We start from the raw sequence: 347415 nt of genomic DNA on the forward strand, positions 1-347415 counted from the left end.
ACGTGCGAGTTCCTGGTGGGCCAGGACGGCACGATCTCCTTCCTGGAGGTCAACACCCGCCTGCAGGTCGAACACCCGGTCACCGAAGAGGTCACCGGCATCGACCTGGTGCGGGAGATGTTCCGCATCGCCGACGGCGAGGCACTGGGTTACGACGACCCGCCGCTGCGCGGTCACTCGTTCGAGTTCCGTATCAATGGTGAGGACCCGGGCCGTAACTTCCTGCCGGCGCCGGGGACGGTGACGCGTTTCGACGCGCCGTCGGGTCCGGGTGTGCGGCTGGACGCGGGTGTGGAGTCCGGGTCGGTCATCGGTCCGGCGTGGGACTCGCTGCTGGCCAAGCTGATCGTCACGGGTGCCACGCGTGAGCAGGCGTTGCAGCGTGCGGCGCGGGCGCTGGGCGAGTTCACCGTCGAGGGCATGGCCACCGCGATCCCCTTCCACCGGGCCGTGGTGGTCGATCCGGCGTTCACCTCGGATCCGTTCGCGGTGCACACGCGGTGGATCGAGACGGAGTTCGTCAACACCATTGCCGCGTTCACCGGGCCTGCGGTGGCTGAGGACGAGGGTGAGCCCGAGGGCCGCGAGACCGTGGTGGTCGAGGTCGGGGGCAAGCGCCTGGAGGTCTCGCTGCCGTCCTCGCTGGGGATGACGATCGCGCGAACGGCGGCGGCGGGGGGTGCGAAGCCCAAGCGGCGGGCGGCGAAGAAGGCCGGTTCGGCGGCTTCGGGGGACGCGCTGACGTCGCCGATGCAGGGCACGATCGTGAAGGTCGCGGTCGAGGAGGGCCAGGAGGTCGCCGTGGGCGACCTGATCGTGGTCCTGGAAGCGATGAAGATGGAACAGCCCCTCAACGCGCACCGCGCGGGCACCGTCAAGGGCATCACCGCCGAGATCGGCGGCTCCGTCTCCTCCGGCGCCGTCATCTGCGAAATCAAGGACTGACACTCCGCACAGCACCTCCCGTGAGCCCCGGCCGGACGATCTCCGGCCGGGGCTCACGGCATCCGCGCCCGGGACCGGGGAGATCCGGCCGTCCTCCCACCCGGCCGCCACTCCGGGCCCGCCCCGCCTGGCATCCTTGAGGCGCGGGACACAGGCCGCCGCTGGCGGCCACTGAGCGGGAGGACGGACGGAATGGCGACCGACACGGCGCAGACGTCACCACGACCCATGCGCGCGGACGCACGGCGCAACTACGAGCGGCTGCTCACCGAGGCTCGTACCGCCTTCACCGCACACGGCACGGACGCCTCCCTCGAAGACATCGCCCGTCGCGCGGGCGTCGGCATCGGGACGCTCTACCGCCATTTCCCCAATCGCACGGCGCTGATGAGCGCCGTCTTCCAGGGCGAGCTCGACGGGCTGATCACTCGTTCGCGTGAGCTGCTGGCGTCGCCCGAGCCCTGCCGGGCCCTGGTGGACTGGCTGCGGGCCATCGTGGCGCACGCCAGCACCTACCGGGGGCTGTCACGGGCCCTGATGGCCGCGCAGACCGACGAGGCGTCGGCCATGTCGCGGTGCAGCCTGCCGTTGCGGGACGCGGGCAGCAGGCTGCTCGCCCGCGCTCAGCAGGTCGGGGCGGTCCGGGCGGATGTCGACATCGTGGATCTGATGCAGCTGACCAATGCCATCTCGCTGGCGGTCGAGCAGTCGCCGGACGACCCCGGGCTCGCGGACCGGCTGCTCCTGCTGACCCTGACCGGCCTGAAGGCGGTGTCCTCAAACCCCGAAGGCGTCTGAGGACACCCGCGTCACCGCCGCCGGGGTGCCAGGTCCGCCACCCTCGCCGTCGAACCGTCGCCCAGGGACACCGCGCTGCGGAGCTGGGGCCCCTGCTGACCTCCCTGGCCGGGGCCGGGCGGCTGGCCCGGCCCCATGGGGTGCGTACGGCGCTGGCCGGGCAGCGGCGGAACGTCCCGCCGCCGGGAGGGCGGCCCGGTCTCGCCGCCCGAGACGCCCGTCGGCCCCGAGCCCGACCCCGCGCCGGGCCCGGCGACCGAGATGTGGACGCCCTGGTCGGCGAGGGCCTGGAGCTCCGTGGCGGCACGGTCGTCGTGCGCGGGGGGCTCGTCCGTCACCAGGCGGGTGATCACGTCGGTCGGCACCGTCTGGAACATGGTGTCGGTGCCCAGCTTCGTGTGGTCGGCCAGCACCACCACCTCGGCGGCCGCCTGCACCAGCGCCCGGTCCACGCTCGCGGAGAGCATGTTGGAGGTGGACAGACCGCGCTCGGCGGTCAGCCCGCTCCCGGACAGGAACGCTCTCGTCACCCGCAGGCCCTGCAGGGACTGCTCGGCCCCGCTGCCCACCAGGGCGTAGTTGGAACCGCGCAGGGTGCCACCGGTCATGACGACCTCGACGCGGTTGGCGTGTGCCAGGGCCTGCGCGACGAGCAGGGAGTTGGTGACCACGGTCAGCCCCGGTACGCGCGCGAGCCGGCGGGCCAGCTCCTGCGTGGTCGTACCGGCGCCGACGACGACGGCCTCGCCCTCTTCGACGAAGCTCGCCGCGAGATCGGCGATGGCCGTCTTCTCGGCGGTCGCTAGATGGGATTTCTGCGGGAAGCCGGACTCCCTGGTGAAACCGCCCGGCAGCACCGCACCGCCGTGCCGGCGGTCGAGCAGTCCTTCGGCCTCCAGTGCCCGCACGTCACGCCGTACGGTCACTTCTGAGGTCTGGACGACGCGGGCGAGCTCACGGAGCGAAACCGCTCCGTTGGCCCGCACCATTTCGAGGATCAATTGGCGACGTTCTGCAGCGAACACGAAACCGACAGTAACGCCAACGACCATCCGTTTTCAGCAGCTTGCAGCAATTAACGGAAGTTGTCCGCTACTGAACGCAAGAAGTGGTATAGCGACACCCTCGGTGACTATGCCTCGCGCTGTCCCTGCTGTGTCTTCCTGGTGTGCAACTGGCGCGCCACCTCGGCCAGCGAGCCGGACAGCGAGGGGTAGACGGTGAACGCGTTGGCGATCTGCTCCACGGTCAGGTTGTTGTCGACCGCGATCGAGATCGGGTGAATCAGCTCGCTGGCCCGCGGCGCCACCACGACACCGCCGACCACGATGCCCGTGCCGGGGCGGCAGAACATCTTGACGAAGCCGTCCCGGATCCCCTGCATCTTCGCGCGCGGATTGCGCAGCAACGGCAGCTTCACCATGCGGGCGTCTATCTTGCCGCTGTCGACATCGGCCTGGGTGTACCCGACTGTCGCAATCTCCGGATCCGTAAATACGTTCGCGGATACAGCCTTGAGATTCAGCGGGGCCACCGCGTCACCCAGGAAGTGGTACATCGCGATCCGGCCCTGCATCGCCGCGACGGAGGCCAGCGCCAGAACACCCGTGCAGTCACCGGCGGCATAGACGCCCGGCGCGCTGGTCCGCGAGACCCGGTCGGTCCAGACGTGCCCGGAGTCCTTCATCCGGACGCCGGACTCCTCCAGCCCGATCCCCGCCGTGTTGGGGATGGAGCCGACGGCCATCAGGCAGTGCGTACCCGTGATCACGCGGCCGTCGGCCAGCGTCACCTCGACCCGGTCGCCCACGCGCTTGGCGGACTGCGCCCGCGAGCGCGACATGACGTTCATGCCGCGGCGCCGGAAGACGTCCTCCAGGACGGCCGCGGCGTCGGGGTCCTCACCCGGCAGCACCCGGTCCCGCGAGGAGACCAGGGTCACCTTGGAACCCAGCGCCTGGTACGCGCCGGCGAACTCGGCGCCCGTCACACCGGAGCCGACCACGATGAGCTCCTCGGGGAGCTCGTCGAGGTCATAGACCTGCGTCCAGTTGAGGATCCGCTCGCCGTCCGGCAGGGCGTCCGGGATCTCCCGGGGGTGCGCGCCGGTGGCGATCAGCACCGCGTCGGCGACGAGCGTCTCCTCGGTGCCGTCGACGGCCCGCACCACGACCTTGCGCGAGCCGTCCGGGGCCTGGTGCGGCTCCAGCCGTCCCCGGCCCCGCAGCACGCGACCGCCCGCGCGGGTGACCGACGCCGTGATGTCGTGCGACTGGGCCAGCGCGAGGCGCTTCACCCGTCGGTTGACCTTGCCCAGGTCCACCCCCACGACGCGGGCGGCCTGCTCCAGATGCGGCGTGTCGTCGGCGACGATGATCCCGAGCTCCTCGTACGAGGAGTCGAAGGTCGTCATCACCTCGGCCGTCGCAATGAGCGTCTTAGAGGGCACGCAGTCGGTGAGCACCGACGCCCCGCCCAGACCGTCGCAGTCGACGACGGTCACCTCCGCGCCGAGCTGTGCGGCGACGAGCGCCGCCTCATAGCCGCCGGGTCCGCCACCGATGATCACGATCCGAGTCACGTACTCCATTGTCCCGCACCCATCAAAGCGACTTCTCCCGGGGCCTCCCTCGCGAAATACGTACCTGAATGCGTACGTCCATCCGTGCGAGGACCGGCAGGAGGTTCCGGACGAACCTCCCTTCGAGCCTGCCATCCCAAATGCCGTTCCGCCTCACTCCCGTACCCTCGGAGCCATGTCGCTCTACGCCGCGTACGCCGGCAACCTCGACGCGCGGCTGATGTCCCGCCGCGCACCGCACTCGCCCCTGCGCGGCACGGGCTGGCTCGCCGACTGGCGACTGACCTTCGGCGGCGAGCAGCTGGGCTGGGAGGGTGCGCTGGCCACGGTCGTCGAGGCGCCGCGCTCCCAGGTCTTCGTCGCGCTCTACGACATCGCTCCGATGGACGAGGACTCGATGGACCGTTGGGAGGGTGTCGGCCTCGACATCTACCGCCGGATGAGAGTGCGCGTGCACACCCTCGACGGCGAGGAGGCCGCCTGGGTCTACGTCCTCAACGGCTACGAGGGCGGCCTGCCCTCCGCCCGCTACCTGGGCGAGATCGCCGACGCGGCCGAATCGGCGGGCGCCCCGCACGACTACGTCATGGAGCTCCGCAAGCGCCCGTGCTGACGGCGCGGCGCGCCGGGTGACGAATCGGTCTCGTCGCATGCCACAAAGCAACAATCGGAACACCGTGACCAGCGACATCTACGCGCGTAGGCGAAGAGCGGCTACCCTCGTCCGCGTGAACGCATCAGTTACTCCGGACATCCAGGCCGACCCGTACGCCGCGGCCGACACCGCCGCCGCCCGTCTGCGTGAGCTCACCGGTGCGGAGACCCACGACGTCGCCCTGGTCATGGGCTCCGGCTGGGTACCCGCCACCGAAGCTCTCGGCACCCCCGAGATCGAGTTCCCGGTCACCGAGCTCCCCGGCTTCCCGCCGCCGGCCGTCGCGGGCCACGCGGGCACCATCCGCTCGTACAAGGTCAACGACAAGCGCGTGCTCGTCTTCCTCGGCCGCACCCACTTCTACGAGGGCCGCGGCGTCGCCGCCGTCGCCCACGGCGTCCGCACGGCAGTGGCCGCGGGCGTCAAGACCGTCGTCCTGACCAACGGCTGCGGCGGCCTCCGCGAGGGCATGCGCCCCGGTCAGCCGGTGCTGATCAGCGACCACATCAACCTCACGGCGACCTCGCCGATCGTCGGCGCGAACTTCGTCGACCTCACCGACCTGTACTCCCCCCGCCTGCGCGCCCTCTGCCAGGAGGTGGACCCGACCCTCGAAGAGGGCGTCTACGTCCAGTTCCCCGGCCCGCACTACGAGACGCCGGCGGAGATCAAGATGATCCGCACGCTCGGCGCGGACCTGGTCGGCATGTCGACCACCCTCGAGGCGATCGCCGCCCGCGAGGCCGGCGCCGAGGTCCTGGGCATCTCCCTGGTCACGAACCTGGCCGCGGGCATGACGGGCGAGCCCCTCAACCACGAAGAGGTCCTCCAGGCGGGCCGCGACTCGGCCACGCAGATGGGCGCACTGCTGGCATCGGTCCTCGACCGCCTCTGATCATTCCCGCCCCGGCGGAACAAGGGTGTTTGCAGGGCTGCTGAGCTTCCCGCCCTGCAAACACCCTTACGCGTACCCGGCCCGCAGACATAGGACCGGCGGGAGGGGGCGGGCGGGTGGGGCCCGGCAAGGGGCGTAAAGCGTGATTTGCGGGCGAGGTTCAGGGCAACGAATGAGGCATTGAGCAGCGCCCGTAAATCATGCAGCCCCGTAGGGCCCCACCCGCCCGCCCCCGACCCACGACGCACCCGCACCCCGAAGCGCACCCGCACCACCCCGAACCACAGCACCCGGCACATTTTTCTGACCCCTCCGGAGGAGAACCCGTGGAGCGAGACCTCATCGCGCAAGCCAAGACGTGGCTCGCCGAGGACCCCGATCCCGACACCCGCGAAGAGCTCGCCGCGCTCATCGACGCCGGGAACACCGCCGAGCTGAGCGCCCGCTTCGGCGGCACCCTCCAGTTCGGCACCGCCGGCCTCCGCGGCGAGCTCGGCGCCGGCCCGCTGCGCATGAACCGCGCCGTCGTCATCCGCGCGGCCGCCGGTCTCGCCGCGTACCTGAAGAAGCAGGGCCACACCGGCGGCACGGTCGTCATCGGCTACGACGCCCGCCACAAGAGCGCGGACTTCGCGATCGACACCGCGGCCGTCATGGTCGGCGCGGGCCTGAAGGCCGCGCTGCTGCCGAGGCCGCTGCCCACCCCGGTGCTCGCCTTCGCGATCCGCCACCTCGGCGCGGTCGCGGGCGTCGAGGTGACCGCGAGCCACAACCCGCCGCGGGACAACGGCTACAAGGTCTACCTGGGCGACGGCTCCCAGATCGTGCCGCCGGCCGACGCGGAGATCGCCGCCGAGATCGCCGCGATCGAGGGCCTGGACGAGGTGCCCCGTCCGTCGGCCGGCTGGGAGACGCTCCGCGAGACGATCGTGGAGGCGTACCTGGAGCGTACGGACGCGGTCCTGACCAGCGGCTCCCCCCGGGACGTCCGCGTCGTCTACACACCCCTGCACGGCGTCGGCCGCACCGTCCTGACGGCCGCCTTCGAGCGGGCCGGCTTCCCGGCGCCGACGGTGGTCGCCGAGCAGGCCGAGCCGGACCCGAACTTCCCGACGGTCGCCTTCCCGAACCCGGAGGAGCCGGGCGCGATGGACCTGGCGTTCGCCACGGCCCGCGAGGCCGCGCCGGACATCATCATCGCCAACGACCCGGACGCGGACCGCTGCGCCGTCGCGGTGCCGGACGAGGACTCCGTCGAGGGCTGGCGCATGCTGCGCGGCGACGAGGTGGGCGCGCTGCTGGCGACGCACCTGGTCCACAAGAAGGCGCAGGGCACGTTCACGACGACGATCGTGTCGTCGTCGCTGCTGTCCCGCATCGCGGCGGCCGCGCCGGGTGCCGGGTACGAGGAGACGCTGACGGGCTTCAAGTGGCTCGCCCGCGTGGACGGCCTGCGGTACGCGTACGAGGAGGCGCTGGGCTACTGCGTCGACCCGGCGGGCGTGCGCGACAAGGACGGCATCACGGCGGCGCTGCTGGTGGCCGAGCTGGCGGCGGAGCTCAAGGAGTCCGGCCGTACGCTGACGGACCTGCTGGACGACCTGGCCGTCGAGCACGGTCTGCACGCCACGGACCAGCTGTCGGTGCGGGTCGAGGACCTGTCGCTGATCTCGGACGCGATGCGGCGCCTGCGCGAGCAGCCGCCGACGGTGCTGGCCGGGCTCCAGGTGACGTCGGCCGAGGACCTGTCGAAGGGCTCGGCGGCGCTGCCGCCGACCGACGGCCTGCGGTACCACCTGGCGGGTGACACGGCCGGGGAGGTCTCCGGCGCGCGCGTCATCGTCCGCCCGAGCGGCACCGAGCCGAAGATCAAGTGCTACCTGGAGGTCGTGGTGCCGGTGGCGTCCGCGATCGCCCTGGCGGACGCGCGGGCCCGCGCGACGGAGGTCCTGGCGTCGATCAAAACGGACCTGTCGAGGGCGGCGGGCATCTGACGACACCGAACACGGCGTGAGGGGCCGGGACGCGAAGGGATGGTCACAGGGCGAGAAGAAAAAGCCCAGGACCACCCCGGAGCGCCCCGGCCCTCACACGTACGGGCGGGGCGCGCCCGCGTCCCAACGGCAGGGCGCGGCACGCACCACGCGTCCACGTACCGACAGCCGAGCCCACCCACCGCCGGGCGCCCCCGAACCGTCACCCCACGGCGAACAGCACCACCAGCAGCACCAGCCCCACCAGGGACGGCACGATCAGCTCGTAGGCCCACCGCACCACGACCGGGCCCTGTGCCCCCTCGCGGGACGCCCCCCGCTCGGCGAGCTCGCGGAGGTCCTCGATCGCCTGGTCCGAGGGCGCCCGCAGCGACCGCTCGGCGCCGAGCGCGGCGGAGGCCGCGCCGGGCAGCCCCTCGGCCACCGCCTGGTTCTGGCGCCGCGCGGCGGTCTTGCGCTGGCGGAGCGAGACGGGGATCGACCACAGCTGGTACTTCGCGCCGTCGGCGAACACCTCACTGGAGTAGCCGGCGCGGACGCCGTCCACGCGGGCCCACGGCAGCGTGATCGTACGGAACGGGTTCCGCACCAGCAGCCGGTCCGGCCCGGCCCACACGGCCGGCCGCAGCGTGAAGGCGATCACGAGCGGGACCACGCACAGCAGACCGGCCAGGGCCAGCCACGGCGTCTGCCCCGCGCCCCGCGCCACGGCGTCGCCGCCGAGCCAGCCGACGAGGCCCAGCAGGAGGATGCCGCTCGCGATGCCGGCGGCCGAGCGGTAACACCGCTCGGCGAAGCCGTCCGGTGCCTGCGGGGGCGAAGTGGCGGAGGAGTCGTCCGGGCTCGTCATGCGCCGATTGTGCCTCAGCCCTCGCGGAGGGGACCGCCCCCAAGTCGTTACGCAAAGCCGAGGAGCCGGGGGGTGACACGCGCTACGCGCGTAGATATGCTCATCTGGTGACCATGCCCACCACAGTTCCCGCACACGGCAATGACGCCGCGGGGCGGCTGACGGAGCTGGCGGACGTGACCGCCTCCGACAGCGCGCTGCGCCGCTTCCTGCACGGCCTCCCGGGCGTCGACGCGGTCGGGCTGGAGGCCCGCGCCGCCTCGCTCGGCACCCGCTCGATCAAGACCTCGGCGAAGGCCTACGCCATCGACCTGGCGATCTCGATGATCGACCTGACCACGCTGGAAGGCGCGGACACCCCGGGCAAGGTCCGGGCGCTGGCCGCGAAGGCCGTCCACCCCGACCCGACCGACCGCACGACGCCCACGACCGCCGCGGTCTGCGTCTACCCCGACATGGTGGCCGCCGCCAAGGCCGCCCTGCACGGCTCGGACGTGAAGGTCGCGTCCGTCGCCACCGCGTTCCCCGCCGGCCGCGCCGCGCTGCCGGTGAAGCTCGCGGACACCCGGGACGCCATCGCCGCCGGCGCCGACGAGATCGACATGGTCATCGACCGTGGCGCTTTCCTGTCCGGCCGGTACATGGACGTCTTCGAGGAGATCCGGGCCGTCAAGGCCGAGTGCGCCGACAAGGCCCGGCTGAAGGTGATCTTCGAGACCGGCGAGCTGTCGACGTACGACAACATCCGCCGCGCCTCCTGGATCGGGATGCTCGCGGGCGCCGACTTCATCAAGACCTCGACCGGCAAGGTCGCGGTCAACGCCACCCCGGCGAACACCCTGCTGATGCTGGAGGCCGTGCGCGACTTCCGCGCGCAGACCGGCGTCCAGGTCGGCGTGAAGCCGGCCGGCGGCATCCGCACGACCAAGGACGCCATCAAGTTCCTGGTCCTGGTCAATGAGACCGTGGGCGAGGACTGGCTGGACAACACCTGGTTCCGCTTCGGTGCCTCCAGCCTCCTGAACGACCTGCTGATGCAGCGGCAGAAGCTGAGCACCGGCCGCTACTCCGGTCCCGACTACGTGACGGTGGACTGACCGACATGGCATTTGAATACGCACCCGCACCCGAGTCGCGCGCGGTCGTCGACATCGCCCCGTCGTACGGCCTGTTCATCGACGGCGAGTTCACCGACGCCACCGGCGGCAAGGTCTTCAAGACGATCAGCCCCTCCTCCGAGGAGGTGCTCTCCGAGGTCGCGCACGGCTCCGCCGAGGACGTCGACCGCGCGGTGAAGGCCGCCCGCAAGGCGTTCGAGAAGTGGTCGGCGCTGCCGGGCGCCGAGCGCGCCAAGTACCTGTTCCGCATCGCGCGGATCATCCAGGAGCGCTCGCGCGAGCTGGCCGTCCTGGAGACCCTGGACAACGGCAAGCCGATCAAGGAGACCCGCGACGCGGACCTCCCCCTGGTCGCCGCGCACTTCTTCTACTACGCGGGCTGGGCCGACAAGCTCGACCACGCGGGCTACGGCGCCAACCCCCGGCCGCTGGGCGTGGCGGGCCAGGTCATCCCCTGGAACTTCCCGCTGCTGATGCTGGCCTGGAAGATCGCCCCGGCGCTGGCCACCGGCAACACCGTCGTCCTCAAGCCGGCCGAGACCACTCCCCTGTCGGCGCTGTTCTTCGCGGACATCTGCCGCCAGGCCGGCCTGCCCAAGGGCGTCGTCAACATCGTCACCGGTGACGGCACCACGGGCGCCGCGCTCGTCGGTCACGAGGGCGTGAACAAGGTCGCGTTCACCGGCTCCACGGCGGTCGGCAAGGCCATCGCCCGTACGGTCGCCGGCTCGGACAAGAAGCTCACCCTGGAGCTGGGCGGCAAGGGCGCCAACATCGTCTTCGACGACGCCCCCATCGACCAGGCCGTCGAGGGCATCGTCCAGGGCATCTTCTTCAACCAGGGCCAGGTCTGCTGCGCGGGCTCGCGCCTGCTGGTGCAGGAGTCGATCCAGGACGAGCTGCTGGACTCCCTCAAGCGCCGCCTGTCGACGCTGCGCCTGGGCGACCCGCTGGACAAGAACACCGACATCGGCGCGATCAACTCCGCCGAGCAGCTGGCCCGGATCACCGAGCTGGCCGACAGCGGGGTGGCGGAGGGCGCCGAGCGCTGGGCGCCGGCCTGCGACCTGCCGGAGAACGGCTTCTGGTTCGCGCCGACGCTGTTCACGAACGTCACCCAGGCCCACCGGATCGCCCGCGAGGAGATCTTCGGCCCGGTGCTGTCGGTGCTGTCGTTCCGCACCCCGGCCGAGGCGGTCGCGAAGGCGAACAACTCGCAGTACGGCCTCTCCGCCGGCATCTGGACGGAGAAGGGCTCGCGCATGCTGGCCGTCGCGAGCAAGCTGCGCGCGGGCGTCATCTGGGCCAACACGTTCAACAAGTTCGACCCGACCTCGCCGTTCGGCGGCTTCAAGGAGTCGGGATTCGGCCGCGAGGGCGGCCGCCACGGTCTGGAGGCGTACCTCGATGTCTGAGCGCTTGACTGTCTTCAAGACCTACAAGCTGTTCGTCGGGGGCAAGTTCCCCCGGTCCGAGAGCGGGCGGGTGTACGAGGTGACCGACTCCAAGGGCAATTGGCTGGCCAACGCCCCGCTGTCCTCCCGCAAGGACGCCCGTGACGCGGTCGTCGCGGCCCGCAAGGCCGTCGGCGGCTGGTCCGGCGCCACCGCGTACAACCGCGGCCAGGTCCTCTACCGCGTCGCCGAGATGCTGGAGGGGCGCCGCGACCAGTTCGTCGCGGAGGTCGCCGAGGCGGAGGGCCTGTCGAAGGCGAAGGCCGCCGTGCAGGTGGACGCCGCCATCGACCGCTGGGTCTGGTACGCGGGCTGGACCGACAAGATCGGCCAGATCACCGGCTCGGTCAACCCGGTCGCGGGCCCGTTCTTCAACGTCTCCGCCACCGAGCCGACCGGCGTCGTCGCCGTGCTCGCGCCGCAGGAGTCGTCGTTCCTCGGCCTGGTCTCGGTGATCGCCCCGGCGATCGCCACCGGCAACACCGTGGTCGTGGTGGCCTCCGAGAAGGCCCCGCTGCCGGCTCTGTCGCTGGGCGAGGTGCTGGCCACCTCCGACGTCCCCGGCGGCGTCGTCAACATCCTGTCGGGCCGTGCGGGCGAGATCGCCCCGTCGCTGGCCGCGCACCAGGACGTCAACGCGATCGACCTCGCGGGCGCCGACGCCGAGCTGGCGAAGGAGCTGGAGATCGCCGCGGCGGACAACCTCAAGCGCGTCCTGCGTCCACAGCCTGTGGACTGGGCCGCGGCCCCCGGCACGGAGCGGATGACGGCCTTCCTGGAGACCCGGACGGTCTGGCACCCCACCGGCTCCCTCGGCGCCGGCGGCTCGTCCTACTGAGCCCTTGAGCGTACGACGGCGGCGGCTCCCCTCGGATCGAGGGGAGCCGCCGCCGTCGTACGCGCGCTAGCGGGCCTTGGGCGGCGTCGGGGCCGTCAGCGTCGAGAGCGTGTGCGGCACCGACAGATCGCGCAGGGTGCCGCTCTCCTGGGCCGGGTGCCGGGCGGGGCGGGACGGCGTCTCGGCCGTCAGCGTCGAGAGGGTGTGCGGCACCGACAGGTCCCGCAGGGTGCCGCTCTCCTCGGCCGGGAGCCGGGCGGGCGGCGGCGGTGTCTTGGACGCCATGGTCGAGACGGTGTCCCGCACCGACAGGTCCCGCAGCGTCCCGCTGCTTCCGGCGGGGCGTGCGGCCGGGGCCTTCCGCTTGGCGTGCGCCCTGACCGGTTCGCGCGGGCCCGTCAGCGCGTGCACCCGGTCCGTCAAGGAGAAGTCGTCCAGTGCCGCGCCCTTGGCGAGCGGTTCCGTCACCACGGCGGTGCTCACCGGCTTGAAGTCGGAGACCTGCGTGCCGACCGCGTTGTTGAACGGGTCACTGCCCGTCCCGGCCAGCGGGTTGAACTTCAGCTGCCGCAGCGTGCTGAACGTGGCCTCCGACGACACGCCCAGCGCGGTGTCGACGCCTTCCGCGGCCGACCGCACGGACGTCACGCCCATCGTCGCCTTGGGGGCCTCGAACGCGTTCGCGGCCCCGGCGCCTCCCGCGACGACGGCCGCTCCGGCCGACACGGTCAGCCCGAGGCGCATCAGGCCGCGCCGGCCGGCGGCCGAGGAGGGAGCGGGACGTGCGTGTCGTGCGTGCGAGGCCATGGCCACCTGCCGGGTCGAGAGTTGCCGGAACGAACGACAACGCACCGTAGTGGAATGGTGACTGTGCGCGCATCCTCCGACCCGGGGGGATCCCCCATGCGGCCCAATGCCTCACACTGGTGTCCCGTGACTCCCCACTTGACCCCCGCGCGCGTCATCCTGCTCACCGGTCCGTCCGGTTCGGGAAAGTCGTCCCTCGCGGCCCGCACCGGGCTGCCGGTCCTCAATCTCGACGACTTCTACAAGGAGGGGACCGACCCGACGCTGCCGGTCCTCACGGACGGCTCGGGCACCGACTGGGACTCACCGCTGTCGTGGGACGCCGACGCGGCCGTGCGCGCCATCGACGACCTGTGCCGTACGTCCCGCACGAACGTGCCGGTCTACGACATCGCCTCCAGCTCGCGGACCGGTGAGAGCGCCCTGGACATCGGCCGCACCCCGCTGTTCATAGCCGAGGGCATCTTCGCCGCCGACATCATCGACCGCTGCCGCGACCTGGGCGTCCTCGCCGACGCCCTGTGCCTGCGCGGCCGGCCGGCCACCACCTTCCGCCGCCGGCTGCTGCGCGACCTGCGCGAGGCCCGTAAGCCGGTGCTCTACCTCGTGCGCCGCGGGCTGCGGCTGATGCGCTCCGAGCGCGGCATCGTGGCCCGCCAGGCGGCGCTCGGCGCCTACGCCTGCGGCAAGGACACCGCCATGGGCCGGATCGCCGCGGCGGCCGCCGGGCGGCGGGAGGGCGTGCACGTCTGACCGACGCGTGCGCATGACCGGCAGGAGGGCGGGCTTCCCCCGTCCGGCACGAGCCGGCCGTCACCGTACGCGCGACTCAGCACCCCAAGGCGCAGGACCGCAAGGCACAGGATCCCAAGGCACAGGACCGCAAGGCGTAGGACCCCAAGGCGCAGGACCCCGGGGCCCGTACACGCCGGAGCGGGCCGGTACAGGCCCCCCGCCTGTCCCGACCCGCTCCGCCCCCCGTAGGTCCCCCCGCGCTCCCCCGAGCGCCCCTCCGGTGTCTTCAGGCCACCAGCTCGCCGAAGGACTCGCGTACGCCCCGGTCGGATCCGATGACCTCGTCGTCGCGCAGCCGGCGCAGCGAGCGCCAGATGCTGCTCTTGACCGTGCCGACGCTGATGTCCAGGATCTCGGCGATCTCCGGGTCCGTGCGGCCCTCGTAGTAGCGCAGGACGAGCATCGTGCGCTGGAGTTCGGGCAGTCGGGCGAGCGCCTGCCACAGCACGGCGCGCAGCTCGGTGCCGCGCATCGCGTCCGTCTCGCCCACCGTCTCCGGCAGTTCCTCGGTCGGGTACTCGTTCAGCTTGCGGCGGCGCCAGGCGCTGATGTGCAGATTGGTCATCGTGCGGCGCAGGTAACCGCCGACCGCGGCCTTGTCGGTGATCCGGTCCCAGGCGCGGTAGGTGGAGAACAGCGCGCTCTGCAACAGGTCCTCGGCCTCGTGCCGGTCGCCCGTCAGGTGGTACGCGGTCGCGTACAGGGAGGCCCGGCGCTCCTGGACGTATGCGGTGAACGCCGCTTCGGCGTCCGCCTTCTCCGCCCCCTTCGTCCCGGAAGCGCCCTTGCTCTCCCCCGAGGCCCCCGTGGCCTCCCCGTACGCGATCGCGTCGATCGCCACCATGTATGGCGGCCGTACACGTCCGGTGCCGCGGGCGCACCCCCGCCCGCCCACGGCACCGGACTTCTCCGGGCCCCGTCCGGCGTCATGAAGGCGCGTGCGAATGACTGCGCTGGTCATGGTGCTGTGCAGTGTGTTCATCTCGCGCCCCCCGTCGGTGGAGCCAGCTCGGTCCGTTGATGTTCCGGGCCGTTCGCTGCCCGATGACCCAAAGCCTGCCGGGCCAGTTTCATCGCGTTGTCCGCCGACTGTCACAGCCCTGCAACAGGCCGGGGTGCCGGGCGGCGGATGCCTTCGGTCGAACCACCGGCCCGGCGTAGGCCAGAATGACCACTGTGCCTTTCCTGTTGCTGATCGAGGACGACGACGCCATCCGCACGGCTCTGGAGTTCTCCCTGTCCCGCCAGGGTCACCGTGTGGTGACCGCGGCGACGGGTGAGGACGGTCTGAAACTGCTGCGCGAGCAGCGGCCCGACCTGATCGTGCTGGATGTGATGCTGCCCGGTATCGATGGTTTCGAGGTGTGCCGGCGCATCCGCCGCACCGACCAGCTGCCGATCATCCTGCTCACCGCGCGCAATGACGACATCGACGTCGTCGTGGGCCTGGAGTCCGGCGCGGACGACTATGTGGTCAAGCCCGTCCAGGGCCGGGTGCTGGACGCCCGGATCCGGGCGGTGCTGCGCCGCGGCGAACGGGAGTCCAGCGACTCGGCGTCGTTCGGCTCGCTGGTCATCGACCGGTCCGCGATGACGGTCACCAAGAACGGCGAGGACCTCCAGCTGACCCCGACCGAGCTGCGGCTGCTGCTGGAGCTCAGCAGGCGGCCGGGACAGGCGCTGTCCCGGCAGCAGTTGCTGCGGCTGGTGTGGGAGCACGACTATCTGGGCGACTCGCGGCTGGTGGACGCCTGTGTGCAGCGGCTGCGCGCCAAGGTCGAGGACGTGCCGTCGTCACCGACCCTGATCCGCACCGTCCGAGGGGTCGGCTACCGCCTGGACGCCCCGCAGTGACCGCACCCGCCCGCCCCCACGGCACAGAGAGCGCCCAGTGACACAAGAGCCCGGTCGAGTACGGGGCTGGGCGGCGCCCCGGAGCGTCATGAAGCCCAGCATGCGGTGGATCAGCCTGCGGCTGCGCCTGATGCTGGTCTTCGCGCTGGTGGCCCTGGCGGCCGCGGTCTCCGCCTCCGCCATCGCGTACTGGCTCAACCGCGACGCGGTCCTCACCCGCACCCAGGACGCCGCGCTCGACGATTTCCGCAAGTCGTTGCAGGACAACACCGGTTCGCTGCCGCTGAACCCGACCTGCCAGGAGCTCCAGTCGGCCGCGGACCGGATGGCGGCGACCTCGCAGAAGTACGAGGTGCTGCTGATCGGCACGGCCAGTGGCGGCGGCACCTGCGCGGCCCCCTCCAACCCTGATCTGTTCACGCTCAAGGTCGTGCCCGCCTCGCTCCGCTCGGCCGTCGACCGCGAGCGCCGGGTCGACGACTCCAACCGCTATGCCTACCACCTGTACTGGCAGCGGATCACCCTCGGCGGCAAGCCCTACCTGGTCGGTGGCGCGAAGGTGATCGGCGGCGGCCCCACCGGCTATCTGCTGAAGTCCCTGGAGAACGAGCGGGAGGACCTCAACTCCCTGGCCTGGTCCCTCGGCATCGCCACCGCCCTGGCCCTCGTCGGCTCGGCGCTGCTCGCCCAGGCGGCCGCGTCCACGGTGCTGCGGCCCGTACAGCGGCTCGGTGACGCGGCGCGGCGGCTCGGCGAGGGGAAGCTGGACACCCGCCTCCAGGTGTCGGGCACCGACGAGCTGGCGGACCTGTCGCGGACGTTCAACAAGACGGCGGAGTCGCTGGAGCAGCGGGTCGACGAGCTGAGCGCCCGCGAGGCGGCGAGCCGCCGCTTCGTCGCCGACATGTCGCACGAGCTGCGCACCCCGCTCACGGCGATCACGGCGGTGACCGAGGTGCTGGAGGACGAGGCCGACAACCTCGACCCGATGATCGCGCCCGCCGTGCAGCTGGTGGTCAGCGAGACCCGCCGGCTCAACGACCTGGTGGAGAACCTCATGGAGGTCACCCGCTTCGACGCGGGCACGGCCCGGCTGGTCCTGGACGACGTGGACGTCGCCGACCAGGTCACCGCCTGTATCGACGCCCGCGCCTGGCTGGACGCCGTGGAGCTGGACGCCGAGCGCGGCATCGTGGCCCTGCTCGACCCGCGCCGCCTCGACGTCATCCTCGCCAACCTCATCGGTAACGCCCTCAAGCACGGCGGGTCCCCCGTACGGGTCTCCGTGCGGGCGGACGACGACTCGCTGCGGATCGACGTGCGCGACCACGGCCCCGGCATCCCCGAGGACGTCCTGCCGCACGTCTTCGACCGCTTCTACAAGGCGAGCGCCTCCCGGCCGCGCTCCGAGGGCAGCGGCCTGGGCCTGTCGATCGCCCTGGAGAACGCCCATATCCACGGCGGCGAGATCACGGCCGCCAACTCCCCCGACGGCGGTGCGGTCTTCACCTTCACGCTTCCGCGCGACGCCTCGCGGCCGGCCGACGAGGACACGGCCGACGGCGCGTCGGGCGACGGGGCGGAGGGGAACGGAAAGTGAACCCCAGGATGCTCACCAAGGCCGCCGCCGCGGCGCTGGCCCTGCTCGGCGCGGTACCCGCGCTCACCGGCTGCGGGATCCGCGGCACCGCCGTGCCCGTGGACGCCGGCGGCGCGCCCTCGCGGGCGTCGTGCGTCGTACGGGCCGACCGGAGCGCGCCCGCGGGCCAGGCCCCCGTGACCGTACAGCTGACGTGCACCTCCCAGCTGGTGCCCGTGACACGGCAGGTGTCGCTGCCGGACAAGCCGGGCGACACCGTGGTCGTGGCCCGCGTCCTCCTCGACGAGCTGCGCAGGTCGCCGTCGAACGAGGAGGCCGGGGCCGGGCTCACATCCGCCGTGCCACAGCGCCTGGGCGTGGCCGGCCCGCGGCCGGGCGATCCGTCCGGGACGCTGCGCCTGGACCGGGAGCCCGAAGAGCTGCCGCAGGTGGCGCTGGCCCAGCTCGTGTGCACGTACGCCGGTACGGCCGCGGCCGACGGCAAGGACACGGTGGTCCTGGGCGGCCCGGGCGAGGAACGGCCCCGGAGCTACGGGTGCACCGACGCCATGCGCGGCCAGCCCGACACCGCCGAGATCAAGGGCACCCCGGTGCACTGAGGCCGTCACGCGCTGTCACCGCGCGCCGTCGCGACTCTCCGTCGCCGCCGGCGGAACCGCGCGACCGGCGCACGGCGTCCTGTGGGGCGTGCAGGGTCATGGTTACGGCGGTACGCCCGCCCTCCGATACCGCTACCGCGTCGCGGGGTGTGTGCTGCTGGTCGCCCATCTCCTGGCCGTCGGCTGGCTGGCCCTGCGCCCGCTGACGGCGCCCTGGGTGACGGCCTCGCACCTGGAACCGCTCGCCACCATCCGCGCCGATCTGGCGCTCGGCCCCTGGGCGGCGGCCCGCGCGATCGCCGCGGGCGTGCTGCCGCTGGCTCCCCTGGGGGTGTTGCTGCCCTGGGCGAGAGGCCGGGTCCGCGCCTCCTCGCTGGGCTCGCTCATCCGCACCGTCTTCACCGCCGCGATGGTCTCGCTGGGTCTCCAGGTCGTCCAGAGCGGTGTCATGGGCCAGGTGCTGAACCTGGACGCGCTGCTGCTCAATGTCACGGGTGTGGCGCTCGCGCACCTCGCGGTGGTGCCGGCCGTACGGGCCCGGCTCCGCCGAGGCGGTGACGGAACGCGACCGGCGGCCGGAAAGCGGCCCGAGCCCCTACGCCGCGAGGAGGAGATTCAGGGGATGACCCCGACGATCCCCAGGGTTCGGATCGCCCCCTAGAGCGACGTCCCGGCGGGGCCCTCGACCGTAGCGTGGAGTCATCGGGAAACGTTCCCGCCCGGCACCGTCGATGGCACCGGGCCCACGACGAGGAGTCGCCGTCATGTCCGCTCCGCTGGTCCGGCCGCGCAACCACAGGATGATCGCCGGAGTCTGCGCGGGCCTCGCCCAGCGCTATGGGACCTCGCGCACCACGATGCGCGTGATCTTCCTGGTCTCCTGCCTGCTGCCCGGCCCCCAGTTCGTGCTCTACCTCGCGCTGTGGCTGCTGCTGCCGAACGAGAAGAGCGGCACTGAGACCTCCTGGTGAACGCACGCGGCGGGCCGCGCGCCCCGGTGTCCGGGATGCGCGGCCCGCCGTCGTCGCGTCACGGGGCCGGCGCGCGGCCGCCGCGTGACGAGGCCGGGGCGAAGGTCAGCTGCCGCCGGCGAGGTTGTCCAGGGAGAAGCCGTTGGTGGCCAGCGGCAGGCCGCCGAGCAGACCGCCGTTGCCCTTGGTGTCGGCCGGCGCCGCCTTCGGCAGGGACGGTGTCATGGGGAGGTTCGGGGCCAGGGCCTTGTCCACGGCCTGCGACGGGGACTCCAGAATGCCGGCCTGGACCGCCCGGTCCGCGGCCGAGATGACGGGCCCGCCCGCGGGGGCGAACTTGGCGGCCTTCTGGATGGGCAGCTGGCCCATCGCGCTCGCGGCGGTGCCGGTGACCGACTCGACGGCGCCCGCGGTGCCCGCCGCCGACGCGCTGCCCGCCGCTGTGGCGGCGAAGGCGATACCGAGCGCGGCAACACCGAGGGTCTTGATGGTTCCCTGCTTCATCTGAATTCTGTCCTCGCGACGGAGATTTTGAGCGGGCACTGCAACCTAGTCGCGAGTTCCGGGCGTCCGCAATCATTGACACGGCCGGGACAGTAACTGTCCCGGCCGTGGTCACGGTATTCCCCGTGGAATCACCGTCCGTTGCGACGGTAAAGAATTTTGCAGGTCAGGCGGTTTCCGTCACCGTCTGGCGGAACAGCCACTCCGACTTCAGCTCCGCGTAACCCGGCTTGATGACGTCATTGATCATCGCCAGACGTTCGTCGAATGGGATGAACGCGGACTTCATCGCGTTGACGGTGAACCACTGCATGTCGTCGAGGCTGTAGCCGAACGCCTTCACCAGGTGCTCGAATTCCAGGCTCATGCTGGTGCCGCTCATCAGACGATTATCAGTATTCACGGTCGCCCGGAAATGCAGCTTGCGCAGCAGCTTGATCGGGTGTTCCTCGTAGGAGGCGGCGGCACCGGTCTGCAGGTTCGAGGTCGGGCACATCTCCAGCGGAATGCGCTTGTCCCGTACGTACGACGCCAGCCGGCCGAGCTTGACCGTGCCGTCCTCGGCGACCTCGATGTCGTCGACGATGCGCACACCGTGGCCGAGGCGGTCCGCGCCGCACCACTGGAGGGCCTGCCAGATGGACGGCAGGCCGAAGGCCTCACCCGCGTGGATGGTGAAGTGGTTGTTCTCGCGCTTGAGGTACTCGAAGGCGTCGAGGTGACGGGTGGGGGGGAAGCCCGCCTCCGCGCCCGCGATGTCGAAGCCGGCCACGCCCGAGTCGCGGTAGCGGTTGGCGAGTTCCGCGATCTCCAGCGCGCGGGCGGCGTGCCGCATCGCGGTCAGCAGGGCGCCGACGCGGATGCGGTGGCCGTTGGCCTTCGCCCGGCGCTCGCCCTCGCGGAAGCCGGCGTTCACGGCCTCGACGACCTCTTCGAGGGAGAGCCCGCCCTCCAGGTGCTGCTCGGGGGCGTAGCGCACCTCGGCGTAGACGACACCGTCCTCCGCCAGGTCCTCCGCGCACTCGGCGGCCACGCGGAAGAGGGCGTCGCGGGTCTGCATCACGGCGCAGGTGTGCGCGAAGGTCTCCAGGTAGCGCTCCAGCGAGCCGGAGTCCGCGGCCTCGCGGAACCAGACGCCCAGCTTGTCCGGGTCGGTCTCGGGCAGACCGTCGTAGCCCGTCTCACGGGCCAGGTCGACGACGGTGCCGGGGCGCAGGCCGCCGTCGAGGTGGTCGTGCAGCAGCACCTTGGGCGCACGACGGATCTGCTCGGGAGTGGGTGTGGAGGAGGTCTCGGTCGTCATCTCGGCACTCTAACGCCTACGCGCGTAGACGGCTGCGAACGATACGGAAAGGTGACCCATCGGCGGGGTGGACACCACGCGGCCTTCTGCCATCGTTTCTGCCATGTCTCAGCAAGCGATGCCGCAGCGGGACCCCGGAACGCCGGGAAGCGGGGCCGTCGGCCTCGGAAAGCCGCTGGGGGCCGGGCGTTCGGTACATGGCGTGGCGCTGTTGCTGCCGGGCGGCCGCGCCGCCGGGGCCCGCCGCCCCTCGCTCCTGGCCCTCGCCGCGCAACGGCCGCTGGCCCGCCGGCTGGCCCGCGCGGGGAGCCCGGAGGGGCTGGTCACCCACGTCGTCCGCTACCGCCGCCGCGGCTGGAACGGTACGGCCGCCGACCCGGTGCGGGACGCGGAGTGGGCCGCGGACGAGGTCGTACGGCGCTACGGCGACGTGCCGGTCTGCCTGGTCGGCACGGGCATGGGCGCCCGCGCCGCCCTGCACGCCGCCGGCCACCCGGCCGTCACCTCCGTACTGGCCCTCTCCCCCTGGCTGCCCGAACCGGAGGCGCTGCTCGCCCCCGACCCGGTGCGCCAGCTCGCGGGCCGCCGGGTGCTGCTCGTCCACGGCACCAACGACGAACGCACCGACCCGGACCTCTCCTTCCGCCTCGCCGAACGGGCGAAGAAGATCAACCGCGACGTCTGCCGCTTCGAGGTCCACTCCGACGGCCACGCCCTCCACCAACACCGCTCCGAAGTCCAGGCCCTGACGGTGGACTTCGTACGCGGCTCCCTCTTCGGCCACCCGTACACCCGCCCGGTCACGGACGCCCTGGCGGCACCGCCGCCACTGGGGTTGCGGATGCCGCTGGCCTCCGGCTTCGGGGCGTCGCTGGGGTTCTGAACGTTCGCTCCGGGGTCCGAGTGATTGCCCTCGGTCACCCGCACGCTCCGCTGGCTCGTGCAGGCGATGATGCTCGCCGCCGGGCGGCTCGGCGTCCGGCGAGCGGAGTACGGCCCGCCCCGGACGTGACCGCAGGCGCCCACCTACCGCGGCAGCAACTGCCCCCGGCGCGACAGCAGGAACCGCTTGAAGGCCGCCACCGGTGGCGTATCCGGGTGACCGTCCAGCCAGGCCACCCCGATCTCGCGGAAAGCGCGCGGCGCGGTGACCGTCAGCTCCACCACCCCCGGCCGCGCGACAGCCGGCGGCGGCAGCAGCCCGACGCCGAGCCCCGCCGCCACCAACCCCCGCAGCGTCTCCGGGTCCTCGCCCTCGAAGGCCACCTTCGGGGTGAAGCCCGCCTCCGCGCAGAGCGCGTCGGTGATGCGGCGCAGGCCGTAGCCGGGTTCGAGGGTCACGAAGAGCTCGGCGGAAGCCTCCGCGAGGCGGACGCGCTTGCGGGTCGCGAGCGGGTGGTCGTCGGGGACGACCAGGCGGAGCTTCTGTTCGTCCAGCCGCCGGGCCGCGAGGTCCGGCGCGTCCGGCAGCGGCGAGGTCAGGCACAGGTCCAGGTCGCCGTACCGCAGCCGTTCCAGCATGGCCTCCCCGTAACCCTGCACCAGCTGGAACCGCACGCGCGGATGATCGGCGCGGAAGGCGCGGATCAGCTCCGGCACGGTCTCCGAGCCCAGGGTGTGCAGGAAGCCGAAGGCGACCTTGCCGCTGGTGGGGTCCGCGTCGGCCTGTACGGACTCGGCGGCGCGCTCGACGTCCGACAGCGCCCGCTCGACCGAGGCGAGGAACGCCCGGCCGGCCGCGGTGAGCGAGACCGTGCGGCCGTGCCGGGCGAACAGCGCGACGCCCAGGTCGTTTTCGATCCGCACCATCGACCGGCTGAGCGTCGACTGCGGCATCTGCAACTGCTGAGCGGCCCGCGTGACGTGCTCGTGCCGGGCCACGGCGACGAACTGCGCGAGGCGCGGGGTGAGGGTCGCCGCCCACGAATCCGCCTTGATGTCGGGTCCGTCAGGGGTTACCGAGTTGTCAAAATTCCGAGTCACGCTTTCGTTGCCAGTTGGTGACAGAGAGGGCCCTGGCCTGCGCTCATGCTGCATGGGATCGATTATCGCGTTTTTGTGCATTGGACGCATGAGCGGAGCGTGCATACGGTCGGTACATGCCTCCTGCCGATACCGGGGCATCCGTCGTCATCATGCGATCGGGTGCCGCCGCACTGTCGTCCCTCTCCACCTCCACAGACTCCGCCGCCCCCGCTGTCTCCACCGATGACAGCAAGCTCGTGCCCGGCGGTCCCGGCTACCGCCGCACGAGCCTCGCGCTCTTCGCGGCGGGTGTCGCCACCTTCGCCCTGCTCTACTCCACGCAGGCCCTCCTCCCCGCGATCTCCGACGACCTCGGAGTGACGCCGGATCAGGCGAGTTGGACCGTCTCCGCCGCGACCGGCGGCCTCGCGCTCGCCGTCGTCCCGCTCAGCGCCCTCTCCGAGCGCTTCGGCCGGCGGACGATGATGACCGCCTCCCTGTGCGTCGCCGCGTTCGTCGCGCTGCTCGTACCGTTCGCCCCCGACCTGGGCTGGCTGGTCGCGCTGCGCGCCGTCCAGGGCGCGGCGCTCGCGGGGCTCCCGGCGTCGGCGATGGCCTATCTCGCCGAGGAGGTCCGCGCGAAGGCGCTGGTCGGCGCGATCGGCCTGTTCGTCGCGGGCAACAGCCTCGGCGGCATGTCCGGGCGCATCGTCGCCGGCTGGGGAGCACAGGCATGGGGCTGGCGGGCGGGGCTCGCCGCGGTCGGGGTACTGGCCGTGATCTGCGCGGTCGCCTTCCGGGTACTGATCCCCAAGGCCCGGCACTTCACCCCCACGGCCGTCTCGCCGCGCGACCTGGCCCGTACGGTCCGCGGCCACCTCTCCGACCCGCTGCTGCGCCGGCTGTACGCGATCGGCGCGCTCTTCATGACCGTCTTCGGCGCGGTCTACACGGTCATCGGCTACCGCCTGGCCGAGGCGCCGTTCTCCCTCCCCCAGGGCGTCGTCGGCTCGATCTTCCTGATCTACCTCGTCGGTACGGCCTCCTCCGCCGCGGCCGGAAGGCTCGTCGGCCGCATGGGCCGGCGCGGCGCGCTGTACCTCGCGGTGAGCACCACCACGGCGGGCCTGCTGCTGACCCTGACGGCCTCGCTGATCGCGGTCCTGCTGGGCCTCGTCCTGATCACGGCCGGCTTCTTCGCGGGCCACGCGGTGGCCTCGTCCTCCGTCAGCCGCGCCGCGAAGACGGGCCGCGCCCAGGCGTCGGCCCTCTACCAGACGGCGTACTACCTGGGCAGCTCGGTCGGCGGGACGGTGGGCGCGCTCGCCTTCCACTTCGCCGGCTGGGACGGCACGGTGGTGCTGGGCCTGGTGGCGATGGTCGGCGCGGCGTCGATCACGCTGTACGCGACGCGGCGGGCGCTCCTGGAGCGCCGCCGCATGACGGTACGGGCCTAGCCCGCGCCTCTGCTCGAACGGCCCGCCCCGTCACCTGTCCTGGTGGGGTGGGCCGTTTCGCTGTTCAGCCTAGGAAGATGCTGGTGTCGACCGTGAGATCGAACGGTGTGGGGAGACGGACCGGGTTGCCGAACTTCCCCGCCCGCAGTACCCGGTACAGGCCGCCCTTGGGTTCGCCGTAGAGGGTGAAAGTGGGGCCTCCGGGTGCCCACCTGTCGACAAGGAGGCAGAGCGGCACCCCTGCATGCGCGTAACCGGCGGGCTTGCTGACCCGAGCAGCGCGAACGCTCGCCTTCGAGGTGATCTCCACGACGAGCTCGACCACCGACGCCTGGATGAAATTCTCGGACTCGCCCGCCGACTCGGAAGCGTCATCCACCACCGCCTCGGGCGCGACAACGAGGTCTGGGATGTAGAGGCCACTACGAGACGGGACAGCGACAGCCAAGGACCGGTGGACGCCCCAGCCCTCGGGGACGGCCTCGATCAGCCGACACCGCAAATTCCGGGCGATGCGGCTGCGGTCGTTGCGGGCATCCGCCGGTAACACGGTGATGACCCCGTCGACGATCTCCACTCCGCAACCCTCGGGGACGGTTGTGCCCTGCCGGATACGGAGCAGCTCGTCCCACTCGCCATCCGGCGAACAGTCGGTGCCGGCTGTGCTCATCGCGCCCCCCTCTGTCGGTACTCACCGATCCCAGCAGGCCGCACGGGGGCGGCAGAGGTTCCCTGGCCCCTTCACCCGTACGAGTAAGGTGGCGCCCCGCGCCCCAGGCCGCCGGGCCTGTCCGAAAGCTGACGGTCCCTCATAGCAGCTTCCGCGGCCGCCGTTCGGCGTTCACCGACGGTGACTCTCTTCTCACACCGCGGTCCGGTGGGGTGACTTTCGCTCCCCCGTCCGATGTCCTTGCCCATCGACAAGCATGAAGTGCACATGTCGATGAGGACTGGTGTGAAGTGGACAGACAACTCCGCCGCCTGTGGAGCAGTACGGCCATGGCGGTCGCGCGAAGCAGGATCGCCGCGCTCGTCGGAGCGGTCGCGCTGATCGCGGCCGTACTCACCGGCGCCGCCACGGGCACGGCCAGTGCCGCGGCCGACAGCGGTTCGAAGGTCGCCGCCGGCGGCTGGTCCTGCTCCGGAGCGCCCGTTCCGGACGGCTACGTGATCACCATGTACGACCGCAACGGTTGCCGGGGCGCGGGCGCCTGGTTCCAGGCGCCCGTGCGTGACGGGATCTGGACCTGCTCGGGCTCCCCGATCGTGCCCGGCTACGTCATCAGCAACTACCTCCCCACCGGGTGCAGCGGCATCGGGGCCTGGTACCACCAGCTCGCCCGCAATGGGCTCTGGACCTGCGCCGGCTCGCCGATCGTGCCCGGCTACGTCACCACGAATTACATGCGCGCCGGATGCAACGGCATCGGCGCCTGGTACCACCAGCTCGTCCGCAACGGCATCTGGACCTGCCCCGGCTCGCCCATCCCGGCGGGCTACCGCAGCACGACGTACTCCGCGAGCGGGTGCGGCGGCCTGGGCGCGTGGTACACGGTGCGCGCCTGATCCTGTACCTGCACTACGAAGGCACCGCGTGTTTACGCGGTGCCTTCGCTTGTCAGCCCCACGGGACCAACCGTCCGGTTCTGACGACTCCGAGGAGGGCGGCCAGGGCGGTGGGGGTCGTGGTGATGACGTCGGTGGGGTGATCGCTTTCGCGAAGGCGTATGAGGCCGCCGGGGGTGAGGGCGACTTCGACGCAGGAGCCGTCCTGGCCGACACTGTATGAGGACTTAAGCCAAGCACTCTGAGACATATTGCCACCTATCGCAGTTCATACAGGACGTGTTGGAGCAAACTCAGCGAGTCCTGTGCCCCCGCCTTCTCAGGTGCTGCCTCTGGATCGATGGGGGCAAGAGACAACGAGGCGAGTCGCTCAAACATTCTGGCGTACTCGGAGATGCTGTCTGAATCCCCGATGAAGTCCGCGCTGGTCGGGTGCTCTCGGTACAAGGTGTCCAACTCCGGAGGTCCGCCGCCCATAAGGATGAAGGATCGGACGAAGGTGGAATACGGCCCCATCTCGAACGGGAAAATCTGCACCGTCACATGAGGAAGACGAGCGACCTCGATGAGCTTCAAGAGCTGCTTACGCATGACCTTCGCGTCGCCGACACGCATCCGGATACCTGACTCGGGGATGATGGCGTGGTAGCTCTGCAGCCCACCCAGGATGCGCTGACGCTCAAGCCTGAACCTCACCCAACGATCGAGTTGTTCGTGATCGCCCTCAAGGTGTGAGATCACAGCGCGTGCGTAGTCCTCCGTTTGGAACATGCCCGGGATGACGGACGACTCGTGGGCACGAATAGTGGTGACCCGCGCTTCCAGTTCCGCCAAGTCGAGAGCCCTACGAGCCAGCACATCGGCGTACTCGTCCCACCAGCCCTTACCTGACTCCTGCGCCATCGCCATGAGCCCGTCGAAGTACGCTCCGGGCGGGCATCCGTACTCGCGTAGCAACATGTACAAGCGGTTTCGCGTGACATCGAGACGACCGGTTTCGATGTTGCTGATGCGGGCGCGGTCAGCGTCCAGCAAGGCCGCGGCCTGGTCGCCGGAAATACCGGCGCCCTCCCGCAGCTTGCGCAGCTCCGCCCCGAGTCGACGCTGTCGCTCGCTCGGCTGTTTCCTGGGTGCCATCCCTGCCCTGTCCTCCTCCTCGACTGGCGGCAGTCTGCCCATACCGGGCCAGGCGGGTCCATTCATCGAGCCCGCTGTCACCCACACGTGGCAACAATCGGGTGATTCGTTGCGGCCCAGTAAATGTATTTACTACGGTCGAGTCGACCCACCAATCTCGCGATACAGCGGAAGTGCACCTGCCTCAACGTGAGTTGGCGTGGGCAAAGCCACCGCGTTCACCCGCCCACCCCACGCACCCCGGCACCCCCTGGAGACGTCATGGAACCCCTCCCCGCCGCGAACTGCTCCCTCGCCTTCCCGCCGCATCCCGCCTGGGTGCGGACCGCACGCGAAGCGGTCCGCACCCTGCTCCTCTCCTCCTACCGGACCGAGCTGACCGATACCGCCGTGGCACTCACCTCGGAGGCCGTCACGAACGCGGTCAACGCCTGCCGGGTGAGAGGTTGCACCACCCCGGTGACCCTCTACGTGGAGTGGACGAAGGCCGGGCATCTGCGGGTGTTCGTGCACGACGGCGCGGCGGGGCTGCCCGTACGCCGTGCCGACGCGGCGTCCGACGACGAGTCCGGCCGTGGCCTGGCGCTGATCGAACACGGCGCGGACGCGTGGGGCGTCTGCGCGCACGGCCCGGGGCCGGGGAAAGCGATGTGGTTCGTGGTGGGCGAAGCCGCCGGCAACGGTGGGCCGCGGCGGTCGCCGGTGGGGTGCGCGGAGTGCGCCGGGCTCACGGCCGCCCGCCGCGCGGCGGTGGCGGACGGCGATCACGAGAGGGTCGTGGACGCGACCGTAGCCGTGCGCAGCCACTTCCGTGGGGCGCACATCCTGCCGGGGAGGCCGTGGTGATCCGTAGCAACTGTGCGCATCGGTCGGGCTGGACCCACGCACGAGGGGAGTCCCGCTGCGACGGTTGCGGGGTACGGCGGTTCACGGCGTACGGGGCGGTGCGGCCGTCGGACATGCCGTACGTGATCACCCCGCGCGCCCGGGACCGGCGCGCGGCGGACCGGGCGGCCGCCCTGAACGTGGCGTGGAACCGGGCGCGTTCGGTGGCCGGGGACCGGCGGTCCGGACCACCGCCACGCGGACGGTGGTGGCCTCAGAAGATCGTGAGACCGGTGACGCCTGTCGCCTCCGTCACGCCGGTGGTGAGGCATTGCAGTGCGTCCGGCTGAGGGAGCGTGACGATCTGTACCGCGTTCCGGCCCTGGTAGCGGCCTTGCACGACAGTGCCGGTGAGGGTGGTGATGACCTGGCCGGCCACGGCGGTGCTGCTGCCGGTGGCCTGGATGACGCTGGTGTCGCCGGTGCTCCACTTGATGGTCCGCCGGTCCTCGAATCCGTCGAGGAGGTCGTTGCAGCCGGCGGAGATCGTGAACCGCTCCCCGTACGAGGCGCTCACCACCTTGTCCGCGCTGTCGAGGCAGGAGCTGAACCGCCCCTTGGTCGTGATCTCGATGTTCCGCGCCGCGAAGGTGACTCCGGGGCGGTAGGCGACGGACTCGGTTCCCTGGCACTGCACGTGCACGTACTCGGGTGCGTGCGCGTGGGCGGGAAGCGCGGTGGGCACGGCCGTACCGAGCGCGGTGACGGCCGCCAGGGCCAGGGAACGCGTCCACGATCTGCTGACGGACATGATGGATCTCCTTCGTGGCGAGTCGCGTGAGGTGTGGGATGCCCCGCCGGCCCACCTGTGAGACCGGCTCGCGGCAGCGACAGGAAGGCATGTGAGGTCGCGGCGAGGCGCGCGTGGGCGGGGGCGCGCCCTGCGGCTTCGGAGAACCGCCCACGTGCGGTTCTCCGGGAACATCGCCGTAAGTAGTGTGGTCGTGACCCTCGGACGTCGCTCGGCTTCCGGCCCTGGAGTGTGATGGACGCACTGGAGATCGGCACTCTGGCGGTACCGGGTGCGAGGCTCTACTTCGAAGTACGCGGCTCCGGGCCGCTGTTGTTGCTCATTCCCGGCGGCAATTCCGACGCGGCGGTGTTCGAGCGGTCGGCGGCCGCGCTCGCCGCGGACCATCGCGTCGTCTCCTACGATCCGCGAGGTTGTTCACGCAGTCCGCTCGACGGACCGCCGACGGATCAACGGATCGAGGTGCACGCCGACGACGCGTACCGCCTGCTGGACCACCTGGCCGTCGGAGGCGAGTCGGCGCAGGTGTTCGGCAGTTGCTCGGGCGGGCTCGTCGCGCTCGAACTCCTGGTGCGGCGTCCGGGCAGGGTGCGGTCGGTGGTCGCGCACGAGCCGCCCGCGATGGCACTGCTTCCGGACGCCGCGCGTTACCGGGCATTCTTCGACGAGGTCCACGAGGTGTTCCGCCGTGAGGGCGTCGGGGCGGCTTTGGAACGGCTCCAACCGCTGTTCGGCGGCCGGCCCGCGCCGGAGCTGCCGGAGGCGCACGACAACAGCGCGTTCTTCCTGGCCCATGTGGTCCGGCCGTCCACGCGCTACATTCCCGACCTCGCCGCGCTCGCGGCCATGGCGGACCGAGTGGTCATAGCCGGTGGCCGCGACTCGCGCACGCAGGTCATCCACCGGCCGGCGGTCATTCTCGCGGAACGGCTCGGTCGGGAACTGGCCGAGTTCCCCGGCGGTCATGTCGGCTACGCGGGGCACCCGGCGGAATTCGCGGAGCGGCTCGTCGGGAGACTGGCCGCCATGCGGGGGTGGACTCCATGCGAATCGTGATGGGGGCCCAGAATTGCGGCTTCGGTCCGGCGGCCGAACTCGTCGCCGTATCCAGGCTGCTCTCCGGCCATGAGCGGATATTCGTGGGCGACGGCGTGGCGGCGGCGTTCGCCCGCCGCAACGCGGACGCCTTCGACGACCTCCGCGAGACCGCCGGGACCGGGCCCGCCGCGATCGACGACCTGCTGAAGTCGAGCGACCAGGTCCTCTCGGTCATGGACGCCGATCTGGTCGTGCGGGCCGTCGTGGCGGGGCGGCCGGTGGTCATGGTGGACAGTCTGCTGAGCTTCTGGCAGCTCGGACGCCCGCTCGCCCGGATCCACGACCTGTGCGCGAGCATGCCGCGCTCCTCCTTCTCGGCCGCGGACCGGCACCTGCGCCCGCTCTCACCGCACGAACGCGTCGTCGCGGCCCATCTGCTCGCCACCCAGAGCGTGGTGCAGAACTTTCCGGGTGTCGCGCGACGTACGGCCGAGCTCGTCGCTGTCGGTGGGGGCACCGGCCCCGTGATCCACGTGACGGGCTCGATCATCGACGTGGAAGGGTTACGGGACCTGCCGCGCGAAGCGGACCCGGAATACGACTTGTTGGTCAATGTCGGCGGATTCAAGAACTTCCTCCTGGACTTCGACGTCAACAACGCGTATCTGCGCCTGCTCGACCGGTGGGTGGCCGACCTGCTGCGCGATTGGCGCCGCTTCCCGCGCGTTCTGATCTGCGGCGGCCCCTTCGGGGAACACCGGAGGCGAAATGTCGTGGTCGCCGATGGACGGGCCGATTGCCGCTTCCTGGCGCAACGCGAACTGCTGCGGCAGGTGGCGAGCACCCCTCATTACCTGCTCGCCCCCGGCCTCACGGCCCTCCACGAGGCTCTGGCCCTCGGACAGCTGCCACTGGCGATCCACGAGCAGCACTACGCCCACGTCTTCACGGTGCGGCAGCTCGACGACACGCTCTTCGGCCGAATGGCCGCTCGTTTCGCGGATGTCCTGCCGCACCACCCCGTACCCGAGGACGACTTCGCCGGGACGGCGGAGCTCGTCCGGATCGCCGACCGCATCCGGGAGGACGACGCGCTCTACGCCGAATTCCGCCGAACGCTCAACGAACGGATCGAGCGCTATGTCTCCCTCACCGACGCACAGCGGCAACAGGGCGTCCAGGAACTACGGGCCACACTCGACGGAGAACCCATCGCCTCAGCAATGGCGAGGGCCGTCCCGCTCCCGGCCCCCGCACCAGCCACGCCCTCTTGACGACGGCGCCGTCAGGAAACAAGGGTCGTGCGACCGACCACAACCGGCCCAACCACGGCAGTCGTTATGGCACTACGGTTCGTCGGGAAAGATCCGGAGTCAGGAGATCACGGCTCCCCCGCCGTATGGATCGACGAGCGCACGAGAGATCTCCTTCTCCAGGGCTGGAAGGCAGACGATCAAGCGGTGAGCGCCTCGGGTGCCCGGGCCTGTGCCAGTGCCCGGTTGACCCTGCGTTGGGTCGGGGACAGTTCCCCGCCGGGCGGGCGTTTGTGTCCGGTGGTCACCCAAGAGCCGGCGCCCTGGTAAGCGCGGTCGGCCAGCACGGGAACGCCCTGTCGTTCGCAGATCCGGATGATCAGGCGGCCTTCGCCTGTGGCGACCCATTCCGTGACACCGGCGGTGCTGGTCCGTTCCTGGAGGCGCGTCGAGCGGATCGTCAGCGACACGAGATCGCTCGGGCGCAAGACCGAATACCGCTCCGTGGCAGCCATGTCAACGCTCCTAGCTATTCCGGGGCGGCGGTGGCGTAGGAGCTCGCGGGCTCCGGGACTTGCGAGCGATGCAGCACGCCGAGCTGCGCCAAGCGCCAGACTGGCTCCGGCGGCGAGCCGTCCTGCCAGAACTGGACCGGGACGACCGTCTCCGGGTCCGAGGCCTCCAGGGCCAGGAAGAACTGATAGAGGTCGACCCCCTGGTACTGCCCACTGGGCGCCCCGCCGATGATCTCGACCAGGGCCATGTGCAGGTGGGGGGGCACCCCGGTGCGCTGGTGCACGGTACCCAGGAAGTCGCCGCGCGAGACCCGTGCCCCGACGAAGACCGAGCCTGGCACGTCGGTCAGGTGGGTGTAGAAGGCGCCCATCATGTCGTTCCCGGAACGCATGAAGATCTCGGCTCCGTACACCTTCTGCGTGTCCTGCGCCGGATCGTGCGGCTTGAATTTGGTGACGTGTCCGTCGAACGAGGCGTACACCGGCGTGCCCTGGGTGCCGCCGATGTCCATCCCATAGCGGATGTACCAGTTCGAGCCGACATGGCCGCCCTGGCCGGGGCCGCCGTGGCCCTGGGTGAATCCCGAGGGGTCGACCGGGGCCGAGACATCGATCGTGAAGGCGCTGCCAGCCCGCACGAGGGCGCGGGGGCGACCGACGTTCCACCCGCCTCCCGGTAGCAGGTCCGAGATCTCGACAGGGATCTCGTCGGAGTTCCACGTCAGGCTCGCGCCGGGGATGGCGCCCTCGACCTCCTGGATCTTGTTCTGCATGACGGCCATCTGGGAGTCGTCGAGGTCGCCGACCGTGGTCGAAACCGAGATACCCAGGGCTGCCGCCACGGAGTTCGCATAGGCGACCGGATTGTTTCCGTCGGACTCGGGCGCGTACTTCTTGAACGCCTCGAGAATAGACAGGTCCTTGTAGAGGTTGCTCCGCAGGAGCTTGGCAATCGCGTACCAGCCGTCGGCCCAGGTCGGGAAGATCAGGAAGTTGTGCCAGTTGAACTTGCCTGGATACTGTCCGAAATCGGGGCCGCCGGGTCGCCCGGTGATGTTACCGGGATTGTTGTTCAGCCAGGCGAAGCTGCCCTCGTAGTTACGCATGTGCGGTCGTCCGCGGGCGATCTCATCCGCATGGACGACGAAGTTGTAGATCTCCTTGCCGTGCCCTTGGTAGTCGTTCGGGTCACTCGGATTCGAGCCTGGGAACCAATCCGCTCGCGGGATGTTCAGGTCGAAGGAGATCTTGTGGTTCCAGTACCACACGTGGTCGCCGAGCTCGAGTGCCATTCCTGCCTCCAGTGCGAGATGCAAATTTTTTGTTGAGTTGCGAAGAGAGAACAAAATTCGCGGACAGGAAGAAACGTCCTGCCGCCTCGGGCGAGTTGAACTCCACCAGCTGCTCCGACGCTCCGGGTCCGAGCAGAGCCGCTGCCGTCAGCGGCCTGCCGTTGGCCTGGAGGTCCTCGTCGAAGTGGTAGCGGTAACTCTTCAAAAGCTCCTGGTCGGGCGCCTTCCGTGGCGATCGTCCCTTTTGTGCAGGTGGCGGTCGCGAGTCGCCGGGATCCGCCGCCCTGCCGAGCCGGTCGATGACGAGGGCGCCTCCCCGAGTGAAGCGGCCGAGGAGGCGCCGTGTCCGACGGGTCAGCCTTCGGGCTGGAGGGAGGGCTGCCGATCGCGCCACCAGCCCCAGACGGTGATGCGGTTGAGTCCCCGCTTGCGCCGGCGGCAGCTCCCGCATTCGTGCATGCGGACCCGGCGTGTCAGTGCGGAAATTACGTCACCGAGACCGACGGCTTTCTTCCCGCCGTGAATCGTGCCGAGAGAGGGGATCTGGGCCTCGAGGCTTTCCCACGTGACCGGCACACCCGGAACGGGCTCGATGCGGCTCCGCTCCGCCTTGCCCAGGGTAGTGACGTCGGGGTGGGAGAGGAGCCTTTCAGCGGCTTCCTCGTCGGCGATTCCGACATAGGCGGTGCCGTCGACGGGAAGAACAAGGGCGTTTGGCGCATCGTATTTCAGCACCGGCTGCCCACCGTTTTCCGTACGCTCCGCGAGCGGAACGTTCAGCCAGTAAATGGCGGATTTCACGTCGGTTACCCCCCGTCTCACTGGTCGCAGCAACCGACGGCCCACCGGCAGAAGAAGCTGCAGTCGCACGCCACACAGGCCGCGCAACGCAGGGCGCAGCCGCCGCAGCTGATCGCGACACAGGCCGCGACGGCGGGCAGTGCGCCCGCCGCCAGACAGGCGGTAAGGGCGGCCAGACACGTGCCGCCGCAGCCGCCGAGGCAGCCCCGGAACGCGTCCCAGATGCCGTCCGCTTCGATGAGGCCGCGGCCCGGTTCCAAGGCGTACTCCGTGGCGTGAGCCCAGCTGCCCGGCTGCCCCTGCTGCCCCTGCTGAATGGCCCTCACCACCGGGTTGTTCAAGGGGACCGTGTCGCCGCCCGGTGTCAGGGCGGACATGGTGGTGGCCATGATGCCAACCTGCTGTCCCTCCTCACCTCCGAATGCGGGTGCACCGAACAACAGCTGCGCTCTGAACTCCGACACGGTGTCGCCCGTGCCGGGGTGCTTCACCGGGCGAGCGAACTTCATGCTGTAGTCGACGCCGCTGGCATTGCTGATGTCTGCCTGCGACGGCGACAGCTCCGCCACGCCCGCGGCGGAGGACGCGCGGAAGCGGTGCACCTCTTCTATCAGCTGGTCCACATGCAGGTCCGGGTCGGCGCGAAGTGTGTCCCACGCCCGGATCGCCAGATCGTTGCTCCGCAGCGTCAACGTCTCCGTCTCGAGCGTCGCTTGTTGCTTAAAGCTCATTTCCTTTCCCTTTCTCTCGTCGGCCGACCGGTATTCCGAAAGCCGGCAGCCATGTCCATCGTGCGCACAGAACGCGAACGGCCGCCTGCTGAAAGGATTTTGCCGATCCGGTGGACGTCACTGACTTGTAACTTGCAAATAAACAACGTAATGATCAGAGCATGCATGCGAGAGGTACTGTGCCTGTCACGGTGTGCTTGCCGTACGGCACCCGGGTGAAAGTGCAGCGGCTGCTGTCACAGGAAAAGCGCCTGCGCACGGAACGTGTGCGGAGTGAGTGCTGGAATGTCTCCGGACTCGGCCGACGGGAGGCCCTGGCCGTGCGCGCCCTGCGGCGCCTGGATGTGGCCATGGCCCGCGACCGGGAGGAGCTAGTCGACTCGCTGGACCGGCTGGCGGCTCTCGGCGTGCGACGCGAGTTGCAAGCACAGGGCTGGGACCGCCCCTGGCCGGGCTGCCCCGAGGAGGCCCGCGGTCCCGGCAGATGGCCGGGGTCGCGGGACGGGGGCTTCCCCGAGAGGCTGTCGCTGCGGCTCCCGGTGGATCTGGCGAGTAAGGTGCGGGACGCGTGCTGGTACACCTCCGCCGAGGCGATCGCCGCCCTTCTTGACTGGCGTGACCGGTACCCGCGGGTCAGGCCCCGCCGCCACTGGGCGCCCCCCGGGCAGGAGGAGGCGTTGGAGATCTACCGGCGGCTCGCCGCCCGGGTCACCACGCCGGGCGAGGTCTGGCGGGCGGGCATCCAGCGCGGGATAGACCTCTGCGGATCCCCGGACGACGTCCGCCCGCCCTACCTGGGGGCGGGCGGTTGAGGGGAGACGCACAGGGCAGCCCATGGAAGATTGCGCCTGGACCCGACGCCAAGCGTGCTGCCAGGACTGAAGTTGAGCCTTCAGGCGTACGAGTAGAACCCCCGACCCGGTCTTGCGTCCCAGCCGCCCCGCGTCCACCATCCGCTGCAGCAGCGGCGGGCGGTGTACAGCGGCTCCTTGTACTCCTCGTACACGCTGGCGCATGGTTGTCGTGTACCGAGCTCCGCTACCCTCGGGGTTGCCCCAACGGAGGTTGGCGCAACTGGTGCGCAAAACGCTGAGCGGTCCCCGCCCTCGGGATTCAACGGTCTCTCAGGCCGACCCACTTGCCTCTCTCCTGCACCGAAGATGGCATTGCTTGATCGGGGGACGAGACCCAACGCCCCGGACCGGCCGACCGTGGAATCCGCGAACTCGTGGCCTCGGCGCCAGCGTCCGGCGTCAGCGGCGGCTACGCGCCGCGTTGCAGGGTGACCTCGCCCGCGCTGTACGAGTGGATGGGGCTGGTGGGGCTGCCGAGTTGCGTAGGCCTGTCGCAAGAGCACGCTGGAGTGAGGGGGCGCCGTACCGCAGACAGATATCCGGTGTGGCGGCCCGCGCGTACGTCCGTCGGCCTCGGCGCGCACGCCCCGGAGCGGTGCCGGGCCGAGTCATCGGCCCGGCGCTCGGTCGGGACCGACCGCCTTCGATCGGCGGGTGGTTGCCCGACGGACGCCGGAGCGCTGCGGGAGCGCCGGCCGTTCCGTGCGGGCCCCGGCCCCGGCCCCCGGCCCTGGACGACGGCCCTAGACGACGGCCAGCGAGTATCTCGCGCCGGCTCCGGGGCGGTAGCCGGTGTCGACGGGCTTCGACTGGCCGTCGCAGGCCGTCCAACTGCCGCTGTACAGGCCGATACGGATCGTGAGGCGCGCGCACTTGCCGTCCGTGGTGAGCTTCTGGAGTCGGCCGGTGACGCGGGTCCGGCCGTCGGCGGTGCAGTTCTTGAGGGTGGCCCGCGCCCCCGAGCCATTGAGGATCTGTGTGCGGCATTCGGCCACCGTGTCCGTGGACGTGGTGGCGTGGGCCGGTGCGGCCAGGCCACCGAGGGTGATGCCCGCGGCCAACGCGATGCCCGCGTTTCTCATCATGTTGCGCATGGTCACTTCGCTTTCCGTGCGATGGCGGTTGTCCGGAATCCGGAATCCGGATCGGAGTGACGAAGGGGCGGGCCCCGCCGCTGCAGTCGGCCGGGCCCGCCCTTCATTGATCGTTCGCGGGAGGGATCACCCGCTCGTCGTCGACGTGACGGTCAGCGGCGTGAACACCACCAGCATCAGCAGTTCCAGCAGCAGCCCCAGGCCGACCAGCCAGAACCCCGCCCGCGTCCAGCGGGTGAGGGGGTGGTGCCACAGGCCCACCGTGATGCCGAGGACGATCCCGGCCGCGATGGTGAAGACCGCCGCGACGTACCAGGCGAACGGGGCGGTGCCGAGTCCGGCCACCGCCAGTACGACGGCCGTGACATCGCTCCGGCTCGCTTGCCGGCCACCGGTTCGTGTCATGGTCATCGCTGTCCCTCTCGTCTCACGCCCACGGGCTCAGAGCCCGCGGATCAGTTGGTGTTGCAGGACCGCTTGTACGAGTAGAGGCCCTTGCCGCCGCGTATCTGCACGCACGGCGTCTGGGTGGAGCTGATCGGGCCGGCGCCGTATCTGAACTTCTCCTGGGTCCAGGACCGGATCTCCCAACCGACGTTGCGGGAACCCTTCCCGGCGTGGCCCTCGTAGTCCCACAGCGGGGTCGAGGTCTCGCCGCCCCGCTCGGCCACCTTCCAGCTGGTGACCTTGGTGCCGTTGTGGCACCAGTTCAGGCGCTGCCAGTGGGTGTAGATGGTGTTGCCGGCCGCGGCCTTGGCGTTGTACTGGACGCGTGCGGTGTAACACCGCGCGGCGGCCGCCGACAGCGCCTCGTCCGCGGGGATTTCCTTGATCGCGGTGGTCTCGACGGACTCGGAGACCGGGATGTTCACCTTCTTCACCGCGTCCTGCTCGGCGACGGTCAGGGCCGCGTAGGCCTTCGCCCGGTCGGCCGAGGCGGCCACCTTCTTGCTGATGGCCATCCCGTCCAGCGCCGGCGCCGCCTGCGCGGTGGTCGTGAGCGTGGCCATCACCCCCGCGGCACCCAGAACGGCCGCGGCCAGAGTCGTGCTTTTCCTGTGCATGAGCATCCTCCTGCTCGAGAAAAGGCAGGGAGGCATACGGGAACATCCGTTCCCACCCCCGTGGTTGGGGACGACCTTTCCATGATTGACGGATGCTCATCAAGGTCATTTCTGGGGCTGCTGATTTCCGATCTTGAAATGGCCGGAACGTTATCGCTAACGGATTTTCGGCGTCCGGACCAGTCCAATCGTGTCGCCCGACGCGTCAACTGCGGTAACGGTCACGGGGTCCGCGGCGGAAGGCCACCAGGCGAAGAAATGGCCGTTCTTGACGGTGGCCGTAACACGCCGTTGGTCGAAAGTCTCGACGGTCACAGCAGTCACCATGGAATCCACTCGTCCATATACGTACCGCGCCGCGTCACCTTCCGTGACACTGCCGCCGTTCTCCTGGACGGCCAGCACCTGCCCGTCCTTCAGCGGGGGCGCGTCGGTGCGGCCCGCCGCCCAGAAGTTCCTGCCCTGGAGGCAGACACCCGCGTTGTCGGCGCCCCCCATGAGGACCGCCGTGGACGTGCCGCGACGTTCGGCCAGCACCGGGGCCACCGGCTTGCTCGTGCCCCCCGGCGTGGTGCCGGCCGGAAGGCGCTCGGCGCAGGTCCGCGCCAACTCGGCGGCGTCCGGAGCGGTCAGGGGGGCGGGGACCGCGGACCAGGCAGCACTGGCCGGCCCGGCGCCCGACAGCAGGTTCACCGCTTGCCAGCCGCCGACGGCGGCGGCGAGCGCGGCCGTCGCCAGCACCGCCCGGGTCCGCCGGGAGACGGGCCGGGCCGGCTTCGGCCGGTTCTCCGCCTCCCGCACCACGAACGCCTTGAGCTGTTCGAGCCGCATCGGCGAGAGCCGTACGCGCGGAGGGTCGGGAAGAGGAATACCGGGAAGCGGAGCTTCGGGAAGGTTCATCGGGAGACTCCTGCGGAATGGTCCAGGGCCGGGTGCGGAGGGAGTTGATCCGTGAGGGTGAGCCGGCGCAGCCTGCTCCGGGCCCGCGACATCCGGGAGCGCACCGTTCCCAGCGGGATACCGAGCGCCCGCGCGGCCGCCGCGTACTCCAGTTCGCCGAAGACACACAGCTCCACCACCTCGCGCTCACGCCGCGGCAGCGCCAGCAGCGCCTCGCGGATCCGCCGCATGCGCCGCTCGGCGTCGAGCCGCGCGGCGACCCGGTCGGCGGGGTCCGGCTCCTCGGCCTCCGGCGGCAGGCGGCGCAGCGCGGCCCGGTGCCTGGACAGTGAGCGGTGGTGCTTCTGGGTCACTCGGTGGGCGATGCCGAGCAGGAGCGGTACGGCCGTGTCCTCCACGGTGAACCGGTTCCGCAGGCGCCAGGTCTCCAGGAAGACCGTCGAGACGAGGTCCTCGGCCGTGGCCCACGACGCGGTCCGGTGGAAGCAGTACGAGAAGACGGCGGGGCCGTGCCGGGTGAACAGCAGGCCGAACGCCTCGCTGTCCCCTGACCGGACCCGGCCCCACAGCTCCTGGTCCCCGGCTCGCGTATCGGGCGCCCCCGAAGTGTCCACGTCCCTCTATACCCGCGGCGGTACGCCGAGTTCCCGCACCGGGCCGTGAAAAACGAAGGCCCTGGAAGACGAAGGCCGTGAAAAACGAAGAGGGCCCCCGCCGCGGCGGGGGCCCTCTTCCACACCTGCTTACGCGATGCGGTCCAGCACGATCGGGTTCGCCGTGAACTCCGTGCCCTCGGCGGCGATGTCCACGCTGCCCTCCAGGGCCGACAGCGCGTAGTCGAACTTCTCCGGGGTGTCCGTGTGGAGCGTCATCAGCGGCTGGCCCGCGACGACCTTGTCGCCCGGCTTGGCGTGCATCTCGATGCCCGCGCCGGCCTGCACCGGGTCCTCCTTGCGCGCGCGGCCGGCGCCCAGGCGCCAGGCGGAGACGCCGACGGCGTACGCGTCGAGCTTGGTGAGGACACCAGAGGCGGAAGCCGTCACCACGTGCTGCTCACGGGCCACCGGAAGCGTCGCGTCCGGGTCGCCGCCCTGCGCGATGATCATGCGGCGCCAGTGGTCCATGGCGGAGCCGTCCTTGAGCGCCTTGGCCGGGTCGGCGTCGGGCAGGCCCGCCGCCGTCAGCATCTCGCGCGCCAGGGCGAGCGTCAGCTCGACGACGTCGGCCGGGCCGCCGCCCGCGAGGACCTCGACGGACTCGCGGACCTCCAGGGCGTTGCCCGCGGTCAGGCCGAGCGGGGTGGACATGTCGGTGAGCAGGGCGACGGTCTTGACGCCGTGGTCCGTGCCGAGGCCGACCATCGTGGAGGCCAGCTCGCGGGCGTCCTCGATGTTCTTCATGAAGGCGCCGGAGCCGACCTTCACGTCCAGGACGAGCGAGCCCGTACCCTCGGCGATCTTCTTCGACATGATCGAGCTGGCGATCAGCGGGATCGCCTCGACCGTGCCGGTGACGTCGCGGAGCGCGTACAGCTTCTTGTCCGCCGGGGCGAGCCCGTCACCCGCCGCGCAGATGACGGAGCCGACGTTGCGCAGGACGTCCATCATCTCGTCGTTCGACAGCAGGGCGCGCCAGCCGGGGATCGACTCCAGCTTGTCGAGCGTGCCACCGGTGTGGCCGAGGCCCCGGCCGGAGAGCTGCGGCACGGCCGCGCCGCACGCGGCGACGAGCGGGGCCAGCGGCAGGGTGATCTTGTCGCCGACTCCGCCGGTGGAGTGCTTGTCCGAGGTCGGCATCGGCAGGGACGAGAAGTCCATGCGCTCGCCGGACTTGATCATCGCGGCGGTCCAGCGGGCGATCTCCGCGCGGTCCATGCCGTTGAGCAGGATCGCCATCGCGAGCGAGGACATCTGCTCGTCGGCGACCTCGCCGCGCGTGTACGCGTCGATGACCCAGTCGATCTGCTCGTCGGTCAGCCGACCGCGGTCGCGCTTCGCGCGGATTACGGAAATGGCGTCCATCAGCACATTTTCCTTAAGTTCGTGCGTCCTCAGTCTTCCCGGGGCCGGAAAGTGACCCGGAGGGGTTGTTTCCACAACCCCTCCGGCGCTTGAGGACATCTTCAACGATTCAGGTCAGCAGGCCCAAACGCATCGGGCAGCAACTCCGACAGCGGGCGCACGCCCGTCGTCGTGTCCACCGCGAGCTCCGGCCCGCCGTGCTCCCACAGGAGCTGGCGGCAGCGGCCGCACGGCATCAGGACGTTGCCGTTGCGGTCGCAGCAGGTGAAGGCGGTCAGACGGCCTCCACCGGAGGAGAAGAGGGCCGAGATCAGACCGCATTCCGCGCACAGGGCGACCCCGTAGGCGGCGTTCTCCACATTGCAGCCGGTCACGGTGCGGCCGTCGTCCACGAGGGCGGCCGCACCGACGGGGAAGTCGGAGTACGGGGCGTAGGCCCGGGACATCGCGTCCCGGGCCTGCCCACGCAGTTCCTCCCAATCGGGGGAAGGCGTCACTTTCCTTGGCCCTTCCGGTAGGGCTTGCCGTTCGCCTTGGGCATCCTCAGCCGCTGCGCGGAGAAGGAGAGGACCAGCAGCGTCACGACGTACGGGGTGGCGTTGACGAGCTCCAGCGGCACGGTCTTGGTCATGACGTACCAGAGGACCAGCGCGGCGCCGAAGGCGATGGCGACGATCGCCGAGCGCGGCTTGCCCGCCTTCAGCTTCCAGACGGCGAAGCCGACCAGCAGCACGGCGAGGAGCAGCAGCAGGGCGTGCACGACCGGGCCGCCGGCGCGCAGCTGGAGGCTGTCCATGAAGCCGAACAGGCCCGCGCTCATCGCGACGCCGCCCGGCCGCCAGTTGCCGGAGATCATCGTGGCGAGACCGATGTAGCCACGGCCGCCGGTCTGCCCGTCGGAGTACATGTGGGTGCCGATGGCGAGGAACGCGCCACCGAGGCCCGCCATGGCGCCGGAGACGACCACGGCCGCGTACTTGTAGGTGTAGACGTTGACGCCGAGGGACTCGGCGGCCACCGGGCTCTCACCGCAGGAGCGCAGGCGCAGACCGAACGAGGAGCGCCAGAGCACGAAGAACGTGCCGACGAACAGCAGGCCCGCGACGATCGTCAGCCAGGACACGTCGGTGACCAGGCCGCCGACGATGCCGGCCAGGTCGGAGACGAAGAACCAGTGGTGCTTCTCGATGTCGTTCAGCCAGTCGGACAGGCCGGGGATCGAGAAGTTCGGCATGTCCGACATGACGGGCGACTGCTTGTCGTTGCCGCCCGCCTGCTGGGCCGCGCTGCCCTCCGCGCCGAACCACAGCTTGGCGAGGTACTGCGTCATGCCGAGGGCCAGGATGTTGATGGCCACACCGGAGATGATGTGGTCGACACCGAAGGTGACGGTGGCGAAGGCGTGCACCAGGCCGCCGATCGCGCCGCCGATGACACCGGCGAGCGCCGCGGCCCAGGGGCCGTGCTGCCAGCCGATCCAGCCGGCACAGAAGGTGCCGAGCATCATCATGCCTTCGAGGCCGATGTTGACGACGCCCGCGCGCTCGGCCCACAGTCCGCCGAGGCCGGCGAGGCCGATCGGCACGGCGGCGGCGAGGGCGCCGCTGAACTGGCCGGAGGAGGTCAGGTCACCGGTGTCGGTGATCGTGCGCAGGGCGGCGAGCAGCAGCAGCGCAGCCGCGATGATCAACAGGACCACGGGGTAGGTCAGCTTGCGCCGGCCGGGCTTGTTCTTGCCGCTGAGCGCTCCGGAGACCGCGGCGGTGAAGGTCGTACTCACGCGGATACCTCCGCCTTGTCACTCTTACGGGCCTGGGCGGCGAGCTCCTCGCCGACCTTCCGCTGCTGGGCCTTGAGGCCGTACCGGCGGACGATCTCGTAGGCGATGACGACGCACAGGACGATGACGCCCTGGATCACGCCGACCATCTCCTGGGCGTAGCCCTCGAACTCCAGCTGGGTGCCGGTGCGCTCCAGGAAGCTCCAGAACACGGCGCCGAGCGCCATGCCGATGGGGTGGTTGCGGCCCAGCAGCGCGATGGCGATGCCGGTGAAGCCGATGCCGGTGGGGAAGTCGGTGCCGTAGTTGTACGAGACGCCGAGCAGGGTCGGCATGCCGACGAGGCCCGCCATGGCGCCGGAGAGCACCATCGAGGTGACCACCATGCGCTTGACGTTCACGCCGCTGGCCTGGGCCGCCGACTCCGACTGACCGACGGTGCGCAGGTCGAAGCCGAAGCGGGAGCGGTTCAGGACGAACCAGTAGACGAGCCCGGCGAGGGCCGCGATCACGACGAAGCCGTAGATCGGCTTGGGCGTGGTCGGGATCTCGAAGAAGTGCGACGAGTCGGGCAGGTAGGGCGTGTGGATCAGGTTGCCCTCCTTCTCCGCGAGCCGGCCGTCCTGGAGGAAGTAGGCGATCACCGCGGCGCCGATGGCGTTCAGCATGATGGTGCTGATCACCTCGCTGACGCCACGGGTGGTCTTCAGCAGACCGGCGATGCCGGCCCAGATGGCGCCCACGATCATCGCGACGATGATGACGACCGGGATCTGGATGATGCCCGGCAGGGTCAGCGCGCCACCGACGACGGCGGCGAAGAAGGCCGCGATGCGGTACTGGCCGTCGACGCCGATGTTGAAGAGGTTCATCCGGAAGCCGATGGCGACGGCCAGCGCGGACAGGTAGTACGGGGTCGCCTTGTTGACGATCCAGACCTGGGAGTCGGCCTTCGAGCCGAAGTCGATCATCACCTCGTAGGCGTGGAACGGGTCCTTGCCGGTGGCGGCGATGATGATCGAGGTGATCGCGATGGCGGCCACGATCGCCAGGAGCGGCGCGGCGATGCCCAGGATCAGCTTGTTCTTGTCCAGCTTCTTCACTCGGAGTCGCCCCCTTCCCGCTCCTCGTCGCCCTCGACGTGCTCAAGGTGGCCGGTAGCGGCGCCGGTCATGGCCGAGCCCAACTCCTCGGGGGTGATGGTGGCGGGGTCGGCGTCGGCGACCAGGCGGCCGCGGAACATCACCCGCAGGGTGTCGGAGAGCCCGATCAGCTCGTCCAGGTCGGCGGAGATCAGCAGCACCGCCAGGCCCTCCCGGCGCGCCTCGCGGATCTGTTCCCAGATCTGCGCCTGCGCGCCGACGTCCACGCCCCGGGTGGGGTGCGCGGCGATGAGCAGCTTGGGCAGGTGGCTCATCTCGCGGCCGACGATCAGCTTCTGCTGGTTGCCGCCGGACAGGGAGGCCGCGGTGACCTCGATGCCGGGCGTGCGGACGTCGTACTCCCGCACGATGCGCTCGGTGTCGGCGCGCGCGGCCTTGGGGTCGAGGAAGCCCTTCTTGCTGTTGGGCTTCTCCGTGACGTGGCCGAGGATGCGGTTCTCCCACAGCGGCGCCTCCAGGAGGAGGCCGTGGCGGTGGCGGTCCTCGGGGATGTAACCGATGCCGTCCTCACGCCGCTTGCGGGTCGGCGCGTGGCTGATGTCGGTGCCGTCCAGGGTGACGGTGCCACCGTCGGGGTCCCGCATGCCCATGATGGCCTCGACGAGCTCGGCCTGGCCGTTGCCCTCCACGCCGGCGATGCCGAGGACCTCGCCCTTGCGGATGGTCAGCGTGATGCCGTCGAGCACCGCGCGGACGACGCCGTCCGGGTCGGTGGCGGAGAGGTGGAGGTCCTGGACCGTGAGCATCGGCGTGTCGGTGACCGTCGACTCACGGGTCTCGGGCGAGGGCAGCTCGCTGCCGACCATCAGCTCGGCGAGCTGCTTGGGGGTGGTCTCGCTGGGCACCGCGGTGCCGACGGTGGTGCCGCGCCGGATGACGGTGATGTCGTCGGCGACGGAGAGCACCTCGCCGAGCTTGTGCGAGATGAAGATGACCGTCAGGCCCTCGGCCTTGAGCTCGCGGAGGTTGTCGAAGAGCGCGTCGACCTCCTGCGGGACCAGGACGGCGGTGGGCTCGTCGAGGATCAGGGTGCGGGCGCCGCGGTAGAGGACCTTGAGGATCTCCACGCGCTGGCGGTCGGCGACACCGAGGTCCTCGACCATGGCGTCGGGGCGGACCCCGAGGCCGTAGGCGTCGGAGATCTCCTTGATCTTCGTACGGGCCTTGTTGCCGATGCCGTGGAGCTTCTCGGCGCCGAGGACGACGTTCTCCAGGACGGTGAGGTTGTCGGCGAGCATGAAGTGCTGGTGCACCATGCCGATGCCGCGCGCGATGGCATCGCCGGGGGTGTGCAGGGTGACCTGCTCACCGTCGAGCGTGATGGTGCCCTCGTCCGGCTTCTGCATGCCGTAGAGGATCTTCATCAGGGTCGACTTGCCGGCGCCGTTCTCACCGCAGAGGGCGTGGACGGTGCCGCGGTGGACGGTCAGGTGGATGTCGTGGTTGGCCACGACGCCCGGGAACCGCTTGGTGATGCCCGCGAGCTCTACTGCGGGGGCGGTACTGCTGGACGCTTTGATGGCGCACTCTCCTCGGGGAAGGGAGCGGGAGGAAGACCGGGAGAGCCGGGCGGGGACCGGCCGGGCCCGGATCGGGCGGGGGCGACGCTACACGCGTCAACGCCGTGCTACGCGCGTAGCGTTGACTCGCAGTTACGGGCCCGGCGTCGGGGGGAGCTCCCCCGGAACCGGGCCCGTGGTCGTGCGAGGCCGGTCAGTGACCGGCCGGTGCCGGCCGGAGCCGGCCCGGGATCACGGGGCGGTCTTGACCTTGACCTGACCGTCCACGATCTTCTTCTTGGCTTCCTCGATCTTGGCCTTGATGTCGTCGATCTGACCGCCCGAGGTGGCCAGCGAGACGCCGCCGTCCTTGAGCAGGTACTGACGCTCACCGGTGAGCGGCTTGCCGTCCTTGACGCTCTTGATGAGGTCGAAGACCGCGACGTCCACGTTCTTCACGACCGAGGTGAGGATGGCGTCCTTGTACTTCGCCAGACCCGGCTGCTGGTACTGGTCGGAGTCGACGCCGATCGCCCAGGCGCCCTTCTTGCTCGCGACGGCCTCGATCGAACCGTTGCCGGAGAGGCCGGCGGCGGTGTAGATCACGTCGAAGTCGGCGTCGAGCATGCCCTTGGCCTTCTCCTTGGCGGCCGCCGGGTCGTTGAAGCCCTTGTCGCTGTTCGAGAGGTACTCCGAGCGGATCTCCGCCTTCGGGTCGGTGTCCTTGACACCCTGCTCGAAGCCCGCCTGGAACTTCTGGATCAGGGCGTTGTTGACACCACCGATGAAGGCGACCTTGTGGGTCTTGGACTTCAGCGCGGCGGCGACACCGGCGAGGTACGAACCCTCGTGCTCACCGAAGGTCATGCTCAGGATGTTCTTGCCCGGGGCAACGGAGTCGACGACGCCGAAGGTGACCTTCGGGTACTCCTTGGCGACCTTCTCGATCGACTTCGAGTAGTTGAAGCCGACGCCGATGACGGGGTTGTGGCCCGCGTCGGCGAGGGAGCTCAGGCGCTGCTCGCGCTCGGCCTCGGTCTCACCGTTCTTGGCGGTGAGCAGCTTGGCCTCGACGCCGAGCTCGGCCTTGGCCTTGTCGACGCCGCGCGCGGCGGACTCGTTGAAGGAGTGGTCGTCACGGCCGCCGACGTCGAACGCCAGACCGACGCCCTTGTCACCGCCCGACTCGGTCGAGGACTCACCACAGGCGGTGAGAGTGAATGCGAGAGCTGCTGCGGTGAGTCCCGCGGCAGTGATTGTGGATACCCGGCGCACGAAGGGGCCCCTTCACTCGAAGCGCCTCCGTCGGCGCTGGTTCGCGGGCATCGTAACGCGCGTAGATGGAGATAAAAGGGGTGCTTCGAAGCCGTTATCGGATCGTCGTTTACCGGGCTTGACCCGAATGCCGACAGATTGCCTACGGCAACCGGCCGTCCAGCAGAGCCGCCGCCGTGAACAGCTCGACCCCGGCCTTGATCGCCCCCTCGTCCACGTCGAAATCACCGCAATGCAGGTCACGACGGGTGTTGTCGCCCACCGGGCGGACCCCCAGCCGGGCCATCGCGCCCGGCACGTGTTCCAGGTACCAGGAGAAGTCCTCGCCGCCCAGGCTCTGCTCGGTGTCCTCGACGGAATACGCACCGCGGCGCGCCGTCATGGCGCGCCGCAGCAGTTCGGTGACCTCCGGATCATTGACGACCGGCGGCACCCCCCGCAGGTAGTTGATCTCCGACTTGGCTCTGTGCAGCGTGGCGACCTCGTCGATCGCGGCGTGCACCAGGTCCGGGGCGTCCCGCCAGGCGTGCAGGTCCAGGCAGCGGACCGTGCCGGACAGCTCGGCGTGCTGCGGGATGACGTTGCAAGCGTGGCCGGCCTCCAGCCGTCCCCAGGTCAGCGACAGGCCGGAGCGGGCGTCGACGCGGCGGGCCAGCACCGCCGGCACGTCCGTGGCCACCCGGGCCACGGCGGTCACCAGGTCGGTGGTGAAGTGCGGGCGCGCGGTGTGGCCGCCGGGGCCGTCCAGCGAGACCTCCAGCCGGTCGCAGGCGGAGGTGATCGGGCCGTGCTTCAGACCGATCCGCCCGACCTCGACCTTGGGGTCGCAGTGCACGGCGATGATCCGGCCCACCCCGTCGAGCGCGCCGCACTCGATGGCGTCCAGCGCGCCGCCGGGCAGCACCTCCTCGGCGGGCTGGAAGATCAGCCGGACCGGGCGGGGCAGCAGGCCCTGTTCGGCCAGCCGGGCGAGGACCAGCCCGGTACCGAGGACGACGGTGGTGTGCACGTCGTGGCCGCAGGCGTGCGCCATTCTGGGGACCGTCGAGCGGTACGGGACCGACTTGGTGTCCGGAATGGGGAGGGCGTCGAGGTCCGCGCGGAGGGCCAGGATGCCCCGGGCGGCCGTGCCGTGCTGCCCGGCGACCCGCCCGGCCGTCTCTCTCGCGGTGTCCCGGCCGATGTCACAGAACAGACCGGTGCCGGTGGAGAGGGTGCGGGGGATGAGCCCCGCCTTCTCCAGCCTCTCTTTGACCGCCGCGGTGGTGCGGAACTCGCGATTCCCCAGCTCGGGGTGCATGTGCAAGTCCCTGCGGAACGCGATGAGTTCGGCGTTCAGACCGGAGGGAAGTACTCCGGGAAGCTCGCCGTCGACGGTTTCGGGTTCGGCGTCCAAAGGCGTCAGATGGTTCACATAGTGAAGGGTAGAGCCCTCAACCCCGCAACTGCCCCCCGATCTAGAAAAGTTCAGCCGCATGGATGGGTCACCCATGGGGTATGACCAGTATTTACGGCTCAGGGAGCCGTCAACGGGCTGGCCGGAAGTCGCCGTACGCCCGGCGCGCTGTCCGTCACCTCGGACAGAAAGCCCTCGGCCCGCGGCGAGGCACGCTCGGTGAGCCACACCGGATCGATGTCGCAGACGGCGACCGTCACCCCGGTGCCGGCGAGGGCGAGCGGCAGCGTGTGCACCACGGTCGAGGGAAAGCTCAGGACCGTACGGCCGATCGGGCCGCGGCGCGCGATCAGCTCCAGCGGCAGCTCCGGACGTACGACCTCCAGGCCGAGCCGGGCCCCGATGCGGTGCAGCTTCTCGGTGCTCTCCCGCCGGTGCGCGAAGTAGCGGGTGGCGCCGTGGGCGCGGGCGAGGGCCGCGACGGCCTCCAGATAGCGCTCCGGGTCCACCACCCCGGTCTCCACGAGCGAGGTGCCGACGAGGTCGGTGCCACGGGTGAGCCGGGGCGGCCCGAAGGCGGAGCGGGTCCAGGCGAAGTCGTTGGGGGTGACGGTCACGCCGGGCGGGGCCTCGACGGGCATCGAGGTGAACACCTCCACGCTCCGGCGGTTGTTCGGCGCGAGACGACGGCGCGCTGAAGCGGACACCGGCGCGAAGGCGATGTCGCGCGCCCCTCGGCTGCCGCGCCGGTGCCACCGTACGAGGCGTTCGCCACGGGCGAGTTGGGCGACGAACTCCATGGTGGCGGTGCCGTCGTCCACGACCACCAGCTCCCGGGCGCGGGTGATGGTCAGCAACAGCTGCACATAGCGCGAGAACGGGTCGCCGATGACGATACGCCGCGCACGGTACAGCGCCCCGGCCAGCCCGCCAATGGTGCGCGCCGGTGCGCCCGGCCCGCCGCGGGCCTCCTCCCAGCGCACCTCGTGGCCCCCCTCGCGGGCCAGCTCGGCCATCCGGCGCAGCTGACCCCGCGTCATGGGGTCGTGCGGGGCGAGCACGACGACCACGAGGGACGGCCGGGCGGCCCGGGACCGGTCGTGGCCGTCGCGGCGCTGGCGCGGCACGCCGTCGCGCAGCCGCTCCGCCGGGCGGCCGGCGGACGGTCCGGCACCCGAACGGCCGGTGGCATACGCCCATTCGAGGACGTTCAGGAGCTGCACCGGGCTCTCGACGAACGCCAGGGTGGAGGGGTCGGGCGCCCCTTCGGGGTCGGGCGCCCCTTCGGGCGGTGTCACCGAGGTGCCCGTCAGACCGTGGCGGGTTGGCGGTCGCCGCCCTGGGCGACGACGCCCGCGACGCGGCGCAGCTTCTTCATCGGGCCGAGCTCGCTCTCGTAGACCCGCTTCACGCCGTCGCCGAGCGACTCCTCGACGACCCGGATGTCGCGGACGAGCCGCTGGAGCCCGCCGGGCTCGACGGAGGCGGCCTGGTCGGAGCCCCACATCGCCCGGTCGAGGGTGATGTGCCGCTCGACGAAGGTGGCGCCGAGGGCGACGGCGGCGAGGGTGGTCTGGAGGCCGGTCTCATGACCGGAGTAGCCGATGGGCACGTTGGGGTACTCCGCCTGGAGCGTGTGGATCACCCTGAGGTTGAGCTCGGCGGCCTTGGCGGGGTAGGTGGAGGTGGCGTGGCAGAGCAGGATGTTCTCGCTGCCCAGCACCTCGACGGCGTGCCGGATCTGCTGGGGCGTCGACATGCCGGTGGAGAGGATGACGGTGCGGCCGGTGGCGCGCAGGGCGCGCAGCAGCTCGTCGTCGGTGAGGGAGGCGGAGGCGACCTTGTGCGCCGGGAGGTCGAACTTCTCCAGGAAGGCGACGGCCTCGGTGTCCCAGGGCGACGCGAACCACGCGATGCCGCGCTCCCGGCAGTGCTCGTCGATACGGCGGTATTCGGCCTCCCCGAATTCCACCCGGTGGCGGTAGTCGATGTACGTCATTCGGCCCCATGGTGTGTCGCGCTCGATGCCCCACTGGTCGCGCGGGGTGCAGATCTCGGGGGTGCGCTTCTGGAACTTCACGGCGTCGCAGCCGGCGTCGGCGGCGGCGTCGATGAGGGCGAAGGCGTTGTCGAGGTCGCCGTTGTGGTTGATGCCGATCTCACCGGTGATGTAGACGGGGTGGCCGGGGCCGGCCGTCTTGTGACCGAGGGGACGGGTGCGCAGAGCGGGGCTCATGTAGGGCGGTTCCTTTGGGGTGAGGGATCGGGTTCAGGGGGCTCAGAGGGTTCGGAGGGCTCAGAGGGAGGGGCCGAGGAGCCAGGTGGCGATCTCGCGGAGGGCGCCGCTGCCCCCGGGCGCGGAGGTCACGGCGCGCGCCGCGCCGCGTACGGCGTCGTGGGCGCTCGCGACGGCGACGGGCCAGCCGACGAGGCCGAAGCAGGGCAGGTCGTTGACGTCGTTGCCGACGTAGAGCACCCGGTCGGGCGCGATGCCCTGCTCGTCGCACCACTGCTTGAGCGCCAGGTCCTTGCGGTCGACGCCGTGCAGCACGGGCACCCCGAGCTTGCGGCCGCGCGCGGCGACGACGGCGTCGGTCTCGGTGGACAGGATCAGCAGCGCGAGCCCGGCCCGGCGCAGGGCGGCGACGCCGAGCCCGTCGCCGCGGTGCACGGCGACGGTCTCGCGGCCGTCGGCGTCGATGAGGACGCGGTCGTCGGTCTGGGTGCCGTCGAAGTCCATGACGACGGCGTCGACGTCCTCGCGGGTCGGCAGGGCGCCGGCCGCCCCGTCGAACAGCGGCGCGAGCGCGCGGGCCCGCGCGAGGTCGTGCGGGTCGTCGATCTCCAGCACGCGGGCGGCGTCGGTCCGTACGAGCTCCGTCCGGCCGAAGAACCGGTGCCGGGCGGTCCGGAAGCCGTCGGCCCGCATGGCGTAGGCGGCGCCGGTCTCCAGGAGGTCCTGCGGCCGGTCCTGGCGGCGGGGGCGGTGCGCCTTGTCGTGGTTGACGCCATGGCCGCCGGAGGTGCGGGACGGACCTTGCGCGGGGACGGTGCCCACCCGCGCCTCCTCCTCCCGCCAGACGAAGCCGTGGAAGGGTGCCACCGTCAGGGCGGTGTCGGCGCCGCCCTCGACGACCGCGGCGGCGACGCCGTCGATGTCCTCGCTGGTGAGGAAGGGGCTGGTGCACTGCACGAGGAGGACGGTGCCGACGCGGGTGCCGAGCGTCGCCTCGTACGCGTCCAGCGCGTGCAGCACCGCCGCCTCGCTCGTCGCGGTGTCGCCCGCGATCGCGCCCGGGCGCTGGACGACGACCGCGCCCGCGCCGCGGGCGGTGGCCGCGATGCCGGGGTCGTCGGTGGAGACGACGACGTCGCTGACCAGGCGCGCCGCGCGGCACTCGCGGATCGCGCGGGCGATCAGGGGGACGCCGGCGACGGCGGCGAGGTTCTTGGCGGGGACGCCCTTGGACCCGCCGCGGGCGGGGATGACGGCCAGGACGGCCGCCGGGCTGCCGATGCCTGCCATGGTGGCTCCTTCGGTTGTGGCGCTCACAGCTCTCCCAGGCGGCGGATGACGGGGGCTACGCGCTGGACGCCGTGGCGGTACGCGCCGCGCGCGGCCTCGCGCACCGCGCGGCGCAGGGCGCCCGGCTCGGCCGCCTCGTGGGCGCGGCCGGGGAGCGGGCGGCCCTCGGGGTCGAGGCCGTGGCGGGCCAGGACGGCGGGGAGGTAGCCGGGCGCGGTGCGGGCGGTGTAGTAGGGGGCGAGGGGCGGAAGGGCGGGCCGGGCGGCGAGTTCGGCGACGCGGTCGCGGGCGGCGGCGAAGGCGGTGCCGTGCGCGTACGGGCCGTCGGAGGCGACCCCCTGGCGCGCGGTCCACCCGGCGTCCGGCGTCGGGAGGTGTCCGGCGTCGAGCTGGTCCCAGGAGGCGAGGCAGCCGGATCCGAGGAAGTGGTGGTTGCCGAGGGCCTCGCGGATGCCGAGGTCGGTGAGGACGACGGTGGCGACGCCCCGGTGGAGCGACTCCAGGGCGGCGGTGGAGCTGACGGTCACCAGGAGGTCCGTGCGGTCCAGGAGCTCGCCCATGTTGCCGTAGGCGAGGCGGCAGTTGGGCGGCAGTCCGCCGGACAGCCGCGCGGCGAGCTTCTGGTACGGGAGTTCCTCGATGTGCGTGGTGTGCTCGCCGGGCTTGCTGCGGAGCTTGATGAGGACGTCGCGCATGGGGTGCAGCCGGGCGTGCTGGGCGGCCCGGCGCAGCAGGTAGGCGCGGTCCTCGCGGCGTTCCGGCACGGAGGGCTGGGCGGCGAACACCACGGTGTACGGGCGGAATTGGGCGTCACCACCCTCTTCCCTCCGCTCCCCCAGGAACGGCAGCGCCCATTCCGTCACGCTGTCCACAGAGGCTCCTGCGCCCGCGTACACGGCGCGGAACCGCTCGGCGTCGTCAGGGGAGTTGGCGAGGACGACGTCGGCGCCGTGGCGCAGGAGGAGCCCGTCGGCGAGCTTCTCGTAGACGACGCCGACGTATCCGGTGACGACGACCGGGCGGGCGGGCGCGTCCCGCCACGCGTGGGCCAGGCCGTGCAGCATCGCCTGGACGGCGCCGCCGACGCAGGCCAGGACGACGATGTCGTACCGCGTCCGGTCGGCCGTGCGCAGGAACTCCGCCGCCGTGACCTCCCGCAGCGTCTCCGCCCGCACGCCGACCTCGGCCAGCTGGCGGACCGTGGGTGTGGCGCGCCCCCTCAGCAGGCAGCCGTCGAGCCGCGCCTCCGGGGCGAGGCGGCGCGCGGTGAGCGCGCCCCACTTCCACCGGGTGTCGGAATCGGCGAGTACGGTGACTCGCGGCGGTGATGCGGTACGTGAGGGCACGTCGCCGACGATAGGAATCCATTCCGTTTCGTTGCCCAACGCGGGTGCAACAACCGGTAAACAGCAAACCGACGATCGGCGAATCGGCCCGGCGGCAGGGCGGGTTCATCGTTCCGCCGCCCTTCGTTCACCTTCGCGCCCGCCGTAGGTCAAGACGAATGCCGAGGGGCCGCCTAATGTCGCCCGGGTGGTCAAGCTCTCCGTCATCGTGCCGTTCTTCAACGTGCAGACCTTCGCGCCCGACACTCTGAGAAGTCTGCGTGCGAACAGCCGCGAGGATTTCGAATTCATTCTCGTGGACGATTGTTCGAGCGACGGCACGCCGGACATCCTGGAGCGCGCCGCCCGCGAGCTGCCGGGCGCCGCGCTCGTCCGCCACACGGTGAACGAGGGTCTCGCCACCGCCCGCAACACCGGGCTGGAGGTGGCACGCGGTGAGTACGTCACCTTCCTCGACGGCGACGACTGGCTCGCCCCCGGCCACTACGAGCGCCTGCTCGCGGTGGCCGAGGACCTGGCGGTCGACTTCGTGCGCACCGACCACGTCCAGTGCACCGGCCGCACCCGGACCGTCCACCGGGTGCCGGACGGCCGGCGCGGAGTGGTGCTCGACCCGCGCGCCGCGATCCTGCCCGTGGAGCGCTCGACCTCCGTCGACTACCCCTACGCCTGGGCCGGCGTCTACCACCGGCGGCTGCTCGACGAGGGGCTGCTGCACTTCCCGCACGGCCTGCGGACCGCCGAGGACCGGCCGTGGATCTGGCGGCTGCACCGCGAGGCGCGGACGTTCGCGGTGGCCGGGCTGCTCGGTGTCTTCTACCGGCGGGGGGTTTCGACCTCGCTCACCCAGATCGGCGATGTACGGCAATTGGATTTCCTTCGCGCGTTCGATCAGGTAATCGAAGAGACATCGCGCGACGCGGACGCGGAAAAACTTCTGCCGAAGGCCGTCCGTACGTATTGCGCGATCATTTCCCACCATCTCGGCAATATCGAACGCTTCGAACCCGCCGTGGCGCGAACATTGCGTTCGATGAGTGCGTCCGCGCTCCGGCGGATGCCTTCCGATCTGCTCAAGGACGCACTGGATTCCATGGATTACGCCCGCGCCGCCCGGCTGCGCCGACTCCGCCGCCGGCCGGTGGCGCCGGGGCAGCCGACCCTGAAGAGCGGAGCCGTCCGATGACCGGCGGCCCGCGCGTGCAGATCTTCCTCGCGTCGACGCTGTACGGGGCGGCGACGCTCGCCGCCGCCCTGGACGCCGGCCTCTTCTCCCCCGCCGACCGCCGCCTGCTGCTCGTCGCCAACACCGCCGCCGTCCCGGAGACCACCCCGGCCCTCGACGAGGCGCCCGGCTTCGAGCGGCTGCGCGCCCGCTTCGACGGTGTGCTGTCCTGGAACGCGACGATCAGCCCCTTCCACCCCAGCGGCTGGTCACCGCGCCCGGACGACGCGCCGCTGTGGGAGCGGCACTTGAGGCTGCTGTGGGATCTGGGGACCGGTGAGATCGAGCTCGTCGTGGAGTCCCTCCAGGTCAGCCCGGCGCACGCGCTCGCGCTGTGCTTTCCCGACGCGCCGCTGGAGGTCTACGCCGACGGGCTGATGAGCTACGGTCCCACGCGCAACAAGCTCGACCCGCTCGTCGGCACCCGCGTGCGGCGCCTGCTCCACCCGGACCTGATCCCGGGCCTGCGGCCGCTGCTGCTCACGGAGTTCGGGGTCGGGGCGCGGACCGTGCCGGCCGAGGCGTTCACCAAGGTGCTGGCCGAGCTCTCCGACGCCACCGGCCCGGTCGACGCACCCGAGGGCGCCGCGCTGCTCCTCGGGCAGTACCTCTCCGCCCTCGACATCCTCACGCCCGAGGAGGAGGAGCGGCTGCACGTGCGGATGCTGCGCGGCGCCGTCGCGCGCGGCCACCGCGAGCTGGTGTTCAAGCCGCACCCCGCCGCTCCGGCCCGCTGGTCGCGGATGCTGGAGGAGGAGGCCGGGCGGCTCGGCGTGGAGCTGACCGTCCTGGACACGCCCCTCCTCGCCGAGGTGGTCTACCAGCGCGTCCGGCCCGCGCTGGTGGCCGGCTGCTTCTCGACCGCGCTGCTCACGGCCCGCGCCTTCTACGGACTGCCGGTCGCCCGCACCGGCACCGACCTGCTGCTGGACCGGCTCACCCCGTACCAGAACAGCAACCGCGTCCCGGTCACGCTGGTCGACGCGCTGCTGCCCGATCTGGAGGGCGACGCGGCCCTCGCGCCACCGGAGGGCGAGGAGCTGTCCGGGCTGCTGGCCGCCGTCGGCTTCGCGATGCAGCCGCGGATCCTACCCGCCCTGCGCCCGGCCGCCGAGCGCTATCTCGCGGCCCACCTCGACGCCCGCACCCGCCGCTACTTCAAGCGCCGCCGCCTCACCGCGCTGGCGCTCCCGGGGGCGGTCCCCTCCCAGCTCTCCTTTCTGCCGCGCAGTCCGACCGTACGGAAGGTGGCCCGCCGCGCGCGGGCGGTACGGCGGCGGCTGGGCGGCAAGCCGACGAAGCCCGCGAAACCGACGAAGACCACGGTGACCGTATGACCGCGCCGACGCTGCCCGAGCCCCGCACCGCGGAACCGTCCGCGGTTCCTCAGGGTCCTTCGCAGAAGGGTGCCGGGCGACTGCGGGCGCTGGACGGGCTGCGGCTCGTCGCGGCGCTGATGGTGGCGCTCTACCACTACGGCGGGCGGGACGGCGACATCAGCCGGGCGTGGGGGGCCTCGCCGCGGCACGAATTCCCCACACTGTCGGGGGCGTTCGCCTACGGCTGCCTGGGTGTGGAGATCTTCTTCGTCATCAGCGGCTTCGTGATCTGCATGAGCGGCTGGGGCCGCCCGCTGCGCTCCTTCTTCGCCTCCCGCGTCGCCCGCCTCTATCCCGCCTACTGGGCGGCGATCCTCCTCGTCACGGTGGCCTTCGCGCTGCCGTGGGTGGCGTACCGGACGGTCTCGTTCAGCGACACGCTGGTGAACCTGACCATGCTCCAACAGCCCGTCGGCGCCCGGCGGGTGCTGGGGGTGTGCTGGACGCTCTGGGCGGAGCTGCGCTTCTACGCGCTCTTCGCGCTGTTCGTGGTGCTGCCGGGCGCGACGCGCCACCGGGTGGTGCTCTTCTGCGCGGTGTGGACGCTGGCGACGGTGGTGACGACCGCGTCGCACGTGGAGGTGTTGCGCGTCGTGGTGATGCCGGAGTACTCCTCGTACTTCATCGGCGGCATCGGCCTCCACCTGATCCACCGCTTCGGCCACGACGCCCTGGCCTGGGGCATCGTGGGGGTGAGCTTCCTGGTGGGCCAGCACTACGCGGTGGCGGGGCTGTGGCACCCGCCGAACGCGCAGTACTTCTCCTACCGCTCCCCCTATGTCATCGTCGCCGTCCTCGCCCTGGGGTACGCGGCCGTGGCGGCGATCGCGCTGGGCAGGGTCCGCTGGGCGGACTGGCGCTGGCTGACGGTCGCGGGCGCGCTGACGTACCCCTTCTACCTGGTGCACGAACACCTGGGGTGGGTGGTGATCGGCGGGCTGCACCGGGGGCTGGGCATTCCGGCGTACGCCACCTTCCCGCTGACCGTCGCGCTGATGCTGGGCCTGGCGTGGCTGCTGCACCGGTATGTGGAGCGGCGGCTCACGCCTGTGCTGCGGCGGTCGCTGACGGCGGTGCGGGGGCGCTAGCCGGGGCTCACGGCCCGCGGAGGCCGGGTCACGTGCGGCGTTCGGGTTACGTGCGGTGTTCGGGTCCTGTCAGCAGCGTCGCCTCGATGCCGGCGATGACGGCGCGCAGGCCGGCCTCGTAGCCGGCGTCGAGGTCGCCGAAGAACTCGTTGCCGGCCTCTATGGCGAGCGGGGAGTCGCCGAGTCGTTCCTCCCGCGTGCCCTGGTCGTAGGCGGGGTCGCGCTCGCCCGGCACGGGCTGGACGGACTGCTCCTCGATCACGTAGCCCATCGTGTAGGTGTTCACCGTGAACCAGGCGCGGGCGGCGCCGCGCGGGCTGAAGCCCGATTCCACGCTGATGCGCAGGAATTCCTCCAGGGGTGTGGCGTAGGAGGCGTCGGTGAAGCGTGTGCCGCTGAAGACCTTCGCGCCGTCGCGGTAACCGAGCAGCGCGCGGCGCACCACGCGGGTGGCGTGCGCCATGGCCTCCTGCCAGCCCGCCCCCTCGGCGGGCATCAGGTCCGGCGTCATGCGCCGGAACATCTCCGTCGCCATCTCGTCGAGCAGTTCCTGCTTGTTCTTGAAGTGCCAGTAGAGCGCCGGGGCCTGGACGTCCAGCTCCTTGGCGATCCGGCGCAGGGTGAGCCCTTCGAGGCCCACTTCGTTCAGCAGGCGCAGAGCGGTGTCCGCGACGAGGGCGCGGTCGATTCGAGTTGCCACCTTGACAGCTTAACGCTGTTCAGTTCACCCTGGAGGCGGAGCAACTTAACAACGTTAAGGGGGGTTCCCTCATGGACACCGAAGTACTGATCGCGGGCGCCGGGCCGACCGGCCTCGTCCTGGCCATCGACCTCGCCCGGCGCGGCGTCCGTCACCGCCTCGTCGAGCGTTCCGAGCGCGGCTTCCCGGGTTCGCGCGGTACGGCACTCCAGCCGCGCACCCTGGAGGTCATGGACGACCTGGGCGCGCTCGCGGCGCTCATGGAGGCGGGCGGGCCCGTGCCCCTCGTGCAGAACTGGGAGGGGTCGCGGCGCGTCCGCGAGTGGGACCTGGTCCCGCGGGCCGAGGCCACGCCCGACGTGCCGTATCCCGAGGTGCTGATGCTTCCGCAGTGGCGCACGGTCGAGCTGCTGTACGCGCGCCTCGAAGAGCTGGGCGGAAGGGTCGACTTCAGCACCGAGCTGACCGGCTTCACCCAGGACGCGGACGGCGTCACGGCCACGCTGCGGCGCGCCGACGGCACGGCCGAGACCATGCGGGCCGCCTACCTTGTCGGGTCGGACGGGGGCCGCAGCGCGGTGCGCAGGGCCCTCGGCGTGCCGTTCTCGGGCGAGGCCGTGGATCCGCGCCCGGTGCTGATCGCGGACGTGCTGCTGGAGGGGATCGACCGGGGGCACTGGCACATGTGGCCCAAGGCCGAGGGCGGGCTCCTCGCACTGCGGCCCCTGGAGGGTGCGGCGGAGTTCCAGCTCATCGCCGGTTTCAACGACACCGCGTACCAGCCGGATCCGGCGCGCGACGCCGCCCCGGAGGCGCTGGCCGAGCTGCTGGCCCGGCGCACCGGGCTGACGGATCTGCGGGTGGGCGAGGTGCGGTGGTCCTCGGTCTACCGCGCGCGGGCGGCGATGGCGGAGCGGTTCCGCGACGGCCGGGTGCTGCTCGCGGGGGACGCGGCACACGTCCACTCCCCGGCGGGCGGCCAGGGTCTGAACACCAGCGTCCAGGACGCCTACAACCTCGGCTGGAAGCTGGGCGCGGTGCTGCGGCACGGCGCGCCGGACGCCCTGCTCGACTCGTACGACACGGAGCGGCTGAAGGTGGCCGCCGATGTGCTGGGCCTGAGCACGCGGGTCCACGCGGAGGACCGGGCCAGCAGCTCCCAGGGGCTCTCCAGCCGCGGCAAGGAGACCCTTCAGCTGGGTCTGGGCTATCGCGAGAGCCCGCTCGCCCGCGAGCTGCGCGGCGACCTTCCCGAGGGAGCCCTGCGGGCGGGCGACCGGGCGCCGGACGCACCCTGCGCCGATGCCTCGGGCGCCCCCTTCCGGCTCTTCGACGCCTTCCGTGGGCCGCACTTCACGCTGCTGGTCCTGGCCGACGCGGCCGTCACCGCGCCGGACGCCGAGTGGGTTCGTACGCACCGCGTCGGCGGCCCGGACCCGGACCTGGTAGACGTGGACGGCCATGTGAAGGCCGCCTACGGCTCGGGGCTGTTCCTGGTCCGGCCGGACGGCTATGTCGGACTGGCGACGGACGACCCGGCCGACATAGCCGCCTATCTGGAAGCCGTGTCGGGCTGAGCCGCCCACCCGCTCGCGGGCGTCACAGCACCAGTGACAGCAGCAGCACGAAGAGGAGGGAGACCACGGAGATCACCGTCTCCATCAGCGACCACGTCTTGACCGTCTGACCGACGCTCATGCCGAAGTACTCCTTGACCAGCCAGAATCCGGCGTCGTTGACGTGGCTGAAGAACAGCGAGCCCGCGCCGACGGCCAGGACGAGGAGAGCGGCGTGCGTGGTGCTCATGTCGGCGGCGAGCGGGGCGACCAGCCCGGCGGCGGAGATCGTGGCGACCGTCGCCGAGCCGGTCGCGAGGCGGATGCCCACGGCGATCAGCCAGGCGAGGAGGAGGGGGGAGACCGGCCAGCCTTCGGAGATGTCCAGGATCATCCGGCCGACGCCGACGTCGATGAGGGTCTGCTTGAAGCCGCCGCCCGCGCCGACGATGAGCAGGATGCCGGCGATCGGGATCAGGGACTTCTCGACGGTCGTGGCGAGCCGGTCGCGGCCGAAGCCGGCGGCGCGGCCGAGGGTGAACAGCCCCACGAGGACGGCGGCCAGCAGCGCGATCAGCGGGGAGCCGATCACGTCGGTGACGCGCTGGAGGTGGTTCGCGGGGTCGTCGACGACGACGTCGACGAGCGCCTTGGCGAGCATCAGCACGACGGGCAGCAGCACGGTGCCCACGGTGGCGGCGAAGCTCGGGCGCCGTTCGAGGTCTTCGGAGGGGCGCTGCGGTATCAGCCTCTCGGGCGGGGTGATGTCGACCCAGCGGGCGGCGAGGCGGGAGAAGAGGGGGCCGGCGATGACGGCGGTGGGCACGGCGACGAGCACGCCGAGCGCCAGGGTGACCCCGAGGTCGGCGCCGATGGCGTCGATGGCGGCGAGGGGACCGGGGTGCGGCGGCACCAGGCCGTGCATCACGGACAGCCCGGCCAGGGCGGGGATGCCGATGCGCATCAGGGAGAAGTCGCCGCGCTTGGCGACCAGCAGCACCACCGGGATCAGCAGCACGATCCCGACCTCGAAGAACAGCGGAAGCCCGATGACGCCCGCGATCAGCACCATCGCCCAGGGCATGGAGCGGGTGCCAGCCCTGGCGAGGATCGTGTCCACGATCTGGTCGGCGCCGCCGGAGTCGGCGAGCAGCTTGCCCAGGATCGCGCCGAGCGCGATGAGGACGCCGACGCCCGCGACCGTGGCGCCGAGCCCGGTGGTGAAGGAGGCTATGACCTTGTCGACGGGCGCGCCCGCGACGGCCCCGAGCACCAGGGAGCCGATGGTCAGGGAGAGAAAGGCGTGCAGCTTGAACCGGGTGATGAGGAGAACGATGACGGCGATGCCGACGAGGACGGCGATGCCCAGCTGTGCGTGACCCGCCGACGTGATCGGTTCGGCGGGGGCCGCGGCCAGCATCTCGACGCTGAGAGTGCTCACGGGGCTTCCTAAGGAAGGGAGGGGAGGAGGGGTGGGTGGGGCTAGAGCGCCCGCAGGGCGGCGGTGGCCCGCCGGGCGATGACGTCCGGGCCGGGCGCGACGTCCACGGCGACGCCGGCCTCGTCCGCTTCGAGCGGTTCCAGGGTCGCGAACTGCGAGTCCAGGAGCCTGGAGGTCATGAAGTGGCCCTTGCGGGCGGCCATCCGTTCGGCGATCAGTTCGCGGTCGCCGGTGAGGTGGAGGAAGACGATGCCGGGCGCGGCGGCCCGTAGCCGGTCGCGGTAGGCGCGCTTGAGGGCGGAGCAGCTGACCACGCCGCCGAGCCCGGCGCGGCCGCGGGCCCAGGCGCCGATGGCGTCGAGCCAGGGGGCGCGGTCGGCGTCGTCGAGCGGGGTGCCGGCTGACATCTTGGCGATGTTGGCGGGCGGGTGGAAGTCGTCGCCCTCGGCGTAGGGGACGCCGAGAGCCTCCGCGACCAGCGGGCCGATGGTGGTCTTGCCCGTGCCGGACACTCCCATGACGGCCACGACCTGGGGGGCGTGGGGGGCCTGCATCGCTACCTCACTGTCCTCGTCGACGTCCTTGTCGAGCCCCGTGGGCGACCTCGGGAGGCACCGCCCCGGGCGATGGAGTCACTCAAGCTCATTCGTACGACGTATTCAAGACCCGTGACTTAAAAGTCATACTTAATTGCCCGGGGCGGAAACCGTAGGCTGAGCCCATGGAGAACCAGGGGCAGGGGCTGCACGCGCGCGTGCTGGAGTCCCTCGGGCCCGCGATCACGGCAGGCGAGTACGCACCGGGCACGATCCTGCGCACCGACGAGCTGGAGGAGCGCTTCGACGTCTCGCGCACGGTCATCCGCGAGGCGATCCGCGTGCTGGAGTCGATGCATCTGGTCACCTCCCGGCGCCGGGTCGGGGTGACCGTACTCCCCACCGAGGAGTGGAACGTCTACGACCCGCAGGTCATCCGCTGGCGGCTGGCCGGCGCCGACCGGCCGCGCCAGCTGCGTTCCCTGACCGTGCTGCGCTCGGCCGTGGAGCCCGTCGCGGCGGGCCTCGCGGCCCGCCTGGCCACCCCCGAGCAGTGCGCCGAGCTCACCGAGCACGCCCTGGGCATGGTCGCCACCTCGCGCGGCCAGCAGCTGGCCGGTTATCTGGTGCACGACGTCGCCTTCCACCGCGTGATCCTGCGCGCCTCGGGCAATGAGATGTTCGCCCGGCTCGGCGACGTGGTCGCCGAGGTCCTCACCGGCCGCACCGAGCACCAGGTGATGTTCACCGACCCCGACCCGGCCGCCGTCACCCTGCACGTGCGCGTCGCCGAGGCCGTACGGGAGCGCGACGCGGCCCGCGCCGAGGCGCTGACCAGGGAGATCACGGAGGGCGCCATGGCGGAACTGGACATTCTGGCGCCGTAGCCGGCCGGCGGTCCGGCCGGGCGTCCGAGCCGGCGGAATGACCGTGGAGTCAGCGGACGGTACCGGCTGTGCCACAAGACGCCGATGTGGCCACAAATCCGTCGCCACCTCGAACGCGCGTCCGTAGCCTGGTCCCATGCGCCCCGATGATGATCAGCAGCCTCTCTTCATCCGCCGCCGGTACGGCAGCCGCTGGGTCTACAACCACCGCAACCCGGCCGGCCTCGCGCTCATCGTGCTCACCCCGATCGTCGCCGTCGCCGCCCTCCTGCTCCTCTCGTACACCGCGCCCCACTGATACCTCCCGCGTCACGCCGCCGCCCGCGCGACCGCCGGCCAGTGCTCGAACCACCGCTGATCGGCCTCCAATTGGGCCGCAAGCGAGATCAACAGCGGTTCGCTGTCCGCCGGGCCGAGCAGCTGGGCCCCCAGCGGAAGCCCGCCGTCCGTGAAGCCCGCGGGCACGCTCACCCCCGGCCAGCCCAGGACGTTCCACGGCCAGGAGTACGGGCACGCCGCGATCATCGCCGCATCCGTGTGCCGGCTGGAGAGGTGCGCCAGTTCGCCCGTACGCAGCGGCGGCACCGCCGTGCTGGGCGTGAGGACCACGTCGAAGCGGTCGAAGATCTCCCCCACCCGGCGCCGCAGCGGCTCCTCCGCCGCCCGCGCCACCCGCAGCACTCCCCCGCCCAGCAGCAGCCCGCCGCGCGCGTTCACCCTCGTCCGCGCGTCCAGCAGCGCCCGGTCGGGCACCCGCCCCACCCAGTCCCGGATCCCGGCCATCGAGCGCGGCACGAAGGTCAGCCCGATCAGCCCGTAGCGCGGCTCCTCGGCGACCACCTCGTGCCCCAGCGCCGCCAGCCGCTCCGCGGTCCGTACGGTCGCGTCGCGCGCCGCCGGGTCCAGCCAGTGGCGCGCCGCGGCGAACGCCGGTCGCAGCGAGAGCGCGATCCGCAGCCGCCGCGGCTCCCGGCCGGCCGCCGCCAGCAGGTCGACGGGCGGCGGCCGGTGCAGGTCACCGGCGTGCGACCCGCTCGCCACCTGCAACAGCAGCGCGGCGTCGGCGACCGTACGGGCCAGCGGGCCATGGCAGGTGATGCCCCGGAACGACTCCGGCTCCGGCCACGTCGAGACGCGCCCGCGCTGCGGCTTGACGCCCACCAGATGCGTCCACGCCGCCGGGATCCGGATCGACCCGGCGCCGTCCGAGCCCAGCGCGGCCGGGACGAGCCCGGCGGCGACCGCCGCCGCCGCGCCGCCCGAGGACCCGCCGGGCGTGTGCCGCGGGCTCCACGGATTGCGCGTCACCCCGAACGCCGGCCCCTCGGTGAAGGGGAACTGTCCGAGCTCCGGGGTGTTCGTCTTGCCGACGATCACCGCGCCGGCGGCCCGCAGCCTGCGGACGGCCTCGCTGTCCGCCGTCTTCGGCGGGAAGTCGCCGGCGCACCCGAACGCGGTCGGCTCACCCGCCACGTCGATGTCGTCCTTCACCGCCACCGGCACGCCCAGCAGCGGCAGCCGCTCCCCCGCCGCCAGCCGCCGGTCCGCGGCCTCGGCCTCCGCCGGCGCCGCCTCGGTCCGCACCCGGCGGAAGGCGTTGAGCAGCGGCTGTGTCGCCTCGATCCGCCTGAGCGCGCGCTCCACCAGCGCCCGCGAGGACACCTCTCCCGCGGCCAGCGCCCGGACCTGATCAACGAGCCCGTCCGCCTCGTGGACCTCCGCCGGATCCGTTATGAACCCCGTCACCTGATCCCCCTCCCCCGTTCCCAACCCACGGTAGGTGAGGGGAAGTTGTCCGCACAGACTCGCGGGTACGGGCGTGACGCGGACCACTCCCCCTTTACCGGGCGGGGTGGCACACGCAAGGTGGAAGGTCCGGGTCCGGAACGGCTCCGGAACGAGCACGCCACCTGATCACCTTGATCACTGGACCACTGGGACACGCACCATGACCGACACCACGGCCGTCGTCCGGGCCCGTACGGGCGGCCCCTCCGACCCCTCCGACAAGGACCGGCTCGTCGAGCACGTCGCCGGCTGGACCCTTGTCGTCGTCATCGCGATGCTGATCACGCAGCTCGGCCTGATCTGAGGGCCCGCGGCGGGCTCTCACGCCCGCCGCACGGAGAGCGCCCGGTAGGCCCGCGCGACCTGCATCAGATAGGCGGTCTCGGCGGCGATGTCCTCGCCGCCCGCTTCCGCGACGTTCACGGCGGGCGTCCGGGGGCTCGCCCCGGCGAGCTTGTTCCGGCGCGCCTCCCGCAGCAGGCGGGCCAGCGCGGCGGGATCGGTGACCGGCCGCTCGGGCCGTACGTAGTCCCGCAGGACGAGGATCGCGTCCCGGATCTCGACGATCGTGCGGTAGACCACGAAATGCCATGGACCGCGCGGCCGCAGCAGCTCCAGCAGCCGGGGACGGCGCTCGCCCAGCGCCACGGCCGGCACCGCCTCGACGAGGTCCCGCCACAGGGGCCACAGCCGGTGGAAGATCCACAGCTGTCTCGCCGCGCCGCGCAGCAGGACCGCGCCCGGTACCGCCAGGGCGGCGGCCCGCAGCAGACCGTGCAGCCCCATCACGTAGGACAGGAGCGGGGGGATCCACGCCGGGCGCAGCAGCAGTTCGGCGAGGTAGGCGCACCAGAAGAGCCCCGCGCAGGCCGTGCCCAGGCCGAAGAGCCGCAGGCTGAGGCGCAGCGCGCGGTTGGAGCCGCGACGGCTGTAGCGCAGGCACACCCAGGCGCAGGCGACGTTCGCGGTGAGGTGCGTACCGGTGACGACGAGCCAGTAGGCGGTGGACGGCGAGGGCGGTCCGGGGCCCACCGAGGTGTGCCACGCGTGGTGGGGCGCGACCGCGTCCAGCACGACCAGCGAGATCAGCACCGCGCCCATGGCGGCGTGCAGCCGGCATCTGAGGTTCGGGCGGTCGGTGGCCGCGACGGTGAAGTCGAGGACGGCGGCCGCGGAGAGGACTCCGCAGAGGTTCATGGCGAGCGCGGTGAGGTGGGTGGGGCCGATGAGGCGCGCCAGCAGATGGGCGACCGGTGGCAGGTTCAGCGTGCCGGCGATCGCCGCCGTGGCGACCGCCAGCCATATCCCGCGCTGACGCGAACAGCGGACGGCGGAGGGGGCGCGCAGCAGCACGATGGGCCACATGCAGGCCACGCTGACCGCCTCGACCATCCTGCCGAGCTCCGTCACCTCACTGCGCATGCGGCTCGCCGACCCCCAGTCCGGCCTGCAGCGCGCCGAGGACCCCGCCCGGCCGCCGGCCGGCACCGCGTGCGGCACCGGCCTTGATCAGGCTCGCCAGCATCTCGGCTTCCTGCTCCTGCTCGGTGGTGTAGCTGGTGCGGGCGAACAGCCGGCGGATCATGCGCGGGTCGAGGTCGGGCAGCAGCCCGGCGGCGGCCGCGCCGTCCGCGGCGCCGACGGCGTGGTGATTGAACATCAGGTGCGCGAGCTCATGCAGGATGATGTGCTCCTGATGCGGCTTGGTGGTCCCCGGCTCGAAGAAGATGTGGTCGTCCGTGTCGGTGCCCAGCCATAAACCGCACGCCCCCGCCGTGCCGGCCCGGGCGGGCAGCGGGTGCAGCCGCAGGGGCCGCCCCCGCGACTCCGACAGATTCCGGCAGAACGCCTCCAGGGTGAACGGCCGGGGCAGCGTGAGCCCGTCGAGCATTCCCTGGCAGCGGCGGCTCAGCGCCTTGTACCCGTCCTGCATTCCCTGTCCCCCCTCAGAGCTCAGCGGTCGGCGCCGCCTGGCGCCTTCGGTTGTTCCTCGTCGTCGGCGACCGGTGCGAGCTGCTGCAGCTTGCGTGCCTCGCCGACCATCGTGAGCAGTGCGTCGAGGGTCTCGGTGGAGAGCCCGTCGGCCCGTAGCGCCAGATTGCGCACGCGGGCGTCGCGGAGCGCGGAGGCCAGCTTGAGCTGGGCGTTGACGCGCTCGGCCACGTCCTCGTTGAGGAAGTACTCCGGTGGTACGCCGAAGAACTCGGCGAGCACGTCGAGTTGCTCCAGGGTGACGTTGCGCTTCTTGCCGGTGGCCAGCTCCCACAGATACGTGCCGGAGATGGCGCCGCCGGTGGTCTCTCTGATCTCGGCGGCCAGCCTGGCGTAGCCCGGGCGCTTGCGCTCGTCGGGGTAGAGGGCCGCGATCAGTTCGTTGATCCGCTGGTCGAGCCTGCGCAGCAGGGGACGGCCGGCCGGCGCGGGGCCGCTTTCGCCATTGGTCATGAGCCGTCCTTCGCCCGGAGGGCACGACCGGCCCTCTTGTCCGCTGTTGTGGATCGATCATACCGACCCGACTCTTCGGCCATCAGCCAGCATTGACAAGCCAGACCAAGATCAGCGTATGCTCGCCAGGCCGGTCATCCGCTATAGCGTATGACCGGCGCCTGTCCGTCTTTTCGCAGGTGTTTTCGCAGGTTCGGAACGAGCTGGGAGTCAGCAATGGACCGGGTACTGGAAACGAACAGGAGCGAGCTGTCCCACGAGGACGTGCTCTCGCTCGTCAAGAAAGAAGTCCTGGCGATCCACCTCAAGGGGTTCTGCCGGGACGAGGCACTGGCGGCCGCCCAACGGGAGCTGCTCGACCACGACGACCGCGGCGAGCTGAGCCAGGCCCATGAATTCGGCCGCATCGGCTTCGCCTATTCCGAGATCACCGACGACGAGAGCCGCCGGGCCTATCACGAGCGGGCCCTGCCGAACATCGCCAAGCTCCGCGGCGTCTTCGCGCCCTACGCGTCGCCCACCGACGAACTGCGCGTGCTGCTCGACGAGATATGGCCCGCGGGCGCCCACCTCATGGAGGTGGACGGCCAGAAGTGCTTCATCGGCATCTGCCGCTATCAGGACCGCAATGTGGACCTCAATCCGCACACCGACGCGCTGGAGCGCAATCTGCCCGCCCATTACCAGGGGCATCTCCAGGCACAGCTCTCCGCCAACATCTACGTCAACATCCCCGAGCAGGGCGGCGAGTTGGAGCTGTGGGACATCGAGCCCACCGAGGGTGACTACGAGGGCCTGATGGGCGACCGCACCTACGGCATCGACCGGGACAAGCTCCCCGAGCCCACGGCCGTGGTCAAGCCGGCCGCCGGCGACCTCATGCTGCTCAACCCGCGCGTGATCCACGCCGTACGGCCGTCGCAGGACAGTTCCCGGGTCACCCTCGGCCACTTCCTGGGCTTCATGGGCACCGACCGCCCCCTCGTCTTCTGGAGCTGAGCACCACCATGGACAACCGCACCAAGGCATCGTTCGGGCAGCAGGCCGACGGTCTCACCCTGGACGGCGCCCGCACCATCCTGCTCGTCAGTGTCGGCCAGCGCTACCACGAGGCCGACAAGCTCCAGGCCACCGTCGACCTCATCAACCGGTCCGGTTTCGGCCTGTGCACCATAGCCGTGGCGGACACCCTGCAACGGAACAACTACCTCGACATGTCCGAGGACGAGGCGTACGAGCACTCCCTTCGCGCGGGGGATGAATGGCTGGCTCGTAACGCCGAAATCCTTGGCCGTCTCGAAGTCGAACACGAAGTCCTGCGCTGGGACGACGCACTCGCCCACGAGGACTACGCCGGGCTCAAGAAGCTCGTCGAGGACGAATACCACACCAACCCGGTCTACCGGGACGCGGTGAACGCGACCATCCAGAAATTCATGGACCGGCTCGCCAAGCGCGACGACGGCGCCGACATGGAAAAGGCGTTCAACGGCTGCCTGACCTATCTGATCGAGGAATGCCCGATCATCATGCCGCTGTGGGCGGCCCAGGGCTATGACACGGTCATCTATCCCCAGCCCATGACGTCGGCCATGGCCATGACGTACGAAATCTTCGTCAAGCCGTTCCATCCCGGCAAGGGGAATTGGCTTTCCCTCAAGTTCAAGAAGCGCGCGCTGCCCGTCGCGGCCCCGGCGTAGCACCCGCCGCGGACCCGGTACCGGCGTCGAGAGATGAGTATCAGTGATCACTGAAGCGAACAGAAAATGGTGGGCGTTCACCGGGGTCAGCATCATCAGCTTCCTCGGCTGTATCGACCTCACCATCGTCAACACAGCAGCACCGGATATCCAGAGCGATCTCCACGCGACGGTCACCGACCTTCAGCTGATCGTCAACATCTTCATCGTCGCCCTCTCCATGTTCATGGTGACGATGGGACGGCTGGCCGACACCCACGGCCGTCGTCTCGTCCTCTACACCGGTACCGCGGTCTTCGGCCTGGCGTCCCTGGCGGCGGGTTTCACCACCGACGTCCGCTGGCTGATCGCCTGCCGATTCGTCCAGGGCGCCGCCTGCGCCGTCCTCTACACCAGCACCAGCGCGATCGTCTCCAACGCCTTCCCCGAGGAGCAGCGCGGCAAGGCCATCGGCGCCCTCTACGGCGTCAACGGCATCGGCCTGGCCATCGGCCCCATGCTGGGCGGCGTCATCGTCAGCTGGCTGAACTGGCACTGGGTGTTCTGGCTGAACGTCCCGCTGGTGGTCGTGGCCCTGCTGATCTGCTCGGTCAGCGTCACCGAGTCCCGCAGCGACGACCTGGGCGCCCGCGTCGACTGGCTGGGCCTGGTGCTCATCACGATCGGCCTGCCGGCCCTCGTCCTCGGCTTCACCCTCGGTGACACCTGGGGCTGGTCGTCCGGGCGTATCCTCGGCGCCTTCGCCGTCGGCGCCGTGGCCCTCGTCTCCTTCTACTTCGTGGAACGGAAGGTCGCCTCGCCGATCATCCAGTTCCACCTCTTCGCCAACAGGACGTTCATCAGCGCGATCACCGCCGACTTCGCGCTCGCGTTCTTCTACTGCCTGGCGTTCTTCCTCATGCCGCTCTACCTGCACTCGGTGCTGGACTACGAGGGCTACAAGACCGGCCTGATGCTGCTGCCGTGCACCGCCGTGGTGGCCGTCCTGTCCCCCGTCGTCGGCCGGCTCGTCGACAAGGTCGGGCCCCGCAAGCTGCTGTGCGTCGGCTTCACCGCGTTCGCGCTGTCGGCGCTGCTCCAGACCCGGTTCACCGAGGACACCGGCATCGCCTACATCGCCTTCTCGTTCGTCCTCATGGGCGTCGGCTGGGCCTTCGTGCTCGGCCCGGCCACGGTCGCCGCGCTGTCGTCCGTACCCGAGCGGCTGGCGGGCACGGCCGTGGGCTCCTCCTGGACCTTCCACAACCTGGGCGGCGCCATCGGGCTCGCCGCCGGCATGGCGGTCTACCGCTGGTCGGCGGAGGACTCGCTCACCAGCAGCCTCGCCGAGCACGACATCCCCGTCGGCGACTGGACCCGCGAGGTCATCAGGAACCCGGAGGACGGCACCAAGCTCCTCCACGAGCACACCGACCTCGGCGCACAGCAGATCTCCCAGGTCTACGAATCGCTCTTCACCCGCGGCAACCAGGCCGCCATGTGGCTGCTGTTCGCCTCCTCCGCCGTCGCTCTCTGCCTGATCGCCGCACTCGGACTGCGGCGTACGAAGGCCCCGGTGCCCGCACCCGCGACCGCCGCCGCCCCCGAGCCCTGCCCGTCCGTCAGCGGCGAGCAGCGGTAACCGACCCATGAGCGACCACGCGGTCACCACCGAACGGAGGTCCGACCAGCCGCCGACGCCCCCGCACCCCCGGGCGTTCGCGCCCCTCACCCTGACCGTCACCCTCCTGCTGTCGCTGCTCGGCGCGGTGATCGGCCTGGTGCTGATCACCTCGCTGGGCATCGCCCCCAACACCGCCGTCATCGGCGCCCTGCTGGCGATGGCGATCGGCCGGGCAGGCCTGCCGGCCCTGTCCCCGCTCCGCTCGCCGCACCGGCAGAACCTCGTGCAGTCGGCGGTCTCCGGTGCGACCTTCGCCGCCGCCAACTCCCTCATCACCCCCATCGCCATTCCCTACGCCCTCGGCCGCCCCGACCTGGTGTGGCCGCTGCTCGGCGGCGCGGTCATCGGCCTGGCGGTGGACAGCTGGGTCCTCTACCGGGTCTTCGACTCGCGGCTGCTCCCGGCCTCCGCCGCCTGGCCCGCCGGAGTGGCCGCCGCGGAGACCATCAAGGCCGGCGACGAGGGCGGCCGCAAGGCCGCGGTCCTCGGCGCCGGCGCGCTCCTCGGGCTGGTCGGCTCCGCCTGCCACCTGCCCATGAGCACGGCCGGAGTCGCCCTGCTGGGCAACGGCTGGGCACTCCTGATGTTCGGCGTGGGCCTGCTCGTCGCCCAGTACGGACCGGGAGTGCTGCACACCGACTTGCTCGGCCACTACGTCCCCCAAGGCGTACTGGCCGGAGCGGGCGTCGTCGCCCTCGCACAGGCCGTGGCCCTGATGCGGGAGCGCGGCGAAAAGGCGGCGGCACCCCCGACCGCCGCCTCCCCCACCGGCCCCGCGACGGAAGCCTTCGACGCCGCGCCGCGCACCGTCACCCCCGGACGGATGCGCCGCGGCCTCCTCGAAGGGCTCGCTCTCTTCCTCTGCGGGGCCGGCCTGGTCGCGGCGGCAGGCGGTGTCATGAGCCACATGACATCCGCCGCCGTCGTCGGCTGGGTCCTGCTCGCCGGCGTCGCGGCGCTGGTCCACCAGATCATCGTGGGCCTCGCCGCGATGCACTCCGGCTGGTTCCCGGCGTTCGCCGTGACCCTCGTCTTCCTCGTCCTCGGGCTGCTCCTGCACATCCCGCCCGTACCGCTGACCCTCCTCGTCGGCTACACGGCCGCCACCGGCCCGGCCTTCGCCGACCTCGGCTTCGACTTCAAGGCGGGCTGGCTGCTGCGCGCGGACGCCACGCCCTGGGGCCCGTACGAAAGGGCCGGGCGCCGACAGCAGTACCGCGCCCAGCTCGTGGGCTTCGCCGTCGCCATCGCCGTCGTCGCCATCTGCTGGCAGCCCCTCTTCGCCGACCGGCGGCTGCCACCGGTGGCCCACGTCTACGCCGACCTGATCACGGCCGGCATCGCCGACCCGCACGCGCTCGTGGCCCTGCTGACGTGGGCCGTCCCCGGCGCCCTGATCCAGCTCGCCGGCGGACCCTCCCGCCAGATGGGCATCCTGCTGGCCACCGGCCTGCTGGTCGCCATCCCGTGGGGATGCTGGCTCGTGGGCGCGGCACTGGCCCTGCGCGCGGGCCACGCGATGTGGCGGCGGACGCGGCGGGCGGGCGGCACGGACGGCATGGACGGCATGGACGGCACGATGACACTGATCGGCGCGGGTCTGATCGCGGGCAGCTCGGTGGCGGACACGGGGTCGATCCTCAAGACCCTGTGAGGACCCTGAGGGGGCTACCCCCACCCTTAGGGGAACGGCTGCCCGGATGGGCAGCGGGCGTCACGTCAACCACCCTTGCCCCATGCGAACTTCAACCCGCAAGGCCCTCCTGCTCACCCTCTCCGCGGCGGCGTGCGCGGCCGCCCTGACCGCCCCTTCGGCACAGGCGGCCCCCACGAGCCCCACGCCCACCGGCAGCCTCGCCTGGAAGCCCTGCGCCAAAGACCCCAAGGACACCGGCCCCGACCGCGAGTGCGCCACCCTGTCCGTACCGCTGGACTACCGCGAACCCGACGGCCGCCGGCTCGACATCGCCGTCGCCCGGCTGCGCAGCGACCACCCGGAGGCCCGGCGCGGCACCCTGCTGCTGATACCCGGCGGACCGGGCGGCTCGGGCCTCGAATCCCTGGCCCGCAAGGGCGAGAAGGTCCGGGCCGCGACCAAGGGCGCGTACGACATCGTCAGCCTCGACCCCCGGGGCGTCGGCGCCAGCACGCCCGCCGGATGCGGGATCTCCGCCGACGACCGCGAGCTCGTCAACCTCCGCCCGTGGCCCGGCCCGGACGGCGACATCTCCGCAAACGTCGCCCGTGCCCGCCGCATCGCCGACGCCTGCGCCCGCAACGGCGGTCCCGTCGTCCGCAGCCTCTCCACCGTCAACGAGGCCCGCGACATCGACCGCTTCCGCCAGGCGCTCGGCGAGCGCAAGCTCTCGGCCTGGGGGACGTCCTACGGTACGTACGTGGGCGCCGTCTACGCGCAGAAGTTCCCCGAGCGGACCGACCGCTGGGTCCTCGACAGCAGCGGCGACCCGGATCCGTCACGGGTCGGGCGCGGCTGGCTGGCCAACATGGCGGTCGGCGCGGAGGACCGCTTCCCCGACTTCGCCAAGTGGGCCACCGACCCGGCCCGCGGCACCGACCGCCTGGCCGACAAGCCGGAGGACGTACGCCCCCTCTTCCTCGCCCTCGCCGCCGAACTCGACCGCACACCCCGCACCTTCGCGGACACCGGCCGCCCCCTGACCGGCAACGTGTTGCGCCAGACCCTCCAGAACGACCTGTACTCGGACAGCGAGTTCGGCCGGCTCAACGCCCTGATCCGCGCGGCCCGCACCGGCGCGGGCGACCTGACGGTGCCCGACCCCCTGCCCGAGCCCGTGTCCGACCGCGACGCCACCACCTCCATGGCCCCGCTCTGCAACGACGTGAACTGGCCGACGTCGATCCCCGACTACGCCCGCGAGGTCGCCGCCGACCGCGCCCGTCACCCGCTGACGGCCGGGATGCCGGCGGGCATCACGGCGTGCGCGTTCTGGAAGGGCGGCGCCGCCGAGAAGCCCACCCGCATCACCCCGCAGGGCCCCTCCAACGTCCTGATGATCCAAAACCTCCGCGACCCGGCCACGCCGTACCACGGCGCCCTGAAGATGCGCGCGGCCCTGGGCGACCGCGCCCGCCTGGTCACGGTCGACGCGGGCGGCCACGGCGCCTACCTGACCGGCAACACCTGCGGCGACCAGGCGGTCACCACGTACCTCACCACGGGCCACCGCCCGGCCCACGACCTCACGTGCGCGGCGGAGCCCCGCTGACCCGGTCGGGGTCGACGGAGCGTCAGTTCTATACGCTTCCCCGAAAGGGGAGGGGCAGTTGCGGTGTCGTTGACGGATGAGGTGGCCGCGATCCACGCGCGGCGGGGTCGCCCCGCCGCGCTGATCGGAGCGGCGGCCCGCCGCGGGTGACCTGCATAGAATGCGGAACCAGCTTCAGGGTGGTGACCGCCGCGCCGGAGATTCCACTGTTCACGCTTGAGGAGATGAAATTGAAGTCTCCTCATTACCGGACTCAGTGCCCGACTTGCGGGAAGAATTGGACAGCACGGGTGCTTGAGTTCATTACACCAAACCGGGACTGAGCCGGGGCTGGCCCGTATCTCGCTTCAACAGTCGCTTGTTGCGTACGCCCTCGCTCCCACTTCCGGGAGGTTCGCCCAGACCTTCGTGCCCTCCGTGGTCGGGGTCGGTTCTGCGATGCCCCAGGTGCCGCCGCATTCGCGGACCACCGTGGCGAGGAACAGCAGTGTGCGCTTTCTGCTCGCCGTGCACGTGGCCGACTGGATGGGGTCCGCGTGACTGCCGTGCGGGTCCCAGTTCACCAGGCGGAGGATGCCTTCGCGCCAGCGGATGGAGTAGTAGAGGTCCTGTCCAGGCGCGAACCGGCTCCCGCACGTGACCAGTTCGGTGATGACCTGTAGAGCCGGCTGCACGACATCACCCATGCCGTGGGCGTGGAGAGTCGCGCGGATCGTGTTCCGGGCGACGGCCGACGAGCGCGGCTCCCCCGGCACGGTGAAGCTGTAGGCCAGGCCGGACGGGGTCGCCGAGGTGGTCTGGTCCCGTTCCCGGTGGTGGGTGACGGCCTGGGTGATCAGCGGGCAGAGGCTGACGGGCATGGGGGTGGACATGGGCATGGGCATGCGACAGCTCCCGAGAGTGGGGGGATGGATGACGCGTAGCGATGCGGCACAGCCGGTGGCTCGGCCCCTTGGCCATGGGGTGCACTTCCGACTGCATGCGGGCGCACAGGAGTTGAGGCGGCCGGAGACCGCCGCTCCCTGTGAGAGTCACATCACAGAACGTAGAGGACAAGCGTGATACGTCGCAACCGTGTCCGCCAACTTGCTCACCGCGCCCAGGAACATGGGAGGGTAAGGGCGACACACTCGGCAGGCGGACAAGGGAGGGGCGTTCATGCCGCCCAGAACCAACCCCACTGCACGTCAGGAGCGGTTGGGTACGGAGCTGCGCAAGCTTCGCGAGGCCGCCGGCATCACTGCCCGCGCGGCCGCCGCCCTGCTGGGCGCCGGACAGACCCAGGTCAGCCATATCGAGGCCGGGCGGTTCGGGGTGAGCGAGGAGCGCATTCGTCGTCTGGCCACCTTCTACGGCAACGCCGACCCCCAACTCGTCGACGCGCTCGTGGCGATGGCGGCGGAGCGGGGCAGAGGGTGGTGGGAGGAGTACCGGGATGTTCTCCCGCTCAGATCCCTGGACCTGGCCGAACTGGAGTTCCGGGCGACCCACCTGCGTCAGGTCGAGATCATTCACATCCCCGGCCTCTTCCAGACCGAGGATTACGCGCGCGCGATCTTCGCCTACGCCGTTCCCGACTTGCCTGCGGCCGAGCTCGACACGCGAATCGCGTACCGCATGCAACGTCAGTCGGTGATCGAGCGGGAGCCCGAACTTCCCTACGAGGTGGTCGTCCACGAGGCCGCGCTACGCACCAAGGTGGGCAGCACGAAGACCGCCCAGTCACAGCTCCATCGGATTCTCGAAGTCTCCGAGCGGGAAAATGTGACTGTACGAGCCATCCCGCTCGCGCTCGAAGGCTTCGCGGGATCCGGCTACTCCATGCTCCTCGCCGCCGGGTCTGTGGCACAGCTGGACACCGTGCAGATGGACGCTGCTCACGACAGCGTCTTCCTGGATGCGGAACCGAAGCTGAGGAAGTACCGATCCCTCTTCAAGAAGATCGAGGCAGCGTCACTCCCGGAGGCGGAGACACGGGAGTTCATCCACCGCGTGGCGCGAGACCTCTGAAAGGTCCGACAGTGCTGACACCGAATGACTGGCAGAAGTCCTCGTTCTCAGGTACCGGAGACAACAACAACTGCGTGGAAGTCGGACAGGCCCTCGCAGCCCTCCACCTCCGAGAGAGCGAAGCCCCTCACACCACCCTCACCCTCACCCCCCACCGCCTCGCCGGCCTCATACGTAGAGTCAAAGCAGGCACTCTCGACCGTCGCTGAAAGCAGTCGCCAATGCCGCGAACCTCGCCCGCACCCATCGCTTGGCAAAAGTCCTCGTACTCCGGTAGTGGCGAGGACAGCAACTGCGTAGAACTCCGCCGCTGCCCCTCCGGAAGAGCTCACCTCCGCGAAAGCGAAACCCCCCACACCATCCTCACCCCCACCCCCCACCGCCTCGCCGGCCTCATACGTACCGTCAAAGCAGGCGCCCTCGACCGCCACGCGGCGGATGTCGGTCGGCGTCCATGACAAGGTGGCGGCATGTCGAACAGCCCCGCGCCCTGGCCGGACGCCGCCGCCCTCCCCGATGACCTGATCGCGGCGAAGGCGCTGGTCTACGACCCCTGTGGGTTCGTTGTCCCGCGCCCCGCGCCGGAGGCGGAGAGTGCCGAGTACGCGGCTCACGAGTTCATCCTGGACGGGCTTTCCGTGCGGTTCCGCGTGGCCCGTACGACGCCGACGAAGGTCGGTCAGTTCGTCACTGTTTGGAAGCGGTCGCGGAAGGGCGGCCCGATTCAGCCCTTCGATGTCTCGGACGGCGTCGATCTGTTCGTCATCAGCACGCGCGACGCCCACCACTTCGGGCAGTTCGTCTTCCCACGGGACGTGCTCCGTGAACGCGGCGTCCTGTCGGCCGACGGCGTCGGCGGGAAGCGGGCTTTCCGTGTCTATCCGCCGTGGGTCACCACCACCAACCGGCAGGCCCACAGCACCCAGGCATGGCAGCTCGACCACTTCCTGCCGCTTCCCGCGGACGAGCGTGGCGCGCCCGTCGACCTCACTCTCGCCCGAACCCGCTACGGCTACCGCTAGCGCTCCAAATACGCCAGCACCGCCAGCACCCGTCGGTTGTCCGTGTCCGACGGCTGCAGGCCCAGCTTCGGGAAGATGTTGCCGATGTGCTTGGCGACCGCCTTCTCCGTGATGACCAGCGCCTCCGCTATGCCCGCGTTCGAGCGGCCCTGGGCCAGGCATTCCAGGACCTCCCGCTCGCGCGGGGTCAGGCTGCCGACGCCCTCGTCGCGGTCCTTGCGGTGCAGGAGCTTGGTGACGACCTCCGGGTCCATCACCGTGCCGCCGTCCGCCACGCAGCGCAGCGTGCTCATGAACTCGGCGCCGTTGGAGACGCGGTCCTTCAGGACGTAGCCGACCGCGCCCGCCCCGTCGGCCAGCAACTCGTGCGCGTAGAGCGGCTCCACGTACTGCGAGAGGAGCAGCACCGGCAGGGCCGGAACCTCGCGGCGGGCCGCCAGAGCCGCCCGCAGGCCGTCGTCGGCGAAGTCCGGCGGCAGGCGGACGTCGACGATCGCCAGGTCCGGGCGGGTGGCGGTAAGGGCGGCGAGGAGGTCCGGGCCGTTGTCCACGGCGGCGAGAACCTCGTGGCCGAACGCCTCCAGCAGGCGTATCAGGCCGTCCCTCAGCAGGAAGTGGTCTTCGGCGAGGACAACACGCACGGCAGCTCCATCATCACCATGGTCGGACCGTTGAGGGGGCTGTTCACGGCCAGGACCCCGTCGAAGGTGGCGAGCCGGCGTTCGATGCCGCGCAAACCCGTGCCGCGAGTGATGTCCGCGCCGCCGCGGCCGTCGTCCGTGACGGTGACGCGCAGCATTCCGTGATCGTAACGGACGTCCAGCCAGGCCCGGTCCGCCCCGGAGTGCTTGGCGGCGTTGGTCAGGACCTCGGACACCGCGAAGTACAGCGCCGACTCCACCGGCGGCTCCGCGCGGCCCGGCAGGTCGACCTCGACCTCGGTCGTCAGGGGGCTGACCAGGGCGAGCGCGCGGATCGCGTCGGCGAGGCCGCGGTCGGCCAGGACGGGCGGGTGGATGCCGCGGACCAGGTCGCGGAGTTCCTCCAACGCCTTGGACGAGGACGCTCGGGCCTCCACCAACAGCGCTCGTGCCGCCTCGGGGTTGGACCCCAGGAGGTGTTCCGCCGCGTCCAGCGTCATGCCCATCGCCACCAGCCGGGCCTGCGCGCCGTCATGGAGGTCGCGTTCGATGCGGCGGATCTCCGCCATCTGCGTGTCGACCGCGTCCGAGCGCGTGGCCGACAGGTACTCGATGCGCTCCGCCATCCGCGCCGCCTCGCTCGGGGCCAGCAGCCGGCGGGTGAACGCGCCGTGCGCGCGGACCATGCGTGGCGCCACCCACAGGGCCAGCGGCAGGTGGAGCAGGCCGACGCAGCCCGCCAGCACGGCGGTCGTCGGACCGTCGATGGGGATGAATTCGAACCAGACGCCGTTCCCCACCACCGCCACGTCCACGCCCTGGACGCCGAGGACGCCGAGGCCCGTCCCCCACGCTCCGGCCAGCATCAGGCCGAGCGGTACGAACGCCAGCGTTCCGCCCACGATCGGTTCGATCGTCACCCACAGCCAGTCCCGCCAGGTCTGGCCGTCGCGCACGATCCACTGGCAGCGGGCCGTGAACCCGGGGGCGGTCGGCGGCGGCTCGTACGGAACGGCGATGGGCTCGCCCGTCCAGTCGCCCACCAGTTCCCGCTGCCGGTTCGCCAGCCGTCGTACGCCCGCGACGGTGTACGGCAGCATCAGCAGCCCCAGCCCCGAACCGAGCAGCAGAACCGTCAGGGACACCAGCAGGGACAGGGCCGTCGCCACGTGCGACAGCCACCACAGCGTCAGTGACCGCCGGAGGCCGCGAAGGCCCTCCCCGAACGCGACCGATATGCCCGCCATCCCGCGCCTTCCCCCACCCACGTGAGGCCGATTCACCGGCCCGTCCCCGTCATTATCCGGTGGCCCGAGCCCCGGAGTCGGTGGGAGAAACTCCCCTCTTCACCGATCGAAACCGCTCAAAACCACATCGGAACCACATACGAACCGCATCAGAACAGCTGCTGCTGGCCCTCCATCGGCGGCTCCTCCGGGTCGAAGAGCCTCGGCTCCGTCGACAGCAGCGGCGCCGAGCGGCGCGAGCCGGGGCAGGAGATGAGTTCGAACGCCACGCGGCGGCCCGGTGGGTCGTGGCGGGCGTAGCGGCCGCCGACGACGGCGATCTCGCGGGAGCAGACGGGGCACGTGCGGCGGGGGGACGACATCACACCAGTGTCGCTCACCTCCGGTGGGCGGGTGGCTCAGAAGACGTTCGCCGGGACGTACGTGCCCCACACCTCCCGCAACGCGTCGCACACCTCGCCGACCGTCGCCCGCGCGCGCAGCGCGTCCTTCATCGGATACAGGACGTTGTCCGTGCCGGTGGCCGCCTTCCGCAGTTCCGTCAGGGACGCCTCCACGGCCCGCCGGTCGCGTTCGGCGCGCAGCCGCTCCAGGCGGGCCACCTGCTGGGCCTCGATCGCCGGGTCGACGCGCAGCGGCTCGTACGGCTCCTCCTCGTCCAGCCGGAAGCGGTTGACGCCGACGACGACCCGCTCGCCGCTGTCGGTCTCCTGGGCGATGCGGTACGCGTTGCTTTCGATCTCGGCCTTCTGGAAGCCGTCCTCGATGGCGGCCACGGCCCCGCCCCGGTCCTCGACCCTCGCCATGAGGTCCAGGGCGGCCTCCTCGACCGCGTCGGTCAGCGACTCGACGGCGTACGAGCCGGCGAACGGGTCGACCGTCGCCGTCACATCCGTCTCGTACGCCAGCACCTGCTGCGTCCGCAGGGCCAGCCGCGCCGCCTTGTCGGTGGGCAGGGCGATGGCCTCGTCGAAGGAGTTGGTGTGCAGGGACTGGGTGCCGCCGAGGACGGCGGCCAGGCCCTGGACGGCCACCCGTACCAGGTTGATCTCGGGCTGCTGCGCGGTGAGCTGGACCCCTGCCGTCTGGGTGTGGAAGCGCAGCGTCAGCGACTTGGGGTTCCGCGCGCCGAACTCCTCGCGCATCACCCGCGCCCAGATCCGCCGCGCCGCGCGGAACTTCGCGACCTCCTCCAGGATCGTCGTGCGCGAGACGAAGAAGAAGGACAGGCGCGGGGCGAAGTCGTCGACGTCCATGCCGGCGGCGACGGCGGTACGGACGTACTCGATGCCGTTGGCGAGGGTGAAGGCGATCTCCTGCGCGGGCGAGGCGCCGGCCTCGGCCATGTGATAGCCGGAGATCGAGATCGTGTTCCACTTCGGGATCTGCGCGCCGCAGTACCGGAAGATGTCCGCGGTCAGGCGCAGCGACGGCTTGGGCGGGAAGATGTACGTGCCGCGGGCGATGTACTCCTTGAGCACGTCGTTCTGCACGGTGCCGGTCAGGCGGCCGGCGGCCACGCCCTGTTCCTCGCCGACGAGCTCGTACATCAGCAGCAGGAGCGCGGCGGGGGCGTTGATGGTCATCGACGTGGAGACCTGGTCGAGGGGGATGCCGCCGAACAGCACGCGCATGTCGTCGACCGAGTCGACGGCGACGCCGACCTTGCCGACCTCGCCGCTCGCGAGCGCGGTGTCCGAGTCGTGGCCCATCTGCGTCGGCAGGTCGAAGGCGACGGACAGGCCGTGCGTGCCGTGGGCGATGAGCTGCCGGTAACGGGCGTTGGACTCGGCGGCCGTGCCGAAACCGGCGTACTGGCGCATGGTCCACGGGCGGCCGGTGTACATCGTCGGGTGGACACCGCGGGTGAAGGGGTACGAACCGGGGTCGCCCAGCCGTTCGGCGGGGTCCCAGCCGGCGAGGGCGTCGGGGCCGTAGACCGGCTCGATGGGCGTTCCGGACTCGGAGGTCCGTGTGCGATCCGACTCGTGCGCCATGGGTTGCCGCCTCCCGCTGCTGCGCTCCGCCACTGGGGTCCGCTGGAGCCCTGCTGACAGGATGCGCCGCCGGGCGGCCGCTCGGCAGCCCCGACACGGGGCGGAGGGAGGGGGGCGCGGGCAGAGCCGGGGGAAGAGCTCCGCCCGCGCCGATGCGCAGAGCCGACGGTATGGGGGGAACTCCGGCTCGTGCGCGGCCGATGACCAGTCGGCTCACTTCTTACAGCGTCAGCGGCACGGAAAGTGTCACACCAGGCAGCAGGGGTGAGGTCGGCTCCGTGCCGCCGCCGGTGGCCGGGGCGAGGAGGGAGCGGCTTTTGGTGGGGTCGGTGCGGGGGACGGTGCCGTCGTCGTCACTGTCGCCGGGCTTCGTCAGGCCGCCGGTTCCGGAGTCCTTCAGCAGCCGCTCGCAGTACGAGCGGACGGCGGACGCGCCGATGCCGGCGCTGCGCTCCAGGAGGCGTACGTCGTTCTCGTCGGCGCCCTTGCCGCGGCGCTGCTGGGCGGCCAATATGTCGCGGCACACGCGCACGGCCCAGGCGCCGGTCGCCTTGCCGGGGTCCTGGCCTGCTCGGTCGTTGTCCTTGGGGGCGTCGCCGTCCGTGTTCCCGCGCGGGTCCGCGGAGGTGCCGTCGCCGGGTCTGTCGCGCTTGTCACCATCCGGGCCCGTGGTGGCGCCGCCGGGTGCGGTGGAGCCGGGCGCGGTCGGGCGGCCGCTCGCGCGCGGGCCGCCGTCCTTGCCCCGCGACGGGGTGTGCCTCGGGTCACCGGTGGCGGGGGACGTGGTCCCCGGGCCGCCGTTCTCCAGCGCGGACACGCTCGCGGCGCTCTCGGGCTCACCACTCGCCCGCCCGAACGGCCCCGACAGCACGCCGGTCCCGGCGGCCACGGCGACGCCGCCCAGGGCGCAACCGGCGATGCCCATCGCGACGGCGACCTTGACGGGGCGCCAGCGCGCTTGCCCTTGCCGGGCTTTGGAACCGGTGCGTACGGCGGGTCGCGGCGCGTCATCAACGCGCGTAGGCCGCGTACGCGACGTGGCATCGCCGCCGTGCGCTCCGCGGGCTCGCCCGCCCGCGACGAGGCGGGGGCCGGGTGTCCGCGCGTCGCCGAGCCCGGCGGACGCGGCCGCGGCGGCGGGGTCCTGCGCCGACGTCGAAGCGGACGCGCTCGCGTCAGCGGTCCCTGCGGGGCCGTGGGCAGCCGCCGGCTCCGACGCGGTGGCGGTCGCGGACGCCGCCGTGACGGCGGGGCTCCGCGCGATGGTCGGCGCCGACCCGGGCTCCGGGCCGGCCGCGCCGGCCGACCGCGTCACGTCGTCCGTCGCACCCGACTCGGCGTTCAGCGCGAAGGCCCCGGCGGACGCCGCCATGCCTTCCGCGACCACCGGACGCCGGACGCCCTCGCCCGCGGCCGTCGTCCCGGCGGCGTCCACGCGCGCCGCATGCACCGCCCGGAATGCCGCCAACGCCGCTTCCTCGCCCGCCAGCGGCTCGTCCGCCGGTGCGGGCCGCGGGGTCAGGGAGCGCAGGGCCCGCACCAGCCGCTCCGCCTCCGGCGGCACCGGGCGCACCGACGAGGTCCCCGCGGCCGGAGCCGCGCCGGAAGCCGACGAACCCACCGGAGGAACCGAAACCGCACCCGGAGCCGAGGAACCCACCGGAGAATCCGGAACCGCCTCCGAAGCCGACGAACCCGCCGACGGAGCCGGCTCGTCCGCCGGGTCGTCGGCGATGGCCGGTCCGCTCAGCAGCCGCTCCACGGCGTCGTCGTCCAGCCAGTCTTCCAACCAGTCGTACTGGTGGTCGTCCGCCATCACATGTCCTTCTGCGTCCGCGCACGCAATTGCGTCACACCCGCAGAAGCATTTGCTCCGCTGCGCGACGCCGGTGGCTTTGGTGATGTGGGTGGCGTAGGGGACGTCTGTGACGTCCGTGAAGCGCTCGGCCGGCGCTGCGCCGGGACGGCCTCGGGTGCCGTCACCAGTTCGGCCAGCCGCCGCAGGCCGCGGTGGGCGGCGGTACGGACCGCGCCCGGCCGCTTGCCCAGGACGCCCGCCGCGCTCTTCGCGTCCAGGCCCACGACCACGCGCAGGACGACGGCCTCGGCCTGGTCCTGGGGAAGCTGGGCTATGAGCGCGAGCGTGCGGTCGGTGCCGAGGGACTCCAGGGCCTCGCCGGCGGTGTCCGCGTCGGCGGGCCGGCCCGCGAGTTCGCTCTCGTCGCCGCCGACGGCCGGGCGCCGGCCGCGCATCCGTATGTGGTCGAGCGCGCGATTGCGGGCGATCCGCGCCGCCCAGCCGCGGAAACGGTCCGCGTCACCGGCGAACCGCTCCAGATCGCGGGCGATCTGGAGCCACGCCTCGGACGCCACATCCTCCGCGTCCGCTTCACCGACGAGCGTGCGGACGTAACCGAGCAGGCGGGGGTGCACAGCGCGGTAGACGGTACGGAATGCCGTCTCGTCCCCGCTCTGCGCCGCGCACACCGCGGCCGTCAGCTCAGTGTCGTCCCCCTGCACGCCCTCATCCTGCCCCACTCCGAGAACCCGCGACTCAGTAGCCCGCCGGGCCGCTGCCGTAAGGATTCTGCGCCGGGCCGTTCCAGCCCGCTCCCGGAGCGGGTTGTACGGGCGGATACCCGGTCGCGCCGTACGGCACACCGCCCGTGGGCGCGGACTGCGGGCCCGCGAGGGCGCGCTGCTCCTGGAGGCGGGCGAGCTGGCGGACGACGAGGACGGCGAGGACACCGGCGACGGCGGTGAGCAGCGTGGCGAGACCCGTGACGCTCGCGGCCGTCTTGAGAGCGCCGACATCCTCACGCCAGCTGCTCCCGTCGTATCCCCGCGCCTGGATCTTGGCCGTGGCACCCGTGGCCATGATGCTGCCCACGGTGTTGAGCACGCCGGCCGTGACCCACAGGGCCCACCAGCTGTTGAGCAGGCCCTTGGGCGCGGACTGGGGTCCCGCCGGGGCGCTGGCCCGGTAGATGTCGTTGACGATCTGCTTGGGGAACCAGAAGTTGACGACCGGCGTGAACCACGCGCCGGCGGCCCAGCCGGTGCCGAAGCGGTGCGTGCCGGGCGCGAAGTACTCCGCGTTCAGCCGCGCGCGGCGCATCCAGACGGCCCAGAGGGTCGCGCTCGCGGCCAGCGTCAGGAGGTAGAGCACCGTCGAGATCACGACGAGGCCGTCCGCCGCCTCGGCGTCGTCCTGCGTGGTGGCGGTGACCCCGTCGTCCAGGAGCGCCTCCAGCGCCAGGCGCTGCTGGGTGCGTGCCCAGAAGAGGAACAGCAGCGCCACGGCGCTGACCGACAGCATCGCCATCAGCGCGATCCGCAGACCGCGGCGCAGGTCGACGCCGCCCACGGGCACGGCGGCGTACGGAGGCACAGCGGCGGGCTGCTGGTGCAGCTGCTGCTGGTACGTGCCGCACGCGCCGCAGCGGCCGTCCGGGCCCACCGCGGCAGCGCGGCACCGACCGCACGGATACATCTTCGAGACCCCCTGGGGATGTGGTCGAATTCTCCGGAATTCCCCGGTTCCCCGGCCACTGGGACACAACACGACAGACGCGCCTCGGGGCGCGGAACCGCGTACGTTACGGGCAGGAGCCCGGCTCCGTCCAGAAAGGGTCCGTGCCACGGCGGTATGACAGTGTGACGGATTCGCGGCTCGTGGCGCTGTACAAGATGCGGGCCCCACCAGGGTTCGCACCGGACGGCGGCCGGAGCCTCTCCTGTGGGGGGTGGCGGCTCCGGCCGTCCTCCGTCCGTGGCACATGTGACCGGCACGTCCGGCGGTCACATGCGGCGCGTCCGGTGGCTCACGCGCCGTCCTCGGCGGCGCTGTCCTTGACCGTGATCGTCAGGTCGTTGGTCACCGTGAAGTACGGGCGCAGCCGCACGTCCCCGCGCGTCGCCGCCGGGAAGGTGTCGATTCCCTTGCGGTCGGCGAAGTCGCCCGCGATCCGGCCGACGCGCACCAGCCCCGCCCCGGCCTTGGGCCGCACCCACAGATCCCACAGGTCCTGCTCCTCCGCCGGCTTCTGCCGCCGCGCCATCGGCTCGTACGGCAGGTGGCCGGTGCCGTTCTCCACGGCCACCCGGACATCTCCGGCGGACCCGTCGCCGTGGCGCAGCCGCGCGATCAGCTCGGCGCCCTCGCCGAGGACCGCGCCGTGGAGGACGAGCGTGACGGTGACGCCGTCGTCGCCGACCCGCACCTCGACGGCCTCGGCGTGCTCGGGGCGCAGCCAGGTGCGTACGGCCAGGAAGCCGTCGCTCGTCGCGTACGGGACCCAGGCGGCGACCCCGGCCGCGCTCGCCGCCAGGTCCAGGCCGAGCAGGGCCTTCTGCTCGACGAGGGCGGCGGCCAGGCGGCGCCGGGACTTGTCCCCGGAGCGCTCGGTGTAGCTGTCCCAGCGGCCTTCGGCCATGGTGTGCGCGGCGCGCTCGATCCGGACCTCGACCGGCCGGCCCGGCTCGCGGTGGCCCGGCAGCGCCACGCGCACGGTCTCCTTGCCCTTGGTGCCGCGGTGGCGCAGCAGGAGGTGGGTGTCGGCGGCGGTGAGCTCCTCGGAGCGCAGCCGTACGGTCAGGGAGCCGTCGGTGTCGACGGCGCAGCGCGCCTCGGGGTGGGCGATGGCCTCGGCGGCGGGGGCGGGCGCGGCCGGGGACTTGGCGCGGCCGCCGCCGAAGAGGCCGCGCAACAGGCCGCCCTTGGCCTTCTTCGCCGGCGCGGCCGCGGTGGAGCCGGGCCGCAGTTCCTCGAAGAGGTGCTCGTAGCGCTGGGCGATCCGGGCGGGTTCGTAGCGGTGCGCGGTCTCCCGGGCGGCCGCGCCCAGGGTGCGGCGCAGGGCGGCGTCGCCGGTGAGCCGGAGCAGGGCGTCGGCGTAGGCGTCGACGGCGTCGGAGTCGTCGAGGGGGACGAGCAGGCCGTCGGTGCCGTCGGTGAGGATCTCGCGCGGGCCGTAGGGGCAGTCGGTGGCGATGACCGGCAGGCCGGCGTGCATGGCCTCGACGATGGTCATGCCGAAGGACTCGGCGTCGGAGGCGACGGCGGCGACGGCGCCCTTGGACCACTCGGTCTCGATGGGCGAGCGGGCGCCCATGAGGGTGATCCGCTCGTACAGCCCGAGCTCCTCGATCTGCTTGCGGAGCTTGTTCTTGGCGGGGCCTCGGCCGTAGATCCGCAGGTTCCAGTCGGGGCGCTCGGCGGCGACCTTGGCGAAGGCGGCGATGAGGCGGTCGTAGCGCTTGACGGCGACGAGGCGACCGGCGGAGACGATGGTCCTGGACGTGCCGTCGGACGGCTCGGCGAGCGGCGCCGGGACGGCGTTGGGGATGGAGAGGATGCGGGCGTGGGCGTCGGGGAGGGCCTCCCGATAGTGCCCGGCGTCGGCCTCGGAGACGGTGGCGAAGGCGTCGAGCGCGGCGATCGCGGGGTCCATCACGGCGTGCAGCTCGGGGACGTGCGCCTCGTGGGTGAGGTGCTCCTGGCCCAGGCGCAGGTAGCGGTCGCTGCCGTACTTCGCGAGGTAGCCGATGAGCTTGGGGCGGGTGGCGATGACGACGTCGGCGTCGGTGGCGGCGAGGTGGGCGGCCACGCGCTCGTCGGTGAGGGCCGTGGCGGCCATGCGACCGTTGTCGATGCGCTCGTCCCGGAAGATCTCGCTCGGCTGCTGGTTGAGCGGGGCCGCGTACTCGTCGCCCTCGGTGTCCTCGCGGAGGTCGACCAGGGGCGTCAGGCGCACGCGGGGGTCGATGGTGAGCTCGGGTTCGTCCACGGGGCGGTTGACGCTGATGATCCGCACCTCGTGCCGGTCCGCGAGGGCGGCGGCGAGGTTGACGGTCGAGCGGATCGTGCCGCCGATGCCGTACGCGTTGTGAAGCAGGAATTCGATCTTCATCGGGCCCTCGTTACAGATGCGCGGGGTGCGCCTGCGCACTCCGCCGTGGAGAGATGCGCGAGCTTCCCCGAGGTTTTCCTTCACATCTCCGACGACGGGGCGCTCCGCATGGTTCAACCCCGAACGCTAAGCCCCTCAGACCCCCACGCGTCCCGCGAGGGCCGAGAAATCCCGCCACGGCAGGGTCGGCGGGCGGGGATCCCACAGCCGCTGGGCCACCGCGGCCAGCGGCAACCGGATGCCGTCGGCGATCTGCTGGGGGGTCTGCGCGTCGGGGTGGTCGCACCAGACGGCGAGGCGGCCGCCGGTGATCCGATCCGGTCCGGAGAGGTGGCGGGGGGCGGCCGTGGTGCCGCGCAGGACGGCCGGTGACCACTCCTGGTAGATGCGCTCACCGGTGGGGTAGCGGAACTGGTTGGGCTCGCCGAGGACGTAATAGAGGTATTCGTCGTTGAGGTTGACGAGGGTGCGTCCCTCGTTCAGGTATTCCTGCGGATCGCGGGCGCCGACCTCCTTGCCGGTCCAGTACTCGACCTCGATGCCCTTGTCGGCGGTGACGACGCCACCGGCGAAGAAGCCGTCGTTCCACGCCTTGGGCGTCCGGTGGAGGCCGCGCACGACCGCGGCGCGGTCGTTGAGCCAGCCGGTGGCCAGGTCCGCCACGCGGCCCTGGGGCCCGTAGCGCTCGCGGGCCAGGGCGGCCAGGCGCGGGTAGGCGGTCTGCGGGTCCTTCGCCATCAGGGCGCGGTACTCGTCCGCGCCGAGGTGGAAGTACGCGCCGGGGAAGAGCGGCGCGTATTCGCGCAGCAGGTCGTCGACGATCCGGGCGGCCTCGGGGTCGGCGATGTCGACGGCGCCGCGGGCGGGGGTGCCGGCCGCGTCGCGCAGCTGGAGCGTGGGGTGGGCCTTGATGACCGCGCCGAGGTGCCCGGGAGAGTCGATCTCGGGTACGACCGTGATGTGCAGGGAGGCGGCGAGGGCGACGATGCGGCGGACCTCGGCCTTGGTGAGGTGGTCGGGGGAGACGATCTCGGGGTGGGACTGGCTCTCGATGCGGAAGCCCTGGTCGTCGGAGAAGTGCAGGCCGAGCTGGTTGAGCTTGAGCGCGGCCATCTCGCGCAGCCGGCCCTCGATCCAGTCGGCGGTGAAGTGCTTGCGGGCGATGTCGAGGTTGAGGCCGCGCTGCTTGCGGTCGGGCGTGTCGCGCACGACGCCTTCGGGGAGCCCGCCACCGGAGCGCACGGCCTGCGCGAGGGTGCGCGTGCCGTAGAACACGCCGGCCTCGCCGGCCGAGGTGACCTGGACCTTGCCGCCGCTGACGGTCAGCTCGTAGGCCTCGTCGCCGCCCTGCGTGCCGGGGCGCAGCGCCAGTTCGACGTCGCCGGGGCGCGCGGGGCCGGCGGCGGCGCCGAGCCGGAGCTCGCCGGCCAGCCTGCGGGCCTCGTCGGCGAGGGGGCCGGCGGGGTCGGTGACGACGCGGGCGCCGGGGGCGGGCCGCCAGCCGGCGCCGGTCCCGGCGGTGGTGGCGCGCAGCGAGGGGATGGTGCGCGGGACGCCGGCGGGGACGGGGGCGCGGGTGGTGGTGACGGGGGCCGCGCTGGAGCCGGTGGTGGGGGCCTGCGGGGAACGGGAGTCGTCCGGTGGGGCGGGCGCGTGGTCGCGCGGGCAGCCCATCAGGGTCATGGTGGCGAGGAGCACGAGACCCGCGACGGATCCCCTGAGGGCCCCGGCCCGGGTGATGCTGACAGGCAGTCCCATGGAGCAGAACCTCCCATATAGGGCATATATGGGCTCAAGGTATTGCCCCCTCGCCCGCCGAGGTGTCCACCACGCGCCGGAAACCGGCCCCGTCCGAAGGAAATTCGCGCATCCGTCGGACAGTGGCCGAGAAGCGTCGTTACCGTAACGGCTCAGTTCGTCCGCTGGAAGTACCAATTCCGCATCGTTTCCGCGCCCCCTGCACGCTCTCCGAGGAGATCCCGCTGCACGGCACCGACCGCCACGGCCTCGACCGGCTCAACTCCGCGCTGCCGGGCGCCGCCGAGGCCGCCCTCCTCGCCTGTTGCGGCAGCCGCCAGTGGGCCCGTCGGCTCGCCGACCACCGGCCCTACCCCGACCTGCGCACCCTGCTGACCACCGCGCGGCGGGCCTCCCGGGCCATGTCCTCCGCCGATCTCGCCGAGGCGCTCGCCGACGAGACCGGCCCCCGGCGGCTGCTCACCGCGCACCCGGCTCTACGCCGGGCCCAGGCCGTGTACGAGAACAGATTCGGCCACGTTTTCGTGGCCTGCCTGGACGACTGCCGCCCCGGGGAGGCCCACGCCCGACTGCTCGCCGCGTTCCGCGTCCGCCTCGGCCACTCGCCACGCGAGGAGACGGATGTCACCGCGGCCGAACTCACCCGACTGGCCCTGGGCCGGCTCGCCCGGCTGGCACCCGACATCCCCTGCCCAAGGCGCCCCGACCTCCGGCAGCCGCGCGGGACATAACGCCCGTACTGCCGGAAGGCGCAGGACACAACGGACGCATCGGACAGCCCCAGTGGCCGGGGAGACCCGCCCACTGGGCCGTACGTGCCTGTTTGATCACACCTGACGACCCCGCGATACCGAACCGACAAGGCGTCGCTACGATGGCCAGGGCCGGTGGACCGTACCCGGCCGGGCCCGCTGACAGTGAAGCCGGCAGGCTCTGATCCCCGCTCCCGGAGGGTTTTCCGTGCCGGCTGGAACGCTGTACCGCGGCCGGGAAGGCATGTGGTCCTGGGTGGCTCATCGAGTCACCGGCGTCCTCATTTTCTTCTTCCTGTTCGTGCACGTCCTCGACACCGCCCTCGTCCGCGTCTCCCCCGAGGCGTACGACGAGGTCGTCGCGACGTACAAGACGCCCCTCGTCAACGTGATGGAGTACGGCCTCGTCGCCGCCATCCTCTTCCACGCACTCAATGGTCTGCGCGTCATCGCGGTGGACTTCTGGTCCAAGGGTGCCCGCTACCAGAAGCAGATGCTGTGGACCGTTGTCGCCATCTGGGTCGTGCTGATGGCCGGCGCCTTCTACCCCGTGCTCCAGCACACGCTGCGCACGCTGTTCGGGAGCTGACGCGAGATGTCCGCTGAGACCACCACCCCCGCCGTGAACGACACGGTGTCGCTCTACGACGTGGACCACCCGGCTCCGGTCATCGAGCCGCCCCGCAAGCGCACCAAGAAGACGCCCAAGTCGACCCGCACCAACTTCGAGCTGTACGGCTGGCTCTTCATGCGGCTGTCCGGCGTCGTCCTGGTCGTCCTGGTCCTGGGTCACCTGCTGATCCAGCTGGTCCTCGACGGCGGCGTCAGCAAGATCGGCTTCGCCTTCGTGGCGGGCCGCTGGGCCTCGCCGTTCTGGCAGGCCTGGGACCTGGTCATGCTGTGGCTGGCGATGCTGCACGGCGCCAACGGCCTGCGCACGGTCATCAACGACTACGCGGAGCGGCCCACCACCCGCTTCTGGCTGAAGAACCTGCTGTACGTGGCCACGGTCTTCACCGTCCTGCTGGGCACGCTGGTGATCTTCACCTTCGACCCGAACATCCGCTAGAGCCCGGGGCTGACGAGACCATGCAGATCCACAAGTACGACACCGTCATCGTCGGCGCCGGTGGCGCCGGCATGCGCGCGGCCATCGAGTCGACCAAGCGCAGCCGCACCGCGGTGCTGACCAAGCTGTACCCCACCCGCTCCCACACCGGCGCCGCCCAGGGCGGCATGGCCGCCGCCCTCGCGAACGTCGAGGAGGACAACTGGGAGTGGCACACCTTCGACACGATCAAGGGTGGCGACTACCTGGTCGACCAGGACGCCGCCGAGATCCTGGCGAAGGAGGCCATCGACGCGGTCCTCGACCTGGAGAAGATGGGCCTGCCGTTCAACCGCACGCCGGGCGGCACCATCGACCAGCGCCGCTTCGGCGGCCACAGCCGTAACCACGGCGAGGCCCCGGTCCGCCGGTCCTGCTACGCCGCGGACCGCACCGGCCACATGATCCTCCAGACGCTGTACCAGAACTGCGTCAAGGAGGGCGTGGAGTTCTTCAACGAGTTCTACGTCCTCGACCAGCTGATCACCGAGGTCGACGGCGTCAAGAAGTCGGCCGGTGTGGTCGCCTACGAGCTGGCCACCGGCGAGATCCACGTCTTCCAGGCGAAGGCCGTCATCTACGCCTCCGGCGGCACCGGCAAGTTCTTCAAGGTGACCTCCAACGCGCACACCCTCACGGGTGACGGCCAGGCGGCCTGCTACCGCCGCGGCCTGCCGCTGGAGGACATGGAGTTCTTCCAGTTCCACCCGACCGGCATCTGGCGCATGGGCATCCTGCTGACGGAGGGCGCCCGCGGTGAGGGCGGCATCCTCCGCAACAAGGACGGCGAGCGCTTCATGGAGAAGTACGCGCCGGTCATGAAGGACCTCGCGTCCCGTGACGTCGTCTCGCGCTCCATCTACACCGAGATCCGCGAAGGCCGTGGCTGCGGTCCCGAGGGCGACCACGTCTACCTCGACCTCACCCACCTGCCGCCGGAGCAGCTCGACGCCAAGCTGCCCGACATCACCGAGTTCGCGCGTACGTACCTCGGCATCGAGCCCTACACGGACCCGATCCCGATCCAGCCCACCGCGCACTACGCCATGGGCGGCATCCCGACCAACGTCATGGGTGAGGTGCTGGCCGACAACGACACCGTCGTCCCCGGCCTGTACGCCGCCGGCGAGGTCGCCTGTGTCTCCGTGCACGGCGCCAACCGCCTGGGCACCAACTCGCTGCTCGACATCAACGTCTTCGGCAAGCGGGCCGGCATCGCCGCCGCCGAGTACTCCGTGAAGGCCGACTACGTCGAGCTGCCGGAGAACCCGGCGCAGCTCGTCGCCGACCAGGTCGAGCGGCTGCGGAACTCCACCGGCAGCGAGCGGGTCGCCGAGCTCCGCAAGGAGCTGCAGGAGACCATGGACGCCAACGTGATGGTGTTCCGCACCGAGCAGACGATCAAGACGGCCGTCGAGAAGATCGCCGAACTGCGCGAGCGCTACCAGAACGTCTCCGTCCAGGACAAGGGCAAGCGGTTCAACACCGACCTGCTGGAGGCCATCGAGCTGGGCAACCTGCTCGACCTGGCCGAGGTCATGGCCGTGTCCGCGCTGGCGCGCAAGGAGTCCCGCGGCGGTCACTACCGCGAGGACTTCCCCAACCGCGACGACGTCAACTTCATGCGGCACACCATGGCGTACCGCGAGGTCGACGCGGACGGCAAGGACTCGATCCGCCTCGACTACAAGCCGGTCGTCCAGACCCGCTACCAGCCGATGGAGCGTAAGTACTGATGAGCACCCCGACGCTCGAGAAGAGCGCGGCCTCGGCCGAGTCCGAGGCCCCCGCGCACCTGATCACGGTCACCTTCCGGATCCGCCGGTTCAACCCGGAGATCTCGGACGAGGCGACCTGGCAGGACTTCCAGCTGGAGATCGACCCCAAGGAGCGGGTCCTCGACGGCCTCCACAAGATCAAGTGGGACCACGACGGGACCCTGACCTTCCGCCGCTCCTGCGCGCACGGCATCTGTGGCTCCGACGCGATGCGCATCAACGGCAAGAACCGCCTGGCGTGCAAGACGCTCATCAAGGACGTCAACCCCGCCAAGCCGATCACGGTCGAGCCCATAAAGGGCCTCACGGTCCTGAAGGACCTCGTGGTCGACATGGAGCCGTTCTTCCAGGCGTACCGCGACGTCATGCCGTTCCTCATCACCAAGGGGAACGAGCCGACGCGTGAGCGCCTGCAGTCGGCGGAGGACCGCGAGCGGTTCGACGACACCACCAAGTGCATCCTGTGCGCCGCGTGCACGTCGTCCTGCCCGGTGTTCTGGAACGACGGCCAGTACTTCGGCCCGGCGGCCATCGTCAACGCCCACCGCTTCATCTTCGACTCGCGCGACGAGGCCGGCGAGCAGCGGCTGGAGATCCTGAACGACAAGGACGGCGTCTGGCGCTGCCGCACGACGTTCAACTGCACGGACGCCTGCCCGCGTGGCATCGAGGTCACGAAGGCGATCCAGGAGGTCAAGCGCGCGCTGATCACGCGTCGCTTCTGACCTGCGGTCCGCTGTTGTACGACGAGGGCCCCGCTTCTGTCACATTGACGGAAGCGGGGCCCTTGCCATGTGCGCCGGGGGCTCGTGGGCCCGCGTACCCGGCAACCGAGGGGACCGCGGGAGGCCGACCCTCAGGAAGTCAGACGGGCACGGACGAAGCGGGTGGTATCACTGTCCTCCCCGGTGACCGCGGCCGCCATCGCCGCGAGATCCCGCCCCAGGCCGGTCCGCTCCTGAGGGTCGGTGACCCGGGACCAGATGTGTACGGCCCGTCGGACGGATTCCTGGGTGAGGGGGTGACTGGGGCCGTGCAGGGCGATTTGGAGGCCGGTGGTGTGCAGGTACCAGCGGACCGCTACGCCGAACTGCCCCATCAAAAAGCTCAACCACCCCCGTATCTCGCGAATGTTGACGGTATGGGAGTGATCCTGACCGTACTCGGCGGTGATCTCCCGGTCGAGCTCCTCCGCCTCGATCGCCGCAGCGGCCAATCCGTCACGGTCCTCGGGGTGATTGAAGGCGGAGGTGACCGCGGTGATTCGATCACGGTGGGCCGTGGGTGGTTCCAGGTCGGTGGTGGCCGACTCGTCCGCAGAGCCGCCGGTACCGTGCGTCGCCGCCTGGCGCCGCTCCGGTATCGGCAGCTCACTCTTCGCCTTTCCACCGCCGATCCGGTCCTCGGTGGTTCGGGCTGCCGTGAGTTCCTCGGCGGCCAACGTCGCCTGCGGGTGCGGCATCGCGGGGGCGGATGCATCCGGCAGAGCCACGGCCTGGGCGGTGCTGGACGACTCACGGACCCAGTAGTCAGGGGTTACGGTGCCCCACGGCGGGAACTGCTGCTGTTCGTCGTGCACGGCTTCCTCGTGTGGTGTTGGTACTGCTCTGCTGCTACCGGCCCACCGGCCGGAAAAAGGGGGGTTGCTCACATGCCGATGCCCTTCTTCCGCAGGTAGGACACCGGGTCGACATCACTCCCGTACGCGGGCCCGGTGCGGACCTCCATGTGAAGGTGAGGACCGAAGGCGTTGCCGGTGGCGCCTGACAGACCGACGGTCTGGCCGCCCTGGACCGTCTGGCCGGCGGAGACCTTCAGCTCGGTCATGTGGGCGTATTGGCTGTACATACCGTCGGCGTGCTGAATGACAACCTGACTTCCGTACGCACCGCCGTCACCGGCCGCGACGACTTTGCCGGGCCCGATGGCGCGCACGGGTGTTCCCTGGCCTACCGCGAAGTCGATACCGGTGTGATAGCCGCTGGACCACATACCACCCGCTTGGTGATAGGGGGTGCCGATCGACGCCTTCACTGGGAGGCCCCATCCGCCCGAGCCCTCCGACTGGCCAGAGGTGTCGGGAGCGGTCAACAGCGATACGTCGGCCATGATGGCCTTGACGTAGTCGTAGGTCTGCCCGGCCGCGAAGGAGCGGGGCGGGACACCCCTGAACCGCTCCACGGCGCCCCAGCCCGCGTTGTAACCGGCCAATGCCTTCTCGATCGGCGACCCGCTGTACTCCGGATGCTTCTTGGCGGTCTTCAACAGGTCGCACATCATTTTCCCCTGCGAAGGGATGGCGTCCTCAGGGTCCCAGACATCGCGCTTTCCATCATGGTTCGCGTCGATGCCCTCGGATTCCCACGTGGAGGGAATGAACTGGGCGATTCCGCTGGCGATCGGCGCGCCTGTAACAGGGTCCTTCGACTGAGCTTTGGGGTCGAACTCCGACTCCGCCTTGAGCTGGGCGGCCAGGACCCCGGCATGAAGGCCCTGGTCGCAGTCGGCAGCCGCTTTCTCGATGAGCGGCGCGTATCGGGCGGGAACGAATCCTTTCCCTACCCGTAGCGAGCCGAAGCTGGTCAGCCCGACATCACCGTCCCCACCACTGTCGCCATCGGACGCTGTGATCAGCACCACAATGCCCAGCCCCAACGCGAGCGGGCTCGCCACGAAGGCAGTCGCCAGGAGCGCGATCCACCTCTTGCCACCCAACCGGTCCCCCTCGCACTGCGTGCTCTTTCATCGCTCGCCACCACGCCACAAACCGGCGTGCAGGTCAGGCAGCGTCATGACCTGGATCGCCCCCCGGCGATACCGACGCCACATTGCCACACCCCTTTTCCGACCGCGCGGGGAGAGCCAAGTGCTGGAGAACGCCAGACCCCGCAGGGCTCCCCAGATGTGACCAAATACCCCTCAAAGCCAAGAGTTTCGGACCGCGCTGCCTGATCCGCCATCACATGGTTTGGGACGGTGCGGAGCTGACGTCCACTTTGACGCACTCACTGCAAAGAGTGCATGCACACGACATTAGACTGTCTGCTACACACGCGGACCGGGGGGTCACGGGGGGTTAGGTGCGGCGCATGAGAGTGGTACTCGGGGGATGCTTTGGCTAGAAAAGAGGACCCTCCCGTGGGACTGCCGGGTGGTGCACGCATCGTCGTGCCGGTGATGGGTGCCACGGGCGGCAGCGGGCGGTCTGTGACCGCTGGACTACTCGCCTGCGCTTTGGCTCCGATGGCATTCACCGCCATTCTGGACACCGCGCCACGACTTTCCTCACCGTGGCCGGCTTGGGTCGCGCACCCCGGTTCCGGTCTGGCGTCAGTGCCGCCCGACCGACCCCTCACCCGTCAACAGCTCCAAGCGGCCGTCTCTCGTTCGTCCGCGTTCCGCGAAAATGTCTGGCAGGTGCTGACGGACCACCAAGAGTGGAGTGCAGCGCCGCTCGCTCTACCCCAAGATCCGGCTGCCTGGTACCAACTGGCTTCCATCGGGGGCTGGCAGGCCGTCGTGATCGACACCGTGCATCCCGTGGCTCACGACCTCATTGCCGCTCGTTGCGCGGGCCGCGCCGGACTGACCGCGCAGTGGTGCGCGCTCCCGTTCTCCGTGCCAGTCCTGTGTGCGGTGGCGACGGCTGCCGGCGTCCAGGGGCTCCAGGCTTCGCTCAGGGCGGCGGAGGCTGAAGGTCTGCCGCTGCACCGCATGGTCGTGGCCCTTGTGGTGGTCGGTGAAGGCCGTCTGCCGGCGGCGGTGAAAGCCGCCGTGACCATGCTGGAGCCGCGAGTCTCCGCTGTTGTCACCTTGCCCTATGACCCCCACATCCGCACCTACGGCGTGAGCGATGTCGCCCGTCTGAAGAACGCCCCGGAGGCCGGTACCCGGCTCGCGCGCGCGGTCCTCACGTCGGCCTGCACGGCTTGGGGCGAGCCGTTGCCTCCGGCGGCGGTCCCCGCCGGTCTTCCTGTCCAATCAGCTGTCGAAAAGGCACCCCTATGAGTCAGATGCTCCAGGCCCTCACCACTCTTGCCGCCGGCCCGGTTCCGGAATACAAACCCGAGGTCCCGGGGGTGTTGCAGAAGCCGACCGGGCAGATCCTTGCCTGGACCGCTGGTATCGGGCTCTCGCTCGCGGTCCTCGGCGGCCTCGCCGGCTGGGCGCTTGTGGCCATCGGTCACCACAGCGAGCGCGCGGGCCTGGCAGCCCGCGGCAAGTCCGGCATCGTATGGTCATTGATTTCCGGCATGGGCATCGGCGTCACCTCCGGCCTGATCCTCGGCTTCTACGGCATGACCCAGGGCGGCTGAGGCCGCAGATGAGCTACCAGAGCAAGGCCGCCCGCAAGGCGAGGCTGCGGCTGGCTGCCCTCGGCGTCGTCGTGGTGGCGGCTGTCGGTGGGGGTGGGTTCCTCGTGGTCACCGGCCTGGGCGACGACAGCTCGAAGGCCGCGTCAGACCCTGCCGCCCAGAAGCCGACAGCCTCCGCCAAACCGTCGAAGCCGGCGGCGAAGCGATACACGCCCCAGACCTTCCAGCACACGCGGATACTGAAGCCGCGAACCGTTAAGGACGGCATCGGCGTCGGCTTCGAGAACGGCGCCTTGGGGGGACTGTCCGCGGCCATCTCCTACTGGCAGGACGCGGAGTTCCTCGATGACGTCACCGCTCGAAAGCAGTGGTCTGTCATCGCTTCACCCGACTCTCCGCAGACCGTCGACAAGCGGGTCTCCGAGATTCGCAAGCTGCGCGAGGCGTTGGGGCTGCCGCCCTCGGGCGGGACTCCCAACGGGATGTCGTTCAGCACCGTGGTCAAGGGCGTCCGCGGCCTGTCTCTCGACTCCAGCCGGGAGGTCATCGAGGTCTGGCTGTCCTATGACCGCTACGCAACGATGACCGGCAAGAGGGCAGACAACGAGCCGCTGCGGAACCAGCTGACTTCGCTGATCCTCAAGTGGCAGGACGGCGATTGGCGGGTCACTGACGAGGAGAAGTACGCAAAGCTGTCCGACCGCCCCGTCCCCTTTGATCCGGAGATCACCGCCTCGTGGGAAGACGGCTGGAGAGTGGTCGACCAATGAGTAAGGCGATGGCTCGTCTGGGGTCCTTGCTGGCGGCACTGTTGTTCCTGCTGTCGCTCAGCGCGCCGATGGCGCATGCCGACAAGGTCGACCGAGGCCCGATCCCCAAGGAGTACGAGGGATTCGAGGTCGGGGTCAGTAAAACCACCGGCAAATGGTGTCGGCTGGACGACCCGGACATGAAGAAGCGCGTCGACTGCGGCCTGCCTGGCGAGGGTGAGTTGCCTGGCTCTGTTGAGGCAGGTGCTGACGCCACCCCAGAGCACAATCGGGCCATCCAGCAAAAGAAGCTGAAGGAATGGCAGGAAGAGCAGTCCAAGAAGAAGGGAGACAAGCCCAAGAACTGGGACGAGATCAACAAATCCGTCACCAAGTGTGTTGAGGGCGGCAAGAACTTCGCCACGTGCTTGGAGAAGTCTCCGCCTCCTGCCATCGAAGGACCGGTCGACTGGGCCCTGGGGAAGATCTCCAAAATGGCGGCCGATGCCATGCGGGAGGTCGCCGGCGCGATCGGCGAGGGCGTGGTGTGGCTGCTGAAACAGTTCGCGGACGCCTTCAACGACTTCTCGAAGATCAACCTTGCTCAGACCGGCATCAGCAAGGTAATGGGGATCACCACGGGTCTGTCCGCAGTGGTGGCAACGTTCCTGTTGCTGCTCCAATTCGGCAAGCTAAGCATCAGCCAAGACGCCCGCCCGCTGGTCACGGCGATCACAGGTCTGGCCAAGTGGGCGGTGATCCTCGCCTTCTACACGACGGCCACGCAGGTCGCGCTGGAGTGGTCCGACGCGCTCAGCACCGGGCTGATCGACTACACGATGGGTGGAAACGGCTCCGGCGATGACAGGATGAAGGCGCGCCTGGGCGAGATGTTCGCCGGGCTGCTCGCGGGTGGTGGCGCCACGACAGCCGGTACGGCCGTGGTCACCGGCAGCGGTGTGGTGCCCGCCGCGGTCGGCGTTATCATCGTGCTTGGGATCCTGTGCATCCTCGCCGTGGGCGCCCTGTGGGTGGAGATGCTCATCAGGCAGGCCGGCATCATGATCCTCATCGCCGCGATGCCCCTGGTCCTCGCGGGTCAGATGGCTGACGCGACCCGGGAGTGGTGGCCCAAGGCCCGTAACGCGCTGATCTCGCTGATCCTGATGAAGCCCGTGATCGTGCTCTGTTTCTCGATCGGGTTCAGCGCCATGACCGACGCTCAGGGCATCCGCAACGTGCTGGTCGGGTTGATCATCTTCATCATGTCCTGTTTCGCGTGGCCGGTCATCGCCAAGTTCCTCACCTTCACGAGCAACGGCGCGGGCAACTCGGCGGCGTCAGGGGCGATGAGCTCTCTCGGGTCGAGCGTCTCCAGCATGTTCGGCGGCCAACAGCCCGCTCTCAGTGGCGCGGGCACCGTCGGGGGCGGCAGCAGCTACACCAGGGCCCTGGAAGCCGACAACGCGTCGACGGCCGGCAGCGGCGGATCCGGTGGTTTCTGGAGTGACGACTCCCTCAAGGCCAGGCTGAAGGGCGGTTCCGGCACCTTCGGCTCGAAGGTCGCCGGCCCGGTCGGCCTCGGTCTCCAGGTGGCTGCTCTGGGCAAGGACACGCTGGAGAGCGCGGGAGCGAACACCGCGGCCCACGCCGGGCTCGACCACGGTGCCCAGGGCGGCCGGCACGCGCTGATGCCGCCGCGTATGGGTGTGGACATGGCCTCCCAGGGCGAGCAGGGGCCAACGCCCGCCCGGTCTCCGAGCCCCGAGGCGGAACCGCCTGCCGCGCCGCCGGCCTCCGCCCCGGAGACGGCGTCCTCGCCCGCCCCCACCGACGGAGGGAGCTGACCGTGTCCACTCCAGAGCCCGTCACGTATGGCGGGTGGCAGTCCGAACGCTCAGGGTTCATGGGAAACCTCAGCGGACCGGGCTTCGTCCTGGTGGCGTTCGCCTGCGTCATCGCCCTCGTCCCGATCTATCAGCGCAGCTGGACATCGGCCCTCCTCGCGGTGCCGCTGGCGCTGCTCCTTCTCCTTCTGGCCTTCGGCCGCGTACTCGGTCTCACCGCCGACGAATGGATCGTCCTCGCAGTAAGGCACCAGATCTCTGTGGCAACCAGCAAGAACCTGTTCTTCTCCGGCGTCTTCGCCCCCCGCACCAAGAGCGGCGACCAACCGATGGACCTGCCCGGGGTGCTGGCCCGACTGCGCATCCTGGAAGCCCCCGACGGTCTGGGCGGCCGGCTGGGGATCACCCACAACCCCGTGGACGGCACCTACACCGCGATCTGTCGCGTCACCTTCCCGGGCCTGGCCTTGGTGGACACCGACAAGCAGAACGCGCGGGTCAAAGCGTGGGCGGCGTTCCTGCGGGCGCAGTGCAAGGAGGACTCCGCGATCACCCGCATCGCGGTGCACCAGCGCAGCCTCCCCGATGACGGGGCCGCGCTGCGGTCCTGGACGGAGCGGCACACCAGCCCCGACGCACCGGCAGCCGCCGTGCAGGCACTGGGCGAGCTGATGCAGGGAGCGGGCCCGGTGGCCACGCTGCGCGAGACCTACCTGGCCATCACGCTCTCTTCGTCCCGCGCCCGCCTCGCCGTCAAGGGTGCAGGCGGCGGACAGGTCGGTGCGGCCGCCGTGCTGGTGCGCGAGATCAACGCCATGCACTCCTCACTGAGCAGCGCCGGCCTGACGGTACTGGAGTGGCTGCCGCCGCGGGGGGTCACCCAGGCGATCCGCACCGCGTACGACCCCGACGCGCAGCTGGCGCTGGCCGCCCGCAGCAGCTCGGCCGAGGATCCGCAGTGGCAGGGCCTTCCTCGCGGCGTGGACCCGGACCTGGCCGGTCCGTCAGCGGCCGAAACGGGCTGGGGGGTGTACCGGCACGACGGCGCGTGGACGGTCAGCTACCAGGTGCGCGGGTGGCCACAGTCCGAGGTCTACGCCACCTTCCTCCAGCCGCTGCTGCGGCCGCGGCAGAACGCCCGGCGCTCCCTGTCCCTGGTGTACGAGCCGATCGGTCCGGCCAAGGCCCGTCAGGAGCTGGCCCGGGAGAAGACCAAGCGCCAGGCGGCCCGTCAGCTTCGGGCCAAGACCGGTAAGGCGGAGTCGGAGGACGAGCGCCGCGAGGCGATGACCGCACGGGCCCAGGACGTGGCCCGCGCCTCGGGCCACGGCGTGGTGCGGCTGACCGGCCTGCTGGCGGTGACGGTGACCGACTACGGGCAGTTGGAGACAGCATGTGCCGAGCTCCAGGCGGACGCCTCCTCCGCCGGCCTGGAGCTGCGCCGGATCTGGGGGGCGCAGGACTCCGCGTTCGCAGCCGCCGCTCTGCCGCTGGGGCAGGGGCTGCCCGACCGGAGAGTGGGCATCTGATGGCTCCCCTTTTCGGACGACGTCCCGCCGACGACAGCTCGCTCAAGGCGACATCACTGTCGGAGCTGCTCGACTCCCCCAACGGCGGTACAGTCCCGCCCACCCGCCGGCCCAGCGCCCGTGAACTGCGCCGGTCCCGGCTGCTGGAGGACCCGGAGCTGGCCATGCGGGTCGCTCCTCGCAGGGGGTGGAACCTGCCCTTCGCCGGTCGGGCGGCCTCCGTGGCCAAGGCGGAGGTCTTCCGGGCGGACACCCAGCGGGCCTCGGGCATCTACCCATTCCTCCATGCCGGCTCGCTGCCCCCCATCGGCGTGTACATGGGCTGGAACACCCTGACGATGCAGGCGTTCTCGGCGCACCCGGCGGCCTGGGTCCGCGAGGGGCTGTGCACGAACCCCAACGTGATGATCACGGGTATTCCCGGCAGCGGAAAGAGCGCCCACATCAAGGCGCTGTGTTTCCGGCTGATGACCCTGGGCCAGCGCACCCTGATCGCCGGCGACGTCAAGGGCGAGTACCAGGAGCTGTGCCGGCACCTGGGCGTCGAACCCGTCCGGCTCGGACCCGGCCTGCCGGGGCGGCTGAACCCCCTGGATGCCGGCCCGCTGGGGCAGGACCTCGACAAGATCACAGATGCCGAGGAGCTCAAGGCCCGGCTCAAGGAGGTCCACCGCAGACGGTTGACGTTGCTCAAGGCCCTCCTGGAACTCCAGCTCAAGCGGTTCCTGCTGCCGCAGGAGGAAGAATGCCTGGACATCGCCGTGCGCGAGGTGACCGGTGAACTGTACGGACAGACCCGGCTGAGCGTGCCCACGCTGCCCGCGGTCTACGGCAAGCTCAAGGACCCCACCCCGGAGATGGCCCGCGAACTGCGGGTGCGCGGGGATGACGTTCAGTCCGCGCGCGAGCAGATGGCCTCGCTGCGGTCCGCCCTCGGCGGCATGATCCACGGCCACCTGGGCGGGCTCTTCGACGAGCAGACCAGTATCGGGCTGGACTGGGACGCAGCCATCCAGTCCGTGGACATCTCCGCACTCCAGCACTACGGCGACGAGACCGTCGCCATGGTGCTGACCTGCGTAAGCAGCTGGGCCCAGTCAGCCATCGACCAGCCCGGTCGGCCGTGGATCGTCGTCCGCGACGAGCTGTGGCGCCAAATGCGATCCGGCGGCGCGGCCATGGTCCGCAAGATCGACGCCGACCTCCGCCTGTCCCGGGCGACCGGCACCATCCAACTCCTGGCCACCCACCGCCTCAGCGACTTCGAAGCCGTCGGCGCGGCCGGCTCGGAGGCGGTCGCCATCGCCAAGGACCTGATCGCTTCCTGCGAGACCCGTATCCAGCTGGCCCAGGACACCAAGCCGCTCCAGATCACGCGGGAGGCCATCGGGTTGACCGACGCCGAGTGCGACCTGATCGGCTCCTGGGGTGCGGGCCAGCGCGGCCGCGCGCTGTGGAAGGTGGGGCGCGGCGGCGGATCGCACGCGGTCCAGCTGATGCTGAGCCACACCGAGAAGGCCCTGTTCGAGACGGACGAGCGGATGGTGGTGTGACCGTGAATTCCGGCGGCAAGCCAGCGTCCTCTCGTACGGGTGACGACTCCCTACTGGTGCCGGCCTCGTTGCTCACCGGCGCCGCGGCACTGGCGTGCACTTTGCTGACGGCTCCGCTCGCGGCGTTCCTCGCGGGACGGGGCTGGCCCGAGCGGGTGCATGGCGATTTGGCCACCACCGCTGTCATGGCCATAGTCCGCGGCCCGGGATCCGCCTATGCGCCGGCCCCGCCGGCCTGGCTCTTCTGGGCTTTGACGGTGCTGTTGTTCGCGGCGATCGGCGCTGCCACGCTGCGTGTGCTGCGCCGCCGCGGCAAGAAGCCCACCGGATTGGCCGACCGAGGGGAACTGGCCGGCATGCTGCCCAAGGGAGCCGCGGAGCGCGCCCGCCAGCTACGGCCGGCGCTGTCCAAGTTGAAGCGCCTGGAGCCTGACGACACCGGCAATCTCCTGGGGAACCTGGAGCCGAACGGACCTGAGCTGCGTTCCTCCTTCGAGGACGTGGAGCTCGACCTGATGGCACCGCGAGCCGGTAAATCCACCGGCATCGCCGTACCGCGTGTGCTGCGCGCCCGTGGGGCCGTACTCCTCACGTCGAACAAGGCCGATGTCTACAGCGTCACCAAGGCCGAGAGGGCTGGAGTCGGCACGGTGTGGACGTTCGACCCGCAGGGCATCGCGCACACCCGGCGCGAGATGTGGTGGGACATGCTCGCCGACGCCTCCACCATCGAGGGCGCACGGCGCCTGGCCGGGCACTTCGTGGGGGCCGTCAACGACGACGCCTCCAAGCGCGACTTCTGGATCTCGGCGGCGCAGAACACGCTCACCGCGCTCTTCCACGCGGCGAACCAGGGGCAGCGGCCGGTCACGGACGTGCTGTCCTGGCTGGCCGATCCCGCAGACCGGACACCCGTGGATCTTCTGCGCGACGCCGGAATGGACGCCCTCGCCGAACAGCTCCAGGGCACCATCAGGGGTGCGGTCGAGACCCGCGACGGCATCTACGAGACCGCTCGCCAGTGCGTGGCATGCCTCCTCGATCCGAAGATCGCCGCTTGGGTGACCCCCGACCCGCGCGTCGCGCAGTTCCGGCCCGAGGTTCACGCGTTGAGCCGAGACACGCTCTATCTGCTGTCGAAGGACGGCGGCGGTTCGGCCGCGGGCGTGATCGCCGCCGCGGCCGACTCCGTATTGCGCGCCGGAGCCACGGCCGCAGAGCGCATGGGAGGACGTCTCGATCCGCCCATGACGGCCGTACTCGACGAGGCCGCGAACGTCTGCCGGATCTCCGATCTACCCGACCTCTACTCCCACTTCGGCTCGCGCGGCATCAACGTCGTGACGCTGCTGCAAAGTTACCGGCAGGGGAGCCGGGTATGGGGCGAGGCGGGGATGGACGCCCTCTGGGGCGCCGCCACCATCAAGCTCCTCGGCGCGGGGCTCGACGACGCCGACTTCATCGAGAAGATCTCCCGGCTCGTCGGCGAGCACGACGTCAGCACGGTGAGCTACTCGAAGACCGGTGACACGCGTTCCCGTTCCACCTCGTACCGACTCGAGCGCGTCATGCCAGCGGACCGAATTCGCGCTCTGCCCAAGGGAACGGCTCTTCTCCTCGCCACGGGCGTGAAGCCGGCCCTCATCCGGCTGCGCCCCTGGTACAAGGAGCCGGGAGCCGACCGTATTCAGGCGGCCGCCCAGGCCGAAGTCAAGGCGATCACCGTACGTGCCACAGAGGGGATCTCCCGCATATGAGCGACTTCGGCGCGGAGGCGGAGCAGGCGCGCTCGCCCTTCATTCTCTATTTGGAGGGTGAAGAACAGCAGGCTGCGATGGAGGGCCTGTCCTACTGGGTGAGCGGGCTGCTGCTCCCGGTCTACGGCAGGGAGGTCACTTCTCGTGCGCCCTGGTGTTCACAGTGGTGGGAGCACCTGGAAGCCGTCGCCCAATTGCATGCGTTGTGGCTTGCCTGGCAGGAGCTCACAGGCCCCAACGGGGGCCTGACCGGACCGGCGATGTGGCACCGCGACTATCTGGGACCGATGATGCAGGCCCTGCGCGATCCCGACGGACCGTTCTCGGGATGCCGGACCGGCGGGCACCGGGCGAAGGAAGCGCCCACGGTCGAGGCGTACCCGGCGTGACGAGACCCGGTCGACCCGGCGTAATAGCCTGACGACCGATCAATTTCTGATCATTTTGGAGAAGAACGCGTGAGTGAACAGACGGCTTTGGCGGATGCGTACGAGCGGCTCTACTCGGTCTCGGCTCGGATGCTCTGGGCGCAGGAGTATCCGGCTTGGCTCTCGGAAGACTCCGGATGGCCCGCGGAGCGGCGCGCTGCATGGCAGGCCTTGGAGCAGGTGCTGCTCAATGCGGAAGCCGCCCTGGGCACGCCCCAGCCGGGCGAGGCTTCCGATCCTGCGCGGCATCTGGTCTCGCGCCGCGCCCCGGGCCCCGTGGACCGACCCCTGAACTTCGACGAGGCCGTACAGGACTGGAAGCAGCGGCTCGCTGCCGATCCCGGTTTCCTCGTGGAACGCCGCGAGCCCGTGGCCGACTATTACATGGAGCCGGGCTCGTGCGTCGTGGTGGCCCCCGCCCGCCACCTTGTCATGACCACTATTTTCCATGAGTTCTTCTACCGGGTGGCACCCGGACGGCCGGGGATCGCCCTCAGCGCGGATGCCGCGGACCTGAGCGCAGTGATCCACGAGGCCGCAGACGCCCTGAGAGCACCGCTGGGTCGGGCGGTCCCCACGCCGCATCCCGGCTCCGCCCCGTGGATCTCCCCTGTGTCCCGCAGCGTCGCCGACCTGCCCGACCTCCCCGCACGGTTCGAGGCGCTGCGCCGCGCGGCGTGGCTCGCGGCCGAGTCGGTGCCGTCCTTCGAGGAGCTGAAGGCAGCGATGGACCTCTCGGTGACCGTCGCCGCCAGCAAGGCGGCAGGCGATCTCCTGCAGCTGCTGTCCGGCCGTGCGGTGCCGATGTGGCGGGAGGAATACGAGGACATCGACCCGGCCCGTCACGGCGTCGTGGGACTCGACTCCGACGATTCGGGCCCGCACCCCGTCGCCTTCCCTGAGGAAGCCGCCCGTTGGCGTAACGCGTTCGCCAAGGGATCCGCTCCGTGGACACCCGAGGAGTACCAGCGGCAGTTCTACCCGGACCGCGGCGAAAACGACGTGGTGTTGTCCGCGACGCGGGCTCTCGTCTTCGCCGAGCTGCTGGACGAGTTCGCGGCCCGGATCTGTCCGGGGCGGCGGACGGGCCTCATTCACTACAGCGCATACGCGTTCGACCAGTTCATCCTCGGTGACATCGGCCGCGAGCTGCGCGAGCACGTGGGATTCTGACGGGAAGGCAGTCCGTGGCAAACAACCGATACCGCATCCTCGTCGTATCCAATCTCAGCGGCATGGGAGAGGGCGGCATCCCCGTCTTCAACCAGCACCTCACCGAGGCGCTCGCCAAACAGCACGACGTGACCCTGTTCACCGCGAAGCCGGACACCATCCCGCACCAAGGCGCACGGATGGTCTCCACGCCCGACCGGCCCAGCACCGACGTCGAATGGCATGACTGGCTCAAGCAAAACGTCTCCCAGGATCCTCGCGATCATGGTCTTCCCGACCCACAGGAGCGTCCTTTCGACCTGATCATCGGCCACTCCCGCTTCTCCGGCCCGGCCGCGACCGAGCTACGGGACCGTTGGTATCCGGACGCTCGGGTCGCGCACTTCCTGCACACCAGCCCCGAGCGGCTCCCATGGGTCAAATATCCGGACGATCCGGAGAAGGCCCAGTCCAAGGCTGTGCGGGACGCCGGGATCGAACGCGACATGATGGAGCGGTCCGACGTGGTCGTCGGTGTCGGACCCCTGCTCACCAGGGAGGCCGAGCGGCTCGCTTCGTCCGGACAGCATGTTCCGGCTTCGCACCAGCTCATACCAGGTGTGAAGATCGAGGAGCTCGTCCAGCGCGCACCGCACGAAGGCAGGCTCAACCTCCTCGTCATGGGGCGGACGGACGACCTGTTGAAGGGCGTCAATGACGCGCTCCGCGCTGTGAAGCACCTGAACCAGCTGGGGGTTGACGTACACCTCACCATCCGCGGCGCCAAACCCGAAACGTTCGACGAAGCGGTGCGCGAGGCCAAAAGGCTGGGAGGTGCGCAGAACGTCACCGTCAAACCCTTCAGCGACCAGCCCGAGGATCTGAAGAAGGACATCATTGCCGCCGATGCCGTAATCATGCCGTCCAAGCACGAGGGGTTCGGCCTCGTGGCCACCGAGGCGGCGGGACACGGCGTGCCCATTCTCGTCAACCAGGAGAGCGGGGCGGCGGAATTCCTAGGGGACACGGCACGCATCGACCCCGAGATCGGCCAGCCGTGCATCATCGCCGAGCCCGCTGATCCGAATCAACGCCCTGCCGTATGGGCCAAGGCATTTCAGGACCTCAGGACCGACCTCCCCCAGCGCCGCGAGAATGCCAAGGAGCTCCGCGAGGCGCTCAAGGCCTACTCCTGGGACAACGCCGGCCAGTGCCTGGTCGAGGCCGCCATGAAGACGACACCGAAAACCCGGCAGGGCCAGGACGGCCCCGCATCGCAGCAGAGGCTCGCCACCGTACAGGGCCCGAATGGAACGCTGCTCTCCAGCAGTGAGAAGAAACCGCAGACGGCGTCCACGCCCCCTGGTCCGCAGAGCGTCCTGGCCAGAGCGGCCAATATGAGGTCTCCTGGACTCCGTCCTACCCCCGTCCAAGCGAACGCACCGGGTCCCGCCCAGCAAGGCCCGACCCCCGCACCCCGTCAGTTCCACCTGCCGCAAGGCCCCCCCGGCCAAGGCAGAAGTTCCAGCCGGTAGCTCGGATCCGGTGCCGCTCGGCACCGGCCACCGAAGCACGATCTCGGCTGTCGGGTCCCGCCCATAGCGTCAACCCAGCCGGCCGGCATTGAGGTGGAGCAACGACCATGCCCACTCTCCTTCGAATACAGCCAGTCATGCACAGAGCAGGGACGGTAACTGATGAGCAAGGCTGGACGCGCCCGGGTGTTTCAGGCGATCGGGGCGGACGATCCCTCCACTGCGGGGGGATACAGGCTGGCGGCACGGCTCGGAACCGGGGGAATGGGCAAGGTATATCTCTCGTACACACCAGGTGGCCGCCCTGTCGCGATCAAAGTGATCCGGCCGGAGTTCGCTGAGAACCCTGAGTTCCGGCGGCGGTTCCGGCAGGAGGTGCAGGCCGCACAGCGTGTCCAAGGGCTCTTCACCGCTCCGGTCATCGACAGCGACACCGAAAGCCCACAACCCTGGCTGGCCACGGCATACATACCCGGACCCACATTGGCCACAGCGGTCACCGAGCACGGACCACTTCCTGTGCGGGCCGTGCTACTGCTCGTCGCAGGCATCGCGGAAGCGTTGCAGGCCATCCACGGCGCCGGGATCGTGCACCGCGACCTGAAGCCGTCCAATGTCCTGCTCGCCTCTGACGGCCCTCGCGTCATCGACTTCGGGATCGCCCGGGCGGCGGACGCCACTGCGCTCACCGTCAGCGGCGCCACTGTCGGAACTCCCGCCTTCATGGCGCCTGAGCAGGCGGCCGGTGCCGGGGTCACCACCGCGGCGGACGTCTTCGCGCTCGGACAGGTAGCCGTCTTCGCCGCGATGGGCAGATCCGCCTACGGTGACGGGCCCTCGCATGCCGTGCTCTACCGCATCGTTCATGAGGATCCGGACCTGACCGCGCTGCCGACCGAGCTGCGGCCCATTGTCGCCCGCTGTCTTGTCAAGGATCCCGCGAAGCGCGCGCCCTTGTCGGAGATCCTCGGCATGTGCCAGGCCGCAGCAGGGATGACGCAACTGCGCCGACCTGAAAGCTGGCTGCCGGCGGCGCTCGCCTCTTCCATTGCCGAACGCCACGCGGCACCCTCACCCGCCCCGACCGCTCCACTCACCCGACCGGACCTGCGCCCCGCACCGCAGGGCCCACCGCTACTCCCTCCCGGAATCCGCTACCCGCCGGCGCCGTCTGCCCCACACGACTTCCCTCCGGGTATCCACGGCGTGCCGCCGATGGCCTGGCGCGGGCATCCGCTACCCCCACAGCGGAAGAAGAACACGGGCCTCATCATCCTGGCTTCCGTACTCGGCGCACTCATTCTGCCCGTCGGCGGTTGTGCCGTACTGATGAACACCTACCTCAGTGATGCGCGCAAGGCGAGCAATGGTTCCCAGCGGAACGCCGACAGTACGCGGGAGAGCCCCGGGGCAAAGCGCAGCTCCGAGCCCAAGCCGACTTCTCACCCCGACATTCAGCTGCCTGACGGTTACTACCTCAGATTTGATGACGATCCGCTTCGACCACGGCCTTCGAACTTTGACGATCTCTACTATTCGTGCGGCGGCTCTGCAGACTGCCAATTCGGCTCGTACAACAGCGACCTGGTATTGCTGGACAAGTCTCAGGAGGGCTCGCTAAAAGCCTGCAAGCAGAACACCCGCTTCACTCACCAAATCGCCCTCAAACAGGTCTCCAGAGGCTCTCAGATCTGTGTGACCAAGTCGAACGACATCACTTTGGTCACGATCAAGGAGATCTCGGCGGAGTCCGAGTCCAGTCGATATGTGAATCTCGATGTGACCACCTGGCGTAACGCACTGGACAGCAACTGACCCGAGGCCTTCAACGGCATCGCTCACGACTGCAGCGCGCTCGGCGCCAGGGCCGCGTCCTGGGTGCGGCGGACCGCCATGGCGGTCCGGTAGTCGAGGAGGGCCGCGCGGCGGTTGCGCAGGGCCTCGATCTCCTCGTCGACGCGGGCGAGCTGGGCGTCGAGGGTGCTCTCAGAATGGGAGCAGGAGAGCAGCGCAGGGCCGCCCTGGGCGCAAGGCAGCAATGCGCGAATGGTCTCCGTGCTGAGGCCGATGGCCAGGAGCTCGCGGACGCGCGTCACGCGTTCGACCGCGTCGGCCCCGTACCGGCGGTAGTCGTTCGCGTCCCGCTCGGAGCGGAGGAGGCCCTGCTGCTCGTAATAGCGCAGCAGCCTCGGGCTCACCCCGGTCCGCCGTGACAGTTCACCGATCCGCATCGCGCGACTTCCCCCACCCGGCTTGACCTTGACACTGATGTCATACGGCAACCTCCTGCCCATGACACAGATTCCCGCGTCCCTCGCCACCACCGTCCACGGATCCGGCCCCGGCGTCCTGCTCGCGCACGGCGCGGGCGGCAGCATCGAGGGCAACTACCTGCCGATCATCCCGGCCCTCGCCGAGGGGCACACCGTCGTCGCCCCCGACTACCCCGGCTCCGGTGCCACGCCCCGGGCGACCGAGCCGCTGACCCTCGACGGGCTCGCCGACGCGGTGGTCGCCTCCGCGACCGGGGCGGGCCTGGAGACTTTCACCCTTGTGGGCTACTCGCTGGGCACGCTCGTGTCCGTACGCGCCGCCGCCCGCCACCCCGAGCGGGTGCGCGGCCTGGTGCTGACGGCCGGTCTGGCCAAGGCCGACAACCGGCTGCTCGCCTCCCTGGACATCTGGCGGAAGCTGCTGGCCGACGGGGACCGGGAGACGTTCGCCCGCTTCGTCGCCCTGAGCGGCTTCGGTGCGCCGTTCTTCAACGCCGTGCCCACCGGGCAGCTCGACGCCTTCTACGAGGTGCTGGCCGCCGGTATCCCGGACGGCGCCGCCGACCAGGCGGCCGTCGTCCAGGCCGCGGACACCACGGGCGACCTCGCCGGGATCTCCGTACCCACCCTGGTCATCGCCACCGCCCTGGACACCCTGGCCTCACCCGCCGGTTCACGCTTCCTCGCGGATCACATACCCGGTGCCGAGTACGCGGAGATCGAGACGGGTCACATCCCGATGGCCGAGAGCCCCGAGGAGTGGCAGAAGCTGATCACGGGTTTCCTGGCCAGGCACGGCCTCTGATCTGCCGTCAGATGCGGCCGAGCTGCCACAGCCGCCAGATCCCCGTGCCGTCCGTCAGATACTGCGTGCCGGAGATCTGGGAGCCGCTGAGGGTGTACTCCTTCCGCTGCCACAGCGGCACCAGCGGGACGTCCTCGGCGACGATCCGCTGGATGGCCCGGAAGTCACCGGCGACGCGGTTGCGTTCGTAGCTCTTCTGGGTGGCGCGGATGCGGTCCTCCACGCGGGTGCTGTAGTAGCCCGAGTGGAGGGAGGAGCCCTTGCCGACGAGGGGCGTGGTGAAGGTGTCCGGGTCGGGGAAGTCCGCGACCCAGGTGACGCAGTAGGCGTCGTAGGCGCCGCGGGCGTAACCCTCCTGGAACTCCTTCCACTCCACGTGCCGCGTGGTCACCTCGAACAGCCCGGTGGCCTCCAGCTGCCGCTTCAGCAGGGCCGCCTCGTCGTCGGTGGCGGCGCCCTGCGAGTAGGCCAGGCGGAAGGCGACCGGCCGGGTGATGCCGGCCTGCCGCAGCAGGGCGCGGGCGCGGTCCGGGTCCGGCTCGGGGTAGGCGTCGAAGAAGGACGTGGTGTGGCCGGTGAGGCCCTGCGGGATGAGGGAGTACAGCGGCTCGACCGTCCGCAGGTGGATGTCGCGCGCGAGGGCGACCCGGTCGATGACGGCGGCGACGGCCCGGCGCACCGCGACGTCCTTCACCGGTGACCCGTCCCGCAGGTTGAAGATCAGTGAGCGGGTGGTGGCGCCCGCGCTCTCCATCAGCTTCACGGCCGAGTCCGACGGCGACTGCTGGGCGATGACGGCCGGCGGCAGCTGGCGCCCGGCGACGTCGATGCTCCGCCGCTTCCACGCCTGGGCCATCGCCGCCGGGTCACGGAAATAGCGGACGGTCACGGCCTCGCCCTTGCGCTTGACGCCGCCCAGATAGCTCTTGTTGGGCTTCAGCTCGGCGCGGGTGCCGGCCTGGTAGCTCTTGAGGACGTACGGGCCGGAGCCGTCCACGGCGTCGCCCGGGCGTAACCGGTCGGCGGGGTAGCGCGTGGAGTCCACGATGGCCCCGGCGCCGGTGGCGATCTTGAACGGGAAGGTGGCGTCCGGCACCCGCAGCCGGAAGGTCACCGTCCGGCCGGCCGCCTCCACCGAGCGGAGGGTCTCCAGCAGCTGCCCCGGCCCCTGGGGCGAGTTGATGCGGGAGATCCGGTCGAAGGAGAACTTCACGTCCCCCGCCGTCATCTCCCGGCCGTTGCTGAACTTCAGGCCCTCGCGCAGCTCGCACACGTACGTGCGTAAGTCGCCGCCCTTGAAGTCGCAGCGGCTCGCGGCGTCAGCGACCGGGGCGCTGGAGCCGGGCGTGAAGGTCAGCAGCGACTGGTAGACGTTGCTGAACAGCGCCCAGGAGCCCGCGTCGTAGGCGCCCGCCGGATCGAGCGCCGTGACCGTGTCGATGGTGCCGACCGTGATCGGCCCCTCGTCCCGCTCCCCCGTGGACACCATCCCGCAGCCGGCGGACCCCGCCAGCAGTCCCGCGCACATCGCAGCCGCCCGAACCCGGACCCAACGCATCCCCGCGCCCCCTCCGCCCAGTGATGCGCATCACTCAAACATACGAACGCGCATACGTCCGGGGAATAGGCCAAGTGATCGTCAGCAGGGGCCGGAGCGCCGGGAATCGTCCCGCTATGCCTGCCGTCCTCCGGCATGTGCCGCAGGACCCGCGCCCGGAACCGCTACACCCCCAGCAACTCCGCCGCCATCTCCGCCACACCCGCCATAGCCCGCCTGTGCAGCCCGCCCCCGAAGGTCACCCGGGCGGCGCCGAGCGCGCCCAGCTCCTGGGGTGACGGCCCACCCGCGCGGGCGAAGGCGTTCACCGGCAGGCCCGTCCCCTCCGCGAGCGGCGCCAGCAGCTCCGGCGGGGCCAGGATCGGGTAGAGGCAGTCCGCGCCCGCCTCCGCGTAGAGGCGGCCGCGTACCAGCGCGGCGTCCAGGTCCGGCTCGCCCCTGAGGAACGTGTCGATGCGGGCGTTGACGACGAGCGCGTCGCCCGCCTCCGCCCGCACCTCGGCCAGCCAGTCCGCCTGCCGGCGCGGGTCCTTCAGGGCCTGTGAGGCGCGTTCGCTGTCCTCCAGGTTGCAGCCGACCGCGCCCGTCTCCAGCAGCCGCTCGACGAGCTCGCGGGGCGCCAGGCCGTAGCCGTCCTCGATGTCCGCCGATACGGGCACGTCCACGGCGCGGGCGATCCGGGCGACCGCCGCGAACATCTCCGCCGGCGGTGTGGCACCGTCCTCGTACCCCAGCGACGCCGAGACCCCCGCGCTCGGCGTGGCCAGCGCCGGGAAACCGGCGTCCGCGAAGGCGCGGGCGCTGGCGGCGTCCCAGGGGCCGGGCAGTACGAGGGGGCCGGCGGAGCCCCGGGGGTGGTGCAGGGCGCGGAAGGCGGTGGCGGTCACGCCGACGCCTGGTAGGCGCCGGGGTACAGGCGGGTGGTCACGCCGATCCGGTTCCAGGCGTTGATCGTGACGATCATGGAGATCAGCTGGGCCAGCTCCTGCTCGCCGAAGCTGCGGGCGGCGCGCTCGTACACCGCGTCGGGCACGAAGCCGTCGGTGAGGACGGTCATCGCCTCGGTGAGGGCGAGCGCCGCCTGCTCCTTCTCGGTGTAGTAGCCGATGGCCTCCTCCCACGCGTTGAGGAGGAAGAGGCGCTCCTCGCTCTCACCCATGCGGCGGGCGTCCTTGGTGTGCATGTCGAGGCAGAAGGCGCAGCGGTTGATCTGCGAGGCGCGGATCTTGACCAGCTCGATCAGACCCGGTTCGAGGCCCTTGCGGGCGGCCCGCTCCAGGCCGATCATCGCCTTCTGCACCTCGGGGGCGATCTCGTGGAGCAGCATCCGCGGGGCGTGGTGGTGGGTGGTGTGGGTGGTGTCCGTCGTCGTCATGGGCACGAGCCTAGGGCAGGGGTAGCCCACCGGTATGGTCCACTCCCATGGAGAAAACGTGGGCCACTTCGGATGGCGGCACCGGGGCCGGCAGCGGCGCCGACCTGCATCTGGACCTGGACCTGAGCGGTCCGGGCGGCGTACGGGCCTCCTTGATCCGCGCCCTGCGCGACGCCGTCCGTACGGGCCGTCTGGCGCCCGGTACCCGGCTGCCCTCCTCCCGTTCCCTGGCCGCCGACCTGTGCCTGGCCCGCAACACCGTCGCCGACGCGTACGGCGAGCTGGTCGCCGAGGGCTGGCTCACCGCGCGCCAGGGCTCGGGCACCCGGGTGGCCCGGCGGGCCGCTCCCCGCGCGCCCGAGCGCGGCTCCACCCCGCCCCGCACGGCCCGGCGGCCCGCCTACGACCTGCGGCCCGGCAGCGCCGACGTCTCCGCCTTCCCGCGCGCCGCCTGGCTCTCCGCCGCCCGGCGGGCCCTGACGGCCGCCCCGCACGAGGCGTTCGGCCACGTCGACCAGCGCGGCCGCGTCGAGCTGCGGAGCGCCCTCGCGGACTATCTGGCGCGGGCCCGGGGCGTGCGCGCGGACGCCGGGCGGATCGTGGTGTGCGCGGGCTCCACCCAGGGGCTGGCCCTGCTGAGCCGGGTGCTGCGACGGCGCGGGACGCGCGAGATGGGCGTCGAGGAGTACGGGCTGTGGTTCCACCACGAGGCCCTGGAACGGACCGGGGTGCGCTGCTCGGAGCTGAAGGTCGATCGGTTCGGCGCGGCGATCGAGCAGTTGGAGGAGCGCAAGGCCGTACGGGCGGCGCTGCTCACGCCCGCCCACCAGTTCCCCACGGGTGTGCCGCTGCACCCCGACCGGCGTGCCGCCGTCGTCGACTGGGCGGTGCGCACCGGCGGGCTGATCCTGGAGGACGACTACGACGGCGAGTTCCGCTACGACCGCCAGCCCGTCGGCTGTCTCCAGGGGCTCAACCCCGAGCGCGTCGTCTACTTCGGCACGGCCAGCAAGTCGCTGGCGCCCGGGCTGCGGCTCTCCTGGATGGTGCTTCCGGAGCACCTGGTGGGCGATGTGCTGAAGGTGAAGCAGGCCGGGGAGTGGAACTCGGGCACCCTCGATCAGCTGACCCTCGCGGAGTTGATCACGAGCGGCGCGTACGACCGTCACGTCCGCGCGATGCGGCTGCGCTACCGGCGCCGCCGCGACCAGCTCGTGACCGCCCTCGCCGAGCACGCCCCGCACATCCGCGTCACCGGCATCGCCGCCGGTCTGCACGCCGTCCTCGAACTCCCGCCCGGCACCGAGCGGGCCACCGTGCAGGCCGCGGCCTGGCAGGGGCTGGCGCTGGAGGGCCTCTCCCGCTTCCGCTACGGCGGCGGGGCCGACCGGGACGTCGAGGGCCCGGACGGCCTGATCGTCGCCTATGGCACACCGCCCGACCACGCCTTCGCGGGCGCCCTGGACGCGCTGCTGCGCGCGCTGCCCCCGGCCGACTGAACCCCGCCCGGCCGGGCCCCCGGCTACCCCGCGTAACCTGCCCGCGTTCGCCCCTTAGGGTGAACGCGCTGGAGAAACGTGAACTGACGGGGGTCGGACACATGGCGGAGAAGACACGTAGGCGACTGCGGTCGTCGACGGTGATACTCGGCGGGATGGGCGCGCTCGCGGCCGCGCTGACATCCTGCGGCTCGGAACCGGACAAGCGCTGCGTCGACCCGAACAGCTACGACTCCGTACGCGGCTACCGCGTCGTCGACTCCAAGGCGTGCAAGGGCGGCAGCGGCAGCAGCAGCAGTGGTTCGAGCGGCTCCGGCCGCTGGTACTACGGCTCCGGCAAGTCCGGCGGCTACGCCGAGAACGGCACCTTCAGCAAGAGCCAGGCCGTCGACCGCGGCGGCTTCGGCTGCTCCGGCTCCGGCTCGGGCGGGGGCTGAGCGGCGTGCGACGGCACCGGATCACCCCGCGCCCGGCCTGGCAGTCCACGGTCGAGGAACAGGGCCTCATCTACCCCCTCACCCGCCACCCGGACGGCTCGCTGCGCCCGTACTGGGACGAGAGCGCGTACTACTCCTTCACCATCGCCGAGATAGAGGCGCTGGAGGAGACCGTGGCCGAGCTGCACGAGATGTGCCTGACCGCCGCCGCGCACATCGTGACCCGCGACCGCTTCGCCGACCTCGGCATCACCGACCCGGGGCTGGCCGCGCTGATCACCGAGTCCTGGCGCCGGCGCGCCGAACTCCCCTCCGTCTACGGCCGCTTCGACCTGCGCTACGACGGCGAGGGCCCGGCCAAGATGCTGGAGTACAACGCCGACACGCCCACCTCGCTGGTGGAGGCCGCGAGCGCCCAGTGGTTCTGGATGGAGGATCGTTTCCCCGACTGCGACCAGTGGAACTCCCTGCACGAACGGCTCGTCGACGCCTGGAAGCGCCAGGCGCCCCTGCTGCCGCCCGGCGCGCCCCTGCACTTCGCGCACTCGGCCGACGACGAGCTCGGCGAGGACCTGATGACGGTCGCCTATCTGCGCGAGACCGCCGAGCAGGCGGGGCTCGCCACCCGGGCCATCTCGATGGAGGACATCGGCTGGGACCACGTCTCCGGCCGCTTCGTCGACGAGCGCTACGCCTTCATCCGCGCCTGCTTCAAGCTCTACCCCTGGGAGTGGCTGGCGACCGACCGCTTCGGCCCGCACGCCCTGGACACCCTCGACAACGGCGGCGGTACGGGCTCCACGCTGTGGATCGAGCCGGCCTGGAAGATGCTCCTGTCCAACAAGGCCCTGCTGGCCGTCCTGTGGGAGCTCTTCCCCGGCCACCCGAACCTCCTGCCCGCCTATCTGGACGGCCCCCGCGAGCTGGCCGGCACCGACGGCTGGGTCGCCAAGCCGCTGCTCGGCCGCGAGGGCGACGGAGTGACCGTGCACCCCGCGGGCAGCGACCCCGCCCCGCGCGACGAGCCGTGCTGCTACCAGCGGCTCGCGCCGCTCCCGGACGTCGACGGCAACCGCGTGGTGCTGGGCGCGTGGGTCGTCGAGGGCGAGCCGGCGGGCCTGGGCATCCGCGAGTCGGAGGGGCTCGTCACGGACGGCTACGCCCGCTTCCTGCCGCACGTCATCCGCTGATCCCCCGGGCGCTCCGCATGCGCGGCGTGTCGGCTCGTGTCAGCCTGGCGGCGAGGGCAATCCCCGTCATCCCCCGGGAGTGAACAGCGATGGCCAAGCATCAGCACCGGCACAAGGCGGAACGGGCGTCGGACAAGGCGAAGGCCAAGGCGTCGGACGCCAAGCAGACGGTCGAGGGACGCGCCCGCCAGGCCAAGGAGAAGGTCCAGGAGAAGACCCGGCAGCCGTCCCAGCAGGAGCACTGGCAGCGGGACCGCGACACCTTCGACGAGAACTTCGACGTATGAGGGCAGGTGAGGGCCCGGTGGCCACCGGGTGATCGCGGGTGCCTCCCCGCCGGCCGGCCGGCGGGGAGGCACCCGGTCCGCGCTCAGCCCTCCAGGACGGCCCGCAGCTGCTCCAGGCCCCAGTCCAGGTCCTCCTTGCTGATCACCAGCGGCGGGGCGATGCGGATCGTGGAACCGTGGGTGTCCTTCACCAGGACGCGGCGGTCCATCAGCCGCTCGGAGATCTGCCGCCCGGTGCCCTTCGCGGGCGTGATGTCGACGCCCGCCCACAGGCCGCGCCCGCGCACCGCCTCCACCGCGCCGCCGCCGACCAGCAGGCCCAGCTCGTGGTGGAGGTGCTCGCCGAGCTCGGTGGCCCGCTGCTGGAACTCGCCGGACTTCAGCATCGCCACGACCTCCAGCGCCACCGCGCACGCCAGCGGATTCCCGCCGAAGGTCGAGCCGTGCTCGCCGGGCCGGTACACGCCGAGGATCTCGCGGGAGGCCACCACCGCCGACACCGGCACCACGCCGCCGCCGAGCGCCTTGCCCAGCACGTACATGTCGGGGACGACGTCCTCGTGATCACAGGCGAAGGTTCTGCCCGTGCGGCCCAGCCCGGACTGGATCTCGTCCGCGATGAACAGCACGTTCCGCTCCGCGGTCAGCCGCCGCACGCCCTGGAGGTAGCCCGCCGGCGGTACGAGGACGCCGGCCTCGCCCTGGATGGGCTCCAGCAGCACGGCGACGGTGTTGTCGTCGACGGCCGCCTCCAGCGCCGCGAGGTCGCCGTAGGGAACGATCTCGAAGCCCGGGGTGTACGGGCCGTAGTCGGCGCGGGCCTCCTCGTCCGTGGAGAAGCTGATGATCGTGGTGGTGCGGCCGTGGAAGTTGTTGTCGGCCACGATGATCTTCGCCTGGCCTGCGGGCACGCCCTTGACGCGGTAGCCCCACTTGCGGGCGGTCTTCACGGCCGTCTCGACCGCCTCCGCACCGGTGTTCATCGGCAGCACCATCTCCTTGCCGCACAGGGCGGCGAGCTCGGCGCAGAACTCCGCGAACCGGTCGTGGTGGAACGCGCGCGAGGTGAGCGTCACCCGATCGAGCTGTGCTTTCGCGGCGTTGATCAGACGGCGGTTGCCATGGCCGAAGTTGAGCGCGGAGTACCCGGCCAGCATGTCGAGATAGCGCCGCCCCTCGACATCCGTCATCCACGCCCCCTCCGCATACGCGACGACGACCGGCAACGGATGGTAGTTGTGCGCGCTGTGGGCCTCGGCGGCGGCGATGCTGCGATCCGTGGATGTCACCGTGTGCTCCGTTCGGTATGCGGGCATGCTGTTCCTACTTTCTACTACCAGCACCCCACCGCCGGGACGGGTCCGCTTCCACACCTGAGAGAATGTGCGCATGGCCCTTGATCGTCCGCGCGCTCTCTCCGGTATCCAGCCCACCGCAGGCTCGTTCCACCTCGGGAACTACCTCGGTGCCGTCCGGCAGTACGTGGCGCTGCAAGAGACCCACGACGCCTTCTACATGGTGGTCGACCTGCACGCGATCACCGTTCCGCAGGACCCGAAGGAGCTGCGCGCCAACACCCGGATCGCCGCCGCCCAGCTGCTGGCCGCGGGCCTGGACCCGGAGCGCTGCACCCTCTTCGTGCAGAGCCACGTGCCCGAGCACGCCCAGCTCGCCTGGGTGATGAACTGCCTCACCGGCTTCGGCGAGGCGTCGCGCATGACGCAGTTCAAGGACAAGTCGGCGAAGCAGGGCGCCGGTCAGACCACGGTGGGCCTGTTCACGTACCCCGTCCTCCAGGTCGCCGACATCCTGCTCTACCAGGCGGACGCCGTGCCGGTGGGCGAGGACCAGCGTCAGCACATCGAGCTCACCCGCGATCTCGCCGAGCGCTTCAACACCCGGTTCGGCGACACCTTCACCATGCCCGCGCCGCACATCGTGCGCGAGACGGCGAAGATCTACGACCTGCAGGACCCGACGGCGAAGATGAGCAAGTCGGCGGCCAACCCGAAGGGCCTGATCAACCTCCTCGACGAGCCCAAGGTCTCCGCGAAGAAGATCAAGAGCGCGGTCACCGACACCGACACGGTGATCCGCTTCGACGCCGAGAAGAAGCCCGGTGTCAGTAACCTGCTGACCATCTACGCCACGCTCACCGGCGCGGGAATCGCCGAACTGGAGCAGAAGTACGAGGGCAAGGGCTACGGTGCGCTCAAGACCGACCTCGCCGAGGTGATGGTGGAGTGGGTGACCCCCTTCCGGGCCCGTACGCAGGAATACCTGGACGACCCGGAGACGCTGGACGCCGTCCTGGCGAAGGGCGCCGAGAAGGCCCGCGCGGTCGCCGGCGAGACCCTCGCACGGGCGTACGACAAGGTGGGCTTCCTGCCCGCGAAGCACTGATCGATCGGCACTGACACATAGCACCGCCGGGCCCCGGGCAAGAGCATTGACGGGCCCGGTCGGGCGCACGCACGTGGCCATGGTCCCGTGCGCGCGGGACCAGCGGACCTGGCACCAGGTGCGGCTCAGCCGTCACACTGGCCACGGGGACGTACAGGCGCACAGGAGGGAGAACGCAATGGGGACCGTAACGCTCGGCGTTTCGATCGCGGTCCCGGAGCCGTACGGCAGCTTCCTCCAGAAGCGCCGCGAGGGCTTCGGGGACCCGCACGCGCACGGCATCCCCACCCACGTCACCCTGCTGCCGCCCACCGAGGTCGACGGCTCCTCCCTGCCCGCGATCGAGCGCCACCTCGCCGACGTGGCGGCCCTCGGCCGCCCGTTCCGGATGCGCCTGTCCGGCACCGGCACCTTCCGCCCCCTGTCGCCGGTCGTCTACGTCAATGTGGTCGAGGGCGCCTCCTCCTGCGCCTGGCTCCAGAAGCGCGTCCGGGACGCCTCCGGGCCGGTCGCCCGCGAGCTCCAGTTCCCGTACCACCCGCACGTCACCATCGCCCACGGCATCGCCGAGGAGGCCATGGACCGGGCCTATGAGGAGCTGGCGGACTTCGAGGCCGCCTGGACGATCACCGGCTTCGCCCTGTACGAACAGGGCGGGGACGGCGTCTGGCGGCTGGAGCGCGAGTACCCCTTCGAGGAGAGCGCGGAATCCGCCATGCCGCGCCAGACGGACATCGCACGCCCCCCGGCGGCCTCCCGTTAGAGCGGTCACCGCGCGCTTTCCGGGGTACGCGTACAGCCATCGTGGAGATGGTAGGTGTGGACCATGGACTGGCTGACCCGGCTGCCGGTGATCGGACCCCTGATCGCCCGGCTGATGCGCACCCACGCGTGGCGCTCGTACGAGACGCTGGACCGGGCGAAGTGGGCCCGGCTCGCGGCGGCGATCACCTTCACCAGCTTTCTCTCGCTCTTTCCGCTGGTCACCGTGGGCGCGGCGATCGGCGCGGCGTTGCTCACCGACCAGCAGATGCGGGATCTGGAGCACAAGCTCGCCGAGCAGGTGCCCGGCATCTCCGGCCAGCTCGACCTCAGCACCCTGGTCGACAACGCCGGCACGGTCGGCGTCGTCGCCGGTGCCCTGTTGCTCTTCACGGGAATGGGCTGGGTCGGCTCCCTGCGCGAATGCCTGCGGGCGGTGTGGCAGAAGGAGGAGGACCCCGGCAACCCCGTCCTGCTCAAGCTCAAGGACGGGTTGCTGCTGCTGGGCCTGGGCGGGGTCGCCCTGGTGTCCTTCGCCTGCTCGGCGTTCGCCACCTCGGCCGTGGGCTGGGTGGTCGACAAGGCGGGCCTGGACGGCGTCGGCGGGCTGCTGACCGCGCTGGGCTTCTGCATCGCCGTGCTCGCCGACTTCCTGATGATGCTCTACGTGCTCTCCCGGCTGCCCGGCGTGCACCCCGAGCCGCGCCGCCTGGTGGTGGGCGCGCTGATCGGCGCGGTCGGCTTCGAGCTGCTGAAGCTGCTGATCAGCGGCTATCTGCAGCAGGTGGCGGCCAAGAGCATGTACGGGGCGTTCGGCACCCCGGTCGCCCTGCTGCTGTGGATCAACTTCACGGCGAAGCTCACCCTCTTCTGCGCCGCGTGGACGGCCACCCCGTCACAGGGCGCCGGGGACGCCGCCTCCGGGCCCGGCGAGGAGGCCGGGTCCGGAGGCGGCACGGTCACTGCCGCGGGCGACGGCGCACCAGCTCCGGCAGCGGATGGCGGCGGTGCACCACGAACCCCGCCACGGCCAGCACCACCAGCGCGCCGGCCGTGATCCCGACGGCCGTCCACATCCCGCCCGTGCCCCCGGCGACCGACGCCTGGGCGTGCTCGGAGGCCTGGACGCCGTCCTTGCCGCCGGGCTTGTCCGCCATGCCCTTGGGCGCCACGAGCACGCCGACGGGCTGGACGTGGCCGGCCGCCTCGAAGCCCCAGTCCAGCAGCGCCCGGGTCTCCTTGTAGACCTGGTACTGCTCGGTCTTCTCCGGGTTCATGACGGTGACCAGCAGCTTGCGGCCGTCGTGCTGGGCGACGCCGGTGAAGGTGTTCCCGGCGTTGGTCGTGGAGCCGTTCTTCACCCCCGCCATGCCCTTGTAGGGCTGGTTGTCGGGCATGCCCTCGCCGGTGAGCAGCCGGTTGGTGTTGACGATGGAGAAGCTCTCGCGCTTCTTGCCCGGCTTCTCCTCGCCCGGGAACTTCGCCGTCACCGTCGCGCAGTACTCCCGGAAGTCCGCCTTCTGCAGGCCCGAGCGGGCGAACAGCGTCAGGTCGTACGCGCTGGAGACCTGCCCGTCCGCGTCGTAGCCGTCGGGACTGATGACGTGTGTGTCCCGCGCCCGCAGGTCGTCCGCGTGGGCCTGCATGTCCCTGACGGTCCGCTCGACGCCGCCGTTCATGGCGGAGAGCACCCGCACCGCGTCGTTGCCCGAGCGCAGGAAGACGCCCAGCCACAGGTCGTGGACGGTGTAGGACGAGCCCTCCTTGACCCCGACCGCGCTGCTGCCCGCGCCCATGCCCTCCAGGTCGGAGGGCAGCACCTTGTGGGTGGCGTTGCGGGGCAGCTTGGGCAGCACCGTGTCGGCGAAGAGCATCTTCAGGGTGGACGCCGGGGGCAGCTCCCAGTGGGCGTTGTTCGCGGCGAGGATCTCCCCGGACTCGGCGTCGGCCACCAGCCACGACCGGCCGGAGAGGTCCTGGGGCAGTTCGGGGGCGCCCGGGCCGCGCTTCACCTGAGGGCCGGGTTTGCCCAGCAGCTCGCCCCCCAGCGTCGACATCCGCGCGGGTGGGGTCTTCGGGGCGCCCTTGCCGTCGGCCGGATTGTCGGCGTGGGCGGGAGCGGCGGTCATCAGCGGGAGGAGCAGCGAGGCGGTGACCGCGAGCGCGGCCCCGTAGCGTCGCGTCGCGGCGTACCGCGGGGTGTGTGATGTCGTCGTCGGCACGTTCGTGAACGTACCCCGCTGTGTGGCGCTTGTAGTCGCTGCCTCACCGGGACGGACCCCTGGCGAGGACCCGATAGGACCAGTGTGCGGAGCCGAACGCATACTGAAACCCATGCTGAGTTCTTCCGGGGACGCCTCACCGACCCCACGCGCCGCCGCCACCCTCTCCCGCCCCGTGGCCTGGTTCCTGCTCGCCTTCGGGGTGTGGAGCTGGTTCATCTGGATCACCTTCGCGAAGAATTTGTGGAAGGACGGCAGCGGGCTCGCCTTTGACGACGCGGGCGATCCGACGGCGTACTTCTGGGTCCATCTCGCGCTCGCGATCACCTCGTTTCTTCTGGGGACGGCTGTCGGGATCATCGGGTTGCGTGGCGTGAGGGCGTTGCGGCGCACGTCATAAGGGGCCGGTACGGCGAGGTCGTCCCGACCCCGCCGCCGACCCGAACCAGGCAGCACTCGAACGTTTGCTCAGTACGGCGGAGACCCCGACGAGTACGCATGACCACGACCGGAGTGGACCATGCGCCTGGGTCACAACCGCTTGTTCATTCGAGGGACCGTGATCCTCAGAAGCACCGATCGCCGGACCGGCCCGCTTCGGGCCGTCCGGCGATCGAGGACACATCCGTCGTGCTCGTGAAGGCTACGGAAGCCACGCCTTCCACACGTCCGGGTGCCGCTGCACCCACCGCTTCGCCGCCTCGTCGGCGGAGAGCTTGTCCTCGGCGATCATCTGCGCCACTTCGTTCTGGTCCGCCTTCGACCACTTGAAGTTCTTCAGGAAGCGCGCGGCCTTGCCGCCCTTGTGCGTGAACTCCGCGTTGAGGAACTTCTTCAGCGACTGCGTGGGATACGCGCAGTCGACCGTCGACGGGTCCTCGGCGCCCTTCTCGGCGCAGGCGTCGGTGTACTCCGGCAGCTTCACCTCCACCATCGGCACCTCGTTGAAGAGCCACTGCGGCTCGTACCAATAGGTGAGGAAGGGCTGCTTCTTCTTCGCGAACTGCTGGATCTGGGTGATCTGCGCCGCCTCGGAGCCCGCGAAGACGACCTGGTAGTCCAGGCCGAGGTTCTTCACGAGCGCCTTGTCGTTGGTGACGTAGGACGGCGAGCCGTCGAGCACCTGGCCCTTGCCGCCGCTCTCGGCGGTGCGCAGCTGCGAGGCGTACTTGTTGAGGTTCTTCCAGTCGAGGACGTCCGGGTGGGCGTCGGCGAAGTACTTCGGTACGTACCAGCCGATGTGGCCGGTGACGCCGAGGTCGCCGCCCGGGACGATCGTCTTCTTGTCCTGGACGTACCGCTTCTCCTGGTCCGGGTGGCTCCAGTCCTCCAGGATCGCGTCGACGCGGCCCTGGCTGAGGGCGTCCCACGCCGGCACCTCGTCCACCTGCACGGTGTCGACGCGGTAGCCGAGCTCGTGCTGCAGGAGGTACTGGGCGACGGCGGCGTTGGCGCGGGCGCCCACCCACGACTGCACGGACAGGGTGACGGTCTTGGTGCCCTGCGCGTCGGCGTAGGGCGAGGACTGCTTGGTCATGTCGGCCGCGCCGCAGCCGGTGGCGGCGAGCAGACACAGGGCACCGGCGGCGCCGGCGATCAGCTTACGAGCCATCACGGGCCTCCTTGTTCGACTTCGTCGGCTGGGTGACCCGGTCGAGCATCAGTCCCAGGCAGACGATCGCGGCGCCCGCGACGAGCCCGGTGGCCAGGTCGCCCTGGGCGAGGCCGAAGACCACCTCGTAGCCGAGCGCGCCACCGCCGACGAGGCCGCCGATGATGACGACGGACAGGACGAGCACCACGGCCTGGTTGACCGCGAGCAGCAGCTCCGGGCGGGCCAGCGGGAACTGCACCTGGCGCAGCTGCTGGCCGCTGGTCGCGCCCATCGAGCGGGCGGACTCCAGCGCGCCGGGGTCGACCTGGCGCAGGCCCTGGCCGGCGATGCGGACGACGGCGGGCAGCGCGTAGACGATCGCGGCCGCGGCGGCCGGGGCCCGGCCGATGCCGAAGAGGGCGACGACGGGGATCAGGTACACGAACTGCGGCATCGTCTGGAAGACGTCCAGGACCGGGCGCAGCACCCGCTCCACGCGCGTGGAGCGCGCGACGGGCACGGCGATGGCGAAGCCGAGGACGAGCGTGACGGCGACGGCCGCGATCACCTGGGAGAGGGTGTCCATGGAGACCTCCCAGCGGTCGAGCACGCCGATCGCGGCCAGGGAGAGGACGGCGGTCAGCGCGGTGCGCCAGGTGCCGATCAGCCAGGCGAGGCCGGCGACCAGCAGCAGGGCGCCCCACCAGGGCAGGCCCTGGAGGCCGTCGCGCAGCGGGTCGAGGATCCAGCCGGTGTAGCGGGCGGCCCAGTCGGCGGTGCCGCCGATGCCGGGGACGCCGGAGTAGAGGTGGTCGACCATCCAGTCCTTGGCGTCGTTGACCGGCGCGGCGATGGCCACGGTCCAGTGGTCGGGCCAGACCTTGGAGTCCAGGAGGCGGGCCGCGACGGCGGCGGCCGCGGTGACGGCGGCGACGAGCGCCCAGCGCGCCCAGGGCCGGCCGGCGGCCTGGGTGCCCGTGCGCTCGCCCGCGGCGGCGGTCGTGCGGTCCAGGACGATCGCCAGCAGCACGATGGGGATGCCCGCGGCCAGGGCGCTGCCGACGTCGACTGTCGACAGGGCCTGGTAGACGCGGTCACCGAGGCCGTCGGCGCCGATGACGGACGCGATGACGGCCATGGACAGGGCCATCATGATGGTCTGGTTGACGCCGAGGAGCAGCTCGCGGCGGGCGAGCGGCAGCCGTACGGTCAGCAGCCGCTGGCGGCCGGTCGCACCGAGCGAGGCCGCGGCCTCCAGCACGCCCTTGTCGGTGGCGCGCAGGCCCAGCGCGGTCAGCCGCGCCATGGGCGGGGCCGCGTAGACGACGGTGGCCAGGACGGCGGGGGCGACGCCGATGCCGAAGATCAGCACGACGGGCAGCAGGTAGGCGAAGGCGGGCAGCGCCTGCATGGTGTCCAGGACGGGGCGCATGGCGCGGAACATCCGGTCCGACAGCCCGCCCGCGAGACCCAGCAGCACCCCGACGACGACGGACGCGGCGACGGCGACGACCATCAGCGCGAGCGTGCGCATCGTCGGCACCCACATGCCGAGCAGCCCGCACACGGCGAACGACACGAGCGTGGTGGCGGCGACCTTGACGCCGGCCACCCGCCAGGCGAGCAGCGCCGCGCCGGCCGTCACGCCCGCCCAGCCGAGGGCGATCAGGACGGTGTAGACGGCGTGGACGGCGGCGATGATGGCGCCGCTGATGTGGCCGAAGAAGTAGAGGAACAGCCAGTGGCCGTCGCGGTTGTCGATGATCCAGTCGTTGGCCCGGCCGAGCGACCCGCTCAGGTCGACGGTCAGGGCGTGCGGCCAGGTGCCGTTGCCCCAGGTGGTGGCGGCGAGCGGGGCCAGGACGGCCGCGGCGACGGCGAGCACGAGGAGCTTGCGGGCGGCAGGTCTGGCGGCGAGGGCTCGTAGCATCCCGAGGCCCTTCCGGCGCACGGCGTCGGTCGCCTCGGCGCCGGTGGCGCCGCGGGCGGTGGAGGTGGCGGTGCTCATGCGCGCCACCCCCTGGTGTGAGGGAGGGTTACGTTCACGCCGCCTCCTTCTTCCCGCGGTCCAGGCCCGCCACGATGCCCAGGAGGCCCTGGCTGTCGACGACGCCGAGGCAGCGGCCGCCCTCGACGACGCGCGCCGGGGCGCCCGTACGGGCCACGGCCTCGATCGCGTCGGCGACGGTCGTGGTGGGGGCGATGGCCGCGCCCGAGTCGGCCTCGCCCGCCTCGGCGGGGCGCATGGCGCGGCGGACGGTGAGGACCTGCTCGCGGGGGACGTCCCGGACGAAGTCACGGACGTAGTCGTCGGCCGGGGAGCCGACGATCTCCTCGGGGGTGCCGCACTGCACGACGCGGCCGCCGCGCATCAGCGCGATCCGGTCGCCGACGCGCAGCGCCTCGGACAGGTCGTGGGTGATGAAGACCATCGTGCGGCCCTCGTCGTGGTGCAGGCGGACGACCTCGTCCTGCATCTCGCGGCGGATCAGTGGGTCGAGGGCGCTGAACGGCTCGTCGAAGAGGAGGACCTCGGGGTCGGCGGCGAGCGCTCGGGCGAGGCCGACGCGCTGCTGCTGACCGCCGGAGAGCTGCCCGGGGCGGCGCTCCTCCATGCCGGCGAGGCCGACCTTGTCCACCATCTCGGCGGCCTTGGTGCGCCGTTCGGCCTTGCCGACGCCCTGGATCTCCAGGCCGTACGCGACGTTGTCGAGGACGGAGCGGTGCGGGAGCAGTCCGAAGTGCTGGAAGACCATGGCGGCGCGGTGCCGGCGCAGGTCGCGCAGGGCGCCCTTGTCCATGCCGCAGACGTCCTCGCCGTCGATGGCGATGGTGCCGGAGGTCGGCTCGATGAGCCGGGTCAGACAGCGCACGAGCGTGGACTTGCCGGAGCCGGAAAGGCCCATGACGACGAAGACCTCGCCCTGGCGGACGTCGAAGGAGACGTCACGGACGGCGACGGTGCAGCCCGACTCCTCGCGCAGCTCCTCGGGGGAGAGCTCGGCGAGCGGGCTGTCCGGCACGCGGTCGGCCTTCGGACCGAAGACCTTCCACAGATTGCGGACGGAGAAGACAGGGGCCATGGGGGCAGTGGTGGCGCTCACTTGGTATCACCGCCCAGGGCCGTGGCCGCGCCGAGCAGTTCGGCGCACTTCTCCCCCACCATCAGCACGCCGATCATCGGGTTGACCGCCGGCATCGTCGGGAAGACGGAGGCGTCGGCGATGCGTACGCCCTCCAGACCGCGGACCCGCAGCTGCGGGTCGACGACGGCCTGCTCGTCGTCGGCCGCGCCCATCTTGCAGGTGCCGGCCGGGTGGTAGACGGTGTGGGCGACCTGTCGCGCGTACGCGCTGATCTCCTCGTCCGAGGTGACGTCCGGGCCCGGGCACACCTCGCGCTTGAGCCAGCCGGCCAGCGGCTCGGACTTGGCGATCTCGCGGGCGATCTTGATGCCGTCGACGAGGGTGCGGCCGTCGTAGTCGTCCTCGTCCGTGAAGTAGCGGAAGTCGAGGGCGGGCTTGACGGCCGGGTCGGCGCTGGTGAGGTAGAGCCGGCCGCGGCTGCGCGGCTTGGGGATGTTGGGGGTCATCGACACGCCGTGCGCGGGCTTCTCGTAGCCGATGCGCTCGGGGTTGTCGGTGAAGGGGATCTGGTAGAAGTGGAACATCAGATCCGGCCCGTCGGACTCGGGGTCGCGGCGGACGAACAGGCCCGCGTCGGAGTCCATCGCGGAGTTCTCGGGGATCGGCCCGTTCGTCTCCCAGACGATGACCGACTCGGGGTGGTCGAGGAGGTTCTCGCCGACACCCGGCAGGTCGTGGACGACGGGGATGCCCAGCGCGTCCAGGTCGGCCTTGGGGCCGATGCCGGAGTGCATCAGCAGCCGGGGGGTGTCGACGGCGCCGGCGCACAGCAGGACCTCGCGGCCCGCCTCGACGAGGATGTCCTCGCCGTCCTTGGTGCGCACCCGCACACCCGTGGCGCGGCTGCCGTCCAGCTCCAGCTTGTACGCCCAGGTCTCCAGCAGGATGCGGAGGTTGGGGCGGTCACCGGCCTCGATGTGGGGGTGGAGGTAGGCGACGGAGGCGGAGGAGCGCTTGTTGTCCTCCGGGTGGTAGGCGAGGTCGAAGAAGCCGACGCCCTCGTGGAAGGGCTGCTTGTTGAAGCCCTCGACGCGCGGCACGTCGATGGCCTTCTGGGCGGCCTCGACGAAGTCGCGGGCGATGGCGTTGCGGTCCTTCTCGTCCACGGCGACGATGTTGTTCCGCAGCCGGGAGAAGTACGGGTCCATGGACCGCGCGTCCCAGCCCTCGGCGCCCGCGGCCGCCCACTCGTCCCAGTCGCCGGGCAGCGGCTTGAAGGAGATCAGGGTGTTGTGCGAGGAGCACCCGCCGAGCACGCGCGCCCGGCTGTGCCGGATGTGGGAGTTGCCGCGCGGCTGCTCGGTCGTGGGGTAGTCGTAGTCGAGCTCGCCGCCGAGCAGCCCGAGCCAGCGGCGCAGGGTGAGGACCTCGGGGCGGTCGATGTCGGACGGGCCGCCTTCGATGACGACGACGGACGTGCCGGGGTCCTCGGCGAGCCGGGAGGCGATCACCGAGCCGGCGGTGCCGCCGCCGACGACGACGTAGTCGGCGGTGATCTTCGCGGGGGACTCTTCACGAACGGGGGGCATGGGGGTACTCCTCGGAGGGCAGGGAAAGTTCTTCGCGTGTCGGTTCGCCACAGAAGTGGGTACGGGCTCGCTACGAGACTGGCTCAGCCCGCGAACCAACGCACCGGCTTGGGCGCGAGGTTCTGGTAGATGTGCTTGGCCTCGCGGTATTCGGCCAGGCCCGCCGGGCCCAGCTCGCGGCCGGTTCCGGACTTGCCGAAGCCGCCCCACTCCGCCTGCGGGAGGTAGGGGTGGTAGTCGTTGATCCACACGGTGCCGTGCCGCAGCCGGCCCGCGACGCGGCGGGCGCGGCCGGCGTCCTTGGTCCAGACGGCGCCGGCGAGCCCGTACTCGGTGTCGTTGGCGAGCGCGACGGCCTCGTCCTCGGTACGGAAGGTCTCGACGGTGAGGATCGGCCCGAAGGTCTCCTCCCGGACGACGCGCATGGTGCGGTCGCAGCGGTCGAGGACGGTCGGCGCGTAGAAGTAACCGCCCTCGGGGCGGACCGCGTTGGGCTCCGGCTGCTTGCCGCCGCAGCGCAGCACGGCGCCCTCGGCGAGCGCGGAGTCGACGTAGTACTCGGTCTTGTCGAGCTGCTGGGCGGAGACGAGCGGGCCGCACTCGACGCCGTCCTCGGTGCCCCGGCCGAGCTTGATCTTCTCGGCGCGGCGGGCGAGTTCGGCGACGAAGCGCTCGCGCACGGACTCCTCGACGATCAGGCGGGCGCCGGCCGAGCAGACCTGGCCGCTGTGGATGAACGCCGCGTTGAGCGCCTGGTCGACAGCGGTGTCGAAGTCCTCCTCGGTCGCGCAGGCGTCGGCGAAGACGACGTTGGGGTTCTTGCCGCCGAGCTCCAGGGCGACCTTCTTCACGGTGGGCGCCGCGGCCTGCATGACCTTGGTGCCGCTGGCGAGACCGCCGGTGAAGGAGACGAGGTCGACGTCCGGGTGCTCGGCCATCCGCGCGCCCACCGGGTCGCCGGCGCCGGTGACGAGGTTGGCCACCCCTGCCGGGAGCCCCGCCTCGACCAGCAGCCGGATCAGGTGCACGGTGGACAGCGGGGTGACCTCGCTGGGCTTGATGACGAAGGTGTTGCCCGCGGCCAGCGCCGGGGCGATCTTCCAGCTGGCCTGGAGGAGGGGGTAGTTCCAGGGGGTGATCAGCGCGCAGACGCCGACCGGCTCGTGCACGACGACGCTGTGGATGTCGGTGGAGCCGGCGTCCACGACGCGGCCGGCACCCTCGCCGATCACCAGGTCGGCGAAGTAGCGGAAGGCGTCGCTCACGCAGTCGACGTCGATCCGGCCCTCTTCGAGGGTCTTGCCGGTGTCGCGGCTCTCGGTCAGCGCGATCGCCTCGCGGTCGCGCTGGAGCAGGTCGGCCACCCGCCGGAGCAGGGCGGCCCGCTCGGCGACGGGCGTGTGCGGCCAGGTGCCGGTGTCGAAGGCCCGGCGGGCGGCGGCCACGGCGGCGTCGGTGTCGTCGGCTCCGCCCTCGGACACGACCGCGAGGGTCTTGGCGTCCGCGGGGTCGAGGACCTCGCGCTGCGCGCCGGCCGCGGCGGCCCGCCACACCCCGTCCACGTGGATGGTCTCGACTGACGACATGTCTCTTCTGCCTTCCGATATCCGAAACGTCCCGCCACCGGCCGAGCAGCGCTCAGCCGGCAACGGGGCCCGCCTAACCAGAAGGCCGAAACATATGCCTCTTTCTTCACGAAGAGTGACGCGAGTCACTCTCAGTCAATGCCGCCACCCCCTCACGCGCAGGAGGCCGCGGTGCAGAAAGAGGACAGCAGCGTCCGGTAGATCCGCAGGTGAGCGGGCCATTCGGAGGACGGCCCGGCGACCAGCAGGGCGTACTGCCGGGCGTCGCTCGCGGTGTACGCCCGCACGACGATGCGCCGGGTGCTGCCGTCGTCGCGCTCGTAGGTGTACTCCAGCTCCGCCGAGCCACCGCTGAGCTGCGCCAGGCCCAGCTTGCGATAGCCCTTGTTCTTGGAGACCGCCTTCTCGGTGGCCGCCAGCGACTCGTACGGCGTCGTCTCCGGGCCCTTCAGTGTGAACACCTGGACCAGGCTCTTGTCGTCCGACCGCTTGTAGAAGACGCTGGCGCCCTCCGTGCTGCGCTGCCACCCCTGCGGGACGTCCAGCGTGAACCCGGCGGGGTCGCGCGTGCGGACGAAACCGGCCGGGGCGCCGCCGCCCGACAGGGAGCTGGGGACGGGGGCCGGGGTGTAGGTGGACGTGCCGTACGAGGGATAGCCGTACGTCGGATACGTCGGGTATGTCGGATACGAGGGGTACGACGGGTAGCTGTACGTCGGCCCGCCGTAGGTGTAGCCCGGCGTCGGCCCGGAGGTGGCGGTGGGCAGACCGCCGCCGGCGGGGACGGTCGTCCCGTCGTCGTCGTCGCGCAGCAGCGACCAGGCGCCGATGCCGATGCCGCCCGCGAGCACCACGCCGGCCAGCACGCCGGCCAGGATCGCCGCGTGCGACGGTCCCGTCGGCAGGTCGTCGTCAGGCGCCGGCGGGCCGAGCAGGTACTCCGGCTCGTCCGGGTCGTGCGGGGCGTGCGGGACGTTCGGGTCGTGCCGTGGTCTTCTGGGCGGCGGGTCGTCGTCCACCCACTGCTGGAGGTCTGCGTCCCAGCGGCTCATGTGCCCAGCCCCCTCACGCCAGCAGCTGACTGATCGCCTGCACGACGGCGAGCGCCGAGGCCAGCCCGCCGGCCGCCGTGGCGCCGCCGGTGAGCAGCGCCTTCAGCCGCTCCAGTCGGCCGCGCCGGACCCGACCGGTGGGCCGGGCCTCCTCCTCCAGCTCCGCCAGCTGCCCCTCGACCTCGTCGAGGCCGTCGCCGTCGGCCCGGGTGAGCAGCGGCAGCTGCCCGCGCAGCACGCGCACGGCCGACAGCAGCTCGGGCGGTACCGCCAGCAGCTCCCGGGAGGAGTCCACCGCCTCGGCCTCCGGCCCCGCGGCGAGCGCGCCGCCCAGGACCTCACCGGCGGCGATGGCGCCCTCGCCGGGCGCCCGCGACGGAACGGGCACTAATCCCGCGTCGCGCTCGACGGGCCGGGCGACGCGCTCGGCCCGGTCCTCCGCCCGGGCCTTCCGGCCGCTGGCGACCGCGCCTCCGGTCATCCGCCCGATGACGATCCCGCCGCCCGTCCGGCCGTTGCCGTTGTCCTGTGGGTGATTGTCGTTGTCCGTCATGATCCCCCGCTTTTCGTCATGTTCTTGGCCTGGGCGCCGCTGCCGGCGGCCACCGCGCCGCCGCTCATCGCGCCGATGTAGACGCCGCCCTCGCTGATCTGCACGATCTGCTGCTCGAACTGGTCCGTCTCATAGCCCTGCGAGCGCAGCGCGTCCCGTACGCCGCTGGCGATCCGGTCCTGGACCGTCTTCACATAGCGGCTGATGTCCATCTCCTGGAACAGCGAGACCGTCCGGGTGCCGGCCATCTCCCGCACCGACCCGGCCGGGCCGTCCGGCGCCGCGCGCCGGGGGTCGGCGAGCCAGGTGCGGAAGCCGGAGACGCCCGAGCGGATCGTGGAGACGGCCGCCGCGAAGCCCGCGGCGGGGCCGGTCAGGAACGCCCGCAGGCCGTCGCGCAGGATGTCGTCCTCGCCGCGCGAGGCGATGACGTCGACCGCCCGGAACTCCGGCTTGATGGGCGTCAGGATGTGCGGCACGACCTCCAGGACCAGCATGCCGCCCTGGGTGTGCACCCTGACCAGCACGGACACCACGACCTGCTCGTCCCAGGCGCCGATGCGCACCCGCAGGAAATACCGGCGTGCCTCGCCGCCCTCGTCGACGGACTCCTGGACGTGCTTGCGGACCGTCGCCTCCGCGTAGTCCAGCCGCGGTCGCGGCGGGCCGACCGGCAGATAGACGAACTCCTCGATCTCCAGATCCTTCAGCCGGTCCCGGCTGGTCGCGGCGGCCGCCTCGCGCAGCGCCTCCAGCCTCGGCCGCACCAACTCCACGACGGTGCGGCCGGTGAAGGGCGCGGTGCCGTTCGCGCTCTCGTCGCGCTTCTTGAGCTCCAGGGCGAACGACCAGGGCTCGTACGGACTTCCCATGCCGATGAAGGGCCGGAAGGGGTCGTAGATCGTCAGCCCCGCGTACTGCTCGCGGTCGATGGCCCGGGCGATCCTCAGGTGATACCGGCCGGCCGGGAACGCCCGGGGCTGCTGGGCGAAGGCCTTCTTGCCGAGTTCGGCGCGCATCACGGCGGCCACCCGCGAGCGGTGCATCCACACCGGGAGCATCAGCAGGAGCGGGAAGAGGAGGGCCAGCCAGTTGTCGGCGCCCTCGAAGAGCGCGTAGAACGCGAAGCCCCAGTACCCGAGCGCGACCACCGGAGGGATCACGGGGACCAGGGCCCGAAGGGGCGCGCGGTGGCCCTTCATGGCTTCGCGCAGGGTGCGTCTGTCGACGACGTAGGCGGCGGAGCCGCGTCCGGCGGCGGCGTGCGCGGACCACTGCACGAAGCACACCACGGCGTACAGCCCCGACCAGATCGGCGGTAGACCTTCCGGGGCCGTACCGATGTCGACCCCGATGAAGGCCCCCCAGAGGGCCAGGAGCAACAGCGCCGTCAGCGCGTCCTGCGTACGGGCGCGCAGCGCGTGCGCGAGCACCGGCACGACGTCGACGCCGAGCGAGGGCGCGATGGGTCTTTCCTCGTGCTCCACCAGCTCTTCGATGACCCGGCGGCGGAAGTCGATGTCGAGATAGGTCCCCGCGCACAGCAGCCGGGTGGCTTCGGTACGGGAGTCCCGTGGAGCGGGTGGTGTCATGCGTCCCCCGATCGTCGAACTCACCTGCGAATGCGCGGGAGTTGACAGATTTTCAGAGAACTCACAATAAGCCAGAAGTCCCACCACGGACCCCCGCCCGAGGCAAATGACGGGCCGAAACTCACCCCGTTCGGGTGGACAGGGGAACACCTGACCAGTCCGATGGGGCCTCTGGGGCTGAAGTTCCGACACCATGAGCACGAACGGCGCCCGGACCACACAACCCCCTGAGGCAACACCGCGAGAGATCGAGCGTCGGGCCCGTCGGCCTCACCCCGCGCGGCACGAACGGGAAGCGCCCCCGGCAGCCGCTGGCTGCCGGGGGCGCTTCCCTGTGCCGAAAGGGTCAGATCAGGCCCAGACCGCGAACCGCGTCGCGCTCCTCGACGAGCTCCTGGACGGAGGCGTCGATGCGGGCGCGGGAGAAGTCGTTGATGTCCAGGCCCTGGACGATCTCGTACTTGCCGTCCTTGCAGGTGACCGGGAAGGAGGAGATGATCCCCTCGGCCACGCCGTAGGAGCCGTCCGACGGGATGCCCATCGAGGTCCAGTCGCCGGCGGCGGTGCCGTTGACCCAGGTGTGGACGTGGTCGATGGCGGCGTTGGCGGCCGAGGCGGCCGAGGACGCGCCGCGGGCCTCGATGATCGCGGCGCCGCGCTTGGCGACGGTCGGGATGAAGTCGTCGGCCAGCCACTGCTCGTCGTTCACGACCTCGGCGGCGTTCTTGCCGGCGACCTCGGCGTGGAAGATGTCGGGGTACTGCGTGGCGGAGTGGTTGCCCCAGATCGTGAGCTTCTTGATCTCGGAGACCGGGACGCCGGTCTTCTTCGAGAGCTGCGAGAGCGCGCGGTTGTGGTCCAGGCGGGTCATCGCGGTGAAGCGCTCGGCCGGTACGTCCGGGGCGGCGGCCTGCGCGATGAGCGCGTTGGTGTTGGCCGGGTTGCCGACGACGAGGACCTTGATGTCGTCCGCGGCGTGGTCGTTGATGGCCTTGCCCTGGGGCTTGAAGATGCCGCCGTTGGCCTCCAGGAGGTCACCGCGCTCCATGCCCTTGGTGCGGGGGCGGGCGCCGACGAGCAGCGCGACGTTGGCACCGTCGAAGCCGACGTTCGGGTCGTCGGTGATCTCGATGCCGCGCAGCAGCGGGAACGCGCAGTCGTCGAGCTCCATGGCGGTGCCCTCGGCGGCCTTCAGGCCCTGCGGGATCTCCAGCAGCCGCAGCTTGACCGGCACGTCGGCGCCGAGGAGGTGACCGGAGGCGATGCGGAAGAGCAGCGCGTAGCCGATCTGACCGGCCGCGCCGGTAACGGTGACATTGACGGGAGTGCGGGTCATGGCGATCTCCTGCTGCGAACTGGGGTTGGGTGTCCCTGCCCATTTGTGGGGATCTCTCTCGGTGTCAAGAGATCCGGCGTCAGGCTATCCGACCGCGCACCCCATCAACCGCCGCCCCCGTGTGGGACGCCTCACCGTGCCGCCGCCGGACGGGCCGGGCCCCGCACGCCCGTCCGGCGGTCGAGGGCGTCGGCGTGCCCGGTCCGCGGCCCCTCAGGCCGCGGGCGTGGCCGACGGCCGCGGCACCGTGCACCCCTGCTGTCCCGCCGCGAGCGTCGCGCACGCCGTCGCCCCGCCGGGCGCGGCCACCGCCACCATGGGGGTGTAGCCGTCGGCGTCCGGTCCGACACGGCCGGATTCCGTACGGGCGGGCCGCGAGCCCTCGGCGCGTGCGCTTATGCGCACGGCGTCCCCGGCCGCGGCCCGGGTGATACGGCCCCACGCCGCCCCGCAGACGGCGCTGTAGCGCACCTCGACGTAGGACGCGCCCACCGTCGCCGAACCGGCCGTGGTGGCCCGCGCCCCGCCGCAGCCCATGGCCTCCGGATCCTTGCCGGCGCAGTCGGCGCCCGCGCACTTCACGCCGGCGGGCAGGTCACGGGCGCTCGTGCTCGGCGCGGCGGCCGCCTCGCCGCCCTTGCCCGTGTCGCCGCCGCCCGTGCCCAGCAGCAGGAGCGCGGCCACGACGACGAGCAGCGCGCCGAGGAGCCCGGTGACGAACAGGGTGGTCCGGCGGCGCGGCGTGCCCGTGCCCGGCCCGGGGTCCGGGATGGCCTTCGCGCGGTAGTCGGGCGGCTGCGGCGAGCGCGGGACCGGGGGCTTGCGGGGCGCCGGCCCCGGTTCGGCCAGGGCGGTCCGTACGGGCTCGGGCCGGTCCGGGCCGCGCGGAGGCTGCCGCGGCGACTCGCGGCACAGCAGCTCGGACACCGGTCCGCCGGACTCCCGGGAGGAGCCCGCGGCCCGCGCCGGCGGCGGGCCGAACTCCCCGAGCGCGGCCCGCGCCTGGGCGACCCTGATCGCCTCCATCGTCACGTCGTGCCGCAGCTCCGAGCGGCTCCAGGCGCGCTCGGCCAGCTCCCACATGGTGCTCAGGTGTCCGACGTCCGTGCCCGTCGCCTCGGCCAGGGCCTCCGCGGCCCCGCGCGGCGACAGCAGCCGGCCGTTCAGATACCGCTCCCACGACGTCTTGCTGTATCCGGTGCGATCCGCGACGGCACCGATGCTCAGACCGCTGCGCTCGACGAGTCTGCGCAGCTGTTCGGTGAACTCGCGGACCTGTGGATCGAGTTCCTCCGGTAGCGCCCTCCAGCGAGGCATTGCCCTCCCCTGTCCCCCCGATACGTACGCCGATGCGTGCCGTGTCGCCGCGACGCCCCTCCGGGCCTTCCGTGGTGGCTACCCACGGGGATGCCGTACATCGGCCCGACAGTTCCCGAATGGCGGGCGCAGGGTGGCATTCGGAGCAAACAGCGGCCCCGGCATGCGCTCTTGTCCCGCCCGCCGCACTACTGGTACAGGACGGAGACCTCGTACCGGAACCGTCACCCCCGGGCCACAGGAAAGCCGCTGATCTTGATTCGGATTGTCGCGGTCATGATCCTCGATGACGGACGGCGGCTCGTCCTCCCACGGGGGTGGTGGACGGGCCGCCCCGGCCGCTCACCGAAAGAGGAAGGGGGCCGCGCCCGGCGGCGCGGCCCCCTTCGGGACACCCGGATTCACACCGCGGTCATCTTCTTCTTGAGCCTGTCGTCCAGCGCGTCCAGGAACTGCTCCGTCGTCAGCCACGGCGCGTCCTTGGAGATCAGCATCGCCAGGTCCTTGGTCATCCGGCCGCCCTCGACGGTCTCCACGCAGACGCGCTCCAGCGTCTCCGCGAACGCGGTCACCTCGGGGGTGCCGTCGAGCCTGCCGCGGTGGGCCAGCCCGCGCGTCCAGGCGAAGATCGAGGCGATGGGGTTGGTCGAGGTCGCCTTGCCCTGCTGGTGCCGGCGGTAGTGGCGGGTGACCGTGCCGTGCGCGGCCTCGGCCTCGATGGTCCTGCCGTCGGGGGACATCAGGACGGAGGTCATCAGGCCGAGCGAGCCGAAGCCCTGCGCGACGATGTCGGACTGGACGTCGCCGTCGTAGTTCTTGCAGGCCCAGACGTAGCCGCCCTCCCACTTGAGCGCGGCGGCGACCATGTCGTCGATCAGACGGTGCTCGTAGGTCAGGCCCTTGGCCTCGAACTCGGCCCTGAACTCGGCGTCGAAGACCTCCTGGAAGATGTCCTTGAACCGGCCGTCGTACTTCTTGAGGATCGTGTTCTTGGTGGACAGGTACACCGGGTACGCGCGGTCCAGGCCGTAGCGGAACGAGGCCCGCGCGAAGTCGCGGATCGAGTCGTCGTGGTTGTACATGGCCAGCGCGACACCGGGGCCCGGGAACTCGTGGACCTCCAGCTCGATCGGCTCGGAGCCGTCCTTCGGGGTGAAGGTCATGGTGAGGGTGCCCGCGCCGGGGACCTTCAGGTCGGTGGCGCGGTACTGGTCGCCGAAGGCGTGACGGCCGACGACGATGGGCTTGGTCCAGCCGGGGACCAGCCGTGGCACGTTCGCCATGATGATCGGCTCGCGGAAGATCACCCCGCCGAGGACGTTGCGGATGGTGCCGTTGGGCGAGCGGTACATCGCCCTGAGGTTGAACTCCTCGACCCGCGCCTCGTCCGGCGTGATCGTCGCGCACTTCACGCCGACGCCGTGCTCCTTGATGGCGTTGGCGGCGTCGAGCGTCACCTGGTCGCTGGTCGCGTCGCGGTGCTCGATCCCCAGGTCGAAGTACTTCAGCTCGACGTCGAGGTACGGAAGGATCAGCTTGTCCTTGATGGAGGACCAGATGATGCGGGTCATCTCGTCGCCGTCGAGCTCGACGACGGGGTTGGCTACCTTGATCTTGGCCATGAGGTGGAACGTCCCTCTCGCGCGGCAGCGGGGTCGGCGATGTCGGTCACCGTGGGGTCCCTTCCCGCCCAGTGCAACGGGAGGGGAACGAGAAGGGAATACCTCGCCATCAAGATACGCGCGGGCCGCGCGCCCGGCCGGTCACGCCGTACGCGCTGCGCGGCGTGCCGACCTCGGCTCGGCCGGGGCGGCGTGGCCCGATCGCAGCCCGGCCGCGGCGGCGTGGCCCGATCGTGGCACCGATCGCGGCGGCGTGGCCCGGGGCCGGGCCGCGCGCCCGGTCCCTAGACCGTGAAGTGCAGCACGTCCTCCAGGAACGGGATCTTCAGCCAGGGGTGCGGCTGGGCCATCAGGGACAGCAGCAGGATCGCCAGCCCCAGCCCGCCGTACGTGATCATGTCGGTGAACCGGGACCGTACGGCCAGCATGCCCACGGACGGCAGCGCCCAGCGCAGCACCGCGCCCCCGATCATCGCCAGCCCGATCAGCAGCGTCCCGACGCGGAACGCGTCGAAGGCGACGACCAGCAGCCCGGCGCCCGTCACCCCGAGCACGGCCAGCAGCGGCCACTGCCGGGCGGGGGCCGGCGCGTCGCCGGGCGCGGCACGCCCGCCCCCCTCGGGGCGGGCGGTGTCGCGGGTGAGCTGGAAGCGGCGCGGCCTCCCGGAGCCGGGCGTCACGTCAGCCCGCATTGCCGATTCCGGCGGCACGCTCGGCGGCCTCCACGACATTGACGAGCAGCAGGGCGCGCGTCATCGGCCCGACACCGCCCGGGTTGGGCGCGACCCAGCCGGCGACCTCGGCGGCGCCCGGGTGGACATCGCCGACGATCTTGCCGTTCTCGTCGCGGCTGACGCCGACGTCGAGCACGGCCACGCCCGGCTTGAGGTCCTCGGGCTTGATCAGGTGCGGCACACCGGCCGCGGCGACGACGATGTCCGCCTGGCGCAGCTGGGCGGAGAGGTCACGGGTGCCGGTGTGGCAGAGGGTGACCGTGGCGTTCTCGGACTTGCGGGTCAGCAGCAGGCCGATCGAGCGGCCGACGGTGATGCCGCGGCCGACGACCACGACATGCGCGCCGTTGATCTCCACGTCGTGGCGGCGCAGCAGCTCGACGATGCCGTGCGGGGTGCAGGGCAGCGGTCCGGTCTCGTTCAGCACGAGCCGGCCGAGGTTCGTCGGGTGCAGGCCGTCCGCGTCCTTGGCCGGGTCCATCAGCTCCAGGACGCGGTTGGTGTCGATGCCCTTGGGGAGCGGGAGTTGGACGATGTAACCAGTGCAGTCGGGGTTGTCGTTCAGCTCGCGGACGACCGCCTCGATCTCCTCCTGGGTGGCGGTGGCGGGCAGTTCGCGCTGGATCGACGCGATGCCGACCTGGGCGCAGTCACGGTGCTTTCCGGCCACGTACCACTTGCTGCCGGGGTCGTCGCCGACGAGGAGGGTACCCAGGCCGGGTGTGACGCCCCGGGCCTTCAGCGCCTCCACGCGGGTGGTGAGTTCGGACTTGATCGCGGCTGCGGTGGCCTTGCCATCGAGAATCTGGGCGGTCATGCCCCCCATCCTCGCGGATGGGGTGGCACTCATTCCAGTCAGGTCACAGGCACCCACGGCCGTACGGGCCTGTCGGTGCCGTATGTCACGATGATCGGCGTTGCCGCGACTGTCGGGGGCCGGGCGGCTGCCGTCCCCGCATGCGTCCTTCCCCCCGTCCTCCGTACGGTCCCGGCTGTCCCCACCCGCGCACACCGCTCGAAGGATCACCAGGTGACCTACCCGCCCCAGCAGCCTCCCCAGTACCAGCAGTACCCCCAGCAGCCGCCGGCCCAGCCGTACGGTCAGCCGTACGGCCAGGTCCCCCAGCAGCCGGGTTACGGCTACCCGCAGGGCGCGCCGCAGGGGTACGCCATGCAGCCGCCGCCGCTGGCGGGCTGGTGGTCCCGGGTGGCCGCGTCGCTGCTGGACGGTCTCATCGTGGGCCTGGTCCCGATCGCCTGCACGGTCGCGGGCATCGGCATGGTGGTCATGTCGTTCCTCGACTGCGCGGACGACACGTCCTACGACAGCACCTACGGCACCACCACGTACGACACCACCTGCGAGCCCTCCACCGGCGCGATCGGTGGCGGCATGGCGCTGATCGTCATCGGCTCCATCCTGGGCTTCGTGCTCGGCCTGTGGATGCTGCACCGCCAGGGCAAGACCGGTCAGACGCCCGGCAAGAAGATCATGAACATCAGCGTGCTGCGCGAGCGCGACGGTCAGCCGACCGGCTTCGGCATGGCCTTCGTCCGCAACCTCGCCCACTTCGTCGACGGCATCCTCTGCCTCGGCTACCTGTGGCCGCTGTGGGACGAGAAGAAGCAGACGTTCGCCGACAAGATGATCGGCACGGTCGTCGTCCGCACGCGCTGACGACCCCCAGGTACGACGAGAGGCCGCGCCCCGATCCCGGGGCGCGGCTTTCGTCGTTCGGCGGCCGCGTGTCGTGTCGTCCGGCGGCCGCGGCTCAGTGGAAGAAGTGCCGCGTCCCCGTGAAGTACATGGTCACGCCCGCCGCCTTCGCGGCCTCCACGACCTGCTCGTCACGGACCGAACCACCCGGCTGCGCCACGGCCTTGATGCCGGCGGCGGTCAGCACCTCCAGCCCGTCCGGGAAGGGGAAGAAGGCGTCCGAGGCGGCGTACGAGCCCTGGGCCCGCTCCTCGCCGGCGCGCTGGACGGCCAGCTTCGCGGAGTCGACGCGGTTGACCTGACCCATGCCGACGCCGACGGTCGCGCCGCCCTTGGCCAGCAGGATCGCGTTGGACTTCACCGCGCGGCAGGCGCGCCACGCGAAGGCCAGCTCGGCCAGCTCGTCGGCGGACAGCGCCTCGCCGGTGGCGAGCGTCCAGTTGGCCGGGTCGTCGCCCTCCGCCTGGAGGACGTCCTTGACCTGCGCCAGGCCACCGCCGTCGATCGGCCGGAACTCGGCCGGCGGCTGCGGGGCCTCGGGGCAGCGCAGCACGCGGATGTTCTTCTTGCGGGCCAGGATCTCGACCGCGCCGTCCTCGTAGTCCGGGGCGATGATGACCTCGGTGAAGATCTCCGCGACCTGCTCGGCCAGCGCGGCGGACACCGGCCGGTTGACGGCGATGACGCCGCCGAAGGCCGACAGCGGGTCGCAGGCGTGGGCCTTGCGGTGCGCCTCGGCGACGTCCGCGCCGACCGCGATGCCGCACGGGTTGGCGTGCTTGATGATCGCGACGCACGGCTCGGCGTGGTCGTAGGCGGCCCGGCGCGCGGCCTCGGTGTCCGTGTAGTTGTTGTAGGACATCTCCTTGCCGTGCAGCTGCTCGGCCTCGGCGAGGCCGCCGCAGCCGCCGGTGTAGAGGGCGGCACCCTGGTGCGGGTTCTCGCCGTAGCGCAGCACGTTCTTGCGCTCGTACGTGACGCCCATGAAGTCGGGGAAGTCGGCGCCGTCGCCCGCGTAGTCACCGGCGAACCAGTTGGCCACCGCCACGTCGTACGCGGCCGTGTGCCGGAACGCCTCGGCGGCCAGCCGCTTGCGGGCGGCGAGGTCGAAACCGCCGTCGGCGACGGCCTTCAGCACGTCGTCGTAGCGGCCGGGGTTGACGATCACGGCGACCGACGGGTGGTTCTTGGCGGCGGCGCGGACCATCGACGGGCCGCCGATGTCGATCTGCTCGACGCACTCGTCGGGCGAGGCGCCGGAGGCGACGGTCTCACCGAACGGGTAGAGGTTCACGATCACCAGGTCGAACGGCTCCACGCCGAGCTCGGCGAGCTGCTCGCGGTGGGAGTCCAGGCGCAGGTCGGCGAGGATGCCGGCGTGCACGCGCGGGTGCAGCGTCTTCACCCGCCCGTCCAGGCACTCGGGGAAGCCCGTCAGCTCCTCGACCTTGGTGACCGGGACGCCGGCGGCGGCGATCCGGCCGGCCGTCGAGCCGGTCGAGACGAGCTGGACGCCCGCCGCGTGCAGACCGCGGGCCAGCTCCTCCAGCCCCGTCTTGTCGTAGACGCTGACCAGCGCGCGCCGGATGGGCCGCTTCACCCCTTCGGCGGTCATACCTTCGGCGGTCGTAGCTTCGACGCTCACGGGATTCTTACCTTTCGTCCCTCTATGCGGTAGCCGTTACGGGCCAGACGCCCCACGACATCGACGAGCAGCTCTCGCTCGACTTCCTTGATCCGCTCATGCAGCGCGGATTCGTCGTCCTCGTCCCGGACCTCGACCACGCCCTGCGCGATGATCGGCCCGGTGTCGACGCCGTCGTCGACGAAGTGGACGGTGCACCCGGTCACCTTCGCGCCGTACGCGAGCGCGTCGCGGACACCGTGGGCGCCGGGAAAACTGGGCAGCAGGGCGGGGTGCGTATTGACCACCCGCCCGCCGAAGCGGGCCAGGAACGCCTTGCCGAGGATCTTCATGAAGCCGGCGGAGACGACGAGGTCGGGCTCGTACGCGGCCGTCGCCTCGGTCAGCGCCGCGTCCCAGGCGTCCCGGCCGTCGAAGTCCTTCACCCGGCGGACGAACGTGGGCAGCCCGGCGCGCTCGGCGCGCTCCAGCCCGGCGATGCCGTCCCGGTCGGCGCCCACGGCCACGATCTCGGCGCCGTAGCCGGCCGGGTCGGCGGCGATCGCGTCGAGCAGGGCCTGGAGGTTGGTGCCCGAGCCGGAGACCAGCACGACGAGGCGGGCGGGGGGCGGGGAGGCCACGATGGGGCCCTTTCTCGCGGGTGATGCGGTTTGTATGGTCGTACGAGACGGAGGGCTCCCCGGATACGGGGGACTCTACGAAGCCGCCGACCGGCAGCAACGATACCGGCACACCGAACGGCCCCCACGGGACGGGGGCGGCCGCGGAAGGTAGCGTCTTGAAGCAGCGCACGGAAAGCGCGGGCCGAGCGCATGGAATCCGAGCGCGACGCCATACGTTCGGTGTGCAGTACGTCATGGCGCGCACGCCGCGTGGGTGACGTGCAGGACGACGACACAAGGGGAAGACACACTCCACATGCCGGACCGACGCCGCCACGCGGCTCATCGCCTCCCGTTGCCCGCCGAGTCCACCGGAGGGCAGTGATGGGGATCGCCCGCATGTCGCACGAGCGCCCGTCCCCGCCGTCCCCGGACGAGCAGCGGGACAACCCCTTCGCCCCACCGCCGGAGGGCCGCCCCGACCAGCCCTGGCAGCCGCGCGAGCGGCCCGGGAGCCGGGAGGCGCACGGGAACCCCGGCGGGGACGACACGGAAGGCGACGGCTCCGGGGACGGCGCCGGGGACGGCGAGCGGCCCCCCGCCTGGGGCAGCCAGTGGAGCAGCCGGCAGCCCGGCCGGCACGACGGCGACTTCGGCGGCGGCCCCGGCGGCCCCCGGCAGCCCGCGGGCGGCCAGGGCGGCGGCGGGCTGCGCTGGGACCCCACGGACCCCGCGCAGCGCCGCGCCCGCTACGCCCTGCTCGCGGGCATGTGGGGCTTCTTCTTCGCCATCTTCAGCATTCCGCAGATCGCCCTGCTGCTCGGCGCCCTGTCCCTCTATTGGGGCATCAGCTCCCTGCGCGCCAAGACCCAGCCGCCACGCCAGGACCCGGACGTCCCGGCCCCACCGGCCCCCGCCCCGGGTGCGGTCCGGCCGCAGACGACGGCGGCGGTCAGCGGCCTGGTCACGGGCGGCCTGGCACTGGCCATCGTCGCGGCGACGTTCGTCTTCCAGATCGTCTACCGCGACTACTACACCTGCGTCGACGACGCCCTCACCCAGACCTCGCAGCAGGCATGCGAGAAGCACCTCCCGAAGCAGCTCCGACCGCTGCTGGGGACGCGGGACTGAGGTCTTCCGGGGGCGGCGGCTGCGCGGCTGACGGGCAGCGGGGCCCTCGGACGGTCCGCCGGGGTCAGTTTTCCCTGGGGCCCATCAGGTCGCTCGGCTCGAAGTCCGGTACGAGCCCGCCGCCGGAGTCCTTCAGGGCGGCCCAGCGCACCTGGCGGGCGCGGGTGTCGTGCCAGGCCGCGCCGTCGAAGGGGGCGGGGTCGAGGCCGACGACGGTGCCCTCGACGGGGGCGGTGCCCCGGCCTCGTACGGAAGCGGAGCCCATTCGCGCCGTCGCCGCGTGCCGTCCCTTCGGGGCGCCGCCCCGCCACCACGACCGGCCGCGCGGCCGCTTGGCGGCCTGCGGGCTCGCGGCGGGCGCGGGATCGCAGGTCCGGTCCCGCCACCACGCGCGCGCCCGGCGCCCCCGGGACTGACCGGGTTCCGGCAAGGGGGCGTCGCCCGCCGAGGGCGCGGGGTCGAAGACCGCGGGCCGGTACCGGGGGGCCGTCTCGGGCGAGGGCCGGACGGGCAGCTCCTCCACCGATGGGGAATCGCCGGCGACGGCGGATTCCTCGTCCTCCGTACGGGCGGCCACGGGCTCGCCGCGTACGTCCTCCACCGGCTCACCGCGTACGTCCTCCACCCGCCCTTCGGCCTCCGCGTCCTTCGGCGCCGGCCGCCCGGCCGAAGCGACCCGCGCCTCGGCCGTGTCGGCGACGGCGGGGCGGACCGCGAGCTCGGTGGACGCGGGCGGCTCGGCGGCGGTGGCCGCGGGGGGCGGGTCCTCGGCCGTGTCCGCGCCGGTGCCCGTACTCACACTGGCGTCCGGGTCGGTGTCTGTGTACGCGTCCGCGTCTTCGCTTACGTCCGGAACCGCGCTCGCGGCTGTGCCCGTGTCCATCTCCGCGTCCGCGTCAGTGGTCCCGTCCGTGGTCCCGACCGTGTCCGAGCCCGTGCTCACGTCCGTACCCGCCGCGAAGCCCAGCCAGACCGCGAGGGCGCGCAGGGCCGGGCCGCCGGTCCACCACCGGGCGCGCTTCTTGGCGGCGGGGGCGGCGGCCTCCGGCTGCCCTTCGGTGAACGGCAGGGGGGCGAGGCCCAGGACCGCCACCGGCCCCCGGCACCAGGCCGGTACCGCGTCGCCGTCGGGCGCCGGTGCCGACACCGGCGTCGGCGCCGCCTCGGCGACCGGCTCGTTCCGCGCAGCCCTCCGCGCAGCCTTCAGGGCTGCGCGGGCGGCTCGCGTACGGAGTCGGCGCAGCGCGAGCGCGCCGGGCACGCCGATGGCCGTCGTCCAGGCGAGGGCGGCCACCCCCACGTACCGCCCGGAGGGGCCGAACGCGGCGAGCGTCGCGCTGCCGACGGCGCCGGAGGCCACGTACGCCAGGAACGTGATCGCCCCGGCGCAGAAGACGGAGCCGAGGAGCGCGTTCCGGACGATTCCGGTGACCGAGGCGCCGCCCGCCGCCTCCGGGCCGCTCGGCACGGCGGCGTAGGCGACCGCGACCCCGGCCGCGACCGGCACCGCACCCGCCGCCACCCACATCAGCGGGCCCGGCTCGCCCGCCACGGGCACCACGTCGAGCAGCGGGAAGCGCGGCAGCTCCGGGTAGCCGGACGCGCCCAAAGGGGCGACGACGCTGCCCGCGCCGACCGCGAAGCCGGGCCCGAGCCCGTACGCCGCCGCCCACACGATCGCGTTCGGCAGCAGCGCCACGCACAGCAGGACCACCGCGAGCCGGCCCGACCAGGCCAGCGTCATCTGGCGCAGGGACTCGTCCGCCGCGCCGGCGTGCATGGCCAGCGAGACGCCGAGCAGCACCGCGCCGGCGGCGAGCAGGGCGCCGGTGCCCGCGAGGCCGACGCGCGTCGCGGCCAGCAGCCGGGGGCGCGTGAACCAGGACCGTACGACGGCGGGAACCCGCTCCAGCGCCCGCCGGGCGAACTCGGGCGTCGGCAGGCTGGGCCGGCCCGCCGCCGTCCACACCCCGAGGGCGACGGACGCGCCGGCGACCAGCGGCACGTGCAGCAGGGCGCTCAGGGGTGAGACGCGCACGGGGCCGGAGGAGGCGTAGAGCACGGCGCCCGTGGCGACGAGCAGATAGCCGCCGAGGAGGGCGAGGGCCGCGGTGCGCGGCGGCAGGGCGGGGGCGTCGGGCTCCGGTGGATCGGTCTCCGCCCCCGGGTCGTCCGGCTCCGCGTCCGCCGCGGCCTCCGCGTCCTGGGGGCGCTCGAAGTACTCCTCCAGCAGGTCGACCGTCGGCGTCTCATCGGCCGGAAGCTCTTCCACCCGCTCCAGCGCGTGCCGTGCGGCGCGGTAGAGCAGCCAGCAGGGCAGGACGCTGATCAGCAGCGGGGTGAGGCCGACCGGCGCGGGCGTGCCGGAGAGGGTCTCGGTCCGTACGAGCTCGGCGCCCTGCGCGAGGAGCCACAGATCGGCGGCGATGCGCAGGGCTCCGGTGGGTCCGCCGTCGGGGTAGGGCGAGGTGATCCACAACAGCAGTACGCCGACGGCGAGCGCGCCGAGACCGAGGCCCGCGGCGAGCATCCCGCCGAAGAACACCGTGCCCGCCATGGGCGGCCCGCTCACGGCGGGCCGGCCGTGCGCGGACGACGGCAGGCTGTGCTCGGCATCCAGGGTCACGGGGCCATGCTGCCAACAACAGGGCTTTCGTACGGGTAACGAGCAAATGGCCGTCGTGTCGCCTCAGAGGCGGTTATGACCCTTTTGAGTGAAGGTGCATGACGGGCTCGAGCGGACCTTCCGGGCGGAAAAACGAGCGTGGGCCCGCACCCCTCGCAAGGGGTGCGGGCCCACGTCCGCACGACCGTACGGCGGATCGGGCCGCGGTCGGGCGGTTGCTCAGGCGGCGACTCAGGCGCTGAGCGCGGCGCGCGCGAGGCGGGCCGTCTCGGACGGCGTCTTGCCGACCTTCACACCGGCGGCCTCGAGGGCCTCCTTCTTCGCCTGCGCGGTGCCGGACGAACCGGACACGATCGCGCCGGCGTGGCCCATCGTCTTGCCCTCGGGCGCGGTGAAACCGGCCACGTAGCCGACGACCGGCTTGGTGACGTTGGCCTTGATGTAGTCCGCGGCACGCTCCTCGGCGTCGCCACCGATCTCGCCGATCATGACGATCAGGTCGGTGTCGGGGTCGGCCTCGAACGCGGCGAGCGCGTCGATGTGCGTGGTGCCGATGACCGGGTCGCCACCGATGCCCACGGCCGAGGAGAAGCCGATGTCACGGAGCTCGTACATCATCTGGTAGGTCAGCGTGCCGGACTTGGACACGAGACCGATGCGGCCGGGCTTGGTGATGTCGCCCGGGATGATGCCGGCGTTGGACTGGCCCGGGGTGATGAGACCGGGGCAGTTCGGGCCGATGATCCGGGTCTTGTTGCCCTTCGAGCCCGCGTACGCCCAGAAGGCGGCGGAGTCGTGGACGGCGATGCCCTCGGTGATCACGACGGCCAGCGGGATCTCGGCGTCGATCGCCTCGACGACGGCGGCCTTGGCGAACGCCGGCGGCACGAAGAGCACGGACACGTCGGCGCCCGTCTTCTCCATCGCTTCCTTGACGGAGCCGAAGACCGGGACCTGGGTGCCGTCGAAGTCGACGGACGTACCGGCCTTGCGGGGGTTCACGCCACCGACGATGTTGGTGCCGTCGGCCAGCATGAGCTTGGTGTGCTTCATGCCCGTGGCGCCGGTCATCCCCTGGACGATGACCTTGCTGTCCTTGGTGAGGAAGATAGCCATGGTTGTGGAGTCCTCGTCCTTTACTTAGCCGCAGCCAGCTCGGCGGCCTTGTCGGCCGCGCCGTCCATGGTGTCCACGCGCTGCACGAGCGGGTGGTTGGCGTCGGACAGGATCTTGCGACCCAGCTCCGCGTTGTTGCCGTCGAGGCGCACGACCAGCGGCTTGGTGACGGCCTCGCCCTTGGTCTTCAGCAGCTCCAGGGCCTGGACGATGCCGTTGGCGACCTCGTCGCACGCGGTGATGCCACCGAAGACGTTGACGAAGACGGACTTGACGTCCGGGTCGCCGAGGATGATCTCAAGACCGTTGGCCATGACCTCGGCGGAAGCGCCGCCGCCGATGTCGAGGAAGTTGGCCGGCTTGACGTTGCCGTGCTGCTCACCGGCGTACGCGACGACGTCCAGGGTGCTCATGACGAGACCCGCGCCGTTGCCGATGATGCCGACCTCGCCGTCGAGCTTGACGTAGTTGAGGCCCTTGGCCTTGGCGGCGGCCTCCAGCGGGTTGGCCGCGGCCTTGTCCTCGAGCGCCTCGTGCTCCGGCTGGCGGAAGTCGGCGTTCTCGTCGAGGGAGACCTTGCCGTCGAGGGCCAGGATGTCGCCGCCGGCGACCTTGGCGAGCGGGTTGACCTCGACGAGGAGCGCGTCCTCGGCGACGAAGGTCTTCCACAGGGTCACCATGACCTCGGCGACCTTCTCGGCGACCTCGGCCGGGAACTTCGCCTGGGCGACGATCTCGCGGGCCTTCTCGATGGTCACGCCGGTGTTGGAGTCGACCGGGACCTTCGCGAGGGCCTCGGGGGTCTTCTCCGCGACCTCCTCGATGTCCATGCCGCCCTGCACCGAGGCCATGGCCAGGAAGGTGCGGTTGGTGCGGTCGAGGAGGTACGAGACGTAGTACTCCTCGAGGATCTCGGGAGCGGTCTCGGCGATCATCACCTTGTGGACCGTGTGGCCCTTGATGTCCATGCCGAGGATGTCCGTCGCGCGGGCGACGGCCTCGTCCGGGGTGGCGGCCAGCTTCACGCCGCCGGCCTTGCCGCGGCCGCCGACCTTCACCTGCGCCTTGACGACCGACTTGCCGCCCAGCCGCTCAGTGGCCTTGCGCGCCGCCTCAGGCGTGTCAATGACTTCACCGGCCAGCACCGGTACACCGTGCTTGGCGAAGAGGTCCCTCGCCTGGTACTCGAACAGGTCCACGCGCGTCCGTCCCTTTTCCATGGATATCGCGGTTCAGTGTCTGCGCGGGCGTGCCGCAGGCCAGCGTGACGACGCGATCTTTTACGAGGGCGGCACACGTTCACCGTTGACGCGGCATGTCCGTCTCGCAGGTTATCCCCGTGGGCCGGAGGTCCCTAAATCGCAGGTCACACTCTGGCCGTGATTACGCTCACAGATCGGGCGGTGACCGGCAACCGGCGGCGACCGCCGGCGACCGTCCCGGCGCCTTCCGCCTACGGCTCAGGGCTCGGGTATGGGCAGCGGCCGCTTCTCCAGGGCGGCGGCCATCACGTCCGGGAAAAGGTCGGGCGTGCAGGCGAACGCGGGCGCGCCGAGGGCGGCCAGCGCGGCCGCGTGATCGCGGTCGTAGGCGGGGGCCCCCTCGTCGGAGAGTGCGAGAAGCGTCACGAACTGAACCCCTGACGCCTTCATCGCCGCCACCCGTCTGAGCATTTCCTGGCGGATACCGCCCTCGTAAAGATCACTGATGAGGACTACGACGGTTTCCGTCGGCCGGGTGATCCGGGACTGGCAGTGGGCGAGCGCGCGGTTGATGTCCGTACCGCCGCCGAGCTGGGTGCCGAACAGCACGTCGGCCGGGTCGGCCAGCTGGTCGGTGAGGTCCACGACGGCGGTGTCGAAGACGACGAGCCGGGTGTCGAGCGAGCGCATCGAGGCGAGCACCGCGCCGAAGACCGAGGCGTAGACGACGGAGGCCGCCATGGAACCGGACTGGTCGATGCAGAGGATCACCTCCTTCCTCACGGACCGCGCCGCGCGGCCGTGGCCGACGAGGCGCTCGGGCACGACCGTGCGGTGCTCCGGCAGGTAGTTCTTGAGGTTCGCCCGGATGGTGCGGTCCCAGTCGATGTCGCGGTGGCGGGGCCGGCTGACGCGGGCGGAGCGGTCCAGGGCGCCGTTGAGGGTGGCGCGGGTGCGGTGGGTCAGGCGGGCCTCCAGGTCCCGCACGACCTTGCGGACGACGGCCCGGGCGGTCTCCTTGGTGGTCTCGGGCATCGCCTTGTTGAGCGAGAGGAGGGTGCCGACGAGGTGGACGTCCGCCTCGACGGCTTCGAGCATCTCCGGCTCCAGCAGCAGCGCGGAGAGGCCGAGCCGGTCGATCGCGTCGCGCTGCATCACCTGCACGACGGACGTGGGGAAGTACGTACGGATGTCGCCCAGCCAGCGGGCGACGCGCGGCGCGGACTGCCCGAGACCGGCTTCCCGCCGCGCTGTGGCGGCGCCGCTTCCGGAGCCGTAGAGCGCCTCCAGGGTCCGGTCCATGGCGGCGTCGGCCCCACCGAGCCCGCACGCGGTCCCGTCGGCGCCGCCGTCGGCACCGAGCACGAGCCGCCAGCGCCGGAGGCGCTCCTCCGGGGCCGATCGGGTGACCGGTGCGCCGGTCGGGGTGGGCGTACCGCTCACCGTGGGGGTACTGGTCGTGGTCATCTCTCCGCCTTCCCCGTCGCCATCGTGCCGACCATCGCGGTGGGCCGGCCCTCCCTTGATCCCGTCGGCCGGGCTTCGAGCTCCGTCTCCGCTTCCGCCTCCGTCGCCATGCCCAGCAGCATCCGCATCGTGGGGAGTGCGGCGTCCGCTCGCGCGGCATCGAGCCCCGGGCCGAACCCGTGCGAGCGGTGCCCGGCGGGGGCCGGTGCCGCGCCCGGACCGCCTCTGCGGACGAGCTCGCCCAGCGTGCGGCGCACGCTCGCCTCGTAGGCGGAGAAGGTGCGGCGCAGGAGGGGCAGTACGGCCGTGAAGGCGTCGGGCGGTACGCCGGTGAGCCAGGTGTCGACGAGGGCGAGCAGGCGTTCGTCGTGGACGAGCAGCATGCCGCCGGCGCCACCGCTGCCGAGGAACCCCTCGATCCAGGCGGCCGCCTCGGCCGGCTCCGTACCGGAGGAGAGGGCGAGCCCCATGAGCCGGGCGGCCTCTTCCTCGGACAGCCGCCCGTCGTCGAGCAGCAGCCGCGCGGCTCTGCCGCGTATCCCGCCGGGGAGACCGTCCCGCGCGGCGAGGACCCGCAGGACCCCGGCCCAGCGGTCGCGGATCCCGGGGCCGGCCTCCCGGGCCGATGCGCCGCCCTCCGTTGGGCCGCTCTCCGGGCGTGCCGTCTCCGCCAGCAGGCTCACGGCGTGGTGCACCGCGTCGATGTGGCCGCGCATGTCCGCCGCCGCGTCCGTGTCGAGGCCCGCGCAGGCGGCGGGGAGGCCGACGAAGACGCGTTCGGCGAGGCCCGCGGCCACCCCTCCGAGCGCGGTGGCGTCCGTGCGGCGCACGTCTCCGTACCGGACCGAGCGGACCAGGGCGGGCAGGGCCTTGGCGAGGTGGGCGACGTCCGTGTCGAGCGCGGCGCGGTCGGCCAGGACGCGCATCACGGTGGGGAGGGCGCCGGCCAGCCCGGCGAGCAGGCACCGTTCGGCGAGCGCCGTGACATCGGCGAGCGCCGTCGAGCCGACGGCCTCGGACTCGGCCTTGGCGGTCGCCGCGCCTTCCACGGTCGTGCCCCACACGCCCGCCTCGGCGACCCGCACGGACAGCTCGGGCTCCCAGCGCAGCCGCCAGGTCTCGCGGAAGGTGCCCAGCCCGCCGCGGGAGCGGGCCGGCTCGCCCCAGCCGATGTCGAGGAGCCGCAGCCGGTGCAGCAGCAGGCTGCGGGCGGCGTCGGTGTCCTTGCGGAGGTCGAGTTCGACGTCGCGGTCCAGCGCCTCGGGCTTGAGTCGCAGCGAACGCTGGAGGCGGGCGAGATCGCGCTGCAGGGGCGTGGCCGGGGCCGAGTCGGGTACTTCGCCCAGGACCTCGCCGATGACCAGCCGCTCCTGGACGAGGGCGAGCGGCACGTCGGAACCGTCGCACATCACCGCCCGTACCGCGTCGGTGGTCTCGGTGAGCCCGGCGAGCGGGCGGCCGCGCATGGCGGCGAGGGTGTCGGCGAGCCGTACGGCCTCGATGACGTGGGCGGAGGAGACGGGGAAGTCCTCCTCGCGCAGCAGCCGCGCGACCTTGGTCATCCAGCGTGCGACGGGGCGGTCGGGGGCCTGGAAGAGGTGGCCGTACCAACCGGGTGAGGCGATGCCGGCGCCGTAACCGCTGTGGCGTGCGAGGCGCCGGTGGGTCCAGGGCACCCAGCTGATCTCGGTCTTGACCTTGGGCAGTCCCTTGAGGGCCTGCCGGTCGGAGGCGACGGTCCGCTTCTCGGCGAGGGCCGGCACGTGCCAGGCGCCGCAGACGACGGCGATCGAGTCGCCGAACTCGCGCCGGGCCTCGCGCAGTTTGAGCCGCATGTGCGCCTCCCGCACGGCGTCGCGGGCGCCGTGGGCGCCGTCGCCGTGACGCGACCGCAGCTCCCCCATGGCCTCGGCGAGGGCCTGGAAGGGCGCGAGCGCGTCCGCCGCGGCGGGACCGCCGCCCCGGCGGTGCTCGACGGCGTCCTCCCACCACAGCTCGGGGTCGTCATACCCCGCGGCTTCGGCGAGCGCGGCCAGCGGATCGGCGCTCGGCGCCGGGCGGGCGCCGGCCTCGTCGCGCTCGTCGACTTCCGGGCCCTTCTCGCCCTCGGGGCCGGGGAGTTGGTCCTCGCCCCGCAGCGCGAGCGTGTGCGCGGCGGGCAGGTCGATGAAGCGCGTCGGCACGCCGTGGGCCAGCGCCCACCGCATGGCCGCCCACTCCGGGGAGAACTCGGCGAACGGCCAGAACGCGGCGCGCCCCGGATCGTCCGTCACATGGGCGAGCAGGGCCACGGGCGGGCGCATGCCCTCCTCGGCGGCGAGGTGGACGAGGGCGTCGGCCTCGGGCGGGCCCTCGATCAGCACGGCGCCGGGCCGGCACTGGTCGAGCGCCGCCCGCACGGCCCGCGCGGAGCCGGGGCCGTGGTGGCGGACCCCCAGCAGCGCCGGGGCGGCGGGCCCGCTCATGCGGAGACCTCTCGGCACGCGCGGTAGAAGTCCTTCCAGCCGTCGCGCTCGCGGACGACCGCTTCCAGATACTCCTGCCAGACGAGGCGGTCCGCGGCCGGGTCGCGGACGACGGCGCCCAGGATCCCGGCGGCCACGTCCCCGGCGCGCAGCACGCCGTCGCCGAAGTGCGCGGCGAGCGCCAGGCCGCCCGTGACGACGGAGATCGCCTCGGCCGTGGAGAGCGTGCCCGAGGGGGACTTGAGCTTCGTACGGCCGTCGGTGGTGACACCGTCGCGCAGCTCGCGGAAGACGGTGACGACGCGCCGGATCTCGTCGATGCCGTCGGGCGTGGCGGGCAGGTCGAGCGAGCGGCCGAGCTGGTCGACGCGGCGGGAGACGATGTCGACCTCGGCCTCGGCCGTGGCGGGCAGGGGCAGCACGACGGTGTTGAAGCGTCGGCGCAGGGCGCTGGAGAGCTCGTTGACCCCGCGGTCCCGGTCGTTGGCCGTGGCGATCAGGTTGAAGCCGCGCACGGCCTGCACCTCCTCCCCCAGCTCGGGGATGGGCAGGGTCTTCTCGGACAGCACGGTGATCAGCGTGTCCTGCACATCGGCGGGGATGCGGGTCAGCTCCTCGACCCGGGCGGTCATGCCCTCGGCCATGGCCCGCATGACGGGGCTGGGCACGAGCGCCTCGCGGCTGGGGCCGTGGGCGAGGAGGCGGGCGTAGTTCCAGCCGTAGCGGATGGCCTCCTCCGGCGTGCCGGCGGTGCCCTGGACGAGCAGGGTCGAGTCGCCGCTGACGGCGGCCGCCAGGTGCTCGGACACCCAGGTCTTGGCGGTGCCGGGCACGCCGAGCAGCAGCAGCGCCCGGTCGGTGGCGAGCGTGGTGACGGCCACCTCGACCGTGCGGCGCGGGCCCACGTACTTGGGCGTGATCACGGTGCCGTCGGGCAGCGTGCCGCCGAGCAGATACGTGGCGACGGCCCACGGCGACAGCCGCCAACGCTCGGGCCGGGGCCGGTCGTCGGCCGCCGCGAGGGCCTTCAGCTCCTCGGCGAAGGCGTCCTCCGCATGCGGTCGCAGGGCTTCGGTCTCAATTCCGGGCACGGTCACAAGTCCCCCTCGTCGTGCGGTTCCGGGATACGTGAACCACCCTGCACCACACCACTGACAATCGACCCTCGGCGTAGGAAAGCCGCAGGTCAGGGCGATTGTCAGTGGGTGGCTCTAGCGTTTCGTGACATGAATCAGCAGGGGGAACGCCGGACGGCGGAACAGGTGCTGGCACTGGCGCCTGACGTCTCGTCACGCAAGGCGGGCGCCAAGCTCGCGGGGCCTGGGCCGTGGTCGGGCGCGGGCGCGTCCGCGGACGGGGGCGCGGGCGCGGTATGGGGGGAATGCGCGGGCAGCGGCAGCAGGCCGTACCGCACGGTCGTCGACCTGTCGGGGGGTGAGGGGCCGGGATTCCACTGCTCCTGCCCGAGCCGGAAGTTCCCGTGCAAGCACGCACTGGGGCTGTTGCTGCTGTGGTCGGCGGGCGAGGAGGCCGTGCCGCTCTCGGACGCCCCACCGCCCGACTGGGCCCGGGAGTGGCTGGACCGGCGGCGGCAGCGCGCCGAGCGGACCGCGTCCGGGCCGGCCACGGGCGACGCCCCGGCACCGGTGGACACGGATGCCGCGCGCCGCCGCGCGGAGCGCCGTGCCGGGCGGATGGCCTCCGGCGCCTCGGAGTTGGAGCGGCGGCTGGCGGATCTGCTGCGCGGCGGCCTCGCCTCGGCGGAGGCGTCCGCGTACGGGCAGTGGGAGGAGACGGCGGCCCGCATGGTCGACGCCCAGGCCCCCGGCTTGGCCTCGCGTGTACGGGAGTTGGGGTCCGTGGCCGGATCCGGGGCGGACTGGGCGTCGCGACTGCTGGAGGAGTGCGCCCTGCTGCACACCCTCAATCAGGGGTTTCTGCGCCTGGACGGCCTGCCGGAGCCGCTGGCCGCGACGGTGCGGTCGCGGGTCGGCGTCACCGCCGACGCGGCGAGCCTGCTGGCGTCCGTGCCGCCGGTCCGTGACCACTGGCTGGTCCTGGCCCAGCGGGACAGCGACGACGGCCGTTTGACGACCCGCCGGATCTGGCTCCACGGCCGGGACACGGGCCGCATGGCGCTGCTTCTGTCGTACGGGGCGGCGGGGCGGGCGCCGGAGTTGTCGTTGCCGGTGGGGCTCGCCCTGGACGCCGACCTGGCGTATCACCCCTCGGCTCGGCCGCTGCGCGCCGTCCTGGGCTCCCGCCATGCGGCGCCTTCCCTCGCTTCCGGGCCTCCGCAGGGCGTGGGTGTCGAGGCGGCCCTGGGGGCGTACGGCGAGGCCCTGCGCGACGACCCCTGGTTGGAGGCGTGGCCGGTGGTCCTCGGCCCGGTCGTCCCGGTCCCGGACCCGGACAGCGGGCACGGCTGGCAACTGGCCGACGGAGAGGGCGCAGCGGCGCTCCCCGTCGATCCGCGGTACCGCGACCGTACGGGCCTGTGGCAACTCGCGGCGATATCCGGCGGCGCACCGGTCACGGTCTTCGGCGAGTGCGGCCATCGCGGCTTCGCCCCTCTGGCCACCTGGGCCCCGGAGCCGGTGGCCCTGTGAGCGGGCTCGCGTTCCGGGCCGCCGCCCCTCGTTCGGTCACTCCACAGGAAAGGGCACAGCGCATGAACAGCACGTGGGACGACCTGGTTTCCACCGCCCTGCTCGGTACGGACCGGCGCACGCCGCCCGTCCGGCCGGGACCGGGGCAGGACACCGCCACGGCGTTGCTGGACGCCGCCGCGCTGCACACCGTGCGGCGGCGCGCGGGGCTGCTGCCGGCCACGGCCCGGGAGCGGCCCGAGGCCGCTCCCGAGGACCCGCGGCCGCCACTGCCACCGGCCGCGCGGCGCCGTCTGGCCCTGCTGCTCGCCGACCGGTCCGAGCCGGGCGCGGGCGGCGGCCGGCGGGGCTCCGCCCCCGACCTCACGGAACTGCTGCCCCAGTGGCTGACCGCCGCCAACCAGCACGGCTACCACGCTCCCGCCGCGCTGCTGCCCGCCCTGCTGGACGCCGCCCGGGCCCGTACGGATCTACGGGCCGAGGCCCTCACCCTCGGCGGGCCCCGGGCCCGGTGGCTGGCGCGGCTGAACCCTCAGTGGAAATGCGCCCTGCGCACCGGCCGGGCCGGCGGAGCGGCGCACGCCCACGCCTCGGATCCGGCGGACGCGATGGCGGCGCGGGCGGTGTGGGAGGAGGGGCTGTTCGCCGAGCGGGTCGCCGTCCTGGCCGCCCTGCGACACCGGGATCCGGCGGACGGCCGGGAGCTGCTCGCCGCCACGTGGGACACGGAGCGGGCCGAGGACCGCCTGCTGTTCCTCGACGCGCTGCGGGAGGAACTCTCCCCGGACGACGAGACGTTCCTGGAACGGGCCCTGTCCGACCGCAGCCGCAATGTCCGCGCCACCGCCGCCGAGCTGCTGTCCGCCCTGCCGGGCTCGGCGCTCGCCGCGCGGATGGCCGAGCGGGCGCGCACGTGTGTCGCCCTGGACCGGGCGGGTGGCGACACGCCCCGGATCGTCGTCGAGGCGCCGCACGAATGCGACAAGGGGATGCAGCGCGACGGCATCGTCGCCAAGCCGCCGTCCGGGCGCGGCGAGCGGTCGTGGTGGCTGAGCCAGGTGGTCGAGGCGACACCGCCGGCTGTGTGGAGCGAGCGGTTCGGGGGCCGGAGCGCGGCCGAGATCGTGGCCCTGCCGGTCGCCGACGGCTGGCAGCCGGACCTGCACGCGGCCTGGTGCCGGGCCGCCGTCCGGCAGCGGGACGCGGAGTGGTCACGGGCGCTGCTCGGCCCGGCGACGGAACCGCCGACCGCGCAAGGCTCCTCGTGGCGCGACCCGGCGAAACTGCTGTCCGCGCTGCCCGCAGGGGAACGGGCGGAGTGGGTGGCGCGGTTCATCTCCTCGCACGGCCTGTCGGAGGCGTTCCAGCTGCTCGGCGTGTGCGAGGTCCCGTGGGCGGAACCCCTGGGAACGGCCATCGTGGACGCCCTCGACATCGCCCGCGACGCCGGCAGCTACCCCTGGAGCTTCAGCGGCATCATGGGCCTGGCCGAACGCTGCCTGGACCCGACCCAGGCCGACCGCCTGGAAATCCTCACCGCGATACCGACCGACCCCCAGGACGGCTCGACGTCCCCGGGCGCGACCGCGTACTGGTCGGAGGCGTTCCAACGCCTGGTCAGCACGCTTCGGCTGCGCGCCACGATGCGAGCGGAGCTCGGAGGTTGAGGGATTCGGGCTGGGGCCGGGGCGGGTCCGGCTGGCGCCGGGCAGCGTGGCTTTGCCGCAGGACGGGTCCGGCTCACGCCGAGGCGGTTCCGGCTCACGCTGGGCAGCGTGCCTTTGTCACAGGACGGGTCCGGCTGGCGCCGGGGCGGTCCGGCTCGCGCCGGGGAGGGGTGCGTTGCCACAGGACGGGTCCCGCCGACACCGGGGCGGTTCCGGCTGACACCGGGGCGGTTCCGGCTCACGCCAGGGGAAGGCCCTCCCGGCGGGGCGGTTCCGGCTGACACCGGGGCGGTTCCGGCTCACGCCAGGGGAAGGCCCTCCCGGCGGGGCTTCCACCCGGCGCCGAGGAGCCGACGCCACGCCGTGCGCGGTGACGGCATCACGCCGTATGCGATGTCGGCTCCACGCCGTGCGCGCAGTGCCGGCTCCACGCCGGAGCGCTCCCGGCCGCCACCTGCTGAGGTGCTGAGCCGTCACCGGCCGAAGTGCCGTGCCGCCACCGAAAGGCGACCGCGGGTCGCGACCAACGCCGCACCCTCACTACCCGTGCGGGCGGCACGCCCATCCGCGGCACGCCCACCCGCGGCCGAGCCGAACCCGTACAGCGGGCCCCGACGAGGGCGTTCCTCACGCCCCCGTCGGCTGGCGGACGTTCGTGTTGACCCAGTCCACGATGGACGTCGTCGTCGCACCCGGCGTGAAGATCTCCGCCACGCCCAGTTCCTTGAGCGGAGCGATGTCCGCCTCGGGGATGATGCCGCCGCCGAAGACCTTGATGTCCTCCGCGTCGCGCTCCCGCAGGAGTTCGATCACCTTGGCGAAGAGGGTGTTGTGCGCGCCGGAGAGGATGGACAGGCCGATCGCGTCGGCGTCCTCCTGGATCGCGGTGTCCACGATCTGCTCCGGGGTCTGGTGGAGGCCGGTGTAGATGACCTCCATGCCGGCGTCGCGCAGCGCACGTGCGATGACCTTGGCCCCGCGGTCATGGCCGTCGAGACCCGGCTTGGCCACCACCACGCGGATCGGACCGGTCACTCCCATCACTGCCTCCATGTACGACTGCCGGCTACCGGCCGCGAGGTTCCCCGCGCCCGAGGACCAGGGACGTGAACGAACGTTATCTCCAGCATCCCGCAACCGGCCGTTTCGCGGTGGAGAGCGAGGGGGAAATCACACGTGGGACAACACGTTCGCTACGCACCGCCTCGCACTGCCGTGTCTCACGGGCCGCCCGGCCCCTCACGCACCGGCACGGCGGGCAGGCGGGCGACGCGAGGGGAGCCGCGGCGCGGGCGCACCGCGCACAGCTGCCCCGCCACCGCGCACGGGGGACAGAGCCGCCTTCTGTGTGCCGTTCGGGAGGTCGGCCATGGTGGCCATGCGACTGCTCACGATCCTCTCCGCCCTGCTGCGCCCCTCGGCCGCGCTCGCGCGGTCCACGGTGCTGGAGCTGGCGATCCTCACCGGCCATGTGCTGCTCTACCCGACCGGTCTGGCCCAGGAGCGCCGCCCTCCGCCGCCGCCCACACCCCCATCCGGCCCAACCGACACGCCCGAGCTCACAAATAACGCAACAAAAGTGGGCGAACACCCGCCCGTTCTCCTCCTCCACGGCTTCATCGACAACCGCTCCGTCTTCGTCCTGCTGCGCCGCTCACTGCGCCGGAACGGCTGGCGGCAGGTCGAATCCCTCAATTACTCCCCCCTGACCTGCGACGTCCGTACGGCCGCCGAGCTGCTCGGCCGGCATGTGGAGGAGATCCGCGAGCGCACGGGCAGTTCGCACGTCGACGTGGTGGGACACAGCCTCGGCGGACTGATCGCCCGCTACTACATCCAGCGCCTCGGCGGCGACGCCCATGTACGCATCCTGGTCACCCTCGGCACGCCCCACGGCGGCACCCGGGTCGCGCCCCTGATGTCCGCACATCCGCTGGTACGGCAGATGCGGCCGGGTTCGGATGTCATCAAGGAACTGTCCGAGCCGGCCCCGAATTGCGGGACGCGTTTCATCGGCTTCTGGAGCGATTTGGACCAGTTGATGGTGCCGGTGGAGACCGCACGCATCGACCATCCGGATCTCATCGCGCGCAATGTGCGGGTGACGGGCGTGGGCCACCTCGCACTGCCCGTCCACGGGGTGGTGGCGACGGGCATCCGACAGGCCCTGACCTCGGAGGAACCGGCGGCCGACGCCTCGGGGGCGGCCTCCGTAGCCTGACCGTTTCTTCCCAACGGCCGCACCGGCGACCGCCCCGCCGCACGCCGCCGCGGTCGAATCACCGCCGACAAAAACCGAACAAACATCGAACGTCAAATCGGTTTCCGGGGGTTCAGTCCACCGAAAGGCGGCTAAATGCCCGTGCCGCGCCCGCCTGAAACGTGACGAAGATTGTCGCCATCCCGAACCGCCGGGTACAGTCGCCGCTAATTCTCCTGCTCCCGAGGCGAAAGAGAAGTGGTGGTGAACGACCGTCACCCGTCGGCGGGCTCCAGCCCGTCCGGTCCCGCTCAGGATGTCTCCTACGGGCACTACACGTCGTACGAGCAGCAAAACGCCCAGTACGGCTACACCGGGCACGACGGTTATGAGACCGGCCAGTGGGCCGACACCACGACCGGCCAGTGGGACACCACCTCCGGTCAGTGGGACACCACCGGGCAATGGGACACCAGTGGCCAGTGGGACACCACCGGCCACTGGGACACGACCGGCCAGACACAGACCTGGGACACCAGCGCCTACGACACCGGTCAGCACGCCGACCTCAACACCGGTCAGCACACCGGCCAGTGGGACACCTCCGCCGCGTCCGTCCCGTCCACCGCGTCCGACACCTCGGGCCAATGGGACACCGGCGCCTGGGACACCTCCGGTGCGACCGGTTCGTACGACACCTCAGGCCACACCGGTCACTCGGGCCAGTGGGACACCGGCGCTCACGCCCAGAGCTGGGACACCAGCGGTGGCCAGTACCAGGCCGCCTGGGACACCTCCGGGCAGTGGGACGTCAGCAGCCAGCAGACGCAGACCTGGGACACCAGCGCGTACGCGGCCATGGACGAGCCCCGGGCCGAGGCGCCGCACACCCCCACCCTCATGGTCGACCTCTCCGGCGTCGACCTGGACGCCCCCGCCGATCCCCCCGCCTCACCCACCGTGCCCGCCGCCCGGTCCGTCGCCGACGCCGAGACCCGGACCATGTCCGTGGTCGAGGCGCCCGAGCCGGTCGCTCCGGAGGAAGTGCCGCTCACGCCCGCCGGGCGCGACATCCCGGGCCCGGCCCGCAGCCGCCGCAAGGCCGCCCCCGCCCGCACCGGTTACCGCCCCCGCCGCAAGGCGCTGCTGACCGTCGCCGTCCCCTCGGTCGCCGTCATGGGTGTCGCCGGGATCGCCGCCGCGTCGGTCTCCGCCGGTGGCGACAGCGACGCCAAGAAGCCGCAGGCCGCCGCCGCGCCGGACACCTCGGCCGTGCCGGCGCAGGCCAACAGCAAGCTGGACACCCAGCTCGCGAGCCTCAGCCATGGCGCCGACGACTTCGCCAGCCGCGCCAACCGCACCCAGGAGCGCATCGACCTCAAGGCGCGGCAGGAGGAGGAGAAGAAACGAAAGGCGGAGGAGGCGGCCCGCAAGGAGGCCGAGCGCCCGAAGTTCTCCCTCCCCGTCAACCAGCACGGGCTCAGCGCGTACTACGGCCAGGCGGGCGTCAACTGGATGTCGGTGCACACCGGCATCGACTTCCCCGTGCAGTACGGCACCCCGGTCATGGCCGCGACCGACGGCACGGTCCGCACGCAGTACAACGTCGCCTACGGCAACATGGCCATAGTGACGTCGCCCGACGGCACGGAGACCTGGTACTGCCACCTCAGCAGCACCAAGCTGCGCTCCGGGCAGGTCAAGGCCGGTGACGTCATCGCCTACTCCGGGAACTCCGGCAACTCCACCGGACCGCACCTGCACTTCGAGGTGAGGCCCGGCGGCTCGGCCGTCGACCCGCTGCCATGGCTGCGCAGCCACGACCTCGACCCGACCTGAGCGGTCCCCGCCGCCGAACGACGGGGACCTGCCGACCGCTTAGAGCTTCTCCACCGGCGCGTACCGCAGGAGCAGTCGTTTCGGCTTCTCCTCGCCGAAGTCGACCGTCGCCTCGGCGTTGTCACCGCTGCCCTTGACACCGACGACGGTGCCGAGCCCGAACGAGTCGTGCGTGACCCGGTCGCCGATGGTGAGGGCCACCACGGGCCGATCCTTGACGCGCCGCGTCGCGAAGCCTCCCCCAGGCCCCGCCTTGCTCCCGCCGGCACCGCCCGAGCGGGAGGACGGGAACGAGGAGACCGCGCCCATGGACGCCGACGGCGTCGACGGGCCGGTGCGGCGCCACTGCACGTACTTCTCGGGGATCTCCTCCAGGAAGCGCGACGGAGGGTTGTACGCGGGCTGGCCCCAGGCGCTGCGCATGCTCGCCCGGGTCAGATACAGCCGCTCGCGGGCGCGGGTGATGCCCACATAGGCGAGCCGCCGCTCCTCCTCCAGCTCCTTGGTCTGGCCGAGGGCGCGCATGTGCGGGAAGACGCCGTCCTCCATGCCGCTGAGGAAGACGACGGGGAACTCCAGGCCCTTCGCGGTGTGCAGGGTCATCAGCGTGATGACGCCGCTGCCCTCGGTGTCCTCGTCCGGGATCTGGTCGGAGTCGGCGACCAGCGCGACCTTCTCCAGGAACTCCGCCAGGGTGCCCTGGTCCTCGCCCTCCCGCTCCTGCTCGAACTCCAGGGCCACGGCGGCCAGCTCCTGGAGGTTCTCGACGCGGGTCTCGTCCTGCGGGTCGGTGGACGCCTGGAGCTCGGCGAGATAGCCCGTACGCTCCAGGACCGCCTCCAGGACCGTCGCGGGCCCGGCGCCGGACTCGACGATGGTGCGCAGCTCCTCCAGCAGGACGTTGAAGCGCTTGACGGCGTTGGCCGAGCGGGCCGCCATGCCGTACGCCTCGTCCACGCGCCGCAGGGCCTGCGCGAAGCTGACCTTCTCGCGCAGCGACAGCGCGTCGATCATGGCCTCGGCGCGCTCGCCGATGCCGCGCTTGGGGACGTTGAGGATGCGCCGCAGCGGCACGGTGTCCTCGGGGTTGGCGAGAACGCGCAGGTAGGCCAGCACATCGCGGACCTCCTTGCGCTCGTAGAAGCGCACTCCGCCGACGACCTTGTAGGGCAGGCCGACGCGGATGAAGATCTCTTCGAAGACACGCGACTGGGCGTTGGTGCGGTAGAAGACGGCGACGTCGCCGGCCTTGGCGTCGCCCGCGTCGGTGAGCCGGTCGATCTCGTCGGCGACGAACTGCGCCTCGTCGTGCTCGGTGTCGGCGACATAGCCGGTGATGGCCGCGCCTTCGCCGGCCTGGGTCCACAGGTTCTTCGGGCGGCGGTTCTGATTGCGCTCGATGACGGCGTTGGCGGCGGAGAGGATCGTCTGCGTGGAGCGGTAGTTCTGCTCCAGCAGGATCGTCGTGGCCTGCGGATAGTCCTCCTCGAACTGGAGGATGTTGCGGATCGTCGCGCCGCGGAAGGCGTAGATCGACTGGTCGGCGTCACCGACGACGCACAGCTCGGCGGGGCCGAGGTCCGGGGTGTTCTCCGCGGTGCCGACGAGCTCGCGCACCAGGGTGTACTGCGCGTGGTTGGTGTCCTGGTACTCGTCGACCAGCACATGCCGGAAGCGCCTGCGGTAGTGCTCGGCGACGTCCGGGAACGCCTGGAGCAGGTGGACCGTGGTCATGATGATGTCGTCGAAGTCGAGGGCGTTGGCCTCGCGCAGCCGCGACTGGTACATCGCGTACGCCTGGGCGAGGGTCTTCTCGAAGCCGTCGGCCGCCTGCCCCGCGAAGTCCTCCTCGTCGATCAGCTCGTTCTTGAGGTTGGAGATCTTCGCGCTGAACGACTTCGGCGGGAACTTCTTGGGGTCGAGATCCAGGTCCCGGCAGACGAGCGCCATGAGCCGCTTGGAGTCGGCGGCGTCGTAGATCGAGAAGGAGGAGGTGAAGCCCAGCTTCTTGCTCTCGCGGCGCAGGATCCGCACGCACGCGCTGTGGAAGGTCATCACCCACATGGCGTTGGCGCGCGGGCCGACGAGCTCCTCGACGCGCTCCTTCATCTCGCCCGCGGCCTTGTTCGTGAACGTGATCGCGAGGATCTGGCCCGGGTGGACGTGGCGCGCGCCCAGCAGGTGGGCGATGCGGTGGGTGAGCACGCGCGTCTTGCCGGAGCCGGCGCCCGCGACGATCAGCAGCGGCGAGCCGGTGTGCACCACGGCGGCGCGCTGCTGGTCGTTCATCCCCTCCAGCAGGGCGGCGGGGTCGATGGCAGGCCGGGCCGCCCCGTCGCGGTAATACGCCTCGCGGGGCACCGGCGCGTCGAAGGCGCCCCCGAAGAGGTCGTCCGGGACCGGCTCCGGGGCCGTGTGCTCCGGGGGCGGCGGGTGCTCCTCGTCCGCAGGGCCGAGATCCGCCAGGAAGCTGTCGTCAAAGAGGCTGCTCATCGCCTCCCGAGTCTAGGCCGCCGCACTGACAGCCGGTCCCGCTTCCCCGAACACCCTTCGAATGAGGCTCACGTCACGCGCGCCGGGCAACGCCGACTCCTTGTGCCCGGAGCGGCCGACGCCTCACGTCCAGAGCACGGCGACGAAGACGTTCGCCGCGGTCAGTGCGCCCACCGTGCCGAAGGCGGCCGCCTCGACCTTCTCGTCGTCCCGCTTCACATAGACGAGCCCGAGGATGACGATCAGGAGCGCCAGCTTCACGCCGATCTTGAACGTGTTGACGGAGTTGCCGTCGGCCTGGTTGAGGCCGACCAGCGCGACACCGGTGACCAGCATGGTCAGCGCGCCGTGCAGCATCGCCGGGACCATGCGCGCCTCGCCCTTGCCCATGGCCTTCATCTGGGTCATGAAGCCGCCGAGGAGGGCGGCGATGCCGATGATGTGGAGGCCGACGACGGCGTGAATCAGTACGTCCATGAGGCCCGACCCTAGCCGGGGCCATAGCAGCTGCCCGCGGCGAGGTGGGGCTCAATCGGCACATCGGTCAGGCAGCGGGTTTATGAATCCATCCGTATCCGGGCCGCCCTGTCACTCTCTGTCGCGGTACAGCCGATTCCGGGCATTACCGGTCATGTGCGTTCTCGGGCGTGACCGGCCGGTTTAGCGTCCCTCTCCAGACGGCGGTCCGCGCTCTCCCCCTCGTCAGCGGGCCGCCGCCACCAACCCCCGCCCACGGGCCAGAGTGACCCTGCGTGCTCAGTACGACAGCAGGTGTGGAAGGAAGGAACGGCCGACGTGGCATCGCACCGAAAGCCCAAGCAGCACCCGCTCGCCGGCACCACCGCGCGGGCCGCGGCCGCGCTCGCCCTGGCGGGCGCGGCCGGCACCACCGCTCTGGAGGGTGTCGGCCACGCCGCGCCCCTGCCGGAGCCGGCCCAGCTGCGGGCGCGCGTCGACCGGTACTACCAGGAGGCCGAAGTGGCCACGGAGCGTTACAACGGTGCCAAGGAGAAGGCCGACCGCGCCGAGTCCGAGCTCGACGGCCTCCAGGACGAGGCGGCCCGCCGCACCGAGCGCCTCAACACCGCCCGCAACGCCCTCGGCTCCCTGGCCACCGCGCAGTACCGCACCGGCGGCGTCCCCGAGAGCGTACGGCTGCTGCTGTCCTCCTCCCCCGATCAGTATCTGGAGCGGGCCACGCTGACCGACCACGCGGGGAACCGTAAGGCCGTCGCCATCGCGCGGTACCAGCGGGAGCTGCGGGACGTGCGTCAGGTGCGCACGTCCGCCGCCGGCCGGCTCGCCGAGATCGAGCGCGAGCGGGACACGCTCGCCCGGCACAAGCGCGCCGCCGAGACGAAGCTGGCCGACGCGAAGGCGCTCCTGGAGCGGCTGCCTTCCCAGGACCGCGCGGCCGTCGAGCGCGGGGAGGCCGCGGACCCGGCGACGGGCGGCGGTCCGGCCGCCGCCCCCCGGGCCGACCGCTCCGCGCCGCGCGCGGACCTCCAGGCCGCCCAGCCCGCCACCGGAAGGGCCGCGCAGGCGGTGGCCTTCGCCTACTCCGCGCTCGGCAAGCCGTACGTCTGGGGTGCGACCGGGCCGTCCGGGTTCGACTGCTCGGGGCTGACCCAGGCGGCCTGGCGCGCGGCGGGCGTCTCGCTGCCCCGTACGACGTACACCCAGATCAACGCCGGACGGCGGATCTCCAGGGGGCAGCTGGCCCCGGGCGACCTGGTGTTCTTCTACTCCGGCATCAGCCATGTCGGCCTCTATGTCGGCGGCGGGCAGATGATCCACGCCCCGCATCCGGGAGCGCCGGTGCGGCTGGCGCCGATCGACGAGATGCCGTTCGCGGGCGCGGCCAGGCCGGCTTGACCCGAGGCTACGGTCCCCTCCGCGCTCAGGAACCGCCTAGTGCTTGACCTGCTTCGTCAGCCAGCGGAAGACGTCCGGCACCTGGCGCTTCCACACCGCCGTGCCGTGGCCGCCCGCACCCGCCGGGATCATGCTCACCTGGACGGTCGTCGGCGCCTTCGCCGACTGCTTGATCGCCAGACCTCCCTGGTAGCCGTCGCCCTCCGCCCCCGAGATGAACAGCGCCACACGCGGCGGCGTCTTCGCGCGCTGGAGCATCTTCCAGGGGTTGTGCTCCTCGCGCAGCGCGGGGGTCTTGGCCGTCAGGGAGGCGGGCTCGCCGGAGGGGTCGTTGTAACCGGAGAGGCTGACGCCGGCGCGGTAGCGGTCGGGGTGGGCGATGGCGAGCTTGGTGGCGCAGTGCGCGCCCGCCGAGTAGCCGGCGACGGCCCAGCCGTCGGCGCCGGTCTCGGCCCGGAAGTTGTCGACGACCATCTTGCGGACGTCGACGCTCAGCCAGGTGTCGGCGTTGGCCTTGCCGGGGATGTTGGCGCAGCCGGTGTCGACGTCGCCCAGGAGCGTGGTGCGGGGCGCCACGACGATGAAGGGCGCGACCTCGCCCTTCGCCATCAGCGGCTTGAGCTGGGTGTTGACCTCCAGCGAGCCGAACCACGCCTTCGCCGAGCCGGGGAAGCCGGGCAGGACCTCCACCACCGGGAACTTCTTGTCCTTGTACGCCGGGTCGTCGTACTGCGGCGGCAGCCAGACGTAGACCTCACCGTCGACACCCGATATGCGGCCCTTGAGCTGGGTCTCCTGGACGCCGGGGCCCATACGCCTGTCGGACGCCGGCTTGAACTTCTGGAGGACCTTCGGCTCCTCGTCGGCGTTCTTGCCGCCGGTGCCGTCCGGCCCGAGGTCGGCGGCCGTCTTGACGTGGTCGCCGGTGCCGAGCAGGTCGTCCCAGTTGTCGAAGAGCCCGTTGGAGTTGTTGACGATCACGAAGACCATCGTTATGGCGGTGGCCTGCGCGAAGAGCAGCATGAGCAGCCGGGCCGTGTGGCGTACGAGCCCGGGGCCGCCGATCCTGCCCCACAGCGCCAGCGGCAGCACGAGGGCCACCACGACCAGCGCGATCGTGGTGAGGAAGAAGGGCGTCCCCGTCAGGCTCATCGTGCTCTCGTTTCGGGTCTCTGCCCGGGCGCGGGCGTGGGCCCTGCGCGGAGTGAGAGCCTCTCGTCCGTTTAGATGGGCTGAGGGCCGCCTCGGTTCCAGCCGGTCGTCAGACCAGCCGTCGGGCCGTCGCCCAGCGGGTCAGCTCGTGGCGGTTGGAGAGCTGGAGCTTGCGCAGGACCGCCGACACATGGGACTCCACGGTCTTCACCGAGATGAACAGCTGCTTGGCGATCTCCTTGTAGGCGTAGCCGCGGGCGATCAGGCGCAGCACCTCGCGCTCGCGCTGGGTGAGGCGGTCGAGGTCCTCGTCGATGGGCGGGGCGTCGGTGGAGGCGAAGGCGTCGAGGACGAAGCCCGCCAGCCGCGGGGAGAAGACGGCGTCGCCGTCCTTGACCCGGAAGACGGCGTCGACCAGGTCCGTGCCCGTGATGGTCTTGGTGACATAGCCGCGGGCGCCGCCGCGGATGACACCGATGACGTCCTCGGCGGCGTCGGAGACCGACAGGGCCAGGAAGCGCACCGGGCGCTCCGGGGCGGCCATCAGCGGGGCGCAGCGACGCAGCACCTCCACCCCGCCGCCGCCGGGCAGGTGGACGTCCAGCAGGACGACCTCGGGGCGGGTGGCCGTGATGACGGTGACCGCCTGGTCCACGTCGGCGGCCTCGCCGACGACCTCGACGCCCGTGCGGTGGGTGGCTCCGATCTCCGCCTGCACACCGGTCCGGAACATCCGGTGGTCGTCCACCAGCACGACCCGTGCGTGCCGCTCCGTCGTCTCTTCGGTCGTCATGACGCCCTCTCCGCCCTCTCCATTTCCAGCTCCACTTCGGTTCCCCCACCGGGCACGGAGCGCAGTCTCGCCGTGCCGCCGTTGCGCTGCATCCTGCCGATGATGGATTCGCGGACGCCCATGCGGTCGTCCGGCACCGCGTCCAGGTCGAAGCCCGGGCCCCGGTCGCGTACGGAGAGAAAGACCGTGCGCCCCTCGACCTCGGCGAAGACCTGGACGGCGCCGCCCTCGCCACCGTACTTGGCGGCGTTGACCATGGCTTCACGCGCGGCCTGCATCTGTGCGGTCAGCTTCTCGTCCAGGGGACAGTCGCCGACGACCACCACCTCGATGGGCACGCCGTGGTGGTCCTCGACCTCGGCGGCGGTGGCCTTGACGGACTCGGCGAGGGTGGCGGGCTCCTCCGCCTCGTCCTTGCCGCGCCCCTCGGGGCGGTAGAGCCAGGCGCGCAGCTCGCGCTCCTGGGCGCGGGCGAGCCGGGCGACCTCGCGGGGGTCCTCGGCGCTGCGCTGGATCAGGGTGAGGGTGTGCAGCACGGAGTCGTGGACGTGGGCGGCGACCTCGGCCCGCTCCTGGGCGCGGATGCGCATGGTGCGCTCGGCGGAGAGGTCCTGGGCCATCCGTACGAGAGAGGGACCGGCCAGCAGGGCTATGCCGACGAGGACGGCCAACGACGCCTGGAGGACCGTGCCGAGGTGCTCCGCCGAACCCTGGAGGACGACGATGCCGGTCACCCCGACGCCGGCCAGGGCGACGCCCGCCGCGCCGCGCGCCAGGGGCAGGACGCGCTTGCGGCGGCTGACCTCCATCCAGTGGGCACGGCGGGCGTTGTCGGCCTGGCGCCAGACGAGGGCGACTCCGGCGCCGATGAGCACCAGCGGCCAGATGTAGGCGTTGGCGCGGCCGAGGTGGAGGTTGTCGACGAAGATGGCGGCGCCGACGACGAGCGCGACGAGCGCGAAGACCTGTCCCCGGTCGGGCTTGCGAGGGAAGGGGCGCCGCCGCCCGTCGGGATGCGTCTCCATGGGCGCGGGCCGTGGCGCGTCGACCCCGCCGACGCCGAGCGGCACCACGAACCAGAACACCGCGTAGAGCACCGCGCCCATGCCCTGGGCCAGCAGCAGCGCCAGGAAGACGATGCGGACCCAGGAGACCGGCACGCCCAGGTGCCCGGCGAGCCCGCGCGCCACGCCGCCCAGCATCCGGCCCTCGGCGCTGCGGTAGAGCTTGCGCAGAGGGGCGCTGTCGGGGGAGGGCGCGTAGGCGCCTTTGGGGCGGGGCTGCGTCGGCGGAGCGGCGGTCATGCTCAGATCGTCACACGCCGCTACCGGTCGAAGCATCAGGGTCGACCCTGACGGGACCCGGGGAAAGCTGCCTACTTCTCGATCCGGAACCCCTCGCTCACGGTGTCGAAGACGCGCCGGTGGCGGTCCCAGTCGGCCGCGGGGCCGGAGACGTAGATGGCGTACTCCTTGCCGCCCTCGCGTCCGAAGCCGAGGTCGAGAGCCCGGAACTCGCGGGCCCGGCCACGGAACGTGAACTCCCAGACCGCCGCGGGCTCCCCGCGGAAGCGGGTCTCCTGCAGGCGGCCCCTGTGGTAGTCGTCGACCTGGGTCCTCGTCTGGGCCTCGACGTCCTTGAAGTGCTGGACGGGGTCGGAGCTCGCGAAGTCGAGGGCGTTGATCTGGAGCTTCACCAGTCCGGTGCGGTCGATGTAGTCGACCTCCACGGCCGACTTCTCGATGCGGTTCCAGCCGTCCGGCACGGGGAGGGAGACGCCGAGCTTCTTCTCCTTCGCCAGGTGGTAGCCCTTGGGCACGGGCGGGGGCTTGAACGCGGACGGCGACGCGCTGGGGGCGGGCGGCCGAGCCGGGGTCTCCTTGGTGTCGTTCGAGGGTGCGGCGCTGGTCGCCTCCTCGGTGGAGCCGCCGTCCCCCCACAGGAAGTAGGCGCCGCCCGCGAGCCCGGCGAGAGCGACGGTGGCCACCGCGATCCACAGCGGTGCGCGGCTCCCGCGCCCGCTGCCGCCCTCGGCGGCCCCGGCGGACGCCTCGGGCCCGGTCCCGGCTTCTGTCCTGGCTTCTGTCCGGGCCTCTGCTCCGGCCTCTGTTCGCGCCTCTGTCCTCGGCGCGGTTGCCGTCCCTCGTGCCGTCTCGGGTATCGGCTCGGCCGCCGTCGGGCCGGGTATCGGCTCCGTGCCGGCCGTCGGCGCGGCCGTGCGGGCGGCTCCGGGGCGCGGCTCCGGCACGCTCATGTACGCCGTCTCCGCCTCCGCCGCCGGCTCGCGCAGGATCTGCTCGGTCAGGTCGGCCGGGGGCCGTACGGCCGGGTCCTTCGCGAGCAGGGTCTCGATGAGCCGGGTGAGCTCGCCCGCCCGGCGCGGGGGCTCCAGCGGGTCCATGGCGATCGCGTAGGCCGTCTCGACCGCGGTGTCCTTGCGGAACGGCGGCCGGCCCTCCAGGGCCTGGTAGAGCGTGGCGCCGAGGGCCCACAGGTCGGAGGCGGGGCCCGGCTTGCCGCCCTTGACCCGCTCGGGCGCGATGTAGTCGATCGAACCGACCATCTCGCCGGTCTTGGTCAGGGTGGAGGTGCCGGTGGACTGGGCGATGCCGAAGTCGGTGAGGACGACCCGCCCGTCGTGGCCCAGCAGCACGTTGCCGGGCTTGACGTCGCGGTGCAGCACCCCGGCGGCGTGGGCCGCCCGCAGCGCGGCGATCATGCCGCGCCCGATCCGGGCGGCCTCCTCGGGCGTGACGGGACCGTCCTTGATGACGTCGCCGAGCGTGATGGAGGGCACGTACTCCATCACGATGCAGGGCAGGCCGCGGTCGTCGACGACGTCGTGGACCACGACGACGTTCGGGTGGTTGATGCGGGCGGCGCTCCGCGCCTCCCGGCGGGTGCGCTCGTAGAGGGTGGCGAGCTCGTCGTCCTCCAGATAGGGCGAGACGTGCAACTGCTTGAGGGCGACCTGACGGCCGAGCAGCTCGTCCTCGGCGCGCCAGACCGTACCCATGCCGCCGCGGCCGATCCGGTCGAGGAGCCGGTAGCGCCCGGCGACCAGTCGGCCGTGGTCCGGCCCCGGCCCCGCCGCCGCGGGCCCGGACACTGACTCAGACACCTGTACCCCTCCGGTTCCCCCGTACGTGATCGATGCGCCACGATATCCGGCACCGTCTAGGGGGCGATCTCAGGGAACGGCCAGGGTTGTCAGGTGTGCCGTAAGCGCGTTCCGGTTGACACCATGTCCTGTATGACCGACACACCCACCAGCCAGGACGCGCAACCGGCGGGCGCGGTTCACGGCACTTCGCAGGATGCCCGACCGCCCCTGCGGCGCAGCCGTGAGCACAAGGTGGTCGCCGGGCTGTGCGGCGGCCTCGGCCGCTGCTTCGATCTCGACCCCGTCATCTTCCGTGTCGTCCTCGGGGTGCTCGCGGTCACCGGCGGCCTGGGGCTGATCGTCTACGGCTTCGCGTGGCTGCTCATCCCCCTGGAGGGCGAGGAGGAGAACGAGGGCCGCAGGCTGCTGTCGGGCCGGGTCGAGGGCCCGGCGCTGACGGCGGTGCTGTGCGCGCTGGTGGGCTGCGGGTTGTTCCTGTCGATGCTCAACAACAGCGCGGTGATGTCCTTCGGCCTGATGCTGACGCTGGCCGTGGTGGGCGCGACCTACTGGTCGGGTCACCGCCGCCGGGCGGAGGGCGAGGAGACCGCCCCCACCACGCAGAAGTCGGCCCCCGCGCCGCCGGAGACCAAGGCGCCGCCCGTGCCGGTCACGCCGTCCTGGTGGCGCGACCCGATCGTCAAGGACGGCACGACGGGCCCGATGGGTGTGGAGACCGGCTATCTGTGGGGCCCGGACGACGGCCCCCAGGACCGTCGTCCGACGGCCGCCCGCACCCCCGCCCGCCCGGTCAGGACCGGTCGGCGGCTCGGCGGCTGGACGTTCCTGACGGCCGTCGTCGCCTTCTCGCTCGGCACCGGCCTGGCCTGGCACCACCAGCCGCTTGGCACCTGCCTGGAGATCGGCCTGGCGCTCGCGCTGGGCGTCCTCGGGCTCGGCATCGCGGTCAGCTCCCTCTACGGGCGTACGGGCGGCGGCACGGCCATCGCGGCCGTGCTGACGGCGGCGCTGCTCACCGGCGCGGCCGCGCTGCCGAAGTCGGTGACCACCGACTGGTCGCGCTCCACGTGGCACCCGGCGAGCGCGGCCGAGGTGCGGAGCGACTACCGCGTGGGCAGTGGCGTGGGCGTGCTCGACCTGACCGGCCTGCCCTGGCCCAAGGGCATCCCCGTCCGTACGCACGCCGAGGTCGGCGCCGGTCAGCTCAGGGTCGTCATCCCCGAGGACATCAGGGCCGAGCTGACCATCGACGTCGGCGTCGGCGACATCCAACTGCCCGGTGAGGCGCGCGACAACGTCGACGTCAGGCCCGGGCAGAAGAAGCACACGACTCTGGAGCCGCGTTCCGGGAAGCCCTCCCGGGGCACGCTCCGGCTCCAGCTCAAGGTCGGCGTCGGTCAAGTGGAGGTGGAACGTGCGGCGGCATGACTTCGAACCGGGCAAGCTCGTGGTCGGGCTGGTGCTGCTGGGCGGCTGCGCCGCGTATCTCGCCGCCGCGCACGGCTCCTGGCACTTCCCCTCCTATGCGCTGCTGCCCGTGCTGGCGGCCGGCTTCTGCCTGGCCGGGCTGGTCTCCTTCCTCGCGTTCGTGGTGCGCCGCCACCGGCCGCGAGGCGGCGCCCCCACGGCCGCCCCCACCGGCACACCGGCCGACCCGGGCAGGCGCGACGGGGCGGAGTGATGGGATGAGGTGACGGGGTGGGGGGACAGGGCCGGGGGACCGGCGGTCGAGGCGTCCCCGATGGACGGCCCGTCAGGCAGGCAGCCTCATATGGACAACCTCCCGTGCCTGCGGCCGCGCCCCCGCCCCCGCCTGCGGGCCGCCCACGCCGCGTCCACCGAGAACACGGGCGCGCCGGCGATGACCAGCGGCAGCCAGGCCATCAGATAGGCCAGGTCGTTGCCGTAGTAGTAGGGCGTGGACGCCCAGCTGACCGTCATCCACAGGCTGAGCGAGATGAGCGCGCCACCGGCCGCCGCCACCCGGGCGAACAGGCCCAGCAGCGTGCCGATGCCGACGGCCACCTCGCCGATGCCTATCGCGTAGCCGAAGCCGACCGGGCTCTTCAGGGCCAGGTCGACCAGCGCCGGGACGGCGGAGGCGTCCCGCACCGAGTGCAGCAGATCGCCGAGGGAGCCCGGCCCGCCGCTCGCCAGGAACGCGGAGTCGGTGAGCTTGTCGAGGCCCGCGTAGACGAAGGTGACGCCGAGGAAGACGCGCAGCGGAAGCAGTGCGTACCGGGAAAGAGCGGACCGGCGGTCCGTGCCGCCGCCCACCCCGTCCCCGCGCCCCAGGAATGCCATGCCGACCGCCGCCTCTCCGTCTTTGCCGTCACCCGACCATACGTAGGGGAAGCCATGCGCGCTCAGCCTGTGGACAACCACGGCCGGACACCGGCTCGCCGGTCACACCGCGTACGGCGGCCTGTGGACGACGCAGCCGAGGGGCCCGCGTCCGCCCTCAGGTCAGCAGCTCCGGCTCGCTGCGCGATATCTGCTGGTAGAGCGGCTGGTAGTTGATCCACGCGACCAGGTCGCCGCCCAGTTGCTCCCGGGTGTGCTCGGCGTGCGCGGCGTCGATCAGCACGGTTTTCCCGGCGGCCTTCGCCACGAGCTGCACCTGGCACGAGCGCTCCATCGTGATGAACCACCACGCCGCCGCGTCCACGGAGTCCCCGACCGTGAGCAGGCCGTGGTTGCGCAGGATCACGGCCTTGTGCGGCCCGAGGGCGGTCGCGATGCGCCGCCCCTCCTCCTCGTCCACGACGACGCCCGTGTAGTCGTCGAACAGCGCGTGGTCCTGGTAGAAGGCGCAGACGTCCTGCGTGATGGGCTCCAGCAGCTCCCCCAGCGCGGACAGCGCCCTGCCGTACGTGGAGTGGCTGTGCGCGGCGGCCACGACGTCGGGCCGGGCCCGGTGGACCTGCGAATGGATCGCGAACGCCGCCTGGTTGACGTGGTACCGGCCCTCGACGACCTGCCCCTGGTGATTGACGAGGATCAGGTCGGAGACGGTGATGTGCTTGAAGGACATCCCGAAGGGGTTGACCCAGAAGTGGTCGGTGAACTCCGGGTCCCGCGCGGTGATGTGCCCCGCGACGCCCTCCTCGAACCCGAACCGCCCGAAGAGGCGGAGTGCGGCGGCCAGGCGCTCCTTGCGGTGGCGCCGCTCGTCCTCGACGGAGTCGTGCTTGGGCGGCATGGCGAAGTGGAGCTGGTCGGTGGGTATGGGCTCGGGGGCGGTGGCCTGTGACCCGGGCTGCGACATGGCGGGGCTCCTCCGGCTGCGGCGATCCGTGGCTACGACACGGAAGCTACCGTCGGGTACCGGAGGAGACCAGGCCATGTCCGTTCCGAAAGCTACATCCGATCGATCTCCGTGAGATCGATGTCGATGTCGAACGGCACGGCGAGCTTGAGCGCACCCTGGTACGTCCCTGTCGGAGCGTACTGACGCGTTTCCTTGTCCAGCTCGAAGACCTGGACAACCGGCCGGTCGTCCACCCCCGCCATCTCCACCCGCCAGAAGTACGGGATGCCCGCGGTGGCGTACTTGTGCGGCTTGGTGTCGTAGTCCCGGGACTCGGAGTCCGGAGAGACCACCTCGACCGCGAGCAGCACATCCCTGACCTGGAAGCTCGTCTGACCTCGGCTCCGTACCGACGCGGCGCGTACGACCAGGACGTCCGGCTCCGGGCCGTTGCGCTTGTCGATCACCACAGTCATTTCCCGGGCGACCCTGAGCTCGGGCGGCGCGCTGCGCCGCAAGCCGTTCACCAGAAGATCGATCACAACGCTGTGGAAATACCGTTGTGGACTCACGAAAACCAGGCTCGCGTCGATCAGCTCCGTGTGCGGCGGGAGGTCGGGCAGCGTCAGCAGGTCGTCCACGGTGTAACCGTCCTGCGGCGGCACCGGCCAGTGGTGCGCGATCTCAGCGGTCATAAGTCCTCCCATGGACGGGATCCTGGGCCGTACGGCCAGCGTACCCACCACGAACGCCGATGCCGCCACCCAAACGAATGAGCGACGGCATCGGCGTTGACCGTACAAAAGGCCTATCGGAAGGCCAGTGGGATTACTCCCACTCGATCGTCCCCGGCGGCTTGCTGGTCACGTCCAGCACCACGCGGTTCACATCGGCGACCTCGTTCGTGATGCGGGTCGAGATCTTGGCCAGCACCTCGTACGGCATCCGCGTCCAGTCCGCCGTCATGGCGTCCTCGGACGAGACCGGGCGCAGCACGATCGGGTGGCCGTACGTGCGGCCGTCGCCCTGGACGCCGACGCTGCGGACGTCCGCCAGCAGGACGACCGGGCACTGCCAGATCTCCTTGTCCAGGCCGGCCGCCGTCAGCTCCTCGCGGGCGATGGCGTCGGCCTCGCGCAGCAGGTCGAGGCGCTCCTTGGTGACCTCGCCGACGATGCGGATGCCCAGGCCCGGACCCGGGAAGGGCTGGCGCTGGACGATCTCGTCGGGCAGGCCCAGCTCGGAGCCGACCATGCGAACCTCGTCCTTGAACAGCTGGCGCAGCGGCTCGACGAGCTCGAACTCCAGGTCCTCGGGGAGGCCGCCCACGTTGTGGTGGGACTTGATGTTGGCGGTGCCGGTGCCGCCACCGGACTCGACCACGTCGGGGTAGAGCGTGCCCTGGACGAGGAACGCGACGTCCTCGCCCTCGGCGCCGGCCTCGGCCACGATCTCGGCCTGGGCCTGCTCGAAGACGCGGATGAACTCACGGCCGATGATCTTGCGCTTGGTCTCCGGGTCGGAGACGCCGGCGAGGGCGTCCAGGAAGCGCTCCTGGGCGTCGACGACCTTCAGCTGCACACCGGTCGCGGCGACGAAGTCCTTCTCGACCTGCTCGGTCTCGCCCTTGCGCATCAGGCCGTGGTCGACGTAGACGCAGGTGAGCTGGTCGCCGATGGCCTTCTGTACGAGGGCCGCGGCCACGGCGGAGTCGACGCCGCCGGACAGGCCGCAGATGGCGCGCTTGGTGCCGACCTGCGCGCGGATCGCGGCGACCTGCTCCTCGATGACGTTGCCGGTGGTCCACGTGGGCTCTATGCCGGCGCCGCGGTAGAGGAAGTGCTCCAGGACCTGCTGGCCGTGCGTGGAGTGCAGCACCTCGGGGTGGTACTGGACGCCGTAGAGCTTCTTCTCGTCGTTCTCGAAGGCGGCGACGGGCACGACGTCCGTGGACGCGGTGACCGTGAAGCCCTCCGGGGCGGCGGAGCAGGCGTCACCGTGCGACATCCACACCGACTGCTCGGCCGGAGTGCCCTCGAAGAGGGTGGAGGAGGCCTTGGAGACGGTCAGCGGCGTGCGGCCGTACTCGCGCGCGCCGTTGTCGTCGACGGTGCCGCCCAGGCTGGTGGCCATCAGCTGGAAGCCGTAGCACATGCCGAAGACGGGGACGCCGGCCTCGAAGAGCGAGCGGTCGATGCTCGGGGCACCCTCTTCGTAGACCGACGAGGGACCGCCGGAGAGGATGATCGCCTTGGGGTTCTTCCCGAGCATCTCGGCGACGGGCATCGTGCTGGGCACGACCTCGCTGTAGACCCGGGCCTCGCGGACGCGGCGGGCGATGAGCTGGGCGTACTGCGCACCGAAGTCGACAACGAGCACCGGGTCCGCGGTGTTGTCGTGGGCGGCGGCGGGGGGGGCTGCTGACACGGGCGCGGCCTTCCGGCGGTGGTGGAGAGGGGTCTGTATTTGTCGATTCTACCGGGGCGCGCGTGCTTCCTTTTGTCTCACCATCCGAATCGGCGTTGGCCATGGCCCCTTCCCCGGGTCATACTGTGCGCCATGCGCAAGCACCTGACCTACGTCTTTACCTATGGCACCGGGCCCGTCCGGCTGCCATGGTCGTGCTGCTTGAGCAACTGACAAGCGACTTCCCCAGGCGCCCCGGGCCGACAAGGCCCGGGGCGCCTGTCGTTTTCCCGGGCTTCGCCGCTCCAGGGGCCGCACCCCCTTTTGGAGAAACACACATGAGCACCACGACCCTCACCGACACCGGCGCCCGTACCGACGAGGCCGCCGGCGTGATCACCGACGCCCGTGACCGGATCGACGATCTCGACGGCCGGATCATCGGGCTGGTGCAGGAGCGGATGGCCGTCTCGGCGGTGATCCAGCGCGAGCGCATCGCCTCCGGCGGCCGCCGGGTGAACCTCTCCCGCGAGATGGAGATCCTCTCCCACTACAGCGACCAGCTGGGCAAGCCCGGCACCGCGCTCGCCATGACGCTGCTGGAGCTGTGCCGCGGCCGGATCTGAGTTCGTCGCCGCGAAGTCCGGCGCGTCACCCGTACGGAGCGTGACCGCCTCGTGACCGTCTTCGTTGGACCCGGTGTCCGCGCCAGCCAGGAGCGGCCCACCGAGATCCACGCGTGGCTTCCGTCCCTGTTCACCTGGGCGCCCGGCAATGACAGGGCGGATCCACCGGAGTGTGAGACGTACGCATACGTATGTCGTGGGACCTCACTCCGGTGGCACGGCGACCGGTCAGCAGGGGACAGCAGCCCGGCCGCCACCCAAGGGACGGTCGGTTCCGGGGACGCCTGGAACCGACCGTATCCGGTCGAAACGGTTGCGCCGAGCGCGGCGCATCCCGCACGATGCAAAGGGGCATCGATCCCCTTATCCCGCACCACCATTGGTCCGACCACTGGGCCACCTCCCGACCCGCGGCGCTCCCCCCGGCGCCGCTTCGCGGCACCGACCCCGCCCTGACCTCGGTGCCGGCAGTCAAGGGCCCCGTGGCCGCCCGCACGCCCCCGCGGAGGCGGCCCGGGGCCCTTCGCCGTGTCCGGCGGTGACGCTCACGTAAGCCTCACGCTCCAGGAGCGCGGGACTTACCCCTGCTCCTCTGTGAGACCCGCGGAACGCCTCGGCACCGGCGGCACCGCCAGGAACGGCAGCCGCAGGGCCGCGAACGCCTCCTTGGGTACCGCCGGGTACCGCGGCACGACCGTGGCCACCCGCTCGTACGCGCTCCCCTGCGCCGGACGGGGATCGGCCTCGCCCTTGTTGGGCCAGAACGACATCGCCCGCTCCGCCTGCGCCGTGATGGTCAGGGACGGATTGACGCCGAGGTTCGCCGAGACGGCGGCGCCGTCGACGACCGAGATCCCCGGGTGCCCGTACAGCCGGTGGTAGGGGTCGATGACGCCCTGGGACGGGTCGGCGCCGATCGGGCAGCCGCCGAGGAAGTGGGCGGTGAGCGGGGTGCCCATCAGCTCGCCGACGTTGCTGCCCGCGAAGCCGTTGATCTCCCGCGCGATGAGCGTGGCGGCCTCGGTCGCCTCCGGGATCTGCTTCGGGTTCGGCGCCCCGTGCCCCTGCCGGGCGGTGAGCAGCCCCTTCCCGAGTCCCTTCGTCTTCCGGTACGTCGTCAGGGAGTTGTCCAGCGACTGCATGACCAGGCCGATGATGGTCCGCTCCGACCAGCGCCGGTTGGACAGCGAGCGCGCCAACCGCGCCGGGTGGCGTGCGCAGCGCGCCGCGAAGGCGAGCACCCGTGGCGCGCGCGTGCCCACCGGCACCTGGAGGATGGACAGCAGTCCCATCGCGTTGGAGCCCTTGCCGTAACGCACGGGCTCGATATGCGTGTTGGCGTTCGGGTGGACGGAGGAGGTGATCGCGACGCCTCGCGTGAAGTCGACCCGGGGCGCGCCGTGGGCCTTGCGGTAGCGGCGGTCGTCGGTCTGGGCGCCGACCAGCGCCTCGGAGTTCGTCCGGGTGAGGTGCCCGAGCCGGTCGGGGATGCGGGGCAGCAGCCCCTTGTCCTTCATGGTGTGCAGCAGCGTCTGGGTGCCGTACGTGCCCGCGGCGATGATCACGTGCTCCGCGCGCAGCACCTTGGGCGCCGCCTTGTGCCGCTTGTCGGTGGGCAGGGTGACGACGCGGTGGCCGCCGTCGCGGTGCTCGGTGACGGCGACGACCGTGGTCATCGGGTGGATGACGGCCCCGGCCTGCTCGGCGAGGTGCAGGTAGTTCTCGTTGAGGGTGTTCTTCGCGCCGTGGCGGCAGCCGGTCATGCACTCGCCGCACTCCGTGCACGCCGTGCGGACCGGCCCCGCGCCCCCGAAGTAGGGATCGCCGGCCTCCGCGCCCGGGTCCGTGCGTTCCGTGCCGTCGCCGTCGCGTCCGTCCCCGAAGAAGACGCCCACGGGCGCCATGCGGAAGGTGTCCCCCACGCCCATCTTCTCGGCCGCCGCCTTCAGGTGGACGTCCGAGGGCGTCATGGTCGGGTTGAGCCGCGCGCCCAGCATGCGCCGCGCCTGGTCGTAGTAGGGCCGCAGCTCCTCCTGCCAGTCGGTGATGCGGGCCCACTGCGGGTCGTCGAAGAAGGGCTTCGGCGGTACGTACAGCGTGTTGGCGTAGTTGAGCGAGCCGCCGCCGACACCGGCGCCCGCGAGGACCATCACATGGCCGAGCAGGTGGATGCGCTGGATGCCGTAGAGGCCGAGGGCGGGCGCCCACAGGTAGTTGCGCAGGTCCCAGGAGTTCCTGGGCAGGGTCTCGCGGGTGAAGCGCCGGCCGGCCTCCAGCACGCCGACGCGGTACCCCTTCTCGGTCAGGCGCAGGGCGGACACCGCGCCGCCGAAGCCCGAGCCGACGACGATGACGTCATAGTCGAACGCTGACACGCTCACCTCCGTATGAACGGCTCCGTCCGGACGCGCGTCCGGTCAGCGCAGGCGCAGGGCCTTCATCGCCCGCAGGCCGCGGGTCATGATTTCGGCGTACTTCTCGTCCGTCAGCCCGAACGACGGCCCCATCGGCATCAGTCGCTGCTGGGCGACGGTCTGGGCCTCGGTGTATTTCAGGATGCCCTCGGAGCCGTGGCGCCGGCCGAGGCCCGAGTCGCCCATGCCGCCCATGGGTGACTGGGCGCTGCCGTACGCGGCCGCGTACGCCTCGTTGACGTTGACGGTCCCGGCGCGCAGCCTGGCCGCTATCTCGTGGCCCCGGCGGCCGTCGGTGGTCCAGACGCTGGCGTTGAGGCCGTACGGGGTGGCGTTGGCGAGGCCGACGGCCTCGTCCTCGTCGCGGAAGCGGTAGACCGAGACGACCGGCCCGAAGGTCTCCTCCGCGCACAGCGCCATGGGCGGTTCGACGCCGTCGAGGATCGTCGGCTCGTAGAACAGCGGCCCGACGTCGGGGCGCGGCCGGCCGCCCGCGAGGACGGTGGCGCCCTTGGCGACGGCCTCCTCGACGTGCCGGGTCACGGTCTCCAGCTGCCGGTGGGAGACGAGCGATCCCATGTCGGCGCCGTAGGCCAGGCCGGTGCCGAGTCGGAGCGCCTTCGTACGGGCGGTGAAGCGCTCGACGAACGCGTCGGCGACCGACTCGTGCACGTACAGCCGCTCGATGGAGACGCACAGCTGGCCGGCGGAGGAGAAGGCGCCGCGGACCGCGCCGGCGGCGGCCTTCTCGACGTCGGCGTCGCGCAGGACCAGCATCGCGTTCTTGCCGCCGAGTTCGAGCGAGCAGCCGACGAGGCGGGCGGCGGCGCCCTGGGCGACCTCTCGGCCGGTGCGGGTGGAGCCGGTGAAGGAGACGTAGTCGGCGTGGGCGACGACGGCGGGGCCGACGACCGGGCCCTCGCCGAGCACCACCTGCCAGACCTCCTCCGGCAGACCCGCCTCGATCAGCAGCTCCCGCGCCCACAGGGCGGTCAGCGCGGTCTGGGTGTCGGGCTTCATCACGACGGCGTTGCCCGCGACGAAGGCGGGCAGGGCGTCACCGACGGACAGCTCGAAGGGGTAGTTCCAGGGCGCGATCTGGCCGACGACGCCGCGCGGTTGGCGCAGCTCGGTGACCTTCGTCAGGGTGGGGACGACGCCGGTGTGCCGCCTGGGCCGCAGGTACGCCGGTGCCTTGCGCCCGTAATGGCGTGCGGACACGGCGACGGCCTGCACCTCCTCGTGCGCGTGGAGGCGTGCCTTGCCGGTCTCGACCTGGATCAGATCCAGCACCTCGGACTGGCGGGCGAGTACGAGGTCGTGGAAGCGCAGCAGGACGGCGGCGCGCTCCCGTACGGGCACGCGGGCCCACTGGCGCTGTGCCTCGCGGGCGCGTACGAAGGCGGTGGCGACGTCCTCGGGCGTGGACTCCGGCAGGTCCGCGAGCTTTTGCCCGGTGAAGGGCGCGTGACCGGCGGTGGCCCCGGATCCGATGACGTCCCGGGTGAGGCGGCCGACGAGAGCCGGGGTGACGACGTCGGCGGCGGTGCGGGTGCCCGCCGGGGTGACGGGATTGCCGTCGGTCACGTCCGTTGCCACTGCTGCGCTGTGCCGCGAGTCGGTCATGCGGCGAGCGTATGACGGGTCGGACGCTTTGGGTACCCGGCAGTAACTACTTTTCGCCGGGCACCCACGCGCCTCACTGGTTCTGGATTTTGAGGTACTTGAGGACGTTCTCGAAGAGCTTGTCGCCGTTCTTGCGGCCCTCGCCCTTGGCGGGCATGGTCACCTGGAGCGTCCAGGAGGCGGTCTTCGCGTCGTTGACGATGACCTGGGTGCGCAGGGCGCTCCTGGGGGCGTCCTCGCTGTCCCCGGACTCCCGGTAGACGGTGACGACCTCCGCCGCGTCCATGCCCTGGTGGGGAGCGGCCTTGGCCGTGGTCGACTTGGCGTCGTTGACCGAGAGCGCCCTGCCGCTCTTGAGGTGATCGGCGATCCTCTGGGCCTCGACGTCGGCCGAGCCGATGTCCTTCGGCTCCTTGTCCACCACCGACTTGCGGCGCTGCTCCAGGGTGTCCCGGTCCAGGCTGATGTGGAAGACACCGCTGGGGTCGTCGAACTCGACCAGTCCGTCTTCGGCCTTGAGCTTCTTCGGGTAGTCCTGGGGGACCGTGACAGAGGCCTTGGCAATCTCGGGCTCGTTCACAACCTTCCAGTTCAGCGGGACGGCCGGCCCGACGGCGAAGGGGTTGATGACCAGCAGCACCACGGCGGCGGCCACGACCACCGCTCCGCCGCCGAGTCCCCACTGGAGCTTGCGGTTGCCCTGGAGGACCGGCGGCACCCACTTGCTGCCGGTGGCCTGCGCGCGCGGCGCGGTGTACGCCGACGGCCGCGGGGCCACCGGCCGGGCCACGGCGTCCAGCACCTGCCGGACCTGGGCCCCCGTCGGGCGGGAGGCGGGGTCCTTGCGGAGCAGCCCCATGACGATCGTGCTCAGCTCGCCCGAGCCACGGGCCGGCATCTGGGGCTCGGTGGACAGGATGGACTGGAGCGTGGCGGGGGTGTTGGAGCGGCGGAAGGGGGAGACGCCCTCCACGGCCGCGTAGAGCACGACGCCGAGCGACCACAGGTCCGACTCCGGGCCGGGCCGCTGGCCCAGGACCCGCTCCGGAGCCACGTATTCCGGTGAGCCGACGAAGGCGCCCGTCTCCGTCAGGCCCTGCTCGCCCTCGATCTGGGCTATGCCGAAGTCGGTGAGCACGACGCGCTCGTTGGGTCCGAGCAGGACGTTGTCCGGCTTCACGTCGCGGTGCAGGACGCCCGCCTCGTGCGCGGCGGACAGCGCGCCCAGGACGGCGAGGCCGATCCGGGCGGCCTCGCGCGGGTCGAGGGTGCCCTCTGCGAGCAGGTCGCCGAGCGAGCGCCCGCGCACCAGCTCCATGACGATCCACGGGCGGCCCTCCTCGACCACCACATCGTGGACGGTCACGACCGAGGGGTGGTCGATGCGGGCGGCGGCGCGCGCCTCGCGCTGCATGCGCTGGTAGACGTTCTGCCGCTGGTACTCCGGCAGGTGGTCGGGGACGCGGGGTTCCTTCACGGCCACATCGCGGTCGACGACCTCGTCGCGCGCCTTCCAGACGGTGCCCATGCCGCCGTGGCCCAGGCGCGACACGAGGCGGTATCGGCCGCCCACCAGTCGGCCGACGCCGGGGTCGGCGGCCGGGGTCGGGGTGGGCGGGGCGTAGACGGTGGCCTGTGGTGCGGCTGGGCTGTGCGGTGCGGCCGGCCCCTGAGGCGCGGCTGCGCTCTGCGGGTGTGCCGGGGCTTGGGTGTACGCCGGCGGTTGATGAGGCCCGGCGGGGCTCTGCGGCGCGGCCGAGCCGTACGGTGCGGCTGAGCCGTGCGATGCCGCCGAGCCCTGTGGGGCCACCGCGCCCTGGGGCGGCGCCGCGGGCACGGCGCTCCGGGCGGGTACAGGCGCCGGCGGCTGGAGATCGTAGCTGGTGGGCTCGTTCGCCCATCCCCCGTCGTTCGTCATGACCCCATCATTACTGATGGCGGCGCCCGGCCCGCACGCTGATACGAGGCGGTGCGCGGCCGGCTCAGGGACTGGAAACGGGCCTGACACGGACGAATGTGTCGAGCGCGACGTCCGCGTACCGCCGCGCCTCGGCGGCCCGCGCGGACGGGCCGGACACCCACAGGTCATACATCTTGCCTCCTTCGTCCCAGCAGATGTCATACGTGCGGACGGGTCCGATGGCGGGATCGTCCCAGGTGAACTCCCAGGTGGCGGCGCGGTGTCCGCGCTGGGTGGTCTGTCCGAGACCGGCCGAGCGGTAGCCCGGATAGCGCTCCGGCGCCTGCGCGGTGGCGGCGCGCAGCGTGCCCATGGGCCCCTCCTCCTGCGGATCCTGGATGAGGACGCCGAGGCGGAACTCCTTGTCGGGTGAGTAGTAGTAGACGCGCGGCGGTTCGAGGGAGCGGGTGAAGCCGTCGGGGACGGCGAGGGCGAATCCGGCGGGGTCGCGCACCGCCTGATAGCCGGGCGGCGCCTTGACGCTCGCGGTGGCGGGCGGCTCAGGGACGGACGGGGACCAGACCACGGGCCCGCTGGCCGCCCGCGTCGGCACGCCACCCGCCCCGGCGCTGTCCCGGCCGGCCAGCAGTGCGGCGACGCCGGCGCCCATGCCGGCCAGGGTCACCACCGCGACGGCCGCCATGAGGGCGGTACGGGCGCGTCCCGGGTGATGACCGTGCTGCCCGTACGCGGGCGGTGAGGCGCGCTGCGTGGTCTCGCCCGCCGAGCCACCCGGCGCGGCGCCGCCCCCGTCGACGTACGGGCTCAGGAGCCGTTCCGCCTCCGTCGCGCTCATCCTGAGCCTGGGGTTGCGTTCGAGCAGGCCCTGGACGACCGGCAGCAGCGGCCCCGCGTCCGCCGGTGGCCGGATCTCGTCGTGCACGACGGCCTGGAGGACTCCGCCGAGGGAGTCACGGCGAAAGGGCGACTCGCCGCTGAGCGCCACACACAACAGCACCCCCACGGACCACAGATCGGAGGCCGGGCCCGTCTCCATGCCGGAGATCCGCTCGGGCGCGGTGTACTCGGGCGAGCCGACGAAGGCGCCCGCCTCGGTGATGGTCGTGGTCCCCGACACCTGGGCGATCCCGAAGTCCGTCAGCACGACGCGCCCGGTGCCGGCCTCCAGCAGGACGTTGGCGGGCTTGATGTCCCGGTGCAGGACGCCGCGCGCGTGCGCGGCGCGTACCGCGCCGAGCAGCGCCACGCCGATGCGGGCCGCCTCCCGGACGCCGACCGGCCCTTCCGCCACCAGCACGTCGGACAGGGCGCGGCCCTCGACGAGCTCCATGACGATCCAAGGCCGTCCGTCCTGTACCACTATGTCGTGCAGGACGACCACGTTCGGGTGGCTGATCAGCGCCGCCGCGCGGGCCTCGCGCAGCGTGCGGTCGATCTGCGCGTGCGCGGCGGGCCCGGCGAGGGCGCCCCCGTCCAGGTGCAGCTCCTTGACCGCGACCTCTCTGGCCAGCAACTCATCCGTGGCACGCCATACGGTGCCCATACCGCCGCGAGCGATCCTCGCGCTGAGGCGGTAGCGTCCGGCGATCAGACCATCGTGCGCAGCGAAGGTCCCCATACGCCCATCTTTCCCCACCTCCCCCCGCCCCACCGCGCCCGTACCGGACGCTTCGCCGAACTACCGCTCGACGATGAGCAGCACGCCGTGGCTGCCGGGCCGCACGGCGTGCGGCGTGTGCGGTGGTACGAGGCACAACTCGCCCGCTCCTAGGGCTATATGGGCGCCGACCAGGTCGAGTTCGAGCCGTCCCTCGATGACGAACAGCGCCTCGGCATCCTCATGAACCTCTTCCTCCAATCCCGTTCCACCCATCCACAGCACCTTCACCCGAGCCCCACCGGCCTCACCCAGCACGCGGGAGGTCCATGCCTGGGGGATGTCTCGCGCCAGGTGCGCGACGTTGATCGTTTCCATGCGTCGAGACGGTAGTGGGGTGAGGTGCGGAGGTGGCTGACCGTTGGGCAAAGGTTCGTCGTGACTGCCCCGGCACCCACGTGGATGCCGGGACGGTCACGACGGGAAGGACGGTCAGGCGCCCCGCACCGGACCGCCGGAGTCGGCTCCGGCACCGGATCCGGCCAGCTTCGCCGCGTGCGTGAGGAGTTCCTCGTAGACCTGCGGCCGGTCCTCGTCGATGCACGGGTACCCGACGCCGAAGTCACCGCCGATCCAGTGCGCCCCGATCCCGGGATTGGCGCTGTCGGTGCCGTCCCGCAGGAAGAGGTGCGGGCTGCAGGTGACCCGGCCGTCGCGCGCCGCCTCGTACTGGGCCATGACGGCCGCGCGGGCGGAGCCGGTGTCGAGGGCCGTGGCCAGCCGGTCCACGTCGACCACGCCGGTGCGCCGCGCCACGTCGAGGATGACGTGGCGCAGCGAGATGCACCGGCCCTCGGCCCAGAAGGCGCGGCGCAGGGCCCGGTCGAGCTGTTCACTGGCGTGCCAGCCCTGCGCCTTGGCCGCGTGCACGGCCTCCAGCGCGGGGAGCGTGGTGACGGGGTACGTCCAGTCCGGGCCCTGCCACATGCGCCAGCCGGCGTCGGGCTCGACGGCGCCCAGCACGGCTGTCTCGGAGTCGACGCCGGGCCGGGCGTTGACCTCGCGGTTGAACAACTCCAGCGGGAAGGCCCGGAAGTCGAACCACACCCGGCCCTCCAGGCCGAGGCGGCGCCGGGTCTCGTGCAGGCGGTGGACCGCGACGTGCGCGAAGGAGCAGTTCAGGTCGGTGAAGACGACGATCGTGTCGTCACTGTCCGGGAGGCGCGGATCGTCCGTGCCCCCGTCGTGCCGGTCGTTCCGTGCGGCGCTCATGGTGTCTCCGATACGCGGATCAGACCCCACCAGCCCTCACTGACCCCCCAGTGGAGGTTGCCGGTGCGGTAGGCGTAGTCGCCGGGGTACTGGGCCCGGAAACGGATGGTGCGCGTGCTGCCCGTGGCGAGGGCGCCGATGGTCGATACGTACGTCCCCCGACCGGTCTCGGAAGCGTCCCACACCTGCCCGTGCACCGTGAAGCACTGGTTGCGCATGCGTGACGCGCCGACCGCCAGGTGGATGGCCACCCGGTCGCCGGGCCGGCACCGCAGCAGCGGGGTGGGCGGCTCGGGGTCGTCGAGGCCGGGGGCGAGGGGGTGCAGGGCGGCGGTGCGGTAGTTGTAGGCCTTCTGGCCGGCGTCGTCGGGGCTGTCGGAGAACAGGTCGGTGACCGGCTGGGTGAGGTCGCCGTCGTGGTAGAGCCGCAGCCCGTCCTGGGTGACGAGGACGAGTTCCCGGACCGGTTCGGCGTGGGGCCGGCGCACCACCGCCTGCTCGCCGGACCAGCGTTCGCGTCCGGTGGCCGGGTCGTAGGGGGTGGCGTCGGCCTCCTCGACGACCAGGGCGCCGACCAGGCCGCGCCGCATGTGGCTGATGACGTCCGCCTGGTCGCGCAGCAGGACGACGCCGGGCTCGTCGGCGTACCAGCGGTAGGTACGGGCTCCGCCGGGCTTTACGGTGCCGTCCTCGTTGCGGCCGACGTGGGCGCCGTCGTGGTGGCGGACGTCGTAGCGCAGCAGGGTGGGGTGGAGGGAGACCCGGCCGGAGACGGTGCGGGCGCCCGGATCCTCCTCGTTCATCAGGGCGGGGTCGAGCGGGCTGGCCGGCGGCGGGCCGTCCAGCTCGTTGACGAGCGTGACCTCGACCCACTCCCCCGCGCGGCAGCGCAGCACGAGAGGGCCGCCGTCGTCGGGGGCACCGTCGACGGTGTAGACCAGCCCGTAGGGGTCGGTGCGCCGGTCGCTGTAGGCGATGACGCGGGAGCGTGCCCGCACGGTGTAGCGGCGCGGGGCGCGCCGGGGCGGCAGCGGGTCACGGCCGGGGGCGGCGCCGGGCAGGGCGGGCAGGTCGTGCTGCGGGCGGTCGTGCAGGCGCAGCAGTCCCCAGCAGCCCAGCCACAGGTCGTTGCTCGCGCCGAAGGCCCACAGGTGGTCGCCGGGGCCGGCCGTGGGGTCGAGCCGCAGCTCGGCGACGTTGGAGATGCCGAAGGTGTGCTGGTCGCGCCAGGCGGTGTCGGTGCGGCCGGGCCACTCGCGCCAGCGGCCGCCGCTGACCGTGAAGCTGTGCTGGAGGTCGTGCGAGCCCTGGAGGACGTGCAGGCGTACGTCCTCGCCCGGGTAGGCGCGCACCAGTGGGGTGCCGGGGTCGCCGTGCACGTCGCTGGCGAACCAGTCGGCGGGGTCGCCGCCGCGTTCCGACACCGGCTCGCTGCGGTAGTTGACGCCCATGACGCCCTGGTCGTCGGGGGCTCCCGGACTGGGCGGCGGGTTGATGGGCCCGCCCTGGTGCCCGCCGTCGTGGCCGCCGGCCGTCGCGCCCGCGGAGGTGGCGTGCCGGACCATCGGGACGAAGTCGCCGATGGCGAGCACGGCCTCGCGGTGGGTGCTGCCGTCGGCGCGTTCGATCACGGCCTGCGTGCCGCGGCGCAGCGGGACGCTCCGGTCGTGGGGCGAGAACCAGGTCGCGTCCTCGGGCTCGGCGATGAGCGCGCCGAAGAGGCCGTGGCGCTGCCGGTAGTTGGCGAGCAGGTGGTCGTGGAAGAGGACGGTGCCGAAGTCCTCGTCGAGGTACCAGCGATACGTCCAGGAGTTGTACTGGCCGAACGCCTCCTCTCCGTGGTCGGCCGTGGTGGTGGCGGAGATGTAGTTCCAGCCGATGGCCGAGCCGTCGGCGACGAGCGGGTCGTACTTCACGAGGTGGGTGTGCAGGCCGCATTCGGGCTGGAACGGCAGTTCGTAGTCGAAGGCGGACGCCTCCTGCTTGCCGGCCGGGAGGGCGTTGGTGAGCGTCATCTCCAGCACTTCGCCCTTGCGGGCGCGGATGACGAGCGGTTCCAGCGTGCGCTCGCCCCGGGCGAGCTGCCGCTGGAAGGCCTCGAGCCCGCCGGCTTCCTCCAGTTCCTCGGCGAGGACGTAGAACATGCCGCGGTGGTCGTGCCAGGTGGTGTTGTGCGGTTTCTTGGGGTCGCCGTGGTAGTAGAGCGTGCCGGTGGCGGCCACGAGGTGGTAGCGGCGCACCGGCGCGCCGGGCGGCCCGACCTTGGTGAACGCCTCGCCGGGCTGCGGGTCCTCGCAGAAGGCGTTGGCCTCCAGCGCGGTGGGTTCGCGGCCCATGCCGGCGGGCTGGCCGGGTGTACGGGGCGGGCGCGGGTTCTTCTGCGGGTACGTGGCGGTGTCCGCCAGGAACGCGGGGAAGCCCGGCCGTTCGGGCGTGGGCACCGGGGGTGCCGCGCGGTGCGGGAGGGGGAGCAGGGCGGTGACGGGCTTGCCGTCGGGATAGCTTCCCGAGCCGTCCTGGAGGGTGTCGAAGATGCGGAACATGCCCCACATGCCCATGTGGAAGTGCACGTACATGTGGCAGTGCCAGATCGAGTCGCCCACCGCCCCCTGCGTGGAGCCGAGCCCGCCGACGAGCTCCAGCGTCATGCCCTCCTGGGGGCTGATGCTGACGGAGTCCACGATCGGGGACTTCTCGTCCTTCGGGTCGAGCCGCCATTGGTGGAGGTGGGTGTGGAAGACGTGGGTGTCCCGCATGCCGCCGTGGACCAGGCGGATGACGGCCGGGTCGCCGGAGTAGCCGCGGAAGACCGGCGTGGTCGGGTCGCCGAAGAGCCAGGAGCTGTGGTGCATCTCCTCGCCGGTCTGTGCGTCGCGCACCGGGTCGAGGACCCCGTCCGCGAGCATCTTGTGGTACTGGTACATCCGCCATTCCATCGGCTCGATGCGCAGGTTGACCGGCAGCATGGCGTTGTTGGGCGGCGTCAGGTCGTCGAGGGTGTCGGAATCGTCGCTTCCGTAGCCGGCGGCCGCGCCGGCCGCGCTCCCGTGCGCGTTGTGCCCGTCGTGGCCGTGGTCGCCGCCGTGCGAGCCGTGGGCCGGGGGCGCGACGGGGTTGTCGTTGCTCGGGTACTCCATCATGACGACGACGTATTCGCGGAAGCTGCGGTCCGGCAGGTGGATGTCGGCCTCCAGCCCCGTCGCGAGGGGGGCGCCGGTGACCGGGTCGGTCCAGGTGGCCTCCGGCGCCTCGACCACGACGGCCCCGACGAGGCCGTGGCTCTGCGCGCCCTCGCCGCGCGGGTCCGCCATGTCGCCGAAGTGGAAGACGCCCTCGTGTTCGCACAGCCACTCGTACGCGCGGGTCCCCCCGGGCGGCACGCTGCTGTCCGGGTTGGCGCCGACGGCCGCGCCGTCCGTCGTACGGGCGTCGTAGCGCACGCCCTGGAGCGTGATGCCGACGGGCCGCGGCAGTTCGTTGCTGAGCCGGACCCGCAGCCGCTCGCCGCGGCGCACGCGCAGGACGAGGGGCCGGGCCTTGGGGTGCGGGGCCGGCACGCGCTCGGGTTCGCGCGTGTAGTCCGGGAACGGCTCGGGCCACGTCGCGGCGACCGCGCGCAGCTCCTCGGCGTCACGGGCCAGGACGTACAGGGCGCCGTTGCGGTCGTGGTCGCCGAAGGCGTTGTAGGCGATGGGCACGTTGAGGGCGACCACGTCGTACGTACGGGTGCGGGACGCACCCGTGGTGGATCCGGCCTCGGCCGGGGCCGAGGCGTTGCTGTCGGTTTCCATTTCTTTCCCCCGATGAATGAATCTGCGCTGTTCTGTTCTGTACGGATCGGTGAGAGGGCTTACGGGAGGGCGGAGGTGTGGCGGTCCGTGCCGTGCGCGAAGCGCGCCACCGTCGTGCCCGCCGAGACGACGGCGCCCTCCCAGCGGTAGACCTGGCCGAAGGCGTGGCCGGGCCCGGTGGCGGCGGCGGGCCGCGACCGGCTGAACGCCACGGCGACCCGGTCGCCGCGGCGCAGCGGCACGGGCTCGGCGATCGGCAGGTAGCAGTGCTTCCAGCTGTCGGACGTGGTGCGGGCACCGATGTCGTCGCCGGAGATGTCGAGGGCGACGGTGTCCGAGAGGGTGGCGACGAAGTAGCCCTTGAACCCGGTGAGGACGCCGTCCCGCCGCGCGGTGTAGACGAGCGGCACCCGGTAGTCGGGCCGTCCCGCCCCGCCGGGCGTGGTGAGGTCGTAGGTCCGTACGACCCGCGGCGCGGCCAGGTGGCGGCGGCGCGGGACGATCACGTCGTAGTAGAGGTCGAAGGGGCCGCGGGCGCCCCGTCGGCGCAGCAGGCCGGCGAAGGCCGCCGGCCCGCCCGCGTCCCGCGGCCCGTCGCCGGTGAGCTGGGCGTGGGCCTCTTCGGCGGCGACGGGGACGAGGTAGCTCTCGACGTGGCGGGGCAGCATGGTGCCGCCGGGCCGCAGGAAGCGCCGCCGGGCGTCGTCGAGGATCACGGCGAAGTTCTCGTTGTCGGCGAGGTTCCCCATGATCTCCGAGACGACGACGTCCACCCGCTCGGGCAGGTCGAGGTCGAAGGAGAGGCCGCACAGCGGGTGGAAGCGGTCGCCGTGGCCGGCGGCCTTCAGCTGGTCGACGGCGTCCGCGAGCACGCCCTCGTTGAGGTCGATGCCGTAGACCCGCGCGGCGCCGGCCTCCAGGGCCCAGCGGGCGAGGATGCCGGTGCCGGTGCCCAGGTCCAGCACGGTCGCACCGGGTCGCACCGCCTCGGTGACCGCCGCGCGGTAGGCGTTCATGCGCAGGTCGTCGCCGAGCATCAGGGAGTGGAAGTCGTCGTCCCACTCCAGGAGTTGTTCGGAGGCCGGGAGCCAGACCTGTTCGGGCCCGTAGTCCGGTGCGCCGGTGGCGGCGGTGGTCGTCATCCTTGCTCCTCCCGCCGTTCGGTCCCGTCCCCGCCCGGCCCGGCTTCGTACACCCTCAGCGCCTCGGTGGCCGGTCCCGCGACGGGGCATCCGGTGGCGAGGTCGAAGGAGGAGCGGTGCAGAGGGCAGACGATGCGCAGGGTGCGGGGGTTGACGTGGCCGTGGACGAGCCGGCCCAGCCGGTGCGGGCAGGCCGCGTCGATCACGAACTCCCGCCCGGCGACGCGGACGCGCACCCGCGCCCCGTCGGCGAGCTCCTCCAGCACCGCGTCCTCGCGCGTGCTCACGCCGCCTCCCGGACCCGCTCGACGGCCGCGTCGAAGGCCGTGCCGATCAGGTCCGACAGCAGCAGGGCGCCGACCCACAGCCGGGTGGCGTCCACGCCGCGCTCCGTCTCGTACTCGCGTATCGCGATCTGCATCTCCCGCATGTGGAAGGTGTCGATGTGCAGGTGCTCGGTGTAGTAGCGGCCGTGCTCGATGCCCAGCCGCTCGCAGGCCCGCGCCTGGGTGCGGAAGGCGTGCGGGATGCTCGCCTCCAGGTAGGCCAGGGCGCCGAGGAAGTACTCCACGTGCGGGGCGCGCTGGGTGAGCCAGTAGAAGACGTTGAGGAAGGCGTAGGTCTCGTCGGATGTGGTGTCGAGGAAGCTCTCCAGGTCCTGGGGCAGGCCGAGTTCGGTCAGCAGGTCGAGGTAGAGCCGGGAGTGGGCCTGCCGCAGGTTGCCGCAGCCGAACTCGTCGATGAGGACGCGCATGACCGCCATCTGCGCCTTGAGCGGCAGGCGCGGGATGGCGGGGAAGAAGTTCTGCGCCTCGGTCAGGCCGTCCAGCGCGAACTCGCGGACGACCCCGCGGAACTGCTCACGCGTCGCCTCCTCCGCCAGGTAGCGGGCGGTCTCCGAGCCCTCGCGCTCCTTCGCGAGCAGGCCGTCGAGCTCCTCGACCCACCGCGTGCGCGAGGTGAGAGCGGGGGTACGTGCGGTCAGCTCCGCGACGCGGGCGACGATCCAGTCCCTTTCGAGCTCCTCGACGGCGGCCACGACCCGGGCGTCCTGCACCGACCGGTTGAGGACGAACAGCCGCTTCTGGGCGCTGCCTGTCGGAGTGGGCGTGGTCACGGGGCTCCTCCCGTCCCGATGGTCCGATCGGTGGTCAGCACGCCGCGGCGGTGCAGCTCGCCCTTGAGCGCGCGGTACCAGTCGGGGCGGTCCAGGCCGTGCCGCAGGCAGGCGGCGGCGAGTTCGGCGGCGTGCTCGGAGACGGGCCCGGTGAACAGGGCCGCGCACAGTTCCGGCTCGACGTTGGCCAGCGCCGCGACGTGGCCGGCGACCTCGCCGGTCTCCGGCACCAGGTGCTCCAGCCCCTGGAGCACGGGCACGCCGGGGCGGGCCGCGAGGAGCTCGCGGGTGGCCCGTGGGTCGCCCGCGGAGTCCTTGACGGCGACGACGGCGGGCAGGGCGCAGATCCGCAGCAGGGTGTCGTGGCGCAGGTCGTTCCCCGAGATCTCGCGCTCGTGGTAGACGACGACGGGCAGCCCGCCCTCCGCGCCGAGCGTCTCGAAGTGCCGGTGCATCTCCTCCTGGGTGACGTCCGGGCCGTACGGGGTGGGAGCGACGACGGCCGAGGCCCCCAGGGCGGCGGCCGTACGGGCCCGGGCCACGGTCTCCCCGGTCGTCGGCCGCTGGATACCGGCCAGCACCGGCAGGCCGTCGGCACTTCGGACGGTGGCGGCGACCACGGCCCGCCACTGCCGGTCGGTCAGGGCCCAGCCCTCACCGGTGCTGAGGGCGGGCAGGAGGGCGTCCACGTGCGGCCGCACGCTCGCGACCAGCCGGGCGACGTCGTCCTCGGCGACCTCGCCGGCCTCGGTCAGCGGTGTCACCAGCGCCACGGTGACGCCCGTGTACGGTTCCCCGCGCTCCGTACGTCCTTCCGTACGCTCGTCCGTCCGGCCGCAGCCGCTCACAGTGCCTCCGTGGGCAGTCGCAGGGCCAGGGAGGCGCGGTAGAGCCGTTCGAGCGGCTCGGGGAACAGCGGCTCGGTGCCGGGCGGTTCGGGTGTCCGTACGGGCACGTCGTCCCGGCCGCTCAGGCGGGGGCTGGCCGAGTACAGGACGCCGCCGCGGTCGCGCACCATGCCCAGCAGCAGCCGTTCGTGCGTGGGCAGGCCGGCCCAGGCGGGCGCGTCGAGGCCCGCGCGCAGGTCGGCGGGCTCGTAGGCCAGGCGCTCGATCCGCATGTCGGTGTGCAGGTTGTCCATGAAGGGGTAGTAGGCGTCCTGCAGCTCCCGGGGGAAGTGCCAGACCAGGTCGTCGCAGCGGCCGACCTGTTCCCAGCTCATCCGCACCCGGCTGCCCAGCCGTTCGGTGAAGAACGCCTTGCAGGCGATGCGCACCCGGTCGTCCGCGCTGTTCATGCCCATGAACAGCGCGGCGTCGGCGTAGGCGTCGCCGGGTGCGGGGTGCGGGTCGTGGGGCGCGGCCTGTGCCCGGTCGGCCGCGGCGCGGGTCTCACCGGACATGGCGGTCGAGGACCTCCCGCGTGCGGGCCATGGCCTCGGTGAACATCTTCGGCTCGCGGGCGAGGGCCAGGCGCACGTACGACTCGCCCTTGCCGGGCTGGCTCCAGAAGAAGTACCGGCCGGGCAACACGTACACGTCCTCGGCCGAGAGCAGCCGCTGGAGCTCGGTGGCCGTCAGCTCGGGGTGATCGATCCGGAACCAGGCCACGCTGACCTTCACGATCGGTTCCTCGTACCGCAGAATCGATCCGGCCAGCGCCTTGCGCGCCGTGTCGCGGTTTTCGTCCAGCACCTCGCGCACGGAGGAGAGTTCGTCGCGCGTGGAGTCCTCGATGTACTGGGTGAGCATGTGCAGTACGAACGGCGAGACGTTGAGCAGCACGCTGGTGTGGAGGTTGTAGACCTCCTCGCGGATGTCGTCGCTCGCGGTGATCAAGGCGCACTTGGCGTCCTGCACGGGCCACGTCTTGCCGGTGTCCTCGATCGCGAGGTACCGCACCCCGGAGCTCTCCAGGAGCTCGTACATGTCGAAGCGGGCGACTTCCGGATCGAAGAGCGTGAAGGCGGCGAAACAGAAGTCGATGAGCAGCAGCTTGTCGTGGTCCTTGCAGAAACGGACGACCTCCTCGAATCCCCTGCGGCCGTGTTTCAGCAGGCTGAACCCGGTGGGGTTGTTCGGGTCGACGAGGAAAAGCGCGTCGGTGCGCACCTGGCGCCTGAGCTGCTCGTACAGGGAATCCGGATCGTGCAGTACCGACTCGTCGATCGGATAGAGCGGGACGTCCATATTCCGCAGCACGTCATAAAGATTGTCGAAGCACGGCTCGATGAGGGTGACGTCCATGCGCTGCTTTTTCAGGTACATACCGGCGACCATCGTCGATATCGACGCGGCGTAGGAGAGCATGGTCTTGTTCTTGGCGAGCGCCGTGTGCTGTCCGTGGAGGCGGAAGAACGCCTCGGTGAAGCGCTGTTCGTAGGTGGCCTGGAGACCGTTCTCCGCTTCGTACCACAGCTCGGGCAGACGAGCGACGATTCCGCGCTGGGCGACGGACTGCCGCTGGTGGGTATGGGCGTCGGCGAGGTTGAAGGTCGTGCGCAGGGCCTGTATCTCGTGCTGCGTAAGGTCCGGGAGCAGGCCGGAGCCGTGGACGCTGCCGGGGCTGACCATGGTGCCGTGCGGTTTCATGCTTCCTCCGGTCACACACGTCGATGTGGTGGGTCTGTGTGGCGGTTCTGCGTGGTGGGTCCGCCTGGTGTGTCTGCCTGGTGTGTCTGCCTGGTGTGTCTGCCTGGGAACCCGCCGGCGCGGGGCGGCCGTGGAGACGGCCGGGCGGCCGCGGCTACCGGCGGGAGTGGGTCGTGCGGGATGTGCTCGCGGCAGCCCGGAGCGCGCGCCGACGCGCGGCTGCGGCCGCACGGGCGCGGCTGTGGGCGCCGCGGGGGCCGCCGGGGTCCACGCGGGGTGGACGGGCGGCGGTGCGCGGCGTCATCTGCGGATGGTGGGGTGCCGCGTCATGAGCCGGCGGCTACGCGGCCGGTGAATACCGTGACGGCATTCACCACCGGGCGGGGCGCCCCGAGCGGATGAAGTTGCGGCGGCAAATTCCTGCATATGCCGGTGGCGGTAATTCGGCGGCATACCGGCGACAGTGATTCCCCCTGTGTCGCCCGCAGCCTTGTTGTGCACACGAAAGGGCCGTGCGGACAAGGTGCTTCCTCCCCCGTAACCCGGACCGAGGTCCGTTGACGGGACTATGGCACACCCGTCTGTGCGAAACAAGGCCGAAATATCGGCCCGCATTTCCTTGGAAGGGCGGGGAGTTGAAGGACCTTGGAAAGCGGAATGGGGCGGCCGGCGCGGCGGACTCGGCCGGACTTGCGCCGACCGTATGGCGGGGGCACGCATGAGGAAGACCACCGGGCACGGGAGGGGTCCGCCGGAGGCGAGCCGGTCGGCCGGCCGGTGGGTGGCGCGGTCGGTCGGTGGGTGGCGGTCGGCGGCGGGAACGCACGGAAGGTGTGCACGGCGCGTGGCCACGCCGTGCACACCGCGAACCGTCCGCAGGGGACGGCGACGGCCCGTACGGGACGGCGCTCCCCCCCAGGGTGCTGCGCCGTCCGTACGGGCCAGGTCCGACCCCGCCCTCAGGCCTGCCTGATGGTTTCGAGCTCCAGGCTCAGCTCGATCTCCTTGGAGACCAGGATGCCGCCGGCCTCCAGGGCCATGTTCCAGGTCAGGCCCCAGTCCTCGCGGTTGACCTTGCCGCGGGCGGAGAACACCGCGCGGTCGTTGTCCCAGGGATCGCGGGCGTAGCCGAGGTAGTCGACGGTCAGGGTGACCGGACGCGTCACGTCCTTGATGGTCAGGTCGCCCGTCATCGTCCCCGTGGTGCCCTGCCACGTCACCGCGGTGGACGTGAAGGTGGCCTTCGGGAACTGGGCGACGTCGAAGAAGTCGCCCGACCGCAGGTGGTCGTCGCGCGTCTTGTCGCCGCTGTCGACGCTGGACATGTCGATCACGGCGGTGACGCGGCTGTCCTCGGGCCGCTCCCCCACCTCGACCGTCGCGTCCACGGACGTGAACCGCCCGCGGACCTTGGTGAGCATGAAGTGCCGTCCCATGAAGCCCACTTCGGTGTGCCCCGGGTCGACCTTCCAGACGCCGGTGGACGGCAGTTGGACGCCGTTCACCTCACGCGTGGGCGCTGCTTCCTTGTTCATGGTTCGCTGTCCCCCCCCTCGATGGGTGCCGTGGGCCGTGCTCAGGCGCCGGACTCGGTCGGCAGACCGGCGGCGATCCAGTCCTGCTTGCCCGCGGCGTACTTGTAGACGTTCGCGTAGCCCAGCTCGGTGAGCCGGTCGGCGGCGATGCCCGAGTTCGGGCAGTCGTCGTTGGAGCAGTAGACGATGATCTCGGCCTGCTTGTCGGGCAGCAGGCCGGGCGCGAGCTTGTCCACCGCGTCGTGCGGCAGGTTCTTGGCGCCGGGCAGGTGCGCCTCCTCGTAGTACGAGGCGGGCAGCGCCTCGACGACGAACACCGAGCCGCCCTTGATCTTCTGCTCGACCTCGTCACGCGTGATGTTGCGGGCCATGCCGGACTCCTCACGATTCACGATTCGCGGTGCAGCGCTTGATTGCGTGCGTAAGCACATTAACAGGTGCGTGCGCGCGCACACAAGCGCGATTACACTTGCCCCGTGAACGACAGGGGAAGCGGACTCAGGGCATGGCGGGCGCTGCTGCTCGCCCACAGCGCCGCCGTGCGCGCCATCGAAAGCGACGTGCAGCGGGACGCCACGATTCCCCTGACGTGGTACGACGTACTGCTGGAGCTGAAGGGCTCGGGCGCGGACGGCCTCCGGATGAACGAGCTCGCCGAGCGCGTCGTCCTCAGCCGTACGCGCGTCAGCCGCCTGGTCGACGAGATGGCCCGCTCGGGCCTGGTCCGCAAGGAGCAGGACACGGCGGACAAGCGCGTGGTGTGGGCCCTCATCACCGACGACGGCCGCACGGCGCTGCGCGAGACCGCCCCCATCTACCTACGGGGCATCGAACGGCATTTCTCCACGCACCTGACGGACGACGAGGCGGAGGTCATCGCCTCGGCCCTGATGAAGGTGTCGCGGGGCGGCCGCGACGAGGTCGGCTTCGGCTGAGGGTGGCGCGTGCGACGCGCTGGTCGAATCACCGCCCCACCGGCCACAGCCGCGCGACCCGCCACGCGGCTCGCGCCACGCGTTGGGCTGCCGCGCGGTCCGCGCTCGGGGCGCGCTCTTTCGGGGTGATCACCTGCGGCAGTTCCAGGGGTCGCACCGCCCCGTAGTCCGTGAACCGTTCGACCCCGCACCCGCCGCACCGGGCCGCCCCACGGGTGTGGGTCCACTCCCCCCGGTGCCGGCACTCCCCCACGAGACCCCTCATCGGCCCCGCCCCCGAACCGGCGTGTGCGCCGACCGCCAGTGCCGCCGCTGCGCGACGAGGGCGTTTCCCGCCTTGACCTCGTCGTCGCCCTTCGCGGCGGCTCGCAACGCGGCCTCCAGCTCCAGGCATTCGGCGCAGCCGTAGAGCGGCTTGGCACCCGCCGGCCAGAGACCGGCCGCGGCCCGCTCTTCGCGACCGGCCAACCGCAGGGCGGAAGCGGGCGCTTCCCACTCGGCACTCCCGCCGGGGTCACGCAGGCGTACGCACGCGCCTGCGCTTCCGATCACTTGCGCGATCCGTCCCTCGCGCGTGTCGACTACGAACGCGCCGTTTCTGTAGGTCATCACTTCGCGCCTCCCGAGTGTCCTGGTAGCAGCCACATCCTCCCGTTCGGCGTGAGGGGCGCTGAAACTTTCGCCTGTAGTTGGCTCGAATGAGTGAACGCTCGCACAAGTCAGTGCAGTTGATGTCGCTAGAGTCGAGCCGCAAGGAGGTGATCGCTTGTCCGACATCACGCCCACCCTGTTACGCCGAAGGCTCGGCGCGGCGCTGAAGACACTGAGGGTGAGAGCCGGCCTCAACCTCGCCGGGGGCGCGAAGCTGCTGGGCGTATCCAGCCCGACCTTGAGCAAGGTCGAGAACGGCAGACAGCGCACCGATCCTGAAAGGTTTATCACCGCCTACGGGGTCGCAGACGCGGCACGCATCGCAGAGATCAGGGAGCTCGCGAGGTTGGCCGACAGCAGCCGCCACCAGCGCCTCTACGTGCAGTACAAGGACGTCATCCCCGAGCGCTTGGCCGACTTTCTGGAAATGGAGCAGATCGCCACCCGCATCGACCTCTACGCAGCACTTGTCGTGCCAGGGGTGCTACAGACCGCTGACTACGCCCATGCGGTCATCGGAGGCGGCAGCGTATGGAAGACAGCGCGCGAGGCACGAGCGTTCACCGAGCTACGTATGAAACGCCAGGAGATCCTGACCTCCTCCCCACTGGCGTTGCGATGCGTGCTGGACGAAGCGTGCCTCAGACGAGAGCTGGGAGGATCTTCCGTTCTCCAAGGGCAACTTGAACATCTACTCGCCGTCTCCCGGCAGCCGAACATTGAACTGCAGGTCATCCCGTTCAAGGCGGGTACGCACACGGGACTGGACGGCGCCTATACCGTCTTCCACTTCGAGGTCGGCTCTCCCGCCGTAGCCGTGGAGCCGCTCACGACGTCCCACTACCTTGAAGAGGACGACCAGGTCGCGCGCTACGACGTCGCGTTCGATCGCCTGCGCACCCAAGCACTGGCTCCCGACGCGTCCCGCGACTTCATCGCAAGGATCGCCAAGGAGACACAGTGAGGTTCAAGAAGAGCAGCTACAGCTCTGGTTCCGCCGAAACCTGCGTGGAGATCGCCCTCCCGGAAGGCATACCCGGCCCCAGCCCCGTACTCATACGCGACTCCAAACGCCCCACCGGCCCGGTACTGTGCTTCGGCCCCGCCGAGTACGCCGCCTTCACGGCGGCGCTCAGACGCGGCAACCTGGACCCTAAGTAAGGGGAAAACCATCGTGCCCGATCAGACCTGGGAGAGCGACTCCGCGCGATACCTCGTCCCGCGCGCGCCCGGCGCGTCCGACGCGTGGGCCGAGGAAGCCGCCGAGGGCAAGCGGCGCGGCGGGCAGCGGTTGCTCGGGGCCGGTGGCGTGATGCCGCCCGAGGACGTGGCGACGGCCCTCGGGCTCGCGCCCGGTGAGGAAGCCGTCGTGCGGCGGCGGCTGATCCTGCTCGACGGGCGACCCGTCGAGCTCGCGGACTCCTACTACCCCCCGCGCATCGCCGCCGGCACCGCGCTCGCCGAGCCGAGGAAGGTGCCCGGTGGGGCGGTCACCCTCCTCGCCGAGCTCGGCCATGTCGCCACCCGTGTCGAGGAGTCCGTCTCCGCGCGCCTGCCCACCGAGGGCGAGCGTGAGGCGTTGGGGCTCGGTGAGTACGATCCCGTGCTCGTGCTGTCCAGGGTGGTCTTCGACGGGGGCGATCAGCCCATGGAGGCGTGCGTGATGACCATGACCGCCAAGGAACGGACCCTCCGCTACCGCATGCGGCTGGGCTGACCTTCGGCTCCGCGTACGCCCGTGGCGCCTAGCGGTAGAAGGTCCGGCCACCCGCGCCGGACGAGACCGACCAGACCTCGGCGATCGCGCCGCCGGTGATCCGGAGGGTGTCCGTCCCGCTCCTGGCGACGGTCCGGCCGTCCTCCGCCGTGAAGCTCGCGACGTAGGGCCGCGCGACTAGCCCGGTCGGCGCTCCGTCGACCAGAGTCAGGTCCACGACCGCCGGTCCCTCGGCCGCGAAGCGGAGCCCCGGGCGGCCGCGGTGCCAGGCCGCGATGATGTCGGCGAGCTGCCGCGGGGTGCGGGCGTCGTCGAAGGCTTCGGTGCCCGCCTGGGCGTAGCGGAGGGTGAACTCCGGAGCCATGATCTCCTCGGCGAGACCGACGTCGCCGTTCCACATGGCCGTCCACTGGTCGTAGGCCCGGACACCGAGCCGCCGTATGTCGTCGTCGCTCATCAAGCCGCCTTTGTCGCCTGCCGGTTCACGAAGCTCCCCGGAGCTCCCGGGTTCGCGACAGTAACAAGGGGGTCTGACAGTGGCCCCCGAGGACGCCCCCGGACCGCAGTCGTGGTTGAGACGGCCTGCCCACCCGATGCGTCGCCGGCATCGGCGTACAGATCATCAGCGCCGCCGCCCGCGCCCGGCTCCCGGTTCGCGAACGCTTTTGCGGGGCGGACACAAGAAGAGGAAGGGGGCCGCGAAAGGCGTGGCCCGGGGAAGGGGAGGTCCGTGGCAACGGACGAGGAACTGCTGGCGCGCTCGGGAACCGACGCGTCGGCCTTCGAGCCGCTCGTGGAGCGCCATTCGAGGGCGTTGCACGGCTACTTCGCGCGCCGGGCGCCCGGCGCGGCGGACGATCTGCTGGCCGAGGCGTGGCTGCGGGCCTACGCGGGGCGCGGCACCTACGACGCGGCCCGCGGGCCGGTCCGGGCGTGGCTCTTCGGCGTGGCCCGCAATGTGCTGGCCGCGCACTGGCGCGGGCAGGAACGGCCCTCGGCCGCCGCGCTCGCCGGCGAGGCGAGCAGCGACCCGTGGCACGCCGTCGACCGGAGGCTGGACGCGGCGGCGGTCGCGCCGCTGATGCGCCGGACCTTGGCCGAACTGCCGGCCGTGGAGCGGGAGCTGCTGCTCCTGATCGCGTGGGAGCAGCTCAGCCCCACCGAGGCCGCGGCCGTCGTCGGCGTTCCCTCGGGCACGGCCAGGTCCCGACTGCACCGGGCACGCACCCGGCTGCGCGCGGCGCTCGGCCCCTCCACCCCGCTTTCCCTGACAGGAGACCTCGCATGACCGGGCAGCAGGACATGAACGACGGGGACCTCCTCGACTTCCCCGGGGCCCGGCGGTTGAGGGCCGCGGGCAAGGTCGCGCCGCCCTCGGCGGACGCCGTCGCCGCGGCGCTGGCCGCGGTGCGGTCGGCGGCCGGTCAGGCGGATGCGGAGGCGGAGGCGGAGGGGCCGGTGGCCGAGCTCGAATGGGAGCCGGCGGCCGCGGTCGTCCCGGTGCGGACGTGGCGGCGGCGCCTTCCCGTGCTCGTCTCGGCGGCGGCGGTCGTGGCGATCGCGCTGGGGGTCGCGTTCCAGCCCTGGTCGGACTCCGGGGACGCACAGAGCTCTCCGGCGGCGGAGCGGACGGAAACGGCACCGTACTGGAAGGTGCGGACTCTTGAGTGGATGCGGAGCAGCGACAAGCCCCAGCCGGACGGAGCGTACAAGACCGTCTGGCTGAGCCGGAGCGGCTCGCGCGAGCAGCCCGCCAACGGTCTGGTCCAGGACTACTCCCAAGAGGACACGGGAGGGATGGCCTACGTGATCTGCGGCAAACCGGTCTTGTGGGACGACCTCAAGAAGCTGCCCACCGACCCGGCGGCACTGCGGGCACGGCTCGTCGGAAAGGCCACCGGGGAAGGGGTCGCGGAGGGTCTCTACAACGGCATGGAGGATCTGCTCGCCCAGTCACCCGCCGAACCACGGCTGCGGGCCGCGCTGTTCCAGGTCCTCACCGGGATTCCCGGGGCGCGGGTGACGGAGCGGGTCAAGGACAGCACCGGGCGCTCCGGCACGGCCGTCGACCTGGACGCCGATACCTGGCGTCGGCGACTGATCATCGACACCGGGACGTTCCATGTACTGGAGGCCGTGGACACGGCGCGGAACGACGGCCTGTCCTGGGGAGCGCAGAAGCTCCGGGCCGGGGACCTCATCCAGCGCACCACCTACCTCTCCGTCGGGCCCGCCTGGGAGGCACCGAAGCCGTCCAAGCGGACCTAGCACCGACCCCGGCCACCTGTGGATCCGACCCGGCCGCCCCGCCACGGCGCCCCTGCGGTCAGAACCCCGGTGACGGGGGTGGGACCGGCTTGGTGAGGGGCCGTACGTTGTATCGACATGAGACCCCGTATCGCAGTGATCGGCAGCGGCCCCGCCGGCCTCACCTTCGCCCGCGTCCTGCACCGTCATGGCCACCCTGTCACCGTCCTCGAACGCGATCCCGCCTGGGACGCCCGCCCCCCGGGCGGCATCCTGGACCTGCACGAAGGGCTGGGCCAGCTCGCGCTGGACAAGGCGGGGCTGCTGGCGGAGTTCCAGGCGCTGTCCCGTCCCGAGGGGCAGGCCATGCGCATCCTGGACACGGACGGAACCGTCCTGCGCGACTGGCGACCCCGTCCAGATGACCGGGCCAATCCCGAGATCGACCGCGGGCAACTCCGTGACCTGCTGCTCGGCCCTCTCGACGTCCAGTGGGGTCGGGGCGTGACGCAGGTGGTGCCGGGGACCCGGGATGGCGTACTGGTCCACTTCGCGGACGGGCGGCAGGAGACGTTCGACCTCGTGGTCGGCGCGGACGGCGCCTGGTCCCGAATCCGCCCGGCGGTCTCGTCGGCGACACCGCACTACACCGGCGTCACCTACGTCGAGACCTCCCTGGACGACATCGACACCCGCCACCCCGACCTCGCCCGGCTGATCGGCGACGGTTCCGTGGCTGTGTACGGCGTGAACCGCGCGCTCGTCGCCCAGCGCAACAGTGGCGGCCACGTCAAGGTGTACGCCCAGTTCCGCGCGCCGCTGGACTGGCACACGAACCTGGACCTGGCCGACGTCGAGGCCGTGCGATCGAGCCTGCTGGCTCTGTTCGACGGCTGGGCCGCTCCCGTCCTCGACCTCCTCCGCCACGGCACGGCTTTCGTCCACCGCCCCCTCTACGTCCTGCCCGTGTCCCACACCTGGACCCACGTCCCCGGGGTGACGCTACTGGGCGACGCCGCCCACCTGATGCCCCCATTGGGGGCGGGCGCGAACCTCGCGATGCTGGAAGGCGCCGAACTCGCCGAGTCCATCGCCACCGGCCCTGAAGATCTGGACGAGGCCGTCCGCGCCTTCGAGGAACAGATGTGGGCGCGGGCCGGCAGGTGGGCGAACATCACGATGGCCGGTCTGGAACGCCTGGTGAGCCTGGACCCCTCCGAAGCCGTCGCCCTCTTCGACGAGGTCCAGCCTTCCTGACCGCCAAGCGCGAGAGCATGGCTCTGTCCGCCGGTTCCTCGCGCCCGGACTGCCGTGTGCCGGGGGGACCGCCCCCCCGACCGCCCCCCGCGAGCGCACCCGTGCGATTACCCCCCAAAAATTCCTGTAAGGTTGTCCCCGCAACACCGCGTGACACCCCGCACTCGTAGCTCAACGGATAGAGCACTTGACTACGGATCAAGAGGTTGCAGGTTCGAATCCTGCCGAGTGCACAGCAGACCAGAGGCCCTGTGGAGCGATCCACAGGGCCTCTGGCTTTGTAGCGGCGGATCAGGCCAGGTGTCGGAGCTTGTCGGGGTTGCGGATGACCCGGATCTCGGTGATCAGGCCGTTCTCGACCTCTGCGCAGGCGACGGTGTCCGGCCGTCCGGCCGTGGTGCGCAGCAGGCCCGGCCGGCCATTGACGTCGACGGCCACGACGCGCGGGTCCTCCATCGGCTGGGCGGCCACGGCCGCGAGGAAGCGGGCCACGTTCTGGGCGCCGTGCAGCGGGCGCAAGGCTGCCTTGACCTTTCCGCCGCCGTCGTTCCATGCGGTGACGTCGGGGGCGAGCAGTTCCAGCATGCGGTTCAGGTCGCCCCCGAGGCACGCGGCGAGAAACTCGTCGGTGACCTGGCGCCTCACCTCGGCCGGGGTCGCGTAGCGCGGCCGACGTGCCTGGACATGCGACTTGGCCCGGGAGCCGACCTGGCGTACCGAGGGCTCGGTGCGGCCGAGCGTCTCGGCGATCTCCCGGTACGAGAAGCCGAAGACCTCCTTGAGCACGAAGACCGCCCGCTCCAGCGGTGAGAGGCTCTCCAGAACCACCAGCATGGCGAGCGAGACCGACTCGGCCAGCTCCACGTCCCCGGTGGCGTCCGGCACGGTGACCAGCGGCTCGGGCAGCCAGGGGCCGACGTACCGCTCGCGCTTGACGGCGGCCGAACTCAACCGGTTGAGCGCGAGGTTGGTGATCGTACGGGCCAGGTAGCCGCGCGGGTTGTCGATCGGGCCGGACACCTGGCTGCAGCGGAGCCAGGTGTCCTGGACCAGGTCCTCGGCGTCCGTGACGCTGCCGAGCATCTGGTAGGCGATGCCGAAGAGCATCGGTCGGTGCTGTTCGAAGACGGCGATCTCGATCACGTACGCGACGGTACCGCGCATGCCTCGGAAAAGCCCTGGCTGGTCAGGCCAAAGGCGCTGTTCATCCGGGAGCGCCAGTTCTCCAGGGCGACCATGGCGGTGAGTTCCACGAAGGCGGCCTCGCCCAGCCGCTGGAGCAGCGCTTCAGCGAGTCCGTCGGTGACGCGGGGCTCGGTGTCGGTCATGGCCTCGGCGTACTCCATGACCTGGAGTTCCAGCTCGGTGAAGGCCTCACGGTGGTCCCGCCACTGCGGTACCTGGGAGACCTTGTCGAGCGGCAGGCCGAGTTCGCCGCCTTCCCAGTGGCCGAAGTCCAGACACCAGGAGCAGTTGATCCGGGCCGCACTGGCCATCACGGCGAGGTGCTTCAGGGCCGGGTCGAGCGCGTTCCACTTGGCGACGGAGCGCTCCAGCTTGGCGTAGGTGAGCAGGACCTTCCGGTTGTGGCCGACCGCGAGCCCGGGGTCGAGCACCTTGCCGTACATCCGCCGGGAGTACCAAGCCCCCAGGCGGTTCAGCAGGGTGCGGGGCGGGGTGAGCGAGATGCGGGCGGTCATTTCGGGCCTCCAGGCTTCCGGATGGATGTTTCTGGAGGTAGGACAGGACAGCTGCCGAGAATGTGACATCCGTGTGGGCGCGGCGTGCAGGACCGCCTCCGTCCTACATCCCTTCTAACCTCACCCCATGAGCAGCCTCCTCCCCCGCATCACCGACGAGCAGCGCCGCGCCCGCCTCGGCCGCCGGCATCTGCTGGCGCCCGCCCACCGCGTCCGGACCGTGGAGGAGGTCGCCGACGCCCTCGTCGCGCTGCACGCCACCGACGCGGCGACCGTGTATCTGTCGGCGTGCGCGCGGCTCGCCGAGCCCTCGGCGGCGGAGGTCGAGCGCGGGCTGTACGACGACGTGACGCTGGTGAAGCTGCTGTCCATGCGGCGCACCCTGTTCGCCGTGACGTCCGGGCTCGCCCCGTACGTCAACGCCTCCACGGCCCGTACGATCGCGGCCCGCGAGCGGGCGGGGTTCGTGAAGTTCCTGCGGGACGGGACCGACGGCGGCTGGGACGAGCAGCGGCTCGCGCGGACGGAGAAGGAGGTGCTGGCCGCGCTCGCCGCGCGCGGCGAGGCGACGACGGCCGAGCTCGCCAAGGACGTGCCCGCGCTGCGGGAGACGATCGTGGTGTCGGCGGGCAAGCCGTACGAGGGACGGCAGAGTGTCGGCAGCCGGCTGCTGCGGCTGCTGGCGTCCGACGGGCACGTACGCCGCAGCCGCCCGCGCGGCTCGTGGACCAGCAGCCTCTATCCGTGGGCGCCCGTGCCGCAGATCCCGGACGTCGACGTCCGGGAGGCGAAGGCGGAGGTCGCCCGGCGCTGGCTGGCCTCGTTCGGGCCGGCGACGGAGGGGGACCTGAAGTGGTGGACGGGCTGGACGCTCGGTGACACGCGCAGGGCGCTGGCCGACGTGGGGGCGCGGGACGTGGAGTTGTCGGAGGGCGTCGGCCACGTCCTGCCCGATGACGCGGACGATGTCGAGCCCGCCGCGCCCTGGGCCGCGCTCCTCCCCGGTCTCGACCCCACCGCCATGGGCTGGCGCGGCCGCGACTGGTACCTCTCCCCCGACCATGTGCCGGCCCTCTTCGACCGCGCCGGCAACATCGGCCCCACGGTCTGGTGGAACGGCCGCGTCGTGGGCGGCTGGGCCCAGCGCGCGAACGGCACGATCGTCTGGCGGCCGCTGGAGGAACTCGGCCGCGAGGCGGCCTCCGCGATCGCCGCGGAGATCGCCCGGCTGTCCGGCTGGCTGGGCGACGTACGGGTCACGCCCCGGTTCCGTACGCCGCTGGAGCGGGAGTTGACGAGGTGACCGAGGGTGAGTCGCCTCAGTCCTTGCGCGCCCTGCCCGGCACCGCCGCCCTCGCCCGCTCCTGCGACCGGCTCGCCCGCGCGTACGCCGGGTCCGCGTCCTGGACGCGGACCCGTCCGCGAGCGACGCGGGCTAGCCGGCGACCTGCCAGCTCAGCGAGCCGGTCAGGCGCTCGCGCAGGGCCGGGTCGAGGACCGCGTCCGTGCGGTCGGCGGCCTTGACCGACAGCGTGTGCGGGCGGTGGTCCGCCGGTACGCCGAGGGAGCGCGGGGTGATCGTCGTGCGCCCCCGGCCGGCGACGGCCTCGCGGCCGTCCACGTACCAGCGCACGGACGTGGTGGCGGCGGACAGCCGGACCGTGACCCGCTCACCGCGGCCGACCGTGCCGTACGCGCCCGAGGTGCTGGTCAGCGGCTTGGCGTGGCGGTAGAAGCCCGCGATCATCGCCTCGCGGCCGGGGAGGTTGAACTCCCGGCCGAGCGTGCGCATGATCGAGTTGTCGGTGGGGCGGTAGAGACCCTTGGGGTAGTAGCCGCCGCCCTCGAACGCGCCGACCGTGCCGCCGTCCGGCGAGGTCCGGCCGATCCAGCGGTACCACTTCTTCCGCTGCGCCGCCTGCTGCTCGGCGGTCAGCGCGCTGATGTTGCTCTCCCACGGCTCGGCGCCCGTGTACGTGCCGTACTCCTCGTACTGGTACTCGTCGGCGAGCTTGCCCAGCGAGTGACCGGTCTCGTGGACGGCGACCTGGTCGGACTTGGGGTGGTCGGAGGAGGCGGTGGCGATGCCGTCGTAACCGACCTGCGAGACGATGTCGTTGTAGCCCGCGCCGCCGTACTTGGTGGAGTTGGACAGCACGACCACGAGGTCGGCGGCGGGGGCCCGCCGCGCGTACGACTCGACCTTGCCGGTGTCCACGCACAGCAGCCGCTCGATGCCGTCGCAGAAGAAGGCGGAGCGCAGGGCGGTGTCCTTCACGTCGCTCTGGGCGGGGTCGCCGGAGACGCCGGAGTCGCGGGAGACGGCGTCGACGGCCCAGACGTTGAACAGCCCCTTGTACGAGGCGTAGGGCTCGACGGCCGACATCTTCGCCCACTTGGCGCGGACGTCGGCGTGGAAGTCGCCCTGCTGGTCACCGGTGTAGCCGTCACCGATGAAGACGACGTCCAGCTTGGCGCCGACGGGGCCGTTCCGCACGATCGTCGACACATCGCCGTCACCGGCGACCGAGGGGCGCAGGGAGCGGGGCGGGGCGGGGGACGCGGGGACGGTGGTGTGGCGGGGGTGGCCGTCGGGTCCGGTGAAGTACTCGACGTGCTGGGTGCGTTCGGGCCGGGGTGGCGCGCCGTGGGCGGTGCCGGTGAGGGTCGCGGCCAGGGTCGCCGTGAGGGCGAGGCCGGCCGCGAGGGATATTCGTCTGCGCATGGGGGGTTCCTCCCGAGACCCACCACTGGTTAAGTGGCGGATCAAGTCGCGTTAAGGCGCCGCTTAACGTAGGGGCTCGGGAGGCCCTGGGCAATGGTTATGACTCAAGGAAACTGAAGAGTACTCAGGTGACAGCAGCGCGCAATGCCCTCACCGACGCCTCACAGCTCGTCGCGCACGAGCCCCAGCAGCCGGTCCAGCACCGCCCGGCCCGAGGCCCGGACGCCGTCGTGCTCGTACTCGTCCGTCACCCAGGTGCGCAGGCCCCGGATGGCGCGGGCGGTGCGCAGGGAGTGCTCGGTGTCGACGAAGAGGTCGTCGTGGTAGATCGCGGCGGCGACGGGGACGGTGTTACGGGCGAGGCGGTCGGGGTCGTAGAGGGGCGTCCAGCCCTTGCGCTCGGCGAGGAGTTCGGCGGTGTGCCGCAGGGGGCGCAGGGCCGGGTGGGTGCGCAGCATCCAGGGGTGTACGGTCTCGCCGGTGAACAGGAAGCGGGCGCCGGGCCCGAAGGGGCGGTCGAACTGCGGGAATTCGGCCCTGACCCGGTCCGCGGACCAGTGCGTCGCCCCTCCGTCCTGGGCATAGATGGCCTCATGGAGGATCGCGTAGAGCGGGCAGTGGGCGCGGGAGAGGACGGCCGCGACCTGCTCGGCGAACGCGTCGGACAGGCGCGGCCCGTCGACCGTGTCGACGAACGCGTCCTCCAGCAGATAGTGCAGCCGGTGCGAGCCCTCGCCGACGCCGAGGAGGATGCCGAGCTGCTGGAACGCCTCGACGGTCAGGAGCGTGCCGTCGGGCAGCGTTACCTCGTGGTCGGCGAGGTGGGCGGCGATGCGCCGGGCGGCGGCCTCGTCGGCGGGGTAACGCTCGTAGTGCGCGAGGGACTTGCGCTCCATGCGCGGGTAGGCGGCGCGGTAGACGGCGTCCGCGTCGGCGTCCAGGGACGGCAGGCCGCCGGTGATCAGCACCTCGGCCAGGCCCTCGGGCGCGTGGGAGAGATAGGTGACGGCGCAGAAGCCGCCGAAGCTCTGCCCGAGCACGGTCCACGGACGGCCGCCGGTCAGGCGGGCGCGGATGACCTCGCAGTCGCGGACGATGGAGTCGGCCCGGAAGTGCGCCAGGTAGTCCGCCTGTTCGGCGGGGGTGCCGCGCAGCGGCAGGGTCTGGCGGGTCGCGGGGGTGGAGCGGCCGGTGCCGCGCTGGTCGAGGAGGAGGACGCGGTAGTCCTCCAGGGCGCGGTCGAGCCAGTTCTCGCGGCCGACGGGACGGCCGGCGGCGAAGCCGGGACCGCCCTGCAGATAGACGAGCCAGGGCAGGTCGTCCCGGGCGCGGCGGGTGGCGACGACCTCGCGGGCGTAGAGGCGGATGCGCTCGCCGCCGGGGTCGTCGTGGTCGAGGGGCACGTCGAAGTGGTGATCGGTGAGCACGAGGCCCGGCTGCCGGAGGACGGCCGCGCCCTCGGCGGACCCCACTATGACCTCGGACATGGCCTCTCCTTCGAACACTGCACGTAGCGCACACAGACGGCGGACAGAATCGACTCACGGTGCCGGCACCCGGCGGAACGCGCCCGGCGCGGCACCCGGCACAACCTATCGAGGGGCAGCAGTGACGGAGAACGGCACCCACGGCGTACGGGCGGCGGACGGGCCCGCGGACATCGGCCGGCGTGTGCTGCGGCTGCGTACGGAGCGGGGGCTCACCCAGCGGCAGCTGGCCGAGCCCGCGTACACCGCCGCGTACGTCTCCACGCTGGAGGCGGGGAAGGTGCGGCCCTCCGAGACGGCGCTGCGCCATCTCGCCGAGCGGCTGGGCACCACGGTGGAGGAGCTCGCCACGGGCCGGCCGCCGGGGGTGGCGACGGAGGTGCGGCTGCGGCTGACCGACGCGCGGCGCACGCTGGCGACGGGCGCGGCCCAGGACGCGGCCGCGCTGTTCCGGTCCCTGCGCGAGGAGGCGGCGGACCTGGCGCTCGTACCGGAGGAGGCGAGCGCGCTGCTGGGGCTCGGGGACTGCGCGCTGGAGACCGGCGATCTCACCGAGGCGCGCGACCACTTCGCCGCGGCGGAACAGCTGCTCGCCGACGAGCCGCTGCCGCGCCGCGTCCCCGCGCTGCGCGGGCGCGCCACCGCCCATCTGCTGGCGGGGGAGCTGCGCTACGCCTGCTATCTGCTGGAGACCGCCGTCGACGAGCTGAACGCCTCCGGGATGCACGACCCCGACGCCCTGCTGCTCCTCTACACGGCGTCCATCGCGCCGTATATGGACATGGGGGCGCACGCACGGGCCGCGCACGCCGCTGAGCTCGCGCTGACGCTCGCACCGCAGGTCGACAACCCGGCGCTCGTGGCGGGCATGCACCGCGGGGTCGCGCGCACCCTGATCGCCGAAGGGCGCATCGCCGAGGCGGACGCCTCGCTCGCCAAGGCGCAGGAGCTCTATCGCCACCTGCACATCCGCACGGAGCTGGCCCACTGCCACTGGATGCGCGGATATGTACGCGCCCAGAACGGCGACCTGGAGGGCGCCGAGAGCGAGCTGCGCACGGCGCGCGACATGCTGGCGTCCAAGCGGGCCACGCTGTTCACCGTGCAGGTGGAGGTGGAGCTCGCGGACGTCCTGCGGCGGCGCGGCAAGGCGGCCGAGGCGGAGGCGCTGCTGAGCCCGCTCCTCTCCCCCTCGGCGCTGGGCGCCGAGCGCGGCGCCGTCCACGCGGGCGGCGCGCACCGCCTGCTGGGCCTCATCGCCGAGGAACGCGGCGACACGGAGTCGGCCGAGGAACACTACTGCGCGGCCCTGTCCCTCCTGGAACGCACGGGTGCCGCCGGCGATCTGGCCGACCTCTGCCGCCTGCTGGGCGACCTCCTGCGCCGCACGGGCCGCACCGAAGCGGCCCTGGACGCCTATCGCACAGGCCTGGGCCACCGGGCCGCCCCGGGGACGACGACGCTGGGGCCGGCGCCGACATCGCCGCCGCTCTAGCCGGCCGCTTGCCCGGATCGCTTGGATCACGGTCACAGGCCGCCGCTTGTGGGGGACGCGGCGGCCTGTGGCCGCGAGCTGCTGCCGCATGCCGTCGCCAGGGCGACGCGGGCTCCCGCCGCCGGGGCGGCGCGGGCGCGCCGTCCGGGGCCGGGCATGCGGGGGTGTGCCCCGGCATGATGCAGCATGGACAGCACTCTGCCGGTCGGTGCGCCCGGGTGGAATCCGTCGCGGGTCCAGGATCACCCCCGCCGATCGGCGGGGGTGCGGCGGCCGCCGACGTGGCCGGCCGGAAGGTTGTCAGGGCACCGAGGCACGGCCCCGGCGGTAGAGAAAGAGGGAGCGGTCGGTGATCCGTGTTGCGGTGGTGGACGACGAGCAGCTCGTCCGGTCCGGGCTGCGGATGATCCTGGGCACGGCCCCGGACATCGAGGTGGTCGCCGACTGCGGCGGGGGCGAGGCCGTGGACACCGTGCGCCGCACCGGCCCGGACGTCGTCCTGCTCGACATCCGCATGCCGGACGTCGACGGCCTGACCGTGCTGCGGGCGCTGCGCGAACTGCCGCAGCCGCCCGCCGTGGCCATGCTCACGACCTTCGACGCCAATGAGTACCTCGCGGCGGCGCTGCGCTCCGGCGCCACCGGTTTCCTGCTGAAGGACACCGACCCGGAGCAGCTCGTCCAGGCCGTACGGACCCTCGCCGTGGGCGGCAGCGTCCTGGACCCGGGGGTGACGCGCGCCGTCATCGGCGGCTACCTCGCCGCCGAGGCCGAGTCGACGGCGGCGCGGGCGGTCGCCGGGCTGACCCCGCGCGAGCGCGAGGTCCTCACCCACCTCGGCGCGGGGCTGGCCAACCCGCAGATCGCCGAGCGCATGGGGCTGGCGCCCAGCACCGTCAAGGACCACGTCCGCGCGGTCCTGGGCAAGCTGGGCGGCCTCAACCGGGTCCAGGCCGCGATCATCGCCGACCGCGCCGGGCTGGTCACCGCGCCGAGAGGCGGCACCCGGTGAGCAGGGTGGCGGCCGCGGTCCGGCCCGCCGTGCCGCTGGTGGTGCCGATACTGCTCGCGGTGATGGACGCGCTGCTGGTCAACGGGGCCGGGCTCCGCCTGGACCTGGGCGTGTCGCTGTTCGCCGCCGTCGCGCTGCTGTGGCGGCGGCGGTTCCCCGTCACGGTGTTCGTGGCGACGCTGGCCGGCATCTACATCGGCTACATCTGGTTCGCGCCGATGATCGCGCTCTACACCGTGGCCACCCGGCGCACCGACCGACGGCTGCTGGTCGGCGCGGCCCTGCTGCTGGTGGTCGCGCACTTCGTGCCGTACCCGCCGTCCGAGCTGTCCCTGGCGGACCGCCGGGAGACCGCCCTCCAGCTCGTCGACGCCTTCGTCACCGCCGCCACCCCCCTGGCCCTCGGCCTGCTCACCCGCACCCGCCGGGAGCTCGCCGCCCGCCTCGACGAGCTGACCCGCAGCCGCGCCCGCGAGGACGGGCTGCTGGCCGAGCGGGTGGTGGCCACCGAGCGCGCCCGGCTCGCCCGCGAGATGCACGACGTCGTCGCCCACCAGGTCAGCCTCATCAGCCTGCAGGCGGGCGCGGTGCAGATCAGCACGGAGGACGAGCGGGCCCGCGACGGCGCCAGGAGGATCCGGGAGCTGTCGGTGCGCACCCTGGAGGAGCTGCGCCACATGGTCGGCATCCTGCGCGCGGCCGGGGCGGACACCGAGGAGCTGACGCCGCAGCCGCGCCTGGCGGACCTGCCGCGGCTGATCGAGCTGAGCACCATGGACGTGGTGTACGAGAGCGCGTGCGACCCGGCGGCGGAGCGCTCCGAGGCCGTGGAGCGCGCGGCGTTCCGCACGGTGCAGGAGGCGCTGACCAACGCGCGCAAGCACGCTCCGGGCGCCCGGGTGCGCGTACGCGTCAGCGAGGACGAGGCGGACACCCTGTGGGTGGAGGTCCGCAACGGGCCGGCGGACGCGGCCGTACCGGCGCCGGAACTGCCGGGCGGTGGCCACGGCCTGGTGGGGTTGCGCGAGCGGGCGCAGAGCCTGGGCGGGACGCTGGAGGCGCACGCCACGGAGGACGGCGGCTTCGTCGTACGGGCGGGGTTGCCGCGCGAGGGGTAGGGAAGGGCGAGAAAGGGAGGGCTCAGGCCGAGAGCGGCTTGGTGCTGTCGTGCGGCTCGATCGTCGCCGCCGTCAGGTCGGGGTAGATCTCGAAGAGGCGGCGCACCCCGAGCGCGCCGAGCACCCTGTTGACGTGCGAGCCGTCCACCGCGCCCTGTGCGGGCAGGATGAGCCTCAGCCGGCCCTGACAGGAACGCATCAGACGGCGGGCGGCGATGAGCACGCCGACGCCGCTGGAGTCGCAGAAGCGCACCTCGGCGAGGTCGAGCACCAGACTGCGCCGTCCGTCGGCGACCGCGTCGTGCACGCGTTGCCGCACGACCGGCGACGTCACCAGGTCCATCTCGCCGGAGACCTGGAGGACCGCCCAGTCCCCGTGCTCGGCGTTCTTCACCTTCAACGTCACGTGCCCGAAGCCCCTTCGCTCGGTGTCTCGTTCCCCGGAACGGACCCTTCCTCGGGTGCGGCTGCCCGGCCACCCCTCCGCGAAACGCCGCGGCGACGCCGGGGTTCCGGCCGGCCCCCAACGACCCTATGCCCAGCTGCAACCTCGAATTCTCCTGGATCCGGTCACGCACGCATAACACATCGGCACATTCGGGCACGTACGATCTATAACGATCGCTGAAGCGTGCGGTAAGTGACGGTGGCACTACCATCCGCGGACGATCAGGGGGTTGGCTTTGCGATAAAGATGTCTGCGCTGTCAGACCCTGCGGCTACATTCGAGGAGTATGTGACGCTGGGCACAAGCGCACGAGCCTCTCCTGCGAACGATTCGCGGAAGACCGCGGACGGACGGCATGAACAGGGCCCGGGCGGGCACGGCATGGGGGCACGCGGAGATCGTGTGCCCGTACGGAGGGGGCTCCATGGCGACCGACGCACCACCCCGGTGGGACCGCAAGATGCAGCAGCGGCTCACCCACGGCGAGGCGGCGGCGCTCGGCGAGCTCTACGACCGCTTCGCCTCCCTCGTCCACACTCTGGCCCACCGCGTCCTCGACGACGAGACGGGCGCCGACCGCGTCACCCGTGACGTGTTCGGCTACGTCTGGGAGAACCCCGGCGACTACGACCCCCGGCAGGGCTCCCTGCGCTCCTGGATCGCCACGCTCACCCACCGTCAGGCGGTCGAGCGGCTACGACAGTCGCAGAGCGAGGGCCACAGCACGCCCTCGGAGATCGAGGAGAAGGTCCGCGAGGCCTCCGCCGCCGCCCGCGCCGACTACATCGTCACGTCCATGCCGGCCCCACTGCGCGCCGCCCTCGACCTCGCCTATTTACGCCGCCTCGACTACCGCCAGGCCGCCGCCGACCTCGGCGTCACCGAGGACGAGGCGCGCCGCCGCCTGCGCCTCGGACTGCAATTGCTGTCCACCGCGCACCACGCGCCCCGTGTGGCCTCGCCACCGGCACAGGGAGGCGCGCGATGAGCGGCCCGCCCGTTCCCGAAGCGGCCTCGGGGCCCGCGCACCACAAGGTGCTCAGGTCCCTGCTCGGCGCCTGGGCGCTGGCCGCCTGCTCCCCCGAGGAGACGGCCGCCGTCGAACAGCACCTCACCGACTGCGCCACGTGCGCCGACGAGGCCGTCCGGCTGCGCGACGCGGTCGCCCTGCTGCACCCCGAGGACAATCTCGACCTCGACCCCAGGCTGCGCTCCCGGGTCCTGGCCTCCTGCCTGGGCCGCCGGCCCGCCCGGATCCCGGTGCCCGGCTGGGCCGCGCCCTATGACGCGGAGACCGCCCGGCTCGACGCCCTGCTGCACGACATCGGCGAGGCGGAGTGGCGGGCGCCGGTGCGGCTGAGGTGGTTCGATGGCGAGCGGGCCGTGGCCCGGGACACCACCGCCGCCGCGGTGATCAGCCATCTCACGGCGGTGGACGGCCTCGTCGCCACCGCCCTCGGCCTGCCCGACCCGCTCGGCCCGCTCGCCGGTGGGGCCACCGCCTCACCCACCGAGCGCACCGAGGCGTTCTGGTCGGCCCATCCGGACGACGACGCGGGCCGGTCGCCCGCGGCGGTCCGGGCGGCCTGGCGCGAGCAGGGCCACGCGGTGATACGCGGCGCGTCGTTCGCCGACAGCGGCGTGGCCGACCAGGCGGTGTCCTACGGCCCGTTCAGCCTGCCGCTGCGCGACGCCTTCGTGGACCGCGCCTTCGAGTGCTGGGTGCACGCCACGGACATCGCCGACGCCATCGACTATCCGTACGCACCCCCGTCCGCCGGCCACCTCCAGCACATGGTCGCGCTGGCGGCGAGGATGCTGCCGAAGGCGATCGCGGCCCGCCGCCGGGCCGGGCTGGCCCCGCCGCCGCGCACCCTGGTCGCGGCGGGCAGCCCGGGCCGCGCGCTCCATCTGGAGGTCGAAGGCAGCGGCGGCGGCCATTGGTACATCCCGCTGGACTCCCCCGCGGCCACCGCCGCGCCGGACGACGCGGTCGCCCATGTCGCCCTCGACGGCATGGAGTTCTGCCGCCTGGCGGCGGGCCACGTCCCGCCGGAGGAGGCGGCCGCGGGCCGGACCGGCGACCAGGAGGCGATCAGGGACGTCCTCTTCGCGACGGCGTCCCTGTCCCGGCTGTGAGGCGCCAGGCGAAGCTAGGCGAAGACGACCGTCCGGCGCCCGTTGAGGAGCACCCGGTGCTCGCTGTGCCACTTCACGGCACGGGCGAGCGCCTGGCACTCCACGTCCCGGCCGACGGCCACCAGCTGGTCCGGCGTGACCTGATGGCCGACGCGCTCGACCTCCTGCTCGATGATCGGGCCCTCGTCCAGGTCGGCCGTCACATAGTGCGCGGTGGCACCGATCAGCTTCACACCGCGCGCGTGCGCCTGGTGGTAGGGCTTCGCGCCCTTGAAGCTCGGCAGGAAGGAGTGGTGGATGTTGATGATCCGCCCGGAGAGCACCTTGCACAGGTCGTCGGAGAGCACCTGCATATAGCGGGCGAGCACGACCAGCTCGACGCTCTCGGCCTGGACGAGCTCCAGGAGCTTCGCCTCCGCCTCCGCCTTGGTGTCCTTCGTCACCGGGATGTGGTGGAAGGGGATGCCGTACGAGCCGACGAGCTCGGCGAAGTCGGTGTGGTTGGAGACGACCGCCGCGATCTCGACCGGCAGGGCGCCGATCCGCGAGCGGAAGAGCAGGTCATTGAGGCAGTGCCCGAACTTGGACACCATCAGCACGATGCGCATCTTCTCGTCGGCGCGGTGGATCTGCCAGTCCATGTGGAAGGAGTCACCGATCGCCGCGAAGCTGGCCCGCAGCTTCTCCAGCGTCACCGGCGCCTCCGCGCCGAAGTGCACGCGCATGAAGAAGAGCCCGGTGTCGTGGTCGCCGAACTGCTGGCTGTCCTCGATGTTGCACCCGGTCATGAAGAGGTAGCTGGACACCGCGTGCACGATGCCCTGCTTGTCCGGGCAGGAGAGGGTGAGGACGTACTGTTCGGGGGCCCCTTCGGTGACAGGGGACTGCGAGGCGTTCATAGCCCAATAGCGTCGCACACCCGCCGGGCACCTCGGGACCGCCGGCCTCCCGGCCCCCTCAGCGCACGCCCGTGAGCCGGGCCAGCACGTCCAGCGAGCGCGGTGGGGCGTCCGGGTCGTCGCCGTCGCTCACCGCCAGCCGTACGTGCGCCTCGCGGGCGGCCCGTACGGCCTCCGGCCAGGCGTGGTGCTCCAGATACGCCGAGACCGGGGCGTCGGCCCCGACCTGGTGCATGATCCGCAGCACCCGCAGCACGGCGACATCGACCAGCGCCGCCTCGCCGGAGTCCCTGAGGACCGTGCCGACGTATTTCTCGGCCGACCAGTTGTCCAGCCAGGTGTCCTCCACCAGCCGATAAACGGCGTCGGTCACATCCCCGAAGCCCTCACGGCCGGTGAGCCAGCACTCCTGCTGGAAGACCGGGTCCGAGAGCATGTGCAGCGCGGAGCGCACGTTCGCGCGCCAGCGCCACCACGGCATGTCATTGAGCGGCATACCGCCCATGGTGGTCGAGCGGCGGCCGCGACGGGAAGACTTCTCCGAACCTTGCACAGCAATCGATCGTACGTTCCCGCTCGCCGGGCGTCGCCGGGCCCCCGCGATTCGTCCAGGAGCCGCGCGAACCGGCCCCTACAGCTGGGTCCACTTGTGCTGCGAGAGCCCGTACTTCTTGGCGATCGGGTTCCACAGGTCGGCGGCCTTCTTCTTGGCGGCGGTGGCGTCACCGCTGGCCTTGTCGCCGGCGGCGCTCTCACCGCTGGGCCGGGCGTGGCCCTTCACACAGCCGTTCTTGCCGCCCACCTGGTCGGCCCACTTGGCGTAGTGGCTGTCGGCCGAGGACGACGACTGCCATGCCTTGGTCAGCTCCGCCGACAGCGCGGCGCTGTTGGGCAGCTTGTCGATGGTGGTCTGCTGAAGCCGCGTGACGAGCCCGTCGCGCTGCTTGGCGGCGTCCCGCAGGTCGGAGGCGGACCTGCCGAGGTCCTTGCAGCTCTTGGTGGAGTCGACGGCCTTGATCACCGCGTCCCGGCTGTTGTTGCTGTCCTTCAGCAGCGCGTTCAGCGCCTTGGCCTGGGCGGCGGCGGGATCGGCGGGCGTCGGCGTCGGCGACTTCTTCGGCTCGTCGCCCTTGTCCTCACCGTTCGCCGAGGCGGCGGGGTCGGCGGAGCTCACGGCGGCGTTCTGCGGATCGGGCTTGTCGTCACCCCCACCGCTGAGCAACGCCCCGGCGGCGAGCCCGGCGACGGCACAGCCGGCGACGACGATGCCGACGATCGCGGCGGTGGGCAGCTTGCGCCGCCCCCCTGCCGGGGGCGGCGAGGAAGGCCCGGGGTAGGGCTCACGGGGCGGCGGCGGTACGGGTCCCCTGGCGGGGGGCGCCTGACGCGGGGGCTGGGCGAGGGAGCCCCCACTGGTCCGGAACAGCTCGTCGAACTCGGCGGGCGGAGGCCGCTCCCCCGGCGATTGCCCCTGCGGGGGCTGAGGCGCATGCGGCCCGGCGGCGGGCGCGCCGCCGACCGGCGGCAGGTAAGCGGTGGCTTCGGCGGAGGAGCCACCGACGGACGGCAGGTAGGCGGTGGCCTCACCGGCACCCCCCGGCGCGCCGGAACCGGACCTCACCGGCGGCAGATACTGCGTAGCCGAACCGTTGCCGGCGGGGACGGGCCCGTCGCCCACCGGCGGAAGGTACTGGGTGGCCGCACCGTTGTCGGCGGCGGCCAGATACTGCGGCCCTTCGGAATCCCCGCCCGAAGCGGACGAACCGGAACCGCCGGGCACCGGCGGCAAGTACTGAGTGGCCCCACCGGCGGAGCCCGGCGCCGGAGAGTCGGTCCGTACCGGCGGCATGTACTGCGTGGCGGCACCGGCGGCGTCCGAAGCAGCGGAACCGGACCCGACGGGCGGAAGGTACTGCGTGGCCTCGCCGGCACCCCCCGGCGCGCCGGAACCGGAACCGACGGGCGGCAGATACTGCGTGGCGGCACCGGCCGTATCGGACGCCGCCGCGCCGCGCGCGTAGGGGGCGGGCGGCTGAGGGGCGCCGGGAACCGGCCCGGAGCCGACCGGCGGCATGTACTGGGTCGCTTCCGAGGCGAGGTCCTGGGGAGCGGCCGGCGAAGGACCGGTGGAGCCCAGGACCGGGGCTATGTACTGCGTGGCCTCGGAGTCGCCCGGGCGCGGGGACGGCGCCTCCGGCGGGAGGGGCGCACGGTGCGTGCCGGGGCCCCAGGACCCACCCCAGGACTGACCGGGGGCGGGCGGCGCCGCGCCCTCGCGCGGAGGCTGCGCGGGCGGCTGCGGCACGTTGCCCTGTCCGCTCTGCGTCACCGGGGACTCCTCAAGCTGTAACGGGACTTATGGGAAGCGTCGACTCACGCTACCGGGTCACCAAGACCCCCGGCCACGTACTCCTGTACCAGTCCCGTACCAGTGTCCCCGAGCGCGTGACGACGGCGCCGGGCCCGAAGTGCCCGCCGAGACGGGAGGGCGGCGGGGGCGCAGGTGCGTTCCGGAATGCTGCCGGATATTTGCGGGCGGCGGTTCCGGACCACCCGGGAAACACGGGTTCCCCGCCCGTGAATATCCGATTCCGGAACGCACCGGAGCCCCCGACGCCCGCACGCGGACACCCCGGAGCACCCGCACCCGCACGCGGGCACCCAGAGCAACCAACAACGCCTCCGCCCCAAAACGCTAAGCCGCCTGCACCTCCAACCGAGCCCCGAACTCCCGAACCACCGGCTCCTCCCGATACGGCGCCAGCCGCTGCTGGAAGTCGTCCAGATACTCCGCCCCCCGATTGGACCGCAGCGTCCCCAGCAGCTCCAGCGCCCGCGTCCCCGTGGCGCACGCCTCGTCCACGTCGCGCTGCTGCACCTGGGCCGTGGCCAGCAGCAGCATCCCGATCGCCCGCCGCCGCACCCGCCCCTCCGGATGCCCGGCGATCGCGTCCTCCGCCTGCCGCCGCGCCTGCTCCGCCTGGCCGAGGTCACGGTGGCAGTGGGCGAGCTCATCGGCCAGATAGGCGTGGTCGAAGTGCCGGATCCAGGTGGGATCGTCGCCCGACTCCTTGTGACCGTCCGCCTCTTCGAGCTTGGTCAGGGCTCGCCCGGCCACCGCCTGGAACGCCCGTGCGTCGCCCAACAGCGCGTGTCCCCGCGCCTCGGCGGCGCAGAACATCGCCTCGGCCCGGGGTGTCACCTGCCCCCGCGCCCCCTCCTGCGCCGCCTTCGCGAGCTGCGCGATCTCCCGCGGGTTTCCCAGCGAAGCGGCCAGGTGGCTCATGCTCGCGGCGAGCACGTACCCCCCGTACGCCCGGTCGTCGGCGGCCTGGGCCAGCCGCAGGGCCTGGATGTAATAGCGCTGGGCCAGCCCCGGCTGCCCCGTGTCGACCGCCATGTACCCCGCGAGCTCCGTCAACCGGGCGACGGCGGCGAAGAGTTCCCGCCCGACGGATTCCCGGTAGGAGCCGGCGAGCAGCCCGGAGACGACGCTGTTGAGGTAGTGGACGACGACGGGCCGCACATGCCCGCTGCCGTAACGGTGGTCCAGCTCGACGAGGGCGTCGGTCGTGGCCCGGACGGCGTCGACGTCGGACGAGCCGACCCGCGCCCCCGCGTTCCGCGCGACCTGCGGATCCGCGCCGGTGATCAGCCAGTCGCGGCTGGGCTCGACGAGCGCGGAGGACGCCACCGACGTCCCGCTGAGGAAGTCGCGGCGGCCGACGTCGCTGCGCCACAGCTCGCAGACCTGCTCGATCGCGCCGAGCACGGTCGGGGAGAACTGGAGTCCGACGCCGGAGGCGAGGTTCTTGCCGTTGGCCATGCCGATCTCGTCGATGGTGACCGTACGGCCCAGCTTGCGCCCGAGCGCCTCGGCGATGATCGCCGGGGCGCGCCCGCGCGGCTGCTGGCCGCGCAGCCAGCGGGCTACGGATGTTTTGTCATACCGCAGGTCGAGACCGTGCTCGGCACCGCACATATTGACCCGGCGCGCCAGACCGGCGTTGGAACAGGCGGCTTCCTGAATGAGCGCCTGCAGCCGTTCGTTCGGCTGCCGGGCGACGAGTGGCCGTGCGGCCATGCTGTACCCCCTGGGACTGCTAAGCGTTCGCGGCCCGCGCCGCGAGATGTGGAGAAGCTGAGACAGCTGCTGAGAGCGCCTTCCCCTGTGATCTTTGCCCCCTGAATGTCCGGAGAATGCGGACTTAACGGTAATGACAGCAAAGGCGGCAAAGGCCAGGTGGCCCGACGCCTCGCAGGTGGCTACCCAGCCTCGGCGGGGAACCCGCGTCTGCGCCCCCGCACATGCATCCGTGCGCCCCATGTGCATATCCGACCGCCGCCGACAAGCGTGAGCCTGAGCCGTAACCCCTGGTGACCAGGGGAGTTGTGATGGACGTGGAAGAGACCATCGGAGTAGTAGGAGCCCCGCACATCCCCCAACAACGCGGCGAGCAGCTGCTCGACGCCGCTGTTCGGTATGCGGAGGAGCGGCACTGGGACGTTTTCGCCGGCACCTGGCTGGTGGCGGAGGAGGGCCGGGAACGCTGCTCGTGCGGCGAGCTCGACTGCCCCGCGCCGGGGGCGCATCCGTCCCGGCCCGACTGGGCCACCCAGGCCACCGGCAGCGCCGTGGCCGCGCGCCGCATGTGGGCGAAGGAGCCCGGCGCCTCGGTCCTGCTGCCGACGGGCCGCACGTTCGACGCGCTGGACGTGCCGGAGACCGCCGGCTGCCTGGCGCTCGCCCGCATGGAGCGCATGGAGATCCAGCTCGGCCCGGTCACCTGCACCCCGTTCCGCCGGATGCAGTTCTTCGTGCTGCCCGGTGGCGCGTTGAAGGTCGGTGACCTCGCACGGAAGCTGGGCTGGCACCCCTCCTCGCTCGACCTGATCGCGCGCGGCGAGGGCGACCACGTGGTCGCGCCGCCGACCCGGATGGGCTCGCGCGGCTCCGTGCAGTGGGCGCGCCAGCCCACCGCCGCCAACCGCTGGCTGCCGGACGCGGAGGAGCTGGTCAGCGCCCTGGCGTACGCCTGCGGCCGCGACGCGGCGGACGCCCGCCGCAGATAACTTCCAGCTCAGGCGGGCCGAGCGCTCCCGGACCGGCCCCCCGTCACCCCCCGCTTAGGGTGGTTTCGGGGGGCCGGTTCCGTCTCCCCGCACGACCATGGGGAGCGAGGAAGCCGCAGTGGAGCAGTTGGGGCAGGACGGTACGGGGGGCGCGCGTGCCGCCGTACGCATCGAGGGGCTGTGGAAGCGGTTCGGCGAGCAGGTGGCGGTCGCCGGGATCGATCTCGAACTCCCCGCGGGCCAGTTCATCGGCCTGGTCGGGCCGAACGGCGCGGGCAAGACCACGACGCTCTCCATGATCACGGGCCTGCTGCGCCCCGACATGGGCCGGGTCGAGATCGGCGGCCACGACGTGTGGCAGGACCCGGTGGCGGTCAAGTCCCGGATCGGGGTGCTCCCCGAAGGGCTGCGGATGTTCGAGCGGCTGTCGGGGCGGGAGCTCCTCGCGTACACCGGCCGACTGCGCGGCCTGCCCGGCGCCGAGGTCGACAAGCGGGCCACCCAGCTCCTGGACGTCCTGGACCTGGCGGGCGCGCAGCACAAGCTGGTGATCGACTACTCCACCGGCATGCGGAAGAAGATCGGCCTGGCCTCCGCCCTGCTGCACAATCCGGAAGTCCTCTTCCTGGACGAGCCGTTCGAGGGCGTCGACCCGGTCTCGGCACAGACGATCCGCGGCGTGCTGGAGCGCTACACCGCCTCCGGCGCGACGGTCGTCTTCTCCAGCCACGTCATGGAGCTGGTGGAGTCGCTGTGCTCGTGGGTCGCGGTGATGGCCGCGGGCCGGATACGGGCGCAGGGGCCGCTCGCGGACGTACGCGGTGAGGCACCCACGCTCCAGGACGCGTTCCTGGGGCTGGTCGGGATGCGGGACCGGGCGACCGGCGAGGACCTCGACTGGCTGGGCGGCGGCGCCCGATGACCACGCCCACCGCACCGGCCCCGGCCGGTATCCCCGCCCTCACCTCGGTCTTCGTCCGGCTGAAGGTGTCGTTGCTGCGCAACGGCCTGCGGCAGTCCTCCGGGCGCAAGGCCGTCCACATCGTCTCGATCGTCCTCGTGGCCCTCTTCGGCGCGCTGCAGTTGCTCGGGCTGGTCGCGCTGCGCGGCCACGCCCATGCCGCCGCCCTGACCGTCCCGCTGGTGGCGGTGCTCGCCCTGGGCTGGGCGGTGATGCCGCTGTTCTTCTCCAGCGGCGACGAGACCCTGGACCCCAGCCGCCTGGTGATGCTGCCGCTGCGGCCCGGCCCGCTCGTCGTGGCGCTGCTGGTCGCGTCGCTGGTCGGCATAGGCCCCGCCTTCACGCTCGTGATCATCGTCGGCTCGGTGCTGGCGACGGCGCACGGGGTCGCGGCCGCCGTCGCGGGCGCACTGGGCACGCTCCTGGCGCTGTTGGTGTGCCTGGCGCTGGCGCGCGCGGTCGCCACCGCGAACGTCCGGTTGCTGACCAGCCGCAAGGGCCGCGATCTGGCGGTGCTGAGCGGCCTGCTGATCGCCGTGGGCGCGCAGTTCGTCAACCTGGGCGTGCAGAAGCTCAGCGGCGAGGGCGGCCTGGCCCGGTTGGAGCCGGTGGCGGACGTGCTGCGCTGGGTGCCGCCGGGCTCGGCGATGGACGCGGTACGGGCCGCCGGCGAGGGCTCGTACGGAACGGCCGCGGGCGAACTGGCCCTGACCGCGGCCCTGCTGGGCGTCCTGCTGTGGTGGTGGCAGCACAGCCTGACGAAGGTGATGACCGCGCCGGACGCCTCCACCGTCGGCGCGGCGGCACCGGACAAGGCGCGCCGCGAGGGCGCGGGTCTGGCGCGGCTGCTGCCCGCGGGGCGCACGGGCGCGGTGATGCTGCGCACGCTGCGCTACGTCTGGCGCGACCCGAAGACGAAGGCGGCGTGGGTGTCGTCGCTGGGCGTCGGCGTGCTGGTGCCCGGCATCAACGCGGCGCAGGGCCACGGCAGCGTCTACCTCTCGGTCTTCGCGGCCGCCATGCTCGGCATGCAGATGTACAACCAGTTCGGGCAGGACACCTCCGCCTTCTGGATGGTCCTGCAGACGATCGCCTCGCCGCGCGACGCGTACGAGGAACTGCGCGCCCGCTCCCTGGCGTTGGCGCTGATCGCCGTGCCGTACATGGTGCTGGTCGTCGTCGGCTCGGCCGCGTTCACGGGGAACTGGCAGGGGCTGCCGGTGGCGCTGGGGCTGTCGCTGACACTGTCGGGCGCGCTGTTCGCGGTGGGCGCCTGCGCGTCGGTGTACTTCCCGTACTCGATCCCGCAGGACAGCGGCTTCAAGAACGTGGCGCCGGGCCAGGCGGGCATCGCCTGGCTCAGCATCCTCGGCGGGATGATCGCGGGCCTGGTGCTGTGCGCGCCGGTGGCCGGCCTCATGGTCTGGCTGCACGTCGCGGACGCCACCGGCCTGCTGTGGGTGCTGCTGCCGGTGGGCGCCGCCTATGGCGTGGGCATCGCGTACGCGGGCCTGCGGCTGGCGGCGCCGGTGGCGGCGCGGCGGCTGCCGGAGATCCTCGCGGCGGTGAGCAAGGGCTGAGCGGGGCCGAGGTCAGCCGGCCGCCTCCGCCACATACCCGTCCGGCCGTACGAGCAGGGTGGTGGGCCGGGCGTCGGCGCGGGTGACGGTGGCGACGCCCGCCTCGGGCGGCGCGCTCGCGCCGCGCGGCAGGACGCGTACGAACGTGCCGCCGCGCAGCGCCTCGTACAGCCGCGAGGGCCCGTCCGGCGTCTCCACCAGCGGCAGGTCGGGGGCGCGCCGGCCGGTCAGGGGGTGGGCGCCGGGCGGTGCGGGGTAGTCGATGCCGATGCCGGAGACCAGGAGCGCACCCTTGCGGGTGGCGAAGGGCACGCCGCGCAGGGCGACGGCGGCGGCGTCCCGCAGGCCGCGCGCGGCCGGCGAGCCGAGCAGGGCGGCGCGCACGATGGCGCCGCTGAGGCGCAGGACGAGCTTGCCGACGGGGTGGCGTTCGTCGTGGTAGCTGTCCAGGAGGGCGTCGCCGGCCCGGCCCTGGAGGACGGCGGCGAGCTTCCAGCCGAGGTTGGCGGCGTCCTGGAGGCCGGCGTTCATGCCCATGCCGCCGGCGGGCGAGTGGACGTGCGCGGCGTCGCCCGCGAGGAACACCCGGCGGTCGCGGTAGCGGGGCACCTGACGCTCGTCGCTGTGGAAGCGGGAGGTCCAGCGGGGGTCGCGCATCCCGAAGTCGGTGCCGAAGAGGGCGCGGATGACGGACCGCAGACCGTCCATGTCGACGGGGGCGTCGGAGGGCAGTCGGCTGCCCCGCTCCCAGGCGATGACGCGGTACCAGCCGTCGCCGAAGGGCACGAGGAACGCGAAGCCGGCGGTCCCGGCCTCGAAGGCGGGCAGGCCCGCGGGCTCGGTGTCCAGGCGGACGTCGGCGAGCATCACGGAGCGCAGCACGCCCTTGCCCGGGAAGGGCATCCCCAGCGCCTCGCGGACGGCGCTGCGCACACCGTCCGCCCCGACCGCGTACGCGGCGCGCAGCCGTCCTTCGCCGCCGCCGGTGCGGACGTCCACCTCGACGCCGTCCGCGTCCTGCCGCAGCCCGAGGACCTCGGTGCCGCGCCGGATGTCGACGCCGAGCTTGACGGCGCGTTCTTCCAGCACCCGCTCGGTCTCGTACTGCGGGGTCAGCAGGACGCCGGGGAAGCGGCTGGGCAGCCGCGACAGGTCGACCCGGGCCCGGCCGAAGAAGCGCAGGGTGTCCTGGAAGGGGCCGGTGGCGAGGAGCTCCTCGGCCAGGCCCCGGGCGTCGAGGACCTCCAGCGTGCGGGCGTGCACGGCGAAGGCCCGGGTGAGGTTGGACTCCTCGGTCCGCCGCTCCAGCAGGGCGACCCGGACACCGGCGGCGGCGAGATCACCGGCCAGCAGCAGGCCGGTGGGGCCGGCGCCGACGACAAGGACATCGGCGGACGGGGCAGCGGTGACGGAAGACATGACATCTCCTCGGTGAGGGCAGTGCCGTATGTGCCGTACTGCCAGTGCACACCCGGGGACGGATTATGTCAACGCTTGTTGAATTAGCGTGCGGAGCCGCGCGACGCTAGGCCGGCAGCGCCGTCTCCAGGAAGGGCTCGACCACGCGGCGCCAGCCCTCGGGCTGGTCGTAGTGGACGAGATGGCCCGCGTCGGGAACCTCGGCGTAGGTGCCGCGCGGCAGCACCCGGACCATCTCCTGCGCCTCCGCGCGGCCCAGCTCGCCGTCGAGGCCGCGGACGACGAGGGTGGGGCACTGGACCAGGGCGAGGTCCTCCCAATGGGCGTCGTGGACATAGGTCTCGCGGGTGTGGAGCATCTGGCGGCGGGAGAAGACCGGGCGCCAGCCGTCGGCGCGCTCGGCCATCACCTCGGCGTAGAAGTCGCCGCGGGCGGGCCGGGGGCGCTCCAGGGACGGGTCGCCCTCGCCGAACCAGCGGCGGACGTCGGCGAGGGTGGCGAACGGCACCGGCCAGGACCCGAACCACTCGCCCCACTCCCGCTGACTGGCCGCGCCCAGCGCGGAGGCCCGCATCTCGCAGACGACCAGGGCCCGGACGAGGTCCGGACGGCGCGCGGCCAGCTGCCAGGCGGTGAGCGCGCCCATGGCGTGGCCGATGAGGGTGACGGGCGCGAGACCGAGGCGCTCGACGGCGGCCTGGGCGTCGGCGACATACGCCCCGCGGGTGTACGGACCGTCGGCGGGCCGTGCGCTGCGGCCGTGGCCGCGCTGGTCGAGGGCGACCGCGCGGTGGCGCGTGGAGAGCCAGCGGGCGGTGTCCGCCCAGTGCGCGGCGCGGCCCATCAGGCCGTGCAGCAGCAGCACCGAGCCGCGGCCGCTCTCGCCGTCCCGGCCGTCGGCCTTCGGTGGATCGGCGAACTCCCAGGCCGCGAGCCGCACCCCACCGCTCCCGCTCACGTCGATACGCCGCACCATCGGTCCTGGCACCCCCACTTCTCCCCCGAGCAGCAGCTCCACCATATAGAACATATATTCGAATGCACGGTTGTCGGGCGCAACACCCCTCGTTCGAGTGACCATGCTGAAGGGTTGACCGGCGGCACCCCGGGGAGTATCGACCTGGGGGCGGACCGCTCGGGGAAGAAAGGTCCGCGCGGCAGACCCTGGGAGCTCGGGGCTCCGGGTCGCCACGGGGGTATATGGGGAGGCAGGGTCCCGGCAGCTCGAAAGGGCGCCGGGGCCCTCGCCATGTCCACCCACCGGACCGGCCACACCGAGCCCCCTCCCAAGACGGTGGCGCGCCGCGCACAGGCGTCACGCCAGCGTGGCACGGCCCGGGCCGCTCCGCGCCCATTACGCCGACTCCTCCCGCATTCAAGGGAGTTGACGCGTCATCAGGCATGGCGCGGGGGCTGCGGGAAACGCGAAGGGGGTCGCCGTCCGGCGACCCCCGTGCGAAGCTCTCGCGAGCGCCCGCCTCAGCGCTTGGCGACGAAGACGTGCATGGCGATGTCCGCCTCCAGCTCGGCGGCCTCACCGCTGCTGCCCACCAGCACACCGCCGGCCGACTCGGTCACACTGACCACCGCGCCCGGCTGCACTCCGGCCCGGCGCAGGGTGTACATCAGCTGCGGGTCGGTCTGGATGGGCTCGCCGATCCGCCGTACGACCACGGTCTTGCCGTCGGTGCCCGGCTCCAGGTCCATCAGGCTGACCATGCCGTCGTTGAGGAACGGGTCCGGCTCGGCCTTCTCGCCCAGCTCCTCCAGGCCCGGGATGGGGTTGCCGTAGGGCGACTCGGTGGGGTGGCGCAGCAGCTCCAGCACGCGGCGCTCCACGGCCTCGCTCATCACGTGCTCCCAGCGGCAGGCCTCGGCGTGCACCTGCTCCCACTCCAGGCCGATCACGTCGACCAGCAGGCACTCCGCGAGCCGGTGCTTGCGCATCACGCGCGTCGCCAGCCGGCGGCCCTCCTCGGTCAGCTCCAGGTGCCGGTCGCCGGCGACCGAGACCAGGCCGTCGCGCTCCATGCGGGCCACCGTCTGGCTCACCGTCGGGCCGCTCTGGTCGAGCCGCTCGGCGATGCGGGCACGCATGGGAACCACACCCTCCTCCTCCAGCTCGAGAATGGTGCGGAGATACATCTCCGTGGTGTCGATCAGTCCGGACATGCGTGCCCCTTGATATGTCGTGCGCTGGCCCCTGGACTCAATTCTGACGCATATCACTGACAACAGTGCCGCGTACGGGTTTGCCCGCAGCCGCCGTATTGACAGGGCGATGGTCCAGACCGCAACGTGATCCGCGCCACGAGCGTACGCCAGAACGTACGCGTCACCGGATCTTGAGGTAAGGAGCCCCGCAGCGATGAGCGAGAACAAGCTGGCCGGGCAGTTCTTCGACGCCGCGATCGGGCTGCTCCAGCGGGTGCGCGACGAGGAGGCCGGGAACGTCACCGCCGCCGGGTCCCTGATCGCCGACACGGTGGCCGACGGCGGCCGGCTCTTCGTCTTCGGCGCCGGGCACTCCTCGCTCCCCGCCCAGGACATCGTGTACCGGGCGGGCGGTCTGGCCCTGGTCAACCTGCTCGCCGTCCCCGGCGTCGTCGGCCTCGACGTGATGCCGGCGACGCTCGGCAGCGCCCTGGAGCGGGTGAACGGGCTCGCCGGCGCGGTCCTGGACACCAGTCCGGCGCAACCGGGCGACCTGCTGATCATCATCTCGCTCTCCGGTCGCAATTCGCTGCCCGTGGAGATGGCGATGAACGCCCGCGCGCTGGGCCTGAAGGTCATCGGCGTCACCTCGCTGGCCTACGCCGAGCGCACGAAGTCCCGGCATCCATCGGGCACCTTCCTCAAGGACCACTGCGACCTCGTCATCGACAGCAAGATCGACATCGGCGACGCGGAGCTCTCCGCCGAGGGCATCGCGGCGCCCTTCGGCCCGGCCTCCACGGTGGTCACCAGCGCGCTGATGCAGGCCGTGGTCGCCGCGGCGGCGGGTGAGCTCTCCGCTCGGGGGATCGATCCGCCGATGCTCCGGTCGGGGAACGTCGACGGCGGACACGAGTGGAACGGGCGCGTGATGGACGAGTACGGGGACCGGATCTTCTTCCGGCACTAGGTGAGTGGGTGGGGCGGCGCCCCGCCCCGGACGGGCTAGACGGGCGGGCTCGTCAGGGCCAGGTCCACCGCCGCCGCCACCCGGGTCGCCACGTCCTCCGCATAGGTCGCGTCGCCCCGGTCGAACGGCCTGCGGGAGGCGCCCCGCAGGAAGGTCACGGCGCCGATCGTCCGGCCGCGGCTGCGCAGCGCGGTGGAGAGGGCGTGGACGGTGCCCTCCGGCCACTTGCGGGCCGCGGCCCAGGACTCGGTGCAGTCCGAGGCCGCCCGCACCGACCCGCAGCGCTCGACCGCCTGGACCGCCGGGTGGGCGTCCGGATACGGGACCGGCACCCCGCCGCGGCCCATCGTCGGTGACGGGCCCGGCGTGCCCGCGGGCGTCGCGACGGCCCGTACGAGCCGGATCGGTGCCTCCGGGGCGGCCTCCGGCTCCGGCAGCAGATCGATCAGCGCGTGGTCCGCGAAGCCGGCCAGCGCGAAGTCCAGATACAGCGACGCGGCCTCCATGGGGTCCTCGCACTCGGCGACGGCCCGGCCCGCCCGGTGCAGCTGACTGCCCCGGAAGCGCAGCCGCGCGCTCTCCTGCTCCGCCAGCCGCGACGCCGTCACGTCCAGGAACAGCCACGCCACGCCCAGCGGCACCGGCTCCTCCGCGAGCGGCGACGCCAGCCGCAGGAAGCCGCTGCGCCAGCAGCGCCGCTCCGGGGGCGCCCCGCCCTGGTCGCGCAGCGTCACCCACAGGTCGGTGGGCGCGGGCGGCGCGCCGGCCGCCAGGACGTGCTGGAGCGCGCCCTCGACCTCCTCCACGCCCTGGTCCAGGAGCTCGCCCAGCGGGCGGCCCAGCAGCGCCGTGCGTCCCGTGCGCAGCGCCCGCGCCGCGTGCGCGTTGGCCAGCGCCGGGCGCAGGTCGGCGTCGACCAGGACCACGCCCCACGAGGCGTCACCGAACAGCGCCTCGCTCAGCGCGATCGACCGCTCCAGGTCGATCTGCGTGTGCACCTCGCTGAACGCGCAGTACGCGCCGGCCGCCCGCCCGTCCGCGCCGGGCACGGCGGACAGCTGCGTACGGACCAGGACCCGTCCGCCGTCCTTGGTGAGCAGCGCGAACTCGTGCACCTGCCGGCCGGGCGCCTTCATCGCGCCGAACAGCCGGGCGGTGACCTCCTCGGCGTCCGCGGCCCGCACGGCCCAGCCGGCCAGGCCGTGCCGTCCGACGGCCTCCTCGGCGCTCCAGCCCAGTATCCGCTGGGCCTCGCGGTTCCAGTGGGTGACCGTGCCGTCGGCGTCGAAGGCGCACAGGGCGGCGTCCATGCCGTCGAGGAGCGCCGCGAGAAGATCCGAGTCGTCGCTGTCGACAGCTGCCTCCGCTCCGGACCCTCGCCCGGGAAGCGCTTCCGGGTGTGGTGCGGTCACGAGATACCCCCTGCCGGCCACGTCTGCATGTCCTGCACGACCGCATTCAACTCGACCGTGATGGGCACCACACCGTCTTCGCGGAAATCGATGCCACAGGAAATTCGGTTGTCGGCCCCCGGGCCGGTGCCTACGGTGTTGTCCACACGAGAAGGGAGGTGGTTCGGAACATGATTTCTCTCCGGACGCGTGAGGTGACTGCGGGCTAGCGCCCGTCGTCGCGCCAAGCGCAACGCCGGCTGTGCCGGCCAATCCTGAGCAGTCACCCGATCCGTGGGCCGCCGAGTCGTCCGCTCGGCACCGCCGCGCCGCAGGGCGCGGCGGTAGCGGGCCCACGGATCGTCTGCGTTCGCGGGCGGGCCCGCCGGGCCTACGGGCAGAGCCGCTCGACGCGCCAGCCGGACCCGGTCCGTACGTACCGCAGCCGGTCGTGCAGCCGGTTCTCCCGCCCCTGCCAGAACTCCACCGCCTCCGCCGCCACCCGGAAGCCGCCCCACCCCTCGGGCACCGGCACCGGCTCCCCCTCCGGGAAGCGGGCCGCGATCCGCTCGTACGCCGCGTCGATCCCGGCGCGCGAGGAGACCACCGTCGACTGGGCGCTCGCCCACGCCCCGAGCTGCGAGCCGCGCGGCCGCGACCGGAAGTAGGCGGCCGTCTCCTCCGCCGCCACCCGTTCCGCGGTGCCGGTGACGATGACCTGACGGGTGATGGGGTACCACGGGAAGAGCAGCGAGACCTGGGGGTTCCGCGCGAGTTCGGTGGCCTTGCGGGAGCCGTAGTTGGTGTAGAAGACGAAGCCGCGCGCGTCGTAGCCCTTGAGCAGCACGGTCCGGGAGCTGGGCCGGCCGGCGGGGTCGGCGGTCGAGACGACCATGGCGTTGGGCTCGTGGAGTCCGCTCGCGACGGCCTGCGTGAACCAGATGGCGAACTGCCCGTACGGATCGGCGGCCAGCTCCTCCTCCAGGAGGGTCCCGGAGCGGTACTGCTCCCGCATGGCGGCCGGGTCGAGCGGGTCGTCACCGGGGAACTCGGCGGCCGGGGAATCGTCGAACGCGTCGGCGTGGGTCACGCGCACATCTTGGCAGGACGGATACCGCCGACGCAGCTCCGTCGCACGAAAACCGGGCCGATCATCATGCCCGGTACGGAACGCCCGTAACCCTCCCTTCGGGGAAACACACGGTGTGCCGGACATCACCCTTCCCCGCATGTGGCGGACCCTCCAAAATCGCAGAGCGGGAAGCTGTGGGACCCGCACATCACCAGCTATCGTGTCCGGCCGGAATCCGAATGCGCGCCGCCCGACGGGATCGGGCGCGGGTAGCGGGTGAAAGACAGCCGCACGGGGCATTACGGGTTGACCGGAAACGGACCGCGAGCCGCGCCACGCCGCCGCGTAACCGGCTCGGCGCCCGCCTGTCGCACACTTCACGAGGAGCCGCCTGATGTCCGACTTCGTACCCGGACTCGAAGGAGTCGTCGCGTTCGAGACGGAGATCGCAGAACCCGACAAGGAAGGCGGCTCTCTCCGCTACCGAGGCGTGGACATCGAGGACCTCGTGGGTCAGGTGTCCTTCGGAAATGTCTGGGGTCTGCTGGTCGACGGATCGTTCAATCCCGGGCTGCCGCCCGCCGAGCCGTTCCCCATTCCGGTGCATTCGGGCGATATCCGGGTCGACGTCCAATCGGCTCTCGCGATGCTCGCGCCCGTATGGGGTCTGAAGCCGCTCCTGGACATCGACGAGGCCACCGCCCGCGACAACCTCGCCCGCGCCGCCGTCATGGCGCTGTCCTACGTGGCCCAGTCGGCGCGCGGCCAGGGCCTGCCGATGGTGCCGCAGCGGGAGATCGACAAGGCCGGCACGGTCGTCGAGCGCTTCATGAAGCGCTGGCGCGGCGAGCCCGACCCCAAGCACGTCAAGGCCGTCGACGCCTATTGGACGTCGGCCGCCGAGCACGGCATGAACGCCTCCACGTTCACCGCCCGCGTCATCGCCTCCACGGGCGCCGACGTGGCCGCGGCGCTCTCCGGCGCGGTCGGAGCCATGTCCGGCCCGCTGCACGGCGGTGCGCCCTCCCGCGTCCTCGGCATGATCGAGGAGATCGAGCGCACGGGCGACGCCACGTCCTACGTCAAGCAGGCCCTGGACCGCGGCGAGCGCCTCATGGGCTTCGGCCACCGCGTCTACCGCGCCGAGGACCCCCGCGCCCGCGTCCTGCGCCGCACGGCCCGCGAGCTGGCCGCGCCGCGCTACGAGGTCGCCGAGGCCCTGGAGAAGGCGGCCCTGGAGGAGCTCCACAACCGCCGCCCCGACCGGGTCCTCGCCACGAACGTCGAGTTCTGGGCGGCGATCGTCCTGGACTTCGCGGAGGTCCCGGCGCACATGTTCACCTCGATGTTCACCTGCGCCCGCACGGCGGGCTGGAGCGCGCACATCCTGGAGCAGAAGCGCACGGGCCGCCTCGTGCGGCCCTCGGCCCGCTATGTGGGCCCGGGCCCGCGCGACCCGCGCGAGGTCACGGGCCACGCGGACATCGCCGGCAGCTGAGCGGGACGCCCGGCGCTCCACCGCGGTGGAGCGCCGGGCGGAACGGCTAGTACCAGGTCCCGGCGACCCGCCGCAGATAGCCTTCGGCCCCGGTCACCGTCGCGTCGTACCGCCCCGAGGACACGCCCGCGAGCTGCCGGGCGCTCTTCTCCGCCACCACGGCCCCGGTGGTGCTCCCCTTGAAGCGGCGCAGGAACCCGTCGGCGCCGTACACCGTGAAGTCGTACGAGCCGCCCGTCGCGGCCGTGTCCCACACGTACTCCGCACGGGCCCCGGGCGCGACCGTGAACGGCGTGCCGGCGAACGGCAGATGGGCGTTCGGGAACACGGTGAAGTGGAAACCCACCGTCCCCGCGTTGACCATCGTGCACACGACTCTGCCGCGCTCCACCTCGACCGTGGCATCGGGGGCGTAGGGCAGCGGACGGTACGGGCGGGTGCCCGGCTCCTGCACCGGAATGGTCTGCCGGCCCTGGGCGGGCAGCTTGACGGGCGGCAGCCGGCGCCCGGCGTCGGCCTTGCGCACGAGCTCCTTGGTGTCGGGCAGGGACGGCACGGAGTAGTCGGGCCGCGCGAAGTCGAAGCAGCTGGTCAGATCCCCGCACACGGCCCGCCGCCAGGCGCTGATGTTCGGCTCGCGCACACCGGTGACGACCTCCAGGAACCGCAGCACCGAGGTGTGGTCGAAGACCTGGGAATTCACCCATCCGCCGCGCGACCAGGGCGAGACGACCCACAGCGGCACCCGGTTGCCGAGCCCGATCGGCTGACCGCCCACGAATTCGCCGGGGGTGCCGGCGGGCGGGAAGGGCGGGACGACGTGGTCGAAGTAGCCGTCGTTCTCGTCGTACATCACCAGGAAGACGGTGTGCTTCCACACCTCGGGGTTGGAGAACAGCGACTGCAGGGCGGAGTTGACGTAATCGGCGCCGTAGTCCGGACTGGCGGCCGGGTGCTCGCTGAACAGATAGGGCGCCACCAGCCACGACACCGTGGGCAGCGTCCCGTCCTTGCAATGCCGGTCGAACGCCCCGAGGTCGAACTTCGTCATGGCATTGACGTAACGCGGGTCATCATGCGGAAACGCATGGAACTGCCGGAAATACGACAGCCCATTGTCGTCGTAGTCGCCGTACCGCTCGTCCTTGCTGGGGTTGTGATAGACCCGCCAGCTCACACCCGCCGACTCCAGCCGCTCCGCGTACGTCGTCCAGTCGGCGACGGGATTGTCGGTCACCACGGTGTTGTCGGTGAACGGCCCGGTCGTCCCGTCGGTGCCGGGGCCGGCGGTGCCGGACCACAGATAGAGCCGGTTGGGGTCCGTGGGCCCGGCCATGGAACAGAAGTAGTGGTCCGCGACGGTGAACGCGTCGGCGAGGGCGTACTGATAGGGGATGTCCTCGCGGGTGAAGTAGCCCATGGACCGCTCGCCCTTGGCGGATATCCAGCGGTTCATGGCGCCGTGGTTGATGGCGTCGTGCCCGGTCTTCCAGTCATGGGGCAGGCCGTCGGCGTTCTGGGCGTTGTACCGCGTGGTGTCCATCCGGTAGGGCAGCAGATAGCCGCCGTCCTTCCGCGCCGGGTCGGGCTGGCGCAGCACCCCGCTGCCGTCGGGAAAGACGAGCCCCTGGCGGTCGTCGAAGCCGCGGACGCCCCGCAGCGCCCCGAAATAGTGGTCGAAGCTGCGGTTCTCCTGCATCAGGACGACGACGTGCCGGACGTCCGCCGGCCCGTCGCCCGGGGCGGCGGAGGCGCGGCCGGCGGCGGTACCGACCGTCATGGCGGCAGCGGCGGCGGCCGACGTACCGACGAAAGCGCGGCGCGTGAGTGGGGACACGGGGTCAACTCCTCGGCTCGGGGTGCCCGCACGCTAGCCCCGCCGACCGGACAACGGAATGGACAGGAGGTGTCCTTGAGGCGAAAGGTCTCAGCGGGCCAGTACCTCCCCCAACACCCCCGCCCAGTGCTCGACGACCCGCTCCCGCCGGGCGCGGTCGTCCGTGAGCAGATTGGCGAGCCCGAGCCCGCGCGCCATGTCGAGCAGCCCCTGCACGGTCTCGCGCACACCGTCCCGCCGCTCGTCCGCCCCCAGGAGCTCGACGGCCATCCGGTGCACCTCCCGCCCCACCCGTGCCTCCAGCTCGGTCACCCGGGCCCGCAGCGGCTCCTCGTTCGCGGCGGCGACCCACAGCTGGAGGGCGGCCCGGAAGAGCGGTCCGGTGTAGAGCCCGACCAATTCCCGGACCACCAGGTACGTACGGGCGGGCCCCGACATCAGCCGCGCGGGGTCCAGCGCTTCCCGCAGGGCGACGGACCGCTGCTCGGCGACGTACTCGACGGCCGCCGTGAACAGGTCCTCCCGCGTCGGGAAGTGGTGCTGGGCGGCTCCCCGGGACACTCCGGCCCGCTCGGCGACGGCGGACACGGTGGATCCGGCCCACCCGTGCTCGGCCAGACAGGCGATGGCCGCCTCCAGCAGGCGCAGTCGCGTGGCGCGGCTGCGGTCCTGCTGGGGACCCTTGGTCAGCGTGCCCATACGGGCTCCCGCCGCTCCAGGAAGGCGGTCATGCCCTCGCGCGCCTCCTCGGAGGCGAACAGCCAGGCCGACCGCTCGGCCAGGGCGTCCGTGTCCCGGTCGAAGGCCCGCAGCACCTCGGCGGTCACCAGCCGCTTGGACTCGGCGAGCCCCTGCGGGGAGCCCCGGCGCAGCCCGTCCAGCACGGGCGGCAGCACCTCGTCGGGCTCACCGGCGACGGTGATCAGCCCGATCCGCGCGGCCTCCACGGCATCGAACCGCTCACCGGTCAGGAAATACCGAGCGGCGGCACGGGCGTCCAGCCGGGCCAGCAGCGGCATGGAGATCACGGCGGGAGCGAGCCCCAACCGCACCTCGGTGAAGGCGAAGGACGCGCCGGCCCCGGCGACGGCGATGTCGCAGGAGCCCAGCAGCCCCATCCCACCGGCCCGGACATGACCGGTGACCACGGCGACCACGGGCTTGGGCAGCTCGACGACGGCACGCATCAACCCCACGAACCCCGCCGGCGAACCCCCCTCGCTCAGATCGGCCCCGGCACAGAAGGTGTTCCCGGTGTGCTCCAGCAGTACGGCCCGGGTGTCCGGATCACCGGCGGCGTGTTCGAGCCCCTCCCGCAGCTCACCGATGAGCCGGGCGGACAGGGCGTTGCGATTGTGCGGGGAATCGAGCGTCAGCCGGGTGACGCCCTCCTCGTGCGCACGACGGACCAGCATCGGGAAACAACCTCCACTCAATAGGACTTGGGAAGTCCGAGCGTCTGATGGGAGACGTAGTTGAGGATCATCTCCCGGCTGACGGGAGCGATCCTGGCCACCCGCGAGGCGGTCAGGAGCGGCGCGAGCCCGTACTCACTGGCGAGACCGTTGCCGCCGAGGGTGTGCACGGCCTGGTCGACGGCGTGCACGGCGGCCTCGGCGGCCGCGTACTTGGCCATGTTCGCGGCCTCACCGGCCCCCACGTCATCGCCCGAGTCGTAGAGAAGCGCGGCCTTCCGCATCATCAACCCGGCGAGCTCGACCTCGATATGACACTGGGCGAGCGGATGGGCGATGGCTTGGTGGGCCCCGATGGGGTCCTTCCACACCTGTCGCGTACGGGCGTAGTCGACGGCCCTGGCCAGGGCGTACCGCCCCATGCCGATGGAGAAGGCGGCGGTCATGATGCGCTCGGGGTTGAGCCCGGCGAAGAGCTGGAGCAGCCCGGCGTCGAGGTCGCCGACAAGGGCGTCACCGGGAAGCCGCACCTCGTCCAGCACGAGCTCGAACTGCTTCTCGGGCGAAGCGAGCTCCATGGGAATCCGCCGACGGGAAAAGCCAGGAGCATCCCGAGGCACCACGAACAAGCAGGGCTTGAGCTTGCCGGTCCGGGAATCGGCGGTCCGTCCCACCACCAGAGTGGCGTCGGCGAAGTCGACACCGGAGATGAAGACCTTCCGCCCGCTCAGCACCCACCCGTCACCCTCCCGCCGGGCGGTGGTGGTGATGCGATGGGAGTTGGACCCGGCCTCGGGCTCGGTGATCCCGAAAGCCATCTTGAGCGTCCCGGCGGCAAGCCCGGGAAGCCACCGCCGCTTCTGCTCCTCCGTACCGAACCGGGCGATCACCGTGCCGCAAATAGCAGGCGAAACGACCAACATGAGCAGCGGACACCCGGCGGCCCCCAATTCCTCCAAAACAACAGCGAGTTCGGCGATACCACCCCCACCACCACCGTACTGAACCGGCAGATTGACTCCCAGATACCCAAGCCTCCCGGCATCAGCCCACAGCTCATCGGCATGCTTCCCGTCCCGGACCACACCGGCGAAGTACTCCTGCCCGTAGCGCTTGCCCAAAGCGGCGACGGCGGCCCGCAGGTCGAGCTGCTCCTGCGTCTCGAAGAGGACAGAATTCACGACACACGCTCCTCGGTCTCGGTGACAACGGCGAGCAGAGCTCCGACCTCGACCTGAAGGCCGGGGGCGGCGTGCAGGGCGGTGAGGGTGCCGGTGGCGGGCGAGACGACGCGGTGCTCCATCTTCATCGCCTCAAGCCACAACAACGACTGGCCGGCCTGTACGGACGAGCCGACGCCGACACCATCGGCGACGCGGACGACGGTCCCGGGCATGGGGGCGAGCAGCGACCCGGCAGCGGCACGACGTTCCGGCTCGGGAAACCGCGAAAGGGCGACCAGCGAATGACCCCCGACGTACACACGATCGCCATGAAAAGCGACATCGAAGCACCGCCGAACCCCGTCGACCTCCAACACCACGAAATCAGGGGCAGCACCCAACAGCAGCACCCCGGGAAAACCCTCGGCGACGAGCCCACCCCGCCCGACCCGATACCGAACCTCGAAGACGTCACCACCCTCGACCCGATACCGCTTCACCTGATCCTGGGAGGGAACATTCCGCCACCCACCGACCCCATGGGACCCAATCCGCCCAGCGGCATCAGCAAGAGCAGCAACCAAGGCGGAGAGCCGAATATCATCACCGCCTCCCGCAACAAGCCCACCCAGATGCCGATCGAAGAACCCGGTATCCACCCGCCCGGCGACAAACTCAGGATGGAGAAGCGACCGCACGAGCAGATCCCGATTGGTGACGGGCAGCCCATGGATGACGGCCCGCTCCAACTCGTAGGCGAGCAGCCGAATCGCTTCCTCACGCGAAGGCGCCCAAGCGATCACCTTGGCGAGCAGAGGGTCGTAGTGGACCCCGACGGCATCGCCGCCCTCCACCCCGGAGTCGACGCGGAGGAAGGGACGGCCGGCAGCCGGGGAACGACGGGAGGTGACGGGGCCGCAGGGGTAGGGGTCCGGGGCGCTGACGTGTATTTGCGGGCCCCATGTGGGGGCACGGTCGGGATCGAGGGCACCGGGCCCGTAAATATACGGCCCCGGACCCCTGCCCCGGAGGTCCCGGCGCCGCGCCCCGGACGCCCCGGCCCCCACCGACAGGCGCCGCACGACCCCCGTCCGCGGCTGCCACCCCCGCGCCGGGTCCTCCGCGTACAGCCGGGCCTCCACCGCATGCCCCGAAGGCGGCGGCGGCTCCCCCAGCGCCCCGCCCTCCGCGATCCGCACCTGAAGGGCGACCAGGTCGACCCCGTACACGCACTCCGTCACCGGATGCTCCACCTGCAGCCGGGTGTTCATCTCCAGGAAGTACGCCCGCCCGTCGCCCCCCACCAGGAACTCGACGGTCCCGGCCCCTACGTACCCCACGGCCCGAGCCGCGGACACGGCCCACCCGTGGAGCGCGTCGAGCACCGCCGGGGGAAGCCCCGGCGCCGGCGCCTCCTCGATCACCTTCTGGTGCCGCCGCTGCAACGAGCAGTCCCGCGTACCGAGCGCCCACACCGCACCCCGCCCGTCCGCGAGGATCTGCACCTCGACGTGGCGCCCACCCAGGACGTACGGCTCGACGAAGACCTCACCGTCACCGAACGCGGCAGCGGCCTCGGAAGAAGCGGCGGCCAACTCGGCGTCCAGCGAACCGAGCTCGCGCACCACCCGCATCCCCCGCCCGCCCCCACCCGCCGCGGCCTTGACGAGCACGGGCAGATCGGAAGGGCGAACGGCAGCCGGCTCCAGCGCCTCCAGGACCGGCACCCCGGCCCCCCGCATGAGCGACTTGGCCCGCACCTTCGACGCCATGGAGGAGATGACCGGGGCCGGCGGCCCGACCCACACCAGCCCGGCATCGACCACGGCCCGGGCGAACTCCGCGTTCTCGGAGAGGAACCCGTACCCGGGATGGACGGCGTCCGCCCCGGCCGCCAGCGCGGCCGCCACCACCAGGTCACCCCGCAGATACGTATCGCCAGGGGCGGACCCCGGCAACCGTACGGCGGCATCGGCGTCCCGCACATGCAGCGCGTCGGCATCGGCGTCCGAATACACGGCGACGGTGGCGATCCCGAGCTCGCGGCACGTACGAAAGACACGGCAGGCGATCTCGCCACGATTGGCGACGAGCAAAGAACGAATCACTCACAGACCCCCTCGAACCCCGAACCCCAAACCCCAAACCCCGAACCTTCGAACCCCCAAATCCCCGACCCCTCACATCCGAATCACATCCGAAAGACCCCGAACCCACCCCGCGCCCCCTCGACAGCCGCCGAGTGGACAGCGGAAAGACAGAGCCCGAGCACGGTCCGCGTGTCGCGCGGGTCGATGACACCGTCGTCGTAGAGCCGCCCGGACAGGAACATCGGCAGCGACTCCGACTCGATCTGCCGTTCCACCATCGCGCGCAGCCCGGCGTCGGCCTCCTCGTCATAGGGCATTCCCTTCGCCTCGGCGGAGGCGCGGGCGACGATCGACAGGACGCCGGCGAGCTGCTGCGGGCCCATGACGGCGGACTTCGCGCTGGGCCAGGCGAACAGGAACCGGGGATCGAAGGCCCGCCCGCACATCCCGTAGTGCCCGGCCCCGTACGAGGCCCCCATCAGCACCGACAGGTGCGGCACCCGCGAATTGGAGACGGCGTTGATCATCATCGAGCCGTGCTTGATGATGCCGCCCTGCTCGTACTCCCGACCGACCATGTATCCCGTCGTGTTGTGCAGGAAGACCAGCGGAATGTGCCGCTGATTGGCCAGCTGGATGAACTGCGCGGCCTTCTGGGACTCGGCGCTGAAAAGGACGCCCTGGGCGTTGGCGAGGACACCCACCGGATATCCGTGCAGCCGGGCCCATCCCGTCACCAGGCTGGCCCCGTACAGGGGCTTGAACTCGTCGAAGTCGGACCCGTCGACGACCCGGGCGATGACTTCACGAGGATCGAAGGGAACCTTGAGATCCCCGGAAACGATCCCGAGAAGCTCATCCTCTCCGTACACCGGCGGCTCGAAAGAGGCGGCGCTCCCACCCGCCTTCCGCCAGTTCAGCCGAGCGACGACCCGCCGGGCCTGGCGAATCGCGTCCATCTCGTCGATGGCGAAGTGATCGGCCAGCCCGGAGACCCGGGCGTGCATCTCGGCGCCGCCGAGCGACTCGTCGTCGGACTCCTCCCCCGTGGCCATGCGCACCAGCGGCGGGCCGCCGAGGAAGACCTTGGCGCGGGCCTTCACCATGATGACGTGGTCGGACATGCCGGGCACATAAGCACCACCGGCGGTGGAATTGCCGAAGACGACGGCGACCGTGGGAATGCCGGCGGCGGAAAGCCTGGTGATGTCCCTGAACAGCGCACCGCCCGGAATGAAGATCTCCTTCTGACTGGGCAGATCGGCCCCGCCGGACTCGACGAGCGCCACACAGGGCAGCCGATTGGCGAAGGCGATCTCGTTGGCGCGCAACGCCTTCTTCAGCGTCCAGGGGTTGCTGGCGCCACCCCGCACCGTGGGGTCGTTCGCGGTGATCAGGCACTCCACGCCCTCGATCACCCCCACGCCGGTGACGATCGAGGCACCGACGGCGTAGTCGCTGCCCCATCCGGCGAGCGGTGAGAGTTCCAGGAAGGGCGTGTCGGGGTCGACGAGCAGCTCGACGCGCTCGCGGGCGAGCAGCTTGCCTCGGCCGCGGTGCCGGGCGACGTACTTCTCCCCGCCCCCGGCGACCGCCTTGGCGTGCTCGGCCTCGACCTCGGCGAGCTTGGCGAGCATCGCCGAGCGGGCGGCCGCGTACTCGGGGCCCGACGCGTCGAGCCCGGACGCCAGCACCGTCACAGCAGCACCTCCGGTATCTCCATGTGCCGCGAGCGCAGCCACTCGCCCAGAGCCTTGGCCTGCGGGTCGAACCGGGCCTGGGAGGCGGCGCCTTCACCGAGCAGCCCGTCCACCGTGAAATTGAGCGCCGACAGATTGGGCAACACGTGCCGCTCGACAGCGAACGGAGCGACTTCCGGCAGCAGTTCACCGAACCGCTCAACGGTCAGCTCATGAGCGAGCCACCGCCAAGCCTCCTCCGTACGCACCCACACCCCCACATTCGCGGACCCACCCTTGTCCCCGCTGCGCGCGCCCACCACGGCTCCCAGCGGCGCCCACCGCGTGGGCGAGGCCGGAAGCGGCGCGGGCAACGCCGCTTCCACCACAGCCGGCCCGGCACCGGCACCGTCCCCGCCGACCGCCGGAGGCACCCGCACCCGCGTCCCGTCCGGCAGCACCGCCACATGCCGCACGCGGCACGCGTCGACGTAGGCGGCCTCGAAGACGCCGTACGGTGTGCCCTTGCCCGGTGGGGCGGTGAGGTGGAAGCCGGGGTAGCTCGCCAGGGCGAGTTCGACGGCGGCGCCGCTCACCGCGCGCCCGACCGCCTCCGGTTCGGGGTCGCGGACCACGAGCCGGAGCAGCGCGCTCGCCTCCTCCTGTACGGGCGCGTCGGCCCGGTCCGTACGGGCGAGGGTCCACCGGACGTCGGCGGGGCGGCGGCCGGCGAGGGCCGCGTCGAGCTGTGCGCGCACCAGGCGGGCCTTGGCGTCGATGTCGAGGCCGGTGAGGACGAAGGAGACCTCGTTGCGCCAGCCGCCGATGCGGGCCAGGCCGGCCTTGAGCGTGGGCGGCGGCGCCTCGCCGCGCGCCCCGCTGACGCGCACCCGGTCCGGGCCGTCGTCGTCGAGTCGTACGGTGTCGAGCCGGGCGGTGACGTCGGGGCCGAGGTAACGGGGGCCGGCGGTCTCGTACAGCAGCTGGGCGGTGACGGTGCCGACGGTGACGGCGCCGCCGGTGCCGGGGTGCTTGGTGATGACGGCGGAACCGTCGGCGTGGATCTCGGCGAGGGGGAATCCGGGCCGGCGCGAGGCGCCGCCTGCGCTGAACACCTCCTGGAAGAAGGGGTAATTGCCCCCCGTGGCCTGCGTCCCGCACTCCAGGATGTGCCCGGCGACGACGGCCCCCGCGAGCGGGTCCAGGTCCTCGGCGGTCCAGCCGAAGTGCGCGGCGGCGGGGCCGGTGACGAGCGCGGCGTCGGTGACGCGGCCGGTGACGACGACGTCGGCGCCCGCGCGCAGGCAGGCGGCGATGCCGGCGCCGCCCAGATAGGCGTTGGCGGTGAGCACGCCCGTACCCCAGTCGCGGGTGCCCAGCAGGTCGTCACCCTCGACGTGGGCGACGGCCACGGGGACGCCGAGGCGGTCGGCCAGGGCCCGGATGGCGCGGGCGAGCCCGGCGGGGTTCAGCCCGCCGGCGTTGGTGACGAGCTTGACGCCCCGCTCGGCGGCGATGCCGAGCCCTTCCTCCAGCTGGGCGAGGTAGGTCCTGGCGTAGCCGCGCTCGGGGTCGGACAGGCGGTCGCGGCCGAGGATGAGCATGGTCAGCTCGGCCAGGTAGTCGCCGGTGAGGACGTCGAGGGGGCCGTCGGTCAGCATCTCGCGCAGGGCGTCGAAGCGGTCACCGTAGAAGCCGGAGGCGTTGCCGACGCGCAGGGGCGGCGGCGATATCGGCGAAGGCGACGGCATCACACGCCGCCCCGAGGTGCCCGTCCCTCACCGGGCGGCCCGGCGAACGCCTGGACGATGTCCAGCCAGCGGTCCGCGTCGGGGCCCTGGGCGCGCAGGGCGAGGTCGGAGCGGTGCGCCCGCCGGACGGCGAGCAGGCAGAAGTCGAGCGCCGGGCCGGTGACGCGCTGGGCGGCGCCCTCGGGGCCGTACGTCCACAGGGTCCGCCCGTCGGGGGCGAGGAGCTCCACGCGGAACTCCTCGGCCGGCGGGGTGAGCCCGCGCAGCGCGTAGGCGTGGTCGCGGGCCCGGACCCCGATCCGCGCGACGTGCCGCAGCCGGGCCGTCGGCAGGCGGCGTACGCCCAGGGTGTCGGCCACGTCCTGGCCGTGGGCCCAGGTCTCCATCAGCCGGCCGGTGGCCATCGAGGCGGCGCTCATCGATGTCGCGAACCAGGGCAGCCGCCCGCCCGGCGGTACGGCCGCCAGCGCGCGCTGGACGCGGGCGCGGCTCTCCCGCCAGCGGTCGAGCAGGGTGGCGGGCGGTAGCTGGGCGAGGGGTTCGGCGCCCTCGGTGACGAAGGTGGTGGGCGAGGCGAGGGCCTTGCGGGCCTCGGCCGCGAAGCCCTCGGGGTCGGTGGCGGACTGGGCGGCCCGGTCCTCGGTCCAGGTCAGGTGGGCGATCTGGTGGGCGACGGTCCACCCGGCGGCGGGTGTGGGGTCGGCCCAGCGTGCGGGCGGCAGGCCCGCCACGAGGTGGTCCAGGTCGTCGCACTCCGCTCGCAGGTCGGCGAGCAACTCCGCGAGCATCTCCGCCGGGTCGGACACACCGAGCTCCCCTCAGGCACAAGCGAGTTGACGGAACGTCACCTATGGACGCCCGCTCGGGGAGAGCGTGGCAGCGGAAGGAGAAACAATCAAGCGTGCTTGCCTTTGTTTTCGGCCGTATCGGCCTCCGCGCCCGCGCCCGGTTCGCCGAGAGCCTCCGCGAGGACCTCGGCCAGGTGCCGCCCGCCCCTCCCCGCCAGCTGATCGAGCTGCGTACGGCAGGAGAACCCGTCGGCCAGCACTTCCGCGCCCTCCGGCGCCTGCCGTACGGACGGCAGCAGCTGTTCCTCGGCGCACGCGACGGAGATGTCGTAGTGCCCGCGCTCGAACCCGAAGTTCCCGGCCAGCCCGCAGCACCCGCCGCTCAACTCCCCGCTCAGTCCGGCCCGCTCGCGGAGGCGCCGCTCGGCCGCGTCGCCGAGCACCGCGTGCTGGTGGCAGTGGGTCTGCCCGACGACCGGACGGCCGATGCGCGGGGGCTCCCAGTGCGGGGCGCACTCCTCGATGGCCTGGGCGAAAGTCCGGACGGAGTCGGCGAGTTCACGGGCGCGCGGGTCGTCGGGGAGCAGCTCGGGCAGGTCGACGCGGAGGGCGGCGGCGCAGCTGGGCTCCAGCACGACGACGGGCAGCCGGGCGGCGAGGGCGGGCGCCATGACGTCGAGGGCGCGGCGCATGACCTTCCGCGCCCGGTCCAGCTGTCCCGTGGACACCCAGGTCAGCCCGCAGCACGGCCGCCCCGGCGGCACGAGGACCCGTAGCCCGGCGTTCTCCAGGACGGTCACGGCGGCGCGGCCGACGGAGGGGGAGAGGTGCTCGGTGAAGGTGTCGGGCCACAGGACGACGGTGCGGCCGGCCGCCGCCGGACCGGGGCCGGTCCCTCCGCGCGTCCCCCACCACCGCGTGAACGTCTCCCGCGCCACCGCCGGCACCGCCCGCTCGTCCGCGATCCCGCCCACCCTCTTCGCGAGGCGCGCCACCGGTGTGCGCGCCACCGCGTCGACCGCTCGCGCGGCCCGCAGCCGGTCCACCGCGCGGAGCCACACCGGCAGCCACCCCATCGTGTAGTGCGCGGCGGGCCGCACCCGTCCCGCGTAGTGGTGGTGGAGGAATTCCGCCTTGTACGTGGCCATGTCGACGCCCACCGGGCAGTCGCTGCGGCACCCCTTGCAGGACAGGCACAGGTCCAGCGCCTCCCGCACCTCCTCCGAGCGCCACCCGTCGGTCACCACGCCGCCCCGTTCGCCCGCCAGCATCTCGTGCAGCAGCCGGGCGCGGCCCCGCGTGGAGTGCCGCTCCTCGCCCGTCACCCGGTACGAGGGGCACATCACGCCCGTACCGACCGTCGTCTCACGGCACTTGGCGACGCCCACGCAGCGGCGGACCGCGCCCGCGAAGTCCCCGCCGTCACCCTGATAGCCGAACGCGACGGGGACCGGCCGCTTCGGCAGGACCGCGAAGCGCAGGTTCTCGTCGAGCCGGTGGGGACGGACGAGCATCCCCGGGTTGAGGCCGTCGGCCGGGTCCCACAGGCCCTTGAAGCGTTCGAAGAGCCGTACGACGTCGGGTCCGTACATCTTCGGCAGCAGTTCGGCGCGCGCCTGGCCGTCGCCGTGCTCACCGGACAGCGATCCGCCGTGCGAGACGACCAGCTCGGCCATGTCGCCGGAGAACTCCCGGAAGCGCCGCACGCCGTCGGCGCTCACCAGGTCGAAGTCGATCCGCGCGTGGACGCAGCCCTCGCCGTAGTGCCCGTAGGGCGTGCCGCGCAGCCCGTACCGGTCCAGCAGCCGCCTGAATTCCCTCAAATAGGCGCCCAGCCGCTCGGGTGGTACCGCGCAGTCCTCCCAGCCGGGCCATGCCTCGGTGCCGTCGGGCATCCTCGTCGCGGTGCCGGCGGCGTCGTCCCGTATGCGCCACAGGGCGCGCTGTCCGGCCGGGTCGGTGACGACCGTGCGGCCCGTCGTCCCGGGGGTCGCGGCCCGTACGATCCCCGCCGCCCGGGCGGCCGCCTCGGCCGCCGACGAGCCACCGACCTCCACGAACAGCCAGGCCGCGCCCTTGGGCAGCCCGGACCCGCCGCGCACCAGGTCGGCGGCCATGCCCTCGGCGGTCAACGGCTCGTGGGGCAGCAGGAGATGGGCCGCGTCCGCCGCCGCGCTCTCGTCCGCGTACCCCAGCACGGCCAGCGCGCGGGCGCGCGGCGCCTCCACCAGCCGGACCGTCGCCTCCGTGATCACCCCGAGCGTGCCTTCGCCGCCGGTGAAGGCGCGCGCCACGTCGACGCCCCGCTCGGGCAGCAGCGCGTCCAGCGCGTACCCGGAGATCCGTCGCGGCATCTGCGGGAACCCCGTGCGCAACAGCGCCAACTCCCCGCCCGCCAGCGCCCGTAGCCCGTCGGCCAGCCGCGCCGGGAGGCCGTCGAGGCCCCGGCCGAGCCGGGCGCGCTCCCCGCCGTAGGTCAGCACGTCCAGCTCATGGACGTTGTCGGCGGTCGTCCCCCAGGCCACGGAGTGCGCGCCGCAGGCGTTGTTGCCGATCATCCCGCCGAGCGTGCACCGCCCGTGCGTCGAGGGATCCGGCCCGAACGTCAGCCCGTGCGCGGCCGCCGCCGCCCGCAGCGCGTCGAGGACGAGCCCCGGCTGCACGACGGCGGTGCGGGCCTCGGGGTCCACCCGCAGGATCGTGTTCATGTGCCGGGTGAAGTCCAGGACGACGCCCACCCCCGTGGCCTGCCCGGCGATCGACGTCCCGCCGCCCCGGGCCACCACCGGCACCCCGCGCTCCCGGCAGACGGCGAGCACCGCCTCGACGTCGTCGGCGTCGCGGGGTGCGACGACGCCCAGCGGTACGCGGCGGTAGTTCGAGGCGTCCATGGTCACCAGCGCCCGCGCGGCGGCCCCGAAGTCGACATCACCGCGCACGGCGGTCCGCAGGGCCCTGAGCAGATCCTCGCGATCGGTCATGGGTCCCAGCGTGCCCGAACTCACGTCTCATCCGGTGGACGTCCGGCCGCGCCCGTACGACCTGCGGTTAGGCTGCACCCGTGGCTGATATCCAGATCCCCGCTGACATCAAGCCCGCCGATGGTCGCTTCGGCGCGGGCCCGTCCAAGGTGCGTACGGAGGCGCTCGGCGCCCTGGCTGCCACCGGAACCTCTCTCCTGGGCACGTCGCACCGGCAGGCCCCGGTCAAGAACCTCGTCGGCAAGGTCCGCGACGGCGTGCGCGAGCTGTTCTCGCTCCCCGAGGGCTATGAGGTGATCCTCGGCAACGGCGGCTCCACCGCGTTCTGGGACATCGCGACGCACGGGCTCATCGAGTCCAAGTCGCAGCACCTGTCCTTCGGCGAGTTCTCCTCCAAGTTCGCCAAGGCCGCGAAGCTGGCACCGTGGCTGGCCGACCCGTCGGTGATCTCCTCCGAGCCGGGCACGCACCCGGAGCCGGTGGCCGAGGCGGGTGTGGACGTCTACGCCCTCACCCACAACGAGACGTCCACCGGTGTCGCCGCGCCCGTCAAGCGCGTCGAGGGCGCCGACGCCGGTTCCCTCGTCCTGGTCGACGCCACCTCCGGCGCGGGCGGCCTGCCCGTGGACATCACCGAGAGCGACGTCTACTACTTCGCCCCGCAGAAGTCCTTCGCCGCCGACGGCGGCCTGTGGCTGGCGGCGTTCTCCCCGGCGGCCCTGGAGCGGGCGGCCCGCGTCCACGCGTCGGGGCGGCACGTCCCGGAGTTCTTCTCGCTGCCGACCGCGATCGACAACTCCCTGAAGAACCAGACGTACAACACCCCGGCCCTGTCCACCCTCTTCCTGCTCAACGAGCAGCTGGAGTGGCTCAACGGCCAGGGCGGCCTGGACTGGGCGGTGCGCCGCACGGCGACGTCGGCGCGGGCGCTGTACGGCTGGGCCGAGGCGTCGAAGTACGCGAGCCCGTTCGTCGTCGACCCGGCGAAGCGGTCGGCGGTCATCGGCACCATCGACTTCTCCGACGACGTCGACGCGGCGGCGGTGGCCAAGGCGCTGCGCGCCAACGGCATCGTCGACACCGAGCCGTACCGCAAGCTGGGCCGCAACCAGCTGCGGGTGGCGATGTTCCCGGCGATCGACCCGGCGGACGTCGAGGCGCTGACGGCGTGCGTCGACTATGTGATCGAGAAGCTGTAGCCGGCGGGCACGCGCCCGTGAGGGCCGGTACGGCCATCCGCCGTGCCGGTCGTCACCGCCCGGACCGCCTGCGGATCACCCCGCGCAGGCCGAGGATCAGCGCCACCGCGATGGCCACGGCCCCGGCGCCCACGGCGAGCTTGTGCCGGTCGTCCCCGCCCGCCGCACCGCTCTTGGCCGGTGACGCCGCACCACCGTCGCGGGCGTCGTCCGGCGCCTTGGCGGCGTGGTCGGGCAGCAGCTCGCCGTCCAGCGCGACGGGCTGTACGGAGCTGCGCCTGCCCTCGGTCCCGTACATCAGCGTCCGGCCGCCCGGGGCGAAGGTGACGGACTCCCCCTGGCGCTGGAGCGGCACGCCGGGCCGGCCGATCTCCTTGGGGCGGCCGTCCTGCCAGCGGTACGCGCGCGCGTCGAAGTAACCCCGGACGACGAGCCGGGTGCCGTCCGGGGAGAACGCCCCGTCCGTGGCCCAGACGTCGATGTCCGCGACGCGCCGGAAGGTGTTCACGCCGGACGCGGACAGCTTCTCCGGCGCGGCGTAGAGGGCGCTCTTGCCCGACCGCTTCTTGCTGACGATGTAGACCCGCCCGGTGACGGGGTGCACCATCAGCGACTCGGCGTCGCGCGGGCCGTCCTCGTAGCGGACGGTGTGGCGGACGGGGGTGACGGTGGTGTCCTTGAGCGTCTTCGGCTCGGGGAAACGGTAGATCCACACCTGCGGCCAGGTGCCGCCGAGGTTGTCGCCGATGTCGCCGACGTAGACGTCGCCGTCCGGGCCGATCGAGATGGCCTCGACGTCGCGGGGTTCGATGCCCGCGAGGGTGACGGTCGCGACCGTACGGCCGGTGCGGCTGTCGACGGCGTAGACGTACGGGCCGTCGTCGCTGTCGTTGTGCGTCCAGTAGACGCCCGGGTGCGCCCGGCTGGCGGCGAGACCGCTGGACTCCTTGATCCGGGGGTCCTCGATGGTGAAGGCCGAGGGCGCGCCGGAGTCGGCGCCGCCGTCGGCCACGGCGGGGGCGGCGACGGGCAGCGCGGCCAGGGCGCTCAGGGCGGCGATTCCGAGGGCGGAGCGGAGCGGGCGCATGGCCCCAAGCCTGCCATTACGCGCGGCGGGCCTGCCACGACGCGCGGCGGGGCGCCGGGAGTGGGGCGACGCCGGGCCGTGCCGGGGGCCGGGCCACGGGCTCACGGCGCGGCGCGGTGCGCGGCGAAGCCCGCCAGCAGTGCCTCGACCGCGAAGTGGAACCGCCGCTCGTCGTCCGTCCCGGCGCCGTTCCGCGCGGCCGTCACGATCAGGGGGTACCGCTCGGCGTCGGCCTCCTCGCCGAGCCAGGCCGTCGATCCCGGCCGCGCCCCGGCGGGGCCGCCGGTCGGGGTGCCGGTCTCGGCGGCGGTGTGCCCGATGACGAAGACGGACAGGGAGTTGAGGGCGTCGACCGCGACGCCGAGCGGGAATCCGGCGGCGGTCAGCGCGCCGAGCCCGCGCTCCACGGCGTCGAGGGTCCCCGGGGTGACGGCGGGGCGGGCGACCACGAGCGGCAGGACGCCGGGGTGGCGCAGCAGCGTGCGGCGCAGTGCGTCGGCGTAACCGCCGAGCAGAGCACGCCAGTTGTCGCCGGGGGCGGCGTCGAGCGGGAGCGCCTCGGCGAAGACCCGTTCCACCAGGCCGTCCAGCAGGGCGTCCTTGTTGGGGACGTAGTGGTAGAGCGTCATCGCCTCCACGCCCAGGGCGGCGCCGAGCCGGCGCATCGTCAGGGCTCGGCCGCCCTCCGCGTCGATCAGGGCGAGCGCGGCGTCCAGGACGCGCTCCCTGGTGAGCCCCGCGCGTTCCCCTCGCGGTCGCTTGCGTGCCGCCTCGCTCATCGCCGCCCTCACCTCATTGACTTTCTTACAAAGTAAGTCCAGTCTAGCGGCCAGCGGAAACTTACGACGTAAGAATGGAGCGGCAGGAATGGAGCGCCGGCACATGGACACCGAACGAGTGGTCACGGACTTCCTGGACGCCGTCAACGAGCGGCGCACGGCCGACTTCCCCCGGTACATGGCACGGGACGTCATCGACCACAACAAGATCATCTTCGGTGAGCCGGACGAGCCCGGAGCCGCCTTCGGCGGCTTCCGGCAGCAGCTCGACGCGTTCGGCGGGGCGCGCATGGACGCCCAGGAGTTCATCGTCGAAGGCGACAAAGTGGTGGCCCGCCTCCTCGTCAGCGGCACCCACACCGGGTCGCACCCGCGCATGCCGGAGCCGACGCACCGCCGCTTCGAGGTCGAGCAGATCTGGATCTTCACCGTGCGGGCCGGGAAGATCTCCGAGATCCGCGCCGTCAGCGACCGCCTGGGGATGTTCCTCCAGCTGGACTGGCCCTGGCCGACGGCCGCCTGACGCCTGCTGTCCGACTCCTCGAAAACCATTCGAACCAGCAGGTCAGGGCACGTATCGTGGCCGCGCCAACGGCTGGTGGGGGGCGGCGCGCCCCGAGGTGAGGAAGCGGGGATCCAGTGGAGCACAGCGGGTGGGCCGACGAGGGGTTCGGAGCCGTCGCGGACGAGTTCTCCCGGAACTTCACCGAGCGGGGCGAACTCGGCGGGGCCGTCAGCGTCTTCGTGGCGGGCCGCAAGGTCGTGGATCTGTGGGGCGGCATCGCCGACGAGCGGACCGGCCGGCCCTGGGAGGCGGAAACCGCCGTTCCGGTCCTGTCCTGCTCCAAGGGCGTCCTGGCCGTCTGCGCCCACCTCCTCGCCCAGGAGGGCCGCCTGGACCTGGACGCCCCCATGGCCCGCTACTGGCCGGAGTTCGCGCGGCACGGCAAGGAGGGGATCACGACGCGCATGGTGCTCGCGCACCGCGCCGGGCTCCCCGTCACCGACCGCACGCCCGGCTTCGAGGAGATCCTCGCCTGGGAGCCGGTGATCCGCGCCCTGGAGGAGCAGGAGCCGCTCTGGGAGCCCGGCACCGCCCACGAGTACCACGGACACACCTACGGCTGGCTCGTCGGCGAGGTGATCCGGCGGATCACCGGGCTCACCCCCGGCGCCTACTTCCGCGAGGCCATCGGCGACCGACTCGGCCTGAGCACCTGGATCGGCGCGCCCGAAGAGGAACTCCCGCATCTGGCCCGGCTGGCCGAGGGCGAGGGCCGGCCTCAGCTGCCGGGGCCGGACACGCTCTACGGGCGGATCCTGACCATGAACGGCGTCCTCGTCTTCCCCGGCGTCGACGACCCGCACGGCTGGAACTCCCCCGCCCTGCTGGCCGGCGAGGTCCCCGCGACCGGCGGCGTCTCGTCCGCGCGCGGCCTGGCCACGCTCTACGCGGCGGCCGTGACCGGCGTCGACGGGGCGCCGCGACTGCTCTCCGAGGAGACCGTCGAGGACGCGGTGACGGAGCTGTCGGCCGGTACGACCTGGTCGGGCGTCCCGGGCTTCGGCACGCGCTGGGGCTCCGGCTTCAAGCTCGGCTCGGCCGGCGACGAGTCCATGCTCGGCCCGCGCAGCTTCGGCCACGACGGGGCGGGCGGCTGCCAGCTGGGCTTCGGTGACGAGGAGTTCGGGGTCGGCTTCGGCTATGCCGCCAACCGGATGATGAGCCACGGCGACGGGCGGGCGCGACAGCTCGTCGCGGCGGTACGGGAATGCGTCGCCGGGCGCTGACCTGCCAAAAGTCCGCCACTCTTTCGGGTGAGGGAGCCACCCGTCAGGCCTAACGCGTCCGGGGCGGGACAGCCTCGGATCGCCGTGCGGGTTCCCGCGCGGCGAGAAGGCGTCGCGCAGGGGGATCGGTCATGGAACAGCAGGAGATCTATGAGCCGCCCGAGGTGGTCGAGGTCGGCGGCTTCGCCGACCTGACCCGGGGCTTTCCGCCGGGCGAGGTGTTCGACCGGCCGCCCCAGCCCTTCGAGTTCCACAGCCCCGAGAGCTGAGGCCGGCCGGTCCGTGACGGGTGAGGTGTGGTTCGCGGTCCTTCCGGACGGTGACGCGGGCCTCGCCGCCGCGCGGCTGCTGCGTCCCTGGGCGACCGAGTCCGTCGCTCACCACTCCGGCCGGCCGTGGCTGCTGGGCAGTTGGCCGGCCGGGCACGTGACCGTGGCCGAGGCGGGGACGGCGCGGCTGGCGGTGCTCGGCCGCTGCCCGGTCACCGCCGAGGCGCTGTCGTCGTGGCTGGGCGAGGTGCGCGGCATCGCGGAGACGGAGCGGGTGGTCAAGGGGCTGACGGGCAGCTTCCATGTGGCCGCCTCGATCGGTGGCCGGGTCCGGGTGCGGGGCAGCGCCTCGGCGGTGCGGCGCGTCTTCCACGCGTGGGTGCGCGGGGTCGTCGTGGCGTCCAGTCGCGCGGACCGGCTCGCCTCGGCGCTCCGCGCGGAGGTCGACGAAGGGCTGCTGGCGCTGCACCTGCTGTCCACTCCCCCGCCGTATCCCCTCGGCGACCACTGCCTGTGGCAGGGCGTCCAGGCGCTGCGGCCCGAGGACTGCCTGCTGATCGAGGCGGACGGCCGGGCCCGTACGCAGCGCTGGTGGCATCCTCCGGAGCCGTCCCTCTCGGTGGCCGAGGGGGCGCCCGAGGTGCGCCGGGCCCTGACAGCCGCGGTGAGCACCTGCATGGCCGGCGGCGGCACGGTGAGCTCCGACCTGTCCGGAGGGATGGATTCCACCAGCCTGTGCTTCCTGGCGGCCGCCCGGGGCGGGGCCCGGCTGGTCACGCTGTGCTGGGAGGGCCTCGACCCGGCGAACGACGACACCGCCTGGGCCGCGCGGGCCGCCGCCGAACTCCCCGACAGCGTCGAGCACGTGCGGCCGGACCGCTCCTCCACCCCCCTCTGGTACAGCGGCCTGAAGGGGACGGCCGCCCGGACCGACGAACCGGGCGCCTGGGTGCGGGACACCGCCAGGTTCACCGCGCTCGCCGAGCTGATGACCGGCCGGGGATCCCGGCTGCACCTGTTCGGCCGCGGCGGGGACGAGCTGTTCACCGCCCACACCCCCTATCTCCACGACCAGTTCCGCACCGACCCGCTGGCGGCTCTCGCGAGCGTCCGCGCGATGCGGTCCGCACGACGTCGGCCCCTGTGGCCGATGCTGCGCGGGCTGGCTGACCGCGGCACCTACAGCCAGTGGCTGACGACCTGGGCCGACGGCCTCACCGCCGCGCCCGCCTCACCGCACACCACCTCCGCCCCCTCCGTCGCCTGGGGCACGGAGGCGCACCTGCCGCCGTGGGCGACACCGGACGCGGTCCACGCCGTCCGGAGCGCCCTGCGCGAGGCGGCCGCCGGGCGGACCGAGCCGCTCGCCCCGCAGCGGGGCCGGCACGCGGCGCTCTCGTACGCCCAGGCGGCCGGCCGGGGGGTGCGCCAACTGGACCAGGTGACCTCCTCCATGGGCCTGGAGTACGCCGCGCCCTACCTCGACGACGGCGTGATCGAGGCCGCGCTGTCCGTCCGGCTGCCCGACCGCCGCGCCCCCGGCCGGTACAAACCGGTGCTCGCCACGGCGATGCGCGGGATCGTCCCCGACACCGTCCTGGGCCGCTGCACCAAGGGCGACTTCACCTCCGACTTCTACACCGCGCTGCGCCGCCACCGGGCCGCGCTCCTGGAGCTGTTCGACGACTCCCGGCTCGCCGCGGCCGGGCTGGTGGACGTCGCCGCGTTCCGTACGAGCCTGCTCGGCCTGCACCCGACGCCGGAGGCCCTGCGCGGGCTCGACCCGACCCTGGGCTGCGAGCTGTGGCTGCGGTCCCGCGCCGAGCAGCCCCTGACCCCCACGACCTCCGGAGGAACCGCGTGACCCTCGCCCTGTGCCCCGACGTGTCCGCCACGGACACCGAGGACGGAATGGTGCTGCTCGACGAGGCCACCGGCCGCTACTGGCAGCTCAACGGCACGGCCGCGCTCATCCTGCGCGCCCTCCTCGACGGTGCTTCGCCGCGACAGACCGCGCACGGCCTCAAGGAGCGCTATCCGGGCCTCACCACCGAACGGACGACGACCGACGTGGCCTCCCTCATCCACTCCCTCTGCACGGCGCGCCTGGTGATGCCCACATGAGCCAGTCGATGGTCCCGGCCGCCCGCGACGACGTCCCCCCGCTGCGCCGCCCGCCGGCCCTCCTGGCCACCGCCACGGCCCGGCTGCTCGTCCTGCTGCCGCCGCGGCGCATCCGCCGGGTGCTGTCCCTGCTGCGGCGCGGCGCCTCCCCCGCCACCGAGGAGCAGGCCCTCGCCGCCCGCCGCCAGGTCGTGTCGATCAGCGCCCGCTGCGCCGGGGAGGGCTGTCTGCAACGCTCGATCGCCACCGCGCTGTTGTGCCGGATGCGCGGCGTCTGGCCGGACTGGTGCACCGGCGTGCGTACGGGACCGTTCCGCGCGCACGCCTGGGTGGAGGTCGACGGCCGCCCGGTCGGCGAGCCGCACCCGGCCGGTTACTACCACCGGCTCATGGTCGTCCCGAGCCGCCCGCGCGACTGAGGGGACAGGGACAGGGCGGCGGCGTTACGGTCGCACCATGCAGCTGGCACCCGCGGAAGCCCGGGCGCGCTTCGAGGCATCACCGGTCGCCCGCCTGGCCACGGCCGCCCCGGACGGCACACCGCACCTGGTGCCCATCGTCTTCGCCCTGGGCCACGACCTCCTCTACTTCGCGATCGACCACAAGCCCAAGAGCACCTCACGCCTGCGCCGCCTGACCGACATCCGGCAGAACCCCCGGGTCGCCCTCCTCGTCGACCACTACGCCGACGACTGGACCGCCCTGTGGTGGTCGCGCGCCGACGGCCACGCCGAGATCTGGACGGACCTCGGCCGGCGCAGCACCCCCGTCCGGCTGCTCCAGGAGAAATACCCCCAGTACGCGGACCGCCCGCCCGAGGGCCCGGTCGTCGCGGTCGAGGTCACGCACTGGAGCGGCTGGGCCTTCGCGGGCTGACTCCCGCGGGTCCCAGCGGCGCCCCCGGCTCCCGCCGCGTACGCCCCGAGCAGCCGAACGCGGCCCGCCCCACCCACTCGGGGTCGGACGAGCTGCCCTCCGGCCCCGCGTGGGCCAAGCTCGTACCAGCGGTCACTCGACGCGCAGGTGGAAGGAGCCAGGGAGCACATGTTCACCCACACCAAGGCATTCAGCGGCTTCGCCGTGGACGACATCCAGCGGGCCAAGGACTTCTACCACCAGACCCTCGGCCTCCGGGTGACCGAGGAACACGGGCTCCTCACCCTGCACATCACCGGCGGCACCGAGATCCTCGTCTACCCCAAGTCGGACCACACCCCGGCGACGTTCACGGTCCTCAATTTCCCCGTCGACGACATCGACCAGGCCGTCGACGAGCTGTCCCGGCGCGGCGTCACCTTCGAGCGGTACGACGGGTTCGAACAGGACGAGAAGGGCGTCTTCCGGCAGGCCGGGCCGGCCATCGCCTGGTTCACGGACCCGGCCGGCAATGTGATGTCCGTACTCCAGGAGAGGTGGAAGGGGCTGGAGGGATAATCTGAGCGCCATGCGGATCCTGTTCGTCGGCGACTCGATGACCATCGGTAGCGCCGGTGACTACACATGGCGCTACCGCATGTGGCAGCACCTCAATGCCTCCTACGGCGGCCCGTACAAGATCGTCGGGCCGCGCCGGGAGCTGTACGACCCGTCGAGCGACAGCCCCGCCTCCCTCGACTACGGCGACCCCGCCTTCCCCGAGCGCGCCCGCGCGCACCTCGCGGGCTGGGGCGAGGGCTGGCTGCACATGGCGCCGCTCGTCGGGGACGCCGTGCGGGCCGGCAAGGCCGACACCCTGCTGGTCTCCCTCGGCCTCATCGACCTCGGTTTCTACACCGACGCCGAGCAGACCGCCGGCAACGTCCGCCGCTTCCTCGCCGGGGCCCGCGAGGCCAATCCGCGCGTACGGGTCGTCCTGATGCCGGTCATCCCGAACATCAAGGCCCTCAACGACCCCGCCTTCGCCGCCGAGTGCGAGCGCTTCAACGACCTGCTGGCCAAGACCGTCGCCGACCTCGACCTCCCCGGCTCGCCGCTGCTGCTGGCCTCCCCGCCCGAGCTCTGGGACATCGACAGCCACACCTACGACGGCACGCACCCCAACGCGGGCGGCGAGCACCTCATCGCCGCGGCCTTCGCCGACGCGATGCACCAGGCGTGGGACGTCGCGGATCCGTACGAGCCCGCCTCCCCCTGACCCGGCCGGCCTTCCCCCGACCCGGCCCGGATCCGCCTGACACGCCGGTCGGACGGGCCAACCCTTGATTCGAGCGCACTCCAAGGAGTTGGCTGGGCGGCTATGGAGTACACGCAGCTCGGACGCACGGGACTCAAGGTCAGCCGGATCGTACTGGGAACGATGAACTTCGGGCCGCAGACCGACGAGGACGACAGTCACACCATCATGGACGCCGCCCTCGACGCGGGCGTCAACTTCTTCGACACCGCGAACGTCTACGGCTGGGGCGAGAACAAGGGCCGCACCGAATCGATCATCGGCAGCTGGCTCGCGCGCGGCGGCGGCCGGCGCGAGAAGGTCGTCCTCGCCACCAAGGTCTTCGGCGGGATGAACCCCGACGGCGAGCCCTGGCCCAACCACGACCGCCTGTCCGCCGCCAACATCCGCCGCGCCGTCGACGCCAGCCTCCAGCGGCTGCGCACGGACCACATCGACCTCTACCAGTTCCACCACGTCGACCGCTCGACGCCGTGGGACGAGATCTGGCAGGCCATCGACGTCCTCGTCCAGCAGGGCAAGATCCTCTACGCCGGCTCCTCCAACCACGCCGGCTGGCACATCGCCCAGGCCAACGAGGCCGCGCGCCGCCGCGGCTCGCTGGGGCTGGTCAGCGAGCAGTGCCTGTACAACCTCGCCGAGCGGCGCGCCGAGATGGAGGTCGTCCCGGCCGCCGAGGCGTACGGACTCGGGGTCATCCCCTGGTCGCCGCTGCACGGCGGGCTGCTCGGCGGCGTCATCCGCAAGGAGCGCGAGGGCGGCGGCTCCCGCGCCACGTCCGGGCGGTCGGCGGAGGCGCTGGCCAACTCCAAGGTCCGCGAGCAGGTCCAGGCGTACGAGGACCTGCTGGAGAAGCACGGTCTGGAGCCCGGCGAGGTCGCCCTGGCCTGGCTGCTCACCCGGCCCGGCGTGACCGGCCCGATCGTCGGCCCGCGCACCACCGACCAGCTCGCCTCCGCGCTGCGGGCGGTGGAGCTGAAGCTTTCGGAAGAGCTGCTCGGGGAACTCGACGCGATCTTCCCCGGCCCGGGCCCCTCGCCGGAGGCGTTCGCCTGGTAGCCCCGGCCGTCCCGTAGCCGCCCCTGAGGGCCCTCTTCCGCGAGGAGGGGGCCCTCAGCCATCAGCAGCCGGCGCGTCGGTATCGGCCGCGTCGTCGAGGGCCGCGCATCGAGGACACCTGGACGCCGCTCGCCCGGCCGGTGCGGTCAGGGAAGGGCCGGGCGGCCCGCGTCACTTCACCGCCGACACCACGGCGACGACGACGAGCATCACGGCGAGCACACCGGTCATGATCCGGTTCCTGGTCTTGGGGTCCACCCCTTGAGCGTAACCGCCGGGCCGGCGCGCTCAGTGTCCGAGGCCCCGCCCGAGCTCCCAGGAGGCCACCGTCTCGTAGCGGGGCCGCTCGCCCGGCACACCGGAGGCCGGCAGCCTGCTGTGGACGAGCGCGAGCCGGTCCACGGTCCAGGGCAGGCCCGAGAAGTCCGCGAGGCGCTCCTCGTACGGGCGCAGGTGCACCGGGCCGGCGGCGCGGGCGAGCGTGAGGTGGGCGCGGAAGGGGTGCTTGCCGTCGACCTCCACGCCGGCCCGGCGCGCCCCGGCCGTGGTGGAGCGGGCGAGGTCGCGCAGGGTCGTCAGATCGCCCTCGGCGCCGACCCACAGGATCCGGTCGTCGAACCGGCCGACACCGGCGAACCGCAGCTCGTGCGGCGGGTGCCGGTGCGCGGCGCGGGCCAGGCGCTCGCCGAGCGCGGGCACGAGCGCCTCGTCGACCTCGCCGAGGAAGGCGAGCGTGAAGTGCCAGCTCGCGGGCTCGGTCCAGCGCAGGCGCTCGGCGCCGGGAAGGGAGCGCGCGGGGGCGACGGCCGAGGCCAGTTCGGTGACGGCCGGTTCGGGCGGGAGCACGGCGGCGAACAGTCGCATGCGCTCAGTGTCGCGCAACCGGCTCCGCCCCGGCCCCTGGGCGCCGGAAGCCGTCCGGACGGACTGGAATCCAGCCCGTCCGGCCACCGAGAACAACCGCCCTACGCCGCCACCGACACCTCGGCCTCCGGCCGGACCCGCGGTACGAACGCCACGTGCGGGTGTCCGCGCCGCAGGTCGATCTTCAGCCGCAGGCCGCCCACGCGCGCCAGGACCAGGCCGACCCCGAGCGCCGCCAGCATGGAGACGACGCCGCCCGCGAGGAAGCCGATCCGGGCGCCGTAGACGTCGGTGATGTAGCCGACGAGGGGCGCGCCGAGCGGGGTGCCGCCCATGAAGACCATCATGAACAGGCTCATCACCCGGCCGCGCATCGCGGGATCCGTGGCGAGCTGGAGGCCGGAGTTGGCGGTGACGTTGATCGTCAGGCCGAACATCCCGATCGGCACCAGCAGCACCGCGAAGACCCAGAACGTGGGCGACAGCGCGGCGGTGATCTCCAGGACGCCGAAGAGCGCGGCGGCGCCGACCAGCAACCGCATCCGGGAGGTGCCGCGCCGGGCGGCGAGCAGGGCGCCCACCAGGGAACCGGCCGCCATCAGGGTGTTGAGCAGGCCGTACGTACCGGCGCCGGCGTGGAAGACGTCGTTGACGAAGGCCGTCAGCCAGATCGGGAAGTTGAACCCGAAGGTACCGATGAATCCGACGAGGACGATGGGCCAGATCAGGTCGGGGCGCCCGGCGACGTAGCGCAGGCCCTCGCGCAGCTGGCCCTTGCCGCGCGGGGCGCGCTCGGACTTGTGGAGCTCGCTCGTCCGCATCAGCAGCAGCGCGCCCAGGGGCGCGAGGAAGGACAGGCCGTTGAGCAGGAAGGCCCAGCCGCTGCCGACTGCGGTGATCAGGACACCGGCGACGGCGGGGCCGACGAGGCGGGCGGACTGGAAGTTGGCGGAGTTCAGGCTGACGGCGTTGCGCAGGTCCTGCGGGCCGACCATCTCCACGACGAACGCCTGACGGACGGGGTTGTCGACGACCGTGACCAGCCCGAGCGCGAGCGCGGTGAGGTAGACGTGCCAGACCGCGACATGTCCGGACAGGGTGAGCACCGCCAGGGCGAGGCCGGTGAGGCCCATCGCCGCCTGGGTGATGACCAGCAGCAGCCGCTTGGGGTAGCGGTCGGCGATGACGCCGCCGTAGAGCCCGAGGAGCAGCATGGGCAGGAACTGCAGGGCCGTGGTGATACCGACGGCCGCGGAGGAGCCGGTGAGGCCGAGGACCAGCCAGTCCTGGGCGATCCGCTGCATCCAGGTGCCGGTGTTCGACACCACCTGGCCGATGGCGAAGAGCCGGTAGTTACGAACCCTGAGTGAGCTGAACGTGCCGCCCTTGGGTGTGGTGAGGACGGTGGAGCGGGTGTCGTCGTGGGTGTTCGGTGCGGGTGCGGAGTCTGCTCCGGGTCCCGTACTCAAAGTGGGTTCGCCTCCTCCTTGTGTGGGTGTTACAGGTGCGCGAGCTTCTCCAGCACGGGTGCGGCGGCGCGCAGCGTCGCCCACTCGTCCTCGTCGAGCCGGCCGACCAGTTCGGTGAGCCAGACATTGCGCTTGCGCCGGCTCTCCTCGAGCATGGCCTCGGCCCGCTCGGTCTGGGTGACCACCTTCTGGCGGCGGTCCTCCGGGTGCGGCTCCAGCCGGACCAGGCCCTTGGCTTCGAGCAGGGCGACGATGCGGGTCATCGAGGGGGGCTGCACGTGCTCCTTGCGGGCGAGCTCGCCGGGGGTGGCGGAGCCGCATCCGGCCAGGGTGCCCAGCACCGACATCTCGGTGGGGCTGAGCGACTCGTCGACACGCTGGTGCTTGAGCCGCCGCGACAGACGCATGACACCGGACCGCAGGGAGTTCACTGCGGCGGTGTTGTCTTGAAGGTCCGGGTCCGACATGTTCTTTAGGTTAACTCATTACCCGCGCTAAATAAAGCGGGGTACGGAAGCGCCGGAAGAGGGCACGGAGGCACCGCCGGCGCACGTACGGGCGGCCGGGTGCATTCCGCACCCGGCCGCCCGTACGAGCTTGTGAAGGGTCCCGCCCCTGGGCCCCGAAGGGCCCCGCCCCTCCCCCGTTACTTCACTCCGAGCACCTGCTCGATCGGGTCGAGGAGGAAGTAGACCAGGAAGCACAGCCCGACCACGTTCAGCAGCCAGGGGATCTCCCGCGTCCGCTTGTCCGCGATCCGCAGCAGGATGAAGGCGAGGACGCCGATGCCGATGCCGTTGGTGATGGAGTACGTGAACGGCATGGAGATGATCGTCAGGAACGCGGGGATCGCGATCGTGAAGTCGCTCCAGTCGATCTCCTTGACGTTGGCCGCCATGATCAGGAAGCCGACGACGAGCAGCGCGGGCGTGGCCGCCTGCGAGGGGACGACGGTGGCCAGCGGGGTGAAGACCAGGGCCAGCAGGAAGAGGCCGCCGGTCATCAGGTTCGCCAGGCCCGTGCGGGCGCCCTCGCCGACGCCGGCGGTGGACTCCACGAAGCAGGTGTTGGCGGAGGCCGAGCCGAGGCCGCCCGCCGCGACGGCGACACCGTCGACCATCAGGATCTTGCCCATGTTGGGCAGCTGGCCGTTCTCGTCCGTCAGCCCGGCCTCCTCGCCGACGCCGATGATCGTGCCCATGGCGTCGAAGAAGCCGGACAGCAGCACGGTGAAGACGAACAGGCAGCCGGTCAGCAGGCCGACCTCGTGGAAGCCGCCGAAGAGGCTGATGTCGCCGACGAGACCGAAGTCGGGCGTGCCGACGACGCTGTCCGGCACCTTCGGGACGCTCAGGCCCCAGCTCAGGTCCGGAATGTGGGCGAGCGAGTTGATGGCGATCGCGACGAGCGTCATCACGACGATGCCGATGAGGATGGCGCCGCGGGTCTTGCGCACGACGAGGATGAACGTCAGCGCGAGCCCGACCACGAAGATCAGCACCGGCCAGCCGTGCAGCTGTCCGCCCTGGCCGAGGCCGAGCGGCACGGTGGTGTGCGCGGCGTCGGGGTTGCGGGTGACGAAGCCGGAGTCCACCAGGCCGATCAGCGAGATGAACAGGCCGATGCCGATGGCGATCGCGCGCCGCAGGCCGCCGGGGATGGCGTCCATCACGCGCTGCCGCAGACCGGAGGCGACCAGCAGCATCAGCACCAGGCCGGCCAGGACGACCATGCCCATCGCGTCCGGCCAGCTCATCTTGGGCGCGAGCTGGAGCGAGACGACGGCGTTGATGCCGAGGCCGGCGGCGCAGGCGATCGGCACATTGCCGATGACGCCCATGAGGACGGTGCTGAGTCCGGCCATCAGGGCGGTGGCCGTGACCAGCTGGGCGTTGTCGAGCTGGTGGCCGAACTTGTCCTGGCCGGCCCCGAGGATGATCGGGTTCAGCACGACGATGTACGCCATCGCGAAGAAGGTGGCCAGTCCACCGCGCAGCTCATTGGAGATCGACGAGCCCCGCTCGGATATCCGGAAGTACCGGTCGAGGGGGTTGCCGGGCGGCAGTGTGGGGGACGGCGGCTGGGTGTCGACCGGTGAGGTGGCCGAGGAGGGCATACGTGTCCTCAGTCGTGCGGGCCCACGGGAGGTGCGGGCGACGGCAGGGCGGGGGCGAACGGGGCGGAGCAGGGGCGGAACGGGGGCGGAACGGGGACGAGCCTGAGCGGATCGATCAGAAAAGATCAAGAACTGTATGATCAAACAAAACAATCCAGTCAGATCCAGCTCGATTCAGTATGAATAAACAAGCCCCGGATTGCTATCTCCGCGCGTAGACCCTTATGGGCCAAGGGCTTCCGCCAGGGCCCGAGCGGTAGTCTTGCCCGCATGACGAAGTGGACACCCAGGCACGAGGCGCCGGAGCCCCTGGAGGGCAATGTCGTCGCCACCATCACCGGCGGCACCGTCATCTGGTTCGTCCTCTTCCTGGCCCAGCTGCCGTTCTACGGCTGGTTCGACGACCACGGCCACCTGTGGTGGCTCTGGACGTGCCTGGCCGGCGGCGGCCTCGGGCTGATCGGCGTCTGGTACGTCCGGGGGCGCGACGCCGCCATCCGCCGCCACACGGCCGAGCTCGAGGCGGCCGCGGCCGGCAGCGCAGCTTCGTCTGGTTCGTCCGGTTCCGCCGGGTCCGCCGGTTCGGCCGGTTCGGAAGGTGAACCGGGCTGACCGCCCGTACCGTCGGACTCATGAGCGATCCGGCGCAGACCGCGACAGCGGAATCCGTCCCGCCGGGCCCGCACACCGGCCTGACCGGGTCCCAGGTCGCCGAGCGGGTGGCGAGGGGCGAGGTCAACGACGTACCCGTACGCTCCTCGCGCTCGACCGCGGAGATCGTCAGGGCCAACGTCCTCACCCGCTTCAACGCCATCATCGGCGTCCTCTTCCTGATCATCCTGGTCGTCGGCCCGATCCAGGACGGCCTGTTCGGCTTTGTGATCGTCGCCAACACCGCGATCGGCATCGTCCAGGAACTGCGCGCGAAGAAGACCCTCGACTCCCTCGCCGTCATCGGCGAGGCCCGGCCCACCGTCCGCCGCGACGGCGCCCCCGCCACGATCCCCACCGGCGAGATCGTCCTCGGTGACCTCATCGAGCTGGGGCCCGGCGACAAGTGCGTCGTCGACGGCGAGGTCCTGGAGGCCGACGGCCTGGAGATCGACGAGTCGCTGCTCACCGGCGAGGCCGACCCCGTGCTGAAGAGGCCCGGCGACAAGGTCATGTCCGGCTCCTTCGTCGTCGCCGGCGGCGGCGCCTTCACCGCCACCAAGGTCGGCCGCGCCGCCTACGCCGCCCAGCTCGCCGAGGAGGCGTCCCGCTTCACGCTCGTCCACTCCGAGCTGCGCACCGGCATCAGCCGGATCCTCAAGTACGTGACGTGGATGATGTTCCCGACCGCCGCCGGCCTCGTCATCAGCCAGCTCGTCGTCCAGGAGCACGACTGGCGGGAAGCGGTCCGGCGCATGGTCGCCGGCATCGTCCCGATGGTCCCCGAGGGCTTGGTGCTGCTGACCTCGGTGGCCTTCGCCATCGGCGTCATCCGCCTGGGCCGCAAGCAGTGCCTGGTGCAGGAGCTGCCCGCGATCGAGGGCCTCGCCCGCGTCGACACCGTCTGCCTCGACAAGACCGGCACCCTCACCGAGGGCGGCATGGACGTCACCGAGCTGCGGGTGCTGCCCGACGCCGCGGCCGACGAGGGGTACGTACGCCAGGTGCTCGGCGCCCTCGGCGAGTCCGACCCCCGCCCCAACGCCAGCCTCCAGGCCATCATCGACGCCTACCCCGACGGCTCCGGCTGGCGGTGCACGGAGTCGCTGCCCTTCTCCTCCGCCCGCAAGTACAGCGGCGCCGCCCTCAACAGCCCCGACGCCGAGTCCGGCAACTGGCTGCTCGGCGCCCCGGACGTGCTGCTGCCCACCGGCGACCCGGCGCTGGCCGCCGTCGAGGGCCTCAACGCCCAGGGGCTGCGGGTGCTGCTCCTCGCCCGCGCCGAGCACGACCTCGACGACCCGCGCCTCACCGAGGACCTGCGCCCCACGGCGCTGGTGGTCCTGGAGCAGCGGCTGCGCTCCGACGCGGCGGACACCCTGCGCTACTTCGCGGAGCAGAACGTCTCCGCCAAGGTGATCTCCGGTGACAACGCCGTCTCCGTCGGCGCCGTCGCCGCCAAGCTCGGCCTGCCGGGCGCGGACGCCCCCGTCGACGCCCGCGAGCTGCCGGCGGGGCGGGAGGAGATGGCCGGCGTCCTGGACGAGGGCGCGGTCTTCGGACGCGTCACCCCGCAGCAGAAGCGCGACATGGTCGCGGCGCTCCAGGGGCGCGGCCGCACCGTCGCCATGACCGGCGACGGCGTCAACGACGTCCTCGCCCTCAAGGACGCCGACATCGGCGTCTCCATGGGCTCGGGCTCCGAGGCGACCCGGGCCGTCGCCCAGATCGTGCTGCTGAACAACAGCTTCGCCACCCTGCCGTCGGTGGTCGCCGAGGGCCGCCGCGTCATCGGCAACATCACGCGCGTCGCGACGCTGTTCCTGACCAAGACCGTCTACTCCGTGCTGCTGGCGATCCTCGTCGTCTGCACGCGCGTGCCGTACCCCTTCCTGCCGCGCCACCTGACCCTGCTGTCGACGCTCACCATCGGCGTACCGGCGTTCTTCCTGGCCCTGGCCCCGAACAAGGAGCGCGCCAAGCCGCGCTTCGTACGGCGGGTGATGCGCTACTCCGTCCCGGCCGGGCTGATCGCCGGGGCGGCCACCTTCGCGGCGTACCTGCTGGCCCGTCTCCACTACTCCGGGCCCGGCGCCCTGGACGCCGAGACCAGCGCGGCGACGCTGACCCTGTTCCTGATCTCGCTGTGGGTCCTCGCGATCATCGCCCGTCCCTACACGTGGTGGCGCGTCGCGCTGGTCCTCGCGATGGGCGCGGGCTTCCTGATCGTCCTCATCACGCCCGCGCTCCAGCACTTCTTCGCGCTGAAGCTGGTCGGTACGACCATGCCCTGGGCCGCCGTGGCGATCGCCGCGGCGGCCGCGCTGGTCCTGGAACTGGCGTGGCGCCTGATCTCCCGCCGCTTCCCGGCCTGAGGCCCGGCCTCAGGCCTTCGCCTTCTCGTCCTCCAGGAACTCCCGGATCTGCTCCCGGAGCTCGGGGCTGTCCGCGTGCCGGTGCACGGAGATCGCGTGCTCGGTGGCGGCCTGGACGACTTCGTCCTCCTCACCGGTGATGGTGAGGGTGCAGTTGGTTTCGCTGGGGAACCTGCGGCAGTCGGCGACTTTCCTGGTCATGGCGGCCTCCTGGAAGGGGGTTCCCTTCCAGGGTAGGCCGGGGACAGGCACGGCGGACGACCGAGTATCAGGGCCAGGTGCGATCGATACGGTCCGCCCGTACGGCGTAGGCGGCGGGGCCGCCCCTGGTGATCGCCTGATGAATCGCTTCCCGGCGGGCGTGGAGACGCTCGACCATGTCGAGGCTGCGCAACTGCTGATTGTCGAGGTAGAAGAGCACCGCCGCGTAATCCCGCACGGGCTGGATCTCCTGATCCCTCGTCTTGATACGGCCGTCCTTGGACAAGGGGGTCCACCCCTTGCCGAGGCCGTGCAGGATCCAGTCCTCGTCAGGCACATCCTGTGCGTCTCCTCGGAAAACCTCACCGATCCGGTGGATCCGCCAGCCACGCGCCCGCAGTTCCTCGGCGACACGGCGACCGAGGTTCCGGTCGAGGAAGAATTCAGGCGGCAAGGCGCACCACGGCCCGGCACAGCGCGTCCACCTGCTCCGGCTCCATCTCGTACTCGTACGCGATGTCCTCGACGGTCTCCCCGGCCTCCCATAGGTCCGTCAGCGCCTTTACCGGCACCCGGTTGGCCTCGATGACGGGCAGACCATGCCCGAATCTCGGGTCGATGACGACAGGGACCGCATCCGGGTACTGCCTCAGCTGGAGACTGGACGGGAAGTCGTCGCCCGCCTCCCACGAGAGGTAGCGCAGATACTCCGCGACGACCTCCTGGATGGGAGCCTGCCCGTCCCGTGCCCGCCGCAGATCACCGAGGCCGTGCTCGACGAAGATGTCCACCCCGTCGGTGGCGATCCGCTTCGAGACCAGGCCGTACGGGGTGTCGAACGCGTCCCTCACCGCTCCGGCCGCTTCACGGATCTCGCTCATCCGCAATCCGAGCTCCCGCAGTGACCGGAGCACATACGCCTCGGCCACGGCGATGAACGGCACAGAAGGCTGGTGCGAACGCACCGGCTCGACCCGGTGCACCAGCGGTGCGCCCGCCGCCTTCCCTTTCAACCAGCTCTGCAGCGTGGACTGCGGGATCTGCAGAACCGAGGAGGTCTCCGAGGTCGTGAGAAGCCCATCCGTGAACCTGTCGATCACGCCCGTCTCCTCCCTGACGACCCCGGGGGCCGAATCCTTCCACACCAGGCTGCCACCTATGGCCTGGCCGCACACGCGTTCCGGGCCGGGGCCACCCCCGAAGGCGCCTTCTCCCAAGGCTCAGTCGAACCAGCGGGAGCGGGCCAGTTCCTCCGTGCGGGACGGGTCCTCCAGGAGGGCCGCCGCCTCGAAGCGGCGCGACCACGCGCCGGCCGCCCAGGCCAGGCCCGCCGCCACGCCCTCCAGGGTCGCCGCGTGCAGGACGCCGTCCGGGCCGAGGCGCCAGTCGAGCTCGACGCCGTCGACGACCAGCTCCTCGTGCTCGACGTACGAGGCCGGCGCGCCCGGCAGCAGTACCCGGACGCCCTCCGGGACCTGCCGGAGCTCGCCCTCGTCTGCGGGGACGGTGGCCGGGACGGCCTCGCTCAGGCGGCGTACCTGGAGCAGCTCGGCCAGCTCCGCCGCCCGCGCGGGCGCCACCGGCAGCAGCGCCAGCCCGTCCGAGAGCGGCAGCAGGTCCGGCGCGTCCGCGACCAGCGCCTCGCCCGCGTCCACGACGCGCACCTCGCCGTCGACGACGGCCCGCAGGTCGTCCGGCAGGGTGACCTGCTCGGGGTCCAGGTCGGCGAGGGCGCCGTACAGGGCGTGCAGCTGGGCCGCGCCCACCGGGCGGTCCGGGTCTGCCAGCCGGGAGAGCAGCTCGGCGGCGCCGCCCGGCTCGTCCAGCAGGGCGGCCACGGAGGTGCGTACACCCAGCGCCCGCAGGACCTGGTCGTCCGCGAGGCCGGCCGCGTCCGCCGCCTCGTACAGGCCGGCCAGCAGCCGATCGCCGCCCGCGACCCGCAGGCCGGCCGGGCGGCGGCCGTCGAGCACGGGGTGACCGCGCAGCCACCAGGCGGTGTACGGGCGTACGGACTCGGTCGTGCCGTCCGGGAGGAGGACGCGCACGGGCGCGGTCAGCGCGTCGCGCAGCGGCGGCCGGGCCAGCATGGCGAGGGCCCGCGGCCAGGCGTCGTCGTCGACCAGGTCGAGGTCGCGCACGGCCACGATCTCGGTGGCGACCGGCGGCACCGGCGTGTCGGGCAGCCGGTCGAGGACGTCCTCGCACCAGACGTCGACGGCGTCGAGCAGGCCGGCGTCGTCGGGCTCGGCGAAGTCGGTGTCGCGCGGCTCCAGCTCGTCGGGGTCCAGCACGACGTCGGTGGCGCGGACGAGCGCGAACGTCGCCAGCACGCCCACGGCGGTCAGCGGCTGCTCGCCCCAGCGCTCGGCGAGCTCGGCGTCGCACGCGGCGAGCTCGCCGGGCCGGATGACGCTCTCGAAGGGGCTGCCGGGCAGCACCAGTTCGCCGGCCGGCGCGAGCTCGCCGTCCTCGTCGGGGAGGGCGAGCGCGGCCAGCCAGGGCTCGTCACCCGGGGCGAGGTTGGCGTCGCGTACGAGCGAGAGGACGGTCTCGACCAGGGCGTCGTGGCCGAGCGCGTCCTCGTCCCAGATCTCGTCGCCGTCCAGGGAGTCCGCGACGGCGGCCCGCACCTGAGGGGTCGTCAGGATGGCGCGCGGGGACGCCGGGGTCGCGCCGAGCTTCTCCAGCAGCGGGTGGGCGGCGTCCGGGTGGGCGACCTTGAGCCCGAGGCGGGAGAGCCGCTCGGAGCCGGTGGCGTCGGCGGGCGGCAGCAGGACCTGCCGGGGGCCGATGGCGGTACGGCCGCCCCCGGCGAGCGGCACGGGCAGGCCGGTCAGCCGGTCGGGGTCGATGCCGGCGAGGCTGTCGTAGAGCCGCCACCACCAGGACGGGTCGCGCTCGACACCGGCGAGCCGGTCGACGACCTCACCGAGCGGTACGCGCGCCACGCCGAGGGCCCGCAGCTCGGGGCGGCGTTCCAGACCGGCGGGCAGCAGGCTCGGGAACAGTTCACCCAGGACGGTGACGGTCTCCGCGCCGGCGCCCTCGACGACCTCGGCCTCCCGGGGCCGCAGCGCGTACGGCTCGCCGCCGGGGCCGCTCCGCGCGAAGGGATCGTCCCAGGTGTCGGTGCGCTCCTCCCGCACCGCGGCCGGCTCGTGCCGCTGCGTGGAGGCGTCGGGCCCCTCGGTCCAGGGGATGCCCTCCACACCGCCGCCGGGGGCGGGCTCCCGCCCACCGGCCGCCGAGGCCGCACTCGGCAGGAACGGCACGCGGGGCAGCAGCTCCAGCACCTGCCGGCGCAGCTCCGCGTCCAGCGGGCTGCGCGCGAGCGGGGACGGGACCAGGTCGAGGGTGCCGGTGGAGACCGGGTGCCAGTCGCGGAGCAGGTCCGCGTACGCCTCGGCGGCACGCCCGGTGAGGAAGTCCGTGAGCGGGCCGGGGGCGGTGTGACGGCGCGTCGGCTCCAGCGGGAACGTGGCGATGAGGAGCGCCGGGAGCCCCAGCGGCTCGTCCGTCGGCGTCGGCGCGTGCAGCACGGACGCGGTACGCGGCCGTACGGGCGCCCCGTCCTCGCCCACCGGGACCGCCCAGGTCAGCGACCACGCCGGGCGCAGCCGCTCCTCGACCGGCCGGTCGGCGAGCAGGGCCGCGTCCAGCGGTCCGCCGGCGCGCTCGACGCGCCAGCGGGTGGTGCCGCGCTCGGAGTCCTCGACGAGGGTGTACGGGCCGTCCTGGCGCCGCGTCAGCGTCCGTACGGCGCCGTCCGCGCCCTCGACGACGACCTCTTCCAGCCCCGGCAGGGCCAGCAGCAGCGCGTCGTCGACCCCGGCCAGCAGACGGGCGGTCAGGTCCTCGGCGGCGCCGTCCCGCAGCGGCAGGACGACGACGGTGTCGTAACCCTCCGGCGCGGTGCCCTCGGCGGGCAGCGGCAGGCGCAGCAGCGGCACATGGCCGTTGCGGCGGCGGATCTCCCCGCCCAGGCCGGGGGCGTCGGCCGCGGCGGCCACCGCGAGGTCCCGCGCCTCGGCCAGCGACCAGCGGACTCCGCCGGTGCGGCCGACGACGGCGGGCTCGTCACTGACGGCCAGCACGGCGGAGAAGCCGACGCCGAACCGGCCGACGGCCTCGCCGCTCTCCCGCTTCGCGGAGGCGCGCAGGGTGGCGAGGGACTCGACGCCCGCGGCGTCGAGGGGGGCACCGGTGTTGGCGGCGGCCAGCACGGCGGGCTCGCCGTCGCGCGCCGGGCGCAGCGTCAGCCGGAGCCGTCCGGGCTGCCCTGCGCGGGCGGCGGCGTCGGCGGCGTTCTGGGCGAGCTCGACGACGAGGCGGTCGCGGTATCCGCCGAGTGCGAGGTCTTCTTCGGCGTTGGCGTCCTCCCGGAAGCGGGCCGGGCTCGCCGCCCAGGCTTGCAGGACGCGGTGCCGCAGTCGCTCTGTCGCGAACGGGTCAGCGGCCATGGTGTTCGTCTCCCTCGGTTGCCTCCGGCGAAACGTACCGTGTCCTGGCGGGGGCCCCGGTCACGGGGTTGCGGGTCCGCTCGCCGTTTCCGGGCGCGGCCCGGTGGCACGACCGCCGCTACCGCGGCGCGTTCACACCCGCCCGGCCCGGGCACCCCGGAACGTCCGCCGGGCCCACCTGTGGGGGCTCCTCACCATCGGCGGCTCCCCCAGTCTTTTCCCCTCCCTCAAGGAGCGGAGGCCCGCACCCGGGAATCGCGGGGGGGGGGAGGCGCTGGGGTGGTTTTGGGGGCGTAAAGCGAAGCAGCCCCGAACACCACCCCGGAGCGGCCCGACACCGGCCCCAGCCCCCACCAGCGGACCGACGGTCCGACCAACCCATCCCGCCGAAGGCGAAACGGCAGGTCAGGAGTGACCAAGATCCTCGTCGGAGACATCCGACTCCGCAGAGCCCAACGCAAACGGATCCACCAACGTCTCATCAATAACCGGCGACGGCGCCCGAGGCGGTTTCGGCATGACCGCCGCCTCCGAGTGCCCCCCGCACCCGTACGCCAGCGACACCACATGCCCGTCCGCCGGCCCGAACTCGTTCGCGCAGATGCCGAACGCCTGGCCCAGGGAGCCGCCGATGCGGACGAGGAAGCCGCAGCTGACGCAGGACGCGGGGGCGGCCTGGGCCATCGGGGTCTTGCCGCCGTGGGATTCGTCCCAGCGGTCGGCCGCGGAGTGGAGGCCGTAGCGGGAGAGCACCCGTGCCCGGCGCATGCCGAGCTCCTCCGCGACGGCCGCGATCGAGCCGCGGGCGGGCGGCGCGGCCTGGACGGCGGGCGAGCCGACGGTGACGTCGGCGTCCTCGGCCTCGGCCAGCCGGTCCATCTCCTCGGCGAGGGCCGAGTTCGGCGGCGGGGCGTCCTCGCCCGTCCAGCCGGGCTCCAGGCGCAGGTCGTCGGCCTCGGTGGGCAGCAGGTCGCCGGGGCCCATGTCGCCGGGGCGCAGCCGCTCGCTCCAGGGCACCCACTCGGGTGCCAGCAGGGCGTCGGTGCCGGGCAGCAGGACCGTCTCGTCGAGCGTGACGTTCTTGGCGCGGGAGGCGCGGGCGACGGTGACGGCCCAGCGCCAGCCGCGGTAGCCGGGGTCGAGGCAGGCGAAGTAGTGGGTGACGACGCGGTCCCCGTCGGCGGTGACCTCGACGTGGTCGCCGACCATGCCCGGCAGTGCGGCCTCCTCGGCCGCCGCACGGGCGAGTTCGACCGCCTCGGCGCACAGGCGGTCCGGGGTACGGCTTCGCATCGCAGCACTCACAAGAATCGATTCTCTCTTCCACGCCGTCTCACGAGTGCGCCAGCCGAACGGCCGGGTCGGCGGACGGAGCGGACCGGAGGACCGCGTCGACGTCCGCGCCCGAACGGCCTCGGGCGCACCTAGTCACTCCCTATTCTGCGGGATCGAGACTCGGAGCGCGGCCAAGAACGACCGCCGGTGGCGCGCTACGCACGCTACCCCGCGAGGACACCCCGGGGATACCCGGGCTTCGGCGAGCCCTCCCCCGGGCCACGCCGAACCGTTCCGCCACCTGGCCGCCGCGTCCCACGGATGGAGGGAAAGTGCCATGCGCCGTGCCAGTTGGGGCAGTATGGCGTGGTGGGAGCCATCCGGTCAGCCGAAGGCGGCCCGCTCCGCCGTTCGGCCCGGGGCGTGGGCCGGGTCCTGCGCGCTCCCGTCCGCTGGGCGGGGCGTGGCGTCCGCAAGGCCACGCACGCGCACGGCGCGGGCGAGTCCGGGCTGGGCAAGCTCATCGAGCTGCACGCGGTGAATTCCGCCGGCGACATGATGATCACCGTCGCACTGGCGTCCACCGTGTTCTTCTCCGTACCCACCGATCAGGCGCGCGGCCGGGTGGCGCTCTACCTGGCGGTCACGATGGCGCCCTTCGCGCTGCTGGCGCCGGTGATCGGCCCGCTGCTGGACCGCATCCCGCACGGCCGGCGCGCGGCGATGGCGGGCTCGATGCTGACGCGGGCGCTGCTGGCGCTGACGATGTCGGGCGCGGTGGCGAGCGGCGGCCTGGAGCTGTATCCGGCGGCGCTGGGCGTGCTGGTGGCGTCGAAGGCGTACGGCGTGGTGCGCTCGGCCGTGGTGCCGCGGCTGCTGCCACCGCGCATCTCCCTGGTGAAGGCGAACAGCCGGGTGACGCTCGGCGGACTGATGGCCACGGGCGTGGCGGCCCCGCTGGGCGCGGGGCTGCACCAGTTCGGGCCGGAATATCCACTGTACGGGGCATTCGTCGTGTTCGTTCTCGGCACGATCCTCTCCTTCTCGTTGCCCCACAAGGTGGACTCCGCGAAGGGCGAGGCACGGGCCCGCCTCGTCTCGGGCGAGCACCGGTCCCACCTCCGCGAGAACCTGCGCGAGAAGCGGGAGCTGCGGGAGCGCCGCCGGGAAGGCCGAAAGAAGCGGAAGCCGAAGGCGGCCAAGCAGCCCAAGCCGGGCCTGCGCACCGTCGGCAGCTCGGTGCTGCACGCCCTCCAGGCGAACAGCGCGATCCGCATGCTGTCGGGCTTCCTCACCTTCTTCCTGGCGTTCATGCTGCGCGTCCACCCCCTCGGACACCTCAGCCCGGCCTTCTCGCTGGGCGTCGTCGCGGTCGCGGCGGGCGCCGGGAACGCCCTGGGCACGGCCATCGGCGCACTGCTGCGCTCGCGCGGGCCGGAGAAGATGATCGCGCTGGTGCTGACCGTGACACTGGGGGTCGCGATCGTCACCGCCGTCCTCTACGGCGCGTTCTTCGTGGTCGTGATCGCGGCCGTCGCCGGCATCTCGCAGGCGCTGGCCAAGCAGTCGCTGGACTCACTGATCCAGCGGGACGTACCGGAGGAGGTACGGACCTCCGCGTTCGCCCGCTCCGAGACGCTGCTCCAGATGTCCTGGGTGGTCGGCGGGGCGATCGGCATCCTGCTGCCGCTCAACGGCACGCTCGGCATGGGGGTCGCCGCCGGGGTCCTCGCACTGGGCGCGGCCACTGCCGTACGGGGCCTGCTGACGGCGGCCCGGCGTGGCTCGGCGCACCCGCGCGTGGCCTGAGCGGACGGGCCCGATAGCCTGCCCGCATGACCGCTGCGTTTTTCCGGGGCAAGCGCCGCCGTGCCGCTGCCGCCGCCGGGGCCGTGACCTTTGGGCTCCTGGCCCTTTCCGCCTGCGACAAGCCGACGCCGCTGGCGACGGTGACCGTCGGTTCGACCACGGTGACGACCGAGGCCGCCTGTTACGAGAAGGGCGAGGACCTCGGCGAGAAGGCGCTCAATGAGTGCGTCAAGGAGAAGTCGCCGAAGACCATCAAGGTCAAGCCCGGCGACAAGATCCGCGTGGGCGTCGAGCCCGACATCGCCGACAAGGGCTGGGTCGTGCTGACCAGTGGCCCGGTCCAGCGCAGCAACCAGCTGAAGCAGACCTACACGTCCCTCGACGGTGAGCAGCTCTTCGTGAACCGCGAGCAGCAGCGCATCGAGGACTCCACCATCCTCACCGTCCTCACCAAGGACGGCGTGTGGAACGTCAAGCTCGAACTGGACAAGGGCTGACCCGTCAGGACACCCCGCTGATGCGCGTACTGGTCGTCACCGCCGTAGCCGCCGAGCGCGACGCGGTCGTCCGCGGCGCGGCGGAGCCGGCAGCGGCGGATCCCCTGGAGATCGCGCTGCCGGGCTTCACGCTGCTCCGGCCCGCCCCCGCCGCACCCGGCTCGTTCCCGCTGGTCGTGGACGTACTGGCGGCCGGTGTCGGACCCGCCGCGGCCGCCGCGGGCGCGGCGACGGCGCTGGCGGCCGCCGCGCTGGCCGGGAGCCCGTACGACCTGGTGGTCTCGGCGGGCATCGGCGGTGGCTTCGTGGGCGCCGTCCGGGGCGCGCCGGTGGGTTCCCTCGTCGTGTCCGACACGACCGTGGCGGCGGACCTGGGCGCGGAGACGCCCGAGGGCTTCGTGCCGGTCACCGACCTGGGCTTCGGCACCGTCACGCACACCCCGCCGCCGGCGCTCGTACGAGCCGTCGCCGAGGCGACCGGCGCGCACCGCGGTGACGTGCTGACCGTGTCGACCGTGACCGGTTCCGCCGAGCGCGCGGCGGACCTCGCGGCCCGGTACCCGCGGGCATTGGCCGAGGCCATGGAGGGCTTCGGCGTGGCCGAGGCCGCCGCGGCGCACGGCGTGCCCGCCCTGGAACTGCGGGCGGTCTCCAACCCCGTCGGCCCGCGCGACCGCGCCGCCTGGCGGATCGGCGACGCGCTCGCCGCCCTCGCGGACGCCTTCCGGCGGATCTCCCCCGCACTCGCCGCGCACCACGCGGAGAAAGCCGAGGTCACCTCATGAGCGAGCCGCTGCGGATCGCCTATTCGCCGTGCCCGAACGACACCTTCGTCTTCGACGCGTGGACGCACGGCCGCGTCCCCGGCGCGCCCGCTCTCGACGTGACCTTCGCGGACATCGACATCACCAACGGCATGGCCGAGCGCGGCGAGTTCGACGTCCTGAAGGTCTCCTACGCGGTCCTGCCGTGGGTGTTGGAGGAGTACGCGCTGCTGCCGTGCGGCGGCGCGCTGGGGCGGGGCTGCGGCCCGCTGGTGCTGACCCGTGAGCCGGGCGAGGCCGCCGGGCTGGCGGGGAAGACGGTCGCCGTGCCGAGCGAGCGCTCGACGGCGTACCTGCTGTTCCGGCTGTGGGCGGCGGCCGAGGTGCCGGGCGGCGTCGGCGAGGTCGTCGTGCTGCCGTTCCACGAGATCATGCCGGCCGTCCGCGACGGCAAGGTGGACGCCGGGCTCGTGATCCACGAGGCCCGCTTCACCTATCAGAACTACGGGCTGCACTGCCTGGCCGACATGGGCAAGCACTGGGAGTCCACGACGGGCCTGCCGATCCCGCTCGGCGCGATCATCGCCAAGCGCTCGCTGGGCGCGGAGCGGCTGCGGGAGCTGGCGGAGGCGGCGCGGACGTCCGTACGGATGGCGTGGGACGACCCGGAGGCGTCCCGGCCGTATGTGCTGGAGCACGCGCAGGAGATGGACCCGGCGGTCGCCGAGCAGCACATCGGGCTGTACGTCAACGAATTCACGGCCGGTCTGGGGGAGGACGGCTACGCGGCGGTGCGGGGGCTGCTCACCCGGGCCGCGGCCGAGGGGCTCGTACCGCCCCTCGGCCCGGACGCGCTGGCATTTCCCTGACCACCGCCGACCGGACCACTGCCGAATCGCATGGCGGTCGAATGCGGATATCGGTCGATTGCCGGTCGACGCGGAATCGGTCGGATGCCGAATCGATCGGCTCGCGGAATCGGTCGGACGCCGGGGAGGACCCGGCGGCCCGGTCAGACGTCGAGCTGGTCGGCCACCGCGCGGAGCATTCCCGCGATCTTCGAGCCGTGGGCCTTGTCGGGGTAACGGCCGCGTTCGAGCTGCTGAGTGACGTTCTCCAGAAGCGTGGTGAGGTCCTGGACGATCGACGCCAGCTCATCGGGCTTGCGGCGCTGGGCGGCCGCGACCGACGGGGCGGGGTCGAGCAGCGTCACCGTCAGCGCCTGGTCGCCGCGCTGTCCGGCCACGACGCCGAACTCCACGCGCTGGCCGGGCTTGAGGGCCTCGACCCCGTCCGGGAGCACCGAGGAGTGCACGAAGACGTCTCCGCCGTCGTCGCGGGAGAGGAAGCCGAAGCCCTTCTCACTGTTGAACCACTTGACCTTGCCGGTAGGCACGTCTGTCCTCGTCCTCGTGTCTCGTCGGAATTGCGGAAAACGTCTGCTCATCAACGGAAAAACAGCTCTTGATAGCACTACAGCGGGTCGCAAGACCCGCTACCCCCAAGGCTAATGGTCCCGGGCCCGCTGACAAGACGTCCTCGACCGTGCGGCGATGGGGCGTTCACGCCGACGGCTAGGGATCTACCCTGGTCAGGTGAGTAACGAAACTCCCCGGGACGGGGATCTGCTGGTACGCATCGGCGCCATCGTCTTCCTCGTGGGCGCGGTGGCCACGATGGCGACCGTCGCCCCGCTGTTTTTGGGCGCCGATCCGCTGCCCCCGGCAGCGTACTTCGTCTGCATGCTGATGGGGGCGGGATTCCTCATCGCGGCCGCCGGGGTGCTGCGTTCGGTCGCCGCGCAGCGCCGTCAGGCGCGCGCCGGGGCGGCCTCTCCCCTGTAGGCGCGCAGCCAGCCGGGGAAGGCCGTGAGGTCGCCGAGGAGCACGTCGGCCCCGGCCGCGCGCAGTTCCTCCGCGTCGCACGGCCCGGTCGCGACCGCTACGGACAGCGCACCGGCCGTACGCGCGCCGAGCACGTCCCCGGTGTGGTCGCCGACGTAGACGCTCGCCCCGTGCGCGCGCAGCGCCGTCGCCTTGTCCTCCGCCCAGAGGTCGCCGACGAGGGCGTCGGCGTCCAGTTCGAGATGGTCCAGGTGCAGCCGCGCGTTGCGCTCGAACTTCGCGGTGACGACGACGGACCGGCCGCCCAGCTCCCGTACCGCCGCGAGGGCCTCCCGGGCGCCAGGCATGGCGGGCGAGGAGTGGACGGCGAGCGACGGATAGACCGCCCGGTAGCTGGCGGCGGCCGCGGCGACCTCGTCCTCGGCGAACCAGTTGGCCAGCTCCCGCTCCAGCGGCGGACCCAGCCGGCTGCACACCAGGTCGATGTCGATGTACCTGCCCGTCCGGGCGACCAGCGATTCGTAGGCGGCCCGGATGCCGGGCACGGAGTCGATCAGGGTCAGGTCCAGATCGAAGCCGACAGTGAACCGGTGCTCGAGCGGGTGTGAGGTCATACCGCCCATTCTGCCGTGCTGCCCCATCCGTACACTTAGCGTTGCCTAACCAGGCCCCGTACGCCCCTGAAGTGGAATCGATGTCAGCCGCCGTCCCGATCAGCACCGCCGGATCGTCCCCGGTGCGGCGCCGCATCGGCTGGACGGCGGCCGCGGTCGTCGCCCTGCTGGTCGCGGTGGCCCTCAGTCTCGCCATCGGGGCCCGCCCCACGGCACCGTCCCAGGTCCTCGACGCCCTCCTCCACGACGGCCAGGGCAAGGACGCCGCCGTCGTACGGGACATGCGGGTGCCGCGCACCCTCATCGGCCTGCTGGTGGGCGCCGCCCTGGCCATGGCCGGCACCGTCCTGCAGGGCCTCACCCGCAACCCCATCGCCGACCCCGGCATCCTCGGCATCAGCCAGGGCGCCTCCCTCGGCGTCGTCGCGGCGATCACCCTCGCCGGGGTGCAGACGCTGTCGGGCTTCGTCTGGTGGGGGTTCGCGGGCGCGGCCGTGGCGTCGGTCGCCGTCTACGCCATCGCCTCGCGCGGGCGCGGCGGCGCCTCCCCGGTGAAGCTGGCGCTGGCCGGCGCCGCGATCAACGCGCTGCTCGTCTCCGTCATCCACGCCGTCCTCACCACCCACGCCGCGGTGATGGACCGGTTCCGTTTCTGGCAGGTGGGCTCGCTCGCCGGGGGCGAGCACGTCGTCGCCGGGCAGATCTGGCCGTTCGTCCTGGTGGGCACGGTCATGGTGTTCTCCGTGGCGCGCGGCCTGAACGCGCTGGCGCTCGGCGAGGACGTCGCCAAGGGACTGGGGCAGAACATCGCGGCCGTACGGATCGTCGGCGGCCTCGGTGCCACGGTCCTCACCGGCGTCGGCGTCGCCGCGGCCGGCCCGATCGCCTTCGTGGGTCTCGCGGTGCCGCACATCGCCCGCGCGCTCGTCGGCACCGACCACCGCCGGCTGCTGCCGATGGCGGCCGTCCTCGGCCCGGTGGTCCTGCTGGCCGCCGACACCGTGGGACGTGTCCTCTTCCCGCCGAGCGAGGTCCCCTCGGGCGTGATGACGGCCCTGATCGGCGTGCCCTTCCTCGTCGCCCTGGTCCGCCGCCGCAAGGCGGTGGCCGCGTGACCACGGCGACCGCACCGCGGATCCGGCCCGCGGGCCACACGCTCGTACGGGCCGGCCGCGCCTCCTTCCTCGTCCACCGGCGGGCCGCCGCCGTGGCGCTCATCCTCGCGGCCCTGCTGGCGGCGGCCTGCCTGGCCTACCTCTGCGCGGCCGGCACCTCGTTCGTGACCCCGGGCGAGGCGCTGAAGGTCGTCCTGGGGCAGCCGTCCTCCGAAGAGCTGGTCGTGGGGACCTTCCGGCTGCCCCGTATGACCGTGGGCCTGCTGACCGGCGCGGCCTTCGGCGTCGCCGGCGCGCTGATCCAGACCGTCGCCCGCAACCCCCTCGCCAGCCCCGACATCATCGGCGTGAGCCAGGGCGCGAGCGCCCTGACGGTCGGCGCGATGACGTTCGGCCTCACCTCGTACGCCGTCCTGCCCTACATCTCGGTCCTCGGCGGCCTCCTCGCCGCCGGCCTCGTCTACGCCTTCGCGTGGCGCGGCGGCCTGCACGCCACCCGCTTCGTCCTCATCGGCATCGGCTTCGCCGTCGCGCTGCGCTCCATCGGCCACCTGTTCATGACCAAGGGCGACTACCTGGTCGCCCAGCAGGCGCAGGTGTGGATGACCGGTTCGCTCAACGGCCGGGGCTGGGCCGAGGCGACCCCCCTGGCCTGGGCGCTGCTCGCGCTCGCGCCGTTCGTGTGCTGGGCCGCGCGGGCGCAGCGCACCGTGTCGATGGACGACGCCACGGCGACCGCGCTGGGCGTCCGGCTGGGCCGCACCCGTCTCGGCCTCGCGGTCCTCGGCGTGCTGCTCGCCTCCCTCGCCACGGGCGCGGCGGGCCCCGTGGACTTCGTGGCGCTGCTCGCCCCGCAGCTGGCCCGCCGCACGACGCGCACCGCGCAGATCCCGCTGCTGTGCTCGGCGCTGGCGGGGGCGTTCATCGTGGTCGTGGCGGACCTGCTGGCCCGCAAGCTGTTCGAGCCGACCGAACTGCCCGTCGGCGTGCTGACCGCCGCCGTCGGCGCCCCGTATCTCATCCGGCTCATCGTCAAGGGCCGCACCGGAGGAAGAGCATGACCGCCCGGCTCACCGCCCGCGACCTGACCCTCGCCTACGAGGACCGTACGGTCGTGGACGGCCTCGACGTCGACATCCCCGACGGCCGGGTCACCGTCGTCGTCGGCCCCAACGCGTGCGGCAAGTCGACGCTGCTGCGCGCCCTGGGCCGGCTGCTGAAGCCCCGCGGCGGCTCCGTGCTCCTCGACGGCACCGAGCTGGCCCGCATCCCCACCCGCACCATCGCCCGGTCCCTCGGCCTGCTGCCGCAGACGCCCGTGGCGCCCGAGGCCATCACGGTCGCCGACCTGGTCGCGCGCGGCCGCCAGCCGCACCAGCGGTGGTGGCAGCAGTGGTCGGACGAGGACGAGCGCGCCGTCACGGACGCGATGGCCCGTACGGACACCACCGCCCTCGCCGACCGCCCGGTGGACGAACTCTCCGGAGGTCAGCGGCAGCGCGTGTGGATCGCCATGGCCCTGGCCCAGGAGACGGACCTGCTGCTGCTGGACGAGCCGACGACCTACCTCGACATCGCCCACCAGGTGGAGGTGCTGGACCTGTGCCGCCGGCTCAACCACGAGCGCGGCCGTACGGTCGTGGCGGTGCTGCACGACCTCAACCAGGCGGCCCGCTACGCCGACCACCTGGTGGCGATGAAGGCGGGCCGCATCGTGGCGCAGGGCCGGCCGTCGGAGGTGGTGACGGCGGAGCTGGTGCGCGAGGTCTTCGGCCTGGAGTCCGTCATCGTCCCGGACCCGGTGACGGGCAGCCCGCTGGTCGTACCGGGCCTGCCGTGGGTCAGCCCGGTCGGCGCGCCCGCCACATGACGAACGCCGCCGACGCCACGGCGGCGACCCGGATGACCCACGGCCAGGTGTCGGCCAAGGCCCCGCCCAGCCCGCCCGCCGGCACGGGGTCGCCCCACCGCCCGTCCGTACGGCCCCACAGCCAGACGAGGCCGCCGGCCACGACGGCGCCGGGCAGGCCCAGGACCGCCCACTTCGACTCGGTGTGGGAGAGCTTGCGGGTGAAGTAGGCGGTGGCCCAGCCGGCGGCGAGCACGATCCAGTTGCCGAGCACGGCGCCGACGAGCAGCACCAGGGCGACGATCAGCAGCAGCACCGGCACGGGGGCCCCGTCGGCCCGCCGCAGCAGGCTGGGCCGGCCCGGTGCTTCCTCGGCCTGCTCGTCCACGGCTTCCGCCCTCACGGTCTCGTCCGCCGGCGGCGGAGGAGGTTTCAGTATGTCGGGGATCTCGATGCCGCCGGTGAAGCCGTGCACGGCCTCACCGCGCGAAACCGGCTCCACGCGCCACCAGTCCGGCACGTCCCCGGCGGTCCCCGGACGGTCGTCCACCGTGAGGTAGACCGGCTCGGACACCGCCCGGGCAGGCTCGTCCTCGCGCCGGGGCACCGGCACCCGCCCGGCGCCGTCCCCGATCCGGGCGCCCGCGACGGCCTCGTCCGGACTGCCCAGATCCGCCAGGATGCGCTGCACCGCGTTCGGCGTGTCGGCGCCCTCGGAGGAGCGGCGCCGCTCGATCTCCGTCCGCAACCGCGAGACGAGCCGCATCCGGTCACCGGAATCGAGCGCCCGCCGCTGGGCGAGGTCGCCGACCCGGCTCAAATAGTCATAAACAAGCTGATCGCTCTCGATCCCCACCGAAACCCCTAAGACCACCAGCCGTCTCCTGACCCGAAGGTACCGGTTCCGGGCAGCCCATAGGCGGGAACGAACGAGCACGACCCCCCAAGCACCAGCCCCACGACCTCTCCTCTCCCACCGGCAGGAGGGGTCGGGCCGGAGGAGGTGGTGTGCGGGGCGTAAAGCGAAGCAGCCCCGCACACCACCCCCGGAGGCCCGACCCCGACCAGCCACAAGCCCCGCGCAGCGGACACCGCCCCGCGCAGCGGGAAACGCGCCCGCACCCGGGCAACGAAGACAAGCGCAAGACACAGCCCAAGGCCAGGGCCCCACCGACCCGGTACCGTAAACAGAATGACCACCTCGCGACGGGAGACCGAAAAGGCGTCCGGAGTCCCGCGAACATCCGGGTCCGGAGCCCCGCGGGCATCCGCGTCCGGAGCCCCGCGGACCCTCGCGGAATCGCTCCGCAACCGCTCCGACGACGCCCTCGCCACCCTCCTGCGCGCCCGCCCGGACCTGCTGAACCCCGTGCCCGGCGACCTCACCCAGCTCGCGACGCGGGCCGGTACGCGCGCGTCCGTGGTGCGGGCGCTGGAGCGCCTGGACCGGTTCGCGCTCCAGGTGGCGGAGGCGCTGGCCGTGGCGCCGGACCCGTGCCCGTACGCGACGCTGGACGCCCTGATGTGCGGCGACGAGCCCGCCGACCCCCGGGTGCGGCAGGAGCTGCCGCGCGCGGTCGGCACCCTGCGCGACCAGGCCCTGATCTGGGGCGGGGAGGACCAGTCGCGCCTGGTGCGCACGGTCCGTGAGCTGCTGGCGCCGACCCCCGCGCACCCCTCGCCGACGGGCCTGGGCCCGTCCGTCGCGGAGGCGACGGCGGGCATGTCGCCGGGCCGCTTGCAGCAGATCATCGCGGCGGCCGGGCTGCCGGCGACGCACGACCCGGTGACGGCGGTGGGCGCGCTGACGGAGCTGTTCGCGGACCGTACGCGCATGGCGGCGCTGCTGGAGACGGCCCCCGCCGAGGCGACGGCGGTCCTCGGCAAACTGCTGTGGGGCCCGCCGTACGGCACGGTGACCGCCGACCCGGCCCGGCATCTGCGCTGGCTGCTGGACCGCGGCTTGCTGCTGCCGACCGGACCGGGCGGTGTGGTGCTGCCGCGCGAGGTGGCGCTGCACCTGCGCGCCGGGCGCGCGCACCGCGTGCCGGAGCCGGTGGCACCGGAGCTCGCGCCGGTCACCGGGCACGAGCGGCGGGTGGTGGACGCGACGGCGGCCGGTCAGGCGTTCACGGCGCTGACGATCGTCGAGGACCTGCTCAAGGAGTGGGAGACGGGCGGCCCGCTGGTGCTGCGCGCCGGCGGCTTGAGCGTGCGCGACCTCAAGCGCGTGGCGGTCGTCCTGGACGCGACGGAGGCCGCGGCCGCGTTCTGGATCGAGCTGGCCTACGCGGCCGGGCTGCTGGCCTCGGACGGCGAGGTCGACGAGCGGTACGCCCCGACGCCCGCCTACGACGACTGGCTCCAGTTGCCGACCGAGCAGCGCTGGGCACGGCTGGCGACGGCCTGGCTCACGGCGACCCGTACGCCCGGTCTGGTCGGCGGGCGCGACGCCAAGTCCCGGGCGCTGGCCGCGCTGGGTCCGGACCTGGACCGGGCTCCGGCGCCCGAGGTGCGCCACCGGGTCCTCGCGCTCCTCGCGACGCTGCCGGCGGGCTCGTCGGTCGCGCCGGACACGATCCTGGACCGCCTGCACTGGGAGCGTCCGCCGCGTGCCACGGCCGAGCCCGGCACGGAGGACCTGCGGTCCCGGCTGGCCCGCTGGGCGCTCACCGAGGCCGAACAGCTCGGCGTCACCAACCGCGGCGCCCTCTCCGACCACGGCCGCGCCCTCCTCGGCGAGGACGCGGCGGCCGGGGAACCGGGCGCCTGGCGGCCGCCGGGCGAGGCGGAGCTGGGGACCGCGGCCGCCAGGGCCGCCGCGCGCCTGGCACCGCTGTTGCCGGAGCCGCTCGACCACATCCTGCTCCAGGCCGACCTGACCGCCGTGGCCCCCGGGCCCCTGCGGCGGCCGCTCGCGCAGATGCTGGGGGTGCTCGCGGACATCGAGTCCAAGGGCGGCGCCACGGTCTACCGCTTCACGCCCGGCTCGGTGCGGCGCGCGCTGGACGCGGGTCGGACGGCGACGGACCTGAAGGCGTTCCTCACCGAGCACTCGCGCACGCCCGTGCCGCAGCCGCTCACGTACCTCATCGACGACGTGGCCCGCCGCCACGGCCACCTGCGGGTCGGCGCGGCCTCCTCCTACCTGCGCACCGACGACGAGGCACAGCTCGGGGAGATCCTCGCCGACCGCCGCTCCGCGCCGCTGCGGCTGCGCCGCATCGCGCCGACGGTGCTGGCGGCGCAGGCGGCGCCGGACGCGCTCCTGGAGGGGCTGCGCGCCATGGGCTACGCGCCGGCGGCGGAGTCGGCCGAGGGCGACGTCGTCGTCACCCGCGCCGACGCGCACCGCACCCCGCCGCGCACCCCACCGGCTCCCGTGCCGGAGGGCCCGCCGGTGCCGGACGCGACGCTGCTGGGCGCGGCGGTACGGGCCGTCCGCGCGGGCGACATGGCCTCGACGGCGGAACGCAAGCCGGTCGCCGCTCCCGCGGAGGGCGGCCGGCTGCCCCGTACGACGTCGGCGGACACCCTCGCGACCGTCCAGGCGGCGGTGCTGACCGGTGCCGCCGTCTGGATCGGCTACGTCAACGCGGACGGGGCGGCGAGCCAGCGGGTGATCGCCCCGGTGCGGGTGGAGGGCGGCTTCGTCACGGCCTACGACCACACGGCGGACGAGGTCCGCACGTTCCCCTTGCACCGGATCACTGGCGTGGCCGAGCTGGCGGACGACCACGCGTGACGCGTCCGGGCAGGTCCCCCTGGGGTGTGTCCTCAATCGCCGGACGGGCTTGATTTCCGGCACCCGGCCCGTTGGGCTGAGGTGTCCTCAATCGCCGGACGGGCTGACTTTGGCCGCCCGGGCCGGTTGCCAAGCCCGCCCGGCGCTTGAGGACACCCCACCCACCGGCGCACCCGACCCAGCCGTCCGGCGCTTGAGGACACCCCCAGCCGGGGCCGGCACCGAATCCAGCCCGTCCGGCGCTTGAGGACACCCCACCCACCGGCGCACCCGACCCAGCCGTCCGGCGCCTGAGGACACCCCCAACCGGGGACAGCACCGCATCCAAGCCCGTCCGGCGCATGAGGACACCCCGAGCCGGGGCCGGCACCGAATCCAGCCCGTCCGGCGCTTGAGGACAAAGCCCCCGGGGGCACCCCGAAACCCGTACTCACCCGGCCAGCGCCAGCGATACGGCACACTAGAAGTTTGGCCGGAAGAAATGGGTGAGGCGTGAACGGACCCCTGATCGTCCAGAGCGACAAGACGTTGCTGCTGGAGGTGGACCACGAGCAGGCCGACGCCTGCCGTCGTGCGATCGCCCCGTTCGCGGAGCTGGAGCGCGCGCCGGAGCACATCCACACCTACCGCCTCACCCCGCTGGGCCTGTGGAACGCCCGCGCGGCCGGGCACGACGCCGAGCAGGTCGTCGACGCGCTCGTCACCCACTCCCGCTACCCCGTGCCGCACGCCCTGCTCGTCGACATCGCCGAGACGATGGACCGCTACGGCCGGCTGCGGCTGCTCAAGCACCCCACGCACGGGCTGGTCCTGGAGAGCACGGACCGGCCGGTGCTGGAGGAGATCCTCCGCTCGAAGAAGGTCCAGCCGCTGGTCGGCGCCCGGATCGACCCGGACACGGTCGCGGTGCACCCCTCCGAGCGCGGTCAGATCAAGCAGACGCTGCTCAAGCTCGGCTGGCCCGCCGAGGACCTCGCGGGCTATGTCGACGGCGAGGCGCACGCCATCGAGCTGGACGAGAGCGGCTGGGCGCTGCGCCCGTACCAGAAGCAGGCCGTGGAGGGTTTCTGGCACGGCGGCTCGGGCGTGGTCGTGCTGCCGTGTGGCGCGGGCAAGACGCTCGTCGGCGCGGGCGCGATGGCGCAGGCCAAGGCGACGACGCTGATCCTGGTCACGAACACCGTCTCGGCCCGCCAGTGGAAGCACGAGCTGGTGAAGCGGACGTCGCTGACGGAGGAGGAGATCGGCGAGTACTCCGGCACCCGCAAGGAGATCCGCCCGGTCACCATCGCCACGTACCAGGTGCTGACGACGAAGCGGAAGGGCATCTACCCGCACCTGGAGCTGTTCGACTCCCGGGACTGGGGCCTGGTCGTCTACGACGAGGTGCACCTGCTGCCGGCGCCGGTCTTCAAGTTCACCGCCGACCTCCAGGCGCGCCGCCGCCTGGGCCTGACGGCCACGCTCGTGCGCGAGGACGGCCGCGAGTCGGACGTCTTCTCCCTCATCGGCCCGAAGCGCTTCGACGCGCCGTGGAAGGAGATCGAGGCGCAGGGCTACATCGCCCCGGCCGACTGCGTCGAGGTCCGCGTCAATCTCACGGACAGCGAGCGGCTGGCGTACGCGACGGCCGAGACGGAGGAGAAGTACCGCTACTGCGCGACGACCGCGACCAAGCGGAAGGTCACGGAGGCGCTGGTCGCCAAGCACCGGGGTGAGCAGACGCTGGTGATCGGCCAGTACATCGACCAGCTGGACGAGCTGGGCGAGCACCTGAACGCACCGGTCATCAAGGGCGAGACGTCGAACGCGCAGCGGGAGAAGCTCTTCGAGGCGTTCCGCCAGGGCGAGCTGTCGGTGCTGGTGGTCTCGAAGGTCGCGAACTTCTCGATCGACCTGCCCGAGGCGACGGTCGCGATCCAGGTGTCCGGCACGTTCGGCTCCCGCCAGGAGGAGGCCCAGCGCCTGGGCCGCGTCCTCCGCCCGAAGGCGGACGGCCACGAGGCCCGCTTCTACTCCGTCGTGGCCCGCGACACCGTCGACCAGGACTTCGCGGCCCACCGCCAGCGCTTCCTGGCCGAGCAGGGCTACGCGTACCGCATCATCGACGCGGACTCGCTCCTGGCGGACGAGGAGGCGTAGCGCCGGGGCTCATATGGCCCGTACGGCGCGCTTGTCGGCGGCCTCGCCCATCAGGACGACGCTGACGGCCGCGCCCGCGAAGACCTTGATCGCGCGGAGGGCGCTGCCCAGGGCGGGGCGGGCGTGGGCGGCGGGCGCGTGGGCGCCCTGGGCGGCGGTGGTGAAGGACGCGTTGGTCATGTACTCCATGGTGGTTTCCGCGCCGCCGCCGCACATCGGCCTGCCGGTGTAAAAGGTCGTACGGATCCGTACGACCACAGGCTCATGCCGTCCCCTACGGGAGGTGGACGGCAACCCCGAGACGCCACCAGGGGTGCCCGAAATTCGTTCGCGCGCCCGATCCCCGCTGACTACACTCGCCCGTTCTGCCGCCTCCCGCCCTGCCGGGAGCGCCCCCGACCGGACGGAAACCGGCGGGCCCGTCGCCACCCCCGCATCCGCCACCCGCCCCGGAGGCCCCGCCGTGCCCGCGCAGCAAGACCCGCACGACCCCCTCGCCCGAGAGCGCGCCCACCTCTCCTCCTCCCGCGCCGCGCTGCGTGCCATGCGCGCCGACGTCGAGGCCCTCGACATCAAGGACGTCACCGCGAACTGGGTCAACGCGGCCATCCTTGAACGCCAGATCGAGGAACGCATCACCGCCCTCGCCGACCTCGCGCACACCCCGCTCTTCTTCGGCCGCCTGGACTACCTGCACGCCCCCGGCGCGGACCAGGCGGAGGGCGCCGGCGGCGAGCGCTTCTACATCGGCCGCCGGCACGTCCATGACGCGGACGGCGACCCCATGGTCATCGACTGGCGCGCGCCCGTCTCCCAGCCGTTCTACCGGGCCTCCAAGAAGGAGCCCATGGACGTACGGACCCGCCGCCGCTTCGGCTACACCGGCGGCGAGTTGACGGCCTATGAGGACGAGGACCTCACGGACACCGCCTCCGGCGACCAGGCCAGCCAGCTCCTCCAGACCGAGATCGAGCGCCCCCGCGTCGGCCCGATGCGCGACATCGTCGCGACGATCCAGCCCGAGCAGGACGAGATCGTCCGCGCCGGCATCGGCGGCACGGTCTGCGTCCAGGGCGCCCCGGGCACCGGCAAGACCGCCGTCGGCCTGCACCGCGTCGCCTACCTCCTCTACGCCCACCGCGAGCGGCTCGCCCGCACCGGCACGCTCGTCATCGGCCCCAACCGCTCATTCCTCCACTACATCGAACAAGTGCTCCCCGCCCTCGGCGAGTTGAACGTCGCCCAGGCCACGGTCGACGACCTCGTCGCCCACGTCGAGGTCCGCGGCGAGGACGGCCCCGCGGCCGCCTGCGTCAAGGGTGACGCCCGCATGGCCGAGGTCCTCCGGCGCGCGGTCCGCTCCGGCGTGACCATGCCGGTCGAACCGGTGGTCGTCGTGCGCGGCTCACGCCGCTGGCGCGTCCCCGCCCACGAGATCGAGGAGATGGTCCGCGAACTCCTGGCCCGCGACATCCGCTACGGCGCGGCCCGCGACGCCCTCCCCCAACGCATCGCGCACGCCGTGCTCGTACGGATGGAAGAGGCGGGCGAGGCCCCCGACGACCGCGTCCAGGACGCGGTGGCCCGCAACTCCGCCGTGAAGGCCGCGGTCAAGGCGGTCTGGCCCCCGGTCGACCCGGCGAAGCTGGTGCTCCGCCTCCTCTCCGACGCGGAGTTCCTCGCGGAACAGGCGGACGGCATCCTCACCCCCGCCGAACAGGCCGAGATCCTCTGGGCGAAGCCGGCCCGCAGCGTGAAGTCCGCGAAGTGGTCGGCGGCGGACGCGGTCCTCATCGACGAGGCCGCGGACCTCGTCGCCCGCACGCCCTCACTCGGCCACGTCGTCCTCGACGAGGCCCAGGACCTCTCCCCCATGCAGTACCGCGCGGTCGGCCGCCGCTGCACGACCGGCTCGGCGACGATCCTCGGCGACATCGCCCAGGGCACGACGCCCTGGGCCACACCCGACTGGGCCTCGGCCCTGACCCACCTCGGCAAGCCCGACGCCGCCGTCGAGGAACTCACCCAGGGATTCCGCGTGCCGCGCGAGGTCATCGCCTACGCGAGCCGACTGCTCCCGGCGATCGCGCCGGACCTGACGGAGGCGACGTCCATGCGGTCCGCCGCCGGCGAGTTCTCGATCCGGTCCGTGGACCCTTCCGCACTCGACGAGGCGGTCCTCACGGCGTGTCGCGAAGCCCTGTCCCGCGAGGGCTCCGTCGGCCTCATCGCGGCCGACGCGCGCATCCCCGCCCTGGGCTCCGCCCTGACGGCGGCCGGCCTGCCGTTCCTCGCCCCCGGCGAGGAAACGACGGCGGAGTCCCGCCTGACCCTGGTCCCGGCAACACTGGCCAAGGGCCTCGAATACGACTACGTGGTACTGGACGAGCCGGCTTCGGTGGTGGCCGGGGAACCGGATTCCCGGACGGGGTTGCGGCGGTTGTATGTGTCTTTGACACGTGCGGTTTCGGGGTTGACGGTGCTTCATTCTTCGCCCTTGCCGTTGCCGCTGCGCTGAGCTGTTCGGATTCGGGGTTCGCGCCTTTGCCGGGTGCGGCACCGTTTCCCGCTTGCGCGGGGCGGTGTCCGCTGCGCGGGCTGTGTCCGCTGCGCGGGGCGGTGTCCGCTGCGCGGGGCGGTGTCCGCTGCGCGGGGCGGTGTCCGCTGCGCGGGGCGGTCAATGGTGCGGGGTCGGGCCTCCGCGGGTGCTTGTCAGGGCTGCTTCGCTTTACGCCCTGACAAGCACCCGCTCCGACCCGACCCCTCCCGTGGGTGGGGGGGAGGAAAACCAGTTGGTGGTTTCGGTTCGCTGTCGCGTTGCCGGTCACTACCGGTCTTTTCCTTCCCCCCACCGGCAGGAGGGGGCGGGCCGGAGGGGGTGGTGTGTCGGGCGTAAAGCGAAGCAGCCCGACACACCACCCCCGCAGGCCCGACCCCGACCAGCCACAAGCCCCGCGCAGCGGACACCGCCCCGCGCAGCGGGAAACGCGCCCGCATGAGGGCAACCGTGCGCACCCAGAATCCCGACCCGCCCCGCGCAGCGGACACCGCAGCGGACACGGCCCGTCCGGCGATTGAGGACACCCCCCCCCGGGGGAACCCCGGACTTAAGACAGGGCCCCCCGCCAAACCGAGACCGCAGACGCGGAAACTCCGGAAGCCCAGCCCGCAGGGCGCACCGCCCCACCCACGTGGAACGCGGAAATCCCCGCCTCCCGCAACACGGGCAAGTGCTTCAGCTGCAAGCCGCCGCCGACCAGGATCCGCGGCTCGTACCCCGGTTCGTTCCCCCGGCGCGCCTCCGCGAGCAGCGTCGCGAGGCCGTCGTCGACGCCCGATGGCGAGCCCGCCGTCAGATACGTGTCCAGGCCCGGAAGGTCGGCCAGCTGCTTCCGCAGCGCGTCGCGGTCCGCCGCGCGGTCGATCGCGCGGTGGAACGTCCACCGGGCCCGCGGCCCGATCGCGTCGGCGAGCGCGGCGACAGCCGTGACGTCGGCGCGCCCGTCGTCCGTGAGGAAGCCGAGGACGAACTCGTCGGCGCCCTCCGAGGCCAGCGCCCGAGCGGAAGCACACAGCGCGTCGAGGTCGGCCGCGCTGCCTGCCGAGAAACCGTCGGTCGCGCGCAGCATGACCCGCACCGGGATGTCGACGGCGGCGCGGACCGCGGCGTAGGTCGACAGGGAAGGCGTCAGGCCGTCGGCCGCCATGTCCGTGACCAGTTCGAGGCGGTCCGCCCCTCCGGCCTGGGCCGCCCTCGCGTCCTCGGGATCGAGCGCGATCACCTCAAGAATTGGTCTAGACATGTAGGACAGCCTGCCATACGCCCCGTCCGCGTCGAAAGCCGTGCCCCACAATTGGCCTATGGCAGTCACGTCCGAGCACCCGTCCGGCCCCGCCCTGCGCGCCCGCTGGCGGGAGACCGTCGCACGAGCCCGTACGGAGGGCCCCGGGAGGAGCCCGGACCCCGCTACGTACGCCGAGGATCTGCTGCGCCGTTGGGCGGAGCCGCAGCGGCGCTATCACACGGTCGATCACCTCGTCGCGGTCCTGGACCGCGTCGACGAGCTGGCCGAGCACGCCGAGGACGCGGACGCCGTCCGCTTCGCGGCCTGGTTCCACGACGCGGTCTACCGCCCGGACCGTTCGGAGAACGAGGAGCGCAGCGCTCGCCTCGCCGAGCTGGCCCTGCCCGAGCTGGGCGTGGACGAGGCGCGTACGGCCGAGGTCGCCCGGCTCGTGCGGCTGACCGTCAGCCACGACCCGGCGCCCGGCGACCGCGACGGCGAGGTGCTGTGCGACGCGGACCTGGCGGTGCTGGCGGGTGCGCCGCAGGACTACGCGGCGTACGCGGCGGCCGTCCGCGAGGAGTACGGGTTCGTGCCGGACGCGGCGTTCCGGGAGGGGCGGGCGGGGGTGCTGCGGCAGCTTCTGGGGCTGCCGAGGCTGTTCCGTACGCCGCAGGGGTACGACCGGTGGGAGGCCCTCGCACGCCACAACCTCACCACCGAGCTTGGGCTGCTCACCGGCCGGTAGCCCGACAGAGGCGGGCAAGGCGGCGCCGACCGAAACGCCGACCCCCACCGAAACAGCGGCGGGCCCCAGCCAAACCGCGCCACCACCCGGCCGATCGCGCCCCTAGCCGATCGGCCGCTCGTGCTTGGGGCGCCGTAGGCCCGCCGTCACCAGCAGCCGTACCAGCTCCTTGCTGCCGACCTCGCGCGCGCCCAGCCGCACGGCCTCGCCGTAGGACGTCGACGGCACGTCGTAGTGGTCGCGGTCGAAGGCGCGCGGCGGCGCGCCCAGGCGGGCCGCGAAGGCGTGCAGTTCGGCGTAGGAGACGTCGCTGATCAGGTGTGACCACATGCGGCCATGGCCCGGCCAGGTGGGCGGGTCGATGTACAGCGTCATCGGCGCCTCACCGCAGTGCCGTCCCCAGCGACCCCACCGGCGCCACCAGCACCGCCTGTTTGGCGCAGGCCCAGTGCGGGTCGGTGCCCAGCTCGGGCTCGACCTCCAGGGCGTGCGGGTCGCCGGAGTCCGTGCAGACGGGGCACAGCGGCCAGCGGCCGTGCCGCTCCAGCAGCGCGTCCTGTACGTCCTGCGCTATCAGCCCCACGACGTACGCGGCGCCTTCCGGCCACTGTTCGACCCACCACCGGCGGTGGACGACGGCGTCCTCGACGAGGGAGACCACATCGGCCTCGGCCACGTCCCCGGCGACGAGGTCGGCGAGAACGAGTGCGCGGGCCGCGTGCAGTGACTGTTCGAGCTCCATACGGTCCATTGTCCGGGACCCCGGCGGTTGACGGCTCACCGAGCTGAAAATACCTTTCAAAGGGTGAGCAGCAAAGTGAAAGAAACTTTCGTCACCCCCTCCCCCGGCGCCCTCGCCGCCAAGGTCCGCACGCTCGCGCCCACCATGACGCGCTCCATGCAGCGCGTCGCCGAGACGGTCGCCGGCGACCCGGCCGGCTCCGCCAAGCTCACCGTCACGGGCCTCGCCGAGCGCACGGGCACCAGCGAGGCCACCGTCGTCCGCACGGCCCGCATCCTGGGCTATCCCGGCTACCGCGATCTGCGGCTCGCGCTGGCGGCGCTGGCCGCCGAGCAGGCGGCGGGCCGGGCCCCCGCCGTCACCGCCGACATCGCCCTCGACGACCCGCTGGCCGGCGTCGTCGCCAAGCTCGCCCAGGACGAGGCCCAGTGCCTGGCCGACACGGCGGCCGGGCTGGACACCGTGCAGCTGGAGGCCGCGGTCGCCGCGCTCTCCACCGCCCACCGCGTCGACGTCTACGGCATCGGCGCGTCCAACCTCGTCGGCCAGGACCTCGTACAGAAGCTGCTGCGCATCGGCCTGATCGCGCACGCGCCCGCCGACCCCCATCTGGCCGTCACCAACGCCGTTCAGCTGCGCGCCGGTGACGTGGCGATCGCCATCACCCACTCGGGCCGCACCACCGACGTCATCGAGCCGCTGCGGGTCGCCTTCGAGCACGGCGCGACGACCGTCGCGATCACCGGCCGGCCCGGCGGCGAGATCGCCCAGTACGCCGACCACGTCCTCACCACGTCCTCCGCACGGGAGAGCGAACTGCGCCCGGCGGCCATGTCGAGCCGCACCAGCCAGCTCCTCGTGGTGGACTGCCTGTTCATCGGGGTCGCCCAGCGGACGTACGTCACCGCGGCGCCCGCCTTGTCCGCCTCCTACGAAGCGCTCGCCCACCGCCACGCCCCGCGCCGCTGACCGGAGCGGCTCCCCGCAGGAAAGGCGCCGTCATGACCTCGTCCGCCGCCCACGCCGCGCTCCGCGCCGAGCTCGCCACGCTCACCACCGAGGCGTTCCGGCCCGAGCTCGCGGACATCGACCGGCTGCCGACCGTGGACATCGCGAAGATCATGAACGGTGAGGACGCCGGCGTCGCCGCCGCCGTCGCCACCCGGATCCCCGAGATAGCCGCCGCCATCGACGCGATCGCCACCCGGATGGCGCGCGGCGGGCGGCTGGTCTACGCCGGCGCGGGCACCGCGGGACGGCTCGGGGTGCTGGACGCCAGCGAGTGCCCCCCGACGTTCAACACCGACCCGGCGCAGGTCGTCGGGCTGGTCGCGGGCGGCGCGCGGGCGCTCGTCACGGCCGTGGAGGGCGCCGAGGACAGCGGCGAGCTGGCCGCGGGCGACCTGACGGCGCTGGGAATCGGGGCGGCCGACACCGTCGTCGGCGTCTCCGCCTCGGGCCGCACGCCGTACGCCGTCGGGGCGGTCGCGTACGCGCGGGGGGCCGGCGCGCTGACGGTCGGGGTGTCCTGCAACACCGGTTCCGCCCTCGGCGCGGCCGCCGAGCACGCCATCGAGGTCGTCGTGGGCCCCGAGCTGCTCACCGGCTCCACCCGGCTGAAGGCGGGCACCGCACAGAAGCTCGTCCTCAACATGCTCTCGACCATCACGATGATCCGGCTCGGCAAGACGTACGGGAATCTGATGGTCGACGTCCGCGCCTCCAACGAGAAGCTGCGCGCCCGCTCCCGGCGCATCGTCGCGCTCGCCACGGGGGCCTCGGACGCGGAGACGGAGGCCGCGCTGGAGGCGACGGGCGGGGAAGTGAAGAACGCCATTCTCGTCGTCCTCGCCGAGGTCGACGGCCCCACCGCGGCGCGGCTCCTGGCCGAGTCGGACGGTCATCTGCGCGCGGCGCTCCACATGGCGCGGGGCTGACGCCCGGCGCCCCACAGCAGGCAAGGCACGCACCACATGGCACCAGACGAGCCCACCGGCGGGGATTCCCGCGAGAAGCACAGCGCCACCGCCGCCGCCCTCCTGCCCCTCGTCGGCGGCGCCGCGAACGTCCTCTCCGTCACCCACTGCATGACCCGCCTGCGCCTGGAGCTGCGGGACCGCGCCCTGGTCCGGGACGCCGAACTCCGGGCGCTGCCCGGCGTGCTGGGCGTCGTCGAGGACGGCGAGTCGTACCAGATCGTCCTCGGGCCCGGCACGGTCGCGCGCGTCGCGCCCGAGTTCGCCCGCCTGGCGGAGGCGGCGCCGGTCACCGCCGAGGAGCTCGCCGTGCGGGGTGCGGCGCTGCGTGCCGAGCGGAAGGCCCGTAACGCCACGCCCGGCAAGGTGCTGCTGCGCCGGATCGCCGCCGTGTTCGTCCCCCTGATCCCGGCCCTGATCGGCTGCGGCATCGTCGCGGGCATCGGCGGCCTGCTGGCCAATCTGCACTGGCTGCCGGCGCTCGCTCCCTCGCTGACCGCCGTCGCGTCCGGCTTCATGTCCCTGATCGCGGTGTTCGTCGGCTACAACACGGCCAAGGAGTTCGGCGGCACCCCCGTCATCGGCGGCGCGGTCGCGGCGATCATCGTCTTCCCGGGCGTCGCCCAGGTGAGCGCCTTCGGCGAGAGGCTCGCGCCCGGCCAGGGCGGGGTGCTGGGCGCGCTGGGCGCGGCGCTGCTGGCGGCGGGGATCGAGAAGTGGTGCCGGCGCCGGGTGCCCGAGGCCCTGGACGTGCTGGTCACCCCGACGCTCACGGTCCTGGTCGCGGGCCTGGCCACGCTGTACGGGCTGATGTTCGTCGCCGGTGAGGTCTCCGGCGCCATCGGGCGGTTCGCCGACTGGCTGCTGGCCAACGGCGGCGCGGGCGCGGGCTTCGTGCTGGGCGGGCTGTTCCTGCCGCTGGTGATGCTGGGCCTGCACCAGGCCCTGATCCCGATCCACACGACGCTGATCCAGCAGCAGGGCTATACGGTCCTGCTGCCGATCCTGGCGATGGCGGGCGCGGGCCAGGTGGGCGCGGCGCTCGCGGTGTACCTGCGGCTGACGCGCAACGGCTCGGTCCGCCGGACCATCCGCTCCGCGCTCCCGGCGGGCCTCCTGGGCATCGGCGAGCCGCTGATCTACGGCGTCTCGCTGCCCCTGGGCCGCCCCTTCGCCACCGCCTGCGTCGGCGGCGCGTTCGGCGGCGGTTTCGTGGGGCTGCTCAACCAGCTGGGCGAGAAGGTCGGCTCCACCGCGATCGGCCCCTCGGGCTGGGCCCTCTTCCCGCTCCTGAAGGGCAACCACGGCCTGGCCGAGGCGGTGACGGTCTACGCGGCGGGGCTGCTGGTGGGGTACGTGGCGGGCTTCGCGGCGACGTACTTCTTCGGCTTCGGGCGGGACGCGCTCGCGGAGCTGAACGCCCCGAGGGCGGCACCCCCTTCGCAGGGAGTGCCGCCCTCGGCGTACAGCGTTCAGGACAAGTGATCCGGTGCGGATCAGAAGTCCATGTCACCGCCCGGCATGCCGCCCGGAGCGGCCGCGGAGGCCTTCTCCGGCTTGTCGGCGATGACGGCCTCGGTGGTGAGGAACAGCGCGGCGATGGAGGCGGCGTTCTGCAGGGCGGAACGCGTGACCTTCGCCGGGTCGATGATGCCCTCGGCGATCATGTCCACGTACTCACCGGTCGCGGCGTTGAGGCCGTGACCGACGGTGAGGTTGCGGACCTTCTCCACGACGACGCCACCCTCGAGACCACCGTTGACGGCGATCTGCTTGAGCGGGGCCTCCAGGGCCAGGCGCACGGCGTTGGCGCCGGTGGCCTCGTCGCCCTCGAGTTCCAGCTTCTCGAAGACCGCGGAGGCCTGGAGCAGGGCCACGCCACCACCGGCGACGATGCCCTCCTCGACGGCCGCCTTCGCGTTGCGAACGGCGTCCTCGATGCGGTGCTTGCGCTCCTTGAGCTCGACCTCGGTCGCGGCACCGGCCTTGATGACGGCCACGCCGCCGGCCAGCTTCGCGAGGCGCTCCTGGAGCTTCTCGCGGTCGTAGTCCGAGTCGCTGTTCTCGATCTCGGCGCGGATCTGGTTGACGCGGCCCTGAACCTGCTCGCTGTCACCGGCACCGTCGACGATGGTCGTCTCGTCCTTGGTGATGACGACCTTGCGGGCGCGGCCGAGCAGGTCGAGACCGGCGTTCTCCAGCTTGAGGCCGACCTCCTCGGAGATGACCGTGCCACCGGTGAGGATGGCGATGTCGCCGAGCATGGCCTTGCGGCGGTCGCCGAAGCCCGGGGCCTTGACGGCGACGGACTTGAAGGTGCCGCGGATCTTGTTGACGACCAGGGTCGACAGGGCCTCGCCCTCGACGTCCTCGGCGATGATCAGCAGCGGCTTGCCGGACTGCATGACCTTCTCCAGGAGCGGCAGCAGGTCCTTGACCGCGCCGACCTTGGAGTTGACGATCAGGATGTACGGGTCGTCGAGCGACGCCTCCATACGCTCCATGTCGGTGGCGAAGTACGCCGAGATGTAGCCCTTGTCGAAGCGCATACCCTCGGTGAGCTCCAGCTCCAGACCGAAGGTCTGGGACTCCTCGACGGTGATGACGCCTTCCTTGCCGACCTTGTCCATCGCCTCGGCGATGAGCTCGCCGATCTGGGTGTCGGCGGCGGAGATGGAGGCGGTGGAGGCGATCTGCTCCTTGGTCTCCACGTCCTTGGCCTGCTCCAGCAGGGCGGCGGAGACGGCCTCGACGGCCTTCTCGATACCGCGCTTGAGCGCCATCGGGTTGGCACCGGCGGCCACGTTGCGCAGGCCCTCGCGGACCAGGGCCTGGGCCAGGACGGTCGCGGTCGTCGTGCCGTCACCGGCGACGTCGTCCGTCTTCTTCGCGACCTCCTTGACCAGCTCGGCGCCGATCTTCTCGTACGGGTCCTCGAGCTCGATCTCCTTGGCGATGGAAACACCATCGTTGGTGATCGTGGGGGCGCCCCACTTCTTCTCGAGGACGACGTTGCGGCCCTTGGGGCCGAGGGTGACCTTGACGGCGTCGGCGAGCTGGTTCATCCCGCGCTCGAGACCGCGCCGTGCCTCCTCGTCGAACGCGATGATCTTGGCCATGTGAAGTGGTCCTCCCAGGACGGGGTGGATTGCTCCGGACCGCGCTGGCGCCCGCGACGGACGGCCGCCGAGCCGGACGGTTCCTTCCCGCCCTGCCCATCGACCTCACCGACGGTCCAAATCTGTCACTCTCACTCGGAGAGTGCTAACGCCAATGATTAGCACTCGACCCCACCGAGTGCAAGCGGTCCGAGTGGGATCCACTCGCTCCAGTGGCGCGCCGTCCACACCCGGGGGCTCCCCTCCCCACGTCGACCGGGGGCGCAAACACCTCTTGCGTGCGGACACACGTCGGGCCCGTACCCCTGTGTCGTGGGGTACGGGCCCGACCTGCGAGCTTCGTGAGCCGGTGTGGTCGATGCGCCGAGATCAGCCGACGGCGAGCTTGACCATGTCCGCCTGCGGCCCCTTCTGGCCCTGCGAGATCTCGAACTCGACTCGCTGACCCTCCTCGAGGGTGCGGTAACCGTCCATCTGGATCGCGCTGTAGTGGACGAAAACATCCGCACCACCGTCGACCGCGATGAAGCCGTACCCCTTCTCCGCGTTGAACCACTTGACGGTGCCCTGAGCCATGCCTAACTCCCCTATTACTGGCCCTTGCGCAGGACCGCACTTCGCGGACCCGGGTCAGACCTCACCCACGGATCGGAACCCTGCCGGGCGGCAGGGAAAACCCAGTTGGTGTGCGCCGGAACGCGTCGACCGCGGCCGAATGTATCCGCACGGATGCCCTCTGCAACAGGTCACTTGGACGAGAATTCTGGGCGCGGCCGAGAGTTGAAATGCGGCGAACTGGGCGTAACCCAGGGCAAGTCGGGCCGGGCATAACGCAAACAACCCGGCATTTCGTGCGCACACTTCGCGCACAACTTGACGGGTTCTCATATGCGTTCGGCACTGACGCCGGAGGGGGATCGTCACAACTGTATCGCGCTCAACAGACGGAATCGCCCCGTCCGCTTCACGGACGGGGCGATTCGGGGAGCGATTCCGCAGGAAGCCTTCGAAAAGGTCCGGCGGGGTCAGCCGCCGGCGACGGCGGGGATGATCGACACGCCCGCGCCGTCCGGCGTCGCCGTGCCGAGCCCCTGTTCGAAGCGCACGTCGTCGTCGTTGACGTAGACGTTCACGAAGCGGCGCAGCTTGCCGCTGTCGTCCAGCACGCGGGCCGCGATGCCGGTGTGGTTCTTCTCCAGATCGGCGATCACCTCACCGAGGGTCGCCCCTTCGGCGACGACCTCGGCCTTGCCGCCGGTGTAGGTGCGAAGGATGGTGGGGATGCGGACGCTGACGCTCATGGGGGTCATCACCTTTGCGTGAGGCCGGACGAAATCAGCCCGTCCGGCGTTTGAGGACCGGGGGCCCGGGGGCGGAGCCCCCGGTTTCGGGAAGGGGCGGGACTGGGGAAGAACCCCCTACAGCCCCGAGGACCGAAACGCCTCCAGCGACGGCCGGATCGTCACCGTGGGCTCAGCCGCCACAGCGTCAAGCGTCTTGAGCCCGTCCCCCGTGTTCAAGACCACCGTGGTCAGCGACGGATCCAGCACACCCGCTTCGAGAAGCTTCCGCGTCACCCCCACCGTCACCCCGCCCGCCGTCTCCGCGAAGATCCCCTCGGTGCGGGCGAGCAGCCGGATCGCGTCGACGATCTCCTCGTCCGTGACGTCCTCCACCGCCCCGCCGGTCCGCCGCGCGATGTCGAGCACGTACGGCCCGTCCGCGGGGTTGCCGATCGCGAGGGACTTCGCGATCGTGTCCGGCTTCACCGGCCGTACGACCTCGTGACCGTCCTTGAAGGCGCGGGAGACCGGCGAGCAGCCCGCCGCCTGGGCGCCGAAGATCTTGTACGGGCGGTCCTCTACCAGTCCGAGGGCGATCAGCTCCTTCAGCCCCTTGTCGATCTTCGTGAGCTGGGAGCCCGACGCGATGGGGATGACGATCTGGTCCGGCAGCCGCCACCCGAGCTGCTCGCAGATCTCGTACGCGAGGGTCTTCGAGCCCTCGCCGTAGTACGGGCGGAGGTTGACGTTGACGAAGCCCCAGCCCTCCCCCAGCGGGTCGCCGATCAGCTCGGAGCAGAAGCGGTTCACGTCGTCGTAGGTGCCCTCGATGCCGACGAGGTCGCCGCCGTAGACCGCGGCCATGACGACCTTGCCGGCCTCCAGGTCGTGCGGGATGAAGACGCAGGACTTGAACCCGGCGCGGGCGGCCGCGGCGCCGACCGCACCGGCCAGGTTCCCCGTCGAGGAGCACGACAGCGTCGTGAAACCGAAGGCACGGGCGGCCTCGACGGCGATGGCGACGACGCGGTCCTTGAAGGAGTGCGTGGGGTTGCCGGAGTCGTCCTTGACGTACAGGCCGCCGGTGACACCGAGCTCGCGGGCGAGGTTGTCGGCCTTGACGAGCTTGGTGAAGCCGGGGTTCAGGCCGGGCTTGTCCGCGACGTCGGCGGGGACGGGCAGCAGCGGGGCGTAGCGCCAGATGTTGTCCGGGCCGGCCTCGATGCGGCGGCGCAGCGCTTCCGGGTCGCCGGCGGGCAGTTCGTAGGCGACTTCGAGCGGGCCGAAGCAGGCGGCACAGGCGAAAATGGGACCGAGGTCGAACCGCTCTCCGCACTCCCGGCACGAGAGGGCGACGGCGGGACCGAGAGAGACCGAAGTCTTTGAGCTTTCAACGGCTTGCACAGCCATGGAGGCGAGGCCCTTTCTCCTCATCTTCCTCGCGGCGAACCTCGCCACGAGACGGAATTGGCACCTTCCCCACCGGGAGCCTCGCCTGAAAATCCGCGCCCGGAGGGCACCACTTGGGGTGGTGGTCGGGTGACGGGTGGGCAAGACCGGCGGGAGGGTTGCCGGGGCTTCAACGGGCCGTGTCCCTCTGCCCCTCTGGATGAGCGGTATGGCACTGGGCGTGACCCAGGCGTTTGTGCACGCGGTGACCCCGACATACGACGGCGTTCCGCGTTGTTCAGACTGTAACGGAAGGCATGGGCGGGCGAGACAGTCGTCCGTACCGCGAGATGCGTCACAGGACGCGCGTCGAACAAGCAGGCAGACGCGTCGGACAAGCAGGCAGACAAGGAGTCGTTCACGTGCTGGAAGAGGTGGAGCGCTGGCTGGCCCGGCGGTCCTGGTCCGCCGCAGACCGTCCGCTCGACCAGCTGCTCGCCGCCAAACGCGGCGCCGGGACCACGGTGAGCGTGGTGCTGCCGGCGCTGAACGAGGAGGCGACGGTGGGCGCCATCGTGGCCACGATCCGCCGCGAGCTGATGACCGAGGCCGCGCCGCTGGTGGACGAGCTGGTGGTGCTGGACTCCGGCTCCACCGACCGCACCGCCGAGGTCGCGGCCGCCGCCGGGGCGCGGGTCGTGCACCGCGACGAGGTCCTGCCGAGGCTGCCCGCGCTGCCCGGCAAGGGCGAGGTGCTGTGGCGGTCGCTGCTGGCGACGACCGGCGACATCGTCTGCTTCATCGACGCGGACCTGAGGGACTTCTCCGCCGGCTTCGTCTCCGGCATCGTCGGCCCGCTGCTGACCGACCCGGACGTCCACTTCGTCAAGGGGATGTACGACCGCCCGCTGGGCGAGGTGTCCGGCCAGGGCGGCCGGGTCACCGAGCTGGTGGCCCGCCCGCTGCTGAATCTGCACTGGCCGCAGCTGGCCGGTTTCGTACAGCCGCTGGGCGGCGAGTACGCGGCCCGCCGCTCGCTGCTGGAGCGGCTGCCGTTCCCCGTGGGCTACGGCGTGGAGCTGGGCCTGCTCGTCGACGCGCTGCACACGGTGGGCCTGGACGCGCTGGCCCAGGTCGACGTGGGCGTACGCGTCCACCGCCATCAGGACGGGCGGGCGCTGGGCCGGATGGCGGCCGCGATCTACCGCACGGCGCAGCTGCGGCTGGCGCGCGGCCACCTGGTGCGGCCGGCCCTGACCCAGTTCGAGCGCACGGCGGACGGATTCGTTCCGCGGACGTACGCCGTGGACACCGAGGAACGGCCGCCGATGACGGAGATACCGGAGTACGCGCGGCGCCGCGCGGCGTAAGCGTACGTTTGAGCGGTTCATCCGCTGGCAAGGCTGGCGTCATGGTCGCTGAGCACATGCACGCCGCCGAGATCCTCGTCGCGTCCAACCGCGGACCCGTGTCGTACAAGCGGGCGGAGGACGGTTCCCTGGTGGCCGGGCGGGGTGGTGGCGGGCTGGTGTCGGGCCTGAGCGCCATCGGGTCCGACGCGAAGGCGCTGTGGGTGTGCGCCGCCCTCGGCGAGGGCGACCGCGAGGCCGCGCGGCGCGCGGGCGGCCGTCTGGACGCCGGGGAGACGGGCGGACAGGCGGTCCGGATGCTGGACATCCCGGCCGAGACGTTCGCCGCCGCGTACAACGGCGTCGCCAATTCGGTGCTGTGGTTCCTGCACCACCTGCTCTACCAGACGCCCCTGGAGCCCGTGTTCGACGCGGAGTTCCGGCGCCAGTGGGCCGCCTACGAGGCGTACAACACCGCCTTCGCGGACGCGCTCGCCGAGGAGGCCGCGCCGGGCGCCGCCGTGCTCGTACAGGACTATCACCTGACCCTGGTGCCCGGCCTGCTCCGCGAGCGCCGCCCCGACCTGCGCATCGGCCACTTCTCGCACACCCCGTGGGCGCCCCCGGACTACTACCGGCTGCTGCCGGACGACATCGCCGCGCAGGTATTGCGCGGCGTCCTCGGCGGCGACCGCGCCGCCTTCCTCACGCACCGCTGGGCCGAGGCGTTCGCCGCCTGCTGCGAGAGCGTGCTGGGCGCCGAGCTGATCCGCGACGGCCTGACGACCGCCGTGCGCTTCGAGGGGCGGACGACGCGGCTGGGCGTGCACGGCCTGGGCGCCGACGCCGACTTCCTGCGGCGCCGCGCCCACCAGGGCGACGTCGAGGAGCGGATGGCGGCGCTGCGCGCGCAGATCGGGCCGGACCGCAAGGCGATCGTCCGCGTCGACCGCACCGAGCTGTCCAAGAACATCGTGCGCGGCCTGCTCGCGTACCGCCGTCTGCTGGAGGACCGCCCGCAGTGGCGCGGCAAGGTCGTGCACATCGCCTTCGCCTACCCCTCGCGGCAGGACCTGGCGGTCTACCGCGACTACACGGCCGAGGTCGACCGGGTGGCCCAGGAGATCAACTCCGCCTTCGGCACGGCGGACTGGCAGCCGGTCGTCCTGCACGTCAAGGACGACTTCGCACGCTCCCTGGCCGCGTATCGTCTCGCCGACGTCGCCCTGGTCAACCCCATCCGCGACGGCATGAACCTCGTCGCCAAGGAGGTCCCGGTCGTCTCCGACCTGGGCTGCGCGCTGGTCCTCTCCCGCGAGGCCGGCGCGGCGGCGGAGCTGGGCGACGAGGCGATCGTCATCAATCCGTACGACGTGGAGGCCACGGCCGGCGCGCTGCACGAGGCCCTGCTGATGGACCCCGGTGAGCGCGCGGAGCGCACGAAACGGCTGGCCGCGGCGGCGACGGCGCTGCCGCCCGCGCGCTGGTTCGTGGATCAGCTGACCGCCCTCGGCGACGGGCCGTCGGGGCTAGGCTGATCGCGTGCACCCCAAGGATCCTCCCGGTCCCGAGCCCACGGACGAGTTGTGCATGACGTGCCAGTGGTGCACGGGCTCCGGCTTCGTGCAGCGCTCACTGGCCCATGTCCCCGGCCCCGACCCCTTCGGCGGCGCCGGGGAAACGGCGATGCGGGCGGGCCAGTGCAAACACTGCCGGGGCAGCGGGGTGTACGACTCCGCGCTGGACCCGACGCTGGAGCACTGGCGGTGCGAGCCGCGGGACGCGCCCTGAGGCGACCCGCGCCGAGGCGATCCGGTCCGCGGCCCGCCGGGCGACATCGGACGGCGTGACGACGTACGGCGATCCGGGCGGCCGGAGCGCACCGTAGTCCGCGAACCGCCGTACCCCACAGGCGTCGCAGCGATGCGCGTCCCCCTCCCGGGTCCACCCCGCCCCATGGAGGCAGTGCCGGACACGGCCTTGAGTCACCATGCTTTCGCCTCCGGCAGCAGGTGCGCGGACCGGAAGTGCCGCCGCACGGCGATACCGGCGTCCGCGACCGCCACGGCGTCCCCCTCGTCCAAGGTCCGCCCGTACGCCGCCCGCAGCTCGGCACACCGCGCACAGTCGAGCGGCGAGGCCGCCCCCCGGATCCCGGCGGCGGCCCGCTCCTCCCGACTCGCCAGCCGCAACGCCTCCGGCGGCACCTCCCACTCCCGCCCACCCAGCGGCCGCCTGACCTGCACACGCGGCCCGAGACTGCCCATGACTTGGGCGAGCGTGCCGGTACGGGTGTCCACGACGTAGGCACCGGGGCGGTAGGTCATCACTTCCCGGGGTTCGCGTGGAGGGGATTCGGCGTCCGGATCGGGATGAGGCATGGCGGGGTCGCGCACGGTGTTCCCTTCGGGTGCTTTCGACACAAGAGTGCGCTCACAGCATTGCGAGCCGGCGCTACGCTCAACAGGGAGTGGCTGTTGTCCAGCGACCGGACAACACAGGGGAGTTGAGATGGCGAAACACTCATTCGATGGGGACAACTCTGCTCGGTGGGTGCTCGCGTTCGAGATCCGCCGCCTCCGCGAAGAGTCCGGCAAATCGCTGGCCCAGCTGTCGGAGGACACCTCCTACGACCGGACCTACCTGCACCGCCTGGAGACCGGTGAGCGCCTCTCCCAACTTCCCGTGATGGAGGCTCTGGATGGCGTCTACAAGACCGGCGGGCTGCTGACCCGTCTGTGGAGACTGGCTCGACAGGAAGTCTTCAAGGACCGGTACAAGCTGTTCATGCAGTGCGAGGCGAACGCCACCATCATGCACAAGTACATGGTGGCCGTTCCCAGGCTGCTCCAGACGGAGGACTACGCCAGGCTGGTGCTGTCCTGCGGGCCGTTGCCCAGCGCCAGTGACGAGCTCGAAGAACAGGTCGCCGCCCGAATCGGCAGACAAGAACTGCTGCGCCGAGATCCGCCGCCGAGCATCCGGGTCATTCTCGACGAAGCCGCGCTACGGCGACCGGCCACGGATCCGCGCGTGTGGCGGGATCAGCTCGCCCACATCGTGCGGTCGGCCGAATCTCCGTACATGACGATCCAGGTCCTGCCCTTCGACGCCGGGGTGCACGACCTCATGGGTGGTTCGCTGTCCCTGCTGTGGCTGCCGGACGGCCGCTCACTCGCTTACGTGGAAGGCAGCAAATCCGGCGAACTGATCGAAGATTCGGGAGAAGTCGCCCAACACCGTCTGTCCTACGATCACGTGCGGGACCTGGCGCTCTCCCCACCGGCATCGGTGACATTCATCCAGCACGTCATGGAGGACAGCACGTCATGAGAACGGCCCTCGATCTGACCACGGCCGAATGGGGCAAGAGCAGTTACAGCAACGGGGGCGACGCGAACTGTGTCGAAGTCGCGGACAACATACCCGGCGTGGTCCCGGTCAGGGACAGCAAGAACCCCCAAGGCCCCACACTCGTGTTCTCGGCCCAGGCATGGGCGGCATTCATAGCGACTGCCAAAACGGGGTACTGCCACTAAGTGCGACCGGCGACCTCGGGAGGCAGGACATGGACCCGTCCCGCCGCAGCGTCATCGGCGCGGCGCTCTTCTCCGTGGCGCTCACCGTGCCCGACTGGCCCGACGTCGTCGGCCGCATGGAGGCCGTGCGGACCGGCCGCACCCAGCGCATAGGGATGGCCGAGGTCGACATGGTCATCGCCATGACCGAACGCGTCTCGGAACTCGACGACCAGTTCGGCGGCCGTCACGCCCGCCCCATGGCCGCCGCCTTCCTCGTCAACACCGTCGCCCCCTACCTCAAGGCCGACGCCCCCGAGCCGGTACGCAAAGCGATGATGTCCGCCGCGTCCGACCTCTGCTATCTCACCGGTTACATGGCAGTCGACGAGGGCGTCCACGGCCTGGCCCAGCAGTACTACCTCAAGGCCCTCCAGCTCGCCGGCGCCTCCGAGGACCACCTCACGTACTGCACGACCCTGCGCGGCATGAGCGTCCAGGCGGTCGACCTGGGCCATGGCCCGGCGGCGATGCGGCTGGCGGACGCGGCCGCCGCCGCGTCCCCGAACGCCGGCCCGAGGATGCGGGCGTTCCTCGCCGGACAGCAGGCACATGCGGCCGCGCAGACGGGCGAGCGCGGCAGCGCACTGATGTATTTGAAGGAAGCGGAAGTCGCCATGGACAAGGCGGAGTCGCAAGAGAAGGCGTTCGGCTCCTACGACCCGTCGTCCCTGCACTATCACATCAGTCATGTGCGCCATGAACTCGGCGACTTGTCCGGTGCGGTGGAAGCCATGAAGGAGTCCGACAGGCTTTGCTACGACATCTACCGCCGATCGCGGGTCAAGGAGCGGGCCACGCTCGGTGAATTCCAGATGCAGGTGGGCCACCTGGAGGCAGCTTGCGCATCATGGAACGAGGCGCTGGACGAGTACCCGCTGATTCAGAGCGGCCGAGTAGACCAGCGCATGCAGACCATGTTCGGAATGCTCCGCCCCCACCTGAAGCACCCCACCGCCCGCGACCTCTACGAACGAGCCCGGGCCGTGACCCCGGCCGCCCTCCTGGCCTGAATCCCGCGGGGCAGCGTCACGCCCTGTGGACGCGTACCAGCAGCTCCCGCGTGCGCGGGCCGTCGTATTCGGCCAGCATGATCGCCTGCCACCGGCCCACGTACAGCTTGCCGCCCGTGACGGGAATGTTCAGCTCGGGGTGCGTGGCCAGCAAGGCCCTCGCGTGTGCGTGGCCGTTGTCGCGTTCGCCGTGGAGGGCCCTCTCGGCCGGGGTGCGGTCCTTGTCGTGGGCGTAGTGGTGGTTGCCGCTGTGCGGAGCGATGCGTTCCAGGACGGCCTTCATGTCCTCGTCCAGGCCGCTCTCGTGCTCGTTGACGGTCAGGCCGCACGTGGTGTGGCCGCAGTACACGTGCAACGTGCCCTCCACGACCCCCGACTCGGCGACCAGTCGCTCCAGCTGTCCGGTCAGATCGATCGTGTCCTCGGGAGCGTCGATCGTGACGGAGAGCCGGACCGACACGGCGATGGAGCTTCCCGCCGGGAGAACCGCGTGCGAGAGGACGTCTATCCGCGTTCCGGAGATGGTCGCCACAGCGCCTCCATTTGCCTCGGGGGCTGGAAGCCCCAACCCTGCCGTGAACGGTGACAGCCGTACGCGGCAGCGGGCAACGGCCATCCCGGCCATGCGCCGCCGACCCGTTCAGACGGCCCTCGTGGCGATCTGTTCCTTCTTCTCGGCAAGAACATCTGTCTTCGTCGGTCACATTTCTCTGTCGCGATCCGTCAGGTCAGTGACAGCAACACAGCAACACGAAAGCCCGAAGGAGACGGCGATGGAAGCACGTTCGATCACGGCAGAGGTCCCGATGGTTCCGCGGATGGCCGAGGACCCCGCGCAGCTCGTCCCCGAGCTGGCGGAGGTGTCGGCGGCGCTGTTCAAGGTCACCGGCAACGGTTCGGTACCGCGCTCCACGATCGGCCTGGTACAGCTGCGTGCCGGTCAGATCGTCGGCAGCACCTACCTGACCGTTCTGCACACGGGCTTCCTGCGCAAGGCCGGGGAGTCGGAGGAGCGGATCACGTCGGTGGCGTCCTGGAAGGACTCGCCGTACTTCACCGGTGCGGAGCGCGCCGCGCTGGCGCTTGTGGAAGCCGTGCTCCAGCCGTCCGCAGGCGGCGAGAGGGTCTCCGATGAGCTGTACGCGCAGGCGGCCGAGCACTACGAGGACAAGGCGCTCGCCACGCTGATGTTCGCGATCGGCCAGGTCAACTTCTTCATCCCCGTGGCGCTCATCGCCAAGCCGGTGGCCGGCCGGTCGTTCAGCGACCCGTGGAAGTGAGGAAACCCGGGTAAGGCCGCGGGGTGACCACGGCTCGTGAGCGGGGCCGTCAGGCCAGCCGGTCCGCCAGGGCCGTCAGCAGGTCGACCACCCCGCGCGGGCCGTCCACCACCACGTCCGCCCGTTCCGCGAGCTCCGTGACCTCTCCGCTGCCGCTGCACACCAGCACACCCGGCAGGCCCTCCGAGCGCAGCTTCTCCACCGCGGCGAACGCGGCCAGGTCACCGAGGTCGTCGCCCGCGTACAGGACGGCGCCGAGGCCGGTTTCGCGTACGTACTCGGCGAGGGCGACGCCCTTGTCGATGCCCGGAGGGCGGAGCTCAAGGACCAGTCGCCCCGGCTCCACGATCAGGCCGTGGCGCTCGGCGAGCGCGTGCAGGGGGCCGCTCAGCGCGTCGAAAGCCGCCTGCGGATCCGCCGCGCGGCGGGTGTGGACGGCGATGGCGCGGCCCTTGTCCTCGACCCAGGTGCCCTGCCAGGCGCCGGACTCGTCCAGCACACCGGGCAGCTCCGCCTGGACGGCGGCGACGCCGGGGTGCGGGGCGGGCGCGGTGACGGTGCCGGTGACGGCGTCCCAGCGCTCGGCGCCGTAGTGGCCGAGGACGACGAGGCGCTCCAGCCCCTCCACCCCGGCGAACCCGCCGTACCGCACGGCGACCCCGGCCGGCCGGCCGGTGATCACGGCGGCGGAGCCGAGGCGCGGGGCGAGCCGGGCGAGGGCCGGCACGGCGTCGGGGTGGGCGCGGGCCCGCTCGGGGTCGGGGACGATCTCGGCGAGGGTGCCGTCGAAGTCGAGCGCGACGACCGCGCGCCGCGGCTCGGCCAGCAGGGCGGCGAGGCCCTCGCGGCCGGCGGGGGTGACTGGCTCGGGGAGCTGCTGACTGCCCATGGCTCCCGACCCTACTGCCCCCGGCACCGGGACGGGCCGGAACCGGCCGTCCGGAAGATCAGCGCCGCTCGCGCCGCGCGTCCCGCACCCGCCGCAGGCGGTTGACGGTGACGGGGTCGTGGGCGAGGGCGCGCGGGTCGTCGAGGAGGGCGTTGAGGAGCTGGTAGTAGCGGGTCGGGGTGATGCCGAGCCGCTCACGGATGGCCCGCTCCTTCGCGCCGGGGCCGGGCCAGGGCCGCCGTTCGAGGGCGAGTACGGCACGGTCCCGGTCGGACAGCAGGTCCGGTTCCTCGGACGACGGGCTCACGCCGCCCAACCTACTGGTTGCCCGTGGCGAGCGCCTCGCGCTGGATCTCGCTCAGCACGCTGCCCGGGTCGCCGCCGGCCTTGGCCGTGGCGCCGATGCCTTCCTTGATCGCCTTGCTGACCTTGGCCCAGGACGTCTTGTCGGCGGGGTAGAACTCGGCGTTCTCCAGCTGCTCCAGGAACTGCCGCAGGTCCTTGTGGTCGTCGTCGCCGTGCATCTTCTCGGAGGCGCTCGACGTCACCGGCAGCAGGTCGTACTGGCCGGTGAAGTCCAGGACGTTCTTGGTGCTGTAGACGAAGTCGAGGAACGTGCCGATCTGCTCGCGGTTGCCGTTCTGCTTGAACGCCATCATCCAGTCGGCGACGCCCATGGTCGACTTCGACTTGCCCTTGCGACCGGGCAGCGGCGCGGTCATGTACTTGATGCCCTTGGCGGCCGCCTGCTGCATCAGCGTGGGGTGACCGTTCAGCATGCCGACCTCGCCGCTGACGAACGCGTCGAAGATCTGCTGACGGTTGGTACGGGAGGGGTCGAGGCCACCGGTGAGGCCCTTGCCGACGAGCTCGTCACGCAGCCACTCGAACGCCTGGACGTTCTCCGTGCGGTCGATGGTGTACGAACCGTTGCGGTCGGTGTAGCCACCGCCCGCGCCGAGCATCCACATCATCGTCTCGGCCGGGGCCTCTTCGGGGCCGAGCGGCAGACCGTAGGGGATCTTCACGCCGGCGGCCTTCAGCTTCACGGCGGCGGCATGGAGCTCGTCCCAGCTCTCGGGCGCCTTGGCTATGCCGGCCTTGGCGAAGAGCGTCTTGTTGCAGAAGAGCAGGCGGGTGGAGGAGACGAACGGCAGACCGTACTGCACCCGGTGCACCTCGCCGGCCTTGGCGATCGAGGCGATGAGGTCGGCCTGGGTGGGGACGGTGAGCAGCTGCTCGGCGCTGTAGAGCTTGCCGGCGGCGGCGAAGTCGGCGTACGCGCCGATCTGCGCGAGGTCGGGGGCCTTGCCGGCCTCGACCAGGTCGGCGACCTTCTTGTCGACCTCGGTCCAGCTGTAGACCTCGACGTCGACCTTGATGTTGCCGTGCTTGTCCTGGAACTCGCCGACCAGCGCGTCCCAGTACTTCTTCGAGCTGTTGCCGGGCTTGTCGCCGTAGTCGGCCGCGATCAGCTTCAGCGTCTTGGTGCCCGAAACGGGATTTTCGCTGCCACACGCTGTCAGTGCGGGCGCCAACGCCGCCGTGGCGGCACCTGCCGCCGTCAGACCCAAGAACCGCCGCCGCTGCACTACTGCTTCCCACCTTCGTGGTTCGTCTTCGTCGCTGGAGACCGTGAGTCTCTCCCGCGCGCAACCTTACGGTCCAGTCGGCTCCGGTTTCGCTTCGGTATCGCCCTTCCCAGCTCCGGGGCCCGGCTGCTATCCACGGTCTGACGCGTTCCACCCCGTCCCGCTACGTTCCGCATCCGGCAAGGAGCACCAGCGCATGTCTGATTCCTCCCGTACCGCCCGCGAGATCACCACCCAGCCCGACTGCTGGCGGCGCGCCGCCGACGCCGCCGCGGGCGCGGCGGGGCTGCCCCGGCCGGACGAGCGGGTGGCCGTGACCGGATGCGGCACGTCCTGGTTCATGGCCCAGGCGTACGCGGCCCTGCGCGAGGCGTCCGGCCAGGGCGAGACGGACGCCTTCGCCGCGTCGGAGTTCCCGCTCGGCCGCGCGTACGACCGGGTCGTGGCGATCACCCGGTCCGGCACCACGACCGAGGTCCTGGACCTGCTGGCCGCGCTGGACGACCGTACGGCGACGCTGGCGCTGACCGCCGATCCCACGACGCCCGTCATGGACGCGGCGGCCGCGACGGCCGTCCTGGACTGGGCCGACGAGGAATCCGTCGTCCAGACCCGCTTCGCCACCACGGCCCTCGCCTTCCTCCGCGCGGGCCTGGAGGCCCACGGTGCGCTTCCCGCGGGCGTACGAACCGTCTTCGAGGCCGCCCGCGACGCGGAGTCGGCCGTCACCGAGCCGCTGCCGCCGAGTGCGCTGCGCGCCGAGCAGTGGACGTTCCTGGGCGCGGGCTGGACGTACGGCCTGGCCCAGGAGGCGGCCCTGAAGATGCGGGAGGCGGCGGGGGCCTGGACGGAGGCGTACCCGGCGATGGAGTACCGGCACGGGCCGATCTCGATCACGGCCCCGGGCCGGGTGGCGTGGATCTTCGGCGACGAGCCGGTCGGCCTGGCGGCCGATGTGGCGCGGGTGGGGGGCTCGATGGTTTCCGGGTCCGGGCCTGACGGGCTGGACCCGATGGCGGATCTGATCCGTGCCCAGCGGCTTGCGGTGGCTCTGGCCGAGGGCCGCGGACTCGACCCGGACGCGCCGCGGGGGCTTACGCGGAGCGTGATCCTTGGCAGGTAGCCGAACCTGAACGTTCCCGGGCGCGGCCCGGTGGGGGTCCGCTCGCCGCGGGGGCTCCTCACCGTTCCCGGGCGCGGCCCGGTGGGGGTCCGCTCGCCGCGGGGGCTCTTCACCCTTGCCGCCCGCGGCCCGGTAACACAGCCCGCCGCGGGTCCGCTCGCCGCGGGGCCTTTCACCGTTTCCGGGCGCGGCCCGGTGGCACGGCCGCCGCTACCGCGGCGGGTTCACACCCACCCGCCCGGCCCGAGCACCCGGAAGGGCAGGATGAGCCCACCTGTGGGGGATGCTCTCCATCGGCGGCCACCCCCAAATTCTTTCCTCCCCCAAGGAGCGGAGGCCCGCACCCCGCCACCGCCGGAGGCGGGACGCGCAGGGGTGGTGTTCGGGGCGTAAAGCGAAGCAGCCCCGAACACCACCCCGGAGCGGCCCGACACCGGCCCCAGCCCCCACCGGCAGGCCGACGGTCCGACCAACCCATCCCGCCGAAGGCGAAACGGCGCCGCACCCGGCAAAACACCAGCACCCGGCAAGGGACCCGCACCCGGCAAGGGCCCCGCACCCGGCAGGGAATCAGTGGACTAGACCTTTCACCCCCCGGCGCGCGACACTACAACCGTGAAACACGTCATCGCGCTCGACGTCGGCGGCACCGGCATCAAAGCCGCACTGGTCGGCCCGGACAACCAGCTCCTCCACGAGGCCCGGCGGCCCACCGGCCGTGAGCGGGGGCCGGACGCGGTCATAGCCGGGATCCTCGACTTCGCGGCCGAGCTGCAAGAAATCGGACAGCAGCGGTACGGCGGAAAGGCCGAAGCCGCGGGCGCCGCCGTCCCCGGAATCGTGGATGAGACAACCGGTACGGCCGTCTACGCCGCCAACCTCGGCTGGCGCGACGTCCCGCTCCGTGACCTGCTGAGCCGCAGGCTCGCCGGTACGCCCGTGGCCCTCGGCCACGACGTCCGCACCGGCGGCCTCGCCGAGGGCCGCGTCGGCGCGGGCAAGGGCGCCGGCCGCTTCCTGTTCGTACCGCTCGGCACCGGCATCGCCGGGGCCATCGGCATCGACGGCCGCATCGAAGCGGGCGCGCACGGCTGCGCGGGCGAGATCGGCCACATCGTCGTACGCCCCGGCGGCCCGGAATGCGGCTGCGGCGGCCGCGGCTGTCTGGAGACCCTCGCCTCGGCGGCGGCCGTCTCCCGCGCCTGGGCGGAGGCGAGCGGCGACCCGGCGGCCGACGCCGCGGACTGCGCGAAGGCGGTCGAATCGGGCGACGCCACCGCGCGAGCGGTCTGGGGGGAGGCCATCGACGCCCTCGCCGACGGCCTCGTCACGGGCCTGACCCTGCTGGACCCGCACACGCTGATCATCGGTGGCGGGCTGGCCGAAGCGGGGGAAACCTTGTTCACGCCGCTGCGCGCCGCCGTCGCGGAGCGGCTCACCTTCCAGAAACTTCCCCTCATCGTCCCCGCGGCTCTGGGGGACACCGCCGGCTGCCTGGGCGCGGGCCTGCTCGCCTGGGACCTCCTGGCGACAGACCCGACGCACCCGACCCTGCCGACGCAGACACCGCAACCGACCCACCCCACCACCCCCTCGGAGGTATCCGCCTGATGGTCGAACGAACGGTTCTCGCCGGCGCCCGCGTGGTGCTGCCGACCGGTGTCGTGGAGGGGGGCCGCGTCACGGTCGAAGGCGGTCTCATCGCCGGGAACACCGCTCCGGAGGAGGCCACCGCACCCGCGATCGACCTCACCGACCACTGGGTCGTCCCCGGGTTCGTGGACATGCACGTGCACGGCGGCGGCGGCGCGTCCTTCTCCTCGGGCAGCGCGGAGGAGGCCCTGACGGCCGTCCGCACGCATCGCGCGCACGGCACGACGACGATGGTGGCCTCGACCGTCACCGGCGACCTCGACGACCTGGCACGGCAGGCCGCCGTCCTCGCGGAGCTGACCGAGCAGGGCGACCTGGCGGGCATCCACTTCGAGGGCCCGTTCATCTCGCCGCACCGCTGCGGCGCGCACCAGCCGGGGCTGCTGCGCGACCCGGACCCGGCGGACGTGCGCAAGCTGGTCGACGCGGCGCACGGCGCGGCGCGGATGATGACGCTCGCGCCGGAGCTGCCCGGCGGCCTGGAGTCGGTCCGTCTGCTCGCCGACCACGGCGTCGTCGCGGCCGTCGGCCACACGGACTCGACGTACGAGGCGACCTTGGACGCCATCGAGGCGGGCGCGACCGTCGCCACGCACCTCTTCAACGCGATGCCGTCGCTGCTGCACCGCGCGCCCGGCCCGATCGCGGCCCTCCTGGAGGACGAGCGGGTCACCGTCGAGCTGATCAACGATGGTACGCACCTGCACGCCGCCGTCCTGGAGCTGGCGTTCGCCCGCGCCGGAGCGGACCGGGTCGCGTTCATCACGGACGCGATGGGCGCGGCCGGCATGAGCGACGGGATGTACCCGCTCGGCCCGATGAGCGTCGAGGTCAAGGACGGCGTGGCGCGCATCGCCGACGGTCCGACGGCGGGCTCGATCGCGGGCTCGACGCTGACGCTGGACACGGCGTTCAAGCGCGCGGTGACCGTCGACAGGCTGCCGGTCGAGGACGTCGTACGGGCCCTGTCGGCGAACCCGGCGCGGCTGCTGGGCGTCGACGACCGCGTCGGTTCGCTGGAGGTGGGCAAGGACGCGGACCTGGTCGTACTCAATTCGTCGTACGAACTCGTGGGCGTCATGCGCAAGGGCGAATGGGTGGTCCGCCCCCGAGCGCGGTAGTTTTCCATGAGTTGTCCCCACCCTTGACGGGTGATCGAACAGCGGCGGCGGGTCCGGAGGTCTGGGCCTGCCGCCGCTGTTTTGGCATGATCGCTCGCGCAGCCGTCGCCACTCCGGTCGCCGACCGGACGACACCCATCCGTCACACCGCCGCCTCACCGCCGTAAACGCCGGCCCCGGTCATGGGAGAGAGCCGCCGATGATCCTCACGGTCACGCTCAACACCGCGCTCGATCTGACCTATCGCGTCCCCCGTCTGCACCCGCACACCTCGCACCGCGTCTCCGGCGTCACGGAACGCGCGGGCGGCAAAGGCCTGAACGTGGCCCGCGTCCTGGCCGCGCTGGGCCACACCACCGTGGTCACCGGCTTCGTGGGCGGCGTGACGGGGCAGACCGTGCGCCGGCTCCTCGCCGCGAGCGCCCCCGGCCCGCTCGGCTCCCTCACGGACGCGCTCGTACCGATCAGCGGCCCCACGCGCCGCACGGTCGGCATCGTGGACACCGCCACGGGCGACACGACCCAACTCAACGAGCCCGGCCCGGACGTCACCCCGGAGGAGTGGGCCGCCTTCGCCGACACCTACGCGCGCCTCCTGCCGGAAGCCCGCGCGGTCGCCCTGTGCGGCAGCCTGCCGCCGGGGGTGCCGGTCGGCGCGTACGCCCATCTCGTACGCAAGGCCCGGGCGCTCGGCGTGCCCGTACTCCTCGACACCAGCGGCGAACCGCTGCGCCGGGGCGTCGCCGCCCGCCCCGACCTCGTCAAGCCGAACATCGACGAACTCGCCGCCCTCACCGGCTCCACGGAGCCGCTGCGCGCGTCCCTCGACACCCGTCGCCGGGGCGCGCACGCGGTGGCCGCGACGCTGGGCCCGGCGGGGATGCTCGCCGTCACGCCCGACGGCACGTGGCGGGCGACGCCGCCGCGCCGCATCGCGGGCAACCCGACGGGCGCGGGCGACTCGGCCGTGGCGGGGCTGCTGTCGGGCTGGGTCGAGGGCCTGCCGTGGCCGGACCGCATCACGCGCGCGGTGGCGCTGTCGGCGGCGACCGTACGGGCCCCGGCGGCGGGCGAGTTCGACCGGGCGACCTACGAGGAACTACTGCCGAAGGTGGCTGTCTCGGCGGCGTAACCCCCCAACGGAGTGAGGACATCCATGCCCCTTGTCAGCACCGCCGAACTCGTCACCGAGGCACGGGCCGCGGCACGCGCGGTCGTCGCCTTCAACGTCATCACCGTCGAACACGCGGAAGCGATCGCCCTGGGCGCGGAACGCGCGGGTCACCCGGCGATCCTTCAGATCTCGGAGAACGCGGTGAAGTTCCACGGCGGCGACCTGGCGCCGATCGCCGCGGCGACGTCGGCGGTGGCGGGATCGTCCACGGCACGCCTCGCCCTCCACCTGGACCACGTGGAAAGCGTGCCTCTCCTGCACTCCGCCTACGCGCACGGCTTCAGCTCGGTCATGTTCGACGCGTCGGGACTGGGTTACGGAGAGAACGTCAAAGCCACGGCGGACGCGGTCCGTTGGGGCCACGAACGCGGCATATGGGTGGAAGCGGAACTGGGCAGGGTCGGCGGCAAGGACGGCGAGCCGCCGCTCGACGCCCACGCGCCGGGCGTCCGCACGGATCCGGCCGAGGCGGCGGCCTACGTCGGCGACACGGGCGTGGACGCCCTGGCTGTGGCGGTGGGCAGCACCCACGCGATGACGTCCCGGACGGCGACCCTGGACCACACCCTGATCACGGCGCTACGGGACGCCGTCCCCGTGCCGCTGGTCCTGCACGGCTCCTCGGGCGTCCCGGACGCGGAACTCCGCCGCGCGGTGGCATCCGGCATGACCAAAATCAACGTCGGCACGGCCCTCAGCAAAGCCTTCACCGACGCGGTACGAGCCTTCCTGCAAGCCCACCCGTCGACCGTCGACCCGCGCAAGTACGTCGGCCCTGCGCGGGAGGCGATGACGGAGACGGTGGCGGGGTTCCTGCGGACGGCCGGAGGCTGATCAGTTTCCGCTGATCGACACCTGGTCGAGGTGCACGTCACACGTGGTGCCGGCGGCGCACGAGACCAGGAGCTTGTTCTTGCCCGGGCTGAGGTCGACCTGGGTCCAGCTGGTCATCCAGTTGCTGGACCATTCGCCTTCCTTGGTGTTGCCATGGTTCTGCAGGCGTATCGGCAGCTTGTTGGGCGTGCCGTTGACCGCGACCGCGAGGTAGGTGTCCTTGCCGGGCACGCCGTAGGTGACGTTCAGGCGGTAGGAGCCCTTCTTCGGGACCTCCACCTCCCACTCGACACCCTGGCCCGGAGAGTTGATGCCGGCGTACGCGCCGCCCTCGGCCTTGGCACCCGCGACGTCGGTCGAGGTGGACGCGCCGCCGATGAGGCGCAGGCTGGCCGCGTCCCTCTTGGGCAGAGCGGCCGCGGAAGGGTTGGACGACTCCTTCTTCTGGTCCGGCTCCTTCTGCTTCTTGCTCGGCTCGACCTCCGACTTGTTGTCGCCGCCACCATTCGCACTGGTGTTCTGATCGTCCTTGGAGCCGCCACTGTTCGCGACCATAGCCGCGCCGATGCCGCCCGCCACGACCACCACCACCGCGATGGCCGCGATCAGCAGCCCGCGTCGGTTCGGGCGGGGGCTGCCGCCGCCATGACCGCCGCCATGGCCGCCGCCGTGGCCGCCGGAGCGCGGCGGCTGCTGGCCGCCCGGCAGGGTCTCCGGGGCCGCGTAGTGCGGAGCGGGCTGGCGCGGCGGCTGCTGGCCGTACTGGCGGGAGCCGACCGGGCGGACCTGGTGGTGCGATGTGCGGGGGACGCCGGGCTGATGTGCGGCCGGGCCGCTGTCAGTGGGCCCCTCACCGCCCTCCGAGCGGTAAAGGTGCGCGAACGGGTCGTCCTTCTCCGGCGTTCCCGTGCCGTTATTACCGGCCGTCATCCCCTGTCACTCCCAACCTGGTGCTGCCCATCGACGCCCACGTGCGTACGCGTCCTGGACCGCCGCTGCCGAGCCGGGGCGGCCCGGAGAGGTTTACGCGGTCCGGATGGCCAAAAATTCACGATCGATTCACGGTAGGCGGCGGTGCCGCATCGGCGCAGCCTACCCCGACACAGCGGTATCACGCCCTGGTACCGATCTCAGCCCGCCCGCCGTCCCGCCTTGGCACGTGACCGTTTTTCGACGTACATCCGCTGGTCGGCACAGTGCAGCACCTCGTCGGCCGACATCCCGCAGCCCGCCCAGCCAATACCGAAGCTCGCGCCGACCCGTACGGCCCGCCCGTCGACCCGTATCGGCGGGACGATCGCGTTGCGCAGCCGCACCGCGAGGTCCTCCGCGTCGGCCTGCCCCAGGCCGTCCGCGAGGACCACGAACTCGTCGCCGCCGAGCCTGGCGACCGTGTCCCCGTCGCGTACGCCGTTGGTCAGCCGGCGGGCGACCTCGATGAGGACCGCGTCGCCGGTGTGGTGCCCGAACCGGTCGTTGATGGACTTGAAGCCGTCGAGGTCGCAGAAGAGCACGGCCAGGCCCTTGGTCCCGTCGTCCTCGCCGTCCTCGTCGGGCGCGACGGTGTGCACATGGCCGGGATACGTCGCGCCCGTGCCGCTGTGCTCGGCGCCGAACTCGCCCGTCGCGCAGTCCGGCGCGCAGTCGGGCACGAGTTCCGGCGAGAAGTCCGGGCCGAGGTCGGAGCCGAAGCCGTGCCCGTACTGGCCGAACTGCCCGTACGCGGCGCCCTCGACCTCGGCGAAGCCTTCGAGGCAGCCGTACGGGGCGGCGGCGACGGCCGGTTGGGGCTCGCTGCCCGGCGGGGTGCCGCACAGCCGGCTGCTGAGGCGGGCGCGCAGCTCGGCGCTGTTGGGCAGGCCGGTCAGGGAGTCGTGGCTGGCGCGGTGGGCGAGCTGGAGCTCGTGGCGCTTGCGCTCCTCGATGTCCTCGACGTGGGTGAGGAGGAAGCGCGGCCCGTCGGCGGCGTCGGCCACCACGGAGTTGCGCAGCGACACCCAGACGTAGGTGCCGTCGCGCCGGGCCAGGCGCAACTCGGCGCGGCCGCCCTCGGCGGAGGTGCGCAGGAGGGTGCCGATGTCCTCGGGGTGGACGAGGTCGGAGAAGGAGTAGCGGCGCATCTGGGAGGCGGAGCGGCCCAGCAGCCGGCACAGCGCGTCGTTGGTGCGGTGCAGCCGGCCGTGCTGGTCGCCGCCCATCTCGGCGATGGCCATGCCGCTGGGGGCGTATTCGAAGGCCTGGCGGAAGCTTTCCTCACTGGCGCGGAGCGCCTGTTGCTCGCGCTCCAAACGGACCAGTGCACGTTGCATGTTTGCGCGCAGGCGAGCGTTGCTGATCGCAATCGCGGCCTGGAACGCGTACATCTGGAGCGCCTCGCGCCCCCAGGCACCCGGGCGGCGGCCGTTGCGCGGTTTGTCGACGGATATGACGCCCAGGAGTTCGCCGCCGGCGGTGCCCGCCGTGTACATCGGGGCGAAGAGGCGGTCCATGGGGTGCCACTCGTCGGGGAAGCGCGGCGCGGGTCCGGCGGTGTGCCACTGCGGTACGTCGTCGTTGTCGAGGACCCAGCCCTCGGTGTACGGGATGAAGCGCAGCGAGCCCCACTGGTCGGCCATGGCCAGCCGCCGCTCCCAGGAGACCCGCGAACCGACCCGCCCGGCCATGAGGGCCTCGGCCCCCGCGCTGCCCGCGACGGCGGCTACGACGAGGTCGCCGTCGGGCCGTACGAGGTTGACCGCCGAGAGCTCATACCCGAGCCCGGCGATGACGCCGTCCGCGACGGTCTGCAAGGTGTCCGCGAGGCTGCGCGCCGTGTTCAGATCGGCGACCACCTGGTGCAGTCCCCGCAAGGTGGCCAGGCGGACATACGGCTCCGACTCGGTCTCCATCTTCGCTCTCCCCCGAGACCTCGACAGCAACTCCAAAAGCTTCTTGTCGTCCGTTTACCACGGCCACTGAATCACAGCGAGCTGACCACTCGGTACACAGGGTCAACAATTAGCGCCCTCTGTGACCCATGTCATAGCGCGCGACCGAGTCCTGCTACTGGCGTTCGAGTGCGCTCTTATGCTTCGTGAACGCAAATAGGGAACCGGATGGACACCCGTATGGACGCCATCCGGAATCGATTCGATGCCCGGCCCGGGGCCGCTTTTCCGACGGGAACCCGCCATCCGGGAGTCTTCCGGGTCCCATTGCGCCCCCATTCGGACGGCGCACGACATCCGACAGGCACCCTCTGGCCTATTCGGCCTAGGACCCGCCTGGTCCTGAAGCCCGATGCGTCAGGACCGGCCCGGCGGCTAGCGTGACAGCGTGTTGCAGACGACTTCGCCCCACGAAAGCGCCATACCCCATGCTGAAGGGGTGAGCGCCGACGACTTCCGTGCCGCACTCGCCCGCCTCGCCGCCGGCGTGGTGCTGGTGACCGCCCACGACCCGGACCACGGTCCGCACGGCGAGGACGTCGGCATGACGGCGACGGCCTTCCTGTCCGTGTCCCTGGATCCACCGCTCGTCATGGTGAGCGTTCGCAACGGCTCCCGTATGGACGACCTGTTGGAGGAGCGGCCGCTGTGGGCGGTGTCGGTGCTCTCCGAGAGCCAGCGGCACGTCGCCGGACGGTTCGCGATGAAGGGCCGGATCAGTGACCGGCTGCTGTTCGAGGACCTCCCCTACGAGCGGGGGGAGGCGTCGGGCGCGCCTCTGGTGCGGGGCGCGCTGGCGATGCTGGAGTGCCGGACCGAGCAGCGGGTCGAGGCCGGGGACCACACGCTGGTGATCGGCAGGGTGCTGACGGCGACGGCGCCGAGCACGGAGAGCGGGCCGCTGACGTATTTCCGGGGGCGCTACCGCCGGCTGGGGTGAACCGCCCCGGGGCCCGGCGGGCCTCAGCCCCAATCGCGGCCGGAACGCCCCCGCTTGGTGTCGCCGCGCTGCTTCTTCTGGCGCAGCCGCCGCTCGTTGATACCGCGTGGGATCTTCGTGGGCCGCCGGGGGCGCGGCGGTGGCGCGGTCGCCTCGGCGAGGAGCGCGGCCAGCCGCACGGCGGCGGTCTCGCGATTGCGCCACTGCGAACGGTGCTCCGACGCCCGTACGGTCACGACACCGCCGACCAGTCTGTTCGCGAGTCTGGCCAGGGCGCGCTCCTTCCAGACCTCGGGGAGGGCGTCGGTGGCGGCGAGGTCGAAGCGGAGCTCGACCTGACTGTCGCTCGTATTGACGTGCTGGCCGCCGGGGCCGGAGGAGCGCGAGAAACGCCACATGAGCTCGGCCTCCGGCAGGGAGACCGAACCGCGGATGACGTGAGGACCGGACATGGCGCCCATGATCCCGCGTCGGAGCGGGGGGCGTCACCTCGTTTTGCGCCCGATGCGCCGCACCCGCCCATCAGGGTTGGGCAAAGAAAGTAAAGAACCATGGAACCCTGGGTCCCGTGGGGGGCGTTAACTAGGGTGACGGTGGCCCTCGTGCCGCGATCCACTCAGAAAGGGACAAACCCCATGGCTGTAAGCCTGTCCAAGGGCGGCAACGTCTCCCTCACCAAGGAGGCCCCGGGCCTGACGGCCGTCACGGTCGGCCTCGGCTGGGACGTCCGCACCACCACCGGCACGGACTTCGACCTCGACGCGAGCGCGATCGCCGTGAACCCCACGGGCAAGGTCTACTCCGACGCCCACTTCGTCTTCTTCAACAACAAGTCGACGCCGGACCAGTCCATCGTGCACACCGGTGACAACGTCACCGGCGCCGGCGAGGGCGACGACGAGCAGATCAACGTCAACCTCGCCGCCCTGCCGGCCGACGTCGAGAAGATCGTCTTCCCGGTCTCCATCTACGACGCCGTGACCCGCAGCCAGAACTTCGGCCAGGTCCGCAACGCCTACATCCGCATCCTCAACCAGGCCGGCGGCGCCGAGATCGCCCGCTACGACCTCAGCGAGGACGCCGCCACCGAGACCGCCATGGTCTTCGGCGAGCTCTACCGCAACGGCGCCGACTGGAAGTTCCGCGCGGTCGGCCAGGGCTACGCCTCCGGCCTCGTCGGCATCGCCCAGGACTTCGGCGTCAACGTCTGACGGTCCGCCCCGCGCGCATGAGGAAGGGTCACCCCGTCCGGGTGGCCCTTCCCCGCGCCGGCGCTCCACACCCCTTCGCCCCTTGAGCACCGCGCACCCGTGCGCCCCGCGTAACCACCCGTTCGGCCACGGAGTTGGGCATCATCGGGGCGGGTACGTAGTACCCGAGGAGGGGAACCCGTGGAGACAGGACACACGCACCATGGACGACGGCGACTCACTCGAACGCATCCTTGCCGCGGCGATCAACGACCGGGACCACGAGCAGGAATGCTGCCCGGACTGCCGGCACCCGCTCAAGGTGGTCGTCGTGGCGGAGTGCCCCGGCGACTCCACGTCGCCGGTCATCGTCCGCGGCGTCTGCCCCAATTGCCCGAAGGGGCTGAACGCCACCACCGCATGACACCTCTGGCCATGGCCTGCCCCAATTGTCAGAACATGATGCAGTCGATGGGCAACGGCGTGTACAGGTGCTGGAACTGCGGATATACGAGCACCGGCTGACCACCCCCCGGCGTGGGCCCGTGTCGAGCGCCGTCCGATGGCCTCCGCGCGCCGTCCGCCGAGGATGCGGTCCCGGCGGGAAGCGGCGATGCTGGGGGGCGTCAGGCGTTCCGTAAGGAGGACGGTCATGTCCATGCTCGACAAGCTCAAAGGATTGATCAAGGGTCACCCCGATCAGGCCCGTCAAGGCGTCGAGAAGGCCGGTGACGCCTTCGACGCGAAGACCCAGAACAAGTATCAGGGCCAGGTCGACACGGCCCAGCAGAAGCTGAACGACCAGATCGGCAACAGGCCGCCCACCGACGAACAGCGGTAACCGCGCGGCGGAGATCCGCCGCGCGACGTGATCCGCCGGTCACCGAGGCCCGGGTCGGTCACCACAGCCGGTCGATCTCGCCCGGGTGGAGCTCGACGCGGCTGTGCCGGAAGGCCGCCGCGTCCCGCTCGGCCCGGGGCGTGAGGAATGCGGCCAGGGTGACCTTGTCGAAGCCGGGCCCGTCGCTGGGGAAGGGCGCCTCGGGCGTGCCGCCGATCAGGACGGCACCGTCCAGGACGCTCCAGCCGGCGCTCTCGTAGAACCCCCGCAGTGGGCGGTCGCACGTGAAGAGGGCCACGTCGGCGCCGCTCGCCCCGATCGCCCCGCGGGCGGCGGCGACCAGCTGCCGCCCGTATCCCCTGCCCCGGTGGGCGCTGTCCGTGACGACGGCGCTCAGCCCGGCGGCACGGTAGCGCCGCCCGGCGTGCGTGATCTCCTTGGAGAGGATGTCCAGCGCCGCCCGCACCTCGCCCTCCGGTGATACGAGCAGCATGGCGACGGGGCGCAGCGCGGGATCGTGCGGCCCCGAGCCGGGCCACACCTGCTCCCGCAGGGCCTGGGCCCGGGCGCGCAGATCCGCCGGCACGTCCTCTTCCGCGAACGTTCTGATCCGCATGGGCCCTCCCCGGCGCGCCGCCCCCGTCTCACCTCCGCGCAGACTAACCGAGCGCCGCGACGCCGGCCTGCGCGAACCTCTCGTCCAGGTCACCGCTCGGCGCGCCCGCGACCCCGATGCCCGCGATCGGTGCGCCCTTGTCCCGCACCGGCGCACCGCCCGGGAGGAACAGGGTGTCGGGGATGTCCTTGAGGTTCGGGGCGCTCTGGAGGCGCTTGACGAGCTCGGAGGTGGGGGCGTTCCAGGAGACGGCGGTGAAGCCCTTGCGTACGGCCGACTCGTAGGACTGCGGGCCGGCGCCGTCGCCGCGGAGGGTGACCACCGTGGTCCCGTCGCGGTCGACGACCGCGACGGAGACCTTCTGCCCTTCCTTCTTCGCGGCGGCGAGCGCGGCCTGGGCCGCCTTGGTGGCCGCTTCCACCGTCAGGTGCGTCGACCGGGTCAGGTTCGCGCCCTCCACGGCCGTCCGCGCGCCGGCCGTGGCGGCGGGGTTGGTGGAGGGGGTGGCCGCGACGGCCACCGCGCCGAACGTGCCGGCTCCGATCACGGTCGCCGCCGCCGCGCCGGTGAGCAGGCGGGCGCGGGTGGAGAGCCTGCGTGCGGGCTTCCCGGCCGAATGGGTCGAGCTCGTCGTGTTCAAGGGGGCCTCCTGGGGGTGCGGGGCGGCACGTGTTCCCGGCCGCTGCTCCATCCTTGGGGCGTGCCGCCGGGCGGGCATCGCCTCCCCGGCTGCCGCCGTCGGGCCGACCGGGCGACAGGGGGGTCAACCGATCGGCTGATGCGGGGGCGGCTTCCTCGGGTTAAGACGGTCATGGGCCCTCGGGCCCGCGCCCGCCCGCACCGCTTTCGAGGAGACGACGCACGTGCTCCATCCCCGGCCCGCCCCGGCCACTTCCTCCGCCAGGGACGGCTGCCCGGCCGACCCCGACGACCGCGGGCTGGGCGCGGTGATGCACGCCGCGTTCTTCCTCCTCCTCGGCGCGTCCTTCGCCCGCTTCCTCATCCGCCACCCCGGTGAGCCCCGCACCCCGTGGATCGTCGCCTTCAGCCTGGCGCTGGCTCTCCTCTACGTCCTCGGCCCTTACGTCCTGGGCCCCGTGCCGTCGGCCGCGCGCCGGCGGTGGCTGCCCTGGCTCACGGCGGTCGTCGCGGCGTGGGTGGTGCTGGTGGTGCTCGCGCCGAGCTTCGCGTGGTGCGCGGTGCCCCTGTTCTTCACGGGCCTGCGCACCCTTCCCACCCGGGCGTCCCTCGCCCTGGTGGCCCTCCTCACCACGCTCGTCGTCGTGGCCCAACTGCGGCTCGCCGACGGCTTCGACCCCAATCTCGTCCTCGCCCCGCCCGCCGTCGCCGCGATCGCCACCGCCGTCTTCCTGCACACCCAGCGGCAGTCGGCCCGGCAGCGCGACCTGATCGAGGACCTGATCCGTACGCGGCGCGAACTCGCCGCCACCGAACGGCGCGAGGGCATGCTCGCCGAGCGGCAGCGGCTGTCCATGGAGATCCACGACACCCTCGCCCAGGGGCTGTCCAGCCAGCGGATGCTGCTCCAGGCGGCGGACCGGGGCTGGGACTCCGACCCGTCGGCGGCGCGCCGGCACGTCCGTACGGCCGGGGACATCGCCGCCCGCGGGCTGGCCGAGGCCCGGCGGTTCGTCCATGACCTGGCGCCGCCGCAGTTCGACGACGGGGCCCGGCTGGAGGACGCGCTGCGGGCGCTCGCCGAGGCGGCGCCCGCGCCCGGCACGGCGGCTGTCGGCACCGGCCCGGACGTGCGGTTCCACGTCGAGGGCACCCCCGTTCCGCTGCCCGGACGGGTGCGGTCGGCGCTGCTGCGGATCGCGCAGGGCGCGCTGGCGAACGTCCGCGAGCACGCCGCCGCCACGACGGCCGTGCTCACCCTCAGCTATCTGGGTGACCAGGTGGTGCTGGACATCGCCGACGACGGGCGCGGCTTCGCCCCGGCCGCTGCCGGGCCCGGCGGCACGGAGCGCGGCCACGGGCTGCCGGCGATGCGGGCCCGGGTCCGCCCGCTCGGCGGCACCCTGACCGTGGAATCGGCGCCCGGCGAGGGCACCGTGGTCTCCGCCGCCATCCCTCTTCCCGCACCTCTGGAGACGACGTGAATCAGCCAACCCGCGGCCCCGCCCCGGTGCGCGTCCTGCTCTGCGACGACCACGCCGTCGTACGGGCCGGGCTGCTCGCCCTGCTGGCCGGCGCGCCCGGCGTCGAGGTCGTCGGCGAGGCGGGCGGCGGCGCGGAGGCGGTGGCGCTGGCGGCGCGGCTGCGGCCGGACGTGGTGCTGATGGATCTGCAGCTCGGGCCGGGCATGGACGGCATCGAGGCCACCCGCCGCATCGTCGCCGGGGCCACTGCCCGGGCGGGCGAGGGGAGTTCGGGCGGCCCGTACGTCCTGGTGCTGACGACGTACGACACGGACGCCGACATCACCCGCGCCATCGAGGCGGGGGCGACGGGCTATCTGCTGAAGGCGGAGCGGCCGGAGGAGTTGTTCTCGGCCATCCGGGCGGCGGCGGAGGGGCGTACGGCGCTGTCGCCGCCGGTCGCCGGGCGGGTGATGGCGCGGATGCGGGGCGCGGGGAAGCCCTCGCTCACCGAGCGGGAGCGTGACATCCTCGGGCAGCTCGCCCGCGGGCTCGGGAACCGTGAGATCGCCCGCGCGTTGTTCATCAGCGAGGCGACGGTGAAGACGCATCTGGGGCGCATCTACGACAAGTTGGGGGTCGACACGCGGGCGGGCGCGGTCGCCGTCGCGAAGGAACAGCGGCTGCTTCCCTGACGGCTGACGACCCGACAGTCTGCGGCACCTGCGACGCCCGCGGCAGTACGGCGGCGGCGGTCGCCCGCCCGCACGCCTCGGCCGACTGGCCCCGATTCACCCCGGATGCCCGGTCCGCCCCCGCGTCCCCGATTGCATGCAATCCCACGCCACCGTATGCAATCGCATCCAATCGCGGCCGCCGAACGCCCATCCGACACAATCCAAGTCCGGACCAACGATGGGCAGTTCGCCGCATAGCGGAATCAAATAACCGCTCATCGGAGAACGGCAGATCAAATCCTTGTTGCGCCCCTGTCAATGTCGGTCAATCAGTGGCACTCTCTCCTCAATTCGCTCCTGCACCACTCAAGCACCACCCAGGCTTCACCTGTGCTTCATCGGGCGGCCGGCCACCCCGGCTGCCCCAACCCCCCATAGAACGGCCGCGAGTTCTCGCGGCCAGCATTAGGAGTCAGAGTTGAGAAGCATCACCTCCACCTCCCGCAAGAACACCCTGCGCGCAGCCGCTCTGGTCGCCTCCGCCGCCATGGTGGTCGTCGGCGTGCAGACCGGCTCCGCGAGCGCCTCCGCCGACCGCGCGAGCGGTGAGACGCAGGCGCTGTCCGCGGGGCAGCGGGTCGCCGCCATCAAGGACGCGCAGGGCGCGGCGGCCGGCACGGCCGCCAAGATCGGCCTCGGCGGCAAGGAGAAGCTCGTCGTCCGCGACGTCATCAAGGACGCCGACGGCACGGTGCACACGCGCTACGAGCGCACCTTCGACGGTCTGCCCGTCCTCGGCGGCGACCTCGTCGTCCACGAGGCCAAGAGCGGCTCGCGCAGCGTCGACAAGGCGACCGACGCCGACATAGCCGTGCCCACCACGACGCCGGCCCAGGCCCCCGCCGCGGCGAAGAAGAGCGCCCTGAGCGCCGCCGCCGAGGAGAAGACGGCCAAGGCCGACACCCAGGCCCCGCGCAAGGTGGTCTGGGCCGCGAGCGGCAAGCCGGTCCTGGCGTACGAGACCGTCGTCACCGGTGTCCAGAAGGACGGCACGCCGAGCAAGCTGCACGTCGTCACCGACGCGGCCACCGGCAAGAAGCTCTTCCAGCGCGAGGCCGTCCACACCGGCACGGGCACCAGCACCTACAGCGGCACGGTCTCGCTGACCACCACCAAGGGCACCTCGGGCTTCTCGCTCACCGACGCCGCCCGCGGCGGCCACAAGACGTACGACCTCAACCAGGGCACCAGCGGCACCGGCGCGCTCTACAACGACGCCGATGACGTCTGGGGCGGCGGCCGCCAGACCGCGGGCGTCGACGCGCACTACGGCGCGGCCGTGACCTGGGACTTCTACAAGAACGTGCTCGGCCGCAGCGGCATCAAGAACGACGGCAAGGGTGCCTACTCCCGCGTCCACTACGGCAACGGCTACGTCAACGCCTTCTGGGACGACGAGTGCTTCTGCATGACCTACGGCGACGGTGAGAACAACGCCCACCCGCTGACCTCGCTCGACGTGGCCGCCCACGAGATGAGCCACGGCGTCACCTCGGCGACCGCCAACCTGAACTACAGCGGCGAGTCCGGCGGCCTGAACGAGGCCACGTCCGACATCTTCGGCACCGCCGCCGAGTTCTACGCCAACAACTCCACCGACGCGGGCGACTACCTCATCGGCGAGAAGATCGACATCAACGGCGACGGCACCCCGCTGCGCTACATGGACAAGCCCAGCAAGGACGGCGGCTCGAAGGACTACTGGTCCTCCAGCCTCGGCAACAACGACGTCCACTACTCGTCGGGCCCGGCCAACCACTTCTTCTACCTGCTGGCCGAGGGCAGCGGCGCGAAGACGATCAACGGTGTGAGCTACAACAGCCCCACCTACAACAACTCCAAGGTCACCGGCATCGGCCGGGACAAGGCCACCAAGATCTGGTACAAGGCCCTGACCACGTACTTCACCTCCACCACGAACTACAAGGCCGCCCGCGCCGGCACCCTGAAGGCCACGGCCGACCTCTACGGCTCCACCAGCACGGAGTACAAGACGGTCGCCGCCGCCTGGACCGCGATCAACGTGAAGTAACCCCCTTCCCCGGGACCCCACGGAAGTTTCCCGGAAGGATCACGGCCCGTGCCCTCGCCCGCCTCCACCGGGCGAGGGCACGGGCTCGTACACGTTTACGCACCTGCCCCGCGGCCGTGACACCATCGAGGCGTGATCGACCTCGGCTACTCGCTTTCGCGCCGCTTCCCCGACCCCCCGCAGACGGACTACCGGACCGCCGACGTGCGGACCCTGCGCCACGACCTGTTCTGCGGAGACGTCTACCTCGCCGACGTGAAGTCCGACCGCGAGCTGTCCACAGCCTGGGGATGGGTGCCGGTGCTGGACTTCGCCTGGGCGCTGTGCGACGTCCTCGAACAGGTCGACCGGGACCCCCGGGGCAACCGCGCGTCGACCCCGCAGTTCGCCGAGCTGGACTTCACGGAGTCCACGGACTGCATGCTCTTCGAACGGCGCTTCGGCTGGGTGGAGGTCTCCGCCGACTGGATGCCGGCGGACGAGGCACCGCTCTCCTTCAACCACCGGGCGCTGCGCCGCGAGGCCCGCGACTTCCTGCACGACCTGATCGCCGACCTGTCGGACATGCACGAGGGCCTCTCCGACAACCCCGTCATCTGGGACCTGCAGAGCCGCTTCCCGCGCGTGTGACCCACCGGGGCCCGCAGCGCGATCACCCCGCGGGCTGCTCCACCCGCACACCTATCCACGCCGCGAACGCGGGCGCCAGATCCAGCAATTGCGACGGGCTGATCACCGCGCCCGACAGCTGCTCGATCCCCCGCGCGATGTCCAGCTCCCCGACCGCCCGGAGATCCACATCCCGCATCCGGGCGGCCGTGAAGTCCACCCGGCGCAGCGCGCAGTCGCGGAAGACCACCCGTTCCAGGCTCGCCCCGCCGAAGTCGGCCTCGGAGAGCACACAGCCCTCGAAGGTCACGTCCTTGAGCTTCGCCGTGCGCAGATTCAGATAGTCGATCTTGCCGCCGCGCACCAGGACCCGCTCCAGGACCGCGCCGTGCAGCTGGGTGCCGCCGAGCCGGGCGTCGCGGACCTCGACATCGCGCAGATTCGCCTCCGCCAGGTCCGTACCGACCCCGCGGACGCCGTCCAGGACGCAGTCCACGAACCGCGCCCGGCCAAGCAGCGTCTCGTCCAGGGCGCAGCGGGAGATCCCGCAGTCCATGAAGCGGGCGCCGCCGGCCCGCTGCCCGGTGAAGTCGGCGTCGGTGAAGTCCAGGCCGTCGTAGTCGCCCTCGGGCTCCAGCGCCGTGCCCCCGAACGGCCGCAGCGGAGGCAGCCGCACCTCGGGGAGCCTGGCCGCCGGGGGTGTCTCGCGCGCCGATTTCCCGCGCCGCGAAACGCCCCGCGCACCGCCCCGCGCACCGTCTCGCGTACCGCCCTGCCCGCTACTCTGCGTCGCCATGCGTCCACCGTGGCACAGGGCACTGACAACGCCTTGACCTCGACCATGGTCGAGGTTGAAGACTCGGGGGGTCCAGCGATCATCACCGGCCGCCCCGCCGGGCCGCCCGCCTTCCCGCCCCCGAAGGAGCGCACCATGCACGCCGTCCGACTCCACGCCTTCGGCCCCGCCGAGAACCTCTCCTACGAGCCCGCCGACGACCCCGTACCGGGCCCCGGCCAGGTCCGTATCGCCGTCGAGGCCGCCGGGGTGCACCTCGTCGACGCCGCCCTGCGCAACGGCGACCCGAAGGGCCCGTACGAGCTCCCCGAGCTGCCCACCATCCCCGGCCGCGAGGTCGCCGGCACCGTCGACGCCCTCGGCGAGGGCACCGACCCGGCCTGGCTCGGCCGCCGCGTGGTCACGCACCTGGGCATGGTGCCCGGCGGCTACGCCGAGCTGGCCGTCGCCGACACGGGCAAGCTGCACCCGGTCCCGGAGGGCATGCCCTCGGACCACGCCGTCGCCATGGTCGGCACCGGCCGCATGGCCCTCGGCATCCTCTCCTTCGCCGACCTGACCGCCGACGACGTCGTCGTGATCCCGGCCGCCGCGGGCGGCCTCGGCGCGCTGCTCGTGCAGTACGCGAAGAACGCGGGCGCCACCGTCGTGGGACTCGCCGGCGGCGCCGCCAAGGTCGACCGGGTCCGCGGTCTCGGCGCCGACATCGCCCTCGACTACACCGATCCGGCCTGGTCCGAGGGGGCCCGGGCCGCCCTCGGCGGGCGCGCCGCCACCGTCGTCCTCGACGGGGTCGGCGGCGAGGCCGCCCGCGCGGCCGTCGATCTGCTGGGCCCCGGCGGCAGCCACCTGATGTTCGGCTGGTCCTCCGCCGGCACCGAGGGCGAGCCCGTGACCCTCGACCCCGACGAGCTCGCCGCCCGCTCCATCACCTCGCGCAGCGTGCTCGGTCCGCCCATGATCGAGCGGCTCGGCGGTCCGGAGGGGATGTGGCGGGCCCAGGCGGAGTCCCTCGCCCAGGCCGCCGCCGGCCGTGTCACCCCTCTCGTCACCCGCTTCCGCCTCGCCGAGGCGGCCGCCGCCCACCGGGCCCTGGAGACGCGCGGCACGGTCGGCAAGGTCGTCCTCATCCCGTAGCCCGTCCCGTGGAGCCACAGGTGAAGGGGGGTGCGGTGAGTGCCGCACCCCCCTTTTCGTACGGAGTTCCGTACGGCATTCCAAGAAGCGGGCCTCACTCGACGGGCCTACGCTGGATTGCGGTTTCGCACGTCCTCGGACGCGAGAGCAGGTTCCGATGAGCTCCACGAACACCGGCCCGATACCCTCCCCCGCATCCGCTCCCCGGCGATCCGCGCCCGACCCCCGCCGGTGGTGGGCTCTGGTGGTCATCGCCACCGCCCAGCTGATGGTGGTCCTCGACGCGACCATCGTGAACATCGCCCTGCCGTCCGCCCAGCGCGATCTCCACATGTCCGACGGCAACCGGCAGTGGGTCATCACCGCCTACACCCTCGCCTTCGGCGGCCTGCTGCTCCTCGGCGGCAAGATCGCCGACCTCGTCGGGCGCAAGCTCACCTTCACGATCGGACTCGTCGGCTTCGCCGCCGCCTCCGCGCTGGGCGGCGCCGCCCAGACCTCCGGGCTGCTCTTCGTCGCCCGCGCCCTCCAGGGCGTCTTCGGCGCGCTCCTCGCCCCCTCCGCCCTGTCCCTGCTGACGACGACGTTCAGCGACGGCAAGGAACGCGGCAAGGCGTTCGGCATCTACGGCGCCATCGCCGGCGGCGGCTCCGCCATCGGGCTGATAGCGGGCGGCCTGCTCACCGAATACCTCGACTGGCGCTGGTGCCTCTACGTCAACATCCCCATCGCGCTCCTCGCCCTCGTCGGTGCCTTCGTCTTCCTCCACGACGACCGGCGCCGGCGCGGTACGGGCGGGCCGCGCCTGGACATCCCCGGCGTCGTCCTGGGCTGCGGCGGCCTGGTCGCCATCGTCTACGGATGCAGCGAGGCCCAGCCGCGCGGCTGGGGCGACGCGTTCGTCCTGTCGCTGCTGTGCGGGGGCGCCGCGCTCCTCGCCCTGTTCGCCTGGTGGCAGTCCCGCGCCCGCAGCCCCCTGCTGCCGCTGCACGTCGTGCGCGACCGCGACCGCGCCGGGGCGTTCCTGGTGATGGGCCTCGCCGTCATCGCCATGTTCGGCATGTTCCTGTTCATGACCTACTACCTCCAGGTCGTCCTCGGCTATTCGCCGGTCAGGACGGGCCTGGCGTTCCTGCCGATGACCGCCGCCATCGTCATCGGCTCGACCCAGATATCCGCCCGGCTGATGACCCGTGTACCCCCGCGCACCCTGATGGCGCCCGGAGCCGTCGTCGCCTCCGCCGGGCTCTTCCTGCTGACGTTCCTGCCCGTCGAGCCCGCCTTCGTCTCCCATGTGCTGCCCGCCGAGCTCCTCGTCGGCCTCGGCATGGGCCTGATCTTCATGCCCGTGATGTCCACCGCCACATCCGGGGTCGCCCCACAGGACGCGGGCGTCACCTCCGCCACCGTCAACACCGCTCAGCAGGTCGGCGGTTCCATCGGCACCGCCCTCCTCAACACCATCGCCACCACCAGCAGCGCCACGTACATCACCGCGCACCTCAAGGCCGCGGCGACCACCGGCGGACCTCTCACGCCCGCCGCCCGCGACCACCTCGTCAAGACCGGTGTCGTCCACGGCTTCCACATCGCCATCGGCTGGGGCGCGGGCATCATGCTCCTCGCCGCCGCCGTCGGCTGGCTGCTGGTCACCACCGGCGCCCCCGGGCACGCGACCCCCGCCGCCCCGCCCGCCGACGCCGACGCGGGTCCCGTGGCCCTGGAGGCCGAGGAACGTCACCACATGAAGGCGCGGGGAACCGACGAGCCACCGCCCCCGGCATGACCCCCGGAAAAAAAATCGCTCGCGCCGCGCCCCCGCCCACCGCATGCTGGGGCCCATGAAGATCAGGGACGCCCGCGCCGCCGACTGGCCCGCCATCTGGCCCCTCGTCCGCGACGTGGCCGCCGCCGGTGAGACCTACACCTTCCCCCGCGACCTCACCGAGGACTTCGCCCGCGGCATGTGGATGCTCACCGCGCCCTCGCGCACGGTCGTGGCGGTCGACGACGACGGCACGTTCCTCGGCACCGCCAAGATGAACCCCAACCACATGGGCCCCGCGTCGCACATCGCCAGCGCCAGTTTCATGGTCCGGCCCGAGCACTCCGGGCGCGGCGTCGGACGGGCGCTCGCCGAGGAGACCATCGCCTGGGCCCGCGCCGAGGGCTATCGCGCCATGCAATTCAACGCCGTCGTGGAGACCAACACGCGCGCCGTCGCCCTGTGGAAATCCCTCGGCTTCTCCGTCGTCGGCACCCTCCCCGAGGGATACCGGCTCCCCGACGGCCGCTACACCGGACTGCACATCATGCACCTGGCGCTGTAAACGCCTTCACGCCACGATCCGCAGCTCCCTGGGCGTATTGTTCAGCCGCCGCCCGGCCGAGTCCGTGCAGGTGACAATGTCCTCGATCCGCACACCGAAACGGCCCGGCAGATAAATCCCCGGCTCGATCGAGAAACACATCCCCGGAACCAGCGGCAAATGCTCCCCCTCCACCAGATACGGGGGCTCGTGCGTGGTCACCCCGATGCCATGGCCGGTGCGGTGGATGAAGTACTCGCCGTAGCCGGCCCGCCGGATCACCTGCCGCGCCACCCGGTCGATCTCCTGGCAGGCCACCCCCGGCCGCACCGCTTCGAACGCCGCCTGCTGCGCCTCGCACACCACTTCGTGCACCTTGCGCTCCTCGGCGGACGGCTCACCCACATGGACCGTACGGGTCGTGTCGGACCCATAGCCGTCCAGCAGGCCACCGAAGTCCATGACGACCATGTCGCCGTCCTCGATGACCCGGTCCCCCGCGTCGTGGTGCGGGTTGGCTCCGTTCGGCCCCGACCCCACGACCGTGAAGTCCACCTGGCTGTGTCCGTGTTCCCGCAGCAGCCGCGCCAGGTCGGCGGCCACGTCCATCTCGCGCCGGCCCGCGAACCGCAGCTCCAGGATGTCCTCGTACGTCGCGTCCGCCGCCGCCCCCGCCGCCGCCAGCCGCTCCACCTCATAGGCGTCCTTCACCGCCCGCAGCATCGGCAGCACCTCGGTGAACGCCCCGTAGGACACGCCGGTGACCACTCTTTGGAAGGCCAGCAGGTGCAGGGCCCAGGCGTTGTCGGAGACGCCGTAGCGGGCGTGGGGCTCCAGCAGCGGCGCCAGCGCCGCGTACGGATCCTGGCCGTCCGGCCAGCCGGTGATCGTCAAGGCCCGTGCGCCCGGTGCCCGTTCGGCGTCCGGCCGCTCCAGCGCCGGCACCACCAGCTGGGGCCGGCGGCCGGGGGCGAGCAGCAGCGCGGTCAGCCGCTCCGAGGCGTGCGGGCGATAGCCCGTCAGCCAGGCCAGATCGGGGCCTGGCGTGACGATCACACCGGCCAGCCCCGCATCGGCGGCGGAGACAGCGGCGCGCTCCATGCGAGCGGCATAGGCGGAGGGGGCCACGGGCCCCCCGGACGGCGTCGGGGAAGCGGCGGCGGCATCACTCATGAGGGCAGAGTAATCCGGACGGAGGCGGTCGGCAGGCCGTGTCTCTACCCCACGGGTGAGAGCCCCTCATCCGGCCGGATGAGAACGCCCCCACCCCAGGACCGATTTCCCCCTTATTCCATTGTGAGCCGGGAACTTCCGCGCCTAGCGTGTTGTCGCCCGTACCGAACTCGTTTGTTGTCGTTCTTCCGCCGGGCAGCGCTGAATCACACGTTGAAGGAGCACCATGTTCCGAGCAGTCGGACGGTTCGCCGTCCACCGGCCCTGGCTGACCATAGCGGGGTGGGTCATCGCCGCGGTGGCCCTCGTCCTGCTCGCCCCGGGCCTGAAGTCGACAACCGATGAAACGGAATTTCTCCCTTCGCATTACGAATCCGTACAGGCGAGCAAACTCCAGGAAAAGGCCTTCCCCAAGACCGAACAGCCCTCCGCCATCGCCGTCTTCCAGCGGACCGACGGCGCCAAGCTCTCCCCGGCCGACCGGCGCGACGTCGCCAGGATCGCCGCCGGCCTCCAGGACAAGCACCGCGAGGGCATAGCCAAGGTGGCGACCAGCCCCCAGGCCGTCTCCCCCAACGGTGAGATCGCCCTCGCCAACATCGTCGCCACCGGCGACAAGGCCAAGGCCAAGCCCGGCGACGAGACCGTGCCCAACGCCGTCAAGGACCTCCGCGAGGACGCCAAGCCCCTCCTCAAGGGCACCCAGTTGAAGATGGGCATCACCGGTCAGGCGGCCACCGAGCTCGACTCCAAGGAGTCCTCCGGCGACACCGACGCCATGATCATGTCGGCGACCTTCGTCCTGATCATCGTCCTGCTGCTCGTCATCTTCCGCAGCCCGCTCATCGCCGTGCTGCCGGTCCTCATCATCGGCGTCGTCTTCATGGTCGCCCTCGGCCTCATCGGCACCGCCGCCGAACTCGGCGGGCTCAAGGCCGACAACTCCATCTCCGCGATCCTCATCGTCGTCCTCTTCGGCGTCGGGACCGACTACATCCTCTTCCTCCTCTTCCGCTACCGCGAGGAGCTGCGGGCCGGCCACCAGCCCAAGGAGGCGCTGGTCAACTCCGTCGCCCGGGTCGGCGAGACCATCGCCTCCGCCGCCGGCGCCGTCATCGTCGCCTTCCTCGCCCTGCTGCTGTCCACCATGGGCATGATGCGCGCGATGGGCCCCTCGCTGGCCATCTCGGTCGCCGTGACGCTGGTCGCCGCGCTCACGCTCGTACCCGCCGTCTTCTCCCTCCTGGGCACCAAGGCGTTCTGGCCCTCCAAGGCGTGGAAGAAGACCCCGCGCAACCGCGTCTCGGGCGGCCTCGGCACCCTGGTCGCCCGCCGCCCCGGCATCATCGCGGTCCTGTCCGCCGCCGTCCTCGCCGTCCTCGCCGTGGGCACCTTCAGCTTCAAGGCGGAGTTCGACACCGACAGCCAGCTGTCCCAGAAGCTGGAGTCGGTCCAGGCGATGAAGGACCTCCAGCGCGGCTTCTCCGCCGGCCAGTCCGACCCGGCCATGGTCTACGTCCAGTCCAAGACGGGCACCGCCCTGGACAAGGCCGCCCTGAACACCTTCAAGGGCAAGCTCCAGGACCTCGACGGCGTCGGCGCGGTCAACCTCACCGACACCAGCTCCGACGGCTCCGTCGCGCAGTACAGCGTCGTCCTCAAATACCGGCCCACCGAGGACAAGGCCATCGAGCTGGCCGGCGGCGCCCTGCGCGACAGCGCCCACGCGGCGGCCCCCGACGGCAGCAAGGCCCTCGTCGGCGGCACCTCGGCCGTGCTGTCCGACGTGGAGAAGGCCGTCAGCCACGACTACCGGGTCGTCTTCCCCGTCGCCGGCCTCGCCATCATGATCATCCTGGGCCTGCTGCTCCGCAGCCTCGTGGCGCCCGTCTATCTCATGATCTCCGTCGCCCTCGGCTTCACGGCCACCCTCGGCGCGACGGTCTGGCTCTTCCAGGACCTCCAGCACAAGAACGGCCTGCTGTTCATGCTGCCGGTCATCGTCTACCTCTTCGTCGTCGCCATCGGCACCGACTACAACATCCTGATGGTGGCCCGCCTCCGCGAGGAGGTCCGCCGGGGCGTCTCCGCCCGCGAGGCGATCCGTGTCGCGGTCACCCAGTCGGCCCCCACCATCGCTTCCGCGGCGATCATCCTGGCCGGCACCTTCGGCGTCCTGATGCTGGCCGACAACTCCATGCTCCAGCAGATGGGCTTCGCGGTCGCCTTCGGCATCCTGCTCACGGCCTTCATCATGGCCATGCTGCTGGTCCCGACCATCACCTCGCTCCTGGGCCACAAGGCGTGGTGGCCCGGCCACCAGGACGCGCCGCGCGCGGTCCACGGCACCGGCCCGGCGGGCACGGCCGACGGCCCGAGCCTGTACAAGGGCGAGGAGGTCCGGCGGTAGCCGACCGAGCGTTCCGCCCCATACGCGGGCGCAAAGAAAATCGGCCCTCCGTGATCCTCACGGAGGGCCGATCCACGCGCTGACCAGCGCATATTTTGAGCCGCCTGTCGGATTCGAACCGACGACCCTCGCTTTACAAGAGCGACGCTCTGGCCAACTGAGCTAAGGCGGCACGCAGTCCGGGGCACCGCCCGCGAACGCTGGACCACTCTACACATCGTCCACTTCCACCAGCCACAGAGTTGCCGCCTCCGGCCGGTGTCCACGGCGTACGGGCCCGGGCGGCCGCGACCGAATCGTGCCCCGTGGGCTGCTGACAACGGCCCCCGCCCCCGGTACCGTCACCGTCAGCCCCGTCCAATTGGACTGGACCACTCCCTCTACTCGGATCGTCCGGCACGTTCCTGCCGGTGAAGGGACCGCATCACCATGGCCACGGTCACGTACGACAAGGCGACCCGCATCTACCCGGGAGCCGACAAGCCCGCCGTCGACCAGCTCGACATCGCCATCGAGGACGGCGAGTTCCTCGTCCTCGTCGGCCCCTCCGGCTGCGGAAAGTCCACCTCGCTGCGCATGCTGGCGGGGCTGGAGGACGTCAACGGCGGAGCGATCCGCATCGGCGACCGCGACGTCACCCACCTGCCGCCCAAGGACCGGGACATCGCGATGGTGTTCCAGAACTACGCGCTCTACCCGCACATGACCGTCGCCGACAACATGGGCTTCGCCCTGAAGATCGCCGGGGTCAACAAGACGGAGATCCGGCAGAAGGTCGAGGACGCCGCGAAGATCCTGGACCTCACGGAGTACCTGGGGCGCAAGCCCAAGGCGCTCTCCGGCGGCCAGCGGCAGCGCGTCGCCATGGGCCGCGCCATCGTGCGCGAGCCGCAGGTCTTCCTGATGGACGAGCCGCTGTCGAACCTCGACGCCAAGCTGCGCGTGCAGACCCGCACCCAGATCGCCGGTCTCCAGCGGCGCCTGGGGATCACCACGGTCTACGTCACCCACGACCAGGTCGAGGCCATGACCATGGGCGACCGCGTCGCGGTGCTCAAGGACGGGCTGCTCCAGCAGATCGACTCGCCGCGCAACATGTACGACCGGCCGGCCAACCTCTTCGTGGCGGGCTTCATCGGCTCGCCGGCCATGAACCTGGTCGAGGTGCCGATCACCGACGGCGGCGTGAAGTTCGGCAACAGCGTCGTGCCCGTGTCCCGCGAGGCGCTGACCGCCGCCGCGGACCGGGGCGACCGGACCGTGACGGTCGGCGTGCGCCCCGAGCACTTCGACGTGGTCGAGCAGAACGGTGAAGCCGCCAAGACGCTCGGCAAGGAGGCCAAGGACTCCCCCGCCGGCCTCGCCGTCACCGTCAACGTCGTGGAGGAGCTCGGCGCCGACGGATATGTGTACGGCACGGCCGAGCTCGGCGACGAGCGCAAGGACCTCGTGGTCCGCGTCAACGGACGGCGGGTGCCGGAGAAGGGCGCCATCGTGCACGTCGTCCCGCGCCCGGGCGAGCTGCACGTCTTCTCGACGTCCTCCGGCGAGCGCCTCAGCGACTGACAGGCTGACCTCGGTCTTCGCCGGCGCCGGTGACCCTGCGTGGTCGACCGCGCCCCGCCGCCCCGCGCCCTTCCCGGCGCGGGGCGGCTGTGGTTTAGGCCCCGGATCCCTCTCTGTCGCCAAATACCCACACAGACCTCGCTTTTCGAGACCTGTGCGTCAACTTCACGCCCGCATCACCGGTCAATTCCTTCGCTCGACCGAGTGACACAATGTCGTCCGATCGTTACCCCTCGCTACCATCTGCGACATGAACCAGGCCGCCCGCCGCATCGGCAGAACTCTCGCCCTCGTCCTCCCCGTCGTGCTCGTCCTCTCCGGGACTCTCGCGGTCACCCGCGTCCCCTGGGCGGCACCCACCTCCGAGTCCCAGGTCCTCACCGCCGCCTCCAACACCGCCTCCACCCAGGCCAAGGCCGCCCGTGCCCCCCATGAGGTGCTGCGCGACAAGCTGTTGAAGGACCTCCAGGAGAAGAACCCGACCGTCGCCCTCAGCCACCTCCAGACGGCGACCAACGGCCGCCCCTCGCTCGCCCGGCACTGCGCCGAGCTGGCACGCGCGCTCGGCCGCGCCGCGGTCGCCAAGTACGGCCTCAAGGGCGCCCAGTCCTACTCCCGGCCGGTCTGTGACACCTCGTACGCCTCCGGCGTGGTCCAGGGCCACTGACCGCCTCCCACGGGCCCGGCCGCGGCAGCGTCCGCTCCACCGCCCGTCATGCCGCCCGCACCCCCGCCCGGGCCACCGCATATCGTGCGGAACATGACCGGCACGCACGCGTATCCGTACCCCACCCAAGCCGTGGTCCTGGCCGGAGGCCAGGGGTCGCGGCTGCGCCCGTACACCGACGACCGCCCCAAGCCGATGGTCGAGATCCCCGGCACCGGGACCCCGATCATCGGCCACCAACTGGCCTGGCTCGCCGCCGAGGGCGTCACTGACGCCGTGATCTCCTGCGGTCACCTGGCCGAGGTCCTCCAGGACTGGCTCGCCTCCGCCGACCTCCCGCTCCGGGTGACGACGGTGATCGAGAAGGAGCCGCTGGGCCGCGGTGGCGGCCTGAAGTTCGCGGCCGCCTCGCTGCCGCACCCCGACCGGCCCTGGTACGCCACCAACGGCGACATCTGGACCCGCTTCTCGCTCCGCGAGATGGCCGCCTTCCACCACGAGCGTGACGCGGCGGCCACCCTGGCGCTGGCCCGGCCCCGGATCCCCTGGGGAGCCGTGGAGACCGACGAGTTCGGGCACGTCCTCGACTTCATCGAATCGCCGCCGTCGCCCTACCTGATCAACGCGGGCGTCTATGTCTTCTCCGCCGCCTTCCGGGACCTGCTGCCCGATCGCGGCGACCACGAGCGCACCACCTTCCCGCGCCTGGCGCGCGAGCGGCGGCTGGCCGGCTACCCGCTGCCGCACGGCGCCTACTGGCGGGCCATCGACACGGCCAAGGACCTGACGGAGGCCGCCAAGGAGCTCGCCGGCTGAGCCGACGGCCAGGACGACGGACCACGAGGCGTACGAACGCCCCCGCACCCTTTCCAGGAGGTGCGGGGGCGTCCGTACGCCGTGCCGTCCGGCCTCAGCCGAGGAGGCCGCCCAGGGCCCCTCCGCCGCGGGAGCCGCCGCTGGACGGGCCGGACGAGCCGCCCGTCGAGCCGCTGCCGCCGGAGCCGCTCGTGGTGGTCGAACCGGTGGGGCTGCGGGGCGCCGCGGGGGCGGCGGGCCGCTGGGGCGCCGGGGGAGCCGGGCGGACGTCCTGGCTGGCGCCGGGACGTCCGGCGGCGCCCGCCGAGCTCTGCGGGGCCCGGGCGGTGCCGGCGACCGCCGGAGCGGTGGCGCTGGGGGTGGCCGTCTTCCTGCCGGGCAGGGTCGGCTTGGGCGTGCCGGGCACGGCCGAACCCGGCTTGGTGCGGGAGGGGCCGGGGCTCTGCGGGAAGGGCGAGCCGGGGAGGTTGTTGGCGGGCGGGTCGGCGGGGCTGGGGACCTTCGCCACCTGGGAGGAGCGGACGGCGCCGCCGAGGGTGGAGCCGACCAGCAGCGAGATGCCGACGAGCACGGTAGCCATGATCGCGCCGCGGCGCAGGACACGGCCGCGCAGCTCCCACAGCTCCGCGCGCGGGCCCAGCCGCCGCCACGCCTCGCCGGCGAGGCGTCCGTCGATGGAGTAGAAGGGCGCGCCCGCGATGACGAGGGGGCTCCAGGCGGCCAGATAGATGATGTCCGGGGCGTCGTAGGCGGGGACCTGGCGCCAGCTGACCGTGACCAGGAGGGCCGCGGACAGCAGGACGCCGATGGAGGCGGCCAGCCGCTGCCAGAGCCCGAAGACGGTGAGGACACCGACGACGACCTGGAGGAAGGCGACGGTGAGGCCGGCGCCGACGGGGTGGCTGAGGGCGAGGTCGCGCAGCGGCGAGGCGACCGGCCACGGGTGCAGCGAGGTGAGCCAGGTGACCATGGAGCCGCGGCGGCCGCCGTCGAAGTAGACCGGGTCGCAGAGCTTGCCCATGCCGGCGTAGACCGAGATGAAGCCGAGGAAGACCCGCAGGGGCAGCAGGACGACCCCGAGGTTCATCCGGCGCCCGGGGTAATAGGCGTGGCGGACGGAGTCGCCGCCCTGGCGCCTGGAGGTGGCGTCCTCGTCGGCGTCCTCGCCGTCGAACTCGTCGTAGTGGTACTGATCTTCGTCGTACGCGCTGTCGGTGGGCCGTACGCCGCGCAGCAGTTGAGTCTCGGGAGCGAGGGGACTGTGGGGGCCCACGGGGTCGACGAGCTCTCCGCGACCGGTGTGCTCGGCGGAGCCACGGGGCCCGATGACCGAGGGGGGCGCGCCGCCGGCTCCGATGCGCGGGAGCACCTGCGTGGAGCCCGCGTCACCACCGGGGCCCGGGGAGTCCCGGACGGCCTGCAGGAGTTCGGTGGGCGCCGAGTCACCGGGCGCGGTCCGGCCGCTCCACACGACGGGGGCGCGGCGCTTGGCCGCGGCCTTGACGGTGGGCAGCTGTGCCGTGTCGGCGACCCCGGCGAACTGGCGGGCGACGCGCGGGGGCCGGGCGAGCTGCACGCGGAAACTCATATGGTTGACGACGATCTGCGCCGGGTCGGACGGCACTTTCACCGTACTCAGCGCGGGCTGGTCGTCGTACCCGGAAGAGCTTCCCCCCGTGGGTGTGCGGGGTGTTCTGGTGTCCACACTCATCTAACCGAGTGACTTCTGATTAGGACACTGCCTTGACCGGTTCGAACTGTCCGAGACGCGTCAAGATCACGGGAAGCCGAACGCCGGACGGGAGCGCGACCGCTCCCGTCCGGCGTTCAGGACGTTCCCCGGCCGCCAGCGGCCGGCACTCCGGGGTCAGGCCCGGCGCCGCGACGCCTCGTACAGCACGACACCGGCGGCCACGCCGGCGTTGAGCGACTCGGCGCCGCCCGGCATGGGGATGCGCACGCGGAAGTCGCAGGTCTCGGAGACGAGGCGGGACAGGCCCTTGCCCTCGCTGCCGACGACGATGACGACGGGGCCCGCCAGGGCGTCCAGCTCGTGCAGCTCGACGTCGCCGTCGGCGGCGAGGCCGACGACGGTGAGGCCGGCCTTCTGGTACGACTCCAGCAGCCGCGTCATGTTGGTGCAGCGCGCGACGGGCGTACGGGCGGCGGTGCCGGCCGAGGTCTTCCAGGCGCTGGCGGTCATGCCGGCCGCGCGGCGCTCGGGGACCACGACGCCGTGGCCGCCGAAGGCGGAGACGGAGCGGACGACGGCGCCGAGGTTGCGCGGGTCGGTGATGCCGTCGAGCGCGACGATCAGCGGGTCCTCGGCGCCGTCGAAGGCGGCGGCGGTGAGGTCGTCCGGGTGGGCGTAGTCGTACGGCGGCACCTGGAGGACGAGGCCCTGGTGGTGCAGGCCGTTCGTCATCCGGTCGAGCTCGGGACGGGGGGCCTCCATGAGGTTGAGGCCCTTGTCGGCGGCGAGCTGGAGGGCCTCGCGGACGCGCTCGTCGTTGTCCAGGTACTGCTGGACGTAGAGCGTGTTCGCGGGGACGCCCTCGCGCAGCGCCTCGACGACCGAGTTACGGCCGACGACGAGCTCGTTGGTGCCCTTGGGGCCGCCGCGGCGCGGGGCGGGGCGCTTGGACTCGTGCCGGGCCTTGGCATTGGTGAGGCGGTTCTTCTTGTGCCCCTTGCGCTCCGATGCGGGCGGGGTCGGGCCCTTGCCCTCCAGGCCACGGCGCCGCTTGCCGCCGCTGCCGACCGTCGCGCCCTTCTTGTTGGACGTGCGGCGGTTCCTGCGCTGGCTGTTGCCGGCCATGGGTGCACCTGTTTCTTCACTGCTGTGAGCCGCTGGACGCGGCTCAGTAAACGTACGTACGAAAAGTGTCTCTCAGGACGGTCGGTGTCGCTTGAGGACCGGGGGCCCGGGACGGGGTTCTAGGCCAGTGACCAACGGGGCCCCGAAGGGGTGTCCTCGATGGCGAGGCCGGACTGCTGGAGCTGGTCGCGGATGGCGTCGGCGGTGGCGTAGTCCTTGCGCCCCCGGGCGGCCTGGCGCTGTTCGAGCACCAGCCTGACCAGGGAGTCGACGACGCCGTGCAGGTCGTCGCCGCGGCCGGTGGAGGCGGCGGCCCACTGCTCGTCCAGCGGGTCGAGGCCCAGGACGCCGAGCATGGCGCGGACCTCGGCCAGCCGGGCGACGGCGGTTTCCTTGTCGTCGGCGGTCAGGGCGGAGTTGCCCTGGCGGACGGTGGTGTGGACGATCGCGAGGGCCTGCGGGACGCCCAGGTCGTCGTCCATGGCCTCGGCGAAGGCCGGCGGGACCTCGGCGGCCGGCTCGACCGGGCCGGCCTTCTCCACGACGCGCTGGATGAAGCCCTCGATCCGCGCGAACGCGGACTCGGCCTCGCGCAGGGCTTCCGGGCTGTACTCGATCATCGAGCGGTAGTGCGGGGTGCCGAGGTAGTAGCGCAGCACGATGGGACGCCACTGCTTGAGCATTTCGGAGACGAGCACCGAGTTGCCGAGCGACTTTGCCATCTTCTCGCCGCTGATGGTGACCCAGGCGTTGTGCACCCAGAGGGCGGCGAAGTCGTCGCCGAAGGCCTTGGCCTGGGCGATCTCGTTCTCGTGGTGCGGGAAGATCAGGTCGAGGCCGCCGCCGTGGATGTCGAAGGCCGTGCCCAAGTACTTGTGGGCCATGGCGGAGCACTCCAGGTGCCAGCCCGGGCGGCCGCGGCCCCAGGGTGTCTCCCAGGAGGGCTCGCCGGGCTTGGCGGCCTTCCACATGGCGAAGTCGCGGGGGTCGCGCTTGCCGGTCTCGCCCTCGCCGGAGGGCTGGAGGAGGTTGTCCAGCTCCTGGTTGGACAGCTCCAGGTAGCCGGGGAAGGAGCGCACGTCGAAGTAGACGTTGCCGTCGGCCTCGTAGGCGTGGCCGCGCTCGATCAGGCCGCGCATCATCTCGACCATCTCGGTGACATGGCCGGTCGCGCGCGGCTCGACGGTCGGCCGCAGGCAGCCGAGGGCGTCGTACGCGGCGTTGAAGGCGCGCTCGTTCTCATAGCCGATCGCCCACCAGGGGCGCTTCTGCTCGGCGGCCTTGGTGATGATCTTGTCGTCGATGTCGGTGACGTTGCGGACGAAGGTCACGTCGTAGCCGCGGTAGGTGAACCAGCGGCGCATGATGTCGAAGTTGAGGTAGGAACGGACGTGCCCGATGTGCGGTGCGGCCTGCACGGTCGCGCCACAGAGGTAGATCGAGACGCAGCCCGGGACGATCGGGGTGAAGTCACGGATCTGCCGGGCGCTGGTGTCGTACAGGCGAATGGTCACGGAACCAGGGTAGTGGCCCTCGGGGAGTGCCCCGGGCAATCGGTCGGTTCACACGTCGGACGGCACGCTTTGCCCGCTATTTGCTTTTTGCGCCAAAATTACACATTGTCATGGTAATTTCCCGGGCACACCTCGACTTCTCGACGAGGTCCCGCGGAACCCTGGAGGGGTGTTGCACTCCACTCTGCCGGTACAGCAGGAACAGCCGGAGCAGCCGGGGCCACCGCCCGTGTCCGCGGATCCGGCCGGCGCCCCTGACCGGCCGGAGGGCGGCGAGCGGCGCGGCAGGCTGGCCGCGCTGGACGGACTGCGGCTGTTCGCGGCGCTGATGGTGGTGGCGTATCACTATGTGGCGCTCGGCGGCCGTGCCTGGGCGCGGCCGGCGCCGTCGGCCTTTCCGACGGCGTATCTGCCCGCCTCGTACGGCTGGCTGGGCGTGCAGCTGTTCTTCCTGATCAGCGGCTTCGTCATCTGCCTGAGCGGCTGGGGCAAGAGCGTGGGGCGGTTCGCGGCCTCGCGCGCGACCCGGCTCTTCCCGGCGTACTGGTTCGCGGTGCTCGCCGTCACACTCGTCCTCTATCTGTGGCCGTCGGTCGACGAAACCCCCGCCCCGAGGGATGTGGCCGTCAATCTGACGATGCTCCAATCACCTCTGGGCGTGGATCCCGTCGACGGCGTCTACTGGACGCTGTGGGTCGAGATGCGCTTCTACCTGCTGTTCGCCCTCGTCGTCCGGCGGGGGCTGACCTACCGGCGGGCGGTGGGTTTCTGCGTGGTCTGGGCGTTCGCGGCGGCCGTCGCCAAGGCGGTGGACAACCCCGTGCTCGACCAGGTGCTGCTGCCGGACGACTGCTGGTACTTCATCGCGGGCATCGCCTTCTATCTGATGTACCGCTTCCGCCCGAACCTGGTGCTCTGGTCATTGGTGGCGGGCTGCTTCCTGATCGCCCAGCGCGACCTGCTGGACGCGCAGGACCGGGCGGAGGGCCATATGGGCCACCACGTGCCGCACTGGCCGACGGCGGCCCTGCTGGCACTGTTCTTCCTCGCCGTCATGGCGGTCGCGCTCGGCTGGACGCGACGGCTGGACCGGCGCTGGCTGACCACGGCCGGAGTCCTGACCTATCCCCTCTATCTGATCCACGAACGCGTCGGCTGGCTGATCATCAAGCAGACCGCCGGCCAGCTGCCGCGCCATGTGCTGCTGCCCCTCCTCGTGCTGGGCATGCTCCAGGTGGCGTGGCTGGTCCACCGCTATGTGGAACGCCCGGTGGCCCGGGCGCTCGACAAGGGGCTGCGCAGGGCCATGACCGACATCCGGGCCGGTTGACCGGCGATGACCAGCGAGGACCGGCGGTGCCGGGCCCGGACCCCGGGCTCGGCGGAGCCCTGGCCACGCCCTTACCGGTCCTGCACAACCCCTGCACAAGATCGTTTTATGCAAAGGGTTGGAATTACCGGAGTGGCAGGAGATAACTGTCACGGCGGTACGAGGGCTTCCTATGTCAGCATGCGTGCGACCGGGCCCTGCGTAGGATGAGCCGACTAAGCCAATGGAGAGGACGACATGCGTTTCGCCGGACGAGGTGAACTCGACGGCGGCCAGTCGGCCGTCAAGCGAGCCGCCCCGAGGCTCTACGTCCTGGATGGGCTCAGGATCATCGCGGCACTGATGGTCGTGTTCTTCCATTACGTCTCTCTGCGCGGCGGCTGGGGGCAGGACCCCCAGGAGATCTTTCCCCACGCCCGACTCTTCGCCCGGTACGGCTGGACGGGCGTCGAGATCTTCTTCCTGATCAGCGGATTCGTCATCTGCATGAGCACGTGGGGCCGCAGTCTGGGCGACTTCGTGGTGTCCCGCGTCTCGCGGATCTATCCCGCCTACTGGTTCGCGATCTTCCTGACCGCGGCCGTGGTCACCCTCTGGCCACAGGTGCGCCAGGTGCAGAGCCTGGACGACGTCCTCACGAACCTGACCATGCTCCAGGGCGGTCTGGGCGTCTGGGACGTCGACGGCGTCTACTGGACGCTCTTCATCGAGCTGAAGTTCTACGTACTCTTCGCGATCGTCGTGGCCACCGGTGTCACGTACCGCAAGTGCGTCCTCTTCTGCGGCATCTGGACGGTGGCCGCGATCAGCTCGGCCACCGTCGACAACAAGATCGTCGACATGTGGGCCATGCCGCTGTACGCGCCCTATTTCATCGCCGGCATCGCCTTCTACCTGATGTACCGCTACAAGCCCACGGCACTGCTGTGGGGCATCGTGGCCATGTCGCTCCTGCTCGCCGAGCACCATGTGGCCAAGCGGGTGGCGGACAACACCACCCGGTCGATCCCCACCTGGCCGGCCTCGCTGATCATCTTCGTGGCGTTCGTCCTCATGGCGCTGATCGCGGTCGGGGCGTTCAACCGGATCCAGTGGCGCTGGCTGTCGACGGCGGGCGCCCTCACGTACCCGGTCTATCTGATCCACCAGTACATCGGCATGACCGTCATCTACGCCCTGCGCGACCGCGTCCCCGCGCCGCTGCTCGTCGCCGGGCTGATGGTGGTCATGCTGTTCGCCGCCTGGCTGCTGCACCGCTTCATCGAGCGCCCCCTCGGCAAGCGGCTGCGCAAGGCGATGCTCAAGGGCATGGACGAGATGCGCCGCCACTCGGCCCCGCCGACCGCCGCGCAGGACGGCGCCCGGCACGACGGCCTCCGCGAGAGCCTGCCCACGCCGAAGCGGCTGCGGGTCTTCGAGCAGAGCGGCGGCGACAAGGTGGGCGCGGGCAAGAACGGCTCGTCGGACGGCATCTGAGGGGCGGCCCGCGGGGTCGGGCGCCCGGCGCGCGGGGATCGCCGTACGGGCGTCCCGACCGAGCCGGCGCCCCCGGCGGGCGCCTAGATCGAGCCGACGACCTTGCGCGGCGTCACCCGCACCACGACCCGCTCCGCGTCGTGCGCGGAGGCCGGGTTGAAGTCCGCGTAGTCCTTGCCCGTGTACTTCCGCGACAGCTCGTTGATCAGCTCCTGGCCGCCCTCGGTGGTCAGCGTGGCGGAGCCGCGCACCTCCGCGTAGGTGTACGGCGCGTTGGGCGGGTTGATCATGACGGTGATCCGCGGGTCGCGCCGGAGGTTCCTCTCCTTGCGGCGGCCGACGGTGGTGGAGATGAGCAGGTCGTCACCGTCGTGCTTGATCCAGGTGATCGACAGCTGGGCGCTGCCGTCGGGCTGGACGGTGGCCACCGTCGCGAAGACGGGCGTGTCGTCGATGAGCTTCTTCAGGTCGTCGGAGAGTGCGGCTGACACAGCGCGGAACCTTCCCTCGGGGGACGGGTACGGGATCACCGTATGCCGCCGAGGGACGCGAAAGGGGGCTGTACGGGCCCGAACGGACCCGGAACAGCCCCCGGACGGGCACCGGCCCGCCGACGCGGCTCGGAGCTACCTGGGGAACACCAGAGCCGTGGCGACGGCCGCCAGGCCCTCCGCGCGGCCGGTGAGGCCGAGACCGTCGGTCGTGGTGCCCGAGACGGACACCGGGGCGCCGATCGCCTCGGACAGGACCGTCTGGGCCTCCGCGCGCCGCTTGCCGATCTTGGGCCGTACGCCGATCACCTGGATCGAGACATTGCCGATCTCGAAGCCCGCGGCCCGTACGATCCGGGCGGCCTCCGCCAGCAGGGTGACGCCGGCCGCGCCCGACCACTCGGGCCGGTCGGTGCCGAAGTGCTCGCCGAGGTCGCCGACGCCGGCGGCGGAGAACAGCGCGTCGCAGGCGGCGTGCGCGGCGACGTCACCGTCGGAGTGACCGGCGAGGCCGTGCGTGGCACCTTCCCAGAGCAGGCCCGCGCACCACAGCTCGCGGCCCTCCTCGAAGGCGTGCACGTCCGTGCCGATGCCCACCAGGGGCAGCACCTGGGCGAAGGGGCTAGAAGCGATCATTGGCCCTCCTGCGGGCGAGAACGGCCTCGGCCAGGACGAGGTCCAGCGGCCGGGTCACCTTGAAGGCCTCTTCGTGGCCGGGCACCACCACGACCGGGGTGCCGAGGCGCTCGACGAGGCCGGCGTCGTCCGTGGCCCCCTCGCCCTCGGCGCCGGCGAACTTCTCGTGCGCGGCGTCGAGCGTGCGCCGGTCGAAGCCCTGCGGGGTCTGCACGGCGCGCAGCAGCGCCCGCTCGGGCGTGCCGACGACCGGCTCGGGCTCGCCCGCGGCGGCGCCGGTGCTCGGCTCGACCTGCTTGACGGTGTCGGCGAGCGGGAGCGCCGGGACGACGGCGGGAGCGCCGTCGCGGACGGCGGAGATGACGGCGTCGACCGTCTCGACGGGCACCAGGGGGCGCGCGGCGTCGTGGACCAGGACGGTGCCGATGTCGCCGGGGAGGGCCCGCAGGCCGAGGCGCACGGACTCCTGGCGGTTCTCGCCGCCGGGGACGACGAGCAGCTCTGCGCGGTCGGGGCCGGTGAGCGGATAGGCGTCGAGGAGATTGCGCACCTCGGCGGCGCCGTCCGGCGGTGCGACCACGACGACGAGGGAGACGGCGCGGGAGGCGGCCATCGCCCGTACGGCGTGGACCAGCATCGGGGTGCCGCTGAGGGCGCGCAGGGCCTTGGGGGCACCTGGGCCGAGCCGGACCCCGCGCCCGGCCGCGGGGATGACCGCGGCGGTACGCGAAGGGGTGACAGCGGGGGCTCGATCAGACATTGCGTTCGCGTTCAGGTTTGCTTCCTCGGCCGAATTGGGTATGGCCTCAGCGTGCCGGGCACGACGCCCCGACCAGCCCCTTCCGTGACAAGTGGTCGGGTCGACTGCCCGGGCCCGGCACGCCAAGCACGGCGTGGACATCGGCGCCCTCGGCGCCGCCGGAGCAGAGATGCCGCAGCGCCCGGCGGACGACTGTCGTCATCGCGGGCACCGCGGCACTTCATTTACATCCAGCACCTGCATGACATCCAGCACGGGTCACGAGGACCTGTGCCGACTGCACGACCGGCACTGCGTTTTCAGACCGGCCGTTTCGGACCAGTACTGCGTTTCGAGCCGGTCGTTTCGGACCAGCACTGCGTCAGGACGCGAGAACCTCGTCGAGCAGGGCCTCGGCCTTGTCCTCGTTGGTGTTCTCCGCGAGAGCGAGCTCGCTCACCAGGATCTGGCGCGCCTTGGCGAGCATGCGCTTCTCACCGGCGGAGAGTCCGCGCTCGCGCTCCCGGCGCCACAGGTCGCGCACGACCTCGGCGACCTTGATCACGTCACCGGACGCGAGCTTCTCGAGATTTGCCTTGTAGCGACGGGACCAGTTCGTCGGCTCTTCCGCATACGGTGCGCGGAGCACCTCGAAGACCCGGTCCAGCCCATCCTGGCCGACCACATCGCGCACACCGACGAACTCGGCATTGTCCGCCGGCACCCGAACCGTCAGGTCACCCTGGGCGACCTTCAGCACCAAGTAGGTCTTGTCCACGCCTTTGATCTGGCGAGTTTCGATGGCCTCGATCAGCGCGGCCCCGTGATGGGGATAGACCACGGTGTCGCCAACCTTGAACGTCATGTGACAGGTACCCCTTCCGTGGCTATCCAGTCTAACACGGGAACTGCCCGTTCTGAATGGCGTTTTCGCAGGTCAGGGCATATCTCGGGGCTTGACAACAGCAACCGGAACGTGCTGCGGGAGGGTTCCGGAAGCGGGTATTCGCAGGTCGGAGCGGTTCTTCGGGCGGGGCGAAACGGGCACGTTACACGTGCCGGGAGTCACTCGCGAGCGGTCGAACGTCCCGTTTTGCCGGGGTCCGGTCGGCGGACTTCCGCTACTCCGTTCGGGGCGAGCCGACCCCGGTCATCCGGATTCGGGAATTGATCACCCCGAACTTGATCAATTCCCGAACGCCTTCCCGGGCCCCCGCGCATTCCGCGCCGATAATCCTTCGCCGGCCCCCTCGCGCGTTCCCCGGGACGTTCGTGGGCGATATTCGGCCGTGCACCCGACGGGGGGCTAGTTGACCATGGGGGCGGGTCGGGTGCGGAGGCCCGGGAGCGGCTCGGTAACCTAAGGCCGCTGACACACCTCTTACTTCGTCCAAGGAGATGCCGCCGCCGTGAGCAGCAGCCTTCGACGCGGCGCTCTCGCCGCTTCCGCCCTCGTGCTCTCGATCGCCTCGCTCTCCGCCTGTGCGGCGGGCAACAGCGCACAGACGCTGGAGGTCAAGCCGGACAACGCCGCCACGTCGGTCGGTGACATCAAGCTCCAGAACCTCAACGTGATCACCCAGCCGGACCTGGAGGCCAAGGGCCCGGCCGTGATCACCGGCAAGGTCTTCAACAACGGCCGCAAGGACCAGACGCTGCGCGCGGTCAAGCTCACCGGCAAGGACACGCCCGTGAAGCTCACCCCCGCGGGCGGCTCCGGGGACCTCGTGGTGCCCGCGGGCGGCTCGATCGTCCTCGGTGGCAAGGGCAACCCCTCCGCGGTGCTGCCGAACGGCCGTGAGGCGCTCAAGGACGGCGGGCAGCAGCAGCTGACCTTCGACTTCAGCGAGACCGGCGAGGTCCGGATCGGCGCGTTCGTCTTCCCGGCCAAGAGCTACTTCAAGGAGTGGGGCCCCGCCGAGCCCGCTCCGTCCCAGCCCGCCGGCAAGAGCGGCGACAAGTCCGGCAAGCCGAGCGGCGGCGCCGTGACGCCGTCGGGCGCGCCCTCGGGGACCCCCTCGGGCGCCGCGGGCACCCAGGGCGCGCAGCAGGGCGCCGAGCGCCCGGCGGGTGCCCCGCAGCAGGGTGACGGCGGCCAGCAGCACACCGGTCACTGACGACGTACGCCGAGGGGCCCGGAAGCGTGTGCTTCCGGGCCCCTCGGCATTCCCTCGTCCGGGCGGGCCGGTCTACGGCTCGAACTTGTAGCCGAGACCTCGGACGGTCACCAGATAGCGCGGCGCGCCCGGGTCGGGCTCGATCTTGGCGCGCAGTCGCTTGACGTGGACGTCGAGGGTCTTGGTGTCCCCGACGTAGTCGGCGCCCCAGACGCGGTCGATGAGCTGCATCCGGGTCAGTACGCGGCCGGCGTTGCGCAGCAGCATCTCCAGGAGGTCGAACTCCTTGAGGGGCAGGTCGATCTTGGCGCCGGAGACGGTGACGACGTGCCGGTCGACGTCCATCCGTACGGGCCCGGCCTCCAGCGCGGCGGGCGTGACCTCCTCCGGCTCGCCTCTGCGACGCAGGACGGCCCGGATCCGGGCCACCAGCTCGCGGGAGGAGAAGGGTTTGGTCACATAGTCGTCGGCTCCTATTTCCAGGCCGACGACCTTGTCGATCTCGCTGTCCTTGGCGGTGACCATGATGACGGGCACGTTGGAACGCCCCCGCAGCTGCCGGCAGACCTCCGTGCCGGGCAGGCCCGGCAGCATCAGGTCGAGCAGGACGAGGTCGGCGCCGTTGCGCTCGAACTCGTCCAGCCCGTCGGGCCCGGTGGCCGCGACGGCGACCTCGAAGCCTTCCTTGCGGAGCATGTAGGACAACGCGTCGCTGAAGGATTCCTCGTCCTCTACGACGAGCACACGGGTCACGGGTTGACCTCCGGTCGGGTGGTCTGCGGGCCGAACAGCGCGGTGGATGTGGTGAGGGTCATGGGCACGGGCATGGACGGCAAGTCCATGCGTGGCGGGGTCATGCACGGCTCCCCCGGGTGGGGAGGTGTTCGTCGGTGAACGTCTCGTCGGCGGTCCCGTCGCGCTCCGATTCCTCCGGGCCGATCAGCGGGCCGTTGCGCTCGCGCGTGCGGTCCCGCTCACGGTCCCGGACGGCGCCCGCTTCCGGCAGGCGCAGCGTGAACGTCGAGCCCTGGCCCTCGGCGCTCCAGACCGTGACCTCCCCGCCGTGCGAGGCGGCCACGTGCTTGACGATGGCGAGTCCGAGGCCGGTGCCGCCGGTGGCGCGGGAGCGGGCGGGGTCGACGCGGTAGAACCGCTCGAAGATCCGCTCGCGGTCCTTCTCGGAGATGCCGATGCCCTGGTCGGTGACGGCGATCTCGATGAGGTCGCCGCCGGGCGCGGTGATGTGGCGGGCCGCTATGCCCACGCGCGTGCGGGCGGGGCTGTAGTTGACCGCGTTCTCCACGAGGTTGCCGAGGGCGGCGGCGAGCTGCCCGCGGTTGCCCCAGACGCGCAGGTCGGCGGTGCCTCCGGCGGCCATCGTGATCTGCTTGGTGCCGGCCTGGTGGCGGCAGCGGTCGATCGCCTCGGCGACGAGCTCGTCGATCCGTACGGGCTCGGCGTCCTCCAGCGGGTCGTCGTTCTGCACCCGGGAGAGGTCGATGAGCTCCTGGACGAGGTTGGTGAGCCGGGTCGCCTCTATCTGCATGCGGCCGGCGAAGCGGTTGACCGCCTCGGGGTCCTCGGAGGCGTCCATGACGGCCTCGGAGAGCAGGGAGAGCGCGCCGACGGGCGTCTTGAGCTCATGGCTGACGTTGGCGACGAAATCACGGCGCACGGCCTCGATGCGGCGGGCCTCGGTGAGGTCCTCCACCAGCAGCAGGACGAGCCGGGAGCCGAGCGGGGCGACCCGCGCGGAGACCGCGAGGGCGTCGCCGCGGCCGGTGCCGCGGCGCGGGAGGTCGAGCTCGACCTGGCGTATCTCGCCGTCCCGGCGGGTGTCGCGGGCCATCTGGATCATGGGTTCGACGGCGAGCTTGCCGCCCCGTACGAGCCCGAGGGCGTACGCGGCGGAGCTGGCCTTGACGACGCCGTCGCCCTCGTCGAGGACGACGGCGGAGGAGCGCAGCACCGACAGCACGGTGTCCACACCGGGCGGCAGGACGGCATCGGTGTGCAGGGAGCTACGGGTGGGGCGGGCCTGGTCGCGCTCGCTCCAGCGGAACGCCAGCATCGCGATGACACCGGTGCACAATCCGGCGATCGCTGCCGCTGCGGCGACGGCCGCGTCCACGTTCATGAGTCCAGGTTATGCGGGGCCGGTGACACATCCACAGCCAAATGGGGGGCGGCTCGAACATACGTTGCCGAGAGTTCACCTTGAGGTCGGCACCGGTTCACTCCGGAGGCCGACGGCCGTCGCGTTCCGGCCGCATCGTGGGACCGTGGGCGGGCACGTCGGGCACGTCACCCTCCCCGCCCACCGTTGACCCGGGCCCCTTGCCCCGGAGAAACCCGAAGAAAGAGGTCAGACAATGCGGGACGCGTACCACGAGGAGCTGGACTCGATCGGCGAGGGCCTGGTCGAGATGGCCCGGCTCGTGGGCTCCGCGATCGGGCGCGCCACCACGGCGATCCTCGACGCGGACCTCAAACTGGCGGAGTCCGTGATCGCCGCGGACGCGAAGGTCGACGACCTCCAGCGGGATCTGGAGGCCCGCGCGATCGCCCTGCTGGCGCGCCAGCAGCCGGTCGCCACGGATCTGCGGATCGTGGTCACGTCGCTGCGGATGAGCGCGGACCTGGAGCGTTCCGGCGATCTCGCCCAGCACGTCGCCAAGCTCGCCCGGCTGCGCTTCCCGCAGACGGCGGTCCCCCGCGACCTGCACGCCACGATCCTGGAGATGGGTCAGCTGGCGCAGCGGCTGATGGCCAAGGCCGGCGAGGTGATCATCACCAAGGACGTCGACCTGGCGCTTCAGCTGGAGCAGGACGACGACGCCATGGACCTGCTGCACCGCGCGCTCTTCCAGCACCTGATGGACGACCGCTGGAAGCACGGCATCGAGACGGCCGTCGACGTGACGCTGCTGGGCCGCTACTACGAGCGCTTCGCCGACCACGCGGTCTCCGTGGCCAAGCGCGTGGTCTATCTGGTGACGGGTGAGCACGCGGACGAGCTGGTCCAGGGTGAGGGGCGTACGGGCCCGGTCGACGGCGCGTGACCTCCGGGCTTGCTCCCATGCGCCCCCAACGCGCCCGTACGTATGTACACGAGGGGCATTGACGGGCGATGCGGGCGGTCCTTGACTGGGTGGCAGGCAGACCACCCTTCGAGGAGGTACCGCATATGACCCACACCCCTCCGGAGCAGACGCAGGCCGCGGCCTGCACGTGCGGCCCGGGTTGCCAGTGCGGCTGCCAGTCCGGCGGTTCGTGCCAGTGTGGCGGCGGCTGCGGCTAGCGGCCATCCCGCACGTCACTCACCGGAGGAGTCCTCGGCCGGCGATCCGGCCGGGGGCTCTTTCTGCTCCGGGGGCTCTTTCTGCTCCGGGGGTTCTTTCTGTTCCGGGGGATCTTTCTGTTCCGGGGGATCCTTCTGATCCGGGGGCTCTTTCTGCTCCGCGCCGGTCAGATAGGCGTAGACGACGAGATTGGCGCTGTAGGTGTGCCGCTCCCGGTTGTAGTCACCGCCGCAGGTGACCAGGCGCAGCTCGGCGCGGTCCGCTACCCGCGATCCGTAGACCTTGTCCGCGTCGAACTTGTCGTTGGGGACGAGGGTCACGTCCTCGACGGTGAACTCGGCGACGGAGCCGTCCGAGCGGGCGACGTGGACCTTGTTGCCGCGCTTGACGACGCTGAGGCCGGCGAAGACGGCCGGGGCCTTCTCGGTGTCGACGTGGCCGACGAGGACGGCGGGGCCGGCGGTGCCCGGCTGGGGGCCCTCCTGGTACCAGGAGACCGCGTCGGCCCGCTCGTACGGGGGTGTTTCGACGCCGCCCTGGGCGTCGAGGCCATGGCCCTCGATCGGGGCCTCCAGGCCGATGGCCTTGATGGTGAGTTTCTGGGGGTCCGCCCCCGGCAGCGGTTGATGTGCCGGGGGCAGACCGGGCGCGGGAGGGCGGCCCGCGGCGGCGGTACCGGTAGCCGGTGCGTCACCCGGCTCCTGGGAGGTGCCGCTGCCGCACAGGCACAGGGCCAGCAGCAGTGCTGCCCAGGCCACCCCTGTCAGCAGGCGGCCGCGGCCGCCTGTGCGCGTGTCTGACATGACGCCGATTCTCTTCCCGTCACTGCTTGGCGGTGCCGGTACGACGGCGGTACCAGATCATCCCGCCGGCCAGGCCGGCGGTGGCACCCGCGGCGAGGATGAGGATCGGGGTGTCGGGGGCCGAGGACTCCGTCGAGGCCGCGAGCGCGGTGGCGCCGCCGCCCGCGTGCGCGGGACCGTGGGGCTTGTGGTGCCCGTCGTGGCGGCCGTCGTGGTCGTCGTGACGCCCGTCGTGGCGGCCGTCGTGGTC

General features: G+C 71.9%; 324 protein-coding genes, 2 tRNA genes, 4 pseudogenes and 1 riboswitch. Of the genes and pseudogenes, 151 read left to right on the top strand and 179 right to left on the bottom strand.

Annotated features, from left to right (window positions below; translation table 11 throughout):
* Both ACZ303_RS13155 and ACZ303_RS13160 read left to right on the top strand, forming a co-directional pair.
* The coding region (locus ACZ303_RS13155; RefSeq protein ID WP_467338232.1) for a biotin/lipoyl-containing protein at nucleotides 1-945 on the top strand (945 nt) is incomplete at its 5' end.
* A gap of 192 nt (nucleotides 946-1137) precedes the next feature.
* Nucleotides 1138-1743 carry a TetR/AcrR family transcriptional regulator gene (locus ACZ303_RS13160; RefSeq protein ID WP_467338234.1) on the top strand — a complete coding sequence of 202 codons (606 nt, stop codon included), beginning with the start codon at nucleotides 1138-1140 and terminating at the stop codon, nucleotides 1741-1743.
* A gap of 11 nt (nucleotides 1744-1754) precedes the next feature.
* Here ACZ303_RS13160 and ACZ303_RS13165 read toward each other — a convergent pair whose 3' ends face one another.
* Together ACZ303_RS13165 and ACZ303_RS13170 are read right to left on the bottom strand one after the other, a co-directional pair.
* A complete protein-coding gene (locus ACZ303_RS13165) occupies nucleotides 1755-2795 on the bottom strand; it encodes a DeoR/GlpR family DNA-binding transcription regulator (RefSeq protein ID WP_467338236.1) in 1041 nt (346 codons plus the stop codon).
* Between the two features lie 80 nt (nucleotides 2796-2875).
* Nucleotides 2876-4333, bottom strand: coding sequence for an NAD(P)H-quinone dehydrogenase (locus tag ACZ303_RS13170; RefSeq protein WP_467338238.1), 1458 nt, complete (start codon nucleotides 4331-4333; stop codon nucleotides 2876-2878).
* 166 nt (nucleotides 4334-4499) lie between these two features.
* Between ACZ303_RS13170 and ACZ303_RS13175 the strand changes: the two genes are divergently transcribed.
* The 3 genes from ACZ303_RS13175 (at nucleotide 4500) to ACZ303_RS13185 (ending at nucleotide 7868) form a co-directional block, all read left to right on the top strand.
* A complete protein-coding gene (locus ACZ303_RS13175; protein WP_467338240.1) occupies nucleotides 4500-4937 on the top strand; it encodes a gamma-glutamylcyclotransferase family protein in 438 nt (145 codons plus the stop codon).
* 115 nt (nucleotides 4938-5052) lie between these two features.
* Nucleotides 5053-5874: a purine-nucleoside phosphorylase gene (locus ACZ303_RS13180; protein ID WP_467338242.1), complete on the top strand. Its 822-nt coding sequence runs from the start codon at nucleotides 5053-5055 to the stop codon at nucleotides 5872-5874.
* Nucleotides 5875-6200: 326 nt separating this feature from the next.
* A complete protein-coding gene (locus ACZ303_RS13185; RefSeq protein WP_467338244.1) occupies nucleotides 6201-7868 on the top strand; it encodes a phospho-sugar mutase in 1668 nt (555 codons plus the stop codon).
* 202 nt (nucleotides 7869-8070) lie between these two features.
* Here the strand turns inward: ACZ303_RS13185 and ACZ303_RS13190 are convergent, their stop codons facing one another.
* Complete coding sequence (locus ACZ303_RS13190) at nucleotides 8071-8718, bottom strand: PH domain-containing protein (protein ID WP_467338246.1); 648 nt, start codon at nucleotides 8716-8718, stop codon at nucleotides 8071-8073.
* Between the two features lie 113 nt (nucleotides 8719-8831).
* On the opposite strand from ACZ303_RS13190, the gene deoC reads away from it, so the two are divergent.
* The 3 genes from deoC to ACZ303_RS13205 are packed head-to-tail and all read left to right on the top strand — an operon-like array spanning nucleotide 8832 to nucleotide 12128.
* Nucleotides 8832-9815 carry a deoxyribose-phosphate aldolase gene (gene deoC, locus ACZ303_RS13195; protein WP_467339018.1) on the top strand — a complete coding sequence of 328 codons (984 nt, stop codon included), beginning with the start codon at nucleotides 8832-8834 and terminating at the stop codon, nucleotides 9813-9815.
* A gap of 5 nt (nucleotides 9816-9820) precedes the next feature.
* Nucleotides 9821-11251 (top strand): aldehyde dehydrogenase family protein, encoded by a 1431-nt coding sequence (locus ACZ303_RS13200; protein WP_467338248.1) that lies wholly within the window; start codon nucleotides 9821-9823, stop codon nucleotides 11249-11251.
* Nucleotides 11244-12128: an aldehyde dehydrogenase family protein gene (locus tag ACZ303_RS13205; protein ID WP_467338250.1), complete on the top strand. Its 885-nt coding sequence runs from the start codon at nucleotides 11244-11246 to the stop codon at nucleotides 12126-12128. The genes ACZ303_RS13200 and ACZ303_RS13205 overlap by 8 nt, the downstream gene beginning before the upstream one ends.
* A 66-nt stretch (nucleotides 12129-12194) precedes the next feature.
* On the opposite strand, the gene ACZ303_RS13210 is transcribed toward ACZ303_RS13205, so the two are convergent.
* A complete protein-coding gene (locus tag ACZ303_RS13210) occupies nucleotides 12195-12935 on the bottom strand; it encodes a hypothetical protein (RefSeq protein WP_467338252.1) in 741 nt (246 codons plus the stop codon).
* 96 nt (nucleotides 12936-13031) lie between these two features.
* Between ACZ303_RS13210 and ACZ303_RS13215 the strand changes: the two genes are divergently transcribed.
* Nucleotides 13032-13688, top strand: a complete 657-nt coding sequence (locus ACZ303_RS13215; RefSeq protein ID WP_467338254.1) for a uridine kinase family protein — start codon at nucleotides 13032-13034, stop codon at nucleotides 13686-13688.
* Nucleotides 13689-13956: 268 nt separating this feature from the next.
* Here the strand turns inward: ACZ303_RS13215 and ACZ303_RS13220 are convergent, their stop codons facing one another.
* The gene (locus ACZ303_RS13220; RefSeq protein WP_467338256.1) at nucleotides 13957-14712 is read right to left on the bottom strand and encodes a SigE family RNA polymerase sigma factor; all 756 of its coding nucleotides are present in this window, start codon (nucleotides 14710-14712) and stop codon (nucleotides 13957-13959) included.
* A 194-nt stretch (nucleotides 14713-14906) separates the two neighbouring features.
* Between ACZ303_RS13220 and afsQ1 the strand changes: the two genes are divergently transcribed.
* From afsQ1 to ACZ303_RS13245, 5 genes are all read left to right on the top strand, one after another.
* Entirely contained in the window at nucleotides 14907-15584 is a 678-nt protein-coding gene (gene afsQ1 / locus ACZ303_RS13225; protein ID WP_184743397.1) for a two-component system response regulator AfsQ1, read from the top strand.
* 100 nt (nucleotides 15585-15684) lie between these two features.
* The gene (locus tag ACZ303_RS13230) at nucleotides 15685-17184 is read left to right on the top strand and encodes an ATP-binding protein (protein ID WP_467338258.1); all 1500 of its coding nucleotides are present in this window, start codon (nucleotides 15685-15687) and stop codon (nucleotides 17182-17184) included.
* On the top strand, nucleotides 17181-17783 hold the full coding sequence (locus ACZ303_RS13235) for a hypothetical protein (RefSeq protein WP_467338260.1): 603 nt from the start codon (nucleotides 17181-17183) through the stop codon (nucleotides 17781-17783). Before ACZ303_RS13230 ends, ACZ303_RS13235 begins: the two co-directional genes overlap by 4 nt.
* Before the next feature lie 88 nt (nucleotides 17784-17871).
* A complete protein-coding gene (locus tag ACZ303_RS13240; RefSeq protein WP_467338262.1) occupies nucleotides 17872-18444 on the top strand; it encodes a VanZ family protein in 573 nt (190 codons plus the stop codon).
* Between the two features lie 103 nt (nucleotides 18445-18547).
* Nucleotides 18548-18754: a PspC domain-containing protein gene (locus ACZ303_RS13245; protein ID WP_467338263.1), complete on the top strand. Its 207-nt coding sequence runs from the start codon at nucleotides 18548-18550 to the stop codon at nucleotides 18752-18754.
* Nucleotides 18755-18859: 105 nt separating this feature from the next.
* Here ACZ303_RS13245 and ACZ303_RS13250 read toward each other — a convergent pair whose 3' ends face one another.
* Both ACZ303_RS13250 and ACZ303_RS13255 read right to left on the bottom strand, forming a co-directional pair.
* Complete coding sequence (locus ACZ303_RS13250; RefSeq protein ID WP_467338265.1) at nucleotides 18860-19258, bottom strand: ATP-binding protein; 399 nt, start codon at nucleotides 19256-19258, stop codon at nucleotides 18860-18862.
* 166 nt (nucleotides 19259-19424) lie between these two features.
* Nucleotides 19425-20561: an adenosine deaminase gene (locus ACZ303_RS13255; RefSeq protein ID WP_467338267.1), complete on the bottom strand. Its 1137-nt coding sequence runs from the start codon at nucleotides 20559-20561 to the stop codon at nucleotides 19425-19427.
* 103 nt (nucleotides 20562-20664) lie between these two features.
* Here ACZ303_RS13255 and ACZ303_RS13260 point away from each other — a divergent pair, with 103 nt between their 5' ends.
* Nucleotides 20665-21444: an alpha/beta hydrolase gene (locus ACZ303_RS13260; RefSeq protein WP_467338269.1), complete on the top strand. Its 780-nt coding sequence runs from the start codon at nucleotides 20665-20667 to the stop codon at nucleotides 21442-21444.
* A gap of 143 nt (nucleotides 21445-21587) precedes the next feature.
* On the opposite strand, the gene ACZ303_RS13265 is transcribed toward ACZ303_RS13260, so the two are convergent.
* Nucleotides 21588-22598 (bottom strand): LysR family transcriptional regulator, encoded by a 1011-nt coding sequence (locus ACZ303_RS13265; protein WP_467338271.1) that lies wholly within the window; start codon nucleotides 22596-22598, stop codon nucleotides 21588-21590.
* Between the two features lie 62 nt (nucleotides 22599-22660).
* Here ACZ303_RS13265 and ACZ303_RS13270 point away from each other — a divergent pair, with 62 nt between their 5' ends.
* Nucleotides 22661-23983, top strand: coding sequence for an MFS transporter (locus ACZ303_RS13270; RefSeq protein WP_467338273.1), 1323 nt, complete (start codon nucleotides 22661-22663; stop codon nucleotides 23981-23983).
* 64 nt (nucleotides 23984-24047) lie between these two features.
* Here ACZ303_RS13270 and ACZ303_RS13275 read toward each other — a convergent pair whose 3' ends face one another.
* Entirely contained in the window at nucleotides 24048-24653 is a 606-nt protein-coding gene (locus tag ACZ303_RS13275; protein WP_467338275.1) for a Uma2 family endonuclease, read from the bottom strand.
* 329 nt (nucleotides 24654-24982) lie between these two features.
* Here ACZ303_RS13275 and ACZ303_RS13280 point away from each other — a divergent pair, with 329 nt between their 5' ends.
* Nucleotides 24983-25549, top strand: coding sequence for a hypothetical protein (locus ACZ303_RS13280; protein WP_467338277.1), 567 nt, complete (start codon nucleotides 24983-24985; stop codon nucleotides 25547-25549).
* Between the two features lie 52 nt (nucleotides 25550-25601).
* Here the strand turns inward: ACZ303_RS13280 and ACZ303_RS13285 are convergent, their stop codons facing one another.
* Nucleotides 25602-25799 carry a DUF397 domain-containing protein gene (locus ACZ303_RS13285; RefSeq protein WP_467338279.1) on the bottom strand — a complete coding sequence of 66 codons (198 nt, stop codon included), beginning with the start codon at nucleotides 25797-25799 and terminating at the stop codon, nucleotides 25602-25604.
* Nucleotides 25800-25807: 8 nt separating this feature from the next.
* Nucleotides 25808-26728: a Scr1 family TA system antitoxin-like transcriptional regulator gene (locus tag ACZ303_RS13290; protein ID WP_467338281.1), complete on the bottom strand. Its 921-nt coding sequence runs from the start codon at nucleotides 26726-26728 to the stop codon at nucleotides 25808-25810.
* A gap of 219 nt (nucleotides 26729-26947) precedes the next feature.
* Here ACZ303_RS13290 and ACZ303_RS13295 point away from each other — a divergent pair, with 219 nt between their 5' ends.
* Both ACZ303_RS13295 and ACZ303_RS13300 read left to right on the top strand, forming a co-directional pair.
* On the top strand, nucleotides 26948-27532 hold the full coding sequence (locus ACZ303_RS13295; RefSeq protein ID WP_467338283.1) for an ATP-binding protein: 585 nt from the start codon (nucleotides 26948-26950) through the stop codon (nucleotides 27530-27532).
* On the top strand, nucleotides 27529-27861 hold the full coding sequence (locus tag ACZ303_RS13300) for a DUF6255 family natural product biosynthesis protein (protein ID WP_467338285.1): 333 nt from the start codon (nucleotides 27529-27531) through the stop codon (nucleotides 27859-27861). The genes ACZ303_RS13295 and ACZ303_RS13300 overlap by 4 nt, the downstream gene beginning before the upstream one ends.
* Here ACZ303_RS13300 and ACZ303_RS13305 read toward each other — a convergent pair.
* Nucleotides 27786-28322, bottom strand: coding sequence for a hypothetical protein (locus ACZ303_RS13305; protein WP_467338287.1), 537 nt, complete (start codon nucleotides 28320-28322; stop codon nucleotides 27786-27788). The two genes, ACZ303_RS13300 and ACZ303_RS13305, sit on opposite strands and share 76 nt — an antisense overlap.
* A gap of 234 nt (nucleotides 28323-28556) precedes the next feature.
* Between ACZ303_RS13305 and ACZ303_RS13310 the strand changes: the two genes are divergently transcribed.
* Together ACZ303_RS13310 and ACZ303_RS13315 are read left to right on the top strand one after the other, a co-directional pair.
* Nucleotides 28557-29378 carry an alpha/beta fold hydrolase gene (locus tag ACZ303_RS13310; protein WP_467338289.1) on the top strand — a complete coding sequence of 274 codons (822 nt, stop codon included), beginning with the start codon at nucleotides 28557-28559 and terminating at the stop codon, nucleotides 29376-29378.
* Nucleotides 29366-30634, top strand: a complete 1269-nt coding sequence (locus tag ACZ303_RS13315) for a hypothetical protein (protein ID WP_467338291.1) — start codon at nucleotides 29366-29368, stop codon at nucleotides 30632-30634. Before ACZ303_RS13310 ends, ACZ303_RS13315 begins: the two co-directional genes overlap by 13 nt.
* 197 nt (nucleotides 30635-30831) lie before the next feature.
* On the opposite strand, the pseudogene ACZ303_RS13320 reads toward ACZ303_RS13315, so the two are convergent.
* From ACZ303_RS13320 to ACZ303_RS13335, 4 genes and pseudogenes are all read right to left on the bottom strand, one after another.
* Nucleotides 30832-30993, bottom strand: a pseudogene (locus ACZ303_RS13320) (transposase family protein); the annotation flags it as partial.
* A gap of 149 nt (nucleotides 30994-31142) precedes the next feature.
* A complete protein-coding gene (locus tag ACZ303_RS13325) occupies nucleotides 31143-32420 on the bottom strand; it encodes a peptidoglycan DD-metalloendopeptidase family protein (RefSeq protein ID WP_467338293.1) in 1278 nt (425 codons plus the stop codon).
* Nucleotides 32421-32774: 354 nt separating this feature from the next.
* Nucleotides 32775-33221 (bottom strand): hypothetical protein, encoded by a 447-nt coding sequence (locus ACZ303_RS13330; RefSeq protein WP_385608980.1) that lies wholly within the window; start codon nucleotides 33219-33221, stop codon nucleotides 32775-32777.
* Between the two features lie 17 nt (nucleotides 33222-33238).
* Nucleotides 33239-33952, bottom strand: a complete 714-nt coding sequence (locus tag ACZ303_RS13335; protein ID WP_467338297.1) for a hypothetical protein — start codon at nucleotides 33950-33952, stop codon at nucleotides 33239-33241.
* A gap of 215 nt (nucleotides 33953-34167) precedes the next feature.
* Here ACZ303_RS13335 and ACZ303_RS13340 point away from each other — a divergent pair, with 215 nt between their 5' ends.
* Nucleotides 34168-34764, top strand: a complete 597-nt coding sequence (locus ACZ303_RS13340) for a hypothetical protein (RefSeq protein ID WP_467338299.1) — start codon at nucleotides 34168-34170, stop codon at nucleotides 34762-34764.
* An 80-nt stretch (nucleotides 34765-34844) separates the two neighbouring features.
* On the opposite strand, the pseudogene ACZ303_RS13345 reads toward ACZ303_RS13340, so the two are convergent.
* The 17 genes and pseudogenes from ACZ303_RS13345 to ACZ303_RS13425 all read right to left on the bottom strand — a co-directional run.
* Nucleotides 34845-34961, bottom strand: a pseudogene (locus ACZ303_RS13345) (3-hydroxyacyl-CoA dehydrogenase family protein); the annotation flags it as partial.
* 588 nt (nucleotides 34962-35549) lie between these two features.
* Nucleotides 35550-35891 (bottom strand): hypothetical protein, encoded by a 342-nt coding sequence (locus ACZ303_RS13350; RefSeq protein WP_467338301.1) that lies wholly within the window; start codon nucleotides 35889-35891, stop codon nucleotides 35550-35552.
* 135 nt (nucleotides 35892-36026) lie between these two features.
* Nucleotides 36027-36311, bottom strand: coding sequence for a hypothetical protein (locus tag ACZ303_RS13355; RefSeq protein WP_467338303.1), 285 nt, complete (start codon nucleotides 36309-36311; stop codon nucleotides 36027-36029).
* A gap of 44 nt (nucleotides 36312-36355) precedes the next feature.
* A complete protein-coding gene (locus ACZ303_RS13360) occupies nucleotides 36356-36964 on the bottom strand; it encodes a hypothetical protein (protein ID WP_467338305.1) in 609 nt (202 codons plus the stop codon).
* A 156-nt stretch (nucleotides 36965-37120) separates the two neighbouring features.
* Nucleotides 37121-37864 (bottom strand): hypothetical protein, encoded by a 744-nt coding sequence (locus ACZ303_RS13365; RefSeq protein WP_467338307.1) that lies wholly within the window; start codon nucleotides 37862-37864, stop codon nucleotides 37121-37123.
* Nucleotides 37861-38478 (bottom strand): RNA polymerase sigma factor, encoded by a 618-nt coding sequence (locus ACZ303_RS13370; RefSeq protein WP_467338309.1) that lies wholly within the window; start codon nucleotides 38476-38478, stop codon nucleotides 37861-37863. The genes ACZ303_RS13365 and ACZ303_RS13370 overlap by 4 nt, the downstream gene beginning before the upstream one ends.
* Before the next feature lie 129 nt (nucleotides 38479-38607).
* Nucleotides 38608-39891 (bottom strand): thymidine phosphorylase, encoded by a 1284-nt coding sequence (locus ACZ303_RS13375; protein WP_467338311.1) that lies wholly within the window; start codon nucleotides 39889-39891, stop codon nucleotides 38608-38610.
* Nucleotides 39892-39986: 95 nt separating this feature from the next.
* Nucleotides 39987-40382 carry a cytidine deaminase gene (locus tag ACZ303_RS13380; RefSeq protein WP_467338313.1) on the bottom strand — a complete coding sequence of 132 codons (396 nt, stop codon included), beginning with the start codon at nucleotides 40380-40382 and terminating at the stop codon, nucleotides 39987-39989.
* Entirely contained in the window at nucleotides 40379-41665 is a 1287-nt protein-coding gene (locus ACZ303_RS13385) for an ABC transporter permease (protein WP_467338315.1), read from the bottom strand. Before ACZ303_RS13385 ends, ACZ303_RS13380 begins: the two co-directional genes overlap by 4 nt.
* Nucleotides 41662-42768, bottom strand: coding sequence for an ABC transporter permease (locus ACZ303_RS13390; protein ID WP_467338316.1), 1107 nt, complete (start codon nucleotides 42766-42768; stop codon nucleotides 41662-41664). The genes ACZ303_RS13385 and ACZ303_RS13390 overlap by 4 nt, the downstream gene beginning before the upstream one ends.
* On the bottom strand, nucleotides 42765-44348 hold the full coding sequence (locus ACZ303_RS13395) for an ABC transporter ATP-binding protein (protein ID WP_467339021.1): 1584 nt from the start codon (nucleotides 44346-44348) through the stop codon (nucleotides 42765-42767). The genes ACZ303_RS13390 and ACZ303_RS13395 overlap by 4 nt, the downstream gene beginning before the upstream one ends.
* Nucleotides 44349-44579: 231 nt before the next feature.
* Nucleotides 44580-45602: a BMP family lipoprotein gene (locus ACZ303_RS13400; protein WP_467338319.1), complete on the bottom strand. Its 1023-nt coding sequence runs from the start codon at nucleotides 45600-45602 to the stop codon at nucleotides 44580-44582.
* A gap of 142 nt (nucleotides 45603-45744) precedes the next feature.
* Nucleotides 45745-47016, bottom strand: coding sequence for an amidohydrolase (locus ACZ303_RS13405; RefSeq protein WP_467338321.1), 1272 nt, complete (start codon nucleotides 47014-47016; stop codon nucleotides 45745-45747).
* Between the two features lie 101 nt (nucleotides 47017-47117).
* The gene (locus tag ACZ303_RS13410) at nucleotides 47118-48296 is read right to left on the bottom strand and encodes a hypothetical protein (protein ID WP_467338323.1); all 1179 of its coding nucleotides are present in this window, start codon (nucleotides 48294-48296) and stop codon (nucleotides 47118-47120) included.
* A gap of 11 nt (nucleotides 48297-48307) precedes the next feature.
* Complete coding sequence (locus ACZ303_RS13415) at nucleotides 48308-49234, bottom strand: N-acetylneuraminate synthase family protein (protein WP_467338325.1); 927 nt, start codon at nucleotides 49232-49234, stop codon at nucleotides 48308-48310.
* Between the two features lie 60 nt (nucleotides 49235-49294).
* A complete protein-coding gene (locus tag ACZ303_RS13420; protein ID WP_467338327.1) occupies nucleotides 49295-50524 on the bottom strand; it encodes a cytidylyltransferase domain-containing protein in 1230 nt (409 codons plus the stop codon).
* A 23-nt stretch (nucleotides 50525-50547) separates the two neighbouring features.
* A complete protein-coding gene (locus tag ACZ303_RS13425) occupies nucleotides 50548-51870 on the bottom strand; it encodes a DUF6716 putative glycosyltransferase (protein WP_467338329.1) in 1323 nt (440 codons plus the stop codon).
* 187 nt (nucleotides 51871-52057) lie between these two features.
* Between ACZ303_RS13425 and ACZ303_RS13430 the strand changes: the two genes are divergently transcribed.
* Genes ACZ303_RS13430 through ACZ303_RS13440 form a run of 3 tightly spaced genes read left to right on the top strand, consistent with a single transcriptional unit; the run spans nucleotide 52058 to nucleotide 55562 of the window.
* On the top strand, nucleotides 52058-53056 hold the full coding sequence (locus ACZ303_RS13430) for a glycosyltransferase family 2 protein (protein WP_467338331.1): 999 nt from the start codon (nucleotides 52058-52060) through the stop codon (nucleotides 53054-53056).
* A complete protein-coding gene (locus tag ACZ303_RS13435; RefSeq protein WP_467338333.1) occupies nucleotides 53053-54432 on the top strand; it encodes a polysialyltransferase family glycosyltransferase in 1380 nt (459 codons plus the stop codon). The genes ACZ303_RS13430 and ACZ303_RS13435 overlap by 4 nt, the downstream gene beginning before the upstream one ends.
* Nucleotides 54429-55562: an acyltransferase family protein gene (locus tag ACZ303_RS13440; RefSeq protein ID WP_467338335.1), complete on the top strand. Its 1134-nt coding sequence runs from the start codon at nucleotides 54429-54431 to the stop codon at nucleotides 55560-55562. The genes ACZ303_RS13435 and ACZ303_RS13440 overlap by 4 nt, the downstream gene beginning before the upstream one ends.
* A gap of 46 nt (nucleotides 55563-55608) precedes the next feature.
* Here ACZ303_RS13440 and ACZ303_RS13445 read toward each other — a convergent pair whose 3' ends face one another.
* Nucleotides 55609-56262, bottom strand: a complete 654-nt coding sequence (locus ACZ303_RS13445; protein ID WP_467338337.1) for a TetR/AcrR family transcriptional regulator C-terminal domain-containing protein — start codon at nucleotides 56260-56262, stop codon at nucleotides 55609-55611.
* Nucleotides 56263-56333: 71 nt separating this feature from the next.
* Between ACZ303_RS13445 and ACZ303_RS13450 the strand changes: the two genes are divergently transcribed.
* The gene (locus ACZ303_RS13450) at nucleotides 56334-57839 is read left to right on the top strand and encodes an FAD-dependent monooxygenase (protein WP_467338339.1); all 1506 of its coding nucleotides are present in this window, start codon (nucleotides 56334-56336) and stop codon (nucleotides 57837-57839) included.
* Nucleotides 57840-57861: 22 nt separating this feature from the next.
* Here ACZ303_RS13450 and ACZ303_RS13455 read toward each other — a convergent pair whose 3' ends face one another.
* Both ACZ303_RS13455 and ACZ303_RS13460 read right to left on the bottom strand, forming a co-directional pair.
* Entirely contained in the window at nucleotides 57862-59259 is a 1398-nt protein-coding gene (locus ACZ303_RS13455) for a GntP family permease (protein WP_467338341.1), read from the bottom strand.
* Nucleotides 59260-59300: 41 nt separating this feature from the next.
* Nucleotides 59301-59813 carry a gluconokinase gene (locus ACZ303_RS13460; RefSeq protein ID WP_467338343.1) on the bottom strand — a complete coding sequence of 171 codons (513 nt, stop codon included), beginning with the start codon at nucleotides 59811-59813 and terminating at the stop codon, nucleotides 59301-59303.
* Nucleotides 59814-59980: 167 nt separating this feature from the next.
* Between ACZ303_RS13460 and ACZ303_RS13465 the strand changes: the two genes are divergently transcribed.
* Both ACZ303_RS13465 and ACZ303_RS13470 read left to right on the top strand, forming a co-directional pair.
* A complete protein-coding gene (locus tag ACZ303_RS13465; protein ID WP_467338345.1) occupies nucleotides 59981-60682 on the top strand; it encodes a FadR/GntR family transcriptional regulator in 702 nt (233 codons plus the stop codon).
* A gap of 136 nt (nucleotides 60683-60818) precedes the next feature.
* Entirely contained in the window at nucleotides 60819-60980 is a 162-nt protein-coding gene (locus ACZ303_RS13470; RefSeq protein WP_467338347.1) for a hypothetical protein, read from the top strand.
* Between the two features lie 11 nt (nucleotides 60981-60991).
* Here ACZ303_RS13470 and ACZ303_RS13475 read toward each other — a convergent pair whose 3' ends face one another.
* Nucleotides 60992-62428 carry an amidase gene (locus ACZ303_RS13475; RefSeq protein WP_467338349.1) on the bottom strand — a complete coding sequence of 479 codons (1437 nt, stop codon included), beginning with the start codon at nucleotides 62426-62428 and terminating at the stop codon, nucleotides 60992-60994.
* Nucleotides 62429-62630: 202 nt separating this feature from the next.
* On the opposite strand from ACZ303_RS13475, the gene ACZ303_RS13480 reads away from it, so the two are divergent.
* Nucleotides 62631-62774, top strand: coding sequence for an SCO1431 family membrane protein (locus tag ACZ303_RS13480; RefSeq protein WP_467338350.1), 144 nt, complete (start codon nucleotides 62631-62633; stop codon nucleotides 62772-62774).
* Nucleotides 62775-62791: 17 nt separating this feature from the next.
* Here the strand turns inward: ACZ303_RS13480 and ACZ303_RS13485 are convergent, their stop codons facing one another.
* From ACZ303_RS13485 to ACZ303_RS13495, 3 genes are read right to left on the bottom strand one after another with little or no spacing between them, the layout of a single operon-like run.
* Nucleotides 62792-63892, bottom strand: a complete 1101-nt coding sequence (locus ACZ303_RS13485; protein ID WP_467338352.1) for an MAB_1171c family putative transporter — start codon at nucleotides 63890-63892, stop codon at nucleotides 62792-62794.
* On the bottom strand, nucleotides 63882-64403 hold the full coding sequence (locus ACZ303_RS13490; protein WP_467338354.1) for a hypothetical protein: 522 nt from the start codon (nucleotides 64401-64403) through the stop codon (nucleotides 63882-63884). The genes ACZ303_RS13485 and ACZ303_RS13490 overlap by 11 nt, the downstream gene beginning before the upstream one ends.
* Before the next feature lie 20 nt (nucleotides 64404-64423).
* The gene (locus ACZ303_RS13495) at nucleotides 64424-64915 is read right to left on the bottom strand and encodes a hypothetical protein (protein WP_467338356.1); all 492 of its coding nucleotides are present in this window, start codon (nucleotides 64913-64915) and stop codon (nucleotides 64424-64426) included.
* Nucleotides 64916-65131: 216 nt separating this feature from the next.
* Here ACZ303_RS13495 and ACZ303_RS13500 point away from each other — a divergent pair, with 216 nt between their 5' ends.
* From ACZ303_RS13500 to ACZ303_RS13520, 5 genes are all read left to right on the top strand, one after another.
* Complete coding sequence (locus tag ACZ303_RS13500) at nucleotides 65132-65914, top strand: 2OG-Fe(II)-dependent halogenase WelO5 family protein (protein ID WP_467338358.1); 783 nt, start codon at nucleotides 65132-65134, stop codon at nucleotides 65912-65914.
* Between the two features lie 8 nt (nucleotides 65915-65922).
* On the top strand, nucleotides 65923-66615 hold the full coding sequence (locus tag ACZ303_RS13505) for a tRNA-dependent cyclodipeptide synthase (protein ID WP_467338360.1): 693 nt from the start codon (nucleotides 65923-65925) through the stop codon (nucleotides 66613-66615).
* Nucleotides 66616-66658: 43 nt separating this feature from the next.
* On the top strand, nucleotides 66659-68236 hold the full coding sequence (locus tag ACZ303_RS13510; protein ID WP_467338362.1) for an MFS transporter: 1578 nt from the start codon (nucleotides 66659-66661) through the stop codon (nucleotides 68234-68236).
* A gap of 7 nt (nucleotides 68237-68243) precedes the next feature.
* Nucleotides 68244-69932 carry an OPT/YSL family transporter gene (locus ACZ303_RS13515; protein ID WP_467338364.1) on the top strand — a complete coding sequence of 563 codons (1689 nt, stop codon included), beginning with the start codon at nucleotides 68244-68246 and terminating at the stop codon, nucleotides 69930-69932.
* A gap of 82 nt (nucleotides 69933-70014) precedes the next feature.
* Nucleotides 70015-71526, top strand: a complete 1512-nt coding sequence (locus ACZ303_RS13520; protein WP_467338366.1) for an alpha/beta hydrolase — start codon at nucleotides 70015-70017, stop codon at nucleotides 71524-71526.
* 347 nt (nucleotides 71527-71873) lie between these two features.
* Here ACZ303_RS13520 and ACZ303_RS13525 read toward each other — a convergent pair whose 3' ends face one another.
* Nucleotides 71874-72410 carry an ATP-binding protein gene (locus ACZ303_RS13525; RefSeq protein ID WP_467338368.1) on the bottom strand — a complete coding sequence of 179 codons (537 nt, stop codon included), beginning with the start codon at nucleotides 72408-72410 and terminating at the stop codon, nucleotides 71874-71876.
* A 313-nt stretch (nucleotides 72411-72723) separates the two neighbouring features.
* Here ACZ303_RS13525 and ACZ303_RS13530 point away from each other — a divergent pair, with 313 nt between their 5' ends.
* Genes ACZ303_RS13530 through ACZ303_RS13545 form a run of 4 tightly spaced genes read left to right on the top strand, consistent with a single transcriptional unit; the run spans nucleotide 72724 to nucleotide 74558 of the window.
* Entirely contained in the window at nucleotides 72724-73536 is an 813-nt protein-coding gene (locus ACZ303_RS13530) for a DUF5753 domain-containing protein (protein ID WP_467338370.1), read from the top strand.
* 11 nt (nucleotides 73537-73547) lie between these two features.
* On the top strand, nucleotides 73548-73745 hold the full coding sequence (locus tag ACZ303_RS13535) for a DUF397 domain-containing protein (protein ID WP_467338372.1): 198 nt from the start codon (nucleotides 73548-73550) through the stop codon (nucleotides 73743-73745).
* 12 nt (nucleotides 73746-73757) lie between these two features.
* Nucleotides 73758-73994, top strand: a complete 237-nt coding sequence (locus ACZ303_RS13540) for a DUF397 domain-containing protein (RefSeq protein WP_467338374.1) — start codon at nucleotides 73758-73760, stop codon at nucleotides 73992-73994.
* A 12-nt stretch (nucleotides 73995-74006) separates the two neighbouring features.
* Complete coding sequence (locus ACZ303_RS13545; protein ID WP_467338376.1) at nucleotides 74007-74558, top strand: MepB family protein; 552 nt, start codon at nucleotides 74007-74009, stop codon at nucleotides 74556-74558.
* Here the strand turns inward: ACZ303_RS13545 and ACZ303_RS13550 are convergent.
* The 9 genes from ACZ303_RS13550 to ACZ303_RS13590 all read right to left on the bottom strand — a co-directional run bounded on the left by ACZ303_RS13550 (nucleotide 74555) and on the right by ACZ303_RS13590 (nucleotide 86110).
* Nucleotides 74555-75199: a LuxR C-terminal-related transcriptional regulator gene (locus tag ACZ303_RS13550; RefSeq protein WP_467338378.1), complete on the bottom strand. Its 645-nt coding sequence runs from the start codon at nucleotides 75197-75199 to the stop codon at nucleotides 74555-74557. The two genes, ACZ303_RS13545 and ACZ303_RS13550, sit on opposite strands and share 4 nt — an antisense overlap.
* The gene (locus ACZ303_RS13555) at nucleotides 75163-76446 is read right to left on the bottom strand and encodes a sensor histidine kinase (RefSeq protein WP_467338380.1); all 1284 of its coding nucleotides are present in this window, start codon (nucleotides 76444-76446) and stop codon (nucleotides 75163-75165) included. Before ACZ303_RS13555 ends, ACZ303_RS13550 begins: the two co-directional genes overlap by 37 nt.
* 149 nt (nucleotides 76447-76595) lie before the next feature.
* A complete protein-coding gene (locus ACZ303_RS13560; protein ID WP_467338382.1) occupies nucleotides 76596-76808 on the bottom strand; it encodes a hypothetical protein in 213 nt (70 codons plus the stop codon).
* A 36-nt stretch (nucleotides 76809-76844) separates the two neighbouring features.
* Nucleotides 76845-78443, bottom strand: coding sequence for an acyl-CoA mutase large subunit family protein (locus tag ACZ303_RS13565; RefSeq protein ID WP_467338384.1), 1599 nt, complete (start codon nucleotides 78441-78443; stop codon nucleotides 76845-76847).
* Between the two features lie 220 nt (nucleotides 78444-78663).
* Nucleotides 78664-80259, bottom strand: a complete 1596-nt coding sequence (locus ACZ303_RS13570) for a hypothetical protein (RefSeq protein ID WP_467338386.1) — start codon at nucleotides 80257-80259, stop codon at nucleotides 78664-78666.
* Nucleotides 80259-80963 (bottom strand): RNA polymerase sigma factor, encoded by a 705-nt coding sequence (locus tag ACZ303_RS13575; protein WP_467338388.1) that lies wholly within the window; start codon nucleotides 80961-80963, stop codon nucleotides 80259-80261. The genes ACZ303_RS13570 and ACZ303_RS13575 overlap by 1 nt, the downstream gene beginning before the upstream one ends.
* A gap of 34 nt (nucleotides 80964-80997) precedes the next feature.
* Nucleotides 80998-81903, bottom strand: coding sequence for a DUF4328 domain-containing protein (locus ACZ303_RS13580; RefSeq protein ID WP_467338390.1), 906 nt, complete (start codon nucleotides 81901-81903; stop codon nucleotides 80998-81000).
* 364 nt (nucleotides 81904-82267) lie between these two features.
* Nucleotides 82268-84352 (bottom strand): glycosyltransferase family 4 protein, encoded by a 2085-nt coding sequence (locus ACZ303_RS13585; RefSeq protein WP_467338391.1) that lies wholly within the window; start codon nucleotides 84350-84352, stop codon nucleotides 82268-82270.
* 135 nt (nucleotides 84353-84487) lie between these two features.
* Nucleotides 84488-86110, bottom strand: coding sequence for a beta-N-acetylhexosaminidase (locus ACZ303_RS13590; RefSeq protein ID WP_467338393.1), 1623 nt, complete (start codon nucleotides 86108-86110; stop codon nucleotides 84488-84490).
* A 122-nt stretch (nucleotides 86111-86232) separates the two neighbouring features.
* Here ACZ303_RS13590 and ACZ303_RS13595 point away from each other — a divergent pair, with 122 nt between their 5' ends.
* The 5 genes from ACZ303_RS13595 (at nucleotide 86233) to ACZ303_RS13615 (ending at nucleotide 90473) form a co-directional block, all read left to right on the top strand.
* Nucleotides 86233-86841, top strand: a complete 609-nt coding sequence (locus tag ACZ303_RS13595; protein ID WP_467338395.1) for a 2-oxo-4-hydroxy-4-carboxy-5-ureidoimidazoline decarboxylase — start codon at nucleotides 86233-86235, stop codon at nucleotides 86839-86841.
* Nucleotides 86842-87070: 229 nt separating this feature from the next.
* A complete protein-coding gene (gene sdhC / locus ACZ303_RS13600) occupies nucleotides 87071-87451 on the top strand; it encodes a succinate dehydrogenase, cytochrome b556 subunit (protein WP_215082118.1) in 381 nt (126 codons plus the stop codon).
* Between the two features lie 6 nt (nucleotides 87452-87457).
* A complete protein-coding gene (locus ACZ303_RS13605) occupies nucleotides 87458-87931 on the top strand; it encodes a succinate dehydrogenase hydrophobic membrane anchor subunit (RefSeq protein ID WP_467338399.1) in 474 nt (157 codons plus the stop codon).
* Nucleotides 87932-87951: 20 nt separating this feature from the next.
* A complete protein-coding gene (gene sdhA / locus ACZ303_RS13610) occupies nucleotides 87952-89706 on the top strand; it encodes a succinate dehydrogenase flavoprotein subunit (RefSeq protein ID WP_467338400.1) in 1755 nt (584 codons plus the stop codon).
* Nucleotides 89706-90473, top strand: coding sequence for a succinate dehydrogenase iron-sulfur subunit (locus tag ACZ303_RS13615; RefSeq protein WP_467338402.1), 768 nt, complete (start codon nucleotides 89706-89708; stop codon nucleotides 90471-90473). Before sdhA ends, ACZ303_RS13615 begins: the two co-directional genes overlap by 1 nt.
* Before the next feature lie 131 nt (nucleotides 90474-90604).
* On the opposite strand, the gene ACZ303_RS13620 is transcribed toward ACZ303_RS13615, so the two are convergent.
* Together ACZ303_RS13620 and ACZ303_RS13625 are read right to left on the bottom strand one after the other, a co-directional pair.
* Nucleotides 90605-91327, bottom strand: coding sequence for a hypothetical protein (locus ACZ303_RS13620; protein ID WP_467338404.1), 723 nt, complete (start codon nucleotides 91325-91327; stop codon nucleotides 90605-90607).
* Nucleotides 91328-91395: 68 nt separating this feature from the next.
* Complete coding sequence (locus tag ACZ303_RS13625) at nucleotides 91396-92421, bottom strand: peptidoglycan DD-metalloendopeptidase family protein (protein ID WP_467338406.1); 1026 nt, start codon at nucleotides 92419-92421, stop codon at nucleotides 91396-91398.
* Between the two features lie 570 nt (nucleotides 92422-92991).
* On the opposite strand from ACZ303_RS13625, the gene ACZ303_RS13630 reads away from it, so the two are divergent.
* From ACZ303_RS13630 to ACZ303_RS13680, 11 genes are all read left to right on the top strand, one after another.
* Nucleotides 92992-93756, top strand: coding sequence for a hypothetical protein (locus tag ACZ303_RS13630; protein WP_467338408.1), 765 nt, complete (start codon nucleotides 92992-92994; stop codon nucleotides 93754-93756).
* Complete coding sequence (locus ACZ303_RS13635) at nucleotides 93753-94064, top strand: hypothetical protein (protein WP_467338409.1); 312 nt, start codon at nucleotides 93753-93755, stop codon at nucleotides 94062-94064. Before ACZ303_RS13630 ends, ACZ303_RS13635 begins: the two co-directional genes overlap by 4 nt.
* A gap of 8 nt (nucleotides 94065-94072) precedes the next feature.
* Nucleotides 94073-94834 (top strand): hypothetical protein, encoded by a 762-nt coding sequence (locus ACZ303_RS13640; protein ID WP_467338411.1) that lies wholly within the window; start codon nucleotides 94073-94075, stop codon nucleotides 94832-94834.
* A 26-nt stretch (nucleotides 94835-94860) separates the two neighbouring features.
* Complete coding sequence (locus ACZ303_RS13645) at nucleotides 94861-96660, top strand: hypothetical protein (RefSeq protein ID WP_467338413.1); 1800 nt, start codon at nucleotides 94861-94863, stop codon at nucleotides 96658-96660.
* A 2-nt stretch (nucleotides 96661-96662) separates the two neighbouring features.
* The gene (locus ACZ303_RS13650) at nucleotides 96663-98189 is read left to right on the top strand and encodes an SCO6880 family protein (RefSeq protein ID WP_467338415.1); all 1527 of its coding nucleotides are present in this window, start codon (nucleotides 96663-96665) and stop codon (nucleotides 98187-98189) included.
* Nucleotides 98189-99742 (top strand): type VI secretion protein, encoded by a 1554-nt coding sequence (locus tag ACZ303_RS13655; protein WP_467338417.1) that lies wholly within the window; start codon nucleotides 98189-98191, stop codon nucleotides 99740-99742. Before ACZ303_RS13650 ends, ACZ303_RS13655 begins: the two co-directional genes overlap by 1 nt.
* A 2-nt stretch (nucleotides 99743-99744) precedes the next feature.
* Complete coding sequence (locus ACZ303_RS13660; protein WP_467339023.1) at nucleotides 99745-101499, top strand: type IV secretory system conjugative DNA transfer family protein; 1755 nt, start codon at nucleotides 99745-99747, stop codon at nucleotides 101497-101499.
* Nucleotides 101496-101888 carry a DUF4913 domain-containing protein gene (locus tag ACZ303_RS13665; protein ID WP_467338419.1) on the top strand — a complete coding sequence of 131 codons (393 nt, stop codon included), beginning with the start codon at nucleotides 101496-101498 and terminating at the stop codon, nucleotides 101886-101888. The genes ACZ303_RS13660 and ACZ303_RS13665 overlap by 4 nt, the downstream gene beginning before the upstream one ends.
* A gap of 69 nt (nucleotides 101889-101957) precedes the next feature.
* Nucleotides 101958-103100 (top strand): hypothetical protein, encoded by a 1143-nt coding sequence (locus ACZ303_RS13670; RefSeq protein WP_467338420.1) that lies wholly within the window; start codon nucleotides 101958-101960, stop codon nucleotides 103098-103100.
* A gap of 14 nt (nucleotides 103101-103114) precedes the next feature.
* Nucleotides 103115-104614, top strand: a complete 1500-nt coding sequence (locus ACZ303_RS13675) for a glycosyltransferase family 4 protein (protein ID WP_467338422.1) — start codon at nucleotides 103115-103117, stop codon at nucleotides 104612-104614.
* A 162-nt stretch (nucleotides 104615-104776) separates the two neighbouring features.
* Entirely contained in the window at nucleotides 104777-106429 is a 1653-nt protein-coding gene (locus tag ACZ303_RS13680) for a serine/threonine-protein kinase (RefSeq protein WP_467338424.1), read from the top strand.
* A 23-nt stretch (nucleotides 106430-106452) separates the two neighbouring features.
* On the opposite strand, the gene ACZ303_RS13685 is transcribed toward ACZ303_RS13680, so the two are convergent.
* Complete coding sequence (locus ACZ303_RS13685) at nucleotides 106453-106845, bottom strand: MerR family transcriptional regulator (RefSeq protein WP_467338426.1); 393 nt, start codon at nucleotides 106843-106845, stop codon at nucleotides 106453-106455.
* A gap of 61 nt (nucleotides 106846-106906) precedes the next feature.
* Between ACZ303_RS13685 and ACZ303_RS13690 the strand changes: the two genes are divergently transcribed.
* Complete coding sequence (locus ACZ303_RS13690) at nucleotides 106907-107692, top strand: alpha/beta fold hydrolase (RefSeq protein ID WP_467338428.1); 786 nt, start codon at nucleotides 106907-106909, stop codon at nucleotides 107690-107692.
* Between the two features lie 7 nt (nucleotides 107693-107699).
* Here the strand turns inward: ACZ303_RS13690 and ACZ303_RS13695 are convergent, their stop codons facing one another.
* From ACZ303_RS13695 to ACZ303_RS13705, 3 genes are all read right to left on the bottom strand, one after another.
* Complete coding sequence (locus ACZ303_RS13695; protein WP_467338430.1) at nucleotides 107700-109250, bottom strand: ABC transporter substrate-binding protein; 1551 nt, start codon at nucleotides 109248-109250, stop codon at nucleotides 107700-107702.
* A 164-nt stretch (nucleotides 109251-109414) separates the two neighbouring features.
* Nucleotides 109415-110137, bottom strand: coding sequence for an isocitrate lyase/PEP mutase family protein (locus tag ACZ303_RS13700; protein WP_467338432.1), 723 nt, complete (start codon nucleotides 110135-110137; stop codon nucleotides 109415-109417).
* Nucleotides 110134-110625 carry a carboxymuconolactone decarboxylase family protein gene (locus tag ACZ303_RS13705; RefSeq protein ID WP_467338434.1) on the bottom strand — a complete coding sequence of 164 codons (492 nt, stop codon included), beginning with the start codon at nucleotides 110623-110625 and terminating at the stop codon, nucleotides 110134-110136. Before ACZ303_RS13705 ends, ACZ303_RS13700 begins: the two co-directional genes overlap by 4 nt.
* 47 nt (nucleotides 110626-110672) lie before the next feature.
* Here ACZ303_RS13705 and pdxR point away from each other — a divergent pair, with 47 nt between their 5' ends.
* The 4 genes from pdxR (at nucleotide 110673) to ACZ303_RS13725 (ending at nucleotide 114038) form a co-directional block, all read left to right on the top strand.
* Nucleotides 110673-112124 carry a MocR-like pyridoxine biosynthesis transcription factor PdxR gene (pdxR, locus tag ACZ303_RS13710; RefSeq protein ID WP_467338436.1) on the top strand — a complete coding sequence of 484 codons (1452 nt, stop codon included), beginning with the start codon at nucleotides 110673-110675 and terminating at the stop codon, nucleotides 112122-112124.
* A gap of 101 nt (nucleotides 112125-112225) precedes the next feature.
* Nucleotides 112226-112561, top strand: a complete 336-nt coding sequence (locus ACZ303_RS13715; RefSeq protein WP_467338438.1) for a hypothetical protein — start codon at nucleotides 112226-112228, stop codon at nucleotides 112559-112561.
* 5 nt (nucleotides 112562-112566) lie between these two features.
* The gene (locus ACZ303_RS13720; RefSeq protein ID WP_467338440.1) at nucleotides 112567-113751 is read left to right on the top strand and encodes a glutathionylspermidine synthase family protein; all 1185 of its coding nucleotides are present in this window, start codon (nucleotides 112567-112569) and stop codon (nucleotides 113749-113751) included.
* A gap of 89 nt (nucleotides 113752-113840) precedes the next feature.
* Entirely contained in the window at nucleotides 113841-114038 is a 198-nt protein-coding gene (locus tag ACZ303_RS13725; RefSeq protein WP_467338442.1) for a hypothetical protein, read from the top strand.
* Between the two features lie 83 nt (nucleotides 114039-114121).
* On the opposite strand, the gene rocD is transcribed toward ACZ303_RS13725, so the two are convergent.
* Nucleotides 114122-115327, bottom strand: a complete 1206-nt coding sequence (gene rocD, locus ACZ303_RS13730) for an ornithine--oxo-acid transaminase (RefSeq protein ID WP_467338444.1) — start codon at nucleotides 115325-115327, stop codon at nucleotides 114122-114124.
* 94 nt (nucleotides 115328-115421) lie between these two features.
* Here rocD and trpS point away from each other — a divergent pair, with 94 nt between their 5' ends.
* The 3 genes from trpS (at nucleotide 115422) to ACZ303_RS13745 (ending at nucleotide 118260) form a co-directional block, all read left to right on the top strand.
* Complete coding sequence (trpS, locus tag ACZ303_RS13735) at nucleotides 115422-116441, top strand: tryptophan--tRNA ligase (RefSeq protein WP_467338446.1); 1020 nt, start codon at nucleotides 115422-115424, stop codon at nucleotides 116439-116441.
* Nucleotides 116442-116619: 178 nt separating this feature from the next.
* The gene (locus ACZ303_RS13740; RefSeq protein WP_467338448.1) at nucleotides 116620-117204 is read left to right on the top strand and encodes a 2'-5' RNA ligase family protein; all 585 of its coding nucleotides are present in this window, start codon (nucleotides 116620-116622) and stop codon (nucleotides 117202-117204) included.
* A gap of 63 nt (nucleotides 117205-117267) precedes the next feature.
* A complete protein-coding gene (locus tag ACZ303_RS13745; RefSeq protein WP_467338450.1) occupies nucleotides 117268-118260 on the top strand; it encodes a YihY/virulence factor BrkB family protein in 993 nt (330 codons plus the stop codon).
* Here ACZ303_RS13745 and ACZ303_RS13750 read toward each other — a convergent pair.
* Nucleotides 118163-119425, bottom strand: a complete 1263-nt coding sequence (locus ACZ303_RS13750; protein WP_467338452.1) for a D-alanyl-D-alanine carboxypeptidase family protein — start codon at nucleotides 119423-119425, stop codon at nucleotides 118163-118165. The two genes, ACZ303_RS13745 and ACZ303_RS13750, sit on opposite strands and share 98 nt — an antisense overlap.
* A gap of 112 nt (nucleotides 119426-119537) precedes the next feature.
* Here ACZ303_RS13750 and ACZ303_RS13755 point away from each other — a divergent pair, with 112 nt between their 5' ends.
* Nucleotides 119538-119825 carry an SCO4848 family membrane protein gene (locus ACZ303_RS13755; protein WP_467338454.1) on the top strand — a complete coding sequence of 96 codons (288 nt, stop codon included), beginning with the start codon at nucleotides 119538-119540 and terminating at the stop codon, nucleotides 119823-119825.
* Between the two features lie 243 nt (nucleotides 119826-120068).
* On the opposite strand, the gene ACZ303_RS13760 is transcribed toward ACZ303_RS13755, so the two are convergent.
* From ACZ303_RS13760 to ACZ303_RS13820, 13 genes are all read right to left on the bottom strand, one after another.
* Nucleotides 120069-121037: an ABC transporter substrate-binding protein gene (locus tag ACZ303_RS13760; protein WP_467338456.1), complete on the bottom strand. Its 969-nt coding sequence runs from the start codon at nucleotides 121035-121037 to the stop codon at nucleotides 120069-120071.
* Nucleotides 121027-122949 (bottom strand): ABC transporter permease, encoded by a 1923-nt coding sequence (locus tag ACZ303_RS13765; RefSeq protein ID WP_467339025.1) that lies wholly within the window; start codon nucleotides 122947-122949, stop codon nucleotides 121027-121029. The genes ACZ303_RS13760 and ACZ303_RS13765 overlap by 11 nt, the downstream gene beginning before the upstream one ends.
* 112 nt (nucleotides 122950-123061) lie before the next feature.
* On the bottom strand, nucleotides 123062-124102 hold the full coding sequence (locus ACZ303_RS13770) for a quaternary amine ABC transporter ATP-binding protein (RefSeq protein WP_467339027.1): 1041 nt from the start codon (nucleotides 124100-124102) through the stop codon (nucleotides 123062-123064).
* Between the two features lie 17 nt (nucleotides 124103-124119).
* Complete coding sequence (locus ACZ303_RS13775) at nucleotides 124120-125694, bottom strand: GMC family oxidoreductase (protein ID WP_467338458.1); 1575 nt, start codon at nucleotides 125692-125694, stop codon at nucleotides 124120-124122.
* A gap of 83 nt (nucleotides 125695-125777) precedes the next feature.
* Nucleotides 125778-127280, bottom strand: coding sequence for an aldehyde dehydrogenase family protein (locus tag ACZ303_RS13780; protein WP_467338460.1), 1503 nt, complete (start codon nucleotides 127278-127280; stop codon nucleotides 125778-125780).
* Nucleotides 127281-127432: 152 nt separating this feature from the next.
* Nucleotides 127433-128332, bottom strand: coding sequence for a LamG domain-containing protein (locus ACZ303_RS13785; RefSeq protein WP_467338462.1), 900 nt, complete (start codon nucleotides 128330-128332; stop codon nucleotides 127433-127435).
* A 13-nt stretch (nucleotides 128333-128345) separates the two neighbouring features.
* A complete protein-coding gene (locus tag ACZ303_RS13790) occupies nucleotides 128346-128885 on the bottom strand; it encodes a hypothetical protein (RefSeq protein WP_467338464.1) in 540 nt (179 codons plus the stop codon).
* On the bottom strand, nucleotides 128882-130477 hold the full coding sequence (locus tag ACZ303_RS13795; RefSeq protein WP_467338466.1) for a hypothetical protein: 1596 nt from the start codon (nucleotides 130475-130477) through the stop codon (nucleotides 128882-128884). Before ACZ303_RS13795 ends, ACZ303_RS13790 begins: the two co-directional genes overlap by 4 nt.
* A 346-nt stretch (nucleotides 130478-130823) precedes the next feature.
* Nucleotides 130824-131813, bottom strand: a complete 990-nt coding sequence (locus tag ACZ303_RS13800; RefSeq protein WP_467338468.1) for a malate dehydrogenase — start codon at nucleotides 131811-131813, stop codon at nucleotides 130824-130826.
* A gap of 213 nt (nucleotides 131814-132026) precedes the next feature.
* Nucleotides 132027-133130, bottom strand: coding sequence for a helix-turn-helix domain-containing protein (locus ACZ303_RS13805; RefSeq protein ID WP_467338470.1), 1104 nt, complete (start codon nucleotides 133128-133130; stop codon nucleotides 132027-132029).
* Between the two features lie 401 nt (nucleotides 133131-133531).
* Nucleotides 133532-134752 carry an NADP-dependent isocitrate dehydrogenase gene (locus tag ACZ303_RS13810; RefSeq protein WP_467338471.1) on the bottom strand — a complete coding sequence of 407 codons (1221 nt, stop codon included), beginning with the start codon at nucleotides 134750-134752 and terminating at the stop codon, nucleotides 133532-133534.
* A gap of 284 nt (nucleotides 134753-135036) precedes the next feature.
* Nucleotides 135037-135444: a DUF3017 domain-containing protein gene (locus tag ACZ303_RS13815; protein ID WP_467338473.1), complete on the bottom strand. Its 408-nt coding sequence runs from the start codon at nucleotides 135442-135444 to the stop codon at nucleotides 135037-135039.
* Nucleotides 135434-136303 (bottom strand): bifunctional methylenetetrahydrofolate dehydrogenase/methenyltetrahydrofolate cyclohydrolase, encoded by an 870-nt coding sequence (locus ACZ303_RS13820; protein ID WP_215085827.1) that lies wholly within the window; start codon nucleotides 136301-136303, stop codon nucleotides 135434-135436. Before ACZ303_RS13820 ends, ACZ303_RS13815 begins: the two co-directional genes overlap by 11 nt.
* A gap of 213 nt (nucleotides 136304-136516) precedes the next feature.
* On the opposite strand from ACZ303_RS13820, the gene ACZ303_RS13825 reads away from it, so the two are divergent.
* On the top strand, nucleotides 136517-137164 hold the full coding sequence (locus ACZ303_RS13825; protein WP_467338477.1) for an RDD family protein: 648 nt from the start codon (nucleotides 136517-136519) through the stop codon (nucleotides 137162-137164).
* Between the two features lie 94 nt (nucleotides 137165-137258).
* Here ACZ303_RS13825 and purH read toward each other — a convergent pair whose 3' ends face one another.
* Nucleotides 137259-138818 (bottom strand): bifunctional phosphoribosylaminoimidazolecarboxamide formyltransferase/IMP cyclohydrolase, encoded by a 1560-nt coding sequence (purH, locus tag ACZ303_RS13830; protein WP_467339029.1) that lies wholly within the window; start codon nucleotides 138816-138818, stop codon nucleotides 137259-137261.
* A gap of 26 nt (nucleotides 138819-138844) precedes the next feature.
* Entirely contained in the window at nucleotides 138845-139471 is a 627-nt protein-coding gene (gene purN / locus ACZ303_RS13835; protein ID WP_467339032.1) for a phosphoribosylglycinamide formyltransferase, read from the bottom strand.
* A gap of 378 nt (nucleotides 139472-139849) precedes the next feature.
* Between purN and ACZ303_RS13840 the strand changes: the two genes are divergently transcribed.
* A complete protein-coding gene (locus tag ACZ303_RS13840; RefSeq protein WP_467338479.1) occupies nucleotides 139850-140581 on the top strand; it encodes a hypothetical protein in 732 nt (243 codons plus the stop codon).
* A 64-nt stretch (nucleotides 140582-140645) separates the two neighbouring features.
* Here the strand turns inward: ACZ303_RS13840 and ACZ303_RS13845 are convergent, their stop codons facing one another.
* From ACZ303_RS13845 to ACZ303_RS13870, 6 genes are all read right to left on the bottom strand, one after another.
* A complete protein-coding gene (locus tag ACZ303_RS13845) occupies nucleotides 140646-143207 on the bottom strand; it encodes a cell division protein PerM (protein WP_467338481.1) in 2562 nt (853 codons plus the stop codon).
* A gap of 231 nt (nucleotides 143208-143438) precedes the next feature.
* Complete coding sequence (gene sucD / locus ACZ303_RS13850; protein WP_467338483.1) at nucleotides 143439-144323, bottom strand: succinate--CoA ligase subunit alpha; 885 nt, start codon at nucleotides 144321-144323, stop codon at nucleotides 143439-143441.
* Between the two features lie 20 nt (nucleotides 144324-144343).
* Nucleotides 144344-145522, bottom strand: a complete 1179-nt coding sequence (sucC, locus tag ACZ303_RS13855; RefSeq protein ID WP_467339034.1) for an ADP-forming succinate--CoA ligase subunit beta — start codon at nucleotides 145520-145522, stop codon at nucleotides 144344-144346.
* A 261-nt stretch (nucleotides 145523-145783) separates the two neighbouring features.
* A complete protein-coding gene (locus ACZ303_RS13860) occupies nucleotides 145784-146992 on the bottom strand; it encodes a VWA domain-containing protein (protein WP_467338485.1) in 1209 nt (402 codons plus the stop codon).
* Entirely contained in the window at nucleotides 146989-149457 is a 2469-nt protein-coding gene (locus ACZ303_RS13865) for a DUF5682 family protein (protein ID WP_467338487.1), read from the bottom strand. The genes ACZ303_RS13860 and ACZ303_RS13865 overlap by 4 nt, the downstream gene beginning before the upstream one ends.
* Nucleotides 149454-150554, bottom strand: a complete 1101-nt coding sequence (locus ACZ303_RS13870; RefSeq protein WP_467338489.1) for an ATP-binding protein — start codon at nucleotides 150552-150554, stop codon at nucleotides 149454-149456. Before ACZ303_RS13870 ends, ACZ303_RS13865 begins: the two co-directional genes overlap by 4 nt.
* Nucleotides 150555-150683: 129 nt before the next feature.
* Here ACZ303_RS13870 and ACZ303_RS13875 point away from each other — a divergent pair, with 129 nt between their 5' ends.
* Together ACZ303_RS13875 and ACZ303_RS13880 are read left to right on the top strand one after the other, a co-directional pair.
* On the top strand, nucleotides 150684-152066 hold the full coding sequence (locus ACZ303_RS13875; protein WP_467338491.1) for an SWIM zinc finger family protein: 1383 nt from the start codon (nucleotides 150684-150686) through the stop codon (nucleotides 152064-152066).
* 62 nt (nucleotides 152067-152128) lie between these two features.
* Nucleotides 152129-153733: a DUF5691 domain-containing protein gene (locus ACZ303_RS13880; protein ID WP_467338493.1), complete on the top strand. Its 1605-nt coding sequence runs from the start codon at nucleotides 152129-152131 to the stop codon at nucleotides 153731-153733.
* A gap of 627 nt (nucleotides 153734-154360) precedes the next feature.
* Here the strand turns inward: ACZ303_RS13880 and ACZ303_RS13885 are convergent.
* Nucleotides 154361-154774, bottom strand: coding sequence for a cobalamin B12-binding domain-containing protein (locus ACZ303_RS13885; protein WP_467338495.1), 414 nt, complete (start codon nucleotides 154772-154774; stop codon nucleotides 154361-154363).
* A 328-nt stretch (nucleotides 154775-155102) separates the two neighbouring features.
* On the opposite strand from ACZ303_RS13885, the gene ACZ303_RS13890 reads away from it, so the two are divergent.
* Both ACZ303_RS13890 and ACZ303_RS13895 read left to right on the top strand, forming a co-directional pair.
* The gene (locus ACZ303_RS13890; RefSeq protein ID WP_467338497.1) at nucleotides 155103-155954 is read left to right on the top strand and encodes an esterase/lipase family protein; all 852 of its coding nucleotides are present in this window, start codon (nucleotides 155103-155105) and stop codon (nucleotides 155952-155954) included.
* Between the two features lie 243 nt (nucleotides 155955-156197).
* The gene (locus tag ACZ303_RS13895) at nucleotides 156198-157772 is read left to right on the top strand and encodes a M23 family metallopeptidase (protein WP_467338499.1); all 1575 of its coding nucleotides are present in this window, start codon (nucleotides 156198-156200) and stop codon (nucleotides 157770-157772) included.
* 39 nt (nucleotides 157773-157811) lie between these two features.
* On the opposite strand, the gene pcrA is transcribed toward ACZ303_RS13895, so the two are convergent.
* Nucleotides 157812-160265, bottom strand: a complete 2454-nt coding sequence (gene pcrA, locus ACZ303_RS13900; RefSeq protein WP_467338501.1) for a DNA helicase PcrA — start codon at nucleotides 160263-160265, stop codon at nucleotides 157812-157814.
* Nucleotides 160266-160388: 123 nt separating this feature from the next.
* Nucleotides 160389-160742: a hypothetical protein gene (locus ACZ303_RS13905; RefSeq protein WP_467338503.1), complete on the bottom strand. Its 354-nt coding sequence runs from the start codon at nucleotides 160740-160742 to the stop codon at nucleotides 160389-160391.
* A 318-nt stretch (nucleotides 160743-161060) separates the two neighbouring features.
* Here ACZ303_RS13905 and ACZ303_RS13910 point away from each other — a divergent pair, with 318 nt between their 5' ends.
* Nucleotides 161061-162140: a C40 family peptidase gene (locus tag ACZ303_RS13910; RefSeq protein WP_467338505.1), complete on the top strand. Its 1080-nt coding sequence runs from the start codon at nucleotides 161061-161063 to the stop codon at nucleotides 162138-162140.
* Between the two features lie 36 nt (nucleotides 162141-162176).
* Here the strand turns inward: ACZ303_RS13910 and ACZ303_RS13915 are convergent, their stop codons facing one another.
* The 4 genes from ACZ303_RS13915 to ACZ303_RS13930 form a co-directional block, all read right to left on the bottom strand.
* Complete coding sequence (locus tag ACZ303_RS13915; protein WP_467338507.1) at nucleotides 162177-163292, bottom strand: alpha/beta hydrolase; 1116 nt, start codon at nucleotides 163290-163292, stop codon at nucleotides 162177-162179.
* Nucleotides 163293-163401: 109 nt separating this feature from the next.
* Nucleotides 163402-164085 (bottom strand): LuxR C-terminal-related transcriptional regulator, encoded by a 684-nt coding sequence (locus ACZ303_RS13920; protein WP_467338509.1) that lies wholly within the window; start codon nucleotides 164083-164085, stop codon nucleotides 163402-163404.
* Complete coding sequence (locus ACZ303_RS13925; RefSeq protein WP_467338511.1) at nucleotides 164082-165389, bottom strand: PspC domain-containing protein; 1308 nt, start codon at nucleotides 165387-165389, stop codon at nucleotides 164082-164084. The genes ACZ303_RS13920 and ACZ303_RS13925 overlap by 4 nt, the downstream gene beginning before the upstream one ends.
* Nucleotides 165390-165460: 71 nt before the next feature.
* Nucleotides 165461-167206, bottom strand: coding sequence for a serine/threonine-protein kinase (locus ACZ303_RS13930; RefSeq protein ID WP_467338513.1), 1746 nt, complete (start codon nucleotides 167204-167206; stop codon nucleotides 165461-165463).
* Nucleotides 167207-167338: 132 nt separating this feature from the next.
* Here ACZ303_RS13930 and ACZ303_RS13935 point away from each other — a divergent pair, with 132 nt between their 5' ends.
* Together ACZ303_RS13935 and ACZ303_RS13940 are read left to right on the top strand one after the other, a co-directional pair.
* Nucleotides 167339-168637 (top strand): PspC domain-containing protein, encoded by a 1299-nt coding sequence (locus ACZ303_RS13935; protein WP_467338515.1) that lies wholly within the window; start codon nucleotides 167339-167341, stop codon nucleotides 168635-168637.
* Nucleotides 168624-168890: a hypothetical protein gene (locus ACZ303_RS13940; protein WP_467338517.1), complete on the top strand. Its 267-nt coding sequence runs from the start codon at nucleotides 168624-168626 to the stop codon at nucleotides 168888-168890. Before ACZ303_RS13935 ends, ACZ303_RS13940 begins: the two co-directional genes overlap by 14 nt.
* An 86-nt stretch (nucleotides 168891-168976) precedes the next feature.
* Here the strand turns inward: ACZ303_RS13940 and ACZ303_RS13945 are convergent, their stop codons facing one another.
* The 4 genes from ACZ303_RS13945 to guaA all read right to left on the bottom strand — a co-directional run bounded on the left by ACZ303_RS13945 (nucleotide 168977) and on the right by guaA (nucleotide 172886).
* Entirely contained in the window at nucleotides 168977-169513 is a 537-nt protein-coding gene (locus ACZ303_RS13945) for a DoxX family protein (protein ID WP_467338519.1), read from the bottom strand.
* Between the two features lie 157 nt (nucleotides 169514-169670).
* The gene (locus ACZ303_RS13950; protein WP_467338521.1) at nucleotides 169671-170477 is read right to left on the bottom strand and encodes a class II aldolase/adducin family protein; all 807 of its coding nucleotides are present in this window, start codon (nucleotides 170475-170477) and stop codon (nucleotides 169671-169673) included.
* Nucleotides 170478-170569: 92 nt separating this feature from the next.
* Nucleotides 170570-171154: a Uma2 family endonuclease gene (locus tag ACZ303_RS13955; protein ID WP_467338523.1), complete on the bottom strand. Its 585-nt coding sequence runs from the start codon at nucleotides 171152-171154 to the stop codon at nucleotides 170570-170572.
* A 133-nt stretch (nucleotides 171155-171287) separates the two neighbouring features.
* On the bottom strand, nucleotides 171288-172886 hold the full coding sequence (guaA, locus tag ACZ303_RS13960; protein WP_467338525.1) for a glutamine-hydrolyzing GMP synthase: 1599 nt from the start codon (nucleotides 172884-172886) through the stop codon (nucleotides 171288-171290).
* Nucleotides 172887-173203: 317 nt separating this feature from the next.
* Between guaA and ACZ303_RS13965 the strand changes: the two genes are divergently transcribed.
* Nucleotides 173204-173491 carry a chorismate mutase gene (locus tag ACZ303_RS13965; RefSeq protein ID WP_467338527.1) on the top strand — a complete coding sequence of 96 codons (288 nt, stop codon included), beginning with the start codon at nucleotides 173204-173206 and terminating at the stop codon, nucleotides 173489-173491.
* Between the two features lie 578 nt (nucleotides 173492-174069).
* Here ACZ303_RS13965 and ACZ303_RS13970 read toward each other — a convergent pair.
* From ACZ303_RS13970 to ACZ303_RS14040, 15 genes are all read right to left on the bottom strand, one after another.
* On the bottom strand, nucleotides 174070-175866 hold the full coding sequence (locus tag ACZ303_RS13970) for a GMC oxidoreductase (protein WP_467338529.1): 1797 nt from the start codon (nucleotides 175864-175866) through the stop codon (nucleotides 174070-174072).
* A gap of 42 nt (nucleotides 175867-175908) precedes the next feature.
* Nucleotides 175909-177531, bottom strand: coding sequence for a succinic semialdehyde dehydrogenase (locus ACZ303_RS13975; RefSeq protein ID WP_467338531.1), 1623 nt, complete (start codon nucleotides 177529-177531; stop codon nucleotides 175909-175911).
* Between the two features lie 73 nt (nucleotides 177532-177604).
* Entirely contained in the window at nucleotides 177605-179449 is a 1845-nt protein-coding gene (locus ACZ303_RS13980) for a serine/threonine-protein kinase (RefSeq protein WP_467338533.1), read from the bottom strand.
* 64 nt (nucleotides 179450-179513) lie between these two features.
* Nucleotides 179514-181070, bottom strand: a complete 1557-nt coding sequence (locus ACZ303_RS13985) for a serine/threonine-protein kinase (RefSeq protein ID WP_467338535.1) — start codon at nucleotides 181068-181070, stop codon at nucleotides 179514-179516.
* Between the two features lie 60 nt (nucleotides 181071-181130).
* Nucleotides 181131-181427: a cupin domain-containing protein gene (locus ACZ303_RS13990; protein ID WP_467338537.1), complete on the bottom strand. Its 297-nt coding sequence runs from the start codon at nucleotides 181425-181427 to the stop codon at nucleotides 181131-181133.
* Between the two features lie 114 nt (nucleotides 181428-181541).
* A complete protein-coding gene (locus tag ACZ303_RS13995; protein ID WP_467338539.1) occupies nucleotides 181542-182321 on the bottom strand; it encodes a DsbA family oxidoreductase in 780 nt (259 codons plus the stop codon).
* Nucleotides 182318-186112, bottom strand: a complete 3795-nt coding sequence (locus tag ACZ303_RS14000) for a multicopper oxidase domain-containing protein (RefSeq protein WP_467338541.1) — start codon at nucleotides 186110-186112, stop codon at nucleotides 182318-182320. The genes ACZ303_RS13995 and ACZ303_RS14000 overlap by 4 nt, the downstream gene beginning before the upstream one ends.
* A 59-nt stretch (nucleotides 186113-186171) precedes the next feature.
* Entirely contained in the window at nucleotides 186172-187254 is a 1083-nt protein-coding gene (locus ACZ303_RS14005; RefSeq protein ID WP_467338543.1) for a methyltransferase domain-containing protein, read from the bottom strand.
* A complete protein-coding gene (locus ACZ303_RS14010) occupies nucleotides 187251-187541 on the bottom strand; it encodes a Rieske (2Fe-2S) protein (protein WP_467338544.1) in 291 nt (96 codons plus the stop codon). Before ACZ303_RS14010 ends, ACZ303_RS14005 begins: the two co-directional genes overlap by 4 nt.
* The gene (locus ACZ303_RS14015) at nucleotides 187538-188371 is read right to left on the bottom strand and encodes an iron-containing redox enzyme family protein (protein WP_467338546.1); all 834 of its coding nucleotides are present in this window, start codon (nucleotides 188369-188371) and stop codon (nucleotides 187538-187540) included. Before ACZ303_RS14015 ends, ACZ303_RS14010 begins: the two co-directional genes overlap by 4 nt.
* Entirely contained in the window at nucleotides 188368-189219 is an 852-nt protein-coding gene (locus ACZ303_RS14020; RefSeq protein WP_467338548.1) for a dihydrodipicolinate synthase family protein, read from the bottom strand. Before ACZ303_RS14020 ends, ACZ303_RS14015 begins: the two co-directional genes overlap by 4 nt.
* Nucleotides 189216-189773, bottom strand: a complete 558-nt coding sequence (locus tag ACZ303_RS14025) for a DUF6190 family protein (protein ID WP_467338549.1) — start codon at nucleotides 189771-189773, stop codon at nucleotides 189216-189218. Before ACZ303_RS14025 ends, ACZ303_RS14020 begins: the two co-directional genes overlap by 4 nt.
* Nucleotides 189763-190962 carry a pyridoxal phosphate-dependent aminotransferase gene (locus tag ACZ303_RS14030; protein WP_467338551.1) on the bottom strand — a complete coding sequence of 400 codons (1200 nt, stop codon included), beginning with the start codon at nucleotides 190960-190962 and terminating at the stop codon, nucleotides 189763-189765. The genes ACZ303_RS14025 and ACZ303_RS14030 overlap by 11 nt, the downstream gene beginning before the upstream one ends.
* 959 nt (nucleotides 190963-191921) lie before the next feature.
* A complete protein-coding gene (locus ACZ303_RS14035; RefSeq protein WP_467338553.1) occupies nucleotides 191922-192497 on the bottom strand; it encodes a YceI family protein in 576 nt (191 codons plus the stop codon).
* A 41-nt stretch (nucleotides 192498-192538) separates the two neighbouring features.
* Nucleotides 192539-192868, bottom strand: a complete 330-nt coding sequence (locus ACZ303_RS14040; protein ID WP_467338555.1) for a rhodanese-like domain-containing protein — start codon at nucleotides 192866-192868, stop codon at nucleotides 192539-192541.
* Nucleotides 192869-192973: 105 nt separating this feature from the next.
* On the opposite strand from ACZ303_RS14040, the gene ACZ303_RS14045 reads away from it, so the two are divergent.
* Nucleotides 192974-193432, top strand: coding sequence for a MarR family winged helix-turn-helix transcriptional regulator (locus ACZ303_RS14045; protein ID WP_467338557.1), 459 nt, complete (start codon nucleotides 192974-192976; stop codon nucleotides 193430-193432).
* Nucleotides 193433-193460: 28 nt separating this feature from the next.
* Here ACZ303_RS14045 and ACZ303_RS14050 read toward each other — a convergent pair whose 3' ends face one another.
* Nucleotides 193461-193697 carry a DUF6255 family natural product biosynthesis protein gene (locus ACZ303_RS14050; RefSeq protein WP_467338559.1) on the bottom strand — a complete coding sequence of 79 codons (237 nt, stop codon included), beginning with the start codon at nucleotides 193695-193697 and terminating at the stop codon, nucleotides 193461-193463.
* Nucleotides 193694-193984, bottom strand: coding sequence for a hypothetical protein (locus ACZ303_RS14055; RefSeq protein WP_467338561.1), 291 nt, complete (start codon nucleotides 193982-193984; stop codon nucleotides 193694-193696). Before ACZ303_RS14055 ends, ACZ303_RS14050 begins: the two co-directional genes overlap by 4 nt.
* A 214-nt stretch (nucleotides 193985-194198) precedes the next feature.
* Here ACZ303_RS14055 and ACZ303_RS14060 point away from each other — a divergent pair, with 214 nt between their 5' ends.
* From ACZ303_RS14060 to ACZ303_RS14070, 3 genes are read left to right on the top strand one after another with little or no spacing between them, the layout of a single operon-like run.
* A complete protein-coding gene (locus ACZ303_RS14060; RefSeq protein WP_467338563.1) occupies nucleotides 194199-195047 on the top strand; it encodes a helix-turn-helix domain-containing protein in 849 nt (282 codons plus the stop codon).
* Nucleotides 195044-195244, top strand: coding sequence for a DUF397 domain-containing protein (locus tag ACZ303_RS14065; RefSeq protein ID WP_467338565.1), 201 nt, complete (start codon nucleotides 195044-195046; stop codon nucleotides 195242-195244). The genes ACZ303_RS14060 and ACZ303_RS14065 overlap by 4 nt, the downstream gene beginning before the upstream one ends.
* Before the next feature lie 13 nt (nucleotides 195245-195257).
* Nucleotides 195258-195800 (top strand): GntR family transcriptional regulator, encoded by a 543-nt coding sequence (locus ACZ303_RS14070; protein ID WP_467338567.1) that lies wholly within the window; start codon nucleotides 195258-195260, stop codon nucleotides 195798-195800.
* A 28-nt stretch (nucleotides 195801-195828) separates the two neighbouring features.
* Here the strand turns inward: ACZ303_RS14070 and ACZ303_RS14075 are convergent, their stop codons facing one another.
* Entirely contained in the window at nucleotides 195829-196257 is a 429-nt protein-coding gene (locus ACZ303_RS14075) for a nuclear transport factor 2 family protein (RefSeq protein WP_467338569.1), read from the bottom strand.
* A gap of 273 nt (nucleotides 196258-196530) precedes the next feature.
* Here ACZ303_RS14075 and ACZ303_RS14080 point away from each other — a divergent pair, with 273 nt between their 5' ends.
* The 4 genes from ACZ303_RS14080 to ACZ303_RS14095 all read left to right on the top strand — a co-directional run bounded on the left by ACZ303_RS14080 (nucleotide 196531) and on the right by ACZ303_RS14095 (nucleotide 199537).
* Entirely contained in the window at nucleotides 196531-197088 is a 558-nt protein-coding gene (locus tag ACZ303_RS14080; protein WP_467338571.1) for an RNA polymerase sigma factor, read from the top strand.
* Nucleotides 197085-198068 carry a hypothetical protein gene (locus tag ACZ303_RS14085; RefSeq protein ID WP_467338573.1) on the top strand — a complete coding sequence of 328 codons (984 nt, stop codon included), beginning with the start codon at nucleotides 197085-197087 and terminating at the stop codon, nucleotides 198066-198068. The genes ACZ303_RS14080 and ACZ303_RS14085 overlap by 4 nt, the downstream gene beginning before the upstream one ends.
* A 117-nt stretch (nucleotides 198069-198185) precedes the next feature.
* Complete coding sequence (locus tag ACZ303_RS14090) at nucleotides 198186-199304, top strand: FAD-dependent oxidoreductase (RefSeq protein ID WP_467338575.1); 1119 nt, start codon at nucleotides 198186-198188, stop codon at nucleotides 199302-199304.
* A gap of 160 nt (nucleotides 199305-199464) precedes the next feature.
* Nucleotides 199465-199537 (top strand) — tRNA-Arg (locus tag ACZ303_RS14095).
* A 58-nt stretch (nucleotides 199538-199595) separates the two neighbouring features.
* Here ACZ303_RS14095 and ACZ303_RS14100 read toward each other — a convergent pair.
* Both ACZ303_RS14100 and ACZ303_RS14105 read right to left on the bottom strand, forming a co-directional pair.
* Nucleotides 199596-200447: an RNA polymerase sigma-70 factor gene (locus ACZ303_RS14100; protein WP_467338577.1), complete on the bottom strand. Its 852-nt coding sequence runs from the start codon at nucleotides 200445-200447 to the stop codon at nucleotides 199596-199598.
* Nucleotides 200444-201004: a carboxymuconolactone decarboxylase family protein gene (locus ACZ303_RS14105; RefSeq protein ID WP_467338579.1), complete on the bottom strand. Its 561-nt coding sequence runs from the start codon at nucleotides 201002-201004 to the stop codon at nucleotides 200444-200446. The genes ACZ303_RS14100 and ACZ303_RS14105 overlap by 4 nt, the downstream gene beginning before the upstream one ends.
* A 127-nt stretch (nucleotides 201005-201131) precedes the next feature.
* Here ACZ303_RS14105 and ACZ303_RS14110 point away from each other — a divergent pair, with 127 nt between their 5' ends.
* Nucleotides 201132-202307, top strand: coding sequence for a winged helix DNA-binding domain-containing protein (locus ACZ303_RS14110; RefSeq protein ID WP_467338581.1), 1176 nt, complete (start codon nucleotides 201132-201134; stop codon nucleotides 202305-202307).
* Nucleotides 202308-202439: 132 nt separating this feature from the next.
* On the opposite strand, the gene ACZ303_RS14115 is transcribed toward ACZ303_RS14110, so the two are convergent.
* Together ACZ303_RS14115 and ACZ303_RS14120 are read right to left on the bottom strand one after the other, a co-directional pair.
* Entirely contained in the window at nucleotides 202440-203729 is a 1290-nt protein-coding gene (locus tag ACZ303_RS14115; protein ID WP_467338583.1) for a M64 family metallopeptidase, read from the bottom strand.
* 161 nt (nucleotides 203730-203890) lie between these two features.
* Nucleotides 203891-205216, bottom strand: coding sequence for an alpha/beta fold hydrolase (locus tag ACZ303_RS14120; protein WP_467338585.1), 1326 nt, complete (start codon nucleotides 205214-205216; stop codon nucleotides 203891-203893).
* Between the two features lie 121 nt (nucleotides 205217-205337).
* Here ACZ303_RS14120 and ACZ303_RS14125 point away from each other — a divergent pair, with 121 nt between their 5' ends.
* The 3 genes from ACZ303_RS14125 to ACZ303_RS14135 all read left to right on the top strand — a co-directional run bounded on the left by ACZ303_RS14125 (nucleotide 205338) and on the right by ACZ303_RS14135 (nucleotide 208841).
* Nucleotides 205338-206711, top strand: a complete 1374-nt coding sequence (locus ACZ303_RS14125) for a helix-turn-helix domain-containing protein (RefSeq protein WP_467338587.1) — start codon at nucleotides 205338-205340, stop codon at nucleotides 206709-206711.
* Between the two features lie 349 nt (nucleotides 206712-207060).
* The gene (locus ACZ303_RS14130; RefSeq protein WP_467338589.1) at nucleotides 207061-207723 is read left to right on the top strand and encodes a response regulator; all 663 of its coding nucleotides are present in this window, start codon (nucleotides 207061-207063) and stop codon (nucleotides 207721-207723) included.
* 62 nt (nucleotides 207724-207785) lie between these two features.
* Nucleotides 207786-208841: a sensor histidine kinase gene (locus ACZ303_RS14135; RefSeq protein ID WP_467339035.1), complete on the top strand. Its 1056-nt coding sequence runs from the start codon at nucleotides 207786-207788 to the stop codon at nucleotides 208839-208841.
* A gap of 22 nt (nucleotides 208842-208863) precedes the next feature.
* On the opposite strand, the gene ACZ303_RS14140 is transcribed toward ACZ303_RS14135, so the two are convergent.
* On the bottom strand, nucleotides 208864-209247 hold the full coding sequence (locus ACZ303_RS14140; RefSeq protein ID WP_467338591.1) for an STAS domain-containing protein: 384 nt from the start codon (nucleotides 209245-209247) through the stop codon (nucleotides 208864-208866).
* Between the two features lie 466 nt (nucleotides 209248-209713).
* Here ACZ303_RS14140 and ACZ303_RS14145 point away from each other — a divergent pair, with 466 nt between their 5' ends.
* Both ACZ303_RS14145 and ACZ303_RS14150 read left to right on the top strand, forming a co-directional pair.
* Nucleotides 209714-210277, top strand: coding sequence for a sigma-70 family RNA polymerase sigma factor (locus ACZ303_RS14145; protein WP_467338593.1), 564 nt, complete (start codon nucleotides 209714-209716; stop codon nucleotides 210275-210277).
* Entirely contained in the window at nucleotides 210211-211428 is a 1218-nt protein-coding gene (locus ACZ303_RS14150) for a maleylpyruvate isomerase N-terminal domain-containing protein (RefSeq protein ID WP_467339036.1), read from the top strand. The genes ACZ303_RS14145 and ACZ303_RS14150 overlap by 67 nt, the downstream gene beginning before the upstream one ends.
* A gap of 14 nt (nucleotides 211429-211442) precedes the next feature.
* On the opposite strand, the gene purU is transcribed toward ACZ303_RS14150, so the two are convergent.
* The 4 genes from purU to ACZ303_RS14170 all read right to left on the bottom strand — a co-directional run bounded on the left by purU (nucleotide 211443) and on the right by ACZ303_RS14170 (nucleotide 216411).
* Nucleotides 211443-212327, bottom strand: coding sequence for a formyltetrahydrofolate deformylase (gene purU, locus ACZ303_RS14155; RefSeq protein ID WP_467338595.1), 885 nt, complete (start codon nucleotides 212325-212327; stop codon nucleotides 211443-211445).
* Nucleotides 212328-212385: 58 nt separating this feature from the next.
* Nucleotides 212386-212832 carry an SCO4402 family protein gene (locus ACZ303_RS14160; protein WP_467338597.1) on the bottom strand — a complete coding sequence of 149 codons (447 nt, stop codon included), beginning with the start codon at nucleotides 212830-212832 and terminating at the stop codon, nucleotides 212386-212388.
* 126 nt (nucleotides 212833-212958) lie between these two features.
* A complete protein-coding gene (locus tag ACZ303_RS14165; protein WP_467338599.1) occupies nucleotides 212959-214656 on the bottom strand; it encodes a hypothetical protein in 1698 nt (565 codons plus the stop codon).
* Nucleotides 214657-215022: 366 nt separating this feature from the next.
* Nucleotides 215023-216411, bottom strand: a complete 1389-nt coding sequence (locus ACZ303_RS14170) for a transcriptional regulator (RefSeq protein WP_467338601.1) — start codon at nucleotides 216409-216411, stop codon at nucleotides 215023-215025.
* A 311-nt stretch (nucleotides 216412-216722) separates the two neighbouring features.
* Here ACZ303_RS14170 and ACZ303_RS14175 point away from each other — a divergent pair, with 311 nt between their 5' ends.
* The 3 genes from ACZ303_RS14175 to ACZ303_RS14185 all read left to right on the top strand — a co-directional run bounded on the left by ACZ303_RS14175 (nucleotide 216723) and on the right by ACZ303_RS14185 (nucleotide 219941).
* Entirely contained in the window at nucleotides 216723-217400 is a 678-nt protein-coding gene (locus ACZ303_RS14175) for a bifunctional DNA primase/polymerase (RefSeq protein WP_467338603.1), read from the top strand.
* A 97-nt stretch (nucleotides 217401-217497) separates the two neighbouring features.
* Nucleotides 217498-218322 (top strand): ABC transporter ATP-binding protein, encoded by an 825-nt coding sequence (locus ACZ303_RS14180; protein ID WP_467338604.1) that lies wholly within the window; start codon nucleotides 217498-217500, stop codon nucleotides 218320-218322.
* Nucleotides 218319-219941: a transporter gene (locus ACZ303_RS14185; protein ID WP_467338606.1), complete on the top strand. Its 1623-nt coding sequence runs from the start codon at nucleotides 218319-218321 to the stop codon at nucleotides 219939-219941. Before ACZ303_RS14180 ends, ACZ303_RS14185 begins: the two co-directional genes overlap by 4 nt.
* Before the next feature lie 12 nt (nucleotides 219942-219953).
* Here ACZ303_RS14185 and ACZ303_RS14190 read toward each other — a convergent pair whose 3' ends face one another.
* From ACZ303_RS14190 to ACZ303_RS14200, 3 genes are all read right to left on the bottom strand, one after another.
* Nucleotides 219954-221360, bottom strand: a complete 1407-nt coding sequence (locus ACZ303_RS14190) for an FAD-dependent monooxygenase (protein ID WP_467338608.1) — start codon at nucleotides 221358-221360, stop codon at nucleotides 219954-219956.
* Nucleotides 221361-221466: 106 nt separating this feature from the next.
* Nucleotides 221467-222336, bottom strand: a complete 870-nt coding sequence (locus ACZ303_RS14195) for an alpha/beta fold hydrolase (protein WP_467339038.1) — start codon at nucleotides 222334-222336, stop codon at nucleotides 221467-221469.
* Nucleotides 222337-222839: 503 nt separating this feature from the next.
* Nucleotides 222840-223532 (bottom strand): metal-dependent transcriptional regulator, encoded by a 693-nt coding sequence (locus tag ACZ303_RS14200; RefSeq protein ID WP_467338610.1) that lies wholly within the window; start codon nucleotides 223530-223532, stop codon nucleotides 222840-222842.
* Between the two features lie 196 nt (nucleotides 223533-223728).
* On the opposite strand from ACZ303_RS14200, the gene ACZ303_RS14205 reads away from it, so the two are divergent.
* Nucleotides 223729-224484, top strand: coding sequence for an SIS domain-containing protein (locus ACZ303_RS14205; protein ID WP_467338612.1), 756 nt, complete (start codon nucleotides 223729-223731; stop codon nucleotides 224482-224484).
* Nucleotides 224485-224519: 35 nt separating this feature from the next.
* Here the strand turns inward: ACZ303_RS14205 and ACZ303_RS14210 are convergent, their stop codons facing one another.
* The 3 genes from ACZ303_RS14210 to pdxH form a co-directional block, all read right to left on the bottom strand.
* The gene (locus ACZ303_RS14210; protein WP_467338614.1) at nucleotides 224520-225896 is read right to left on the bottom strand and encodes a PAS domain-containing protein; all 1377 of its coding nucleotides are present in this window, start codon (nucleotides 225894-225896) and stop codon (nucleotides 224520-224522) included.
* Entirely contained in the window at nucleotides 225893-226042 is a 150-nt protein-coding gene (locus ACZ303_RS14215; protein ID WP_467338616.1) for a hypothetical protein, read from the bottom strand. Before ACZ303_RS14215 ends, ACZ303_RS14210 begins: the two co-directional genes overlap by 4 nt.
* A 224-nt stretch (nucleotides 226043-226266) precedes the next feature.
* A complete protein-coding gene (pdxH, locus tag ACZ303_RS14220; RefSeq protein WP_467338618.1) occupies nucleotides 226267-226971 on the bottom strand; it encodes a pyridoxamine 5'-phosphate oxidase in 705 nt (234 codons plus the stop codon).
* 370 nt (nucleotides 226972-227341) lie between these two features.
* On the opposite strand from pdxH, the gene ACZ303_RS14225 reads away from it, so the two are divergent.
* Nucleotides 227342-228445, top strand: a complete 1104-nt coding sequence (locus ACZ303_RS14225; protein WP_467338620.1) for a citrate synthase 2 — start codon at nucleotides 227342-227344, stop codon at nucleotides 228443-228445.
* Nucleotides 228446-228491: 46 nt separating this feature from the next.
* Here the strand turns inward: ACZ303_RS14225 and ACZ303_RS14230 are convergent, their stop codons facing one another.
* The 9 genes from ACZ303_RS14230 to ACZ303_RS14270 all read right to left on the bottom strand — a co-directional run bounded on the left by ACZ303_RS14230 (nucleotide 228492) and on the right by ACZ303_RS14270 (nucleotide 242149).
* Complete coding sequence (locus ACZ303_RS14230) at nucleotides 228492-230282, bottom strand: phosphocholine-specific phospholipase C (protein ID WP_467338622.1); 1791 nt, start codon at nucleotides 230280-230282, stop codon at nucleotides 228492-228494.
* A 90-nt stretch (nucleotides 230283-230372) separates the two neighbouring features.
* The gene (locus tag ACZ303_RS14235) at nucleotides 230373-230981 is read right to left on the bottom strand and encodes a TetR/AcrR family transcriptional regulator (RefSeq protein WP_467338624.1); all 609 of its coding nucleotides are present in this window, start codon (nucleotides 230979-230981) and stop codon (nucleotides 230373-230375) included.
* Nucleotides 230969-231697, bottom strand: a complete 729-nt coding sequence (locus ACZ303_RS14240; protein ID WP_467338626.1) for an enoyl-CoA hydratase family protein — start codon at nucleotides 231695-231697, stop codon at nucleotides 230969-230971. Before ACZ303_RS14240 ends, ACZ303_RS14235 begins: the two co-directional genes overlap by 13 nt.
* Before the next feature lie 17 nt (nucleotides 231698-231714).
* On the bottom strand, nucleotides 231715-232878 hold the full coding sequence (locus ACZ303_RS14245) for an acyl-CoA dehydrogenase family protein (RefSeq protein WP_467338628.1): 1164 nt from the start codon (nucleotides 232876-232878) through the stop codon (nucleotides 231715-231717).
* Entirely contained in the window at nucleotides 232875-234968 is a 2094-nt protein-coding gene (locus tag ACZ303_RS14250; RefSeq protein ID WP_467338630.1) for an acetyl/propionyl/methylcrotonyl-CoA carboxylase subunit alpha, read from the bottom strand. The genes ACZ303_RS14245 and ACZ303_RS14250 overlap by 4 nt, the downstream gene beginning before the upstream one ends.
* An 83-nt stretch (nucleotides 234969-235051) precedes the next feature.
* Nucleotides 235052-236650, bottom strand: a complete 1599-nt coding sequence (locus tag ACZ303_RS14255; RefSeq protein ID WP_467338631.1) for an acyl-CoA carboxylase subunit beta — start codon at nucleotides 236648-236650, stop codon at nucleotides 235052-235054.
* Nucleotides 236647-238380: an acyclic terpene utilization AtuA family protein gene (locus ACZ303_RS14260; RefSeq protein ID WP_467338633.1), complete on the bottom strand. Its 1734-nt coding sequence runs from the start codon at nucleotides 238378-238380 to the stop codon at nucleotides 236647-236649. The genes ACZ303_RS14255 and ACZ303_RS14260 overlap by 4 nt, the downstream gene beginning before the upstream one ends.
* Nucleotides 238380-239186, bottom strand: coding sequence for a TIGR03084 family metal-binding protein (locus tag ACZ303_RS14265; protein ID WP_467338635.1), 807 nt, complete (start codon nucleotides 239184-239186; stop codon nucleotides 238380-238382). Before ACZ303_RS14265 ends, ACZ303_RS14260 begins: the two co-directional genes overlap by 1 nt.
* Nucleotides 239187-239275: 89 nt before the next feature.
* Nucleotides 239276-242149 (bottom strand): FAD-binding and (Fe-S)-binding domain-containing protein, encoded by a 2874-nt coding sequence (locus ACZ303_RS14270; protein ID WP_467338637.1) that lies wholly within the window; start codon nucleotides 242147-242149, stop codon nucleotides 239276-239278.
* Nucleotides 242150-242229: 80 nt separating this feature from the next.
* On the opposite strand from ACZ303_RS14270, the gene serC reads away from it, so the two are divergent.
* On the top strand, nucleotides 242230-243348 hold the full coding sequence (gene serC / locus ACZ303_RS14275) for a phosphoserine transaminase (protein ID WP_467338639.1): 1119 nt from the start codon (nucleotides 242230-242232) through the stop codon (nucleotides 243346-243348).
* Nucleotides 243349-243400: 52 nt separating this feature from the next.
* Here the strand turns inward: serC and ACZ303_RS14280 are convergent, their stop codons facing one another.
* Nucleotides 243401-244435, bottom strand: a complete 1035-nt coding sequence (locus ACZ303_RS14280) for a TolB-like translocation protein (protein ID WP_467338641.1) — start codon at nucleotides 244433-244435, stop codon at nucleotides 243401-243403.
* A gap of 101 nt (nucleotides 244436-244536) precedes the next feature.
* A complete protein-coding gene (locus tag ACZ303_RS14285) occupies nucleotides 244537-245214 on the bottom strand; it encodes a TetR/AcrR family transcriptional regulator C-terminal domain-containing protein (protein WP_467338643.1) in 678 nt (225 codons plus the stop codon).
* A gap of 103 nt (nucleotides 245215-245317) precedes the next feature.
* On the opposite strand from ACZ303_RS14285, the gene ACZ303_RS14290 reads away from it, so the two are divergent.
* From ACZ303_RS14290 to ACZ303_RS14335, 10 genes are all read left to right on the top strand, one after another.
* Nucleotides 245318-245737, top strand: a complete 420-nt coding sequence (locus ACZ303_RS14290; RefSeq protein WP_467338645.1) for an ester cyclase — start codon at nucleotides 245318-245320, stop codon at nucleotides 245735-245737.
* A 116-nt stretch (nucleotides 245738-245853) separates the two neighbouring features.
* The gene (locus tag ACZ303_RS14295; RefSeq protein WP_467338647.1) at nucleotides 245854-247005 is read left to right on the top strand and encodes a serine hydrolase domain-containing protein; all 1152 of its coding nucleotides are present in this window, start codon (nucleotides 245854-245856) and stop codon (nucleotides 247003-247005) included.
* Between the two features lie 131 nt (nucleotides 247006-247136).
* Nucleotides 247137-247274, top strand: a complete 138-nt coding sequence (locus tag ACZ303_RS14300; protein WP_467338649.1) for a lasso RiPP family leader peptide-containing protein — start codon at nucleotides 247137-247139, stop codon at nucleotides 247272-247274.
* 13 nt (nucleotides 247275-247287) lie between these two features.
* The gene (locus tag ACZ303_RS14305) at nucleotides 247288-249138 is read left to right on the top strand and encodes an asparagine synthase-related protein (RefSeq protein ID WP_467338651.1); all 1851 of its coding nucleotides are present in this window, start codon (nucleotides 247288-247290) and stop codon (nucleotides 249136-249138) included.
* On the top strand, nucleotides 249135-249398 hold the full coding sequence (locus ACZ303_RS14310; RefSeq protein WP_467338653.1) for a lasso peptide biosynthesis PqqD family chaperone: 264 nt from the start codon (nucleotides 249135-249137) through the stop codon (nucleotides 249396-249398). Before ACZ303_RS14305 ends, ACZ303_RS14310 begins: the two co-directional genes overlap by 4 nt.
* Entirely contained in the window at nucleotides 249395-249817 is a 423-nt protein-coding gene (locus tag ACZ303_RS14315) for a lasso peptide biosynthesis B2 protein (protein ID WP_467338655.1), read from the top strand. The genes ACZ303_RS14310 and ACZ303_RS14315 overlap by 4 nt, the downstream gene beginning before the upstream one ends.
* 37 nt (nucleotides 249818-249854) lie before the next feature.
* On the top strand, nucleotides 249855-250274 hold the full coding sequence (locus ACZ303_RS14320) for a TIGR03668 family PPOX class F420-dependent oxidoreductase (protein WP_467338657.1): 420 nt from the start codon (nucleotides 249855-249857) through the stop codon (nucleotides 250272-250274).
* 168 nt (nucleotides 250275-250442) lie between these two features.
* Nucleotides 250443-250832, top strand: a complete 390-nt coding sequence (locus ACZ303_RS14325) for a VOC family protein (RefSeq protein WP_467338659.1) — start codon at nucleotides 250443-250445, stop codon at nucleotides 250830-250832.
* A gap of 10 nt (nucleotides 250833-250842) precedes the next feature.
* Entirely contained in the window at nucleotides 250843-251532 is a 690-nt protein-coding gene (locus ACZ303_RS14330; RefSeq protein ID WP_467338661.1) for a GDSL-type esterase/lipase family protein, read from the top strand.
* A 102-nt stretch (nucleotides 251533-251634) separates the two neighbouring features.
* Nucleotides 251635-252630 (top strand): aldo/keto reductase, encoded by a 996-nt coding sequence (locus tag ACZ303_RS14335; protein ID WP_467338663.1) that lies wholly within the window; start codon nucleotides 251635-251637, stop codon nucleotides 252628-252630.
* 288 nt (nucleotides 252631-252918) lie between these two features.
* Here the strand turns inward: ACZ303_RS14335 and thpR are convergent, their stop codons facing one another.
* The 4 genes from thpR to ACZ303_RS14355 form a co-directional block, all read right to left on the bottom strand.
* Entirely contained in the window at nucleotides 252919-253494 is a 576-nt protein-coding gene (thpR, locus tag ACZ303_RS14340; RefSeq protein ID WP_467338665.1) for an RNA 2',3'-cyclic phosphodiesterase, read from the bottom strand.
* Nucleotides 253495-253595: 101 nt separating this feature from the next.
* Nucleotides 253596-254963: an MFS transporter gene (locus ACZ303_RS14345; RefSeq protein WP_467338667.1), complete on the bottom strand. Its 1368-nt coding sequence runs from the start codon at nucleotides 254961-254963 to the stop codon at nucleotides 253596-253598.
* Between the two features lie 29 nt (nucleotides 254964-254992).
* Entirely contained in the window at nucleotides 254993-255430 is a 438-nt protein-coding gene (locus tag ACZ303_RS14350) for a MarR family winged helix-turn-helix transcriptional regulator (RefSeq protein ID WP_467338669.1), read from the bottom strand.
* A gap of 179 nt (nucleotides 255431-255609) precedes the next feature.
* Entirely contained in the window at nucleotides 255610-257079 is a 1470-nt protein-coding gene (locus ACZ303_RS14355) for an NCS2 family permease (RefSeq protein WP_467338671.1), read from the bottom strand.
* Between the two features lie 270 nt (nucleotides 257080-257349).
* On the opposite strand from ACZ303_RS14355, the gene ACZ303_RS14360 reads away from it, so the two are divergent.
* Nucleotides 257350-257691 carry a DUF2530 domain-containing protein gene (locus ACZ303_RS14360; protein WP_467338673.1) on the top strand — a complete coding sequence of 114 codons (342 nt, stop codon included), beginning with the start codon at nucleotides 257350-257352 and terminating at the stop codon, nucleotides 257689-257691.
* A 20-nt stretch (nucleotides 257692-257711) separates the two neighbouring features.
* Nucleotides 257712-260105: an HAD-IC family P-type ATPase gene (locus ACZ303_RS14365; protein ID WP_467338675.1), complete on the top strand. Its 2394-nt coding sequence runs from the start codon at nucleotides 257712-257714 to the stop codon at nucleotides 260103-260105.
* Between the two features lie 9 nt (nucleotides 260106-260114).
* On the opposite strand, the gene ACZ303_RS14370 is transcribed toward ACZ303_RS14365, so the two are convergent.
* The 5 genes from ACZ303_RS14370 to ACZ303_RS14390 form a co-directional block, all read right to left on the bottom strand.
* Complete coding sequence (locus tag ACZ303_RS14370) at nucleotides 260115-260306, bottom strand: DUF1059 domain-containing protein (protein ID WP_467338676.1); 192 nt, start codon at nucleotides 260304-260306, stop codon at nucleotides 260115-260117.
* Nucleotides 260307-260373: 67 nt separating this feature from the next.
* Nucleotides 260374-260760, bottom strand: coding sequence for a PIN-like domain-containing protein (locus tag ACZ303_RS14375; RefSeq protein ID WP_467338678.1), 387 nt, complete (start codon nucleotides 260758-260760; stop codon nucleotides 260374-260376).
* On the bottom strand, nucleotides 260750-261406 hold the full coding sequence (locus ACZ303_RS14380; protein WP_467338680.1) for a DUF433 domain-containing protein: 657 nt from the start codon (nucleotides 261404-261406) through the stop codon (nucleotides 260750-260752). Before ACZ303_RS14380 ends, ACZ303_RS14375 begins: the two co-directional genes overlap by 11 nt.
* A gap of 120 nt (nucleotides 261407-261526) precedes the next feature.
* Nucleotides 261527-264769 carry a sacsin N-terminal ATP-binding-like domain-containing protein gene (locus ACZ303_RS14385; protein ID WP_467338682.1) on the bottom strand — a complete coding sequence of 1081 codons (3243 nt, stop codon included), beginning with the start codon at nucleotides 264767-264769 and terminating at the stop codon, nucleotides 261527-261529.
* Between the two features lie 405 nt (nucleotides 264770-265174).
* The gene (locus tag ACZ303_RS14390; protein WP_467338684.1) at nucleotides 265175-266062 is read right to left on the bottom strand and encodes a DUF3027 domain-containing protein; all 888 of its coding nucleotides are present in this window, start codon (nucleotides 266060-266062) and stop codon (nucleotides 265175-265177) included.
* Nucleotides 266063-266413: 351 nt separating this feature from the next.
* On the opposite strand from ACZ303_RS14390, the gene ACZ303_RS14395 reads away from it, so the two are divergent.
* Genes ACZ303_RS14395 through ACZ303_RS14410 form a run of 4 tightly spaced genes read left to right on the top strand, consistent with a single transcriptional unit; the run spans nucleotide 266414 to nucleotide 269983 of the window.
* A complete protein-coding gene (locus tag ACZ303_RS14395; RefSeq protein WP_467338686.1) occupies nucleotides 266414-267853 on the top strand; it encodes an MFS transporter in 1440 nt (479 codons plus the stop codon).
* 26 nt (nucleotides 267854-267879) lie between these two features.
* Nucleotides 267880-268350 (top strand): DUF2771 family protein, encoded by a 471-nt coding sequence (locus ACZ303_RS14400; RefSeq protein ID WP_467338688.1) that lies wholly within the window; start codon nucleotides 267880-267882, stop codon nucleotides 268348-268350.
* Nucleotides 268351-268370: 20 nt separating this feature from the next.
* Nucleotides 268371-269135, top strand: coding sequence for a futalosine hydrolase (locus ACZ303_RS14405; protein WP_467338690.1), 765 nt, complete (start codon nucleotides 268371-268373; stop codon nucleotides 269133-269135).
* Entirely contained in the window at nucleotides 269132-269983 is an 852-nt protein-coding gene (locus tag ACZ303_RS14410; protein ID WP_467338692.1) for a 1,4-dihydroxy-6-naphthoate synthase, read from the top strand. Before ACZ303_RS14405 ends, ACZ303_RS14410 begins: the two co-directional genes overlap by 4 nt.
* Nucleotides 269984-270126: 143 nt before the next feature.
* Here ACZ303_RS14410 and ACZ303_RS14415 read toward each other — a convergent pair whose 3' ends face one another.
* Nucleotides 270127-270510, bottom strand: a complete 384-nt coding sequence (locus ACZ303_RS14415) for a cold-shock protein (RefSeq protein WP_467338694.1) — start codon at nucleotides 270508-270510, stop codon at nucleotides 270127-270129.
* A gap of 199 nt (nucleotides 270511-270709) precedes the next feature.
* On the opposite strand from ACZ303_RS14415, the gene ACZ303_RS14420 reads away from it, so the two are divergent.
* A complete protein-coding gene (locus tag ACZ303_RS14420; RefSeq protein ID WP_467338696.1) occupies nucleotides 270710-270958 on the top strand; it encodes a hypothetical protein in 249 nt (82 codons plus the stop codon).
* Here ACZ303_RS14420 and ACZ303_RS14425 read toward each other — a convergent pair.
* Entirely contained in the window at nucleotides 270925-271581 is a 657-nt protein-coding gene (locus ACZ303_RS14425) for an HAD family hydrolase (RefSeq protein ID WP_467338698.1), read from the bottom strand. The two genes, ACZ303_RS14420 and ACZ303_RS14425, sit on opposite strands and share 34 nt — an antisense overlap.
* 71 nt (nucleotides 271582-271652) lie before the next feature.
* Here ACZ303_RS14425 and ACZ303_RS14430 point away from each other — a divergent pair, with 71 nt between their 5' ends.
* Genes ACZ303_RS14430 through ACZ303_RS14440 form a run of 3 tightly spaced genes read left to right on the top strand, consistent with a single transcriptional unit; the run spans nucleotide 271653 to nucleotide 274557 of the window.
* The gene (locus ACZ303_RS14430; RefSeq protein ID WP_467338700.1) at nucleotides 271653-272687 is read left to right on the top strand and encodes a FecCD family ABC transporter permease; all 1035 of its coding nucleotides are present in this window, start codon (nucleotides 271653-271655) and stop codon (nucleotides 272685-272687) included.
* Nucleotides 272684-273748, top strand: a complete 1065-nt coding sequence (locus ACZ303_RS14435; RefSeq protein ID WP_467338702.1) for a FecCD family ABC transporter permease — start codon at nucleotides 272684-272686, stop codon at nucleotides 273746-273748. The genes ACZ303_RS14430 and ACZ303_RS14435 overlap by 4 nt, the downstream gene beginning before the upstream one ends.
* A complete protein-coding gene (locus ACZ303_RS14440) occupies nucleotides 273745-274557 on the top strand; it encodes an ABC transporter ATP-binding protein (RefSeq protein ID WP_467338704.1) in 813 nt (270 codons plus the stop codon). The genes ACZ303_RS14435 and ACZ303_RS14440 overlap by 4 nt, the downstream gene beginning before the upstream one ends.
* Here the strand turns inward: ACZ303_RS14440 and ACZ303_RS14445 are convergent.
* A complete protein-coding gene (locus tag ACZ303_RS14445; protein ID WP_467338706.1) occupies nucleotides 274529-275392 on the bottom strand; it encodes a hypothetical protein in 864 nt (287 codons plus the stop codon). The two genes, ACZ303_RS14440 and ACZ303_RS14445, sit on opposite strands and share 29 nt — an antisense overlap.
* 336 nt (nucleotides 275393-275728) lie before the next feature.
* Between ACZ303_RS14445 and ACZ303_RS14450 the strand changes: the two genes are divergently transcribed.
* Nucleotides 275729-278281, top strand: coding sequence for a helicase-associated domain-containing protein (locus ACZ303_RS14450; protein ID WP_467338708.1), 2553 nt, complete (start codon nucleotides 275729-275731; stop codon nucleotides 278279-278281).
* Between the two features lie 492 nt (nucleotides 278282-278773).
* Nucleotides 278774-280423 (top strand): DNA repair helicase XPB, encoded by a 1650-nt coding sequence (locus tag ACZ303_RS14455; RefSeq protein WP_467338710.1) that lies wholly within the window; start codon nucleotides 278774-278776, stop codon nucleotides 280421-280423.
* 9 nt (nucleotides 280424-280432) lie between these two features.
* On the opposite strand, the gene ACZ303_RS14460 is transcribed toward ACZ303_RS14455, so the two are convergent.
* Nucleotides 280433-280603 carry a hypothetical protein gene (locus ACZ303_RS14460; protein ID WP_467338712.1) on the bottom strand — a complete coding sequence of 57 codons (171 nt, stop codon included), beginning with the start codon at nucleotides 280601-280603 and terminating at the stop codon, nucleotides 280433-280435.
* A 283-nt stretch (nucleotides 280604-280886) separates the two neighbouring features.
* Between ACZ303_RS14460 and ACZ303_RS14465 the strand changes: the two genes are divergently transcribed.
* Entirely contained in the window at nucleotides 280887-282941 is a 2055-nt protein-coding gene (locus ACZ303_RS14465) for a HelD family protein (RefSeq protein ID WP_467338714.1), read from the top strand.
* A 589-nt stretch (nucleotides 282942-283530) separates the two neighbouring features.
* On the opposite strand, the gene ACZ303_RS14470 is transcribed toward ACZ303_RS14465, so the two are convergent.
* Nucleotides 283531-284226 carry a copper homeostasis protein CutC gene (locus ACZ303_RS14470; RefSeq protein ID WP_467339040.1) on the bottom strand — a complete coding sequence of 232 codons (696 nt, stop codon included), beginning with the start codon at nucleotides 284224-284226 and terminating at the stop codon, nucleotides 283531-283533.
* Between the two features lie 58 nt (nucleotides 284227-284284).
* Here ACZ303_RS14470 and ACZ303_RS14475 point away from each other — a divergent pair, with 58 nt between their 5' ends.
* Nucleotides 284285-284956 (top strand): HD domain-containing protein, encoded by a 672-nt coding sequence (locus ACZ303_RS14475; RefSeq protein WP_467338716.1) that lies wholly within the window; start codon nucleotides 284285-284287, stop codon nucleotides 284954-284956.
* A 102-nt stretch (nucleotides 284957-285058) separates the two neighbouring features.
* On the opposite strand, the gene ACZ303_RS14480 is transcribed toward ACZ303_RS14475, so the two are convergent.
* Together ACZ303_RS14480 and ACZ303_RS14485 are read right to left on the bottom strand one after the other, a co-directional pair.
* A complete protein-coding gene (locus ACZ303_RS14480) occupies nucleotides 285059-285331 on the bottom strand; it encodes a DUF4031 domain-containing protein (RefSeq protein ID WP_467338718.1) in 273 nt (90 codons plus the stop codon).
* A 7-nt stretch (nucleotides 285332-285338) separates the two neighbouring features.
* Nucleotides 285339-285707, bottom strand: coding sequence for a hypothetical protein (locus tag ACZ303_RS14485; RefSeq protein WP_467338720.1), 369 nt, complete (start codon nucleotides 285705-285707; stop codon nucleotides 285339-285341).
* A gap of 54 nt (nucleotides 285708-285761) precedes the next feature.
* Between ACZ303_RS14485 and ACZ303_RS14490 the strand changes: the two genes are divergently transcribed.
* The 3 genes from ACZ303_RS14490 to ACZ303_RS14500 are packed head-to-tail and all read left to right on the top strand — an operon-like array spanning nucleotide 285762 to nucleotide 289159.
* Nucleotides 285762-286667, top strand: coding sequence for a MurR/RpiR family transcriptional regulator (locus ACZ303_RS14490; protein ID WP_467338722.1), 906 nt, complete (start codon nucleotides 285762-285764; stop codon nucleotides 286665-286667).
* A gap of 32 nt (nucleotides 286668-286699) precedes the next feature.
* Nucleotides 286700-287635 (top strand): N-acetylmuramic acid 6-phosphate etherase, encoded by a 936-nt coding sequence (gene murQ, locus ACZ303_RS14495; protein ID WP_467338724.1) that lies wholly within the window; start codon nucleotides 286700-286702, stop codon nucleotides 287633-287635.
* Nucleotides 287636-287671: 36 nt separating this feature from the next.
* Complete coding sequence (locus ACZ303_RS14500; RefSeq protein ID WP_467338726.1) at nucleotides 287672-289159, top strand: PTS transporter subunit EIIC; 1488 nt, start codon at nucleotides 287672-287674, stop codon at nucleotides 289157-289159.
* Between the two features lie 11 nt (nucleotides 289160-289170).
* On the opposite strand, the gene groL is transcribed toward ACZ303_RS14500, so the two are convergent.
* The 4 genes from groL to thrC form a co-directional block, all read right to left on the bottom strand.
* Complete coding sequence (groL, locus tag ACZ303_RS14505) at nucleotides 289171-290793, bottom strand: chaperonin GroEL (RefSeq protein ID WP_467338728.1); 1623 nt, start codon at nucleotides 290791-290793, stop codon at nucleotides 289171-289173.
* Nucleotides 290794-291162: 369 nt separating this feature from the next.
* On the bottom strand, nucleotides 291163-291369 hold the full coding sequence (locus tag ACZ303_RS14510; protein WP_003967346.1) for a cold-shock protein: 207 nt from the start codon (nucleotides 291367-291369) through the stop codon (nucleotides 291163-291165).
* 449 nt (nucleotides 291370-291818) lie between these two features.
* On the bottom strand, nucleotides 291819-292094 hold the full coding sequence (locus ACZ303_RS14515; protein ID WP_467338730.1) for a MoaD/ThiS family protein: 276 nt from the start codon (nucleotides 292092-292094) through the stop codon (nucleotides 291819-291821).
* A 117-nt stretch (nucleotides 292095-292211) separates the two neighbouring features.
* Nucleotides 292212-293486, bottom strand: a complete 1275-nt coding sequence (gene thrC, locus ACZ303_RS14520; RefSeq protein WP_467338731.1) for a threonine synthase — start codon at nucleotides 293484-293486, stop codon at nucleotides 292212-292214.
* A gap of 17 nt (nucleotides 293487-293503) precedes the next feature.
* Nucleotides 293504-293692: riboswitch (SAM riboswitch) on the bottom strand.
* A 195-nt stretch (nucleotides 293693-293887) separates the two neighbouring features.
* Between thrC and ACZ303_RS14525 the strand changes: the two genes are divergently transcribed.
* The 3 genes from ACZ303_RS14525 to ACZ303_RS14535 are packed head-to-tail and all read left to right on the top strand — an operon-like array spanning nucleotide 293888 to nucleotide 296605.
* Nucleotides 293888-294835 carry a glucosyl-3-phosphoglycerate synthase gene (locus ACZ303_RS14525; RefSeq protein WP_467338732.1) on the top strand — a complete coding sequence of 316 codons (948 nt, stop codon included), beginning with the start codon at nucleotides 293888-293890 and terminating at the stop codon, nucleotides 294833-294835.
* A 41-nt stretch (nucleotides 294836-294876) separates the two neighbouring features.
* Complete coding sequence (locus ACZ303_RS14530; protein ID WP_467338734.1) at nucleotides 294877-296352, top strand: alpha,alpha-trehalose-phosphate synthase (UDP-forming); 1476 nt, start codon at nucleotides 294877-294879, stop codon at nucleotides 296350-296352.
* Between the two features lie 4 nt (nucleotides 296353-296356).
* Nucleotides 296357-296605, top strand: a complete 249-nt coding sequence (locus tag ACZ303_RS14535) for a hypothetical protein (RefSeq protein ID WP_467338736.1) — start codon at nucleotides 296357-296359, stop codon at nucleotides 296603-296605.
* A gap of 12 nt (nucleotides 296606-296617) precedes the next feature.
* Here the strand turns inward: ACZ303_RS14535 and ACZ303_RS14540 are convergent.
* Nucleotides 296618-296806 (bottom strand): annotated as a pseudogene (locus tag ACZ303_RS14540) (DUF6255 family natural product biosynthesis protein); the annotation flags it as partial.
* Complete coding sequence (locus tag ACZ303_RS14545) at nucleotides 296800-297141, bottom strand: hypothetical protein (RefSeq protein WP_467338738.1); 342 nt, start codon at nucleotides 297139-297141, stop codon at nucleotides 296800-296802. The pseudogene ACZ303_RS14540 and the gene ACZ303_RS14545, both read right to left, overlap by 7 nt.
* Nucleotides 297142-297367: 226 nt before the next feature.
* Between ACZ303_RS14545 and ACZ303_RS14550 the strand changes: the two genes are divergently transcribed.
* Genes ACZ303_RS14550 through ACZ303_RS14560 form a run of 3 tightly spaced genes read left to right on the top strand, consistent with a single transcriptional unit; the run spans nucleotide 297368 to nucleotide 299405 of the window.
* Nucleotides 297368-298147, top strand: coding sequence for a helix-turn-helix domain-containing protein (locus ACZ303_RS14550; protein ID WP_467338740.1), 780 nt, complete (start codon nucleotides 297368-297370; stop codon nucleotides 298145-298147).
* Nucleotides 298144-298353: a DUF397 domain-containing protein gene (locus ACZ303_RS14555; protein WP_467338742.1), complete on the top strand. Its 210-nt coding sequence runs from the start codon at nucleotides 298144-298146 to the stop codon at nucleotides 298351-298353. Before ACZ303_RS14550 ends, ACZ303_RS14555 begins: the two co-directional genes overlap by 4 nt.
* Nucleotides 298308-299405 (top strand): transcriptional regulator, encoded by a 1098-nt coding sequence (locus ACZ303_RS14560; RefSeq protein WP_467338744.1) that lies wholly within the window; start codon nucleotides 298308-298310, stop codon nucleotides 299403-299405. The genes ACZ303_RS14555 and ACZ303_RS14560 overlap by 46 nt, the downstream gene beginning before the upstream one ends.
* Nucleotides 299406-299421: 16 nt before the next feature.
* Here ACZ303_RS14560 and ACZ303_RS14565 read toward each other — a convergent pair whose 3' ends face one another.
* Complete coding sequence (locus ACZ303_RS14565) at nucleotides 299422-299937, bottom strand: secondary thiamine-phosphate synthase enzyme YjbQ (RefSeq protein WP_467338746.1); 516 nt, start codon at nucleotides 299935-299937, stop codon at nucleotides 299422-299424.
* 241 nt (nucleotides 299938-300178) lie between these two features.
* Between ACZ303_RS14565 and ACZ303_RS14570 the strand changes: the two genes are divergently transcribed.
* Nucleotides 300179-300685, top strand: a complete 507-nt coding sequence (locus ACZ303_RS14570; protein ID WP_467338748.1) for a carboxymuconolactone decarboxylase family protein — start codon at nucleotides 300179-300181, stop codon at nucleotides 300683-300685.
* A 49-nt stretch (nucleotides 300686-300734) separates the two neighbouring features.
* On the opposite strand, the gene otsB is transcribed toward ACZ303_RS14570, so the two are convergent.
* Genes otsB through ACZ303_RS14585 form a run of 3 tightly spaced genes read right to left on the bottom strand, consistent with a single transcriptional unit; the run spans nucleotide 300735 to nucleotide 303166 of the window.
* Nucleotides 300735-301574 (bottom strand): trehalose-phosphatase, encoded by an 840-nt coding sequence (otsB, locus tag ACZ303_RS14575; RefSeq protein WP_467338749.1) that lies wholly within the window; start codon nucleotides 301572-301574, stop codon nucleotides 300735-300737.
* Nucleotides 301575-301632: 58 nt separating this feature from the next.
* Entirely contained in the window at nucleotides 301633-301881 is a 249-nt protein-coding gene (locus ACZ303_RS14580) for a DUF3263 domain-containing protein (protein ID WP_467338751.1), read from the bottom strand.
* A 10-nt stretch (nucleotides 301882-301891) separates the two neighbouring features.
* A complete protein-coding gene (locus ACZ303_RS14585) occupies nucleotides 301892-303166 on the bottom strand; it encodes an extracellular solute-binding protein (protein ID WP_467338753.1) in 1275 nt (424 codons plus the stop codon).
* Nucleotides 303167-303362: 196 nt separating this feature from the next.
* On the opposite strand from ACZ303_RS14585, the gene ACZ303_RS14590 reads away from it, so the two are divergent.
* From ACZ303_RS14590 to ACZ303_RS14610, 5 genes are all read left to right on the top strand, one after another.
* Nucleotides 303363-304289 (top strand): SIS domain-containing protein, encoded by a 927-nt coding sequence (locus ACZ303_RS14590; protein ID WP_467338755.1) that lies wholly within the window; start codon nucleotides 303363-303365, stop codon nucleotides 304287-304289.
* Between the two features lie 615 nt (nucleotides 304290-304904).
* The gene (locus tag ACZ303_RS14595) at nucleotides 304905-305900 is read left to right on the top strand and encodes an ROK family protein (protein WP_467338757.1); all 996 of its coding nucleotides are present in this window, start codon (nucleotides 304905-304907) and stop codon (nucleotides 305898-305900) included.
* Nucleotides 305900-307063, top strand: a complete 1164-nt coding sequence (gene nagA / locus ACZ303_RS14600; RefSeq protein WP_467338759.1) for an N-acetylglucosamine-6-phosphate deacetylase — start codon at nucleotides 305900-305902, stop codon at nucleotides 307061-307063. Before ACZ303_RS14595 ends, nagA begins: the two co-directional genes overlap by 1 nt.
* Nucleotides 307064-307262: 199 nt before the next feature.
* The gene (locus tag ACZ303_RS14605) at nucleotides 307263-308195 is read left to right on the top strand and encodes a 1-phosphofructokinase family hexose kinase (protein ID WP_467338761.1); all 933 of its coding nucleotides are present in this window, start codon (nucleotides 307263-307265) and stop codon (nucleotides 308193-308195) included.
* Nucleotides 308196-308219: 24 nt separating this feature from the next.
* A complete protein-coding gene (locus ACZ303_RS14610; protein WP_467338763.1) occupies nucleotides 308220-309071 on the top strand; it encodes a class II fructose-bisphosphate aldolase in 852 nt (283 codons plus the stop codon).
* On the opposite strand, the gene ACZ303_RS14615 is transcribed toward ACZ303_RS14610, so the two are convergent.
* Together ACZ303_RS14615 and cdgB are read right to left on the bottom strand one after the other, a co-directional pair.
* Complete coding sequence (locus ACZ303_RS14615) at nucleotides 309072-310001, bottom strand: carbohydrate-binding protein (RefSeq protein ID WP_467338765.1); 930 nt, start codon at nucleotides 309999-310001, stop codon at nucleotides 309072-309074. It lies immediately after the preceding gene.
* Between the two features lie 200 nt (nucleotides 310002-310201).
* The gene (gene cdgB, locus ACZ303_RS14620) at nucleotides 310202-311959 is read right to left on the bottom strand and encodes a diguanylate cyclase CdgB (RefSeq protein WP_467338767.1); all 1758 of its coding nucleotides are present in this window, start codon (nucleotides 311957-311959) and stop codon (nucleotides 310202-310204) included.
* A 427-nt stretch (nucleotides 311960-312386) separates the two neighbouring features.
* Here cdgB and ACZ303_RS14625 point away from each other — a divergent pair, with 427 nt between their 5' ends.
* A complete protein-coding gene (locus tag ACZ303_RS14625) occupies nucleotides 312387-312938 on the top strand; it encodes a flavin reductase family protein (RefSeq protein ID WP_467338769.1) in 552 nt (183 codons plus the stop codon).
* A gap of 23 nt (nucleotides 312939-312961) precedes the next feature.
* Here the strand turns inward: ACZ303_RS14625 and arfB are convergent, their stop codons facing one another.
* Nucleotides 312962-313399, bottom strand: a complete 438-nt coding sequence (gene arfB / locus ACZ303_RS14630) for an alternative ribosome rescue aminoacyl-tRNA hydrolase ArfB (protein ID WP_467338771.1) — start codon at nucleotides 313397-313399, stop codon at nucleotides 312962-312964.
* Nucleotides 313400-313573: 174 nt separating this feature from the next.
* Between arfB and ACZ303_RS14635 the strand changes: the two genes are divergently transcribed.
* The 3 genes from ACZ303_RS14635 to ACZ303_RS14645 all read left to right on the top strand — a co-directional run bounded on the left by ACZ303_RS14635 (nucleotide 313574) and on the right by ACZ303_RS14645 (nucleotide 314969).
* The gene (locus ACZ303_RS14635; protein ID WP_087926791.1) at nucleotides 313574-314149 is read left to right on the top strand and encodes a TerD family protein; all 576 of its coding nucleotides are present in this window, start codon (nucleotides 313574-313576) and stop codon (nucleotides 314147-314149) included.
* 202 nt (nucleotides 314150-314351) lie between these two features.
* Entirely contained in the window at nucleotides 314352-314552 is a 201-nt protein-coding gene (locus tag ACZ303_RS14640) for a hypothetical protein (RefSeq protein ID WP_467338775.1), read from the top strand.
* Between the two features lie 228 nt (nucleotides 314553-314780).
* Nucleotides 314781-314969, top strand: coding sequence for an antitoxin (locus tag ACZ303_RS14645; RefSeq protein WP_467338777.1), 189 nt, complete (start codon nucleotides 314781-314783; stop codon nucleotides 314967-314969).
* A 58-nt stretch (nucleotides 314970-315027) separates the two neighbouring features.
* On the opposite strand, the gene ACZ303_RS14650 is transcribed toward ACZ303_RS14645, so the two are convergent.
* Together ACZ303_RS14650 and ACZ303_RS14655 are read right to left on the bottom strand one after the other, a co-directional pair.
* Nucleotides 315028-315585 carry a GNAT family N-acetyltransferase gene (locus ACZ303_RS14650; RefSeq protein WP_467338779.1) on the bottom strand — a complete coding sequence of 186 codons (558 nt, stop codon included), beginning with the start codon at nucleotides 315583-315585 and terminating at the stop codon, nucleotides 315028-315030.
* 43 nt (nucleotides 315586-315628) lie between these two features.
* The gene (locus ACZ303_RS14655; protein ID WP_467338780.1) at nucleotides 315629-316225 is read right to left on the bottom strand and encodes a GlcG/HbpS family heme-binding protein; all 597 of its coding nucleotides are present in this window, start codon (nucleotides 316223-316225) and stop codon (nucleotides 315629-315631) included.
* A gap of 310 nt (nucleotides 316226-316535) precedes the next feature.
* Here ACZ303_RS14655 and ACZ303_RS14660 point away from each other — a divergent pair, with 310 nt between their 5' ends.
* The 4 genes from ACZ303_RS14660 to ACZ303_RS14675 all read left to right on the top strand — a co-directional run bounded on the left by ACZ303_RS14660 (nucleotide 316536) and on the right by ACZ303_RS14675 (nucleotide 321086).
* A complete protein-coding gene (locus ACZ303_RS14660; RefSeq protein WP_467339042.1) occupies nucleotides 316536-317708 on the top strand; it encodes a sensor histidine kinase in 1173 nt (390 codons plus the stop codon).
* Complete coding sequence (locus ACZ303_RS14665) at nucleotides 317705-318382, top strand: response regulator (protein ID WP_467338782.1); 678 nt, start codon at nucleotides 317705-317707, stop codon at nucleotides 318380-318382. Before ACZ303_RS14660 ends, ACZ303_RS14665 begins: the two co-directional genes overlap by 4 nt.
* Before the next feature lie 460 nt (nucleotides 318383-318842).
* Nucleotides 318843-320456: a M4 family metallopeptidase gene (locus tag ACZ303_RS14670; protein WP_467338784.1), complete on the top strand. Its 1614-nt coding sequence runs from the start codon at nucleotides 318843-318845 to the stop codon at nucleotides 320454-320456.
* Nucleotides 320457-320588: 132 nt separating this feature from the next.
* Nucleotides 320589-321086, top strand: coding sequence for a hypothetical protein (locus ACZ303_RS14675; protein ID WP_467338786.1), 498 nt, complete (start codon nucleotides 320589-320591; stop codon nucleotides 321084-321086).
* Nucleotides 321087-321108: 22 nt separating this feature from the next.
* Here the strand turns inward: ACZ303_RS14675 and ACZ303_RS14680 are convergent, their stop codons facing one another.
* Complete coding sequence (locus tag ACZ303_RS14680) at nucleotides 321109-321741, bottom strand: pentapeptide repeat-containing protein (RefSeq protein WP_467338788.1); 633 nt, start codon at nucleotides 321739-321741, stop codon at nucleotides 321109-321111.
* Nucleotides 321742-321996: 255 nt separating this feature from the next.
* Between ACZ303_RS14680 and ACZ303_RS14685 the strand changes: the two genes are divergently transcribed.
* From ACZ303_RS14685 to ACZ303_RS14695, 3 genes are all read left to right on the top strand, one after another.
* A complete protein-coding gene (locus ACZ303_RS14685) occupies nucleotides 321997-322998 on the top strand; it encodes a zinc-binding dehydrogenase (protein WP_467338790.1) in 1002 nt (333 codons plus the stop codon).
* Between the two features lie 157 nt (nucleotides 322999-323155).
* Nucleotides 323156-324784, top strand: coding sequence for an MFS transporter (locus tag ACZ303_RS14690; protein WP_467338792.1), 1629 nt, complete (start codon nucleotides 323156-323158; stop codon nucleotides 324782-324784).
* Nucleotides 324785-324839: 55 nt separating this feature from the next.
* Nucleotides 324840-325328: a GNAT family N-acetyltransferase gene (locus ACZ303_RS14695; protein ID WP_467338794.1), complete on the top strand. Its 489-nt coding sequence runs from the start codon at nucleotides 324840-324842 to the stop codon at nucleotides 325326-325328.
* Between the two features lie 6 nt (nucleotides 325329-325334).
* On the opposite strand, the gene ACZ303_RS14700 is transcribed toward ACZ303_RS14695, so the two are convergent.
* Entirely contained in the window at nucleotides 325335-326480 is a 1146-nt protein-coding gene (locus tag ACZ303_RS14700) for an aminopeptidase P family protein (protein ID WP_467338796.1), read from the bottom strand.
* 226 nt (nucleotides 326481-326706) lie between these two features.
* Between ACZ303_RS14700 and ACZ303_RS14705 the strand changes: the two genes are divergently transcribed.
* Nucleotides 326707-328890 (top strand): MMPL family transporter, encoded by a 2184-nt coding sequence (locus tag ACZ303_RS14705; RefSeq protein ID WP_467338798.1) that lies wholly within the window; start codon nucleotides 326707-326709, stop codon nucleotides 328888-328890.
* A gap of 98 nt (nucleotides 328891-328988) precedes the next feature.
* On the opposite strand, the gene ACZ303_RS14710 is transcribed toward ACZ303_RS14705, so the two are convergent.
* Nucleotides 328989-329062, bottom strand: a tRNA-Thr gene (locus ACZ303_RS14710).
* Between the two features lie 257 nt (nucleotides 329063-329319).
* Between ACZ303_RS14710 and ACZ303_RS14715 the strand changes: the two genes are divergently transcribed.
* From ACZ303_RS14715 to ACZ303_RS14725, 3 genes are all read left to right on the top strand, one after another.
* Entirely contained in the window at nucleotides 329320-330456 is a 1137-nt protein-coding gene (locus tag ACZ303_RS14715; RefSeq protein ID WP_467338800.1) for an ABC transporter ATP-binding protein, read from the top strand.
* A 250-nt stretch (nucleotides 330457-330706) separates the two neighbouring features.
* Nucleotides 330707-331123, top strand: coding sequence for a hypothetical protein (locus ACZ303_RS14720; RefSeq protein WP_467338802.1), 417 nt, complete (start codon nucleotides 330707-330709; stop codon nucleotides 331121-331123).
* A gap of 93 nt (nucleotides 331124-331216) precedes the next feature.
* On the top strand, nucleotides 331217-331939 hold the full coding sequence (locus tag ACZ303_RS14725) for a nucleotidyltransferase family protein (protein ID WP_467338804.1): 723 nt from the start codon (nucleotides 331217-331219) through the stop codon (nucleotides 331937-331939).
* Nucleotides 331940-332033: 94 nt separating this feature from the next.
* Here ACZ303_RS14725 and ACZ303_RS14730 read toward each other — a convergent pair whose 3' ends face one another.
* The 3 genes from ACZ303_RS14730 to cysS form a co-directional block, all read right to left on the bottom strand.
* Nucleotides 332034-333650 carry a DoxX family protein gene (locus ACZ303_RS14730; RefSeq protein ID WP_467338806.1) on the bottom strand — a complete coding sequence of 539 codons (1617 nt, stop codon included), beginning with the start codon at nucleotides 333648-333650 and terminating at the stop codon, nucleotides 332034-332036.
* Nucleotides 333651-333806: 156 nt separating this feature from the next.
* On the bottom strand, nucleotides 333807-334757 hold the full coding sequence (gene rlmB / locus ACZ303_RS14735) for a 23S rRNA (guanosine(2251)-2'-O)-methyltransferase RlmB (protein WP_467338808.1): 951 nt from the start codon (nucleotides 334755-334757) through the stop codon (nucleotides 333807-333809).
* 119 nt (nucleotides 334758-334876) lie between these two features.
* Nucleotides 334877-336271, bottom strand: a complete 1395-nt coding sequence (gene cysS / locus ACZ303_RS14740; protein WP_467338810.1) for a cysteine--tRNA ligase — start codon at nucleotides 336269-336271, stop codon at nucleotides 334877-334879.
* 169 nt (nucleotides 336272-336440) lie between these two features.
* Here cysS and ACZ303_RS14745 point away from each other — a divergent pair, with 169 nt between their 5' ends.
* Nucleotides 336441-337601, top strand: a complete 1161-nt coding sequence (locus tag ACZ303_RS14745; RefSeq protein WP_467338812.1) for an acyltransferase family protein — start codon at nucleotides 336441-336443, stop codon at nucleotides 337599-337601.
* Nucleotides 337602-337838: 237 nt separating this feature from the next.
* Complete coding sequence (locus ACZ303_RS14750) at nucleotides 337839-339077, top strand: acyltransferase family protein (RefSeq protein ID WP_467338814.1); 1239 nt, start codon at nucleotides 337839-337841, stop codon at nucleotides 339075-339077.
* An 83-nt stretch (nucleotides 339078-339160) separates the two neighbouring features.
* Here ACZ303_RS14750 and ACZ303_RS14755 read toward each other — a convergent pair whose 3' ends face one another.
* The 4 genes from ACZ303_RS14755 to ACZ303_RS14770 form a co-directional block, all read right to left on the bottom strand.
* The gene (locus ACZ303_RS14755) at nucleotides 339161-339568 is read right to left on the bottom strand and encodes a PPOX class F420-dependent oxidoreductase (protein WP_467338816.1); all 408 of its coding nucleotides are present in this window, start codon (nucleotides 339566-339568) and stop codon (nucleotides 339161-339163) included.
* A gap of 135 nt (nucleotides 339569-339703) precedes the next feature.
* On the bottom strand, nucleotides 339704-340204 hold the full coding sequence (ispF, locus tag ACZ303_RS14760) for a 2-C-methyl-D-erythritol 2,4-cyclodiphosphate synthase (protein ID WP_467338817.1): 501 nt from the start codon (nucleotides 340202-340204) through the stop codon (nucleotides 339704-339706).
* Nucleotides 340191-340964: a 2-C-methyl-D-erythritol 4-phosphate cytidylyltransferase gene (ispD, locus tag ACZ303_RS14765; RefSeq protein WP_467338819.1), complete on the bottom strand. Its 774-nt coding sequence runs from the start codon at nucleotides 340962-340964 to the stop codon at nucleotides 340191-340193. Before ispD ends, ispF begins: the two co-directional genes overlap by 14 nt.
* 361 nt (nucleotides 340965-341325) lie before the next feature.
* Complete coding sequence (locus tag ACZ303_RS14770) at nucleotides 341326-341808, bottom strand: CarD family transcriptional regulator (protein ID WP_003953493.1); 483 nt, start codon at nucleotides 341806-341808, stop codon at nucleotides 341326-341328.
* Between the two features lie 544 nt (nucleotides 341809-342352).
* Between ACZ303_RS14770 and ACZ303_RS14775 the strand changes: the two genes are divergently transcribed.
* Nucleotides 342353-343060 (top strand): DUF461 domain-containing protein, encoded by a 708-nt coding sequence (locus ACZ303_RS14775; protein WP_467338821.1) that lies wholly within the window; start codon nucleotides 342353-342355, stop codon nucleotides 343058-343060.
* 72 nt (nucleotides 343061-343132) lie between these two features.
* Here the strand turns inward: ACZ303_RS14775 and phoP are convergent, their stop codons facing one another.
* The gene (gene phoP, locus ACZ303_RS14780; protein WP_466522021.1) at nucleotides 343133-343804 is read right to left on the bottom strand and encodes a two-component system response regulator PhoP; all 672 of its coding nucleotides are present in this window, start codon (nucleotides 343802-343804) and stop codon (nucleotides 343133-343135) included.
* Nucleotides 343805-343913: 109 nt separating this feature from the next.
* A complete protein-coding gene (gene phoR / locus ACZ303_RS14785; RefSeq protein WP_467338823.1) occupies nucleotides 343914-345197 on the bottom strand; it encodes a two-component system sensor histidine kinase PhoR in 1284 nt (427 codons plus the stop codon).
* A gap of 235 nt (nucleotides 345198-345432) precedes the next feature.
* Between phoR and phoU the strand changes: the two genes are divergently transcribed.
* Nucleotides 345433-346122 carry a phosphate signaling complex protein PhoU gene (gene phoU, locus ACZ303_RS14790; protein WP_467338825.1) on the top strand — a complete coding sequence of 230 codons (690 nt, stop codon included), beginning with the start codon at nucleotides 345433-345435 and terminating at the stop codon, nucleotides 346120-346122.
* Between the two features lie 254 nt (nucleotides 346123-346376).
* Here phoU and ACZ303_RS14795 read toward each other — a convergent pair whose 3' ends face one another.
* Nucleotides 346377-347165, bottom strand: a complete 789-nt coding sequence (locus ACZ303_RS14795) for a class F sortase (protein WP_467338827.1) — start codon at nucleotides 347163-347165, stop codon at nucleotides 346377-346379.
* A gap of 19 nt (nucleotides 347166-347184) precedes the next feature.
* Nucleotides 347185-347415 (bottom strand): annotated as a pseudogene (locus tag ACZ303_RS14800) (hypothetical protein); the annotation flags it as partial.

This window comes from Streptomyces sp. NPDC023527, from assembly GCF_055560115.1.

Bases quoted from the DNA above. Each gene is read 5' to 3' on its own strand.
- groL (WP_467338728.1), bottom strand. From the start codon at position 290,793: ATGGCCAAGATCATCGCGTTCGACGAGGAGGCACGGCGCGGTCTCGAG.
- ACZ303_RS14560 (WP_467338744.1), top strand. From the start codon at position 298,308: ATGGGCGGCATTCATAGCGACTGCCAAAACGGGGTACTGCCACTAAGT.
- ACZ303_RS14400 (WP_467338688.1), top strand. From the start codon at position 267,880: ATGACCGCTGCGTTTTTCCGGGGCAAGCGCCGCCGTGCCGCTGCCGCC.
- ACZ303_RS13950 (WP_467338521.1), bottom strand. From the start codon at position 170,477: ATGTCGCAGCCCGGGTCACAGGCCACCGCCCCCGAGCCCATACCCACC.
- ACZ303_RS14235 (WP_467338624.1), bottom strand. From the start codon at position 230,981: ATGGGCACGCTGACCAAGGGTCCCCAGCAGGACCGCAGCCGCGCCACG.
- ACZ303_RS14105 (WP_467338579.1), bottom strand. From the start codon at position 201,004: ATGACCGCCCGCATCTCGCTCACCCCGCCCCGCACCCTGCTGAACCGC.
- ACZ303_RS13230 (WP_467338258.1), top strand. From the start codon at position 15,685: ATGCGGTGGATCAGCCTGCGGCTGCGCCTGATGCTGGTCTTCGCGCTG.
- ACZ303_RS13500 (WP_467338358.1), top strand. From the start codon at position 65,132: ATGGACCGGGTACTGGAAACGAACAGGAGCGAGCTGTCCCACGAGGAC.
- ACZ303_RS13160 (WP_467338234.1), top strand. From the start codon at position 1,138: ATGGCGACCGACACGGCGCAGACGTCACCACGACCCATGCGCGCGGAC.
- ACZ303_RS14530 (WP_467338734.1), top strand. From the start codon at position 294,877: ATGGTCGCTGAGCACATGCACGCCGCCGAGATCCTCGTCGCGTCCAAC.
- ACZ303_RS14200 (WP_467338610.1), bottom strand. From the start codon at position 223,532: ATGTCCGGACTGATCGACACCACGGAGATGTATCTCCGCACCATTCTC.
- ACZ303_RS13250 (WP_467338265.1), bottom strand. From the start codon at position 19,258: ATGAAGCAGGGAACCATCAAGACCCTCGGTGTTGCCGCGCTCGGTATC.
- ACZ303_RS13690 (WP_467338428.1), top strand. From the start codon at position 106,907: ATGACACAGATTCCCGCGTCCCTCGCCACCACCGTCCACGGATCCGGC.
- ACZ303_RS13905 (WP_467338503.1), bottom strand. From the start codon at position 160,742: ATGGACGTACTGATTCACGCCGTCGTCGGCCTCCACATCATCGGCATC.
- ACZ303_RS14005 (WP_467338543.1), bottom strand. From the start codon at position 187,254: ATGACGACCACCGCCGCCACCGGCGCACCGGACTACGGGCCCGAACAG.
- ACZ303_RS14170 (WP_467338601.1), bottom strand. From the start codon at position 216,411: ATGGCCGCACGGCCACTCGTCGCCCGGCAGCCGAACGAACGGCTGCAG.
- ACZ303_RS13570 (WP_467338386.1), bottom strand. From the start codon at position 80,259: ATGGCGGACGACCACCAGTACGACTGGTTGGAAGACTGGCTGGACGAC.
- ACZ303_RS13765 (WP_467339025.1), bottom strand. From the start codon at position 122,949: ATGCTACGAGCCCTCGCCGCCAGACCTGCCGCCCGCAAGCTCCTCGTG.
- ACZ303_RS14405 (WP_467338690.1), top strand. From the start codon at position 268,371: ATGCGCGTACTGGTCGTCACCGCCGTAGCCGCCGAGCGCGACGCGGTC.
- ACZ303_RS13205 (WP_467338250.1), top strand. From the start codon at position 11,244: ATGTCTGAGCGCTTGACTGTCTTCAAGACCTACAAGCTGTTCGTCGGG.
- ACZ303_RS14370 (WP_467338676.1), bottom strand. From the start codon at position 260,306: ATGACCAGGAAAGTCGCCGACTGCCGCAGGTTCCCCAGCGAAACCAAC.
- ACZ303_RS13630 (WP_467338408.1), top strand. From the start codon at position 92,992: ATGGCATTCACCGCCATTCTGGACACCGCGCCACGACTTTCCTCACCG.
- ACZ303_RS13975 (WP_467338531.1), bottom strand. From the start codon at position 177,531: ATGACCGACTCGCGGCACAGCGCAGCAGTGGCAACGGACGTGACCGAC.
- ACZ303_RS13715 (WP_467338438.1), top strand. From the start codon at position 112,226: ATGGCGGAGAAGACACGTAGGCGACTGCGGTCGTCGACGGTGATACTC.
- ACZ303_RS14240 (WP_467338626.1), bottom strand. From the start codon at position 231,697: ATGCTGGTCCGTCGTGCGCACGAGGAGGGCGTCACCCGGCTGACGCTC.
- ACZ303_RS13305 (WP_467338287.1), bottom strand. From the start codon at position 28,322: ATGTCCGTCAGCAGATCGTGGACGCGTTCCCTGGCCCTGGCGGCCGTC.
- ACZ303_RS14705 (WP_467338798.1), top strand. From the start codon at position 326,707: ATGTTCCGAGCAGTCGGACGGTTCGCCGTCCACCGGCCCTGGCTGACC.
- ACZ303_RS13635 (WP_467338409.1), top strand. From the start codon at position 93,753: ATGAGTCAGATGCTCCAGGCCCTCACCACTCTTGCCGCCGGCCCGGTT.
- ACZ303_RS13175 (WP_467338240.1), top strand. From the start codon at position 4,500: ATGTCGCTCTACGCCGCGTACGCCGGCAACCTCGACGCGCGGCTGATG.
- ACZ303_RS14685 (WP_467338790.1), top strand. From the start codon at position 321,997: ATGCACGCCGTCCGACTCCACGCCTTCGGCCCCGCCGAGAACCTCTCC.
- ACZ303_RS13365 (WP_467338307.1), bottom strand. From the start codon at position 37,864: ATGAACCTTCCCGAAGCTCCGCTTCCCGGTATTCCTCTTCCCGACCCT.
- ACZ303_RS13725 (WP_467338442.1), top strand. From the start codon at position 113,841: ATGGCCAAGCATCAGCACCGGCACAAGGCGGAACGGGCGTCGGACAAG.
- ACZ303_RS14320 (WP_467338657.1), top strand. From the start codon at position 249,855: ATGCAGCTGGCACCCGCGGAAGCCCGGGCGCGCTTCGAGGCATCACCG.
- ACZ303_RS13435 (WP_467338333.1), top strand. From the start codon at position 53,053: ATGACCGGCGGCCCGCGCGTGCAGATCTTCCTCGCGTCGACGCTGTAC.
- ACZ303_RS13560 (WP_467338382.1), bottom strand. From the start codon at position 76,808: ATGTCGTCCCCCCGCCGCACGTGCCCCGTCTGCTCCCGCGAGATCGCC.
- ACZ303_RS13520 (WP_467338366.1), top strand. From the start codon at position 70,015: ATGCGAACTTCAACCCGCAAGGCCCTCCTGCTCACCCTCTCCGCGGCG.
- ACZ303_RS13290 (WP_467338281.1), bottom strand. From the start codon at position 26,728: ATGGGCAGACTGCCGCCAGTCGAGGAGGAGGACAGGGCAGGGATGGCA.
- ACZ303_RS13890 (WP_467338497.1), top strand. From the start codon at position 155,103: ATGGTGGCCATGCGACTGCTCACGATCCTCTCCGCCCTGCTGCGCCCC.
- ACZ303_RS14270 (WP_467338637.1), bottom strand. From the start codon at position 242,149: ATGACCGATCGCGAGGATCTGCTCAGGGCCCTGCGGACCGCCGTGCGC.
- ACZ303_RS14430 (WP_467338700.1), top strand. From the start codon at position 271,653: ATGTCAGCCGCCGTCCCGATCAGCACCGCCGGATCGTCCCCGGTGCGG.
- ACZ303_RS14795 (WP_467338827.1), bottom strand. From the start codon at position 347,165: ATGTCAGACACGCGCACAGGCGGCCGCGGCCGCCTGCTGACAGGGGTG.
- ACZ303_RS13465 (WP_467338345.1), top strand. From the start codon at position 59,981: ATGGAGAACCAGGGGCAGGGGCTGCACGCGCGCGTGCTGGAGTCCCTC.
- ACZ303_RS14645 (WP_467338777.1), top strand. From the start codon at position 314,781: ATGTCCATGCTCGACAAGCTCAAAGGATTGATCAAGGGTCACCCCGAT.
- ACZ303_RS14350 (WP_467338669.1), bottom strand. From the start codon at position 255,430: ATGTCGGACCCGGACCTTCAAGACAACACCGCCGCAGTGAACTCCCTG.
- ACZ303_RS13350 (WP_467338301.1), bottom strand. From the start codon at position 35,891: ATGATGAGAAACGCGGGCATCGCGTTGGCCGCGGGCATCACCCTCGGT.
- ACZ303_RS14570 (WP_467338748.1), top strand. From the start codon at position 300,179: ATGGAAGCACGTTCGATCACGGCAGAGGTCCCGATGGTTCCGCGGATG.
- ACZ303_RS13760 (WP_467338456.1), bottom strand. From the start codon at position 121,037: ATGGCTCGTAAGCTGATCGCCGGCGCCGCCGGTGCCCTGTGTCTGCTC.
- ACZ303_RS14385 (WP_467338682.1), bottom strand. From the start codon at position 264,769: ATGGCCGCTGACCCGTTCGCGACAGAGCGACTGCGGCACCGCGTCCTG.
- ACZ303_RS13945 (WP_467338519.1), bottom strand. From the start codon at position 169,513: ATGGCATTCCTGGGGCGCGGGGACGGGGTGGGCGGCGGCACGGACCGC.
- ACZ303_RS13840 (WP_467338479.1), top strand. From the start codon at position 139,850: ATGTCGCACGAGCGCCCGTCCCCGCCGTCCCCGGACGAGCAGCGGGAC.
- ACZ303_RS14410 (WP_467338692.1), top strand. From the start codon at position 269,132: ATGAGCGAGCCGCTGCGGATCGCCTATTCGCCGTGCCCGAACGACACC.
- ACZ303_RS14085 (WP_467338573.1), top strand. From the start codon at position 197,085: ATGACCGGGCAGCAGGACATGAACGACGGGGACCTCCTCGACTTCCCC.
- ACZ303_RS13680 (WP_467338424.1), top strand. From the start codon at position 104,777: ATGAGCAAGGCTGGACGCGCCCGGGTGTTTCAGGCGATCGGGGCGGAC.
- ACZ303_RS13485 (WP_467338352.1), bottom strand. From the start codon at position 63,892: ATGCGCAGTGAGGTGACGGAGCTCGGCAGGATGGTCGAGGCGGTCAGC.
- ACZ303_RS13495 (WP_467338356.1), bottom strand. From the start codon at position 64,915: ATGACCAATGGCGAAAGCGGCCCCGCGCCGGCCGGCCGTCCCCTGCTG.
- ACZ303_RS13565 (WP_467338384.1), bottom strand. From the start codon at position 78,443: ATGGCGCACGAGTCGGATCGCACACGGACCTCCGAGTCCGGAACGCCC.
- ACZ303_RS13200 (WP_467338248.1), top strand. From the start codon at position 9,821: ATGGCATTTGAATACGCACCCGCACCCGAGTCGCGCGCGGTCGTCGAC.
- ACZ303_RS13990 (WP_467338537.1), bottom strand. From the start codon at position 181,427: ATGGAAACGATCAACGTCGCGCACCTGGCGCGAGACATCCCCCAGGCA.
- otsB (WP_467338749.1), bottom strand. From the start codon at position 301,574: ATGGGCAGTCAGCAGCTCCCCGAGCCAGTCACCCCCGCCGGCCGCGAG.
- ispD (WP_467338819.1), bottom strand. From the start codon at position 340,964: ATGTCTGATCGAGCCCCCGCTGTCACCCCTTCGCGTACCGCCGCGGTC.
- ACZ303_RS13355 (WP_467338303.1), bottom strand. From the start codon at position 36,311: ATGACCATGACACGAACCGGTGGCCGGCAAGCGAGCCGGAGCGATGTC.
- ACZ303_RS13805 (WP_467338470.1), bottom strand. From the start codon at position 133,130: ATGCCTCGCTGGAGGGCGCTACCGGAGGAACTCGATCCACAGGTCCGC.
- ACZ303_RS14610 (WP_467338763.1), top strand. From the start codon at position 308,220: ATGCCCCTTGTCAGCACCGCCGAACTCGTCACCGAGGCACGGGCCGCG.
- ACZ303_RS14770 (WP_003953493.1), bottom strand. From the start codon at position 341,808: ATGACGTTCAAGGTTGGCGACACCGTGGTCTATCCCCATCACGGGGCC.
- ACZ303_RS13800 (WP_467338468.1), bottom strand. From the start codon at position 131,813: ATGACCCGCACTCCCGTCAATGTCACCGTTACCGGCGCGGCCGGTCAG.
- ACZ303_RS13755 (WP_467338454.1), top strand. From the start codon at position 119,538: ATGCTGAGTTCTTCCGGGGACGCCTCACCGACCCCACGCGCCGCCGCC.
- pcrA (WP_467338501.1), bottom strand. From the start codon at position 160,265: ATGAGCAGCCTCTTTGACGACAGCTTCCTGGCGGATCTCGGCCCTGCG.
- ispF (WP_467338817.1), bottom strand. From the start codon at position 340,204: ATGATCGCTTCTAGCCCCTTCGCCCAGGTGCTGCCCCTGGTGGGCATC.
- ACZ303_RS14640 (WP_467338775.1), top strand. From the start codon at position 314,352: ATGGACGACGGCGACTCACTCGAACGCATCCTTGCCGCGGCGATCAAC.
- sucD (WP_467338483.1), bottom strand. From the start codon at position 144,323: ATGGCTATCTTCCTCACCAAGGACAGCAAGGTCATCGTCCAGGGGATG.
- ACZ303_RS14470 (WP_467339040.1), bottom strand. From the start codon at position 284,226: ATGTCTAGACCAATTCTTGAGGTGATCGCGCTCGATCCCGAGGACGCG.
- ACZ303_RS14330 (WP_467338661.1), top strand. From the start codon at position 250,843: ATGCGGATCCTGTTCGTCGGCGACTCGATGACCATCGGTAGCGCCGGT.
- ACZ303_RS14175 (WP_467338603.1), top strand. From the start codon at position 216,723: ATGGACGTGGAAGAGACCATCGGAGTAGTAGGAGCCCCGCACATCCCC.
- ACZ303_RS13880 (WP_467338493.1), top strand. From the start codon at position 152,129: ATGAACAGCACGTGGGACGACCTGGTTTCCACCGCCCTGCTCGGTACG.
- ACZ303_RS13685 (WP_467338426.1), bottom strand. From the start codon at position 106,845: ATGCGGATCGGTGAACTGTCACGGCGGACCGGGGTGAGCCCGAGGCTG.
- ACZ303_RS13255 (WP_467338267.1), bottom strand. From the start codon at position 20,561: ATGACGACCGAGACCTCCTCCACACCCACTCCCGAGCAGATCCGTCGT.
- ACZ303_RS13480 (WP_467338350.1), top strand. From the start codon at position 62,631: ATGACCGACACCACGGCCGTCGTCCGGGCCCGTACGGGCGGCCCCTCC.
- ACZ303_RS14425 (WP_467338698.1), bottom strand. From the start codon at position 271,581: ATGGGCGGTATGACCTCACACCCGCTCGAGCACCGGTTCACTGTCGGC.
- ACZ303_RS13925 (WP_467338511.1), bottom strand. From the start codon at position 165,389: ATGACCGCCGCTCCGCCGACGCAGCCCCGCCCCAAAGGCGCCTACGCG.
- ACZ303_RS14260 (WP_467338633.1), bottom strand. From the start codon at position 238,380: ATGCCGTCGCCTTCGCCGATATCGCCGCCGCCCCTGCGCGTCGGCAAC.
- ACZ303_RS13860 (WP_467338485.1), bottom strand. From the start codon at position 146,992: ATGACCACGACCAGTACCCCCACGGTGAGCGGTACGCCCACCCCGACC.
- ACZ303_RS14695 (WP_467338794.1), top strand. From the start codon at position 324,840: ATGAAGATCAGGGACGCCCGCGCCGCCGACTGGCCCGCCATCTGGCCC.
- deoC (WP_467339018.1), top strand. From the start codon at position 8,832: ATGCCCACCACAGTTCCCGCACACGGCAATGACGCCGCGGGGCGGCTG.
- ACZ303_RS13705 (WP_467338434.1), bottom strand. From the start codon at position 110,625: ATGACGACGACGGACACCACCCACACCACCCACCACCACGCCCCGCGG.
- ACZ303_RS14035 (WP_467338553.1), bottom strand. From the start codon at position 192,497: ATGAACAAGGAAGCAGCGCCCACGCGTGAGGTGAACGGCGTCCAACTG.
- ACZ303_RS13165 (WP_467338236.1), bottom strand. From the start codon at position 2,795: ATGGTCGTTGGCGTTACTGTCGGTTTCGTGTTCGCTGCAGAACGTCGC.
- ACZ303_RS13265 (WP_467338271.1), bottom strand. From the start codon at position 22,598: ATGCAGCATGAGCGCAGGCCAGGGCCCTCTCTGTCACCAACTGGCAAC.
- ACZ303_RS13920 (WP_467338509.1), bottom strand. From the start codon at position 164,085: ATGACGACCGAAGAGACGACGGAGCGGCACGCACGGGTCGTGCTGGTG.
- ACZ303_RS13605 (WP_467338399.1), top strand. From the start codon at position 87,458: ATGTCCGCTGAGACCACCACCCCCGCCGTGAACGACACGGTGTCGCTC.
- ACZ303_RS14205 (WP_467338612.1), top strand. From the start codon at position 223,729: ATGAGCGAGAACAAGCTGGCCGGGCAGTTCTTCGACGCCGCGATCGGG.
- ACZ303_RS13170 (WP_467338238.1), bottom strand. From the start codon at position 4,333: ATGGAGTACGTGACTCGGATCGTGATCATCGGTGGCGGACCCGGCGGC.
- ACZ303_RS13785 (WP_467338462.1), bottom strand. From the start codon at position 128,332: ATGAGCCGCTGGGACGCAGACCTCCAGCAGTGGGTGGACGACGACCCG.
- ACZ303_RS14075 (WP_467338569.1), bottom strand. From the start codon at position 196,257: ATGAGCGACGACGACATACGGCGGCTCGGTGTCCGGGCCTACGACCAG.
- ACZ303_RS13695 (WP_467338430.1), bottom strand. From the start codon at position 109,250: ATGCGTTGGGTCCGGGTTCGGGCGGCTGCGATGTGCGCGGGACTGCTG.
- rlmB (WP_467338808.1), bottom strand. From the start codon at position 334,757: ATGGCCGGCAACAGCCAGCGCAGGAACCGCCGCACGTCCAACAAGAAG.
- ACZ303_RS13190 (WP_467338246.1), bottom strand. From the start codon at position 8,718: ATGACGAGCCCGGACGACTCCTCCGCCACTTCGCCCCCGCAGGCACCG.
- ACZ303_RS14690 (WP_467338792.1), top strand. From the start codon at position 323,156: ATGAGCTCCACGAACACCGGCCCGATACCCTCCCCCGCATCCGCTCCC.
- ACZ303_RS14510 (WP_003967346.1), bottom strand. From the start codon at position 291,369: ATGGCTCAGGGCACCGTCAAGTGGTTCAACGCGGAGAAGGGGTACGGC.
- ACZ303_RS14390 (WP_467338684.1), bottom strand. From the start codon at position 266,062: ATGCGAAGCCGTACCCCGGACCGCCTGTGCGCCGAGGCGGTCGAACTC.
- ACZ303_RS14660 (WP_467339042.1), top strand. From the start codon at position 316,536: ATGCACGCCGCGTTCTTCCTCCTCCTCGGCGCGTCCTTCGCCCGCTTC.
- ACZ303_RS14315 (WP_467338655.1), top strand. From the start codon at position 249,395: ATGAGCCAGTCGATGGTCCCGGCCGCCCGCGACGACGTCCCCCCGCTG.
- ACZ303_RS13210 (WP_467338252.1), bottom strand. From the start codon at position 12,935: ATGGCCTCGCACGCACGACACGCACGTCCCGCTCCCTCCTCGGCCGCC.
- ACZ303_RS14750 (WP_467338814.1), top strand. From the start codon at position 337,839: ATGCGTTTCGCCGGACGAGGTGAACTCGACGGCGGCCAGTCGGCCGTC.
- ACZ303_RS13820 (WP_215085827.1), bottom strand. From the start codon at position 136,303: ATGACCGCCCAGATTCTCGATGGCAAGGCCACCGCAGCCGCGATCAAG.
- ACZ303_RS14180 (WP_467338604.1), top strand. From the start codon at position 217,498: ATGGGGAGCGAGGAAGCCGCAGTGGAGCAGTTGGGGCAGGACGGTACG.
- ACZ303_RS13280 (WP_467338277.1), top strand. From the start codon at position 24,983: ATGGCGGTCGCGCGAAGCAGGATCGCCGCGCTCGTCGGAGCGGTCGCG.
- ACZ303_RS13490 (WP_467338354.1), bottom strand. From the start codon at position 64,403: ATGCAGGACGGGTACAAGGCGCTGAGCCGCCGCTGCCAGGGAATGCTC.
- ACZ303_RS13215 (WP_467338254.1), top strand. From the start codon at position 13,032: ATGCGGCCCAATGCCTCACACTGGTGTCCCGTGACTCCCCACTTGACC.
- ACZ303_RS13470 (WP_467338347.1), top strand. From the start codon at position 60,819: ATGCGCCCCGATGATGATCAGCAGCCTCTCTTCATCCGCCGCCGGTAC.
- purH (WP_467339029.1), bottom strand. From the start codon at position 138,818: ATGACCGCCGAAGGGGTGAAGCGGCCCATCCGGCGCGCGCTGGTCAGC.
- ACZ303_RS13420 (WP_467338327.1), bottom strand. From the start codon at position 50,524: ATGGCAGGCATCGGCAGCCCGGCGGCCGTCCTGGCCGTCATCCCCGCC.
- murQ (WP_467338724.1), top strand. From the start codon at position 286,700: ATGACCTCGTCCGCCGCCCACGCCGCGCTCCGCGCCGAGCTCGCCACG.
- nagA (WP_467338759.1), top strand. From the start codon at position 305,900: ATGGTCGAACGAACGGTTCTCGCCGGCGCCCGCGTGGTGCTGCCGACC.
- ACZ303_RS13360 (WP_467338305.1), bottom strand. From the start codon at position 36,964: ATGCACAGGAAAAGCACGACTCTGGCCGCGGCCGTTCTGGGTGCCGCG.
- ACZ303_RS13770 (WP_467339027.1), bottom strand. From the start codon at position 124,102: ATGGCCCCTGTCTTCTCCGTCCGCAATCTGTGGAAGGTCTTCGGTCCG.
- ACZ303_RS13460 (WP_467338343.1), bottom strand. From the start codon at position 59,813: ATGCAGGCCCCCCACGCCCCCCAGGTCGTGGCCGTCATGGGAGTGTCC.
- pdxR (WP_467338436.1), top strand. From the start codon at position 110,673: ATGGAGAAAACGTGGGCCACTTCGGATGGCGGCACCGGGGCCGGCAGC.
- ACZ303_RS13775 (WP_467338458.1), bottom strand. From the start codon at position 125,694: ATGCCCCCCGTTCGTGAAGAGTCCCCCGCGAAGATCACCGCCGACTAC.
- ACZ303_RS14650 (WP_467338779.1), bottom strand. From the start codon at position 315,585: ATGCGGATCAGAACGTTCGCGGAAGAGGACGTGCCGGCGGATCTGCGC.
- ACZ303_RS14615 (WP_467338765.1), bottom strand. From the start codon at position 310,001: ATGACGGCCGGTAATAACGGCACGGGAACGCCGGAGAAGGACGACCCG.
- ACZ303_RS14325 (WP_467338659.1), top strand. From the start codon at position 250,443: ATGTTCACCCACACCAAGGCATTCAGCGGCTTCGCCGTGGACGACATC.
- ACZ303_RS14545 (WP_467338738.1), bottom strand. From the start codon at position 297,141: ATGACCTACCGCCCCGGTGCCTACGTCGTGGACACCCGTACCGGCACG.
- purU (WP_467338595.1), bottom strand. From the start codon at position 212,327: ATGAACGCCTCGCAGTCCCCTGTCACCGAAGGGGCCCCCGAACAGTAC.
- phoR (WP_467338823.1), bottom strand. From the start codon at position 345,197: ATGAACGTGGACGCGGCCGTCGCCGCAGCGGCAGCGATCGCCGGATTG.
- ACZ303_RS13295 (WP_467338283.1), top strand. From the start codon at position 26,948: ATGGAACCCCTCCCCGCCGCGAACTGCTCCCTCGCCTTCCCGCCGCAT.
- ACZ303_RS14360 (WP_467338673.1), top strand. From the start codon at position 257,350: ATGACGAAGTGGACACCCAGGCACGAGGCGCCGGAGCCCCTGGAGGGC.
- ACZ303_RS13515 (WP_467338364.1), top strand. From the start codon at position 68,244: ATGAGCGACCACGCGGTCACCACCGAACGGAGGTCCGACCAGCCGCCG.
- ACZ303_RS13310 (WP_467338289.1), top strand. From the start codon at position 28,557: ATGGACGCACTGGAGATCGGCACTCTGGCGGTACCGGGTGCGAGGCTC.
- ACZ303_RS13655 (WP_467338417.1), top strand. From the start codon at position 98,189: ATGGCTCCCCTTTTCGGACGACGTCCCGCCGACGACAGCTCGCTCAAG.
- ACZ303_RS13270 (WP_467338273.1), top strand. From the start codon at position 22,661: ATGCCTCCTGCCGATACCGGGGCATCCGTCGTCATCATGCGATCGGGT.
- ACZ303_RS14290 (WP_467338645.1), top strand. From the start codon at position 245,318: ATGGACACCGAACGAGTGGTCACGGACTTCCTGGACGCCGTCAACGAG.
- ACZ303_RS13995 (WP_467338539.1), bottom strand. From the start codon at position 182,321: ATGAGCGCCGCACGGAACGACCGGCACGACGGGGGCACGGACGATCCG.
- ACZ303_RS13815 (WP_467338473.1), bottom strand. From the start codon at position 135,444: ATGCGGGCTGACGTGACGCCCGGCTCCGGGAGGCCGCGCCGCTTCCAG.
- ACZ303_RS13275 (WP_467338275.1), bottom strand. From the start codon at position 24,653: ATGAGCACAGCCGGCACCGACTGTTCGCCGGATGGCGAGTGGGACGAG.
- ACZ303_RS14715 (WP_467338800.1), top strand. From the start codon at position 329,320: ATGGCCACGGTCACGTACGACAAGGCGACCCGCATCTACCCGGGAGCC.
- ACZ303_RS14635 (WP_087926791.1), top strand. From the start codon at position 313,574: ATGGCTGTAAGCCTGTCCAAGGGCGGCAACGTCTCCCTCACCAAGGAG.
- ACZ303_RS14030 (WP_467338551.1), bottom strand. From the start codon at position 190,962: ATGAAACCGCACGGCACCATGGTCAGCCCCGGCAGCGTCCACGGCTCC.
- ACZ303_RS14190 (WP_467338608.1), bottom strand. From the start codon at position 221,360: ATGTCTTCCGTCACCGCTGCCCCGTCCGCCGATGTCCTTGTCGTCGGC.
- ACZ303_RS14000 (WP_467338541.1), bottom strand. From the start codon at position 186,112: ATGGAAACCGACAGCAACGCCTCGGCCCCGGCCGAGGCCGGATCCACC.
- ACZ303_RS14555 (WP_467338742.1), top strand. From the start codon at position 298,144: ATGAGAACGGCCCTCGATCTGACCACGGCCGAATGGGGCAAGAGCAGT.
- ACZ303_RS14225 (WP_467338620.1), top strand. From the start codon at position 227,342: ATGTCCGACTTCGTACCCGGACTCGAAGGAGTCGTCGCGTTCGAGACG.
- cdgB (WP_467338767.1), bottom strand. From the start codon at position 311,959: ATGGAGACCGAGTCGGAGCCGTATGTCCGCCTGGCCACCTTGCGGGGA.
- ACZ303_RS14440 (WP_467338704.1), top strand. From the start codon at position 273,745: ATGACCGCCCGGCTCACCGCCCGCGACCTGACCCTCGCCTACGAGGAC.
- ACZ303_RS14450 (WP_467338708.1), top strand. From the start codon at position 275,729: ATGACCACCTCGCGACGGGAGACCGAAAAGGCGTCCGGAGTCCCGCGA.
- ACZ303_RS13525 (WP_467338368.1), bottom strand. From the start codon at position 72,410: ATGCCCATGCCCATGTCCACCCCCATGCCCGTCAGCCTCTGCCCGCTG.
- ACZ303_RS13955 (WP_467338523.1), bottom strand. From the start codon at position 171,154: ATGACCGCTGAGATCGCGCACCACTGGCCGGTGCCGCCGCAGGACGGT.
- ACZ303_RS14050 (WP_467338559.1), bottom strand. From the start codon at position 193,697: ATGAGGGGTCTCGTGGGGGAGTGCCGGCACCGGGGGGAGTGGACCCAC.
- ACZ303_RS13585 (WP_467338391.1), bottom strand. From the start codon at position 84,352: ATGAAGATCGAATTCCTGCTTCACAACGCGTACGGCATCGGCGGCACG.
- ACZ303_RS14120 (WP_467338585.1), bottom strand. From the start codon at position 205,216: ATGTCCGAGGTCATAGTGGGGTCCGCCGAGGGCGCGGCCGTCCTCCGG.
- ACZ303_RS14480 (WP_467338718.1), bottom strand. From the start codon at position 285,331: ATGACGCTGTACATCGACCCGCCCACCTGGCCGGGCCATGGCCGCATG.
- ACZ303_RS13790 (WP_467338464.1), bottom strand. From the start codon at position 128,885: ATGACGGACAACGACAATCACCCACAGGACAACGGCAACGGCCGGACG.
- ACZ303_RS14280 (WP_467338641.1), bottom strand. From the start codon at position 244,435: ATGCGCCCGCTCCGCTCCGCCCTCGGAATCGCCGCCCTGAGCGCCCTG.
- ACZ303_RS14460 (WP_467338712.1), bottom strand. From the start codon at position 280,603: ATGACCAACGCGTCCTTCACCACCGCCGCCCAGGGCGCCCACGCGCCC.
- ACZ303_RS14110 (WP_467338581.1), top strand. From the start codon at position 201,132: ATGAGCAGCCTCCTCCCCCGCATCACCGACGAGCAGCGCCGCGCCCGC.
- ACZ303_RS14355 (WP_467338671.1), bottom strand. From the start codon at position 257,079: ATGCCCTCCTCGGCCACCTCACCGGTCGACACCCAGCCGCCGTCCCCC.
- thrC (WP_467338731.1), bottom strand. From the start codon at position 293,486: ATGGCTGTGCAAGCCGTTGAAAGCTCAAAGACTTCGGTCTCTCTCGGT.
- ACZ303_RS13245 (WP_467338263.1), top strand. From the start codon at position 18,548: ATGTCCGCTCCGCTGGTCCGGCCGCGCAACCACAGGATGATCGCCGGA.
- ACZ303_RS14185 (WP_467338606.1), top strand. From the start codon at position 218,319: ATGACCACGCCCACCGCACCGGCCCCGGCCGGTATCCCCGCCCTCACC.
- ACZ303_RS14335 (WP_467338663.1), top strand. From the start codon at position 251,635: ATGGAGTACACGCAGCTCGGACGCACGGGACTCAAGGTCAGCCGGATC.
- ACZ303_RS13915 (WP_467338507.1), bottom strand. From the start codon at position 163,292: ATGAGCCTGACGGGGACGCCCTTCTTCCTCACCACGATCGCGCTGGTC.
- ACZ303_RS14590 (WP_467338755.1), top strand. From the start codon at position 303,363: ATGTCTGATTCCTCCCGTACCGCCCGCGAGATCACCACCCAGCCCGAC.
- ACZ303_RS13795 (WP_467338466.1), bottom strand. From the start codon at position 130,477: ATGACACCACCCGCTCCACGGGACTCCCGTACCGAAGCCACCCGGCTG.
- ACZ303_RS14700 (WP_467338796.1), bottom strand. From the start codon at position 326,480: ATGAGTGATGCCGCCGCCGCTTCCCCGACGCCGTCCGGGGGGCCCGTG.
- ACZ303_RS14485 (WP_467338720.1), bottom strand. From the start codon at position 285,707: ATGGACCGTATGGAGCTCGAACAGTCACTGCACGCGGCCCGCGCACTC.
- ACZ303_RS14025 (WP_467338549.1), bottom strand. From the start codon at position 189,773: ATGTCCGGTGAGACCCGCGCCGCGGCCGACCGGGCACAGGCCGCGCCC.
- ACZ303_RS13935 (WP_467338515.1), top strand. From the start codon at position 167,339: ATGACCGACACACCCACCAGCCAGGACGCGCAACCGGCGGGCGCGGTT.
- phoU (WP_467338825.1), top strand. From the start codon at position 345,433: ATGCGGGACGCGTACCACGAGGAGCTGGACTCGATCGGCGAGGGCCTG.
- ACZ303_RS14135 (WP_467339035.1), top strand. From the start codon at position 207,786: ATGGACGCGCTGCTGGTCAACGGGGCCGGGCTCCGCCTGGACCTGGGC.
- ACZ303_RS13325 (WP_467338293.1), bottom strand. From the start codon at position 32,420: ATGGCACTCGAGCTCGGCGACCACGTGTGGTACTGGAACCACAAGATC.
- ACZ303_RS13220 (WP_467338256.1), bottom strand. From the start codon at position 14,712: ATGAACACACTGCACAGCACCATGACCAGCGCAGTCATTCGCACGCGC.
- ACZ303_RS13335 (WP_467338297.1), bottom strand. From the start codon at position 33,952: ATGAGCTTTAAGCAACAAGCGACGCTCGAGACGGAGACGTTGACGCTG.
- ACZ303_RS14300 (WP_467338649.1), top strand. From the start codon at position 247,137: ATGGAACAGCAGGAGATCTATGAGCCGCCCGAGGTGGTCGAGGTCGGC.
- ACZ303_RS14195 (WP_467339038.1), bottom strand. From the start codon at position 222,336: ATGGTGCGGCGTATCGACGTGAGCGGGAGCGGTGGGGTGCGGCTCGCG.
- arfB (WP_467338771.1), bottom strand. From the start codon at position 313,399: ATGGGCGCCATGTCCGGTCCTCACGTCATCCGCGGTTCGGTCTCCCTG.
- ACZ303_RS13315 (WP_467338291.1), top strand. From the start codon at position 29,366: ATGCGAATCGTGATGGGGGCCCAGAATTGCGGCTTCGGTCCGGCGGCC.
- ACZ303_RS13780 (WP_467338460.1), bottom strand. From the start codon at position 127,280: ATGTCGTCAGTCGAGACCATCCACGTGGACGGGGTGTGGCGGGCCGCC.
- thpR (WP_467338665.1), bottom strand. From the start codon at position 253,494: ATGCGACTGTTCGCCGCCGTGCTCCCGCCCGAACCGGCCGTCACCGAA.
- ACZ303_RS13810 (WP_467338471.1), bottom strand. From the start codon at position 134,752: ATGGCCAAGATCAAGGTAGCCAACCCCGTCGTCGAGCTCGACGGCGAC.
- ACZ303_RS14515 (WP_467338730.1), bottom strand. From the start codon at position 292,094: ATGAGCGTCAGCGTCCGCATCCCCACCATCCTTCGCACCTACACCGGC.
- ACZ303_RS13745 (WP_467338450.1), top strand. From the start codon at position 117,268: ATGGACTGGCTGACCCGGCTGCCGGTGATCGGACCCCTGATCGCCCGG.
- ACZ303_RS13260 (WP_467338269.1), top strand. From the start codon at position 20,665: ATGTCTCAGCAAGCGATGCCGCAGCGGGACCCCGGAACGCCGGGAAGC.
- ACZ303_RS13440 (WP_467338335.1), top strand. From the start codon at position 54,429: ATGACCGCGCCGACGCTGCCCGAGCCCCGCACCGCGGAACCGTCCGCG.
- ACZ303_RS14365 (WP_467338675.1), top strand. From the start codon at position 257,712: ATGAGCGATCCGGCGCAGACCGCGACAGCGGAATCCGTCCCGCCGGGC.
- ACZ303_RS13640 (WP_467338411.1), top strand. From the start codon at position 94,073: ATGAGCTACCAGAGCAAGGCCGCCCGCAAGGCGAGGCTGCGGCTGGCT.
- ACZ303_RS14605 (WP_467338761.1), top strand. From the start codon at position 307,263: ATGATCCTCACGGTCACGCTCAACACCGCGCTCGATCTGACCTATCGC.
- ACZ303_RS13665 (WP_467338419.1), top strand. From the start codon at position 101,496: ATGAGCGACTTCGGCGCGGAGGCGGAGCAGGCGCGCTCGCCCTTCATT.
- ACZ303_RS13450 (WP_467338339.1), top strand. From the start codon at position 56,334: ATGGACACCGAAGTACTGATCGCGGGCGCCGGGCCGACCGGCCTCGTC.
- ACZ303_RS14145 (WP_467338593.1), top strand. From the start codon at position 209,714: ATGGCGACCGACGCACCACCCCGGTGGGACCGCAAGATGCAGCAGCGG.
- ACZ303_RS14160 (WP_467338597.1), bottom strand. From the start codon at position 212,832: ATGGGCGGTATGCCGCTCAATGACATGCCGTGGTGGCGCTGGCGCGCG.
- ACZ303_RS13865 (WP_467338487.1), bottom strand. From the start codon at position 149,457: ATGAGCGGGCCCGCCGCCCCGGCGCTGCTGGGGGTCCGCCACCACGGC.
- ACZ303_RS14725 (WP_467338804.1), top strand. From the start codon at position 331,217: ATGACCGGCACGCACGCGTATCCGTACCCCACCCAAGCCGTGGTCCTG.
- ACZ303_RS13885 (WP_467338495.1), bottom strand. From the start codon at position 154,774: ATGGGAGTGACCGGTCCGATCCGCGTGGTGGTGGCCAAGCCGGGTCTC.
- ACZ303_RS13980 (WP_467338533.1), bottom strand. From the start codon at position 179,449: ATGACGAACGACGGGGGATGGGCGAACGAGCCCACCAGCTACGATCTC.
- ACZ303_RS13540 (WP_467338374.1), top strand. From the start codon at position 73,758: ATGCCGCGAACCTCGCCCGCACCCATCGCTTGGCAAAAGTCCTCGTAC.
- ACZ303_RS13415 (WP_467338325.1), bottom strand. From the start codon at position 49,234: ATGAGCCCCGCTCTGCGCACCCGTCCCCTCGGTCACAAGACGGCCGGC.
- ACZ303_RS14090 (WP_467338575.1), top strand. From the start codon at position 198,186: ATGAGACCCCGTATCGCAGTGATCGGCAGCGGCCCCGCCGGCCTCACC.
- ACZ303_RS13590 (WP_467338393.1), bottom strand. From the start codon at position 86,110: ATGGGACTGCCTGTCAGCATCACCCGGGCCGGGGCCCTCAGGGGATCC.
- ACZ303_RS13740 (WP_467338448.1), top strand. From the start codon at position 116,620: ATGGGGACCGTAACGCTCGGCGTTTCGATCGCGGTCCCGGAGCCGTAC.
- ACZ303_RS14115 (WP_467338583.1), bottom strand. From the start codon at position 203,729: ATGCGCAGACGAATATCCCTCGCGGCCGGCCTCGCCCTCACGGCGACC.
- ACZ303_RS13965 (WP_467338527.1), top strand. From the start codon at position 173,204: ATGAGCACCACGACCCTCACCGACACCGGCGCCCGTACCGACGAGGCC.
- ACZ303_RS13285 (WP_467338279.1), bottom strand. From the start codon at position 25,799: ATGTCTCAGAGTGCTTGGCTTAAGTCCTCATACAGTGTCGGCCAGGAC.
- ACZ303_RS14040 (WP_467338555.1), bottom strand. From the start codon at position 192,868: ATGGCCCGCAACATCACGCGTGACGAGGTCGAGCAGAAGATCAAGGGC.
- ACZ303_RS13615 (WP_467338402.1), top strand. From the start codon at position 89,706: ATGAGCACCCCGACGCTCGAGAAGAGCGCGGCCTCGGCCGAGTCCGAG.
- ACZ303_RS13555 (WP_467338380.1), bottom strand. From the start codon at position 76,446: ATGGCGGGCATATCGGTCGCGTTCGGGGAGGGCCTTCGCGGCCTCCGG.
- ACZ303_RS14475 (WP_467338716.1), top strand. From the start codon at position 284,285: ATGGCAGTCACGTCCGAGCACCCGTCCGGCCCCGCCCTGCGCGCCCGC.
- ACZ303_RS14500 (WP_467338726.1), top strand. From the start codon at position 287,672: ATGGCACCAGACGAGCCCACCGGCGGGGATTCCCGCGAGAAGCACAGC.
- ACZ303_RS14285 (WP_467338643.1), bottom strand. From the start codon at position 245,214: ATGAGCGAGGCGGCACGCAAGCGACCGCGAGGGGAACGCGCGGGGCTC.
- ACZ303_RS14730 (WP_467338806.1), bottom strand. From the start codon at position 333,650: ATGAGTGTGGACACCAGAACACCCCGCACACCCACGGGGGGAAGCTCT.
- ACZ303_RS13875 (WP_467338491.1), top strand. From the start codon at position 150,684: ATGAATCAGCAGGGGGAACGCCGGACGGCGGAACAGGTGCTGGCACTG.
- sdhA (WP_467338400.1), top strand. From the start codon at position 87,952: ATGCAGATCCACAAGTACGACACCGTCATCGTCGGCGCCGGTGGCGCC.
- ACZ303_RS13985 (WP_467338535.1), bottom strand. From the start codon at position 181,070: ATGGGGACCTTCGCTGCGCACGATGGTCTGATCGCCGGACGCTACCGC.
- ACZ303_RS14720 (WP_467338802.1), top strand. From the start codon at position 330,707: ATGAACCAGGCCGCCCGCCGCATCGGCAGAACTCTCGCCCTCGTCCTC.
- ACZ303_RS13505 (WP_467338360.1), top strand. From the start codon at position 65,923: ATGGACAACCGCACCAAGGCATCGTTCGGGCAGCAGGCCGACGGTCTC.
- ACZ303_RS13545 (WP_467338376.1), top strand. From the start codon at position 74,007: ATGTCGAACAGCCCCGCGCCCTGGCCGGACGCCGCCGCCCTCCCCGAT.